We start from the raw sequence: 451,153 nt of genomic DNA on the forward strand, positions 1-451,153 counted from the left end.
TGCAGAAAAAGGACCCGGCCCTGCAATGCGTCGTCCCCATGGTCAACGACCAGCGGCGCGCGGAGTTCCAGTCCATTCTGGCCCAGTACCCCGTACCGGGGCTGCGCTGCGTCACCGCGAATGATCTGCACGGCGAGGGCGGAGAGCGCCAGGCGCCCGTCGCCTGGTCCGTCATGGAAGCGGCCACGGCGGTGCTGGTGGCCAGCGGCACGGCCACGCTGGAAACGGCGCTGTACAAGCGGCCCATGGTGATTTCCTACGTGCTGTCGCCCTGGATGCGCCGCATCATGGCGTGGAAGTCCGGCCAGCAGCGTCCCTATCTGCCCTGGGTGGGCCTGCCGAACGTGCTGCTGCGCGATTTCGCCGTGCCTGAGCTGCTGCAGGACGATGCCACGCCCGAGAAACTCGCGGAGGCGACCTGGACGTCCCTGACCGACGACGCGGGCAGGGCGCGCATCGAAGCCCGCTTTACCGCCCTGCATCAGGAGCTGCTGCGCGACACGCCCGCACTGGCTGCGCAGGCGATCCTGGAGGTGGCCGGTGGAGCAGCCTGACCTGTTCGCGGCGCCTGAGCAGCCTGCCATGATTACGGCAGGCGTGGACGAGGCGGGCCGCGGCCCGCTGGCGGGCGCCGTGTACGCCGCGGCCGTCATTCTGGATCCCGCCCGACCGATCGCCGGGCTGGCGGATTCCAAGGTGCTCAAGGCTGCCACGCGCGAGGCGCTGGCGCTCGAAATCCAGGAATTCGCGCTGGCCTGGTGCATCGCCAGCGCCAGCGTGGCCGAGATCGACAGCATGAACATCCTGCGCGCCACGATGCTGGCGATGCAGCGTGCGGTGCAGGGCCTCGCCACCATGCCGCAGTTGGCGCTGGTGGACGGCAACCAGGCTCCCAAGCTGGGCTGCACCGTGCAGACCGTCATCAAGGGCGATGCGCTGGTGCCCGCGATTTCCGCGGCTTCCATTCTTGCCAAGACCGCGCGCGACGCGGACCTGCTGCGCCTGCATGCCCTGTATCCCCAATATGCCTTCGATCAGCACAAGGGTTACGGCACCCCGCTGCATCTGGAGATGCTGCGCGAGCACGGCCCATGCGCCGAGCACCGGCGCAGCTTCGCACCCATCAAGGCCTTCGGCCTGAATCCATGAAGCACATCAGTTCTCGCGACAATCCCGCAGTCAAGGCGCTGGCCAAGCTGGCCGGCACGGCGGGCAAGCGCGGCGCGCCGGTGCTGCTGGACGGCGTGCACCTGTGCCAAGCGTGGCTGCAGCATCACGGCGCGCCCGATCAGGCGATCTTCGACGTGGAACGCCTGTCCCAGCCCGACATCGCGGCGCTGGCAGCCGCCGTGCCGGACCGCGACTGCCTGGCCTTGGACGCGCGGCTGATGCAGTCCCTGGCGGCCGTGGAAAGCGGGCAGGGCGTGGCTTTTCAGGTGACGCCGCCCATCCTGGACCTGCCGGATGCGGTGGACGAAAACTGCGTGCTGTTCGACCGCATCCAGGATCCCGGCAATGTCGGCACGCTGCTGCGCACCTGCGCGGCGGCGGGCGTGAAGCGCGTCTTTCTGGCGACGGGCACGGCCGCGGCCTGGTCGCCCAAGGTGTTGCGCAGCGGCCAGGGCGCCCATTTCGCCTTGGCCATCCACGAACACGTCGATCTGGCTGCCTTGCTGCCCAGATTGAGGGTGCCGCTGGTGGCGACCGCGCTGGATGGCGCGCGCGACCTGTACGAGGACGCGTTGCCGCAACGCTGCGCCTGGGTATTCGGTCACGAAGGCCAGGGCGTGGCCGCGGAACTGCTTTCCGCGGCGCGCCTCAAGGTGCGCATACCGCACGACATGGCGGCGGTGGAATCGCTCAATGTGGGCGCCGCAGCCGCGATCTGCCTCTTCGAGCAGCGGCGCCAAGCCTTGCGCGGCAAGCTGGACTGAACGCCGATCTGGCCATCGTTTCGCCGCTTTTCCGCCGATTGCAGGCACCGTCCCCTGTTTATACTGCCCCGTTTGCCTGAGCCGGGCGGTCTTGAGCCGCGCCTCGAGGCCAGGATCCGATCAAGGACGGGACATGAAAAGCTGGATCAAATCGAGTCTTGCCGCGCTGGGCGCGGCGGTGTTGCTTTCCGCTTGCGCCGGCCCCCGGTATGGCGATGTGGCGGACCGCATCCCGGCGCTGGAGGCTGCCGAAGGCCGGATTTACTTCTACCAGCCCGCAACGCTCAATGGCGACAAGGTCGCGCAGCCCGCGATCCTGGTCGATGGCCGCAAGGTCGGCCGCTCCAAATCCGGCCGTTTCTTCTTCGTGGACCGCGCGCCCGGCGAGGTGGAAGTCATCACCGCCACCGACCGCAAGGAGCGCAAGGACGCGCTCAAGGTTCCGCTGGCTGGCGGGCAGACCCAATACGTGCGCGTGGATGTTGCGGGCGGCAGGCAGGTTCTGCGGCTGGAGGCCTCTGCTGACGTCGCCGTGCAGGCGATGTCGGACCTGCGCTACTGGGGCGCCGGACGGCGCGAGCGAGAGCCGCTGCGCTATGAGTAAAATTACAATGTGTAGGTTTTAGACTCATCCATATACGTTCTCGCGGGATCCATCGAGCTGATGGCCTGTGGGGCTGGCACATCGGAGAAGACGGAATGAAGCGCAGGTTCAAGATGGTGGCTGCCGCCGTGCTGGGCGCGGCCTTGTTGGCGGGTTGCGGCGGTCCCCGGTACAAGGACGTTGCCAGCACCATCCCCATGATGGTGCCGGAAACCGGGCGCATCTATTTCTATCAGCCGCCGGCGCCGGTTGGCGTGGTGTCGGCCCAGCCGTACCTGCGCGTGAACGGTCTGAAGGTCGGCCGTTCCAAGCCGGGCAGCTTCTTCTATGTGAACCGGCCTGCCGGCAAGTACGTGGTCGACACGTTGCGCGACGACGAGCAACTGTCGTTCACGCTGGCCCCGGGCCAGACCCGTTACGTGCGCTTGAGCATCGAGGGCGTGAGCGGCAATTCGTCCAACATGGGCCGCCAGGATATGCGCCTGGAAGACTCGGAGGCGACCGCCCAGCAGGAGATGGGGCCGCTGAAGTACTGGGGCGCCGGCTCGCGCGAACGCGTCAAGCTGCGTCCCTGATCCGGACTACGCTGCAAGGAAGGGCGCGCCATGGGCGCGCCCTTGTCGTTTTCAGCCCCGGTCCAGGCCCACTTCCTGCAACACCGTCGTGGCGATCTCCTCGATCGATTTGGTGGTGCTGGACAGCCAGGAAATGCCCTCGCGGCGCATCATGCGTTCGGCCTCGGCCACTTCGTAGCGGCATTGCTCCAGTTGCGCATAGCGGCTGTTGGGGCGGCGCTCGTTGCGGACTTCGGCCAGGCGTTCGGGCTGGATCGACAGGCCGAACAGCTTGCCGCGGTGCGGGGCGATGGTGGAGGGCAGGGTGCCGCGCTCGAAATCGTCCGGCGTCAGGGGGAAATTGGCCGCCTTGATGGCGTATTGCATGGCCAGATACAGGCTGGTGGGCGTCTTGCCGCAGCGCGACACGCCGACCAGGATCACGTCCGCCTGGTCCAGCTGGTTCACGAACTGGCCGTCGTCATGCGCCAGGCTGAAGTTGATGGCGTCGATGCGGTTGCGGTACTTTTCCGAGTTGGCCTGCATGTGCGAGCGGCCGATGGAATGGCTGGACTTCAGGCCCAGCGCCTGCTCGATATGGCTGACGAAGGTGCCGAACAGGTCCAGGAAAACCCCGTTCGCCTGGCGAACGCGCGCCAGGATGTCCGGATTGACCAGGGTGCTGAACACGATCGGGGGAACGCCGGCCTCCAGGGCGCTGCGGTCGATCCGCATGGCCACTTCCGCGGCCTTTTCCAGCGTGTCGACGAAGGGCAGGCGGACAGGCTTGAAATTGACCTCTTCAAACTGTGAGAGCACTGACTGGCTGAAGGTTTCTGCGGTGATGCCGGTACTGTCGGAAACGATGTATACCGTGCGTATGATCGGGGTAGATGTCATGTGTAAAAAATTCCAACCAGGCAGATGGCCGGACGCACTCCACCGAGTACAATCAGGCCCCTATAAGTCACCCCAAGGGCGGTCCAAGGCCAGTTTGGTCAGCGCGTAAATTGGGGCTGTGATCCGACTGTGATCCAGCTTCCTGATGCATTGACCAAACTCGCTTTCATTCCATTGTAAAAGGTGACTTCAATGTCGTACGTTGTTTTGTTCGAGCAGCTCCGCATGACGGACGTGGACTCGGTAGGAGGCAAGAACGCATCACTAGGCGAAATGATCAGCCAGCTGTCTGGCGCGGGTGTCCGCGTGCCGGGCGGCTTTGCCACGACCGCTGATGCTTTCCGCGACTTCCTCAAGGCCTCCGGCCTGGACAAGCGCATCGCCGAACGTCTGACCACGCTGAACCCCGAAGACGTGCGCGAACTGGCCAACGCCGGCTCGCAGATCCGTCAGTGGATCATCGACGCGCCGTTCTCGCCCGAGTTCGAATCGCAGATCCGTACCGCCTTTGCCAAGCTCGACGCTGATGGCAAGGGTTCGTTCGCCGTGCGCTCCTCCGCCACCGCCGAAGACCTGCCCGACGCCTCGTTCGCCGGCCAGCAGGAAACCTTCCTGAACGTCGTCGGCATCGACGACGTGCTGGACAAGATCCGCCACGTGTTCGCGTCGCTGTACAACGACCGCGCCATTTCCTATCGCGTGCACAAGGGCTACGCCCACGCCGACGTCGCGCTGTCGGCCGGCATCCAGCGCATGGTGCGTTCCGACAAGGGCAGCGCCGGCGTCATGTTCACCATCGACACCGAATCGGGCTTCCAGGATGTGGTGTTCATCACCTCGTCCTACGGCCTGGGCGAAACCGTGGTGCAGGGCGCGGTCAACCCCGACGAGTTCTACGTCTTCAAGCCGACGCTGGCCCAGGGCCACTACCCGATCGTGGGCCGCCGCATCGGCTCCAAGCTGATCAAGATGGAGTTCGATCCCGAGCGTCCCGAAGGCCGCGCCGTGCGCACGGTCGACGTGCCGGTGTCCGAGCGCAACCGCTACTCGCTGACCGACGACGAGGTCAACGAACTGGCCCGCTACGCCGTCATCATTGAAAAGCACTACGGCCGCCCGATGGACATCGAGTGGGGCCGCGACGGCATCGATGGCAAGATCTACATCCTGCAGGCGCGCCCGGAAACCGTGAAGTCGCAGCAGGGCGTCAACGACGTGCAGCAGCGCTACCGCCTGAAGGCCACCGGCCAGGTCCTGATCACCGGCCGCGCGATCGGCCAGAAGATCGGCGCGGGTCCGGTGCGCGTGGTCGGCGACATCTCCGACATGGACAAGGTCCAGCCGGGCGACGTGCTGGTCACCGACATGACGGATCCCAACTGGGAACCCGTGATGAAGCGCGCTTCCGCCATCGTCACCAACCGCGGCGGCCGCACCTGCCACGCGGCGATCATCGCGCGCGAGCTGGGCATTCCGGCAGTCGTGGGCTGCGGCAACGCGACCGACCTCCTGAAGGAAGGCCAAGCCGTGACCGTGTCTTGCGCCGAGGGCGACGAAGGCCGCATCTATGACGGCCTGATCGAAACCGAAGTGGAAGAAGTGCGCCGCGGCGACATGCCCCCCATCGATCTGAAGATCATGATGAACGTGGGCAACCCGCAGCTGGCTTTCGACTTCGCCCAGATCCCCAACGGCGGCGTGGGTCTGGCCCGCCTGGAATTCATCATCAACAACAACATCGGCATCCACCCCAAGGCGGTGCTGGACTATCCGAACGTCGATGGCGAACTGAAGAAAGCCGTGGAATCGGCCGCTCGCGGCCACGCCAGCCCGCGCGCCTTCTTCGTCGAGAAGATGGCAGAAGGCGTGGCGACCATCGCCGCTGCCTTCTACCCCAAGCCCGTCATCGTGCGCATGTCGGACTTCAAGTCCAACGAGTACCGCAAGCTGGTCGGCGGTTCGCGCTACGAGCCCGAGGAAGAGAACCCCATGCTGGGCTTCCGCGGCGCGTCGCGCTACATCGCCGAGGACTTCGCCGAGTGCTTCCGCATGGAATGCGAAGCGCTGAAGAAGGTGCGCGATGAAATGGGCCTGACCAACGTCGAGATCATGGTGCCCTTCGTGCGCACCCTGGGCCAGGCGGCCAAGGTGGTGGACCTGCTCGCCAAGCACGGCCTGGCGCGCGGCGAAAACGGCCTGAAGCTCATCATGATGTGCGAAGTGCCGTCCAACGCCATCCTGGCCGACGAGTTCCTGCAGTACTTCGACGGCTTCTCGATCGGTTCGAACGACATGACCCAGCTGACGCTGGGCCTGGACCGCGATTCGGGCATGGAACTGCTGGCTGCCGATTTCGACGAACGCGACGAGGCCGTGAAGTTCATGCTGCGCCGCGCGATCAAGGCTTGCCTGGCCGCCAACAAGTACGTGGGCATCTGCGGCCAAGGCCCCAGCGACCACCCGGACTTCGCACAATGGCTGAAGGAAGAGGGCATCCTGTCGATGTCGCTCAACCCGGATACCGTTGTCGATACCTGGCAGCGTCTGGCCAAGAACTGATCGGCTTGCTGATGTGAAAACCCCGCGCCTGCAAGGGCGCGGGGTTTTTTTACGCGTGCAAGCGGGAAAGGACTATGCCGCCAGCGCTTCGCGTGCAATCAGTTCGCGCTTGCGGTCTATGCCCCAGCGGTAGCCGGCCAGCGAGCCGTCGGTGCGCACCACCCGGTGGCAGGGGATGGCCAGCGCGATGTTGTTGGTGGCGCAGGCGCGGGCCACGGCGCGCACGGCTCGCGGCGAGCCTATGCGTTCGGCGATATCGGTGTAGGTGGCGGTTTCACCCACGGGGATCTCGCGCAGGGCTTGCCATACCTGGCGCTGGAAGGCCGTGCCGCGCACGTCCAAGGGCAGGTCCAGGCCGCGGGAGGGGTCTTCGACGAAGCCCACCACGGCCGCCACCCAGCCTTCGAACTGCGTGTCCGCGCCGATCAGGCGGGCGGCCTTGAAGCGGTCCTGCAGGTTGCGCACCAGTTGTTCCGGGTCTTCGTGCAGCGCGATCTCGCAGATGCCGGTGTCGCTGGCCGCCACCAGCAGCGCGCCCAGGGAGCATTGCGCCACCGCGAAGCGGATATCCACCCCCTCGCCACTCTTGCGAAAGGCGGTGGGCGTCATGCCCAGGATGGCGGGGGCGGCTTCGTAGAAGCGGCCGCTGGAATTGAAGCCGGCGTCGTACATGGCGTCCGTGACGCTGGCGCTTTGCTTGAGATGCTGGCGGGCGCGGCTGGCGCGCAGGGCGTCGGCGTAGGCCTTGGGGGTGATGCCGGTGGCCGCCTTGAAGACGCGGTGGAAATGGAAGCGGCTCATGCCGGCCTGTTCGGCCAGGGTGGACAGATCCGGCGGCTGCTCGGCTTCCAGGGCGCGGCAGGCGCGTTCGACGGCGGCGGCGTGCTGTTTGCTCAGGGCGGCGGCTTGGTTCATGAAAAAGCTCCTGTTGCGCGTGGATTCGCGCGCTTGGACCCATCGTCTCAAAAGCCTGCCGCCGCCGCACTCCGTATATTGCGCGGGGGCCGCGCAGGGCGCTACGCGGGGGCGTAGGCGTCCAGAAAGCGCCGCAGCAGGCCGCCCGCGACGGGCGTGGCGCGGACGTTGGCGGACAGCCCCGGGACGTCCAGGTTTTCAGCCGCGTAGCGACGGCCGAAGCGTTCCAGATGGGCGCGGATGAAGTCAGGGCCGAATTCGGGATGGAACTGGGTCGAGAACACGTTGCGGCCGATGCGGATCATCTGATGTTCGTCCAGATCCGAGCGCGCCAGCACGGCGGCGCCGGGCGGGGGTTGCAGCACGGTCTGCGCATGCAGCATCTGGGCGGGGAAGGTGGACGGCAGTCCGGCCAGCAGCTTGTCGCCAGCGGCGGGCGGCAGCAGCTCAACGGTCTGGGTGCCGACTTCGCGCCCGGCGGGGTTGTAGCCGACCTTGCCGCCCAGCGCGTAGGCCAGCAACTGATGGCCGTAGCAGACGCCGAACATGGGCAGGCCGGTTGCGGCGGCTTCGCGCAGCCAGGCGGCGGTGTCCTCGCTCCAGGGTTCCTTGTCGGTCACCATGGCAGGCGAACCCGTGATCAGCGCGGCGCGATAGCGGGCGGGAGCCTGCGGCCGCTTGCCCTCGTGGACGGGCACGATTTCCATGGCCTCGGCGGTCAGGCCGGCGGCCTGCGCGAGTTGTTCGGCATAGCCGCCGAACTGGCTTTTGAGCGTGTCGTCCGGATCGCCGGTGTGCAGGATCAGAACGGGGAGAACGGTGGGTATTGCAGCGGTCATTGGGGGCTAGTGCGTAAAGGATGCGGGCGCCGGGTTCCAGGGGGGGATCCACCGCCAGCGCACATCATAATCCAGCGCCCGGATCCATGATGAAAGCCGCTTTTCCGTTCCGTCCCGGAAATACGTACAATCGCGCTCAGAGACTCATCCTTTCGGGCGAACGAAGACTATGTGGATTTGGCTGGGACTGGCCGCGCTGGCCCTGATCGGGGAATTGGCGACCGGCACTTTCTATCTGCTGCTGGTGGCCCTGGGGCTGGCTGCCGGGGGCGTGGCCGCCTGGTTCGGCGCCGGCCTGGAGTGGCAATTGCTGGGCTGCGGCATCGTATTGCTGCTGGGGCTGCTGGTGCTGCGCAAGACCCGCGTGTTGAAAAAGCGCGAGGTCAATTCCGCCCGCAATGCCGACGTCAATCTGGACATCGGCCAGACGGTGTCGGTCGAGGCCTGGTCCGGCCAGGGGACCGCGCGCGTCTGGTATCGCGGCGCGCATTGGCACGCGGAACTGGCGCGGGGGCATGCGCCGGTCGCGGGCGAACAGACCATTACGGAAATGCGCGGTTCGACTCTGGTTCTGACCCCCAAGGGCAAGCCCGGCTCGGCCTAAGCAGCGCCCGCGCCAGTTCCGCGCGGCGCCCGTGCACCTATTTACCAGAAGGAGAGGCTCCGAATCATGATGATCGATACATCCACCATCGTCCTGCTCGTCATCGTCGCGCTGGCGATACTGATAGTCATCAAGTCGATCGCCATCGTGCCTCAGCAGCACGCCTGGGTGGTCGAACGGCTGGGCAAGTTCGACCGGGTCCTGTCGCCCGGCGCGGGCTTCGTCATTCCGTTCATCGAACGCGTGTCGTACAAGCACTCGCTCAAGGAAATCCCGCTGGACGTGCCCAGCCAGGTCTGCATCACGCGCGACAACACGCAGCTGCAGGTCGACGGCGTGCTGTATTTCCAGGTGACCGATCCGATGCGCGCGTCTTATGGTTCGTCCAATTACATCTCGGCCATCACGCAGCTGGCGCAGACGACCCTGCGTTCGGTCATCGGCAAGATGGAACTGGACCGCACCTTTGAAGAGCGCGACTCCATCAACAGCAACATCGTTTCTTCGCTGGACGAGGCGGCGCTGAACTGGGGCGTGAAGGTGCTGCGCTACGAGATCAAGGACTTGACCCCGCCCAACGAGATCCTGCGCGCGATGCAGGCGCAGATCACCGCCGAGCGTGAAAAGCGCGCGCTGATCGCGGCCTCGGAAGGCCGTCGCCAGGAACAGATCAACATCGCTACCGGCGAGCGCGAAGCCGCCATCGCCCGTTCCGAAGGCGAGAAGCAGGCTCAGATCAACCAGGCCCAGGGCGAGGCCGCCGCGGTGCTGGCGATCGCCGAGGCTACCGCCAAGGCCATCACCCAGGTGGCGGACTCCGTGCGCCAGCCGGGCGGCATGGAAGCGGTGAACCTGAAGGTCGCCGAGCGCTACGTCGAGGCCTTCGGCAATGTCGCCAAGGAAGGCAACACCTTGATCCTGCCGGCGAACCTGGCGGACGTGGGCGGCATGATCGCCTCCGCCATGACCATCGTGAAGTCCACTCGCAACAGCTGATAACCGCGCCCGGCGGCGCCTGACGATGATCGCTCCCGTTAACTTGCTTTTGATAGCAGCATTGGCGGGAGTGCTTGCGCTGTGCGTGCTGGGGTCGCTGGCCCGCAGCGGCATGGCCGGCATCAAGGAGACGATACGCGCCAACCTGCTGACGCTGGCGGCGTTCGGGCTCTACGCCTTCCAGATCACCGAGGCGCCGCTATGGGTGTCGGTGATGGCGGCGAACACCGCCGTTGCCCTGGCCCTCTGTGCCTATTACACCGGATTGCGCCGCCTGGTCGGCCTGACCGTGCCCAAGCGCCTGATGGCGCTGGTGTCCTGTGCCACGCTGCTGGCGCTGGCGTACTACACCTACATCGATCCTCAGATCGGGCCGCGCATGGTGGTCATGTCCTGGCTGATGTTCGGGTTCATGGTGGCCATCGCCATGACGGTCAAGCGCGGCATGCCGATGAACCGGTCCCGCTACAGCTACCATTTCGTGTGCGTGGTGGCCCTGATCTCGGCGCTGGTGTGCGCGACGCGGGCCGTCGTCTACATGTTCGACATCGCCATCGCGCAGGCCCTGTTGCTGCCCTCGGCCTGGAACATCGCATTCATGACGCTGGGCGTGCTGACGATGCCATGCCTGACCCTGGGCACCATCATGATCATCCACGACCGCATGCTGGCCGACCGCGAACAGGAGGCCAGCACCGACTTCCTGACTGGCCTGATGTCGCGCAAGGCCTGGTGGCTGCAGGCCGAGCGCTATTGCGCCCAGGCGCTGCGCACGCGGCGGCCGCTGACGCTGCTGTTGCTGGACATCGACCATTTCAAGCGTATCAATGACACCCATGGCCACGCAGCCGGCGATGCGGTGCTGCGCCATTTCGGCCTGCTGGCGACCGCCACGCTGCGCACCGGTGATCATGTCGGACGCGTGGGCGGCGAGGAGTTTGCGGTGCTGTTTCCGGATATGCGCAGCGATGCCGTGCTGGATGTGGCGGAGCGGCTGCTGGATTCGGTGCGGCGCACGCCTTGTGCGCACGGCGGAAGCACCATGTCCTATACGTTCAGCGCCGGGGTGGCGGACTGGATGCCCGGAGAGAGCCTGCAGGCGTTTTTCGAGCGGGCCGACCGCAAGCTGTATAGGTCCAAGTCGGCCGGGCGCAACCGCATCACGGGACCGGGGCAGGATGCCGAGCGCCAGATGCTGCCCGAGGCCGCCTGATCAGTCGTCCTTGCCTTTGCGCGGCGCGCGGGTGTCGTGCTTCATGATGCGCTCTTTCTCGCGCTGCCAGTCCTTTTCGCGCGCGGTGTCGCGCTTGTCGAACAGCTTCTTGCCGCGGCCCAGCGCGAAGTCCAGCTTGATGCGCCCGTTCTTGTAGTGCAGGTTGAGCGGCACCAGCGTGTAGCCGCGCTGCTCGACCTTGCCGATGAGCTTGCTGATTTCCTCGGCCTTGAGCAGCAGCTTGCGCGTGCGCATGGCGTCGGGGTGGATATGGGTGGAGGCCGTGGGCAGGGGGCTGACGTGCATGCCCAGCAGGTAGAGCTCGCCGTCGCGCACGATGACGTAGCTTTCCTTGAGCTGCACGCGGCCATCGCGGATCGCCTTGACTTCCCAGCCTTGCAGCACCAGGCCGGCCTCGTAGCGGTCTTCGATGAAATAGTCGTGCGTGGCCTTGCGGTTGTCGATAATGCTCATAAAGCCCTTGTGCCTGGGTGCCGCGCGCTATGGCTAGAGGCGTATTCTGGCCCCAGGTCGTGTTGTGCCGGTAAAATCGTGCCATTCTAGCCATTTGCGATAGTCGATGCACAAAGTACAACGATCCGTCCTGGTGCCTTACAGCGCCGCCCAGATGTTCGATCTGGTCGCCGACGTGGAGAAGTACCCCGAGTTCATGCCCTGGTGCGGCGGCGCCGAGGTGCAAACCCGCGACGAGCACGGCATGCAGGCCTCCATCCTGATCAGCTTCGCGGGCATGAAGCAGCGCTTCACCACCCGCAACACCCATGTCTATCCCGACCGGATCGACCTGGAGCTGGTTGACGGCCCGTTCTCCAGCCTGGTGGGACACTGGGAGTTCCAGCCGCTGGCCGAGGACGCCTGCAAGGTCCTGTTCACCATGGAGTACGCGTTTTCCAACCGCGCGCTGGAAATGGTGGTGGGGCCGGTGTTCAACCGCATCGCCACCAGCTTCATCGATTCCTTCACCAAGCGCGCGCAGGCCAAGTATGGCGAATGAGCCGTTCGCGGGGCCGCAGATCGGCGTCAGCGTCTGCTACGCCTTGCCGGGCCATGTCTGGCTGCGGGAGTTGCGCCTGCCCGACGGCGCCACTGTGGCCGACGCGCTGGCGGCCAGCGGCTTTGGCGGGGCCTTCCCCGTGGTTGAACCCTGGACCCGGGGCGTGGGCATTTTCGGCCGCGCCACCGAGCCGCAGGCCAGGCTGGCCGATGGTGACCGGGTAGAGATCTACCGCGGCCTGAGTTTCGATCCCAAGGAGTCGCGGCGCCGCCGCGCCGAACACCGCCGCGCCAAGACGGCGAAGAACGGCAGGGTCCGCCCGGCCGGGCTGCTGTAGGGCAGCGCTCAGAGGGGCGGCGCGCCGCCCCGCACAATGTCGCAAATAGGACAAATCCCCGTGCCGCTTCCGGCGTAACATAAGCATCGTCACGCATTTACGTTTACGTCAACGTCATGTCAAAATCGACGGGCTGGCGTTCACGAGACGGCAGCAACGCCAACAGACAATACTCAGTACAACAGGAGACAGGCTGTGGACTTTGAACTGACCGACGAGCAACGCGCTTTTGCGCAGGCGGCGCGCGACTACGCCGAGGGCGAACTGGCGCCCAACGCCGCGCGCTGGGACGCCGAAGGCATCTTCCCGCGCGAGGCTTTCGCGCGGGCGGGCGAGATGGGTTTCTGCGCCATCTATGCCAGCGAGGATATCGGCGGCCTGGGCCTGCCGCGGCTGGACGCCACGCTGGTGTTCGAGGAAATGGCGGCGGTGGATCCGTCGACCACGGCTTTCCTCACGATCCACAACATGGCTACCTGGATGGTCGGCAACTGGGGCCAGCCCGCGCTGCGGGAAGCCTGGGGGCCGTTGCTGGCCAGCGGCCAGAAGTTGGCATCCTATTGCCTGACCGAGCCGGGCGCCGGTTCGGATGCGGCGTCGCTGTCGACCCGCGCGCAGCGCCAGGGCGATGACTATATCGTCAACGGCGCCAAGGCCTTCATTTCGGGCGGTGGCGACACGGACCTGCTGGTGGTCATGGCGCGCACCGGCGGCGAGGGCGCGGGCGGCATCAGCGCGTTCGCCATTCCGGCCGACAGCGAGGGCATAGGCTACGGCCGCAAGGAGGAGAAGATGGGCTGGAACAGCCAGTCCACCCGTCCCATCACCTTCGAGAACGTGCGCGTGCCGGCGGCCAACATGCTGGGCCAGGAGGGCGAGGGCTTCAAGATCGCGATGAAGGGCCTGGACGGCGGACGCATCAACATCGGCACCTGCTCGGTGGGCGCGGCGCAAGGCGCGCTCGATGCCGCCCGGCGCTACATGGACGAACGGCGCCAGTTCAACCGCCGCCTGGCCGAGTTCCAGGCCTTGCAATTCAAGCTGGCCGACATGGCGACGCACCTGGTGGCGGCGCGCCAGATGGTGCGCCTGGCGGCCTGCAAGCTGGATGCGGGGGCTTCGGACGCGGCGACCTACTGCGCCATGGCCAAGCGCTTCGCCACCGACATGGGTTTCCAGATTTGCCTGGACGCGCAGCAGATCCACGGCGGCTACGGATACCTGCGGGACTATCCCTTGGAGCGTCTGGTGCGCGATACTCGCGTTCATCAGATTCTGGAGGGGACCAACGAGATCATGCGCGTGATCATCGCCCGCCAATTGTTGGAAAAAGGAGCCGACATAAGATGAATGCACCGGTGCTGTTCGAAGAAAAAACCGCTGCCAATGGAGTACGGTTCGGGATCGCGACGCTGAATTCGCCGCAGACCCTGAACGGCCTGTCGCTGGAAATGGTGGACCTGCTGGCCGAACGGCTGGACGCCTGGGCCCGTGATCCCGGCGTGGCCCTGGTGGTCCTGCAGGGCGCGGGCGACAAGGCCTTCTGCGCGGGCGGAGACCTGCATGGCCTGTACCGCAGCATGACGGAAAACGCCGGCAAGCCGGGCTGGAACAACGCCTATGCGCGCCGCTTCTTCGAGCACGAGTACCGGCTGGACTACCGCATCCATACCTATCCCAAGCCGGTGCTGTGCTGGGGCCATGGCATCGTCATGGGCGGCGGCATCGGCCTGATGATGGGCGCCAGCCACCGCGTGGTCAGCGAGACCTCGCGCCTGGCGATGCCGGAGGTCACGATCGGCCTGTTCCCGGACGTCGGCGGCAGCTGGCTGCTGAATCGCATGTCGGGCAGGATCGGACTATTCCTGGCCTTGACCGGGGCGCAGCTGGGCACCTCGGACGCTTTCTTCGCCGGCCTGGCGGACTTCCGGCTGGATCACGCGGATTGGCCCAAGCTGCTGGCTTCGCTGGAAGAGCAGCCCTGGGCCGGCCAGGCAGCCGGCACGGCGGAGGATGCCATTCCTCCGCGCGCGATCAACGACGGCCTGCTGCGCCGCGCCCTGACGGCGCTGGAGCCCAAGACGCCGTTGGCGCCTGGCAGCCTGCGCCAGCACTCGTTCCTGATCAACAGCCTGTGCAGCGGCAACCGCCTGGACGATATCTACGAAGAGCTGGCCGCGCTGAAGGACCACGAGGATCCTTGGCTGGCGCGCGCGGCCCAGACGATGCTGGCCGGCTCGCCCGGATCGGTGCGCCTGTCGTTCGCGCTGCAGCAGCGGCTGCGCCTGCGTTCGCTGGACGACGTGTTCCGCGCCGAGTACATCGCGGCGCTGGCCTGCACCGCCCATGGCGATTTCGCCGAGGGCATCCGCGCCTTGCTGATCGACAAGGACAAGAAGCCGCGCTGGAATCCCGCCGTCATCGACATGGCGACCGACGCCTGGGTGCAGAAATTCTTTGACGAACCCTGGCCCGAGGGCGAGCCCCACCCGTTGGCGGACCTGGGCCAGGAAGGCCGCTAGGCGCCACGCGGCGGCGGACCGGCCGCCGCCCGCCGGCGCGGCAACGCTAGTACCACGATGGTTTCACACCTATAGCTATAGCAACAGGAGACAGGACATCATGAGCAGCATCGCGTTTATCGGTTTGGGCAATATGGGCGCGCCCATGGCATTGAATCTGGTCAAGGCCGGACATAGCGTGACGGTTTTCGATCTGGTGCCGGCGGCGGTGAAGACCCTGACGGACGCCGGCGCCAAGGCTGCCGCGTCCGCTTCGGAAGCAGTCAAGGGCGCCGAGGTGGTGGTTTCGATGCTGCCCGCCAGCAAGCACGTCGAAGGTCTGTATCTGGGCGAGGACCTGCTGGGCAAGATCCCGTCCAGCGCGCTGGTCATCGAATGCAGCACCATCGCGCCCGACTCGGCGCGCAAGGTGGCGCAGGCGGCCGAGGTGCGTGGCATCGCCATGATCGACGCGCCGGTGTCCGGCGGCACGGGCGGCGCGGCCGCAGGCACGCTGACCTTCATCGTCGGCGGTCAGGCCGCGGCGCTGGAGCGCGCCCGCCCGATCCTGGAAAAGATGGGCAAGAACATCTTCCATGCCGGTCCGGCCGGCGCCGGCCAGGTGGCCAAGATCTGCAACAACATGCTGTTGGGCATCCTGATGGCCGGCACGTCCGAAGCCCTGGCGCTGGGCGTGGCCAACGGGCTGGATCCCAAGGTGCTGTCGGACATCATCGCCAAGAGTTCGGGCCGCAACTGGGCCACGGAACTGTACAACCCCTGGCCCGGCGTGATGGAGCATGCGCCGGCCTCCAAGGGCTATGCGGGCGGCTTCGGCGTGGACCTGATGCTGAAGGACCTGGGCCTGGCGGCCGAGGCGGCCTTGTCGGCGCGGGCCTCGATCCCGCTGGGCGAGCTGGCGCGCAACCTGTATTCGCTGCATAGTTCCGGCGGTTCGGGCAAGCTGGACTTCTCCAGCATCGTCAACCTGGTCAAGCGCGAGCAGGACTGACATGGCGGCATCGCACGCGCAGCCGGACCCAGCCGCACGGGTCCAGGAGAGCTTCGCCCGGCAAAGCATCATGACCTTGCTGGGCGCGGCGCTGGACGTGGTCGAGCCGGGCAGGGTGGACATCGTGCTGCCTTATCGCGCCGACCTGTGCCAGCAGAACGGTTTTCTGCACGCCGGTATTTCCACGACCATCGCCGACAGCGCCGGCGGCTATGCCGCCTATACCTTGTTCGCGCCAGGCGAGGACGTGCTGACCTCGGAGTTCAAGATGAACTTCCTGGCGCCGGCCAAGGGCAGCCGCTACGTGGCCAGCGGCCGCGTGGTCAAACCCGGCAAGCGCCTGTCCGTCTGCCAGGTCGAGGTGCATGCGTACGACGGCGAGCAAGCTACGCTTTGCGTGATAGGCTTGCTTACCGCGGTGCGCGTGACGCCGCGCTGAATCCCGCGCGCGGCGGGTCCTGCGCAAGCCGGACCTGCCGCGCGTTCATCACGCGGCGCATGGGTTTGTGGCAATGCCTTCAAAAGAACATCATCGGATTTTTCGCAGCAACTGGCTGCGCGCGGCCGTGCTGGGCGCAAACGACGGTATCGTGTCCACCGCCAGCATCATCACCGGCGTCGCGGCGGCGCAGGCCACGCAGGGCGCCATCCTGACCTCGGGGCTGGCTGGCCTGGTGGCCGGCGCGCTGTCGATGGCGGCGGGCGAGTATGTGTCGGTGAAGTCGCAGGCCGACATCGAGGCGGCGGACCTGCGCATGGAGCAGCGTTCGCTCAAGCGCAATTCCGGCGAGGAACTGGCCGAGCTGGTCGATATCTACGTGGACCGCGGCCTGACCCGCGACCTGGCCGAGCAGGTGGCGCGCCAACTGACCAGCCACGACGCCCTCGACGCGCACGCGCGCGACGAATTGGGCATCTCTCTTCATAACCGCGCCCGTCCGGTGCAGGCCGCCGTGGCGTCCGCCGCGTCGTTCGCCGCAGGCGCGGCGCTGCCGCTGGCGGTGGCCGCCGTGACGCCAGGGCCGCAACTCATCGGCTGGGTAATCGGCGCATCGGTGGTTTGCCTGGCCGCTCTGGGTACCCTGGCCGCCGGGGCTGGCGGGGCGCCCAAGGGGCCGGCGGCGTTGCGCGTCACGGTTCTGGGCGCGTTGGCCATGGCCGTGACGGCGGGCGTGGGCGCCTTGTTCGGCGTGGCGGCCTAGGACCGCCACGGTCCGCGCGGGACGGGGAGCTCAGGGCGTGATGGAATAGGGCAGCGCGGCGGCCGCAATGCGCGGACCGTCCGCGGCGCCCAGCCGCAGGTCGCCTTCCGGCAGGGCCGCCAGCGTGGTTTCGAATAGCACCGAGACCACGCCTTGCGTGCCGGCCGCGTCCACGATCCGTCCGGTGGGTTCGCCGGGCTGGGTGGCGTCATAGACGTCCACGCCGGCCAGCGCCTGGCCTTGAACGGCGGCGTCGGCAATGGTGCCGTAGGCCATGCGCCGCTTGACCGTGCCGCGGTAGTGGCTGCGCGCCACCACTTCCTGGCCCGGGTAACAGCCCTTGGTGAAGCTCACGCCCTGGATCAGGTCCAGGTTGACCGTCTGCGGGATGAAGACATCCTGCGTGGCCGCAGTGATCCACGGGATGCCCGCTGCCAGGTCTGCGGCGCGCCATTGCGCGGCGGGCGCCAGGCCCAGCGCGCCGGCCAGCGCGGCCGACTGGTCCAGTTGTTCGTCCGATGCGATCCACCACCAGCGCAGATGCGCGTTGGCGGACGGCGCGGCGATCCAGGTGCCGGACGGCAGGTCGACGCGCTGCCAGGGCGCGCGCGGCAGCGCGCCGGCGGCGGCTTCCAGCGCCGCCGCGTCCGCGGGCGAGGCCGTCACGCCCGCCACATGCAGCGGCGTGGCGGCGAGCTTGGCCTTGGCGCGCAGCACGAACATCGACAGGCGTTTGAGCAGCGCCTGCGCCAGATCCTGAGGCACCAGGCCGTAAAGCTGGGGCGCGTCGTCCGCGCCGGGGGCGGCGCGCCACATCACCAGGGTGGCCAGCAGGCGGCCCTTGGCGGTGCAGTAGCCCGCCAGGCGGGCGGCGTCCTGGGGCAGGCCGGTGACGTCCTGCGTGAGCTGGCCGTGCAGGAAACCGAGGGCGTCCGCGCCGGATGCGGCGAAGACCAGGAAATCGTCCAGCGGCGCAATTTGCGCGCAACCTTCTGCGCGGACGGGAATCGAAGAATGGAAAGCGTGCATGGAGGCGGTGTTATCGCGTCATCAAAGTGCTGATGATAGCCGCGTTCCCCTCCGGGCTGGGCCATGTCCCCGCCGCGCGCAGGGACGCGCGCTACGTTCCGCCCCTCTTTAGCCGCAAGAGTTCCGCGCGATCAATTAAACTTCCGACACTTATGAAGAAGCGACTCTTTTTTTACGTCCTGTGGTTTTTCCTGTTGATCGCGCTGGCTGCCGCCGCAGCCGTGGGCGGCGCTTGGTATTGGGCCCACAAGCCCATGCAGCTGAAAGCCGACAGGATCGATTTCGTGGTGGATCCGGGCAGCAGTCCGCGCACGGTCGCGCGGGTGCTCAACGATGCCGGCGTGCCGGTCTGGGAGCCGGGTTTCATCTGGATGGCGCGCCTGTCCGAACTCGACAAGCAGATGAAGGCGGGCGGCTACCAGGCCATCAACGGCGACTCGCCCTGGAAGTTGCTGGAGCGCCTGGCGCGCGGCGACATGACGCAGCGGCAGATCACCTTCCTGGAAGGCTGGACCTACCGCCAGATCCGCCAGGCGCTGCGCGCGAATCCCGACGTCAAGCAGACGCTGGGCGAAACCACCGATGAAGAACTGATGGAACGCCTGGGCTCGGAAATCAAGCAGCCGGAGGGGCTGTTCTTCCCGGACACCTACATCTTCACGCCCGGCAGCACCGATTATGATCTGCTGCGCCGCGCCTACCAGGAAGGCCAGCGCATCCTGCAGGACACCTGGGCCAAGCGCCAACCGGACCTGCCGGTGACCACGCCCTACGAGGCCCTGGTGCTCGCATCGATCGTTGAAAAGGAAACAGGCCATGGGCCGGACCGCCGCCGCGTGGCAGGCGTGTTCACCAACCGGCTCAAGATCGGCATGCTGCTGCAGACCGATCCGACGGTGATCTACGGCATGGGCGACGCCTACCAAGGCCGCATCCGCAAGCGCGACCTGCAGACCGACACGCCCTGGAACACCTATACGCGTCCGGGCCTGCCGCCCACGCCGATCGCGGCGCCTGGCCGCGCGGCGCTGCTGGCGGCGGTGCAGCCGGAGCAGCACAAGTTCCTCTTTTTCGTTTCCCGCGGCAACGGCACCAGCGAGTTCTCGGTCAACCTGAACGAGCACAACCGCAACGTTTCCCGCTACATCCTGGGCCAGGGCCAAGGCCAGAATGCCGCGCCCAGCCCGGCTTCGAGCCGCGGCGCGGCCAATGGCAATCCGGCCAACGGCACGCCCGCAGCCGCGCCCAGCGCCAGCCCGGCGCCGGACGCCGCGCCCGAGCCGGACCAGGGACAGGCACAAGTACAAGGACAAGACCAATGACCACGCGCGGACGCTTTATCACGCTGGAAGGCGTGGACGGCGCGGGCAAGAGCACGCATACCGTCTGGATCGCCGATTTCCTGCGTGCGCAGGGGCTGGACGTGGTGTCCACCCGCGAACCCGGCGGCACGCCGCTGGGCGAGAAGCTGCGCGCCTTGCTGCTGACCGACTCCATGGGACTGGACACCGAGACGCTCCTGATGTTCGCGGCCCGTTGCGAGCACCTGCACCAGGTCATTGAACCGGCCCTGGCGCGCGGCGCCTGGGTGGTCTGCGACCGCTACACCGATGCCACCTATGCCTATCAGGGCGGCGGGCGCGGCCTGGGCGCGGCGCGCGTGGCCGCGCTGGAGGCCTGGATGCAGGCCGGCCAGCCCGACCGCACCTGGCTCTTCGACGTGCCGCTGGAAGTGGCGCGCGCCCGGCTGGCCGACGCGCGCGAGCCGGACCGCTTCGAGCGCGAGGGCGCGGCCTTTTTCGAACGCACCCGCGAGGCCTACCACGCCCGCGCCGAGGCTGATCCGCAGCGCATCCGCATCGTCGATTCCACCCAGTCCATCGCCCAGATCCGCACCGGCCTGGAGGCGGGCCTGCGCGAACTGCTGGGGCAGTCGGCATGAATGCGACCCGCGCCGCCAAAGACGAGGACGTCAAGGCGTCCAACGCGCCGCAGTTCCTGCCCTGGCAGGCCGAGACGGCGCGCAACTGGCTCGGCAACCGCGATCGCTTCGCCCATGCCTGGCTGATCCATGGGCTGGCCGGCATCGGCAAACTGGACTTCGCGGTCGCCGCGGCGGCCAGCCTGCTGTGCGAAACGCCGGACAATGGCCTGGCTTGCGGCCGTTGCGCCGCCTGCGCCTGGTTCGCCAGCGGCAATCATCCCGACCTGCGCCGCATCCGCCCCGAGGCCGTGGCGGTGGAAGAGGGCGCGGACGCCGCCGAGCCCTCGGAAGACGCCGAACCCGCCACGGGCGCGGCCAAGCGCGCGCCGTCCAAGGAAATACGCATAGACCAGATCCGTTCGCTGGAATCCTGGTTCAACACCGCCACGCACCGCGGCGGCTGGCGCGTAGCGCTGCTGTACCCGGCCCATGCGCTGAACGTGGTGTCGTCCAACGCCTTGCTCAAAGTGCTGGAAGAGCCGCCGCCGCACACGGTCTTTCTGCTGGTCGCGGATGCGCCGGACCGCCTTTTGCCCACGCTGGTGTCGCGTTGCCGGCGTTTGCCGCTGCCGGCGCCGGACCCCGACACCGCGCTGCAATGGCTGCGCGAGCAGAACGTGGAACCGGCCCGCGAATGGCTGGCGGCGGCCGGCGGCGCGCCGCTGGCGGCGTTGAGGCTGGCCCAGTCGAACGAATCCGCTTGTCCGCCCTGGCTGACCCAGCTGGTCGGGCCGCTGTCCAAGGGCCAGTCGCCCGACGTGGGCACGCTGGCCGAGGCCCTGGAAAAAGTGGCGGCCAGCGAATGGATCGACGCCTTGCAGCGCCTATATACGGACCTGATGCTGGCCGGCGCGGGGGCGCCGTCGCGCTACTTCCCGGCCCTGGGCAGCGCGGTCGCGCAGGTCGCCGCGCGCATGAATCCGGCCAAGGTGGCCGAGGCCGCGCGCTGGCTGACGCGCCAGCGCGCGCTGGCCACCCACCCCTTGAACGCCAAGCTCTTCGCCCACGCGACCTTGCAGCGCGTGGTGCTATCCTGCCTGGCGTAAGCCCTTGATCCGGCGGCGCTTCGTCCGGTAAAGGGCGGGGCGCCGCGGCACTTGTATCCAGACTCATCATGTACGTCGATTCCCACTGCCATTTGAACTTCCCGGAACTGGCCGCCGACCTGCCGGCCATACTTGACCGGATGGCTGCCAACCAGGTCACGCACGCGCTGGTCGTCAGCGTCAACATGCCGGAATGGCCGGGCCTGATGTCGCTGGTCGAGCCGCAGGCCAATCTGTGGGCCTCGGTCGGCGTGCATCCCGATTACGAAGACACCCCGGACCCCACGCCCGAAGAGCTGGCGCGCCTGTCCGAGCATCCCAAGGTCGTGGCCATCGGCGAGACCGGGCTGGACTATTACCGCCTGTCCGAACCCCTGGACTGGCAGCGCGAGCGCTTTCGCCGCCACATCCGCGCCGCCCGCGATACGGGCCTGCCCCTGATCGTGCACACGCGCTCGTCCGCCGAGGACACCGTGCGCATGCTGCGCGAAGAGCAGGCGGCCGAGGTCGGCGGCGTGATGCATTGCTTTACCGAAAATTGGGAAGTGGCACAGGCTGCGTTGGACCAGAACTTCTATATTTCGCTGTCTGGCATCGTGACCTTCAAGAATGCGCAGATCGTGCATGAAGTGGCTGCCAAGGTGCCGCTGGACCGTTTGCTGATCGAAACCGATTCGCCGTATCTGGCGCCTGTGCCGTACCGCGGCAAGTTGAACGACCCGTCCAAGGTGATTCACGTGGCCGAGAAGATCGCGGATCTCAGGGGTATACCGGTGGCTGATGTGGCGCGCGCTTCAACGGATAATTTCTTCCGTCTTTTCAATAAGATAAAGAAATAATCTAATCTAATTTATTTAAAGTGATTTATAGGAACCCCATGGCTGCCCGCAACGCTTCCGTCCAGAACACCCTCTTGTCGTGTTGCCGTGGAGCGCTGCTGGCGCTGGCCATGGGCATGGCGGTTCCCGCCGCGGCGCAGGCCGCCAATCCCGGCGATTGGTGGGTCTATGTCGCCAATGACTACCCGGACGACATCAAGGAACTGCTGGCGCGCGGCGAAGATCCCAACGTGCGCTACAAGAACGGCCAGCCGGCCCTGATGCGCGCGGTGGTGGACGGCGCCTGGAAAGTGTTCGACGTGATCGCGGCCGACAAGCGCACCGACGTCAACGCCGAGAACCCGGCGGGCGAGACGCCGCTGATGTACCTGGCCATTGCCGGCCAAACCGAACGCGCCAAGAAGCTGATCGCGCGCGGCGCCCAGGTCAACCGCCTGGGCTGGACGCCGCTGCACTACGCGGCCTCGAAGGGGCAGCTGGAAATGGCGCGCCTGCTGCTGGCGCACAAGGCCATGGTCAACGCGCCCGCGCCCAATGGCGAAACGCCGCTGATGATGGCGGCGCTTTCCGGCCGCAAGCCCATGGTGGACCTGTTGCTCAAGGCAGGGGCGGATGTGGGCTCGCGTGATACCAAGGGCCAGACTCCGGCCGATTGGGCCAGGACGGGCAAGTCCACGGCGGTGGCGGCGGAACTGGACAAGCTGATCGCGCAGCAGGAGGAGTCCCGCCGCAAGCTGCGCGCGGCGCGGCCGGCCGAAGAGGGCGCCGAGGCGGCGGGTGCGCAGGCAGGCGCGGCAGTGGGCGCGCCGGCCAGCCCGGAGCAGGGTGCGGCAGCCGCGCAGGCTCCCGCCGCGGAAAAGAAAGCCCCGGCCGCGTCGTCCGCGGTCCAGGGCGTTTCGGGCGTGAAGCTCAACAACTATGACGAGCCCGCCGCGCCCTGAGGCGCGGGCTTGCCCGAGGCCGGCCCGCAAGGGGCCGGCCCGATTCAGATCACGTAGTTCTTGTAGCGCTCGATGTAGTCGCGGGCGCTGCCGTTCAGTTCGCGCACGCAGCGCTCGGCCTCGTCGCCGTCGCCGCGCACCATGGCGTCCAGCAGGGCGCGGTATTGCTTGATCCCCATCTCTGAGCGGCCCGGCAGCAGGGCCACGCGGCGCATCGACACGCGGGTGCGGTCGTAGATGCGCTCGATCATGTCGCTTAGCACCGGATTGCGCGCCAGTTTCTTGATGTGGTTGCGGAACTGTTCGATCGTGGCCACGTGGGCCTCGATGTCGCCGCTTTTCAGGCTTTGTTCGAAAGGCTCGCCCAGCAGGGCCTGCATCGCTTCCCAGTCGGCGGGGGTGGCGTTGGCCATGGCCAGCCGTACCGCCAATCCGTCCAGGGCTTCGCGCACCTGGTACAGGCGGTAGGTGGTTTCCATGTCGACCAGGGCCACCACGGCGCCCTTGTTGGGCACCCGTTCCACCAGCGCGCGGTCTTCCAGCGTCGCCAGCACTTCGCGCGCCTTGGCGCGCGGGATGTCGTAGGCCTGCGCCAGGTCTTCTTCCGGCACGCGGGTGCCGGGCAGCAAGGCCTGCGACGCAATGCGTTCCCGCATATCGAGTATGACTTCGTGGGTGGAGGCCGCCTTGCGTGTTTCGGGGGCGGCGGCGTCAGCAGAGGCAGTCGCGCGTTTAGTGGGCATGTAGGCACCTGGGTTGAGTGGAGCAAAGCATAGCACATTTTGAACGCAAGATTGTGCACAATTTAGAGTGCGTAGTTGTAAATCAGCATTGACACAATAAAACGCACAAGAATATAGTGGCTCCACTTCGTCGCGGTACCCACTCATCCAAGGAGCCCTGGGCAATGAAAGACGCCGTGCAGTCCCCTCAACTTCCCGGCCCGCAGTGCCAGGCATATCTGGCCCGGCGCAATGCCGCCGTCGCGCTGGGCGTGGCCAACGGCCCCCCGGTGTTCGCGGCCGCTGCCCGCGGCGCCACGCTGACCGACCTGGACGGCAACGCCTACATCGATTTCGCCGGCGGCATCGGCACCCTGAACGTGGGCCACGCGCATCCCGAGGTGGTGGCCGCGGTCCAGGCGCAGGCGGCGCGCTATCTGCACACCTGCTTCAACATCGTCATGTATCCGGAATACATCGAGCTGGCCGAAACGCTGGTCGGCCTGGTGCCCGGATCCTGGCCGAAGAAGGCCATGCTGCAGACCACCGGCGCCGAGGCCGTGGAAAACGCCATCAAGGTGGCCCGCCGCGCCACCGGCCGGCAGGCGGTGGTGGCCTTCGAGAACGCCTTCCACGGCCGCACCTACATGGCGCTGTCCCTGACCGCCAAGGCGCCCGCCTACAAGACCGGCTTCGGTCCCTTCGCGTCCGAGATCTATCGCGCGCCGTTCCCGGTGCGCTACCGCTCGGGGCTGACCGAAGCCGAATGCGCCGAGGCCGCCTTCAATGAATTCCGCCGCCTGGTCGAAACCGAGGTCACGCCGGAGCAGGTCGCCGCAGTGATCATCGAGCCGGTCCAGGGCGAGGGCGGCTTCCATGCCGCGCCGCCCGCCTTTCTGCAGGCGCTGCGCGCCTATTGCACCCAACACGGCATCGTGCTGATCGCCGACGAGATTCAGTCGGGCTTCTGCCGCACCGGAGAATGGTTCGCCACCCAGCATGCCGGCATCGAAGCCGACCTCTACACCCTGGCCAAGTCCATGGGCGGGGGGCTGCCGATAGCGGCGCTGGTGGGGCGCGCCGACCTGATGGACGCGCCGGCCGTGGGCGGCCTGGGCGGCACCTATGGCGGCAACCCGCTGGCGTGCGCCGCGGCGCTCGCAACCATCGCGGTCATGCAGCGCGAAGACTACGCGGCGCGCGCCCGCGACCTCGGCGGCCGGGTGCGCGCACGCTTTGCGGACTGGGCCGGCCAGTACGGCATCGTGGGCGACGTGCGCGGCCAGGGCGCCATGGTCGCGTTTGAAGTCGTGCGCGGCGCGGGCGACGACAGTCCCGCCGGCGACCTGGCGGCCCACATCGTGCAGGCCGCCTACCAGGGCGGGCTGGTGCTGGTGAAGGCGGGCTTTTACGGCAACGTGATCCGCTTCCTGGCGCCGCTTTCCATTACTGATGAGGAATTGGCCCGCGGCCTGGACATCCTCGGGCGCGCGGTGGCGGATGCCCAGCGCATCGCCGACGCGCGCGCGTCGCAAGCGGCTTGAGGAGCACACCATGCATACGCTGTTGAAACTGAAGAACGCGCGCAAGGTGGTCAGCCAGCTGGGCGCGGCCAAGCCAGGCATGGAAGTGCTGGTGCTGTATGACCTGCATACCCACCACAACGTCGAGCCCCTGGCCATTGCGGTGGACGAGGCGGGCGCCGGCCTGCACCTGCTGCAGATCGCCGGTTCCGCGCGCCATGGCCGGCAGTTGTCGCCGGTGGTGGCCCAGGCCATGCAGGCGGCCGACCTGGTGATTGCATTGACCCGCGCCAACGCCGCGCATACCGATGCGCGCCAGCAGGCCACGCGCGCCGGGGTCGGCGTGATCGTGCTGCCCGAATCGCATCTGCCCGATTTCTTCCTGGCCGAAGGCTGGGACTGCGACTTCGACGCGCTGCGCCCGCAGATCCAGGGGCTGGCCGACGCGCTGACCCGCGCCGATACGGCCCGCGTCACCAGCGAGCTCGGCACCGACGTGACCATGAGCATCGCCGGCCGCCGCGGCCGCGCGCTGCACGGCTTCGCCAACACCACCGACATCTCGGCGGGCTATTGCCTGGAGTCCAGCCTGGCGCCGGTGGAAGGCACGGCCGAAGGCGTGATCGTGGTCAACGCCAGCATTCCCGGCGTCTCGCTGATCCGCGACGAACCCGTGCGCATCCATATGGAAAAGGGCATGGCCGTGGCGATCGAGGGCGGCGCGGTGGCGCGCCAGTTCCGCGAACTGCTGGCCAGCTTCAACGATCCGCTGGTCTACAACCTGGGCGAGCTGGGCGTGGGCATGAACCCGCGCTGCCAGCTGGACGGCACCATGCTGTCCGACGAATCGGTCTACGGCTCGATCCAGTTGGCGCTGGGCACCAGCGCCTACATCGGCGGCACCGTCAAGGCCGCCGCCCACTACGACACCATCGTCACCGACGCCACGCTGGAACTGGACGGCAGGGTGGTGCTCAAGGGCACCGAACTGCGCCTGGAGGACGTGGCATGAGCATAGACCTGAGCCGCGACGCCGACGGCGTGGCCACCGTGTTGATGAACCGCCCGGAAAAGCGCAATGCGTTCACGCTGGACATGTACCGCGAATTCGGCCGGGTCATGCGTGAACTCGATGCCGACGATAGCGTGCGCTGCGTGGTGCTGCGGGGCGCGGGCGGCGCCTTCTGCGCCGGCAGCGATATCGGCGGCTTCGAGGAAGACCGCGACGGCGCGGCGCAGGCGGCCGAGTACGCGCTCTTCACGCTTTCCATGACCGACACGCTCAAGCACCTGCGCCACCCCACCGTGGCCTGCATCGAAGGCGTGTGCGTGGGCGGCGGGCTGGAACTGGCCGCCTTGTGCGACATCCGCATTGGCGGGCGCAACAGCCGCTACGGCATCCCGGTGAATCGCATCGGGCTGACCGTGGACCACCAGGAACTGGCCGACCTGATCCGCGTGGTGGGCGCTGCGCGCGTGCTGGAAATCCTGCTGGAAGGAAACATCTTCGGCGCCGAAGAAGCCATGTCCAAGGGCCTGCTGACCCGCGTGGTGGATGACGAGCGCGTGGCGGAACAAACCTACGCCACCGCCCGCCGCATCGCCGCGGCGGCGCCGCTGGTCAACCGCTGGCACAAGCGCTTCGTGGGCCAGTTGCGCGAAGGACGCGCGTTGAGCGCGCAAGAGCGCAGCGAAGCCTACGAATGCTTCGGCACCGAGGACTACCGGCGCGGCCGCGAGGCCTTTGCCGCCAAGCGCATTCCCGAATTCATCGGCCGCTGATCCGGCCACCGACCCAAGACGGACCGCATATGACTCAAGCTGCATCCCCCCTTGCCGGCATCAAGATCCTGGATCTTTCGCAGATCATGGCCGGCCCGTACTGCACCATGGTGCTGGCCGACCTGGGCGCCGAGGTCATCAAGGTCGAGAAGACCGGCGCCGGCGACGATTCCCGCGAAATGGGTCCCTACGTGAACGGCGAATCCACCTGTTTCGCCCAGATCAATCGCAACAAGCAGGGCGTGGCGCTGAACCTGAAGGATCCCGAGGCGCGCGAGGTGCTGTACGAGCTGGCGCGCTGGGCCGACGTGGTGGTGGAGAACTACCGCGTGGGCGTGACCAAGTCGCTGGGCGTGGACTACGAAACGCTGTCGCGCATCAATCCGCGCCTGGTGTATTGCTCCATCTCCGGCTACGGCCATTCCGGACCCTACGCGGGCAAGGGCGGCTTCGACCTGGTGGCCCAGGGCATGAGCGGCATCATGAGCATGACGGGCGAGCCCGACGGGCGGCCCTTGAAGTCGGGCATCGCCATTTATGACGTGGGGGCGGGGCTGACCGCGGTCTACGCCATCCTGGCCGCCTGCATCCACCAGATGAAGACGGGCGAAGGCCAGCACATCGACATCGCGCTGGCCGAGTGCGGCTTGCCCTGGTTCGTCTGGGAAGCCGCCGCCTATTTCGCCGACGGCACGGTGCCGCAAGGCACCGGCAGCCGCCACCGCGTGTCGGCGCCATACCAGGCCTTCGGCACGCGCCAGGGCTTCATCATGATAGGCGCGGCCAACCAGCGCACCTGGGAGCGCCTGTGCGCGGACGTGCTGGAGCGGCCCGAACTGATCACCGATCCGCGCTTCATCACCAACTCCGACCGGCTGGCCAACATCGCCGAGCTGGAGCCGTTGCTGGAAGCCGAATTCGCGCGTGCCGACGCGGCTGAATGGATCGAGCGCTGCGAACGGGCCTCCGTGCCTTGCGGCCCGATTAACGATTTCGGCCAGGCCATGCAGGACCCGCATTACCTGGCGCGCGGCATGGTGCAGGAACTGGACCATCCCGCGCTGGGCAAGATGAAGACCATCGGCATTCCGACCAAGTTTTCCAAAACGCCCGGCGCCTTGCGCACGGCGGCGCCGCTGATGGGGCAGCACACGGACGAGGTGCTGCGCCGCTTCGGCGTGGCGGAAGACAGAATTGCAGGCATGCGCGCCCGAGGAGTCATCGCGTAGCAGGCAAACCGCAGCAGGCAGTATCGAAGTCGCATCCAAGCTCCAAGGGGACGCCGGCGCTATTGACGCCGGCGGCTATTCGAAGTTGAACAAAGATGTTCACGCCGCAAGGAACCTTCATGACACAGCCCATCCATCTTTCCCGCCGCGGCTTTATCGCGGCCAGCGCCGCGCTGGCCGCTTGCGCCGCCGCGCCCTCCCTGGTCCGGGCGCAGTCGGCCCAGCCGTTCCGCCTGGGGGCGCTCAATTCCATCACCGGCGTCGGCGGTCCCTACGGGCCGGCCATGCTGGAAGCCATCAAGATCGCCATCGATGAGGTCAACGCCGCCGGCGGCGCCGCCGGCCGCAAGATCCAGCTCTACGCCGAAGACGACCAGACCAAGCCCGACGCGGCCGTTCTGGCCGTGAAGAAGCTGATCGAGATCAACAAGGTCGAGGCGGTAGTCGGCATCTGGCCCTCGTCGGTAGGCCTGGCCGCCATGCCCATCACCAATGCCGCGGGCCTCATCACCATGAACACGTGCGGCGCGCCGGAAATGCTGACCGAGAACAAGCAGGGGCTGGCCTGGATGTTCCAGGCCTCCAACGCGGTGTTCGGCCGCGCCTTCGCGGAAGTGGCGCGCCAGCGCGGCTTCAAGCGGCCGGCGGTCATGGCCTTCAATAACTCCACGTTTGTGGGGCAGGCCAACTACTTCCGTGATGCCTGGCAGGAAAAGGGCGGACAGGTCAGCGCCTTCACCATCTACGAGCCCAACCAGACCACCTACCGCACCGAACTGACCAAGGTGCTGGCCTCCAAGCCCGACGTGATTTCGCTGAGCGCCTACCGGCCCGACGCCACCATCATCCTGAAGGAGTGGTTCCAGACCGGCCAGGACTGCAAGTTCATCATGCCGGGCTGGACCGCCAACGAAGACCTGGTGAAGGCGCTGGGCAAGGAGGCCACCGAAGGCATCATCTCGATCTCCAACGTCGCCGCCCACGAGCATCAGGCGTACAAGCACTTCGCCGCCGAATTCCGCAAGCGCACCAAGCGCGAACCGGACATCTTCGCGTCGCAGTCCTACGACATGGTGATCACGCTGGCGCTGGCGATCGAGGCGGCGGGGGCTGCCGCGGACGTGGCTGCCATCAACGGCAAGATCCGCGCCGTGACCGCGCAGGGCGGCGGCGAAAAGGTCAGCGGCTTCGCGCAAGGCCAGGCGCTGCTGCGCGCCGGCAAGCCGGTGGACTACGACGGCGCGTCCTCGCGCCTGGACTTCGGCAAGCAGGGCGAGACCGTGCCGGACTTTGGCGTCTTCGACATCCGCGACGGCAAGCTGGTGCTCAATGAAGTCATCGCCGGCAAAGTCTGACGATAAAAACACTAGGGGAACACAAGTATGGATGCAATCACCGTCATCAACGCCGCGATCAACGGCGTTGTGATCGGGATGCTGCTGGCCTTGCCGGCACTGGCGATCACGCTGGTGTTCGGCATCGCCCGCTTTCCCAACGCCGCCAGCGGCGACTACATGACGTTGGGCGCCTACGCCGCCGTCTTCACGCAGGCGCTGGCCGGCGGCTCGATGCTGGCGGGCGGCCTGGCCGCCGTCGCCGGCACCACCCTGGTCAGCCTGTTCTTCTATGCCTGGGTGTTCCGGCCGCTGGAGTCGCGCTCCAACGTGTCGCGCCTGATCGCGTCCATCGGCGTGGCGTTCGCGCTGCGCAGCACGATCACCTTCTTCGCCGGGCAGGACCAGTACACCTTCGACCTGCCGCTCACGCGCGCCTGGAATTTCGGCGGCGTGCGCATTTTGCCTACCGACCTGTACATCGTCGGCACGGCGGTGGCCGCGCTGGCGCTGGTGTTCGCCCTGATGCACATGACGCCCACCGGGCGGCGCATGCGGGCGGTGGCGGACAACCCCGAGCTGGCCGCTGCCAGCGGCATCCGCGGACGGCGCGTGATGATCACGCTGTGGAGCATCGCGGGCGCCTATTGCGGGCTGGGCGGCGTACTGCTGGGCATCAAGGCGGTGGTGATCCCCGAGCTGGGCTGGGAATTGCTGATGCCCATGTTCGCGGCCGTGATCCTGGGCGGCATCGGCAATCCGGTGGGCGCCATCGTTGGGATCATGGTGTTCAGCATTGCGCAGGAAGTCGCCAGCCTGGTGGTGGGACCTGCCTACAAGATCGTATTCGCCTTCGCGGTGCTGCTGTGCGTGCTGCTGCTGCGTCCCCAGGGCATCTTCGGCCGTCCGATGGCGGCGAGGTGAAATCATGGAAGCCTATCTGATTGCTATCGCCATCGGGATCCTGATCTACATGCTGCTGGCCTTCGGCCTGTCGCTGCACTACGGGTTCACCGGACTGATCAACTTCGGCCACGTCGGCTTCTTCGCCATCGGCGCCTACACCTCGGCCCTGCTGTCGCTCAAGGGCGTGCCCATACCCATCTCCATGGCGGCGGCCGCGGCGTTCGCGGCGCTGGCCGCGTGGCCGCTGGGCATGATCGCCTTGCGGCTGGGCAGCGACTACCTCGCCATCGTGACGCTGGGTTTCTCGGAGTCGGTGCGCATGATGCTGCAGACCGAGGAATGGCTGACGCGCGGGATGCACGGCCTGCCGGGCATCCCGCGGCTGTTCGCGGGCTGGGCCTCGCCGCAGACGGTGGACCTGTGGATCATGCTGTTGCTTCTGGCGGTCAACGCCGGCGCCTTGTTCCTCATCCACCTGGTGATACGCAGCCCGTTTGGCCGCGTGATCGAGGCGGTGCGGGACAACGAAGTCGCGGTGCGGGCGCTGGGCAAGGACCCGGCCCGCTTCAAGACCCGTTCGCTGATGCTGGGCGCGGGCCTGGCCGGCCTGGCGGGCGCCTTCCAGGCGCACTACCTGACCTTCATCAGCCCGGAACAGTTCGTGCCGCTGATCACCTTCTACATCTGGATCGCCATCATCCTGGGTGGGGTGGGGCGCTTGAGCGGCGTGGTGGCCGGCACGGTGCTGCTGGTCGGGTTCCTGGAAGGCTCGCGCTTCGTGCGCGACTTCGTCGGCGGCATCTCGGAGGTGCAGATGGCCAGCGTGCGCATCGGCGTCATCGGCCTGGCGCTCATCTGCGTGGTGCTTTACCGGCCCCAGGGCATTTTTGGCAACGCGGGCACGACGCGCAGGAGAAAGGCATGACGCTGCTTTGCATCAAAGGGCTGAGCGCCAGCTTCGGCGGCTTCAAGGCGCTGGACGACGTATCGCTGGAAGTGCGCAAGGGTGAAATGGTCGGGGTGATCGGCACCAACGGCGCGGGCAAGAGCACGCTGTTCTCGGTGGTCACGGGCTACATCCCGCCCAGTTCCGGGTCGGTGCGCTTCGCCGACGAGGACATCACGGGCGTGGCCGTGCACCAGCGCGTGCGCCGGGGCCTGGCGCGCACCTTCCAGGTGCCGCGCGAGTTCAGCCAGCTGACGGTCTTTGACAACATGATGGCGGCCGCGCCGGACCAGCGCGGCGAAAAGCTGGCGGCGCTGGTCTTCGCCCGCCGCGAAGTCGCCCGCGAAGAAGCGCGCAACGCGGAGCGGGTGCACGAGCTGCTGGCCTTCCTGAACCTGTCCCGGGTGGCGGACGAGCCCGCCGGCAAGTTGTCGGGCGGGCAGAAGAAGCTGCTGGAGCTGGGGCGGCTCTTGATGCTGGAGCCGCGCTGCATCCTGCTGGACGAGCCGTTCGCCGGAGTCAATCCGGTGCTGATCGAAGAGCTGTCGGCGCGCATCGTGGAACTGAACCAGCGCGGCCTGACCGTCGCCATCATCGAACACAACCTGGAAGAGCTGTCGCGCATCGTGCCGCGCATGTACGTCATGGACCGCGGCCGGGTCATCGCCGAAGGCACGCCCGACAGCGTGCTGGCCAATGAACAGGTGCGCGAAGCGTACATGGGGGGAGTGATATGAGCCAGCTCGTCATGCAAGGCCTGTCCGGGGGCTACGGCGAGGTCGATATCGTGTCCGGCATCGACATGCACGTGGCGCCGCGCGAGATCGTCACCATCGCCGGCACCAACGGCGCGGGCAAGTCCACGCTGGTCAAGGCGGTGATGGGTTTGTTGCCGCGCATCGCCGGCACCATGACCTTCGATGGCCGCGACCTGCTCGCGCTGCCGGTCGAGGAGCGCGTGCGCATCGGCATCTCATACGTGCCGCAGGTGCGCAACGTGTTCGGCGCGCTGACGGTGCTGGAAAACCTGCAGGTGGTGGAGCACGTGCAGGCGCGCGAAAAGCGCATCCGCGACATGTTCGACCTGTTTCCCGCGCTGGCCGGGCGGCGCAAGACCCATGCCGAGAACCTCTCCGGCGGCGAACGCCAGCAGCTGGCCTTTGCCCGCGCGCTGATGTCCTCGCCGCGCCTGATGGTGCTGGACGAACCGTCCGCCGCCTTGTCGCCGGCGCTGACCGAGCAGGTGTTCGCCGAAGTGCGGCGCTTGCCCCAGATCGGCGTGGGCGTGCTGATGGTGGAGCAGCGCGCGCGCCAGGCGCTGGCATTCAGCGACCGCGGCTACATCCTGGATTCCGGCCGCATCGTGCTGACCGACACGGGGCAGGCGCTGCTGGCCAACCAGCACATGAGCGATCTGTACATAGGGCGGGGCGGCCACGCGGGCGCGGACCGTCCGCCCAGCGGCAGCGTTCCCGCTTGAAAGCGCCAGAGCCATCCCGCCGGCAGCCGCCGTCGCGGATGGCAAATCCATATTCCCATATCTCTTTGCAGGAGCCGTATCTTGCCTATTTCCGAAACCATGGTTTCCCCGGCGCCCGTTGCGCGCCGTCCGGCGCCCGGCGCCATCGCCGCTTTGACCGCCACCGAGGGCCTGGCCGCGCTGGAGCAGGGCAAGCTGACTTGCGAGGCCTGGGCGCGCGCCTGCCTGGAGCGCATCGAGGAGCGCAACGGCGGCGTCAAGGCCTGGGTCCGGGTGGACGCCGAGGGCGCGCTGGCCCGCGCCCGCGAATGGGACCGCCATGGCCGGCGGCGCGCGCTGGACGGCGTGCCGCTGGGCATCAAGGACACCATCGACACCGCGGCCATGCCCACCGAATTGGGCGACCCCGAGATCTTCCCCGGCCGCCAGCCCGAGGCCGATGCGCCCGTGGTGACGCAGGCGCAGGAGCTGGGCTTCAACGTGCTGGGCAAGAACACCGTGTCGCGCCACGCCATCATGCTGCCCGGGCCTGCGCGCAACCCGCATGACCTGACCCGCACGCCGGCCGCGTCCTCGGCCGGTTCGGCGGCGGCCGTCGCCGACTTCATGGCGCCGCTGTCCATCGGCACGCAGACGGCGGGCTCCATCCTGCGGCCATCAGCATTCTGCGGCGCGGTCGGCTTCAAGCCCACGCTGGACGCCATTCCCTACGTGGCGATCCGGCGCTATTCGCGGGTGCTGGACGTGATCGGGCCGATCTCGCGTTCGGTCGACGACGCGGCCTTGTTCATGCGTGCGTTTACGGGCGATCCCCGGTTTGATCCGGCGTCCTCGTTGCGCAACGACTTCCGTCTGGGCGTGTGGCGCCCCAAGGATTGGGCCGACACCGAACCCTGCATGCGCGAGAGCTTCGAGGCCAATCTGCGCGCCTTGTCGACCGCCGGCGTCAAGGTCACGGAGCTGGTCATGCCGCCGGCCTTCGACACCATGGGCGAGGCGCAGGACGTGATCATGGCCTACGACCTGGCGCGCGAGTATGCCGCCATCAAGCGCGACCATGCGGCGCTGTGCGATCCCGGGCTGATCGAGTACCTGACGATGGGCGAGGGCCTGTCCGCGGCCGATTACGCCGGCGCGCTGGACGCCGCCGACGCCTGCCGCCGGGCGTTCTACGACGTTGCGCGCGAAGTCGACGCAGTGGCCATGCCGTCCACGCTGGGCGAGGCGCCGCTCGCCAGCTCCACCGGCAGCTCGGCCTTCATCCGCATCTGGTCGTTGCTGCACAACCCGTCCATCACCTTGCCGGTCGCGCGCGGCCCCAACGGGCTGCCGCTGGGCTTCCAGATGGTCGGCTTCGTAAAGGAAGATGCGCGGCTGCTGTACTGGGCGCGTTGCGCCGAGCGCATCCTGGGGTCGACCGCCCACCAGGTTTGAATAGCCGCGGTCCGGGCAGCCGCATGATCCGGTGCCGGAGGTCACCGGGTTTGCAAGTTCGTCCTTGGACTTTTAGAAACAACCGGCGTGCTGTTCCAGGCCGCCGTTGTTTCGCGCTGGATCAGATGGATGGGCAGCACATCCCGCGATCCCGTCGTGGGAATTGGTCCGTTGATGCGATCCAGCAGCCTGCGCGCGGCAGTGCGAGCCATCGTTTCAACCGGTTGCCGGATGGTCGTGAGGGACATCACGTGCGTGCCCGCCAGGGGCATATCGTCGAATCCCAAGACTGAGAGGCCTTGCGGCACGGCTATTCCCTTGCGTTTGGCCGCTTCGAGCACACCCAGCGCCATCGTGTCATTGCCGGCAATGATTGCGGAGACGGGATCAGGGCCGGACAGCAACGTCATAGCGCTCGAGTAACCGCTTTCCATCGTGTACATGCCAAAAATCAGCGGTACGTCCTGACGGCGAATTTTCTGGCTTTCCAGCCAGGCCAGGGCACCTTCCGACCGGTCGCGGCTCGTTGACGTATTGCGTTGCCCCATGACCAGCCCGATCCGTCTGTGGCCCAGTTCGAAAAGATGACGTGCCGCTTCTGCGCCGGCATGGACGTTGTCGATCTCGACGGTATCGACATTCGAGTTGTCTACCGAGCGGATGACGAGCACCAGTGGAATGGCTCGGCGCTTCAGTTCCGTGACGATAGGAGAATCCAGCGTTGCGGTCGCCAGCACGAGTCCATCGAGATAGCCGTCGACAAGCGGGCGCAGCCTTTGAAGGCAGTTCGACTCGCTCATTGAATCGATGATGAGAATCATGTGGTAGCCGGCTTCGTCGAACGCATCATGCAGATGAGCGATCAAGGATGTGATGAAAGGGTTGTGCAACGCTTCCACCACAACACCTATGACTTTCGTCGCGGCCTTGCGCAGTTTTCTGCCCTGCATGGGCAGGCGATATCCCAGGTGCGCGGCGGCCTCCTGAACGGCATCGCGGGTAGCGGCGCTGATTGCAGGGTGGCCGGATAGCGCCCGCGAGACGGTGGACACTGCGACGCCCGCTCGATCCGCAACGTCCTTCAACTTCTTCTTCTGGGGAGCCGATTCGTCGTCTTGCATGGCGGACCTTTTGTTGAGGGTTTTTACCAACCATTTGCACGGCAATTGCACGGAAAATTGCACCATAATTTGTGCAAATGTGGAATGCAAAATATAGCAATATTTGCATTCGATGCGCAATCGTGAATATGTTGGATAGCCAATTTTTCATCAACTTGGAGCAAGCGATGGTTCGGTTTCTGAAGCAAGGACGCACGGAAGAGCAATCGGAGTCCGATGCGGCGCAGGTGCAAAGCACGGTCAGCGGCATTCTTGCCGATATCGGGAAGCGAGGGGACGAGGCACTCCTCGAGTACTCCCGGAAGTTCGACCAATGGGGGCCCGAATCTTTCAGGCTCACGGATGTTCAGATCCAAGACTGCATGGCGCAGTTGAGCGCGGGGCAGCTCGACGACATCCGCTTTGCGCAAGCGCAGATACGCAATTTCGCCCAATTGCAGAAGGAATCCTTGCGCGATGTCGAAGTCGAGACCATCCCGGGAGTCATTCTCGGGCATAAGAACCTTCCGGTGGAAAGCGTGGCCTGCTATGTGCCGGGCGGAAAATTCCCGCTGGTTGCGTCGGCGCATATGGGCGTCGTGACAGCAAAGGTTGCGGGCGTGCCCCGCGTGGTCGCTTCGTCGCCCGTGGTGAACGGCAAGCCATCGGCGGCCGTGGTCGCGGCAATGCATTTGGCCGGGGCGGACGAGATCTATACGCTGGGCGGCGTGCAGGCCATCGGCGCCTTCGCCATCGGCACGGCAAGCATTCGTCCGACGACCATGGTCATCGGACCCGGCAACGCTTACGTGGCCGAGGCAAAACGACAGCTATTCGGCCGGATCGGGATCGATCTGCTGGCGGGACCGACGGAGACCCTGGTCATCGCTGATGATTCGGTCGATGCCGAGCTGTGCGCTACGGACCTGCTCGGGCAGGCTGAACACGGCTACAACACGCCCGCGATCCTGATCACCAACTCGGAAACGCTGGCTCGCGACACCATGCAGGCAATCGAGCGCTTGCTGAAGATCTTGCCCACCGCGAATACGGCTGGCGTGTCCTGGCGCGACTACGGCCAGGTAATCGTTTGCGACAGCTACGAAGAGATGGTGGAGCAGGCCGACCTCATCGCCAGCGAGCATGTCCAGGTCATGACGCGAGATCCCGATTACTTCTTGAACAATATGCGGAACTACGGCGCTCTTTTCCTTGGCGCGCGTACCAACGTCGCCTACGGCGACAAGGTCATAGGCACGAATCACACCTTGCCCACGGGCAAGGCTGCCCGTTACACCGGGGGCTTGTGGGTGGGGAAGTTCATCAAGACCTGCACCTATCAGAAGGTCTTGACGGATGAGGCTTCGGCCCTGGTCGGCCGCTATTGCTCCAGGCTGTGCGGCATCGAAGGCATGGTAGGCCACGGCGAACAGGCGAACATCCGCATCCGCCGTTATGGCAACACCGATGTGCCTTATGCCGGGGTTGCCGCCTGAACGGATGGCCGGTTCCCGCTGGCTTGAGTTCGCGCCGCGCGGACCTTTGCGGCTGGAAGGTGCCGGCCGCTTTTAATTGAATGTGATCGAGACGACTCGACGACTTAGCAAGGGATGGCAATGGAAAAATCCGAAGATGAATTCAAAGGCGAAATAGGCCGCACGTATCGAGACTCGACGCCATCGTGGCCGGAGCAGGTTCGCGTTCCGAAGGACGCCCCCAACATCGTATTTGTCGTGCTTGATGATGTGGGCTTTGCTGATTTGGGATGCTATGGGTCCGAGATTGCGACGCCGCGCATGGACCGTCTGGCGGCGAAGGGTGCCCACTATTCGAACTTTCACGTGACTTCCATGTGCTCGCCGACACGGGCCTGCCTGTTGACGGGCCGCAACTCGCATGCGGCAGGGGTGGGCATCATTGCGGAATGGTCGAGCGGCTATCCCGGGTACACGGGCCAGGTCGGAAAAAATGCCGCCACCGTTCCCGAAGTTCTGGGCTTGCATGGCTATTCCAGCTACGCCGTCGGGAAATGGCATTTGACCAATATCGCCGACTACGGCGCGGCCGGCCCGCACGACAACTGGCCCATAGGCAAAGGTTTCAACCGCTGGTACGGATTTCACGGCGCGCTGACGGATCAATGGAATCCTGAGCTATGCCAGGACAACCGTCCTATCCAGCTCGAGAAGACGGACGACTATCACCTGAGCACGGATCTGGTCGACCACGCAATCACCGACATCAAGGACCACATCAGTTCCGCCCAGGGGCGGCCGTTCTTCCTGTACTTGGCGTTTGGCGCCTGCCACTGGCCTCATCACGTCCCCCAGGAGTACATCGAGCGCCACAAGGGCAAGTACGACTGCGGCTGGGACGTCATTCGCGCCCAGCGGCACAAGAAGCAGCTGGAATTGGGCGTCGTGCCCCCCGGCACGGCGCTTGCGCCGCTCAATCCTGGGGTCCGTCCATGGGCGGAGTTTCCAGAGGACGAGCGCACGCTATTGGCGCGCCTTCAAGAAACCTATGCGGGTTTCCTGGAGCACACGGACGATCAGGTAGGCAGGCTCGTCGATCACCTGGAAGCCATCGGCCAACTGGACAATACGCTGATCGTATTGCTTTCCGACAACGGCGCAAGCCCCGAGGGCGGCCCCACGGGGGCGATCAACTTGCGCAAGCATATGGTCTACGAGACGGAGTCGCCGCAGGTCGGCATTGCGCATCTGGACAAGATCGGCAGTGAGCTGGCGTACAACCATTACCCCACCGGCTGGGCGCAAGTCTCAAATACTCCCTTGAAGTGGTACAAAAAAAACGTGCACGGAGGCGGGGTCCGCGCACCGTTGATCATCCATTGGCCGGGACATATTGCCGATCCGGGGGTGCTGAGGCATCAATATCACCACGTCATCGACATTGCGCCGACGCTATACGAAATCATGAACATCGAGGTGCCCGGGCAATACAAGGGCGTGTCGCAATTGCCGGTGCATGGCGTCGGCATGAATTACACGTTCGCCGATGTCCAGGCGCCGACGAAGAAGGACTCCCAGATTTTCGAGCTGCTGGGAGATCGCGCCATCTGGCATCAAGGTTGGAAGGCGGTTTCACGGCACCCGAAGGGGCGCGATTTCGACCTGGACCAATGGGAGCTTTACCACCTGTCCGAAGACTTCTCCGAGGCTTGCGATCTGGCCAAACAGCATCCGCAGAAGCTTGAAGAGCTCGTGGCCCTCTGGTGGGAGCAGGCGGGCCGGTATGGCGTCCTGCCGTTGGATGACAGGGATTGGGAGCGGGCGGCCGAGCGGCTCAAGATGAACCAGACCCTGCGCTATGAATTCCATAGCAATATGGCCCGGGTGGACAGAATGCAATCCCCCGACATCACGGATCGCAGCTATGCCGTTGAAGCGCGATTCACCGTCGGCGACGAGCCGCCGCGAGGCGTGCTGTTGGCCTGGGGTAGCCATTTCGGCGGCTTCGTGATCTACCTGAAGGACGGGCGGCTTTGTTATGAGTACGTGTACTCCGAGTCGCTGACGCATCGTATTGAGGGTCCCTACCAGCCCCCGCCCGGTGATGCCAAGGTCGAGCTGCATTTCATCCGGACGGGAAAGAACGCCGGGCGAGCGGTATTGCTGGCGGATGGCAATGAAATCGGCGAAGTCGAGATCCCCAAGACCTGGCCTACGCACGGCACGACCGCAGGGCTGAACTGCGGACAGGATGCCGGCGCTCCCGTGAGTTTTTCGTATCAGAAGCCGTTCCGGTTCAACGCCGGCGGATTGAAAGTGACAGTGAATCTTGCGACGGACAGTGAAAGCGAGGCGGGGGCGGCGTACGCCGCCGCCCTGAAAGAACAGTAAGGCGTCTGGCGTATGCCGTCGCAGGCCGTACGTCGGGTCAGTCCTTTTAAAAGAACAGGAAACGTTATGTGGAAAGCACTTTTACGCTCGTTCGGGCTTGCGTGCAGCTTTGCCGCTGTGCTGCAGTCTGCGCATGCCGAGGCCGTCTACCCGGCCAAACCCATCCGTTTGGTGGTGGCGTTTTCGCCGGGCGGTTCAGCGGATATCCTGGCTCGCCTGCTGGCAGAGAGAATGGCGGAGAACCTGGGAAAGCCAGTCATCGTCGAGAACAAGGCTGGGGCCAGCGGCAACATTGGCGGCGATTTTGTCGCACGTTCCGCGCCGGACGGGTACACGTTGTTGCTGGCTTCGGCCGGGCCGACGGTCATCAATCCCAGCCTGTATTCCAACATGCCCTACAAGCCGGCGACGGATCTCGCGCCCGTTTCGCTATTGGTCAAGGATTACAACCTGATGGTGATCAATGCTTCGATCCCGGCAAGAAACCTGAAGGAGTTCATTGCCTATGCGAAGTCCCATCCTGGAAAACTGAGTTTTGGCTCGCCAGGAACGGGTACGCCAGCGCATCTGGCAGGTGAACTCCTCAATCAGCGGGCGGGAACGGAAATGCTGCATGTGCCCTACAAGGGTACCGGCCCGGCCGTCACAGACTTGCTGGCGGGGCACATCACCATGATGATCGACAACATGCCGCCGTTGTTGCCGTATGTGCAATCGGGAAAACTGCGGGCCTTGGCTGTGGCTAGCGAAGCGCGAGCGGAGTCCATGCCGGATGTGCCCACCGCCAAGGAAGCCGGGCTGGATAACTATGTGGTAACCGCATGGAAGGGCTTGATGGTGCCCGCCGGCACGCCCGGACCCGTGATCGAGCGGCTGCATGTAGCGGTCACGCAGGCGTTGGCGAGTCCGGAAATGAAAAAGCGTCTGGTGGAACTGGGCGCGGAACCCGTCGGAGGCAGCCCTGCTCAATTCGCCGAGCAGATTCGCAACGATACGGCGTGGTGGGCGGCGCTGATCAAGTCGACGGGCACAAAGCTGGATTAGGGACCGGGCTCGCCAAGTCCGCAATCGCGGCGAGTGGACGGTGTTTTGGGATGGGCCGTACTTCCGGCCCATCCAGTCATTTTCCGGGTTTTCCCCAATTATTCTCAAAAAGTGGGAATAAAAACCTGGATAAGAACCAAAAATTGATAATCTGCGCTCCGTTAGCTTGGAGCCACATGTTGAAAGCGGATCTATCAGTCGGGGCAGGCGCGGATCGCGTGCTGTATGTGCTGGCCACCTTGGCCAGGCACGACGGCCCCCTTAGCATTGCCGCGTTGGCCGAGCAGACCGGCCTGGCGCAAAGCACCCTGTACCGCCAGGTGGCGCTGCTCAAGCGCTGGGGTTTTGTCGCCGAGCACGACGGCGAATACGGCCCCGGCCCGCTATGCGTGCAGCTGGCCTGGGGCTTTGACCAGTCCTCGTTCCTGATCCATGAAGCGCAGCCCGACATGGCCGCGCTGGCCGCCGCCTCCGGCGAGACCATAGGCCTGCTGGTGGCGGTCAAGGACCAGGCGGTCTGCCTGGACATGATCGAAAGCCAGCATCCGCTGCGCTGTTCCTTCACCAAGGGGCGCGGCCTGCCGCTGGCGCGCGGCGCTTCGGCCAAGTCCCTGCTGGCCTTCATGCCGCTGGCCCGGCAGCAGGCCGCGCTGGCTTATCTGGCGGCCGAGGCCGACGTGGACGCCGGCCGGTTGGGCCACGAGCTGGAAGCCATCCGCGCCCAGGGTTATGCCGTCACCGACAGCGAAGTCGATGCCGGCGTCTGGGGTGTCAGCGTCCCTATTTTTCAACGCGCCAATCAGGCCGTGGCCTCGATCACGCTGATGGCGCCATCGACCCGGGCCGCCCAGCGGCCCGAGGCATTGACCGAAATGACCGTGGCCGCGGCCCGGCGCATCTCGGCGAAGTTGCAGGTTCATTGAAACAGCCTTCTTCCACTCCACGCCGTACCCATACCCACCCGACCGCCGTATCCCCATTCCATAGAGGACCCACCATGACCACTCGCCGCACACTGCTGACCGCCGCCCTGACGCTGGGCCTCGCCTGGAGCGCCGGTCCGGCGTTCGCCCAGGAAACCATCCGCGCCGTCACCGACGCGACCTTCCCGCCGATGGAGTTCGTCAAGGACGGCAAGCGCACCGGGTTCGACATCGAACTGGTGGAAGCGCTGGCCGGCGCCATGGGCAAGAAGGTCGAGTGGATCGACATCGACTTCAAGGGCCTGATTCCCGCGCTGCAGGCCGGCCGCGCCGATATCGCCGTGTCCGCCATCTACATCACGCCCGAGCGCGCCAAGGTGGTGGACTTCACCGATCCCTACTACGCGGGCGGCCTGGTCGTGATGACCAAGAAGGACGGCCCGGTCAAGACGCTGAAGGACCTGGACGGCCGCAAGGTCTCGGTGCAGGTCGGCACCAAGTCGGTCAACTACCTGAAGGAACACTACCCGGCGGTGCAGCGCGTGGAAGTCGAGAAGAACCAGGAAATGTTCAACCTGGTGCAGATCGGCCGCGCCGAAGCCGCCGTGACCGGCAAGCCCGCCGCCAAGCTGTTCGCCCAGAGCACGCCGGACCTGACGGTGCTGAACGACCAGATCACCACCGAGGACTACGGCATCGCCGTGCCCAAGAACAAGCCCGAGCTGACCCGTGAACTGAACGCCGCGCTGCAGAAGCTCAAGGCCGACGGCAGCTACCAGGCCATCGTCAACAAGTGGTTCGAGGCCCCCGCGAAATGAACCTGGATTTTTCTCCCGTCTTTGCCGACTTCGGCGCGCTGATCAATGGCGCCGTGGTCACCGTCGAGGTGACCGCGGGCGCCTTGCTGCTGGCCTGCGTCATCGGCCTGCTGGTGGGCGTGGGGCGCCTGAACCCCAAGCGCTACGTCATCTACAACCTGTGCAGCGTCTACCTGCTGCTGTTCCGCGGCACGCCGCTGCTGGTGCAGCTGTTCATCTGGTTCTTCGGCTTGCCGCATTTCGGCATCACCCTGCCGGCGTTCGCCTGCGGCGTGCTGGGGCTGGGCATGTATTCGGGCGCCTACGTGTCCGAAATCGTGCGCGGCGCGATCCAGTCGGTGGACCGCGGCCAGACCGAAGCGGCGCGCTCGCTGGGCATGTCGTCCGGCCAGGCCATGCGCATCATCGTGCTGCCGCAGGCGGTGGTGCGCATGATCCCGCCGCTGGGCAATGAATTCATCGCGCTGATCAAGAACTCGGCCCTGGTGTCGCTCTTGACGATCCACGACCTGATGCATGAAGGCCAGAAGATCATCAGCGTGTCCTATCGCTCGCTGGAAACCTATCTGGTGGTGGCGCTGATTTATCTGATCCTGACCACGGCCACCATGCTGGTGCTGCGCAAGGTTGAACACCGCCTGCGCGCGGGAGGGATGGTGCAATGAACTCCGCAATGAACTCCGCTACGACCCGGGCCGCGGACCCGCAAGAAATGATCCGCATCCGCGGCCTGCGCAAGTCCTATGGCGACCACGAAGTCCTGCGCGGCATCGACTTCGACGTGCTGCCGTCCCAGGTGGTGGTGGTGATCGGGCCCAGCGGTTCGGGCAAGAGCACCTTGCTGCGCTGCTGCAACGGGCTGGAAGTGGCGCAGACCGGCACCATCGACATCTGCGGCCAGACCTTGCTGGACCACGGCAAGCTGTTGCCCGAGGCCGAGCTCAACCAGCTGCGCATGCAGGTGGGCATGGTGTTCCAGGGCTTCAACCTGTTCCCGCACCTGTCGGTGCTGGACAACGTGACGGTCGGTCCGCGCAAGCTGCGCGGCATGGGCCGCGAAGAAGCCCACGCGCTGGCGGCGGACCTGCTGGACAAGGTCGGCCTGGGCCAGAAGATGTCGGCCATGCCGGCCAGCCTGTCCGGCGGGCAGAAGCAGCGCGTCGCCATCGCGCGCGCGCTGGCCATGCAGCCCAAGGTCATGCTGTTCGACGAGCCGACCTCGGCGCTGGACCCGGAGCTGGTGGGTGAAGTGCTGCAGGTCATGAAGCTGCTGGCCAAGGAAGGCATGACCATGATGGTGGTCACGCACGAAATGGGTTTCGCCCGCGACGTGGCCGACGTGGTGGCGGTGATGGACGGCGGCGTGATCCTGGAGTCCGGCTCGCCCGACGTGATCTTCACCCAACCGCGCGAACCGCGCACCCGCGAGTTCCTGCAGGCGGTGCTGAACGCGGGGCAGGGGGCGGCATGAGCGTGGCGCAATTCGACCGAAGCTTGTGGAAGGCCCGCGACGACAGCGCCGAACAAGGCGACACGCGCCGCCTGGCGCATATCGTCGAAGCGGCCGCCGGCCAAGCCCGCAAAGGCGAGGCGGTGCTGCTGGGCTTTGCCTGCGACGCCGGCGTGGCCCGCAACCAGGGCCGCATCGGCGCGGCCGAAGGGCCGTCGGCCATCCGCAAGTTCCTGGCGGGCCTGCCGGCCCACGGCCTCACGCGCCTGCTGGACGCGGGCGACGTGGCCTGCGAAGGCGACCGGCTCGAAGACGCCCAGGAACAGTTGGGCCTGCGCGTGGCGGAACTGATGGAGCAGGGCGCCCGCCCGCTGGTGCTGGGCGGCGGCCACGAGATCGCGTGGGGCAGCTTCCAGGGCCTGGCGCGCTGGCTGGACGCCCGCGGCGACACGGAACCCGTGCTGGTGCTGAACCTGGACGCGCACTTCGACCTGCGCACCGGACGGCCCGGCAGCTCCGGCACGCCGTTCGACCAGATTTCGCGCTATTGCGAGGAACGCGGGCGGGCCCTGCAATACGCCTGCCTGGGCGTATCGCGGCTGGCCAACACGCCGGCGCTGTATGCGCGCGCCGCTGAAGTCGGCGCCGTCTGGGTCGAGGACCGCGACATGCAGGAGCGCCACCTGGCGGCGCGCCTGGCCAACGTCGACGCCTTGCTGGCCCGGGCACGGCACGTGTACCTGACCATCGACCTGGACGTGCTGCCCGCGGCGGTCATGCCCGGGGTATCGGCACCGGCGCCCTATGGGGTGCCGCTGGCGGTGATCGAGGAAATCGTGCTGCGGGTCAAGGCCAGCGGAAAGCTGCGCCTGGCCGATATGGCGGAGTTCAACCCGCGTTTCGACCAGGACGGCCACGGCGCGCGGGCGGCCGCCCGCCTGGCCTGGCAGTTGTTGAACGATTGAGCGGACCGGCGCCTCATCCTTCGGATGGGGGGGCAGGATCAGGCGGGGCGGTTTCCTGGGAGGAAACCGCCCCGTTTTTCATCCCCCTTATGGCGGGCGGCAGGGCTTGCGGCTTATGGCTGGCAGGCTGGACGCTGCCGATTTGGCGGCTTAGGATAAGGGCAGCATCAGGCTTGGGTTTGCGGCCCGTTCAACCGCCGCAACAGTTATGTGTCCCTAATTAAAATATTTTCGTTTTAAATGGGGACGCTATAACTTTCGTGGATAAAATGGCGCAACTTTGTCAGGAGAGCCAGCTCATGTCTCAAACTCCCACCCACGCATTGCCGTCTTATCTGAACGCCGAGGACCTCGGTCCCTGGGGCAACTACCTGCAACAAGTCGACCGGGTCACCCCGTATCTTGGTTCGCTGGCGCGTTGGGTCGAGACCCTGAAGCGCCCGAAGCGTTCCCTGATCGTCGACGTGCCGATCGAACTCGACAACGGCAGCATCGCCCACTTCGAGGGCTACCGCGTCCAGCACAACACCTCGCGCGGCCCCGGCAAGGGCGGCGTGCGTTTCCACCAGGACGTCACGCTCTCCGAAGTGATGGCGCTGGCGGCCTGGATGTCGATCAAGAACGCCGCGGTGAACCTGCCCTACGGCGGCGCCAAGGGCGGCGTGCGCGTCGATCCGCGCAAGCTGTCGGCCTCCGAACTCGAGCGCATGACGCGCCGCTACACCTCGGAAATCGGCGTCATCATCGGACCGTCCAAGGACATCCCGGCGCCCGACGTGAACACCAACGCCCAGACCATGGCCTGGATGATGGACACGTACTCCATGAACGAAGGCGCCACCGCCACGGGCGTGGTTACCGGCAAGCCGATCGCGCTGGGCGGCAGCCTGGGCCGCGTCGAGGCCACTGGCCGCGGCGTGTTCGTGGTGGGCTGCGAAGCCGCGCGCGACCTCAACATCGACGTGTCCAAGGCGCGCGTGGTGGTGCAGGGCTTCGGCAACGTGGGCGGCACCGCCGCCCGTCTGTTCCATGAAGCCGGCGCCAAGGTCATCGCCGCGCAGGACCACACCGGCACCGTCCACAATCCGGCGGGCCTGGACGTGCACAAGCTGCTGTCCTACGTGTCGCAGCATGGCGGCGTGGGCGGCTTCTCCGGCGGCCAGGCCATGGACAAGGCTGAATTCTGGACGCTGGAAACCGAATTCCTGATCCCGGCCGCCCTGGAAAGCCAGATCACCGCCGACAACGCCGCCAAGGTGCGCGCGAAGATCGTGGTGGAAGGCGCCAACGGCCCGACCACGCCGGAAGCGGACGACATCCTGGCCGAACACGGCGTGTACGTGGTGCCGGACGTGCTGGCCAACGCTGGCGGCGTGACGGTCAGCTACTTCGAATGGGTGCAGGACTTCTCCAGCTTCTTCTGGAGCGAGGACGAGATCAACCAGCGCCTGGAGCGCCTGATGCGCGAAGCCTACGCGTCGGTGTCGCAAGTGGCCAAGGAACACAAGGTCACGCTGCGCACGGCGGCGTTCATCGTCGCTTGCACGCGCATCCTGCAGGCGCGCCAGGTGCGCGGCCTGTACCCCTGATACCGGATACGGCGGGGCGTCCCCGGACGCCGCGCCGAGGAGGGCAGGGAGACAAAAACGGAAATCGCCCCGCAAGGGGCGATTTCCATTTGCGCGTCCGCAAGCGCAGCGCGCACGAATAGCACACGGGTATTGCAGGCCTGCGGGCGCCGCGCGATGGCATGCGGGCTGTCGGCGGTGCGCCACATCCCGGGCGCTTTTTTGCAGCCTAGGGATTTTCCCAGCTTGCGTAACCAGAACTGACACATTGCGTCCCTAGAATTCGTTCCTGCCATGCGCCGAGCGCGCCGCACGCGATGCGTGCCAGCCCGGATGCGCATGTCTGTTCAATCAATGGGAATTTGCAATGAAAAAGACTTTGTTCGTCACCGCGATGCTGGCTGCCTTCGGCGCAACGGCGCAAGCGGAAACCTCGGTGACGCTCTACGGCCTGATCGATACGGGTATCGGCTACCAGCGCATCAAGGGCGACGGTTACCATGAGTCCAAGGTTGGCATGGTCAATGGCGTGTCCAGCGGTTCGCGCTGGGGCCTGCGCGGCGCCGAGGACCTGGGCGACGGCCTGAGCGCCGTGTTCACGCTGGAAAGCGGCTTCAACTCGGCCAACGGCACGTCGGGCCAGAACAGCCGCCTGTTCGGCCGCCAAGCCACCATCGGCCTGAAGAGCACCTCGTGGGGCCTTCTGGAACTGGGCCGTCAGACCAACATCGCCTCGAAGTACTTCGCCGCGATCGATCCGTTCGGCGGCAGCTACGGCCAGGCCAACGTCGGCGTGGCCTTCAGCGCCGCCAACACGGTCCGCTACGACAACATGGTGCAGTACTCGACGCCGTCGTTCAGCGGCCTGCAGTTCGGCATCGGCTACTCGTTCAACGCCTCCGACACGACTTCCACGCAGACCGGCTTCAAGACCGCCGACAACACCCGCGCCATCACCACCGGCCTGCGCTATGTCAGCGGCCCGGTGAATGTGGCGCTGACGTATGACCAGCTGAACCCGGCGAACCAGTTGAACGCCGACGCCACGCCCAAGTCGTGGATGATCGGCGGTTCGTACGATTTCGAAGTGCTGAAGCTGGCGCTGGCCTACGGCCAGACGCGTGACGGCTGGTTCACCGGCCAGGGCGCCAATGCCTTCGGCAGCGGCAGCCCCACGGCCAAGGGTTTTGGCACCAACGTTGCGGTGTCGGGCTTCAAGGCCAATTCCTACCTGGTGGGCCTGAGCGTGCCGATCGGCGGCGCCAGCAACCTCCTGGCGTCGTGGCAGCGCGCCGACACGGACAGCACCAAGCTGACCGGCGACGACGCCACCATGAACATCTACAGCCTGGGCTACACCTACAACCTGTCCAAGCGCACCAACCTGTACGCTTTGGGTTCGTATGCCACCAACTTCGCGTTCACCGACGGCGTGAAGAGCACGGTGGCCATGGTGGGCGTGCGTCACCGCTTCTAAGACGAGAGGCGCGCAAGGGCGGCGCGTGGGCGCCGCCCTGCCGCCGCGGTTGCACTGAGCGGACTGGGCGTCTTACCCGGCCACAGACGCGAAAAAAGCGGCCACCTCCCTAGCTCCATCCTCAGTCCGCTCAACCGAACCCCGGTTCGCTGCCACAGGGAGCGCCCGCGCAGGCCGCGGGCGCTTCCGGGGGCGGCCTACGAAGCCGGCAGCAGTTCCGGCTTCAGGATCCCGCGCAGTTCCGAATAGGGAATGCTCAGCTCGGGTTCGCCGTGCGAATACGGCGCGATGGAATAGGCGTCGTACTTGACCACGATGCCGTCGCGCGTCAGCGCGTAGTTGTCGCTTTCCTGGAACGGCCACATCTTGTTGTAGGCCGCCGGATCGCGGCGCGCGTCCGGATTGCCGGCCAGCCACTTGGCGTGCGCCTGGCGCAGCGCCGCCACGTATTGCGGATGGCGCCCCGGTATCAAGGCTTCTTCCAGGCTCATCACGCGGCCGCGGCTGCGTTCCCAGTTCAGGTACTGGGTGGCCGGAATGCCGTGCGCGGCGCCAGTGATGAATTGCTCGGTGTGCAGTTCCACGGCCACGACGTCACCCACCGTGTCCTTCACGCTGGCCTTGAAATAGGTGGCGTCGCGCGGACGCGCGACCGACCAGAAATACTGCGTGTATTCGGACAGCGTGTCGTAAGGGCCGCGGCGGTTGGCGTCGGTGCCGGTCATGTAGGCCAGCACGTGGTCCACCAGCGCGGTCAGCTTGGGTATGCCCGGAAACGCGACGCTGTCGATTTCGATGCGGGGGGCAATCGCCCTCGCAGCCCGGTTTGCTGGATGCCCACTTGATGCGCTCGGTGGACAAGTCGCCGACTTTTTCCGGTGTGGACGCCGAGGCCGGCGCCTGCGTGGCCAGGGTGATGTCGGCGGGCGGCGTGCTGCCGCAGCCCACCAGCGCCAGCAGGGCCGCGCCCAGGATGAGACCGCTTATCGCGCCTTGCGGCGTGAATGTGCGACGCATTGAAACTACCTCCAGAAAATCGGGGCGCGGCCGTTCAGGGCACCACGCCGGTCCATTCGGGCGTGGAGAACTTCTCGGCCGCCTGCGCTTGCGCGCGCGCCAGCGTGTCGCTGCCTATCTGCCCGGGGGTGAGACGGTGCAGGCCGGCAAAAGTTTCCACCATGCGGTCAATGATCACTTCCCGCGCCAGCCCGGTCTGGGTGCGCAAGGGATCGACGCGCTTCTTGGCGCTGGTGGTGCCTTTGTCCGACAGTTTTTCGCGGCCGATGCGCAGGACCTCGACCATTTTATCCGCGTCGATGTCGTAGGACATGGTGACGTGGTGCAGCACCGCGCCGCCGCGGCGGGCCTGCGCCGCGCCGCCGATCTTGCCGATGTCCGAGGCGATGTCGTTGAGCGGCTGGTACCAGGCCTTGATGCCCAGGCCCTGCAAGGCGGTCAGCACCCAGGCGTCCAGGAAGGCGTAGGACTCCTGGAAGCTCATGCCGTGCACCAGCGCCTGCGGGGCGCTGAGCGAATAGGTGATGGAGTTGCCGGGCTCCATGAACATCGCGCCGCCGCCGCTGACGCGGCGCACGACCTGGATGCCATGGCGGCGCGCGCCGTCGGGGTCGACTTCGTTCTTGAGCGATTGGAAGCGGCCGATCACGACCGCGGGCGCCGCCCATTCCCAGATGCGCAGGGTGGGCGGGCGCAGGCCGGCGCCGACCTCGTCGGTGATGACGGCGTCCAGCGCCATGTGCAGCACCGGGTCTTGCGGCCCTTCATGGATCAGTTGCCAGTCGTAGTCGTTCCAGTCGGTGCGCGTCATGCCAGCGCCCTCCGCAGCACCACGGCGACGGCCTCGGCCGAGAAGCCGAACATTTCGGCATCGGCGGGCAGCGCCGATTGCACGGCCAGCGCCAGTTCCAGTTCGCCGGCATCGGCCGGCAGGCCGTTCAGGCCGCTGTTGATGGCGTCCAGGGCCTCGGGCGGTTCAAGAAAAAAGTCGCCGCTGATGCGCACGTCGGCCAGGCGGCCGTCGCGCACTTCCAGATCCGCGACGACCAGTTTGCCGCCGGGGACTTTGTATTCGCCATGCATGGGCGTTCCTTCCAAATCAGTACTGAAAACTACAGGCTGAGCTTCATGCCGTCGTGGCTGGCCTTGAAGCCCAGGCTTTCATAGAACCTGCGCGCATCGGGGCGGGCGCGGTCGGTGGTCAGCTGCACCAGGCTGCAGCCCTGGGTGCGGCATTGCTCGATCGCCCACTCGAACATCCTGCGTCCGAGGCCGGCGCCGCGCGAGGACGAGGCGATGCGCACGCTCTCGATCTGCCCGCGCCACTGGCCCAGCCGCGACAGGCCGGGTATGAACGATAACTGCAAACAGCCGACCAGTTGCGAGTCCTGCTCGACCACGGCCAGGAATTGATTGGAATCCTGGCCGATTGCGGCAAAGGCGGCAGCATAGCGCGGGTCCAGCGGCAGCGCGGGATTCTCGCGCGTGGCGCCGAGCTCGTCATCGGCCAGCAGGGCGACGATGCCCGGCAGATCCCCCAGGCGCGCGCGGCGGAAAACCAGTTGCGGGTCGGGCATGGCGGCTCCTTCAGCGGGCGGTGTTCTGGGCGGTCTGGCCGAACAGGATGCGGCGCGATTCCTCGTCGCTGACGGAGGGCGCCGTATTGATGGTGTCGGCCAGGGCATAGGCGCGCTGCGTGGCGGGGCGGGCCGCAATGGCGTCGAACCAGCGCTTGAGGTGCGGGAACTCGTTCAGGTCCTGGCCCTGCTTGGCGTGCGGCACGATCCAGGGGTAGGCCGCCATGTCGGCGATGGAATAGTCGCCGGCGACGAATTCGCGGTCCGCCAGGCGCTTGTTCAATACGCCGTAGAGACGGTTGGTTTCCTTGACGTAGCGGTCGATGGCGTAAGGAATGCGCTCTTGCGCGTAGCCGGAAAAGTGGTGGTTCTGGCCGGCCATGGGACCCAGGCCGCCCATCTGCCAGAAGAGCCATTGTGACACTTCGGCGCGGCCGCGCAGGTCGGCGGGCAGGAAGCGGCCGGTCTTCTCGGCCAGGTACAGCAGGATGGCGCCCGACTCGAACAGCGAGATCGGCGCGCCGCCGCCGGCCGGGGCCTGGTCGACGATCGCCGGAATGCGGTTGTTCGGCGCGATCGCCAGGAACTCGGGCTTGAACTGATCGCCGCGGCCGATGTTCACCGGATGGATCTTGTAGGGCAGGCCGGTTTCTTCGAGGAACAGCGTGATCTTGTGGCCGTTGGGGGTGGTCCAGTAGTAGAGATCGATCATGGGATGTCCTGTGCGTTGCGCCGGCGGCGGCCGGCGCAGGGAAAAGCCATGATAGCGGGGCCGGGTTGGCGCCGGCCCCAATAACCGGGGGGCGGGTACGGGTTTGCCCCGGTGGCGGCCCGGGGCTTGCCCATGCCGCGGCCCGCATTCAGGCCGTGCCCGCGCGCGGCCGCCCCGGCAGGCGCCAGCTCCAGTTCAGGCTCACGCCCGCCGCCGCCAGGAAGATCATGGCCACGCCCGCGATCTGCGTGGCGTCCATGCGGTGTCCGTAGACCACGAAGTCCAGCAGGATGGCGACGGCGGGATAGATGAAGCTCAACGCGGCGGTGGACGTGGTCGGCAGCTTCTGGATGGCCGAGTACATCAGGATGTACATCAGGCAGGTGTGGATCAGCCCCAGCGCCACCAGATAGCTCCATTGCAGGGGCGCGGCGGGCAGGGCGTTGAAGTCCGCCATGGGCAGCAGCATCACCGCGCCCAGCGTCACCTGCACCAGCGCCAGCACCTGCGGCGGAATGTGCTTGAGCCGCTTGACGATGATGGCGGTGACGCCATAGAGCGCCGCCGCGCCCAGCCCCAGCATCAGCCCCGACAGGTAGGCCCGGCCGTCCGCGCCGCCCGCGTCGGACAGGCGCAGCACCAGCATCAGGCCGGCGAAGGCCAGCACGGACCAGGCCAGCTTGCCGCGCGTGGGCCGTTCGCCCAGGAACAGCACGCCCAGGCCGATCAGGAAGAAGGGCTGCACGTTGTAGACCGCGGTGGCCAGCGAAATGGACGCCAGCCGGTAGGCGGAAAACAGCAGCACCCAGTTCAGCACCAGCGCGGCGCCCGCGGCCAGGGCCAGCGCCAGCGTGCGGGCGGTAAACAGGCCCGGCTTGAGCAGGCCGCGCGCCCAGCAATACAGGAACAGGGAGAGGGCGCCGAACACGCAGCGGAAGAAAACCACGTTCCAGGCGCTTTGCCCCGACTCCAGCACAAACACGCCCAGGGTGCCGGACAGGGTCATCGCCGCGGCCATCTGGGCCAGGCCCACGCGTTCTGATGAGGGATTCATGAGGGTTCTCCAGGGCCGTGCGGCCGCGATGTTCGATGGAGAAATTATCCCAGGCGGATCAAGCTGGTTATATGATGTTGATGTGGTGAATCGATTCCGAAACCTTTGTTTAGGTGGAATTTATGCAAAACGACCTAAAAAGTGAAAGCCCGGTCCTGGACGGCATCGACCGCCGCCTGGTGGAGACGCTGACGGCCAATGCGCGCACCACCACGGCCGACCTGGCGCGCCAGGTCGGGATGTCCGCGCCCAGCGTCGCGGACCGCTTGCGGCGGCTGGAAGAGTCGGGCGTGATCCGCGCCTATACCCTGGACGTGGACCCGGTGGCGCTGGGCTACGCGCTGGAGGCCATCGTCCGCATCCGCCCCTTGCCCGGGCAGCTACGCCACGTGGAAGGCCTGATCCAGGAAATCCCGGAATTCGTGGAATGCGACAAGGTGACGGGCGACGATTGCTTCATCGCCCGCGTGGTGCTGCGCTCGATCTCGCATCTGGACGGCATCCTGGAGCGCGTGACCGAATACGCCGAAACCAACACCGCCATCGTCAAGTCGCACACGGTGCGCCGCCGGTTGCCGCCGCTGCGCTGACGCGCGGCTCAGACCGGCGCGGACAGCGCCTTTTCGATGTCGTCCTTGATGCCGGCCGGCGTGTCGGTGGGCGCGTAGCGCTTGATGACCTGGCCGTCGCGGCCCACCAGGAACTTGGTGAAGTTCCACTTGATGCCCTCGGTGCCGAAGACGCCGGGCTTCTCGCCCTTGAGCCAGCGGTACAGCGGATGGGCGTCCTCGCCGTTGACGTTGATCTTGGCGTAGAGCGGGAAGGTGATGTCGTACTGCGTGCTGCAGAAATTGCGGATTTCGGCTTCGTCGCCGGGTTCCTGGTGGCCGAACTGGTCGCAAGGAAAGCCCAGCACCGCGAAGCCGTCGTCGTGGAACGAGCGGTAGAGTTCTTCCAGGCCGGCGTACTGCGGCGTGAAGCCGCATTTGGAGGCCACGTTCACCACCAGCAGCACGCGGCCGCGGTAGGTGTCCAGGGACTGTTCCGTGCCGTCGATGGCGCGGGCGGAAAAATCGTAGAGGGTGCTCATGCGGGCTCCTTAGGCGTCCGAACGCGAGGGCGTCAGCGCGCCGGCTTGTTGTCCAGCGAGTGTAGCCCCGGCGTCGCGGCCGTAGTAGCGCGTACCCCACAAGGTCAGCAGCAGGACGGCGGCGGTGATGCCGGCCGACATCCAGGGCAGGTCCGTCAGCGGCAGGCCGTGGCCCAGCGCCACGCTGCCCAGCCAGGCGCCGCCCGCATTGCCCAGGTTGAATGCGCCCTGATTGAGGGTCGACGCCAGGTTGGGCGCGTCGGCCGCCTGGTCCACGATCAGCGTCTGCAGCAACGGCACGACGGCAAAGCCCAGCACGCCCCAGATGAAGGTCATGACCAGCATGGGGGCCAGCGCGTGGATGGCCTGGCTGAGCGCCAGGAACACCAGCAGCAGGCCAATGAAGATGCGGCGCAACGACACTTCCAGGTTGCGGTCGCCCAGTTTGCCGCCCAGGGTGCTGCCCACCGTCAGCGCCACGCCGAAGAGCAGCAGCACGCCGGTGACGCCGCGTTCGGACACGCCGGTCACTTCGCGCAAGAGCGGCGCGATGTAGGTCAGCACGCAGAACAGCGCTGCGGAGGCAAGCACGCTGGCGGCCAGCGGCCAGACCACGCGCGCGTCGCGCAGCACCTTGAATTCGCGCAGGATGTTGCCGGGCCGCATGGGGATGCGCGCCGGCAGCCACGCAGCCAGCGCGGCCACGGCCAGCAAACCGATGCCGCTGACCACCCAGAACGTCGAGCGCCAGCCGGCCACCTGACCCAGCGCCGTGCCCAGCGGTACGCCCAGCACATTGGCCAGCGTCAGGCCGGTGAACATCAGCGCGATGGCGCTGGCGCGCTGGTTGCGCGCCACCAGGTCCGCGGCCACCACCGCGCCCAGGCCGAAGAAGGCGCCATGGCAGAACGCGGTGAACACGCGAGCGGCCATCAGCAAGCCGTAATTCGGCGCCAGCGCGCACAGCAAATTGCCCACCACGAAGGTGCTGGCCAGGCCGATCAGCGTGGCCTTGCGCGGCAGCCTGGCGGTAATGATGGCCATGATGGGCGCGCCGATCACCACGCCCATGGCGTAGCCGGTGATCAGCAGGCCGGCGATGTCGATGCTGACTTGAAGGTCCTGGGCGACGTTGGGCAGGAGGCCCATGATGACGAACTCGCTGGTGCCGATGCCGAAAGCGGCGGCGGCCAGCGCGATGAGGTGCAGGGGCATGGGAGAAGGGCCGGGACGAAAGGGAGGGCCGCGGCGGCAATGACTGGGCAAGGACGGAATTCTAGCGCAGGCTAGACCAGCTTCAGGTCCACGGGCGCGACGCCCGGAAACACCTGCGCCAGCCGCGCGCGGTCCAGCCCGTACAGCCGCGAGAACAGGCCGGCGAACACGGCGCGGTACTCATTCAGCACGGGATAGTCGCGGTCCTGGAACAAGGTCTCGCGCTTGACCTCCACCTGGCGGCCCGCGATGCGTCCGCCGCGCACATTGCCGCCCATGATCCAGTAGACCGTGCCGTGGCCGTGATCGGTGCCCTTGTTGCCGTTCTCGCGGAAAGTGCGGCCGAATTCGCTGATGACCACGACCGTGGTCTGCTTCCAGGCCGGGCCCATGGCGTCGGCATAGGCGGCCAGCGCCCGGCCCAACTGGCCCAGGCGGTTCGACAACAGGCCGCTGGCGGCGCCCTGGCCGACGTGGGTGTCCCAGCCGCCGACGTCGACGAAACCCAGGTTGTAGCGGTCGGTCATGAAGCGCGCGATGCGGCGCGCCTCCTGTTCCAGCCTGTCGGCCGACACGGCGTTGCCGCTGGCGGCCTGCATTTCCGCGTCGATCTCCTCGCGCGCCGCGCCCATGACGCGCTGTCCCTCGGCGACCGAGGCATGCAGATCGGTGTTCCGGTACATGGACTCGATGACGCGGTTGTCGTCCGCCGTCAGCCGCGACTTGCGCGCGGCGCCGATCAGGTCGACGTTGGGCACGGGTTCGTCGCCGCGGAAGATCTGCGGCACCTCGCTGGTGAATGCGGCGGGTCGGGGCCGGCCCGTGTTCAGCGTCGCCGCGAGCCGGTTCAGGAAGCCCGAACGGTAGTCGCCGCCCTTGCTCGCGCCTTGCCCCAGTTCGATGCTGTTCTGGGTTTCGAAATGGCTGCGGCTGGTGTCGTCGGTGCCGGCGAACGGCAGGAACGCGAGTTGGCGCCTTTCGTAGTAGGGCAGCAGGCTTTCGGCCAGTGCCGGGTGCAGGGCCCAGCCGTCGCTCAGGGGCAGGGCGGCGCCGGGGCCGCCGCCCGGGCGGGCAATGGCGATGTTGGGCCGGGATTCGTAATAGAAGTCGCTCGTGGCCGGCACCAGCAGGCTGGCGGCGTCGTAGGCGCCGCGCATGAAGACAAGCAGCAGGCGGTTGCCGGAAGCGGCGGGGGCGGCGTACAAGCGGCTGCTGCCCAGCGCCAGCGGTGCGGAGGCCATCAGTTGCAACAGGCGGCGGCGGTCCATGATCCGTTCCCTTGTTCTTGTCCTGCGGGCGCTTCAGCGGCGCATGAATTCAGGCGAGGCCAGCAGATAGAGGTTGGCGTCCCGGGACGATCCTGCTTGCGCGATGGCCTCGCGCGTGGCGGGCGACAGTCCGGCGAACAGGCCGTTGCCCTCGTTTGCCTTCAGCAGGTTCGGCAGGCGCGGCGGATTGGCCGGCGCGGCGCCGTCCTCCTGATACAGGGCCTTGGCCGCGCCAACCACCGCGCCGGCGACCTCGAAGCGCACGGCCATCTGCCCGGACCCGGACCAGTCCGCCTTGCCCATCGGATAGCCGTCAGGCGTCAGGCGCTGGTTCAGCGGCTGGCCGAGCTGCTTCAGCATACCCAGGCCCGGCTGGGGATTCAGGATCGGCGGCATGTCGCCATAGGCCAGCCGCAGCGACGAATAGACGTAGTGCACGGGATCCTTGAACACGCCGGTCTTGAGCGAGGCCGCGAACTCCGGCGACGCGAACAGCGTGCGCAGGGTGGCGGCGATGTCGCCGTCGGCGGCGAGGAAGGTCTTGCTCATCTTGCCGACCAGCGTCGCGGGCGGATTGTCGCCCACGAAGTAAGCGGCGAGCTTGCCGCTGACATGCCTGGCGGTAGCCGGGCTGCGGGCCAGCAGATCGGCCGCCTCGTCCACTTCCCGAATCCCGGCCGCGGCTATGCGATGGCCCAGGAACGTCTTGTCGCCCTGGTCGTGGCGCGCGGGGTTGAAGAGAAACAGTCCTTCCTGCACGACCTGCGCACGCCATTGCGGCCGGACCTTGGGCGGTTCGGGCTTGGCGGCGACGCCCATGCCGGTCAGGATGCGGGCCAGTTCCTGCACGTCGGCCTGCGTGTATCCGCCGCCCACGCCCAGCGTATGCAGTTCCATCAGCTCGCGCGCGTAGTTCTCGTTGATCTTGCCGGCGACATTCTGCGCATTGTCCAGATAGATCAGCATGGCAGGCGCGCGCATGGTGGCCTTCAGCAGGTCGCCGAACTTGCCCAGCGCATGCGGGCGGATGGCTTGGTCTTCGTATTGCGAAAGAAAGATGCCCACGTCGCCTTTCTGCAGGTCGATATTGAAGTGGTTCATCCAGAACCAGGTCATCTGGTCCTGCAACTGCCTGTCCGAATACAACGCGCGCCACACGGCGCGCTGGTTGACCTCCGCGGCCCGCTGCAGCGAAAACTGGCGGGCTTCGCGCATGGCTTTCTGCTGTTCGTCCGGCGGCAGCTTTTTGGCCGCGGCGCGCATGTCCAGCTGGGTCGCGCGCGCGTCCTCGTCGGAGCGCTGCGAGATCGAGAGCGCGTCGATGCGCTCCTGCACCGCCGGCGGCAGCTTGCCTTCGGCGGCGGGGCGCAGTTGCGCCTGCAGGTAGCGTTCGGGTCCCATCTTCTGGATGCGGGCCAGCTCGGCAGGCGTTGCGCCCCAGGTCACGCGGTTGACCAGGGCGGCTTCGCCCGTCCGGTTGTCGGGTTCCGCTTGAGCCAGCGCGGTCGCGGCCAGCGGCAGCAGCAGCAGGGGCGTGGCGCGCAGCAGGCGCAGGCACAAGAGCTTCATGGGGCGGATACCTTGCGGAAGGCAACTTGAGGTAAGACAGGATAGTCCCCAATGAATTCACCCCGGCCCGGCATTGAAACGCGCCGAAATGGGTTTCTGCGTGGACACCTGCGCGGATGTCCGCGCCATCCCGCCCATCTCCGCGCGCGGCGCGGGGCCTTTGCGCGGATCGCGGCGCGGCCGTCCTATCATGTGCGCATCGCAGCAATGCACGAGCGCCCGCAGGAGGCCGACCATGGAAGGAATGACCCAACGCCTGGAGGCGATGCTGGCCAAGGGCACGGACAACATGCTGTTGCGCTTTTCGCTGGGCAAGGCCTATGCGGAGCAAGACTGTTTCCGCCAGGCCGAGACCCATCTGCGCGCGGCGCTGGCGTTCGATCCCGCCTATTCGGTGGCCTGGAAATGGCTGGGCAAGGCTTGCCTGGGACAAGGCGACAAGGCCGGCGCGCGCGCCGCCTGGGAGTCAGGCTTGCAGGCCGCGCAGGCGCGCGGCGATCAGCAGGTGGTGAAGGAGTTGCAGGTGTTCATCAAGCGGCTGGACAAGGAGGCCGCGGCCGGCGGTTGACGCGCGGGCGCGGCGCGGGGCCATGCCGGGCAACAGGCCTAGGCGGCCGGGTGCGCAGGCCGCGGCTGGGCGCGCGCGATCCGCAATACCTCGATGGCGTGGCGCAGATCCTCTGTTTCGACCCGCTGCGCAACCGTTCCAGACGCGTCCGCGATGCCGGTGTGCACGTCGCGGGCCAGTCCGACCAGGTTCCTGCGCGTGGCCTCCAGCGAAAACCTGAGCGCGCCGGTTTCATCGTCCGGATTGCCTGGCGCCAGCGGCGTGCCCAGATTGCCGGCGGCGATCTGCCGTGTGAAGTCGGTGGCCGTGTTCAGCAAGCCGGAAAGCGTGCGGGCGTAGGCCCAGCCCGAAGCGAAGATCAGGCAGACGCCGGCGGCCAGTACCGCAGCAGCCAAGGCCAGTTGTTCGATATTCAGATTGGCCGCCATGCCGTGCAGCGCGATGCCGCCAGCGGCCAGGAACAGCGCGGACGAAAGTCCCGCCCAGGCCAGCATGCGCGCGCGTATGCCCGACGCCCGCCAGTCGCGCAGACGCGCCAGCAGGCCTCCCGGCACGATCCGTCCCGCGCGCAATCGCAAGCCGCCGGTAATGCCGGTGCGCAGGCGCCGGTAGGCGCTGTCTGCCGTCTCGATCTGGGCGCGCGTCGGCTTTACGCGCACGCAGGCATAGCAGACGGTGACGCCGCGCTCCACCACCGGGGTGATGCTGGCCAGCGACCAATAGTGGCCGCCATGCTTGCGCCGGTTCTTGATCACGCCCGTCCAGGACTGGCCGCGCTGTATCGTGCGCCACAGGTCGTCGTAGGCGGCCAGCGGCATGTCGGGATGGCGCATGGTGTCATGGCCCTTGCCCATCAGGTCCGCTTGCGTGTAACCGCTGACCTCCAGGAAGGCGGGATTGGCGTAGATGATGCGGCCGCGCGCGTCGGTGCGGGTGATGAGGCACTGCTCGTCGTGCAGCGTGTATTCCTGGTCGTGGACCTGCGGATGGTCGCGCATGGCTGTGTCGTCCTGCGATCGGCGTTGGCGGGATGTCGCAGACCGATCATCCGGGACGCGGACGGAAGCGGCGTTGACCTAGGTCAAGCGCGGCCGACGTCGTTCCCGCCCGCGGCCAGCGCTCAGGCCGGCGGCAGCCCGCTGAACGCCTCCAGCGCGCGCAGCCGGCTCTGGGCCAGGTCGACAATGGGCAGCGGATAGCCAGCGGCGGCGCGCTCCATGGGGCTGGGGTCATGGATGGCGCGGCTGTCCAGATGCGCCAGTTCCGGCAGCCATTCGCGCAGGAACACGCCGTCCGGATCGAACTTGCGCGACTGCGACAGCGGATTGAAGATGCGGAAGTAGGGCACGGCGTCCGCGCCCGTGGAGGCGCTCCATTGCCAGCCGCCGTTGTTGGCGGCGAGATCGCCGTCCACCAGCTGCGCCATGAACCAGGCTTCGCCCAGCCGCCAGTCGATCAGCAGGTTCTTGGACAGGAACATGGCAGTCACCATGCGCAGGCGATTGTGCATCCAGCCCAGCGCCAGCAACTGCCGCATGGCCGCGTCGACGATGGGAATGCCGGTCTGGCCCTGCTGCCAGGCATACAGGTCCTCCGGCGCGTCGCGCCACGGCACCGCGGCAGTTTCCGGCTTCATGGGCTGGTGCATGGACAGCACGGGGTAGGCGGCCAATAGATGCTGGTAGAACTCGCGCCATAGCAATTCGTTGATCCAGGTGGCGGCGCCGCGCTTGCCGCCTTCCACCTCGCCATGGTTGGCGGTCAGCGCGGCGCGCAAGGCCTGGCCCGGCGACAGCACGCCTGCCGCCAGATAGGGCGACAGGCAGCTGGTGGCGGGCAGCGAGGGAAAATCGCGTTCTTCCTGGTAAGCGTCAATGACGCCGTCGGCAAAGGCGTCGAGCCGTTCGCTGGCCGCGTGCTCCCCGGCAGGCCAGAGCGCGCGTACGGGCTCGGCGGGCGCGTCGAACCCTTCGAAGGCCGCGGGCAGCGGATCCGCCGGCCAGGGCGGCGGGGTCTGCGCGCGCGGGGCCGGCAGGGCGCGAAGCGGCGCCGTGCGCAGCCGTTCGCGGCAGGCGCGCGCGTAAGGGGTGTAGACGCGGTAGCACTCGCCCTTGCCGGTCAGCACCGTGCCGGGCCGCAGCAGCGAAGCGCCATGATGCAGCGTCCAGTCCACGTCCAGGGTCCGCAGGCGGGCGGCGACCGCGGCATCGCGGCGGCGTTCGTTGACGGCCCATTCGGCGTTGACGTGAACCTGGCCGATGGCGTGGTCGCGGCAGAAAGCGGCCAGCGCGTCCGGCGCCTGGCTCCAGTCATGCACCGTCAGCAGCCGCAGCGGAATGCCCAGGCGGCCAAGCTCGCGCGAAAGTTCGCGCAGATTGCGCAGCCAGAAATCGACCTTGGCCGGCGCGTCGCCATGCAGCCGCCATTGGCCGGGCGCGGCCAGGAACAGGGCGGTGACCGTGCCGGCTTCGGCGGCGGCGGCCAGGGCAGGGTTGTCATGCGCGCGCAGGTCGGTGCGCAGCCAAAGCAGCGTGTTCATGGGCGGTCCAGGGCAGGGGGCGGCGAGGCTGGCATTCTATATTGCGCCCGCCGCGCGGACGCGCCGGCAGACCGGTCTTGGAAGACGATGTAAAAACTACGAGTAGATGTGTCCTGGCCTGCCCAGGCCGGCGCCGCCGGCCTCGCGGGGGAAAGCGCTCGGCGCGGCCGGATCGCGGCGCTTTGCGGTCAAACCATGAAACACGCTGGCGCGCCACGGATATTGACGCGGCCTGGACCCCGCCATGTAATTCAAATAAACGACTAGAGCAAGATGAACGCTATGGGAAATCTGATGGACCTACGCCCGTCTTTTCTGAGGGGCCGCACACCCGCAGGCAACGCGTCCCGCGACGTCTTGCAAAAGCTCTGGCGCTCGGTGGATCTGCCCGACGAATCGCTGGAGCACGTGGTGTTGACTGGCTCCGATCCGGTAGTTCCATCGTCCTTCGCCGTCGGCGCCGCGGCGCAGACCAGCCTGGCCGCGGCCGCGCTGGCCGCGGCGGAAATCTGGAATTTGCGCGGCGGCGCCAGGCAGCAGGTCGCCGTCGACATGCTGCACGCGGCGCAGGAATGCCGCAGCCACTACACGATCAACGGCATCACGCCCAATCCCTGGGACCCCATCACCGGGCTGTATCGCTGCGGAGACGGGGGCTGGGTCCGCATCCACGCCAATTTCGCCCATCATCGCGATGGCGCGCTGGCGCTGCTGGGCTGTCCGGCTGGCGAAGACACCACCCGCGCCATGGTCGAGCGCGCCTTGAGCCGCTGGAAGGCCTTGGACTTCGAACAGGTGGCCGCCGACGCGGGGCTGCCCGTGGCCGCCATGCGCAGCTTCGACGAATGGGACCGCCATCCCCAAGCCCTGGCGGTGGCCGCCCAGCCTCTGCTGACCATCGAGCGCATCGGCGAAGCCGATCCACGGCCCTGGCCCAAGTACGGCAACGGCGCCCGGCCGCTCAAGGATATCCGCGTGCTGGACCTGACCCGCATCATCGCCGGACCGGTCTGCGGACGGGCGCTGGCGGCGTACGGCGCCGACGTGATGCTGCTCAACTCCCCGCATCTGCCCAACATCGACAACATCATCGACACCAGCCGCGGCAAGTTGTCGGTGCTGGCCGATCTGGATACGGCCGACGGCCGCATCGCGCTGGGCAACCTGTTGCGCAGCGCGCACGTGTTCGTGCAGGGCTACCGCCCTGGCGGCCTGGCCGCGCTGGGCTTCGGCCCGCAGGACGCGGCGCGCCTGCGTCCGGGCATTGTCTACGTGTCCTTGACCGCCTATGGCGACAAGGGCCCATGGGCTGGCCGCCGCGGCTTCGATTCCCTGGTGCAGACCGCCACGGGCTTCAACCACGCGGAGGCGCAGGCCGCGGGCCAGGACGCGCCCAAGCCCATGCCCATGCAGATCCTGGATCATGCCTCGGGCTACCTGATGGCGTTCGGCGCGCAAGCCGCGCTGGCGCGCCAAGCGACCGAAGGCGGCAGCTGGCATGTGCGCGTGTCGCTGGCGCAGACCGCGCATTGGCTGCGCGGCCTGGGCCGCGTCGAGGGCGGCTTGGCCTGTCCGATGCCAGGTTTCGAGGGCCTGCTGGAAACCGAGCCCTCTGGCTTTGGCGAGCTGGTGGCGCTGCGCCACGCCGCGCAGTTCTCCGATACGCCGGCCCGTTGGACGCGTCCGTCCAGCCCGCCCGGCACGCATCCGCCGGTCTGGCCGTTCAACTAGGAAGGCCGGCTCAGCCTGCGCACCCCGTGCTCAGCCTTGGCTGAGCCGTCCCCATCACTCTGCAACACGAGTCCGCCCGATGCTGCCATGCGCGCAGTCATCGGGTTTTCTGTTATGGAATAAAGAAATTACATATTGATATCAACAGTTATATAAATAGCATGTCGTCATATTTTGTCATTATTAAGTAACAAGAATCCCGGGGCGTGATTGCTTTGAGCGCTGGCAGGACTTCGTCCTGCATATGACTCAGAACGAATCCGCCAATGCCGCACTTCAGTAGTTTGGCGGCTCTGCCCGGTTGGCGCATTGCCCGCCCGCGGGATTCCTATCAGACAAGGTCATGACGATGCTGAAGCCATCCAAGGCACACGCTTGGTGCAGAGCGGCTGCGCGCCAAGTCAGAAAGGCGCTCTGCACGGCGCTTTCCGGTTTGCTGTTGTTCCAGGGGTGCACCGCGCCGCTGGCCGGCGAACAACGCCAGCCGTTCCCCCGCGCCGAAGGCCGCGCCGCATCCGCCAGCGTTGCAGTTCAGGACGGAGATCGGGCGAAGGATCCAGGCGCGGCCGCAGCGAACGCGCCGATTCCCGCAGGCATGGAGCCCGCGCCCGATCTGGAAGGGCGCCCCTTGCCCGCCAATCCCAATCAAATGGCAAGCGCGGACGCCGGGTCGACGGCCAGCGGCAAGGCCGTCGGCGTAGCCAAGCAGGCTGCGGAAAGCTGGCTGGGCCAGTTCGGCACCGCCAGGCTGGACCTGTTGGGCAACTTCCACGGCGCAGGCCTCGACATGCTGTTCCCGCTCCACGATTCTGGGACGGGTCTGATTTTTTCCCAGTTCGGCGCGCGGCGGACCAACCTGCTGCAAGAGTCCTACCGGACCACGGTCAACCTCGGGCTGGGCTACCGCCATTTCGGCGACGGCTACATGGTCGGCGGCAACGCCTTCCTGGACCAGGACGTGTCGCGCGGCCACCGGCGGCTCGGTCTGGGCGGCGAATGGTGGGCGGACTATCTGAAGCTCAGCATGAACGGCTACTTCCGGCTGAGCGACTGGAAGCGTTCGCCCGACGCGCGGGACTATCAGGAACGTCCGGCCAGCGGCTGGGATATCCGGACCGAAGGTTATCTGCCGCAGTATCCGCAGCTGGGCGGCAAGCTGATGTTCGAGAAGTACTACGGCGAAGAGGTCGGGCTGTTCGGCGCCAGCAACCGGCAACGCAACCCCAGCGCCTGGACCCTGGGCGTTTCCTATACGCCGGCGTCGCTGGTCACGCTGGGCCTGGACCATCGCATGGGGCAGGGCGGGCAGTCCGACACCAGCTTCAAGCTGGGCCTGAAGTACGCGCTCGGCGTGCCATTGGCCAGGCAGTTGCAGCCGGGCGAAGTCGCGCGCAGCCGCAAGCTTGCCGGCATGCGCATGGATCTGGTGGAACGCAACAACGAAATCGTCCTGGAATACAAGAAGAACGATCCCATGACGATACAGTTGCCGGCGGCCGCTTCCGGGTATCCGCAGACGGTCGTCAGTTTCCCGGTAACGCTGGCGGGCGCGGATGCCGCGCCCAGGATCGAATGGTCCGGTTCCGCGGCGCCGTTTGCGATGCCGTACAGCGGCGGCGCATCCGCATCGCTGACGCTGCCGGACTACCGCAGCGGAGGCGTCAACAGCTATCAGCTGATGGCGTCCGCCACCGATGCGCATGGCCGCAGGATCCGTTCCAACATCATGAATGTCAGCGTCAATCCGCTCAGCGTCAGCGTGGCCCGCTCGAAGGCCGCCGCCATGGCGGACGGCGTCGACAGCGTCAGGTTCACGGCCCAGGTTCGCGGCATTCAGGCCGAACCCATGGCGGGGCGCATCGTCACATGGGCTGTGCAGGGACCAGGCACGATCCAGGAGTCCTCGGACCGCACCGACGCCGATGGCATGGCGTATGCCCTGGTCAGCAGCACTGCCGCGGGCATGATCGGGGTCGAGGCGATGGAAGAGCACGGGTTCAAGGGCAGGAGCGAGGCGGAGTTCCTTGAAGCGCCGAGCGCGGCCAGCGTGGCGCAGCTCGTTGCGGAGCCCGCGTCCATTCTTGCAAACGGCAGGGACAAGACGGTACTGAAGGCGACGGTCAAGGACGGCAAGGGCAATGCGGTAGGCGCGGGCGTGGCGGTGAGCTGGACTGCCACCGGCGGGCGGCTTTCCAGCAACAGCAGCAATACCGACGCGAACGGCATCGCCGTGGCGGAACTGCTGTCCGCCACCGTTGCAGGCGTTGCGGCTATCACCGCCAAGGCCGGCTCCCAGGATCCGGGAAAGACGGGGTCCGTTGCCTTCCTGCTCGATGCATCCGAGGCCCAGGTGCTGCGGCTCGCGCCAAGCAAGACTACCGCCTTGGCCGACGGTCTGGACACGGTGACCTTTACCGCCACCGTGGCGGATGGCCGCGGCAATCCGGTAGGGGCGGGCATCGCCGTCAACTGGAGCGCCAGCCTGGGCATGTTGGGCGCCGCTTCCAGCAACACCGACGCGAGCAGCCAGGCCACAGTCGTGCTGACCGCGCCGACCGCGGCTGGCGAGGCGACGATCACCGCCCGGGCCGCAAGCCGCGACCCGGGCAAGACCGCCGCGGTTGCCTTCGTCGCGGACACCGCGACCGCGCGCGTTGTCCAGCTCACGCCCAGCCAGGCCAGAGGCACGGCCAATGGCGCGGATGCCGTGGTTTTCTCCGCCATGGTCGAAGATGGCCGCGGCAATCCGGTGGGGGCGGGCGTCACCGTCAACTGGAGCGCCAGCCTGGGGACGCTCGCCGTTACCAGCGTCACCAATGCCAGCGGCCAGGCTTCGGCCTTGCTGATCGCGCCTATCGTTCCCGGCACGGCGACTGTCACTGCCCGGGCGGCGGCTGGCGATGCCGGCAAGACCGCCTCGGCCGTGTTCGCGGCGGACGAACTGAGGGCCCGCGTGGCCGCACTCAGCCCAAGCAAGATCACCGGCCTGGCCAATGGCACCGACACCGTCACGCTCACGGCCACGATCGATGATGGCCGCGGCAATCCGGTGGGGGCGGGCATCGTGGTCAATTGGAGCGCCGATCGGGGCACGATAGGCGCTTCCAGTATCACCAATGCCAGCAGTCAGGCCACTGTCGTCCTGACCGCGCCTACCGCGACCGGCGCGGCGACTGTCACCGCCAAGTGCGCGCCGGCCCGCCAGGCGAAGAGCGCCGGCGGAGATCCGGGCAAGACCGCCGCCATCGATTTCATCGCTGACGCCTCCAGCGCCCACGTCATCGAGCTGGCCGCGGGCAAGACCGACGCGGTGGCCAACGGCGCCGACACCGTGACCCTCCGGGCCGTCGTCGTCGACAGGCAAGGCAATCGGGTCGGCGCAGGTGTGACCGTCAACTGGAGTACAAGTCTGGGCCAGCTCCAGACGGCCACCACGACCGATAGCAAGAGCGAAACCACGGCCGTTCTGATTGCGCCGACTTCCACGGGCGTCGCGACGGTTACCGCCAAGGCCGCGGGCGGCGATGCGGGGCAGGTTGTGTCCGTCACCTTCATGGCCGACGCGTCGACCGCCCGCGTGGCGACAGTCGCGGCGAGCAAGACGAGCGGCTTGGCCGATGGCATGGATACCGTGACCTTCACGGCCACGGTTGCGGACGCCAAAGGCAATCCGGTGGGGGCGGGCGTCGCGGTCAACTGGGGGGCCAGCCTGGGCAAGCTGGCTGCGACGGTCAGCAAGACCGACGCCCATAGCCAAGCCTCGGTTGTATTGACCGCGCCGACCGCTGTGGGCACTGCGAGCGTCAACGCCCGGGCCGCGGGCGGCGACGCGGGCCAGACCGCCACGATAGCCTTTGTGGCCGATGCCTACAGCGCGCGCGTGGTGAGTTTGGCAATTAGTAGCGGTAGGACGACGGTACGGGCCAACGGTACAGACACTGTCTTCCTCTGGGCCTATGTGAAGGACGCCAGGGGCAATCGCGTGGCGGGGGCCACCGTCGACTGGGCCGCCAGCATAGGCAGCCTGGATAGTGCTACGAGCGTCACCGACGCCCAGGGCGAGGCCCAGGTCAAGCTGGTGTCGACGGTCGCCGCTCGGGTTTTGACGAGGGCCCGGGTAGGAACGGCGGATCCGGGCAGGACCTCGCTCGTCTTCTTCGAGGCCGACCCCACCAGCGCCCGCGTGGTCGCGCTCACCCAAAGCAAGACCAACGGCGTTGCCGACGGCGCCGATACGGTGAGCTTTACCGCCACGGTACAGGACGCATACGGCAATCCGATGATTGGGTGGAACAGCAACGGCTATGCAATGGGTGGCGACATGGTTGTCAACTGGACCGCGTCCGGCGGCACGCTGGCCGATGCTGTCAGCAGGCCCGACGCCAGCGGCAAGGCCACGATGGTACTGACCGCGCCGAAGGCTGCCGGCAACGTAAATGTCACCGCCGCGGCCTCGGGGCGGGACGCGGGCAGGGTAGCCAGCGTGACCTTTGCGCCCGCTACGCCCAGCACCCGCGTTGGCAGCGCCTCGGCCAGCAAGACCAGCATCGTAGCCAATGCTCGCGACACCGTGGTCTTCACGGCGGTGGTGCTGGACGGTAACGGCCGTTCAGGAGGCGCAGGTCATGTGGTCAACTGGAGCACCGATCTCGGCACGCTGGAAGCGTCATCCACCAGAACCAACGCGCAGGGCGAGGCCACTGTCGTGCTGACGGCGGGAAAGCTTGCGGGGCAGGCCACGGTGACGGCCAAGACGGGTGCAGACGATTCGGGCCGGACCTTCCGCGTGGCCTTGACCGCGGATCCCATCACCGCCCGCGTCGCCTCCCTGGCCAGCAGCAAGACCTCCGCTCGGGCCGACGGCCAGGAGAAGCTGATCCTCAAGGCGACCGTCAAGGATGCCAACGGCAATCTGGAGGTCGCGGGCGTCACGGTCAACTGGCGGACCAACCTCGGGGCGCTGCTCTCGGCTACCAGCAGCACCGACGACTATGGCGTTGCCACGATGGAACTGCGCGCGCCAGTCTCTCCAGGTACCGCCGTGCTTACCGCGAGGGCCATTGCGGCGGATGCGGGCAAGACCATACGCGTCACGTTCAGTTCGGGTACGGCCCTGGTGCCGCCGCCGCAGCCATGAACACCTCAGCTCCATGCGGTCGGCGCTTGCGGCGCGTCCGTCCTGGATGGCGCCGAACCTGGACGGCAATGCCTACTGCTTGGCCTTCCAGTCGCGCAAGGCGCGCATGGTATTGGCCACGTGGGAATCGGGGTTCATGTCGGTGTATTCATACAGGACCTTGCCCTGCGGCGAGATCACGTAAGAGATGCGCTGCGCGTACTCGGGGCGCTTGTCGTGAACCGCGTCGTAGGCCTTCATGATCTTGCCATCGCCGTCGGCCGCCACCGCGAACTTGCCGCGGCATTCGCTGACCGAGAACTTGTTCAAGGTGTCGATATTGTCGGTCGACACGCCGATGACGGTGGCGCCCAGGGACTTGTACTCGTCGGTGGCTTCGGCGAAGTTGTGCGCCTCTATCGTGCAGCCCTGGGTGAACGCGGCGGGGAAGAAGTACAGCACCACCGGCCCTTTCTTGAGGGCCTCGCCGAGCGAGAACGTGTAGACCTTGCCGCCCAGCGAGGCCTGGGTGCTGAAATCCGGGGCGGGGGCGCCCACGTCCAGCGCGGCCTGGGCCGACGGGCCGGCCAGCAGGCCGCAGAGGAGTAACCAGGGGGCAATGCGCTTCATCGGAATCTCCAGGAGTCTCAGGGGCCGCGCGGCAACTGGTCTACTGTAGCCGCGCGGGAAGCGGGGGTCCAGCAAGCGGCGCGGCGTCGCCCATCCTAATCGCGTCCGGAGCCGCCGCGGCCATTCCCGTTGCCATTGCCGTCTCCGCGCGGTTGATCGCGCTGCTGTTGCTGACGCGCTTGCTGCTGGGCCTGCTGGTCGCGCTGTTGCTGCTGACGCGCTTGCTGCTGCGCCTGCTGGTCGCGCTGTTGCTGCTGAGCCTGCTGGTCGCGCTGCTGTTGCTGACGCGCTTGCTGCTGCGCCTGCTGGTCACGCTGTTGCTGCTGACGCGCCTGTTGCTGGGCCTGCTGGTCGCGCTGCTGTTGCTGACGCGCTTGCTGCTGCGCCTGCTGGTCACGCTGTTGCTGCTGACGCGCTTGCTGCTGAGCCTGTTGGTCGCGTTGCTGTTGCTGGCGCTCCTGCTGCTGGGCCTGCTGGTCGCGTTGCTGTTGCTGGCGCTCCTGCTGCTGAGCTTGCTGGCCACGTTGCTGTTGTTGACGCGCTTGCTGTTGAGCCTGCTGGTCGCGTTGCTGTTGCTGGCGCGCCTGCTGCTGGGCCTGCTGGTCGCGTTGCTGTTGCTGACGCTCCTGCTGCTGGGCCTGCTGGTCGCGTTGCTGTTGCTGGCGCTCCTGCTGCTGAGCCTGCTGGTCACGCTGCTGTTGCTGACGCGCCTGTTGCTGGGCTTGCTGATCGCGTTGCTGTTGCTCGCGCGCCTGTTGCCCCTGCGCTTGCTGAGGGCGGCCTGTCTGCCCGGCAGACATATCGCGTCCGCGCTGCATGTCGCCGCGGTCCGCGTTGTTCCGGTCAGCACCGCCGCGGTTATCGCGCCCGTCGTTGTCCGGGCCGCGGTCGCGTCCATCCCGTCCATTGCCTGGACGCTGGCCTTCGGGCGGCCGGCCATTGGATTGATGGTCGACGTAGGCCTGGGGCGGCCGGCCCTTGTTGTGATCGTAGAACTGGGCCCGGTTGTTACCGGCGTCGCGCGCATAGCCGCGCTGTATATCCGTCTGCGGAGAATGGCGTTCCTTGCGCGCGGCAAGTTCGCGCGGGTCCGCGTCGCGCCGGATGCCCGACGGGCCGCCGTGGTAGCTGACGCGGCGGTTGTCCACGTTGTTCACGACCACGGTGTGGTTATAGACATTGGTCACGCGCGTGACGTTCACGTTCGTGACGGAACGGTTGTAGTAGAAGCGGTCGCGCTTCCAGTAGCCGCCTACATAGCCCAGGCCGTTGTAGCCGAAGCCGTAGTTGATCCCGCCATAGAAGCCCACATGGGGGCCCCAATAACCGGGGGTCCACAGGTAGATGCCATTGCTGAAGCCCCAATAGCCGGGGGTCCAGAGCGCGCCGGCATAGGGCGCGAGCACCCATGCGCCGGGCACCCAGAAAAACCCGTAGCGGTTCAGGCTCCAGTAGCCCGGCACCCACATATAGCCGTCGGCGGGCGCCGGCGGCTGGACATAGACGGGCAGGGGCGGCGGCGGCTGGGGGCTGCGGTCCACCAGCGCCAGGTTGGCGTTGGCAGGATCGCCGTCGTCATAGACGGGCGCGGCGGGCGCCGGCGGCGGCTCATAGGTCTGGGCCGCCGCGCTGGCACAGGCGGCGATCAGGACAGCCGCGGCCAAAGGGCGCGGGCGCAGGATCCGGGAACAGGTATTCATGGTTTTTCCTTGGCGCAACGGGCGCGCGGATCAATAGCCACGATAGTAGTAATGGGGGGCTGGGTACGCCGGGTAGTAATAATGCGGCGTGTAGTACACCGGCGCCGGGCGGTAATACGCCGGCCTGGCGGGCACGACCACGCAACCGGTCAAGGCGCTGGTCATGGCCAGCATAAGCAACAGACTCTTCTTCATTTTGCGACTCCTGCCGAGCGCCAGGCGTGGCTCACGCCTTTGTTGCGCTCGTCAGGATTAGGCCACAGGCCAGTCCTTACGGTTCTGGACTGTAATCGTTCCGAAACAGCTTTCCGGTGACGGATGTTTGCGCCTGCGTGACTGTCGATTTCGTTCGTATCAATGTCCGCGCATAAAAAAGGGGCCGCCTCGGCGACCCCCTGTCAGCGCGTAGCGCCGTGTTACGGCTGTTAGTTCCAGCGGCCGCCATTGCCGGCCAGGCTGAAGCGGCCCGCGCCCATGAAGGCGATGGCCAGGCCGGTGAACAGGAACATGCCTTGCAGTTCCAGCGCCCAGCCGCCATTGTTGGTCATGCTGCTGATCTGGCCGGAGTGGGCCAGCAGGATGGCGACGACCATGTTGATCGCGATCAGCAAGCCGCCCAGGCGGGTGTAGATGCCGACGATGAGCAGGACGGGCGCCAGGATTTCGCCGACGTACGCGCCATAGGCGAGGAAGCCCGGCAGGCCGTGCGAGGACAGCATGCCGCTGATGCCGCCGACGCCGCCGCCGGTCAGTTTGAACAGGCCATGCAGCAGAATCAGAATGCCGAGGGTCAGGCGCAGGATCAGCTTGCCGGTATCGTCGGATTTGATCATGGTGAGTTTCTCATCTATTGGTTGAAAGGGGACTGCGGCCGTTGGAACAGGTTGCGAGCCTTTGGTTCCGCGCTCCGGCTATCGCGAGTAGGGCGGCGGCCGGGGCAGGCCGCGCCATTATTGCAAAACCCGAGCAAAATCATCAAGTTTTTGTCACCCGCAGACGCTCAGAACTCTTCCAGATAGCGCATGCGGAAGCGCCGGCCCTTGATATTGCTGTTGGACAGGCGCGAGAACGCCTGCTTGGCGATCTGCCGGTCCAGCGCCACGTAGGAGTTGAATTCGGTGATGTTGATCTTGCCGACCTGCTCGAACGTCAGGCCGCCGTCGCCGGTCAGCGCGCCCAGCAGGTCGCCCGGGCGCAGCTTGTCCTTCTTGCCGCCCTGGATGCACAAGGTGATCATGGGCGCGCGCAAGGGACGATCCGCCTTGGGCCGCAAGGCCTTGATGTCGCCCCATACCAGCGGTGCGCCCTGATACTGCTCGATCAGGTTGGCCCAGCGCATTTCCTCGGGCGAGCACAGGCTCAGCGCCAGGCCCTTCTGGTCGCCGCGGCCGCTGCGGCCGATGCGGTGCACGTGGACCTCGGTGTCCTTGGTCACGTCGACGTTGATCACGGCGCTCAGGTTCTGGATGTCCAGGCCGCGCGCGGCCACGTCGGTGGCCACCAGCACGGCGCAGCTGCGGTTGGCGAACTGGATCAGGATTTCGTCGCGTTCGCGCTGTTCCAGGTCGCCGTTCAGGGCCTGGGCGCTGATGCCCTCGGCCTGCAGCCGTTCCACCAGGTCGTGGCTGCGGATCTTGGTGTTGCAGAAGGCCAGCGTGGATTCAGGGCGGAAGTGCGCCAGCAGGCGCGTCACCGCATCGAGCCGGTCCTTTTCGTCGATTTCGTAGAAGATCTGCTCGATGCGGCTGGCGTCATGCTGCGCCTCGACCTTGACCTCGGCGGGATTGCGCAGGAAACGGGCGCTGAGCTTGCGGATGTTGTCGGGATACGTGGCCGAGAACAGCAGCGTCTGGCGCTTGCTGGGGCAATGCGAGGCGATGGCCACGATATCGTCATAAAAGCCCATGTCGACCATGCGGTCGGCCTCGTCCAGCACCAGGGTGTTCAGGCCCGACAGGTCCAGGCTGCCGCGCTCCAGGTGGTCCTGGATGCGCCCGGGCGTGCCCACCACCAGGTGCGCGCCGCGCGCCAGCGATTCGGCCTGGGGGCGGGCAGCGGCGCCGCCGCACAGGGTCAGGATCTTGACGTTGGCGATCTGGCGCGCCAGCCGGCGCAGTTCCTGCGCGACCTGGTCCGCCAGTTCTCGCGTGGGGCAGACCAGCAGCGCCTGCGGCGTCAGCCGGGTGGGATCGAGCTTCTGCAGCACGCCCAGGCCGAAGGCCGCGGTCTTGCCGCTGCCGGTCTTGGCCTGCGCAATGAGGTCGCGGCCTTCCAGGATGAGCGGCAGGCTCTGGGCCTGGATGGGTGTCATCTGCTCGAAGCCCAGGCTCTTCAGATTGTCGAGCAGGGCGGGCAGCAGGGGCAGGGAGGTAAAGGAGGTGTCGGTCACGATAGAGAGAGTCGCTTTCTGCCCGGCATCGGCCTGGCGGCAAAAGGAAGGGGCGGCAGCGTAAAAGGCGGCATGCGCGCGTACGCCCAAGAGTGTAATGCCTGTGGCCGATGGGCCTCGCAACAAATGCCGGAACATTGCGTTCCGGACGCGCCCCTGGGAGGGCAGGAGCCGCCGGCCGCTAGGCGTCAGGCCCGTAGGTGCCGGCCAGCGCCCGGGCGGCCTCCTGCATGCGCGGTAGCCAGGCGCGCGCGCCTTCGATGGACAGCCGGGCTACCGGCGCGTGCAGGGCGACCGCGGCGATGGCGCGCGTGCCATGCAGAATGGGCACCGCCATGCAGACGATACCCAGCAGGAATTCCTCGCGGTCGAAGCTCGCGCCTTCCTTCTTGATGGTGCGCAGTTCCTGCTCCAGCGCAGCGACGTCGCACAGCGTGTTGGGCGTGTAGCGCGGCAAGGGCGCCGCAGCCAGCAGCCGCTGACGCGCCTCGCGCCGCATGTGCGCCAGGAACAGCTTGCCACTGGCCGAGCAATGCAGCGGCACGCGCGAGCCCGATTGCAGGTTCACCCGCAGCGGCCAGGCGGTTTCGACGCGGTCCAGGTAGATGACCTCGTCACCGTCCAGCATGGTGCAGTTGCAGGTTTCGCCGATTTCGTCGACCAGGCTGTCCAGGATGCGGTGGCGCTCGCCGCGCAAGGGCGAATTCAACAGAGTGTCGCGCGCCAGCGCGCTCAGGCGCGGGCCGCTGACGTAACTTTTGCCGGCGGGCTCGCGCAGCAACATGCCGGCGTCGACCAGCCGTGACAGGATGCGCAGCACGGAGGGCTTGGGCAGGCCGGTGGCGTCCGTCAGCGCGGCCAGCGATACCGGCTGCCCGGAGCGGGCAACCTGTTCCAGCAGGGTCAGCGCGCGCAGCGCTGCGGAGGATTCGTCTTTCATCTTTCAATAATTGAAGATTCGGCGGCTTGCTGCGCATCGTCGCACGGATTTTGCAGAAAATGAAACGCCGTGGGCTGGGAACGGGCAGGTTTCTGCTGCAGTATCGGATCATGCCGGCCCAGATGCAATCCGACACCGCCGGCCTGCCAGGAGAGAGACCATGAGCAGCAAGCAACACATGACCCCCAGCGAAGCGTTTGTGGAAACGCTGGTCGCGCAGGGCGTCAAGGACGTATTCGGCATCGTCGGCTCGGCCTTCATGGACGCGCTGGACCTGTTTCCGGCGGCCGGCATCCGCTTCGTGCCGACGGTGCACGAGCAGGGCGCCGCGCACATGGCCGACGGTTATTCGCGCGTCACCGGCCGCCACGGCGTCTGCATTGCGCAAAACGGCCCCGGCATCACCAATTTCGTGACCGGCGTGGCCGCGGCGTACTGGGCGCATAGCCCGGTCGTGGCCATCACGCCCGAGACCGGCACCGCAGGCATGGGGCTGGGCGGCTTCCAGGAAACCGAACAGCTGCCGATCTTCTCGCGCATCACCAAATACCAGGCCCACGTGAACCGGCCCGACCGCATGGCCGAATTCACGGCCAAGGCCTTCGACAATGCGCTGGCCGAGCGCGGCCCCACGCAGCTGAACATCCCGCGCGATTATTTCTACGGCGAGATCGACGTGGCGATTCCGGAGCCGCGCCGCATCCGCCGAGGCCCGGGTTCGGAAGAGGACCTGGAGGCGGCGGCGCAAATGCTGGCGCAGGCCAAGTTCCCCGTCATCGTGGCGGGCGGCGGCGTGCTGTTCTCGGACGGCCAGGCGGAATGCGTGGCCCTGGCCGAGCTGCTGGGCGCGCCAGTGGTCACCAGCTATCTGCACAACGACGCCTTCCCGGCCAGCCATCCGCTGTGGTGCGGCCCGCTGGGCTACCAGGGCGCCAAGGCCGGCATGAAACTGTTGTCGCAGGCCGACGTGGTGCTGGCGCTGGGCACGCGCCTGGGACCCTTCGGCACCTTGCCGCAGCACGGGCTGGATTACTGGCCGCAAGGCGCGCGCATCATTCAGGTGGACGCCGACCACCGCATGCTGGGCCTGGTGCGTCCGGTGTCGGTCGGCATCTGCGGCGATGCCAAGCCGGCGGCGGCGGCGTTGACCGCCAAGCTGCGGGGACGCGAGGTCGCCTGCGCCGCCACCAAGGGCGGCCGCGGCGAACAGATCGCGGCGCAGAAGGCCGAATGGGAAAAGGAACTGGACAGCTGGTCGCATGAACGCGACGACTGGAGCCTGGACATCATCGAGCATGGCGCAGGCCGCATGCATCCCCGCCGCATGCTGCGCGAACTGGAACGCGCCATGCCCAAGCACGTGATGGTCTCCACCGACATCGGCAACATCTGCTCGGTGTCCAACAGTTATCTGCGCTTTGACGAGCCGAACTCCATGCTGGCCGCCATGAGCTTCGGCAATTGCGGCTACGCCTTGCCGGCGCTGATCGGCGCCAAGCTGGGCCGGCCCGACCGGCCCGCCGTGGCCTATGTCGGCGATGGGGCCTGGTGCATGAGCTTCCAGGAATTGCTGACCTGCGTGCGCGAGAAGATACCGGTGACGGCCGTGGTCTTCCATAACGGCCAATGGGGCGCGGAAAAGAAGAACCAGGTGGACTTCTATGGCCGCCGCTTCGTCGGCAGCAACCTGAAGAATCCAAACTTCTCGGAGCTGGCGCGGGCCATGGGCGCGGAAGGCATACGGGTGGAGCATGCCGATCAGGTGGGCGCGGCCTTGCAGGCCGCATGCAAGGCGCAGTCCGAAGGCAAGACCACCGTGCTGGAAATGATGGTCAGCCAGGAACTGGGCGACCCGTTCCGCCGCGATGCGCTCAAGCAGCCGGTGCGCTTCCTGGACAAGTACAAGCAGTACGTGAACCAGCCGTTCCATCCGGGCGAGGTGCCGCTGTCGATCGATCCCGCCAAGCGCTGATCGCATAGCGTGCGTCCGGCGCGGCGGCGGCCGCGCCGGAATTCTCTCGCCAGGCGCCGCGGATCTCCGCGGCAGGAGCAGACCAAAATGGAAAGCGATCGCTTGTTCGAGCCGCTGCGCAATGCCGCGCTGTCGGCCGGACGCTTGCGCACCGCGGTGGCGTATCCGCTGTGTCCGACCAGCCTGGGCGCGGCCGTGCAGGCGCGCGACGCGGGCTACATCGAACCCGTGCTGGTCGGTCCCGCCGGCCGGCTGCGCGTCCTGATGGCGGACCTGGGGCTGCGCGCAGACGAACTGGAAGTGGTCGACACGCCCGACGACGAGGTGCAGGCCGCGCGCGCCGCGGCCGCGCTGGCGCGCGACGGCGCCGTGCGCATGTTGATGAAGGGAAGCTTGCATACCGACCACTTCATGTCGGCCGTGGTGGCGCGAGACGCGGGCCTGCGCACGGACAGGCGCATCAGCCATGCCTTCGTGATGGCGGTAGCGGCCTATCCCAAGCTCTTCATCCTGACCGATGCCGCGGTCAACATCGCACCCAGCCTGCAGGAAAAGGCCGACATCGCGCAGAACGCCATCGATCTGGCGCGCGCGCTGGGCGTCGACCGCCCCAAGCTCGCGGTGCTGTGCGCCACCGAGTCGGTCAATCCTGCGATGCCCGCCACGCTGGATGCGGCCGCCCTGTCGAAGATGGCCGACCGCCAGCAAATCCGCGGCGGCGAGATCGACGGCCCGCTGGCCTTCGACAACGCCATCTCGCGCGAGGCGGCCGATCAGAAGGGCATCGTGTCGCGCGTGGCGGGCGATGCCGACATCCTGCTGGTGCCCGACATCGAGGCCGGCAACATGCTCTACAAGGAGCTGACCTGGCTGGCCGGCGCGGGTACGGCCGGACTGGTGCTGGGCACGCGCGTGCCGGTGCTGCTGACCAGCCGCTCCGATTCCATGCAGGCCCGCGTCAACAGCTGCGCGGTCGCTTCGCTGTACGCGCGGGCGCTGGCCGGTTGAATCCGGTCCGTCTGCGGGGCTGGCTCCAAAAAGTCCGGCGGTTTGGTACTAAGCCTGGACCAGCTGGCTGGATACGCTACCCCCAAGACCATCCGATGAATGGTTCGTGACACTGGACACAAAGGGGTAGAACATGCGCAGCGTAAAAAAATGCCTGACCACGATACTGACGACGCTGGCCCTGGCGGGCGGGGCCAGCGCCGCGGATGCGCCCAAGCCAGGCGGCACGCTGGTAATCGGTTCAACGCAGGTGCCGCGCCATCTGAACGGCGCGGTGCAATCGGGCATTGCAACCGCCTTGCCCAGCACGCAGCTGTTCGCCAGCCTGCTGCGCTACGACGCCGATTGGAAGCCGCAGCCCTATCTGGCGCAATCGTGGGAACTGGCGCCGGACGGCAAGTCCCTGACGCTGCATCTGCGTAAGGACGCCGTATTCCACGACGGCAAGCCGGTGACCTCGGCCGACGTGGCGTTCTCGGTCATGGCGGTCAAGAAGAACCATCCGTTCCAGACCATGTTCGCGCCCGTGGAAGCGGTGGACACGCCGGATCCCTACACGGTGGTGCTGCGCATGAGCAAACCGCATCCAGCCATTCTGCTGGCGCTGTCGCCGGCCCTGATGCCGGTGCTGCCCAAGCACATCTACGACGATGGACAGGACCTCAAGAGCCATCCGCGCAACTCGGCCGACGTGGTTGGGTCGGGTCCGTTCAAGTTCAAGGAATTCAAGCCGGGCCAGGAGATCGTGCTGGAGAAGTTCGATAAATTCTTCCTGCCCGGCAAGCCCTACCTGGACCGGATCGTGGTGAAGATTAATCCCGACGCCACCAATCTGTTGATCGGCTTGGAGCGCGGCGACATCGGCGTATTGCCCTTCATGACCGAGCCCACCATCCTGCGGCGCGCCAAGGACAATTCCGCCATCGTCATGACCAGCAAGGGCTATGAAGGCATAGGCGCCTTGAGCTGGCTGGCTTTCAACACGGCGCGCAAGCCCTTGAACGACGTGAGGGTGCGGCAGGCTATCGCCTATGCCACCGACAAGGGCTTCATCACCAAGGCCCTGAACGCCGGCTTCGCCAAGCCTGCCGACGGCCCCATTATCGGCACCAGTCCGTTTGCCACCCAGGATGTGGCGAAGTATCCGCTGGACCTGAAGAAGTCCGAGCAACTGCTGGAAGAAGCGGGCTACAAGAAGGATGCCAAGGGCGAACGCCTGTCGCTGACGGTGGACTACATGCCGGGCTCCGACGTGCAGGGCAAGAATGTGGCGGAGTACCTGCGCAGCCAGTTGAAGAAGGTCGGCATCGAGGTGCAGGTGCGCGCCTCGCCGGACTTCCCGACCTGGGCCAAGCGCATCGCCGGCAAGGATTTCGACATGACCACGGATATCGTCTTCAACTGGGGCGATCCGGTGATCGGCGTGCACCGCACCTACCTGTCCAGCAACATCCGCGACATCATCTGGACCAACACGCAGTCCTATTCCAACCCCAAGGTGGACGAACTGCTGGAGCAGGCCGGCACCGAAACCGACGCCGACAAGCGCCGCGCGCTCTACGCGGAATTCCAGCGGCTGGTCACGGCCGATGTGCCCATCGACTTCCTCACGGTCATTCCGTACCACACCCTGTCGTTGAAGAAGGTGCACGGCCTGCCGGACGGCATCTGGGGCGTCATATCGCCCATGGACGACACCTACCTGCAGTAAGGCGGAACTGCCATGACGCGCTATCTCTTGCGCCGCCTGGCCTATGCGCTGGTGCTGCTGCTGGCCGTGGTGACGCTGAATTTCCTGCTGATCCACATTTCGCCGGGCGATCCGGTCGAGACCATCGCGGGCTCCATGGGCGGCATCAGCGAAGAACTGCGGGCGCAGCTGCGCGCGCAGTACGGGCTGGATAAGCCCTTCCTGACGCAGCTGGGCATCTATCTGATGCAGGTGCTGCGGGGCGACCTGGGCTATTCCTATTTCTTCAACGTGCCGGTGGCGCAGCTGATCTGGGACCGCGTGCCGGCCACGCTGCTGCTGGTGGTGACCTCGGTGCTGAGCGCGTTCCTGGCCGGGACGATGCTGGGCACGCTGGCTGCGCGCAAGCCCAACGGGCCGCTGTCGCAAGGCATCACGCTGTTGTCGGTGGTGGGTTATTCCGCGCCAGTGTTCTGGACCGGCATCATCCTCATCATCCTGTTCGCCTCGGCGCTGCCGATCTTCCCGGTGTCCGACATGCGTTCTGCCGGCGGGCCGCAGGACGGCTGGGCGGGCGTGCTGGACGTGCTGCACCACCTGGTGCTGCCGGCCTTCACCCTGGCCTTCGTCTATCTGGCGCAGTACAGCCGGCTGGCGCGCGCCAGCGTCATGGAGGCGTTGTCGGCCGACTACATCCGCACCGCGCGCGCCAAGGGCCTGCCAGAGCGCTCCGTGCTCTACAAGCACGCGCTGCGCAACGGCGTGCTGCCGGTGGTGACCATGCTGGGCCTGCAGTTCGGCAATGTGCTGGCGGGCGCGATCCTGGTCGAAACGGTCTTCAACTGGCCCGGGCTGGGCCGGCTGGCGTTCGACTCCGTGCTCAGGCGCGACTATCCCACGCTGCTGGGCATCCTGCTGTTCGCCTCGCTGCTGGTGGTCGTGATGAATCAGCTTACCGATCTGGCCTACCGCCTGATCGATCCCAGGATCAAGACCTCATGAGCCAGACCCCTCCCGCCGTATCCATTGCCGCCTTGCCGGGCCAGGCGGCACGGCCGCCGGCCCGCCCGTCGTACGAGGCCTTGCGGGTATTCGCGCGCAATCCCTCGGCGCTGGCCGGCGTGCTGCTGCTGGCCGCCATCCTCGCCGTGACGCTCTTCGGACCCATGATCATGGAAGCGGATCCCTTCGAGATTGCGGGCGCGCCGATGACGCCGCCGGGCGCGGACGCGCTGCTGGGCACCGACTACCTGGGCCGCGACGTGCTGACTGGCATGGTCTATGGCGGCCGCGCCACGCTGCTGGTGGGCGTGGTGGCGGCGGTGCTGTCCATGGCCATCGGGCTGACGGTGGGCGCGCTTGCGGGCTACTACGGCGGCTGGATCGACGAAACCTTGATGCGCATCACCGAGTTCTTTCAGGTGCTGCCCACCTTGCTGTTCGCCATGGTGCTGGTGACGCTGTTCTCGCCGTCGCTGGCGACCATCGCCATCGCCATCGGCGTGGTCAGCTGGCCAGGCACGGCGCGGCTGGCGCGCGGCGAATTCCTGCGCCTCAAGCGCCGCGAGTACGTGCTGGCCGAGAGGGTGATAGGCGCGGGCGACGCGCGCATCATCTGGCGCGTGATCCTGCCCAACGCGCTGGCGCCGCTGATCGTGTCGGCCACGCTGGCGATAGGCACGGCGATCCTGTTCGAGGCCGGCCTGTCGTTCCTGGGGCTGGGCGATCCCAACATCATGAGCTGGGGGCTGATGATAGGCAGCAACCGCCCCTACATCCTGACCGCGTGGTGGGCGGTGACCCTGCCGGGCGCCGCCATCTTCCTGACCGTGCTGGCCGTCAGCCTGATCGGCGACGGGCTGAACGACGCCCTCAACCCGAACTCGAGGGGGCGGGCATGAACGCCGCGCAGCAGGCGCCCGTGCTGGAGGTCGACAGCCTGAGCCTGGAGTTCCAGTCGCGCGGCCGCGTGGCCGAGGTGTTGAGCGCGGTGAGCTTCGACCTGAACCCCGGCGAGACCTTGTGCCTGGTGGGCGAGTCCGGCTGCGGCAAGAGCATGACGGCGCTGGCCATCATGCGGCTGATTCCCGCGCCGGGACGCATCGGCGGGGGCCGCGTGCGCCTGCGCGGCGACGACCTGGCCGGCCGCGACGAGGAGGCCATGCGCCAGGTGCGCGGCAACAAGATATCCATGATCTTCCAGGAGCCCATGACGGCGCTGAACCCTGTGTACACGGTCGGCGACCAGATCGCGGAACCCCTGCGGCTGCACCAGGGCCTGAGCAAGGGCCAGGCGCGCGAGCGCGCCATCGAGATGCTGAAGTCGGTGGGCATCCCCTTGCCGGAGCGGCGCGTGGACGATTATCCGCACCAGATGTCCGGCGGTATGCGGCAGCGCGTAATGATCGCAATCGCGCTGGCCTGCGATCCAGACGTGCTGATCGCCGACGAGCCGACAACAGCGCTGGACGTGACGGTCCAGGCGCAGATCTTCGACCTGCTGCGCGAGCAGCAGGCGCGGCGCGGCACCGCGGTGCTGCTGATCACGCATGACATGGGCGCGGTGTCGGAGATGGCCGACCGCGTCGTGGTCATGTACGGCGGGCGGGTGGTGGAGCAGGGCGGCGTGCGCGAGATCCTGGCGCAGCCCCGCCATCCCTACACCCAGGGGCTGATCGCCTGTCTGCCCGAACTGGACCGCGAGCCCGACGACGTGCGCCCCGACCTGCCGGAGATTCCCGGCGTGGTGCCGTCGATCTGGGAGCGCGGCGCGGGCTGTCCCTTCATGGAACGTTGCGGGCAGGCCATGGCGCGCTGCCGCGACGCGTTTCCGCCCCTGACCCGTGTAGGCGAGGGCCAGGAAGTTGCCTGTTGGCTGTATCCGGAGGCCGCGCAATGACGTCACCGCAATCTCCCGCCTTGCTGTCCGTGCGCGATCTTGCCGTGCATTTTCCCATCGGCGGACGCGGCCGCGACGGCAAGCCGGTGGTCGTGAAGGCCGTGGACGGCGTGTCCTTCGAACTGCAGCGCGGCCGCACGCTGGCGATCGTGGGCGAGTCCGGCTCGGGCAAGACCACCACGGCCTTGTCCGTGCTGCGGTTGGCGGACCCGACCGCGGGCTCCATCCACTTCGACGGTACGGACATGACGGCGCTGAACGGCTCGGCCTTGCGTCGCATGCGCCGCCGCGTGCAGCTGGTGTTCCAGGATCCGTATTCCTCGCTCAATCCGCGCCAGCGGGCTGGCGACATCGTGCGCTCGCCCTTGGACCTGATGGGTATCGATCCGCCGGGCGGACGCGAGGCGCGCGTGGCCCGCATGTTCGAACTGGTGGGCCTGCGCCCGGAGCAGCGGCAACTGTTTCCGCACCAGTTTTCCGGCGGCCAGCGGCAGCGGCTTAACGTGGCCCGCGCGCTGGCCAGCGCGCCCGACCTGATCGTCTGCGACGAACCGGTGTCGGCCCTGGATATCGCGATCCGCGCGCAGATCCTGAACCTGCTGCGGCGCATCCAGCGCGAGCAGGGGCAGTCCTTCCTGTTCATCTCGCACGACATGGCGGTGGTGGAGCACATCTGCGACGACATCGCCGTCATGTACCTGGGCAAGATCATCGAGCAGGCCACGCGCAACGCCTTCTTCACGCGGCCGCTGCATCCCTACAGCGTCGCCCTGATGTCGGCGGTGCCGACCGTGAAGGGCGGGCGCGAGCTGGCCGCGCGCCGCGTGCGGCTGGCGGGCGATCCGCCCAGTCCGGTCGATCCGCCGCCGGGCTGCCGTTTCGCCGGCCGCTGCCCGGCCGCGCAGCCGCTCTGTACCACGCGCGAGCCCAGCTTGCGCGAAGTCGCGCCGGGCCACCGCGTGGCCTGCCATTTCGTCGAATCCCGCGACGGCGTCCTGGCGTCGCCGCTGCAGGGATGAGCCCACCCTCCGATAGAAGGACAGACCGATGACCCAGACCCGCGCCCGAACCACGATCTATGCCGCGCGCAGCATCCTGACCATGAACCCGATGCAGCCCCGCGCCACGCACGTGGCGGTGCGGGAGGGCCGTATCCTGGGCGTGGGCAGCCGCGAGGAGCTGGCGGGCTGGGGGCCTGCCGACCTCGACGAGCGTTATGCGGACAAGGTGCTCATGCCCGGCCTGGTCGAAGGGCATTGCCATCTGCCGGAAGGCGGCATGTGGAAGTTCGTGTACGTGGGCTTCTATGACCGGCGCGGACCCGATGGCAAGCTGTGGGAAGGCTTGAAGAGTTTCGAGGCTGTGGCCGCGCGGCTGCGCGAGGCCGAACGCGCCCTGGCGACCGGCGAGACGCTGATAGGGTGGGGCTTCGACCCGATCTTTTTCGACGGCGCGCGCATGCGCGTGCAGGACCTGGACGCCGTGTCCGCCGAGCGGCCCGTGGTGGTCATGCACGCCAGCATGCACCTGATGAACGTGAACACGCCCATGTTGGCGCGCGCCGGCATAGACCGCGATACCGACATCGAGGGCGTGACGCGCATGGAAGACGGACGGCCCAGCGGCGAACTCTGCGAATTTGCCGCCATGTTCCCCGTCATGCGCCTGATCGGCAGCCCGTTCCGCACCGTGGGGGGATCGGAAGAGGGCCTGCGCATGTTTGGCAAGGTGGCGCAGTGGGCGGGCGTCACCACGGCCACGGACCTGGTCAACGAGCTGGGCGACGAGGGCCTGGCGACGCTGGCCCGCATCACCGCCGAGCCGGACTACCCCGTGCGCATTGTGCCGGCCGCGTCCGCGCTGACCTACGCGGGCGATCCGCAGCGCTGCCTGGCCAAGCTGGCCGAGGCCCGGCGCCTGAACAACGACAAGCTGCATCTGGGCATGGTCAAGCTGGTGGTGGACGGTTCGATCCAGGGCTTTACCGCCCGGCTGCGCTGGCCGGGCTACTACAACGGCGCGCCCAACGGCATCTGGGTGATCGCGCCGGCCGAGCTGGACGCGATGGTCCAGGCCTATCACGACGCCGGGGTGCAGCTGCACATCCACACCAATGGCGACGAAGCCACCGAGCTTGCGATCGACGCGGTGGACCGCGCCTTGCGCCGCAGCCCGCGGCGCGACCACCGCCATACCCTGCAGCATTGCCAGATGGCCGACGCGGCGCAGTTCCGGCGCATGGCCAGCCTGGGCATGTGCGCCAATCTCTTTGCCAACCACATCTTCTACTGGGGCGACGCGCATCACGCCCTGACCATGGGTCCGGACCGCGCCAACCGCATGGACGCCTGTGCCTCGGCCGCGCGCGCCGGCGTGCCGTTCTCCGTCCATTCGGACGCGCCCATCACGCCGTTGGGACCGCTGTTCACGGCCTGGTGCGCGGTGAACCGCCAGACGTCGTCGGGCAAGGTGTTGGGGGAGTCCGAGCGCATCGGCGTGGAGCAGGCCCTGCACGCCGTCACGCTGGGCGCGGCGTACACCCTGCACCTGGATCACCTGGTCGGCTCCATCGAGATCGGCAAGCATGCGGACTTCTGCGTGCTGCAGGACGACCCGCTGGAGGTCGCTCCCGAGAAACTGAAGGACGTGCGCGTGCTGGGCACCGTCATCGGCGGCAGGCCCTTGCCGCTGCGGGAAGCCTGAGATGGCGGCCCATGGCGCACCGCGCATCGCGCTGACCGTGGTGGGCGGATTCCTGGGCGCGGGCAAGACCAGTCTGCTCAATCACGTGTTGGCCCGCAGCCAGCGCCGCGCGGCGGTCCTGGTCAATGACTTCGGCCCGGTCGATATCGACGCCGGGCTGATCGCGCAGCGCAGCGATCAGGTGATCAGGCTGGCCAACGGCTGCGTCTGCTGTTCCATGGCGGGCGGCCTGGACGATGCCCTGGCGCGCGTGCTGGCGCTGGACCCCTTGCCCGAATGGATCGTGATCGAAGCCAGCGGCGTGTCCGATCCCGGCCGCATCGCGCAGGTCGGCATGGCCGATCCCATGCTGCAGCTGGAGGGCGTGGTGGTGCTGGCCGATGCCGCGAACGTGCGCGCGCTGGCGGCGGATCCCTTGCTGGCCGATACGCTGGACCGCCAGTTCAAGGCCGCCGATCTGCTGGTGTTGAACAAGACCGATCTGGCGCCTGCCGAGGAGCTGCCGTCGCTGCGCCTATGGCTGCACGCGGCGACGCGCGGGGCCGCGATGGTCGAGACGCGCGAAGGGCGCGTGGACCTGCGCCATCTGCTGGGCGAGGGCGGGGCTTGCAGCCTTGCGCATGAATGCGCCAGCGGCGCTTGCGGCCATGCGGGACACGTCCACGCCGCAACCCCCGATGACCCCGATCATCCGTTCCAGAGCTGGCTGTGGCGCGCGCCCGCGCTGCTCGACGCCGACCGGCTCGCCAGCCGGCTGCGCGACGCGCCCAGGCAGCTGCTGCGCGCCAAGGGCTGGGTGCGCACCGACCGGCACGGCCTGGTGCTGGTGCAACTGGCGGGCCGGCGCGTGCGCTACGACACGCAAGCCAGGCCGCCGGCGGATCTGGACGAACCGGCGCTGGTGCTGATCGGCATGCGCGGCGCCGTCGATCCCGCCGGCATGGACGCCTGGCTGGCGCCGGCCGCGGCGCGATGAACGGGCAAGCGTCTGGTGCAAGCGATTTCCCGTGTCTGGTTCTAGACCCTGCCTGGGGGCTCACTTACCTTGGATCCTGAATGCTGGCGCGCGTCGCGCCAGCGTCTACCGGAGGTATGCAATGCAGAAGACCGTCACCGCGGACATGCTGGCCGAATTCGCGGCGGCCTGGAACCGCCACGATATCGACGCCCTGATGTCCTTCATGAGCGACGACTGCGTGTTCGAGACCGTGGCCGGCCCCGAGCGATGGGGCGCGCGGCACGAAGGCCGCGAGGCGGTGCGCGCCGCCTTCGCGGCGGCCTGGGCGAATTTTCCCGACGCGCAGTGGCAGAACGGCACGCATTGGGTGGCCGGCGACCGCGGCGTGTCCGAATCGACCTTTACCGGCACAGCCGCAGACGGCTCCCGCGTGGAGGCGGACATGGTGGACGTCTTCACCTTCCAGAACGGCAAGATCCGCGTCAAGAACGCCTACCGCAAGCAGCGCCCGGTATTGCCGGCCCGCGGCTGAGCACGCCCCGCACCCAGCTACCGGAACGCCGCATGGATACTCAAATGTCCTTCCAACCTGCAGGTCCGGCCCCCGCTGGCCGGACGGCGATCAGCGCCTACAACCCGGCCTACGATCCGCTGGTGTCCCCGCCCGGCCGCGGGCAGGACTACGCGCCCACCTATTGGGTCGCGACCGCGGGCGAGCCGCCCGAGGACGACGGTCCTGTCAACGGCGATATCGATGCCGACGTGGTGATCGTGGGCTCGGGCTTCACTGGGCTGTCGGCGGCGCTGACGCTGGCCCGCGACTTCGGCGTGAAGGCCGTGGTGCTGGAAGCCAACCGCGTGGTGTGGGGCTGCACCAGCCGCAACGGCGGACAGGGACAGAATGCGTCCGGACGCCTGTACCGTTCGCAATGGATAGCGCGCTGGGGATTGGCGACCGCCAAGCGCCTGGATGCCGAGATCCGCGAAGGCTTCGAATACTGGAAGAGCCTGGTGGCCCAGGTGGATTGCGACGCGCAGCCGGGCGGCCACCTGCACACCGCGCACCGCCAGAAGAAGATGGCATTCCTGGAGAGCGAGGCCCGCGTGATGCGCGAGGTGTTCGGCTATGACGCCAGGATGTTGAGCCGGGAGGAATTGCGCGAACGCTACGTGTACGACCGCGAGGCGGTGGGCGCGATGCACGAGCCGGACGGCGTGGGCGTGCATCCCTTGAAGCTCGCCTATGGCTACATGCGGCAGGCGCGGGCCCTGGGCGTGCGCATCCATCCGGGCAGCCCGGTGCTGGGCTGGCGCGCCGAGAACGGCGGCGTGCGGCTGCAGACGCCCAACGGCTACGTGCGCGCGCGCCGCGTGGCGTTCGCCACTGGCGGCTACACCGCGCAGGGCGTCAACCGCCTGCTGGACAATCGCATCATGCCGGTGCTTTCGAACTCGCTGGTGACGCGGGTGCTGACGCCGGCGGAACGCGACGCCGCGGGTCTGAAGAGCACGGTGTTCATTACCGATACACGGACGCTGCGCTTCTATTACCGTCTGCTGCCCGATGGCCGCATGCAGATCGGCAGCCGCAGCGCGCTGCGCGGCGCCGACGCGCAGCACCCGCGCCATCTGGCGCTGCTGCGCGAGGGGCTGGCGCGCAAGTTCCCCACGCTGGCGGGGGTGGACGTGGACTATTCCTGGTGGGGCTGGGTCGACGTGAGCCACGACATGATGCCGCGCGTCACGCAGCCGGACCCGGCGCAGCCGGTCTATTACGCCTTCGGCTACGGCGGCAATGGCGTGGCGTTCTCGGCCCACGCCGGCAAACGCCTGGCGCAGCGCATGATGGGCAAGGACGGCGTGTCCTGGGACCTGCCGATCTACGACTCGCCCTTGCCGGGGCATATGTTCGCGCCGTTCCGCAGGCTGGGCCAGGGCCTGCTGTACCGCTGGTACTACCTAAGAGATGAAGTGCTCTAGCGCGTGCAGGTCCGGGCCCTGCGGGGCCTGCTTGCCGTCCGCGGCGCGGCCGCGGTAGCGGTCGACGACCTTGGCCAGCCTGGCGATCCCCGGCTCGATGTGTTCCGGCCGGATCGAGGTGAAGCCGACCCGCAGGAAGTTGCGCGGCGCGTCGGCGCCGTTCATGAAGAAGACGTCGCCGGGCTCCACCACCACGCCTTCGGCCAGCGCGGCTTCGGATAGCTCGCAGGCGTTGAGCCAGGGCGGCCCTTGCAGCCAGCAGGACGAGGATCCGGTAATGGGGATGACCTTGAAATCGGGCAGGTGCCGCGCCAGCGCGCGGGCCAGCTCGGTGCCGCGTTCCTGGTAGGCCTGCGATTGCCTGCGCAGCAGCGAATGGTGGTGGCCCAGCGAAATGAATAGCGAAAACGCCCGCTGGATGTAGGCCGAAGGGTGGCGCAGCATCAGGCGGCGCAGGGCGCGCAGTTCGGCGGTGAGCTCGCGCGGCGCCACGATGTAGCCGATGCGCAGGCCCGGCGCGAAGGACTTGGCCAGGCTGCCCACGTAGATCACGCGGCCGTCGCGGTCCAGGCTCTTCAAGGCGGGAATCGCGCCTTCGCCCCAGCGGCTTTCGCTTTCGAAATCGTCCTCGATGATCAGGCTGTCGGCCTGGCGCGCCAGCGTCAGCAGGTTCTGGCGGCGCTCCGGCGATAGCGTGACCGTGGTGGGGCACTGGTGGCCCGGCGTGACGAAAATGTAGTCGCAGCCCAGCAGATGGGTGCCGGTGCACAGCCCTTGTTCGTCCACCGGCAGGGGCAGCAGATTGCGCGTGTGGCTGGCGAAGATGTTGCGGGCGTCGGGATAGCCGGGGTCTTCCATGCCGACCACGGTGTCCTCGTTGACCAGCAGGTCGGCCAGCAGGTAGAGCGCATGCTGCGCGCCCACCGTGATGACGATTTCCTCGGCGTCGGCCCAGACGCCGCGGCGTGGCAGCACCTGGGTACGGATCTGCTCGATGAGCGCCGGGTCGTCGTGGGTGATCAGGTCCGGCGCCCAACTGCGGATGTCCAGCACGGACAGCGCCTTGATGCAGCATTCGCGCCATTCCGCGGTGGGGAACAGGTCCTGGTCGAACTGGGCGTAGACGAAGGGATAGGGCTGCTTCTGCCAGTCGCGCGGCTTGGTGATGTTGCGCTGCCGGGACGGGCGAAAGCGCAGCCTTTCGTCCCAGCGCACGTCGGGCTCGCCGCCGTCGGCGGGCGGGGCGTCGGCCGCCGGCCCGGAATGGCCCCGCATGACCGTGTCGCTGACGAAGTGGCCGCTGCGTTCGCGCGACACCAGATAGCCCTCGCTGACCAGTTGCTGGTAGGCGAAAACCACGGTGTTGCGCGCGATGCGCAGCTGGTCGGCCAGATGCCGGCTGGACGGCACCGGCGTGCCTGGCGGCAGGTGGCCGCTGAGGATGGCGGACACCAGCATCTGGCGCACGCAGCCCTGCAGGCTGAGATTGGGCGCGCTTTCGCGTTCGAACAGGCGCTCCCACAACACAGGCTTGAGCATCGAGGCCTGGCTGGACATGACGGCTCCTTGTCTAGGCCGCGCAGCCGGTAGCCGCTGCGCAGGCGCCGCTCTTGAGGATAGAGGAGCCGGATGGGGGACGAAATGAGGGATTGCCCGGGCGCGTTTCAGACCCGTCCCTTCCAGGGTATGGCGAACTTCTCCAGATAACGGACCAGCAGGTCGAAGGCGAAGGCGAACACGCCGATCACGATGATGCCCATGATGACGGTGTCGCTGGCCAGGAACTGGGCGGCGTTCAGCACCATGAAGCCCAGGCCGCGGTCGGCGGCCACCATTTCGGCGGCCACCAGCGTGGTCCAGCCCACGCCGATGCCGATGCGCATGCCCGTGAAGATTTCCGGCATGGCGGCCTTCAGGATCACGTGCCAGACCACCTGCGCGGGCGTGCCACCCATGGCGTAGGCCGCGTGGATCTGTTCGATCGACACCGAGCGCACGCCGGCGCGCGCGGCGATCGCCATGGGCGCGAAGATCGCCAGGTAGATCAGCAGGACCTTGGGGAACTCGCCGATGCCGAACCAGATGATGATGAGCGGCAGGTAAGCCAGCGGCGGCAGCGGGCGGTAGAACTCGATGGGCGGATCGAAGATGCCGCGCGCGTAGCGGTTCACGCCCATCAGGATGCCGACGGGAATGGCGGTCACGCAGGCCAGGAAGAAGGCGCCGAACACCCGCGACAGGCTGGCCAGCGCATGTTCGGTAAGCGTGGAGTTGGCCACGCCGTCGGTCATGGCCGAGACGAACTTGTCGTACACGGCCAGGGGCGAAGGCAGGAATAGCGGCCGCACCCAGCCGGCGCTGGTCACCAGGAACCACAGGCCGATGAGCGCCAGGCTGGTGATCAGGCTGATGTGGCCGCTGTAGCCCGCGCCCGGCGCGCCGTAGACCTTGCCCGGCGCGGCGGGCTTGTGTCCCGGGCGGTTGCTAGCCATGGAAGCCTTGGGGGGAGGAGGCTCGCTCGTCGCCATAGATGATGCCAAGGACTTGTTCGCGCATGGCGATGAAGTCGGGACTGGATTTGATGCTGCGGCCATCGCGGGTCTCCAGGTAGCGCCGGTTGAAGTCTGGGGTGAAGGTGTGCGTGATGCGGCCCGGGCGGGGCGACATGACGATCAGCCGCGAACCCAGAAACAGCGCTTCTTCGACGCTGTGCGTGATGAAGAAGAACATCTTGTTGGTCTGCCGCCAGATGTCCAGCAGCAGCTCCTGGATGGTCTCGCGGGTCAGCGCGTCGAGCGCCGCCATGGGCTCGTCCATCAACAGCATGGCGGGGTTGCAGGTCAGCGCGCGCGCAATGCCCACGCGCTGCTGCATGCCGCCCGACAGCTGGTAGATCATGTGGCGGTGGAAGTCCTGCAGGCCCACCAGTTCCAGATTGCGGCGCGCGCGGGCGCGGCGGGTTTCCTTGTCCACGCCTTGCAGCTTCAGGCCGAACTCGGTGTTCTCCAGCACGTTCAGCCAGGGCAGCAGGGCGTGCTTCTGGAACACCACGCCGCGGTCGGCGCCGGGACCCACGATGGGCCGGCCGCCCAGCGTGATCTCGCCCTCGGTGGGCGACAGGAACCCGGCCAGCAGGCTGAGCAAGGTGGTCTTGCCGCAACCCGAGGCGCCCAGCGCGACGACGAACTCGCCGGGCTGGATGGTCAGGTTGACGTTCTGCAGCGCAATGACCGGACCGCTTTCGTGCAGGCCGGGGTAGGTGACGCTGACTTTCTCCGCGCACAGGCTATGCGTGGCGGACGTGGACTGCATGGTCATGCCGGCTCCCCTAGTTGCGGCGGGCTGCGCGCAGCCCTGCGGGATGCTGGGCAGGCGGCGCCGGACGGGCCGCCTTGGCCGCAAGCGCTTCTTACTTCTCGGCCGCCCGGGCGTACTTGTCCGTGACGTGCGGGCTGTAGTCGGCCAGGGCGCGGTCGATCTGCTTCTGGTCTTTCAGGAACTGGGCGCTGGCCGCGAAGGCGCGGGCGGCGCCCGATTCCTTGCCCCCGCCCAGCCAGACATTGGAGGCCTGTTCCTGCACGGTCGGGAAGACCAGCAGCTGGAGCGCCTCGACCATGTCCTCGGGCTTGCCGCCGATCAGTTTGACGATGCTCTTGACCTGCGGCGAGTCGGCGGTCCATTTGGCGCTGTTGGCGCGGTAGTCCGCGTAGGATTTGGCCAATACGCTGGTGAAGGCGGCCATGAACTTGGGATTCTTGGCGGCCCAGGCGCGATCCACCACGATGCCGTCGAAGGTCGGCACGCTGGCTTTGCCGATCTGTTCCGAGTCAGCAATGATCTTGCCGCTCTTGGCGATCTCGGTCAGCGCGGGCGGCCAGACGTAGGCCGCGTCGATGTCGCCGCGCTGCCACGCGGCCACGATCTGCGGCGGCTGCATGTTCAGGATGCGCACGTCGCGCGGATTGATCTTCCAGACCTGTTCCAGCCCGACCAGCAGATGGAAGTGCGAGGTGGACACGAAAGGCGTGGCGACCCGCTTGCCCTTCAGGTCGGCCGTGCTGTTGATGCCGGAACCGTTGCGCGCCACCAGCGCCTCGGACTTGCCGATGTTGTCCAGGATCCAGAACAGCTCCATGTCCACGCCGCGGGTCGCGGCCGCGGTGATGCCGGTGGAGCCCAGCACGCCGACCGGCACGTTGCCGGAGGCCAGCGCGGTGGAGATGTCGCCGCCGGAGGTGAACTGGCGCCAGTCCACCTGGTAGCCGGCGTCCTTCAAGGCCTTGTCGAAACTGCCGTCGGCGATCGCCGTCAGGAACGGCCCGACGATCAGCTGGTAGCCGACCACCAGCTTGGTCTGGGCATAGGCGGGAGCGGCCAACAGCGCGGCGGCCAGGCCGGCCAGGGTGCAGCGGCGGATGAGGCGGAATATCGCGTTCATGGAGATCTCCGGGAGGGAACGGCCGCGCTCCGGCGCGACCGGGATGCTGGAGCCAGTTTGCCCGGATGGGGCCAGAACGCTAGGGCCAGATGCCCGGATCAGTAGGAGCCAAAAGCGGGCCGGGCCCGCCTGCCGGCCGGCGGCGCCAGGGCTGGCGCGGCCGGCGCGGCGGGGTGCGGCCGGCGAGGCGGCCCGCGATATGCGCCAAAAGGGGGAGGGGAAATCCGGCTAGCGGATGAGGCTGAGGAATTCGGCCCGGGTCGACGGATTGTCGTGGAATTCACCCAGCATGACCGAGGTCACCATGGACGAGTTCTGCTTTTCCACGCCGCGCATCATCATGCACATGTGCTGGGCTTCGATGACCACGGCCACGCCGGCCGCGCCGGTCACGGACTGCACGGCTTCGGCCACCTGGCGGCTGAGGTTTTCCTGGATCTGCAGGCGGCGCGCGTACATCTCGACGATGCGCGCGACCTTGGACAGGCCCAGCACCTTGCCGTTGGGCAGGTAGGCCACGTGGGCCTTGCCGATGAAGGGCAGCATGTGGTGCTCGCAGAGCGAATACAGCTCGATGTTCTTGACCAGCACGATCTCGCGCGTGTCCGAGGTGAACAGCGCGCCGTTGACGATTTCGTCCAGGTTCTGGCCGTAGCCGCGGCACAGGTGGCGCATGGCCTTGGCCGCGCGGGCGGGCGTGTCCGCCAGTCCTTCGCGGGACGGATCTTCCCCTAGTTCTTCAAGAATGGCGGTGTAGTGCTTTTCCAATGACATCGGGGACTCCTGGGGGCGGCGCTGGTTGCGGCGCTTTACTGTGTGTAGCGTAGTGCTGCAAGTCTACCTCAGGCCACAAGAAGGGTTTCCCCGCCGGGCCGCCCCAAGGGGAAACAGCCCCCCTCCGGGGGGGGGCTGCAAGCACGCGTAGCGTGCGCGGCGTGGGGGGCTACACCCCACGGTTTTCGACGGCGTACTTGATCAGCTCAGCCTGTCCATCTATGCCCAGCTTGCGCTTGATGTTCAGGCGATGGGTTTCCACCGTGCGCACCGACAGCCCCAGCGCCTGCGCGATCTGCTTGTTGGCCTCGCCGCTGGCGATGTGGCGCAGCACGTCGCGTTCGCGCTGCGTCAGCATGGTGGCCGGCGCCGTGGCCTGCGACAGGCGCACCGCGACCGCCGCGCTGAAATAGCTGCGGCCCGCCATGACCGCGCCGATGGCGGTGACGATTTCCTGCGCCGGCTCGTCCTTCAGCAGATAGCCGCGCGCGCCGGCCTTGACGGCTTGCAGCATGTATTCGGGGTTGTCGTGCATGGACAGCACCAGCACGGCGATCTGCGGGTAGCGCTCGTGCAGCAGGGCGGTCAGCTCCAGCCCGCCCACGCCCGGCATGTTGAGGTCCATCAGCGCCAGGTGCGGCAGGGTGCCGCCCTGCGGATCCTCGGCCAGGCAGGCGGCTAGAAAGGCCTGGGCGGCGGCGGCGTTGCCGGCCTCGCCCACTACCTGCAACTGCGGCACGGTTTCCAGGCGCAGCCGCAGCCCGTCCCGCACCAGCGGGTGGTCGTCGATCAGCAGCAGCCGGATGGGGTCGGGCTTGTGGGTCATGCGTCGGAGCTCGCGGGTAGAGGGGCGGCGGGCAGCGGCAGCCAGGCCTGCAGGACCGTGCCGTGGGAGGTGGAGCGGAATGTCAGCGTGCCGGACAACGCGTTCATGCGTTCGCGCATATTGCGCAAGCCGATGCCGCGGCGCGGATCCTGCTGCACCTCGGCATAGTCGAAGCCGCGGCCGTCGTCGGCGATGGTCAGGCGCAGGTCGCGCTGGGAATAAGCCAGCGTCATGTCGGCGCGGGTGGCGCCGGCATGGCGGATGACGTTGGTCAGGGCTTCCTGGGTGACGCGGAACAGGGCGGTGGCATAGGCTTCGGGCAGCTTCACCGGCTGCCCGGCGGTGTGCAGGCGCACGGCCAGCGGCGGGGCGCCATCCTGGCTGGGGATGGCGAACTCGCGGCCCAGATGTTCGAGTGCGGCCGGCAGGCCCAGGTCGTCCAGCAGCGTCGGCCGCAGGTTGTGCGAAATACGCCGGACCTCGCCCACGGCGGTATTCAACCGGTCCAGTGCGCCGCCCAGGGGGGTGTCGATATGAGCGAGGGCGCGCGGCTCGGCCGGCAAGGTCTGCCGCAGCCGTTCCCGCGCCGCTTCCAGCGACAGCTTGATCGACACCAGCACCTGGCTGATGCCGTCGTGCAGCTCGCGCGAGAGCCGCGCGCGCTCGTCCTCTTGCGAACGCACCAGCTGCCGCGCCATCAGCCGCAGCTTGGCGTCGGACTGGCGATGGTCGCTGATGTTCAGGGCCAGGCCGCAGGCCGCCACGCCCAGGATGGACACGGCGGCGATGCCGGCCACCCAGGCAAACATATCGCGGATATTGGCTTGCGCGGCGGCGTCGATGCGCTCCAGCGCCTGCTGCACGTCGTCCAGGTAGATGCCGGTGCCCAGCATCCAGCCCCAGCGCTCCAGCACCACCACGTAACCCAGCTTTTCCTCGGTCTGGTGGGTGGAGGGCTTTTCCCATAGATAGTGAACCGCTTCACCGTCCTGGCCGCCGCGCCGGGCGGCGGTCAGCAGGTTCTGGATCACGGGCTGGCCCTTGGTGTCGCGCAGCTCCCAGAGGTCCTGGCCGACCAGCTCCGGCTGGCGCGGGTGCATCAGGTTCCGGCCCTTCAGGTCATAGACGAAAAAATAGCCGTCGTGGCCGAATTCCATCTGCGCCAGCAGGTCGAGCGCGCGCTGGCGGGTGACGTCGTCGTCGGCCGCCGCCTGCAGGGGCGCGATGGCGCTGTAGGCCAGGTTGACGTAGTGGCGCAGTTCGCCTTCCTTGCTGGCCAGCCAGGCGTTTTCCACGACCTGCTTTTCGCGCTGCGCCAGCTGCAGGCCCTGCACGTAGACGGCCACCGTGATGGCGGCGACGGCCACCAGCAGGGGGACCGCGGCGAGCAGCAGGATTTTCAGGCGCAGCTTCATGAAGGATTTGTATCAGCGCGAACGCGAATATTGCGACGCAGCATTTTGCCTGCCGCAGTCAGGATCGGGAAATTCCAGCCGTGATTTTACGGTTTCCGCCAAATCATGCTGCGGCGCATTGCGTAGTAACACGTAGCGGAATTGCGTAGTTTCGCGCTTGTTGCTGCGTAGTCAAAACGAAATACTAGCGTCCGCGTCGACACGGCGCTGCGTGGACGCGCGCGCGTCCGCCACCCCACAACAATGAGTCTGCCTTCCGCGGGACGATAAAAGCGTTTCACGCCAAAAGCATGGCGGGAGGCTAGAGGAGCACTTATGCAAACCAGCAGTAAGGGACTGGGTCAGCACCTGGTCTGGCTGGCGGTTGCGGTACTGGGCGCGTTCGCGCTGGGCACCGTGGCGCTGGCCAGAGGGGAGACCATCAATGCGCTATGGGTGGTGATCGCCGCCGTATGCGTGTATTTGATCGCATACCGTTATTACAGCCGCTTCATCGCCAAGAACGTCTTCCAGCTGGATCCGACGCGCATGACGCCGGCATGGAAGCACAACGACGGCCTGGACTACGTGCCCACCAACAAGCACGTGCTGTTCGGCCACCACTTCGCCGCCATCGCCGGCGCCGGCCCCCTGGTGGGCCCGGTGCTGGCCGCGCAGATGGGCTATCTGCCGGGCATGCTGTGGATCCTGGCGGGCGTGGTGTTTGCCGGCGCCGTGCAGGACTTCACCATCCTCTTCATTTCGACCCGCCGCGACGGCCGTTCGCTGGGTGACCTGGTCAAGTCCGAACTGGGCAAGATCCCGGGCGTGATCGCGCTGTTCGGCGCCTTCATGATCATGGTCATCATCCTGGCCGTGCTGGCGCTGATCGTGGTCAAGGCGCTGACGCACTCGCCCTGGGGCACCTTCACGGTGGCCGCGACCATCCCCATCGCGCTGTTCATGGGCGTGTACCTGCGCTATATCCGTCCAGGCAAGATCGGCGAAGTGTCCATCATCGGCTTCGTCGGCCTGATGGCTGCCATCACCTTCGGCCAGGACGTGGCCGCGCACCCGGTGATCGGCCCCATGTTCGACTTCGACGGCAAGGGCCTGACCTGGATCCTGATCATCTACGGTTTCATCGCCTCGGTGCTGCCGGTGTGGCTGCTGCTGGCTCCGCGCGACTACCTGTCGACCTTCCTGAAGATCGGCACCATCGTCGGCCTGGCCATCGGCATTGTCGTGGTCGCGCCCGAGCTGAAGATGCCGGCGTTGACCCAGTTCGTCGACGGCAGCGGTCCGGTGTGGTCGGGCAACCTGTTCCCGTTCCTCTTCATCACCATCGCCTGCGGCGCCGTGTCGGGGTTCCATGCCCTGATCTCCTCGGGCACCACGCCCAAGCTGATCGAGAACGAAACCCAGGCCCGCTATATCGGTTACGGCGGCATGCTGATGGAATCCTTCGTCGCCATCATGGCGCTGGTGGCGGCTTGCGTGATCGAGCCGGGCATCTACTACGCCATGAACAGCCCGGCGGCCGTGATCGGCACCACGCCCGACCAGGTGGCCCAGGTGGTCTCCAGCTGGGGCTTCGTGGTGACGCCCGCGGATCTGATCCAGACCGCCAAGGACGTGGGCGAAAGCACGATCATCTCGCGCGCCGGCGGCGCGCCTACGCTGGCCGTGGGCATGGCGCACATCCTGCACCAGGCCATCGGCGGCCCGGGCATGATGGCCTTCTGGTACCACTTCGCCATCCTGTTCGAAGCGCTCTTCATCCTGACCGCTGTCGACGCCGGCACCCGCGCGGGCCGCTTCATGCTGCAAGACCTGCTGGGCACCTTCGCCCCGTCGCTCAAGCGCACCGACTCGCTGCCCGCCAACCTGATCGCCACCGGCCTGTGCGTGGCGGCCTGGGGCTACTTCCTGTATCAGGGCGTGGTCGATCCGCTGGGCGGCATCAACACGCTGTGGCCGTTGTTCGGCATCGCCAACCAGATGCTGGCCGCGATCGCGCTGACGCTGGGCACCGTGGTGCTGTTCAAGATGAAGCGCGACCGCTACGCCTGGGTCACGGTGCTGCCGACCCTGTGGCTGCTGGCATGCACGCTGACCGCCGGCTGGCAGAAGCTGTTCCACGCCGACCCGCGCGTCAGCTTCCTGGCGCACGCCGACAAGTACAACGCGGCCATCGCCGAAGGCAAGGTCCTGGCCCCGGCCAAGTCCCTGGGCGAGATGTCGCGCGTGGTGTTGAACGACTACATCAACGCCGGCCTGTGCGCGATCTTCATCTTCGTGGTGGTGAGCATCGTGGTGTTCGGCCTGCGCTCGGTACAGCGCGCGCGCAACGAGAACAAGCCCACCGCCCGCGAAATGCCTTACGAAACGCTGCCGGTTGCCGCCGGCGCGGACTGAGCGCAGCAGGGAGACGACGCATGCTGTTTACGAACATGAGTTCCGCGGCCGGCGCCGCCGGCCGCTACCTGGGGCAGACGCTCCGGCTGATGGTCGGCGTGCCGGACTACGAAACGTATGTGGCCCACATGCGGCGCACGCACCCGGACCAGGAGCCGATGAGCTACGAAGCATTTTTCCGCGAGCGGCAGGACGCGCGCTATGGCGGGAAGAAGCGGATCGGCTGCTGCTGACGAAGAGGCCTCGCTTGCGAGGCCTTTTTTTCCGGCTTCTGGTCAGGCGGCCTTCCTCCGCAGTTTCTCCGCATAAATCACCAGCGGCACCGCGCCGACAGCGCACAACGCCATCACCAGGAACCCTCCCGGCGCATAGCTGCGATACAGCGCGCCGCCCAGCTGGATGCTGGCGAACATGAAGACTCCGCCCGACAGCAAGGCGTAAAGCGCGATCGCCGAGGTCTTGATCGCCGCGGGCACGTGCCGGGTGATGTACCACATGATGGCGGCGTTGTTGCCGGCCAATGTGAAGCACTGCAGCAGCTGCAGCGCCGCGATCAGCGTGGGATCGGTAGTGGCGGAGAGCCCGGTCCAGCGGATCGCGGTCATGACGGCGGACGCCAGGATCAGCCATTGCGCGCCCGTGCGCGCCAGGATGCGGGGCGCCAGGAAGAAGAACAGGACCTCGCTGGCCACGCCCACCACCCACAGCATGGAAATCAGCGAAGTCGACAGGCCGCTGGCGGTCCAGTACAGCGTGGAATAGGAATAGAGAAAGCCGTTGCTGGCCTGGACCAGCGAGGCCGCCGCGATGCACATGAGCAGCGGGCGGTCGCGCAGGACCTCGAGCATGGGCAGGCGCGCCGCTGGCGCGGGCGCCTCGTCGGGAGTGGGGCGTGCCGCCCGGGGCAGCAGCCGCACGCAAGCCAGGCAGGCGATGATGAGGAGGATGGACAGCCACATCACCCAGTTGGCGTCAAAGGTCTTGATCAGGTAGCCGCCGATCACGGTGACCACGGCAAAGCCCAGCGAGCCGCAGGCGCGCATGACCGTGTAGGAACTGCCTTGGCCCCGGCCGCTGGCGATGGCCATGCGGTCCATCAGCGGCAATACCGCCGGGAAGACGGCATTGAGCAGCAGGGTGATGGCCAGCAGCCAGCCGGGCGTGCTGCTGAACGGATAGCAGACGAACAGCGCCAGCGACGCCGCCAGCGCCGCGGCGATCAGGGCGTGCGCGCGGCCGGTCTGGTCGGCGACGTGGGCGACCACGGGCGTGGACAGGATCTTGGGCAGGAAGGACGTGGCGACGATCAGGCCGATGACGGCGGGATCCAGGCCGCGGCTGGCGAACCATAGGGGCAGGAAGGGAATGCTGACTCCCTGCAGGCCGTAGTACAGGAAGTAAAACCCGTGCAGGGCGATGGCGCCTTGCCTGGTGTCGGGATTGCCGCGCATGGCGATGAAGGGATCCGGCTGAATTGACGCGCCGTAGCATACTCCTAGCCGGACCGGATTTCAGAAAGGGGGAGCGCCTTGATCCAGGACATTGGCAAAAAAGCGCGGGCGGATTTACGCTAGCGAAGTCGCGGCGCAAGCAAGCCTGGCGCCGCGCGTGCGTTTTCACCATCATTCCTAGGAGTTGCGACCCATGGCCAAGAAACTGGATGAGAAGACCACCAAAGCCCTGAAAGAGCGCCGCAAGCGCCCGCTGGCGACGCCGACCGACCTGGCGTCGGCGGCCACCAGGGATATTTCCGCCGCGCTGAACCAGATACTCGCCGACGTGTTCGCGCTGTATCTCAAGACCAAGAACTTTCATTGGCACGTCAGCGGCCCCCATTTCCGGGATTACCACCTGCTGCTGGACGAGCAGGGCGACCAGCTGTTCGCCATGACGGATCCCATCGCCGAGCGCATCCGCAAGATCGGCGGCACGACGCTGCGGTCCATCGGACACATCGCGCGCTCGCAGCGTATCTCGGACAACGATGCGGATTACGTGCAGCCGCTGGACATGCTGGCCGAGCTGCGCGAGGACAACAAGGTCCTGGCGGCGGCGTTGCGCGAAGCGCACAACATCACCGATGAACACCGCGACATCGCCAGCTCCAGCCTGATCGAGAACTGGATCGACGAAACCGAACGGCGCACCTGGTTCCTGTTCGAAGCCAGCCGGGAAGGGGATTCGACCGGGCATTGAGCCGGCCGCGATGGTTTGATTCAGTGGGACAAAGCTGGCCGCGTTGACGTGGCCAGCTTTGCTTTTGCGCGCGGGCGCCGCAGCGGCCAGCAGCCGGTGCTTGTCAGCGCCGCGTATCAGCCGTGCTTGCCGAAGCCGCCGCTGGCCCACTCCGAGGCGCGCTGCACGCTCAGCTTGTACGTCGGCGCGACCTGGGTCCGCGCCAATTGTTCGCCGGACTCGTCGTAGGCGCTCAACACGGCGTAGGGCTCGTCTTCGTCGGGAACGATATCCAGCTTGATGGTCAGGCGGCCCGCGGCGGCGTCGATCTTCACGCTCTTGTGCAGCGTCGCGTGCAATTGCTGCTCGTGACGGCGCAGGACTTCCCGGGCGGTCTTGACCAGGGTGATGAAGGCGGGGGAGTCGAGCGGCTTGGGGTTCTTCTTGTCGCGGCCCATGGTCCATGGGCCGACCAGCGCGGGCTCGGCTTCTCCGTCCATGGTCATCTCCACGGCCCAGCCGTCGTCTTCCTCGTTCTTGATGATCCGGGCGGTCCAGCCGTCATCGCGCCACAGCGTGGGCAGCTGTTCTTTGCGGTCGTCGGGGGCTTCCGTTTCCGGAATGTGGGTATCGTTCACTGCTGTACTTCTCCTGGACTCGTTTGCCGGCAACGCCGGTCCTTGGCCAGCATGATACCGCCCAGCGTCGCGCCGCGGCCGACGGCGCCGTTGAGCACTGAGGTATGTCCGGCTGCGGCCGATGGCGCCGCACAGGTTGGCCAACGGTACGCCCGCGCGAGCATCGGGCTAGCCGATGCCTCAATCAAACATTCCTGCTGGCGCCCGGCAGCGCGTAACGCCACCATCGCTTACTCCAAACACGTATTTCAAGGAAATGAGCATGGGCAATGGTCTTGCGGGGCAACGGGTTGTGGTGGTCGGCGGTAGTTCCGGCATGGGGCTGGCCGTCAGCGAGCGATTGCTGGGCATGCACTGCGAGGTGCTGATCGTGGGCAGATCCCGCGGCAAGCTCGAGGCGGCGCGGGAGCAGTTGCGAGCGTTTGGCGCGCCGCGCCTGCACCAGGCGGATGTGACGAGTGAAGCGCAAGTGCAACGGCTGTTTGAAGAATCAGGCCGGGTGGATCATCTGGTCTGCACGGCTGCCGACATACGCGGCGCCTATGAGCTGCTACCGAACCTCTCGCTGGACGCGCTCGACCGGGCCATCCGCTCGAAGGTCGTCGCGCCGATCCTGCTGGCCAAACATGGCGCCCAGCGCATGGCGGCGCACGGTTCCATCACCCTGACTTCCGGCATTGCCGCCTACCGTCCCCGGCCGAAGGGCATCGCCGTGGCCGCGATCAATGCCGCGTTGGAGGGTGTGGTGCGCGCCATGGCGGTCGAGCTTGCGCCGTTGCGGATCAATGCCGTATCGCCGGGCTGGGTGGATACGCCCATCTGGAATGACGTGGCCGGCGCCGACAGCGGGCCGCTTTTGGCGTCGATGGCCGAGCGGCTACCCGTGGGCCGAGTCGGCGCTGGCAGCGATATCGCGGATGCCATCGGCTTCCTGATCGGCAATGGCTACACGACCGGTACCGTGCTGCATGTCGATGGCGGTCATCGGCTCGTCTGAGCCGGCCGCCGCGAGGCGGATCATCTCGATAAAGGCGGCCACCTGGCGCGTAGGCGTTCGGTGCAAGATGAGCAGGCAGATGGGAAGACCGGCTCCCGCAGTGGACAATGGCCGCCACTGGACGCCTGCCGTTGTTAATGCGGGATCCATGGCCATCCGCGGCAGGATCGATACCCCGAGGCCTGCGGACACCATCTGTATCAAGGCCGGTACGCTCTCGGCGACACCGCGGATACGCGGCTGCGCCGGGGCTTCCTGCAGCACGGCCTCCAGGTATGTCCGATACCGGCAGCCTTCCATCGTGACAACCAGCGGAAACGCGGCAAGCGCGTCGGCCTTGATGTCAGCAGCCTGGCATAGCGGATGCCCTGGGGGCATCACGACCACCGGCATGTCCCGCGCAATGGCTTCCACCCGAAGGTCGGCGTCGTTTTCCGGCCATCCGTGCACCAGACCAAGGTCGGCCGTCCCATCGAGCACCGCCTGGGCGGTTGCCATGGAGTTTTTTTCCTGGACCGCAACCTGCGTTCCGGGATGCATGCCGGCAAAGCGCAGCAGTTGCGGAACCAACACACTGGTGCACAAAGTCTGCGGCGCGGCGACCCGGATCGTGCCGCCCGAATCGCCGACGTTTTCGCGGACTTCCCGGAAGGCGTCATCGGCCCGCGCAAGCAATTCGCGCGCTCGAATGGCCAATCTCTCTGCGGCCGGGGTGGGCTGCAGGCGATTGTTCTGGCGGACGAACAGCGCCTGGCCGACGCTCTCTTCCAGCGCCCGTATCTGTTCCGTAACGCTGGGTTGGGACAGATGCACCTGTTTGGCGGCTTTCGTGAAGCTCAGCGTTTCCATCGCCGCGACGAAGATCTTTAGCTGTCGTAGTTGGAACATGTGGGTACGGGGTTGTGCCGAGCGGTTCAAGTCCAATGCGTACAAATCGAACAGTTCAACAAATTGTATGGTGTTCGACGGCAAAATTTGACGGCTTGTGGGAGTTTGGCGCTCACTCTGCCCATTTTCAACCTCTTTCAGCATTGCCATTTTTCAGGCAACCATTAGGTGTAGGCATGGGAAGCGTCTACGGTTTCCGTCTACGGTACCTGCTGCTTGTCTTTGCCTGGCCCACGAGCGGCAAATGAAGCTGCTGAAGCAGTATTTTGAGGAAATGATGAATCTTCGGGTCCTGTAGTCTTCGGTGCGTTCAAACTCCCGGCGTTGGGTACGGGCACGTTTCTCGCCATCAAGTCGCATTACGGTGGAGAAAAACGGAGACGCAGGAAAAGAAGGAGATGAGAGCTTCGTAGCCTGGCGCGCGGCCGACTTCATTCCGCGCGGCCGGCTCCATCTATCGTTTTCAGTTCACCAGTACGGGCTTGTCCCGATAGCGCTGCGGAAACGTCTTCGCCAGGTTCTCGACCTTGGGCACGTCGTTCACCATGATGTACATGCTGTACGGATGGCGCACGAGATAGTCCTGGTGGTAGTCCTCGGCGGGGTAGAAGGCCTTCAGCGGTTCTATCGTCGTGGCAAGCGCCTTGGGATAGACGCCGGTCTTGTTCAGTTGCGCGATGTAGGCCTCGGCCACCTTGCGCTGGTCGTCGTTCGCGGGGAAGACCGCGGAGCGGTACTGGGTGCCGGTGTCCGGACCCTGGCGGTTGAGCTGGGTGGGGTCGTGGGCCACCGAGAAATAGATCTGCAGCAGCTGGCCGTAGCTGACCTGGGCGGGGTCGTAGGTGATCTCGACCGCTTCGGCGTGGCCGCTGCGTCCTCCGCTGACGGTGTCGTAATTGGCGGTGGACGCCTGGCCGCCGGCGTAGCCGGAGACGGCCGAGCTCACCCCCTTGACGTGCTGGAACACGGCTTGCACGCCCCAGAAGCAACCGCCGGCGATGACGGCCTTTTGCGGAGCGGCGGCCGCGGGCTGGTCCAGGGCCGGGGGCGGAATGACGAAGGCGGTTTCGGCGGCGCTGGCCGAGGCGGCGCCCAAGAGGCCGCAGGCGGCGGCCAGTGCGGCGCAGAGTTTGCGGGGCAGGCGGGTGGCGGACATGGTCTCTCCTGATGGATGGGGCGGCCGGAGTTCAGGCCTGCGGGGTGAATGCGAGGGCCACGCCATTCATGCAATAGCGTAGTCCGGTCGGGCGGGGGCCGTCGTCGAAGACATGGCCCAGATGGCCGCCGCAGTTGGCGCAATGCACGGCGATGCGCGTCATGCCGAAGCTGCGATCCTTGGTCTCGCCGACGGCGCCGTCCAGCGGCTGCCAGAAGCTGGGCCAGCCGGTGCCGCTGTCGAACTTGGTGGACGACGAGAACAGCGGATGGGCGCAGCCGGCGCAGGCGTAGGCGCCCTTGCGATGCTCCTTGTCCAGCGGGCTGGAGTAGGGACGCTCGGTGCCTTCGCGGCGCAGTACCTCATATTGTTCGCGCGTGAGCCGTTCGCGCCATTGCGCGTCGCTCAGCGTGTAGGGGAAGGCCTGGGCGGCGGCGGCCGGGCCGCCGCGCGCCGCAAGGACCGGGGCCAGGCCGGCGGCGATGGCCGCCGCGCTGCCCAGGCCCAGGAAATGCCTGCGGTCTAGTCTCATGACATGCTCCGGAACAGGGCTGGTAGATTGGGAGTCACTGCTTCATGCCGTCTTTGGACATGCTGTCCTTGGACATTCCGCCTTTGGACATTCCGTCCTTCGACATGCCGTCCTTCGACATGCTGTCCTTCGACATGCTGTCCTTCGACATGCCATCCTTCGACATGCTGTCTTTCGACATGGAGTCCTTCGACATCCCATCTTTCGACATGCCGTCCTTGGACATGCTGCTCTTCGACATCCCATCCTTCGACATGCCATCCTTGGACATCGAGCCGCCGCCCATGGCGTCCTTGCTCATGTTGTCGGCGGCGTGGACTGCCGCGGCGCCGAAAGCCAGGCACAGGGACAGCGCGGCGGTGGTAGCGATTTTCTTCATGATGCGTTCCTTTATGGAGAGTGAAAGCGTGAAAGATTCCACCTAGCTGCCGCCGAACCAGTTGTAGCCCTGGTCCTCCCAGTAACCGCCCGGGTAGGTGTTGGTGACGAAAATTGCCTGTATGTGCTTGGGGTTCTTGTAGCCAAGCTTGGTAGGCATGCGCAGCTTCATGGGGAAGCCGTACTCTGGTGGCAGCGTCTGGCCGTCATAGGTCAGCGCCAGGATGGTCTGGGGGTGCAGTGCGGTGGGCATGTCGATGCTGGTGTAGTAGTCGTCGGCGCATTTGAAGCCCACGTACTTGGCGCTCAGGTCCGCGCCCACGCGCTTGAGGAAGGCGGAGAACGGCACGCCGCCCCATTTGCCGATGGCGCTCCAGCCTTCGACGCAGATGTGCCGCGTCACCTGGTCGATCTGCGCCATGGCGCGCAGTTCCTCCAGCCGCCAGCGGCGCTTGTCGGCGACCAGTCCGCTGACTTCCAGGCGGAACGATTCCTCGTCCACGTGGCGGACCTCGTCAATGCCGTAGTAGGCATTGAAGGGGAAGGGCCGCGTGATCATCGATTCGGGATAGGTCGGCGCCAGCTTGTTGGGGTCGAAGAGCCAGCCCTGCACCCGGTCGTTGAAGCGAGAAACTGCGGTCAGCGCTTGTTCCACGCTGTCATCGTCCGACAGCGAGCATCCCGACAGCATGGCCAGCCCGCCCAGGGTCAGGCTGTTGCGCAGGAAGGCGCGGCGCGAGGGCTGTTCGACCCGTTTTTGCAGGATCCTTCCGGCTTCCTTGAGAATGGCCGGGCCGTCCAGGCCGGGGAGGGAGGGGCGCTTGTGCTTGTTCACGGAGGGCTCCTTATTTGCCGCGGATCATGGCGATCAGGCTGCGCGGCACCAGTGCCACCATCACCAGATGGATCGCCACGAAAGCCGTCAGCAAGGCCATGGCAATGAAGTGCACGCGGCGCGCGGTCTCGTATCCGCCCAGCAGCTCGCGCAGCAGTTCGAACTGCACCGACTTCCACAGCACCAGCCCGGACAGCACCAGCACGGCGATGTCGGCCATCACGAACAGGTAGGCCAGCCGCTGCACCTGGTTGTAGCGGCGCGGATCGGCGTGGGCGAGCTTGCCGCGCAGCGCCGCGCCCAGGTCTGCGGCAATGCCGCGGATGCTCAAGGGGAAGAACTTGCGCCAGAGGCGGCCGGTGGCCAGATTCATGGCCAGGTACAGGATGCCGTTGAAGAACAGCAGCCACATGCCGGCGAAGTGCCATTGCAGGGCGCCGCCGAGCCAGCCGCCCAGCGTGATCTCCCGGGGGAAGACGAAGTCGAACAAGGGCGAGGCGTTGTAGATGCGCCAGCCGCTCATTGCCATGACCACCACGGCCAGGGCGTTGAGCCAGTGCATGGCGCGCAGCCAGCCGGGATGGACGGGGGCATTGGCGGGCGGGACGGGCGGCGCGTCGTGGCTTGCGGGGGTGGCCAGCATGGCGGGCTCCGGGGGGCTGGTTGTCGTTGGAGCCATTCTTCCCCGTGGCCGATACCGAAGTCCTCACGCAAACTTAAATTAATTGTGATAACTCGGCGGCGCGGATTGGCGACAATAGGCGCATAACCCTTTTTGAGTTTCCCGCCCATGGACACGCCCCGACGCGTACTCATCGTCGAAGACGACGCCCACATCGCCGAACTGCTGCGCCTGCATCTGCGGGACGAAGGCTACGCGGTCGAACATGCCGCCGACGGCAACGAAGGCATGCGCAGGCTGGAGGAAGGCGGCTGGGACGCCCTGGTGCTGGACCTGATGCTGCCCGGCATCGACGGCCTGGAAATCTGCAAGCGCGCCCGCGCCATGGCGCGCTACACGCCCATCATCATCACCAGCGCGCGCTCCAGCGAGGTGCACCGCATCCTGGGCCTGGAGCTGGGCGCGGACGACTACCTGGCCAAGCCGTTCTCGATGCTGGAACTGGTGGCGCGGGTGCGGGCGCTCCTGCGCCGCAGCGAAGCCCTGGAGCGCAACGCGCGCATCGACGCCGGCAGCCTGGCCCTGCACGGCGTGGCCATCGACCCGGTGGCGCGCACGGCCGAGGTCGACGGCCGCCGGCTGGACCTGACGCCGCGCGAGTTCGACCTGCTGCATTTCTTCGCGCGGCACCCGGACAAGGTTTTTTCGCGCATGGATCTGCTGAACCAGGTATGGGGCTACCAGCACGAAGGCTATGAACACACGGTCAACACCCACATCAACCGGCTGCGGGTGAAGATCGAGGCGGACCCGTCGGATCCGCAGCGCATTCTGACGGTGTGGGGCAAGGGTTATAAATTCGCCGCGGGGCCGGCCGGCGCGGGAGGCGCATCATGAAGCGGTTCACGCTTACCCAACGGCTGTCCGCCGTGTTCGCGCTGTTGTTGCTTGCCAGCTGCGGCGCCTCGGCCTGGCTGCAGATCGCGGCCAATTCCCGCTATGAGCAGGAGGTGGTCCAACGCCTGTCCAGCGGACTGGCGCAGCACATCGCCGGCGCCAACGAATTGATGGACACCAACGGCTGGAAGCCCGCCGCGGTGCGCTCGCTGTTCGACATGCTGATGGCGGTGAATCCGGCGGTCGAGGTTTACCTGCTGTCCAATGACGGCCGCATCGTGGGCGATGCCGCGCCCGCCGGCCAGATCAAGCGCGACCATGTCGACCTGGGACCGGTCAAGCGCCTGTTGGCCGGCGACACGCTGCCCATCACCGGCGACGACCCGCGCAGCCTGGACGCGCAGAAAGTCTTCAGCGCCGCGCCGGTGCGCGTGGGCGGGCAGGAAAAGGGTTACGTCTACGTGGTCTTGCAGGGCCAGGCGCACGACGCATTGGCGATGGCCGTGTCGCGCAGCTCGGTGCTGCGCACGACCTTGTGGTCGATCGCGCTGGTCGCGCTGCTGGGCCTGGTGGCGGGCCTGGCGGCGTTTGCCTTGATCACGCGCCCGCTGCGCGGCCTGACGCGCGCGGTGCGCGCCTTCGACGGCGACGACGGGCAGGCCCTGGCCGCGCTGGAGCGTCCGGGCGACGCAGCGGCGCGCAATGGCGACGAGATCGCGGTGTTGCGGCGCAGCTTCGTGCAGATGGGCAAGCGCATATCCGACCAGTGGCGCGAACTGACGCGGCAAGACCAGCAGCGGCGCGACCTGGTCGCCAATATCTCGCACGATCTGCGCACGCCGCTGACCTCGCTGCACGGCTATCTGGAAACCCTGAGGCTGAAGGACCAGACGCTGGACGCGGACGAGCGTCGCCGCTACCTGGACATTGCGCTGGCCCAGAGCCGCAAGGTCGGCCGCCTGGCGCAGGAACTCTTCGAATTGGCGCGGCTGGAGTCCGGGCTGGTGCGGCTGGAGCCCGAGACCTTTTCGCTGCCGGAACTGGTGCAGGACGTGATCCAGAAGTTCGAGCTGGCGGCCGAGGCGCGGCAGCAGCGCCTGACCACCGATATCCCGCGCGAGTTGCCGCCGGTGCGCGCGGACCTGGGGCTGATCGAACGCGTGCTGACCAACCTGCTGGACAACGCCATCCGCCACAGCCCGCCCGGCGGCCTCATCGAACTGCGGCTGGGCAGCGCGCATGACCTGGTGCAGGTGCAAGTCAGCGATACAGGCGAGGGCATACCGCAGGCGCTGCGCGCGGGGCTTTTCACGCGGGCCAGCGCCTTGAATCGCGGCCCTGGCGACGGCGGCGGCCTGGGGCTGGTGATCGTGCAGCGCATCCTGCAGCTGCATCACAGCGAGATCAGGCTGGTGGACCGCGCCGGATCGGGCGCGGTGTTCCAGTTCGACCTGGCCGCGGCGCGCTAGCGGGCTTCTACGGGCCGGATGCGCCCAGGGGGGTAGCGGATGCCAGCCGCCGCACCGTGCCGCGCGACGCGTCCACGTCCAGCATGTCGCCGGTGGCGACGTGCCGCATGATGCCCTGCACATTGACGATTGCCGGTATGCCGAACTCGCGCGCCACGATGGCGCCATGCGACAGGTAGCCGCCTGCCTCCATGACCAGGGCGCCCGCCCGCAGGAACAGCGGCGTCCAGGCCGGGTCGGTGGACGCCGCCACCAGGACGCCGCCTGCGGGCATGGCCAGGCCCTCGGATGGCGTGCGGGCCACGAAGGCGCTTGCCTGCGCGCGGCCTCCGGCCGCGGGCGTGCCGCGCCAGGTACCGGTGGCGCCGGTATTGTCAGACGCGAGGGGCGATAGCGTTGTGGAAGCGCCCTTGGCGTATTCGGCGATGACGTCCTGATCCGGCGTAGCCGCCCAGGATTCCAGCTGCGTCCGGCGCAGGGCGGCGCGGCGGCCTGCCGCGGCGGGCGCGAGCCTGGCTTCGGCCAAGGCGACGAGTTCGGCGGCGGTCAGATGGAAGATGTCGTCCGCGGCGGCCAGGCCGTCGGGACGGACGTAGCGCCGGCCCAGCGCCAGCGCGTTCCTGCGAGCGGCCGCAAGATAGGCTACCAGGACGCTGCGCGCGGCCTCGCGTTGCCTGCCCTCGATGCGTGCCGCGGCCAGCAGCCGGGCGACCAGCGGCCGCTGCCAGAATGGCAATGCCGCGCGCAGGCGCTGCCGGGCCTGGCTTGCCGCGCTGTCCTGCCGGGCGCGTAGCGCGGCAGGGTCGGCGTCGGTCAGCTGCAGCACGCTGTCCAGCAGATAGGCGGGATCTTCGCGCCAGCGCGGGTTGCGCAGATAGGTTTCATAAACGGCGCGGTGGCCATACTGGCGCAGGAAATCCGCGAAGGCCGGCTTGAAGGGAGCCCCATCCGGCAAGGCGTTCTGCCAGCCGGCGCTGTCGCGCCGGGGATCGCGCAGCCAGTCCATCACCCGTGGGTCGCCAGCGGCCAGCTTGGCCAGCGCCATCAGGGCGTAGCTTTGCGCGGCGGTCACGCTGGGTTCGCCGCCAGCCATCAACGCGGCGGTGAGCGCATGGCCTTCGTCCGGGCAGGCCTTTTCCACCAGTTCCAGCAGCTTGTGCAGCGCGCCGCCGCCCGATCCTTGCAGGAAGAACAGTTGGTCCGCCGCCAGCACGGTGAGGAACTGGTCCCACAAGCGGGCGCCCAACGCGGCGTTGGATGCGGGCGCGGGCTCGTCCAGCCAGGCCTGGGCGCGGGCGAACAGGCGCGGCAGGTCCAGTTCCGCCTGCTTGCGCAAGGGTGCTGCGCGGCGCAGGTAGCGCAGGATGCGCGCGCCGTGCCGCAAGCGTTGGCCCAGCGTCAGAGGCGCTACCTCGATCTCGGGCTGGGGGCCGCCCAAGAGGGCGTTCATGGCTTTAGGCTGCACGCCCAGCGCGTCATAACCCACCCACTGGATAAGCGAGGCGTCCAGATAGACCCGGCCCTGGAACAGCGCCGCCAGCCGCAAGCCCGGCAGGGGGGTATAGCCGCTCAATTCAAAGCCCGTGATCAGCATGCGTTGCGCCATGACGCGCCCCGTATCCCATTCCAGCGCCGACATGGCCAGCGGCAGCACTTCGCGGGTGTTGCCGCGCGACCAATAGGCGGGCTGTGCGCGCAGCGCCGGATAGGTGTGGCGCGCCGCCACGGTGACGGGACGGGCCTGCACGATCCAGAAGCGCCGCCCGTCCCAGACCCATTCGATGTCGTAGCCGCCGCCGGCATAGTCCAGCGCGCGCGCCGCGTCGCGCACGATGTCGCCCAGGGCTACGGCCTGCGCGTCGCTCAGCACGGCCTGGGCCGCGAGCGCGGCGGGCGTGGAAGCAAGCAAGGTGCCGGAGCCTTCCGCGGCCTGGCTGGCGTGGCGTTTGGCGCCGATGCGCCGGTCGTCCAGCGGCCAAGCCTGGCGCAGATAGTCTTCGCGCAGGCGGTATTCGTCGCCTTGCGCCGCGCCGTCGACCAGCGACTCGCCCAAGCCCCAGTTGGCGTGGATGACCATCTCGTCGTGCCGCCCCGACACGGGATCGATGGTGAAGGCGATGCCCGAGGCGACCGCGTCGATCAGCGGCATGACGACCACGGCCATGCCGGCAGGGTCCAGCCCCAGCTTCTGCCGGTAGGCGCGCGCCTGCGGCGTCCATTGCGAATCCCAAACCTGCCGGACCGCGTCGCTCGCCGCATCCGCACCGCGCACGTTCAGGCAGGAAAGATGGATCCCCGCGAATGAGGCGCCCGCGGAATCTTCCTGTGGTGCAGACGAGCGCAAGGCCAGCGGCCGCTCGAGCCAGCCGCGCGCGGCCAGTTCATCGCGCAGCGCCTGGGCGACGGCGGGCGGCAGCGCCTGGCCCGGTTCGTGGTCGAGGCTCAGCGCGGCCGGCAGCACGAAGCCGTCGGGCACCGGCACACCCAGTTGCGCCATGCGGCCCAGCTGCCAGCCCTTGCCGCCGACGGCGTGCGGGCCGGCCAGGGCGGCGGCAGCCCAGTCCAGCGCGGCGGCAGTCATGCTCCGGCCTCGGGGTGTACGCCGCGCACGAACAGACTGATGGCGGCATCGAATTCTGCCTTCAGGCTGCTGCGAGGTTGATCCAACCAGCGCAGCATCGCGCCCAGATACAGGAATTGCAGCTGATGGGCCAGTTGCCCGGCGGCAAGATCGGTACGCGCCTGGCCGGCGGCCTGCGCTTCTTCGATCAGCGCGGTGTACAGCGCCTGCATGCCGCTGCGCGGGTAGCGGCCGTCGTCGTGCGCGCCGGGCTGCAGCGTGGACAGCCGGTAGCGCAGGTACGGCCCCAGATAGGCGCGATGCGATTCGGACCAATGGGCCGACGCATGCAGTAGCCGCGTCAGGCGCTGCGCGAGGGTGGGCAGGGCGCGCAGCGCGGGCTGGAGGCTACGGACGCTGGCCGCCAGCTCGCCATGGAAGCGGTGCGCGAGCAGGGCTTCCTTGACGGGGAAATGGTTGTACAGCGTGCCCTTGGATACGTCCGCCTGCGCGGCGATCTGTTCCATGGTGACCGCGTCATAGCCCAGGGTCTCGAACAGGCGCCAGGCGGTTTGCGCCAGGTGGTCCAGGGTCTGCAGGCGCTTGCGTTCGCGACGCCCGGCTTCGGGCGCGGCGGATTCGGATGAAGGGAGGGCAGAGGAATCCATGGTGCGAAATAATTGAGCGACGAATAATATTGTACGTCGTTCAATTATTTTTGGAAATCCCGCCCAAGACAGTCTTGCGCGACTCAGGCCGCGGCGGGCATCTCGCCGTGCAGCAGATAGTCCATCAATTCACGCACTGAACGCACGGCGTTGCCGAAGGGCAGCTTGGACGCGCCGCGGAAGAACAGGCCGCGGCTGACTTCGCCGCGCATCGCGGCCGCCAGCTTCAGGTCGATGCAGAATTGCCCGAAGCGCGCCAGGCCGTCGCGCAATCCGCATTGCGTCAGGCAGTCCATGCGCTGGCTGCAGCGGCGCGCATCGCAGCGGGTGTTGGCCTGCAGCGTCTTTTCCTGGCGCAGGTAGCGCGTCAGCCAGGGCGTTTCCACGGCGCGGGCGGGCAGGCCCGCGACGCTGGTGAATTCGGCCAGCTTGTCCGGATCGGCGTCGATCAGCACGCGCTTGAAGTTCTCGTGCGCGTCGCCTTCGCTGGTGACGGCAAACGCCGTGCCGACCTGCACGCCGTCCGCGCCGTTGGCCAGCCAATGGCGCACTTGCTCATGGCTGCCCACGCCGCCCGCCACGATCAAGCGGGGGGCGTCGGAACCCAGCGCCAGTTCCTGGAACAGCTTATGGCAATCGGCCAGCACATGCTGGAAGTCGAAGCGCTCGCTGTGCACGTCATCCAGCCGGGCCGCGCCCAGATGGCCGCCGGCGTACCCAGGGTGTTCGATCACCACGGCGTCGGCCATGCGGCCCTTTTTCATCCATTTCTTCAGCACCACGGCCACGCCGCGTGCCTCGGACAGGATGGGCACCAGCGCTACCTTGGGGTAGTCGGCCGTCATTTCGGGCAGGTCCAGCGGCAGGCCGGCGCCCATCACGATGGCGTGGGCGCCGCTTTCGCAGGCCTGGCGCACCAGGGCGGGGTGGTCGCGCACCGCCTTCATGACGTTCACCGCCACCAGGCCGCGGCCCTGAGCGGTGTCCAGCGCGGCGCGCACCTCGCGGTCGAGCGCTTCCTGGTTGGCGCTGTCGATGATGTCGCGGTCATGGCAACGCTCGGTTTTCTCCAGCAGATCGGGGTGGTGGTGGCGCAAATCCACACTGGCGATGGTGCCCATGGCGTTCTGGCTGGCGACCGCGCCGGCCAGGCGATGGGCGGATACGCCGACGCCCATGCCGCCCTGGACGATGGGCAGCAATTCGCGTCCGGCTAGGGTGAGTGATTTGAACCACGTCATGATGAGTCTTTCCTCTTTTCAAGTGGACAGAGGCTAGAGCAAGGGGAGTTGGGTCGCCTTGCGCAGAATCAAGTGCGGCAGCACCTGGCTCAGCGATAGGCGAACTCCTCGAACCATTGCATCAGCAGCGCCAGGGCCGGGGCGCTTAGCGCGCGCACCGGGGGCGCGTCGGGCGAGCGGCGCACGCCCTGCACCGCGAAGCGGCGCACGCCGCGGCGCGCCAGCTCGCGCGCCAGGGTCAGCAGCCGCGTCTCGTCCAGCCAATCCGGATGCCAGGTGATGCGGCACTCGAAATCGATGCCGGCAGCCAGCAGTTGCGTCAGGCAGGCCAGCGCGGGGCGCTGCGAATCGCGGCGGCCGGTGACGTCGTCATAGCCCTGGGCGTCGGCCTTGATGTCCAGGCCGACCCAATCCAGATGGCGCAGCACGTCGGCCAGGCGCAGGGGATAGATGCCGGCGGTATGCAGGCCGACGCGGTAGCCCATGCGCCGGACGTCGCGGATCATCTGCGGCAGGCGTGGTTCGCTCAAGGGCTCGCCGCCGGAGAACACGATGGCGTCCAGCAGGCCTTTGCGCGTTTCCAGGAAGGCGCGGATCTCGCGCCAGTCGTAGCGGGCGGCGCGGGTCTGGAGTTCGACGTTGTGGCAGTAGTGGCAGCGCCAGGGGCAGCCCGCGATGAATACGACCGCCGCCAGTTGTCCGGGCCAGTCCACGGTGGAAAACGGCACCAGCCCGCCGACGGCGTGTGAATGCCGCGGCAAGGGCTGGGCCACCGGTTGCGGCGCAGTCGGGTAGGCCGGGCGCGCCGTCAGCCGCCGCGTGCCCGGGCCGCAGCCCGGGGTCGACGCGGCGGCTCGCGTGGCGCCCTCAGGCGCGGCGTTCGACGAAGAAGCGGCGTTCATTGAATTCGCCCTGTTTGCCGGTGTTGAAGGAAGTGACAGGGCGGTGGTAGCCCATGACGCGGGTCCAGATCTCGCAGCGCACGCGCTGGCTGTCGTCCAATTGCGCGGCGGGAGCGGTGGCGACTTCGGGAGCGATCAAGGTTTGCATGGCGGTTCCTTATGGAGTGGATGCCGGGCGGGCTGCCCGGCGGTCCGGCCTGGGGGCTGGCCTTTACAGCCCTAGGCCGGGGTGCAGCATGCCGCTTGCTTGGCCAGCAGTTCGGCATCGCATTTCGGGCAGAACTCGTGGTGCCCCGCCAGATAGCCATGGTTGGGGCAGATGGAGAAGGTCGGCGTGACCGTGATGTAGGGCAGCCGGAAATTCGACAGCGCGCGGCGCACCAGCTGCTTGCATGCGGCGGAAGAAGAAACGGCTTCGTTCATGTACAGATGCAGCACGGTGCCGCCGGTGTACTTGCCCTGTAGCGTTTCCTGCGGCTCCAGCGCATGGAAAGGATCGTCGGTGTGGCCCACCGGCAGCTGGCTGGAGTTGGTGTAGTAGGGCTGCGTCTCGCTACCCGCTTGCAGGATGGCGGGATAGCGCTTCCTGTCTTCGCGCGCGAAGCGGTAGGTGGTGCCTTCGGCGGGCGTGGCTTCCAGGTTGTACAGGTGGCCGGTCTGTTCCTGGAACTCGGTCATGCGGTCGCGCACGCGGTCCAGGAGGCGCACGGCCAGGGCGTGACCCGCGGCGGTGGTGATGTCCTCGGCGTCGGCCGTGAAGTTGCGGACCATCTCGTTGATGCCGTTCACGCCCAGCGTGCTGAAGTGATTACGCAGGGTGCCCAGATAGCGGCGGGTATAGGGGTAGAGGCCCTGATCGATGTAGCGCTGCACCACCTTGCGCTTGGTTTCCAGCACGTCGCGGCCCAGTTCCAGCAGGTGGTCCAGTTGCTGCATCAGCCGCGCTTCGTCGCCGCGGCAGGTGTAGCCCAGGCGCGCGCAGTTGACCGTCACCACGCCGACCGACCCCGTCTGCTCGGCCGAGCCGAACAGGCCGTTGCCGCGCTTGAGCAGTTCGCGCAGGTCCAGCTGCAGGCGGCAGCACATGGAGCGCACCATGTGCGGCTCCAGGTCCGAATTCAGGAAGTTCTGGAAATAGGGCAGGCCATAGCGCGCCGTCATTTCAAACAGGCGCTCGGTGTTGGGGTGGTCCCAGTCGAAGTCGGGGGTGATGTTGTAGGTGGGGATGGGGAAGGTGAACACGCGGCCCTTGGCGTCGCCAGCCATCATGACTTCGATGTAGGCGCGGTTGATCATGTCCATCTCGGTCTGCAGGTCGCCGTAGGAAAAAGGCATTTCCTCGCCGCCGATGTACGGGATCTGGTCCTTCAGGTCCGGCGGGCAGGTCCAGTCGAACGTGAGGTTGGTGAAGGGCGTCTGCGTGCCCCAGCGGCTGGGCACGTTCAGGTTGTAGATGAGTTCCTGCATGGACTGCTTCACGTCGGCGTACGTCATGGCGTCGCGGCGGATGAAGGGCGCCATGTAGGTATCGAAGGAGCTGAACGCCTGCGCGCCGGCCCATTCATTCTGCAGCGTGCCCAGGAAGTTGACGATCTGGCCGATGGCCGCGGACATGTGGCGCGGCGGCGTGGCTTCGACCTTGCCGGGGATGCCGTTGAAGCCTTCGGTCAGCAGCTGGCGCAGCGACCAGCCGGCGCAATAGCCGCTCAGCATGTCCAGGTCGTGGATGTGGATGTCGCCTTCGCGGTGGGCGCGGCCCGCCTCGGGCGCGAACACGTTGGACAGCCAGTAATTGGCGGTGACTTTGCCCGCCACGTTCAGGATCAGGCCGCCCAGGCTGTAGCCCTGGTTGGCGTTGGCGTTGACGCGCCAGTCGCGCTGGTCCAGGTATTCCTCCATCGCGCTTTCCACGTCCACCAGCGTGTGGCGTAGCGCGCGCAGCCGGGCGTGCTGTTCGCGGTGCACGATGTAGGCCCGCGCGGTGCGCCAATGGCCTGCCTGGACCAGGGCTTCCTCGACGCGGTTCTGGATGGTCTCGACGCCAGGGCAGGGGTTGCCTTCCAGCGCGGCGATGACGGTGTCGGTCAGGACTTGCGCGCCCGCCAGATCCAGTTCTCCCGTGCTGCTGCCGGCGGCCGCCATGGCTTGGGCGATCTTGTCGCGGTCGAACGCCGCGACCCGGCCGTCGCGCTTGAGGATGTGCTGGATATGCATGACTGACACCATATGTAGTAGGGTGTGGAAACTCTACCACCACATATGGTGCAGGAATTGCCCCGCACCGCCGGGATATCAGGCTTGCTTGATGCGCGTCAAACCTGCGCTTCAGAAGCCGATGCCGACCCCGGCCAGGGATATTGCCACGGCCAGCGCCGCGGTACGGGCCGCCGGACGCGGCGCCCATGACAGCATGCCGACCCAGAGCAGCGCGCCCGCCGACAGCCAGCCCAGCCATGCGACCACGCCCACGGTATTGCCCCACAGGCCCACGCAGGGCAGCAGGGCCAACGCCAGCAGCAGCACGCCGGCGCCGCGCAGCACGCGGGTATGGCCGGCGGAGGGATCGCGTCCCCAGACCTGATCATAGTGGCGCGGCATGGCCAGGCTCAGGCAGGCCATGCCCGAATAGGTCAGCAGCAGCGCCATGGAAATTGCGTACAGGTCGTTGGTGTTCATGCGGCCGCCTCTGCGTCACTGCGGGGATTGCGCCGGACGGGCGCGGATGCGGGCCGTCGCCACAACAGCAGGGCCGCCCAGCCCGATAGTACGCCGAATGCGACGGACGTCAGTTCGACGCCGGCGCTCTCCCAATCGCCGCGCGCGATCTGCGCTGCCGGATGGTCGCCCAATGTGATGAACGACAGCGCCGGCAGCAGCAGGCACAGCGCCGACAGCAGCACCAATTGCGAGATCCAGGCGCGGCGCGGGCTGCACAGCCAGGCATGCGCCAGGGTCAGCGCCCACGCCAGGAAGAAGCAGCGCAGTTCCCAAAGCGCGCGGTTCTCCAGCGCCACGGGCAGCAGGCGGTTGGCCCAGAGGTAGCTGATGCAGGCGATCGCCAATCCGGCCAGCGCGGCCACGTTCAATCCTTCTATCAGCCGGTACATGCGCGCCGTGGCGCTGCCGAACTCGCCGCCATGCTTGGCGCGGCGCTTGACCATGAACAGCAAGGCGCCCGTGCCCATCATGGCCGCGCCCGCCAGGCCGCAGACGAAGTACAGCCAGCTGATGCCCAGCCCGCCGAACTTGGACATGTGCAGGTCGCTCATCACCTGGAACGTCAGCGCCGGCGCGCCGCCGTGCACGCCGCCCGCGGGCCGCAGGCGCAGCAGCTCGCCGCTGGCGGAGAACTCCGCCATGCCCGTGGTGGCGCTCAGATTGCGGAAGGTGTCGGCGTCTTCGTTCCAGCCATAGACGCCGATGCGCATGGAGCTGTCTTCGGGATTGTTGATGACGATGGCGCGCGCGGTCTGCCCGATCAGTCGTTCGCCGCGGGCCACGATGGGCTCGAGCGCCGGCATGGCCAGCGCCACGCCGCTGCGGGCGGGCCGTTCTTCGCCCGTCAGCTCGGCCAGGTACAGGCGGCTGGCCTGCGGGCCGGCGCCATAGGTCGCCGTGACCGGGGCCGGCATGAGCTGGGCGCTGGAAATCACGATTCCCGTGTAGGCAATCATGAACTGGAAGGGCAGGGTCAGCACCGCCACCGCGTTGTGCGCGTCCAGCCAGGACCGTTGGCCCTTCTTGGCGCGGAAGGTGAAGAAGTCCTTGAAGATGCGCTTGTGCGTGACCACGCCGGAAATCAGCGCGACCAGCATGGCCATGCTGGCGAAGGCGACGATCCACAGCCCCAGGCCGGCGTCGTGCAGCGTGTAGTGGAAGTCCACGAAATGCGTGCCGCCCATCGTCGCGCGGCCTTCGGCATCGTGGTGGTCATCCAGTTCGGCGCCTGTCTCGGGGTCGAGCTCGGCATCCGCATATAGGCCGTTCTGGTCGAACCAATAGGCCGTCAGGCCGTTTTCGTGAAAGCGGTCCACCGGCCAGATTTCCCACATGCCGGCGCCGGCATGGTTGCGCGCCATGTAGTCCACCGCCAGTTCCAGCCGGCGGGCGCGGTCCACCGGCACGCTTTCCTTTTGCGCGGCCAGGGCTTCCGCCTCGCGGTGCTCGGGCGTCATCCAGTGGGTAATGGGCTCGGAGAAGACGGCCAGCGATCCCGTCAGGAAGACGGCGAACAGCAGCCAGGAAAACCACAGGCCGACCCAGGTATGGAGCCAGGCCATGGATAGGCGGAAACCGGATTTCAGGACGAGCCTCTTTCTTGTTGGGGCCGCCGCGAGCCTGGCGGTCTGATTTTATTGAGAATGGTTCCAATTCTAGTCTAAATGGGGACGAGGTTGTCCTTGCCCACAGTCTTGTATTTTTTGCCGCGGAGGCGGCATCCGCTCCGAGCTGCCGCAGGGCAATTGCCATCGCGCGGACCGGGCATGGCGATTGCTGGGTAGGCGCTCCATCCGCATATCCGCCGCAGGCATGCGCGGATGCCCATCCAGAAGAGGAGCGCCCAATGAAACGCAAAGCCGGAAATGCCTCGCAAATCGAGGAACTGCTGTACCAGGCCCTGGAAACCGAAATTGGTGGCCTGGCCGTGTACGAAACCGCCGTGTCCTGCGCGGTGAACGAGGATCTGAAAAAGGAATGGCTCGGCTATCTGGAAGAAACCCGCACCCACCGCCGGGTGCTGTTGACGGTGTTCGAGCAGCTGGGCCTGGACCCGCAGGCGCAGCCGCCGGGCCGCCAGGTCGTGCGCCACATCGGCGAGGCGCTGGTCAAGGCCATGAAGATGGCGATCAGCGCTGGCGATCCGCACGCCGCCCAATTGGTCGCCACCGAATGCGTGGTGCTGGCCGAAACCAAGGATCACGCGAACTGGTCCCTGATCGGCGTGATTGCCGAACAGCACAGCGGCGACGAGGCCAAGGTGTTGAAGCAGGCTCACGACGCCGTGGCCACGGACGAGGACCATCATCTCTATCACACGCAGGGCTGGTCGCGCGAGCTGTGGATCGAATCGCTCGGATTCCCCGCCGTGCTGCCGCCTCCCGAAGAGGTCAAGCAGGTCGAGACCGCCATCGGCGCCTCGCGGGCCGAGCAGGCGCGCGGCAAGATGCTGAGCCACTAGGAGATTGCGATGCCAGCCAAGAAAGCAGCAGGCAAGGGCGGCGCGGGCGCGGCCGTGGACACTGCCTATCTGAACACGGACAGCGGCCCGGCGTCCGGACCCGCGGGCAAGCCCAGCCACCCGGCGGCCAAGCGCGCCGCGGCCGTGGGCGAAACGGCCGCCGCGATTCCCCACAATGCCGGCAAGGCGGCGGAGTACGGCGAAGAAGGGGCGCGCTGCCCCTATGCCGGCGCGCACGTCGCGGCAGCGGATCCTTCCGCGACGGCCAGTTCGCTGTCCGAAACCGAGACCTCGGCCAAGACCGGGGGCGCGGCCGCGGCCGGCGTGAATGCGGCCGACGGACGGCTGGAGCGCGTGCGCGCCGATGCTGGCGGGCAGATGCTGACCACCAACCAGGGCGTGCGCGTCAGCGATAACCAGCACTCGCTCAAGGCGGGCCTGCGCGGGCCGGCTTTGCTCAAGGACTTCATCCTGCGCGAGAAGATCACGCATTTCGACCACGAGCGGATTCCCGAACGCATCGTGCATGCGCGCGGTTCGGCGGCGCACGGCTATTTCGAATGCTATAAGCCGCTGACCGACCTGACCGCCGCGTCCCTGTTCGCCGAAGCCGGCAAGCGCACGCCGGTGTTCGTGCGCTTTTCGACGGTGGCGGGTGAACGCGGCTCCAAGGACACGGCGCGGGACGTCCGCGGTTTCGCCGTGAAGTTCTATACCGACGAGGGCAACTGGGATCTGGTCGGGAACAACATGCCGGTCTTCTTCATCCAGGACGCGATGAAATTCCCGGACCTGGTGCACGCCGTCAAGCCCGAGCCGCATCATGGCATGCCCCAGGCCGCGTCCGCGCACGATACCTTCTGGGACTTCGTGTCGCTGATGCCGGAATCCACTCACATGCTGATGTGGCTGATGTCGGACCGCGCCATCCCGCGCAGCTACCGGATGATGCAGGGCTTTGGCGTGCATACGTTCCGCTTCGTCAACGCCGCGGGCGAATCGCGGCTGGTGAAGTTCCATTGGAATCCCATTCTCGGCACGCATTCGCAGGTGTGGAACGAAGCCGTCAAGGTGTCTGGCGCGGATCCCGACTTCCACCGCCGCGATCTTTGGGAGGCGATCGACGCCGGCAATGGCCCGCAGTGGGAGCTGGGCGTGCAGGTGTTCACCGATGAGCAGGCCGAAGGCTTCAGCTTCGACGTGCTGGACGCGACCAAGATCGTGCCCGAGGAGCTGGTGCCCGTGGTGCCGGTGGGGCGGATGGTGCTGGACCGCAACCCCGACAACTTCTACGCCGAGACCGAGCAGGTCGCCTTTTGCGCCGCCCACATCGTGCCGGGCCTGGACTTCACCAATGACCCGCTATTGGCAGGGCGCATCCACTCCTACGTGGACACGCAGATTTCGCGGCTGGGCGGCCCCAACTTCCATGAAATCCCGATCAATGCGCCGCTTGCGCCCGTGCACAACAACCAGCGCGACGGCATGCATCGCCAGGCCATCCACCGCGGCCGCGTGGCCTACGAGCCCAACTCGCTTGCAGGCGGCTGTCCCTTCCAGGCCGGCATGGAAGGCTTTGTGTCGTTTCCGGAGCCGGAGACGGGCGACGAACTGCGAGGGCATCCTGAAAAATTCGCCGAGCATTACAACCAGGCGACGCTGTTCTATGAAAGCCAGGCGGACTGGGAAAAGCGCCACATCGTCGACGCCTATGCCTTTGAGTTGAGCAAGGTCACGGTGCCGGCGGTGCGCCAGCGCATGGTCGCGTCGCTGCGCAATGTGTCTGAAGAACTGGCGCGGGGCGTAGCCGACCAACTGGGCATGGGCTTGCCTGCGCCCTTGCCGCGGGCGATCGAGCTTCCGCCCAAGCCGGAGGTCGAGGTGTCGCCGGCATTGTCGTTGGCCGCGCGCCCTGGCGACGGCGGCATCGCCACGCGCAAGGTCGCAATCCTGGTGGCGGAGGGAGCGGATGGCAAGAGCGTGTCAGCCGTGGCCCAGGGCCTGATCGCGGCGGGCGCCATTGTGCGGCTGGTCGGGCAGCGCATCGGACCCGTTCCGGCGGCCGGGGGCGGCACGCTGGATGCCGACGCCTCCCTGGACAACCATCCTTCGGCGCTGTTCGATGGCGTGGTGGCGGCGGGCGGCGAGGCCGCCGTGGCCCGCCTGGAATCGGACGGACGCGCGCTGGAGTTCCTGCGCGACGCCTACCGCCATGGCAAGACCTTGATGGGCATGGGCGAGGGCGTGCAGTTGCTTGCCGCGGCGGGCCTGTCCGCCGATCCGGCGGATGGCGGACTGCTGACGATGGACGCGACGGCCCCCGCCAAGAGCGTGTCGTTCTTCATCGAAGCCCTGGGCCGGCATCGCCACCCGCAACGGGAGACTTCGCCGCCCAGGGTTTGACGTGGCCTCGGTGGCCGGGTGCGCATGCATCTTGACAAGGCATCGGCGCCTGCCAATACTCGTTCAGCAAGTCGGGGCGAGCGCGTCGGCGCTTGCCGTCCTTTTCCTTTCGAGATCAGGGGGCTGTATGCGTCGCGCATCCGTTTTGCCTATGAGTATCCGCGGCTGGCTTTGGGCCAGCCTTTTTTTGTGGGTTACCTGTTTCTTCCTCGCGCCGCAGGCCAGGGCGGAGTCCGCGGCAGAGCTCAGCCGGGAAGCGCAGGGTGCGCTGGATCGCCTCTACCAGCAGGAACCCAAGACGCGTTTACTGGGCGACAAGGCGGTGGGCGTGCTGGTGTTCCCCCGCATCCTGAAGGGGGGGCTGCTGGTCGGCGCGGAAACCGGCGACGGCGCGCTCATGCGCGGCGGCAAGGTCCAGGCCTACTACAACATATCGGCGGTGTCGTTCGGTCTTCAGGCCGGCGCGCAGGAGTTCAGCTATGCGCTGTTCTTCATGAATGAGCCGGCGCTGCGGTACCTGGACCAGAGCGACGGCTGGTCGCTCGGCGCCGGCCCCAGCCTGGTCGTGGTGGACGACAGCTATGCCGCCAGCATTACCACCACCACCCTTAGCCAGGACGTATATGCCGTGCCATTCGGCGGACAGGGACTGATGGCGGGCATGGGCCTGGAAGGGTCCAAGATCACCCGCACCCAACCGGACTGAGGCCAGGCGTCAGCCCGCCGCGGCTAGTCCAGGGTGATGCCGGCGCGGGCCGCCACTTCAGAAAAGGTGCGCAGTTCCTTCGTGATCTGCGCCTTGAAGGCCGGGGCGGGCAGATACACGGGATCGAGCGCCAGGTCGGCCACCGATTTGCGCACCTGCGGGTCTTCCATGATTTCCGCCACGGCGCGGCTCAGGGTGTCCACCACGGGGGCCGGCGTGCGCGCCGGCGCCACCAGCGCGTACCAGCCCACGAAGGAAACATCCGCCATGCCGGCCTCTGCGAAAGTCGGCACATCGGGCAGTTGCGGCATGCGGCGTTCGCCCGTCACGGCCAGCGCGCGGATCTTGCCGGCGCGGACCTGCGGCGCGGCGGAGGACACGGTGTCCACGCCCAGGTCGACCTCGCCGCCTATCATGGCCGTGACCAACTGCGCGCTGCCCTTGTAGGGCACCGGCAACATTTTGGCGCCCGCGGCCTCGGCGTACATCTCGCCGGCCAGGTGCGGCGCGGACCCGGGACCGAAGGTGCCGTACATCAGGCCGCCCTTGGCGCTTTGCTGCCGGGCCAGCGCCGCCGCTTCCTGCACGGTGCCGGCCGCCAGGCCGTTCTTGGCCAGCAGCACCACGGGCGCCATGGCGACGATGGCGATGTGTTCGTAGCTCTTTTGCGGATCGTAGGGCAGGCCGGGCTTGAGCGCCGGCAGCACGGTATAGGTGGTGCTGCCCGACAGCATCAGGGTGTAGCCGTCAGGCTGCGCGCGCGCCGCCGCTTCCGCGCCGATCACGGTGGATGCGCCCGGGCGGTTTTCCACGATGACCGGCTGGCCGAACTTGCCGGACAGCTTGTTGGCCAGCAGCCGCGCCACGGCGTCGGTCGCGCCGCCCGGCGTGAAGGGCACGACGATCTTGATCGCCTGTTCGGGATAGGCGGCATGGGCGCCGCCCGCATGCGCGGCGGCGGCAAGGCTTGCGGCCACGAGGGCGGCGCGGAGTTTGACGTTCATGTCGGAGATCCCGGTCACTTGGTGTTGGAAGACGGAGTTGCGGCCGCCAGGCGCAGGGCGCTGCCCTGGTCGCCCAGGTCCCAGAACAGGCCGGCCATGATGGCCAACCCCTCGCGGGCGACGCTGCCCAGCAGGTGTTCGTTGGGTGCGTGCTGGGCGCAGGCGGGATAGGAATGCGGCACCCACAAGGTGGGCAGGCCCAGCTGGTCGGCGAAGATGTCGTTGGGCAGGGAACCGCCCAGGTTCGGCAACAGCGCCGGCCGCTTGCCGGTGCTGCGTTCCAGCGAGGCCGCGGCCCAACGCACCCAGGGATTGTCGGGCGACAGACGGGTGGCGCCGGCCTGCATGCCGATGCGCACTTGCACGTCCTCGAAGCCCGCCGCGCGCAGATGCTCCTTTACATGCGTTTCCAGCGCCCGCCAGTCCGTGCCCACCACGAATCGCAGCTGGCACCAGGCCACGGCTTCGGGCGGGATGGCGTTGACCGGCTTGGCCGGATCGCCGGCGCCAAAGGTCAGGACGTCCAGGCTGTTCCAGCCGAACACTTTTTCGGGGGCGCTCAGCCCGGGTTCGCCCCACCAGGCGTTGATGTCGGGGTCGTCCTCGCCGCCGCCGACTTCCAGGTCGGCCAGCGCCTCGGCCACCGCGTCCGGGATGGGGGGCGGACGCAGGCCGGGCACCGTGATGCGGCCGCGCGCGTCCACCAGCGTGGCGATGGCATGCGCCAGCACGATGGCGGGGTTGGCCAGCAGGCCGCCCCAGTTGCCCGAGTGATAGCCGCGTTCGCGCGCACGCAGCTTCAATTCGAAGTTCACCGCGCCGCGCGAGCCCATGAACAGGGTAGGACGCCGGGCGCTCAGGCGCGGGCCGTCGCTGGCGATGAACACGTCCGCCGCCAGGGCCTCGCGCTGCGCCTCGCAGAAGGCGGCCAGTCCGGGCGAACCCGCTTCCTCGCCGGTTTCGATCAGCCAGATCGCGTTGAAGCCCAGCGCGCCGCCGCGCGCGGCGATGACCTGGCGCAAGGCTTCCAGGTTGATGCTGTGCTGGCCCTTGTTGTCGGCGGTGCCGCGCCCGTACCAGCGGTCACCCTCGACCTGCAGGCGCCAGGGATCGCGGCCGGCTTCCCAACGGGCGGCATTGCCGCGCACCACGTCGCCATGGCCGTACATCAGCACCGTGGGCAGGCCGGCCTGCTCGATGCGCCGCGCCACCAGGATGGGCAGGTCGGCGCCCGAGGGATTGGGATGCACCTCGCAGGCGAAGCCCAGCTCCTTGAGCAAGGGCACCAGTTCTTCATTGAGGTAGGCATGCTGGGCCGGCGCCTGGTCGGGCACTTCGCTTTCCGTCGCGTAGGCGACGCGACGGGCCAGCGCGGCATGCAGGTCGCCATTGTCGTAGGCTTGAACGGCTTGGAGCAGGGCTTGTTCGCGTGTCACTTGGGCGGCTGGGATTCTGAGGGAGACACAAAGTTATTACGCTTCATAACATGCCACAATTAGATAATTAGCATTCTTTCGTTGCTATAAAGGCATGGGTAAGAGGGGCCGTCATGATTTCGCTGGGCTTGAGGTACTTCCTGGAGGTCGCGCGCTGCGGCTCCATCGCGGGCGCCGCGGCGGCGCAGCACGTGGCGGCCTCGGCCGTCAGCCGGCAGATCGCCAAGCTGGAGGACGGGCTGGGCATCGCGCTGTTCGAGCGGCAGGCGCGCGGCATGGAACTGAGCGAGGCCGGCCGCCAACTGGCGGCGTACGCCAATGCCGCCGCGCTGGAAGCCGAGCGCGTCACCACCGAGATCCGCCAGCGCAGCCACCTGGGCGACGTGACCATACGCCTGGCCTGCACCGAGGGTTTCGCCCACCGATTCCTGCCCATGTGCATGGCCGAGTTCAAGCGGGTGCGGCCCGAGGCCCGCTTCCATCTGCATGTGGAGCGCCCCGAGGAGGTCAGCCGCCAGATCCTGGAAGGCCTGTCGCAGCTGGCGCTGCGCTACACCACCGCGCAGGACGACCGGCTCAAGACCGAATTGCTGGTGCGCGCGCCGGTCTATGCGGTCATGTGCCGCAACCACCCGCTGGCCAGCCGCCGCAGCCTGAGCGTGCGCGACCTGACCAAGGTGCCGCTGTCGCTGGGCGACCATGGCACCACCGTGCGGCAGCTGTTCGACGCGGCCTGCGCCAATGCCGGGCTGCATATCGAGCCGGCCTATGTGTCCAATCATTCCGCGGCCTTCCTGCCCATGCTGCCGGGCAGCGACATCGTGGCGCTGTCGGGCTACCTGACGATGCTGGGACAGCGCGACGGCGAGGGCTTGGCGGCGGTGCCGTTCAGCAATCCGGAAATGCGGCAGCGGAGCATCCAGGTCCTGACCTTGCAGGGCCGGACCTTGCCGGCGCTGGCGCGCGAATTCCTGGAGTTCATGGCGCAGCGGCTGACGGCCACGCCCAAGGCGCCGGAAGGGTAGCGGGGCCGCCGCGGGCAGCCCCGGGACGGTGCCTCAGTCCAGCGAGATATTGGCCTCTTTGACCACGGCCGCAAAGCGCGCCGAATCGGCGTCGCGGGCCTGGGCCAGCGCGGCGGCGTCCTGCGGCCAGGCGTCGAAGCCATAGGTTTCGAAGCGTTTGCGCACGGCGGGCGTGACCACGGCCTGGGCGATGGCGGCGTTGATGCGCTTGACCACGGCATCCGGCGTGCCCTTGGGCGCGAAGGCCGCGACCCAGGTCTTCAACTCGAAGTCCTTGGGGCCGCCGGCCTCGCTGACCGTGGGCACGTCCGCGTAGGAACCCAGGCGGGACGGCGCCGCCAGCGCCAGCAGCTTGACGCGCTTGGCCTGGTACAGGTTCTGCACCGTGGCCGCCGTGCCGAAAGCCCAATCGACCTCGCCATTGGCCACCGCCGTGTAGAGCTGGGCCAGGTCCTTGAAGGGCACGTGCGTCATGCTGGTCTGCGTGGCGGTCTGGAACATGGAGGTGCCCACGTGCGCCACGCTGCCCATGCCCCAGGTGCCGTAGGTCAGCTTGCCGGGCTGGGCCTTGGCCGCCGCGATCAGGTCGGTGACGTTGTTCCAGGGGGACGAGGCCGACACCACCATGAAGAAATGCGTGGTGTAGATCGGCGCCACCGGGACGAAATCCTTGACCGGATCGAAGGGCAGGCTGCGGTAGAGCTGTGGTTGCAGCGTCATGTGGGTGTTGTCCACCACCGCCAGCGAGTAGCCGTCGGGCGTGGCGCGCTTGACCTCGCCGATCGCCAGCCAGCCGTTGGCGCCAGGCTTGTTCTCGACGATGAGCGGCTGCTTCCAGGCCGCCGTGAGCTGTTCGCCCAGCATGCGGGCGACGGCGTCGGGGCCGCTGCCCACCGAATAGGGCAGCACGATGCGCACCGGCCGTTCGGGGTACTTGTCGGATTGGGCCTGTGCCGAGGCGCAGGCCAGGGCGCCAGTCAGCGCCAGGCACCAAAGAGTATTTTTCATGTCTCCTCCACTTTCCATGGATGGTTTTTGCGGCGCTTCCCCGCGCCGCTTATCGTTGAGGCCGCAAGTGCGGGTGCGCCGCGGCCGGGTACTCACACCAAAACAGTGCGCCGCTCAGGACACGGCCGCCGCCTCCGGGTGCAGCGCCTCGTAGGCCGCGGCGAAGCCCGGATCGCGCTGGCGCAGGTCGTCGTGGCTGACCTGGCCCGTGCGGCGCATGTAGTCGTAGGCGAAGGACACCGGGTCCAGGTGCATCTTGTCGGCCACGTTCTCGTACCAGTCCAGGCTGCGCGCGGCGGCGCTCTGGAAGTTGGACGAAGCCGGGCGGCGCTGCGCCTCGAAGTGCGCGAACGCGGCCTGCGTGTCGTCGGGATGCTGCGTGAGGCCTTGATGCAGCGCGATCGCGTCCTGCATCGCCATGCGGGTGCCGGAGCCGAGCGAGAAATGCACGGTGCGCAACGCGTCGCCAAGCAGGACGATGTTGCGGTGCGACCAGCGCTCATTGCGCACGATGTTGGCCTCGAACCAGAGCGAACGGTTGCCCAGCAGTTCGTTGGCGCCCAGGTCGGCGCGGAAAACTTCTGCGCAATAGCGGCGGCTTGCGTCCTCGCTGGCCGCGTCCAGGCCGGCGCGTTGCCAGGTGTCCGGGTCCACTTCCACCAGGAAGGTGCTGAGGTCCTTGCTGTACTGGTAGCTGTGCGCGATGAAGATGCCGTGGTCCGTTTCGCGGAAGATCAGCGACACCGGATGAAAGCGCTGGCGCGTGCCGTACCAGGCGAACTTGTTGCGGCGGCGTTCGAAGCTCGGCCGGAAGTGTTCGGCGTACTGCTTGCGCACGGCGCTGTTGCTGCCGTCGGCGGCCACCACCATGTCCACTTCCGCGGCCAGCCGCTCCACGTCGTCGATCCGCTGTTCGTGCAGGATCTTGACGCCCGCTTCCAGGCAGGCGCGCTCCAGGACTTCCAGCATGTCGATGCGGGCCGTGCGCGAGAAATGGTTGCCCTGGACCTGCACGCGGGCGCCCTGATGGATGATTTCCATGTAGTCGCAGCGTTCGTGGTGCGCGACAAAGGCCTTGAAGAATTCCGGGTCGGCTTCGCGCAGGAAGGACAGGCCGATGTCCGAGAACACCACGCCCCAGCCGTAGGTGGCGCCGCGCGGGTTCCGTTCGTACACGGTGATTTCATGCTGCGGCGCATGCTTCTTGGCGAGCAGCGAAAAGTACAGGCCGGCGGGGCCGGCTCCGATGACGGCGATCTTCATTTGGCTTCACTCCTGTTTGCTTCGGCCTGCGCGCAGGCTTGCTGATATGACTGCAGCGCGCCGCGCAGCGCGGCGGGCACTTCGATGGCGCGCCGTTCGCCGCGCGCCACGCAGATCGGGGTCAGCCTGGCGTCGAACGCCGGCTGGCCGCGCACGCTGCCGGCCACGTGCAGGGTGTAGGTGCGGGTGCGGATTTCCTCGACCCTGACGCACATGTCGAATTCCTCGTCGGGCCACAGCGAGGCCTGGAAGTCGAAGGACAGCGCGCGCGTCGGCGTGCCGAAGCCGTGCTCATCCTTGATGCGCTGCGGCGTGCCGTTGAACAGGTGGCCGTAGAACAGTTCGGCCGCTGACAGCACGTATTCGCCAAAAGTGACGGTGTAGACCACGCCGGCGGGATCGCAGTCGCCCCATTTGACGCGGCGGCGCACGATGAAAGGCGTTTCGCTCAAGACGTATTCAGTGCTGGTCATTGCCGTTCTCCCGGGCCTTTGCGGCTTCCTGATTGAGCATTTCCGCGACGCTATGGCGCAGGGCGGCCTTGTCGAGCTTGCCGACCTTGGTGACGGGGAAGGCTTCGATCTGCTCGATGCGTTCGGGGCATTTGTATTTGGCGAGCCCCTGGCCCGTGAGGAAGTCCGCCAGTTCCGTCAGGCCGGGCGCCGCGTGGCCAGGCCGGACGATGATGAAGATGCAGCCTTTCTCGCCGTAGAAGGGGTCGGGCATGGCCACCAGGCGCGCTTCGGAAATCGCGGGATGCGCGCCGACCAGCGCCTCGACTTCCTCGCAGCCGATCTTCTCGCCGCCGCGGTTGATGTTGTCGCGCAGGCGGCCTTCGAAGGCGTAGCAGGTTGCGCCATCGACCAGGCGCGCCGTCATCATGTCGCCGGTGCGGTAATAGCCGTCCGAGGTATAGGCCGAGGCGTTCGCCGCCGGGGCATCGAAGAATCCGGGCAGCGTGGCGGGGCCGCGGAAGCAGAGTTCGCCCATCTGGCCTTCGGCCACCGGTTCCTCGGTGCCGGGCGCCAGCAGGCGGATGTCGTCCTCGGGACAGCCCGAGCGGCCTTGCGTATGGTGCCGCTCGTACTCGGACGCGTCGGCGGGCGAGCCCAGCAGCAGTCCTTCCGTGATGCCGAACAGGTTGGAGCAGGGCACGTTCAGATGCGCTTCGAGGCGGTCCGCGGCGCTCATGGTGATGAACAGGCGCAAGGAGGACAGGTCGTAGTTCGCCAGGTCGGGAAAGGCCATGATCTGCGGCGCTATCGGCCCGATGGACATGGCGCGGGTGACGCGGTGGCGTTCGATCAGCTCCAGCATGCGCGGCACGTCGACCCGCGGCATCAGCACCGCGGACACGCCCATGGCGATGACGGGGATCAGCACATAGACCTGGGCCGCGTTGTGCAGCAGGGGCAGCGCCCAGATGATGCGGTCGTCGTCCTGCATCTTGTAGCGCCGGGCGCAGGCCAGCGAATGGCCCAGATACTCGGCGTGGAAGCGCGGGATGATCTTGGGCATGCCGGTCGTGCCGCCCGACAGCTGGAAGCTCAGCACGTCCTCGCAGCCGGGTCCCTGGTCCGCCAGGATGAGGCGGGCCTCGGCCAGCGGCATCGCATCGAGCAGGGCATGCAGGGACTCGCCATGCGGCGAGTCGCCGCGCGCCACGACCAGGTGTTCCAGCGTGTCGCTGGCGGCCAGCATGCCGGCGGCAAAGGCCGGCAGATCGAACTTGCCGAAGTCGGCCTGCACGAAATAGCCGCGGGCGCGGGTCTGGCGCGAGAGTTGGCCGATCTCCAGCTCGCGGTGCTGCGGCAACGAACAGACCGGGACGATCCCCGCCTTGTAGCAGGCCAGCAAGGCCAGCGCGGTTTCCAGCGTGGTGCCCATCTGGAAGATGGCGCGGTCCGCGGGCGCCAGGCCCAGCTTCAGCAAGGCGGCGGCCAGCCGGTCGGTCTGTTCGTCCAGTTCGCGAAAGCTCAGGCTGCCTTCGTCGATGATCAGCGCGGTGCGTTCGGGGCAGCGCCGGGCCGTGGCGTGCAGCGCCGCGCCCACGGTCGAATGCTCCCAGGCGCCGCTGGCGAAATACTGGCGGGCGCGCTCGGGGTGGTGGTAGATCACGCCCTCTATGGGGTGGCGTATATCTCGCATGATGGTCTCCTCCTGGCCCGTGTCTCAGTGGCGCGCGGCCGAGATCCGGACGCGGTCCCGATCCAATACGTCGATCGTGCCGCTGACGCCGCCAGTGAACAAGCCATACCAGACGGCGGGCTTGAGCCCCAGGGCCTTGCGCTGGAACTCCACCGGGCCGTCGGAAACGATGCAGTCGAAATGCTCGCCCGGCACCACGGTGCAGTTTTCGCGTCCCGAGGCGTCCTCGACCAGGGACGAAAACTCCTCGACGCGCGGCACGAAGATCCGCACGGGCGGCTCGGCGCCGCCATCGGCCAGCTCCAGCCTGTCTTGCAGCAGCGCCGCCTTGCGCGCCCAGACGTCGTCGATGTGCTGGATGCGTCCGCCAGCCGATTCCGCATCGGCTTCGGCCTGCATGGCCGCCTGCAGCGTCAAGGCGGCGTCGATCGCGTCGACTTCGCCCAGGGGCCGCAGCTTGCGTGTGAATTCGATGAAATAGCCGTTGGGATCGCGTACGTAGATGGATTCGATCACTTCATGGCGGGTTTCGACCGAGACTTCCAGCCCGGCATCCTGCAGCTTCTGCTTCCAGGCCTTGAGCTCGTCCTCGCTTTCCACCAGCCAGGCGGTATGCGTGGCGTCGAACACATGGTCTTCGGGCAGCGGCCGCATGCGGCTGCGTCCGCGCAGCGCTTCGGGTTCGTCCGAGCCCAGGTAATAGAAGAACGCGATGGTGCTGCCCTGGCCGCTGTCGAAGAAGAAATGCAGGAAGTCCGGGTGCGTGGCGGGACCCCAGCCGCGCGCCGAGATCACATGCACCAGCGGCAGGCCGAGGATGTCGCGGTAGAAGGCGACCGTTTCGCGCAGGCGCCAGGTGGGCCGCGCCGTATGGTCCACGCCGTGCAGGCGCAGGGGGGCGGGGGTCTTGGGAGTTGCAGTCATGACTTGCTCCGTCGGCATTCGGATTACAGGAAACGTTGGCGCAGCCAGGCGGCCAGTTCGCGGCCGGCCGCGTAGCGCCCGGGTTCTTCGCCTTCGACCAGCGCGCGGCCGTGGTGGTCGCCGCGGATGCGCAGGTGGGTCTTGTCCGGCGCGGGGATGGCGTCGTGGATGGCGCGCACGTCGGAAGGGAAACAGGCCTGGTCGCCGGTGTATTCGACGATCAGGGTGGGCTGATTGATGCCGCCGGCGGTGCGCGCCATGCTGGCGTTGGAAGACAGGCCGGACCAGGTCGACAGCCAGCTCTCGGGCGTGCAGAAGCGGGCGAAGCCGACGGCGCCATAGTTCGACGCGTAGGGATCCTTGCCCCACAGCGAGCCCGGGTGGCGGTCGGAAGGATCCAGGCTGAGGTCCAGGCAGCGCAGGTCGGCGTCGGTGCGCCAGACCACCAGCACCGGCGTGTGCGCGGCCTGGCGGCGGCGTGCGGCGGATGTGTCGGCGCCGCTCTTGAGGTCGGCGCGGGCCGCCAGGCGGTCGGCGATCATCTGCCGCGCCTGCGCGTCCAGGCGCGCCACGCGGTCGCGCTGCGCCTGGCGGTAGCGGGCGACGAACTCCGGCGCATAGCGCGCCTGGCCCTTGGGCCGGTAGCCGTTCTCGGGCGCCAGCGGATCCAGGTCCGGCGCCGCAGACAGCGCGTCGTTCTCGTCGGCGACAGAGGGGTCGATGCAATTCAGCAGCAGCGAACCCTGGCCCGGATGCGGACCCACCAGCACCAGGCCATGCACCTCGGGCATGTCCAGTTCATCCAGCCCGCTGGGCTTGCCGCCCGGGGTGCGGGCGACGCGCTCGCCGGCGGGCAGGCCGGCCTGCTGCGCATAGAACGCGTACAGGCCGGCGCCGCCGGAATTGCCCAGCAGCACGATCTTCTTGAAACCCTGCTCGCGCAGGAAGCGCAGGCCGGCGGCCACGTCCTGCAGCGCCTGTTCGTGTTCCAGCCTGAGATCGTTGCCGACCGAGCGCGCGCCTTGCGACCACGCCGCAAGACCGGCGCCGACGATGTCGGGGATCAGGTAGTGGCAGGCCATGAACTCGCGCGGATGCATCACGCAGACCACGGTGTCGGGACGGGGGCCGGCCGGCTGGTACAGCGATCCGGAGGTGGCGGCGCCGTCCGCGGTGCGCAGCACGACGTTGCGGGTCGAGGCGCCGGCGGGCAGGTCGCGCGGATTCCAATCGGTGTTGAGAAAGCCGGCGGTGATCTGGCTGGAGGGGGCGGCGGTAGTCACATTCGTCTCCTGTGGCGATGGTCCTGAGACCTCGGTTTGACGTATTAGACGAATATTTGACTTTAGTGTCAATTAAATTTAAAAAACTGACAGTAGCGTCAAAAATTGGGGACTCAGCCGCGGGAGAACGCCGGCCGGCGCGGGTTGGAGACGTAAACGCGCATGCCATAATTTCGGGACGGGGCCGTCCCGGACGGTCCATTCGAGGAACATCGCAACGTGAACGACGCAAGCACCAAGGGAGCGCTGAAGGGCGAAGCGCTGCGCACCGCCATACTCGACGCCGCCGCCACGCTATTCATCAAGCGCGGCAGCGGCGGCACCAGCATCCAGGACATCGCCGAATCCCTGGGCCTGAGCCGCACCGCGGTCTATTACTACTTCAAGAGCAAGGACGAGATCCTGCGTTCGCTGACCGAGGACGTGCTGAGCGCGGCCAAGAAAATGGCCGGCGAGACCGCCACCCGCGAGGACCTGGATCCAGTCGAGGCGCTGCGCGCGCTGGTCACGCGGCATGCCGACCTGATCCTGTCGCGCACCGCCGAGTTCCGCGTGGCCGACCGGACCGAGGCCGACATGACGCCCAAGCAGCGCGCCGCGGTGCAGGCGTCGCGCCGGAACGTGCTGGAGAACTTCAGCCGCGTCATCGAAAACGGCATCCGCGACGGCCAATTCCGCATGGTCGATCCGCACGTCGCCGCCTTCAGCCTCATCGGCATGTGCAACTGGTCGGCGTGGTGGTACAAGCCCGACGGCCGCCTGAGCCGCGCCGAAGTCGCGGCCATCATGGCCGACATGGCGGTGCAGTCATTGCTGCGCGACGCCTCCCGGCGTCCCAGGTCGCCGGACGTAAGCGAGTCCTTGCGGCTGGTGCGCGAGGATCTGGATTATCTGGAGAAGCTGGTGCTGCCGGGCGGGCAGTTGCCCTGATTGCCGTGGGCGGCTTGCGTCAGAGAAAGACCCTGCGCTTGCCCTCATGGATCAAGGGCAGGCCGTGGGCGGCCTGGGCCTGGGAGAGTCGCGCGGTGACTTCATCGAAGTCCATTTCCCGATGCTGCAGCAAGGCCCGAATGCAGGTCTCGTCCGAGGTCCAGGACTGGATCAGTCCCAAGGCCGCCATTGCGTTCACATGGCTTCCTTCTTCGTCCAGGATCTGCCAGAGTCCGTCGGTGCGCAACGTTTTCAGGCAGGCGTCCAGATGGGCGTCGACCACGAAGCGCATCGCATGGTTGAAGTAGAAGTGTTCGGCCAGGCGCGCGACCGCGCCCGGCCGCAGCAGCGGTTCGTCGCGCAAGCCGGCGTGCATGCGCAGATAGGAGCCCAGGATTTCCCGCCGGTCGTGGTCGCCGAGGACGATGCGGATCGCCTGCGTGAGCGTTTCCTGTTGCGTGGCGGAAACGCGGTCCCCGAAGAGCGCGAACAGGGCGCCCTTGTCGTCCACGCACACCAGCGCGATCTCGTACTCGTCGGGCAGGTAGTAGAGCGCCAACGAGCCCGGGTTGCGGCCGTCGGGTTTGCGCTTGGGCCGGGCGGTAGCGGAGAAGACGGGATCGCCGTTCGCATAGACCGTGCATCTGCCGTCCGCGCCTGTTTCGCATTCCACCTGATCTACCCGCAAGCACACGATGGCGCGGTGCAAGAGGTGCGCCCAGATCCTGAGCAGGCGCTGCAGGTCAGCCGGATCCACCTTGTCGATACCCGTTGCCGCCCGGTCCAGCGCCGCGCCGAACTCGCGGATCGCATGTAGTTTTTCCGCCCGCGTCATGCCTTTGAGGTCGGGCCCCTTCAGATCCTTCAAGCCGGGTGCGATGGCGCGCAAACGCTGGTAAAGGCGCCAGTTGACGTCCTCGACCAACTGATCGTCCAGGTAGATGCAGCGGCCGTGGCCCTCCAGGGCGGAGTACTTCTCCAGCGCTTCCTCCATTTCCGCGACGCGCTGCTCCAGATCCGGCGCCGACAACAGCTTGAGGCGCTCGTTCAGATGGCTGGCAAGGCCGTCGAACGCTTGCGTGCCGTGCAGCGCCTGCGCGCCGGCGTCGAGCAGCTTGTCCACGAATCCCGCGTCGTCGAAGACCAGATTGCGCAAGTACAGCAGAAACAGGTCGGCGTCGGCCAGGCGGGGGGAGGCCTTGCGCGCTTGCATCCACAGGTTCTTCACGCTGAGATAGCCCAGCAGATAGCCGCCGTTGCGGCTGCTCATGGCCTGCACCAGCAATCCGCTCTTGCTGCGCAGGGCTTGGTCGGACAGGCGGTATTCGATCAGCCGGTGGCGCAGCGCGTCGATGACGTCCGCCGCTGTCTCGTCATCTTCAGGGGGAAACAGACGTCCCAGCATGGCCAGCGTGCCGGACAGGACCGGAGAGGGCCCGGGATAGACGTCGAACTGCGCGAACATGGCCATGCCTTCCAGCAGCGGCTCCAGCAGCGCGCGTGCGAACTCCACCGTGTCCCACTGCGCCAGCACGATGTCATCGGCATAGAGCGGAAACAGGGGGGAGGCCGCCAGATGTTCTTGCGACTCCAGGCTGAGTTCGGCCAGCGCGCGGCCGACGCAACCAGACAGGCACCAATGGTGCGTCAGTTCATGCAGGACCGTGGGCAGGAGCGCGCGCGGCAGCTTGCCATGCATGGCCCATTTCACGTACTCGCGCACCGGGCTGTCGCAGACGAACACCGTGTTGGTGTCCGGGTCCATCTGGCCGGCGGCCGGCCGCATTCATTGCTCCTTGGCGGGCGTAGACACGTTGGAAAATGCGGCCTGGAGTTCCTTGAGGACCTCTGCCTTGATTTCGTCCTCGGATCGGCCGGTCAGTTCCAACTTGCGTACCAGGCGGTTGCCTTCGGCAGTCTCGATCACAAGGTGGTCGCGCAGCGTCACCTTCCTTCCGCCCTTGGCCAGCCAGATGGCCAGCACGACGCCGGCGGCGTTGATGGTGGCCAGCGAAATGCTGACGATGGCGGTGAGCGTATCGAGTTCGCCCAGGCGTCCATCCGCCGGCCGCGCCTCCACGAAACGCACGGCATCGGCCCCCATCAATTTGGCAAGTTCACGCCGGTCCAGCTCCGTCAAGTGGTCGATCCGCAGTTGCAGGGCTTCGGGTGCCATGGAGGGACTCCGGCCGTGGAGGGAAATGCATTGTTTATCCGCCGGTTCGGGCTTGTCCATCGTGCGGAAGGACCGGTTTTTTTACACTGCCCGGCGGTATTCGCGGCCTTCGCGTCCGCTAGCCCACTTTTCCGGTCAGGCGCCGCGCCGCCTCCTGCACCGCTGCCAGATGGGCGGCAACATAACGATGGACGGGGGCGGTCAGCGTCACCGCCGCTGCGATCTCGCCATTGAGCAGAAAGACTGGAGCGGAAATGCCCGCCACTTCCGCCAGGCGGTCGCCCATGGCCGCGAAATAGCCGTCGGCGCGGATGCGCGCATGCAGTTCCTGATCCGGTCCCGGCGCCCGCCCCAACACGGGGTCGTAGGCCGTCAGGACGCGCCCGCCGCTGCCGCGGTCCAGCGGCAGCAAATCGCCCGCACGGATGTGGTCGCGCACCGGATGCGGCGAATCCACGCGGTAAAGGCACAGGCGCGCATCGCCCTGGCGCACGTGATAGGCCGCGCTTTCGCAGGTCGCGGCGACCAGGTCGCGCAACACCGGCATGACCACCTCTTCCAACGAAAACGAGGCGGCGTAGAGACCGTGCAGACGGGCGATTTCTCCACCCAGGGCATAGCGGCCGTCGTCCAGGCGCTGGATCCATCCGGCGTGCTCCAGCGACGCCAGCAGTCGCAGGACCGTGCTCTTGTACAGGCGCGTGCGCTCGGCCAGTTCTCCCAGTGACAGGGCCTTGTCACCCGGCGCGTAAACCGACATCAGGCTGAGCGCGCGGTCCACCGCGGCCACGCCGCCCTGGGCGGCATCGCTATCGGCCAGGGATTCCGTGGCGGCTTTACGGGGCATGCGCGGCTCCGCAGGGTTGATTCCAGGGCTGGGCCATATTCCATCCTTTAGAACGAGTGACGGCATTGTAGGCGCTGCCTGGCGCGTGGCTCGTGGTTTTCCCGGGCGAGCCGGCGCTTGACAGTTGCGGCGGGTGAATTCCATAATTCTATCTAAAGAAACATCGTTCTATAAGATAGAATTTTTGGAGACATCAAGCCATGGTCCATCCCAGCGACCGAAACCCCGACGTCTTGATCAGCGAAGTGGGCCCGCGCGATGGCTTGCAGTCGGTCAAGGCGACCATGCCCACCGCCGACAAGCTGCGCTGGATCGATGCGCTGGTCGCGGCCGGCGTGCGTGAAATCGAAGTGGCTTCCTTCGTGCCGGCGCGCCTGCTGCCGCAGATGGCGGACGCTGCCGAGGTGGTGCGGCATGCGGCTCGCCATCCGGCGCTTACCGTCATGGCACTGGTGCCCAACCTGCGTGGCGCAGAGGCGGCGCTGAAGGCAGGCGTCCACAAGCTGACGATGCCGATCTCCGCCAGCCGCGAGCATTCGCTGGCCAATGTGCGCAAGACGCCAGAAGAAATGGTGGAGGAGGTTCGGGCGATCGCGAGGCTGCGCGACGAGCTGGCTCCCGCGGTCAAGCTGGAGGCCGGCATTTCAACGGCCTTCGGCTGCACCTTGCAGGGCGCGGTGCCCGAAGACGAGGTCATCCGCCTGGCGGCGCTGTGCGTGGCCGCGGGCGCTGACGAATCGGGGCTGTCGGACACCGTGGGCTATGCCAATCCCGCGCAAGTGCGCCGGCTGTTCCGCCGCCTGCGCGCAGAAATCGGCGATAAGGCGGGCGCCGCCCACATGCACAACACGCGCGGCCTGGGCCTGGCCAACTGCCTGGCTGCCTGGGAGGAAGGCGTGCGCACCTTCGACAGTTCGCTGGGTGGCCTGGGCGGCTGCCCCTATGCGCCGGGCGCGTCCGGCAACGTCGTGACCGAAGACCTGGTCTTCATGTTCGAGGCCATGGGCGTGCGCACCGGCATCGACCTGGAAGGCATCGTTGCCGCGCGCGCGCCGCTTGCCGCCGGACTTCCGGGCGAGCCCCTGTACGGCATGACGCCGGACGCGGGATTGCCCAAGGGATTCGGCCAGGCTTGAGCGCCGGGGATCCCGACATCAGAAACATGCGGCCGCGCCGGTCCTGCGGCAGCCGCCCACACTTGCAGAAGATCCACGCACATGTCCAGTCCGCGCCTTCCTTACGAGCACATCCGCGTCGTCGAATTCACCCACATGGTCATGGGCCCCACCTGCGGCATGCTGCTGGCCGACCTGGGCGCCGAGGTCATCAAGGTTGAACCGGTGGGCGGCGACAGCACGCGCCGCTTGCTGGGGTCGGGGGCGGGCTTCTTCCCGATGTTCAACCGCAACAAGAAGAGCATCGCCCTGGACCTGAAGCAGCCCGAGGGCATAGAGGCCGCGTTGCGCCTGATCGACTCGGCCGACATCGTGAGCGAGAACTTCAAGGCCGGCGTCATGCAAAAGCTGGGCCTGGACTACGCCACCCTCAAGCAACGCAATCCCCGCCTCATCTATGTCAGCCACAAGGGCTTCCTGCCCGGACCCTACGAACACCGCACCGCGCTGGACGAAGTCGTGCAGATGATGGGCGGCCTGGCCTACATGACCGGGCGTCCTGGCGACCCCCTGCGCGCGGGCGCCAGCGTCAATGACATCATGGGCGGCATGTTCGGCGCCATTGGCGCCATGGCGGCCCTGGCGCAGCGCGAGCAGACGGGAGAGGGCACGGAAGTGCAGGCCTCGCTGTTCGAGAACAACGTCTTCCTGGTCGGCCAGCACATGATGCAGTACGCCGTCACCGGGCGCGCGGCCGCGCCCATGCCCAGCCGCATCTCGGCCTGGGCCATCTACGACGTGTTCACCGTCAAGGGCGGCGAACAGATCTTCCTGGCCGTGGTCAGCGACAAGCAATGGGGCATCTTCTGCCGCGCCTTCGGCCTGGCGGAGCTGCTGGCCGATCCGCGCCTGGCCAGCAACAACGACCGCGTGCAGGCGCGCGACTGGCTGATGCCGCAGCTGCGTTCGCACCTGGCGGACCGCAGCGCGGCCGAGTTGGCGGCGGTATTCGAGCGCGAAGGTTTGCCCTTCGCGCCGATCACGCGGCCTGAGCAACTGTTCGACGATCCGCATTTGGCGGCTACCGGCGGCCTCGCGTCCATCACCCTGGAGGACGGGCGCGAGTCCCTGGCGCCGCTGGCGCCCTTCACGCTGGGCGGCGCCCAGCCCGGAATACGCCTGCAGCCGCCTGCGGTGGGCGAACACACCGACGCGCTGCTGCGCGGCGTCGGCTATCGCGACGACGAAATCGCGGCCTTGAAAGCAAGGCAAATCACACAAGGAGACTAACCATGATCACGCTATCCCGCCGCGCTTTCCTGGGCGCCGCGATGTGCGCCGCGGCCTTGCCGCTGCGCGCCCAGACTGCGGCCGCCTACCCGAACGGGCGGCCGGTGCGCCTCATCGTTCCCTATACGCCGGGCGGAGGCACGGACTCCGTGGCGCGCGCCATCGCGGCCAAGGTCACTGCCATGGCAGGCTGGTCGGTGGTGGTGGAAAACCGCCCCGGCGCGGGCGGCAACATCGGCATGGACTTCGTCGCCAAGGCCAAGCCGGATGGCTACATGCTGGGCCTGGGCCAGACCGCCAACCTGGCCATCAATCCCGCCCTGATGCCGCAGATTCCCTTCGACGCGGAAAAAGACTTCGCGGCGGTCTCCCTGATCGCGTCGCTGCCGGTGGTGCTGGTGGTCAAGGCCAACGCGCGCTGGCAGACCTTGGCCGACCTGATCAAGGATGCGCGGGCCGAGCCTGGCGCCATCAAGCAGGCCCTGGCGGGTTCCGGCACGGTAGGCCATCTGGCGGGCGAACTGCTCGCCTATCAGGGCAAGTTCCAGGTGCTGAACGTGCCATATCGCGGCGCGGCGCCGGCGCTCAACGATTTGCTGGGCGGCAGTACGGACTACATGTTCGCCACGCCGCAGGCCGCCCAGGAAATGCTCAAGGGCAAGGTGTTGCGGTCCTTGGCCGTCAGCTCGCGCGCGCGGCTGGCGATCCTGCCCGATGTGCCCACCGTGGCCGAGTCCGGCTACGAGGGATTCGAGGCGCTGGACTGGAAGGCCCTGGTGGCGCCGGCGGGCACGCCGCCCGAGGTCGTGCGGGCCGTCAATGCGGTGGTGGAAAAGGTGCTGGCGGATCCGGCCACCGTGGCCATGTTCACCGCCGAGGGCAGCACGGCCATGGGCGGATCTTCAGAGGTGGCGCAGCGCTACATCCAGGAAGAACAGAAGAAGTGGGCGCGCCTGATACGCGAAGCCGGCATCCAGACGGCCGCCTGACGCGCGCCGCAGAACATACCAGGAGACAAATCCGTGAAGCATCTTTTAGGAATCGCCGCGCTTGCCTGCGCTGCCGTGGCGCAGCCCGCCCTGGGCAATACCGGGGCGCAGTGGCCCGAACGTTCCATCCGGCTGGTCGTACCGTTTCCCGCAGGCGGTCCGACCGATATCGCCGCGCGCGTGGTCGGCAAGGCGCTCTCCGACCGCTTGGGCACGCCTTTCGTCATCGAGAACAAGGCCGGCGCGCATGGCTTCATCGGCGCCGGCGATGTCGCCCGCAGCAAGCCGGACGGATACACGCTGATGATGGCCAGCATCGGCACCATGGCGATCAATCCGGGGCTCTATCCCGACATACCCTACGATGCGAACAAGGACTTTACGCCCCTGGCGCTGGTCCTTACGGTGCCCATCGCAGTCGTGATCAACCCGCAACAGATGCCGGTGCAGACCGTGGGCGAACTGGTGGACTACCTGAAAGCCCACCCTGATCGCGTGAACTACGGTTCGGCAGGGAATGGCGGTTCTTCCCACCTGGTGCCGGAGTACTTCAAGTACAAGACCGGCACCTCCATGACCCACATCCCCTACAAGGGCTCAAGCCCGGCCGTGACCGATCTGGTGGCGGGGCAGGTCCAGGTCATGTTCGATACGTTGTTGACCAGCACGCCTTTCGTGAAGGCCGGCAAACTGCGCATGCTGGCTGTCACGACGGCGCAGCGGCTGCCGGACTATCCGCAGGTGCCGACCATGGCCGAGGCCTTGGGCGCGCCGGATTTCGAAGCCTCGTCCTGGTTCGCGATGTATGCGCCGGCAGGCACGCCGCAGGCGGTGCAGCAAAAGTTGTCCCTGGCCATCAACCAGGCCCTGGGCGACGCAGCAGTGAAGCAGCGTCTGGCTGAACTGGGCGCGATTCCGGCGGGCGGCACGCCGGGTGAACTGGCGGATTTCCAGCGGGCTGAGCAGCGCAAATGGGCGCAGGTCATCAAGGCGGCGGGAATACTCCCGGACTGACCCTGCAGGCTGGCCCGTGCTTCAGACCTCGGGGCCAGGCCGCAGCCGGCCAGCCTTCCATTTCAACCGCAGCCGTTCCAGCGCCAGATACACGATGGGCGTGGTGTACAGCGTCAAGAACTGGCTGATGAGCAGGCCGCCGACGATGGCGATGCCCAGCGGCCGGCGCAGCTCCGAGCCTTCGCCCATGCCCAGCACCAGGGGCAGGGCGCCCAACAGCCCCGCCAGGTTGGTCATGACGATGGGCCGCAGCCGCAGCATGGCGGCGCGGTGGATGGCCTGCTCGGGCGTCAGCCCTTCGCGCCGTTCCAGGCTGAGCGCGAAGTCGATCATCAGGATGGCGTTCTTCATGACGATGCCCACCAGCAGGAACAGCCCCAAGAGCGCGATCAGCGTGAACTCGATGCCCGCCAGGCGCAGCGCCAGCAGCGCGCCTACGCCCGCGGACGGCAGGGTGGACAGGATGGTGAGCGGATGCAATGGGCTTTCGTACAGGATGCCCAGCACCAGGTAGATCGCCACCAGCACCGCCAGGATCAGCCAGGGCTGGTCCTGCAGGCTTTGCTGGAAGTTGCGCGCGTCGCCGCCCAGGCGGGTCTGGATGGATGAGGGCACCATCAGCTCGGCCATGGTTCTGTCGATGGCGGCCAGGGCCTGTTGCAACGACACGCCTTCGGCCAACGAAAAGCCCACGCCCACGGCGGCGAACAGGCCGTCATGGAACACGCGGTCGTTCACCAGCCCGTAGTCATAGGTGGCGAAGGCCGTCAGCGGCACGCGGGTGCCGTCCGCCGCGACCACTTGCACCTGTTCCAGCACCTCGGGGTCCTCGGTGTAGCGCGGGTCTAGTTCCAGCACCACGCGGTACTGGTTCATGGCGTCGTAGAGCGTCGCGACCTGGCGCTGGCTGAAGGAGTTGCTGAGCACGCTGCTGATGGTGCCCATGTCCACGCCCAGGCGTTGCGCGGCGGCGCGGTCTATGTCGATCACGACCTGCTGGGTGGCGCCGTCGCCTTCCGCATCGACGTCGCGCAGCTCGGGGATCTCCTGCATGGCCTTGGAGATTTTGCGCGACCATTGCCGCAGCGCCGGCACGTCGCTGGCCATGATGGCCAGTTCATGGTCGCCGGAGTTGCCAAAGCCGCCGGGCATGCGCAGGTCCTGGTCCACGTTCAGGAAGAACATGCCGCCCGGCACGGCCGGGGCGTTGGTGCGCAGCCAGTTGATGACCTCGGTCGACGATTCCTTGCGTTCGGCGGCGGGCTTCAGGCGGATCAGGAACAGGGAGTTGCTGATGCCCAGGCTGCCGCCGTTGTAGCCGATGACGTCCTGCACCGCCGGATGCTTGAGCACCAGTTGGCGGTATTGGTCGATCTTGGGTTGCATGACCTGGAACGAGAAGCCATCGTCGCCGCGCACGAAGCCCACCAGTTGGCCGGTATCCTGCACCGGCAGGAAGCCTTTGGGCGCCTGCACGTACAGGTAGACGTTCAGCCCCACCACGGCGGCCAGCAGCAACAGCGTCAGGCGGGCATGGCCCAGCACCCGCCACAGGGTGCTGCCGTACCAGGCATGGAGGCGCTCGAAGATCGCGCGCATGCGCGATGGACGCGCGTTCGCCGTAGGCGCGGCCGGGCCGGCGGGCTTGAGCCAGCGGGCGCACAGGCTGGGGATGATGGCCACCGAGACCACCAGCGAAATGACGGTGGCGGCGACCAGGGTGATGGAGAACTCGCGAAACAGCCGCTCGACCAGGCCGCCCATGAACAGGATGGACACGAAGACCACGCTCAGCGCCACGGTCATGGCCACCAGCGTGAAGCCCACTTCGCGTACGCCTCGCAGCGCGGCCTTGCGCGGCGAGAGGCCGCGCTCGATATGGCGCGAGATGTTCTCCAGCACCACGATGGCGTCGTCGACCACCAGGCCGGCCGCGACGATCAGCGCCATCAGCGAAAGATTGTTCAGCGAGAAGCCCCACAGGTACATGACGGCGAAGGTGGCGATCAGGCACACCGGAATCGCCACGCTGGGAATGGCCGCCGCCCGCGCATTGCCCAGGAACGCCCACACCACCAGGATCACCAGCGCGGTGGCCAGCCCCAGCGTGATGTGCGCTTCGCGCAAGGTGGCGTTGATGCCCGGCGAGCGGTCCAGCGCCACGGTCAGGTCCACGTCGGCCGGCATCAGCGCGCGCAGGCCGGGCAGGGCCTGGTTGATGGCGCCTATGGTTTCGATGATGTTCGAACCCGGCTGGCGGCTGATGGTCAGGACCACCGCCGGGTTGCGGTTGTGGAAGCCGCTGCTGTAGCGGTTTTCCACCGAGTCGCTCACGCGCGCGATCTGCGACAGCCGGATCACCGCGCCGTCCTGGTGGCGCACGATCAGGCTTTCGTAGTCGCGCGCGGCGCGGGGCTGCTCGGGCGTGCCGACTTCCCAGCGCTGGCTGGCGGAATCCAGCTGGCCTTGCGGGCGCATGGGCGCGGCGTTGCCGATGGCCTGGCGCACTTCGTCCAGCGCCACGCCGTAGTGGGCCAAGGCGTTGGAATTGACTTGCACGCGCACCGCGGGCAGGGAGCTGCCGCCCATGGTCACTTCGCCCACGCCGTTGATCTGCGAGATCTTCTGCGCCAGCACGGTCGAACCCAGGTCGTAGAGTTCGCCCGCGGGGCGCGTGGGCGAACTGAGCGCCAGCGCCATGATGGGGGCCTGGGACGGGTTGACCTTGCGATAGCTGGGATTGCCCGGCATGCCGGCGGGCAGCTCGGCGCGGGCCGCGTTGATGGCTGCCTGCACGTCGCGCGCGGCCTCGTTGATGTCGCGGTCCAGGTCGAACTGCAGTTGCACACGGGTCGCGCCCTGGTTGCTGGACGAAGTCATGGCGCTGACGCCGGCGATGCTGCCCAATGCACGCTCCAGCGGCGCGGCCACCGTGCTGGCCATGCTTTCGGGACTGGCGCCCGGCAGCTCGGCGCGCACCTCGATGGTGGGAAAGTCGACCTGGGGCAGCGGCGCCACGGGCTGCAGCCGCCATGCGACCGCGCCCAGCAAAGTCAGCGCGATCGCCAGGAAGATGCAGGCGGTCGGGCGGTGCAGCAAGGCGCGGATCATGGCGCCCGGCCTTCCATCCCGGGTTTGGCGGCCGCGGCGCCGCGGCGCTGGCCCAGGCGGTGGAAGAACAGGTACACGGCAGGCGTGGTGAACAGGGTCAGCACCTGGCTGACCAGCAGCCCGCCCACCATGACCCAGCCCAGCGGCTGGCGCAGTTCCGCGCCCGAGCCCGTGGCCAGCATCAGCGGCAGCGCGCCGAACAGCGCGGCCAGCGTGGTCATCAGAATCGGACGCAGGCGCAGCAGCGCGGCTTCGCGGATGGCGGCCTGCGGCGTCAGGCCGCGAGAGCGTTCGGCCTCCAGCGCAAAGTCCACCATCATGATGCCGTTCTTCTTCACCAGCCCGATCAGCAGGATGATGCCGATGACCGCGATCAGGTCCAGCGGACGCCCGGTGAGCAGCAGCGCCAGCAAGGCGCCCACCGCGGCCGAGGGCAGGGTGGACAGGATGGTCACCGGATGGATGGCGCTTTCATACAGCATGCCCAGCACCAGGTACATGGTGACCACGGCGGCCAGCATCAGCCACAGCGTGTTCGACAGCGAGGCCTGGAAGGCCGCCGCCGCGCCCTGCAAGCGCAGCTCCACGCTGACCGGCATGCCGATCTCCTGCCGCGCCGACTCGATGGCCGCGATGGCCGCGCCCAGCGAGCCGCCCGCGGGCAGGTTGAAGGACAGGTTGACCGCGGGGAATTGCGACAGGTGGTTCACGGCCAGCGGCGCCGCGCGCTCGCTGACGGTGGCCAGCGCCGACAGCGGAATCGCCTGCCCGTCTTCGGATTGCAGATGGATGCGTTCCAGCCCGTCCGGGTTCAGCGCCAGCTTGCGGTCCACTTCGAGCACCACCCGGTACTGGTTGGACTGCGTGAACAGGGTGGCCACCTGGCGCTGGCCGAAGGCGTTGTAGAGGGTCTGCGCCACGTCGTCCATCGTCACCCCCAGGCGGGCCGCGGCGTCGCGCGAGACCTGCAGGTAAGCCTGGCGGCCGTCGCCTTGCAGGTCGGTGGAAACGTCGGCCAGCTCGGGCGCCTGCGCCAGGCGTTCAGCCAGCGCACGGGTCCAGCGCGCCAGCAGCGCGCTGTCCGGCGAGGTCAGCGTGAACTGGTACTGGCCACGGCTCACGCGGTCCTCGATATTGAGTTCCTGCACCGGCTGCAGGTAGAGCGAAATGCCCTGGACCTCGCGGGCGCGGCCATCCAGCCGCGCCATGATGTCCGCCAGCGGCGCGCTGCGCTCTGACCAGGGCTTCAGGTTGATCAGCAGCCGGCCGGTGTTCAAGGTGGCGTTCATGCCGTCGATGCCGATGAAGGACGACAGGCTGGCAACGTCCGGGTCTGCCAGCAAGGCCTCGGCCACCGCTTGCTGGCGCCGCGACATGGCATCGAAGGAGGTGCTTTGGGACGATTGCGTCACCCCTTGCAGCGTGCCGCCGTCCTGGGTCGGGAAGAAGCCCTTGGGCACGGCCAGGTACAGCAGTCCGGTCAGCGCCACCGTCGCCAGCATTACCGTCAGCGTCAGCCGTTGATGGCGCAAGGTCAGGTCCAGCCAGCCGGCGTAGCGCGCCTGGATGCGGTCCAGCAGCCCGGGGCGCGTCGCTTCGTGCGCAGGCAGAAGGCGCGCGCACATCATGGGCGTCAGGGTCAACGACACCGCCAGCGATATCAGGATGGCGACGGCCAGCGTCACCGCGAACTCGCGGAACAACCGGCCCACCACGTCCTCCATGAACAGCAGCGGGATCAATACCGCGATCAGCGACAGCGTCAGGGACACCAGCGTGAAGCCGATCTGCCCGGCGCCCTTGAGCGCGGCCGACATGGGGCTGTGGCCCTGCTCGCGGTAGCGGGCGATGTTCTCCAGCATCACGATGGCATCGTCCACCACGAAGCCCGCGCCGATGGTCAGCGCCATCAGCGTCAGGTTGTTGGTGGAGAAGCCCGCCAGGTGCATGAAGCCGAAGGTGCCGATCAGGGACAACGGCACGGCCAGGCTGGGGATCAGCGTGGCGGGCAGGTTGCGCAGGAACAGGAACGTCACCAGCACCACCAGGCCCACGGCGAAGGCCAGCTCCCATTGCACGCCGCGCACCGATGCGCGGATGCTCTCGGTGCGGTCGGTCAGCACGCGGACCTGCGCGGCGGCGGGCAGGTTGGCCGTCAGTTGCGGCAGCAGCGCCTTGACCTGGTCGGCCACGGCGATGACGTTGGCGCCCGGCTGGCGCTGGATGTTGACCAGCACGGCGGGCTGCTGGTCGACCCAGGCGGCCAGATAGCGGTCTTCGGCGCCGTCCTCTACCGTGGCGACCTGACCCAGCCGCACCGGCGCGCCGTTGCGCCAGGCGACGATCAGTTCGCGGTACTCCTCGGCGCTTTGCAACTGGTCGTTGGCGTCCATGATGACCGAACGCACCGGCCCGTCGAAGCTGCCCTTGGGCTGGTTCGAGTTGGCCTTGCCGATGGCTTCCTGCACATCGGCCAGCTGCAGGCCGCGCGCGGCCAGCGCCATGGGATTGACCTGCACCCGCACCGCCGGCCGCTGGCCGCCCGCCAGGCTGACCATGCCCACGCCGGACAACTGCGACAGGCGTTGTGTCATGCGGGTGTCGACCAGGTCGTAGACCTGCGGCAGCGGCAGGGAATCGGACGTGACCGCCAGTGTCAGGATAGGCACGTCGGCGGGATTGACCTTGCGGTACACGGGCGGCGTCGGCAGGTCGTTGGGCAGCAGCGCGCCGCTGGCGCTGATGGCCGCCTGGACTTCCTGCTCGGCCACCCCCAGCGATACGTCCAGCGAGAATTGCAGCGTGATCACCGAGATGCCGCTGCCGCTGGTGGACGACATCTGTTTCAGGCCCGGGATCTGCCCGAAGCGCCGCTCCAGCGGCGCGGTGACGGTGCGGGCCGTCACGTTCGGACTGGCGCCGGGATACTGCGTGGTCACCTGGATGATGGGGTAGTCCACCTGCGGCAGCGCCGCCACGGGCAGCATGCGCCACGCCAGGATGCCCGACAGCAGCAGGGCGATCATCAGGAAGGACGTGGCGACGGGGCGCAGGATGAAGGGGCGCGACAGGCTCATGATCTCGGCGGTTCGACAATCTGTACGTCACGGCCGTCGTGCAGGCGGTCCACGCCTTCGACCACGACGCGTTCGCCTGCGGCCAGGCCGGCCTGCACCACGATGCGGCCGGCGTTGGCGGGGCCCAGCTCCAGCACGCGGCGGGTGGCGCGCGTGTCCTCGCCGATCACGAACACGAAGGCGCCTTCGGCGCCGTACTGCACCGCGGCCGTGGGTATGGAAATGACGTTGTCCTGCTGCACCACCGCCAGCCGGATGTTGACGAACTGATTCGGGAACAGCGATTCGTCGGCATTGGCAAAGCGCGCACGCAGGCGGACGGTGCCGCTGGCGGCCTGGATGCGGTTGTCCAGCGCCTCCAAAGTGCCTTCGGCCAGCAGGCGGCGGTCGTCCGCGTCCCAGGCCTGGACCCGCAGCGCGGCGTCGCGCGCCTGGGCCTGGCGCAAGATGTCCAGGCGCGTTTCGGAAATGCTGAAGAGCGCCGAGATCGGCCGGGTCTGCACCAGGGTGGTCAGGCCGTCGGCGTCGGCGGCGCGCACGTGGTTGCCGGCGTCGATGCGGCGCAGCCCGATACGGCCGTCATGGGGCGCGACGATGCGCGTGTAGTCCAGCAGGCGCCGGGCATCGGCCACCTGGGCCTGGTTGCGCAGCCGCTGGGCCGCATAGGCGCGCACCTGGGCTTCGGCGGTATCCAGCTGCTGGCCCGACACCGCTTCCTGGCGCGCCAGCTTGCGGTAGCGCTGCAGATCGGCCTCGGCGTTCTCCAGCAGCGCCTGGGTGCGCGCCAGTTCGCCTTCGGCCGCGGCCAGCGCCGCAAGATAGGGGCGCGCATCGATCTCGGCCAACAGCTGGCCGCGCGCGACGGCCTGGCCTTCGGTGAAATGCAGCTTCAGCAGTTCCCCATCGACCTGGCTGCGCAGGGTGACCTGCGCCAGCGGCGTAATGGTGCCGAGCGCATGCAGGTCGCGCTGCAGCGGACCGGCGCTGGCGGCTGCAACCGCGACGGCTACCGGAATCTGCCCATATTCGGGCGGGCGCGCGGCGGGGGACCCCTTGGATCCGGCATACCAGAACGCCAAAGCGATCAAGGCCGCCAAGGCCAGCGCGGCGGTCAGGATCAGGCGTTTGCGTGGGAAATCAGGGCCCGTGGAAGGGGGCAGGGACATCGGGACTGCCAGGCTAGGGGGTTGCGGACAGTCCGGATTCTATATGAATAATAACTATTCGCGTCTTTGCGTCAGTGAAATGTCAGCTTCGCGCGGATTCGAGATCACGGTCCGCAGCAGTTCCCCGCGTAATCGGCCCGCGGCGCGCCGGCATAGGCGGCAAACACCAGCGGATTCCGTTGTGCCACCGCAGTATGGGACAGCACCAGATTCTCCAGCTTGGACCAGGGAAAATTGGTTCCGGGGTCCGACCGGCGATTCGGGTCCAGCTTGGCATGCGAAATGACATGCTTCAGGTTCGGATACTTGCTCCAGGCATAGGTAATGATCTGTGCCGTCGCTTCAACTTGCCAATCCGAATAGGGGTCCTTGTAATTCTGGACATCCTGGGTGTTGACGATCTCGATTCCCAGGCTGCGGTTATTGACGTTCGGACCCTGGCCCAGATGCGGCGCGTAGTTGACGTCCCCGACATGGAATGCCGCCTTGGCTTCAGCGACCACGGACCAGACGAAGTGGCCGTGCTGGGGCTCGTCTTCATCCGGGACGATCCAGTGGGCGCTTGCCTTTCTATCCTTCCATGTGTCAATCGCGTGCTGGGTGGCATAACCCGCCGTGGCGTGAATCACGATCGTATCGATCACCGCGAAGACGTCGGCGCCGCGCGACCGTGCGCGATTCGCGGTCAGCCAACCGAAGTCGGGGTGTACCTCCTCGTTCAGCGGGCTGAACGAAGGGCGCTTGTCCGCTGGAAGGAGGAAATGAAAACTCTTGGGGTCCATGGCGACATCTCCTGATTCCTCGTGCTCATAAGTACTTGGGGGAGGGCGCCTGCGGCAACATGATCGACAACACGGTGGCCCGGGAACCGCTGCCAGCGACTTTTGCAGTTCTGGCGTGGCGGGGCAATACTCCAAATCGAGTATCCGCGATCGTCGGATTTGGACTAGGGCATGGCAGCAAGAGGCGCGCCTGACGCCTCATTGGACGGCCTGCGCCCGGGTTCAAGGACGGCTGGAGGGCGTCCGCGCAGCCGGTTCGCAGGAATCGCGATAGGCAACCGCATACATCGCCGCCACCACAATCACGAGCGGGACGCAAAGCAGGGCGCTCATCGCAGCCCGCGCCAACCCAACATCCGGGTAGCCGTACGCGAGCATGCCCAGGATGTAGCCAGCGTGGCCGGCCGCCGCGATCAACATGAGCAACGCCAGCATCAGCGGCCAAGGCTTGTACGGCATGGCGGTGCGCGCGGCTTGGAAACCGTACTTGCCGGTTACCGCAACGCGCGGCAGGCTCAGGCCGTACATCGCCAGCGCGTACAGCGTTGGCAACCAGATCAGCGCCAGCGCGGCGCACAAGGCGCTCCAGAACACAGCGTCATTCGATCCGGCCAGCACCATGTAGATCACATAGGGCAGGTCTCCGGTGGCTCGAGCCATCGCAGTGGCTGTGATGACGAGCGCGCCAAGCAACGCCAGGTGGCGGACCTGCGCCGCGTTGCCGCGGTGGGCGTCGACGCCCGTCAGGCCGCCCGGCTTGACGACGCGATGCCAGGCGCCGGTCATGCGCGCCAACGCGATCAGGTTGATCAGCGCCAGCGCCATGAACAGCCCATTCCCGTACGGAAACAGGTTGCTGATCAGCAAGGCGAAAGGCAGCGACAGGATGAACAGCGCCAGGGACCAGGGCGCCGCGGCCAGCATGGCCCGGCCCCGCTGGCGTATGGCGTCAGCCGTCGCGGCGACGAAATGGCGGGCTCCGAGTTTGTTCGACAAGATGGGGCGCCGCCTTAATTGCTGCGGTAGTTGTTGGCTTCGCGTTCGCCGGCCCACTTGCGCAGCGCGGCGATGAATTCAGGGCATACGTTGCCGTCCACCTGGCTGTCGATGATGACGCTGTTCTGCATGCGCATCACCACGGTGCATTCGTAAACCCTGGTGCGGTTGTTGTAATAGCCATGGTTGGTGTTCTGGAACACGGGGGTCGCGGCGCTGGTCGAGGTAGCCGGAATCATGCCCACGACCTGCTGCGAGGTGCCGGTCGAGACCCATTCGGTATAGGGGGCGGTCTGGTAGTCGGACCAGATGAGCTCCATCGTGTTGCCCACGCCGCGCTTCTTCGACGGTTCGCCCAGCGCCGTGATGGCGTCGGAGACCGGACGGCCCTTCATGTTCTTGGCCACGTTCACGCTGGGCGAGAGCGATAGCCCGGACGAGAAGATATTGGTCAGCGACGGCAGCGTGGAACTGCCGCCCGTGGGCATCGGCGCGCAGCCGGCCAAGGCGGCCAGGGCCAAGGCCGCCGGCAGGGCGCGGCCCAGCAACCAGGTCGAACGGAGTCGCGATTTATTCATGCTGGGCCCTAGCTCCCTCAAAGATCCGGCGTGCCGCAACATAATTCAGCAACCGCAAGATTTTGTCTTGTTTTGGTTTCGTTTCGTGACGAGTCGTATCGCGACGCCGAAGCGTCCGCAGGGCGGCGGATACCCGCAAGCGGCCGCTCGGCGCTGCGCCATGAGGGCAGAATGTTAACGAAAAAATAGTGGCGCATCAGCTTTCAGCCGTCGCAAAATTGGTTACGTAATGCCTGGAAACGTGGAAAAGCAGGGCATGGAAGACAAACTGTAACGTGTTACGATCCGCGCGTTCTGCGCCCCGGGGCGCCCTGGCGATGACAGATCGCAGGGGTGCGCGGCGCCACAACCACTGGATATTGCACACCCATGATGCTCGCGCGATTGCTCGTTCAGTTCCGTTCCACCGTAGCCGCATTGGCCGGCGCAGGCGCGCTGGCGCTGGGCCTGGCCGCTGCGCCCGCGGCGCATGCCGACACGCTGTACGGCGCCGTGGCCACCGACGAAGCGCACGCCAAGCTGTATTGGGTCATGCCCGAAACTTCCACCAAGGAAGCGCAGGACGCCGCGCTGGCCAAGTGCAACAAGGCCGGCGGCAAGGGCTGCAAGAGCGTGACCTCATTCTCCGACAGCTGCGTGGCGTTCTCGCGCAATTCGCGCGACGACCTGTTCTGGGGTGCCAGCGTGTCTTCCGAGGTCGCCGCGAAGAAGGCTATCCGCACCTGCACCAACGACAGCGCCGACGGCAAGTGCAAGCTTGCCGTCATGCCCCTGTGCGTTGGCCCCGGCTACAGCGAAGCCGACCTGAAGGCGCCCGACAGCGCCACGCCAGCCCAGCTCGAAGCCCTGTCGGCCAAGCTGGATTCGCGCGGCTACTGGGGCTCCGTGGCCGAGAAGGACTCGGGCCAGCTGACCTATGCCGACGGCTACCCGAGCGAGAAGGAAGCGGTCGACGCCTTGCTCAAGTGGGAAGACTGCGTGGGCTGCCGCACGGTGCTCACCTATACCGACACCTGCGTCGGCATGGCCTGGGGCAAGGGCAGCAAGGGCCGCGGCACCAGCTTTACCGCGAAGAATCCAGATCCGGTGGCCGCGCGCAACGAGGCGCGCGCCACCTGCGACGCCAAGAGCGGCGGCCTGACCTGCGTGGCCTTCGTGCGCTGCTCGGGGCGCGCCTATATCAGCGGTTACAAGGGCGAGGACGAAAAGGCGAATTGATCGCGGCTCTCAGGCCACGATCCGCACAGCGGTGTCGGATGGTGTCAGCGCACGGGTCAGCTTGACCCAATCCGCGCGAGTCAGATGCGGCCGCACCGCGTCGAGCACGGCGGCGTAGACAGGCGCGGGCGCGGCAGCCCGTACGCCTGCCAGCAGTTCGGCGCGCTCGGCGGGCGTCATGGCCGGAACCATCCAGCGCATGATGCAAAGGTTCTCGGCCGGCGGCAGCGATGCCACGATGGCGCCTTCCAGCGCGCGCAGCTCATCGTCGCTGTAGCAAGACCACAATACCTGGTTGTGCTGCGTTTCCTCCACGTGCATATGGGCGAAGTTCTCGCCGACGAACAGCGCCAGTTGCCGGTACAGCAGCAGCGCGGCTTCTGCTTGCGTTGCGCCACAGCCGGCTGCAAGCAGGGCGGAGGCCGCGGCGCGCAAGCGGGCAATTGCCGCAAGGTGTTCGACATGCTCCGCGGCGATGCGCCCGCTGGATCCGGGGCGGCGCGCTTCCATCGCCGCATGCAAAAAATCGTTTTCATGTCCCAGGTGGCTGGCGCAGATGTCGGCCAGCGCCTGCACGCGTTCGCATGCCGCGCGCGTTTCGGCGGGGTCGGCCGTGTCGACGCGGCCCACGGCCAGCAGCGTGTCAAGCATCATGGCGCGCAAGGCCTTGTGGATGCCGACATAGATGTCCATGCGCGGGGGCATGCCGGCGCTGGACGTAGGGAAATACTGGGCTTCGGTATTGCAGTTCATGGTGCTGGCCTTGAAAAGAGGACGGGCGAGGCGGTTGCCGGTTGCCCGGAAATGGCCGGATTCGGTCCGGAAACCGGGCAAGGAAAGTGTAGGAACGCCGCGCTGCGCGCGTTGCTAAGAGTTTGTTAAGCAAGCGCTAAAAAAACGCTAATTGCCATGCCATCCGGGCAGGGGCCTTGGGCTATGATTTCTGGCACCGTCGAGCTTCAACAGCCCAGGGGTTTCCCGCCGTGCCCATACTGCCCGCCGAATGGATCCTGTGCCTGCCCATGCTGCCTTCGCTGCGGCTGGGCAGTTGCGATCGAGACGGCAATCCCCATGTCTGCAGAGCCCTGGCCGCCGATACGCTGCCGGACGGCCGCATGCTGGTGCTGGTGGCGGAAAATGCCGCTCCCCGGGTCGTGGCCGCCATCCGCGAAACCGCGCAGGTCGCCATGCTGGCCACCTCGCCCCGCACGAACCGCACGCTGCATCTCAAAGGCCGCGACGCCCGCGTCGAAGCCGCCTTGCCCGCGCATGCCGAATTGCTGGCATTGCGGCGCAACACGCTGACCCGGGAGCTCGCCGAAGTCGACGGTTTCGCGGGGGCGCCTTTCCTGGACCACTGGTACGGCGTAGCCGTGCACGAATTGGTGGCGTTGCGCTTTACCGTGGCGGGAGCCTGGAACCAGACGCCGGGTCCGCATGCCGGGCAGGCAGTGGAACTGGAGCCTGGCCCATGAGCGCATTGACCCTGCTGGCGGTCCGACGTGTCCTGGATGGCGGCATTCCGCCCACCTTGTGCAGCGTCTCGGCCGATGGCATCCCCCATGTCAATCTGCTGTCGCACGTGGAGTACGTGGATGGCTGCCACGTGGCCTTGACCTTCCAGTTCTTCAACCGCAGCCGCGAGAACATTCTCGCCACCGGGCGTGCCAGCCTGATGGTGGAGGACCCTTGCACCGGGGCCAGCCTGGCTTTGCAATTGCGTTATCTGCGCACCGAAACCGAAGGCCCGGTGTTCGAGCGCCTGCGCGCCAAGCTGGCCGGCATTGCCGCGCATACCGGCATGGAACACGTGTTCCGGCTGCGCGGCGCCGACATCTACGAGGTGCTGGACATCCAGCCCATGCACGCCGGCGCGTCGCTGCCGACGCTGCAGCCGCGCTGCGATCTGGCCGCCGGCGCGCGGGCCGTGTCGGCACGGCTTGCCGAGTGCGACGAGCTTAGCCTGTTGCCCCAGGTCGCCATGGATGGCTTGCGCCGCGATCTGGCGGTGAGCCATGCCATCCTCTGGTTGCTGGATGAGCGGCGCCAGACCCTGTATGCCTTGGCCAGCATGGGTTATGCGCAGCAGGGCGTGGGCGCCGAAGTGCCGCTGGCCGAAGCCGGCCTGGCGGGCGTAGCCGCGCGCGAAGGCGTGGCGCTGCGCATCGGCCATATGGCGCGCATGTACCGGTACGGCCGCACCCTGCACGAGATGGCCAGCGGCTTGGGCCCGATCGAAGGCCTGCCCATCGCGCTGCCCGGCCTGGCCACCCCTTGCAGCCAGTTGGCCGTCCCGCTGCGCGCGCGGGGGCGCACCGTGGGCGCGCTGCCGGTCGAAAGCGAGAGCGACCAGTTCTTCGGGTATGACGACGAGGATGCCTTGGCGGTATTGTGCGCGCAGCTGGCGCAAGCCCTGGTAACGCTGCAAGGCGCCGAGCTGGATGCAGGCGCTCCGCTGCCGCAGGAGACGCCGATCGGGCTGGCGGCGCACCCGGGCGCGCCTCTCAGCCTGCGCTACTTTCCGCGCGACGGCACGGTCTTCATCGACGGGCAATACCTGATCAAGGGCGTGGCGGGAGCGATTCTTTGGAAGCTGGCCTGCGATGCGCAGCGCCACGGCCGCTGGGGCTTTTCCACGCGCGAACTGCGGCTGGCCGGAAGCGCCCTGGGACTGCCCGATGTGCAGGACAACCTGGGCGTGCGTCTGTTGCTATTGCAGCGCCGCCTGGCGGATTGGGGCGGACCCTTGCAGATCCGCAAGCTGCGCCGCGGCTGCTATGAATTGGTGCCGGGCAGGGCGCTGTCGCTGGAATCCGCGGGCGGGGTTCCGGCCTGATTTCCGCAGGAAGTAACTGTGCCTGGCAGGCGATCGCGGCCAGCCATGCGGCGCTAAACTGAAACGTCCAGGGTCCCTCACCATCAATGGAGTTTTTCATGAAAAAGTCCATACGCCCCTGTACCGCGACGCTGCTTTCCCTGTTCTGCCTGTGCGCCGGCGCACAGACGGTAACGCCGCTCAAAGGGCAGTCGCCCCAAACCACCCAGCAGGACATCAGCGCATGCCAGGCTTTGTCAGGCAGCGGCGCCAGCGCCAGCACGAACGATCCTAAATCCGGCGGACGGGTCCGTGGCGCCGCCGCGGGCGCGGCAGCAGGTGCGGCAGTAGCCGGCGTGCGCGGCAATCAGCACGAGGAGGTCTACGACCGGATGAGCGACGACGCCAAGCAGCAGTACCGGCAGAACCAGGCGAAAGACGCGGCGGCGGCAGGGATGGTCGTGGGTGGTTCGCGGCAACGCCAGGACCGCCGCCAGGATCGCGCCGAAGCGTCGCAGCAGAATGCGGCAGCGGCCTCCGCGTACAGCAATTGCATGCAGCAGCGCGGGTATCAAGTGGCGCCGTGAGTCGCGAGGCTTGCAGGGATGGGTGAACGGCACGGGGCCGGGCTGCATTGCGATTGAGAATAAATCTCAGTACAATCCGGCCACTTTCAAATGACTCGCGCCGCATGAGCCGCAACCCTTTGCTGGCGTCCGACACGACACCCGCATCCGCCGACGACAAGAACGGAGATTCCAGCGCGATCGCCAAAGCCTACGCGCGCTGGCGCTTGCCGCTCATGCGCGGCCTGGCGCGGTTCAAGGGCAGCATAGGCAGCGCCGAAGACGCGTTGCACGATGGCGTCGTCAAATGGGTGGCGGCGAATCCCGCGCTGGACTCTTCCGATGAACAGGGCGCCTACCTGCGCAGGACGGTGTTGAACGGCGTGGCGGACGAATTCCGCGAACGCAAGGCAGGCCGGCGCTTGCAGACGGTGTCGCTCGATGAAGCGGAAGAGGGCGTGCAGGCCATGGCGGCGGGCGATGCGGCGTGTCCCATGCGCGCGGCCGCGCATCAGCAACGGCTTGCGCGCCTGGGCGAAGCCTTGCAGGAACTCCCCGAACGCCAGCGTGAAGCCTTTGTGCTGTGCCGTTTCGATGGATTGACTCAGGACGAAGTCGCTGCCCGCATGCAGATATCGCGGCGCATGGTCGTCAAGCATCTGGCGCGGGCCATCGCGTACTGCGAGGTCCGCGTGCACTATGCTACGGTTGCGCAGATGCAGCAATTGCATCGGCCTGCTGGCGGCGATGCCGGCCTGGACAATAACAACAACAGCGACGCTGCCTCGTCATGACCGACCCGTCTTCCTCTGCCTCGCCGGACACGCTTGCCCTGCACGAAGCGGCGGCCGAGTGGCTGGTGCGCCGCCAGGACGCCAGCTGGTCGGACGCCGATGAAGAGGAGCTGCATGCCTGGCTGGCCGCGCGGCCCGCGCATCGGCAGGCCTATTCGCGGGTATCGCGAACCTGGGAGGACCTGTCGCAGGCGCCGCGGCCCGCCTTGGCCTCCGACGCGCAGGCCGTCAACCGTTCATCGCCGCGTTTGCCGCGCCGCGCTTCGCGGAAGGCCTCCGTCCGGCCGGGCTTCTGGGGCGCGCTGTTGGGGCAACCGGGTTTCTCCAAGACCTTCGCCGCCGCCTGTGCGGTGCTGGTGGTGGGCGGCGGCTACGGCTGGTATCGCTGGGACAACACGCCCGGCTACGTACTGAGCGTGAGCACCGCCGCGGGAGAGGTGCGCCAGCTGGACCTGCCCGACGGCTCGCATGTCGCGTTGAATTTCGGCAGCACGCTGGAGGTCCGCTACTACCCGCGGCGCCGCGAGCTGGTGTTGAACCAGGGCGAAGGGTTTTTTGACGTGGCGCCGGACGCCGGCCGGCCATTTACCGTCGATGCCCGCCGCAGCAGGATCACCGTGGTGGGCACGGCCTTCAATGTGCGCAACACGCCAGAGGAAGTCATCGTCAAGGTGTCGCACGGCCGCGTGCGCGTGCAACCCGACCGCGACCAGGCCAGGCCGGAGCTGTCGCTGGGCGCGGAACAAGGCGTGACCGTGGATGCGCGCAACGCCACCCATCAGGCGGTGACGGCGGTGCCGGACGGGGTGGGCGGATGGCGCACTGGCCGTCTGGCGTACCGGCGCACGCCGCTGGGCGAAGTGGCCCAGGAAGTCGCGCAGTACTTGGGCAAGCCGGTGGCGCTGGACAACCCGGGCCTGAAGTCCCTGCCGGTCTCGGGCTTTGCCGCGACCAATGCGCCGGCCGCATTCCTGGAAGCCCTGCCGGATCTGCTGCCGGTGCAGGTCAAGCGCGCGCCCGACGGCGGCTACCTGATCCTGGATCGCTGAGCGTCCAGGCGCCTGCCTGAAAATTATTTTTGTTTGCAGACGGTATGCGGGTTCCCAATCCCGTGCCGCAATCCGTTTACTCCCGCAAGGCCGGTAGCGGCCAACAACGATGGAGCGGGAATGGGACGGGGATTGTTGAAGGACGCGCTGGCTGGCGGCGCGTTGACGGCGGGCATGCAACTCAGGGCCATGCCGGTGATGGTGGCGTGCGCGCTGGCCGCCCTGGCGTCGCCCGCTGCGGTGCACGCGCAGCAGCAGGCGCAGGTGGATTTCAGCATTCCGGCTCAACCGCTGGAACATGCCTTGAGGCTGTTTTCGGAACAGTCCCGGCATCAGGTGCTGTTCGATGAGGCCGTGGTGGCGGGCAAGCGCGCGCCAGCGGTCAATGGCCGCCTTACGCCGCGGGAGGCGCTGGATCAGTTGCTGGCCGGCGCCAACGTGCGCGTGAACAGCGCCAGACCGAACGTGTACACCTTGACGGCCATCGGGCAATCGTCGGGCGATGCGGTGACGCTGCAGTCGGTGACGGTCAGCGGCAGCGGCGTAGGCAATCCGACCACCGAAGGAACCGGCTCGTACACGAGCGACGCCATCACGATCAGCAAGATGACGCAGTCGGTCAGGGAAACGCCGCAGTCGGTCAGCGTGCTCACGCGCCAGTTGCTGGACGACAAGAACCTGACCACCCTGGACGAGGCGCTGGCGCAGACCACCGGCGTGACGAAGACGGCCAGAAACTTCGGCAACCACAAGTTCTCGATACGCGGCTTCACCGTCGACGACAACAACTATCTGGTCGATGGCGTGGCCGGGGTGGTCTATGCCCCGGTAGGCTGGCTGCCCATCGACACCGCGGTATTCGACCGGGTCGAAGTGCTGCGCGGCGCGGCCGGCTTGATGCTGGGCTCGGCGGACCCCAGCGGCGCGATCAACATGGTGCGCAAGCGCCCGCGCGGCGAAGGCCATTTCGAGGGTTCCACCACGGTCGGATCCTGGAACAACTACCGCATGGAACTTGATGGCGGCGGCCCGCTCAACGAGTCCGGCACGGTGCGCGGCCGCCTGGTGACCGCTTATCAGGACCGCCATTACTTCTACGATGGCACGAAGTCGAAATCGCCCCTGGTCTACGGCGTGATCGACGCCGATCTCGGGCGCGACACCACGCTGACGTTCGGGGCGCGCCACCAGGCCACCGACACGGACGGCTATTGGCTGTTCGGCCTGCCGCGCTATACCGATGGCGGCGCGCTGGACGTTTCACGCTCGACCTCGCTGATCCAGGACTGGAACCGGCAGAAGGGCCAGGTGAACGAAGTGTTCGCCGAAGCCGAGCACCGGTTCGACAAGGACTGGAAGCTGCGCCTGTCTCTCAACCACACCGAGGTGGACCTGGACCAGCGCGTGGCCATTCCGATCGGCGGCGTGGATCGGGCGACTGGCGTCGGTTCGAGCTTCTACACCATCTACTTCAACAATGCGCGGGTGAAGAGCGATGGCGTCGATCTGAACACGACGGGCAGTTTCCAGGCGCTGGGCGGCACGCACCAGATTCTGCTTGGCACCAGCTGGTCGCGCCAGCGCGTCAATCAGAAGTCGGCGAATCTGGACAGCGACTCGCCCATCAATGTGTACCACCCGGACCATTCCTCCATCCCTGAGCCGGCGCGTCCAGCGTGGGACAGCAAGGAGACCTCGCAGTTGGAGCAGACCAGCCTGTACGGCAGCATGCGTCTGCAACTGGCGGAGCCATTGCATTTGCTGCTGGGCGGCAAGTTCAGCTGGCTGAAGTACCGGTCCGACGACGGGCTGACGGGCGCGAGAACCCGGGACTATGAGCAGAAGCATGAATTCACGCCCTATGCCGGACTGGTCTACGACCTGGACCAGCAATGGTCGGTCTACACCAGCTACGCCGACACCTACCAGCCGCAGAGCACCTACGTAACGTCTTCGGGCAAGCCGCTGGACCCGTCCATCGGCGCCAATTATGAGGCGGGGGTGAAGGGCGAACTCTACGACGGACGCCTGAACGTATCCGCCGCGGTATTCGCGGTGAAGAAGTCCGGCATCGCCGTGGAGGACATGTCTGCCCCTGGCAACTGCCCGGGTTCGCTGGCCTCGCCCAATTGCTATCGCAACGGCGGCACCCTGCGCAGCAAGGGCTTTGAACTGGAAGCCAGCGGGGAATTGTCGCCGGGCTGGCAGGTGATGGCCGGCTACACCTACGTCACCAGCCGCGACGACGAAGGCGAAACGATCAGCGCGGAAACGCCGCGCCATCTGTTCCGCCTGTCCACCACCTACCAGTTGCCGGGCCGTTGGAATGCCTTCAGCGTCGGCGGCGGCGTGTCGGCGCAAAGCGGCTACTCGTACAAGGCCTACGACGACATGTCGGTGCGGATGGGCGCGCCCGGCCGCGCGGTGTGGGATTTGCGCGCGGGCTATCGCATCAACAAGCACTGGTCCGCCAGCCTGAACGTGGCGAACGTGTTCGACAAGGACTACTACGGCATGGTCAGCCAGATCCGCCGCGGCAACCATTACGGCGAGCCCCGCAACGTGATGCTGACCTTGCGGGGCACGTTGTGACCGGCCGGTTGTCGGTCGGTGATCGCCGCGGCCTGCGGACCCGATTGTGAAAGGGGGATTCCGTCAAAGCATGTCCTGGCTGCACACCTGGTGCGGCCTGACTTGCGGCTGGCTGCTGTGCGCGATCTTCCTGACCGGCACGCTCAGCGTGTTCCGGGAACCCATCACGCGCTGGATGGAAGCGGGGCCGCCGGCCAGCTCCGCCTCTGATGCTGCTGCGGATGCCAAGCAGTGGCTGCCGCGGGCAACGCAGGAGTTGTCGTCCCGCGCCGCGGCTGCTTCCGCCTGGGATATCGCCCTGCCGGCCAGACCCGGCTGGCCCGTGCAGCTGTCCTGGCGCACGGACGATGGCGCGCGCCACGAGGTCTGGCTGGACTCCCGGACTGGCGCGGTGCAGCCGCCGCCCCAGATACGCGAGACCGAGGGCGGCCGGCATTTCATGTCCTTTCACTACACCTTGCACGGCGGCTTGCCGGGCTACTGGCTGGTGGGTTGGATATCCATGTGCATGCTGGTCGCGCTGGTCTCGGGCGTGGTGGTGCACAAGCGCATCTTCAAGGATTTCTTCACTTTTCGCCCGGGCAAGGGTCTGCGCAGCTGGCTGGATGCCCATAACGCCACGGCGGTGCTGACGCTGCCGTTCCTGTTCATGATCGGGTACACGGGACTGGCGTTCTTCTACACCAGCTACATGCCGTGGCCGCTGCATGCGGTGTATGGCGGGGACGCCGGCGCCTATCGCCGTTACCAGGCCGAACTTGCGCCTGCGCTGCCTGCGCCTGGCCTCGCAGGGCCGGGTTTGGGCGGGGTGCCGGATCTGTATCCCTTGCTATCGCGCGCGCGCGAGCTGACCGGGCAGGATGCTGCGCGCATCACCATAGACCGTCCGGGCGACGCCCGCAGCATGGTCCTGGTGTCCGGCCGCAAGCCCTTGGCCAGCGCGGCCCCGCAGCTGCTCACCGATGCCAGCCGCGTCGCGTTCGATGCGGCAAGCGCAGCGGTATTGCAGGTCGTGCCCGCTCAGCACGACGGGTTTGAAGCCAGGCAGGTCCACGAGACGATCGAAGCCCTGCACAAGGCGGATTTCGGCGGATGGACCATCAAGTGGCTGTACTTCTTCAGCGGTCTGATGGGCACCGCCATGATCGCCATCGGTACGCTGTTGTTCTCCATCAAGCGGCGCAGGAAGAGCGAGCATGAGTTCGGCGGGGCCACGGCTCTGGTTTACCGTTGGGTCGAGGCCCTCAACGTCGCCGCGCTGGCAGGCATTGCGCTGGCAAGCATCGCCTACTTTTACGGCAACAGGTTGATTCCGGCGTCCTGGCCCCAGCGCAGCGCCGCAGAGATCCAGTTCTTTTTCGCAGTGTGGACCGCCTCATTGGCCCATGCGTTGTGGCGCCAGCCCCGACAAGCGTGGATCGAGCAGCTGGCAGCAGCGGCCGCGCTATGCGTGGGTTTGCCGGTGTTGAACTGGGCGACCACCGGGCGGCATTTGCAGGCGTATGCCGTGAGCGGGGAGGGGTTGCTCGCGGCGGTGGAACTCACCGCGCTCGTCTTCGGCCTGGCGCTGGCATACATGGCTTGCGCGCTGCGGCGGCATTGGGGGGGCGAGCCAACGGCCGCTGCAGCGCAGCCGCGGAAAGCGCGGCCCGCCGGCGACGGAACCGCGGCACAGCGATGGCGGACCGGCGGCCGCGTGCTGGCGGCCGCCGCGGGCGGCTATCTGGTGTCGGCCCTGGCGATGTCGGCCTTGGCGCTGATTCTGCCGGCCGTGGCCGGCGCGTCGCCGGCTGTGGGCGTACTGACTGGAACGCTATTGAGTTTTGTCGCATATGCCGCGATCGCGGTGGGCGTATTTGGCGCCCGTAGCGCAGGGCGGGCCTGGTCGGCGCTGGCAATGGCGTGCGTGGCGGCTGGGGCGCTGTTGGCGTGGTTGGGCACGTAGAGAGAGGTTGCCGGCCGGGGGGATGGGATTTTAATAATCTTATGATTCTTGCTGGAGCCTTGACTCTAGAGAATGAGGCCTCTTCTTCATTCTCTCCTTGTCCAGGTCGCAGGCTTATTGATCGATAGGCAATGCACTATCGCGGGTGATTTGCGATGTTCGTCAGCGGACCTTGGCAGGGACCAAGGAATCCACCATGAACCAGCATCTCACCCCCATCATGATCGGCATACTGGCCGCCACGCTTCCCGCCTACCCGGTCGTCGGCGTTGCGGCGGAACTCGGCCAGGTGGATGTATCGGATCCAACGGGCGGCACGCAGATGACGTTGGAGTCCGGGGCTACGGTCACCCATGCTGGCGCCGGAGCGGCCATCACTGTCTCTATCGCGGGCAACAAGGTGATCGGGGACGGCATCCGTATCAGCGCGGGCGGAGCAGGCGGCCAGAACACCCCGGGCGTCAAGGCCAGCCAGGGCGGGGCGGCGGAACTGTCCAACGGCAGCGTGCAGACCGTGGGCACCGGGTATTACGCATACGGCCTGCATGCGACGGGCGCGGGCAGTTCGATATCGGCCGTCAATACCGAAATCAGCACCGCGGGCTTGTATTCCCATGGGGCTTACGCGCAGTCGGGCGGAAAAGTCACCCTGAAAGGCGGCAGCGTCTCCCTGGCAAACAACGGCAGCACCGGATTGCGCGCGGAAGGCGCAAACTCCCTCATCACGGCGGAGTCCCTCGATATCACCACGGCCGCCAATAACAGCGCCGCCGTTTATGTCGATAACGGCGGTCGGGTCGAACTGACAGGCGTCAATGCCAGCGTTCGTGGCAATACGATCGCCGCGATGGCCGCGAGAGGCGCCACGTCGACGCTATCGCTCAAGGACACGCACCTCACGGCTGTCTCCGGCAGGGGCATCGACGCGGAAAGCGGGAGGCTAGTGATGGCGGGCGGCTCGGTGACCGCCTATGGCGACGCGATCATGGCGAACAGCGTTTACGGCGTCCCGGGCGGCGCCGTGGAAGTCAGCGATGCGACGCTGTCGAGTTCCAACGGGTACGGCATCAATCTCAACGCGGACGGCGCTTCGGCCAAGCTGCGCGACGTCTCAATCTCGGCCACGCGTTCGTGGGGAGCGGGGATCTGGCTCATCGGCGTCGATAGCGAACTCGACGCCGTCGGCTTGCATATCGACTCCCAGTCGCTCGGTATCGACAACCGGCGGGGCCGCGCGATCCTGCGCGGGGGTTCCATCATCACGCGTGGCAACAATGCGCATGGGCTATATGCGTCGCGCGAAGGGGGAACCCAGGCCACCATAGAAACCTACGGCACGCGGATCCAGACCAGCGGCGCGGGTTCGGTTGGCGCGCTGGCGCGGGTATCCGGCGCCAGCATTTCGTTGACGGACTCCACCATCGAAACCGAAGGCGTCGTGGCGCACGGACTGTTTTCCAGCGGAACCAACTCGAAGGTCAGCGCGACAGGAACCGTCGTGCGCACTAGCGGCGTCGACGCCACGGGCCTCGCCATGAGCAACCGGACCATCGTGATGCTGGACAGCACGCAGCTGAGTACCCAAGGCGTCGACGCATTCGGGATCTGGAGCTACGTGACGGGCGATGACATCACCAATACGCTATTCCTCACGAACGGCAGCCGCGTCGACACGCAGGACGCCACGGCGTTGCTGGTCACTGGCGGCAACCATGATTTCACGCTGCGCGACGCGCAAGTCACGGCGCGCCGTGGCGGTGTCGAGGACGGCGGCTTGCTTCTGCACGCGCGGGCGATCGATGTCACCAGCGGCGGCAATACCACGACCATCGAAGCGGGGCAGGTCAACCTGGACGCCGCTGGCTCCACCCTGGTCGGTGACATCCTGGCCGACAGCGGCGTAGTGGACGTTGCGCTCAAGAACTCCAGCGTGTTGACCGGCGCGCTCATCTCCCGCGGGGGCCGAATCAATAGTCTGGGCGTGGACGCCACCAGCACCTGGAACGTTCGGGGCGATTCTTCCTTCGGCGTCCTGAACAACGCGGGCACGGTGAGTTTCGTCGCACCCGACGCGCACGCGGGCTTCAAGACGGTGACCGTCAACGACTACGCCGGCGGCGGCACGCTGGTCATGAACACTCGGCTGGGCGATGATAGTTCCCTGACCGACAAGCTGGTGATCGACGGCGGTTCCACCTCCGGCACCACGGCCATGCGTATTGTCAACGCGGGCGGCGCGGGCGGGCAGACCACGCAAGGCATCCGGCTGGTGGAAACGATCAACGGAGGCACCACCACGGCGGAAGCGTTTCGCCTGGACGCCGGGTCGACGGGCTACCGCGCTAGCGCGGGAACCATCGCGATCAATGGCTATGACTACAGCCTGGTGCGCGGCGGCGCCAATGGCGTGGCGTCAGACTGGTACCTGACTTCCGTCTATACGCCGGGCGGCGAGGTCGACCCGGAAACGCCGGAGCCGCCGATCACGGATCCAGGCGGCGAGGTCGACCCGGAAAAGCCGGAACCGCCGGTCACGGAGCCCGGCGGGCCGGTGGCGCCGCCCGAGATCACCCCGCCCGGCGGCGAGGGCTACGTCAACGTCTCGCCGGAAAGCGGTGCGTACCTGGGCAACCAGTTGGCGGCGACGCGGATGTTCATGCACAGCCTGCATGACCGCGCGGTGGCTCGGATCCCGTCGGCTAATGATGCGACGGATAAAGCCGGCAATACGCTCTGGGCGCGCGTGAAAGGTAGCCACGACAGCGGGCTGCGCATGACACAGGGCAAGGTCGACGTCGACACGGACAGCTACGTCATGCAGTTGGGCGGCGATGTGCTGCACGCCCGCGCGGGTCAGGACGGCGTCATGTTTGCCGGCGTGATGGCGGGTTACGGCGATGCGCGGGCGAACTCCACGTCGCGGCTCATGCTGCCTGGCTCGAACTCGTCCGTGAACGCGCGAGCGCGGGGCAAGGTTACGGGCTACTCCGTCGGCGTGTATGCCACGGCCTACGCCAATGATGTCACCCGCCTGGGCGCCTATGCGGACTCCACGCTGCAGTACGCCCGCTACTCGAACCAGATCAGCAGCGAACTGGGATCGGCGCGCTATCACGCCCATGCCTGGATGGCTTCGGTCGAAGCAGGCTATGCGGTGCGGCCGTTCGCGCCCGGTTCGGCCCTGGCCGCCGTGGTGGTCGAGCCTCAGGTTCAAGTCGCCTACACCCGGTACGACGCCGAAGACGCCAGGCTGCCGGGCATGAAGCTGGAGAGCGGCAGCGCGAATTCAGTGACCACGCGGGTCGGCGCGCGCGTTTATCCTCTGGGCAAGTCCGAGGCTGGGGCGACGATGCGTCCGTTCCTGGAGGCCAATTGGCTGCACAATACAGGCACCCCGCAGGTCGCGATCGGTGACGGGCGCTTCAGCGTCAAGCCGTTGCGCGACGCGGCTGAGTTGAAGATGGGAGCCGAGGGCAGGATAGGCAAGTCCCTTTATCTGGCGGGCCAGGTGTCTGGCCTGGCCGGCAGCGGCGACCAGCGCGGGATAGGCGGGATGTTGAACGTGACCTATCGCTGGTAAGGGCCGGTCAGCGTCAAGCAACGCCCGGTTGCGCGGTGAGCGCAGCCGGGCGTTACGCGTGGACGGGCGGGACAGCGCTCAGGCGAATCCTTGTTCGTCGGCGTAGCGCAGCAGTTCGGCGTTGCTGTCGATGTTGAGCTTGCGCATGGCCGACTGCTTTTGCGTGCCGATGGTTGCGACGGACCGGTTCAGCCGGCGCGCGATCTCCGTCACCGACAGCCCCAGCGCGAACAGGCGCACCACTTCGAGTTCCTTGGGCGACAGGCTCTTGGTGCGGCCAGCGCCTCCCATCGTCACATCATTCTGGCTGAGCCGCTTGTCGACGCCGGCCGACAGGATCGTCTCTGCTCCGGTCATGGCGCGTACGCATACCGCCACCAGCTTGTCGATGGGTTCGTCTTTGCCGACGATGCCCGCCACGCCCAGTTGCCGCAATTGGCTGAGAATGCCGCTATTGGTCAGCATCGTGAAGACCACGATCGGGATCTGCGGAAATTGGCGCTGCAGGCGCTCGATGAGGCGCAGGCCGTCCTCGTCCGCTGCGTCGGACTGCATCGTGAAGTCGGTCACGATCAAGTTGCAGGGGTGGTTTTGGGCCGCCGCAAGGAGTTCCAGTCCGGAGCGGGCAGTCGCCACGACGCTGAAGCCCGGAACCCCGTTGAGAGATTCGGCCACGGCAAGCGAGATGATCGGATGATCATCGGCGACGATGATACGTACATCCTGTGCAGATAAAGGCTTGCTCATGAATGGGCTATCGAATGGCGCGGCTTCCGAAGCCATCCAGGCTTCCGAGTGTGTTCATTTTAATCCAAGTTCCTGCCGGGACACGGCGAAAACGGGTTTAGATTTCCGCCAGCATGCGTCGCAGCGCGCCGGCCAGGGCTTGGGCTTCGCTGAACGTCACCGCGTTCAGTCCTTCGTTGTGCAGCGCCGCTTCCAGCGCCTCCAGCCTGCGGGTCAGCGCTGTCATGTGCACGACGCCGACCGCGCCCCGGATGCGGTGCAGCGTCTTTTGCAGCAGGTGCAGGTCGCCGGCCGCCAGTGTCTGCTCCAGCTGCTCCAGATCGTCCTGCATCGTAGTGATGAAAAGCGCGCGGAACTTGATGGACGCCGGGGGCGGCGTGCTGGCTGCCGCGGGAAGCAAGCGGGTCATGGCCGTCGCGATGCCCGAAGCGCCGGCGTTGCGGTGCTGCAGATGGCGGCGCAGCGTGCGCAACTCGATAGGCTTGACGAGCCATGACGTCATGCCTGCATCCAGGCAGCGCTCTTCCTCTTCGCGCATCGCGTTTGCCGTGACGCCGATGATAGGGACCTTGACGCCTTGGGCGCGCAGTTCGCGAGCCAGGTCGTAGCCGTTCATGCGGGGCATGTTGACGTCGGTCAGCAGCACGTCGTAGGTTCCCAGTCCCCAAAGCGTCAACGCCTCGGCGCCATTCGGGGCCACTGTCGCGGTACAGCCCAGCTGTTGCAGTTGATTCTGCAACGTCGCCTGATTGATCGGGTTGTCTTCGGCGACCAGGACCCGCAGCCCCAAAGGCGCGAATATGATCGCTTCCGCAGCGCCAGGCGGCGGTGTCAGCTGGCCCCGCAAGGCGCCCAGGATGCCGGCGGCGATCTGATCCACGCCGGGTATGACCCGGATGGTGCGGGCGGAGGGCGCCTTGACGCCAGCGGCCGCCAGCACGTGGTGGCCGGCCCAGTCCAGGGCATCCAGGTCGGGTCCGCTGAACAGCACGTCCAGCAGCACCTCGTCGGGCGCGCCCAAGGGCAGGGGGGCCGGAGCGGGGGCGGCCTGCGCGCCCCAGAGATTCAGCCACAGGCAAACGTTGTCGGTCAGCTCGCGATTGGGGCTGCGCACCAGGACGCGAGCGCCGCGCAGATCGGGCGTATCGAGCGGCCGGCCGGGTACGGTCCGCAGCGGCAACTCCAGCGAAAAGCTGCTGCCCAGCCCCAGTTCGCTGGTCACCCGTATCTCGCTGCCCATCAGCTTGGCCAGGCGCGCGCAGATGGGCAGGCCGATCCCCGTGCCTCGCACCGTATGCGATGCGCCATCGATCTGGTAGAAGGGCACGAAGAGTTGGGTCTGTTCGTCCTTGCCGATGCCGATGCCCGTGTCGACGACCTGGAGCGTGAGGGTCGTTTGGTCGGCCGCGGCGCCTGCAACCTTCAGGCGTGCGATCACATGCCCCGATTCGCTGAATTTGATGGCGTTGCTCAGCAGGTTGCCCAGTATCTGCCGGATTCGGGCGGCGTCGCCCGTCACCCAGGGCGGCACGTCGATGTCCACGCAACAGAACAGCAGCAGGCCCTTTTGCTCGGCCATCGCCGCATAGGAGCTGGTGCAGCTCTGCACCAGTTCACGAGGGTTGAACTCCGTGGACTCCAGCACAAGCTGGCCGGCTTCGATCTTGGTGATGTCCAGGATGTCGCTGATGAGCTGGAGCAGGATCGCCGACGAGCTTTGCATGCGCTCCAGATGCTGGCGTTGTTCGCGGTCCAGCTGCGTCAACCCCATCAGTTCCAATGTCCCCAGCACGCCATAGAGCGGCGTGCGGATTTCGTGGCTCATGGTCGCCAGGAACGTGGACTTGGCTTCGCTGGCCTTATCCGCTTCCCGCTTGGCCTGTGCCAGCGCGCGTTCTATCGATGCCCGGGCGCTGATGTCGGAAAAGGCGCACAGCACGACATCCCGGTTGTTGTAGCGCGTCGGTGCATAGGCGACATACAGCGGGCGGCCGTCGGCGGCATGGAAATTGGCGATGGTTCCCGGCGCGGTCGCCGCCAGCACCTGGCGCAGCAGCAGATTGGCCTCCGGCGTGTTTTCCAGCGGCTGGCCGGCTTCGACGCCCAGCCATTGCAGCGCCAGGCCGTTGCCGAACACGATGTCGCCCGTGGGACGCGCCAGCAGGCAGAGCGCAACGGGCGCGGTCTCGATCAGCGTGCGACTGAATTCTTCTCGTTCGACGATTTTGTGCTGGGCATTCTGCGCAGGCGCGATCACGCTGCGGTTGAACCAGCGCACGAAGGCAAAGCCGCCGCCCAGGCTCAAGAGCAGGAGCAAGGCGGCGGTGATCGGCAGCCAGAGATTGTCCTGGAAGAAAACGGGATAGTCGACCCGATACACGCCGGTCCAGACGCCGGTCGAGTCGGTGGTGCGCAGCACCAGCCCGTCGGCCGTATAGTGCAGCCCGTTCTCGCTCACCCTTGGACGGTCGCCGTCGCCCAGCAGTATGCCGGCTTCGCGGTGCGACAGCCAGAATCCGCCGTACAGGGGCCGGCTCATCGCTTTTTCAAAGATGCTGATGCGGTGGTGGCTGAGCAGCGTGGCGGCATAGATCGCGGGCGTTGTCCCCGGTCTGCCGCTCCATGCCGATGGCGGGACGTTGGCGTAGATCATTCCCAACATGCTGCCCGGCAGCTCTGCCGTACGGAACCAATGAATGCGGCCCGCGCTGGCCGGCCCCGGCAAGCCGGGCAGATCCTGATCGATCAGGCGTTGCTGGACCGCATCCAGTTGGCGTAGTTCCGCGCGTATGGCGTCCGTGGCCGCCAGGAAGTGGCGCGGGGTCAGCATCTCGTAGCCGGACGGCGCGTCGACCGCCGGGACGCTGAGACTGATGCTGTCGTTCTGGTTGACCAGGAAACTGGTGGACGCGGGGAAATAGGACGACGCCCAGTAGGTGGAGTAGAAATTCGCCAGATAGCCGCCCAGGCCCGCCAGCCGCCGGCCGGCCGTGGGACAGTCGGACGGGTCCCCGCATGCCAGGGAGAACGCCATTTCGGCGCTGCTGTGCTGCCCATCGAGGAGCTGCATGCCGAAGCGTTCGCGGACGCTCGTTGCATGCAGGGAAATCGTGGTGGAAGTGTTTTCGGCAGGCAGCGATGGGCTATGCGAGCGCAGCTTGTTCAGGAACTGTTCCTGGGCATGGACATAGCCGATGAGTATGGTGAAATCCAGGTTCAGGCGTTCGCGCTCTTGTTCGATGATGCGCTGCAGGCCCCAGAAAAGCGCGCTGCCCAGCACCAGCACCAGGGGCAATATGCCGAACAAGGCCAGGTTCAACCAGCGCGAGGTGCGCGTAATCCTGCCGAATGGCGTGTCCTGCAAGGGCATGAACGGCTTCCTCAACGTTAGGATGGGTTCATCGCCTGGCGCTCCAGGGCCAGCAGATTACTGAAGGCATCGGCGTCGACCGCGGCGGAAATCAGAAAGCCCTGTGCGCAGTCGCAGCCGATGCGCCGGAGAAACTCAAGGTCCTTGCCGGTTTCAACGCCCTCGGCCGTGATCTGGAGCCCCAGCTGCCGTCCCAACTGAACCGAAGACACGAGCGCGGCGGCGCGGCCTTCGTCGCCGGCGGCGCCGCTGACAAAGGCCCGGTCGATCTTCAGCTCGGTGAACGGAGTGCAAATCAAGCTGTACATGGAGCTATATCCTATGCCGAAATCGTCTTGTGCCAAGCCGAATCCTTTCAGCCGCAATCTGCTTGCGCCCATATAGTATTGGCCTTGGACCGTGGTTGTCTCGTCTTCCAGCAATTCAAAAGAGATTTCCTGCGGCGCCACGTCCGCGGCCAGCACGATGCGCTCGAGTTCGTCGGGCAGGTCCGGGTCGTCCAGCAGCTGGGTCGGCAGGTTCACGGATACGGGCATCCGGTATCCCTCCCGCCGCCAACGCGTGTAGGCTTCCAAGGCGTCTCCCAGCATCCGCAGGAGCAGCGCGCGGTCCAGCGAGTGGCGCCTCACCGCGGACAGGAACGATCCTGGCAGCATGAATCCGAATTCGGGGTGCTGCCACCGGACCAGCGCTTCGGCACTGACGATGCGGCCGCTGGCCAGCGCTTTCTTGGGCTGGAACCAGGCCCGCAGCTGCCCCTGCCGCAAGGCGTGTTCGAGGGTTCCGCGGTCGAACAAGACATCGGTATTGGCCAGCGAGGCCGGAGCGCGCGGTTCGGTTCGACTTTGCCGCAGTTGGCTGGTCAACTGCCGGGCGTGATCCGCCGTCAGCGGTTTCGCAAACGTGCCCAGCACCGCCAGGCCTTTTTCCTTTGCCATCAACGCCACGCTGTTCATGATGCGGCGCGGACACGCAGACACGATGGCCAGCATGGGATTGTGGTGCAGCGTGGCGAGCCGGTCGATGAACTGAACGCCATCCATGCCCGGCATGTTCAGGTCGATCAGCACGAGGTGATAGGGCGCTACGCCGATCATCTCCAGCGCGGTTTCGGCGGATGCAGCGACGTCCGCGGGGGCGAATCCGGCGGCTTCCAGCAGCGTCGTCATGTGGACGCATTGGAGGGGGTGGTCTTCCACGACCAGAATCCTGTAGTCGGCGAGCTGCTTCATCATGAGACTTCCTTAAGGGCAACGAGGGTTTGGCGCAATGCGTCTATGGGCAAGGGCTTGAGCAGGACCTTGGTCATGCCGACGGCGGCGCTGCGCCGCAGGTCTTCGGTGAATGCGTTGGCCGTGATACCGACGACGGGGCGGGTATAGCCCTGGCTTCGGAGGGCCAGAGTCAGTTCATGACCGTCCATCTGGGGCATCTGGAGATCGGTCAGGATGGCGTCAAAAGCGGTCACGTCCGGACGGGCCAAGGCTTCGCGGCCGTTGGCGGCCAGAACCACGGTGCAGCCCAGATGTTCCAGCTGCTCCCGCAAGATATGCTGGCTGACCAGGTTGTCCTCGACTACCAGCAGGCGCATGTCCAGAACCTCGCGCACGGCCTTGGTTTCGAGGGATTCCTTGGCCGCCGCGCCATCCTGCGCCTGGCGCACCGCGGCGGCGATATCGGCCAGGCTGTAGGCGTTGGCCATCCAGCTGCTGCGCGCCTGGTCCTGGCGGGGTAGCGTGCCGGGAGGGCATGCAATTACCCGGGCGCCTGACCAGTGCGACGGGTTCGGGACCCGCGGCCAGGCATCCACCAACACGCCGGCTTCCGCCTGGTTGTGGTCTTCGGCTTGGTAAGGCAGGGCCAGGGCGCCCCAATGGCGCAGCCAGTGGCACAGGTTGTTGACGACTTCGTTCACGGCGCCGCGCACGAAGACCGGCGTGGCGTCCAGGCGGACCCTCGTGTCATCGCGGACGCCGCCGGCCAATGGCAGCGTCAGGTCCAGCGATATGCTGGTGCCGAGGCCGGGCTCGCTGACAGCTTGGAGCGATCCGCCCATCATCTCCGACAGGCGCGCGCAGATCGCCAGTCCCAGTCCGGTGCCGGGGACAGCGCCGGACTGGCCCGATTCGGCGCGATAGTAGGGTTCGAACAACTGGGTGTGGTGTTCCGGTGGAATCCCGACACCCGTGTCCGCCACCTGGAACCTCAGCGTCGCGGTCTCCGTGCCGCTGCGCAAGACCCGCAGGCGCAACACGATTTGGCCCGAATCCGTGAATTTGATGGCGTTACTGACCAGGTTGTTGAGTATCTGCCGCGTGCGGGTAAGATCGCCCAGCACCGACGCAGGCGCTTGCACGTCGGCCACCGCATAGAGGTGCAACCCCTTGCTTTCGGCGCGCGCGGCATAGCCGCTGACCACGGCGTCCAGCAGCTCCGCCGGAGAGTAAGCCTCTGACTCCAGCTCCAGGTAGCCGGCTTCGATGCGGGACAGGTCCAGCGTGTCATTGATGGTGCGCAGCAGCGTCGATGAGGACTGCTGCATGGTTTCCAGGTATTGGCGCTGTTGGTTGTCGACCGCCGTCAGGCCGAGCATTTCCAGCGTGCCCAGGATGCCGAACAAGGGCGTCCGGATTTCGTGGCTCATGGTCGTCAGGAACACGGTCTTGGCGTGGTTCGCGGCGTCGGCATCGAGCTTGGCCCGCATGATCGAGCGCTCTACCTGCTTGAAGGGTGTGATGTCGTTGATGCCGCACAACACCACCTCCTGGCCGCGATAGGTGATGCCGGCAAACGTGATGTGGACGTTGCGGCCGTCCTGCAAGGCGTACTCGCGCGTCGAATTGAGGCCGGCGGAGGTGGCCGCGCTGCACAGCAGGCCGGCATCGCTGAGCAGCCATTGGCGGGCCAGTTCATTGGACAGGATGAGCTTGTGGTCGGCGCGCCGCAGCAGGCACAGGCCCACTGGCGCCACCTCGACGAGCTTGCGGGTGAGCGACACGCTGTCGGCCAAGGCTTCGTATTGCTGGATGGCCGGCGCGATCAGTGTTTTCTTGATATGCCTCGCGCCAAGGACCACTGCCGCTAGCAGTAGGACCGCGGCGGCCAGTGTCGCCTGGACCGCAACAGCCGTGTTGCCGAGAATGCGGCTGATTGGCGTGTGGTAGACCAGCCGCCAGCCTGCCGCGCCGACGGATTTGTTCAGCACCACATACTCGGGCAGCAGCCCGGGTCCCCACCAGCCGAAGGAGTCCGCTTGCGCGTCGCGCGGGCTGGACATGGCCAGGAACGAGGCGGCCGGACTGTGCAGCACGGGTGCGCCGTCCTGGTCGTACAAGGCGTAGCTGCCGCCGATCAGGGGCGACAGATCGATGGCGGCATCGATATCCACCACTTCCAGGCCGATCCACCCCGAGTCCGGTGCGGTGGAATCCATGGGCGTGTACAGGTACAACCGGTTTGTCTGATCCATCGGCGGCCTGAGCCAGACGATCGGATGGCGGCCGGCGGGGTCCAGGCTGGGATCGGCTGCCGCCAGCGCGCGCGCAATCCAGCGCTGCTTGGCCGGGTCCATCTCGTTCTGTTCATGTCCAGGCAGCGGCACCAGCAGGGAGGTCTGGCCCGTGCGCACCGAGCTGTACAGCAACTGGGTATGGACAAGACCTACGTCGTTCAGGTCGCGGGGAGTGAGGATCAGGGCCCAGTCGTAGGCGTCCTGCTCTTCCTGCAGCGGAAACACCTCGATCTGCCGCGTATTGCCAAAGAAGCGCGGTGTCTGGGAGACCGGCGCGCGGTCCGAGTTGCGCACCGCGGAAGAGGACAGGGAGCGCAGCAGGATCTCCCGTTGGTCGAAAAAGAGCTGCGCGGTGTAGGCCGCGGCATTCATCTGGCGGCGATAGGCCGAAACGGTGTCGCTGAAGGCCCAATAGAGGGAGAGGGCCGCCGCGGCCCCAATGCACGCCAAGAGCGCGAGGGCGAACAGATGCAGCAATAGTGTCGGCCCTCTGAGGGGGACCTCGACATTGTCATGCGAGAGGGGTTGGGATTCCTGGACGGGCATGAGCCCATCGTAGAAACGGGGGGCGGCACGGAACATCAAAAGATTTTGAAAATGCTGGCCGCCGTCCTTCAGACTCGCTCTGGCGCATCCGAACGGGGGGCGCTTCCAGGACCTGGAGAATCAGAATCTTATGATGGGAGCGCCTTGCGGCGGTCCGTACTCTGGCGCCAGCAGGCTGAGCGCCGTTCCCGCGCCGGCGGAATCACAGAAAACACGCATGAACGTCAACGATAGGACCGAAGCCACGCCATGCCCGGGCAGTTCGCTGAAGATTCAGCCCATTCTGGACGCAAGCGGCGCCGTCTGCGAAATGGCGCTGGCGGGGGATTGGATGAGCCGCCAGCCCACGGGCGCATCGCACGCAGCCGCGGCATCCGCGTTGCGGGCCGCGTGCCGCATTCTCCAGGAGAGCGGCAGCCTGGCGCCGTTGACCATGGACCATCCGCTCAACGTGCACGCGGGGAGAGGCCTGGCCGAACAGCTTTGCCTCGATCTGCGCATAGCGGAGGTGGGTAGCAACTTGCTGCCGGATGGGCCCCTGCTCCGGGAAAGGCCGCAGCCGATTTACCCGAGCGTGCGCGTTGTGTTCAATATCCCGTTGAGCAGTCGCGTCGCCGAAGGCGCCGAGTTCTTCCGGCGCTACGGTGATTTCAAGGCCACGCTGCGCGTCCGCCTTCTTCCCTGTAGCCGGGCCGGCGCGCCCACGCCATTCGGCGTCCTGCGCGCGGTGGGCCTGCGCGTGGATATTCCCGCGGGCATCAGCCAGGTCGATGCGTTGCAGGAGCAGTTCTTCAGCTTGCTCGGGCACGCGTCCAGAAAGGGCGTCAAAGTGCTGGCAAGCAGGATCCGGACCATCGAGGACTTCAATTGGCTGCGGTTGCAGCCTGATCTGCGATTTCAGGGCGACGTGCTGTCCACCGCCTTGAGCCTGTGCTACGTACGGCATTGGCTGTCAGGCGCCGGCGCCGACTGGCGCGCATTCCGGATGGGAGAAAAGGTCGATCCGGCCCGCTCGGCGCCCGACCTGGCGCCTAGCGACGGCTAGCGCGCGTGGCGCGGCATCGTCAGGATTCCGCGGTTGCCGGTCGTCCCGCGTTGCCCAACCGCAGCTGCATCAACTCCAGCAGCGCCCGCACCCGCGCAGTCACCGAATGGCGATGGCTGTATGCCCCCAGCAGTTGCAGCGGCGCCGGCCGCAAATCCAGCGGCACCTCCACCAGGCGGCCCGCGGCAAGGTCTTCCTGGCAGCCAAAGGCCGTCAGTATCGCGAAGCCTATGCCTTGGCGCGCGCCCGCGCCCGCCAGTTCGCCACTGTTGACGCGGTAGCGGCTGCGGACCGGCACCTTGACGATTTCGCCGGCGGCGTCGACGAATTGCCAGGGCTGGCCTTTCAGCGCGCTCAGGGTGGTGATGCAGGGCAGGGACTTGAGTTCCCGCACGTGGCGAGGCGTTCCGGTCTGCGCAAGCAGGCTGGGCGCCGCGACCACGATGCTGGGCAGGGTGGCCAGTTCACGCGTGATGAAGGCGCTGTCGTCCTGCCGGCCGCGATGGAAGACGATGGCCAGGTCCACGTCTTCGTCCCGCAGTGACTCCAGCCCGCTCATGCGCGTATCGCATTCGAGTTCCACGCCGGGGTGCAGGCTGCAGAACTCGGCAAGGATGGGGGCCAACAATCTGGGCGCTTCGCCCGGCATGCACATTTTCAGGGACCCGCGCAGCTCGCGTTGCACCGCGCCCAGCTCTTCTTCGGTGGCGAGCAAGGCGTCGAGCAAGGGCTTGGCGCGTTCGTATAACAGCCTGCCGGCTTCCGTCATGCGCAGATGGCGGGTGCTGCGCTCCAGCAGGCGCACGCCCAGCCGGCGTTCCAGCGACGCGACGTGACGGCTGACATTGGATGACGGCAGCGCCAGCAGGCGGGCCGCGCCGGCGAAGCTCTGTTCGTCGACGACCGCCGCATAGACGCGGACGGTGTTCAGGTCGAGGGCGTCGCGCATGATTATCCCGGTTGAGGTAATGAATAGGCCCATTTTGGCATGCTAGTTATCGAAAGTGGCGGACTCTAAGATGCCCCCATCGCCCGATGTAGCGCCGCCAGCGGCGCGTCGAGGCGGGCATTGAAGGAGAGCAAAAGCGTGGAAATCGGAATACTGGGCGGCGGCATTGCGGGCTTGAGCGTGGCGTTGGCGTTGCGCCAGCAGGGGCACAGGCCGCGCGTGTACGAACGCAGGTCGCATCCCGCGACCATGGGGGCTGGCGTGACGTTGTGGCCCAATGCGGGCTTTGTGCTCAAGGAGTTGGGGCTGTTGCAGGACATCGCGGCAGTAAGCGGCCGGCCGGCCGCGATGCGCCGGCTGGACGCGGCAGGCAATCCGCTGGGAGGCCTGGATATCGCGCTGCTGGACCGTTTGATGGGACACCCGACCCATACGGTATTGCGCAGGGATCTGCAGACGGTGCTGCTGGACGCTGCCGCGGCGGCCGGCATCCCTGTGGCGTACGGGCATCGGGCGGTGACGATCGAGCCGGACGGAGACGGCCGGGCGGTGGCGCGGTTCGAAAACGGGCTGAGCATCCGCCCGGACCTGCTCATCGGCGCCGACGGTCGCATGGATTCGGTGGCGCGCCGCTATGTCGCGGGCGATAACGCGCCGGTCTACCAGGGCTTCGTGAACTGGATAGGCGTGGCGCAGGCGGATGACGCGCTGGTCGATGAAATCGCCATCCGGGACTATTGGGGCGCGGGCGAGCGCTTTGGCGCCGTGGCGGTGCGGCCCGGGCTGGTCTATTGGGCGGGGGCGCAGGCGCGGCCCTTGCGCGCGACGGCGCCTGCCACGGACCCGCGCCAGGAGGTAGAGACCTTGTTCGGCGGGTGGCCTGAGCCTGTCGCCCGCATCATCCGCGCAACGCCGGCGCATGCGGTCCATCTGATCTCCGTGCATGATCATGAACCCCAGAAAATCTGGAGCCGGGACAACGTGCTGCTGGTGGGCGATGCCGCGCACGCGCCCTTGCCTACCTCGGGGCAGGGCGCGTGCCAGGCCCTGGAGGACGCCTGGCACCTGGCCCGATGCCTGGACGGCGGACACGATGCGCTGGAGGCGGCCTTGCTGCGCTTTGCGCAGCTACGCGCTCCCAAGACCGCGCAGCTGATCGAGCAGGCCAGGGTACACGCGCGCGGCCTGTTCGCCGCCGATCCCGAAACCTGCCGCATGCGCGATGAACGCGCCAAGGCCTCCGACCCCGTACGCGACGCGCAGGCCTTGGCGGCAGGGTGGGCACAGGGCTTGCCGATGACGGGCGGCGCACCGGACGCCTTGGGGCGCGATGCGGGCTTCGGCAGCCGGTATCGGGACTGAACCAGCCCCGGGCACGCGGCTTGCTGAGCGGACTGTCCGCTAGGACTGGACGCAACACCATGCCGAGCACCAGCATTCCCCGACGTCAGCAAGCCCGGGAGGGCGCGCGCCTGAGCCGGCCACTCCTTAGCCGGCCGCACCGCGCGGCACGCACCGGCCGAGCCTCAGGCGGTGGCGCCTCAGCCGGCCGCGCCAACCCCATCTCCCGGTTCTTCGACCATTTCGCCGCGCACGTGACCAGATGGGTGGGTTCGCCAATCGCCTTCGGGCTGGCGCTGATCGCCGTGATCATCTGGGCCGCGACCGGCCCGGCCTTCAGGTATTCCGAAATCTGGCAGTTGGTGATCAATACCGGGACGACCATCGTGACGTTCCTGATGGTGTTCCTGATCCAGCAGAGCCAGAACAAGGACAGCGAGGCGCTGCACCTGAAACTGGACGAATTGCTGATCGCGCTCAAGGGCGCGGACGAAGGGCTGGTCGACGCCGAGCGCCTGGACGAAGACAAGTTGCTGGCGCTGGCCGCGGCCTGTACCGCGCGCGCCCGGCAAGAGCGGCGCCGCAAACGCGCCAGGAGAGAACCATGACCGAAATCGGACCGTCGGTGCGCAAGGGACAGTATGGCGGCCCCCTTGCGCGGGAAGAATTCCGCCTGCGCTTCATGCGGCGCTTCTACGATCCAGCCTTCCAGACCGAGCGCGCCGCCCTCGAGCGCCTGGAGGCGATCGCATGGGATGCCTACGAAAACGGCCGCAAGGCGCCCCTCACGGCCAAGGCCGGCCCGGATTACGCGGACCCTGATTACGACCTGTCCGTGGAGTGGCAGGAAACCCGCGACCGGCTGGCGCGCGCCGCAGCAGTGCAGCGCGATCCGGCCACGCCGTCTCGTGTCCTGGTGATCGTCGGGGCCGCGCGCAATGACGGCACCTGTCCGGGGGAGGCTTCCAAGAGCTGGCGGCTGGCGCGCATCGTCCTGGATGAACTGCAAACAGCGGGCCTGCAGACGGATCTGCTGGATCTCAGCCGCCTGGTTTCCGAGTACGAGTACCGCATCCATCCCTGCAAGGGCTGCGTGTCGACCGCGATGCCCTTGTGCCATTGGCCATGCAGCTGCTACCCGAACCACTCGCTGGGACAGTCCAATGACGCCATGGCCGGCATCTACGAGCAATGGGTCGCGGCTCATGGCGTGATCCTGCTGGCGCCCACGTATTGGTACCAATCGCCCAGCCCTTTGAAGCTGATGATAGACAGGCTGGTGTGCGCCGACGGCGGCAATCCCGATCCCACGCTGACACGCGGCAAGGATCCGCTCAAGGCCAAGCAGGTAGAGCTTGCCGGTTGGCCATACCCCAAGCATCTGGCCGGCCGCGCCTACGGCCTGGTGGTGCATGGAGACGTGGCCGGCATCGAGGCGCAGCGGCGCGGCCTCGCCGATTGGCTGGACTGGATGGGGCTGATGGATGCCGGCGCGGCCTCGCGGCTGGACCGCTACATCAGCTATTACCGCCCGTATGCCACCAGCCACGACGATCTCGACCGGGACCAGGCGGTGCAGCAGGAAGTGCGCAATGTGGCGCGCGCCATGGCCAATTTCCTGCCGCGCCTGCGGCGCGGCGAATTCGAGGGACTAGGCCAGGGCATCCGTGACCCTCGCCCCAAGTAAACCGCAGTAGCATGAAAGCAGGATTCGACAGGAGGCCCTATGGAACACGCCAGATGGGATTTCGAGCTCGAGCGTCCGGTTGAGCAACAGGGCAGCTGGAGCATTGCTTACGTACTGGTTCCGCCGGCGGCGGGCGCGCCGCAAGAGCGTATTGCCGTCGAAGAGCGCTTCGCGTCGGCCCAGGTTGCGATCGACGAAGCGACGCGGCTGGCCCAGATCCACCTCGCGGACCTGAACGGCGATACGGCGTCTTTCGAGAAACCGACGGACACGGAAGTGCCGTTCGGCAAGAATCCGCGCTTCTGATGCCTCTTGCGCTGGCTTGGTGGCATGGCGCTTGCTGATACAGGGCCGCGGCGGATTTCGCCGCATTTCCTGATAGGTGCCGCGATGCCCCAGATCCAATTCGAGTTGGCCTTGCATCCGATAACGATGGCGTCCGTGCCGCCGCCCGGGACTGCGGTCCACCGGCCGCCGCCGGTGAACCCGGACGACGCCAGTGACAGCGCTCAGGGCGACGAGGTGCCCGACGAGGACATCGAACCCGCCGACACGACGGCCAAGGACAACGCCGCCGAGGGTTCGGCCGACAGGTAACCTAAAATGGCGCTCCGATCATTTCAAGGCGCTCCAGGCGCCGCCTGCCCAGGTTCTCTCCATGCAAGAAAACACGTCCGCCGCGCTGCCGGCATCCGGAACGCCGCAGCGCCAGCGATTCGAGTCGCTCGCGCGCACGCTAGAAGAGCAGCGCGCCCGCCTACGGGGGTGGCAGGCCGTGCTGCCCGAATACCAGAAGAAATACGAGGACGTGCTGGCGCCGCTGGAGACGGTCGAGGTCGAACTGAAGGCCAAGCTGGTGGCCTGCTTCGACCACGCCTGCAAGCAGAAGGAACTGACCAAGGCGGAACGCGCCCTGGCATCCGAAATTGCCGCGCAGCTGGCGCAAGAGACGCTGGACGCCATCGTGCTGGACGGCACGCCGGCCGAGTGCGACACGGACAGGCTGAAGGCCTTGTATCTCAAGCATGCCGGCTCGGATTACGACGCCAGCGCGGAAGACGTACAGGACGAGGACGAGGTCGAAGTCGAAGCGCCGCCGGCCCAGGCGGCGGCCGGCCGGGCTGCGCCGGCGCCCGAGACGCTGGCGGAAATCGACGCCTTGGCCGCTGCCGGTCCGGATGGGCTGGCTGGCGTCGATGAGGAACGCTACGCGCAGTACAACCAGGCGCTGGACGCGCAGCTCGCCGTGTTGGCCGGCGACATCGCGGCCGCGGAAGACGGCTTCAAGGCCAAATACCATTTCGATCCCGCGCAGTCCATAGATCCTGCCGACCTGATGGAAGACCTGGACGCGGAGATCGCCGATGCCGAGGAATACATAGGCGAACTCGAGTTCGAGTTGTCGCAGTTCGTGGACATGCAGCAGGTCAAGGCCTGGCTCAAGGCCATGAAGCAGCAGCTGGCGGCCACGCGCCGGCGCGAAGGGCGCGGCTGAGGCTCAGGCGGCCGGACGCCGCCCGACCGCCACCACCTTCATCACCGGCGCTGCGGTCTTGCCCGCATCGGCCCGCGGCCGGATCATCATCGGGAAGAAGCGCCACAGGTACAGCGCGAAGGCTAGCGCCCAGGCGGTGGCCGAGGCGTGCAGGAAGCCGATGGCGGCGGCGGTCGGGAGCAGGGCGGCCAGGCGCAGCAGGGCTGCCAGAATCATCAGCGCATAGCTCAGCACCATGCTGCGGTCAGTCTGCAACGGCCGGCCCAGGTGGCCGAGCGCGGTGCGCGTGACCATGCCCAGGATCAGCACCGAGAATCCGGCCACGCCGATCACGTGGGCGGGCCAGGCGGGCCGCAGCACGTAGCCGGCCAGTTGCGCCGCGCCCACCAGAAGGCCGACGCCCAGGCCGCCGTACCCCGCGTACAGAATCCATAGCAGCGGCACCTTGCGTACCGCCCAGGGCTTCCACGATACCCATTGCGCCAGGGCGATCAGCCCGGTCGCGGCCAATGCCAGCGCGGCGGCCTGCGGCTGGCCGGCAAGCAGGCAGGCGATGGCGACGATGCCCGTGCCCAGCTGCCAGTGGCCGCTGCGGGTGTGCGGCGGGATGTCCAGCCCCGCAACGGCGCGTTTGGCGAAGAAGGGGATGACGCGGCGCGCGATCAGCAGCGTCAGCACCGCCATGCACAGCAGGCCGGCGTTGAAGTAGCGCATCAGTGCGAAGTAGTCGCCCTGGACCGAGGCCCAGAGGTAGAGCGCGTTGGTGGCGGCCAGGCCCAGCAGCAGGAAGGGAATGCCGTAATTGCGCTGATTGCGCGTGACGGCGACGGCTCGGCCCAGCGCGCCCGCGGCCCACAGGAAGAACAGCAGATCCGCCGACGCGGCCACCACGAAGGCCGGGCGTCCTGGCACGAGATAGCCCGCGCGCGCCACGATCCACACCGCGCACAGGACCGCCAGAGGCGTGCCGCGCAAGGGGTTCTTGCCGGTCCAGTTGGCGCCTGCCGTCAGCAGGAAGCCGACCGCGATGGTGGCGACGAAGCCCCACAGCATTTCGTGCGCATGCCAGAACATGCCGTTCAACACGCCCGTCAAGCGGGCAGGGGCATGCACCCACAGCAGCACGGACGCCAGCGCCCAGAAGCAGCCGGCCAGGTATAGCGGCCGGAAGCCCATTTCCGTGAAGGCGCTCCATTGGGGCTTTGCGCGGCGGGGGGCCGCCGCCGGCTCTTCGATGCTAAGCAGCGTGCTCATGTGGGTAGTCGCGGCGCCGTTTCGGCTTCGCTTTTAAAGGTGTATTTGAAATGCATATTAATGCGTCCGGCGCTTTGCCGCCAGCGCGGCCGCTTGATCCAGCGCAAGCCGGGCCGGCAAGAAAGGGGTGACTAGTCACATCGGCACGGGGCTTCTGGTCGGCTGGCGAATGGTCCGCAAGGCCCGCCATGCCTAGGCTAGCCACATGTCTTCGTGAGTAAAGCGAGAGTAACCATGGCAGCAAGTCAACCTTCCGCCGGCGCGCCGATGCGGGTCCTGATTTCAAGCACATTCGCCTTCACCATCTGTTTCGCGGTGTGGATGATCTTTGCGGTGCTGGGCATTCCCATCAAGCAGCAACTGGGCCTGTCTGAAACCGAGTTCGGCCTGCTGGCCGCCATGCCGGTGCTGACCGGTTCGCTGGTGCGGGTGCCGCTGGGCATCTGGACCGACCGCTACGGCGGGCGGCCGGTGTTCTTCATCCTGATGCTGCTGGCGGTGGTGCCGATCTGGCTGCTGTCCTACGCCACCGAATACTGGCAGTTCCTGGTGCTGGCGCTGTTTGTCGGCCTGACGGGCGGCTCGTTCTCGGTGGGTACGCCCTACGTGGCGCGCTGGTTCCCGCGCAACAAGCAGGGCCTGGCGATGGGCGTGTTCGGCGCCGGCAACTCGGGCTCGGCCATCACCAAGTTCGTGGCCCCCGCGCTGATCGCGGCGGCGGGCGGGGCCTGGGTCATCGTGCCCCAGGTCTATGCCGTGGCGTTGCTGGTCACCGCCATCCTGTTCTGGCTGTTCTCTTCTTCCGACCCCTCGCACCGCGTCAAGAGCGGCGCCAGCCTGTCGGCGCAGATGGCCATGCTGAAGGACCCGCGCGTCTGGCGCTATTGCCAGTACTACTCGGTGGTGTTCGGCGGCTACGTGGCGCTGGCGCTGTGGATGACCAAGTACTACATCGGCGAATACGGCTTCGACATGAAGCTGGCGGCGTTGCTGGCGGCCTGCTTCTCCCTGCCCGGCGGCGTGCTGCGCGCGGTGGGCGGCTGGATCTCCGATCGCTACGGCGCCTACAAGACCACCTGGTGGGTGATGTGGGTGTGCTGGGTCGCGTTCTTCCTGCTGAGCTATCCGCAAACGGAATTCACCATCGCAACGGCCAACGGCCCGCGCAGCTTCGGCATTGCGCTGGGACCGGTCACCTTCACCGTGCTGCTGTTCGTGGTCGGCATCGCGATGGCCATCGGCAAGGCCTCGGTCTTCAAGTTCATCTCGGACGAGTTCGGCGAAAACATCGGCGCCGTGTCCGGCATCGTCGGCCTGGCCGGCGGCCTGGGCGGCTTCGTGCTGCCGATCATGTTCGGGGTCCTGCTCGACCTGACGGGCGTCCGCTCCAGCGCCTTCATGCTGCTGTACGGCACCGTCTGCGTCTCCCTCATCTTCATGCATTTCAGTTTCCGGCCGGAAAGCGCGGCCATCGCCCGGCAACACGCCGTCTCTCCTTCCACCACCTCCTGAGAGTATCCCTATGTCTTCCACTCAAGTCCTTGCGCGCTGGGAGCCGGATAATCCCGGCTTCTGGAAGCAGACCGGCGCCCGCGTCGCCAACCGCAATCTCTGGATCTCCATTCCGGCGCTGATGCTGGCGTTCAGCATCTGGATGCTGTGGAGCGTGGTGGTGGTCAACCTGGACCGCGCCGGCTTCATGCTGTCCAAGAACCAGATGTTCTGGCTGACGGCGTTGCCCGCGCTGTCGGGCGCGACCCTGCGCATCTTCTATTCCTTTCTGGTGCCGGTGTTCGGCGGGCGCAAGTGGACGGCCATCTCCACGGCCTCGCTGCTGATCCCGGCGCTCGGCATGGGCTTCGCCCTGCGCGACCCGACCACCTCGTTCCCGACCCTGCTGATCCTGGCGCTGCTGTGCGGCCTGGGGGGCGGCAACTTCAGCTCCAGCATGGCCAACATCAGCTTCTTCTTCCCCAAGGAGAAGAAGGGCCTGGCCACCGGGCTGAATGCCGGCATCGGCAACCTGGGCGTTTCCCTGGTGCAGTTCGTGGTGCCGGTGGTGATTTCCATCGGCGTGTTCGGCGTGGCGGGCGGCGAGCCCCAGGTCATCAACGCCAATGGCGCGCAGCAGAATCTGTGGCTGCAGAACGCCGGCTTCATCTGGGTGATCCCGATTGCGCTGGCCTCGATCGCGGCGTGGTTCGGCATGAACGACATCGCCGACGCCCGCGCCTCGTTCGCGGACCAGGCCGTCATCTTCAAGCGCAAGCACAACTGGCTGATGTGCTGGCTGTACGTGGGCACCTTCGGCTCCTTCATCGGCTTCTCGGCGGGCTTCGCCATGCTGACCAAGACGCTGTTCCCGCAGGTCGACCCCATGGCCTATGCCTTCCTGGGCCCGCTGGTGGGATCGCTGACGCGGCCGTTTGGCGGCTGGGTGTCGGACAAGCTGGGCGGCGCGCGCGTCACGCTGTTCACCTTCGCGGCCATGATCGCGGCGGTGCTGGGCGTGGTGACGTTCCTGCCGGTCGCCGGGCAGCCCGGCAACTTCAACGGTTTCCTGGCCATGTTCATCGTGCTGTTCGCGCTGACCGGCGTGGGCAACGGCTCGACCTTCCGCATGATTCCCGTGATCTTCCTGCGCGAACGCACGCAGGCGGCCGAAGGCAAGGGTGCCGCCGCTCAGAAGCAGGCCCAGGCGGACGCCGCCAAGGAATCGGCCGCGGTGCTGGGCTTCTCGGGCGCGATCGGCGCATACGGCGGCTTCTTCATCCCGCGCAGCTTCGGCACCTCGCTCGAGATGACCGGCAGCGTGCAGGCCGCCCTGTATTGCTTCATCGGGTTCTACGCCACTTGCATGGTCATCACCTGGTGGTACTACGCCCGCCGCAATGCGCCGGTGCCTTGCTAGCGCGTAGCGGACGCGGCCGGAGTGACTAGTCATTCTGCCGCGCCCGGCCTGTGCCACCGGCGAATGGTCCGGCAGGCGGGCCGCGCCCACAATGGATTCAACAGCATCGATCGCAGTACGCGCCGGCGGGGCCGGCGCTCTTGGAGAATAGAGAATGAGCCATTTTCTGGACCGCTTGAAGTTCATGTCGCGGGTGAAATCCACCTTCGCGGACGGTCACGGCGAAACGGTCAACGAGGACCGCAAGTGGGAGAACGCCTACCGCGCCCGCTGGCAGCATGACAAGGTGGTGCGTTCGACGCATGGCGTGAACTGCACCGGCTCCTGCTCCTGGAAGGTCTACGTCAAGAACGGCCTGATCACCTGGGAAACCCAGCAGACCGACTACCCGCGCACGCGGCCGGACCTGCCCAACCATGAACCCCGCGGCTGTCCGCGAGGCGCCTCCTACAGCTGGTACGTCTACTCGGCGCAGCGCGTGAAGTATCCGATGATCCGCGGCCGCCTCATGGAAATGTGGCGCGAGGCGCGCAAGACCATGGACCCGATCGCGGCCTGGGAATGGATCAGCCAAGATCCCAAGCGCGCCAAGCGCTACAAGGCCGTGCGCGGACTGGGCGGCTTCGTGCGGGCGGACTGGGACACGGCGATGGAGATCGTGGCCGCCGCCAACGCGCTCACGATCAAGAAGTTCGGCCCCGACCGCGTGATCGGCTTTTCGCCGATCCCGGCCATGTCCATGGTCAGCTATGCGGCAGGCGCGCGCTATCTCAGCCTGCTGGGCGGCGCCTGCCTGAGCTTTTACGACTGGTACTGCGACCTGCCGCCCGCCAGCCCGCAGATCTGGGGCGAACAGACCGACGTGCCGGAATCGGCCGACTGGTACAACTCGACCTACCTGATGGTGTGGGGCTCCAACGTGCCCCAGACCCGCACGCCCGACGCGCACTTCTACACCGAGGTCCGCTACAAGGGCACCAAGACGGTGGCCGTGTCCAGCGACTTCGGCGAAATGGTCAAGTTCGGCGACATCTGGCTGGCGCCCAAGCAGGGCACGGATGCCGCGCTCGCCATGGCCATGGGCCATGTGATCCTGAAGGAATTCCATCTGTCCGGCGCGTCGGAATACTTCCGCGACTACGTGCGCCGCTACACCGACATGCCCATGCTGGTGCTGCTGAAGGAGCGCGACGGCTTCCACGCGCCGGACCACTTCCTGCGCGCCTCGCATCTGGACGGCGCCCTGGGCGAACAGAACAACCCCGACTGGAAGACGCTGGTGCTGGACGCCAAGACCGGCGACCTGGTCGCGCCCAATGGCAGCATCGGTTTTCGCTGGGGCGAAGGCGCGGTCAACGGCGGCGAGAAGGTCGGCCGTTGGAACCTGGAGTCCAAGGACGGCGGCAGCGGCCGCGAGATCGAACCCGCGCTGAGCCTGCTGGATCAGTCCGACGCCGTGGTCGGCGTGGGTTTCCCGTATTTCGGCAGCGAGCATGGCGAGCTGCAGGTGCGCAATGTGCCTGCGCGCCGCATCCGCCTGGCCGACGGCAGCGAGGCCCTGGTGGCCACGGTGTACGACCTGCAGATGGCCAACTACGGCCTGGACCGCGGCCTGGGCGGCGGCAACGTCGCCAGCTCCTATGACGATGACGTGCCTTACACGCCCGCCTGGCAGGAAAAGCACACCGGCGTGCCGCGCGCGCAGGTCATCCAGGTGGCGCGCGAGTTCGCGCAGAACGCCCACGATACCGAAGGCAAGTCCATGGTGATCGTCGGCGCCGGCCTGAACCACTGGTACCACATGGACATGATCTACCGCGGCATCATCAACATGCTGATGATGTGCGGCTGCGTCGGCAAGAGCGGCGGCGGCTGGGCGCACTACGTGGGCCAGGAAAAGCTGCGCCCGCAGTTCGGCTGGGCGCCGCTGGCCTTCGCCGCCGACTGGGTCCGCCCGCCGCGCCAGATGAACGGCACGTCGTTCTTCTATGCGCACACCAGCCAGTGGCGCCATGAAAAGCTGAACGTCCAGGAAATCCTGGGCCCGACGGCGGACCGTGGCCGCTATGGCGACCTCAGCATGATCGACCTGAACGCCCGCGCCGAGCGCATGGGCTGGCTGCCGTCGGCGCCGCAATTGCGCACCAATCCGCTGGACGTGGTGGCGCAGGCCGAAAGCCAGGGCAAGGACCCGGTGGCTTACGTGGCTGAACAGCTGAAGTCGGGCGAACTGCGCATGTCCTGCGAGAACCCCGACGACCCGGCCAACTTCCCGCGCAACATGTTCGTGTGGCGCTCCAACATCCTGGGCTCCAGCGGCAAGGGCCACGAGTACTTCCTGAAATACCTGCTGGGCACGCAGAACGCGGTGTTCGGCGACGAAGCCGAAGCGATCAAGCCCACCGAGGTGCAGTATCAGGAAGACGCCGCCGAAGGCAAGCTGGACCTGCTGACGGTGCTGGACTTCCGCATGAGCACCACCTGCCTGTATGGCGACATCGTGCTGCCCACGGCCACCTGGTATGAAAAGGACGACCTCAATACGTCGGACATGCACCCCTTCATCCACCCGCTGAGCGAAGCCGTGCAGCCGCTGTGGGAAAGCAAGACCGACTGGGAGATCTACAAGCTGCTGGCCAAGAAGTTCAGCGAGATCGGTGGCCCCTACCTGGGCAAGCGCCGTGACGTGGTGCTGACCCCGCTGATGCACGACACCCCGGGAGAACTGGGCCAGGCTTTCGAACCCAAGGACTGGAAGCTGGGCGAATGCGACCTGGTTCCCGGCAAGACCGCGCCCAACATGACGGTGGTCGAACGCGACTACAACGACATCTACCGCAAGTTCACCTCGGTGGGGCCGCTGCTGGACAAGCTGGGCAACGGCGGCAAGGGCATCAACTGGAACACCGAGCACGAGGTGCACGAGCTGGCCGGCATCAACGAGGCCGTGACCGAGCCGGGCGTGAGCCAGGGCCGGCCCAAGCTCGACACCGCCATCGATGCGGCCGAGATGATCCTGACTTTCGCGCCCGAGACCAATGGCCACGTGTCGGTCAAGGCCTGGGAAGCGTTGGGCAAGATCACCGGACGCGACCACGCGCACCTGGCCGTCGGCCGCGAGCACGACAAGATCCGCTTCCGCGACATCCAGGCGCAGCCGCGCAAGATCATCTCCGCACCCACCTGGTCGGGTCTGGAAAGCGAAGAGGTCAGCTACAACGCCGGCTACACCAACGTGCACGAGCTGATTCCATGGCGCACGCTGACCGGCCGCCAGCAGTTCTACCAAGACCACCGCTGGATGCTGGACTTCGGCGAAGGCTCCTGCGTGTACAAGCCGGCCATCGACACCAAGACGGTTGCGCCCATGCTGGGCCGCTACCCGAACGGCGAGAAGGAACTGGTCCTGAACTGGCTGACGCCGCACCAGAAATGGGGCATCCACAGCACGTACTCGGACAACCTGCGCATGCTGACGCTGAGCCGCGGCGGTCCTCACGTGTGGATCTCGGAAGCCGAGGCCAAGCAGGCCGGGCTGGTCGACAACGACTGGGTCGAAGTCTTCAACGTGAACGGCACCCTGACGGCGCGGGTGGTGGTCAGCCAGCGCGTGCCGGTGGGCATGTGCCTGATGTACCACGCGCAGGAAAAGATCGTGAACGTGCCTGGGGCGGAAACCAGCGGCAAGCGCGGCGGCATCCATAACTCGGTCACGCGCACGGTGCTCAAGCCCACGCACATGATCGGCGGCTACGCCCAGCAGGCCTACGGCTTCAACTACTACGGCACCGTGGGCGCCAACCGCGATGAATTCGTGGTGCTGCGCAAGATGAAGAAGGTGGACTGGCTCGAAGGTCCGCTGGTTGAAGCAACGCAACAAGAAGAGAAGCAATCATGAGGATACGCGCCCAAATCGGCATGGTGCTGAACCTGGACAAGTGCATCGGCTGCCACACTTGCTCGGTCACCTGCAAGAACGTCTGGACCAGCCGCGACGGCGTCGAGTACGCCTGGTTCAACAACGTGGAAACCAAGCCCGGCATCGGCTATCCCAAGGAATGGGAGAACCAGGAGAAGTGGAAGGGCGGCTGGAAGCGTACCGCCGCTGGCAAGCTGGAACCGCGCCAGGGCGGCAAGCTGCGCATCCTGGCCAACCTCTTCGCCAACCCGAACCTGCCGCAGATCGACGACTACTACGAGCCGTTCACCTTCGACTACGAGCACCTGCAAAAGGCGCCGCTGTCGCAGACGCCGCCCACCGCGCGTCCGGTGTCGGTGTTGACCGGCAAGAAAATGGACAAGATCCATTGGGGCCCGAACTGGGAAGACGACCTGGGCGGCGAATTCAGCGCGCGCAGCCGAGACGCCTTGTTCGAGGGCGTGCAGAAGGAGATGTACTCGACCTTCGAGAACACCTTCATGATGTACCTGCCGCGCCTGTGCGAACACTGCCTGAACCCGGCCTGTGTCGCCAGCTGCCCGTCCGGTTCCATCTACAAGCGTGAAGACGACGGCATCGTGCTGGTCGACCAGGACAAGTGCCGCGGCTGGCGCATGTGCATCTCGGGTTGCCCGTACAAGAAGATCTACTACAACTGGAGCAGCGGCAAGGCCGAGAAGTGCACCTTCTGCTATCCGCGCATCGAAGCCGGCCAACCAACGGTGTGCTCGGAAACCTGCGTGGGCCGTATCCGCTACCTGGGCGTGATGCTGTATGACGCCGACCAGATCGAGCATGCCGCGTCCACCGCCAGCGAACAGGACCTGTACCAGTCGCAGCTCGACCTGTTCCTGGACCCGCATTCGCCCGAGGTGATTGCCGCCGCGCGCGAGCAGGGCATCCCGGAATCGTGGCTGGAGGCCGCGCGTAAATCGCCGGTCTACAAGATGGCGGTGGAGTGGCGCGTCGCCTTCCCGCTGCATCCCGAATACCGCACCTTGCCCATGGTCTGGTACATCCCGCCGCTGTCGCCCATCCAGACGGCCGCCGAGTCCGGCCAGATGCCGCGCCGCACGGTGGGCAAGAGCGGCATGATTCCCGACGTCTCCAGCCTGCGCATCCCGGTACGCTACCTGGCCAACCTGCTCACGGCGGGCAAGGAAGCGCCGGTGGTGCAGGCGCTGGAACGCATGCTGGCCATGCGCGCCTACAAGCGCTCCGAGACCGTGCATGGCGAACGCGACACGGCCTTGCTGGACCAGGTGGGGCTGACGGAGGCCACGGTGCAGGACATGTACAAGATCATGGCCATCGCCGACTACGAAGACCGCTTCGTGGTACCCAGCAGCCACAAGGAAGTCGTCGAGGACAGCTTCAACGAGAAGGGCAGCTGCGGCTTCACCTTCGGCAACGGCTGCTCCGGCGGGGTGTCGGAAGGCACCTTGTTCGGACGCAAGCCCCAGGGCAGCGAGATCTTCATCGAGATGCCGAAATCCCGCAAGAAGGCCGCTTCGGCCTAGGAAAGGAGAAAACCATGAGTCTTTACCGCCTGCTTTCCGCCTTGCTGTGCTACCCGGAACCCGAGCTGCTGGACGCGCTGGGTGAAGTCGAAACCGCCTTGGCCGACTATCCCGACGCAGAGGAAACCCTGCAGCCGCTGGTCGGCTACCTGGCCACCAACGACCTGATCGCGCTGCAGGAGAACTACGTCGCCACCTTTGACCGCAACCGCTCGCATTCGCTGCACTTGTTCGAACACGTGCACGGCGAAAGCCGCGACCGTGGCCAGGCCATGGTGGACCTGCTGGACACCTACCGCGAGCACGGCTTCGAGCCGGTGGTGTCCGAGCTGCCTGACCATGTGCCGCTGTTCCTGGAGTTCCTGGGCGTCATCGACCCGGTCCAGGCGCAGGACCTGCTGGACGACGCCATCCACGTGCTGGCCGCCATCGGCGCGCGCCTGGCCAAGGGCGAAAGCCCCTACGCCTGCATCTTCGCGGTGCTGCGCGCCCAGTCCCGCGTGATTCCGCGCGAACAGACCGAGGCGCCCGTGCGCGACATGGACGAGGCGATGGAAACGTTCGGCATAGGCGCGGATGGCGTGGAACCGCTGCTGCGGCCGTTCTCGGGCGATGGCGCGCAGACCGTGCGCTTCTATCCCCGCGCGCCCGCGGCTCATTAATCTTCAGGACGACGCATCATGAACTCCCTGAATCAGTTCTTCTTCGGCATCTATCCCTACATCGCGCTGACGATCTTCCTGTTGGGCAGCCTCGTGCGCTTCGAGCGCGAGCAATACACCTGGAAGACGGACAGCTCGCAGCTGCTGCACTGCGGGCAATTGCGGCTGGGAAATATCCTGTTCCACGTCGGCATCCTGGGCCTGTTCTTCGGGCATCTGGCCGGATTGCTGACGCCGGTGGTGGTGTGGGACACGCTGGGCGTGTCGCACAGCCTGAAGCAGACCGTGGCCATGGTGGCCGGCGGCGTCATGGGCGGGCTGTGCCTGATCGGCCTCCTGATCCTGATCCATCGCCGCCTGAGCGACCCGCGCATCCGCGCCACCACGCGGCCCGGCGACAAGCTGCTGCTGTTGTGGATCCTGGTCACGCTGTTGCTGGGTCTGTCCACCATCGCGCTGTCGGCCGGCCACATGGACGGTGAAATGATGGTGCGCCTGATGACCTGGGCGCAGCACATCGTCACCTTCCAGGGCGACGCGGCCAGCCATATTGCCGACGTGCCGCTGCTGTTCAAGGCGCACCTCTTCATGGGCCTCACGCTGTTCGTGATCTTTCCGTTCACGCGCCTGGTCCACGTCTGGAGCGGCTTCGCCTCGGTGGGCTATCTGGGCCGCGCCTGGCAGCTGGTCCGTCCGCGCTGATTCCCTGTCCCAGGAGCCGACCATGCCTGTCATCGTCAATGGCGTCGAACTGAACGACGCGGATCTGGAACGCGAACTGCCGCTGCATGCGGAGGCCGGCAATCCCATGCGCGAGGCGATCACCGCCCTGGTGCTGCGCCGCGTGCTGCTGGACGAGGCCAGCCGGCTGGGCCTGGACCCCGCGGACGAGGAGGGCGCCATCGGCGCCTTGCTGGCCCGCGAGGCGCCGGCGCCCGAGGCCGACGAGGCCGCCTGCCGCCGCTTCTACCAGATGCACCCGCAACGCTTCATGGCGGGCGAGCTGATCGAGGCGGACCACATCCTGTTCCAGGTCACGCCGGGCGTGAACCTGGACATGCTGCGGGCCCATGGCAACGCCGTGCTGGCGGAGTTGATGGAAGATCCGTCGCGCTTCGCCGAGGTGGCGCGCGAACAATCGAACTGCCCGTCCGCCGCGGTGGGCGGCAGCCTGGGCCAACTGGGCCGCGGCGACACGGTGCCGGAATTCGAGCGGGCGGTGTTCGCGCTGCCCGCGGGGGGCCTGTTGCCGCAGTTGCTGGAAACCCGCCACGGCCTGCATATCGTGCGCGTCACGCGGCGTATCGAAGGCCGCATGCAACCCTACGAGCATGTGGCCGGACAGATCGCCGCCGCGCTGTCGTCCATGAGCCGCGATACGGCCTGGCGCCAGTACGCCAAGCTGCTGGTCGAACGCGCCGACATCCAGGGCATAGACCTGCAGGGCGAAGAGCCCGAGCGCGTCTACAGCGGGAGCGCCGCATGATGGACGAGCCGGCTGCGGGACCCCTGGTGGACGGCCATGGCCGCCGCATCGACTATCTGAGGGTGTCGGTCACGGACCGCTGCGACCTGCGTTGCAGCTATTGCCTGCCCAAGGATTTCAAAGGATTCGAAACCCCCGCGAATTGGCTGCGCCACGACGAGATGGCGCGGCTGGTGGGGTTGTTCGCCGGGTTGGGCGTGAGCAAGGTCCGGCTGACCGGCGGCGAGCCGCTGCTGCGCCGCGGCGTTGCAGGTCTGGCTGGCGTCATCGCCGCCATGCCCGGTTTGAAGGATCTGTCCGTGTCCACCAACGGCACGCAGCTCGCGCGCCACGCGCACGACCTGCGCGCCGCGGGCGTGGACCGGCTGAACATCAGCCTGGACACGCTGGATGCCGCCGCCTTCAGCCAGATCACCGGCCGGGATTGCCTGGAGTCGGTGCTGGCCGGGCTGGCGGCGGCCAAGCAGGCGGGCTTTGCGCCCATCAAGCTCAACAGCGTGGTGCATGCGGCCACGCCCGAGGCCGAAGTGCGCAGGCTGCTGGATTACGCGGTGGCGCAGGGCTTCGTGCTGCGCCTGATCGAGCCCATGCCCATGGGCAGCTGCGGCCAGGGCTACGCCCACACCGACTTGAATGCCCTGGGAGCACGGCTGGCCGCCGAAACCGGCCTGGTTCCCGCCCTGGGCGGGGCGGGCGCGGGACCGGCGCGCTACTGGACCACGGGCCATGGGACGCCTGTGCTGGGCGTGATCACCCCCATGTCGCGCCATTTCTGCGCGAGCTGCAACCGCGTCCGGCTGGGCGTGGACGGCACCCTGTACTTGTGCCTGGGGCAGGAAGACCAGGTGCCGCTGGGCCGCCTGCTGCGCGCGGGCGCCAGCGACGCCGAATTGATCCAGGCGATCCGGGCCGGCATCGCCGCCAAGCCGGAACGCCACGATTTTGTGGCCCGTCCGGAACGCATCGTGCGCTTCATGGCGCAGACGGGAGGCTGACATGCGCGACATCGAACGGCTGGTCGACGGCTTCCAGCGCTTTCAGCAGCAGTATTACGAAGACGCGCCATCGCTATACCGCAATCTCTGCGAAGGCCAGCACCCCAGCACCTTGCTGGTGGGCTGCTGCGATTCGCGGGTGGATCCGGCCATGCTGCTGGGCTGCGACCCCGGCGACATCTTCACGGTGCGCAACGTCGCCAATCTGGTGCCGCCGGCCAGCACCGACCGCGGCCTGCAGGGCGTGCTGGCCGCGATACAGTTCGCGGTGGAGCAGTTGCAGGTCAGCCGCATCATCGTGCTGGGCCACGCCCACTGCGGCGGCATACGGGCGCTGATGGACCGGCGCACCCGGGGCGACGGCGAGACCGACTACCTGGAGCGCTGGATGGACATCGCGGAACCGGCCCGCAGGCAGGTGCTGCAGCAGATGCCGCAGGCGACCGCGGCCGAACGCCGTCGCGCCTGCGAGCAGGCCTCGATCCTGATTTCGCTGCGCAATCTGGAAGACCTGCCATTTGTGCGGCGCGCGGTGGAGGCGGGCAGCCTGACCCTGCATGGCTGGTACTTCGACCTGGTGGCGGGCGCTTTGCTGGCATACTCGGCGCGGGCGGATGGATTCCTGCCCATCGTATGCCCATTGTTCACGGAGCTTGCATGACCCCAGTTTTCGGCATCGCCGGCCGTTCCGGCAGCGGCAAGACCACCCTGATCGAGGCCATGTTGCCGCTCCTGGCCGCGCGCGGCCTGCGGGTCAGCGTCATCAAGCACAGCCACCACGATTTCCAGATGGAGCCGCCCGGCAAGGACAGCGCGCGCTTCCGCCAGGCGGGCGCCCTGGAGGTGATGGTGGCCTCGCCGTTCCGCTATGCCATCGTCCACGAGCTGCGCGCCGCGCCGGAACCCACGCTGGACGAGCAACTGGGGCGCCTGTCGCCGGCCGACCTGGTGCTGGTCGAAGGCTTCAAGCAGGCCGCGATCCCGCGCATCGAAGTGTACCGGCCTACCTTGGGCAAGCCGCCCCTGCATGCGCAAGACAGCAGTTTCCTGGCGGTGGCCACCGACGCGCCGCTGGATACCGATTTGCCCTGCCTGCCGGTCAACGAGCCGGCGCAAGTCGCGGATTTCATTTGCCGCGCCCTGGGGCTGGCTTGAGGGCGTCGCTCCGGAACAAGAGGCGCTGCGGCTACACTGGAAGCCGCAGCATTCCTCCAGCAAGACCGCGTTGAAAGCCATGAAGCCCACCGATACCGCCGCCCCAGCCGACGGCCTGCCTTCGCCCTGGCATCGCCTGTCCACGCGCATCGTCATCAGCTCCCTGGTGGCGCTGGTGGTGGTGCTGTCCATGGTCAGCTGGACGCTATGGCTGTCCTGGCAGCTGGAAGGCGCGGGCGCGGCCATCAACGACACGGGCAGCCTGCGCATGCGGGCCAACCGCGTGGCGGTGGAGCTGATGCGGCCGCAGGCCGGACGCGAGTTCCGCACCAACGAGCAGGTCCTGCTCATGGACGACACCATCGCGCGCCTGGCGCGCGGCAACCCCGCGCGCCCGCTGTTCATTCCCAACGACGAGGCCATCCGCAAGCAATGGCATGACGTGGCCGCCTACTGGTACGACATCATGAAGCCGGCCGCCACGCGCGCCCTGGCCCAGCCGGATGCCGCCACCTATCTGGAGACCCTGCCGGAATTCGTGGCCCGGGCCGACACGCTGGTGCGCATGATCGAACAGGACAACGCCGGCAAGACCACCTCGCTGCGGTTGTCGCAGGGCGTGCTGGCGGCTATCGCCAGCGCCGGCACCCTTGCAATGATCTACCTGCTTTACCTCTGGATCATTTCGCCGGTACTGCGCCTGCGCGATGGCCTGCAACGCATGGCGGCCAGGGAATTCAGCACCCGGCTGCCGGTGGAAAGCCAGGACGAGTTCGGCGTGCTGGCGCGCGGTTACAACCGCATGGCCGATGAATTGCAGGATCTGTACACCGGCCTGGAGCGGCGGGTGGAAGAAAAGACCGCGCAACTGGCCGCGCAGAACCGCGACATCGGCGCGCTCTACGACATGGCCGCCTTCCTGAACCAGCCCAACGAGATCGAGGCGCTGTGCGACGGCTTCTTGCGGCGCGTGATGCTGCAGTTCGACGCCGAGGGCGGCAGCATCCGGGCGCTGGATCCCAACAACGAGAAGCTCAACCTGATGGTGTCGGTGGGGCTGTCGGACGAACTGGTCGAGTCCGAGCATTGCATGCGTGTGAACGACTGCTATTGCGGCGTCGCCACGCGGCAGGCGGGGGTCATCGTCATCCAGGATTTCCGCGAGTCGCCGCCGGCCATGGAACTGAATTGCCAGCGCGACGGCTTTGCCAGCGTGGCCGTGTTCCGCATCGTCACGCGCGACGAGGTGCTGGGTTCATATTCCTTGCATTTTCGCCAGCAGCGCCGCTTGTCACCGGCCGAATCGCAGTTGCTGGAAACACTGGGCCAGCATCTGGGCGTGGCCCTGGACAACCGCCGCCTCAGCGCGCAGGCGCGCCAACTGGCGGTGGTGCGCGAACGCGGACTGGTGGCGCAGGGGCTGCACGACAGCCTGGCGCAGGGCCTGAACTTCCTGAACCTGCAATTGCAGATGCTGGACGCCGCCGTCAAGCGCGGCGACCAGGCGGAGATCGACGAGATCCTGCCGCTGTTGCGTACCGGCGTGGACGAAAGCTACCAGGACGTGCGCGAACTGCTGACCAACTTCCGCACCAAGCTGTCGCAGGGCGACCTGCAGGCCGGTATCGAAGACACCGTGGCGCGGTTCCGGCGGCAGACCGGGATCGAAACCGAGCTGCGCTTCGGCCCTGGCGCGGGCGCGCCGCTGGCACCCGACGAGCAGTTGCAGGTGCTCTTCATCCTGCAGGAAGCGCTGTCCAACGTGCGCAAGCATTCCGAAGCCAGCCACGTGCGCATTGACGTCGCCAACGACCGCGACTTCAGCCTGGTCATTGCCGACGACGGCCAAGGGTACGACCCCGCCGAGGTGGCCGAACGCGGCGAATCGCACGTGGGCCTGCACATCATGCGCGAACGCGCCGCGCGCATGCGCGCCGTGATAAAACTTGAATCGCAGCCCGGCGCCGGCACGCGCGTCGCGCTGACCTTGCCCGGCAGCGAACGCCAGGCCGCTTGAATATTCCGACCATGCCCATCCGTATACTCCTCGTCGACGACCACACCCTGTTCCGCTCGGGCGTGCGCCTGCTGCTGCAACGCCAGCCCGACTTCGAGGTCGTGGCCGAGGCCGGCGACGGCGTCGAAGGCCTGAAACGCGCCAAGGAACTCAAGCCGGACGTGGTGCTGCTGGACCTCAACCTGCCGGGCCTGTCGGGGCTGGAAACGCTGCAGCTGCTGACGCAGGAATTGCCATCATGCGCGGTCATCATCCTGACGGTGTCGGAAGAGGCCGACGAACTGGGGCAGGCGCTGCGCGACGGCGCCCGCGGCTATCTGGTCAAGAACATCGACGCCGAGGCGCTGACCGCCGCGATCCGCCGCGCGGCGGGCGGCGAGCCGGTCATCGCCGAAAGCATGACGGCCAAGCTGGTCGAGCAATTCCGCGGCCAGGCCAGCCTGGCGGCGCAAGCGCCGCAGCCAGGGGGCAGCGCCGAGCGCCATCGCCTCACCGCGCGCGAAACCCAAATCGTGCAATGGCTGGCGCGCGGCGCCAGCAACAAGGTGATTGCGCGCGAACTGGACGTCAGCGAAAGCACGGTCAAGATCCACGTGCAGAACGTGTTGAAGAAACTGAACCTCACCAGCCGGGTGCAGGTCGCGGTGTACGCGGTCGAACACGGCCTGTACACGGAAGAATAGGGCGGCATGCGGCATTCGGCACGGGCCGTTTGATCTGCGACAAGGCCAGGGGCGTGGCGGCCCCATAGACTGGCCGGCATGGAAACTCGAACCTCTCCCATGGAGCTCGTGGCCCCCGCCGGCAGCCTGGCCGCGCTGAAGGCCGCAATCGATGCCGGCGCCGACACCGTCTACCTCGGGCTCAAGAACGCCACCAATGCCCGCAACTTCGCCGGGCTCAATTTCACCGAAAGCGATATCCGCGCCGGCGTCGAGCTGGCCCACAGCCGCGGACGGCAAGTGCTGTTCGCCATCAACACGTTTGTGCAGGCCGGCCGGGCGCCCGAATGGCGCGCCGCCGTCGACGCTGCCTATGGATTGGGCGCCGATGCGGTCATCATGGCCGACGCCGGGCTGCTGGCCTACGCCAGCGACCGCTATCCGGACCTGCGCCTGCACCTGTCGGTGCAGGGTTCCGCCACGCATGCTGACGCCATCGAGCTGATGAAGGAACAGTTCGGCATACGCCGCGTGGTGCTGCCGCGCGTGCTGACGCTGGCGGAGATCGCGCGCATCTGCGCCAATGTCAGTGTCGAGGTCGAGGTGTTCGGCTTCGGCAGCCTGTGCGTCATGGCCGAAGGCCGCTGCCTGTTGTCGTCCTACGCCACCGGCGATTCTCCCAACAACAAGGGCGTCTGTTCGCCCGCGCATGCCGTGCGCTGGTCGGAAGAGAACGGCCGCATGGATGCGCGCTTGAACGGCATCCTGATCGACCGCTACGAACCGGGCGAACCCGCCGCCTATCCCACCCTGTGCAAGGGCCGCTTCGATGTGGACGGCCAGGCGGATCACGCGCTGGAGGAACCCACCAGCCTGAACGCCATCGGCCTGTTGCCACGGTTGGCGGAGATGGGCGTGTCCGCCGTCAAGATCGAAGGGCGGCAGCGCAGCCCGGCCTATGTCACCCAGGTGGTGTCGACCTTGCGCGCCGCGTTGGACAGCGCGCATGCGGACGCTTCCCGCTTTTCGCCCCGTCCCGAATGGAACGCCATGCTGGCGCGCCATTCCGAGGGTTCCCAAGTCACGCAAGGCGCATTCGAACGTCCATGGAAATGAAACCTAGCGCGTACCGGATATCGGTCGCACCGTTGCAGTACTACTGGCCGCGCCAGCACACGCTGGATTTCTACGCGTCGCTGGCCGATGGCCCCGCCGACATCATCTACGTGGGCGAAACCGTCTGTAGCCGCAGGCACGAGCTGCGCGCCGAGGACTGGATGGAGCTGGCGCGCGACCTGCGCGCCGCGGGCAAGACGGTGGTGCTGTCGGGCCGCACGCTGATCGAGACCGGCGCCGAGGCCAGCGCGTTGAAGAAGCTCTGCGGGCAGGACGACTTCATGGTCGAAGCCGGCGAGCTGGGCGCGGTGCGGCACCTGAACGGCCGCGCCTTCGTGGCGGGACCCCATGTCAATGCCTATCACGGCGGCACCCTCGAATGGCTGGCCGCGCGCGGCGCCGCGCGCTTCGTCGCGCCGCTGGAAATGGACGGCCGGACGCTGGCTCTTCTCATGGCGGAAAGGCCTGCCGGCCTGGAGGCGGAAGTCATGGTCTGGGGCCGCATGGCGTTGGCGTTCTCGGCGCGCTGCTTCACCGCACGGCATTTCCGTTTGAAGAAGGACGACTGCGGCTTTCGCTGCATCGAGCATCCGGACGGCCTGGACATGCGCACGCGGGAATCGAGGGATTTCCTGGCGATCAACGGTATCCAGGTGCAGTCCGGAGCCTGCCTGGACCTGCTGTCGCAGGCGCCGGCGCTGGCCGCCATGGGCGTGGAGGTGCTGCGGGTGAGTCCGCAATCGACCGGCACGCTGGACGCGATCGCCGCGCTGGATGCGATGCGGCGCGGTCTGGCGCCGATGGAGGCGCAGCCGCCCGCGGGCATGGTCCGCTGCAACGGCTACTTCCATGGCCAGCCGGGCATCGATCTGTTGGAGGCCGTGGCATGAGCGCGGCGATTCAAGTGCCGGGCGTGCTCGCCAGGCTGGGCCGGCGTCTACCCGCGCCGTTCGTCTCGCTGCACTTCACTGCCGGACTGGAACTGGCGCGGCGGCTGAAATGGCTCACACCGCCGTCCGAACTGGAAGGCCGCAGCTTCGCCATCACGGTCGAGGACCTGGGTCTGCGCAGCAGTTTCGCGGTGCGCCAGGGCGCCTTCCGGCCGGTATGGAACGGCGCTCCCGCCGAACTGGAGCTGGGCGCGAAGTTGGCCGATCTGCTGGCCTTGATGCGTTCGGAAACGGACGCCGATACCTTGTTTTTCCAGCGCCGGCTGCGGATCTCGGGCGATACCGAGCTGGGGCTGATCGTCAAGAACTGGCTGGACGCGGCGCCGCGGCCGGCATGGCTGCAGGGCGCGGTCCGCTAGCCGCGCAATGCCCGCCAGCGCTTGCGGGCATTGCGGGAATCCGGCGCTGATCGTGCTATACCCGGCGTCATTGCCGCGGGCAGCATTGCCGTTTGCCCAGGCGCGATCGAACGGAGGCAGCAATGCGGGTCATGGTAGTAGGCGCCAGCAAGGGACTGGGCAGGGCATTCGTGGAGGGATTGGGCCAGGATGCCTCGTTGATCGTGGGCGTGGCTCGCCGCGCGCCGGCGGACATTACTGTGCCGCCCGGTTGCGAACTGCGCTGGATAGCAGCCGACCTGTCACGCCCCGAGGCCGCCGTCGAGCAGATTGCCGCGCAGGCCCCGGATGGACTCGATGCCATCCTCTACAACCTGGGCGTGTGGGAAGAGCACGCTTTCAGCGAGGATTACGATTTCCTGGCTGACTCGCCGGCGGAGATCGCGCGCATGGTGAACATCAACGTCACCGCGACCATCCTCTTGCTTCAGCGCTTGATTCCGCGCGTCCTGGGCGCACGCAAGCCGCAAGTCATCCTGACCGGCTCGACTTCCGCGCTGGCCGGCAGCGGCCGTCCGGAAGTCACGTTCGGCGCGTCCAAGCACGCGTTGCGCGGCATCGCCGACGCCTTGCGCGAGAGCTTCAGGGCGCGGCGGCTGGCGGTGACCTGCGTGCAATTGGGCTACCTGAACACGGAAGACGGCCTGGACGTGCCGCGCGAAACCGCCAGCCTGCGGGGAGAGGGCAGTTTGATACCCGTGCACGACGTGGTGGCGATGACACGCGCGCTGCTGAATCTGTCGGACGCGTCGTTCGTGCGGGAAATCGTCATGCCGGCGCTGATGGACGAGCGTTTCTGAAGCGGGTCCTCCGCGCCCACGGCGTCATGCTGGCCTCAAGCGCGACCGGTCTTGCCTTCCATGGCGCGGGCCGCGCGCGACAGGGCCAGGCTGGCCGCAAAGTACAAGGCGGCCACGGCCAGGTAGACCTCGACGTGATAGGGCCGCCAATCGGTGCCGGCCACCACCGCCTTTGCCGCACCGAGCACATCGAACACGCCGATGATGCTGACCAGCGATGTGTCCTTGACCGCGCCCACGAATACGCCCAGGGCGGCAGGCGCGGCAATGCGGCGGGCCTGCGGCCAGATCACCGAACCATAGGCCATGGCCGCAGGCATGCCCAAGGCGCGCGCCGCCATCATCTGGCCGGGCGGTATGGCTTGCAGCGCGCCGCGCAGAACCTCCGCCAGCAGGCAGGCGGTGTGCAACGTCAGCGCGGCCAGCGCCATGGCGAACTTGGACACGCCGCCGCCCAGCAGCATGGGCAGCACGAAGGATGCGAACAGCAACTGCGTCACCAGCGGCACGCCGCGCACGGCCTCGATCAGGCCGGCGGCGGCCAGCGAGGCGGCGCGGTTGTGGCTACGGCGCAATAGCGCGAGCGCGAAAGCCAGCGGCACGGCGGCGAGCAAGGCGGAGATGGCCAGGATCAATGTGACGAGCAATCCGCCCCAGCGTTGCGGCCCGATGGCGGCGCCGCCCCAAGGCCAACCGGACAGCGCGCTGATGGCCGCGCCCAACAGGACGGCGAGCAATGCCGCGCGCACCGCTGCACGCATGCGCGGGGCAGTCAGCGCCAGCGCAACCCCGGCAAGCAGGGCTGCGCTGGCGGCCAGCGCCGGCGCGCGGTCGGCCTGGGCCATGGCGCCGAAGAACAGCAGGGGCAGGTTCTCGCCCACGGCGGCCCAGCATGCGCCGGCCGCGCCCGCGCATGCTGCGGGGTCGCCGCGCCACACCGCACCGAGCAACGCCCATTCCAGCAGGCGCCATAGGATCAAGCCCACGGCGGCGGCCAATGCGGCCGACACCAGCCAGCCGCGCCAACCACGACGTTCGCCGGCAGGGTTCCAGGTGGGCCGCTCGCCCAGGCGCGCGCCGTGCGTGTCGCCGGGACCGTGGCGGGTATTACGCGCGTTCCAGGCCGACAACCCGCCGCCCAGCGTCAGCGCCAGACCGAGATAGACCGCGACGGCCAGCGTGATGCCTTCGAGCGCCAGGCCGGTCTGCGTGATGGCGGTGTTGATCACCGCCATCAATTCCTGATAGCCGATGGCAATGGCCAAGGTGCTGTTCTTCACCAGCGCCAGGCACTGGTTGGCATAGGGCGGCAGCGCCACGCGGGCGGCATAGGGCGCGATCACCAGCCGCAGCACGCTGCGGGGCTTCAGGCCCAGCGCCTGGCCGGCCTCCACCAGTCCGACCGGCACGGCGCGCACGGCCGCGCGGGCGATGTCGGCGATGTAGGCGGCATGGAACACCACCAGGCCTATCGTCAGCGCCGCGAATTCGATGCTGGGCTGCCAGCCTCCCTGCAGACCCAGGCCGCGCCTGACCGGCATGTCGATGCGCATGGGCGGCAACAGCATCCATGCCAGCAGCGCGCCGGCCAGCACGGCATACAGTGCGGGGTTACCCCAGCGGCGGCGGGCGAAGCCGCCCAGCGCCAGCGCGATGGCCGCCGCGGCTGCGTAAGGCACCCACCCATGCACGGCTGGCAAGGCCAATCCGCGATTGGACAGCAGCAGGTGCGGCAGCGGCGACCAAGCCTGGCGCAGGTCGGGCAGGCGCAGCAGCAGCCCGTACCAGACGAAGAGTTGCAGCAGGACTGGCGTATTGCGCAAGGGCGCGATGATGGCGGCGGCGCAGCGCGCAGCCCAGGGGTTGCGCGACATGCGCAACAGGCCCAGTCCCAATCCCAGCAGCGTCGCCAGCGGGATCGCCACGGCGGCCACGGTCAAGGTGTTGACCAGGCCGGCGGCTATCGACATCCAATAGGGATCTTCCGCCGTGATGTCCAGCAGGCTTTCCGAAATGCGGAAACCTGCGGGCTGGAACAGGAAGCCGAAGCCGCCCTGGATGCCGCGCGCGGTCTGCACCGATTCGATGTGCCAGAGCAGGACGGCAGCCATGCCGCCGAGCGCGAGCGTCCACGCCAACGCAGGCAGCCAGCGCCGCCACCGGCCGGTGGAGGGATAAGGAAGAGTGGTCGCAACCATGATGGAAAAGGAGGGGGCGAATGCAAGAAAGGCGGGCTCAAGGCCCGCCCGTGGCGCTCAAACGGCCAGGATCATTGGAACGGCGGCGAGTACAGCAGCCCGCCCTGGTTCCATTGCGCGTTCAGCCCGCGCTCCAGCTTCAGCGGCGTCGCGGCGCCCAGATTGCGGTTCCAGACTTCGCCATAGTTGCCCACGGCCTTGATGGCGTTGCGGGCCCAGCCTTCGTCCAGGCCGAAGCTCTTGCCTATGCCGGGGTCCACGCCCAGCAGGCGGCGCACCTGGGCATCGCTGCTTTGCGCCTGGCTGTCGGCGTTCTGCGCGGTGATGCCGAGTTCCTCGGCCGCCACCAGCGCATTGATGGTCCAGCGCACGATGGCCGCCCAGTTGGCGTCGTCCTGCCGCACGAAGGGGCCCAGCGGCGACTTGTTGATGCGTTCGGGCAGGATGACGAAGTCGTCGGGCTGGCTGGCGCGGGCCGCGCGGCTGGCGGCCAGGGTGGACGCATCCGACAGGTAGACGTCGCAGCGCCCGGCGTAGAAGGCTTGCTCGAGTTCGACCAGATTCTCGATGACGACCGGACGATAGCTCAGCTTGTGCTTCTTGAAGTAGTCGACCAGGTTTTGCTCGTTGACCGTGCCAGGCTGCACGCAGACCTGCGCGCCTTCGAGTTCCGTCGCGCTCTTGACGCCCAGCTTGCGCGGCACCAGAAAGCCCTGGCCGTCATAGAAAACGATGCCGGCGGAGGCGATGCCCAGGCCGGCGTCGCGGCTGGAGGTAATGGTGGTGTTGCGGTTCAGCACGTCGATCTCGCCCGATTGCAGCGCGGGAAAACGCTGCTGCGAACTCAGCGGCACGAAGCGCGTCTTCTCTGGATCGCCGAGCACGGCCGCGGCCAGCGCGCGGCAGAGGTCCGCGTCCAGGCCGGTCCAACGGCCTTGCTTGTCGGCAATGGACAAGCCCGCGGACCCCTGGCTCACGCCGCAGACCAGCTCGCCGCGTTTCTTGATGGTATCGACTGTGCCTGCTTGAGCCGCACCGGCCAGCGCCAGCATGGCGGCCATGCCCGCGATTTTCAATTGTTGAGTAAAACGCATGCCATTCCTTTATTCGATGCCGTCCGGAAAGGCAGGAATTCTATGGGCGCGATGGCTAGACGCGAGCGACTATATGGTCATATGGATATAAAAACTAAGCCTTACTCAAATGCGCGTCATATACCTAGAATCCCTGCATACCAAGTTGAAATGACGGAGCGGCGGGGCATGAGCTGGCAGGACGAATTCAGGCAGTTGTTTCCCATCACGCGAGACCAGGCCTACGCCAACATTGCCTATACCAGCCCGCTGGCGCCCAAGGTGGCCGAGGCGGTCGCCGCCTTCTTCGAAGGCATCACCTATGCGCGCAGCGACAAGCCTCGGTGGCTGCGGGACGCAGATGCGTTGCGCTTGCGGCTGGCGCGCCTGATCGGCGGCGACGCCAAGCGTCTGGCCTACACCAAGAACACGACCGAAGGGCTGAACATCGTTGCGCAAGGGCTGGCCTGGCAGGAAGGCGACAACCTGGTGGTGGACGATCAGGAGCATCCCACCAATGCCTTGCCCTGGCTGAATCTGCGGCGCCGCGGCGTGCAGGTGCGGGTGGCGCAGGCGAATTCGCATCGCTATACGGTGGACGACCTTTGGCAGCACGTGGATGCGCGCACGCGGCTGATCGCGGTGTCCTGGGTGCAATACGGCACCGGCCTGCGCACCGATATTGCCGAGTTGGGCCGGCGTTGCGCCGAACGCGGCATCTGGCTGGTCGTCGACGGGATTCAGGGCGCGGGGCTGCTGCGCGCCGACGTGGATGAATGGGGCGTGGATGCCTTTGCTTGCGGCGCGCACAAAGGCATGCTCGGACCGCTGGGCGTGGGCCTGCTGCATGTGTCGCCCAGGCTGCTGGACGCCCTGGATCCGTTGTACATCGGGCCTTCGGGCGTCAATACGCTGGACAAGTCCGGACTGCAATGGCAGGTGGGCATCGCCGATGGCGCCGACGCCCGCAGGCTCGAATCGGGCAACCTGAACTATCCGGGCATCGCGGGCTGGGCTGCCGCGCTGGACCTGATCGAAGGCGCGCGGCCCGAGCGTATCGAGCCCTGGGTGCTGGAACTTTCGGAAGCGCTGGGCACCGGCCTGCGCGGACTGGGCCTGCAGGTGGTGTCGCCGGCCGGTCCCGAATTCCGCAGCACGACGACGGCGCTGCGCGTGCCGGATCCCGCCGCCGCGCTGGCGCATCTGACACAATCCGGGATCGTGGCCAGCATAGTGGAGTATGGTTACGTGCGCTTGTCCGTCGGCGCCTATAACAATCATGCGGACGTGGAACGCATCCTGCGCGCGGCGCGGACGCTTCCCGTCTGAGAAGAATCATTGATAAGCAACCCTTCAGGAGATACTGATGACCGAAGCGAAGAAGCCCCAGTGGCGGCTTGAAACCGTGGCCGTGCATGGTGGCTACCGCCCCGATCCGACCACGCGCGCCGTGGCCGTGCCCATCTACCAGACCGTGGCCTACGCGTTCGACGACACGCAGCATGGCGCCGACCTGTTCGACCTCAAGGTGCCGGGCAACATCTACACCCGCATCATGAACCCGACCACCGACGTGCTGGAGCAGCGCGTGGCGGCCCTGGAGGGCGGCATCGCCGCGCTGGCGCTGGCCTCGGGCCAGGCCGCGGTGACCTACGCCATCCTGACCATCGCCGAAGCGGGCGACAACATCGTCTCGTCCAGCACGCTGTACGGCGGCACCTACAACCTGTTCGCGCATACGCTGCCGCAGTACGGCATCACCACGCGTTTCGCCAATCCTTCCGACCTGGCCGCCTTCGAGGCCCAGATCGATGACCGCACCAAGGCCATCTTCGCGGAATCCGTGGGCAATCCGCTGGGCAACATCACGGACATCGCTGCGCTGGCCGAGCTGGCGCATCGCCATGGCCTGCCGCTGATCGTCGACAACACCGTGCCGTCGCCGTACCTGCTGCGTCCCATCGAGCACGGCGCCGACATCGTGGTGCAGTCGTTGACCAAGTACCTGGGCGGCCACGGCACCAGCCTGGGCGGCGCCATCATCGATTCCGGCAAGTTCCCGTGGGCGGAACACAAAGAGCGTTTCAAGCGCTTGAATACGCCTGACGTCAGCTACCACGGCGTGGTCTACACCGAAGCCTTCGGTCCGGCCGCCTACATCGGCCGCGCCCGCGTGGTGCCGCTGCGCAATACCGGCGCGGCGATCTCGCCCTTCAACTCGTTCCAGATCCTGCAGGGCATCGAGACCCTGGCGCTGCGCGTGGACCGCATCGTCGAGAACACCGTCAAGATCGCCAACTACCTGCGCGAACATCCGAAGGTCGAGTGGGTCAACTACGCAGGCCTGCCGGACCATCCCGACCACGCGCTGGCGCAGAAGTACCTGGGCGGCAAGGCGCCTGGGCTCTTCACCTTCGGCGTGAAGGGCGGCCGCGAGGCCGGCGCGCGCTTCCAGGACGCGCTGCAGCTGTTCACCCGCCTGGTCAATATCGGCGACTCCAAGTCGCTGGCCACGCACCCTGCGTCGACCACGCACCGCCAGCTCAATCCCGAAGAGCTGCAGAAGGCCGGCGTGCGCGAGGAAACCGTGCGCCTGTCGATCGGCATCGAGCACATCGACGACCTGCTGGCGGATCTGGACCAGGCGCTGGCACAGGTTTAAGCCATGACGATGCTTCCCCGCAGAACCTTGTTGAAGCTGGCCGCGGGCCTGCCCGCGCTGGCAGCTGCGGGAGCGGCCGGGGCGGCAGCTCCGGCTGCCCCGACCGCAAAGGCCCGCAACTACGTCCTGGCCCACGGCTCCTGGCATGGCGGCTGGTGCTGGCGCCCGGTGGCGGACCGTCTGTTGGCCGCAGGCCACCGCGTGTACGCGCCCAGCTACACGGGCATGGGCGACCGCGCCCACCTGTTGAGCAAGAGCATCACCATCGACACCTTCGTCGAGGATCTGGTCCAGGTCATCGAGACGCAGGAACTGAAGGATGTGATCCTGGTGGGCCACAGCTTCGGCGGCATTCCCATCACGGGCGTGGCCGACCGGATACCGCAGCGGCTTGCGCATCTGGTGTACTTCGACGCCATCGTGCTGCAAAGCGGCCAGAATGCGTTCTCCGTGTATCCGAAGGCGGATGCCGACGCGCGCATTGCGGCCGCCTCGAAGGCCACCGATGGATTGGCTGTGCCGATTCCCGATCCGCTGCCTGCAGCCTGGGGATTCACGCCGGGCAGCGCCGACCATGACTGGGTCAAGCGCCGCCTGACCGCGCATCCGCTGGCCAGCTACACCACGCCGCTGAACCTGAAGCACCCCATCGGCAACGGCGTGGCCCGTACCTACATCCATTGCACCCAGCCGGAACTGCCGGTGCTGGACGATTCGCGCAAGCTGGTGAAGTCCCAAGCGGGTTGGAACTGGGTCGACATTGCCGCGCCGCACGAAGCCCACATCACGCATCCGGTCTTGCTGGCCGATTTGCTGCTGGGCCTGGCCTGATCCAGCCAGACCAGGACGGGCGGCTGATACGGTCGTCCGGGCGTCGCAGTTTGAGGGCATCATGCGAGATTGCGCCGGGCCGCCCGCGCCGGCGCATCCCATGACGACCCGCTGGAGACTCCCATGGCCCTTACGCCCGTCCACGCCGCGCTGCCGGCAGACCTGAAAGCCTGGCTGCGGCAACACGCCGACGCCTTGGACGACGGCAGCCTGGACGCGGCGGAGTTGTTGCCGCGGCTGGCCGCCGCCGACGTGTTGCGCCATGGCGTGCCCGTGGCGCAAGGCGGCTTGCCGGGCACGGATATCGGCGATGCCATCGAAACCATTGCGCAGTTGGCGGAACTGTCCGTCGCCGGCGCCTTCGTGGCCTGGAGCCAGCGCGTTTTCATCGAGTACCTGTTGCGCAGTCCGAACGCCGGTCTGGCGGATGCCTGGCTGGGGCCATTGCTCCAGGGCGGGCAGGCCGGCGCGACCGCGCTGTCGAACGCCATGAAGTTCCTCAGCGGCATCGAATCGCTGCAGATCGCCGCGCGCGAGGCGGGCGACGCGTGGGCGCTGGACGGACAGATGCCTTGGGTCACGAACCTGCGGCCGCAAGGGTTCCTGGTGGCGGCCGCGGTCGCCGCGCCTGATGGCACGCCGGCGGTGGTGGCGCTGCCGCACGACATTGCGGGGCTGGAGCGCAGCGCGGACCTGCCTTTGCTGGCGTTGCAGTCGACCAATACCGCCGCGCTGGCGCTGCGCGATGTGCGCATCGGCCCCGAATGGCTGATTCATTCCGACGCGCGCCAATACCTGCCCCAGGCCCGGCCGGCCTTCGCCGGCATGCAGTGCGGCCTGTCCATCGGCTTGGCTCGGGGCGCCTTGCGCGCCGCGCTGGAGGCCGGGCAGGGCCAGGCCTCGCGCGGCATCCTGGGCCAGCCGCTGCAAGCGCTGGGTGCGCAACTGGATGCATTGACCGCGGGCTTGCTCGAAGGCGTGCGTAGCGGAAGCTTCGTGGCGCAGCCCTGGCGGCTGTTCGAAATCCGCATCGCCTTGGCCGAAGCGGCCCAGCAGGCGGTGCAGCTGGAATTGCAGGCCAGCGGCGGCGGGGCCTATCTGCGGCAGGCCGGCTCAGGCTTTGCCCGGCGTTGGCGGGAAGCGGCCTTCCTGCCCATCGTTACGCCCAGCCTGGTGCAGTTGAAGACCGAACTGGCCAAACGCCAGGCGCGACTGGCGGCCGAAGCTGCGGGATAGGCGCGCGGCGCGGCAGCGACGGCCGGCTGCTGCTACTTGCGCGGCCCCTTGCCGTTGGCCGGGCAGACGATCTCGCGCAGCTTGCGCTGCACAGGGTCTTGCGTGATGGGCGCATTGCGGATGCCGGGCGGGGGCAGGGATTCGACGACGGGGCCGGTGGCGTTCTCGCCCGCATGGTGCACGACCTGGCTGACGGTATAAGTGCCGGCGGTGCAATTCATGGTGACCGGTTGGGTCACGGAGCGGTAGGGTTGCCCGTTGGCGGCGGAAATCTTGGGCTGGGCATAGAACCAGGCCACGTTCACTGCCCTGACGGCGGGGCGCTCCGATACGACCTTGACCGACGCGCTGTCGTAGAACACGCCTGGCATGGCTTGCGGGTCGAGCGGCAGCCAGTCCGGTTCGGCGGACACCATGCCGCCGGGTCCAGGGTCACGCGGCACGATGTTCACGGCGCAGGCGTCGGCGGGGACTGGGTCGCCTTCGCGTACCGTGACGGTTTCGCAGGCGCCGGGCGGGGCGGCCTGCGCGGGGTGGGTCCAGGCGGTCACGGCCAGGGCGATCAGGAATGCGTGCCTTGCGGTCATTGGTGTTTTCCGGTGGTGGCGCGGGGCGCCGGCGCCAGGCTTGTGGCCACGGCGTGTCCCCGATCATACCGGGCAGGGCGCGCATGCGCGGGGCGAATACGTCCGAGGGGCGGCGGGGCCTACGCCGTCAGCACATATTCCGGATAGCGCTTGCAGATCTCGGCCACCTGGCTGAGGGTGCCCGAAAGGTGTTCCCGCAGCACCTGCTGGGCGCGCTGCGGGTCCTGCGCGACGATGGCGTCCAGCAGGCGCTGGTGGTCCTCCAGGATGCGTTCGGCCTTGCCGGCCTCGGGCAGGTGCAAGCGGCGCAAGCGGTCCAGGTGGCCGCTGTAGCGTTGCGCGAGTTCCCACAGCCGGGTCACGCCGGCGGCTTCGTGCATGTCGCGGTGGAAGGCCTGGTCGGCGTCGATGAAACGCTGGAACTGGCTGCTGGCGTGGCTGGCGCGCTGCAGGTCGATGCTGGCCTGCAGGCGCTGGAAGAGCTGAGGATCCGGGCGCTGCGCCAGCATCTGCACGATTTCGAGCTCCAGCGAGCGGCGCAGGAAATGCGCTTCGCGCGCGGCGTCCACGTCGATGCGGCTGACCACCGTGGTGTGCTGCGGATAGATCTCGACCAGCGCTTCTTCGGCCAGCCGCATCAGCGCGTCGCGGATCGGGGTCTGGCTCAGGCCGTAGGTTTCCGCCAGCGTGATGCGCGACAGGGGAGTACCCGGGGCCAGTTCCAGGGACACGATCTGTTCGCGTAGATGTTCAAAGACCTGAGGCGCGGCGTGGCGCGAACGGTCCAGTCTGAGCTTGGTGCTTTGCATCGGGTCGCGTGCGGAGTTGGGCCTGAAGAGTAACGGAGTTTAGCGGGTTTTTACCAGGCTGACGCACTAATGTATTAGTGTTTAAATGGCCCGGTCGCCACTATGAAACTCCGCCCCGCCCCTATGAAACGCTCCTACGAAAGCCTGCGCAGCGCCGCCTGGATGGCCAAGGACGACCTGCGTTCCTTCGGCCACCGCTCCCGCATGATGCAGATGGGCTATGGCCCCGACGACTGGGCGGGCCGCCCCGTCATCGCCATCATCAACACCTGGTCGGACCTGAATCCCTGCCACAGCCACTTCAAGCAGCGCGTCGAGGACGTCAAGCGCGGCGTGTTCCAGGCGGGCGGCTTTCCGGTGGAACTGCCCGCGATCTCGGTGTCGGAGTCCTTCGTCAAGCCGACCACCATGCTGTACCGCAATTTCCTGGCCATGGAGACCGAGGAGCTGCTGCGCAGCCATCCGGTCGACGGCGCCGTGCTCATGGGCGGCTGCGACAAGACCACGCCGGGTCTCATCATGGGCGCGGTCAGCGCCGGGCTGCCCTGTGTCTATGTGCCCGCCGGCCCCATGTTGCGCGGCAACTGGAAGGGCAAGATCCTGGGATCCGGGTCGGATGCCTGGAAGCTCTGGGACGAGCGCCGCGCCGGCAAGATCACGCAGGAGCAATGGACCGAGGTCGAGGGCGGCATCGCCCGCAGCTACGGCACCTGCATGACCATGGGCACCGCCAGCACCATGACCGCCATCGCCGAAGCCATAGGCATGACGCTGCCGGGCGCATCCTCGATCCCGGCGGCGGACGTCAACCACATGCGCATGTCGGCCGAATGCGGCCGGCGCGTGGTGGAGATGGTCTGGGAAGACCTGACGCCGCAGCGCATCCTGAGCCTGGCGTCCTTCAAGAACGCCATCAACGTGGCCATGGCCATGGGCTGCTCAACCAACGCCATCGTGCACCTGGTCGCCATGTCGCGCCGCGCCGGCTGCGCCGTGGGACTGGACGATTTCGACGCCGCCAGCCGCAAGGTGCCGGTGATCGCCAACATCCGGCCCAGCGGCGACACCTATCTGATGGAAGACTTCTTCTACGCGGGCGGGCTGCCGGCGCTGATGTCGCGGCTGCAAGACCATCTGGATCCGTCCGCCATGACCGTCACCGGCAAGACGCTGGGCGAGAACATCGCCGGCGCCGAGGTCTACAACGACGACGTGATCCGCCCGCTGGACCAGGCCATCTACGACGAAGGCGCGCTGGCCGTGCTGCGCGGCAATATCGCGCCGGACGGCTGCGTCATCAAGCCCAGCGCATGCGCGCCGCAGTACCTGCGGCATACCGGCCCGGCCCTGGTGTTCGACGATTACCCCAGCATGAAGGCCGCGGTGGACGACGAGAACCTGGACGTCACCGCCGACCACATCATGATCCTGCGCAATGCCGGACCGCAGGGCGGTCCCGGCATGCCGGAGTGGGGCATGCTGCCCATCCCGACCAAGCTGGTGAAGCAGGGCGTGCGCGACATGCTGCGCCTGTCCGACGCGCGCATGAGCGGCACCAGCTACGGCGCCTGCATCCTGCACGTGGCGCCGGAAAGCTATATCGGCGGCCCGCTGGCCCTGGTGAAGACGGGCGACCTGATCACCGTGGACGTGCCCGCGCGCAGCATCCACCTGAACGTCAGCGACGACGAGCTGGCCGCGCGCCGCGCCGCCTGGACGCCGCCGCCCAGGCGCTACGAGCGCGGCTACGGCTGGATGTACTCGAAGCACATCCTCCAAGCCAACGACGGCTGCGATTTCGATTTCCTGGAAACCGCTTTCGGCGCACCCGTACCCGAACCCGAGATCTTCTAGCGCGCCATCCGCGCCCACCCCATTGCCTTCAGCCCCCCCGGAGCCATCGTGTCCCAAATGAATCCCGAAACGCGCGCCCGCCTGGCCGGCGTCAGCACCGCCACCCTGTGCACGGCCTTGTTCAAGCGCGGCCTGCGCAACCAGTTCATCCAGGACGTGCGTCCGCTGAACGCCACGCTGCCCAATATGGTCGGCCCGGCGTTCACGCTGCGCTACATCCCCGCGCGCGAGGACCTGAATACCATCAAGGTGTTCGAGGACCGCGCCCATCCGCAGCGCGTTGCGGTCGAGACCTGCCCGGAAGGCGCGGTGCTGGTCATGGACAGCCGCAAGGACGCGCGCGCGGCTTCCGCCGGCTCCATCCTGGTGACGCGGCTGATGAAGCGCGGCGTGGCTGGGGTGGTCACGGACGGCGGCTTCCGCGATTCGCCCGAGATTGCCGAGTTGGGCTTTGCCGCCTATCACCAGCGGCCTTCGGTGCCGACCAACCTGACCCTGCACCAGGCCTTGGACATCAATGCGCCCATCGGCTGCGGCGATGTGGCGGTGTGGCCGGGCGATATCGTCGTGGGCGACCGCGAGGGCGTGGTGGTGATACCCGCCAGCCTGGCCGACGAGATCGCCGTCGAAGCCGTGGAGATGACGGCCTTCGAGGACTTCGTGACCAGCGAGGTGCAGCAGGGCGCGTCCATCCTGGGGCTGTATCCGCCCACGGACCCCGGCACCAAGGACAAGTTCGCCGCATGGCGCAAGCAACACGGCCGCTGAGCCTTGCCGCCGGCGCAGCCGGCAACCCCATAAGCCAAACAAGAGGCAGGAGACAACCATGAACACGCAACGACGCGGCGCGCTGGCCGCGCTGCTGGCCGCCGCCATGCTGGGTACGCTGGCGGCGCCCGCGCAGGCCGCCGACTGGCCCGCGCAGAAGCCGATTTCCTATGTGGTGCCATTCACCGTGGGCGGTTCGACCGACGTGGTGGGCCGGGTGCTGGCGCAGAAGCTGGGCGACCGCCTGCACCAGAACGTCATCGTCGAGAACAAGCCCGGCGCCGCGGGCGGCATCGGCGCGACCTATGTGGCCAAGGCCCCGCCCGACGGCTACACCCTGTTCGGCGGCACCATCAGCACGCACGCCATCAACGCCAGCCTGTACAAGAACCTGAAGTACGACCCGGTCAAGGATTTCGAGCCGGTTTCGCTGATTGCCTACCTGCCTAATGTGCTGCTGGTGGACCCCAACCTGGGCGTGAATTCGGTGGCCGACCTGATCGCGCTGTTGAAGCGCGACCCGTCCAAGCGCACCTTCGCGTCCTCGGGCGCGGGCACCTCCACGCATCTGGCCGGCGAACTGTTTTCCAGCATGATAGGCGTGCCGCTCACGCACGTGCCGTACAAGGGCACGCCGCCCGCCATGGTGGACGTGTCCTCCGGCGCGGTGACCTTCATGTTCGACCAGATGACGGCGGCCTTGCCCCTGCTGCAGACCGGCAAGCTCAAGCTCCTGGCCGTGACCACCAAGGACCGCATCGCGCTGGCGCCCGAGGTGCCGACCATGCAGGAGGCCGGCGTGCCGGGCTTCCAGATGGCGTCCTGGCAGGCGGTATACGCGCCCAAGGGCACGCCCAAACCCATTCTCGACAAGCTGGCCCAGGAAATCGCAGCGATCCTGAAAGAGCCGGACGTGCAGGAGAAGCTGGGCAAGACCATGGGGATGGAACTGGTCGGCAGCACGCCCGAACAACTGCGGGACCTGATGGCGACGGAAATCCCGCGTTGGGCGGAAGTGGTGAAGAAGTCGGGCGCGACGGTCGAATAGGCGGATCGGGCGAGCGGGCGTGGCGCGCCCGCCGCCGTTCAGGGCTACGCGTTCAGGGCTTCAGATTGAGCTTGGGCACCAAGGCCTTGAACGCCTCTTCCTGGCGCGCCACGTCGGCCGTGAATTGCGGCAGGTCGGCGTAGGAGGGCGTCAGGTTCTGCTTGCGCATCAAGGCCTGGAAGTCCTGCGATTGCGCCACCTGGCGGGCCGCGGCCCGCCATTTCTCGACCGCGTCGGCGGGCGTGGCCTTGGGCAGGCCGATGCCGCGCCAGACGCTGAACTGCAGGTCCGCGCCTTTCTCCTTCATGGTCGGGACAGAGGGCAGGTTGTCCAGGCGCTTGGGCGCCATGACCGCCAGGGTGCGCAGCTTGCCGGTCTCGACGTGCTGCTGCAGTTCGGCGTAGGCGACCGTGGTGGCTTGCACATCGCCCGCTAGGAGGCCCATGATGGCCGGGGCCGAACCCTGGTAAGGCACGTGCACGAACTTCACGCCGGCCTGTTCGCCCAGCGCCGCCGCCGCCATGTGCGGCACCGTGCCGATGCCGGCATTGGACACGGCGACGCGTTCGGGATTCTTCCTGGCGTCCGCCAGGAATTCCTCCACCGTCTTCCAGGGCGCGTCGGCGCGCACCGTGACCGATGAGGGATCGTCGGTGAAGCGGGCGATGGGCTGGAAGTCGCCCACCGTGGTCTTGCCTATGCCCATCAGCGGCACCACCAGCATTTCGGGCGTCATCAACACCAGCTTGTAGCCGTCGGGCTGCGCGTTGGCCACGTAGGCCCAGCCGATGGAGCCGCTGGCGCCCGGCTTGTTGATCACCACCGTGGGCTGCGCCAGCAGGGGCGGGCGCACCGCCTCGGCGATGGCGCGCGCGGTGTTGTCGCTGCCGCCGCCGGGCTGGTAGGCGACCACCAGTTCCATCGAGCGGGCGGGGTAGTCCGCGGCATGCGCGGCGGACAGGACGGAAACTGCGGACAGGGCGCTGAGGGCCAGCGCGGACAGGAGGTAGGGGCGCATGGTGGCGGCTCCGGTATCAGTAGCCCAGGGCGGAAAGATCCGCGAGCGTCTGTTTGGTAATGGCGATGGTGCGTTCGCGTTCGGCCCCGGCCAGGTCCAGGCGCGGCGGCTTGACGGTTTCGGCGCTGCCGGTGATCAGGTGTTCGGCCAGCTTGATGTGCTGCACCAGCTTGACCACGGTGTCCAGGTGGAACAGCGGCGTCAACGCGGCATAGAGCTTGCGGGCCCGCACGAAATCGCCTTCGACGGCCAGCTTCAGCAGGTCCACCGAAGCCTTGGGCACGGCGTTGGCCATGCCGGATACCCAGGCCGTCACGCCCAGCGCGGCGCTTTCCAGGATCAGGTCGTCCACGCCGCAGACCACGGCAAGGCGGTCGCCGAAGCGCGTGATCAGGTCGGTGACGCGGGTGGTGTCGTAGGACTCCTCCTTGATGGCGACGATGGTCGGCTCTTCCAGCAGCTCGGCCACCAGGTCCGGCGTCAGGTCCACGCCGTAGCCGCGCGGGTTGTTGTAGAGCAGGATGGGCAGGGCGCTGGCGCGCGCCACTTCGCGATAGAAGGCCACGGTCTCGCGGCCGTCGGACTTGTAGGTCAGGCCGGGGAACACCATCAGGCCGTTCACGCCAATGCGCGCGGCTTCCTGCGCGAAGGCGGCGGCGCGGGCGGTGCCGGTTTCCGCCACGCCAGAAATCACCGGCACCCGGCCGCGCACGGTGTCCACGGCGGTGCGCAGCACCTGCAGCTTCTCTTCGGGCGAGAGCTGGGCGTTTTCGCCCACCATGCCCATCATCACGACGCCGCCCACGCCGTTCTCGATCAGGCGTTCCAGTCCCAGGCGGATGGCCTCCAGGTCCAGCGAAAAATCGGGTTTCAGCTTGGTGGTGACGGCGGGGAATACGCCTTGCCATTGAATGCTCATGCTGCGGCTCCTGATGCGTGGTCCAGCCGAAGCAATCCGGCTGGATGATGGTTATTGGATATTGGATCCAAAAATATGGGGCTTAAAAAAACGAGGCTCGGGCCTCGGTCCGTCGCCCTGGCGGGCGGCGGTTTGAACTGGATCATGGATCCAATATACTCACATTAAAAGGGCTGTGGCTACCGGCTGTCTCTCGGGGTTTTCCTGGGCATGGCGGCGCGGGTTCCGCGTAGTCCCTCCCGTGCCGCCCCCGCCGCACGGTGCAACCAGGCAGGTTTCATGTCACAGAATTCGCCGCTTTCCGCTTCCAACCCGTCCCGTTCCCAGGCCGCCAGCCCCGGCCGCCTGGTGCGCAAGACCGCCGTCGAACTGGTGGTCGACGAATTGCGCGACCGCATCCTGTCCGGCGCGCTTCCTCCCGGCTCGGCGCTGCGCCAGGAATTGTTCGCCGAGGAACTGGGGGTGAGCCGGCTGCCTGTGCGCGAGGCTATCCGCCAGCTCAGCGCCGAAGGGCTGATCGACATGATTCCGCATCGCGGCGCCTACGTCTCCATGCTGTCGCGCGCCGAGGTGCAGGAGTTCTTCGACATCCGGCTGCGGCTGGAGCCATGGCTGTTGCGCCTGGCCGTGCAGCAGCGCGAGCCCCAGGACCTGGAGCTGGCGAGCCAGGTGGTGGCGCAGATGGACACGGCCGAGCCCGAGCAATGGGGGCGCCTGAACTGGCAGCTGCACGAACTGCTGTACCGTTCGGCGCAACGGCCCGCCGCGCTGGCCATGGTGCACGCGCTGCACGAAAAATCCGAACGCTATTTCCGCTTCCAGATCGTCAACGCGCCGATCCGCCAGCAGGCCCACGACGAGCACAGCGAACTGATCGCGCTCGCCCGGCAGGGCCGGGCCGAAGACGCCGAAGCCGCGCTGGAGCGGCATATCGGCGAAGCCGCCGAGCAGATACTCGCCATCGTCGATCATCTGCTGGATGCGTCGGCCTTGCAGGAACCCGCCTAGACGTCCAGCTCCAGCGTGCCGCAGCCGCGCTGGCCTCAATTGATCTTGATGTTGCGTTCCTTCACCAGCGTCTTCCATTGCGCGGTCTCGCGCGCCAGGTGGTCGCGCAGTTCGTCCGGCGTGCCGCCGATGGGCTCGGCGCCGATGGAGTCCAGCGTGGCGCGCACCTTGGCGTCGTTCAGCGACGCGCGCATCGCGGCGTTCAGTTTCGCGACCACCTCGGGCGGCGTGCCGGCGGGGGCGAAGGCAGCGAACCAGGGCATCAATTCGTAGCCGGGCAGGCCGCTTTCCGCGACGGTGGGCACGTCGGGCAGGGCGGCCGAACGCTTGCTGGTGGTCACTGCCAGCGCCCGCAGCTTGCCGGCTTCGATGTGCGGCTTGGCGGAGGTGATGCTGTCGAACATGTAGTCCACCTGTCCGCCCAGCAGGTCGGCGACGGCGGGGCCGCTGCCTTTGTAGGGCACGTGCAGCATATCCACCTGGGCCATGGACAGGAACAGCTCGCCCGCCAGATGGATGGAGGTGCCCACGCCGGCCGAGGCGTAGGTGTAGTGGTTGGGCTGCGCCTTTGCCTTGGCAATGACGTCCTGCACGCTGGTGGCGCCGGTGCGCGCGGGATTGGTGACCAGCACGTTCGGCACCACGGCCAGCAGCGAGATCGGGGCGAAATCCTTGATCGGGTCGTAGTTCAGGTCCTTGTACAGGGCCGGGTTGACGGCCATGCCGTTGGCGACGATCAGGATGGTGTAGCCGTCGGGCTTGGCGCGGGCCACGCTGGCCGCGCCGATATTGCCGCCCGCGCCCGCGCGGTTCTCCACGATGAAGGTGGTGTTGAGCTGCTTGCCCATGGATTCGCCCAGGGTGCGGGCGATGCTGTCCATCGCGCCGCCGGGCGGGAAGGGAACGATCCATTTGACCGGGTGGTCCGGGTACGTCTGGGCCAGCGTTGCGGACGCGCCGCCCAGCAGCGCCAGGCCGGCACAGGCCAGGGCGATTCGTTTGAATACAGGGCGCAAGCGCATGATGGTCTCCGTAATGCTGGAATTATTGTGGTGTCGCGCGCCTTTGGCCCAAGGATCCCGGGCAGGTAACTTCCGGGATTCATACTTTCAAAGTGCAGGGTTGCGCGACGGTTCAGTATGGCTTGCGTTTTCCCTGCGAGTCCAAGACTATATGGGTTCCGATTGATACCTTTATGGTATGTATGGAGCCATGCCATGCAACTGAGGCAACTGCGTTATTTCCAGGCCGTGGCGGAGGAAGGCAGCTTCACCCGCGCGGCCGCCCGGCTGCACATGGCCCAACCGCCCCTCAGCCGCCAGATCCGCCTGTTCGAGGAAGAACTCGGTGTGCAGCTGTTCGAACGCACCACGCGGGCGCTGCGCCTGACGGAAGCGGGCCGCTTCCTGCTGGAGCAATCGCGCCTGTTGACCGCGCGCCTGGAAGAGGTGTTGGAAGGCACGCGCCGGCTGGGGCAGACCCAGCGGCGCTGGTTCGGCATAGGCTTTGTGCCGTCATCCCTGTACGGCTTCGTGCCCGAGCTGATCCGGCAGTTGCGCAACGCCGACCCGCAGGTCGAGGTGGGTCTCACGGAAATGACCACCTTGCCGCAGCTGGAAGCGCTCAAGGCCGGCCGCATCGACCTGGGCATAGGCCGCATCCTGTTCGACGATCCCGCCATCGAGCGGCGGGTGCTGATGACCGAAGCGCTGATGGCCGCGGTGCCGCTGGGCCATCCGATCGCGCGGCTGCGGCGCGTGTCCGTCGAACGCCTGGCGCGCGAACCTTTCGTGCTGTATCCGGCGCGCCCGCGGCCGAACTTCTCCGACCATGTGTTGGGCCTGTTCCGTGCAGCGGGACATGCGCCGCAGGTGGTGCAGGAAGCCAACGAACTTCAGACCGCCATCGGCCTGGTGGCGGCGGGGCTGGGCGTGACGGTGGTGCCGGCGTCGGTGCAGCGCCTGCAGCGGCAGGATGTGGCGCACGTGGCGATCGATGCCGATACCTTCGTGTCGCCGGTGATCGTCAGCTACCGCAAGGATGACACGTCGGCGTTCCTGGCGCGGGCGTTGGGGCTGGCGCAGGCGCTGGCCGGTTAGCAGCAAGGAGACATGACCATGCCGGATCAGGCCGCGAAATCCCTCTCCCTCAGGCAACTGGAACTGCTGCTGGCGCTGGCCTCCGCCGACAGCATCGCGGGCGCGGGCGCGCGGCTGGGGATGACGCCCTCGGCCACCAGCCACGCCCTGCGCACGCTGGAGGCCACGCTGGGAGCGCCCTTGCTCGACCGCAACGCATCGGGCGTGCATCTTACCTATGCCGGGCAGCAGATCCTGCCGCACGTCAGGGACGTGTTCGCCTCCCTGCAGATCGTGCGGGCGACGGCGAACGCCAGCGCGGGCTTGCGTTCGGGTCTGCTGAATCTGGGTTCGCTGGGGGCGAGTTCCTCACTGAACATCCTGCCGCAGCTGCTGGAGATGTTCAAAGCCCGGTATCCGGGCGTCGATGTGTTCGTTACCGAGAAGCCGGACCCGGAACTGGAGCGCGCGCTGGTCGAACGGCGTATCGAGATCGGCGTGGTGGCCTTGCCCAAACCGGATTTCGACACGCTGCCGCTCGTTACCGACGAGCTGATGGTGGTGCTTCCTGCCGGCCATCCGCTGGCCGGGCGCAAGACGATCGCGGTGAAGGAGCTGATCGACTATCCCCTGATCATGACGCGCGCCGGTTCGCAGCCTGTCATTACGCGCATGTTCGAGCGCGCCGGCGCCAAGCCGCATATCGCGCACGATCTTTCGCAGATCATGTCCATCCTGGAATTCGTCCGGCGCGGGCAGGGCATCTCCGTGCTGGCGTCGCTGGTGCTGCCGCAGGCCTACGACGGGCTGGTCTACCGGAAGATCAGCCCCGCTTCCAAGCGCAGGATCGGGTTGGCCTGCCTCAATGAACGCAAGCTGTCGCCTGCCGCGCATGCCTTCTGGGCCATGGTCAGGGACGCCGCGCCCAAGCTGAAGTTTCCGGTCAAGTAGCGCCGCGCGTCGCCCGTCCGGGCCGGGCGGCAAGCTGTCCTTCATATTGAAAAAAAACTCAATTGAAGGTGAGGATTGCGAATTTTAGACTGCATCGATCGACTCTGATGGAGAAGGCGTATGCAGTCAGTGGAAGCCTCCGCGCTCAAGGGCGTGCGTGTCCTGGACCTCTCGCGCATCCTGGCGGGTCCCAGCGCGACGCAGCTGTTGGGCGACCTGGGCGCGGACGTGGTCAAGGTGGAAAAGCCGGACGAGGGCGATGACACCCGCAAATGGGGGCCGCCTTACATCAACGACCAGGACGGCCACGCGACCGCGGAAAGCGCCTACTACCTGAGCGCCAACCGCAACAAGCGGTCCATCGCGATCGACATCGCCACGACGGCGGGCCGGGAAACGCTGCATCAACTGCTGGACCACGCCGACGTGCTGGTCGAGAACTACAAGGTCGGCGGCCTGGCCAAGCACGGGCTGGACTATGAACAGCTCAAGCACCGGTATCCGCGCCTGGTCTATTGCTCCATCACCGGCTTCGGGCAGACGGGGCCGTACGCCAAGCGCGCGGGCTACGACTTCCTGATCCAGGGCATGGGCGGGATCATGAGCCTTACCGGCGAGCCGCAAGGCGCGCCCATGAAGGTGGGCGTGGGCATCGCCGACGTCATGACCGGGATGTATGCCGCCGTCGGCATCCTGGCGGCGCTGCGCCACCGCGACCTGACCGGCCAGGGCCAGCACATCGACATCTCGCTGCTGGACAGCCAGATTGCCTGGCTGGTGAACGCCGGGACGAACTATCTCGCCAGGCAGGAGCCGCCCGTCCGCCTGGGCAACGGCCACCCCAACATCGTGCCCTACCAGGTATTCGACGCGGCGGACGGTCCCATGATTCTTGCCGTGGGCAACGATGCGCAGTTCCGGCGCTTCTGCGAGGTTGCCGGCGTGGCCGGGCTGGCGGACGACGAGCGCTATGCCTCCAATGCGGCCCGCGTCGCCCACCGCGTCGAACTCTGCCAGCGGGTACAGGAAGCGCTGGCCCGGCGCCCCAGGCAGGTCTGGCTGGAACAGCTGGAAGCCGTGGGCGTGCCTTGCGGTCCGGTCAACGACCTGCGCGACGTATTCAACGACCCGCACGTACAGGCTCGCGGCGCGCAGTTGCGCATGCCCTGCGCATGGGCGCAAGGCGGCGAACTGAACCTGTTGGCCAATCCGCTGAAGCTGTCCGCCACGCCGGTCTCCTACCGCAATCCGCCGCCCCGCCTGAACGAGCATGCGCGGCAGATCCTGGACGATTGGACGGCGGGCGGTCCGCCGGACTGACGTCACACATCTTAGACAACACCGCTTCGACGAAGGCGGACACAAGAGGAGAGAGGCATGGATAGGAGACAGTTGCTGGCGCTGGCCGCATTGACGCCATTGAGCCGCGCATTTGCGCAAGGCAAGTATCCGTCGCAGAGCATCAGGCTGGTCGCGCCCTATGCGCCGGGCGGAACCGTGGACATCCTGTCGCGGCAACTGGCCGAGCCGATGCGCGCCAGCCTGGCCCAGTCGGTGATCGTGGAAAACCGCGGCGGCGCCGGTGGCACGCTGGGCGCCGACGCCGTGGCCAAGGCCCGTCCCGACGGCTACGCGATCCTGTTCGGGGCGGTGCATCACGCGATCGCCCAGTCGGTGTATCCGAAGCTGGGATACGACATCCGCGAGATGACGGCGGTGGGTTTTCTGGGACGCGTCAACCACGCGCTGATCGTCAACAAGGATCTGCCCGCGCAGAATGTGCAGGAGCTGGTAGCGCTGCTGAAGGCCAATCCGGACAAGTACAGCTATGCCACGCCGGGCGCGGGCACCATGCAGCACCTGATGGCCGAATACTTCAAGAACGTCACCGGCACCCAGATGATGCACGTGCCTTACCGCGGCTCGGCGCCGGCGATCGTGGACATCATTGCCGGGAATGTGCACATGATGTTCGAGACCATGCCTTCGGCCATCCAGCACATCAGGGCCGGCAGCGTGCGCGCGATCGCGGTGACGTCCAAGGTGCGTTCGCCCAGCCTGCCCGACGTGCCCACGGCGGCGGAGAGCGGCGCGGCTAATTACGACGCGACCAGCTGGTATGGCATCTATGCGCCGCCATCCACGCCCGCGGACGTGGTGCGCGTGCTCAATGCGGCGGTCAACGAGGCGTTCGCCGATCCGGCTTTCGTGCAGCGCTGGATTGCGTTGGGCGCCGACGCGGGCGGCGGCACGCCGCAGGAGCTTGCCGCCCTGACGCGAAGCGAAGTCGAGCGCTGGGCCGAGGTGGCGCGGCGCGCGGATATCAAGGTGGGTTGATGCCGGCGGGCCTGGCGGCCCGGCCGGAGTTTTGCACGTAGCAAGGATGAACCATGACTGAGCTTTCTCAAGAACAATCGGCGTTGCAGCAGCGCGCGCGCGAACTGGCGCAGACCGTATTCAAACCGACGGCCGCGGCCACCGACCAATCCGAACAGTATCCCTGGGACAATGTCCGCCTGCTGCGCGAAAGCGGCTTCATGGGCATGACGATTCCGCGCGAGTACGGCGGACAGGGGCTGAGCTATCTCGATACCGTCCTGGTCGTGGAGGAAATGGCCAAGGCTTGCGCCACCATGGGACGCATCACGGTGGAAGCCAATATGGGCGCAATCGGCGCCATCATGCAATACGGCAGCCATGAGCAGAAGACGCTGGCCGCCGGGTGCGTGCTGGCGGGCGACAAGCCCGCCATCTGCATCTCGGAGCCCCAGGCCGGCAGCGCCGCCAGCGAAATGGGCACACGCGCCGTGCGTGTGGGCGACGACTACGTCATCAACGGCGAGAAATACTGGATCACCGGAGGCGGGGTGTCGCGCCTGCACCTGATCTTCGCGCGCGTGTTCGACGAGGGCGTGGATCTGGGCATAGGCGCCTTCATCCACGTGCGCGAGCCCGACGCCGCGGACGATGGCCTGGAGATCGCCAAGCGTTCCTACGCCATGGGCGTGCGGGGCATACCCGAGACGTACATCCAGTTCCGCGACCTCAAGGTGCACAAGTCCATGCTGGTGGCGCCGCCCGAGGGCCTGAAACGCGGCTTCGCCGGGCTGATGCAGGCCTACAACGCCCAGCGCGTGGGCGCGGGTACCGTGGCGCTGGGCATTGCGCAGGGCGCCTTTGAAGAAGCCGTGGAATACGTCAAGCAGCGCCAGCAGTTCGGCCGGCCGATAGCGGAGTTCCAGGGCTTGCAGTGGATGGTTGCCGACATGGCCATCCAGTTGAACGCCGCGCGCCACATGCTTCATGCGGCCGCGCGCAGCGGCACGCCGCGGACTTTCGGCTTTCCGGACTTGTCGCTGGCCGCGCAGGCGAAGATATACGCGGCGGAAACGGCGCAGCGCGTGACCAACGACGCCTTGCAGCTGCACGGTTCGTCAGGCTATGGGCGCGACCTGCCGATGGAGCGCCACGTGCGCGACGCACGCATGTTCACGATCGCCGGCGGCACGGCGCAGATCCTGCGGACTCAGGTCGCCTCCGCCGTGCTGGGGATGAAGCTGCCGCAGACGCGGGACGGGTATTTGCGGGGACGGTGACTTGCCGTCCTGAAGCAACGCCCTGGCGTAAAACCAGGGCGTTTTCGTATTTTTAGCTTGTATATATTGGATATGGCCTGCTGATTATCCAATACGGATTTGGGAGTGCGTCGCACGGTGCGACGTGGCGCGACAAAATCAGTCAACGCCTGCAAACAAAAAAGCCAACGAACAGCATTCCAATTAAGGTTCCTCCCAGAGCCAGCGCTGCGAGCTCTCCGCGTTGCGACTCGTGGAAATACAAAATACACGAGAAGGCAGCGGTAAGCACGATCAACAGGACCAAAACAAAAGCGCGCCATTTTTTCAGAAACGCACAGCGCACATCGTGCAAGGCGAATTCAGGTTTGCGCATGAGTTTTCGCGTAGAAAAGCGGCCGGTATTAAATTCTGCCAAATATCCCGCTGATGGGATAGTGATGTCCAGCGCATAATCTGTTCGTATAAACCCTGATTCCTTGTTGGTGCGCATCCTTTGCATTAGTTCGTTGATGGGAATCGTATTCGATCGCGTTAATGCCAATACCGTTTCATTAATCGTGACATGGCAAAGATGATTCGGCCCGCCGAATATCGAAAACTGCGGTTTGGATTCACTGGATTAACTAGTGGCAGGACACCAGTTCAGGGGTAATGTCGGCGGGCAAAGGTCCGTGCGTTCCCAGAATAGGCCGGTCGCAAGGCCCGGGCAGTGGGCCTTTGAGATAGATCGCAAGCGGCGCAACGTCGGGGTCCGTGGTCCATTCCAAACTACCACGATGGCGGTCTATTCCGCCGTCAGCGCCGGGCTCGGCATCGCCTATTCGCCACGGTGGCAGATCAGGCACCTGCTGGATGCGGGGCAGGTAGACTAAGAATCCCCCAATCCCGATGCGCAGCGATCATGTCTTTCCAAACGCAGGTCCGAATCGCCCAGAGCGTAGACATCGATTCGATTGTTGAACTGGATCCGATCGCCAGGCAGGAACCGGGCAGGAGGACATTTATCGCCCAGGCGGTGGCTGCTGGCCAATGCTGGGCCGCGACGGCAGCGGAGGATGCTTCGGCGCTGGTCGGTTATGGGGTGCTTGACCGCTCGTTCTTCGGACATGATTTCATTCCGCTGATCGTCGTCAAGCGTTCGGCTCGACGCCGTGGCGTCGCGACAGCCATTATGCGGACCCTGGAACTGCAATGCCAGGGAGGAAAATTGTTCACGTCGACAAACAGGTCAAACATCGCGATGCGCCAATTGCTTGGCCGGCTTGGCTTTATCAGAAGCGGCCAAATCGAGAATCTGGACGACGGCGACCCCGAGCTCGTATTCGTGAAGCTCCGATCGTCCCTTTGAGAGGCGTCATAGGTCCGAGGCTGTCCAACGCCACCCCATCACGGCGGACAAGGCCGCGATGCCACATGGCGCGGAAGGCGAAGGACTTTCTGTATTGCTTCAGCGCACCGGCAGCAGATATTTCAGGGCCTGCATAAAGCCGCGCGGCGCCACGGTGAGATGGTCCTCGTCATTCAGTACCACCGACTTCAGTTTCAAGCCTGGATACTGCCGGCTTTGCAGCGCCGCCTCCAGCGCACGGTTGTCGGCGACCATGTCCACCGTCTGGTTGTAGCGACGGTCGCCTTTGCGCAGGGCTTCGTAGGCGCCGACATAAAGATAGACATTCGCCGTCAGGTCCCGATGCTGCTGGGCATAGCGCGCTTCGAGTTTCAAGGCATGCCGTTTGTCGTACCAGAGGGACGGGCTGCCGAGGACATAGCCGTTGAACATGCCGGGCTCGGTGAACAGGATCTGTGTCCCCAGCAGCGCCCCATAGGAGTGGCCAAGAAAGAGGGCTCTGGCCGGGTCGGTCCGGTAGCGGGCGGTGATGTAAGGCTTCACCTGATCGCGCAGATACGCTTGATAGGCGCGCGCCTGGCCATGGACCGCGTTGGCCGGTGCCGTGCTTGGGCCGTTCGGTGTCGGCGTGTAGTCGCGCTGGCGGCTGACTCCGCCATCTTCCCCCTTGCCATATGACAGGCCGACAAGAATGAACTCCTCGATTTGCGGTCCCTCCACGTTCAGGCGGCGCGCCAACTGCCGGATGATCGGGAAGGCGTAGTCGGCGTCGGTCACATAAAGCACCGGGTAGCGCCGTTGCGGCTGTTTCGCATAGGACGGCGGCAACGCGACATAAACCTGATAGCCGCGGCCCGACACGGGATCGGGCACGTCCCATACTTCGCTATCGGCAATTTCATATGGGCGGCCCTCGCCAGATTGCGCTTTTGGCGTCGACTGGGCCAGCGCTTGCGTCGAACCGCCGGGCACGCCGACGCTCACGAGGAGGGTAACCAACAGGGCAATCAAAAGGCGTCGTTGCATGTGGGGAAACGGCGTCAGCCTGCAATCTTGAGTGCATGAAGTGGGCGGAATTGTAGACTGGCAACATAATCCCGATCCGTCGCCGCCAGCAGGCGTGATGAGTGCCGTACGCTTGCCTGCAGGAAGATCGCCCTGCAAGTGCGCCGCGGCGACGGCGTTCGTACCGCAAGGAGCAAGATCATGGCCACAAGCCTGCGCGCAATCCGTTCAGATATCACGAAGCTGCACGTGGACGCCATCGTTAACGCCGCAAACTCCTCATTGCTGGGCGGAGGGGGCGTCGATGGCGCCATCCACCGCGCCGCGGGTCCGGATCTTGTGCATGAATGCAGATTGCTGGGCGGCTGCAAGACGGGGGATGCGAAGGTGACCAAGGCCTATCGCCTGTCCGCGCAGTACATCATCCATACCGTGGGGCCGGTGTGGCGGGGCGGAGAGAGCGGGGAGCCGGCGCTGCTGGCCAGTTGCTACCGCCGATGCATCGAGCTGGCGGAAGAAAGGGCGGTCACGTCGATTGCGTTGCCCAGCATCAGCACGGGGATATATGGGTATCCCATAGCGTTGGCGGCGGAGGTCGCTGCCAAAAGCGTCCGCGAAAGTCTGGCCGGGGACTCATCCATACTGGAGGTGATCTTCTGCTGCTTTTCTGCGGAAGACCTTCTTCAATATGAGCGCATCTTGAATCGGCCGCGTGCATGACCCTGTGCAGGGCTGCCGCGAGTGGTTTGTTGGACTGCCATTGAACGGAACGCTCCATGACTGAACCTCGCCTGACATTCCTGGCCCAGAGCGAATGGGAAGACTGGTTGACGCACAACGGCGAGACGTCGGCGGGGGTATGGCTGCGCATTGCCAAGAAAGGCGCCGGGCAGCGGACCTTGACGTACGCGCAGGCGGTGGAGAGCGCGCTTTGCCATGGCTGGATCGATGGCCAAAAACAGGCTGAAAGCGAAGAAACCTGGCTGCAGCGCTTTACCCGGCGTTCTCCGAAGAGTATTTGGGCCAAACTCAACACGGATCGGGCCGAAGCGCTCATCGCTGCAGGCAGAATGCTCCCTGCCGGCATGCGGGAAATCGAAAAGGCCAAACAGGACGGACGCTGGGCCGCCGCCTATGCCTCTCCCAGCAATTCGGTCGTGCCGGACGACCTGCAAGCCGCGCTGGACGCCAATCCCAAGGCCAGCGCGTTCTTTGCGACGCTGAGCAGCCGGAACCGCTACGCCATTCTGTTCCGGATCCAGCATGCCAAAAGGCCCACAACGCGGGCGCGCAAGATCCAAGAGTTCATCGGCATGCTTGATCGCGGTGAAACGATTCATCCCTGAAGCGGGACGTTCGACAGCCGATGAAAGCCGCAGGACAATGCCAAGTTCGACCCGGGAGAATCCGCATGCCAGCATTTCAGATCAAGCACCTGGACCATGTCGTGCTCAGGGTTCAAGACCTGGCGCGCAGCGTGGACTTCTACACGAAGGTATTAGGCTGCTCCGTCAAGAAGAAGAACGACAAGCTCGCCATGATCCACCTGAGCGCCGGCGGGTCCATGATCGATCTGATCGACGTGCAAGGACCCTTGGGCGCCGCTGGCGGGGCCGCGCCTGAAAAAGAGCGGCGCAACGTCGACCACTTTTGCCTGCGGGTCGATCCGTTCGATGAAGCGGCCATCGTTCAACATCTACAAGCGTTTGGAATTGCCGCGGACAAGGCCGTGTTGCGGTATGGCGCGGAAGGCGAAGGGCTTTCGATCTATTGCTTCGATCCCGATGGCAATCAAATCGAGCTGAAGGGGCCCGCGGTCTAGGGCAAGCACAGTACGAAACCGGCCCGCGGGCGTGGGCCTCAGCGCGTGGCGCCTTCGATCGCCGCCATCAGGTCATCCGGGTGCGCCATCAGTTCGCGCGCCTGGCATAGCGTCGGGTATTGCTGCAGCACGCCGGCCCATTGGGCCGATTGCAGCAGCTGTTGCCAGACCGGTTCCAAGGTCTCGGGGGCCGCGTCCAGACCCTGCGCCAGAAGACCGGCATATTCCAGGCTGGGCGGCGCGGACAGCAGCTGCATGCGGCTGGCGGCGCTGAGCAGGCGCGGGATCGCATCGGCCGGGCCGTCGCAGACATAGAGCACGGTGGTTTCGAGCTGCGGGCCTTCGGCGGGCAACGCCCGCAGCGCCGCGCCACGCAGGGGGTACCGGCCCTGGCGCGTACTGAAGGCGTAGTCGGTCCGTGGATCGGCTTGCGTCAGCAGGCGCAGCCCGCGCAGCAGGCGCGGGAAGTCGGTGGCGGCTGCGTCGGCCGAGGCCTTGGCTTCGAGCAGCAGGCACAGGTCCCAGGCCGGCGGCGCGCCATCGCCCGCAGCCCGGCGCAGCAGCGCGGCATCCCATTCTGTCTTGGCGCGGTCGGTGTTGGCGGGCATCGAAGGCGGTACGCGCATGGAGGACACGGCCTGGTAGGCCTGGCTGCCGTCGGCGTCGTTGAGACGGCGCGCCAGGGCCTGGAGCGCTTGCAGCGCCTGCGCCTCGACGGCGTCGCCGCGCAACCGCGAGGCGTTGCCTTCGGCCAGGGCGGTGGCGCTGCCCGGGCGCGGGCCTTGCTGTTCCCACAAGGCGCGGTAATGGCGCACGTCACTGTCGGCGGTCAGGGCGTCCAGGCGTTGCAGATGATCCAGCGCGGGGCTGGCGAGCAGGCGGTCGAGCGCGGCGGAGGCCGGTTGGGCTTCGGAGGACAAACCGAGAAGCCGGCGCGCGAATTCGGGCAGCGCCGCCCAGGACTCGGATGCCGCCGCCGCTTGCAAGGCGGCCATGGCGTCGCGCGCGGGGCCTGCCGGCATGCGTTCAACCTTGGCGGGGTGGGCGATGGCGTTGGCGGCGGCAATGATCTCGCGGCGGTCCTGGGCGGCGCGCGCGGCCAGGGAGGCATACTCGCGCACGAGCGGCAGGCGGTGCCGCAGCAGCATGGCCTGGAATGCGGGATCGCCGTCGGACTCGCGCATGGCGTCGCGTATCAGGCGCGCCAGGGCGTCGAGAAAGGCCTGCTTGACCGTGGCCGGCGGCGCGGCGCCATCTTCGAGCGACTGGCGGGCCTGTTCGATGGCGACGGCGAGCGCGGTTGCGGGCGCGGCGTCTTCGGCGGGGATGCGGGAAATGGCGGGTACGCGATAGCGCCGGGCGGTGCGGCGCAGGATGGCGTCGAGCAGGGAGAGGGAGGGCGGCTGGGGCATGGCGCCCCAAGCCTACCGCGATGCCGCTGGCGCGGCAAACGCGCCGCGTCCCGGCCGGCAGCGGCTTACTTGAACAGTTCGGCGTTCTCTTGCAGGGCGGTGTCCGCGCATTGCGCGTCCAGGTTGCCGCCGGGGGCGCCCGCCACGCCGATGGCGCCGATCACGGCCGAGCCGGCCTTGACGGGCACGCCGCCGCCCAGCACCAGGAAGCCCGGAATGTCGGTCAGGGTGGCCGCGGCGGGATTCTTCTGCACGTTTTCCAGCATCGTCAGCGTCGGCGTCTTGGCCGAGACGGCGGTGTAGGCCTTGGCGCGGCTGGCCTCGATGGTGTGCGGGCCGGCATTGTCGGCGCGGGCGAAGGCCTTGAGCAGGCCGGCGCGGTCCACCACCGAGGCGCTCACGTTGTAGCCCTTGGCCTGGCAGGCGGCGACGGTGGCCGTGGCCAGCTTCTGCGCGTCGGCCATGGACAGGTTGCTCTCGTTGAGCACGGCGGCGTTGGCGGCGCCGGCGCAGGCGAACAGGGCGGCGAAAGCGATGAGTTTGGGCGACATGTCTGTGTCCTTAGTGGGTCGGTGACAGGAACAGACAGAGTAAAGATGGCGGCCGATCGGCGGTATTCGGTCGGCTACGCTGGGGCCTCCGTAGGGCTACGGAGGGGGGGCGTGCAAGGTTGCTGGCCGCCTGGACCGGCCTTAACCCAGCAGCCCCGCGTACTCGCGGATCAGCCCGGCCAGGTTGTCCGCTTCCAGCTTGGCGAAGACGTTGGCGCGATAGGTCTCCACCGTGCGCGGCGACAGGTCGAACTCGCGCGCGATCTCCTTGTTGCTCAGGCCCTGCACGACGCGTTCCAGCACGTCGCGCTCGCGCCCGGACAACTTGTCCAGCCGTTCCTGCGCGGCCTGGGTCACGGCGAGTTTTTCGCGGCTGGCGATGTGGGTGCGCACGGCGGCCTGCACCGCGTCCAGGAAGACGTCGTCGTCCACGGGCTTTTGCAGGAATTCCATGGCGCCGCCCTTGAAGGCGCGGCGGCACAGGTCCACGTTGGCATGGCCGGTCAGCATGACCACGGGCAGGTCCGATTGCTCGGCCAGCCGGCTCAGCACGTCCAGGCCGCTGATGCCGGGCATGCGGATGTCCAGGACCACGCAGCCAATGGACTGCGGGTGCAACTGGGCCAGGAAGGCCAGCGGGTCGCCGTAGCCCTCGCTGCGCAGGCCCACGCTGCGCAGCAGCAGCGCCAGGCCGTCGCGCACGGCGTCGTCGTCATCGACCAGGTAGACCAGCGGGGATTGTTCGAACATGGGAGATTCCTGCGGCGTCAGACGGCGGCGGCGCGCGGCAGGCTGACCGTGAAGCAGGCGCCTGCCGGGCTGAGATTGCGCGCGGCGATGCGGCCGTCCATGGAGCCGGCCAGCGTGTCGCACAGCGCCAGCCCCAGGCCCATGCCTTGCGGCCGCGTGGTGTAGAAAGGAGCGAACAGGCGCGGCAACGCGTCGGCGGCGATGCCGGGGCCGGTGTCGCTGACGCTGAACAGATAGGTGTCGCCATCGGCGCGGCCCTCCAGCGAGATCTGGCGCGGCCCGGCAACGTCGGCCAGCGCATCGGCGGCGTTTTGCACCAGGTTGTGCAGGATCTGCTCCAGGGCCACGCGGTCGCCCAGCGGACGCATGCCCGGGTTGGCGTTGTGCCAGCTCAGCCGTATGCCCAGCCGGGCCAGTTCCGTTTCGCGCAGAAAGCGCAGCGACGCCACCAATGCGTCGGGGTCCAGCGCTTCGCGCCGGGCGGGCGAGCTGGGCTGCACCAGGGCGCGCATGCGGCTGATGATGTCGGCGGCGCGCTTGGCCTGTTCGGCGCTGGCCAAGAGCGCGTGGCGCACGGCGGGGCGTTCCTCTTCGTCGTCCAGCAGCCGCTCGGCGGCGCGGGTCTGGGCCAGGATGGCGGTCAGCGGCTGGTTCAGTTCGTGGGCGATGCCGGCGGCCATTTCGCCTAGCGTGCTCAGGCGCGCCATGGCGCCCAGGCGCAGTTGCTCCTGGTGGCGGCGGGCCTGGGCGCGAGAACGCTGCCACGCCGCGGCGCCGGCCACCAGCAGCGCGCTGGCCAAGCCCCAGGCGAGCCAGGTGGCCCAGGGCCAGACGCCGGGTGTCAGCGTGCGCGTGCTGCGCATCTGGAAGGGCTGGCTGGCCGCGCCCAGCGGCTTTTGCAGGGCCAGCGGCCAGCCGGGACCGTTGGCATCTGGCTGCTTGTCCAGCAGCCGCAGCGGGGTCTGGTCCACCGTCAGGGTCAAGTTGGCCAGGCCGGGAGGAAAGTCGGCCGCGGGTATCAGCTGGCTGGCGTCCAGCAGCAGGCTCCAGCTGGAGGGCGCCACCAGCCAATAGCGTGCGGTGTCCACCGGCAGCGTCACGGGCCGGCCCAGGCCGCGCGCGCGTTCGACGGCGGCCGCCAGGCCCGGGGGTTCGGCCACGCTGCCGCTCCAGGCGCCGCCGGACAGGTAGCCCAGCCCCAGCAGTTGGGGCATGGCCGGCCGCAGGCTGGGATAGAGGCGTTCCGGAGCAGGGGGGTGGGAGAGGGCGGCCAGGGTCGCCAGCACGGCTTCATGCTGCACCGTCTTCTGGCTCAGCATGCGCTGCGCCACGCTGGTGCTCTGGGTGAAGCGTTCGTACTGGTCCACATAGTCCTGCCGCCCGATCCAGAGGGCGCCGAAGGTGAACAGGACCAGCCAGCAGAAGAAGGCGCGAGCGCGCGATAGGGGATTCACGCCTGAAATTATGCCTTGCGGCCAACGCGGGCAGGAATCCGTAGGGCTACGGAGGGTCGGCGCTCAGGCCGCCAGCCGCTGGGCGTCCGGGTCCGGCGCCTGCGAGCTGGCCGCGAGCGCGATCTGGTACAGCGCCGCCACCAGGTCCGATTGCGTCACCAGTCCGACCAGGTTGCGCGCTTCATCCAGCACCGGCACGCAATGCAGGCTGTCCGACATGGGGCGGGCCAGTTCGATGACGGGCAGGCCGGGGGTGGCGAAGGGCACTTCGCTGCGCATGCAGTCGGCCACCAGCAGGCCGGGCGCGGCATCCGCGTCGACGGCGACGGCAGCCAGCCGGGTTTGGCGCGCCAGCACGTCGCCCTGGCTGACCATGCCGGCGTAGCGGCCGGCCGAATCCAGCACCGGCAGCGCCTGCAGGCGATGCTTGTCGAACAGACGCGCGGCGTAGTCCAGCGGGTCCTGGGCCTGCACCGTGACCACGTCACGCGACATGATGTCGGCGCAATGCACGTCGCCAAAGCGCCGTACGCTGGCGCGCATTTCCGCGGCCAGGACGATTTCTTCCAGGTCTTCCTTGCTGATGTCCAGCAGCTCGCCGCGTTGCGTGAGCGCGTCGTCCAGGTCGGCCAGGCTGAAGCCCAGGCGGGCGCTGGGCGCTAGGTCGCGGGTGTTGTGGCCGGCGGCCGGGTCGGCGTGGCGGCGCGGATAGTTGCGCTTGAGCGCGCCATTGAAGACCACGGCGATGCAAAGCAGGATGGCGGAGTTCAGGGCCACGGGCCAGAGCGCGAAGCCGTAACCCAGGCTGGCGACGGCGGGGCCGCCCAGCACGGCGGTCAGCGCCACCGCGCCGCTGGGCGGATGCAGGCAGCGCAAGGAGAACATGGCGCCGATGGCCAGCGCCACCGCCACGGCGGCGGCCACGCCAGGCACGGGGATGAACTGGGCGCAGAAAACGCCGATCAGGGCCGATACCAGATTGCCGGCCATGATGGACCAGGGCTGGGCGAGCGGACTGGCGGGGGCGGCGAATAGCAGCACGGCGGACGCACCCATGGGGGCGATGAACCAGGGGCTGGCGTCGCCCAGCGCGTGGCGGCCCACCCATTCCGTGCAGAACAGGCCGAGCAGCGCGCCCAGCGCGCCGTACAGTTTCTCGCGTCCGTTGACGCCCACCGGCGCTGGCGCGAACGAGCCCAGCCAGCGCTTGATTGCTACACCCAAAACGATCTCCTCGCGCATCGATATGTCGCGGGGCGACAATTTATCACGCGAGGCAAGGCTGCGCTGCATAAGCTTATGCAGCAGGACGTGGATCAGGCGTTGCCGGAGTCGTCGCCGATGCGGGTCAGCAGGCGCGTCAGCAGCGGGCGCATGGCGCGCAATTCTTCCAGGTGCGAGGCCGAGAGGTCTTCGAGCATGCGCTCGGCCTTCGCAGTCAGCACGACCTCGACGCGGCGACCGTCTTCGGGGTCCGCCTCGCGGCTGACCAGGTCCAGGCGCGCCAGTCGGCCCACCAGTTCGGCGGCGGTGTGCGGGCGGATCAGGAGGCGTTCGGCGATTTCGCCGACATACAGGCCACGGCGGCCGGGGGCGTTCTTGCGGGTGCCCTTGATGGCGAGCAGGGCCTGGTGCTGCTGCGGCATCAGGTCCAGCTCGGCGGCGGCGTTTTCGCTGAAGGCGGCAAAGCGGCGCAGCGCATAGCGGAAGTCGGCCAGGAGCTCGTAGTCCGTGGCGGTCAGCTGGGGTGGGGGCGGGGGCGGTTTCACCTGGCCGATTCTAATATATGTCGTGATACGATATATATGACATTTCGCAAATCCCTGCGCAATTCTTCCCGTCTTCGAACATGCCTCCCACTTCTTCCTCCGCCCGGGCCGCGCTGCGCCTGGGCGACTTCACCACGGACAAGCGCGTGGTCCTGCTCATGGGGCTGGCCATCCCGGTCGGCCTGGCCAGCGTGGCCGCGGCCTGGGCCTTGCTGCGGCTGATCGCGCTGTGCACCAATCTGGCCTACCACCACCAGTTCTCCTTCAAGGACCAGCCCATCACGACCGGCCACCTGGGCCTGGCTTCCGTCGCCATTCCGGTCGTGGGCTGTCTCATCATCGGCCTGATGGCGCGCTACGGTTCGGAGAAGATCCGCGGCCACGGGATTCCGGAAGCGATGGAAGCCATCCTGATCGGCAAGAGCCGCATCCAGCCCAAGGTGGCGGTGTTGAAGCCGGTGTCGTCCGCCATCTCCATCGGCACGGGCGGCCCGTTCGGCGCCGAAGGCCCGATCATCATGACGGGCGGCGCCATCGGTTCGCTGTTGGCGCAGACCATCCACCTGGACGACGGCGAGCGCAAGACCCTGCTGGTGGCCGGCGCGGCCGCGGGCATGACGGCGATCTTCGCCACGCCCTTGGCGGCGGTGCTGCTGGCGGTCGAGCTGCTGCTGTTCGAATGGAAGCCGCGCAGCTTCCTGCCGGTGGCGATGGCGGCGCTGGTGGCCGCGGCCACGCGCGCATTCGTGCTCGATGGCGGCCCGATATTCGCGTATTCGGGGTCGCTGCCGTTCACGCCCGCGCACCTGTTGGCCTGCGCGGCCGTAGGCGTGCTGGCGGGGCTGGGATCGGGCGTGCTGACGTCCATGGTCTACGCCGCCGAGGACCTGTTCGAGAAACTGCCGCTGCACTGGATGTGGTGGCCGGCCTTCGGCGGCCTGGTGATCGGCCTGGGCGGGCTGATCGAGCCGGCGGCGCTGGGCGTGGGCTACGACAACATCCGCCATCTGCTGGCGGGCGATCTGGCGTTCCAGGCCGTGCTCCTGCTTCTGGCGGTCAAGGTCATCATCTGGTCCGTGGCGCTGGGTTCGGGAACCTCGGGCGGCGTGCTGGCGCCGTTGCTGATATTCGGCGGCGCGCTGGGCGCGTTGGCCGCGCCGCTGCTGCCGCAGGCCGATCCGGGCTTCTGGGCGCTGCTGGGCATGGCCGCGATGATGGGCGGCACCATGCGCGCGCCGCTGACCGCGACCCTGTTCGCGGTGGAGCTGACCGGCGACATGGGCGCGCTGCTGCCGGTGCTGGCGGCCTGCGTGTTCGCGTACGGGATGACGGTGCTGCTGCTCAAGCGCTCGATACTGACCGAGAAGATCGCGCGGCGCGGCCATCACATCAGCCGCGAGTACCGCGTGGATCCCTTCGACCTGCTGCGGGTCAGCCAGGTGATGACCACTCCGGTCCAGACGCTGCCGGCCGATTGGACGGTGGCGCAAGCCATCGCGCATTTCACGACGGCGCAGCCGGTGCACACCAGCTATCCGGTGCTGGATGCCGAAGGCGCGGTGGTGGGTGAAGTCACGCGCGCGGACACGCTGGCCTGGGCCATCGACGACGAGCAGACCGGGCGCACGCTGGGGGAAGCGCTGCAAGGCCGCGACCTGGTGTACGGCCATCCCGAGGAACTGGCCAGCCAGATCGCCGACCGCATGGCGCTGACCGGCGCCGGCCGCATACCGATTCTTGACCGGGCCAACGGCCGGCTGGTCGGCATCGTGGGGCGCAAGGACCTGTTCCGCTCGCGCGCGCGCCGGCTGCGCGAGGAAAGCCAGCGCACCGCGTACTTCCGCCGCACGCCCTCAGCGGGCGGGTGAGGCGCGCAGCTCCCACAACACGTCCAGCACATGCCGGGTGGCTTGTTCCACCTGCCCGGCGCGGTGCGCGATACCCAGCGGACGCCAAAGGGCCGGCCGCAGCGCGCGCATCTGGATGCGCGGATCCGGCTGCGGCGCGGTGGCCTCGTGCGGCAACAGGGTGGCGCCGTAGCCCGCGGCCACCAGGCTCTTGATGGCGTCGTTGTAATTCAGCTGGATGCGGGCGCGCGGGTTCAGCCCGGCGGCGGCGAACCATTCACCCGTCAGGCGCGACAGCCGCGTGCTGGCGTCGTTCAGGATGAGCGGCCGTTCGGCCAGCCAGGCCGGCGTCAGGCGCGCGGGCGCTTTCCAGTCCGCGGGCAGGAAAGCCATGACCGGGTCGCGCCGCCAGGGGCGCAGCACCAGGCCTTCCAGCGGCGGCTGGGGCAGGGCCACCAGGCCCACGTCCAGCGAGCCGTCGGCCAGGCGCAGCAGGGTTTCCTGCGAAGTCAGCACGGCCACCTGCACGTCGATGCCGGGATGGTTGCGCCCCAGCGTTTCCAAAGCCTGCGGCAGCAGATGGGCAATGGCGCCGGTGGAGGCGCCCAGCCGCACGCGGCCGGACAAGCCCTGCACCTGTCGCTGTACGTCGTCCAGCGCCTGGTCGGCATCGGCCAGCAGGCGGCGCGCGCGTTCCAGCAGGGTTTCGCCGATGGCGGTGGCGCGGACCTGGCCGCGCTTGCGCGTGAGCAGCGGCGCGCCGATGCGCGCCTCCAGGTCGGCCACGTGCAGGCTGACGGTGGGCGGGGCCAGATGCAGCGCGCGCGCCGCATCGGCGAACGAGCCCAGGTCGGCGATGGCAACCAGGGTGCGCAGGCGGTCCAGGCTGATTTCACGCATGGCGGTTTCGTTCAGGAAAGCTGAATTGGATAGTCATGATATTCGACTTTTGTAATCTGGCTTTCAGTCCGATGATGGAGTCCCGCGCCCGGAACCTTCCGGCGCCCCTTTGATCCAGGACGCAAGCGCCATGACCCAACCTCTAGTTTTCATCGACGGCGACCAGGGCACCACCGGCCTGCAGATCCACGAACGCCTGCACGGGCGCACGGATCTGCGGCTGCTGACGCTGCCCGAGGCGGAACGCAAGGATCCGCAACGCCGCGCGCAGGCGATCAACGGCTGCGACATCGCCATCCTCTGCCTGCCGGACGAACCGGCGCGGCAGGCCGCCGCGTCCATCGTCAATCCCGCGGTACGGGTGATAGACGCCAGTTCCGCCCACCGCACGACGCCGGGTTGGGTCTATGGCTTTCCGGAAATGAACGCGGAACAGTCCGGGCTGATCGCCCAGGCGCGGCGCGTCAGCAACCCCGGCTGCTATCCCACGGGCGCTGTCGCCTTGCTGGGTCCGCTGCTGCGGGCGGGGCTGGTGCCGGCCGACTACCCGGTAGTGGTGCACGCGGTGTCCGGCTATTCGGGCGGCGGGCGCGCGGCGGTGGACGCCTACGAAGCCGCGGACGGCGCGCCGGGACCGGCGTTCCAGCTCTACGGCCTGGGCCTGGCGCACAAGCACACGCCCGAGATCGAGCGGCATGCCGGCCTGACGCAGCGGCCGGTGTTCGTGCCAGCCTATGGCGCCTATCGCCAGGGCATCGTCCTGACCGTGCCGCTGCAGCTGCGCCTGCTGCCGGCGGGCGTGGACATGGAGCGCCTGCACGCCTGCCTGCAGCAGCATTACAAGGGCGCGCGCCACGTGCAGGTCGTGGCGCCGCAGGACGCGGCCGCCCATACGCACCTGGATCCGCAGGCGCTCAACGGCACCAACGACCTGCGCCTGGCCGTCTACGGCAATGCGCAGCACGGCCAGGTACTGCTGACGGCGGTGTTCGACAACCTGGGCAAGGGCGCCTCGGGCGCGGCGGTGCAGAACCTGGACCTGATGCTGGCCGCGATGCGATAAGCGCCGCGCCTGGGCGGGCTCAGGCCGGGTCCGCCAGCGTTTCCACCACCAGGCGGCGCAGCCAGACGGTGCCCGGGTCGCTTTCGAAGCGGGCGTGCCAATGCACGGTCACGGACAGGGGCGGCAGCGCGATCGGCAGCGGGCGTATCTGGAACGCGTCGTCGTGGTTGAACCAGATCGCGGCCCGCAGCGGCAAGGTCATGGTGAGATCGGTGCGCCGCACGATCTCGGCCGCCGCCGAGAAATGCGGCAAGGTCAGATACGGCCTGCACGGCAGGCCGGCCTCGCTCAGCACATCGTCCAGCAAGCGGTGGGCGCTGGCGCGCGAGGCCACCAGGATGTGGTCCAGGCGCTTGTACTGGCTGCGCGTCAGGCCCGTCGACAACACCGGATGGCCGCGCCTGCCCATGCAGGTGTAGCGTTCGCTGAACAATTCCGCATGGCAGGTTTCGCTGCCCAGCCCGGCCAGGTTGCCGATGGCGAGATCGACCTCGCCTTCTTTAAGAGCCTGCGGCAGCCGTTCCAGCGGGATCTCCAATACTTCCACCTGCAGGCGCGGCGCCAGGGCGTGCACGCGTTCCATCAGCGACGGCAGGAACACCATTTCACCGATATCGGACATGGACAGGCGAAAGCGGCGGGTGCTGCTGGCGGGCTCGAAGCGCTGCCGCAGGCTGACCGCCTCCGCAAAGCTGTTCATGCCGCGCTCGATGGGGTCGGCCAGGGCAAACGCGACCGGCGTGGGCTGCATGCCGGACGCCGTGCGCGCGAACAGGGGATCGTCGAACTTTTCGCGCAGGCGCGCCAGCGCGTAGCTCACGGCGGGCTGCGTCAGGTTCAGGCGCTGCGCCGCGCGCGTGACGCTGCGCTCCTGCAGCACGGTCAGGAAAACCCGCATGAGGTTGAGATCAAAATCCACGCATGCCTCTCATATCAGCTTGATTTATAAGATAAATAATATCCATAAATTTGACATATAAATAGTTGATTCCTAGACTAATTTCATAAGGCTGGGGCAACGCTTGCCGAGGGCCGCAACAAAGGGGAAGCACCGCCATGCATGCGTTGACACTGCCGTCGTTGTTGCTGGAGCAGGGCGCCCGATGGGGCGAGCGCACATGGGTGCAGGCGCCGGGCGGCGCGCTGCGTTACGGCGATGCTCCCGGGCATGCGGCGGCCTGGGCCGCGCGTCTGGCCCAAGCCGGGATCGCCCGGGGCGACCGGGTCGGGCTGATGGCCGGCAACCGGCATGAGTTCCTGTCCATCGTGCTGGGCTGCGGCTGGCTGGGGGCGGTGGTGGTGCCTATCAACACCGCGTCGCGCGGCATGCAGTTGCAGCACATCCTGGCCAACAGCGGTTGCCGTTTGCTGGTGGCCGACGCCGCGTCCTGTCCGGCGCTGGCCGCACTGAACATGCAGCCCCTGGCCTTGAACCGCATTTGGCTGCTGGACGGCAATGCCGACGCGCTGCCGGTGCACGCGTGTCCGCCTCCTCCCGCGCCGGACACGCCGCTCCCGCCGGCGGCCGACCTTGGGCCGGGAGATACGCTGGCCATCCTGTACACCTCGGGCACGTCAGGCCTGTCCAAGGGCGTGTGCTGTCCTCATGCGCAGTTCTATTGGTGGGGCAGGATCGCCGCGCGCAACCTGGAAATCGTCGAGAGCGACGTGCTCTACACGAGCCTGCCGCTCTTTCACACCAATGCGCTGAACGCCTGCTTCCAGGCCCTGGTCACGGGCGCGACCATCGTCTGCGACGAGCGTTTCTCGGCCAGCCGCTATTTCGACCGGCTCGAGGCCACGGGCGCCACGGTGACCTATCTGCTGGGCGCCATGGTGCCCATGCTTTTGGCGCAGCCGCCTGCCACAGCCGAACGGCGCCAGCGCGCGCGGATCGCGCTGGCGCCTGGGGTGCCCGAACGCTTCCATGCGGCGTTCGCCGAACGTACCGGCATTGCGCTGCTGGAAGGCTACGGCTCCACCGAAACCAATTTCGCGCTGGGCGGCACGCTGGCCGAGCAACGCCCCGGCACGATGGGACGGGCCGCGCCTGAGTTCGACGCGATGGCGGCCGACGAGCACGACGCGGCGGTGCCCGACGGCACGCCGGGCGAATTGCTGCTGCGCGCACATGTGCCATACGCCATCGCCACGGGCTATTTCGGCATGGATGACAAGACGGTGGAAGCCTGGCGCAACCTCTGGTTCCACACGGGCGACCGGGTGGTTCGCGATGCGGACGGCTATTTCCGCTTCCTGGACCGCACGAAGGATGCCATCCGCCGGCGCGGCGAGAACATTTCCTCGTACGAGGTGGAGCAGGTGCTGCTGGCGCATCCGGCGGTGGCTGCCGCGGCGGTCTATGCGGTGCGTTCCGATCTGGCGGAAGACGAGGTCATGGCGGCGCTGGTCTACAAGACCGGGCAGGCCATCGCGCCCGAGGCGCTGCTGGACTTCTGCCAGCCTCGCATGCCGTATTTCGCCGTGCCGCGCTATCTGCGCGTGCTGGAGGATTTGCCGCGCACCGAGAACGGCAAGATCCGCAAGTTCCGCTTGCGGGATGAGGGCATTACCGGCGACGCCTGGGACCGCGACGCCGTCGGTTATCGCGTGGCGCGCTGAGCGTCATCAATCCATTCAAACAGACTAGGGGCGGCAATGACGATGGCATACAAGGGGGCGGCCGCGGCCGCTGGCGACGATGCGCGCAGAAAGCGCACGCGGCGCGTGGTGATGGCGTCCGTCGCGGGCAACGCGATGGAATGGTATGACTTCTTCATCTACGGCACGGCGGCGGCGCTGGTGTTTGGCGAACTGTTCTTTCCCAAGGGCACCGACCCGCTGCTGGGCACCATGGGGGCGTTTGCCGGCTTTGCGGTCGGCTTCCTGGCGCGGCCGCTGGGCGGAGTGATCTTCGGCCATATCGGCGACCGCTACGGCCGCAAGCTGGCGCTGGAATGGACTCTGGGCCTGATGGGCGCCGCGACCTTCCTGATCGGGCTGTTGCCCACCTATGACCAGGTCGGCTTCTGGGCGCCGGTGGCCATGGTGGTGCTGCGCATCCTGCAAGGCGCGGCCGCGGGCGGGGAATGGGGCGGCGGCGTGCTGCTGATCAGCGAGGCGGTCGGAGGCAAGCGCCGCGGCTACTTCTCTTCCTTCAGCCAACTGGGCGTGGCGGGCGGCTTCGTGCTGTCCTCGGGCGTCTTCATGCTGGCGCAGCAGTTGCCGCAGGAAGCCTTCATGAGCTGGGGCTGGCGCCTGCCGTTCCTGCTTAGCGTGCTGATCTTCGGCGTGGGTTTGTACATCCGCAAGCACATCCCGGAAAGCGATGAGTTCGTGCAAGCCGCCAAGGCCGCCAAGCGCGGCATGCCGGCAGTCGAAGTGTTCCGCCGTTACCCGCGCCAGGTGTTTACCGCGATGGGCCTGCGCGTGGCCGAGAACGGCGGGTCGTACATCTTCCTGGCGTTCGCGCTGGCCTATGGCAAGTTCCTGGGCATTCCCAACGACGTCATGCTGGGCGGCGTGCTGGTGTCGATGTTCATCGAGCTGGGCACGCTGGTCTGGTTCGGCCACCTGTCCGACCGCATCGGGCGGCGCACGGTGTACCTGATCGGTTCGGCCGGGCTGGTGCTGGTGGCCTTCCCGTTCTTCTGGCTGGTGCAGACGAAGGAGCCGGTATGGATATTCCTGGCCTTTTTCCTGGGCAACACGGTCTGCCACGCCGCGATGATCGGCACCCAGCCGGCGTATTTCGCCGAACTGTTTCCCGCGGAGGTCCGCTACACCGGACTGGCGCTGGGGCATGAACTGGCTTCTGTTTTCGCCGGCGGTCTGTCGCCGCTGATCGCCATGGCGCTGCTGCGCAAGTATGAATCGGCGACCCCGGTGGCGTGGTTCCTGGTGGGCATGGCCGCGGTCACGGTGTTGACCTTATTGCTGACGCGCGAACCGCCGCGGCAGGAATCGGCATGAGCGCGGCGCGCGGCCCGGGCATCGTTGGCGTGGGCGAAACGCCTTCGTTGCGCCATCCCGGCCCGGGGACCAGCACGGCCGGCCTGATGGCCGAGGCGATCGCGCAGGCGCTGCGCGGCGCAGGGTTGGAGCCCGGCGATGTGGACGGACTGGGCGTGGCTTCATTCACGTTGCGCCCCGACCGCGCGATCGATCTGGCGTGGCGTCTGGGACTGCGGCTGAACTGGTGCATGCAGGACGAGATGGGCGGCGCCAGCGCCATCAATCTGTTGCGCCAGGCCTGGCTGGCGTTGCAAGCAGGGCAGGCCGAGACCATCGTGCTGGTCGCGGGAGACCATTTCACGGGCGCCGATTTCGCGGGGCTGGTGCGGGGCTACAACCGCAGCGCGCAGGACTATCTCAGCCCGCTGGGTTGCGAGGGGCCGAATCCCTTGTTCGCCATGCTCACGCAGCGGCAGATGGCGCATACCGGCCTTGCCCGGGAAGACTATGGCGCGCTGTGTGTCGCGCAGCGGCAATGGGCGGCCGGCAATTCCAACGCGGCGTATCGCGAGCCCATGAGCCTGGCGCAGTACCTGGCCGCGCCCATGGTCGCGCCGCCGCTGGGACGCCTGGATTGCGTGCCGGTGGTCAGCGGCGCTTGCGCGTTGGTGCTGAGCGCGCGTCCGGCGGGAATCAGCGTGCGGCTGCTGGCCAGCGATGCCCGCTATAACGGCGACCAGCAGGAAGGGGACGGGCTGCAGACCGGCATCGCGGCGTTTGCGCCGGCGCTCTGGCAGCGCGCGGGCCTGGGGCCGCAAGACATGGATGTGCTCAGCGTGTATGACGACTATCCCGCCATGGCGCTGGCGCAGCTGTGCGATCTGGGCGTCGCCAGCGTGGATGACTTGCCTGGCTTCATCGCGCGCCGCCTGGCCTCGCGTGACTTGCCCGTCAACACCGCGGGCGGCCAACTGTCCGCCGGGCAGGCGGGCACCGCTGGCGGCATGCATGGCCTGGTCGAAGTGGCGCGCCAATTGCTGGGGCAGGCAGGGGAACGGCAGGTGCGCGGCGCGCGCCACGGCGTGGCTACCGGCTACGGCATGGTGCAGCTGCGCTATGGCATGTGCGCCAACGCCGCTGTGCTGGCGCGGGAGGAAGCATGAGCGTCAACGTCAGCCTATGCAGCAGCTGCGGCCATCTGGTCTATCCCGTGCGGCTGTGGTGCCCGGCTTGCGGCCATGGACAGGCGCGCGCGGCGGCGGTGGAGCAGGCGGAGTTGCTGGCCTGGACCGAGTTGCCGTCGCGGGACGGTGCGCCCGCCGCAGTCATTGCCACGGTCCGGGCGCTGCCCGAGGGACCGGTCCTGGTCGTCCGGTTGGAAGAACCGCCCACCCATGCAGGCCAGCTCCTGTCGCTATTCGAACGCGATACGGACGGGCGGCCCTTGCCTTGGGCCCGCCTTGCGGCCGGGCCGCGGTCCTGAAGCGCTCTCGGGTCAATCGCCGCTGGCCGGCGCCTGGATCGCCTCCAGGCGCTGGGCCAGCGAGGCCGCCGACAGCTCGCCCACGCGCAGGTCGACCAACCGTCCCCGGGCATCCAGGAACAGCGTGGCGGGCAGGCCGCGGTTGCTCATCTGGCGCGAGGCCGCGCCTGCGGGGTCGAGCAGCACGTTGCGCAGCGTCGGCGCGTGTTGCGCCAGGAACGCCGTGACGTCCGGCGGCGCTTCGGCCTGGTTCAGGAAGACAAAATTCACATTGGGATGCGCCGCTTGCGCCGCGGCGAAGGCGGGCATTTCGCGGCGGCAGGGCGGGCACCAGCTCGCCCACAGATTGATGACGGTGGGCTTGCCCTGGTAGGTCGCCAGCGCCGCGGGTGCGCCGTCCAACTGGCGCAAGGCCAGCGCGGCCAGTTCGGGCTGAGCCTGCGGCGTGGGCGCCAGCCAGCGGCCGCCGCCTATCCAGATCGCGCTGGCCAACGCCAGCGCGCCCAGCAGCGGGGGCCGCGGCGCCCGGCGGCGCAAGGCCGCGTACAGCGCGTAGAGCCACGCCGCGGCAAGCCCGGCCATCCCGGCCCAGCCGCCATCGCGCAGGTCCAGGATCCGGAGCGGATTCTCGATGAAGTGCGCCTGGTACTGCCAGACGAAGCCCAGCCGGGCGACCACCAGGCCGATGATCAACGCCCGCCAGAGCACCGCGCCCGTATCGGGCCGGGGCTGTAGCTTGCGGGTGAATATCCTGGCGGCCAGCAGCCCGACGGCGGCGGCAACGATGAGGACCAGCAGGTCCGAGGGAAAGACGAGGGGACCGATACGGATGGCGGGTGTCATGCGTGAACCTGGAACTGGGGGCGTGGATCAGGCCGCTTGCGGCAGCTTGGTCGGCGCCTGCGCGATGCGCCGGGTGATCTCGGTGGCGGCGCGGCAGATCAGGCCGGCCAGGTAGTCCTCGCGGAAGGCCGCGAAGGCATCCTGCATGCCGATGAGCGTGATGCTGCCCAGCACATGGTTCTCTTCATCGAAGATCGGCGCGGCGATCCCGGTCTTGCCGGAATCCAGTTCGCCTGACGAGATGCAATAGCCGGCCTTGCGCACTTGCAGCATGGCTCGGGAGAAAGACTTCCAGTCCTGGCCCAGCCGCTGCATGTCGGACGCATCGGCGTGCTCGTCGTAGACGCGGCGTAGCTGGCGCGGCCCCAGATTGGCCAGGATCACGCGGGCGGTCGCGCTGCGCAGCAGCGGCATGTGCCGGCCACGGCCGAAGTTGAGGGCCTGGGTATTGCGGCCCGCCTGCTGGTGCACGTTGATCACCTTGTCGTCGTAGCGCGCGCTGAGCAGCACGTCCAGCCCGGTCTGGCCGGACAGTTCCTCGATCAGGTCGCGGCTGACCGTCAGCATGGGGTCGTACTCCCGCATCTGCAGGTCCAGGGCAATGATGCGCGGGCCCAGCGCGTAGCCGGCGGGCAGACGCACCAGCAAGCCGCAGGCGCACAGCTCGCGCACGTAGCGGTAGGCGGTGGCGGGCGCGTAGCCCTGCAACTGGCAGATGGCGTCTACGTCCAGGACCGGCCGGTCGGGCTGAAAGAGGTCCAGGACATCGAGCATGCGGCGAAGACTGTTCATGTGTGTGAGGCGTGGGAAGGCAGACGTGCTGCGAGGGTGCACCAAGGGGCGCGTATTGGCAAATCGCCCCACCGCGCGCGGCGCGCACGCGTGTGTATAGGACTTTCCTGCAGATCTATCAAATAGATAATTCTAATAAATTATCAGACATCAATCCGCCAAAAGAAATTGCACATTTATCAAATTACGATAAAGTAGCAAAAAAAGGAGGCGGTAATCATGACCGGAGCTAGTGCCTTGCTGGAGGCTCTGCGCAAGCAGGGCGTGGAAGTCTGTTTCGCCAATCCCGGCACCACCGAGCTGGACCTGGTGCGTGCGATGGAGGAGGTGCGCGGCATGCGCTGCGTCGTCGGCCTGCAGGAGAACGTCTGCACTGGCGCGGCCGACGGCTACGGCCGGCTGAGCAGCAAGCCGGCCGCGACCCTGTTGCATCTGGGGCCGGGCTTCGCCAATGGCATCGCCAATCTGCACAACGCGCGCCGCGCCCGCACTCCCATCGTCAACATCATCGGCGACCACGCCAGTTGGCACCTGGAATGCGACGCGCCCCTGACCTCGGACATCGAATCGCTGGCGCGTCCCGTGTCCGGCTGGGTGCAACGGATCGCGTCCGCGCAGGACGCGGCGGGCGCCGCGCGCGCCGCCGTGCAGGCCAGCCTGGCTGATGGCGGGCAGGGCGCGACGCTGATCTTTCCCGCTGACTTCCAGGCTGAAAGCGTCGCGGCGGATTCCCCGGAGGCGGCTGTCCAGCCCGCTGCCGGACCTGAGACCTTCGACGCCGCCGCCGCATGGCAGCGCCTGAGCCGCGCGCAAAAGCCGCTGTTCCTGCTGGGTGGGGGCGGCCCGGCCAGCGGCCTGGGACGCCGCGCGCAGATTGCGGCCGCGCGCCTGTGCGCCGCCCTGGGTGGCAAGGCATACGCCGAGACCTTTCCCGCCAGATCGGAGCGCGGCCGGGGCTTGCCGGACTTCGACCGCCTGCCGTATTTCCCGGAACCCGCTCGCGCCGCGCTCGACGCCGCCGACCTGGTGGTGCTGGTGGGGGCGCTGCCGCCCGTGACGTACTTCGGCTATGCCGGCCATCCCAGCCGTCTGGTGCCGGCGGAACGCCTGCTGGAGCTGGCGGCGCCTGGCCAGGACGCCGCCTCGCGCCTGGAGGCGCTGGCCGAATTGGCGGGCGCGCCGGCTTTCGAACCCGCCGCCGCACCGTTGCGCGAACCGGCGCCGGGCGCCCTGACGCCGCAATCCATCGCGGCCGTGGTGGCCCGGGCCTTGCCCAACGACGCCATCGTCTCGGTCGAGGGCGGCACCTGCGGTTATCCGCTGTATGCCGCGTCCGCCGGCGCCGCGCCGCACACCGTGCTGACCAATACCGGCGGCGCCATCGGCCAGGGCTTGCCGGTCGCCATGGGCGCCGCCATCGCCTGTCCGGAACGCCGCGTGGTGGCCGTGCTGTCCGACGGCAGCACCCAATACACGATCCAGGCGCTGTGGTCGCTGGCGCATGAAAACCTGCCGGTCACGGTGCTGATCGCCGCCAACCACGAGTACGCCATCCTGCGCAACGAGCTGCGCCGCGGCAACGCCGTGCTGGGCGAGCGCGCCGCCGAACTGACTGCGCTGGACCGCCCGCGCATCGACTGGGTGGGGTTGGCGTCCAGCTATGGGGTGCAGGCCAGCCGCGCCGCGACGTCGGAAGAACTGGCCGCGCAGCTGGAATCCGCGCTGCGCCAGCCAGGACCGGTCCTGATCGAGATGGCGCTGTAGGCGCCGCTATATATAAGGAGCATCAAAACATGGACTTGCAACTCAAGGGGAAGGTCGCGGTGGTCACGGGCGGCAGCCTGGGCATCGGGCGGGCGGTGACCGAAGCGCTGGCGGCCGAAGGCGTGCGCGTGGCCATCGTGGCGCGCCGCCAGGCGCAGCTGGACGAGGTGGCGGCCGATATCACCCGCGCCACGGGCGTGGAAGTGCTGGGCGTGGCGGCCGACGTGTCGGACACGGCCCAGGTCAACGCCATGATGCAGCGCGTGGCCGAACACTTCGGCCGCATCGACATCCTGGTCAACGGCGCGGCCCATCCCGGCGGGCTGGTGCGCAGCGAGATCGACGAGGCGGATCCCGAGGGCCTGCTGGAAGACATCAACATCAAGGTGGTGGGCTACATGCGCTGCGCCAAGGCGGCCGCGCCGCACATGCGCCAGGGCGGCTTTGGCCGCATCGTCAACATCGGCGGGCTGACCGGGCGTGGCAGCAAGCAGCTCTCGGGCATGCGCAACGTGGCGATCTGCCACCTGACCAAGACCTTGTCGGACCAGCTGGGTCCGCATGGCATCACGGTCAACGTGATCCATCCGGGCGTGGTCGAGACGCCCCACATCCATGAACTGTATGAAAAGGAAGCCGCCAAGCAGGGGCTGACGGCCGCCCAGGTCGAGGCCAACTATGCCAAGGCCACGCCGATACGCCGGGTGCTGCAGCCGGCCGAGATCGCCGACGCGGTGCTGTTCCTGGCGTCGCCGCGGGCGGGCGCCATCACCGGCGAATCGCTGGGGGTGGACGGCGGCATCACGCGCGGCATCTTTCTTTGAACCGCTGAACCTCATTCGGGGAGTCTGGATATGCAAGGCACGATACTGGTCGGCACGGCCGGCCAAGGAATACTGCGCAGCGTGGACGACGGCGCCACCTGGCACCGCCTGGGGCTGAAGGAAGCCATCGAGTTCGACGGCACGGTGCGCAGCCTGGCCGTGGACCCGGCCGATCCGCGCCGAGTGTTCGCTGGCGCCGACGCCGGCATGTGCGTCAGCACCGACGGCGGCGCGCATTTCACCCGGGTGGACAGCCCCATGAACGGCATGACTGTCTGGGCCATGGCGATCGACCCGACAGACCCGCGACGCATGTATGCGGGCACCGGCGCGCCTTCGCGCGCAGCGATGTTCCGTTCGGAGGATGGCGGCGCCAGCTGGCAACGCCTGTCGCCTGAACTGCCGGAATTCTGCCGCGGCGTGAACCGCCCGCGCATCCTGTCGGTCTGCGTGGATCCGGACGACGGCCGCGAGGTCTGGTTCGGGGTCGAGGAAGGCGGGCTGTGGCGCAGCCGCGATGGCGGCGACACCTGGTCGCGCGAGGACGAGGAGGGCAACGCCGATGCCATCGCCAACCCCGACATCCATTGCGTAGCTGTCCTGCCGGCCACCGCCGCCGCGCCCAAGACCGCCATGGCGCTGACCGTGAACTCCGTCTACCTCAGCGAGGACGACGGCCGGCGCTGGGACGGCGTGGCATCCAAGTCGCGCTTTGACGGCATGTACTACACCCGCACGGTGCAGGCGTTGCCGAACGATCCCGACACGCTGTTGCTGGCCATCGGCGACGGCACGCCCGGCACGCGCAGCAGGATCTACCGTTCGTCCGACCGCGGCCGCAACTGGCAGCCGGCGCTGCTGCACACGCCGCCCAATTCCACCTTCTGGGCCTTCGGCGTGCACGCCGCCGACCCGCGGCTGGCTTTCGCCGGCACCAAGTACGGCCATCTGTTCCGTTCCACCGACGGCGGCCGCAGCTGGTTCAAGGAATGGCGCGACTTCAGCGAAATCACCGCCGTGGCCTGGACGCCGTATGCCGCGCCCGTGACCGCGCATCCCCAGTCCATCAACTGACAACCCGCCCGAGACCGCCATGTCCACCAACACCACGCTAGCGCCGGCAGACCGCCGGCCGCGCATCGCGCGCACCCACCTGGCCCTGTTCGTACGCGACCCGTTCGCGTCGGCGCCCTGGTACGAATCCGTGCTCGGCATGCAGGAGACCGCGCGGGGCGAGCAATGGGTGTTCCTGTCCTTCGGGCGCAAGCACCACGACATCGCCCTGATCCGCGCGGCCGAGGGCGAGCCCGCCCGCGGCCCCGTCAACATGCAGCACTACGGCCTGGAGATCGAGGGCGACGTGGACGAACTGCGCCGCCTCTACGGCATGTTGCTGGCCAAGGGCGTGGACGTGGTGAAGATCACCGACCACAAGGTCGGCTACGGCCTGTACTTCACCGACCCGGACGGCCACCGCTTCGAGTTCTTCTGCGAAACCGTGCACGGCGACGAAGAGGGCAAGCAGGTTCTGCACGACCACAACGCACCCAGCGTCCCCATGACGCTGGACCCGCTTTGACCGCCCGCGCGGCGCATCCCTTACTGATTCCACATTTCCTGGAGCATCCATGAGCAACAGCAATTTCGGTCCCTACCGCATCCGCAAGTGGTATTTGCAGATCGACGACACCCTGGCTACCGAAACCGGCGAACCCGCCGACGGCGAGCCGCTGCGCAAGATCGTCATCGCGGCCGCGCTGCACAACCCCTACGCGGGGCGCTTCGAGCGCGACCTGTCGGGCTACGTCGAACCCTCGGGCATGCTGGGCGAGGAATTCGGCCGGCGCATCATCGCCGCGGCTGGCGGCCAACCGCTGGAAAGCTACGGCAAGGCCTGCGTGGTGGGCACCGAGGGCGAGTACGAGCACGGCAACGCGCTCCTGACCACCATCTTCGCCGAGCCCGTGCGAGCAGCGCTTGGCGGCGGCAAGGCCTGGGTGCCTTCCACCGGCAAGCGCGGCGGCCCCGGCACCGTCATCGACATTCCGCTGGCGCACAAGGACGCGCTCTATGTCCGTTCCCACTACGACAGCGTGACGGCACTGTTCGGCGACGCGCCCAACCGCGACGAAGTGCTGATCGCCTTCGCCTTCGCCACCCGCGGCCGCCTGCATGCGCGCCTGGGCGGCATCCCGGCCAGCGAAATCCAGGGCAAAGACGGACTCTGCTGAAAGGAAGCGCACATGCAACGCCGCGACACCGACATCGCCGTCAACGGCATGACCCTGCACCTGACCGAGTGGGGCCCCCAGGCAGGGCGTCCGCTCTTCATGCTGCACGGCATCCGGGGCTACGCCGAGACCTTCGCCGGCATCGCGCAGGCCTTGCAGCCGGACTTCCGTGTCCTGGCCTATGACCAGCGCGGCCGCGGCGCCAGCAGCTGGGATCCGGGGCGCAACTACTACACCGACGCCTACGTCGACGACCTGGCGAGCGTGGCCGACGCGCTGGGCCTGGACCGCTTCGATCTGCTGGGACATTCGATGGGCGGCATCGCCGCCATCGTCTTTGCCGCCCGCCATCCGCAGCGCGTGCGGCGCCTGATCGTCGAGGATGCGGGACCCGCCGCCTTCGAAGGCAGCGCGGGCGCGGCGCGCATCCAGCGCGAACTGCGCGAAACGCCCGAATCCTTTCCCGACATCACCGCGGCGCGCGAGTACCTGCGCGCGCTGCGGCCCAGCGTGACCGAAGCCGCCCGCGAGGAACGGCTGCGCCACATGCTGAAGGAGGACGGGGCGGGCGGCTGGACCTGGCGCCACGACCATGCGGGCATCGCCGCGACCCGGCTTGATCCCGATCCGGCGCGCGTGGTGGACCTGTGGCCGCAGGTCCAGGCGCTGAGCTGTCCGACCCTGGTCGTGCGCGGCGGGCGCTCGGACTACCTGCAGGCCCAGACCGCCCGCGACATGGCGGCGCGCAACCCGAACGTGGAATGGGTCGAGATCGAAGGCGCCGGCCATTACATCCACGACGACCGGCCGGCCGCCTTCGAGCAGGCCGTCGGCGGGTTCCTGCGGCGCGCCTGAGGCGAGCCCAAGGCGCAACCCGCCAGGCACAAGACAAGAATCCAAGGGAGAGCCGAGATGGCGCATATCGTAGAAGTGCCGGTGCTGGTGGTGGGCGCCGGGCCGGTCGGCGTGACGCTGGCCAATCTGCTGGGCAGCTATGGCGTGGAAACGCTGGTGCTGGAACGCAACCAGGACGTGTTGGACTATCCGCGCGCGGTGGGCCTGGATGACGAGGCCATGCGCACGTTCCAGAGCGCGGGCCTGGCCGATGAGATGCTGCGCGACATGATCCAGAACGTGCCCATGCGCATGTACACGCGGACCAAGCGTTGCTTCGCCGAGATCCTGCCGGCCACGCGTGAGTTCGGCTGGTATCGCCGCAACCTGTTTTCGCAGCCGCTGGGCGAGCGCACCCTGCGCGCCGGGCTGCGGCGCTTTCCCCATGTGGCGCTGGAACTCGGCACCGAGCTGCTGTCGCTGACGCAGGACGAGCGCGGCGTCTCTGTGCGGGTGCGCGATGCCAAGGGCGCCGAGCGCGAGATCCGCACCCAATACCTGCTGGCCGCCGACGGCGGGCGCAGCACGGTGCGCGAGCGCATCCTGCAATTGCCCTTCGACGGCAACACGCATCCGCGCAAATGGGTAGTCATCGAATGCGACCAGGACCCCCTCGACGCGCCCTACACGGCGCTGCATTGCGAGCCGCGCCGCCCCTATGTCTGCCTGCGCCTGCCTTACGGCCTGCGGCGTTGGGAGTTCATGCTGTTTCCCGGAGAGGACGGCGAGCAGATGCTGCAGCCCGAAAAGGTGCAGGAACTGCTGCGCCACCACGTCGCCGATCCGACCAGGCTCAACGTCATTCGCGCACGGGTCTATACGCACAATTCGCGGGTGGCGCGCAGCTTCGTCTCGGGCCGGGTCTGCCTGGCGGGCGACGCCGCGCACCTGACTCCGCCCTGGATCGGCCAGGGCCTGAACGCCGGCCTGCGCGACGCCTTCAACCTGGCCTGGAAGGTGGCCTGGATCGTGCAGGGCCGCCTGGACCCGGCCGCCTTGCAGAGCTACCACGACGAACGCCACAGCCATGCCCGCGCCATGATTTCGCTGGCCGACATGTTCGGCGCCGTGCTGTCGCAGACCAATCCCGTGCTGGCGGCGCTGCGCGACACGTTCTTCCTGTCGATCCGGAACATTCCGAAAATCCGCGACTATGTGCTGCAGATGAAGTTCAAGCCCATGCCGCGCTACAGCAGCGGTGTGGTAGGCGACAGCGCCGACAGGACGCAGCGCGAGTGCATCGGCCGCATGTTCATCCAGCCGCTGGTGGAAGGCGAGGACGGCGCCACGCTGCGCCTGGATGAAGCGCTGGGCGCGGGCTTCGCCCTGATAGGCTGGCGCCGCGATCCGCGCGCCGGGCTGCCGCCGGCCCTGCGCACGCAGCTCGACAAGCTGGGCTGCCGCTACGTGGCGGCGCAGCGCGCGCGTAGCGGCTGCGATCCCGACGAGCTGCAGGCCGGGGCCTTGTCCGTGCTGCAGGACACGGAAAACGCGCTGCATTTCTGGTTCCAGCGCACCCGCGCCGACTGGGTGCTGGTGCGTCCGGACCGTTACGTCGCGGCGCTGGGCCGGCGCGAGGACGCGGCCGATGCCCTGGGCCGCTACGCCGCCCGCTTCGTGCCGGGCGCCGCCCAGGCCACAAGCCAGCCCGCGGCGCAGGCAAGCAGCCCGGCACATGCGCCCGGGGCCATGCTGAACGGAGCGCAGCCATGAACGCGCCTGTCCAATCCGGGAACGGCCCGGTCCGCAACGTGCTGTTCATCATGTGCGACCAGCTGCGCGCGGACCACCTGTCCTGTTATGGCGGAGCCGGCGCCCTGCGCACGCCCCACATCGACCGGCTGGCGCGCATGGGAGTGCAGTACGACCGGGCCTACGTGACGTCCGCGGTCTGCGGCCCGTCGCGCGCGTCCTACTACACCGGCCGCTATCCGCTGTCGCACCGCGTCACCTGGAACCGCGTGCCGCATCCGGTGGACGAATGGTGCCTGGGTGAATACCTGGCCCAGGCCGGCCTGCCGCTGCACCTGCTGGGCAAGACGCATTTCGTGCCCGATCGCGCCGGATTGCGGGGCAAAGGCTATTCGGCCGAGGACGAACAGCGTTTCCTGCAAGGCGGCTTCGTGCCCATCGAGCGCTACGACGGCCATTTCGAATTGGCCAAGGACAGCCCTTACCGCCGCTACCTGCGCGAACGCGGCTACGACAGCGAACGGCCCTGGGAAGACTACGTGGTGGGCAGCCAGGCCGCCGACGGCAGCATCGCCAGCGGCTGGCTGATGCGCAACGCGCCGCTGCCTGCCCGCGTGGACGCGGCGGACTCCGAGACGGCCTATCTCACGGACCGCGCGCTGGATTTCATGCAGGGGCGGGGCGACCAGCCCTGGGCGCTGCATCTTTCCTACATCAAGCCGCACTGGCCGTACAAGGCGCCGGCGCCTTACCACGCCATGTACGGCGCGCAAGACTGTGCGCCGCCGGTACGCTCGCAGGCGGAACGCGAACGTCCGCATCCGGTGCATGGCGCCTACCAGCGGCTGGAAGAGTCGGAGTCCTTCGCCCGCGACGAGGTCTGGCGCAGCATACGGCCGGTCTACATGGGGCTGGTCAAGCAGATCGACGACCAGGTCGGCCGGCTGCTGGACTACCTGGAGAGCAGCGGCAGGCTGAAGGACACGCTGATCCTCTTCACCTCCGACCACGGCGACCACCTGGGCGACCACTGGCTGGGCGAAAAGGAGTACTTCTACGAGAGCGCGATGCGCGTGCCTTGCCTGGTCCATGACCCGGCGCCCGCCGCCGACGCGACCCGCGGCACGCGCAGCGAAGCCTTCGTCGAATGCATAGACATCGTCCCCACGGTGCTGGAGGCGCTGGCGCTGCCGGGGCAAGAGCACCGCATCGAGGGCCGCTCGCTGCTGCCGGGCATCCGCGGCGTGTCGGAGTCCGCTCCGCCCGCGCGCGAGTACGTGGTGGGCAGCCTGGACTACGCCTACCGCGAGGCGCGCCTGTTCCTGGGACGTGGTGAGCGCGAGTGCACCGGTCTCATGGTCCGCGACGAGCGCTACAAATACTTGCATTGGCAGGGCTATCCCGCGCAACTGTTCGACCTGCGCGACGACCCCGGCGAACTGCATGACCTGGGCGCCGATCCGGGCATGGCGCCGGTGGCGGCACGGATGCGTTCCGCACTGCTGGACTGGCACGAAGGCCTCAAGCGCCGCGCCACCGAAACCGACGAGGAAGTACGCGAGCGCACGCATGCGCACGAACGGATGATGGGCATTCTGATCGGCCGCTGGTGAAGCGGACCGGTCCTGATCTGGATTTCCAGCCGCCCGGGTTCGTCCTGGCTCGGAGCGGCAACTCAGTCGCCGGACGCTTCCGGGAAACGACATATACAAGGGGAAGTACCATGGGATCGCCGTACCGTTGTTGTTTGCAACCCGTCTTGTGGGCCGCGCTGGCGCTATTGCCAGCTACCCAGGCCGCGGCCCAGTCCTGGCCGTCGGACACCGTGAAGATCGTGGTGCCGTATCCGCCCGGCACCGAACCCGACGTGCTGGCGCGCGACCTGGGCAACCGCCTCTTCAAGGAGAGCGGCAAGACCGTGGTGGTGGAGAACCGCCCCGGCGCCAACGCCATCATCGGCAGCGACTACGTCGCCAAGGCGGCGGGCGACGGCAATACCCTGCTGATGGTGGACCGGCTGGCGCTGGAGACCAATCCCTTTCTATATGCCAAGGTGCCGTACCGTTGGCAGGAAGATTTCAAGCCCGTCACCGACCTGGGCCAGGTCCAGCTGTACGTGGCGGTCAGCAATGCCTTTCCGGCCAAGACCTACAAGGAATTCATCGACTACGCCCGGGCCAATCCGCAGCGCATCAACGTCGGCACCGGCGGCCAGGGCCATGTGAACCATCTGGGCATGGCCATGCTGGCCAGCGCCGAGGGCGTGCAGTTCACCTATGTGCCGTTCAAGGGCGTGGCGCCGGCCATGACAGCGACCATGGCGGGCGACGTGGACAGCGTCATGGCGGGCGGCCTGGCGGTGTCGGAACAGTACAAGGCCGGCAAGATCCGCGTGCTGGTCGCCGGCGCCTCGCAGCGGGCCGCCATGATGCCCGACGTGCCGACGCTGCAGGAGGCGGGCGGCAAGGCCGGCAGCATTCCGTCCACGGTCTTTACCCTGTTCGCCCCGGGCAAGACGCCGGATGCGCTGGTGGCGCGGATCAACCAGGCGGTGACGGCGGTCACGGCGGATCCAGCGTTTCGCCAGACCTACGAAGCGCGCGGCCTGCTGGTGCGCGGCTCCACGCCCCAGGCCACGCTGGCTGCCATGAAGGAAGAGGCCGGCCGCTATGAAACCCTGATCAAGTCGGCCGGGATCAAGCCGGATTGAAGAGCAGGGCGTCCGGGCGCCGCGCGGGCGGCGTCCGGGGCGGGTTGGGGGGCAATGTCGCCCCAGGGGACGGATTGCGCTCCCGCAAGAGGATAAAATACCGGCTCGCGGCTTTTTGACTGGCCATTCCGGCATTCTTCATTCTTGCGCCCGGCGCATCCATAACGATGAAAAAACTGACAGCTGTACTCCTCGCTTCCGCCACCGCGCTGCTCACGGCTTGCGGCCCCAGCGACAATGCGCCCGCCGCCGGCGCGCAGGCGCCTGCCGCCGCCAAGAAGGTCGTGGTCGGCCTGGATGACAACTTCCCGCCCATGGGTTTCCGCGATTCGAACAACCAGATCGTCGGTTTCGACATCGACATGGCCAAGGAAGCCAGCAAGCGCCTGGGCCTGGAAGTGGAGTTCAAGCCCATCGACTGGAGCGCCAAGGAAGCCGAACTCAACGGCAAGCGCGTCGACGTGCTGTGGAACGGCCTGACCATCACCGAAGAGCGCAAGAAGAACATCAGCTTCACCGCGCCCTATATGGCCAACCACCAGATCATCATCGTCGGCAACGCCTCGCCCGTGAAGGCCAAGGCTGACCTGGCCGGCAAGGTCGTGGGCGCCCAGGACGGCAGCAGCGCCACCGACGCCATCGCCAAGGACCCGGTCGCGGCTCAGATCAAGGAAGTGAAGAAGTTCGGCGACAACGTCACCGCGCTGATGGGCCTGGCCGCCGGCCGCCTGGACGCCATCGTGGTGGACGAAGTGGTGGGCCGCTACCTGATCAGCAAGCGCGCCGGCGAATACCGCGTGCTGGACGAGAACTTCGGCACCGAAGACTACGGCGTCGGCGTGCGCAAGGACGACACCGAGCTGCTGGGCAAGCTGGACAAGACCCTGGATTCGATGAAGCAGGACGGCACCGCCGGCCGCATCGCCACCCAGTGGTTCGGCGCCAACATCATCAAGTAAGGGGCGGGCGGCGTCCGCGGCCATTCGGCGCGGGCGTCCCGGCCTGTATTTCGCAGCCCGCCGCGGCGCCAAGGCGCCAGGCGGGCTTACTCATGAATCGATCCAGCCCCGGCGTCCACCGACGCTGACGGCGCGAACCCACTGCATGGACTACGTTCTCTCCCTATTGGGGCCATTGGCGCAAGGCGCGAAAGTCACCCTGACGCTGTTTTTCATCACGCTGGCGCTGGCCGTCCCGCTGGGCCTGGTGCTGGCGCTGGTGCGGATCTCCAAATGGCGCCTGGCCAGCAGCCTGGTCAACGGCTATATCTGGCTCATGCGCGGCACGCCGCTGATGCTGCAGATGCTGTTCATCTACTTCGCGCTGCCGTTCGTGCCGGTGATCGGGATCCGCCTGCCGGACTTTCCGGCCGCCGTGGTGGCCTTCGCGCTGAACTACGCGGCCTATTTCGCCGAGATCTTCCGCGCCGGCATCCAGTCGGTGGACCGCGGCCAGTACGAGGGCAGCAAGGTCCTGGGCATGACCTATCTGCAGACCCTGCGCCGCATCGTGCTGCCGCAGATGGTGCAGCGGGTGCTGCCGCCCATGAGCAACGAGACCATCACCCTGGTCAAGGACACCTCGCTCATCTACGTGCTGGCGCTCAACGACATCCTGCGCACGGCGCGCGGCATCGTGCAGCGCGATTTCACGACCACGCCGTTCCTGGTCGCCGCCGCCTTCTATCTCATCATGACGCTGATCCTGACGTGGTTCTTCCAGCACATGGAAAAGCGCTATGCCAAATATGACCAGTAATTCTCCGTCCGCGCGTCCCGTCATGATCGAGGCCCGCGAAATCATCAAGTCGTTCGGCCCCAACCGCGTGCTGGACCGGGTATCGCTCAGCCTGGGCCAGGGTGAAGTGGTCGCGGTGATCGGCCCGTCCGGCTCCGGCAAGAGCACCTTCCTGCGCTGCCTGAACCACCTGGAAACCATCGACGAGGGCAGCATCGAGGTCGAAGGCGAGGCCATGGCCCGCGCCGTGCCGGGCGGACGCAGCCAGTACGCCAGCGACGCTGACGTGCGCCGCATCTGCCGCAAGATGGGCATGGTGTTCCAGTCGTTCAACCTGTTCCCGCACATGACCGTGCTGCAGAACATCATCGAGGCGCCCATCACCGTCAAGGGCATGACCCGCGCCCAGATCGTGCCCAAGGCGGAAGAGCTGCTGCGCAAGGTGGGCCTGCTGGCCAAGCGCGACAACTACCCGACGCGCCTGTCCGGCGGCCAGAAGCAGCGTGTGGCGATCGCCCGCGCGCTGGCCATGGAACCGGACATCATGTTGTTCGACGAACCCACCTCGGCGCTGGACCCGGAGCTGACCGGCGAAGTGCTGCGCACCATGAAGCAGCTGGCCGACGAGCGCATGACCATGCTGGTCGTCACCCATGAAATGGGCTTTGCGCGCGAAGTCGCGCACCGGGTCATCTTCATGGACGAAGGCCGCATCATCGAGGAAGCGCCCTCGGCGGACTTTTTCCGCGCTCCGCAAGAGGCGCGCAGCCGCGAGTTCCTGGCGCACATGCTCTGAGGCGCTTGCGCTGCACGAAAAAGCCCGCCTAGGCGGGCTTTTTCATTTCCAGGCGGTTTCCGTCACTGCCGGGTGATGCCCAAGGATGAGCGAACCGTCTCTGCAATGAGTGCAAAAGGCAGCTTTTGGGCACTGCGCGGGAGTTTGGCGGAAGTGAAGCCGTCGGCCAGCCAGCCCTGCAGGGCTTGTTCCGGACGCTCTTGCGGGGAGGCCGCCGCCACCGCCTTGGGCACGGAGATGGCAAGCAGCAAGGACTCCTTCTTCGCGTAGTACCTGGCGCTGGAAGAAAAGCCTTCGGGTCCGTAGTCGGTGATGCTGCCGCCGATCCACAGCTCGATGTCGATGGTCCGCAGGCCGGCGACTGAAAGGTCCGCCAGGGCGGACTTCAGCGTCGGCCGAAGCTGGACGATGCCGGCAAGCCAGGCGACGCCGGCCTCGGGGCCGCCGATTCTGCCACTCAAGGAAACTTCCATCGAAACTCCTGAAAAGGCGCGCCGGTGTACGGGCTGCGTCGCGCTATCGTCGCACGCCAGCGGGCCATGATGGGCGCTTGAGATTAACGCATCACCGAGGTGGTTCCGGGTGCGGACCGGGGCGCCACGGGCTAAGATCTGTATCCATGCCGAACACCACCACCGACTCGCACCCGCTGCTCAGGCTGCGCGGTATCTATAGCGAACGCCTTGCGCCCGTCGGCCTGGACCTGGCCGCAGGCGAATGCGCCGCCATCATGGGGCCGTCAGGTTCCGGCAAATCCCTTCTGCTGCGCCAGATCGCCGACCTCGACCCCGGGCATGGCGAGGCGCTGCTTGAGGGCCGCCCGCGCTCGGGCATGCGGGGTCATGAATGGCGCCGCAAGGTCATGTACTGCCAGGCGGAAGCAGGCTGGTGGGACGATCTGGTGCTGCGGCATTTCACGGACCGCGCCCAGGCCTTGGCCATCATGCAACGCCTGGGGCTGTCGCCTGACAAGCTGGACGCGCTGGTGCATGAGCTGTCCACGGGCGAACGCCAGCGCCTGGGCCTGGTGCGCGCATTGGCGCTGACGCCCCGCGTGCTGCTGCTGGACGAGCCGACCGCCGCGCTGGATCAGGCCGCCACGGACCAGGTGGAAGCGGAGCTGCGGCGCTACCTGGACGGCGGGGCAGCGATCTTGATGGTGACGCACAGCCCGGCGCAGGCGCAGCGTCTGGCGCGCCGTTCCTGGCGCATGGAGCAGGGCAGGCTGGAACCGCTATGGACGTGATCAAACTGCAGGCCTCCGACCTGGCCATTGCCTCGCTGCTGGTGCTGCTCAGCGCGGGCATCTCCTTTGCCTTGCGCCTGAACCTGCAGCGCCAGGTGCTGTGGGCGGCGGTGCGCACCGTCGTGCAGCTGCTGCTGGTCGGCCACATCCTGCGCATCGTGTTCGCGCACGCCGCGCCCTGGCTGACGGCGCTGGTGGTGGCGGTGATGATGGCGCTGGCGGCGCGGGAAGTGGCGGCGCGGCCCAGGGCCAGGCTGACCGGCCGCGGCAACGGCTGGGTCGGCGCGATGGCGGTGGCGGGAACCACGGTCATCACGGTGCTGTTCATCCTGAACACGGCGCTGCGTCCGGACCCCTGGTACGACCCGCGCTACACCATCGCGCTGATCGGCATCGTGCTGGGCAGCGTGCTCAACGCGGCCAGCCTGGCGCTGGACGGGGTCTTGTCGGGCGCGCGGCGCGAGAAACTGGCGATCGAGGCGCGGTTGGCCCTGGGCGCGACGGTGCACGAGGCGTTTTCGTCCTTGCTGCGCGAATCTGTGCGGCGCGGCATCGTGCCCAGCATCAATCAGATGTCGGCCGCCGGCATCATCACCCTGCCGGGCATCATGACCGGGCAGATCATCGCCGGCATGGATCCGATCGAGGCCGCAAAGTACCAGATACTGCTGATGTTCCTGCTATGCGGCGCCAGCGGCATGGCGGCGATTGCGGCGGCCTATGGCGCCATGCGCCGCCTGACGGACGAGCGCGGGCGGCTCAGGCTGGACCGGCTGCATCCGACGTAGGCGGCAGGCAAATTTTTTGGAAATTTCATGAAAGCTTGACGCGCGCCTGGCGATACTGCGCGCAATCTTGCATTTTCCTGAACCCTTTCCGGCTCCTCATGCGACTAGCGTCCCGTCCCGAAGCACCTCCGCAGCACATTGCCTCCGTCCAGCGCCGTCTATGGGCGCGCCGCAGTGCCTGGCCCGCCTGGCTGGTGCTGGCTTGCCTGGCCCTGTGGCTGGGGGCGCTGGCCTGGGCGCGCTGGCTGACGCTGCCCGACGAGGGGCGTTATGCCGGGGTGGCCTGGGAAATGCTGCGCAGCGGCTCGCCCATGGTGCCCTTGCTTGACGGCATGCCGTACTTCCACAAGCCGCCGCTGTACTACTGGCTCGCGCAGATCAGCTATGTGCTGTTCGGCGTGCACGAGTTCAGCGCGCGGTTGCCTTCGCTGCTGGGCGCCTGGAGCGCGGGCGCCGCGCTCTACGCCTTCGTGGCGCGCTACCGCAATGCCGCGCAGGCGCGCTGGGCCGTGGTGATCCTGGGCATGATGCCGCTGTTCTTTGGCGCCGCCCAGTTCGCCAATATGGACATGCTGGTGGCCAGCATGATCACCCTGTGCGTGCTGGCGGCGGCCGACACCGCCTTGCGCCGCGCCGCGGGGCGGCCTTTCCGCGCCATGTCGGTGGCCACGGGCGTGCTGGCCGCGCTGGCGGTGCTGGCCAAGGGGCTGATCGGCGTGGCGCTGCCCGGCGCCATCGTGCTGGCCTGGCTGCTGCTGCGCCGCGACTGGCCCGGCGTGCGCGCCTTGCTGTGGGTGCCGGCCTTGCTGACGTTCGCGCTGGTGGCGGTGCCGTGGTTCTGGCTGATGGAATTGCGCCATCCCGGCTTCTACCAGTACTTCTTCGTTTACCAGCAGTTCGAGCGTTTTTCGCAGGGCGGCTTCAACAACGCGCAACCGTTCTGGTTCTACCTGCCCATCGTGGCGGGGCTGTCGCTGCCGTGGTCGGTGTGGGGCATTTCGATCTTCAAGCCGGCCTATTGGCGCGAGTCCGATCCGCAGGGCCTGCGGCGCCTGATGGCGATCTGGATCGCGGTCGTGATCGTGTTCTTCTCGATTCCCAATTCCAAGCTGATCGGCTACGTGCTGCCGGTGTTCCCGCCGCTGGCGTTCCTGATCTGCGAACGGGTCGCGCCCGCCTGGGCGGCCGGCAAACGGCGCGGCGCCTGGATCGCCGTCGGGGTGTCCGCCGTGATCTGCCTGGCCGCGGTCATCGTCGCGTCGTCCAATCCGCGCGGCAGCGCCGGGCCGCTGGCCAGGGAATTGCGCAAGGAAATGCAGCCGCAGGACATCCACATGGCGCTGCATACCCTGCCTTTCGATCTGGGTTTCTATACCCAGGCCAAGGAACCCGCCTGGATCGTCGACGATTGGCAGAACCCCGAGATCCCCAAGCGCGACAACTGGCGCAAGGAACTGTACGACGCCGCGAAGTTCGACCCCGTGATGGGCAAGCGCGTGCTGATCGGCGCCGACGACATGCGCGTGCGCATGTGCGCAGCGGCGGACGGATCGCGCTTCTGGATCTGGGGCCAGGAAGACGACGGCGGACGCTATCCGGTACTCGCCGGCGTGGCGCCGAGGCTGTCCGTCGGGAAGCGGTTCGTCTGGCGCATCGATATCGACGCCGCGTCCCGCCAGCGCATGTGCGCCGGCATGCCGGCGGCGCCGGCGCAGGCCAAACCTTGATTCAAAGATTCGATCATGAGCATTACTGAAGTGTTTTCCTGGCTGACCAGCGAGCAGGGCCTGATGGCGGTGCTGGCGCAGAATTGGGTGCTGGGCACCGCGATCATCGCCGCGGTCATCTTCGTGGAAACGGGCCTGGTGGTGATGCCATTCCTGCCCGGCGATTCGCTGCTGTTCGCCGCGGGCGCGTTCCTGGGGCTGGCCGGCGTCGATCCGGCCATTTCGCTGGCGGCCATCACCGCTGCCGCCATCGCCGGAGACGCGCTGAACTATTCCATAGGATCTTCTCGCTGGGGGCAGAGGCTTGCCAGCAGCCGCTGGATCAAGCCCGATCACATGGAGCGGGCGCGCGCGTATTTCGCGCGCTTCGGCGCGATGACCATCACCGTGGCGCGTTTCGTGCCCATCGTCCGGACCCTGGCGCCGTTCGTCGCCGGCCTGTCGCAGATGCCGCGCCGCACGTTCTACACCTACAACGTCATCGGCGGCATCCTGTGGTGCTCGTCGATGCTGCTGGCCGGCTACTGGCTGGGTTCGATCCCGTGGGTGCGGGCCAACCTGCATTGGGTCTCGGTCATCATCATCGGCCTGTCGCTGATTCCCGTCGCGCTTCAGTTCCTGCAGGTGCGCCAGCTGCGGCACCGCGAAGCGCAGCGCTAGGCGCGCGCAAAGGAAAAGGCCGGCAGCCCTGGGGCTGCCGGCCTTTTTTTGTTGCCGCGCCGAGGCGCGGCAGCGGAGGCTTAGGCGATCGAGGCCAGGGCCTGGTTCAGCGTGGCGCTGGGGCGCATGGCCTGGCTGGCGAGGGCTTCGTTGGGCTGGTAGTAGCCGCCGATGTCGACGGGCTTGCCCTGGGCAGCCTTCAGTTCGGCCAGGATCTTGTCCTCGCCGTCGGCCAGCGCGCGAGCCGGCGCCGCGAACAGGGCAGCCAGTTCACGGTCGTCGGTCTGCGCGGCCACGGCCTGGGCCCAGTACATGGCCAGGTAGTAGTGGCTGCCGCGGTTGTCCAGGCCGCCGACCTTGCGCTCGGGCGACTTGTTCTCGTCCAGGAACTTGGCGGTCGCCAGGTCCAGCGTCTTGGCCAGGACCTGTGCGCGGGCGTTGCCGTAGCTGCGGCCCAGGTGGTCCAGCGATTCAGCCAGGGCCATGAACTCGCCCAGCGAATCCCAGCGCAGGAAGCCTTCTTCCAGGAACTGCTGCACGTGCTTGGGGGCGGAACCGCCCGCGCCCGTCTCGAACAGGCCGCCGCCGGCGACCAGCGGCACGATCGACAGCATCTTGGCGCTGGTGCCCAGTTCCATGATGGGGAACAGGTCGGTCAGGTAGTCGCGCAGCACGTTGCCGGTCACCGAGATGGTGTCCAGGCCTTCGCGGATGCGCTTGACCGAGAACTTGGTGGCTTCGACCGGGCTCAGGATGCGCAGATCCAGGCCGCTGGTGTCGTGGTCCTTCAGGTAGTGCTTGACCTTGGCGATGATCTGCGCGTCGTGGGCGCGGTTCTCGTCCAGCCAGAACACGGCGGGCGTCTTGGTGGCGCGGGCGCGGGTGACGGCCAGCTTGACCCAGTCCTGCACGGCGGCGTCCTTGGTCTGGCACATGCGCCAGAGGTCGCCGGCTTCGACGGCCTGTTCCAGCAGCACCTTGCCCGAAGCGTCGGTGACGCGCACGGTGCCGGCAGCCGGGATGACGAAGGTCTTGTTGTGCGAGCCGTATTCCTCGGCGGCCTGGGCCATCAGGCCGACGTTGGGCACGCTGCCCATCGTGACCGGGTTGTAGGCGCCGTTGCGCTTGCAGTCTTCGATGACGGCCTGGTAGACGCCGGCGTAGCTGCGGTCGGGGATCACGGCCTTGGCGTCCTGCAGATTGCCTTCGGCGTTCCACATCTTGCCCGAGTCGCGGATCATGGCGGGCATGGACGCGTCGACGATGACGTCGCTGGGCACGTGCAGGTTGGTGATGCCGCGGTCGGAATTCACCATGGCCAGCTGCGGCAGGGTCTTGTAGGCGGCGTCGATGTCGGCGGTGATCTCGGCCTGCTTGTCGGCGGGCAGGGACTGGATCTTGGCGTACAGGTCGCCGATGCCGTTGTTGGGATCGAAGCCGGCTTGCTTGAGCGCATCGGCGTGCTTGGCCAGCACGTCCTTGTAGAACACGGACACGACGTGGCCGAAGATGACCGGGTCGGAGACCTTCATCATCGTGGCCTTCAGGTGCACCGAGAACAGCACGCCGGTGGCGCGGGCATCGTCGATCTGCGCTTGCAGGAAGGACTTCAGCTTGGCCGTGGACAGCACGGCGGCGTCGATGATCTCGCCGGCCTTGACCGGGGTCTTTTCCTTCAGGACGGTCTTCGCGCCGTCGGCGGCGGTCAGTTCGATCTTGACGTCGCCGGCTTCCGAAATCAGCGCCGACTTCTCGGTGCCGTAGAAGTCGCCTTCGCTCATGTGGGCGACGTGCGACTTGGAGTCAGCCGACCAGGCGCCCATCTTGTGCGGGTGCTTGCGGGCGTAGTTCTTGACCGACAGCGGGGCGCGGCGGTCGGAGTTGCCTTCGCGCAGGACCGGGTTCACGGCGCTGCCCTTGACCTTGTCGTAGCGGGCCTTGACGTCGCGCTCTGTGTCGTTGGCGGGAGCGTCCGGGTAGTCGGGCAGCTTGTAGCCCTGGTCCTGGAGTTCCTTGATGGCGGCCTTCAGCTGCGGCATGGACGCGCTGATGTTGGGCAGCTTGATGATGTTGGCTTCGGGCTGGACGGCGAGGGCGCCGAGTTCCGACAGGGCATCGCCCAGTTTCTGGCTGTCTTCGAGGTAGTCGGGGAAGACCGAGATGATGCGGCCTGCCAGCGAGATGTCGCGGGTCTCGACCGTGATGCCTGCGGGCTTGGCGAAAGCCTGGACGATGGGCAGCAGCGAACGGGTTGCAAGCGCCGGAGCTTCATCGGTGAGGGTATAGATAATCTTCGGAGTAAGAGACATGATCCTTGAATCTGTTCGGCAGGCGCTAGGCGCAAACCCGAACATGCTATGCGGCCAGAAGCCGGTAGATGTTGTCGGAGAGTGGGTTGGTTTGGGCAAGCACGCGGACGCGTCCAGGATTTGGCCGGAAGGCGTATACCCAACATGACCGACGCCTGCCCCTTTTTGATTTGGGAAAGTGCGACTGCCACGAACCTTCCATTGTAATACCGCGCTACGCCTGCTGCGCAGCAAAAAACCGCGGATTCGGCCGGGATGTGGCCATAATGGCGCCAAATTAAATGGGGACGCATTTAATCGGGAGCGCCGGGGCCGGTTGGCCGTTTGACAAAGCGCCGCACAAGGAGGAAACTACGTCCCCATGAATTTCCGCGCCGTCCGCATTTCGCTGATTATTACCATCATTCCTGGAATGGTGGGTTAGCGCGCGACCGCAACAGTCACAGCCACCCGCCCCACGAGGCGGGTTTTTTGTGGCCGCCTCTGCCGGGCAAGCACACCGAAGCAGAGAGCCAGATGCACCACACCCCGCAAGCCAGCCAGCAAACCGCCGCGCCGGCCGCATTCCAGGACGGCCGGGCCTCGCCGATGGAATACCTGAGGCAGATCCTGACCGCACGCATCTACGACATCGCCCGCGAAACCGAGCTGGATCGCGCCCGCGGCCTGTCGGCCCGGCTGGGCAACCCGGTCTACTTCAAGCGCGAGGACAACCAGCCGGTCTTTTCCTTCAAGGTGCGCGGCGCCTACAACAAGATGCGCAACACGCCGCAGGCGGCGCTGGACCGGGGCGTCATCACGGCGTCCGCCGGCAACCATGCGCAGGGCGTGGCGATCTCGGCGGCCAGGATGGGCGTGCGCGCCATCATCGTGGTGCCGCAGACCACGCCGCAGGTGAAGGTGGATGCGGTCAAGGCGCATGGCGGCCCCACGGTGACGGTGGTGCAGGCGGGCGATTCCTATAGCGATGCCTATGGCCACGCCCAGAAGCTGGCGAGCGCGCAGGACCTGACCTTCATTCCTGCCTTCGACGATCCCTATGTGATCGCCGGCCAGGGCACGGTGGGCATGGAGATCCTGCGCCAGCACGCGGGCCCCTTGCATGCCGTCTTCGTGCCGATCGGCGGCGGCGGACTGGCCGCGGGCGTGGCGACCTACATCAAGGCGGTGGACCCCGGCGTCAAGGTCATCGGCGTGCAGACCGAGGATTCCTGCGCCATGTCCCTGTCGATGCAGGTGGGCGAACGGGTCAACCTGCCCGAAGTGGGCCTGTTCTCGGATGGCACGGCGGTCAAGCTGGTGGGCGAGGAGACCTTCCGCCTGTGCCGCGAATACCTGGACGAGATCATCCTGGTGGATACGGACGCGGTCTGCGCGGCGATCAAGGACGTGTTCCTGGATACCCGCAGCGTGCTGGAGCCGGCGGGCGCGCTGGCGGTGGCCGGGCTGAAGAAGTATGTAGAGCGCGAAGGCGTGCAAGGCCTGCCCATGGTGGCGGTGACCTCGGGCGCGAACATGAACTTCGACCGCCTGCGCTTCGTCGCAGACCGCGCCGAGGTTGGCGAGGCGCGCGAGGCGGTCTTCGCCGTGACGGTGCCGGAAGAGCGCGGCAGCTTCCGCCGCTTCTGCAGCGTGATCGGTCAGCGCAGCGTGACGGAATTCAACTACCGCATCGCCGACGCGCGCACCGCCCACATCTTCGTCAGCATGCAGATCTCGCGGCGCGGCGACGCGGCGGAAATCATGACGGCGCTGCAGGAGCAGGGTTTCTCGGTCGGCGACCTGAGCAACAACGAAGTGTCCAAGCAGCACATCCGCTACATGGTGGGCGGCCGCTCGCCGCTGGCGGCGGGCGAGCGCCTGTTCCGCTTCGAGTTTCCTGAGCGCCCCGGGGCGCTGATGAAGTTCCTGTCCGAGATGGCGCCCAACTGGAACATCAGCCTGTTCCATTACCGCAACCAGGGCACGGAGTTCAGCTCGGCCTTGGTCGGCATCCAGGCGCCGCTGGCGGACAGCGCGGCGCTGGACGCGTTCCTGCGGCAGCTGGGCTACGCCCATACCGAGGAAACCGGCAACGAGGCCTACCGCCAGTTCCTGATCTGAGCGGGCCAGATCAACCGGGCGCGCAGCCGGGCTTGCGTGGCAGGGTCACGCCCGGCTGCAGGCGCAGCGCGGCGCGTCCCTGCGCCGCCTGCGTCAGCTGCAGGGTGGCGGCGCGCCAGGCCGGCACGTCGTCGAAGGCCACGTCGGGCGCGGCCGAGGACTTGGACTGCGCGTCCGGACGATCGAATTGGATCGCGGGCAGGCGCAGGCAGGCATCCTTGAAATCCAGCCGGGCCAGTTCGCGCCCGTCGCTCATGCGCACCGCGCGGAACGCCATCGGAGTGTCCACGAACTTGGTGATGGCCGGCACGATCTGCAGATAGCCGTCGGCGTCCTTGACCCGCTTGGTGGGCTCGATCTCGACCGCGTCCCTGCCTGGCGGCACGGCCAGGTAGGCCACGCCGTCCGCCACGTCCAGCAGCTTGCCCGGCCCCAGGTTCAGGGCGGCGAGCGGCGCGTGGCGGATCATCACGGTTTCGTTCCAGGACGTCTGGACGCGCGTCCAGCCAGGCAGGCGCGCGTCCTCGAAGCGCGTGGTGGCGATGCGATCGCGGTCCGGCTTGGCCGACAAGGCCAGGCGCTGGACCCGCAGCGCGCCGTTGGCCGCGCTCAGCTGCGCCAGCACGGTATTGGCGCTGGAACTGGTGAAGTAGGCCAGCACGGCGTCCGTTTCCAAGGCCTTGGCGGTGGATGCGCAGAAGAACGCGCGGGCCTCGACGCTCTGGCCATCGGGATAGAGCAGGGCGCCGACGTCCTTGCCGCACAGCGGCTTGCCCTGGTAGGTGATGGTGGTGGCGCGGGTGGTCTGCCGCTGGCCGGTATTCCAGTCGCTGCGGCTGCCGGTGGTGGCTTCGACCACCAGGCCGTGGTTGTCGTAGACGACGGCCGCGCCCGCGGGCGCGGCAAGCATGCTGAGCAGAAACGCGAGGTTGCGTCGACGCGCCATAGGCTGACTCCCGGGTGTGGCTGGACCGGTCTATATATATACCACCGCCCGGGAGGGCTCCTTACTGCGGGCCGAGCTTGCGGATCAGAGCGCCCAGCATCTCCAGTTCATCGGCCCGCAGGTCGGTCAGGGGCGCGCGCACCGGACCCGCGTCGCGGCCCACCAATTTGGCGCCGGCCTTGACGATGCTGACGGCATAGCCCGGGACGCGGTTGCGGATCTCGAGGTAAGGCAGGAAGAAATCGTCCAGCAGGCGATTGGTGGTGTCATGGTCGCCCGCGGCGATGGCGCGGTAGAACTCCATGGCGGTGCGCGGCACGAAATTGAACACGGCCGACGAATAGACCGGCACGCCCAGCGCGCGGTAGGCGGCGGCGTAGACCTCGGCCGTGGGCAGGCCGCCCAGGTACGAAAAGCGGTCGCCCAGCTTGCGGCGGATGCGCACCATGGCTTCGATGTCGCCCACGCCGTCCTTGAAACCCACCAGGTTGGGGCAGCGTTCGGCCAGTTGCGCCAGGCTGTCGGCCGACAGGCGCGACTGCGCGCGGTTGTAGACGATGACGCCGATATCCACGGACTTGCAGACCTGTTCGACGTGCGCGGCGATGCCTGGTTGCGAGGCTTCGGTCAGGTAGTGGGGCAGCAACAGTATGCCTTTGGCGCCCAGGCGCTCGGCCTCTTGCGCATAGGCGATGGCCGTGCGGGTCGGGCCGCCAGCGCCGGCCAGGATGGGGACCTTGCCCGCGCAGGTCTGCACCGCGGTGCGGATCACGTTCGCGTATTCCTCTGGCGCCAGCGAAAAGAACTCGCCCGTGCCGCCCGCGGCGAACAGGGCGGTCGCGCCGTAGGGGGCCAGCCATTCCAGGCGCTGCGCATAGCCCCTGGCGTTGAAGTCGCCGTTCTGGTCGAAATCGGTGACGGGAAAGGACAGCAACCCTTCCGAAACGATGTGCTTGAGTTCCTGCGGGGTGGTCATGTTGCGTTGATCCGTATGGGGGCGTCATCGAACGGCAGGAGTCTGCCGGTAGCCTGGTTAAGAGGTAAGTCATCGTACAACATGAAATGCCCACTATTCAAGCAAAGGCCGCTGAGAAAATTGGATTTATAGGTGCATACCCGGTAGATGAATATTTCGCTTCCCAACAATAATTTCATAGTTGTACGATGACATAGGCAGAACATATGCGGCAGGGGCAGGCGCGCGCGGCGGCCAATCCGAAGAGGTTGTCTCGGAGAGCCCGGGCGCAGCGTCCGCCCGCAAGACATTCCAAAGGAGACTCCATGAACCCAAGCAAGAGACAGTTCCTGGGCGGCGCCGCGGCGCTTTGCCTGTCGCCGTGGCTACCGGCATGGGCGCAGCAGCCGGGCGACTGGCCGACGCGCGCGGTCCGGATCATCGTGCCTTACCCGCCCGGCGGCTCGTCGGACATCATCGCCCGCATCCTGGCGCCGCGCCTGGCCGATGCCCTGAAGCAGACCGTGGTGGTCGAGAACAAGCCCGGAGCCAATGGCAATCTGGGCGCAGGCCTGGTGGTGCAGTCCGCGCAAGAGGGCCATACCGTGCTCTTGTGCGACGTAGGGGCGCTGGCGATCAGCCCGTCCGTGTACACCAAACTGTCTTTCGATCCCTCCACGGACTTGCGCGCGGTCGGCATGCTGGCCTATTCGCCGCACGTGCTGGCCGTGCATCCCGACGTGCCGGCCAAGACGGTGCCGGAACTGGTGGCCTTGTCCAAGCAACAGCGCCTGAACTTCGCCGTGACCGCCATCGGCAGCGCGCCGCACCTGGCTGCCGTGGCCGTGCAGCAGGCCACGGGAGCGAAATGGGAGTACGTGCCCTACAAGGGTGGTTCGCAGGCGGTGACGGACACCATAGGCGGGCAGACCCAGGTCATCATGAACGGGCTGCTGGCCACGCTGCCCCACATCAAGGCCGGCAAGCTGCGGCCGATCGCGATCTCCAAGCGCGAGCGCATGCAGCTGGTTCCCGACATTCCCACCATTTCTGAACAGGGCGTGGCCGGCTTCGAGTCCGGCACCTGGCAGGGAGTGATGGCGCCCGTGACCACGACCGATCCCGTCGCCATCCGCTTGTCGGAACTGATGGCGCAAATCGTCAACCAGCCGGACGTGAAGGCGCAGCTGAACGAACAGGGCGCCGAAATTGTTACCCGCAATCCCGCCGAACTGGCGCAGTTCTTCAACAGCGAGCGCGCGCGCTGGGCCTCGGTAGTGAAAAGCGCGGATATCCGGCTGGATTGACGCCGGGCCTGTCTGGACAGGCCCTCAGGCGCGGGGGCACACTGGAATCATCCCGCGCCCGCCCAGGCCCCGGCGCGACGCGGGGCCGGGCCGAGGGACGCTATGCGGCGCCCGGCCGCAGACCAGGGGCAGGGCACGCAGCCATGAAAATCCTTGGTGCAGTCGCGCTGCTGGCGGCCGCCTGGGGGCAAGCCGTCGCGCAAGGCGCCGGACCCGCCATTCCCCAACCCCCGCCTTCGGCCCGCGTCATTCCCGATGCCTGCGTTGGGGCTTCCTGTCCCCGGCTGGTCAATCCGGGCGCTACCCAGGAACCCTGCCTGGGCACCGGTTGCGCCACCGCCGGCAGGCCGCCCGGCCCGCCCGCGCCGCCTTCCAGCGGACCGAGCCGCCAGCCCGGCTGGGTAAGCCCTGCGCCATCCCGCCTGCCGCCGATGCCGGCGCAGCGCGGCGTGCCGACGGGGCCGCTGACGCCCGCGCCCCCGTTGCCGGTACCGCGTTGATGTTTCCGGAGTGCGCCACCATGGCGGCAGAAAAAACGGTAGAAAAAAGAGTGAAAATAGCGGAATTTAAAGTTCTTGTTTTAGCAATTTATACATCAATTATTTAATATTATTAGTCGGTTAGAATGCAGAGAATCGGAAAAAAAACCGGAAGTAATATATGTACGATTCACCGCAACAGTTCCTACCCTTGATGCCCGCTGTGCACATGCTCGTCCCGTACTTGGAACGAGCAGCCAGCATCGTGTATCGGGCCGCCGAGCTGAGCGGATTTGCACATCCCAACACCCGGGGGGCGCTGCGGGATCTGCTTCGCAGCATGAATTCGTATTACAGCAACGGGATCGCGGGGCAGGGCACGTCGCCCAGGAACATCGATGCAGCCCTGCGTCAGGAGTTCTCGGACCGCCCGGAAATCGCGCGGCTGCAGCGCATTGCCGTGGCCCATATGGACGCGGAAAGAGAAGTTGAAGAGCAGGCGGCGCGGGTTTCGCCGTTGAATGCGGATTTCGTCCAGATCGCCCACCGTGCGCTATACGGACGCTTGGAGTCCAATGACCGGACAACCAAGGACGGGTTGGTCGTGGAACCGGGAACACTGCGGGAGATCGACGCCACGGTTGGCCGCCATAGCCCGCCTGCCTGGCAGTCATTGCCACAATTCATGGAGGCCTTTACCTCTCACTACGGCAGGCAATGGACCAACGAACTCCGCTTGATCGCCATCGCTTGCGCGCATCAACGCATGGCCTGGATGCATCCGTTTGCGGATGGCAATGGTCGGGCCACGCGACTGCAAACGCATGCCGCCATGTGGCCTGTCACCAGGGGACTTTGGTCCGTCAATCGTGGATTGGCGCGTGGGGTGCAGGATTACCACGGTCATCTGGCCGCTGCGGACGCGCCGCGTCAAGACGATCTTGACGGCCGGGGCAACCTTACGCAAACAGGTTTACTGCTGTGGATCGACTACTTCCTGCGCGTGTGCGAAGAGCAGGTTGACTATATGTCCCGCATGCTGGCGCTGAACTCGATGAAGGAAAAGATCAAGGCGTCCATTCTGATTGAAACCGCGAAAGGACGGCTGCGCGCAGAGGCCGCCTTGCCGATCTACCACCTGTTCGCGGCGGGGCCGGCCACGCGGGGCGAGTTCATTCAGATGACTGGCCTGGGCGAACGCACGGGCAGGTCCTTGCTGGCGGCCGCCTTGAAATGCGGATTGGTTGCCTCCGACACCTCCCACGCGCCCGTCAGATTCGCCTTTCCGCTGGACTCGCTGCCGATTCTGCTGCCGGCGCTCTACGGCGCTGAAGAGTAGGCGCGGGCAGTTCCGGATTGGGCCTGCGCGTCAGGGCCGGGCTGAAACGCAGCGGCCGCCAAGCTCACGCGGACACGGCGCGCGCATCCGCCATCCGCATATACGAGCGGTAAGGCTCCGCCTCAACCATGTCCCGCAGCAATTCACGCAGAATGTCCTGCACGATTTTCACCGCCTGCGTCAGCGGCCGGTTCGATGCGGTGGCCAGCATCAGGCGGGTGGACAGGGCGGGATTGACGATCCTGCGGGCGACGAGCTGGCCGCTGTTCAATTCGCCCACTACCGCGGGCAGGGCCAGCACCGTGTGGGCCAGTCCGTTCAACACGATTTCCTTCATCAGTTCCAGCGCGTCCATTTCGAACACGACGTTCAAGGGCGCGTCGGCCTGCGCGGCCGCCTGCTCCAGCGTGCGGCGCAGGCCGTGGCTGCGCGTGGGCAGCGCCAGGGGCAGATCAACCAACTGGGCGAAGTCGATGGAGGACAAGGCCCGCGCGGCGGGCGACAGGTTCTGTACGGGCGATACCAGCGCCAGGTCCAGCTCGGCCAGGGGATCGACCACCACATGCTGGGAACGCCGCGCGTCATGCAGCACCGCGATGTCGACGCGGGCGTTGGCCAGCCATTCATGCACGTAGCCGCTATAGCCCGTGATGACGTTGAGCTGGATGCGCGGATGGCGCTTCCAGACTGCCGCCACCAGCGGCATGCCGACCATGTGGGATAGCGTGGGCGTCAGGCCCAGCGTGACCTGGCCGGAGGGCGACTTCTGCTCGTCGTGGAATTCGGTCACGACCCGCGCCATCTGCGCGAGCAAGGGGCGCAGGCTATCCAGCAGCTTCTCGCCTTCCGGGGTCAAGGACACGCCGCGGCCATTGCGGTAGAGCAGGGCGCAGCCGCATTCGTCTTCCAGCTTCCTGACTTGGCGGCCCAGCGCCGATTGCGCGATGCCCAGCACCGAAGCGGCCTTGGAGAAGCTGCCCGAGTCGGCCACGTGGATCAGGTTTTCGATCTTGCGCAGGTCCATCGCGATGTCTCGCCGCCGGCGCTTGCGGGCGGCTCCTCCTTGTGTGCGTTTTTTGTATATCTGATAGGCACAGTATGCCTACATGGCCCGCCGCCAGCCACCCTAGAATTCCTGCGTATCAGACCCGCGCCTGCGCGCTAGCCCCTAGGTTTACGGCCATCCATGACACCCGCTTCCGAACTGAACACGTCTTCCCACGCCTTGCTCGGGGTCTTCGCCCGCAACGGCATCGACCGCGTCTTCCTGGTTCCCGGCGAAAGCTATCTGGGCGTGCTCGACGCCTTGCATGATTTCCCGGGCATCGATGCGGTGACCTGTAGGCACGAAGGCGGTGCGAGCTTCATGGCGTGCGCCGACGGGCGGCTGACGGGCCGCCCTGGGGTGGTCATGGTGTCGAGGGGGCCGGGAGCGGCGAATGCGGCCATCGGCGTGCATGCCGCGCAGCAGGACGGCGTGCCGCTGATCCTGCTGATCGGCCAAGTCCCGCGCAAGGACCTGCGCAAGGAGGCATTCCAGGAAATCGATTACCAGAAGATGTTCGGTTCCATCGCCAAATGGGTGCACGAGGTGGCGGCGCCGGAGGACGTGGCCTGCGCCGCATTCAAGGCGCTGCGCGTCGCAACTTCGGGCACGCCGGGGCCGGTGGTCCTGGTGGTGCCGGAAGACGTGCAGCAGGCGCGCGTGCCGCAACCGGATTGGGTCGCGCAGCCGGCCAGTCCGGCGCAGCCCGCGCCCGCCACGTTGCAGCGGCTGCAGGCGTCGTTGGACGCAGCCCACAAACCGCTCATCATCGCCGGTGGCGCATTCAATGCGCCGGGCGGCCGCGACGCCTTGCGCCAATTGGCCGAACGGCACGGCATACCGGTGGCGGTATCGTTCCGCCAGCATGACATCTTTCCCAATACGCACCCGCTCTACGCGGGCGACCTGGACCTGGCGACGCAGCCCGCGCAGGTCGCGGCGTTCGATTCCAGCGATCTCATCCTGGCCCTGGGTACGCGCCTGGGCGATATCACCACGCAGGGCTACACGTTCCCCGGCTACCCGCGGCCTTCGCAGACGCTGGTGCATTGCCACGTCGACGCCCATATCGTGAACCAGCATTTCGCGGCCGACGTCGGCATCGTCGCCGATCCGGTGGCCACCGCGCAGGCGTTGGCGGCTCTGCCTGCGACGGGAAACGCGGCGCGCGGCGATTGGGCGGCGTCCTTGCGCGCCATCCGAGAACGCTCCGCCGCCTGGCCGGATCCAAAAGCCGATGATGGCGTGCCCTTCGTGTCGGTGGTGCGAGCGCTGGCCGAACAGGCGCCGCCGGACGTCATGGTGTGCCTGGACGCGGGCACCTTCGCCGCGCCGGTGTACCGCCATTTTCCCTTCGTCTACCCGCAACGGCTGATGGCCTCGCAGTCGGGCGCGATGGGGTACGGCACGCCGGCGGCGATTGCCTCGCAGTTGCGCCATCCGCAAAGCAAGGTCGTGTGCCTTGTGGGCGACGGCGGCTTCCTGATGACCGGCAATGAAATGATGGCCGCCGCCGAGCGCGGACTGCCGGTGCTCTTCATCGTGTCCAACAACAATTGCTATGGCTCCATCCGCCTGCATCAGGCGCGCACCTATCCCGGGCGGTATGCGGGCACCAATCTCGCCAGTCCCGATTTCACGATGATGGCGCGCGCCTGCGGCATGCAGGCCGAGTACGTCACCCATCCGGACCAGGTGGCCGCGGCCATCGCGCGCGGGCTGCGCTCGGCCGTTCCGTACTTCCTGGAGGTCAAGACCAGCCTCGCGGCGATCCTGCCGGAAGGCGCGGACAGCGCGGCCGGCATCGACCTCCTGGGGCGGGGCCAGGCAAGGACTCAGTCGCGATAGCCGGGATCCTTCCTGTCCATCAGGCGCAGCATGGCCGGCCATTCCAGTTCGCCGAAGGGGCGGCGCGTGGTCGGCTGGTACAGGTGCCAGGTCTTCTCGATCACTTCCGGCGGCGGGACGCAGAGTTCGCGGTTGGCGGCCAGGGCATCCACCTGCGCCTTGCAGGCCATCTCCAGCCAGTACAGCGTATTGAATGCCTGCGCGATGCTGGGGCCGACGGCCAGCAGGCCGTGGTTGCGCAGGATCATCGCCTCGGATTGGCCCAGGTCCGCCACCAGGCGCGCGCGCTCATCCAGGTCCAAGGCCACGCTTTCGTAGTCGTGGTAAGGAATCTTGGCGAAGCGCATGGCGGTCTGCGTCAGCGGCAGCAAGCCGCATTGCAGCGCCGACACCGCCATGCCGGCGCGCGTATGCGTGTGGATGACGCATTGCACGTCGTGGCGGGCGCCGTGCACGGCGCTGTGGATGACGTAGCCGGCCGCATTGATGCCGTACTCGCCCGGATTGTCCAGCACGTTCCCGTCCAGATCTATCCTGACCAGGCTGGATGCGGTGATCTCGTCATACATCATGCCGTAGGGGTTGATGAGCAGATGTCCCTCCGGGCCAGGGATGCGCGCGGTGATGTGGTTGTAGATGAGATCGCTCATGCCGAAGTGGGACACCAGCCGGTAGCAGGCGGCCAGTTGAATGCGGGTGTCACGCTCAGCGGGGCTCATGGTGCTATGCATGGTTCGGGTCTCCGGTTCAGTCGCTGGCTTTGACGTTGAAATCGCGGACTACCTTGCCCCACGATTCGTATTCGGATTTCATCAACGCGCCGAACTCGGCGGGCGTGGCGGTGGTGCGGACCTGGGCGCCCAGGTCCGCCAGCTTGTCGCGCACGGCCGGATCCGACAGCACGGCGTTGACCTCGGCGGCAAGCTTCTGCTGGATCCCGGGCGGGATGCCGGCGGGCGCGATCAGGCCCAGCCAGGCGCCCATGTCGAAGCCGGGGTATCCCTGTTCGGCGACGGTGGGCACATCCGGCAGGCTCGCGACCCGTTGCGGCGTGCTGACGGCGATCGCTTTCAGGCGCCCGGCTTTCACCAGCGCCAGCGAGGACACCATGGTGTCGAAGGTGGCGTAGGTGCGCCCGCCCACGATGTCGGTCTGCGCCTGGCTGCTGCCCTTATAAGGCACGTGGATCATGCTGGCGCCCGCCTTGGCCAGCAGCACCGAGGTCACCAGGTGGCTGGTGGTGCCCACGCCTGTGGTGGCGTAGGTGTAGTGGTTCGGTTTGGCCTTTACGGCCGCGAGAAAGTCCTGCAGGTTGTTGGCCGGATTGTCCGGACTGACGACGAACAGATAGGGCAGCCAGGTCAGCAGGCCGATGGGCGCGAAATCCTTTCGCGCGTCGTAGTTCAGGTTGGGATAGACGTGCGGGTTGATGGCTTGCGGCGCGGATGCGCCGATCATGAGCGTATAGCCGTCGGGCTTGGCCCGCGCGCCCAGGCCGGCGGCGATGGAGCCGCCCGCGCCGGGCTTGTTCTCGACGATGAACTGCTGGCCCAGGCGCTGCGCCAGGCGGTCGCCGACCATGCGGGCGACGGTGTCGGTGGCCGTGCCGGGCGGAAATCCGACCAGGATGGTGACGGGTTTGGAGGGATAAGGGGCTTGCGCCCAGGCCGGCCCGGCCGCGGTCCAGGCCAAAACGCCCAGCATGGCTGCCAGCGCGGCTCGCCTTGTCGCATTGCGCATCGTAGTCTCCAGTCATTGTTCTGATGGCGGGAGAGCGCCTGCGCCTGCCCGCAACGGAACCGCGGTGGGCAGCCCGTCGCTGTTCAAGGTCGCACAAGGGGCCACCGCCTTCAATGGCACTGGCGGCCAAGCAGATAACGCGAAATGGCAAGGATGGCGGACGCCGCGCAGGCGTCCGCCCCGGGGATCAAGCCGTCAGGCTGATCCAGGTGGTCTTCAGGTCGCTGTACTTGTCCAGCGCATGCAGCGACTTGTCGCGGCCGAAGCCCGATTGCTTGACGCCACCGAATGGCACGGTGATGTCGCCGTCGGCGTAGCAGTTGACCCAGACCAGGCCCGCGCGCAGGCGGCGCGAGAGGCGGTGGGCGCGCGACAGGTTGGAGGTCCAGAGTCCGGCGCCCAGGCCATAGATCGAGTCGTTGGCCAGCCGCACCGCGTCGTCTTCCGTGGCGAAGCGCTGCGCGGCCAGCACCGGGCCGAAGATCTCCTCGCGCACCAGGCTGTTGTCCTGGCCGGCGCAATCAAAGATGGTCGGTTCGATGTAGTAGCCGCCCGTGTCGCCGCGGGCCTGGCGGCCGCCCATGCGCAGGCGCGCGCCCTCGGCGGAGCCCGCTTCGATGCGGGCCAGCACGCCGCGCATCTGGCGTTCGTCGACCATGGCGCCCATGGCGGTGGCGGGGTCCAGAGGATCGCCCGGCTGCAGTGCGGCGGCGTAGTCCGCGACCTTGGCCATGAAGGCGTCGTAGATGCCGTCCTGCACGTACAGGCGCGAACCCGCGATGCAGACTTCGCCCTGGTTGGAGAAGATGGCCAGCGCCGCGGCCTGGGCGGCGCGGTCCAGGTCGGGGCAATCCTCGAACACGATGTGGGGAGACTTGCCGCCGCACTCCAGCCACACGCGCTTCAGGTTCGATTGTCCCGAGTACTCCATGAAGCGCTTGCCGGTGGCGGTCGAACCGGTGAAGGCGATGCAGTCCACGTCGGGGTGCAGGCCCAGCGCCTGGCCGGCCTGCGCGCCCAGCCCGGGCACCACGCTGAAGACGCCGGCGGGAATGCCGGCTTCCTCGGCCAGGGCCGCCAGCCGGATGGCCGACAGCGAGGCCTGTTCAGCAGGCTTGAGGATGACGCTGTTGCCGGCCGCCAGGGCCGGCGCGACTTTCCAGGCGGCCATCATCAGCGGATAGTTCCACGGCACCACCGCCGCGACCACGCCCAGCGCTTCGCGCGTGATGGTGGCCAGCGCGTCCGGGCCGGTGGGGGCGATCTCGTCGTAGATCTTGTCGATGGCTTCGGCGTACCAGGCGTAGCAGCGCGCCGTCTCCGGCACGTCGAAGGCCAGCGCATCGCGGATCGGCTTGCCCATGTCCAGCGTTTCCAGCAGCGCGAGTTCCTCGCGGTGCTCATCGATCAGCGCGGCCAGGCGCAGCAGATGCTGCTTGCGCTGGCGCGGCGCCAGGCCGCTCCAGACGCCGGCCTCGAAGGCGCGGCGGGCGGCCTGCACGGCGCGGTCCACGTCGGCCGCGCCGCAAGACGCCACGTCGGCCAGCTTGCGCCCGTCTATCGGGCTGGTGGCGGGGAAGGTGGCGCCATCGGCCGCGCCGCAATAGGCGCCATCGATGTAGGCCTGGCCGTTGAAAGCGAGCGCGGCGGCGCGGGCGCGCCAGTAGGCGGCGTCCTGGCTCATGAGCGGACCTCCTGGGCGTTGGCGCGCGCCACCATGGCGTCGAGCAGCACATTGCAGCCGGCTTCCAGGTCGGCGGGCTTGGCGTCCTCGATCTCGTTGTGGCTGACGCCGTCCTTGCAGGGCACGAAGATCATGGCGGTGGGGGTGACGGCGGCCATGTAGACCGCGTCATGGCCGGCGCCGGTGACGATGTCCATGGCGGCCAGGCCGCGGCGCGCGGCGCCGTCGCGCACCTTGCCCACCAGGTCCGGGTCGAACGGGGTGGGCGGGAAATACTGCACGTGCTTCACGTCCACTTCCACGTTGTGGCGCTGGGCGATTTCGGCGCAGACTTCGTGCCAGCGCTGGTCCATGCGGGTGAGCGTGGCTTCGTCCTCGTGACGCAGGTCCGCCGTGAAGCGCACCTGGCCCGGGATGACGTTGCGCGAACCGGGGTGCGCGTAGATCTCGCCCACGGTGCCGCGGCCATGCGGCTGGTTGCCGTTGGCAATGTCCACCACCGCCTGCAGCAGGAAGCTGGCGGCATACAGCGCGTCGCGGCGGATCGGCATGGGGGTGGGGCCGGCATGCATTTCCATGCCGGTCACGGTCACGTCGTACCAGCGCAGGCCGAGCGATCCGGTCACCACGCCGACCACCTTTTCCTCGTGCTCCAGGATCGGGCCCTGTTCGATATGGGCCTCGAAGTACGCGCCCACCGGGCGGCCGCCCACGGGGTCCGTGCCGGCATAGCCGATGGCGGCCAGCTCGTCGGCCACCGACTTGCCGTCGCGGTCGGTGGCGGACAGCGCCACTTCGAGCGGGAACTTGCCGGCGAATACGCCCGAACCCATCATCACGGGCACGAAGCGCGAGCCTTCCTCGTTGGTCCAGATGGCCACTTCCAGCGGCGCTTCCGTGACCACGCCATGGTCGTTCAGGCTGCGCATGACCTCCAGGCCGGCCAGCACGCCGTAGCAGCCGTCGAACTTGCCGCCGGTCGGCTGCGTGTCGATATGGCTGCCGGTCATGACCGGCGGCAGGTCATTGTTGCGGCCGGCGCGGCGGGCGAAAATGTTGCCCACCTGGTCCACGCGCAGCGTCATGCCGGCATCGCGCATCCAGCCGGTGACCAGGTCGCGGCCCTGGCCGTCCAGCGCGGTCAGCGCCAGGCGGCAGTTGCCGCCCTTGGCGGTGGCGCCGATCTGCGCCAGGTCCATCAGCGACTGCCACAGCCGCTGTCCGTTGATCGAGATAGTCGTCGTCATGGTGGAGTCCCTCTGTGTCAGTGGCTGGCGGCGGCATTGCGGGCCAGCGCGGCCTCGCGGATGCCCATCAAGGTTTCGCCCGGCGAAATGCCGTTGGCGTCGTAGCGGATTTCCAGCAGGGCCGGCATGTTCTCGCGTTCGGCAAAGGCCAGCGCGCGCTCGAAGGCGGGGCCGAAGCTCGCCGTGTCTTCCACGGCCTCGCCATAGCCGCCGTAGCCGCGGATGATCTGGGTGAAGTCCGGGTTCTCGAAGGACAGTGCAATCGGCCGCGCCGGAAACTCGCGTTCCTGGTGCGCGCGGATGGTGCCCCAGATGCCGTTGTTGAACACCAGCACCACCACGCCCAGACGGTATTGCAGCGCCACGCCCAGTTCCTGCATGTTCATCTGGAAGCAGCCGTCGCCGGCATAGCAGACCACCGTGCGCTTGCGGTCCTCCAGCTTGGCCGAGATCGCCGCCGGCAGGCCGTAGCCCATGGAGCCCACGGTAGGCGTGAGGCTGGTGCCGGGGCCGGCATAGCGGCGATAGCGGTGGGGATACAGGGCATAGTTGCCCGCGCCCACGGTGATGCAGGCGTCGGCCGGCACGTGCGCGTCGACGTAGGCGGCTGCCTGGTCCAGGCTCATGGGCCCGGGCGAGGGCAGCGGCTTCAGACTGTCGACCAGTTCCTGGTGCGCGGCGCGCACCGCCTCGCCGCGCGCCGTCTTGTGGCCGGGGACCAGGCCCGCCACGCTGGCGGCGAAGCTGGCTACGTCCGCCACGATGGCCTGGGTCGGCGAGAACACGCGGCCCAGTTCGGCGGCGTCCGGATACACATGGATCAGCTGCTGGCGCGGCAGCGGGCTCTCGATGACGGTATAGCCTTCGGTCGTGGCCTCGCCCATGCGCGTGCCCACGGCCAGCACCAGATCGGCGTCGCGCAGGCGCTGGCGCAGTTGCGGCGTCATGGCCCAGCCGACGTGGCCGGCCGCGTTGGGGTGGCGCTGGTCGAAGCATTCCAGGCGGCGCCAGGCCGTGCCTACCGGCAGCTCGAAGCGCTCGGCGAAGCCGGCGATCTGGTCGATGGCGGTCTGGTGCCAGCCGTTGCCGCCCAGCAGCAGGAAGGGACGTTCGGCGGCGTCCAGCAATTGGGTCATGCGGGTCAGGTCGGCGGCGCCGGGATGGCTGTGCACGCGCGGGTAGCGCGGCAGGTCGGCCACGCGGGCGCGGCCCCACAGGGTGTCTTCTGGCAAGGCCAGCACCACGGGGCCGGGACGGCCGCTGGTGGCCACGGCGAAGGCGCGCGAGATGTACTCGGGGATGCGGTCGGTGCGGTCGATCTGCGCCACCCATTTGGCCATCTGGCCGAACATGCGGCGGTAGTCGATCTCCTGGAAGGCTTCGCGCTCCATGAAGTCGTTGCCCACCTGGCCCACGAACAGGATCATCGGGGTGGAGTCCTGGAAGGCGGTATGCACGCCGATGCTGGCGTTGGTGGCGCCCGGGCCGCGCGTGACGAAGCAGATGCCGGGTTCGCCGGTCAGCTTGCCGTAGGCCTCGGCCATGTAGGCCGCGCCGCTTTCCTGGCGGCAGACGATGGCTTCGATGGCATCGGTGTGGTCATTCAGCGCGTCGATGCAGGGCAGATAGCTTTCGCCAGGAATCATGAACACGCGGCGCGCGCCATGGATGCGCAGCTGCTGCATCAGGATCTGACCGCCATTGCGTTCGGGAATTACTGCTGACGTCATGCGGAGTCTCCTTGTTGCGGGACGGCCTGCGCGCGGCGCTCGGCGGCCCATCGTTCGAATTGGTGATGGCGCGCCAACAGGCGGCGCGCGGTGTTGTAGACAGGCGGATCGATGCGTTCGGCGTCATGGCGGCCGGCGCGCTGGGCTTCATAGCGGGCGACGCAATCGTGGGCTGCCATGACTTCGTCCGGGGCGGGCGTGAAGACGGCGTGGATCAGCTTGACCTGGTCGGCCACGGTGGCGCACTTGGACTTCAGGCCCATGCGGCGGGCCCAGCGCACGTCGGCTTCCAGCGCCGGCATGTCGCGGTAGTTGAACGGGCAGTCGATCGGCAGGCAGCCTGCCGCCGTGCAGTCCAGCAGGAAGCGGGCGCGCAGGTGATGCAGCTCGATGCCGTCCTTGCCGCGTTCGGCGCCCAGGCTGGCGGTCAGGTCTTCGGCCGCCAGCAGGCAGGCGGAGACGCGCGGGCTGGCGGTCAGGATGTCATAGGCGCGGTGCACGCCCAGCGCCGACTCCAGCGTGGGCACGATCTCGGTGCTGCCGGCGGGCAGGCCCAGTTCGGCCTCCAGCGCGGTGATCGCCTGGTCCAGCGCGGCGATCTGCGCCGCGCTTTCGGCGTGCGGCAGGAACACCGCGTCCGGCGCGCCAGGCATCACGCCGCGCAGGTCCGCCAGGCCGTCGTCCTCAAGCTTGTTGATGCGCACCGCGGCCACCACGCCCAGGGCGCGGCAGCGGCCGAACAGTTCGGCGATGATGGGGCGCGCGGCCGGCCGGTCCGCCGGGGCGGTGAACTCTTCCAGGTCCGCGACCAGCGCATCGGCGCCGCTGGCCAGGCCGTCGGCCTGGGCGTTGGCGTCGAGTCCGGGCACGAACATCCAGCTGCGGCGCAGGAAGGGGGGACGGCGGGAGGGGGTGATAGGGGTCATTGCACGTGCCTCGGCAGGAACAGCACCAGTTCAGGTACGAAAGTCAGCAGCAGCATGACCGCGGTCATGGCCAGCATCATCCAGGACAGCGGGCGCAGGGTCTGCATCATGTTGATGCCGCCGATCTTGCACGCGGCCATCAGGTCGACCCCGACCGGCGGTGTGTTGGCGCCAATGGCCATGTTGATCGACAGCAGGATGCCGAAGTGCACGGGATCGATGTTGTAGTGCGCCAGCACCGGCATCACGACCGGAGCCACGATGATGATGACCGGAATCGCTTCCATGAAGGTGCCCAGGAGCAGCAGCACCACGGTCAGCACCAGCAGCACGGCGGTCTTGCTGTCGGTCCATTCGACCAGCAGCGTGGACAGCGCCTGCGGCACCTGCTCGGCCACCAGCACCCAGGCGAACAGGCCCGACGCGCCAATGATCAGCAGGATGGACGCGCTGCTTTCACCGGTGGACTTCAGGTTGTCCCACAGCGACTTCAGGCTCAGCGTGCGGTACCAGAAAAAGCCGATCAGCAGGGCGTAGATAATGGCGCTGGACGCGGCCTCGGTGGCGGTGAAGATGCCGAAGCGGATGCCGCCGATGATCAGCACCGGCACCATCAGCGCGGGCAGCGCGTCGACGGCGGCGGCGCGCAGCTCGGTCCAGCTGAACGGCTGGCCCCCGGCCCAGTTGTGCTTGCGCGATTGCCAGATCGCCACGCCGATCAGCGACAGCCCCAGCAGGATGCCGGGGATGATGCCGGCCACGAACAGCTTGCCCACCGAGGTGTCGGTGATGGTGCCGTAGACGATCAGCACGATGCTGGGCGGAATGATGGTGGAGGTGGCGCCGGCGCTGCCGACCAGGGCGCAGGAAAAGCCCTTATCGTAGCCGCTGCGGGCCATGGCGGGCAGCAGCAGGCTGCCGATGGCGACCACGTCGGCCACGCCCGAACCCGATAGCGCGCCGAACATCAGGCAGGCCAGCACGGCCACCACCGCCAGGCCGCCCTTGATGTCGCCGACGATGGCGGCGCACAGGCGCACGATGCGCTGCGTCAGGCCGGCGCCGTTCATCAGCTGCGCGGCCAGGATGAAGAGCGGAATCGCCAGCAGCGTGAAGCTGTCCAGCCCCACCACGTACTGCTGCGCCGCCACCATCATGGGCGCGGAGTCGAAGACCGCCAGATAGGCCAGGCAGGACAACACCAGGCCGAAAGCGATGGGCATGTCGATCAGCACCGTGATCGTGAACACGCCCATCAGGAAGAGAGCACCCGTAGACATCTGGTTATTCCTTTGCAGCGGCGGGAGCGGAGGAGAACAGCTGCGCCAGGTGCACCACGATGGTGATGGCGCAGGCGAAAGGCAACGCCAGGTAGACGGCGCCGGCGGACACGTCCAGCGCGGGCAGGGTCTGGTCCATGGTCAGCTCGGCCAGCTGCCAGCCGGCGTAGCCCAACGCCGCCAGGCCGACGATGATGAGGGTCTGGTTGATGCGTTCGAAGACGTTCAGGATGCGGGGATTGCGCACCACGAACGGCAGCAGCCCGGCCATCAGGTGCGAACGCTCGAAGCTGCAGACGACGCCGCCGATGAAGGCCGACCACACCAGCACCAGCCTCGGCAGTTCCTCGGCCCAGTGCGGCGTGGTATGGGTGACGAAGCGGGCGAACACCACGTAGGAGATCAGGATCGCCAGCAAGGCCACCGCCAGGGCGGCGAAGGCCTTGCTGATGCCCGACAGGATCGCGGACAGTCGGTTGAGCATTACTTGGCCTCGCGGTACTTCTGCACCAGCGCCATCAGCTCGGGGCCGTAGGTGACCGAGTAGGTCTTCCAGACCGGCTCCACCGTGGCGGCGAAGGCAGCCTTATCGACCTCGTTGACCTGCATGCCCTTTTCCTTCAGCTGGGCGATGTACTGCTGGTCGCCGTCGGTAATCATCTGGCGCTGGGCGTCGCGCCACTTGTCGGCGGCTGCCTGCACGATCTTCTTGTCCTCGGCCGAGAGACGGTTCCAGACCGGCTTGGAAATGATCAGGTTGGCCGGACCCCAGACGTGGCCGGTCAGCGACAGGTACTTCTGCACCTCGAAGAAGGACGAGGTGTAGATGATGGACAGCGGGTTCTCCTGGGCGTCGAACACCTTCTGCTGCAGGGCCGAATACAGTTCGCCGAAGGCCAGCGGCGCGGGGTTGGCGCCCAGCGCGGTAAAGGTGTCCAGGCGCATCTTGTCGGGCGTGACGCGGGTCTTCAGGCCGGCCAGGTCGGCGGGCTTGGCCACCGCGCCGCGGTTGTTGGTGACGTGGCGAAAGCCGTTTTCCCACCACGAGATGATGGTCAGGTTCTTCTTGTCGGCCAGCTTGGCCAGGGCCTCGCCGAGCTCGCCGTCGAAGGCCTTGTAGGCCTGCTGCGAGGTCGACCACGTATAGGGCAGCTCGACCACGCCGAACTTGGGTTCGATGGGCTGCAGCGAGCCCGAGCCGATGATGGCCGCGCCCTGGCTGCCGATCTGCAGGCCTTCCAGCATGGTCTTTTCATTGCCCAGCTGGCCGCTGGGGAACAACACGAAATTGACGCGGCCGGCGGTCTTTTCCTTGACCTCGGCGGCGAAGCCTTCGGCGGCCTTGTTCCAGCTATGGCTGGGCGCCAGCACGTGGCCGAGCTTGATGTCCAGGGCATGGGCCGACAGCGGCGCGAGGCCGGCGAGGGCGAGCAGGGCGGCGGCCAGCAGGGCCGGTTTCTTTTGAGGAGCGGTGGTCATGGCGGAACTCCGGGAGCGGGGTGGGATGGGTAGGGTCAGTAGGATTGGGCGCGCATCGAAGCGGGCCGTCCGGGCAGGGCGATGCGGGTGCCGGTGTCGCTCAGGCCGTGGTCGTCCACGGCGAGAACCTGCATTTCGGCATCCAGGAAATTGCCGACGTAGAGGTAGCGGCTGTCGGGGCTGAAGGCCACGCCCTCGGGCAGCGCGCCGACCTCGATGGCGCCGGCGCGGGTCACGGACTGGCCGTCGATGCGCAGCAAAATAATCTGTCCGCGCGGGTGGTGGAACCAGGCGCTGGACGGGTTGTTCGAACCTTGCACGATGGCGACCGCGGCATGGCGTCCGTCGGGACTGATGGCGATGCCTTCCGGGCCGTCCTCGACCATGAGGCGGTCGATCACGCGGGGCGGATCGGCGCGCAGGTCCACCACGCTGACCGAATCCGCATGGCCGTCCGACGCGGTCGGGCTGCCCATGTCCACCACCAGCGCCAGCGCGCCGTCGGGCGACACCACCAGGTTGAACGGCACCAGGCCGGTGGTCAGGTCTTCGGCGGGATCGTGGGTCACGAGGGGCGCCGCGCCGCTCTCGTCGATACGCAGCACCCCCAGGCGATGGGTGTCGGTCTTGACCACGAAGGCGCGGCGGCCGTCGGCGGAAAATGACACCGCCACGACAGGGGTGCCCACGTCCACTTCGCCGCAGACCTCGGCGCGCTTGTCCGCAATGCGCAGCACCGACACGGAACGGCCGGCCTTGTTGGCCACCAGCGCCAGCGTGCCGGCGCGGTTGATGGACAGGCCCGAAGGCTGCAGCCCAATCTCCAGCCGCTGCACGATGGCGGGCGGATTGGCTTGCAGGTCGATCACATACAGGCCGCGGCCCGGTTCGGGCTGCCAGCCCGCGCCGTCGGCGCGCGCGCGCCAGTCCATGGAGTCCGCGATCAGGCCCAGGCACTGGTCCGGCGTGACCGCCAGGTTGACCGGCGGGCCGAACAGCGAATTCGGCAGCGGCAAGGTGGCGACCAGTTCGGGCACGGCGGGATTCGCGCCGGCATCGTAGACGCACAGGCTGTCGTTGCCGGGGGCCAGGAAACGGATCTGGCCGTCGTCCCAGGTGACCTTTTGGTCGTTGCCGACCAGCAGCAGGTGGCGTTCGCCTTGCGGGTTCATGCCGCGAGCTCCTGCGCCTGCGGCACCGCCAGGGTGGCGCCGATGAGCTGCCGCGTGTACGGGTGGACCGGCTCGAAATATACCTGGCTGGCAGGGCCGCGTTCGACCACGCGGCCGCCTTGCAGCACCACGATTTCGTCGGCGATGTGTTGCACCACGGCCAGGTTGTGGCTGATGAACAGATAGCCCAGGCGGCGTTCGCGTTGCAGCTCCATCAAGAGGTTCAGGATTTGCGCCTGCACCGACACGTCCAGCGCCGAAGTGGGTTCGTCGCAGATCAGCAGCTGCGGCTCCAGCATCAGGGCGCGCGCGATGGCCACGCGCTGGCGCTGGCCGCCGGACAGCTCGCGCGGATAGCGCGCGGCGAAGGCCGGCACCAGGCCCACGGCATCCATCATGCGGCGCACCGCGGCGGCCTGCGAGGCCGCATTGCCGATGCCATGCGTGCGCAGAGGCGCGGTCAGGATTTCGTTGATGGTGCGGCGCGGGTTGAGCGAGGAATACGGATCCTGGAACACCATCTGGATGCGGCGGGCGCGGGCGCGGGCCGGCATCGCGGCCAGCGGCTTGCCGTCCAGCAGCGCCTGGCCTTGCGTGGGCGCCAACAGGCCCAGCATCAGCTTGGCGATGGTGGACTTGCCGCTGCCGGATTCACCAACGAGGCCGATGGTCTGGCCGGCGGGCACGTGCAGGTCGATGTCATGCAGGATGCGCGGCGCGGGCCGGCGCGAGAACAGGCCGGCGCGGCCGTACTGGAAACACAGCGCGTTCAGGCTGATGCTGGCGGAAGAGGCGGTCGGGCTGCTCATGCCGTGGCTCCTAGGCGCAGGGCGCCGGGTTTGATGCACAGGCAGCGGTGTCCGCCCTGCACGCGCGCGGGAAAGGGCTGGGCGCAGCGGGCTTCCGCCGCCGGGCAGCGTTCGCGGAAGGCGCAGCCGCGGATGGCGGTGTCCAGCGAGGGCACGGCGCCGGCGATGGTGGGCAGGTCGGCGCGCGGCGCGGTGCGTCCGGGCTGGGGGATGCAGTTCAGCAGCATCGCGGTATAGGGATGGCTGGGTTGTTCCAGCACCTCGCGCACGCTGCCGCCTTCGACGATGTCGCCCGCGTACATGACGATGACGTGGTCGGCGATGCGCGCCACCAGGCCCATGTCGTGGGAGATGAACACCAGCCCCAGGCCGAACTCGGCCTGGATGTCGCGCAACAGGTCCAGCAGCTCGGCCTGCACGGTGACGTCCAGCGCGGTGGTGGGCTCGTCGGCGATCAACAGCTCGGGGCCGCACATGAGCGCCATCGCGATCATCACGCGCTGGCGCAGTCCGCCCGAGAGTTCAAAGGGATACTGCCGCATGCGGTCGCGCGGATTGGCGATGCCGACGCGGCGCAGCAGGTATTCGGCGCGCTCCTCGGCCGCGCGGCGGCTGACGCGCTTGTGCCGACGCAGCACGTCGACCAGCTGGGTGCCGATGGGGAACACCGGGTTCAGCGAGGTCATCGGATCCTGGAAGATCATGGCGATGCGCGCGCCGCGCAGCTGCCCGAGTTCAGCGGGCGTGAGCGCGCTCAAGTCCTGGCCCGCGAATTCCAGCTTGGCGACGCGGCGGCGCGCGGCCGCCGGCAGCAGGTCCAGCAGGGCCAGCGCGGTCAGCGATTTGCCGCAGCCCGATTCGCCCACGATGCACAGCGTCTTGCCGCGCTCCAGGCTGAAGTCCACCGCGCGTACCACGTGCTTGACCTGGGTCGGCGTCTGGATGTCGATGTGCAGGTCCTGGACCCGCAGCAAGGGATGGCTGGTATCGGTCATGGCATCAGCCCTTCTTCATTTGCACGGCGCGCAGCGATTCGCCGGCGCGGTTCACGCACAGCACCAGCACGAACAGCACGACGCTGGGAATCACCACAAGAGAGGGCTGGAACAGCATGTTTTCCTTGCCTTCGGCGATCATCAGGCCCAATGACGGCATCGGCGCCGGCACGCCCAGGCCCAGGAACGACAGCGACGCTTCCAGCGTGATCGCCATGGCGGCGTCCACGGTGCCGATGATGAGCAGGTTGCCCACCAGGTTGGGCAGGATGTCGCGCCAGATGATCTGCAGGTGGGTGCAGCCCTGCAGGCGCGAGGCCGTGACGAACTCGGCGTTGCGCAGGCCGGCCGCCATGGTGCGGGCCACCAGCGCATAGCGTTCCCACAGCAGCAGGCCCAGCACCAGCACCACCACGGTGAGCGAGGCGCCCACCACCGACACCACGGCCAGCGCCACCAGGATGATGGGCAGCGCCAGGCGCGCGGTGATCAGGAAGGAGACGATGCGGTCCACGGCGCCGCCGAAGTAGCCGGCGGCCACGCCCAGCGTGGTGCCGATCAGCCCGCCCATCAGCGCGACCGACAGGCCGATCAACGCCGACACGCGCACGCCGTACAGCGCGCGCGCCAGCACGTCGCGCCCTAGCTGGTCGGTGCCGAGGGTGTGGTTCCAGCTGCCGTCTTCGCCCCAGACGGGCTCTTGCAGGCGCGCCAGCAGGTCTTGCGTGTACGGGTCGTGCGGCACCAGGTAGGGACCGAGCAGGCCGGCCAGCACCAGCAGCGCCAGCACGGCCAGGCCAAGGTTGCGGCCCAGGCGGGCCGCGCGTGCGCCGCGCGAGCGGACGGGAAGGGGGGAGGCGATGACGCTGCTCATGATGAAACTCGCACGCGGGGGTCGAGCCAACCGTTGATCAGGTCGGCGACGAGGGTCAGGACGATGTAGATCAGGGCGAAGATCAGGATCAGCGCCTGCATCGTGGGAAAGTCGCCGCGCAGGATCGAGGTCCAGGCCAGCAGGCCCGCGCCGTTGATGGCGAACACGGTCTCGATGACGACGGAACCGGCCAGCAGCGTGCCCATCTGGGCCGCGGCCAGCGATACCAGCGGCCGCAAGGCGTTGCGCAGCGCGTACTTGAGTACCACGCTGGCGCCGCCCAGGCCCATGGCGCGCGCGGTGCGGATGTAGTCGGTGGCCAGCACGGTTTCCATCTCGGACTTCATCAGCCGCAGCATCGCCGGCATGGCGAACAGCCCCAGCGCGGTCACCGGCATCACGTAGTGCTTCCAGCTGTCAAAGCCCGAGGCCGGCAGCCATTGGTTGCGCACGCTGAAAAGGATGATGAGCAGGAAGGCCAGGCAGAACGGCGGCATGGCCTGGGCGCAAGCCGACAGCAGCATGGTGGCGCGGTCGATCAGCGAGCCCCGGCGCAAACCGGCCGCCACGCCCAGCGGTATCGCCAGCAGCAGCGCGAACAGCATGGCGGCCAGGCCCAGCTTGGCGGTGGCGGGGAAATGCTGGGTCAGCAGTTCGGCCACCGGGCGGCTGAAGTACAGGCTGTCGCCGAAGTCGCCGCGGGCGACGCCGGCCAGCCAGCGGCCGTACTGCACCAGGATGGGATCGTTGAAACCATGCAACTGGGCCAGGCGGGCGGCGTCGGCGGCGCTGCCTTCACCGGCCAGGCGCGCGGCCGGATTGCCGGACGCGAACACCAGCGAGAAGCTGATCAGCGAGACGAACACCACCAGCAGCGCGGACACCACCAGGCGGCGAAACAGGAATGCAATCATGGGGCTTACCTATGACGGAGTGCGCCGCAGCGGCCGGCGTTCCCGCCCGCTCGGGCTGGGGAACGCAGCCGCGCCGGCGGGGCCGGTCAGTTCCAGCGGGCCTTGTAGAAACGCGGGAACTCGTCGCCGTCGACCGAGAAATTCAGGTCCTTGGACTGCACGGCGTTGAGCGAGTGGTTCCACAGCGGCACCCAGTAGGCCTGTTCGGCCACGATCTTCTGGGCGGCGGCGTAGTTCTTGGCGCGCAACTCGCGGTCCACGGAGGTGTCGGCGGTTTCCAGGTACTTGATGACTTCCGGATTGCGCGCCTGGTCGTCCGGGCCGCCGCGGAAGAAGTTGCTGGTCGACAGCGCCGCGTCGGCGATGCCGTAGGAACCCCAGTTGGACGACAGCATGGCGATCTTGCCTTCGCGCCAGTTGGTCATGGCGGTGCCGTATTGCTGCTCGACCAGGTTCAGCTTGATGCCGGCCTGCGCCATCTGCGCGGCGGCGGCGTCCAGGATGGCGCGCGGCGGGGCCGAGATCACCAGGTCCAGGGTCACGCCGTTGGGGTAGCCGGCCTGGGCCAGCAGCTGCTTGGCGCGGGCCGGGTCGAACTTGTAGGACTGCACGTCGGCGGCGCAACCGAACTGCGCCGGGTTGCAGGCCGCGTTGATCACCTTGGAGGCGCCGCCCACCAGGGCTTTGCGGATGGCTTCGCGGTCGATGGCGTAATTGATGGCCTGGCGCACTTCCTGCTTGGCCAGCGGCGACTTGCCGTCGTCCGCGCGCGGGTTCAGCGAGATATAGCTGATGCGCATGATGCTGCTGCTCTTGACCGTGACGGCCGGCTGCTTTTCCATGCGCTTGGCCACGTCCGGCGGCACGCGCCAGATCCAGTCCAGGCCGCCGGACAGCATCTCCGCGTATTGGGTATTGGCGTCCGGCAGCACGCGCACCACCAGCTTCTGCACGGCGGGCTTGGGGCCGAAGTAGTCCTCGAAGCGCTCGTACACGTAGCGGCTGCCGGGCTGGCTTTCCACCAGGCGGTAGGGACCGGTGCCGATGGGCTTGGCGCCCATGTCGGACTGGTTGGCCTCGTAGTACTTGCGCGGATAGATCGGCAGGTTCTCCGACAGCATCTCCAGCGCCAGCGGGTAGGGCGTCTTCATCTTGATGCGGACCGTGTCGTCGGAAGCCTTCTCGGCCTTGGCAATCCAGGCGACCTGATTCTGGAAGCGTGCCTTGTAGCCTTCGGAGGACACCAGGTTCAGCGTGTACAGCACGTCGTCGATGGTCAGCAACGAGCCGTCATGGAACTTCACGTCCTTGCGGATCGGCAGTTCGATGGTGGTGTCGTCCACGAACTTGTAGCCGGTGGCGATGGCCGGGCCGAATTCGCCCGTGTCCTGGTTTTTCTGCAGCAGACCCGAGAAGACCATGCGCGCCAGCGCCAGGCCGGGACGGTCCGATTCCTTGTAGGCGTCCAGCGTGGCGGGCGCCGCGTCGAAGGCGATGTTGAGGGAGTTGTCAGCCTTGTTGGCCTGGGCGGCATGGGCGCCAAGCGCCAATAGCGCCGCGCTCAAAAGCTTCACGGTACGGGTCAGCTGCATGTTTTCACCTTGATGTGTTTTAGGTATGGGACTTACGGGTACTGAGGGTGCTGCGGAACTGCTGTTTGCGTATCGGCGGGCAAGCCGCTCCCCTTGCCGCAGGCGGCGCGTTCTGCGCCGGCGGTGCTTGCACGGGTCGGTAGGGAAAGGGGCCTGGGCGTCAGGCCGGGATTCAGGCGTTCATCAAATCATCGGATCCCAGCGCTGCCGAAGTCTTCCCGCAGGCGGGCCAGGATGCCGACCAGATGGTCGTGCATGGCGTGGCGCGCGCGGATGGGATCGCGGTCGGAAATGGCCGCGAGGATGCGTTCGTGTTCCTGCTGGGCTTCGCTCCACACCTTGGTGGTCACGAAGTGCTCTTCAAGACGGTTGAATACCGGGCTGAGCGTGCTCAGGTGCCAGATATGGGAAATTGCCGCCGCCAGCGCCGCGTTGCCGCAGGCGGCGCCGATCGCGCTGTGGAAGGCGCGGTCGTGCACGCTGGGGGATTCGGTCAGGGACATGCCTTCGTGCGCCGCGCGGATCGCCGCGATCTGGGCCGGCGATGCCTTCTGTGCCGCCAGGGCCGCGCACTCGGGTTCCAGCAGCAGGCGGGTTTCCAGCAGGTCGAAGGGGCCGATGTCGGTCGCTTCGACGCCGTTGGCGGCTGCCGGCGCTTGTTGCGGCGACTGGTACTGGCCGTCTTCGCGCGCCTGGTTCACGAATACGCCCGTGCCTACCCGGACCTCCACATAACCTTCGATTTCCAGCGCGATCAGCGCTTCGCGCACCGAGGCGCGGCTGACCTGCAACTGCTCGGCCAGTTCACGCTCGGCCGGCAGCCGCCCGCCCGCGGGGAAGTCGCCCGCCTTGATGCGCGCGGCGATCTGGTCGGCAATCATGCGGTAGAGGCGGGTGGAGGCGACGGCCTGGAGAGAGGTCATTGTTGCGTTCGGGTGGATGGTCGGGATGTAGAGGGTAATGGGTCTGCCCGGGCTTGTCTTGCATGGCGCCCCCGGGGAATCTCCGGGAGTGTCTGGATATCTGGTGGCCCAGTGGTCAGGCCACTGGACGAAATGTACCGGAGGCGCTCCGGCTTGTGAACCGGGCTTTTCCATTTTTAGGGAAAACCACTAGCGTGGCATTCGCGCCGCGCCAGCGGGTTTGCGGCCGGCGTCCGCGGCGGGACGCCGGCGGGGTGCGCGATCAGGCGGCAGCCAGTCCGCCGAAGAAGCGCGCGGCGTTCGACTCCAGGCCTTCGATGTAGTAGCCGCCTTCCTGCACGATCAGGGTGGGCAGCGCAAGGCCGCCGACTTCCCGGCCCAGGCGTTCAAAGCCGTTTTCGCTGACCGCGACCATGGCCTGCGGGTCCTTCTCGAAGATGTCGAAGCCCAGCGACAGCACCAGGGCGTCGGGCTGGAACAGTTCGATGGCGCGGCGCGCCTGGGCCAGCTTGTCGAAGAACACCGATTCCGGAGACCCATGCGGCATGGGCAGGTTGATGTTGTAGCCGTAGCCCGCGCCGGCGCCACGCTCGTCTTCGTAGCCGGCGACGACAGGGTAGAAGTTCTCGGGATCGCCGTGGATGGACACGTACAGCACGTCGCTGCGCTCGTAGAAGATCTCCTGGATGCCCTGGCCGTGGTGCATGTCGGTGTCCAGGATCGCCACGCGCGGAAAGCGCGAGGTCAGGCGCTGCGCGGCGATGGCGGCATTGTTCAGGTAGCAGAAGCCGCCGGCCGCGTCGCGCCGGGCATGGTGGCCGGGCGGGCGGCAGATGGCGTAGGCGTGGCGCTCGCCCGCCAACAGCGCATCGGCGCCGGCGATGGCGCATTGCGCCGACCAGTAGGCCGAGTGCCAGGTGTGCTGGCCGACCGGGCAGCTGCCGTCGGCCAGGTAGCGCGCGGCCTGGGCCAGCACGCCGCGCAGGGCGTTGGGTTCGCGCACGAAGACGTTGGAGACGACCTCGTCGCCCCAATCGTCGGGCAGTTGCTTCCAGGCGGCGTGCGCTCCTTGCAGAAAGCGCAGGTAGTCCAGCGTGTGCACCGCCGAAATCGCGCCCGCGCCCTGGTCGGGCGGCGCCTGCACCTCAAAGCCCAGCTTGCGCGCGGCCTCGGCCAACGCGTCCAGGCGCGAGGGCACTTCCTGGGGCGTGCGCATCTTGCCGCGCGAGAAATAGGTCTGCGGATGGTGCAGTTTCTGGTCGTCGTGGAAGTATGCCTTCATGCGGGATGACACCTGGTTGCGGGTTGACGCCACGCCGGCCGGGGCTGTCGTCTCCCGGGCAGGCGGCCAAGACGACGTTATACGTGGCTGCGGCCCGCAGGACAATCGGCAACACCCTGGATTCAGCGCAAGGCGGCGCGCGCGGCGGTCTCCAGGCTGAGCAGATGTTCCTCGAGTTTCTGGCGGTCCTGCGCCGAGGCATACTGTCCCATCTGCATGCAGAGGTCGGCCACGGCGGTCTTGCCTATCATGGAAAAGGCGCCCCGGATCGAGTGGCATTGTTCGCGCACGCTTTTGAAGTCCGGGCGCGTCAGCGCTTCGCGGATCGCCGCCAGCGAGGCGCCCAGGCTGGAGTCCAGCGCGGCCAGCACGGCGGGTTCCGGCGGCAGCGTCGCCGGGTCGGTGAAGGCAAGGGATTCGTCGCCTAGCCGGGCCTGCGGAATGTGTTCGCGTATCGTGCGTTGCAGCGCCCGTAGCGACAAGGGCTTGAGCAATATCGCGTCAAAGTCCGCGGCGCTGCTGTGCAGTTCGTCGGGTTCCACGTGCGCCGTCACTGCCACGACAGGGAGTGCGGGGCCGCGCGCTCGCAGGAACTGCGCCAGGGCGTAGCCGTTGATCTCCGGCATGGAGATATCCGTCAGCACCATGTCGTAGCGGCGCATTCTGACCCAGCGCATCGCGGCCGCCGCGCCTTCGGCGGCATCGGCGGCGATGCCCAGAGCGGCGAGCTGGTCCAGGATCAGCTCGCGGTTGGCGGGGTGGTCGTCCACCACCAGCACGCGGATGTCGCGCGCCAGTCCGCAAGACGCGGCGGTGGCGGGCGGGCCGACCGGGCCGGCGGACAGTGGCGCCGCGTCAGCCGTTTGTGGGCAGGCTTGCAGCGGCAACGCCACGCTGAAGACGCTGCCTTTCCCGACTGAGCAGGCGACGGACAGCGTCCCGTCCATCATTTCGACCAGCTTCTTGCTGATCGGCAATCCCAATCCGGTGCCGCCGTAACGGCGGCTGATCGACCCGTCGGTCTGCGCATACAGGGTGAACACGCGGGCCGCCTGCTCGGTGGTCATGCCGATTCCGGTGTCGCGCACGCGCAGCTGCACGCCGGTTCCGCCGGCCAGGCCACGGCCAGGCGTCGCGGTGATTTCCACTTCGCCGGCCTCGGTGAATTTGACGGCATTGCCCACCAGGTTCACCAGGACCTGGCGTATGCGGGTCGGATCGCCGGCATAGGACTGCGCCAGCCCGCTGTGGGGCTTGAACGACAGCCGCAGCCCCTTGGCGCGGGCGGCGGGTTCGAACATGGCTACGACCTGGGCGGCGATCTGCGCCAGATCGAACGGTATGCGCTCGATCGTCATCTGCCCGGACTCCATCCGCGACACGTCCAGGATGTCATTGATCAGATCGACCAGCGCGCGCGAGGCCTCGCGCACGGTGCGCAGGCGCCCGCCCTGGCCCACGGCGTTCGGATCCCGGTCCAGCAGTTCCAGATGGCCCAGCACCAGGTTCAAGGGCGTGCGGATTTCGTGGCTCATGGTCGCCAGGAACACGGACTTGGCGCGCGCCGCATCGATGGCGGCGATCCTCGCGTCATCGCGCCGCCTCTCGATGTCCTTGCGCGCCGTCGCGTCCGAGAAACTGCACAGCAGCACGTCGTCGCCGTGGTAGCGCGTCTTGACGATATTGACCAGCAGTTCGCACTCGCGGCCGTCGTCCAGCTTCAGGGTGACTTCTCGGTCGCGCTGGACCCAGGCGTCGCGGTCGCCGCGGGCATGACAGTCGCGCAGCAAGCCGTGCAGCGACACGCCGGCCGCGGCCCGGGCGGCGTAGCGCTCCATCATCGCGTTCTGCAGCAGCGCCTCGCCGCTCGCGCACGAGACCAGGCCCACGCCGAACTGCGCCGATGCGATGATGGAGCGATTCATGTGCTCGCTTTCGAACACGTGCCGCGAGCGGCGGTACACAGGGACCAGCGCCTTGCGGTGGAACCACAGCAACAGTGCCCAGAGCGTGCTGAGCAGCAGGATGGTCACGGTCAGGTACAGCGCCAGGCTGGGCAGGAGCGCGGCGACGACGGTGCGCCAGGAGTAGGCGTACACCAGGGTCCAGCCGGTGTCCAGCAGCGGGCCGCTGACGTTGAAGACGCCATGCTGGTAGCGCGTCTGCGGCTCCGTCGCAGTGGGCTTCCAGGAGCCGGACGCCAGCGCCGTGCGCACCGGTCCATAGGAGTGAGCGATGGGCCGCCCGCGGTCGGTCTCAAGCAGGATGCGGCCGTCGCCATCCACCAGCGCCACGGCGGTGCTGTCCGGGATCGCGTCCAGGCGCGCGGCCAAGGCGCCGACCGGATAGTCGCTCACGAAGATCATGAACGGCTGCAGGCCGTCGAATGCGGGTTCGACCAGCTTGATCACGTTCTGCCCGGTCAACGGGTTGACCGCCGGCGCTTGCCACAGGATGCGGCGCGTAGAGGCCCATAGCGCGGCCGCGTCCGGATCCTTCAAGACGGCCAGGTCATAGGACAGGCGGCTGATGAGGCCAGCGGTGTCCGAGGCGCCGACGCGCTCCAGCAGTTGCGGAAAATCCAGGCGCGGCGCGGGCATCAAGGCCAGGAAGCGCAGGTCGGGGCTGTATCCATATGCCATCAGCGGCGACTTTCTTTCCTGTTGGCTGGCGGTCGCCGTATAGGCCTGCAGTCCCAGCATGCCGAGGTAGCGGGCGTGTTCGTCGGCGGACGATGCCGCGGCCGTGTCGGCCACCGCCAGAATGGGCGTAAGCCCGGCGCTGGCCTGCAAGCGGACCCGGCCATGGCCGGCGCGCAACGCGGCTTCATTTTCAGGCGTGGGGGCGGGCCGCGCCTGCCATAGCAGTTCGGCATTGATGACGCCGCGCCGCATGGCGGTCTGCTTGCCTTCGAGATCCAGGCTCACGAGAGACTGGTGCGCGGCGAGTTCCGTGTGCAGCCTGGCGATGGCGGCATGCGCCGCGTTGTACAGGACCAGACAGGCCGCAAGCACGATCAGAACGGACAGCACCATGCCGCCGCCGAACAGCATCACGGAGTGATAGCGGGCGAGGAGGCTGAGTTCCCTGTCGTGTTGCATCCCCGCGCTGAGCAGGTCTTGCGTATCGCCAAGGCTGGCCATGGCGGTGGAGTTAGGCATATCGGTCTTTCGGTATGGGTCGCGCGCGTGGACGTGTGGCGCGCTTGATGCAGACGCGAAGAATCCCATGAAAACCCGGCTTGCAATCCGTTTTCAGGGCTATATTTGCATTTGTTTTGCAGTATTCAGACTAGCCCTATATCCAAGCCCAATGAACTAGTGTGGTGTCTCAAAAGTAATCATCAAATAATGGTACTCGCTGCCCGCGCCACAGATGCCAAGATGGTGTCCGCACTTTTATGCCACACGAACGGCTTGGGATCCTCGTTGTGACGATCAATGTATTCCCGTATGGATTGCTCCAGCTGAGCAACGCTGGTGTGGGCGCTGCGCTTGATCCACTGCTCGCTGATCTGGCTAAAGAAACGCTCGACCAGATTGAGCCAGGACGCTGAGGTGGGCGTGAAGTGAACGTGGTAGCGAGGATGGGCTGCTAGCCAGGCCCGCACTGCCTGCGTCTTGTGCGTGCCGTAGTTGTCCATGATCAGGTGGATGTCTTGTTCGCCAGGCACCGCTGCATCGATGGCTTTGAGGAACTGCAGGAATTCCACACTGCGGTGACGGCGCTTGAGCTGTCCTATGACTTTGCCAGTGGCCACATCCAGCGCTGCAAACAGCGACGTTGTGCCATGGCGCTTGTAATCGTGCGTGCGCGTGCTGGGTTTGCCAAACGTCAGTGGTAACCCTGGTTGGGTGCGATCCAGAGCCTGGATCTGGCTCTTCTCGTCCACGCACAGCACCAAGGCGCGATCGGGTGGTGCCATATACAGCCCCACCACATCCCGTACCTTGTCCACGAAATGGGGATCCGTCGATAGCTTGAAGGTTTCTTGCAGGTGCGGCTTCAGCCCAAAGGCATGCCAGATGCGCTGCACCGTCGCGGGCGATACGCCAGCGTGCCGACTCATCTGGCGCACGCTCCAGTGCGTGGCGTTGTCAGGCTTGCTCTGGCGAACCTTGTCCACAATGAGCTGAACCTGCTCGTCGCCCACACTGCGCGGGCGGCCAGCGCGCGGGGCATCGGTCAAACCCGCCAGACGATACGCCCGGTAGCGCCGCCGCCACTTGGAGACAGTTTGCACCGTCGTGCCCAAGCGTTGGGCAATCATGGTGCCCGACTCCCCATCTGCGCAGCCCAGCACGATTCGCATGCGCAGCTTCTCGTCCTCGGGCGCTTTGCGTACGCGCAGTCGCGCATGCAGCTCTGCGCGCTCGGCATCGGTGATCTGCAGCTTCGTGGCGGGGCGTCCAGGGTGGGCCATCAGCGTAGTCTCCTATAAGGAAGCTGATTCGACCAACACCGGTCAAAATAGTTCTATCTATTTTTGAGACACCACACTAGGACTGGGCTTATGAATTCGGCATGGGGCAGGACTGGGGGCAGGCTGCGGACCGCCACGCCCATCCAGCGCCGGCATGCGCGGCGTGGTCCGGGCTCGCGACGGCCGGCGGCCCTTGTCGGGACTGCAAGGAAGAATTTGCGGCGCCCCTGCCGCAATTGTTGAGGAGTTGACATGAGGCATCCTGCGAGGGTTTCTGTTCGTATGGTCATGGCAGGCGTGTTGGCGGCGGGTGTGATACCCATGGCGGCTCATGCCGCATCGGGAACCATCACGTTCACAGGGGGAGTGTCCGCAGCTTCGTTTACGCGCGATCTGCGGCAGGCGCCGGACGGAGCCGCTCTGCGGTTCCAGGGCGCCCGGGTCGAACGCAGCAGCGCGACCGTGAGCCTGCGGAACCTGGATTCGGCGTCGTACGGCTTGGCTTGCCCGGGCGTGCGCATGCAGCCGGCCGCGGCCTGTCATCTGCCTGCGGGCGGCGGCGCGCTGGCGCTGACAGCGAGCCGGTCGCATCCTGCGGCGGGGCCGGCCAGGGCCATCGTCACGCTGGCCTACGACTAGCCTCGGCCGCGAAGACTTATCTATCGGGCCGGCCAATGAGCGCCGGCCCGGGACCTTGCGCAAAGGCTCCTTTTCAGACGAACAGTCCCTAGAGACTCGGGCATGGACGAATTCAAGATCAAGGTGATGCTGGCGGACGACCATCCCGGCATGGTGGCGGGCGTGCAGCACGCGCTGGCCGAGGTGGCTACGATTTCGCTGGTGGGCGCGGCGGCCAACTCCACCGAACTGGTCGCGCTGCTGGATCGCGTTCCTTGCGATGTGGTGGTGTCCGACTACTCCATGCCCGCCGGCGATTTCGGCGATGGGGCTTCGCTGTTCGGCTTGCTGCAGCGGCGTTATCCGCAGCTGAAGCTGGTGGTGCTGACCATGCTGGACAATGCCGCGGTCATGCACACGCTGGTGACGCTGGGCATAGGCGGCATTGTCAGCAAGTCCGACGCGCTGGCGCATTTGATCCCGGCCATCCATGCCGCCCACACCGGCGGGAAGTACTACTCGCCCAGCGCCAACAAGGTGATCCAGGGCATAGACTGGAACCGGCGCGGGCGAAATGCCGAAAGCGTGCTGAGCCAGCGCGAATCAGAGGTCGTGCGGCTGTATGCCTCGGGCCTCACCATCAACGAAATCGCCGAGCGCCTGCACCGCAGCAAGAAGACCATCAGCACCCAGAAAGCCAAGGCCATGGAAAAGCTCGGCATCGAGCGCGAGGTCGACCTGTTCCGGTATGCAATGGAGAACGGCCTGACCGCCACGCTGGCCGAGGAATCCGCTCCGGCGGGGCAACAGCAGGATTCAGGCACGCCGGGCTGAGGCCCGGGCGCGCATGGGCTTACGCCGACGCGGCTTCCTGGGTTGCGCCGGCAGGGCCGGAGGAAGGGCTGGCGCTGATCAGTCCCGATTCGATCCCGTAACGCAGCAGTTCGATGTCGCGCTCCAATCCCAGCTTGAGCATGGCTGTGCCTTTCTGCGTGCTGATGGTCTTCTTGCTGCGGTGCAGGCGCTCGGCGATTTCATTGATCGTCAGGCCGGACACGAACAGGCGCACCACTTCCAGCTCGCGCCGGGTCAGCATGTGGATGCCGTAGTCGCCGCGGTCCAGGGCGTTTGCCAGCTCGGAGATCCGCGGCGAAAGATAGCGGCCGTTGGCGTGGGCGCCGTGTATCGCCGGCAATAGATGATTCAGCGAATCGGACTTGCTGAGGACGGCGGGAATGCCGAGGTTCAAGAGCGAATGCACGATGCCCGGGCTTTCCAGCATGGTCAGCACCACGATCTTCAGGGCGGGGTAGCGCTGGCGGATCAAGCCGAACAGCGTGATGCCGTCGCCGAACCGTCCGCCGGGCATGGAGTAGTCGGAGATCAGGACTTCGCACGGATGCCGGCCCAGCATCTCCATCAGTTCGGAGGAGTCGCGGGCCGCGCCGATCACGGATACGGTGCTGCTGGTAGCCAGCGTGTGCTGCACGCCGGCGCGTACGGCGGGATGGTCGTCGGCGACCATGACGCGTAGATTGAGTGGCTTCATCATGGAACAGGGTAGGAGCAAAGCTGGCGTGGCCGCCAGGCGCGTCGAGGCGGCGCAGCACAGACTTTATGGGCGCGCGCGCTGGCGGATAAGCAGCCAGGTCCGATTGCGGGCCCGTTCGGGATAGGACTAAGCCTATTTTTCCGGGTCGCGGGGTTTGCGCCTTGTCAGCGCCGCCTCTGCCAGGGGTTCGAAGGCATCCAGGGCGTCGGCCAGGGCTCCGGTGCGCCGGCTGCGAGCCAGCTCTTCCATTTGCGCGCACAGGTCGGCGAGCGCCGTCTCGTGAATCATGGCGCAGGCTCCGCGCAAGGAGTGCAGATGCGCGCCCGCCTCGGTCTCCTGGGAATCATTGCCGGCGCGGATCGCGGCGAGTTCCTTGCGGATGGCCGCGAGCGATTGCCGCAATGACAGGACCAGAGCCTCATGCACGCGTGCGGGCAGCGGGCCTTGCGCGATTTCGTCCCGGGCGCGCGGGCCGGCGGCAGGCGCTGCGCCTGGACGCAGCAGGCGCCGGATCGCCGCGTCCAGCTTGCCCAGCAGCAGCGGCTTGACCAGCACCGCGTCAATGCCGGCATCGCGGCATTGCTGGTGTTCCTGCGCGCCGACGTGGGCGGTGTAGGCGATGATGGGCACCTGCGCGCCCTGCGCGCGCAGGCAGCGAGCCACGGCGTAGCCGTCCATGCCCGGCATGTTCACGTCCGTGATCACCAGGTCATAGGCTTGCTCCATGTAGCGTCCGAGGGCGGCGCTGCCGTCCGCGGCGAGGTCTGTCTGGTAGCCCAGCGTTTCGAGCTGCATCTTCATCAGTTCCCGATTGGCGGGATTGTCGTCCGTCACCAGGATGCGGGCGGTGATGGGCTGGTCCTGATGCCAGGCCGCGGCGTCATCGGCGGCAGGGGTTTCCTGGACTTCAGCGGGCGCGGCGCGCAGGGGCAGGGTCACGAGGAACGTGCTGCCTTGCTGTGGCGCGCTGGTGACGGCAATACCGCCGCGCATCAGCGCCGCCAACCGGCCGCACAGCGCCAGGCCTAGCCCGGTGCCGCCATAGCGCCGGGCGATGGAGGAATCCGCCTGGGTGAACGGCCGGAACAGCGTGGCCTGCTGCGCCGGCGTCATGCCGATGCCGGTGTCGCTGACGCCGATCACGATCGGCGTGTCGGGGGCGTTGTCATCCTGGCGGTAGACCTCAAGGAGCACATCGCCGCGGGAGGTGAATTTGATAGCATTGCCGACCAGGTTGAACATGATTTGGCGGATGCGCGTCGGGTCGCCCAGATAGCGCGGCGCCAGGCCGTCGTCGATGCTGCAGTCCAGCTCCAGCCCCTTGGCCTGCGCGGCCGGCGTGAAGACGGCGATGACCTGGCGGGCGACCTCGGCCAAGTCGAACGGAATGGACTCCACGCTCATCTGGCCGGACTCGACCTTGGAGAAATCCAGGATGTCGTTGATGATGTCCAGCAAGGTCGCCGAGGACGAGGTGACGGCGTGCAGGCGCTCGCTCTGCGGCGCCGAGAGGCCGGAGCGCTCCAGCAGTTCGAGATTGCCCAGGATGGCGTTTAGCGGCGTGCGGATCTCATGGATCATGGTGGCCAGGAAGGCGGACTTTGCCTGGTTCGCCGTGTCTGCCGCGACGCGGGCCTCTTCCAGTTTTTGCTCGAGCTGCTTGCGGGCGGTGATGTCGGTGAAGTTGCAGAGCAATACCTCCACCCCCTGATATTTGGTGCGCACCGCGCTTACCAGCAGATCGCTGCGGCTGCCGTCGGCGCGCGGGTAGGCGAGTTCCAGGCCGGCATGCCAGCCGGCCGCTTCCGAAGCGTCGTGATACTGGGCGAGCAGGCGCGAATGCAGGGGCGGGCTGCCGGGCGCGCCGCTGGCGGCGTAGTCCTGCATGACCTCGTTCTGCAGTAGCACTTCGCCCGTGTTCAGCGACAGCAGGGCAAGCCCCGAGGGCGCGGTGGCGACCATGGTGCGGTTCAGGTTTTCGCTTTCGAAGATGCGTTGGGAGCGGGCATAGCCGGGCCTGAAGACCTTGCGGTCGAGCAACAGCAGCACGCCCCAGACGAACGCCACCATCAGCAGCGTCGCGACCGCATAGCTCGCCAGCCGCGGCCACAGGTCGGCAACGATGGTGCGCCAGGAAAAAGCATAGGTCAGGCGCCACCCAGATTCCAATACCCGGTCGCTCAGGATGAACAGACCGTCGCGGTAGCTCAGCTCCGAGGGCTTGAACGGCGTCTGCAGCGACGCGCGCACGACTCTGCCGGCGAACGCGGCGTCCTGCTCGCCCTGCTGGTCGACCAGGAGCTGGCGGCCGTCCTGGTCGACCAGCAGGCTGGCTTCCTCGTAGCGCGTTGTCGCCAGGTAGGCGCTGAGCGTATCGGCAGGGTAGATCGCGACGAAAATGGCGAATATCCGGCCCTCGCTGCTGGCTGCCTGGTACAGCCGCAGGGACAGCTTGCGCGTCAGCGGGTCGATGGCCGGCGGCAGCCAGCGAGGTCCGCCCGCCGCCATCAGGCGTTGCCGGACCTCGGGCGAGTCCAGGTCGCCCAGATCCGGGGCGATCGTCCGGATCAGTTCCGGGACGTCTTTCGCGCCCACCAGCGTGAGCGGGTCCACGGTCTCGGACATGGGACCCACGCCGAGGAAGCTGCGATCGGGGCTGTAGAAGAAGCCGCTGACCGAGAGCGCCTTGGCATAGGCCGCGGCCGAATAGCTGATCTCGTCGGTCAGGTGCAGGTAGGGCAGATAGGTAGCCGCGGGCCGGCCGGGTTCGATGTCGGCCAAGGCCACCACCGGCGGGAAGTTGGGATTGCGCTGGAACTCCATGCGTCCTTGCTGCCGCGCGAAGGCTTGCACCAGCTCGGGCGCGGCCTCCGACGCGCGCCCGGGCCAGGCGTATTCCTCGTGGGACAGACCGATGCGGAAGGCTCCCTCGCGCACGCCCAGCGCCGTCTGCAGCAGCGCCTTGCGCACCACAAAGCCAGCGTAGCGGTCCGCGACGTAATCCCTGGCCTGCGAGAACACCATGACGCCGGCGACGGCCAGCAGCACCAGGGTGGTCACGGCGCCGCCCACGTACAGCAGGGCGCGCTGGTAGCGGTTCAGGATGCTGATGGCGCTGCGTGATGGCCGGCCGGCGGTGTCGGACTCTCGGACGTCTTGGGGGTGCGCGGCCATGCTGGGTTCGGCTCCGCCGGGATGGGTGACGCCATGATAGAGCCAATCAGGCCAAAAACGGAAAATAGGACTCGGCTGATTTCCGTTCCCGGCCGCGGGTGGAACAATGAATTCGTCGGCAGTTCGCTGCCTGGCCTCCCGCCTGCAGGCGCCTTGCCGCAGCGTCATGGGCCCGCCGTTCATGAGGAACATCATGCTCAAATCCGCCCTGGTTGTCGATCAAGACGAACTCCAACGCTCCGCGCTGACGCGGATGCTGGGCAAGATCGGCGTGCCCGAGGTGGCGGTGGCGCACGACGGCGCGTCGGCCGTGGCGGCGATCCAGCAGCGGCAGTGGGATCTGGTCATCGTCGACCTCGACATGACGGACCGCACCGGGCTGCAGATGATCGACGCGCTGGCCGAGGCCGGCGGCTGCGGCGGCATCGCGATCGCCAGCAGCCATCCGTCCCGGATCCTGCAGGCCGCGGCGGCCTACGCCAGGAATCGCGGCCTGCCCATCATTGCCGCGTTGGGCAAGCCGCTGGAAGCGGCCTGCCTGATTGCAATGATCGAATCCCTGGCCCGGACGGCGCTGGCCGATGGCGCGGCGACGCTGCGCGCCGCGGCGCAGAGCAGCAGCGTGGCGCTGGCCGGCCTGGACGCCGAACGCCTGCGCCGCGCCCTGGCGCAGCGCGAGATCACCGCATACTTCCAGCCGCAGCATTGCGTCTCGACGGGCGAGCTGCGCGGCGCCGAAATGCTGGCCCGCTGGGTCGCCGACGACGGCACGATGATTCCTCCGGCCGCGTTCCTGCCGGCTTTCGAGTCAGCCGGCTTGCTCGGATCGCTGACCGACCACATGCTGGCGCGCGCCTTCGAGGCGCTGCGCGAACTCGGCAACCGGCCCGATTGCGTCATCAGCATCAACGTGCCGGCGACCGTTGCAAGTTCCATCTGCTGGGCGCAGGACGTGGCCGACCGCGCCGAGTTCGCCGGCGTGGATCCGAGCCGCATCGTCATCGAGATCACCGAGGACGGAGGCGCCCGTTCCAATGGGGCGTTGGCTGGGGCCGTCACGCAACTGCGCCTGCGCGGCTTCAGTTGCGCGATCGATGACTTCGGCACCGGCGATTCCTCGCTCGACCGGCTGCTGTGCGCGCCTTTCGACGAACTGAAGATAGATCGCGACCTGATCTCCCGTGCGGGCCGCCATCGGCACGCCCAGGACGTCCTGGCCTGCACCGTGGAGATGGCGCGGTCGCTGGACATGACGGTGGTGGCCGAAGGCATCGAAACCCAGGAGGAATACGACATGGTGTGCGCATTGGGGGCGCAGGTCACGCAAGGGTATTTCCATGGCAGGCCGATGCCGCTGGGCGCATTCAGCCAGTACGCGCTCAGCCAGGGCGTGATCGGACATGGAATCCTGCGGATGTACGCACGCGCCTGAAGCCGGCGCGCACCGCACATCGCGGGCGAGTTGCGGATCGCCATCAGGCTCCGGTCAGCACCACCAGTACCGCCAGGCACAGCAGCAGTCCGAACGCCGCCAGCGCATAGGGCAACAGCTGCACATACACGCCGCGCTCTTCGCCGCGCCCATGCGCCAGGCCGGCCGCGATCGACATCCGCACGGGTGAAAAAATTCCCATCGACGTGCCCGACACATGCAGCAGCGCTGCCGCGGCCGGCACGCTCAGGCCCGCATTCAAGGCCAGCGACAGCTGCGCGGGCATGAACAGGCTGTTGGGCGCATTGCCGCTGTTGGCCAGGATGCCGAACACGCCGGCCAGCAGCGGCGTGATCAATAGGGTCCAGTCCTGCAGGCCGGCGAACAGGCCGTCGGCATACGCTTGCGAGATGCCGGCGCCGGCCAGAACTTCGGCCATCATGGCGAACAGGAACACGGAGTAAACCGCGTGCCGTCCCGTGGTCCAGGCCGCGCGCGCCTGTGCCGCGAGCAGGCCGCGCTGGCGGCAGAAGGCGGCCATGAGCACGGCGCCCGCGATCAGCCAGCTGCCGGCATGCAGCAGCGGCATCCAACCGGGCAGGTCCGGGAATGGCTTGAACGCAGCCAGTCCGGCCAGGCCGCCGTTCAGTCCTGGCAGCAAGCGCGTGGCCACCAGCCACGCAATCATCAGGATATAGGGCAGCGCCTTGCGCGCCGCCGCCATCATCCGGGGCCGGTCCGGCCGGCGGTCCAGCAGGAAGCGCAGCACGATGAGCGGGCCGTAGGCCGACAGCAGCGCGGTTTCCGGTCCCAGCAGCGCCGTCGCGGCGCTCAGGGCGCCCAGGCTCGCGATCATCCAGACGGCTTCGCGCACATGCTCCGCGGGTTCGGCCCGCAAGCCCGCGCGCCTGGCGGTGCGCCAATACAGCAGCATCCACAATACCGTCAGCAAGGCGACCGGCACCATGCCGTACAGCGCCAGCTGCGACGCCGGGACGCGCGCGTAGGCCGAAGCCAGCAGCGTGCCGCTGCCCATGGCGCCCCAGGGGATCAGGGTCTGGCTCAGCAGCGCGAACACCATGGTTTCGCGTGGCTTCAAATCCAAAGGCCGGATCAGCAGCACCGTACCCAGCATGCCCACGCCGAAGCCGGTGGCCGATTCGGCGAAAGGGCCGACCAGGAAACAGGCAAAGAACAGCAGCCGGCGGCGCGCCAGGGGATGGGCCAATGCGGCCTTGGCGCCGTCCGCCGCCGCGTGCGGCGCGCGTCCTTGCGCCGCCATGTTCCAGAATAGCAGCCCGCCCAGAATGTACGGCGTGATGATCCAGCCTATCCAGAGGCCGCGTTCCAGCGCCAGCCCGAGCTGCCCGGCGCCGAAGGATGCTGGCGCCGCATACAGGGCGATGGGCACGGCAGCCAGCAGGCCCAGCACGGCGGCGGCGGTGGTGGTCAGGCGTCCGCTGGCGATGGCGCCGATGACGGCCAGGGCGGGTAACGACCACAGTAGGTACATCATGGATTGAGCGTCGGCATGGCGGGGTCCGGGACTGGCATGGCGCGTAGCAGTGTATGCCGAGAGGCCGGCGGCGGCAGGTCATGCCTGCCCGATCGCAGGGTCTTTTGGAAGTGGCGGCGACCGTACGCTGCGTCCTGCGTCTGGAACGCAGGACGATGACAAAATGGCCGAAACCTGCCGGGGGCAGGTTCAGAAGTCCAGCGTGGCGTGGGGCCAGCGCTGCTTCGCCACCAGTTCGCGCGCCACCTGGCGCAGGATATCCACGACCGCCTTGGTGGCGCGCGAAGCCGGCCTGTCGGACGGATGGGCCAGCATGCGGCGCAGGCTGAGGCCGTCGATGGGCTGCGCGGACAGGCGGCCTTCCTCGATGTCTTCCAGCACGGTTGCGGCGAAGTGCACGGTCACGCCCACCTTTTCCTTGATGAGACGTTTGGCGACTTCCATGGTTTCGACTTCCACCACCGGATTCAAGTGCACACCCGCGTGCGCGGCTTGGGCCTCCAGTTCCAGTCTTACGCCGGATTTGGCCAGGCCGGTCATCACCAGGGGCAGCTCGGCCAGGTCCCGCACCCCGATCCTGGCGGGTCGGGCCTTGCGATGCGCAGGTGGGCCGATGAGGCACATGCCTTCGGTCAGGAAGGGGTAGGTGAGCAGGTTGGCGACGGGAACGGGGCCGTTCAGCACGGCCAGGTCCACCTGCCCCTTGAGCAGCATCTCGTGCAGGGTGGGGGAGAACGCTTGAACGAAGCGCAGCCGTACGTCAGGGAGCTGTTCTTGCACGGCGCGGGTCAGGGGCACCGCCAGCGTCATGGCCAGGCCCGGCGAGATGCCGATGACGACCGGGCCGGTGGGATGGCGTTGCAGGGCCGACATGTCCTGCTTGAGCTGTTCGGCATAGCGCAGCAGGAAGGAGGCGCGCTCCAGCAGGAAGGCGGCTTCCTCGGTAGGCGAAGCGCCGCGCGAATGGCGCACGAAAAGCTGGACGCCGAGTTCTTCTTCCAGCAGCTGTATCTGGCGCGTCAGCGCGGGCTGGGCCACGTGCAGGACGCTTGCGGCGCGGCCGAAGTGCCCCTGGTTGGCCAGAACGACAAAGTAGCGAAGTTGCCGCAGATCCATTTCCCTGGCTGCCCTATGTGGCGGATTGAGTCATAACAAAATTATATGAGAGCGGTAAGAAAATGGTAGTGGACGCTGTAAAGGGGAGAGTTTTAACTTGCATCAGCCGCGAGAAAAGCCGCAGCAAATCTCTGTTTAAAGCTCATCAAAAAAAGGAATGACATGGATATCAATGTTCAGGAAATGGAAGCCACCCGCATCGCGCGCTGGGGCAAGGTCGAGCCTTACCGCGAGACCTTCATCGAAAGCCGCCTGCCCGGCATGAAGAAGAACATCTACAAGATCATGAACCGCGGCGTGCTGGAGAACAAAGGCGTGGAGCCCGCCATCCCCGGCAACCATCGCTTTGGCGTGACCTTCATCGAAATCCCCGTGGGCCAGGGCGCCAGCCTGCACGCGCACAAGACCGAGGAGGTCTTCTGCCCGCTGAACGGCCAGATGGAAGTGATCTGGGGCGAGAAGGGCGAGCATTCGGTGATGCTGAACCAGTGGGACGTGATTTCCTGCCCCATCGGCGTGATGCGCGGATTCCGCAATCCCAACCCGCATGCCCTGGTCGTCTATTCCGTGGTCGGGGGCACCGACGAGGAATGCGGCCGCATTGCCTGGCATCCCGACGTGGTGCGCGCCGCCGAGAGCACCGGCCTGGTCTACGGCACGGACGGCTTCCTGAAAGAGAAAGCGGAAAGCTGATGCCGGACGATGGCCTGCGCTGGCCTGGTGCGGCGCCATCGATAACAAAGAGAACGATAGAGGAGACATGGAATGAGCGATGACTATGGCGTATCCCGGTTGATTGCAAGAAGACGCGTGCTGCGGGCCGCCGCCTGTACGGGCGCGCTTTGCGCGGTCCCCGCGATGGGCCAGGCCAAGCAGCTCGTTCCGTTCTTCGGCAGGAGCTCGCGCACGCCGGTGCGCCTGGTGGTGCCGTTTGCCGCCGGAGGCACCACGGACATCATCGCTCGCTTGCTGGCCGCGCAGCTGCCTGCATATCTGGGTCAGAGCGTGATCGTGGAGAACCGTCCGGGCGCAGGCGGCAACATCGGCGTGGTCTCGGTTGCGAAGGCCGACGCCGACGGCGGCACGCTGCTACTGGTGTCGTCCTCGTTCGTCACGAATCCCGCCATCGCCGGGGCACGGCCCCCCTATGACCCGGTGCGCGACTTCGCGCCGGTGAGCCTGGCGGTCAGTTCTCCGGACGTCATCGTGGTTCGCGCGAAAAGCCGCCTGGCCACGCTCAAGGATCTGCTGGACGCCGCCGCCCGCGATCCCGGCGCGCTCACGTACGCCACTCCGGGCAATGGCAACAGCGTGCATCTGGCGGCCGAACTGCTATGGCGGCGGGCGGGCGTCCAGGCATTGCACGTGCCGTACTCCGGCGCCGCGCCCGCGGTGCTGGCCGCATTGGGCGGCCAGGTCGACTGCTCCTACGCCGCGCTGCCGGCGGCCCAGTCCTTTCTGGCCGAGGGCAGGCTCAGGGCCTTGGTCGTGGGCGGGGAAGAGCGCTGGCCGGCGCTTTCCGGCGTGCCCACCATCGCGCAAGCCGGTTTCGCGGATTTCCGCTCCGAAACCATCCAGGCGCTCTTCGCGCCGGCGGGCACGCCGGCCGCCACGATTGAACGCGTCAACAAGGCGGTGGCCGAAGTGCTGGACAAGGCGCCGATGCGCAAGCAGCTGGACGGGCTTGGATTCCGCGTGGTTGCCAGCTCCTCCGAGGAACTGAAAACCCGGGTGGCGCAGGAAGTCCCCAAGTGGGCGGCCGTCGCGTCCCAGGCGGGAATAAGGGCCGACTGAAACGCGGCACGCAAATTTCATTAGTCAGACTACAGGGTTGAATGTTTATGAGTCATGCCAATTCCTGCGCGGACACGCGCGCAGCCGGCGAACAGCGCGCCATACCCGCCACGCCGCAAGCGCTGCTGGAAGCTGTTCTTGCGGCCAACCAGGCTACGGATCCGCGTACCCGCGAGGTTCTTGATTCCCTGATCCGCCACCTGCACGCGTTCGCGGCCGACGTGAAACTGAGCTACGAGGAACTGCACCAGGGCCTGGACTTCATGGTGCGGGTGGGCCAGGCAACCAATCCGTTGCGCCACGAAGGCATCCTGCTGGCCGACATCCTGGGCGTGGCCACGTTGGTCCTGCTGATGGACGCCAAGGGCGTGCTGGAGGCGGGCGGTACGGAGCCCGCGCTGATCGGGCCGTTCTGGCGCGCCAACCAGCCCGTACTCGAAAACGGTTCGAAGATCGCTTCCGAGGATACGACCGGCGATCGGCTGCTGGTGACGGGCCGCATCTGCACGCTGGACGGCCAGCCGCTGGCGGGCGCGCGCCTGGAAACCTGGCAGGCCGCGCCCAGCGGCCTGTACGAGAACCAGGACCCCGAGCAGGAAGACATGAACCTGCGGGCCGTCTTCATGACCGACGCGGACGGCCGCTTCTGGTTCGACAGCGTCAAGCCCGCCGGCTACGGGGTACCCATCGACGGCCCCTGCGGCGATCTGCTGGCGCTGCAGCAGCGCAACCACATGCGGCCCGCACACTTGCACTTCATCGCTTCGGCGCCTGGACACAAGGTGCTGACCACCCAGATCTTCGACGCCAACGACGCCTACGCGTACAGCGACGCGGCATTCGGCGCGGTGGGGTCGTTGCTGCGGAAGTTCGAGCCGGCGGGCGACGGCACCTACCGCCTGGACGTGGAGCTCAAGCTCGAGCCGGGTGAAACCCGCATGCCCAAGCCGCCGCTTTCCTGATCAAGCTTTTCCTACTTTCACCCCAATCCCGGCGCGGCCTGCCGCGCTTCGGGCAGCCTTTGCCCGCAATAACCAGAACCAGAGACAGAAATGAGCAAGAAAACCCAAGCCCTGCGCGTGATCGAGCGCGTTTCCACCGTTGCCGACCTGCGGCCGACCCTGGTCGACATCGCTGTGCCGCAGGCGCCCGAAGGCCATGCCGTGGTCGAGGTCAGCGCGGCCGGGATCAATCCCAGCGACGTCAAGGCGGCGATGGGCATGATGCCGTACGCGATCTGGCCGCGCACCCCCGGACGCGACTACGCGGGCAAGGTCATCGCCGGCCCCGTGGAATGGATCGGGCAGGAAGTGTGGGGAACGGGCGGCGACCTCGGCATCACGCGCGACGGGACCCACACGCGCTACCTGGTGCTGCCCGTCGCCGCGCTGGTGCGCAGGCCTGCCCACATCGCCGCGGCCAGCGCCGCCATGGCGGGCGTGCCGTTTGTCACCGCCTATGAAGGGCTGCGGCGCGCCGGCCTGCATGGGCCGGGCCAGACGGTGGTGGTGTTCGGCTCGAACGGCAAGGTCGGCCAGGCCGCCATCCAGCTGGCCAGCCGCGCCGGCGCCCGGGTGATCGGGGTGGAGCGTGGCGGCGAGGGCTACGTCGGCCATGCGGTTTCGGGCGTGTCCGTCATCGATGGCAGCCGCGACGGGATCGCCCAACGTGTCATGGAGCTGACCAGCCAGACGGGGGCCGACATTGCCTACAACACGGTGGGCTCGCCGTACTTCGCCGCAGGGCTGGAATCGCTCAGGGTGGGCGGGCGGCAGATCGTCATTTCCACGCCCGACCGCAACGTACCCTTCGACATCCAGGCCTTCTACCGCCGCGACCTTCAACTGATCGGCGTGGACAGCCTGAAGCTGGACTCGGCCCGCTGCGCCGCGGTGTTCCGCGAGCTGCTGCCCGGCTTCGAGGACGGCAGCCTGCAGTCCTTTCCGGTCAGTCCGGCCGCCGTGGTGCCGTTGACGCAAGCACGCGAGGCCTACATCAAGGTGCTGGAAGGTGCGCAGGACCGGCCCGTCCTCGCGCCCTGATCCGCGACCCGCTTTATCCGGCCGATCGCCTGTCCGTCATGGGCGATCGGCTTTTTTTCGCGCAGCAGAAGCATAAAAGGAGACAAACCATGACACTGCACCGCAGACACTTTCTTCAATACGCGACAGCCCTTGCCGGCGTCGTGGGGCTGGCCTCCACGCTGCAGGCCCAGCCGGACTATCCGGCGCGCCCCATCAGGATGGTGGTGCCGTTCACGGCGGGGTCGACCACCGATGTCATCGGCAGGACGGTGGCCGAGCAGCTGGAAAAAAAGCTGGGCCAGCCGGTGGTGGTGGAGAACAGGCCAGGCGCAGGCGGCGTGCTGGGCGCCACCATGGTGGCGGGCGCCGCGGCCGATGGCTACACGGTGCTGGTGCACTCCGCGGCTCACGTGGCTAACCAGTCGCTCTACGCCAACCTCAAGTACGACACCCTCAAGGACTTCACGCCCGTGACCATGCTGGCCTCGATGCCGAACGTGATCGTGGCGTCGAACGCGCGCAACTTCAAGTCGCTGAAGGATCTGGTGGAGCGCGCCCGCGCCGAACCCGACCAATACACCTACGGCTCGTCCGGCAGCGGCAGCGGCGCGCACATTGCGGGCGAAAAGTTCAGGGCCGTGACCGGCATCCAGGCGATCCACGTGCCGTACCGCGGCACGCCGGAGGCGGTCAACGACGTGATCGCAGGCCGGGTCGACTGGTTCTTCCTGCCGCTGCCGCTGGCGCTGCCCATGGTCAAGGCCGGCAAGCTGACCGCGCTGGCGATCAGCGCCGACCACCGCTCGCCCGCGTTGCCGGACGTGCCCACGACAGCAGAGGCAGGCTACCGCGACGTGGATCAGCTGTTCTGGGTGGCCATGTTCGTGCCGGCCGCGACGCCGCCGGCAGTCCTGGCCAAGCTGCATGCCGGCGCCGAACAGGCGCTGCGCTCGGACGCGACGCGAGAACGCTTCGAAAACCTGGGGGCAGAACCCGCACCCATGCCGCAGCAGCAATTCGCCGAGCTGATCGGTCGGGAAATGGAAAGCACCGGCAGCCTGATCCGCGGCGCTGGCATACGTGTCGGCAATTGAGCCGGGGGCTTGGGGGGAATATGTCCATAATCAGAAGAATCGGGCTGTTGGGAGCCTGTGCGCTGGCGGGACCGGCGCTTGCGCAATCGTCGTCGCTGACCTTGTTCGGCCATATCGACTTGAACGTGACCAGCGCCACGGCGGGCAGCACATCCAAGATCGGCATGGACCAGGGCGGCTACATGCTGCCCAGCCGCATCGGCATGCGCGGCACCGAGAACCTGGGCAACGGCAATTCGGTGGGGTTCTGGCTGGAAGCGCCCATTCTGCCGAACAACGGCGGACCGCAGGGCCTGAACTGGACGCGGCGTTCGACCATCAGCCTCAGCAACGACCGCTATGGCGAACTGCGGCTGGGGCGGGACTACACCGCGGCGTTCTGGAACGTGTCCTCGTTTTCGCCCTTCGGCACCGTGGGCGTGGGCGGCAGCAGCAACATCATCAAGGGCTGGCCCTTGGGGATAGAGGGCGCCACCACGCTCTCGCGCGCCAGCAACATGGTGGCGTACTTCCTGCCGAAGAAGCTCGGCGGGATCTACGGGCAACTGAACTATGCGCGCGAAGAAGACCTGCGCGGCGCCGACTATGCCGGCGGGCGGCTGGGCTACCAGTCCGGTCCGCTCAACGTCGCCGCCGCATACGGCAGGACCTCGATGGGCGGCGGCGAGCACTATGAAACCGCGACCCTGGGCGCCAGCTATGACTTCCGCGTGGTGAAGCTGTTTGCCAACTACCTGCAACAGAAGATCGGAGCGGACAAGCAGCACGTGACCCTGGCGGGCGCGTCGGTGCCTGTAGGCGGCGGCCACGTGAAGCTGTCGTATTCCCGGTCCACCCAGACCGGGCAGTACGAAGGCGACGACGCCCAGCAGTTTGCGCTGGGTTACACCTACGCGCTCAGCAAGCGCACGGTGCTGTACACGGCCGCGTCGTTCATCAAGAACGAGGGCAACGCCGCCTTCGTGACCGGGGATGTCGCGCCGGAGGGCGTGCCGGGCGCGAATTCGAAGGGCTTCCAGGTCGGGATCAGCCATTCGTTCTGAGCGCGTTGCGGTGCGGCCCCGCGCTCAGGGCGGGGCCGTTTCCTTTATCGGACCGCCTTGGCCGGCGGCGCCGGCAACACCCCGGCGTCATGCACCGGCTTGCCGCCCAGCAGCGTGAGCACCGAATTGATGGCGTGGATCTGGTCCGCCGGCATCGTCAGGTAGGGCTGGTCCAGCACTGCCAGGTCGGCCAGCTTGCCAGCGTTCAGTTGACCGCGGTCGTCTTCGTCGAACGCCAGCCAGGCGGCCTGGCGGGTGTAGAGCGCCAGCGCTTCCTCCCGCGTGAGCAAGGCGCCGGGCTCGCGCAGCACCGTGGCGCCGATGGCGCGCCCCTGCACGTGGTACTCCACCGCCTGCCAGACCCCGGCCACGCCGATGCGGGTGGAATCGGTGCCGCCCGCGACCGGCAGGCCCAGGTCCAGCGCCGTGCGCACTGGCGGCGAATGCTGCTCCGTTCCCTTGGGATTGGCCGCGCGTATCGCCTCGCCCTCGAAGTACGGACCCATCTGCACCGTGTAGGCCAGCCCCAGGCGCGCCATGCGTTCCAGCGTGCGGCGCGAGCCGGTGTTCAGGTGCGCGATCGACCAGCGCAGCGGACGCAGGTCGTGGTCGCGGCCGACTTCCTCGAACACATCGAGAATCGCGCTGGCGGCATCGTCGGTGTAGGCGTGGATCTCCAGCGGGATGCGGCGTTCGGCCGCGTAGCGGGCGATGCGGGCGAGTTCCTGGCGCGCTTCGGCCGGCGGCTTGAATCCCGGTCCCATGCGCACGCCGTCGTTCATGGCGGACACCAGGTTTTCGCCCAATCCCAGGAACGCGAGCTTGCCGTCGTCATGGCGCGGCGGGCGGAAGGCCATGATGTCGCGGAACCATTGCGCCTCGCCGCCTGCGCGCAGGGCCGAGATCCGGTAGCCCGCACGCACGGTGAGTTCGCCGCGGTCGCGCAGCGCGTAGAGCGGCTCGTAGGCTTCAGCGGCGCCGGCCGACGGATCGATGAAGCCGGTCAACCCGCGCGCGTTCATGGCGCGCAGAAAGGCTTGCAGTCCGGCGGGACGGTCGGCGGTATGGCTGAGGCGGGCGAACAGCGCGTTGAACGGGCCGATGCCGCCCAGCAGCCTGCCGGTGGCGCGGCCTTGCGCGTCGCGCTCGACCGTGATGCCGTGCAGTTCCGGCGGCTGCGGGGCGTCCAGGCCCAGGGCTTCGATGCCGCGGCTGTTGAGCAGGGCGTAGTCGTACAGGTATTGGACATAGGCGGGATGCCCGGGAACCGCCTGGTCCAGGTCGGCGCGCGTGGGCGCGCGGCGCTCGAGGAATTGCCGTGGATGCCAGGATCCGACCACCGCGACCCAATGGTCGCGCGGGCGTTGTGCGGCGTCGCGCGCCAGCCGGCCCAGCGCGTCCGCCAGGCTGGGTGCGTCATACCAGTAGGTTTCGAACGCATAGGTCTGGCCGCCGCGGATGGCGTGGATATGGGTGTCGATGAGGCCGGGTATCACCGTGCGGCCTTGCAGATCCAATTGGCGCGTGGCCGGTCCGACGTGTTGCTCGACATCGCCGTCCCCGCCCACCGCGACGATGCGTTCGCCCTGGATCGCGAGTGCCGTGGCGCGCGGCGCGGCGGGGTCCATGGTGATGATCTGGCCGTTGCGCAGCACCAGGTCGGCGTCGCGGCTGTGGGCGCCGCAGGGCAGCGCGGCTGCCAACGCGAGGACGAGCGCCGTGGTTCTTTTCATGTGTAGTCTCCGGTCGTCAAGGATGTTCAGTAGCGCCATAGCGCTTCCAGGCCAAAAAAATGGACGGTTTCGGCGCGGCCGGTATCGCGGATGAAGCTTCCAGGCCGGAACACCGAGTAGGCCGCTTCGAAACTCAGGTGGCGCGACACTTCCCAGCCCAGCACCACGTCGGCCTGCGTGCCGATGTAGCGCGAGCGGCTGGCGCCGGCCGGGCGCAGCAGATTGCCGGACACGCCGTACACGCCGTCCTGCAGGCTCTGACGCCAATAGAAGACCGCCGCGGTGCCCAGCGTCCAGCCGGAGCCCAGGTCCAGCGTGAGCGAGGGATGCAGATTGATGAGGTTGGAAGGGCCGATCAGGCCCGCTTCGCCGAAGTACTTGCCCTTGGGGAAGAAGACGGCAAAGGTCTGGAGCTTGGGATCGTCGGGATTGCGGTCGCCGCTGATGATGTTGGCCTTCAGCCCCAGGCGCGGCTGCAGCGGCGCCCCGCGGAAGGTGTAGCTCACATCGCTGGCGAGCGACCAGGCCCGCGCCGGCGCGCCGGCGAAGCTGCCGTATTGGTAGACCGCTTCCAGGTCCCAGCGCCAGGAGGCGCGCTTGCCGAAGTAGCGTGCGCCCAGCGCATTGCGGGTTTCAGGACCGCTGCCCTGGTTGTAGCTGGCCGAGTCGCTGGACAAGGACAGCAGGTAGGCATCCAGGCCGGTGTCGGCCAGGCCGCCGAGCGCGGACCAGGTGCCGTAAAGACCGCCGAGCCTGCGCTGCGGGTCGGCGCGGTCGCTGAAATCGTCGGGATCGTTGCGCACCGGGCGCACCAGGAAGCCGTCCACGCGCAGCCCCTGGCCTGCCCAGCTGAGCGCGCCGCCGTCGAACGAGCGCAACACGTTGGGGCCGTAGCGCGCGGAGATCAGCCGTTCGCTGCCGTAGGCCATGACCTGGCGGCCCGCGCGCGCAGTCCAGGTTCCGGCATCGCCGGCAAGGGAGATGTCGACGAAAGCCTGCAGCACATCGCTGCCGGTGTCGTCGGGCGGCCCGATGGAGCCGGCGTCGCGCTCGGCATGGGTCAGGTTCAACTGGCCGAAGGCGCGCACCTGCCGGCCCAGCCGCAGGTCGGCATAGGGCAGGAAACGGTAGAGCTGGTAGCCCTCGTCGGGCACGGTCGCGTCGCCGAATTCGTTGTTGCGGTAGCGTTCATAGCGGGCGCGCAGCTCGGCGCCCAGGGTCAGCGCGGAGGAGTCGCCCAGCCGGATCCACTTGCCGGCTTCGCCCCAGGCGCCGGTGCGTTTGGCGGGGTCGTCCAGGTAGCTGTAGTCCTCGGTATAACGCCAGGGATCGATGGGCGGCAGCGCGGGTTCGGCGGCCTGCGCGGCGCCGAATGCCAGCGCGGCCAGCGGAAGGATTGCGAATCTGTGGAAGTTCAAGTTGCCTGGGCTGCAGCCGGCGCATGCGGGCGTCGACAGCGGTAAAAGAAACCAGGCGGCAAGATAAAGTAAGGACAATGGCGTCGGTAGTCGCCATTTTTCGTCCTGGCTGTCCTGAAAACGGAACGCTGGGGCTTAGTCCTCCTGCAACTTCCCGAAGCGCTCCGCCAGATAATCCACCAAGGCCCTGACCGACGACAGCAGGCCGCGCCGGGATGGGAACACCGCGTGTATCAGCTCGCGGCGCGGGGCCCAGTCCGGCAGCAGCCGGACCAGCTGTCCCGCCTGCAGCTGCTCCCGCACCATCATGGTGGGCAGCTGCACCACGCCCACGCCCGCCACCGCCGCGTTGCGCAGCGCGATCATGTCGGTGGTGATCATCCTGGGGGCCAGCGAAACCGTGGCTTGCTGCCCGTCCTGCTTGTATAGCTCCAGACGATAGGTCTGGTTGGGCGAGCCCAGCGCCAGGCTGGGCCATGCGCCCAAGTCGTCCGGGGTCGTGGGTTGGCCGCATTCGGCCGTCAGGGCCGGGCTGGCCACCAGGCTCTGGCCGCGATCCGACAGCACGCGCATGACCAGTTCGCTGTCCTCCAGCGGAGGCGGGCGCACGCGGATCGCCACATCCACGGCTTCACCCAGCACATCGACCCGGCGGTTGGTGGCTTCGAGCTGTATGACCACGCGCGGGTACTTGATCATGAAATCGGCAAGCATGCCGCCCACATGCGTATGCAGCAGGGCGATCGGGCAGGTCAGCTTGACCACGCCGCGCGGTTCGACCTGGGCCGCGTCTATCACTTCCTGCGCGGCTTCCGCTTCGGCCAGCATGGCCTTGCAGCGCTCGTAGTAGGTCTGGCCGATGTCCGTGACCATGAAGTGCCGGGTGGAGCGCTGGATCAGCCGCACGCCCAGGCGCTCTTCCAGCAGGGCCAGCCTGCGGCTGAGGCGGGACTTGGGCATGCCGAGCGCGCGTCCGGCGGGTGCAAAGCCCTGGTGCTCGACGGTCTGCACGAAATAGAAGAGGTCGTTGAGATCCTGCATGGCATCCCTTTTGGTTCAAAAAATAGAACGCTGAAAGCAAAAAATGGGTCTTCCGCTAATTTTGTTCCATTTTTAATATTTGTGCAGCCATAAGGCTTCTGATTCGGCCACAAGCCGTCGACCTTCCAAATTAGGAGTACACCATGTCCGCACCCGCCAACTTCAATGGCCAACGTCCTGTCATCGACGCCGACGACGCCGTCATGCTGCTGATCGACCACCAGAGCGGCCTGTTCCAGACCGTGGGCGACATGCCCATGCCGGAACTGCGCGCCCGCGCTGGCGCCTTGGCGTCGATGGCCACGCTGGCCAAGATGCCCGTCATCACCACGGCTTCCGTGCCGCAAGGCCCGAACGGTCCGCTGATTCCGGAGATCCACGCCAACGCCCCGCATGCGCAATACATTGCGCGCAAGGGCGAGATCAACGCCTGGGATAATCCCGAGTTCGTTGCCGCCGTGAAGGCCACCGGCCGCAAGACGCTCATCATTGCCGGCACCATCACCAGCGTGTGCATGGCGTTCCCCGCCATCAGCGCGGTCGCCGACGGCTACAAGGTGTTTGCGGTGATCGACGCCTCCGGCACGTACACCAAGATGGCCCAGGAAATCACGCTGGCGCGCGTGGTGCAGGCCGGCGTGGTGCCGATGGACACCGCGGCCGTGGCCTCGGAGCTGCAGAAGACCTGGAACCGCGAAGACGCCATGCAGTGGGCCGAGGTCTATACCAAGGTGTTCCCGGCCTACCAGCTGCTGATCGAAAGCTATTCCAAGGCGCAGGAAGTGGTGAAGAACAACGAAGTGCTGGATTCGCAGCGCTGATCCGTTTGCGCCTCGGCGGCCTGATCCGGCCGCAAGCCGCCCGGATCAGGCCGCCACGCCATGCCGCTCGGCGATGCGCAGCAGCAAGGCTTCCAGGTCCTGAAGGATGGGCCGGTGGTCGTCCACCCGCCTGACCAGGGCCGAGGGCATGGCGGGCAGGTCTATCTCCACGAAGGCGATCTCTGGCGTCGCGTAGTAACTGGCGGCGCGCTTGGTCAGCATCAGCAGGCCCACACGCGTGTTCACCGCCGCAATGCCTTCGCGGATCGTGCGCACCACCGGGCCGTCGCCGATGGGCTTGCCCTTGGGCGTATGGCGCGGAAAGTGATAGTCCTGCCATTCCTGGTTGACCGATCCCGGCACCATGCGCACCAGCCGTTCCTCGGCCAGCAGCTCGGGGTCCAGCAGGGTCGCCGCGGCAAACGGATGATCCAGCGGGACGCACAGCATGCGCTGGTCCCGCAGCACGATGGGCCCATGGCACAGGCCGTCCGCGCCCAGCGGCAAACGGCAGAACGCGATGTCGACCGAGCCGTCCGCGACCGCCGCGTAGTGGGTGACATAGGTCAGTTCCACGAACTCCAGTTCCACGTTGGGATGCGCCGCCTTGAACTCCGAGACCAGCGGACGGTATAGCTCGTAGAAGCCGCCGCCCAGGAAACCGATGCGCAGATGGCGCGGCTTGCCCGCAGCCTGGCGTTTGCAGTCGTCCAGCGCGGCTTTCAGCATGACCACGGCGGGTCCCGCGCCCAGTTGCAGGGTTACGCCCAGCGGCGTCAGCGCCACCCGGCGGCTGCTGCGCTCGAACAAGGGGGCGCCCAGCGTCTTTTCCAGCGCCTTGACCGCTTCCGATACGGAGGACTGGCTCATGTGCAGCGCTTCCGCCGCGCGGCCGAAATGCAGCTTGTCGGCGACGGCCAGAAAACAATCGAATTGGCGTAGATCCATGGCTTCGGGGCGCATTGCGCGCGCGTAGTGGTCATTCTTATATCAATCGGAATTAACGATTGATGGCGTGAATAATAGCGCTTGTTCGCTCCAGGCCCGATGGGCAGAATTCGACCTGTTCACACAAGCTTAGCCCATTGATGGGCGATAAGGAGACAGGCATGAGTTCATCTGTGCCAGAACGAACAGGTCTAAAAGGATCGGCAGAGCCGATTGAATTCCTGGTCGAAGGAGATCTGGTCCGCGGCACCTTCTACCGGCCCGAGCAGGCCAGCGGCCCGGTGGGCGCGGTTGCGCTCGCGCACGGCTGGTCCATGGTCGCGGGGGGCGACCTGGAAGAGTACGCGGCCGCGGTGGTGGCCCGCGGCCTGGCCGCGCTGACCTTCGACTTCCGCAATCTCGGCCGCAGCGAGGGCATGCCGCGCCAGGAGATCGATCCGCAGCGGCAGATCCAGGACTTCCGCTCGGCGATTTCCTATCTGCGCCGGCGTCCGGAAGTGGACCGCGAGCGTATCGGCATCTGGGGCAGCAGCTACAGCGGCGGCCATGCGCTGACGGTTGCCGCCATCGACCGGCGCGTCAAGTGCGTGGTCAGCCAGGTTCCCACCACCAGCGGGTTCTCGGCGGCGCAACGGCGCGTGCGCTACGACAAGGCGCAGGCGCTGCAGGCCGCGTTCGAAGCCGACCGCGAGGCCCGCGACGCGGGCCAGCCGCCGGCGACGCTGCGCATGGTCGATGCCGATCCCGACGCGCCGGTCGCGTATCCGGGCCCGGACTCCTACAACTACATGACGGGCGAAGCGCGCCGCTGCCCGGGCTGGGTCAATGAAGTCACGCTGCGGTCACTGGAACTGGCCCGCGCCTATGAGCCCGGCATGTATGTGCGGCGCATCGCGCCCACGCCGCTCCTGATGATCGTCGCCGCCGGCGACGGCCTGACGCCTGCCGATCTGCAGCAGGACGCTTTCAACGCGGCCCATCAGCCCAAGGAATTGCTGCTGCTGCCCGGCGGCCATTACTCGGTCTACACGGAACATTTCGAACGCACCAGCAGCGCCGCGGCCAACTGGTTCGCGCGGCACCTCGGCCAAGACCAGCACGGATAAGAACATGACGACGACAATAATGATGGAGACACAGGACCGCCAACGCCGCCAGGCTTCGCTGCGCGCGGCGGCGGTGGGCAATGCCCTGGAATGGTTCGACTGGACCCTGTACGGCACGTTCTCGGCCTATCTGGCCATGAACCTGTTCGACCCGTCCGACCGCGGCTCGGCGCTGCTGGCCACGCTGGCCGTGTTCGCGGGGGGATTCCTGGCGCGGCCGATCGGCGGCTGGCTGTTCGGCCGCATCGGCGACCGCTACGGCCGCAAGTTCACGCTGGTCCTGACCATGTGCCTGCTGGCCCTGACCAGCCTGGCGATCGCGCTGCTGCCCACCTATGAGCAGGCCGGGGTGCTGGCTTCGGTATTGCTCTTCATTTGCCGCCTGATGCAGGGATTGGCGCATGGCGGCGAGTCCGGCGTGGCCTATACCTACGTTGCCGAAATCGCGCCGCCGGCGCGGCGCGGGTTGTGGTCGAGTTCGGTGTTCGTCAGCGTGACCATCGGCGTCATGGCCGCGACCGCGCTGGCCGCCTTGCTGACGTCCTGGCTGGGCAAGCCCGCGATGGAAGCCTGGGGCTGGCGCGTGGGCTTTGGCGTGGGGGCGCTGTTGGGTGTCTACGCGCTGTTCCTGCGCCGCAGCGCGAGCGAAAGCGAGGTCTTCGAACACAGCGCGGCGCAGGGCGGCGCGCAGAAGGTGTCGGCGCGCCAGGCCTTGAAGATTGCGCGCAACATCGTGATGATCGCCGCGGCGTCCAACGCCACCTACTACACCTGGGTCACCTTCGCGCCGGCCACGGCCATTGCGACCAAGGGCATGGATCCGGCGGGCGCCTACACGGCCAGCCTGATCGCGCAGCTGGTGTGCCTGTTGTGGCTGCCCGTCTGCGGCTGGATGGCGGACCGCTACGGCCGCAAGCCCATCGTGATGGCCTTTGGCCTGGGCGTGGCGCTGGCGGTGTTCCCGGTGTCGCACATCGTGACCGACCAGCCCTGGACGCTGTTCGTGGGCCAACTGATAGGGCTGCTGGTCTGGGCGCTGCTGGCGGCGATCTTCCCGGCCGTGGTGGCCGAGCAGGTGCCTACTGGCGCGCGCGCCATGGGGGTGGGCTTCATCTCTTCGCTGTCGGTCGCGATCTTCGGCGGCACCGCGCCCTATATCAATGCCTGGCTGGGCGCCCAGGGGCTGGAATGGGTCTACACGGCCTATGTGGGGGCGTTGGGGCTGATGGCCTTTGCCGGCGCCTTCCTCATCAAGGAAACCGCGGGCATGGACCTCAACGACATCCGGTTGCCGGGCGATGAATCCGGCAATGCCGCCAACAAGGCCGCCAAGCGCGCGGCGTTCAACTGAACTTCAATCTTTCCATCATCACATGAGCAAAATGAACTATCCGGATCTGGCAGGGAAAATCGCGGTCGTCACGGGCGCCGGGGGCGGTATCGGTCGCGCCATGGCGGCGGCGTTCCGCCAGCAGGGCGCGACCGTGGTCGCCACCGACCTGGACCTTGAGGCGCTGTCGGGCGTGGACGCGGATTGCCGCCAGCTGGACGTCACGCAAGCGCAGGCGGTGCGCGAGCTGGCCGACGCGGTGGCCGCGCGGTACGGCGCGCTGGACGTGTGGGTCAACAATGCCGGCTTCATGGCGCGCATGCCCGCCCTGGACCTGGACGAAGCCGCCTGGCAACGCACCATGGACATCAACCTGAAAGGCACGTTCTTCGGCGCCCAGGCGGCCGCGCGGCACATGATTGCGCAAGGCAGCGGCGCCATCATCAACCTGTCCAGCTATGCCGGCGTCAAGCCGCGCCCGAATTGCGCCGACTACGCGGCGGCCAAGGCCGGCGTGGCCCATCTGACCCAATGCCTGGCGCTGGAGTGGAGCCCCAAGGGGCTGCGCGTCAACGCCATCGCGCCCGGTTTCATTGAAACGCCGATGAGCAGCTGGATGCACGCCGACGCCGCCACCTATGCCGAATACGTCGAGCGGCTGCCGGCGCGGCGCGTGGGCCAGCCGTCCGAGATCGCCGACGCGGCGCTGTACCTGGCCTCGCAGGCATCCGCCTATGTCACCGGCCACGTGCTGATGGTCGACGGCGGAGTCTCCAAGACATGAGCGACGGCAAAGATCTGGCGTCGTGGTGGAACGGCAAGGCGGCCGTGGTGACGGGCGCGGCCAGAGGGCAGGGCGCGGCCGAGGCGTTGCGCTTGCTGCAGGCCGGCGCGACCGTCTACGCGCTGGACGTCTTGCCCGAAGGCGACGCGACCTGGACGGACTTGCGCGCGGCGGCGGGCGCGGATGCCGAACGGCTGCGCATCCGGGTGGCGGACGTGGCCCGCGAGTCCGATTGGCTGGCGTTGGCGGACGAGATTTCGCAGGGGGGCGTGCCGCTCTACGGCCTGGTCAACAACGCCGGCGTGACCCTGCGCAAGACCGTGACCGAGACCACGCACGCGGAATGGCGGCGGCTGCTGGACATCAATCTGGACGGGCCGTTCCTCGCTATCCGCAACCTGGCCGCGCTGATGCCGCAGGGCGCGGCCATCGTCAATACATCTTCGACGGCCGGACTCACCGGCTACTTCAGCGCGGCCTACACCGCCAGCAAGTGGGCCTTGCGCGGCCTGACGCGGGCGGCGTCGCTGGAACTGGCCGGGCGCGGCATACGCGTCAACACGGTATGTCCGGGTTTGGTGGAAACACCCATGATCATGCAGCCCAATGCCGTGCATGACGCAGGCCGGGCGCGCCTGTTCTATGAAGGCAACCGCGACGCCACGCCGCTGTCGCGCGGCGCGGATGCCGACGAGATCGCGGCGGCGGTGATGTTCCTGTTGGGACCGGAGGCTTCGTTCATCACCGGCGCGGACCTGCCGGTCGACGGCGGCATGACGGGAGGAGGGGTGTACTGGCGGATCGGCAAGTCCACCGGCAATCTGTAGCGACAGTCCCGGGCCGCGGCCCGGGACTGGCCATTGCGCAAGGGCGCAGGCTTAGTGCTTGTCGCCGTAGATGTTGCCGGCGATGCCGCCGGCGGCGGCGCCGATGGCGGCCCCGGTCCAGCCGCTGCCGCCCGCGATGGCGGCAATGCCCGCGCCGGCGGCCGCGCCGATGGCCGCGCCCGACAGCGTGCCTTGCTGCTTGGAACTCATGTTGGTGCAGGCAACCAGCGACCCCATCATGAGGCCTATGGCAATCGATCGGATGACTTTCATGGCTGACTCCTAGCGGGCGCGCTTGGCGGGAGCGGCGGGGGTGGCCGGCGCCGCGGGCGCGACGATTTCGAACCAGAGCGTTTCGACCACGGGGCGGTCCATCCGGGTCGGATTGGCGGCGTACCAGCTATCCAGTCGTTCGCGCACCGAATCGAGCGTATGGCTCTGCAAACCCCTGGCAAAGCGCGGGATCAGCGTCTGGTTGTCGGCCGGCGCGCGGCGCTGCTGATAGGCTTGCTCCACTTGGATGAGGTTCGCCATGCCCAGCAGGTAGGCCTTCTTCAGATTTGTGTCGGACTCCGTCCATTGCTTCCCGGTGACGATGGGCGCTGGATCGGAAGGCGCCGCCGTCACCGGCGCGGCGACCAGCAACGACAGCGCTAGCGCTACAGGACCTAACAGGTGTTTCACTTTCATCGCATCGCTCCTTGGAGGAACAAAAGACAGAAAAACAACCCAGTGACGCCATACGCGCCGCGCGCTTGCAAGGGCCGGGCGGCGGGCGACAACAATCAATGTAGGCTCGAAAGCAGGCCGGCGCAAGAGGCGCGGCGGACCGGTTCAGATTCCCAGATAGGCTTGCCGAACCTTGGGATCGGACAGCAGCGATTGCGCCGGACCGGAAAGCGCGATGCGGCCGGTTTCCATGACATAGCCGCGGTCGGCGCCCGTCAGCGCCAGGTGGATGTCCTGCTCCACCAGCAGCACCGTGACGCCTTCCTGGCGTATGCCGGCCAACACCTCCATCAATTGCTCGACCACCACCGGCGCCAGGCCCAGGCTCATTTCGTCGATCATCATCAGCGCGGGCGCGGCCATCAGCGCGCGCGCCATGGCGCACATCTGCTGTTCACCGCCGGACATGCTGCCGGCGAGCTGGCGGCGGCGCTCGGACAGCCGCGGAAAGTAGCCGTAGACGCGGTCCAGGTCGCGCGCGACGGCCGCCTTGCCGCGGCGGCGGTAGGCGCCCATGAGCAGGTTGTCCTGCACGGTCATGCGGTCGAACAGCTGGCGTCCCTCGGGCACCTGCACCATGCCGCTGGCGAAGGCCTCGTCCGGCGTGGCGCGCGACAGCTGGCGGCCGTCCATCACGATGCTGCCGGTGCAGGGCAGCACCCGTGACAGCGCCCGCAGCAGGGTGGTCTTGCCCGCGCCATTGCTGCCCACCAGCGCCACGATCTCGGCGCGGCGGACCTCGAGCGCAATATCCTGCAGCACCGGTAGTTCGCCATAGCCGGCGCTCAGCCCTTCCACCTTCAGCAGCGGGGCGGCGGCGTCGTTCATGCGCGCCTCTTGCCCAGATAGGCCTGCACCACCTCGGGGTCGGCCAGCACCTCGTCGGGCGCGCCGTCCGCGATCTTTTCGCCGTGATGCAGCACCAGCAGCCGGTCCGACAGGCTCTTGATCGCCTTGATGACGTGTTCGATCACCAGCACGCTGATGCCGCTGGCGCGGACCTTGCGGATGACCTCGATGACCTCGTCGATCTCCACCAGGTTGAGCCCGGCCATGACTTCATCGCACAGCAGCACCTTGGGCTGCATGGCCAGCGCCTTGGCCAGTTCCAGCCGCTTGCGGCCCGGCCCGCCCAGCTCGTCGGCGCGCTGTCCGGCCGCGCGGCCCAGGCCGACGAAATCCAGGCAGGCACGCGCCTGCTCGCGCGCCAGCGCCAGCTTGGGCTGGCCGCCGCCATGGCCGAACAAGGCGCCCACCGCCACATTGTCCAGCACCGACAGGCCGGGGAAGGGCCGCATGATCTGGAAGGTGCGGCCTATGCCCAGGCGGGCGCGCCTGTACGCCGGCAATGCGTCTATCGGCTTGTCCTGGAACAGGATCTCGCCCGCGGTCGGCGCAAGCGTGCCGCTGATCAGGCTGACCAGCGTGGTCTTGCCGGCGCCGTTGGGACCGATCAGGCCGAGGATCTCGCCCTCGGCCAGCGTGAAACTGACCTGGTTCACGGCTACCAGCCCGGCGAAGCTCCGGGTCACGTTGCGCACGTCCAGGATCGGGTTCATAGCCGGTGCGCCCGTATGTTGTCGGCGAAATAGCGCCAGCCCGACTTGCGCGCGCGCCGCAGCAGGTCGGCCAGACCGCGCGGCATCAGCACTACCGCCGCGACGATTACCGCGCCGTAGAACAGCCCCGCCACGCTGGTGATCTCGCTGGACAGCAGTTCCGATATGGCCGACAGCGAGAACGCGCCCACCACCGGGCCGAGCACGGTGCCCGCGCCGCCGAACACGGCCATGATGATCATCTTCACGTTCAGGCTGATGTCGAAGGCGCTTTCAGGATCGAGGAAGGTGATCCAGTAGGCATGGATGCCGCCGGCCAGGGCGCTGAACACCCCCGAGATGGCAAACGCCGTCACCTTGTACAGCGTCGTGTTCACGCCCATGACGGCCGCGCCTTCCTCGTTTTCGCGGATCGCGATCAGGCCGAAGCCGAAGCGGCTGCGCGTGAGCCAGGCGACGGTAAGCGTGGCCAGCGTCAGCAGGCCCAGGGCCAGTTCGTAGAACAGCGGGTCGTTGTTCAGCGGCGGCAGCACCAGTCCGATGTTCTGCCCGGCCAGCCCGATGTTGGAGACGATGGCCGTCATGACCTGCGCCAGCGCCAGGGTGGCGATGGCGAAATAATGGCCGCGCAGCCTCAGCACCGGCATGCCCAGCAGCACCGCGAAGACCAGGGCCAGCACGACGCCCAGCGCCAGCCCCGCGGCGAATGGCAGTTCCCACTGCGCCATGGCGATGGCCACGCCGTAGCTGCCCAATCCATAGAAGACGGAATTGCCGAAGGACGCATAGCCGGCGTATCCGCCGATGATGTTCCAGCCTTGGGCCAGCACCGCCAGCAACAGCGTGTTGATGCCGAACTGCACCAGCACGTCGGAGCCATACCAGGGCACGCCTGCCAGCACGGCCAGCGCCAGCAATGCCAGCAGTACGCGCGGCGTCTTCATGCCGCTCTGCCCAACAGGCCGCTGGGCTTGACCAGCAGCACCAGCACGAGGATGCCGAAGCTGGCCACATCGGCGTAGGTCGGTCCCACGTACAGCGTGGTCAGCGATTCGACGATGCCCAGGAACAGGCCGCCCACCATCACGCCCAGCGGATTGTCCAGTCCGCCGATGATGGAAATGGCGAAGCACTTCGCGGTCAGCGTGGCGCCGATGTAGGGATTGATCTGCGAGACCGTGCCGTACAGGCCGCCGGCCGCGCCTGCCAACGCCAGGCCCAGGCCGAACGTCACCGCATACAGGTGGCGCGGCTCCACGCCATAGAGCCTGGCGGCGACCAGATTCTGCGCGGTGGCGCGGATCGCGCGGCCCAGGCGGCTGTGCAGCAGGAACAGCCACATGCCCAGCGTGATGGCCAGCGCCACGCCAAAGGCGGCCAGCCGCGCCATGGGCAGCGTGACGGGACCCAGCGCATAGCTGTCGCCGGCATAAGGCGGGTTGATGGTGCGGAAGTCGGCCGAGAACGCCAGCTGCGCCAGATAGGTCAGCACGACCTCCAGGCCGAAGGTGATGAGCAGGGTGTTGAACATGGGCGCGCGCACCACCAGGTTGAGCAACCCGCGCTGCAAGGCGTAGCCCAGCAGGAACATCGCCGCCGCCGTCAAGGGCAGGCCCAGGAAGGGATCGACGCCCGCGTCGTTGTACAGATACCAGGACGCGTACGCGCCCAGCATGATGAACGCGCCGTGCGCCAGGTTGACGATGTTCAGCACCCCCCAGACCAGCGCCAGGCCTTGCGCCATCACGGCATACAGCCCGCCGAGCAGTATGCCGTTGACGAGGATTTGCGCGAGCAGATCCATCGTGTCCTCCCGCCGGTCCTAGCGCGCGTTCCAGGCTGGCATCGGATACTTGGGCTGCGTGATGAAGCCCTTGGCGCCGTAGATCTCGGCCAAGCGGTCATCCTGCACCTGGATCACCACCTGAGGCAGGTCGATCTGCCCCTGGGCGTTGAAGGCGACCGGGCCGTACAGGCTGTCGAACCTGATCTTGGCCAAGGCGTCGCGCACCTTCTGCGGATTGGCGCTGCCGGCGCTTTCCATGGCGTAGACCAGCGCTTCGACGTCGGCCACGCCGGACGCCGCGTGATAGTCCGGGTCATAGCCGAACTTGGCCTTGTAGGCGCGGGCGAACTGCTCCGCGTCGCCGAACCAGCGGTCCTTCAAGGCCGCCGAAGGCAGCCATGCCGTCATGCCAAAGGCGTAATCCGCGTCGCGGCCCAGCGCCTTGCGGAAGTCCTCCGACGGCACGCCCACGGTGAAGGAATACATCTTGGGCGCGACGGCCAGGCTCTTGGCCTGGCGCACGAAATTCAGGATCTCGGTTTCGTGTCCGGCCACCAGCACCGCATCCACGTTCTTGCTCTTGATCTGCGACAGCAGCGAGTTGAAGTCGGTGGCGTTGGTGCTGTAGCGCTCGTCCATGGCGATGGGCAGGCCCGCGGATTTCAGCAACGGGCGGGTGCCCTCGGCCACCGAGACGTCGAAGGCGTCATCCGCATACAGCAAGGCCACGCTGGCCGGCGCGGGCTTGAGCATCTTCAGCATTTCCACGGTGCTGCCGAAGTAGTTGCTGGCCGGCGCCAGCGTGCCGAAGATGTACTTGAATTTGCGCGAGAAAATCTGATCCGAGGCGCCGCCGCCCTGGACCATGGGCACCTTGTACTTTTCCGACACCGCCGAGTCGGCCAGCGCGAAATTGCTGGCGAAGGGACCCAGCAACAGATTGGCCTTGTCCTGCGTGACGAGTTGCGTGTACTGCCGCACGCTCAGATTGACGTCCGACTGGTTGTCGTAGATCTTGAGCGCCAGCTTGCGCGTTTCGCCGCCGATCTTCACGCCGCCCGCGGCGTTGATCTGGTCCACCGCCATCTGGTAGGCATCGCGGTAGTAGCGGCCGGTGTTGGCGACGGGGCCGGTCAGTTGCACGGACGCGCCCAGCAGGACATCGGGCGCCGGCGCCGCTGCCGCGGCGGCGCTGTACAAGGCCAGCGCCAGGACGGGCAGGGCGAGCAATAGTCTCCGAGACATGATGATGTCTCCTGCAAGTTCCTATGCGGTCCATTTTCTGCCCATGCGTTTACGTCTACCTGAACCTCGGCAGGGGTCGGCGCTGGTTACATATTCTGACTAAGCTGATCAAATGAAACAGCGTTCCACCGCAAGCCGATTTGGTTGTACATATGGCAAGGGCCTGGAGAGGCCCTGACTGTCGCATTGGGCGGCATGACCCTCGATGCCCGACAGGCAGATAGAAGACAAATAAACCCGAGGAGGAGTCAATGCGTATGTTCAATCGCAGGGCCGCGGCATTCCTGGCGAGCGGGCTCATGGCAGTGCTGGCAGGCTGCGCGTCGCCCGGAGGCAAAAAAGAAACCGTCGATATGAAGGGGCTGTCCCAGCCCGTGGAGATCGTGCGCGACCGCCACGGGGTGTCCCACATCTACGCGCAGAACCAGGACGACCTGTTCTTCGCCCAAGGCTTCAACGCGGCGCGCGACCGCCTCTGGCAGCTCGACCTCTGGCGCCGCCAGGGCGAGGGCAAGATGGCCGAACAGTTCGGCCCGCGCTTTGTCGAGCAGGACCGCGCCGCGCGCCTGTTCCTGTACCGCGGCGATATGCAGGCCGAATTCGCCAGCTACCATCCGCAGGGCAAGGCGATCCTCACGTCCTTCGCGGCGGGCATCAATGCCTATATTGATTGGGTCAAGGCCAATCCCGAACAGATGCCGCCGGAATTCAAGCTGACCGGCACCGAACCCGGCTATTGGAGCCCCGAGACCTCGCTCATCCGCATCTACGGCCTGACCCGCAACCTCAGCGAAGAGGTGCGGATGGCGCAACGCGTCGCGGCGCTGGGCCTGAACGCCGTGCAGGGACTCAGCACCTTCGAGCCGCCCCTGGCGCTGCAGGTGCCAGCTGGACTGGACGTGCGCGACGTCGACAGCAAGGTCCTGGTGGACTACAACCTGGCGCGCAACGGCCAGAAATTCGTCGCTGCCGACTTCCCGCGCAGCCCGCTCGCGGCCGCGGAGCGCGAAAAGCTCGCGCAGGAATTGTCCGCCAACCTGCTGGCGTCGCTGGATCCTGCGTTCGACCCCATGGCGACCCGCTACGAGAGCAACAACTGGACCATAGCCGGGCAGCATACGGCCAGCGGCAAGCCCATCCTCGCGGGCGATCCGCACCGGTCCATCACCATGCCATCGCTGCGCTACATGGTGCACCTGAACGCGCCGGGCTGGAACGTGATCGGCGCCGGTGAACCGGCGCTGCCGGGCGTGTCCATGGGCCACAACGACCGCATCGCTTTCGGACTGACGATCTTCGCCTTCGGCGACGAGGAAGACCTGTACGTCTACGACACCAACCCCGCCAAACCGGACGAGTATCGCTACAACGGCCGCTGGGAAAAGATGCGGCAGGTGGACGAGTCGATCCCCGTGCGCGGGCAGTCCGCCGCGGTGCGCCAGCTGAAGTTCACCCGCCACGGCCCGGTGATTTACGTGGATCCGGTGAAGCGCAAGGCCTATGCCTTGCGCGCGGCCTACCTGGAATTCCCCGGAACCGCGGCCTATCTTGCCAGCCTGCGGCTGAACCAGGCGCAGAACTGGAACGAGTTCGTCGCCGGCATGGAGAAGCACTACACCCCCAGCGAGAACATGGTGTACGCCGACGTGGACGGCAACATCGGCTGGTTTGGCGGCAGCATCGCGCCGATACGCCCGCGCGCGGATTGGTCCGGGATGCTGCCGGTGCCGGGCAATGGCGAGTTCGAATGGCGCGGCGTGCTGCCCGGCAGCGCGCTGCCCCGCGCCTACAATCCGCCCGAAGGCTATATCGCCACCGCCAACGAATACAACCTGCCGGCCGATTACCGCTATAAGGACATGTCGGCGCGAACCTGGGCCGAACCCTACCGCGTGCAGCGCATACGCGAGGTGCTGGCCGACAGCAAGGGGCAGACGGTGCAGAGTTCGCAGGCGCTGCAGTACGACAACCTGTCCATTCCGGCGCGCACGCTGACGGGCTACGCGAAGTCGTTGAATTCGGCCGATCCCGCGACGTCGCAGGCCTTGAGCATGCTGAAGGACTGGGATGCCCGCGTGGGAACGGAATCGCGCGCGGCGACCGTCTACGAGTTCTGGCTGCCCGAGGTCGTCAAGCGCGTGACTGAACTCTACGTGCCGGCCAACGGCCGCGCCGCCTTCGGCAATCTGTCCACCGCGAAAACGCTGGAGAAGCTGGCCACGCCGGACAGCGCCTTCGGCGCGCAGCCGCAGCAGGGCCGCGACGCGCTGCTGCTGCAGGCGCTGAACGACGGCCTGCAGAAACTGCGCGCCAAGCTGGGACCGGATTCCTCGCAATGGCAGTGGGGCAAGCTGCACCACATCCAGTTCGAGCACAGCCTGGCCGGCCTGTTGCCCGAGGCCACTGCCAATGCCTACGGCACGCCGCGCTATCCGGTCAGCGGCGACAACGACACCGTGCACCGCGCCACGTTCCGCGCCAGCGACTTCCGCCAGACCAGCGGCGCGTCGTACCGCCAGGTGATCGACGTGGCCGACTGGGACAACTCGCGCATGCAGAACGTGCCGGGACAATCCGCCGACCCGCGCAGCCCGTACTACCAGAACCTGCTCAAGGACTGGGCTACCGGCGAGTACTTCCCCATGGCGTTCAGCCGCGCCAAGGTGGATAGCGAGAAGGCCGGCACCCTGAATCTGCGGCCGGCTCAGCGCTGATTCAGGCCAGGCCTCCCGTGGAGCGCCGTTCGATCAGCGTGGCCTGGGGGTGATCGAACGGCGTGCAAACGCAGGCAGGCGAGAGTTATGCAACCTGAACTTTCCGCCTGCGGTCGCGCATGGGTGCGGCAGGCATGCCTTGCGCGGCTGAATTGACAAGGGTGCTTACCGACGGTTGCGGGCGCGGCGGGCCTGGCGCAGTTAAGGTTTCGGGGTCGTACGGAATTCCCGATCCAGGAGACTGAGGCCTCATGCATTCCACGCAATCCTACAAGACCGTTGTTCCACGCCAGCCTGCGAGCCGCTCGCCGATGGGCTGGTTGCAGGAGCGCACGCAGTTCGTCCGGGCGCTGCTGTCCAATCCCGCGGCCATAGGCGCGGTGGCGCCATCCGGCCCGGCGTTGGCCGCGGCCATTACCGCTTGCATTCCGCCCGGCGCGGGCAAAGTCCTGGAACTGGGCTGCGGCACGGGCGTCTTCACCCGCGAAATGTTGCGCCGGGGCGTGGACCCGGCCAATCTGGTGCTGGTCGAACAGGACATGGCCATGAGCAGCAGCTTGCAGGCGCAGTTTCCGGAGGCGGCGGTGCTACGGGTGCCGGCGCAGGATCTCTGCCGCAAGCGCCATCCCGAAATGGATGGGATCGGCGCCGCCATCTGCGGCCTGCCGTTGCGCAATATGAGCCAGGCGCATCACCAGCAACTGCTGGCCGCCGTATTCGACGCGCTGCCGGCAGAGGGCTCGATGGCCCTTTTCACCTATGGGGTGCGCTGTCCGATATCCGCCAGCGTGCTGGAGGCCTGCGGCTTGATGGCCAGCAAAGTCAGGTTTGTGCCGCTGAACCTGCCGCCGGCTTCGGTCTACCGCCTGGTCCGGCAGGCGTAGGCGGCTGGCCTATCCAAACGGGCTAGGGCAGGGTATTGCAAATAACTAATTGACACGAAAAGATCGCTCAACCAACATCGCAGTCATAACTATTGGCGGCCTGGGACACGTGCGTGCGGGGTAAACAGCCACGTCGTAGCAGGCCGGCAGGGTTCTGGAACACCAACGATTCCGGACCCCAACGAGGAGACTGCAATGCGTTCATCCCTGATCGAGAGCGCGGCGCGACGGCGCCTGTTGGCTGGCGGCGCCAGCGCCCTGGCCGCAGCAGGCCTGGGACGCGCGGCATTGGCCGCCGAGCAGAAAGCCGCGCCAGCCGCGGCTGCCGCACCGGCGCCGGCATCTGCCGCCAAGCCGCTGCCGGCTTATGCGGCCTGGAAGCAACCCGATGCGATGATCGTGCACAGCGCCAACACCATAGAGACGCGGCGCGAGGCATTCGGCAACGGGGTGGTCACGCCGCTGCGCCAACTCTACGTGCGCAACAATCTGCCGCCGCCTGACGAGTCCATCGTCGCCGACCGGGACGCATGGGTCGTCGAAATCGCCGGAGTGGCCAAACCGATGTCGTTGAGCGTGGGGCAATTGAAGACCATGGGCTTGCAGACTTTGGCCATGGTCTTGCAGTGTTCCGGCAACGGCCGCGGCTATTTCCCGAACAAGCCCAGCGGCACGCCCTGGCAGGTCGGCGCGGCCGGTTGCGTGATCTGGAGCGGCTTGCCGGTCAGCGTGCTGGTCGAGCACTGCGGCGGCATGGAGGCGGCGGCCGTGTTCATGACCGGAACCGGCGGCGAGAAGCTGCCTGACGGCCTGGATCCGAACATGGTCATGGTTGAACGTTCCGTGCCCAAGGAAGCGATGCGGGATGCGCTTCTGGCGTGGGAGCTGAACGGCGAGCCGATCCCGCTGGCCCATGGCGGTCCCTTGCGCCTGATCGTGCCGGGCTACACGGGCGTGAACAGCGTCAAATACATCAAGCGACTGGCCTTCACCGAAAAGGAAAGCGCGGCCGCGATCCAGCAGACCGGCTATCGCCTGGCGCCGCCGGGCCAAAAGGGAGACCCCAGCCAGCCCTCGGTCTGGGCCATGGGCGTGAAGTCGTGGATCAATACGCCCAATCCGGCCGCCTCCACCTTGAAGGCCGGGCGCGTCGTGGTGCAAGGCGTGGCTTTTGGCGGCACCAACGGCATCAAGCTGGTCGAGGTTTCGATCGACGGCGGCAAAAACTGGCAGAAAGCGGAACTGGTCGGCCCGGATCTGGGGCGTTATGCGTGGCGCCAGTTCGCATTGCCGGTGGAACTGACGGCCGGCGAACATGTGCTCGTCAGCCGCGCGACCGATACCGAAGGCCGGGTGCAGGAAGAAGAACGTCCGCAGAATTCCGGCGGATACATCAATAGCAGTTGGCGCGATCATGCCGTGGCCGTGGTGGCCAAGGCATGAGGGAAACCGCGCTGGCGTCACCCAGGAAGCGCGCATTTGGCGCCGGATTATTGATCGCCTGCCTGCATGCCGGCGTGTTGGCAGCCGACCCCGACATGGAGGCGGGCCGCGCCTTGTTCGTCGGCGCGACGCCAGCCTGTGCGATATGCCATACCCTGAACGACGCCCAGTCCAGCGGCGCCATCGGCCCCAAGCTCGATGAGCTCAAGCCCGACGCGGCGCGCGTGGAAACGGCCATCCGCAACGGCATCGGCCAGATGCCGGCTTATACGAGCTTGTCGGATAAGGAAATCGAGGTGTTGGCGGCGTATGTGGCCAAGGCTACCGGCGCGCAGCAGTGAGCGCGGCGCCGTGCGCCAGTATCTAGCGCGCTGCGCACGCGTCTGGCGCGGGGCGATACTGGAACCGGCAGGCTGAGATGCCTGCGGCCATGAGCGGGGGCCGCGCCGCAGCCGGCGGCTCGGCCTGCTCATGGTTTAGAAATCGATGGATGCCGACAGCAGCACCGACCTGGGCGAGCCCAGGCGCAGATACCCCTCGGATGCCGACGACCAGTAATCCTTGCCGAATACGTTGTTGACCGTGGCGCGCAGCGTGACGGGGTGATCGAAGGCGCGGGTGGCGTAGCGCATGCCCAGGTCCCACCGGGTCCAGCCCGGGATGCGGCGGCTGTTTTCCAGGTTCTGGTACTGCCAACTGGTCGACAGGGCGCGTGCGCTCAAGGTAAGCCCGGGCGCAAACGAGGGATCCCATTCCATGCCGATATTGGCCATCCAACGCGGCACGCCCACGGCGCTGTTGCCATCGGTTTGGGGCTTGGCGGTGCGGATCATCGTCGGCTGGATGTAGGTGACGCCGCCCAACAGGCGCACGCCGCGCGCCAGTTCGCCATAGGCGTTGAATTCCACGCCGCGGTTGCGCTGTTCGCCGCTCATGTCGTAGCGGGTCACGCCGTTATCGACAGTCGTCAGGCCGGAGGGCTGCTTGATCTGGAACAGGCCCAGCGTGGTCGTGAGCGTACCGAAATCGACCTTTACCCCAGCTTCGATCTGCTTGGTCTTGATGGGCGCGAAGATCTCGCCTGCGTTCGAGGCTCCAGCCGGAGCGATGGGGCCCGCTGTCAGGCCTTCTATGTAGTTGGCGTACAGCGAGACATCGGTCCATGGCTTGACCACCAGGCCGAAGGCCGGCGTGACGGCCGATTCGTCGTAGCTGGAAGTCTCCCGGCCGGTGGTGTAGCTGTAGTTCGTCGCCTTCACTGTCTGGTAGCGCAGGCCAGCTGTGAATTGAACCCGGTCATCGGCAAAGGAGAGGGTGTCGGCCAGCGCGACAGTCGGCAGCTTCAGCAGGGAAGTGCGCGGCGGCGAGCTGGATAGGCCGTCGATCGACGGTTTGGGGATGTCGGCAGGATCGTACAGATTGGATGGCGACAGGCCGAAAATGTAGTAGTCGTAATAGCCGGCGCGCTGCTCGAACGTGGAGTAGCTCAGACTGGCTTCGTGCTTCACGGGGCCGGTACTGAAATTGCCGCGCGCGCCCCACACGGTGGAAACGTTCTGCTCGTAGCTGGGCCAATAGTACGGGCGCATCAGCAGCTCGCCGGTTGAGCCGACCACTATCGGGTCGGCGTACAGGTAGCGATTGTTGCTGCGCCGGTAGCCTACGCCGCCGAATACGGTCAAATGCGGGGCCAGGTCGTACTCGGCGTGCAACACGCCATAGTTGTCGCGCGACTTGGCATAGCCCCAGTCAGGGGAGTAGCCCTTGGAAGCATCTGGCGGGCGCGGCACGGGCAGGCTGTCGCCGAAGATCAGCACGCCCGAATCGCCGGGCGCGTCGATGTTGTTGGTCTGGTGGCCGGCGTCCAGCGATACGCGCAGCCGTTCGCCGCGGTAATCCAGGCCGACCACCGCCACGACGAGCTGGTTGGATTGGTTCTGCACCGCCGTATCGCCGTCGCGGTATGACCCGTTGAAACGGAAGCCGAATTCCTGGTTCTCGCCGAAGCGCCGTCCGATGTCGACCATGCCGCCAAATCGGGAGTCGGACTGATAAGTTGTTGTCAGCTGGGTCAATGGGTCGTCGCCGGCGCGCTTGGGGACGACGTTGATGCCGCCGCCCACGCTGCCACGGGGGCTCATGCCGTTCAGCAGGGCGGTCGGACCCTTGAGCACTTCCACGCGCTCGACGCCATCCAGCGCGATGGTGCGCAGCGGCAGCATGCCGTACAAGCCGTTGAACGATACATCCTGGTTGCGCACCGGAAAACCGCGGATCTGGAATTCGTCGCCGGTTCCGGCGACCGAGCCTTGCCCGTCGTTGACCGTGCGCACCGACGCGTCGTTCGCCAGCACGTCGGCGATGGAGTTGGCCTGCTGATTCTGGATCAGTTCAGCGGTGTAGCTGGCGATATTGAACGGCGTGTCCATCGCATCGCGTTCGCCCAGCAGGCCGACCCGGCCGCCGCGCGCGACCTGGCCGCCGGCGTAGGGTTCGGGCAGTTGGGAGCTTCCCATTACCTGCACCGGCGCCAATGTAGTCACCGCCGGAGTCTGCGCGGCGCCGGTCACCGCGTACCCGCCGCCAGGCGTGGACGCGGCGGACAGGCCGGATCCCAGCAACAGCCGGGACAACGCTTCCCGGACCGTCATGCGGCCGGCCACTGCCGGCGCCTGTTGCGCGGCAATGTGGGCGCCGCCGGCCATGATGGGGGTGCCGGTCTGGCGTGAAAGCATGGTGAGCGCCGTGTTCAGCGACTGCGCAGGCACATCGATGGCATGGAGCTGTTCCGGCGCTGTCTGGGCCTGGTTTACGGCGGGTACGGCGGCCAGCGCCATGGCCATGCCGCCCGACAGCGCCAGGCCCAGCGCGGAACGGCCCAGGAATGGCCGGCAAATACCGGATTGGTGCATTTCAACTCCGTCTATCGAGAAATCCGCCGCCCCGATGGCGGCCTTATCGATACAGAAGACGGATGAGGCGCGAAAATGGAGACACCCAGCCGGGAAAAATCAGCGCAGCCGCAGTACGACATCGCCGTTCGGACGGGATTCCGCGCGTAGCGGGAGGATCGCTTCAAGCAGATTCGCCGCGTTGTCGGCGTCGGCGCTGCGAAAGCGCCCGGTCAGGCGCAGCGCGTTGACCTTCGGATCGGCAGTCCTGAGCGGGCGCTCGCGGAAGGCGTTGATGGCAGGCAGGGCCTCGTCCAGACGTAGGTTGTCGAACCATAGCCAGCCATTGCGCCAGGCGGCGATGCTGTCAGGATCGATGCGCCGGACGGCATCCACTTTGCCGTTACGCCAGTTGACGGCGGTGTCGGCGTGCAGATCCAGGGCGGGGCCACTGCGCGCCAGGCTGTACCAACGGACATCGGGCAGAGCAGGGCGGAAGCGCACATGGCCTTCTTCCACGGCCACGGAGACTGCGCCGCCACGGTCGCTGACGCTGAACACCGTGCCCACGACCTCGACCTCGCCGCCGCGGGTGCGGACGAGGAATGGGCGGCTAGCGTCGGCGGCGACCGTGAACAGCGCTTCGCCCTGGGTCAGTTCCACCAGGCGTTCGTGGCGGTAGAGACTGACCGCGAGGCGCGTGCCCGGACTCAGGTCGATGCGGGTGGCCGGGCCGCCGTCATCGCGTTGATCGGGTACCTGCGCCTGCGATAGTTGGCGGGAGCCGGTTTCGTGGGATGCCTGGTACAGCGGCTGCCGCCGGTACCAGCCCGCGCCGAACAAGGCGGTACAGGCGCCCGCGGCAGTCCAGCCCAGCAGCGCACGGCGAGGCAACTGGCGATCCGAGGCAAGGATGAGGTCCTCCTGGTCGAACTGCGTGCGCATTTCCGGCGCCATGGCGGCAAGCAGTTGCCAGCGCCGGAAGGCTTCGAGGTACGCGGCCTCGTGCTGCGGCGTACGTGCGCGCCAAGCGGTCAGCCGGGAAGCCGCCTGGCGCGCGGCGCGTTCGGTTGCGACTTCAGCAGTAGCGATCAGGCTCAGGGCCTGGTCGATGAGCGCCTCGTCGAGGATCTGCGGCATGATGTCAGTCGCTCGCGCCCGTGACGTGAGCGCTCCCGCGTTCCCGGCCGCCGCGGACTTCAGATTCCAGGTACAGGTTGCGCAACGCGTGCGAACAATCCAGGGTCGCGCGCACCAGATGCTTGGCAACCGCCGCTTCCGTGATACCCAGCTTTGCCGAGATTTCGGCGCGGCTGTAGCCGTAGGCGCGGAACAGCAGAAAGACTTGCATCCGCCGCGCGGGCAGAGACGCCAGCACCGCGGCTACGCGCTCGACCATCTGGCGCTGCGACACGACTTGCTCGGCGGACGGCGCCATCGCTTCGGCTTCCAGCGGTCCATGCAGGGCCTGCCAGTTCTGCGCGACCTTGCGGCGGCGCGCCTCATCGATGCAGAGATTGTGCGCGACGCGGAACAGCAGGCCGCGCAAGGATTCGATCGCGGGGCCGTTCTTTCGTGCCTGGTCCAGACCGTTGGCGTAAACGCGCTCGAAGCTTGCCTGGGCAATGTCGGCGGCGTCGTCCGGGTTCCGCAATTGGTAGTTCAGATGCCGCTGCAGGTCGCGGTGATGGCCAAGCAATTCGTCGACGAATCCGCGTACCGTCGAGGTGGCTGCGGGCTGTTTGAGGGAACGGGTTGGGGAGGATGCGGACATCGGGGCTGGAGAAAAAGCGGCTTCGGCCAGGGACACTCAGTCATGGTTATTTTCAATAATGATTCCTATTATTGTTAATAAGGTAGTGGGCCGCAAGCAATCGTTTACCCGGCGGGCCATACGCATGCTTGGTGCCCAGAGGAAAGGGCGCATGCGATGTTCCAAAAACCGGGTTCTTCGGACATTGACGTCGTATGCGGGTCTTGCGTGGATCAAGAGGCCGGGTTGGCCGCCCCTTCCAGAAAGAGCTTCTGCACCATCGACGCCATCCCTAGCGGCGCGATTTCCCCGCGCTGCGCGGCATCCATCGCCGCATACAACAGATAGTCGTACGCCCTGACCAGCCACAGTGAAGGCACGTCTATGCGGAAGACGCCCGCCTTCTGGCCGTTCAGGAAGAAGGTCTCCAGCGCTTCCCCGTAGAACGACGGTATCGGTACGTTGGCGTCCTCGGTTCGCGCATCGATCACGCGGATCCACTCGGCGTGGTTCCAGAACAGGTAGTACTCCCGGCCCTGGACCACCGCTTCGGTCAGGCGCTGCAGCGCCGCCGCATGGGGTGGCGTCTCCAGGTCCGCCCGGGCCAGCGCATCCTGCAGGTGTTGGGTGGCCCGCTCCATGAGCAGGTCGATGACCCCCTCGCGGGTGGGCGATATCCGGTACAGCGTGGCCTTGCTGATCCCGGCGCTGCGCGCCAGCTGCTGCAGGTTCGCCCTGGGCTGTTGCGAGACGGACAGGGCCAATGCGCGAGCGAGTTTGTCGTCGAGGCCTTCAGACATGGGAGTTCTCCTGGCGACCGATGTTGATGAGTCTTTTTGAATTCAGTTGTGGTGAAAAACACACGCATAAAGTCTACTACGGATCTAAAGAGTCTAATCAATTTCGAATGAATCGATATTGACTCATTTAAATCCAATAAGTACTATCGGGTCCTCGATCGCCTCAGCCTGAGGCGGCAATGGATGTCAGAGGACTACATGACCCGATTCAGAGCCAGCGCCGTGGCGCTATGCCTACTCGCCGTTCTCGCCGGGTGCGGCAAGCCGGAACCGCAAGCGGCGCAGGTGCCGCCCATCGAAGTGGCGCCGCTGGTCATTGCTCCCCGGCCTCAGGCGATCATGGTCGACCTGCCCGGGCGGATTTCGCCCGTGCGCGTGGCCGAAGTGCGCGCCCGGGTGGCGGGCATCGTCCAGAAGCGGCACTTCGAGGAAGGGGCCACAGTCAAGGAGGGCGATCTGCTGTTCACGATCGAGCCGGCGCCGTTGGATGCCGCGCTGGGGCGCGCACGAGCAGCGCTGGCGCGGGCCCAGGCCCAGGTCAAGCAGGCCCAGGCCCTGGTCAGCCGTTACCAGCCGCTGGTGAAGATCGAGGCCGTCAGCCGCCAGGAATATGACGACGCAGTGGCCGCGCTTCAGACTGCGCAGGCCAATCAGCAGTCGGCCCAGGCGGACGTCAAGACCGCGCAGCTGGATCTGGGCTACGCCAGCGTGCGCGCGCCCATCTCGGGCCGCATCGGCCGCGGCCTGGTGACCGAAGGCAGCCTGGTCGGGCAGGGCGAATCGACGCCCATGGCGCTGATCCAGCAGATCGATCCCATCTATGCGGACTTCCGGCAGCCCGTGAATGCGGTGCTCAAGCTGCGCGAGGCCGCCGCGGGCGGCCAGATGCAGGCGGGCGGGCAGGGCGAATCGGCGGTGAGCGTGCGCGTCGACGGCACGAACTACACGGCCCAGGGCAAGCTCCTGTTCTCCGACGTCTCCGTGGATCCGGGCACGGGCCAGGTGTTGCTGCGCGGCGAGTTCAGCAATCCCGACGGATTGCTGCTGCCGGGCATGTACGTGCGCGTCAGCGCGGAGCAGGGCAGGGACCAGAACGCGATCTTTGTGCCCCAGCGCGCCGTGATGCGCGGCGCCGACGGCCAGGCCAAGTTGTTGCTGGTGTCGGCCGAGGGCCAGGCAGAGGAGCGCGCGGTGCAGACCGGCGCGATGCAGGGTATGGAGTGGCAGATTACGCAGGGGTTGGCGGCGGGCGACAAGGTCATCGTGGACGGCGCCGCCAAGATCCCCGCCGGCACGCCCGTGACCGTCAAACAACCTTGAGCCCGGACGGATCACATCATGCCGAACTTCTTCATCCAGCGGCCCAACTTCGCGTTGGTCATCGCGATCTTCATTTCCCTGGCGGGCCTGCTTGCCATCTTTGCGCTGCCGGTGGCCCAATACCCCAGCGTTGCGCCGCCACAGGTCATCATCAAGGCGACCTATCCGGGCGCATCCGCCGAAGTCATCAATAACACCGTCATCAGCCTGATCGAGGAAGAGCTCAACGGCGCCAAGGGCCTGCTGTACTACGAGTCGCAGAGCAACAGCTCGGGCGTGGCGGAAACCACGGTGACTTTCGAGCCGGGCACCAACCCCGACCTGGCGCAGGTGGACGTGCAGAACCGCATCAAGCGGGTGGAGTCGCGCCTGCCCCAGGCGGTCATCCAGCAGGGCCTGCAGCTCGAGCAGGCCAGTTCCAGCTTCTTGCTGATCTACGCGCTGACGTACAAGGACGCCGGCAAGGACCAGGTGGGCCTCGCTGACTACGCCGCCCGCAACATCAACAACGAAATCCGGCGCGTGCCCGGCGTGGGCCGGGTGCAGATGTTCGCGGCCGAACGGGCGCTGCGCATCTGGATCGATCCGGCCAAGCTGGTTGGCTACGGCTTGTCGGTAGATGAGGTCAACAAGGCCATCGCCGCGCAGAACGTCCAGGTTTCGGGCGGCTCCACGGGTGAACAGCCCAGTCCGGCGACGCAGGAAATCACCGCGAGCATCATGGTTCAGGGCCAGCTCACGAGCATCCCGGAGTTCGAAGGCATCGTGCTGCGCGCCAATCCGGACGGTTCCACGGTGCGGCTGGGCGACGTCGCCCGCATCGAGCTGGGACGCCAGGACTACCGCCTGTCCAGCCGCCTGAACGGCCAACCGGCGGCGGCCATGGGCGTGCAGCTCGCGCCCGGCGCCAATGCGCTGGAAACCGCCAAGGGCATCAAGTCGCGCCTGGCCGAGCTGTCCAAGAATTTCCCCAGCGACATTGAGTACAGCGTGCCGTTCGACACCTCGATCTTCGTCGAGGTGGCCATCTCCAAGGTGTTGATGACCCTGGCCGAGGCCGTGGTCCTGGTGTTCCTGGTAATGCTGTTGTTCCTGCAGAACTTCCGCTACACCCTGATCCCGACCATCGTCGTGCCCATCTGCCTGCTGGGCACGCTGGCGGTGATGCTGCCGCTGGGCTTCTCCGTCAACATGATGACCATGTTCGGCATGGTGCTGGCGATCGGCATCCTGGTGGACGATGCCATCGTGGTGGTCGAGAACGTTGAACGGCTGATGGCCGACGAGGGCTTGTCGCCGAAGGAGGCGACCATCAAGGCCATGGGGCAGATCAGCGGCGCGATCGTGGGCATTACGCTGGTGCTGGCGGCGGTGTTCCTGCCGCTGGCCTTCATGACGGGCTCCGTTGGCGTGATCTACCGCCAATTCTCGGTGTCGCTGGCGGTGTCCATCCTGTTCTCGGGCTTCCTGGCACTGACCCTGACGCCGGCGCTCAGCATCCTGTTGCTCAAGCCGATCGAGAAAGGGCACCACGAGAAGAAGGGCTTCTTCGGCTGGTTCAACCGCGTGTTCGCGCGCATGACCGAGCGCTATTCGGCCACCAATGCCCGCCTGCTGGCCCGCACCGGCCGCATGATGGTGCTGTATGTCGTTCTGGTGGGTGCGCTGGGCTACGTCTATACGAGCCTGCCGTCGGCCTTCCTGCCGACCGAAGACCAGGGCTATATGAACACGGACGTGCAGTTGCCGCCGGGCGCCACGCTGTCGCGCACGCTGGAAACGACCCAGCAGCTGGAAGGCTACCTGGACACGCGCCCGGCGGTATCGGACGTGCTGACACTGCAAGGCTTCAGCTTTTCCGGCCAGGGCCAGAACGCGGGCCTGGGCTTCGTGATGTTCAAGGATTGGGCCCAGCGCGGCAAGAGCGAGTCGGCCATGGCCGAGGCGGACCAGGCCAACCAGGCCCTCGCGGGCGTTCCCGACGGCGTGCTGTTTTCGGTGGTGCCGCCGTCGGTGGAAGGCATGGGCAATTCCTCGGGCTTTGCGCTGCGCTTGCAAGACCGCGCGGGCCTGGGCCGGGAAGCCTTGCTGTCGGCGACTGAGGCCCTGATGAAAAAGGTGTACGAGAATCCCAAGGTCTTCTCCTACATCCTGATCGAGGGGCTATCCGACGCGCCCGAGCTGGACCTGCGCATCGACCGCAGCAAGGCCGAGGCCCTGGGCGTGTCGTTCGACGCCATCAACTCGGCGCTATCCACCGCGTTCGGCTCGGCGCTGGTCAACGAGTTTCCCAACCAGGGCCGCATGCAGCGCGTCATCGTGCAGGCCCAGCCCGAAAGCCGCGATACGCCGGAATCGGTGGCCAAGCTCAACGTCCTCAACCGTGCAGGCGAACTGGTGCCGCTGGAGTCCTTCAGCGAGATCGGCTGGAAGCACGGCCCGGTCCAGTTGATCCGCTACAACGGCTACCCCAGCATCAAGCTCATCGGCGATGCCGCGCCGGGCGGCAGCACGGGCGAGGCGATGAAGGAAGTCGAACGCCTGATTTCGGAATTGCCTGCCGGCATCGGCTTCGAGTGGACCGGCCTGTCGTTCCAGGAAAAGGCCACGGGTTCGCAAGCCCCCATGCTGCTGGCGCTGGCGCTGCTGGTGGTGTTCCTGGTGCTGGTCGCGCTGTACGAAAGCTGGAAGATCCCCGCGTCGGTGCTGCTGATCGTGCCGGTAGGCGCGCTGGGCGCGGTGGCGGCGGTGATCGTGGCCGGCTTGCCCAACGACGTGTATTTCAAGGTGGGGCTGGTGACCATCATCGGCCTGGCGGCCAAGAACGCGATCCTGATCATCGAGTTCGCCAAGGACCTGCATGAGCAAGGCCGCTCGCTCAAGGAGGCCGCGATCGAGGCCGCGCGGCTGCGGTTCCGTCCCATCGTGATGACCTCGGTCGCCTTCATCCTGGGCGTGGTGCCGCTGGTCATCGCAACGGGAGCGGGCGCCACCAGCCAGCGCGCCATCGGCACGGGCGTGCTGGGCGGCATGCTCAGCGCCACCATCCTGGGCGTGCTGTTCGTACCCGTGTTCTTCGTCTGGACGCTATCCGTGTTCAAGCGCCGCAAGGCGCAGCCCGCGCCCGGCCAATTGGCGACCAACCAAGCAGGTGAAAAGTGAAAGCGATGAGCCTTACCCTCATGCGGTTCAAGCCGCTGGCCGCGGCCGCCGCCGTCGTGGCAATACTGTCGGGCTGCGCGCTGGCGCCGACTTATGAGCGCCCCGCGTCCCCCGTCGCCCAGCAGTGGGGCGCCGAAGGCCAGGCGGACTTCGCGTCCGAACCGGGCTCGGCCGCCGCCACCCTGGACTGGCGCGGCTTCGTGACCGACCCGTCGCTGCGTGGACTGATCGAAACTGCGCTGGCCAATAACCGGGACTTGCGCCGCGCCTTGCTCAATGTGGAAGCGGCGCGCGCCATGTACCGCGTGCAGCGGTCCGAGCAGCTGCCGTCAATCGGCGCCCAGGCCAGCGGCTCGCGTCAGCATAATCCAGCGGATCTGAATACCAATGGCACGTCCGGCGAGCAGAGCGAATGGCGCGCCGGCGTGGGCATCACGGCTTTCGAGCTGGACCTGTTCGGCCGCGTGCGCAGCCTGTCGGAGGCGGCGCTGCAAGAGTATCTGGCCACCGAGAACGGCGCCCGCAGCGCCCGCATCAGCCTGATCGCGGAAGTGATAGAGGCCTACCTGACACGCGAAGGCGCGCGCCAGCGCGGCCTGCATACCGAGCGGACGCTGGCATCGCGTGAGCAGTCCTTGCAACTGATCGCCCGGCGCCGCGCCGAAGGCGTTGGTAGCGCCCTGGATTATGAGCAGGCGAAGGGCCTGGCGGACCAGGCGCGCGCCGATCTGGCGCGCATGGAGCGGCAGTACCGGCAGTCGACCAATGCGCTGACGTTGTTGGCAGGAATCAGCGACATGAGTCCGTACCTGGCTCCCAACGACGGCGCCGCGCCCATGCTGGTGCAGCAACTGCGTGCGGGTGTGCCGTCCGAGCTGCTGACCAACCGGCCGGACATCCTCGCCGCCGAGCATCGCTTGCAGGCACGTAACGCCGACATAGGCGCCGCGCGCGCGGCATTTTTCCCCCGGATTTCCTTGACCGGCATGTTCGGTAGCGCCAGTTCTGACCTGTCGGATCTGTTTTCGGGTGGTCAGCGGGCCTGGTCCTTCGCGCCACAAATCACGCTGCCGATCTTCGACGGCGGCCGCAACCAGGCCAACCTGGATTTGGCCCGGGTCCGCAAGGAAGCGGCGGTGGCCGAATACGAACAGTCCATCCAGACCGCGTTCCGCGAGGTCATGGACGGGCTGGCCGCGACCGACACCTTGCGCAGGCAGGAGGACGCGCTGCGCGCGCAGACCGACAGCAGCCAGGCCGCGCTGCGCCTGTCCGAGGCGCGCTATCGCGGCGGCGTGGACAACTATCTGCGCTACCTGGATGCGCAGCGCAGCGACTTCGCCAACCAGATTGCGCTGATCGAAGTGCGTACCGAGCGCCAGATCGCCTTGGCCTCGTTGTTTCGCGCGCTGGGCGGCGGCTGGCGCGGTGATGAGGTGGCCGGAAAGTAGGGCGGCCATCTTGCGGCGGCCGGTCCTGGCGGCGGGCCGCAATCATGAAAGGTGGTTCCTGGATTCTCTGTGACGACGATGCTGTTTCTATCCGCCAGCTACTTGCTGATCTACGCCAACATCGCTGCCGCGCTTCGTTGCGCAGCCGGACCGTTGGACGGCCGTTCGGCGCTACGGGGCGCCGGGCACGCGACGGCGGGCTGCGCGGCACTGGTGGGGCTGCTATTGGGAACTGAGGTCATGGGTCCTGCGACCTGGAATGGGCCGTATGTGGAGACGCGGAACTGGTCTCCCGCCGCCTATTTCGTCTCCGGATTGCTGAGCATGGCGCTCCTGGTCGCTGCGAAGCCGTTGCAGGCGCGCGCGGAACGCGTGCGTGGCGTGGCGGCTCTCAGGACAGGAGTCTTGTGGTTGACGGCGGTGGCGGGCCTGTACGTTTGCCTGGCCGTCCTGGACCATGCGTACTTCTTTCGTGATCCCGCGATGACCCGCCGCGTCAGGCCCGAAGCGGCCGAGGCAGGGTTGGAGTGCGTGGGCGATAGCTTGCTGGTTCGGTTGGAAGGCGACGCGGCGGATTACAGGTGTCCGACCTCGGTGTTGTTCGGCCGGCATTATCGCGAGGTCTTCGCGCCATGGCCGGGCTATGAAGCGGGAGCTAGCGTCCGGCTCAAGCAGCGCGTCGACGCAGGGAGGTGAGGGAAGGGCATCACGCGCTCTGGTCCGAAGCCTCGGCCGAGCGCTTGGGCGGACGCGCCCTGGACAGCTGCACGTTCATGCGCGGCATGGACGGTTCCAGTCCGGCCTGATCCAGCCGGCGCCGCAGGCGCAGGTTGAAGGCGCGCTGGACTTCCCATTGCCGCAGCGGCGCCGTCTTGAAGCGGAAGCGCAGGATGGCCTGGCCGTTGTCGAAGCTTTCAACTCCTTGCTGTTCTATCGGAGACCACAGGAAGGGATAGATCGCCGGATCGGTGCGCAGCTCCATGGCCACCTCGCGGATCAGCGCCTCGGCGTCGTCGATCGGCATGGTGGCCGGCACCGGCCAGCGGAACATGGCGTAGCCGAACTCGCGCGAGTAGTTCTTGATGGTCTTGATCTCGCTGAACGGAATCGTGTGCACCACGCCATCCAGGTCCCGCAGGCGCACGGTGCGGATGGTCAGGCCCTCGACAAACCCAAGGTGATTGCCCACGTCCACGTAGTCATCGATGGAAAGGGAGTTCTCGATGATGATGAACAAGCCCGTGATCAGGTCGGCCACCAGCGATTGCGCGCCGAAGCCGATGGCCAGGCCGATGACGCCGGCGCCAGCCAGCAGCGGCGTGACGTTCATGCCCATGTTGGCCAGCGCGACGATCACGGCAATCACGAAAATCGTGGCGAACAGGATATTGCGAATCAGCGGCAGCATGGTCAGCGCGCGGACATTGGCCCGGTTCTTCCCGCTTGCGCCCAGGGCGTGCTGCAGCGCGGTGTCCGTGAGTATCCAGATCAGCCAGGCCACCAGAAGGGTGCCGACGAAGCTCGCGACCCTGGGGCCGATCGCCGATCCGCTGGTTTCCATGAGCCCGATCAGCGACAGGCCCAGCACGCGCAGGCCGATTTCCAGGAACACCAGCAGGTTGGCGACCCAGAGCACGGTGTAGCCGAAGTATCTGAACTGTCCCAGGTAGGCAGTGCGCCGGTTGGCGGCGCGGCTGGAATTCAGGTAGGCGCGTCGGATGATGGCGCTTGCGGCCATGCCCGCGATGGCCACCAGCGCGCAGAGCAGGGCGCGGCGTATCACCTGATCGCTGTCGTCGGCGGTGGCGAGGGTGGTCACCAGCGAGATGCCGACCAGGATGAGGAATGGGATGAACCACAGCGGACCGATCAGCCGCAACAGTTTGTGCAGCCCCTGGCGCTTGACGCGGCGATCTCTGGGCTGATTGCGGATCAGGTGCGTGACGGGCCGGCGGAACCGCAGGATGAACAGCGCGCTCAGCGTCGCGGCGGCCACGTTGGCCAACAGGCCGGCGAATTGCGCGATGCCCGGTCCGAACACGCCGGTTATCTCAGGATCGTGCAAGGCGTCGCCCAGGGCGGCCAAGCTGCCTATCAGCCAGAGTGGCAAGTCCGCGCGCCGCTGCAGGATGTCGAGCGCCTGGCCGCGGTGCGGGCCGTCCAGCAGGGTCAGGGCGATCAGGCAGAGGGATGAAAACAAGGCGCCGACGAGCAACACGTAGGCGAGCACCAAGGCCCCGAGCCGGCCCACGGAGTCCGGCGTCAGGACGGAAAGAGAGAGCATGATCACGAAGGCGATGGCCCAGGGCGCCAACTGCCGCGCCGCCTGCCAGAGCAGCTGGCGGGTCTTCGGACGGCCGCGCGCCGCGTCCGCCGGCGCCCGACGGCGCTCGAGGCGCCGGCCTATCCAGCGCAGCGCCAGGGCCAGACCGGCCCAGATCGCCAGGACCATCAGGAAATCGGCTATCAGCGTGGGCCACTCGCGCCATGCGGGCAAACCGGTTGCGAGTTCGGCTCGTGCCTGCCGGTACAGCATGCCCCAGCGGGTCAAGGCGCCTTCGGGGCCGTCCAGGCGTCTTTCCAGGCTTTCGGCGGTGTCGCGGATGAGGGCGAGAATGCCGTCTTTTTCGTTCGTCGCACCTGGCTTGGTGGCGTCGCGCAGTTGCTTCAACTGGCCCAGGAGGTCTGCGCGTTGCTTGTCGTTTTCCAGCGTCTGGATGACCTGGTCCAGCGATTGGTTCGGCTCCGTGCGGTCGACGGGCTTGCTGGCAGTCGATCCGGTCAGGCTGGGTAGCGCTGCAGATGAGGCCGGAGGGAAACCCAGGAGCAACGCGAGGAGTATCAGCGGCAGGTACAGGCGGAAATGGCGCAGGGTTGAAACTTGCAAGATCGCCTCGCTGGTGATGATACGGATACGTTTTAGAGGAGTCCCGGATGTGATGCAAGGTTTGGTCTTGCAAGCCGCCGGCAGAGCGATTCCTGGACCGTCAGCTCGGGATTGTGGCGAAGGATGCCAAGCTGTCCGCCAGCGGCTATGGGAAACTCTGCCTGATCTATCTGTAATACGCATAATGTTTATTATGTAAAGTAATAAATCTGGAGAGTAACGGTCCTAACCCCCAGCCCTCGTCGCGTCGGGCGGATTGCCAAGTCAGAATCAAGTAAACCAAGGGTGCGGGCTTCGGACCCGTTGGACCCGCACCCTCGGTTTGTCGTTGCTAATGAGTACGGCCCTAGGTCCGCGGGACGATGACGGCGTCAAGCGCGATGCAGCCGCTACCCTCTGGAAGGACTGCGAGCGGGTTCACGTCGATGGATGAAAGGCCTTCCCGATTGGCGGCGGCAAATTCCGATAGCGCGGCGATGGCGCGGCAAAGCGCCTGGATGTCGGAAGGTTCCGCTCCGCGCGCACCGGCCAACAAAGGCGCGCCCCGTATCTCGGCCACCATGCTGCGAGCCTCGTCCTCGTCTATCGGCGCCAGGCGGAAGCTGACATCCTTCAGGACCTCCACGAACACGCCTCCCAGGCCGAACATCACTACCGGGCCGAAAACCGGATCGATGTGGGCGCCCAGAATGCATTCGACCCCTCCTTTCACCATCGGTGCAACCAGAACGCCATCCAATGCCGCCGTTGGCGCATTGGCGGCCACGGTGGCCATGATCTCGCTGAATGCCGATTCGACGCTCGCGTCGTCGGCGATGGCGAGGCGCACGCCACCTACATCGCTCTTGTGCGCGATGTCCGCCGATGCGATTTTCATGACGACCGGATAGCCCGACCGCCGCGCGGCAGCGACCGCTTCGCGTGGGTTCGCGCATACCGTCGCGCAGACCGTCGGTATGCCGGCGGCCTCGAGCAATGCGAACGATGCCGCTTCGCCCAGACGCTCCGGAAATGCGACGGTCCTGGTACCTGTCCTGCCTGGCAGGCCGCGCGGAGGTCTGCCGTCGCGGCGGGAACACAAGGCGCGAACCATGTGGATGGCGGTGCTAGGGTCGGAAAACACGAGACACCCCAAGGACTCCAGGTCCTGTTTGTTGGCCGGGGCGATCGTACAACTGAGCACAAGCGGCGTGTCAGGATAGGCACTGCGGATATCGCAGACGAACTCGCGCACATGCGGCCAAAGCGCCGGAGATGCGGCGACAGCACCCACGAAGACCACCAGGGAGCCGTACCTCCCCTCGTCCAGCATCAGCCGAGCCGTATACGACAAAAGGTCCATCTCAGACGTGGCTTGCCCGGTGATGTCCACCGGATTGTTCACGCCGGCGAATGGCACTCTGCGCAAGATCGACTGCCTGGCTGCTTTGGGCAGCGGCGACATGGTCAAGCCTGCGATCTGCGCATCGTCCGCCATCAGCGCGCCCACGCCTCCCGACATTGTCAGCAATCCGATGTCCCGGTTCGACGGCAATGCGTCCGCCACGGAAAAGGCGTAGCCCAAATTGAAGAATTCCTCGACGGTGTAAGCGCGGGCCACACCATATTGCTTGAACAAGGCGGAATAGACGGCGTCATCGCCCGCCATGGCCGCTGTATGCGACGCCGCCGCCTGGGCCCCTGACGACGTCCGTCCAACTTTGCAGGCCACGACGGGCTTGCCGGCGGCGTATGCCTTGGCCAGCGCATCCTTTAGCTTTTCGCCGTCCGTGCAACCTTCCATATAGACCATGATGACGCGAGTTTGCGGGTCGCCGGCCAGCCAGGCGATGCAGTCGGCGACATCGATGCTGCACTGGTTGCCGGTGGTGATCCAATGCGAAAGGCCCAGACCGCGCTCGCGAGCCAAGGTATACGCGTAGCCCGCGAACGCCCCGCTTTGCGACACGATGGCTACATTGCCCGGCTGTACCAATCCTCCGGCCGGCCCGGTGCAGAATGTCGCGAAAACGCGCTCCCGTATGTTCATGAAGCCCAGGCAGTTCGGCCCAAGTATGTTTGCCCCGTGGCCAAGCGCCAGCTCGGTCAACTGTTGTTGCTGAAGCCGCCCTGCCTCTCCGGCTTCGGCGAAACCTGATGAAAACAGCACGAAGTTCTTTGTGCCGAGTTCCAGGGCCTCATGCAGGACCGGCAACACCCGCGCCGCCGGCACCGAAACGATCGCCAGGTCCACCGGCGCCTTCACGGCAGTCAGAGATTCGAATGCAGGCATGCCCTGCACCGTCTCGGCGGCCGGGTTGATGGGATAGAGCTTGCCGCCGTAGCCATGTTGCGCAAGCAACGATACGGGTACCGCGCCGATCTTGGTCGGCGACGAGGACGCGCCCACGATGGCGACGCTTCGGGGGTAAAACAGCCGGGTGAGCAACTGCGTATCGGTCACGTCATCACTCCCCTGCCCTGGCGCCAAGCGCAAAGGTGTCTATCATCGTATTTATCCACTCAGGCTTTTCGTGCGCGATCCAGTGCGACGCATCGTCGCGCGTATGGAGCTGCAGATCCGGTATGAATTGATCCAATCCGTCCAGGCAACCGGCAAGCAGATAGCGGTCTCGCATCCCCCAGAGCACGAGCGTAGGCATGCGCAAAATGAACGCGTCGAGGTTGCTGTCGCCGACTTCTGCCAGTTGAGCATCGTTACCGGGGTACAGCGCCGTCGCCCTGTAATAGTTGAGGCCCGAAGCCACCGCGCCTGGACGCGACCATGCCGCGCGATACTCTTCCAACGCCGCGTCGTTCAGCCAATCCGGCCTGTCTCCATCCTCGGAGAGCATCGCTATCAAGTAGGCGCAATCATCCTGTTGAACAGCTTGCGCAAAATGCTCGCTGCGAAAATCCAGCATGTATTGGCTGGCCGCCTGCTGCGCGGGATTGCGCAGCAGTTGGCGTGCAAACAAGACTGGGTGCACCGCATTGATGAGGACAAGGCCAAGCAGCCGCTGGGGAGCAGCCAGCGCCACCGCGCAGGCGATTGCGCCGCCCCAATCGTGCCCGACCAGGATGCAGCGCTCGTGGCCAAGTGCCTCGATCAAGACGACGATGTCTTTGACCAGAGGCTTGATGCGGTAGTCTTCGACCTGGCCGGGTTTGTCGGACTCGTTGATGCCGCGGGTGTCGACGGCAACCACATGATATTTTTCGCTGAAATGACGCATCTGCTCCCGCCACGCGAACCACGCCTCGGGAAAGCCATGGATGAACAGCATCAGCGGATTCGCCGGGTCGCCGCATTCCGCGTAATGCAGGGATACCCCATGGGCGAGCGCGCGCCCATGACGGATTTCGTGGTGGTCAAGTATCTTTTCCATCACCTAGTTCCAGGAAAATTCGAAGGCGGGGTCGTCCGCGCGACGCGCCCCGATGGGCAGACCAAGCACGTCCTCGGCGCTGCTGAGCAGAATGTTGCGCGATACGATGGAGGGCATTTGCGTAGCGCGTTCTACGCACAGTTCCGCCTTCAGTTCGCGGGCCAACAGGGTTTGCGGATCGTCGTTCTGGCTTGACGCCACCAGATCGACCACATGCAGGGCCAACTGCGTTTTTCCTTGTCGTTGCAAGGTACGCGCGTGGTCCAGCACCGAATCGACGTCGCCCAATGCGGCGCGCAAGGCGGCGGCAACCGCCTGCGGACGCGCCGGATGCAGCGTGGTTGGATTGCGGTCCCACCAGCCGTTTTCAGAACGCCAGATCTCCCGCACGATGTATTCCGGACACCCGTAGATCGGCCGCAGGAATGGGTGGCCGAAGATCTCGTCCGGATAGGACATGTCCGCCAGGATATCCCGCTCGTCCATGCCCTGGTTCATACGCGCCACTACCTCCGCGCGCAGGTAGCGCAATGCCCGGACGGTGACCGAAAATGCGGCCTGTATCTCTTCGGGGCGCGTCACGGGATCACCGAATTCCGGCATCAGGATGGCGGCGCCTAGCGCCTGAAGGCGCTCCAGGGTTCCCGCCCAACGCATCGGATCCCGGAAGGTGCGCAGCGGCGTTCCGGCGTTCGGGATGCTACGGATGAATGCGGGGCCCGCATACAGGAATCGATCCTGGGGCAGCCATACCGCAATGCTGTCATCGGTTTCTGAGGGAGCGTGAATCAGCTCTACGCTGCGGTCGCCGCAGTCCAGCGAGAGAAAGTCTTCGAACTGAACGTCGGGTGACTGGAACGCATCGGCCATGTAAGGCTTGAATTCCCTGCGGAACTGCCGGCCGTTCAACCATTGCTGTAGCCCAGCCGTCTCCACGTATCGGCCATAGCGCCACGCAACGCCGCGGTGTCCAATCAAGACCGGTCCGGCTTCGCCGCGCGATTCCGCATGCTCGCGCCAAGCGGAAACGCCCGAGTTGTAGCCGTTGTGCCCGTGGCTGTAGACGATGGCATGGACGGGCGCTTGAGTGATGGCGCGCAGATTCGCGATCATCGCCGCCGTGATCTTGCCTCCCGGCCCGGCGTCCACCACTACGACGCCGCGGCCTGTCTCGATGGCAAGCGAATTCCCCTGCCCTCCGATCGTGTGGATGCCCTTGACGATGTCCCTGCGGACGGGGTTGTCGAACAGCACGACCCCTGCCGTCCCCTTCCTGACTGCATCAGCACCTTGCATCTCGTTCGTCCTCAATCCAGCTTGATATTGTTTTCTTTCATGACCTCGCCCCACTTGCGGACCTCCTCGTTCACGAATTGCTTGAATTGCTCAGGCGTCTGGGGCGCAATTTCCACGCCGGTGGATAGCAGACGTTCCGTAAAGGCTGCATCGGAAGCCAACTCATTGATTCGATGATTGACCAGTTGCACAACATCGGATGGCGTCTCCTTCGGTGCAAGCAGGCCGAACCAGCCGAAGCCGACGACGTCGGGATATCCGGCTTCCTTGAACGTGGGGGCGTCTGGATAGATCCTGGAACGCTCGGGTGAGGCGACGGCCAGCACACGCAGGCGGCCCTCCCGGATAAATGGCAAGGCGCCGGTCAGCGAGGTCAACGTTGCATCCACGCGCCCTGCCAGAAGTTCGATGTAGGAGGCGGCATCGCCCTTCATCTGGATCGGCAGCAGCTTGAATCCCGCCTTCATTGAGAACAACTCCGCGGTCAGGTGCGGAGAGGCCCCATAGCCGGAGTTTGCGAACGTCACGCCGTCCGGGCGGCTGCGCGCGGCGTCTACAAAGTCTGCGACGCTACGGTAGGGGCTGTCCGCCTTGACCACCAGAAACAGCGGCGTGACGACAACCGGGCCGATGAACGCGAAGTCCTTGCGTAGGTCGTAGGACGTCTTGACATTGGCAGCCGCGAAATTCGCGATGGGCGCTGCCGCATAGAGCCAGGTGTGTCCGTCAGGTTTGGCCCGGGCCACGTACTGATTGGCGATTCGCGTAGTTGCCCCGGGCTTGTTTTCGACCACGTAGTCGCCGCCGAACTTGGCAGCCATCCCCTGGAGGATGAGGCGCAGTGAGGTGTCGTTCGGTCCGCCGGCGGCGAAGGGCGAAACCGCCACCACGGCGTGTGTCGGAAAGGTGGCTTGGGCCCAAGCCGGCAGGCAATACATTGCCATCAAGCCCAGCTTGGCCAAGGGCTTTGCAAAGTTGAACATGCTTGTCTCCGTGGATTTTGCTTATGTCGCAGCCTCCCCGGCGGCCATGCCAGGGTGTCCGTGCGTGGAGAAAATTCTAGGGACTTCGGCGCCTGCCGAACACATTGTTCCAAAGAATGAAACGTTGATCCCCGACGGCAACACCACACCTAGAATTTGCCCGGATACATGACCAATGACGCCCGTCCCAAAGGAGACAACAACCATGACACGTGCCGACGTTTTGATGCGCAGCCACGGACTTATCCAACATGCCCCCCATGTATATACGCTGGGCGGCCAGGGAAATTCCCTGGTCGTCGATCTGGGCAGCGGCCTGCTACTGGTGGATAGCGGACCGGGCGGCGACATCACCCGGCGCATGATTCAAGAGATCCGCCTGGGCCTTGGAAAGCCTGTCGCCTTCATCGTCTACAGCCACGGCCACATGGGCTACAACAACGGCGTCGACGCCTGGCGACAGGCGGCCCGGGAAGATGGCCATTTGCCGCCTCAGCTTATTGCCCATGAAAACGTCGCGCGCCGGTTCCGCCGCTATCGGGAAACCGCCGGCCTGCAAAGCCATACAAATACCCGTCAGTTCCGCACGGCCTACCCGGAAGATCCGCCCTCGAACTGGTTCACGCCGGCCGATACGACGTACCGACACACAATGCTCGTCCATGGCTCGGAGCGTTGCGTGCACTTGCTGCACGCGCCGGGCGAAACCGACGATGGAACTGCCGTCTGGATTCCGGAATCCAAGGTGCTTTATGGTTCGAACGCATTCATCAAGACCTGCCCCAATAGCGGCTCGCCTTACCGCATCTTGCGCGATCCCTGCGTGTGGGCCGATACGCTGGAGCGATTTCTCGAGCTGGATCCGGAGGTATTGATCCCCGAGTTCGGCAAGCCCTTGACGGCGAAGGAGGAAATCGCCGAGGCGCTTTCCGTTCCGGCGCGAGCCCTCCGATACCTGAGGCAGGAGGTCGTGCGCCACATGAATGCCGGCCTGTCTGTTGAAGAAATCATCCATGCCGTAGAGTTGCCCGCCGAACTCTTCGGGAACCCTTACATGAAACCTTCTTACGGCTGCGCGGAATTCGTGATCCGCGATGTCTGGCGTTCCGAGAACGGCTGGTGGAACCGCAATCCCACGGATCTGCATCCCAGCCCGGTTCGGGCGGCAGCTGGCGCGGTCCTGGGCGCCGTGAAGCGTCCGGAGCAAGTGCTGCAGCATGCCCTCTCCTTGCAGAAGGCAGGAGAAACCCAGCTTGCCCTGCATGTCGTCGACCTGCTGGCGCTGGCGGATTCAGATATGCCCGCCGTCATGCAGGCCCGCCGCCTGAAGGCGGAACTGTGTGAGCAACGTGCGCAGGAGCTGCCCTCTTTCGTTTCGCGCAGCTTGCTGCTCAGTGCGGCCGACAGCCTGCGCGGGCAAGCCATCGGGCAGACGTCAGGCCAGAAGGTCGGGTTTGAATGGGTATGACTGCAACAGGCGACACTGACAGGACAAAATCGATATGCCTCAATTGACTGACGACACCATCGCCGCATACGGCGTCGAGACCGGTTGGCGATTTGGACTGGAATTCGATGTGCGCTGGAGTGAACTGGATGCGTTTCGCCACGTAAACCACCGCGCACACCTGGGCTGGTTCGAAGAGGTCCGCAATGCGATGTTTCTTGAACTGGACTATCCGCCCTTCGCGCTGAACGGCGCAGGCCCGGTCATCCGGGAATTGACTGTCGGCTATGACAGGCCTATCGGTATCGCGACCCGGGTCTTGACCACCGGAAAATTCGTCTGGCTGAAGAACTCCAGCTTCCGCATGGAGTTCGCGGTGTGGCATCAGGGGCGGGTTGCGTCCAGCCACGCAATCTGCGTCTGGCTGTGCAATGCCTCCGGTGAAAAGGTTGTCTTGTCCGAAGGTCTGCGTGAGCGTATCCATCGCCTGTATGAGGCAGACGATTTACGCTGAGGCCCTATCACTTGCCCTGGAACGCGTGGGCTTCCGGAGGTCGTCGTTGAGGGTTTCCGCCACCCCGGCCAACAGCCTCGGCACGGAGGTCCTCGCATCCTGCCCGGCCGGGGTGCGCGTGGAGATCGCACATGACAGAATCAGCAGGTCTTCGCCTGGCCGGCGGTACAGGGTCCTGGCGTAGACGGCGGTGTCCTGATGCACCAGGTTTTCCGTCATGACGTAGCCTTCCCGTCGATGAAAGGCTGCCGCGTTGCGATAGAGGTTCAAATACTTGACGACGGCTTCTTCATCGGCGGCGTAGTGCAGCTCCCGTATCGCCCTGGCCCGCTCGTCTTCGGTTGCGCCGATCAGCCAGGCCAAACCCGCGGTGCTGCCGCAGAACGGCAGGGAAAGCCCTATTCCTGGCCGGCGGCGCAGCACATCGTTAGCGCTTTCCGATTGAAGCGAGACAATGCGCAAGTGGTCCCGCATGCTGATCGTGGCGGTCCCGTCGATCAGCTGCGCCAGGCGCGTCAGGTGCTGCGACATGGAGGGACTGAGGACGTTTCCCGACATCAGCGGATAACCCAGGCACAACACCCCAATGCCGAGGATGAACTGGCCATTGTCCGGACTCACCCTCAGGTATCCCAGCTGCACCAGCGTATGCGTCAGCCGCGATACCGTGGCCTTGGGAAGCCCTGTGCGCTTGGTTATTTCGCCGTTGCTGAGCACGGCATCGCGGCTGTCGAAACATTGCAGCACGCGCAGCCCCCGTTCAAGCGTTGTCGTAAGGCGGCCCGTTTTTCCGGGTGTCTTCTTCTGGTGTGCCGAGTCCATGCGGATAGCGAAGGGTTGTAAACAATCAAATATTGTCCTCTGCACTATTTCAATCGTAAACGGATAAAACCCCTAATGGCACGCCGCGATTCATACCCCAGCGCGATCAGCATGAGCTGCTCTGACTAGTAGATGTATGAAAACGCGATGATGCATCCTCTCCTTCCTCAGCTAATGGCTATTGGTTGATTGAGCTTCCTAACTCCTCGAATGAACTCCCATAAGCTCCCTCTCCCAATAGGCCCCAACCGGCAGAATTTCGGCGCCTCCATGCGTCGGAGACTCCCTTGAAGAAAAGTAGATTTACAGAGAGTCAGATCCTTGCCGTGTTGACGGAGGGCGAAGCCGGCACGCCGGTCGCCGAACTATGCCGCAAACATGGGATTAGCAACGCTACGTACTACCTGTGGAAGAGCAATTACTCAGGTGCAATTGATTGGCCCGGCTATCGTTCGGGATGAAGAATGCTGAGGCTCGAGATCGGCGGAGTCTTCCATTAGGCCTTCCACCAGATCGCTACGGAAATCAAGGGTACTTGCACCGTCTCCAAGCAAAATTCAGTGCGCACCCGCTCGAGATCCCGGAAGCAAGAAACCCGGTACGGATATGGGATGGATTTGCTTAAGTTGTTCGGCTTTTGAACCAATACAGGAAAGCCTACGTTGCGCAAATCAGTTCACGACTGTTTCCCCGCTCCATGGTCAGGAGTCTGAGCGGGACTGAACAGGTTCATGCAAGCGAACGGCAGTTCTGCACTGGCATATAATTCAACAATCGTTGTATGATTGAATCATGAACGAAGATCAAGCCATCTCAGCGCTCGGCGCTCTCGCCCATCCCCAACGACTGCGGACTTTCCGCGCGCTCGTGGTGGCCGGGTTGCCAGGACTCATGCCTAGCGTCCTGGCGGACCAGCTCGGAGTCGCGCGCAACACGCTTTCCTTTCACCTGAAGGAGCTGGCGCATGCGGGCCTGGTTAGCGTCGAGCAACAGGGGCGCAATCTGATCTACCGCGCCGATTTCTCGAAGATGAATGGCTTGCTCGGCTATCTCACCGAGCATTGCTGCCAGGGAGCGCCCTGCGAGGCTTCCGGTCCCGCGGCCTGCACGACCTGCTAATCAGGAGTTCTCCATGAAGCGCTTCCACGTCCATCTACATGTCGACGACCTGGCCAGGAACATTGGTTTCTATTCCCGGCTTTTCGCGCTTGAGCCAGCCCGCGTCGAATCCGACTACGCAAAGTGGATGCTGGATGATCCTCCTGTGAACTTCGCCATATCGACCCGTGGCGCCGGCCTGGGCGTTGATCATTTCGGGATTCAGGCCGACAGCGCCGAGGAACTGGATGCATTGAAATCCCGGGCGCAGGCTGCGAGCCTGGTTCTGGATGATCAGGGAGAAACGTCCTGCTGCTACGCCCGCAGCGAGAAATACTGGGTCACCGATCCACAAGGATTGGCTTGGGAGCACTTCCACACGCTGGGCTCCATCCCCGTCTATGGCGAGGCGCACAGCGCTCATGTCGATCAGGTGGCGGCGCCCGACTGCGGTTCGCCGTCGATCAAAGCTGCGGCGCCCACCGGTTGCTGCACCCCAAAAGCAAACTCCACTACCCGTTGCTGCTAGGAAATCTCATGTCGCACTCCCCTTTCAATGTGCTCTTTCTATGCACAGGCAATTCCGCGCGTTCAATCCTGGCCGAAGGGCTGCTTAAGGGGTTGGGCGCTGGCCGATTTCAGGCGTACTCGGCTGGTAGCACTCCCAAGGGCGAGGTCCACCCTCTAGCTCTCGCCACCCTCAAATCCTATTCGTTGCCCGCGGATGGGTACCGGAGCAAGAGTTGGGACGAGTTCGCCACCCCGGATGCCCCCAGAATGGACTTCATCATCACGGTGTGCGACAACGCGGCGGGTGAAGTCTGCCCGGTATGGCCGGGCCATCCGATGACTGCGCACTGGGGCGTGGCGGATCCCGCGGCGCATGAGGGCAGCGAGGAAGAACGCCTCAAGGCCTTCCACGAAGCTGCGCGAATGCTCAAGCGCCGTATCGAACTGTTCTTGTCCTTGCCGCTTGACCGCCTGGATGCCATGTCGCTGCAGACCGAGCTGCGCGGCATTGGCCAGTCCCGGGAGTAAACCGATGCCGTCCAGTACGCAGGCGGCGCCGGCCCCGCGCGAGCGCCCCGGAATGAGTGTTTTCGAGCGCTACCTCACGTTGTGGGTCTTCCTCTGCATCGTCCTGGGGGTGACGCTTGGGCAGCTTATGCCGGCGTTGTTCCAGGCGATTGGCCGCCTGGAGGTCGCCCAGGTCAACCTGCCGGTTGGGGTCCTGATCTGGGTGATGATCATTCCGATGTTGCTCAAGGTGGACTTCGGCGCACTGGGCCAGGTCAAGCAGCATTGGCGCGGCATCGGCGTGACGCTGTTCATCAATTGGGCCGTCAAGCCCTTTTCGATGGCCTTTCTGGGGTGGCTTTTCATCCGCCAGATCTTTTCCCCGTGGTTGCCCGCCGACCAATTGGATAGCTACATCGCCGGCCTGATCCTCCTGGCCGCGGCGCCGTGTACCGCCATGGTTTTCGTCTGGAGCCGGTTGACCGGCGGCGACCCGGTTTTCACGCTGTCCCAGGTGGCGCTGAACGACACCATCATGGTGTTCGCGTTCGCGCCCGTGGTTGGACTGCTGTTGGGTCTATCGGCCATCACCGTGCCTTGGGACACGCTCTTGGTGTCCGTCGGGCTGTACATCGTGATTCCGGTCATTCTTGCCCAGCTCTGGCGCCGGGCGCTGCTTCGCCGCGGCCAGGCGGCGTTCGAAGCGGCGCTGGAGCGAATCGGGCCATTCTCGATGGCCGCCCTGCTGCTGACGCTGGTACTGCTCTTCGCGTTCCAGGGCGAGGCCATCATCGGGCAGCCGCTGGTTATCGCCATGCTGGCCGTACCCATTCTTATCCAGGTGTTCTTCAACTCCGGCCTGGCGTACTGGCTCAATCGCCGGGTCGGCGAGAAGCACAGCATTGCGTGCCCGTCGGCGCTAATCGGCGCATCCAATTTCTTTGAACTGGCCGTTGCCGCCGCGATCAGCCTGTTTGGTTTCCAGTCCGGTGCCGCGTTGGCGACAGTCGTTGGCGTGCTCATCGAGGTGCCCGTGATGTTGCTCGTCGTGCGGATCGTCAATCGGAGCAAAGGCTGGTACGACGCCGGCGCCATGCGGAATTGATTTATGGCCAGCGCCCCTGTCCGCGTTGTCGGCGCCCTGGGAACGGCCCAAACCCTGGCCTGGGCGTCTTCCTACTACTTGCCGGCAATGCTGGCCGATCCAATGGCTCGCGATCTGGAGCTCTCCGCGCCAACGGTATACGCGGCCTTTTCGATAGCCATGGTCGCATCGGCACTGGTCGGCCCGTGGGCAGGACAAGCAATCGATCGTCGCGGTGGCCGCATCGTGCTGGTCGGCACGAGTTTGCTGTTCGCCTTGGGGCTGGGGATGCTAGGCAGCGCTCAGGGGCTCTGGACGATGGTGGCCGCCTGGCTCGTCATGGGAGTGGCGATGGGATCCGGACTATACGAGGCGGCGTTTTCCAGCCTGGTGCGCCTCTATGGTCATCGTGCCCGTGGCGCCATTACGGGGATCACGCTGATCGCAGGGTTCGCCAGTACCGTGGGATGGCCGCTTTCCGCCTGGATGGAAGCGCAGTTCGGCTGGCGCGGCGCATGCCTGGGCTGGGCAGGCTTGCATCTATTGGTCGGCCTGCCGCTGAACGCCTGGCTCCCCAAGGCGGCGGCTGTTCCGAAGGCGGAAGCCCCGAATGTCACCGGCAGCGTGGATGCCGGGCCGCGCGCAGTGCCCGAGTCGAAACCGCAGAGGTATGCCACTGCCCTCCTCGCCTTCGTGTTTGCAGCGACCTGGTTCATCAGTACCGCGATGGCCACGCATTTGCCGCGCATGCTGGAAGCTGCTGGCGCGACCCTCGCCGCCGCTGTGGCCGTGGGCGCGCTGATCGGTCCCGCGCAGGTGGCTGGACGCCTACTCGAGTTTGGGCTTCTACGCCAGGTTCATCCCTTGTTGTCGGCACGCCTGGCGGCTCTTGCGCATCCGGCCGGCGTTGCGGTGCTGTTGACCGGCGGACCGGTAATGGCGCCGGTGTTCGCCATTCTGCACGGAGCGGGCAACGGCATTCTGACCATCGCCAAGGGCACGTTGCCGTTGGCGCTGTTTGGCCCGCAGGGCTATGGCGCCCGCCAGGGATGGTTGATGATGCCGGCGCGTGTCGCGCAAGCGGCCGCCCCGTTTCTCTTCGGCCTGGCGCTGGACGCGTGGGGCGCCAACGCTCTGTGGCTATCCGGGGCCATAGGCTTGGCGGCCTGCGCAGCCTTGCTGGTACTGCGAGCGCGGCCTGCGCACGATTGAAGTTTGAATTCCGTATCAATAGAGGTGTTTCATGAGTTCCATCACGATTTATCACAACCCGGCCTGCCGCAGGTCGCGCGATGCGGAGGGCAACCGTGTCTGAGTTCCTCGCCGATTTGCCGAATATCGATCCCTCGCTGTTTGAAAAACCAAGCCTGGCCGAGCTGTTCTCGCCCGAACGGGCCACGCACGCGCCGCGCTTCCTGCTGTTGTATGGGTCGCTGCGTGAGCGTTCTTACAGCCGTTTGGTTGCCGAGGAAGCGGCGCGCCTGCTCGAGGCGCTGGGTGGCGAAACCCGGTTGTTCAACCCTTCCGGCCTGCCGCTGGTCGATGACGCCACGGAGGGCCATCCCAAGGTTCGTGAGCTTCACGAATTGGTTCAATGGGCCGACGGCATGGTCTGGAGTTCGCCCGAGCGTCACGGCGCGATGACGGGATTGATGAAGACGCAGATTGACTGGATCCCGCTGTCGGTGGGCGCGGTGCGACCGACTCAGGGCAAGACGCTGGCGGTGATGCAGGTATCGGGCGGCTCGCAGTCGTTCAACGCCGTGAACCAGATGCGGGTGCTGGGGCGCTGGATGCGCATGTTGACCATCCCGAATCAATCGTCGGTGGCCAAGGCTTACCAAGAGTTCGACGATACGGGACGTATGAAGCCCTCCCCTTACTACGATCGAATCGTGGACGTTGTCGAGGAGTTGATGAAGTTCACGTTGCTCACTCGGGATGCGACACCCTACTTGGTGGATCGCTACAGCGAACGCAAGGAAACCGCCGCTGCGCTGTCGAGCCGAATGAAGCAAAGCTCAATCTAGCTGTGGCGGAGGGCAACTTGCGGCTGAGCTGCGTGTTCCAGACGCTGAAATCACTGGGGTCAACAAGAATCCGGGTGGTCAGAACGGCACCATCACCTTCAACGTGCCGCGATGGCTTTGTATGTGGGACGAAAAGTCGCCGTCGTACTGCAGCCGGAAGTCCAGGCCGCCGGCGTTCGACACCTGCAGGCCTGCGCCGATGCGGCCGATGACGTCGTCCATGGGCACCGAGGTGTCGAAGGCGCCGGAGCCTGCCGGTGCGCCCTGCAAGCGCGACTTGACTGTGTACTCGTTCTTGGACAGGAACGACACGCCGCCATACATGTAGGGGCGCATGGTCGCGCCGTTCTTCAGCGCCACCTTGCCGCCCAGCTCCAGCGTCGGCGACAGGGCCATGACGAACTGGTTGCTGCTTTCCACGTCCAGATGCAGGGCGTCGCGGGATTCGCTGTAGCCGGGCATATGGGTGTAGGACGCGTCCAGATCCACATAGGGTTTCAGGTAGACGTGTTCCGCGGCATAGGTGCGGGCGATGCGCAGGCGCAAGGCCGCGCCATAGACGTCCAGGTCCGAGTCGGCCGTGCTCTGCATGCCGGGGATGCGGATGCTGCGGTTGATATCGTATTGGCCATAGCCGCCGCCCAGGGCCGCGGACAGGGTCCAGGGCCCGGTTTCGCGCTTGACCACCACGCCGGCATAGCCGCTGTCGCCCTTGCCGCTGACCCGTCCATCGTCGCCGCTCAGATGGCTGTTCTGGTAGGCGACGGAGCCGCCCAGGAACCAGCCCGGGCTGACCTGGCGCTGGCCGCCGAACTGGTAGGTGACGCCATCGAACGAAAAGCCGGAGACGCCGCCGTCGCCGTCCTGGTTGGTATTGATGCCGGACACCTGGCCCCAGAGGCAATCCTGCTCGCCGGTCAGCGCGTCGCCGCCCTGGAATGCCGGGCACGACATCATGGCGCCGGTAAAGCGCGCCATGCTGGCCTGCATCTGCGCGGCGGGCGCCACGGTGACGCCGGCCGACAGGTCCGACAGCCGGTTCGAATAGGTGTCGGCGCTTTCGCGGGAGGCCATGTCCAGCGCCGCGAACAAGGACGCCATGGCGGCATTGCCGCCCAGGTTCCAGGCGCCTTGCAGATGACTCGCGACCGAGCGCTGGTTGGCGGCCAATTGCATGGACGGCGCGGCGAAGTCGGCCTGCGCGGCGCGCACGCGCACGTTCTTGCCGTCCAGCCTGGCGTCGTAGTCGATCACCGGGCTGTCCTTGGCAACGGGACTGCCTTGCACATCGCCTTGCAGCGTGGCCACGGTGACTTCGTGATCGGGCAGCAAGGTGATGGGCTGGACATTGACCTGGCCGTCCAGGCGGGTATCGCCCTGCACCACCATGCTCGGCGATTTGAGGCTGGCGAAGTCCACGTCAGCCTGCAGCAGGCCGCCGGCCCGCAGGTTGAAATTCCCCGCGACCGTGAGCGTGTCGAAGGCGCCGGTCCTGCCTATGGCCACGACACCCGCGTTGTCGATGTTGGCCTGATAGAGCGTGGCGTCGCTCAGGGTGCCGCTGGCGGCGTTCCAGACATTGCAGGCGATGCCGCCCGCACCGCCGCCGCATTCGATGTTGCCGAGGACGGTCCCCGCATTGTTGATGGACAGGCTGGCGCTGGGGGCGCTGGCCAGGAAGCTCACGGTCTTGGCCTGCTGCAGGGTGGCGCCGTCGTAGCGCACCGCGCCGCCGCCGGCGCCGGCCGCGATCATGCCCGCCGCGCCCACGGTCAGCGTGTTCTGCTGGTCGCCCACGATCCAGACGCCATAGGCGCCCGCGCCGGTGCCGCCGCTGACCGAACCGTCGACGGTGACGGCCACCTGGCCCGACCCTTGCGGACCGGCGCTTTGCGCAAAGATGCCGGTGGCGCCGGCGCCGGTCGCGGCGATGCTGCCGCTTTGCGTCAGCGTGACGTTCCCGCCTGATCCCGTGCTGCCGGCGCCTGCCGTGCTGCCGGCGAAGCCGCCAGCGGCATTGCCGCCCAGCCCGCCCCCGCCGCCGATGGATTGGGCGATTACGCCGAAGGCGTAGGCGCCGTGGGTTTCGATATTGCTGGCGACATTGAGAGCGACCGTTCCGCCGCTGCCGCTGCCGCCCGTCTGCCCGCCGCTTGGAGTCCAACCGCCCGAGCCCAATTGCAGCCCCTTGCTGGTGTCGCCCGCGATGCCTCCGCCGCCGCCGATGGACTGGGCGATCAGGCCATGCGAGCCCGCGCCACTGGTGCTGATGTGGCCGCCGGCATTCAAGGTCAAGGTCACGGTTCCGCCATCGCCGGCCGCGCCGCCGCGCCCGCCCAGCGACACGCTGGCCAGATTGCTGGCGTCGCCCGCGCCGCCCAGGCCGCCGCCGCCGCCGATCGATTGCGCCAGCACGCCGTAGGCGCGCGCCCCTTGCGTGGTGGCGGCGATGCCGGTAGCGACATCGATGTTGCCGCCCGAGCCGGACAAGCCGCCGTTGCCGCCCACCGCGACGCTCATGGAATGGCTGTCCTGCTGCAGCTTGGAGCTGCTGTTGCCCGCGCCGGCCGTGCCGCCGCCGCCGCCGATCGACTGCATCGCCAGCGCCGGAGAGTCGTCGCCCGTGGTCTGGACGTTCAGCCAACTGCCGCCGCCAGAGGTCAGGATGCCGCCGCCGTCGCCGGCCACGCCGCCGGTTCCGCCGAAGGAGGCGCCGACGGTGATGGTGCCCTGGGCCTGATCGGAACCGTCGCCGCCCTGCCCGCCGCCCCCGCCGATCGATTGCAGCAGCACGCCGTAGGCGTTGTAGCCGGTTGTGGCGATGCTGTTGCCATGGTCGTCGTCGAAGTAGAAGCTCAGGGCGCCGCCGTTGCCGCCCGCGCCGCCGCTGCCGCCCACGCCGATGATCGCGTTGGCCTTGATCTTGCTGCCCGAGGCGCTGGATGATCCGCCCACGCCGCCGCCCCCGCCTATGGATTGGGCGACCAGGCCGTCGGCCCAGTCGCCGGCGGTGGCGATCTTGCCAGCGTAGTTCACGGTGACGTTGCCGCCATGGCCGCCCGTGCCGCCGGTGCCGCCCACGTCGACGCCGAATTGATAAGTGCTGTTTTCGTCGTCGAGCCGTTCCTTGTTGTCGCTGTGATTGCCGATGCGGTCCAGGATGGGATAGGACGAGGCGTCGGCGCCCAGCGATCCGCCCAGCCCGCCGCCGCCGCCGATCGATTGCAGCAGCACGCCGTCGGCATCGCCGCCTTCGGTGCGGATGGCGCCGAGCAAGACCGCGGCGATGCTGCCGCCGGTGGCGCCGGAACCGCCCGTGGCGCCCAGGCCCACCTGCAGGCGGGCGGACGGCCGTTCCTCGGCGCTGCCGGCCACGTTCAGCGTGCCGCCCTGCGAGGCACCGCCGCCGCCGCCGATGGACTGCGCCACGATGCCGCGCGAGCCCGAGCCCAGCGTGCGGATGGCGAAGTTGGGGTTCAGCGTCACGTCCACATTGCCGCCGGTGCCGCCCGAGCCGCCGGTGCCGCCCAGGGCCAGGGTCAGCTTGACGTTGGTGGGCCCGCCGTGGGTGTAGGCATTGCTGCTGCCGACCCCGCCGTTGCCGCCGCCTCCGCCTATGGATTGCGCCAGCACGCCGTTGGCGTAGTCGCCATAGGTCACGATGGTGGACGCCGGCGGCACGCGCACGCCGGGCGGGGTCAGCAACGACGGCGGCATGGCGACATAGGCGCCGTTGGCATCGCCCAGGCTCACGCCCACCGCGCCGCCGTCGCCGCCTGCCGAGCCGGAACCACCCAGTGTCATGCCCGCGGACAGCGAGATCGTGGTCGCATCGCCCAGCACGGTGGACAGCACGGACGAATCGCCGCCATTGCCGCCGCCTCCGCCTATGGATTGCGCCATCACGGCGTGCGACCCGTCGCCCAGGGTGGCGACCGTGGAGCCGTTGCTGAGGTTGATCTGGGTGACACAGGAAGTATCCCCCGGCGGGCAGGCGCTGCCGCCCGCCCCGCCGCTGCCGCCCACCGCGGCTTCGAAGTTGAACGCCAGGGATGCGCCCTCGCCGGTGGGCACCGCCACCACCAGGTCGCTGGCGCTGGAACTGCCGCCATTGCCGCCGCCTCCGCCTATGGTCTGCGCCAGGATGCCGAACGAATCGTTGGGCGCGTAGGTAGCGGGATCGATGTTCGGGCTGGCGTAGTCCATGCCGGTGGCGACGTGGGAACCGCTCAGGTTCACGATGGAGGACTGGCCGGCGCCGCCCGAGCCGCCGCTGCCGCCCAGCACCACCGCCGCGTTGAAACCGACCGTCACGTCGTAATAGCTGGCGTCGCCGCCGTTGCCGCCGCCTCCGCCGATGGACTGGGCCAGGATGCCGGCCGAGTGCGAGCCGCCGGTGCTGATGTTGAGGTTGCTGTAACCCACCTTGACCTCGGCGGCATTGCCGCCGGCGCCGCCGCTGCCGCCCAGTTGCAGGGCGGCGAAGGAGGCCACGCTGGCGTTCTTGACGCTGCCGCCCGTGCCGCCGCCCCCGCCGACGCTTTGCGCGATGATGCCGGGCGCGTAGTTGCCATGGGTGGCGATGTTCGAGGTGGCGTACGTCAGCGTGCCGTCGCAGCCGCCCTGGTTGCTCATGCAGACCGTGCTGCCGTTGCCGCCGCCGCTGGCGCTGCCGCCGATCGCCACCGATACGCCCACCGATGCGGTGAAGGTATCGCCGCCGTTGCCGCCCCCGCCGCCCACGGATTGGGCCAGCACGCCCGCGCCGAACTGGCCGGCGGTCTGGATCGAGCCCAGGTCCTGGATGATGACGTTGCCGCCCGCGCCGCCCCCGGCGCCGCCGCCGCCCACGCCCAGCACGCCGATACTGTCGCCGCCGCTGCCCCCGCCGCCGCCGATGGACTGGGCCACCATGCCGATGGCGGCGTTGCCGGCCGTCGAGATGGAGCCGGTATTGCCCATGACCACCGTGCTGCCGGAGGATCCGGTGGCCCCGGCCGAACTGCCGCCCACGCTCAGCAGGCCGGTCGCGCTGCCGGAAGCGCCGCCGCCGCCGCCGATGGACTGGCCGATCATGCCGTGCGAGCTGTAGCCCGAGGTGGCGATGGACCCGCTGTTGCTCATGGTGACCTGGCTGGCCGCGCCGCCGCCTGCGCCGTCCCCGCCCAGGGAAACCAGTTCGGCCGTGTCCGCACCGCCCGCGCCGCCGCTGCCGGCGATGGACTGGGCCAGCACGCCGTAGGCGTGGTCGCCGCCGGTGGTGACCGTGCCGGCAGTCGCGACATTGACCGCGCCGGCGTTGCCGCCATTGCCGCCGTTGCCTCCCTGGCCGCCCAGCACCGACACGAAGTCGCTGCCCGTGCCGCCGCCGCCGCCGACCGATTGCGCCACGATGCCGGTGGAAAATTTGCCCGTGGTGCTGATGGCGCTGCCGCTGGCGGTGGAGACGGTGACGGCGCTGGCGTTGCCGCCGAATCCGCCGCCCCCGCCCTGCCCGGCCAGCTTGGTGCTGTCGGTGCCGTCGCCGCCCTGCCCGCCCAGGCTTTGCGCCGCCAGGCCGGGCAGGTTGTCGCCGCGGGTCGCGACGCTGCCGCCCTGATAGAGATTGATCGCCACGGCGCCACCCGCGCCGCCATTGCCGCCGGAATGGTCCTTGTCCGGGCCTTTGCCGCCCTTGCCGCCGATGGCGCGGGCGGCAACGCCGGCGCCCTGCACGGTCGCGCCGGCCGCCGAACCGGCCACGTCCAGCAGCACCGAGCCGTTCACGTCCACGGTCACCTTCTGGGTCCAGCTGTCCGAGGTGCCGCCGCCGTTGCCGCCGTTGTCGCTGTTGTCGGTCGACGCGGTTCCGTCGCCGCCGATGCTTTGCGCATAAATGCCAAAGACCGTGCCGCTGTCGAAAACCTGCCAGTAGCTGTTGGCCTGGCCCTGGTGCGTTACCTGCACGGTGCCGCCCGTGCCAGCATTGCCGTTGTTGTAGCCGCCCATGCCGCCCACGGAGTTCGCGTAGATGGCCGCGCCGGTTGCGTAGGTGCGCAGCCTTGTGGCGCTGCTGCCCAGGTTGATGGCGCCGGTGTTGCTGACCGTGACCGTGCTGGCGTTGCCGCCATTGCCGCCGATTTGGTCGCCGTATTCCAGCGTCGGATCGTTCTGGTCGCCGCCCGCCCCGCCCACGGCCCGCGCGTTGATGCCGTACAAGCCTTGGCGCGGGGTGGGCAATGAACCCGACAACGTCAGGTTGCCGGAATTGGTCACGGTCACGTTCTGGCCCAGTCCGCCATGTCCGCCGTTCGAATCGTTGTTGTCGTTGGCGGGGTCGCCGATGCCGCCGGACGAGACTGCCATGATCAGGCTGTTGAAGTTGCTGAGCGCCGTGCCGTTGAGCGCGATGTCGCCGCTGCTGGACACGGTGATGTGGCCGCCATCGCCTGCCGTGCCTTCATCCACGCCATCGCCGCCGCGCGATATGGCCGTGACCACGCCCACTGGGTTCAGCCGGGTCTGGTTCTCGTTGGCGTTGTAGTTGCCCGAGGACGTGACCGACACGTCCGGTCCGTTCTGGCCGTTCTTTTCGTTGTCATGGTCTACGCCGCTGTCGCCCTCGCAGATGGCCTGGGCGCTTGGGTAGTTGCCGGACGGCACGTTCAAGGTGGGGCCGCCTGCGCATGCGTAGCCGGCCTGCGCGCTGCCCGCCGCGCCCCAGGCGCAGGCGCCCAGCGCGGACGCGATGGCCAGCCGCAAGGTGTTCTGCCGCAGCAGAGGGAAAGGCAGGCCGTGGCCGCGCGTGGGGCGAGAGAGGGGCTTCATGGATGATCGGATTCTTGTGGCCTGAGCGCGGAACCCGTCCGGGAGCCGGACGCGTCGCTCAGTAGTAACTGGCAAAGTTTCGCCACTAGAATCCGCAGGCCGTGCGGTCGGTGCAACGCTTTTTCGACGAATCAGCGCTTTTTTTCGACGAAATCGGCAAAAAAAACTACATCGTTACATCGAGCCGGGAGCGGATGTAAGCAAAGGTTGGCGCGAGGCAGCCGGCCCTTCGTATCAGGGGCGTGCACGGGCGCCGGCCGACGCCAGCAGGGTCCGGCCTTGTGGCGTCAGGATGACGACCGGTTCGGCGCGCGCATCGTCCCGGTCCCGGGACATGTCCACGAGTCCGTTGGCGGTCGCGTCTTCCCAGGCGGACAGGCGCGGACAGGAACTGCGCCAGGCGTCCATGGTCTGCGCATAGGTGCGCGGCCGTTCGGCGATCCAGGCCAGGAATTGCAGCAGGTTGCCGAGCTGGGAGGCGCCTGCCTCCAGCTCCGGGGTTGCGTCGTTTCTCTTCATCGCCATGCGCTCCCGACCAGGATGTAAAAGGCGTTCTGGTCCTTGCCGCGGGCGATGTCCATCCCCACGGCCTATCCCGGCTTGGCTGCGAGCCGATACCGGAAGCCTGTGTCGATGATGACACGGCGGCGGATCTTGCGCACGGCTGCCGCCCCCGTAGGCTAGACCGCGAGCCGGCGCATCGTCAGCGCGACGACCGCCGTGGCGACAAGCTGCATGCCGGCCACGACGTACAGGCCGGCGGCCACGCCGCCCGTCCATTCCTTGAGCCAGCCCATCATGAAGGGCGTGGCGAAGCCGGCCAGGTTGCCGACGGAATTGATGAAGGCAATGCCGCCCGCAGCCGCGGTGCCTGTCAGGAATGCCGCCGGAATGGCCCAGAAGACGGGGAACGCGCCAAGCACGCCGATGGCGGCGATGCTCAAGGCGCCCATCGCCAGCACGGGGCTGCCGATGTAGGCGCCGGTCAAGGACAGGCCCAGCGCGCCGACAAGTGTGGCGCCCGCGCAATGCAGCCGGCGTTCACGGGTGGAGTCGGAATGCGCACCGTTGATCACCATCGCGGCCGTGCCCAGGATGAACGGGATGGCCGACAACAGGCCTATGTTCAGGGCGCCTTGCACACCGAGCTCGCGCACGATGGAAGGCATCCAGAACGCCAGCGTCGCATTGCCGCCGACGATGCAGAAGTACGCCGCGGTGCACAGCCACAAGGCCGGCAGGCGCAGGGCCTGGGCGAAGCTGGCATGTTTGCCGGGATCCAGACGTTCGCTGTCCAGCTCAGCCGTCAGCGCGGCCTTCTCCGCCGCGCTGAGCCAGCGCGCCTGTTGGGGGCGGTCCGGCAGGTAGGCCAGCACCACCAGTCCGGCGATCACCGATGGAATGCCTTCCAGCACGAACAGCCATTGCCAGTTGCGCAGCGGCGCCACGCCGTCCATGCCGCTCATGATGAGCCCGGCTATCGGCCCGCCGACGATGCCGGCGATCCCGAATGACGTCATGAACCAGCCATTGATGCGCCCTCGCCTGCCCGCCGGTATCCAGTACGTCAGATAGAGCATGACGCCGGGGAAGAAGCCCGCTTCGAAGGCGCCGAGCAGAAAGCGCAGGACATAGAAGGAAGTTGGCGTGGTCACGAATGCCATCGCCATCGAGGTCAGCCCCCACAGGATGGTGATGCGGGCCAGGGTCTTGCGCGCGCCGATGCGCTGCAGCAGCAGGTTGCTGGGCACTTCGAAGATGAAGTAGCCGATGAAGAAGATGCCCGCCCCCAGACCGTACACGGCTTCGCTGAAGCGCAGGTCTTGCAGCATCTGCAGTTTGGCGAAACCGACGTTGACGCGGTCGATCCACGCCAGCAGGAACAGGAAAATCAGGAAAGGAATGAGGCGCCAGGCGACCTTGCGGTGCATCTGGCCTGAATCGGCGGTGGGCGCTGGGCCGTGCGCCGGCGCGGTGAGGGGTTGCGGTGAAACAGCATCCATAGCGGGTTCCTCGGTGGAGCGGATCAGGGGAGCGCCCTAGCCCGCCGACACCGGGGCAAGGTCACGCGAGCAGATGTTTTTGTCTGCTATAAATATATTTTGCCATTTTGAAAAAATACAATAATCAGGATTAACCCGCGGTGAGCACCGCCGGCGACGCCCCGCTGGCGCGTCTTCAGGCCAGCAGGTTCTTGGGTAGCGCGGCGATAAAGGACGCGAAGCTGGTGGCCCCCTGCCCGGGGCTCATGTGCTGGGTCATGACCGCGGCCGCGCGCGCCGGGTCCTGCGCCTGGATCGCTTCGAGCAGCTGGCCATGCTGTTCCCACGACGAGGCCAGGCGGCCGAAAGCCGAAAAGGCGTGCAGCCGGTAGGCGCCGGTGCGCGACCGCATGCGCAGGATCTCCTGGCGCAGATAGGGATTGCGGGCCCCTTGGTACAGGGCATCGTGGAAGCGCCGGTTGTGCTCCTGCCAGGCGTCGGTGTCCTCGCGCCTTACCACGGCCGCGGCGCGTTCATGGATGGCCGCCAGCTCGTCGCGTTCGGCCGGCGTCATGCGTTCGCAAGCCAGGCGCGCGCCTATGCCTTCCAGCTCCGCCAGCAGTTCCCACATCGCCAGCAACTGGGCCACGTCCATCTTCGCCACCACCATGCCGCCGCGCGGCAGGCTGGCCACCAGGCCTTGCGCTTGCAGTTGCAGCAGCGCCTCGCGCACCGGCGTACGGGAGACCTCGTAGGTCTGCATCAGCATTTGTTCATCGACCGGATCTCCCGGCAGCAGGCTGCCATCGCGGATGGACTCTTCGACGGACAGGCGGATGCGCTCAGCGGCTTTCATGGCGGACTCCGGTCAAGGGGGGAAGAAAATTCACGCTAGGCATAGTATTTTCTTGACTTCTATAAATATATTTAGGAGACTAGACTTTTATTTTAACGAGCAAAACGCGGCAGGAGGTAATGAGCATGGAAGACTCGCCCAAGCAGGAATGGCAGGCCTGGGTCGCCCTGGCCTGCAAGACGCATGGCCTGGAGGTACCCGTGGAGACGCAAGCGGCGGTCGCACGCACGCTTTTGCGTCTTGCCGCCGTGGAGGCCGAGATCGCGGGCTGCGGGGATGGCGATGGCTGATCCTCTGCTGCATCTTTCCGTGGCCGACATGCGCCAAAACTACGCCCAGGCCGCGCCCGGCGCACGCGCCGCCTTGGTCGCGGCCCAGGCTGCGGCGTTCCAGCGCCGCGCGGCCGACTTGCACTGCGCCACGCGCACCTATCTGCCCTCCCCGCCAACCGTGCGTTCCGGCGGCCTGCTTGAAGGGGTGGCGCTGGCGCACAAGGATGCGTTCCAGACCGGCATGCACGCGCCGGGGCGCGGACGGCCATTGCGCGACGAAGCCGCGGGTCCGATGGCCACGGCGCTGCGCCGCTTGCAGGACCACGGCGCGCTGAACCTGGGCGCGCTGGCGATGGCCGAGCACGCCTGCGGCGCGACAGCCGAAAACCCCCACGGCGCGCCGCTGGCCAATCCGCTGGACGCCGCCGCCGCGGTGGGCGGATCGTCCAGCGGCTGCGCCGTTGCGGTGGCGGCGGGCCTGGTGCCCGCAACGCTGGGCACCGATACGGCCGGCTCGGTGCGCATGCCGGCCGCGACCTGCGGCCTGATCGGCCTCAAGCCGACGCCAGGGGCGATCCCGGCGGACGGCGTGGTGGCCTTGGCGCCTACCTTGGACACGGTGGGCGTGATAGGCCGCAGCGCGCTGGATGCGGCCTGCGTCTACGCCGCGTTGCTGCCAGCGCCGGCAACGGCGTCCGCCTTGCCCGCGGACGCCACGCAGATCGAACAGGAACTATCCAGGCCGCGGCGTTGGCGGCTGGCCTCGACGCTGGCGACCGCCGGGGCGCGCGCCGACGTGGCGGCGGCGATGACGCGATTCGAACACGGCCTGCCCGATCCACATCGCATCGGCTTGCGCCCCGCGCCCGACCTGGACCGCTTGAACCGCCTGGCCCAGATCGTGCTGCATGCCGAAGCCGCGGTCACGCTTGCGGACAGCGCGCGCCATGAATTGGCCTCGCTGGGGCCCGCCACCCGGGCCATCGCGCTGCCGGGCTGGGCCATGCCGGCGGTCTGGTATCGCCATGCCTTGTCGCAGATCGCGCCATTGCGCGCCGCCTTCCTCGCCACCTGTCTGGCCGACGCGGACCTGTTGCTCATGCCCTGCCTGCCGCAAGGCGTGCCGGACCGCGCCGCAGTCACTACCAGCAGCCCCGACTTCGATCCGCGCGCCCTGGCCGCGCTGCACCGCCACCACGCCTACCTCAACTATCTGGGCCTGCCGGCGCTGGTCTTGCCCGTCGGCATCGATGCGCAAGGCCGCCCCGTCTGCGTGCAAGCGGTCGGCGCGCCCGGCAGCGAAGCGCTGCTGCTGGCCTTCGCGCATCAGTTCGCCCTGCCCTTTTCCGCCATCCTGCAACGCTAATCCACGGACTCATCATGGCCAGAATCAATGCCTCCCCCACTCTTGCGCGCTTTCGCGTGCTGGACCTCTCGCGCGTGCGCGCCGGCCCGACCTGCGTGCGCATCCTGGCTGATTTCGGCGCGGACGTGATCCGCATCGAACCGCCAGCCGGGATCGATCCCAATGAAGCCATGTTCGCCGCCGACCGTACCGGCGGCGACTTCCAGAACCTGAACCGCAACAAGCGGTCGATGACGCTGAACCTGAAGAAGCCCGAAGGCCTGGCCGTGTTCAAGCAGCTGGTGGCCACGGCCGACGTGGTGGTCGAGAACTGGCGCCCCGACGTCAAGACGCGCCTGGGCGTGGACTACGACGCCCTGCGCGCCATCAATCCCCGCATCATCCTGGCCAGCATTTCCGGCTTTGGGCAGGACGGTCCCTATGCGGACCGGCCGGGCTTTGACCAGATCATCCAGGGCATGGGCGGGCTCATGTCGGTCACGGGTTTTGCCGGGGGCGGTCCGCTGCGCGCGGGACTTGCGGTCGCCGATTGCGGCACGGGCATCTATGCCGCGGTCGGCGTTCTGCTGGCCCTGCTGGAGCGCGAACACTCCGGCGTGGGCCAGTGGGTCCACAGTTCCCTGCTGCACACGCAGATCGCGCTGATGGACTTCCAGGCGGCGCGCTATCTGAACGAAGGCGATACGCCCGTGCAGGCGGGCAACGACCATCCGACCAGCAGCCCGATGGGACTGTTCGAGGCCAGCGACGGCGCATTCAATCTGGGCGCGTCCGGCGAAGGCAACTGGCGCCGCCTGTGCGAGTGCCTGGACGCGCCGCAATGGCTGGAGGATCCACGCTATGCGACCGAGAAGTTGCGCGTGGCGAACCGGGCCACGCTCAATGCATCCCTGGCGCAGCGCTTTAGCCAGCAGAGCGTCGCGCATTGGGTCGGCCTGCTGAACCGCGCCGGCGTGCCGGCAGGCCCGGTCTACAGCATTCCGCAGGTATTCGAGGACGAACAGGTGCGCCACCTGGGCGTGGCGCAGCCGGTTGCCGACGAGGCCGGACACCAGTACCGGCTGATCTCGCAGCCCGTGGCCTTGACGCGCACGCCTGCCCAGATCAAGCGGCCCGCGCCAGGCTGGGGTGAGCACACCCGCGAAATGCTGGCGGAAATAGGCTATGCCACGGGCGACATCGAACGCCTGTATGAAGAGGGCGTGGTATGAGCGGCGGCCAGATCCAGCTGGATTTCCAGGATGGCATCGCAACCCTGACGGTCTGCCATCCGGAACGGCGCAATGCGATGACGCTGGCCATGTGGCAGCAACTGGCCGCGGCGCTGCGTGAGCTCGAAGGCGCCGAGGTCCGGGTGCTGGCGCTGACCGGCGCCGGTAGCCGGGCCTTCGTGTCCGGGGCCGACATCAGCGAGTTTGACCAGGCGCGCGACGGCGCGGCCGCGGTCGCCCGGTACAACCAGGCGGTGGCCGATGCGCAGCAGCTGCTGGCGGACTTCCCCGCGCCTACGGTCGCGCTGATACAAGGCGCCTGCATGGGCGGCGGCATCGGCCTGGCGCTGGCTTGCGACCTGCGCTATGCCAGCGCCAGCGCCCGCTTCCGCATGCCGGCGGCAAGACTGGGGCTGGGCTACTCCTATGCCGACATGCGCAGGCTGGCGGGCGTAGTGGGTGCGGCGTCCGCCTTCGATCTGTTCTATACCGCCCGCATCCTTGACGCCGAGCAGGCCGAACGCCGCGGCCTGGTCCACGAACGGTACGCCGACGACGATTTCGTTCGCCAGACGCAGGCCCGGGTGCGCGCCATTGCCGCCAATGCGCCCCTCTCCCTGCGCGCGGCAAAGGCGGCCATACTGGCGACCATGAATCCGCCCGCGCCCGCGCAGCTCGATGCGATCGACGCGCTGGTGGCCCAGTGCTTCGCCAGCGAGGACTACGCCGAAGGCCGGCGGGCGTTCGCCGAGAAACGCGATCCGGTCTTCCGTGGCCGCTGAGCCGTCTTTGAACCATGAGCAAGATGCAATGAACAATCCACGCATTCCTTTCATGCTTTCCAGCCAGCGCCCGCCCCTGGCGGCGCTGGACGGCCGGGCCATCCTGGTGCACCTGGTCGTCAATGTGGAGCATTGGCCGTTCGACCAGCCCATGCCCCGCACCCTGCTGACCGCGCCGCATGGGCGCGAGACGGTGCCGGACGTGCCCAACTACAGCTGGGCCGAGTACGGCCTGCGCTGCGGGCTGCCGCGGCTCATCGACGCCATCCGCGGCCGCGGCCTGCCTGCCTCGGCCAGCCTGAACGCCTCCGTCATCGATGCCTACCCCGAGGCGGCCCAGGCGCTGCTGGAGGCCGGCTGGGAATTCATCGGCCACGGCATCCACCAGCGCGCGCTGTCGCAAGAGGACGGCGACGGCCAGGCCCGCACCATCGCGGCGGCGCTGGACCGGATCGAGCGCTTCAGCGGCCGCCGGCCGCGCGGCTGGCTCTCGCCGGGCCTGCGCGAGACGCAGGATACGCCGGATCTCCTGGCCCAGGCCGGCATCGACTACCTGTTCGACTGGTGCCTGGACGATCTGCCCAACTGGATGCGGACCGCCGGCAGGCCCCTGCTGGCGTTGCCGTATGCGCTGGAGCTGAACGATTCAGTCATCCACGCCGTGGAAAAGCATGCCACCGGGGAGTTCAGCCGGCGCCTCGAGCGGACACTGGACCTGTACGCCGACGAGGCCCGCACCGCAGGCCGTCCGCGCGTCCTCACGCTGGGATTGCATCCCCACCTGATGGGCGTGCCGCACCGCTACGCCGACCTGCTCACCATGCTGGACCTCTTGCAAAAGCACCCCATGACCACCTTCGTCACCGGCGCCGCGATGCATGACTGGTACGCCCGCCAGGTTCCCGCCCAGCACGACGGAGCCGCCGCATGAACGCCATCGATACCCTGGTCGCGCATTTGCAGCGCACCCAATACGAGCACCTGCCGGCAACGGCGGTGGACGCGGCCAAGACTTTCATTCTGGATGCGGTCGGCGTCGGTCTGTCCGGCTCGCGCCATCCCCGCATGCCCTCGCTGCGCCAGGCGGCCCAGGCCCTGGGCCAGGGCGCGGAAGCAACCGTCTGGGGCAGCGGCGAGCAGCTGCCCCTTGCCAGCGCAGTCATGCTGAACGCATACCAGGTCTTCAATCAGGAGTTCGACGCGATCCACGACCAGGCCGTGGTGCACGCGTTTGCCTGCATCGTGCCGGCGGCGCTGGGCTACGCCGAACGCGAAGGCGGCGTCGACGGTCCCCGGTTGATCACCGCCGTCGCCGCCGGATTGGACTTTGCCATCTATGTCGCGCTGGCCCAGCGCGCACCCATGCGCTTTTTCCGGCCGGCCATGTGCGGCGGCCTGGGCGCCACGGCTACGCTGTGCAAGCTTGGCCGGCTGGATGAGAGCGCCACGCGCGATGCGCTGGGGCTGGCGTACAGCCATCTCTCCGGCACCATGCAGGCGCATATCGAAGGTTCTCCCGCGGTCGGCCTGCAAGTCGGCCTGAACGCCAGGGCGGCGGTTACGGCCTTCGAACTGGCGCGCGCGGGCTTCCCCGGTCCGCGCGACATCCTGGAAGGCCCATACGGCTACTTTGCGCTGTACGACGCCGGCCAGGCCGACTGGGACGCGGTCCGCGCGGACGTGGGCCGGGTGTTCCAGATCAGCCGCATGAGCCACAAGCCCTACCCGACCGGCCGGGCCACCCATAGCGGCATCGGCGCCGTGCTGGACCTCATGCGCGTTCATGCGCTGCAGCCGGGGGACGTGGACCGGATCACGGTTCGCGCGTCGTCGCTGATCGTGCGCCTGGTGGGACGGCCGGCCCACCCGGGCATGGATTCCGCCACCGCCCGGCTCTGCATGGGCTATGCCATCGCCACGGCCCTGCTGCGCGGCCGGGTCGGCATACCCGACTTCGATCCCGACGCGCTGGCCGAGGCCAGGACTTTCGAACTGGCCGCGCGCGTTCAGGTGCTGGATGACGGCAATCCGGACCCCAACGCCATGAGCCCCCAGCGCGTCGAATTGCGGCTGAAGGACGGCCGCGAATTCACGGTCGACATGCCGGCCTTTCCTGGCAGCCCGGAACGCCCCCTGGGCGTGGCGGAACAGGACGCCAAGTTCGAAGCCTGCTGCGCGTCCGCGCAGCCGCCCTTGCCCGCCGCCCAGACACGGGAGCTGGCGCGACGGCTGCGTGGGCTGGAGGCCGAACAGGACCTGCGCGCCATCGTCCGCCTGCTGACGACTGGGCGCCCGTCCTAACCGCGTATACCGGACTGGGCGCGTCAGTACTTGAAGCTCACGCGCGCCCAGACGGTGCGGCCCGGTTCATTGACTGCGGTGTTGGCGGCATAGCCGAAACCCGCATTTCCGGCCAGGTTCAAGTGTTCGCTGTAGGTCTTGTTGAACAGATTGTCCACACCCAGCGACAGGCGAACCTGCTTGTTGACCGCGTAGCCGCCGTTGACGGAGAAAACGCCGAAGCCCGCGCTTGGGCCGAAGTCCTTGCCCACGACGTTGCCCTCGTTCAAGGCGTAGCGCCTTTGCGCGGCCACGATGCGCCACAGCGCTCCGGCCGACCAGGTGCCGTCATCGTAGGCGGCGCTTAGCCTGGCCTCCAGCGGCGGCATCTGCGGCAGCGCCCTGCCGTCGCTGCGGTTCTCGCCCCAGGCATACGCGAGCGTGGCTCCCAGTTTCCACGCGGGCGCGGGCTTGTATGAGACGCCGAGTTCGCCGCCAGCAATGCGCGCATCGACATTGCTGGCCTGCGACGCCGGACCCATCATGCCGCCCGAGGTGTAGCTGAACAGGATGAAGTCATTGACGTAACCCGCGTAGCCTGAGAACCAGGCGTCCAGTGCTTCGGTCTTATACTGCGCGCCGAAATCCAGCTGGGTGGTTTTCTCGGGCTTCACCCCCTGGAAGGCGTTGACGGACCCGGCAGGCCCCTGGTCCGGAGAGAACAGCTCCCAGTAATCGGGGAAGCGCTCGACGTGGCCCAGGCCCACATAGACCGTGGCCGGCAGCGTGGCCAGATCCTGCTCATATCGCAGGAAGCCGCTGGGCAGCGTGTCCTTGCGGCGTTCATCCGCAGTGGGATTGGGCATGGGCATCATCATCGAGCCTGTGCCCTGGCGGAAGTCCTTGGCCGAGGCCCAGTCGATCCGCGCCCCGCCGATGACGCGACTGTCCTGCGCGGCGCGCCAGGTCAGTTCGCCGAACAACCCGGTGTTGGAAAAGTCGGCGTCCTTGACCCAGCTCTGGCTGCTGTACGGCACCGTGTCGGTGCCGCTGCGCGAGCGATGGCGGCTCTGCTGGAAATCCAGGCCGGTGACCAGGCTGACATCCGGCGACAGTTCCCAGGTGCCGGCGTAGCGGCCGCCCCAGGTCGCGCGGTCCACGTCGGCCGCCATGGCCATGGGCATGGCGCTCATGGGGTCCGGCGCGCGCAGCGTGTAGTTGTCCATCACATGGTCGGCGTAGTTGTAGTACAGCTGCGCTTCGACCTTGCCCAGCACGGGTCCCAGGTTGCGCTTCTCGAAACGCAGGCCGAAACTCTCGCGCTTGAACTGGGAGCCGTCCATGCCGCGGCCGGCATAGCGCGCTTCGCCATCGCCCGTGCCCGCGGTCAGTTCGTACAGCGTGTCGGCGTCAGGCGTGTAGCCCAGGGTCAGGTCGGCGTTCCACTTGTCCCAGCGCGAAGGCACGGTGTTGCCGTCGCCGTCGTTGTAGTCCTGGGAGTGGGAATGGTTGGCGGTGATGCGCGTGTAGACCTTGTCGTTGCCCAAGGTCAGATCGGCGGCCTGGTCGTTGCGGCCGAACGAGCCGCCCGTCAGGCTGCCGTCGAATCGCACGCCGGCCGCCGTGAAGCGAGGCGTGTCGCGGTCGAACTTGACCGTGCCGGCGGACGCGCCGGGTCCCCACAGCACCGTCTGCGGCCCCTTGATGACCGTGAGCTGGTCGAAGTTCTCGGGCGAGATATAGGAACTGGGCGCGTCCATGCGCGCCGGGCAGGCGCCTGGCATGGACGTGCCGTTGGTCAGCAGATTCAGGCGCGAGCCGAACATGCCCCGCAGCACGGGATCGCCGTTGGTGCCGCCATTGCGGATGGCCGAGAAGCCGGGAATCGTCTTCAGATAGTCGGTTCCGTCGCTGGCCGGCAGCGGCTGGCGCGGGATCTTGGGATCCGTGGTGAAGGTCAACGGCGCGCTGGGTTCTACGCCCGTGATGACCACGGGATCGGTGGTGTAGACGTCGGGCGTGCCGGCGGCTTGGGGCCAGGCGGGAAATGAGGCGGCCACTGCGGCGGCCAGGCAACTCAGGCGCAGGAATTCTTGGTTAATGGTCATGTCTGGTGTCTGTCGATCGGGAACGTGCGATGGCAGGCGCAGACGGGCGGCGCGGCCGTCTCCCCTTAAGGAAGGCGTGACAGGAGCGCGCAGTCTGCGCATGGGCGTGACGAAAGGGGGACCCTCCCCGCGCGGCGCAAAAGGACCATGGCCCGCTGCGCGCCGATGACGCTGGCGCAAGCGCTCAGGCCCGCGGAAACACGGGCTGCGCGGATGGCATGTCGTTGAATTCTGGGGAGAGGGTCAGGCGGATGGCGGCGGCGCGCGCGACCGTTGCGGCAGCCGGGTCAAGGCGCTTGCAATGTTGGGTTCGGCGGCCGGGGGATGGACTGCGGGGGCTGCGGCTGGCAGGAGCCAGGCCAGCAGCATGATTGCGGGCGGCAGCGCGTCGCTCAGCATGGCGCAGCCCGCGGTGCAGCAGTGCGGCAAAGCGCCGCTGTGCTGCTGCTGCGCACCCTGCTTTTGCCCATCGGCATCCAGCGTCACCACGCGCGGGCCGCTGGCCGTGCAGACGATGGTGGTGATGCCTGCCTGGCCCGTTCCGATGCCCGAGGCCGCCAGCGCCGAAGACGCGATTAGCGCCTGGAAGACGAACAGGGCCATCGCGACCAGCGCGACCCAACGTCTACGGGCATGGGCAGATGCGTGCATTCGGCGGTTCCTTATCGGCGCAGATGCTATCACGCAAGACGGAGCAGATGCCGTGGACGAATGGCAACGCGCAGCCAATTCGGATTGCCGCCTGATGTAGATCAGACAATGCCGCCGCTTCTTGCGCGTCGCCGCCAAACTTGGCGCAGGCAAGTGATCGGGCTACCCTGTAGCCGGCAGCCCGTTGCGGCGACTTGGCTTTTCAACCATAGAAAGTAGAGGATGCGGATGTCCCGTTGGACTTTTTACTCAGCCCCTGGCACCTGTGCGCTGGCGACGCATATCGCCCTGCATGAAGCGGGCGCCGATTTCGACCTGGTCAAGCTCGACATGGGCGCCGGGCAGCAGCAGAGCCCCGAGTACCTGCGCGTCAATCCCAAGGGCCGCGTGCCGGCGCTGGCGACCGAGCACGGCGTGCTGACCGAGACCCCTGCCCTGCTCGCCTTCGTGGCGCAGAGCTTTCCGGCCGCGCAACTGGCGCCGGTCGACGATCCCTTCGCCTTCGCGCGCATGCAGGAGCTGGCGAGCTATCTGGCGTCCACCGCCCACGTGGCCCACGCGCACAAGCGCCGCGGCGCGCGCTGGGCCGACGATCCGGCCGCGCACGCCGCCATGCAGGCCAAGGTGCCGCAGACCATGACCGCCTGCGCCGCCTATCTGGAATCACAGATCGTCGGTCCCTGGGCGGCGGGCGAGCGCTACAGCGTGGTCGACGGCTATCTCTTTACGATAGGCAGCTGGTTGGAGGGCGACGGCGTCGACCTTGCGCAGTTCCCCAAGCTCGCGGCCTATCTGGCCCGGGTCGCGGCAAGACCCGCCGTGCAGCGCGCACGGGCCGAAGCCCAGGCTTCCTGACGGCGGCGGGCTGGCCGGCGCGCGAGGCCCGGCCAGCACTGCCACTTATCGTATCGGTTTGATTGGCATCAAAACTGGAACGCTGCAGTCAGTTTCGGCGTACTAGCGCGGTATTGCATCCTTTCCTATCCTTCTTCCGTGCCGTTGCTGTCAGCGCGTTTTAAGCTGGCGGGCTGACGGAATGCGCGTCCTGGCTCCTCCAGACGCCAAACATACCGAGAATCGAATGAAGCACACCTACGCAGCATTTCTGGCCGCCTCGCTGCTGGCCTTGGGCAGCCTGCCGGCGCACGCCGCGCCCGTGGACTACCAGATCGACCCGGAACACACGGAAGTCGTGGTGACTTGGGACCACCTGGGTTTCTCCAAGCCCACCGCGCATGCCGGGGCCGTGACGGGCGTCATCCGTTACGACGCCGCTCAACCCGCGAAGTCGGCCGTCGACCTGCGCGTGCCGGTGGCGCGCCTGACGTCGCACGTGCCCAAGCTGGACGAAATGCTGCAAGGCGCCGAGTTCTTCCAGGCGGCCAAGTATCCGGAGATCCAGTTCAAGAGCACCTCGGTGGCCGACCACGGCAATGGCAATCTCAGCATCAGCGGCGTCCTGCGCATCAAGGACATCGAAAAGCCGGTGGTGTTGCAGGCGCGCCAGAACAAGCAAGGCATCCATCCGATGGCGCAGCGTCCGGCCATCGGCTTTGACGCCATGACGGTCGTCAAGCGCAGCGATTTCGGCGTGGATGCGTTCGCGCCAGGCGTGAGCGACGAGGTGCAACTGCGCATCACGGTCGAGGCCGTGGCCGACGCCGCGCGCTGAATGCCCGGGCGCTGCGATCGCCGCACGCGCAAGGTCCTGGCTGCTAAGACAGGAACCCGATCCAGCGCCCCGCCACCAGACAAGCCAGCCATAGAAATAGCGAGGCGCCTGCGCGCACGCGCATGGCGCCCGTCGCCCTGCCTGCGCCCTGCACCGTCTGCCAGGCTTTGCTGCGGCGCGCGAGCACGGCATTGGCCGCGGCCGCGGCCAACAGGCCCATCTTGATTCCGAACGCGGGATTCGCCAGGTATTCCAGCGGCTGGACGCTGAAAAGCATGGCGCCCGTCAATACCGCCAGCGCCAAGCCCGCCGCCGCGGTCCTGGCGAACACGGGCGCCAGTACAGCCAGCGGTCCGGGCTTGAGCAGCCCCAGCAGGCGCAGGTCCAGCGGAACGATGGAGCCTATGAGCAGGCCGATGGCGCCGATGTGGGCGGCGTTCACCAGCAGGTACAGCGTGCTCCACCGCCGCAGCCAGATCGACGGCGGCAGGATCTCAAGCTGTTCGAGCGCAAGGCGCAGCAGCTCAGGCATGGCCCGGCCGGTCAGGGCTTCTTGATGCGGCTGGGATAAATGTCGTAGGTCTTGCCGCCCACCTTGATCTGGACGGCCTTCATGCGCTTGGCGTCCGACTCGCGGTCGCGGTTGCCGATGGCGGTGATGGCGTCGCCCGGCTTGGCGGAGCCTTCGACGAATCCGGCGTCCTTGGTCTGGGTGGGATTGCCCAGCTCCACGCGCCAGACGCCGTCGTCGGCGCGCACGTCCAGCCAGGGATGCGGGGGCGCAATCTGCACTTGCTGGACCGTGCCTTGCAGCGTCATCTGTTCGGATTCGGCCCAAGACCAGCCGTGATGCGCCATCGCGGCGGGCGCCAGGCCCATCAGTCCGGAAAGCGCCAGCGCTGCCGTGGCCACGCGTATGGATAGCTTCATGTCGCTGCTCCTGAATTACGGTTTGGCTCCCTTCCCTTCCCTGCGCGGCGGCCGCTCGTGTGGCGCGCGTCCGGCGCAACCAGCATAACGCGGCAGGTCAGCCATATCGAGCGTGATTCAATGCTAAGAAATCACTTTAAATAAAACACTTCAAGAACATAAATAATCATCTAAAAATCAATGGCATAGAGAGTTATTTTTATAGTTTGGATGATGCTGAATCTACGCTGAATTCAAGAAATCAGCGATTGTTTCGGGAAAACCCGAAGAAACTTTCCCGCTTGCACACTGGTCGCAAATTGTTCAGGTGATTGTCAGGCACCGTCCCCAAATGGCGCCGTCTCCGCGCGCCCGCCGCGCCCAACCGAGAGCATCCGATGACACAGCCCACCCTGCGTTCGTCCGCGAATCCGGCCCTGTTGCTCCAGCCGCGCGCGTCGGCCGGTTTATCGGTGATGGATGCCACCATGGTGCTGGTAGGCGTGGTGATCGGGATCGGCATATTCGGCTTTCCGCCGCTGGTGGCGCAGCACGCGGGTTCCGAGGCGATGTACATCGCCTTATGGTGCGCGGGCGGCCTGGTGATGCTGGTTGGCGCGCTTTGCTACGGCGAGCTGGGTTCGGCCTATCCCGGCGCGGGCGGCGAATACCTGTATCTGACGCGGGCCTGGGGGCGGCAGGTGGGACTGATGTTCGCCTGGGCGCGTTGCTCTGTCATCCAGACCGGCGCCATCGCCGTGGTCGCCTATATCTATGGCGATTACGCGCAACGGCTCGCGCCCCTCGGTCCGTACGGCCCTGCCCTGCACGCGGCGATATCGGTGGTGGCGCTGACCGCCTTGAACGTGGCGGGAACGCGCTATTCCAAGCGGCTGCAATGGGTGTTCACCGCGCTGACGGTGGCGGCCCTGGCGGCGGTGCTGATCGCCAGCCTGGCCGCCGCGGGAGACAGCCCGCTGCGCAGCGATGCCGAACCGTTGCCTTTGACCGGCAATACCGCGGGCCTGCTGGGCATGGGCATGGTGTTCGTGCTGCTGACCTACGGCGGCTGGAACGAAGCCGCTTATCTCAGCGGCGAGCTGCGCGATCCGGGCCGCAACATGAGCCGGGTGCTGCTGATCGGCACGCTGCTGGTGACGGGCGCGTACGTGTTGACCAACCTGGCGCTGCTGGAGATCTTCGGCCTGCAGGGACTGCGCGATACGCCAGCGCTGGGGGCGGACGTGATGCAGCTGGCGGCCGGCCCCTACGCAGCCGCCCTGCTCAGCCTGACGATCTGCGCCACGGCGCTCAGCACCATCAACGGCACCATCATCACCGGCGCGCGGGTGTATTGCGCCCTGGGCCGCGACGTACCGCGGCTGCGCGCGCTGGCGGCGTGGAACGCGCAAGGCGAGACGCCCGCTTCCGCGCTGCTGGTCCAGGGCGCGATCACGCTTGCGCTGATCGCGCTAGGCGCCTTCAGCCAGAACAGCGTGCAGACCCTGGTCGCCTACACCGCGCCGGTGTTCTGGATCTTCATGCTGCTGGTTGCGGCCTCGGTGTGGCGGCTGCGGCGCATCGATCCGGACCGGCCGCGCCCGTTCCGCGTGCCGCTCTATCCCTTGCCCCCGCTGCTGCTGGCGCTGACCTGCGCGGGCCTGGTGGTGTCCAGCGCCATGTACGCCGGCGCCGGCGCGCTGATCGGGCTGGCGGTGCTGGCGGCGGGCCTGCCGCTGCTGCGCCTGCTGGGTCCCGCGCAGCCGCGGGCCTGATCACTGTTTCCCCCGGGGCGGCGGTTCCGTCCGCATGCCTTACCTGCAAGGAGTCCACATCATGCACATCGCGATTCAATCCTTCGGATCCGCCGCCCGTACCGCCATGCCGCCGTTGCGCGGCGCCTTGATCGCGTCGGCAGCCGCGCTGGCGCTGGCATGCGCTCCGCTGCCGTCGCTGGCCGCCACCGCGCAGCCCTCGGAACAGAAAGAGTACGTGCCCGACGTCGGTCAGGACGGCAAGGACGTCATCTGGGTGCCTACGCCCCAGGCCCTGGTCGATACGATGCTGGACATGGCCAAGGTCACGCCCAAGGACAGATTGATGGACCTGGGCTCGGGCGATGGACGCACCGTCATTACCGCGGCCCAGCGCGGCCTGACGGCCCAGGGCATCGAGTACAACCCGGATCTGGTCGAACTGTCGCGCCGCAACGCGCAGCGCGCCGGCGTTGCCGACCGCGCCACCTTCGTGACGGCGGACCTGTTCGCCACCGATTTGTCGCAGGCGGACGTGATCACCATGTTCCTGCTGTCGACCATCAACGAAAAGCTGCGGCCCAAGCTGCTGGAACTGGCGCCGGGCACCCGCATCGTGTCGAACTCCTTCCGCATGGGCGATTGGGAGCCGGACGCCGAGGAAACCATCCGGCAGGACTGCAACACCTACTGCACGGCGCTCCTGTGGATCGTGCCCGCCAAGGTGGCAGGCAACTGGGAGGTGGACGGCCAGCCCCTGCAGCTGGAGCAGCGCTACCAGCGCCTGTCGGGCAAGCTGGGCGGCGCGCCGATTTCGGAGGCGCGGCTGAACGGCGCCGAGATCTCCTTTGTCGCCAACGGCGTGCGCTATACCGGGACGGTGAACGGCAAGCAGATGAACGGCAGCGCCGCCGGCGGGGGGAACTGGTCGGCCAGGCGGGTGTAAGGCCGGCGCGGGCGTGTCATGCGGCGTGGCGCCAGGCCATCAAGGACGCTTCCACATACCCGATTTCCTGAGCCGTCATGCCTGCCATGCCGTAATAGCGCTGGCGCTGCGCCACCACCTCGCGCACGTGCTCCAGGATGCCGCGCGCGACGGCTTCCGAGCGCAGGCCGAAGCGCCGGTACTCGCTCAGGCAGTTCTGGAATGAGCTTTCGCGGCCGGCCGCGCCGATGTGCAGGTAGTGCCTGGCGGAGCCTTCCTGCGTGACCACGTCGAACAGGGGCGACAGCCGGTAGGTCTGCGCGCCCTCGTCCTTCACGAAGCCGACGTTCTTCAGGTGGTCGTCGGTATTGTGGACGGCCACGTTCAGGACCATGCGCGCGTACAGCTCTTTCAGGTCCTGCACCGGGTTGGACGAAATCCGGCGCGTGACGTCCGCCAGCCGCGCGTAGGAATACGTGGCCTTGCCGCGCGCCTCGTCGAGCTCGCGCTTGCCGATCTGCGCCGAGGGGCTGATCAGCGCTGCGCCGCTGAGGAAATGGCGGCGCGCGACGATCGGGGTTGCGCCCTGCCCGGCCGGCAGCAGTTCGCGGTCGAAGCGGTGCGTCAGCAGGACCGCGCCCAGATGCGTTTCTGCCAGGCGGATCTCGGGCACCGTCATGCCGATGGCGCGCGCCATCTGCAGGTTGGCGTACTCGACGCGCTGGCGGTCGTAGGAATCCCCCTTGCGCGGAAACTTGGCGATCCACATTTCGCCGCGCTCGTCGCGCACGATGGTCTTGGGGCGCGCGCCGCCGATGTCCCAGGAACTGCCCAGGATGTCGCGGTACAGGCCCTTGGGCTTGACGCCCTGGTCGATGTCGGCGAGCAGGTCGGCAAGCGATTCCACCTGGCTGAGTTCCGGCAGGCGGTAGGTCTTGCGCATGTTCGGCGTGAGCCGGCGGGCGCTGAAGAACAAGGCCCCCACGCCCATGCCGCGGCCCTTGAGCAGCACTTCGTCCTCGGTCACGCGAGCGCCGGCGTTGTCCACGCGCATGACGTTGCGGCCCCAGGCGTCGGGCGCGGCGTCAAAGATCGCGCCCAGCGTTTCGTAGCGGCTTTCGGTGCGGAAGGTGGTGCGCGCATCCACCAGCGGCAGGTTCAGCGGATCCAGCGCAAAGGCGCGCGGGTCGTTCACGTAGGACTGCACATAGGTGAATTCGGCGTAGAAGCGGCTTTCGTCCGAATCGTCCAGCGTCAGCAGGCCGGCGAGCACGGCCTCGCCGCGGATGTCGACATAGACATACAGCTCGCTTTCCACCGATTTGTGTTTTCTTGCTTTCACGTTTTGCGTGGCACTACAGCTGGGTGGGATCGGCGCGGTGCGTGTTGGGCGTTTTGCCGCTGCCCCGGCTGGGCCGGCGCACCGCGTCCAGGCGTTTGCCTACGCCGTCCAGGTCGGGGTCGCCCAGGGCGTAGACCTGGTCCGCATAGCCGTACTGCAGCAGGGCTTCCATGGCCAGCGCCAGGGACACGCCGCCGTCGCCGCGTTCCAGGCGCGTGACCGTGGCGCGCGACACGCCCATGCGGGCAGCCAGCATGGACTCGGTTTCGGCGCGGCGCAACCGGGCGGTGCGGATGTTGGCGCCAAGGCGCGCAAGCGCCATGGCGGCATCGAAGCTGGGTTCGATCTTCTTTTTCATGAATCAATAATAGTGCGTTGCTTGGTAATTTGCACTATTAATGAGTCATTTTTGTATTTAAGAATGCTATTTTAATAAGGCGTAGCCAAGTTTTATGCCTCATTAATGGATCATTTCGGGTCACACCGCCACTGCTTGCTCCAGCCGCAATCCGCCACGCGCCGTGTCCAGCGTGACCTGTGCGCCCAACGGCAAGGTCAGGTTCGGATCGCCATGGCCGCTGGGCCATCCCGCCAGCACCGGAATGCCGCGCGAGCGGAACTGGTCGAGTATCAGCGGGTACAGCAGCCCCTGCGCCTGGGCATCGTCGCCCGGCACGCCCAGGATGCGCGTGAAGTTGCCGACCAGTACTCCCTTGAGGTCATCGAACTTGCCCGCCGCAGCCAACTGGCTCAACAGCCGGTCGATGCGAGGCAAGGCTTCGTTGACGTCCTCGATGAAAAGAATGGCGCCGCTGGTGTCGATTTCGCTATCGGACCCGATCAGTGCGCCGATCAGCGCCAGATTGCCGCCGATCAGCCGTCCGGTCGCCGTGCCCGGTATCAGTTCCGTGGCGGTGGCGTAAGGCGGCGGCGTGATCCACGCCCCCTGCCCCACCTGGCCGCTGATCATGGACAGCAGGTTCGATTCGGTGGGTTCGCGCTTGCCGGCCAGCAGGTCCTGCGCCAGCATCGGCCCGTGGAACGTGACGAAACCGGCGCGGCGCTGCATGGCCAGATGCAGGGCCGTGGTGTCGCTATAGCCGATGAACGGCTTGGGGTGGCGGCGCAGCAGATCGAAGTCCAGCTGATCCAGCAGGCGCCAGGAACCAAAGCCGCCTTGCAGGCACCAGACGGCGCCGATATCGGGCGCGGCGAACGCCGCATGCAGGTCGGCCAACCGGTCGGCGTCCGATCCCGCCAGATAGTCATAGGGGGCGTCTAGCCGTGAACGCGCGGCCGGCATGACCTGCGGCACGTAGCCGCGCGCGGACAGCCATTCGGCTGCTTCGTCCGCGGCATCCAGCGCGGCGGACGCGGGCGCCACGATGGCGATGCGCGCGCCGGGTTTGAGGGCGGGCACGGGGGCTGCGGCGCTGCTGACAACCGGGGGCGCGACGGAGCCGGGCTTGGCCGACTGCGGTGCGCGGCGCGGCGCAGGCTTGGGCGCCGCGCAGCCGGCCAAGGCGGCGGACAGGCACAGGGCGCCGGCATTGATCAAGAAACCCCGGCGTCCGGGATCGCGCTGTGGTCGCTGGCCTTGCTGCGCTTGTTCCATGGTCATCCCTGCTGCCGTCAGAAGCGTTCGTAGTCCAGGCGGTAGCGCCATTGCCCCAGGCCCAGGCCGGCCATCGGCAGGCGGCCGATGCGGATGCGGCGCAGGGCCTGCAGGCGCAATCCCGCCGCATCGCACACGTACTCGATGAAGCCGGGCGCGGGCGTCTTCAGGGCGAAGCGCAGATGGGTTTCGTTCTGCCAGCTGACCTTCATGGGCGTGGCGGCGCGGCCGTCGTAAGCCATGCCGCGCTGCAGGCGCGCCAGGTCGGCGGCGCTGAGCTGGCCGGACACCTGGGCCACGTACTCCTGCTCCACGTAACGCCCTTCTTCCACCAGCTTGCGGGCGATCGGGTATTCCTGCGTGTAGACGACCAGGCCGCTGGCTGCGCGCTCCAGCGGCGTGACCAGCTTCAGGCCATTGAACATGCGCTTCAGGTAGCGCTGCCCGGAACGGTCGCCGGGCATCAGGTTCTCAGGCAGGATCAGGTCGCGCGCGGAGCCGGGCTCGTCATTGGCGTAAAGGCCGGCGGGCTTGTGCAGCAGTACGGTCACGGGACGCGCGTCTTCCAGGCGCGCGCCCGGCAACAGGCCCACGGACTGGCCGGGCGCCACCCGATAGCCGGGCTCCTCGACCTGCTTGCCGTCCACGGCGGCCCAACCGCCCTCTATGTAGCGTTCCGCGTCGCCGCGCGAGCAGGACAGTTCGGAGGCCAGACGCTTGGCCAGGCGTACGCTTTCGCTCATCGCGCCACCGCCTTGTGCGGGAAAGCCGCGGGGCCGGGTGTGGAACCAGGCCGTGTATCGAGCCGTGCTTCGAGCCGTGCTTCGGGCAGGGCTTCGGACCAGGAAGAGTAGCCGCCTTGCAGCGGCGCCAGAGGGTGCATCGTCATGAGGTATTGCCGGGGTGTTGCCAGAAAAGCGGGCAATGCGCCCGCGACGTGAGGCAGATGTTACGCCCTTCCCTGGCAGGCTGCCCGGCGCGGCCTGGCTGGCAGCCGATGCCGGCGGCGTTCAGACCGGCGGAAATCCGGCGCGTTCCGCGGGCGTTGCGGCGGGCTCCGTTTCCGCGTCCAACGCGGCGGGCGGCGGCACTTCTTCGATCCAGGCGTTGAGCAGCGTATGGGTCACCGCCAGGATCACCGGGCCGATGAACAGGCCCACGATGCCGAAGGCAAACAGTCCGCCCAGCACGCCCACCAGGATCAGCAGCAAGGACAGGTTGACGCCGCGCTTGATGAGCAACGGCCGCAGCAGGTTGTCCAGCATCGCCACCAGCACCGCCCAGACCAGCAGGACCGCGGCCGCCAGCTTCATGTCGTTCTGGAACAACCAGACCACGCCAGCCAGCATCGGCAGGAATGGCCCCAGCTGCGCCAGGCACAGCATCACCATCAGCGCGGTAAGGATGCCGGCAGCCGGCACGCCCGCGATCCACAGGCCGATCCCGCCCAGCCCGGACTGCACCACGGCGGTCACGACGATGCCCAGCGCCACGGCGCGTATCGCCTGCCCGGCAAGCTTGACGGCCGCCAGGCCGCGCTGGCCCGCCAGCCGGTTGAAGAAGCGCCGCACGAAATCGACCGCCACCTCGCCCTTGGTATAGAGGATGCCGGCCACGACCACGGTGATCAGCATGTGCATCATGAAGGCGCCGACGATGGCGGCATGCCCGAGCAGCCAGGCCGCGGCGCTTGTCAGATACGGTTCGAGCTTGGCCAGCAGGCCGCCGGCGCCGGCGTCCGACAGGGTCTGCCATTCCTGCGCGATCTTGGGGCCGACCAGTGGAATGCCGTGGACCCAGGCGGGCGGCGCCAGCAGCGCGTAGTCGGGCAGGCTCTTGACCGCGGCCATGATCGAGCTGCTGTGCAAGGCCAGCGTCGAGATCACCTCGTAGAGCGGCAGCACGATGACGAACAGCAGGATGACCAGCATGGTCAGGGTACCCATCCAGCGCCGTCCGCCGCAATAGCGCTGGATCGCCAGCATGACCGGCCAGGTCGCCACGACGATCGTGGTGGCCCAGACCAGGCCGGGCAGGAACGGGCGCAGGATGTAGACGCTGCCTGCCATCAGGCCGGCCAGGATCACGATGACGAGGATGATGCGGGCGAGATCGACCGTCTGGCGTGGAAGAGGATTCAACCGCGGCTCCTGACAGGGCCGGCAGCCCTGATCTGTGGCGCATCGATGCCGGCGGGGCGTCTGCCGGATGGGTGCATGCGGATGCGCCTGTGGCGAATTTATCCGAAAAACCCGCGGATATACACCGTGGCGGCCCGCAAGCGGCGCCGCCTCCGGCTAGCGCGGCGTCCCCGCGCCGTCGCCCGCGCCCTGCGCGCGCACCAGCGTATAGGCGATGTAGTACTTGAAGATATTGCTCACGTATTGCACGGTTTCGCGCCCGATGCGCTCGGCCGCCACCCGCTCCACATTGTCGAACCAGACGTTCGGGTCCAGTCCGCTGGCGGCGGCTTCCTTGCGCAGCTGGTTGATCCGGGCGGGGCCGGCGTTATAGGAAGCGAAAGCGAACAGTCCCTTGTTCAAGTCCGTCATGGGCTCTTTCGCGTAGTACTGGTCGATCATGAAACGGATGTACTTGACGCCGGCGTGTATGTTGAACTCCTCGCGCCGGATATCGCCTACCTTCAGTTCCTTGCCGGTGGCCGGCATGATCTGCATGACGCCTATCGCCCCGACCGAGCTCTTGGCATCCTGGTCCAGCCGCGACTCCTGGTAGCCCTGGGCCATCATGAGCAGCCAGTCTATGTTGTATTCATCCCCGTACTTGCGGAAGAACTCCGCCAGGCGGTGGAACTTCTCGATTTCCTCGGGGTCGGTGGCGCCCTTCACCCATTTCACGGATTTCAGGTACTTGGTGAGCTGCTGGTTGCCGAAAGAGGTGCCGACGCGGTTCTTCTCCATGAAGGGGTTGAGCACCGCCGCGAGCTTGGGCGAGTTCTTGCGGAAGGCGAAGGCGATGTCGTTGCCCTTGTCGATCTCCAGGTTCGCGTAGACCTTGATCTGCGGGAAGATCTGCTTCCAGAAATTGGCCAGGTAGCGGTCGGCGACGGTGTACTTGACCAGATCCGCGCTGGCCATCTCCAGGATGTCATCGGTCTCGAAGTTGCCGGGCGCATCGCGGATGACCGCGGGCTTCAGGCCCCTGGCCTCCAGATCCGCGTTCAATGTCTTGACGCTGCCGTAGTAGCTGCTGACGGGGTTGATGAAGATTTCCTGCCCGGAAAGATCGTCCAGCGACTTGAGCTCGGGCGCGCCTGGCGAGGCCACGACCAGCTCCGGCACGCCCGACGCCAGCGGCGTGGAAAAATCGACCAGCTTCCGGCGTTCCTCGGTGACCGTCAGGTTGGCCGCGACGATGTCGCCCTTGCCCGCCAGCAGATCGGGAATCAGGCGTTCGCGCGAGGTCGGCAGAAGCACCACGTACACGCGGATGTTCTTGTTCTTGAGCTGCCGGTTCAGGTCGTTCTCGAACTCGGTCATCATCTCGGCGATGATGCCGCGCTGCGTGCCGCCCTTGTCCAGGAAATACAGGGTTTTGTTGTAAGGCACCAGCACGCGGACCTGCCTGCGCTTGACCATGCCGTCGAAATCCCCGGTCCAGGGCTTCATGTTGTAGGCCAGCGCCAGCGGGTCGCCTTTGCCCTTTGTCGCCTGGGTATACCCAGGCGATGGAGGCAGCCACAGCAACAGCGCGCAGAGCATCGAGGCAATCACGCGAAATGACATAGTTCCTCCGGCTGGCCGGGTTACTGCGTCGCTATATATATGTGCCGCGTGGCGGGGCGCGTTGCGCGCTTCGCCATGCCTATAACAATAATCCGAATCGGGTCGCCGGGGGCATGCAGCGCATCCTTTTGCCGCGAACCGCAAACGGTGATGCGCCAGGCTGCGCGCGCGGCGCTAGGCCCGCGGATGCTCCGGCCGCGCCTGCCCCGGATCCTGCCGCTGGACTTGCGCCAGCAGATGCCGGGTCAGTTCGCCCAGTTGCTCATCCTTCCCTTTCAGCTGCGCGAGGTAGTCGGACGCGCGTTGCTCGGCCGCCGCCAGCCGGGATTCCAGCGCCATTTCGCGTTCACGCGCTGCCGCCCGCGCCGCGCTGGCCGCGGCCTGATCGGCTTGCTGGCGCGCTTGCAGGGCCTGGATCTCGCCGCCCGCAGCCTGCGCCTTATGTTCGGCCTGGCGGCGCAGCTCCTGTTCCTGCTCCAGCGCCTTGCGCGCCTGCGCCGCCTGCTGCTGGCTGGCGGCCTGCGCCTCGTCCAGCCGGGTCTGCAAGCGTTTGACGGCGCCGCGTTCGCTGTCCAGTTCGTTCAGCCAGCGGCGCTCGTGGGCAGTGTGGCGGGTTTCCAGCGCGTCGAGCGCCTGGGCATGCTGGGTGCGGATCTTCTCGCTTTCCGCCAGCGCCGCCTGCGTGGCGCCGCGTGCGTCCTCCAGCTGCAGCTGGTTGCGCCTGAGCAGTTCATCGCGTTGGCGCAACTGCTGTTCGGCCGCCAGCAGCCGGTCTTCGGCGGCGGCCAATTGGGAAGTGGCCACCCTCAGGGCTTCCTGCAGATCCTGTTCGCGATGCGCAAGCTGGGCTTCGCGCTGCTGCAGCTGTTCGGCGTCGGAGGCGAGCTGCTCCCCTTCCCGCGCCAGTTCTTCCCAGCGACCGCGATAGGCCTGTTCCTGCTGCGCGCGGGCCTCGGCCAAGGCGGCTTCCCAGAAGTGCGAGGCCGCCTGCGCTACCGGGTCGGGTACGGCCGCGGGCGCCGCGAACGCGCCCGGGTCCTTGATGCGCGCGCCCAGCGAACGGAACCAGGTTTCGAGATAGGGGCTGACGGTGTTGGGCGAACCCCGGCCGATCTTCTGCCGCACCCGTTCGATGGTGGGCCGCGCGCCCTCCAGCAGCAAGGCGTCGGCGGCGGTCCAGACGTCAGTTTCGGTAATTCCGGTGGCCATGCGCGTGCTCCGTGCCGGATTCGGCATCTGTAGGATAATTACCCACGATAATGGAACCTTATCGTGGGTAAATTGATATTAATGTTAGATATCATACAGCATACATAATAATATGTATGAAATATGATTTTTCCACCCTCTTCAACCATGACACAGCTGAAAACGCAGGCGCCGCTTCCCGCTCTGGACCCGCTGACCCTGGACGCCCAGGCCGACGCTGCCGCCCGCGCCCTGATGCGCGAAGGCAGTTCGGCCAACACGGTCGCCAGCTACCGCGCCGCCATCCGCTACTGGAGCGCCTGGTTCGAACTGCGCTACGCCCGTCCCTTTGCCCTGCCCTTGCCGGAAGCCGCCGTGGTCCAGTTCGTGGTCGACCATGCGCAGCGGTCCACCGAGCAAGGCCTGAAATGGGAATTGCCGCTGGCGTTGGACCAGGAACTGGTCCGGCTCAAAGCCAAAGGCAGGCTGGGTGCGCCCAGCCTCAACACGCTGTTGCAGCGCATCTCCGTGCTGTCCAAGGCGCACGAACTTCAAGGCCACCCCAACCCCTGCCGCGCGGCCGCGGTGCGCGAACTGCTTGCCAGGACGCGGCGCGCCTACGCCCGGCGCGGCGTGGCGCCCGCCAAGAAGGTGGCGCTGACGCGCGAACCGCTGGAGGCCATGCTGGCCACCTGCGACGACTCGCTGCGCGGGCTGCGCGACCGCGCCCTGCTGCTGTTCGCCTGGGCCAGCGGCGGGCGCAGGCGCTCCGAAGTCGTGCACGCCACGATGGAAAACACGCGGCGCACGGCCGAGGGCTTTCTGTACGCGCTGGCGTACTCCAAGACCAACCAGGCGGGCGCCCACCGCGCCAATGACCAGAAGCCCATCGTGGGCGTAGCTGCGCAGGCGCTCGATGCCTGGCTGCGCGCCAGCGGCATCACGCAAGGTCCGCTGTTCCGGCGCGTGCGGCGCGGCGACGTGCTGGGCGAGCCGCTGGCCGCGGCCGCGGTGCGGGACATCGTGCGGGAACGCTGCAAGCTGGCCGGCCTGGAAGGCGAGTTTTCGGCGCACAGCCTGCGATCCGGATTCGTGACCGAGGCCGGGCGGCGGAACGTGCCGCTGGGCGACACCATGGCCATGACCGGACACGCCAGCGTGGCCACCGTCATGGGCTACTTCCGCGCCGGGGCGGCGGCCGAATCGCCCGCGGCCCGGCTGTTGGACGAGCCGGACGCCCCGCGCGGGTAAAATCCCGCGCACTCGCCGCAACCTGAATCCTGCCCGACACGATCTTCATGCGAATCAACCTACGCGGGCTGGTGCTTGCGCTTACCGTATGCAGCGCCCTCGCCGCCACCGCCAACGCCCTGTACGCCAGTTATCGGGTGCAGCGCGAACAGCTCATCGCCAATACGCTGGAATCCAACCGGGTGTATGCCGCCAAGCTGGCCGAGAGCGCGGGCACTTTCCTGGAATCGGCCCTGCAGCAACTGGAGTACAGCGCCCGCCATGTCGCCTGGCGCTTCGATGCGCCGGAGGTCCTGAACGCGGAAGTCGCGCGCCTGCGGGAGCAGACGGACAGCTTCAACTCGGTCGCCATCATCCGCGCCGACGGCGTCATGGTGGCGGCCAGCCAGGCCATCCGCAGCTTCCAGGGAACGCGGGTCGACAATGCCGCCAGCCGCATGGCGCTGCAAACGCGCAAGCCCCTGATCAGCAAGCCCTATGTGTCGGTCGCCGGCAACCTGTTGATCAACGTCTCGTATCCCATTCATTCGGAGAGCGGCGTCTACCTGGGCTATGTCTCTGGCACGATCTACCTGCGCAACGAAGGCGCCCTGCACAACCTGCTGGGCAAGCATCCGTATCAGGACGGCTCCTATCTGTACGTGGTGGATCACGAGGGGCGGCTGATCTATCACGCCGAGAGCGGGCGCGTTGGCGAGGACGTCACCGGCAATCCCGTGGTGGCCGCGGTGATGCGCGGCGAAGACGGCGCGCAGCGCCTGATCAACACGCGCGGGGTGGACATGCTGGCCGGCTACGCGCATGTTTCGCGCAGCGGCTGGGGCGTGATCGCGCAGCGCCCCGCGCTGGCCACGCTGGAGCCCTTGCACGATCTCATCTGGGCGCTGATCCGCTACGCGGCGCCCTTCGCGCTGTTGTTCCTGCTGGCCATCTGGTGGTGCGCGCGCAAGATTTCGCAGCCGCTATCGCAACTGGCGACCAACGTCGAGCACCATGACATGGCGGTGGCCATGCAGCGGGTGCGCTCGGTGAAAGCCTGGTATTTCGAGGCGCAGCGCCTCAAGCGCGCAGTGATCCGCAGCTACACCAACCTGCAGGACAAGATCGGCCAGCTCAATCAGGCCAGCATCACCGATCCGCTGACCGGGCTGCGCAACCGCCGCGGCATGCGGCAGGCGGTGGACGCGCTGCAGGCGGCCGACACGCCCTTTGCCGTGATCGCCTTGGACATCGACCATTTCAAGCGGGTCAATGACACCTACGGCCATACGGCGGGCGATGAAGTGATACAGGGAATGGCGCAGTTGATGCGCGACTGTTCGCGCCCGACCGACATGCTCTGCCGCAACGGCGGCGAGGAGTTCCTGATCCTGCTGCCCGCGGCGGGCCCCAGGGAGGCCACGGGCATGGCCGAGCGCCTGCGCAAGGCGACGGAGATGCGCCGCTTGAGCGGCGCCCCGGAAATCACGGTGTCAGCCGGCGTGGCGCACTGGCCGGCGGGCGGCGCGGATGTGGAGCCGGTTTTTCAGGCGGCCGATGCCGCGCTGTACGCGGCCAAGCAGCAGGGGCGCAATCGCGTGGTGACGCACGCGGGCTGACGCCCCTGCCCGCCCGGCGGCTATTTCAGGGTTGTGGCAACGCCCGGTCAGGCGTCCTGGTCTTCGGCGGCATCGGCGTCCGCGGCAACGGTCTTGATGTCCGCGTCCTTATTGGTCTCGGGCGCCTTCCAGTCCAGGGGAGGAATCTCGAATTGCCACTTCTTGCCAACGAGTTGATGAGACATGAACGTTCTCCTGTTCAGGACGCATGGCTTTCCCCCGCGCAAAGCGCAATGCATGAGATTCGTGCGTGCCATGGATGCTGTTCCCAATGGATGCCATCGGGGCGCGGGGGGCATGCGCGCAGGCAACGCAAACGAAAATGGCGGCCGCGGCCGCCAGCGACTTTTTCGGCGCTTGGTTTATTGTAATTTTGCCGAAAGTTGATGTATTTTAGCATCATATTGCCTGCAAAAGCAATAGCATCGCCGGCGGCCGCGATACCGGTCCCGCCGCCCTGCCCTGGTGACGTTGACGCAAATCCCCCCGCAGCGTGACGCGATCGCCACTGCCCGGCGGCCAGCGGCCTCAATACACTGGATGCGCACCTTCCCAGGAGACGCATCGTGACTCAGGCTCCCATCGAAGGCGGCTGCGATTGCGGCGCGGTCCGCTACCGCCTCGCCAGCCCGCCCATGTTTGTCCATTGCTGCCATTGCACCGTGTGCCAACGGCACTCCGGCACCGCCTTTGCGATGAACGCGGTGATCGAATCCGACCGCGTGCAGCGCCTGCGGGGCGAGGTGCGCCGCCATCCCGCGGACAAGAACGCCAATGATGGCGAGACCGTCGTGGTCGTGCGTTGCGCGGCCTGCCTCGGCCTGCTGTGGAGCCATCACCCGGGTTACGGCGAAACGGTGGCGCTGATCTACGCGGGCACGCTGGACCGCGCCGCCGACTTCCCGCCTGGCGCGCATTGCTTCGTGCGTTCCAGGCACCCATGGGTGGGCATACCGGATGACGTGCCGGCGGCCGAAGCGTTCTACGACATGGACGCCTGCTGGCCCCTGGCCGCCCGGCAGCGCCTGGACGTCGCGTTGGCCGGCAGCCCGCGCAAGCCCTGGACGCCCAAGGGCTGAGAACCCGCCGCCGCGGCGCGCGGCGCATAGCCGCAACAAACGCTTGCGCGCAGCGCATCGGCCCTGCCCGCCATTCTCGCGGGCTTAGGGATTTCCCCCGTTTTTGCCGAAAAAAACGCCTGTTTGGCGCATTGCCCGTGCGCCTGAAAGGTGAACGGAAGTTTGAATTCCTAGACTTCCGCGTTCATTCAAAAGTCAGCTTTTGTTCAGAACGTAGTCAGGCAAAAGCACAACAACGGGAGGACTACAGATGCAATCCAAACGCAGCGCCGCGCGGCGCGAGGTCTGGGCAGCCGGCACGATGATCGTGCTGGGCCTGGGCGCCATCGCGCAGGCATCCACCTACAACATCGGCAGCCTGGCGCGCATGGGGCCGGGGATGTTCCCCGCGATCCTGGGCGTGCTGCTGGTGCTGTTGGGCCTGATGATCGCGCGCATGGCGGCGGCGCCCGCGGCACCCGATGAGGACGCCGAAGACGAGCCCCCGCCCGACTGGCGCGGCTGGGGCTGCATCATCGGCGGACTGATGACCTTCATCCTGCTGGGCAAGTATGGCGGCCTGGTGCCCGCGACCTTTGCGCTGGTCTTCATTTCCGCGATGGGCGACCGCCAGCACACGCCGCGTAGCGCGGCGCTGCTGGCCGCCGGCGTAACCGTGCTGGGCGTGGCCGTTTTCTCTTGGGCGCTGCAACTGCAGTTTCCGCTGTTCCGCTGGGGCTGATCGATGGAAATCTTCAACAACCTGATGCACGGGTTCTCCGTCGCCTTCGCGCTGGACAACCTCATGTGGGCCGTATTCGGCGTGTTCATGGGCAACCTTATCGGCGTGCTGCCGGGCATGGGCGTGCTGGCCGCGATCTCCATCCTGCTGCCGCTGACCTACACCATGACGCCCACGGCGGCGCTGGTGATGCTGTCGGGCATCTACTACGGGTCGCAGTACGGCGGCGGGATTACCTCCATCATGCTGAACCTGCCCGGCACCGCGTCGCACGCGGTGGCCTGCCTGGACGGCAATCCGCTGGCGCGCAACGGCAAGGCCGGCTCGGCGCTGTTCATGCTGATGTTCTCGTCGTTCTGCGGCGCGTCGGTCGGCATTCTGGCGATGATCCTGTTCTCCCCTATGCTGGTGGACGTGGCCTTCAAGTTCGGCCCCGCCGAGTACTTCTCCATGATGATGCTGGGCCTGCTGGCCGGCGCCACCTTGGCCAAGGGATCGGCGATCAAAGGCGTGGCGATGGTGGTGGTGGGTCTGCTGCTGGGCGTGGTGGGCACCGACGTCAACACCGGCACGATGCGCTTTCACTTCGGCATCCTGGAGTTGTCCGACGGCCTGCAGATCGTGGCGCTGGCCATGGGTCTCTTCGGCGTGGCGGACTTCCTGAAGAACATTAACCGCATCGGCGGCGACGCCAAGGTGACCACCGCCAAGATCAGCATGAAGTCGATGCGGCCCGAGGCTGGCGACATCAAGCAGTCGCGCGGCGCGCTGGTGCGCGGCACGGCCATCGGCGCGGCTTTTGGCATCCTGCCCGGCACCGGTCCCACCATCGCCTCGTTCATTTCGTATGCGACGGAAAAGAAGGTGGCGCGCGAGCCGCGCCGCTTCGGCCGCGGCGCCATCGAGGGCATCGCCGGACCGGAAGCGGCCACCAGCGCGTCGACCCAGACCAGCTTCATTCCCACCATGAGCCTGGGCATCCCCGGCGATCCGGTGATGGCGCTGATGCTGGGCGCGCTGATCATCCACGGCATCCAGCCGGGACCCCAGATGATGGTGGAGCACGCCGACATGTTCTGGGGGCTGATCGCCAGCTTCTGGGTGGGCAACGTCTTGTTGCTGCTCTTGAACCTGCCGCTGATCGGCATGTGGGTGCGGCTCCTGACGGTGCCGTTCCGCTACCTGTTCCCGGCGGCGCTGTTCTTTGTCTGCGTGGGCGTCTACAGCACCAACAACAATCTGTTCGACGTGGCCATGGTGACCTTGTTCGGCGCGGCGGGCTACGCGCTGATCCGCATGCGCTTCGAACCCGCGCCGCTGTTGCTGGGCTTTGTGCTCGGCCCCATGGTGGAAGAGAACTTCCGCCGCGCCCTGCTGCTGTCGCGCGGCGACCTGACGATCTTCGTCTCGCGGCCCATCAGCCTGGGCTTCGTGGTGGCGTGCGTGGGCTTGATTGCGCTGCTGGTGGTGTCGGCCATGCGCCAACGCAAGCAGCGCGCGGGCCTGGCGCAAGCGGAGTCTTCCGCCTGAAGCCTGCGGCTGCGTGGCAACGGGCCGGCTCTTGCGGGGCCGGTCCGCATGCGCTTCAGGTGTCGGGCGCGGCCAGCGGGCCGGCGGAGTGGCCGTCGATATGGCCCAGCGTGCGGCCGGGATCGAGGCGGTCGCGCACGCGTTGCTTCAGTTCCTTGGCCGAGGGGAAGCCGCCATCGCTCTTGCGGTCCCAGATCAGGTCGCCGTTGTAGGTGACCTGGAAGATCCCGCCGGTGCCAGGCTGCAGCACGACCTCGCCCAGATCGGTCGAAAACGTGGACAGGAGTTCCTGGGCCATCCAGCCGGCGCGCAGCAGCCACTGGCACTGCGTGCAGTAATGGATGACGATGCGGGGACGCAGGGCGGGTGTGTTCATAGCTGGGAGATTCTACGCCGGTTCATGGATAATATCGGGTTTTCCCGGGTCCGCAATGGACCCCGAGCCTGCCATGAAGTCTGCATTATCCCCTCGCGGCCAACGCTGGCTGATCGGTCTCCTGATGGGACTGGTCACGCTTACGCCCATGGGCATCGATATCTATCTGCCCTCCTTGCCCGTCATGGCGCAGGATTACGGCCAGCCAGTCTCCGCGCTGCAAGCCAGCATCACCCTCTTCATCTTCGCCGTGGGCGTGGGCCAGGTGCTGATCGGTCCGCTGGCCGACCGCTATGGCCGGCGGCCCGTGGCGCTGGGCGGCGCGCTGGCCTATCTGCTGGGCTCGGCGCTGGGCGCCGCGGCCACGTCGCTGGACGTGTTCTATGTTGCCCGCGTGATCCAGGGGCTGGGCGCGTGCTCGGCCTCGCTGGTCGCCTTTGCCGCGGTCCGTGATTGCTTCAGCCCCGCAGTCGGCGCGCGCGTCTACAGCTATTTGAACGGCGCCTTGTGCACCGTGCCTGCGCTGGCGCCCATGGTGGGCGGCGCGCTGGCCGTGCACGCGGGCTGGCGCAGCACCTTCGTCTTCATGGTGCTGTTCGCCTTGACCCTTGCGGGATTCCTGGCGATCCGCTTCGAGGAAACCCGCGCCGCGCCGCCCAAGCCCCACGGCGCGCTCTACAGCCTGCGCCGCTATGCGCCGATCGCGGCCAGCGGACGCTTTCTGTATTTCGCGGCGTTCGGCATGGCCGGCATGGCGATGATCCTGGTGTTCGTGTCCGCCGCGCCGGTAGTGCTGGTGCAGCAGCTGGGCTATTCCGAACTGGGCTTCTCCGCCTGGTTCGGCGGCAACGCGGCGATCAATATCGGCGCCTTCTTCCTGGCCCCTGCCTTCATCGCGCGTTTTGGCCGCCACACCATGGTGCGCGTGGGCATGGCCGCCCTGCTTGCGGCCGCCGCCATGCACCTGGCCGCGTGGCTGTGGCTGCCCCTGTCGGCCTGGGTCTTCATGTTGCCGGTGGCGGTGTTGACCGTGGGCTTTTCGCTGGCGCTGGGGTCCGGGCTGAGCCTGGCGCTGGAGCCCTTCGCCGAGCGCGCCGGCACCGCGGCCGCGGTCTATGGCCTGTTCCAGATGAGCGGATCGGCCGTCATCGCCACTCTCTTGCTGGACAGCGGCATGGCGCCGCAAGCGGCGATGGCGCTGATCGGCGCGGTCGTCGTCGGGCCGCTGCTGTGCCTGTCGCCGGGCATGGCGCGGCGTCTGGCGGCGGGCTGACGCCGATCGGCGTATGCCTCTACTATCCAGGGATAGCCCACCCTGGAGACGACATGAACAACGAAGCAGCGGCGCAAGAGCCGATCCTGGCGCGCCACGCCGAAGACGGCGTGGTGACGCTGCGCCTGAACCGCCCCGGGCAGTTCAACGCGCTGTCCGAAGGCCTGCTGGCCGCGCTGCAAGCGGAGATCGACGCGCTGTCGCGCGATGCCGGCGTGCGCTGCGTGGTGCTCGAATCCAGCGGCCGGGCGTTCTGCGCCGGCCACGACCTGCGCGAAATGCGCAGCCAGCCATCGCTGGATTACTACCGCGACCTCTTCAGGAAATGCAGCGCCGTGATGCAGGGTTTGCAGGCCTTGCCGGTGCCGGTGATCGCCAAGGTGCACGGCATCGCCACCGCGGCAGGCTGCCAGCTGGTGGCCAGCTGCGACCTGGCCGTGGCGGCCGACACGGCGAAGTTCGCGGTATCCGGCATCAACGTCGGCCTGTTCTGCTCCACGCCCGCCGTCGCGCTCAGCCGCAACGTATCGGCCAAGCGCGCCTTTGAAATGCTGGTGACGGCGCGCTTCATCGATGCTGGCCAGGCCAGGGATTGGGGCCTGATCAACGACGCGGTGCCCGAGGCGCAGCTGGACCAGCGCGTGCGCGCGCTGGTCGACGACATCCTGGCCAAGAGTCCTGCTGCCATCCGTTACGGCAAGCGCATGTTCTACAAGCAGCGGCAGATGGCGCTGGCGGATGCCTATGACTACGCGGGCGACGTGATGGCGCGCAACATGATGGAAGCCGACGCCTGCGAAGGCATAGACGCCTTCCTGCAAAAACGCCCGCCGCGCTGGCAGTCCTGATTCAACGCCGCGGGGTTGTCTTGGGGCGGCTGCGCTAGGCCAACGCCCAGCCGCCGGCCGCGGCCAGCAGCACCACCCAGACGGGCGACCAGCGCGCATAGACCAGCAAGCCGAACAGCAGCAAGGCCAGCCCGAAGTCCGCGCGGTCGCGGATGGCGCTGATCCAGACCGGGTCGTACAGCGCCGACAGCAGGATGCCCACGACGCTCGCGTTCACGCCCGCGATCATGTTGCGCACGCCCGCGCGCCGCCGCAGGCTTTCCCAGAACGGCAGCGCAGCCGCCACCAGCAAGGCGCCTGGCAGGAAGATGGCCGCCAGCAACACCAGTCCGCCAGCCCAGCCCGACAAGGGACCGGACGACATCGCGCCCAGGAAGGCGGCAAAAGCGAATAGCGGCCCCGGCATGGCTTGCGCCGCGCCGTAGCCTGCCAGGAAATCGGCGTTGGAAACCATGCCGCCCGCCACCGAGGCGGATTCCAGCAGTGGCAGCACCACGTGGCCGCCGCCAAACACCAGCGCGCCCGCGCGGTAGAAGCCCGACAGCTGCTGCGCCAGCGGCATGCCGCTGATCGCCGCCCAAGCCGGCAAGGCCGCCAACAGCAGCACGAACAGCGCCAATGCCGTGTATCCGGCGCGGCGCGAGATCTTCAGCGGCTGCACCGCCAGGGCCGGACGCGGCGGTACCTGCAGCGCGGCCATGCCGGCGATGGCGCCCAGCAGGATCGCGCTCAATTGCCCCAGGGTCGTCGGCATCAGGATGGTGATGAGCGCCGCAGCCACCGCCAGCCCCGCCCGCTCGCGGTCGGGACAGAGCGAGCGGCCCATGCCCCAGACCGCCTGCGCGATGATGGCCACCGCCGCGATCTTCAGCCCATGGATGGCGCCCGACGCGGACAGCCAGCCGAACTGCGCCAGGCCCAGCGCGAAGAGAATCAGCGCGACCGCCGTGGGCAGCGTGAACGCCACCCAGGCCGCCAGCATGCCGGCCCATCCGGCGCGCTTCAGGCCTATCGCCATGCCGACCTGGCTGCTGGCCGGCCCCGGCAGGAACTGGCACAGCGCCACCAGGTCGGAATACGCGTAGTCGTCCAGCCAGCGCCGGCGCTCCACGAATTCCGTGCGGAAGTACGCCAGATGCGCCACCGGCCCGCCGAACGACGTCAGCCCCAGGCGCAGGAAAACCAGGAAGACTTCCAGACAGGAGCCCTGGCCGGGCTGCTCGCGCGTGGCGGTGGCGGGCTTGCTGGCGACATGTTCGTCTTGGTGGGGAGGCAGCGGCGGCATGGGATTCGGCTTCATCGGCAGGCGGGGCATGAGGGTCCTGCCCCCGCCCCATGCTTATAGCCGGGCGCCGCGGCAGATTCAACCGCCTGAACGGGCCGGGCCATATGGCGGGTTTACCTCGCCCGCGCAGCCGCTACAAACAACTTTACAAATACCGTACAAATATCGGCGGACTGCCCGGCGGTATGCCCCTAGCATCGCGAGTCCTCATCCGGCCGTATCCCACATGTTCAAGTTCGCGATCCGCATCTTTGTCGTCGCCGCCATCGGTTATGTCGCGGGGTCGCAATTGGTGGAACGCAGCCTGATGTATCTGCTGGATTCGGTCAGCGCGGATCTGTCGTACCAGGCCGTCCGGGGACAGATGCATGTGCTGCGCAAGGAACTCGATGGCATTGCCCCGGTTGCGCGCGCCGAACACCTGCGCGACGACATCCAGCCGCTCTATGGACTGGGCCTGAGCCTGCTCCCCGACGAGAAGGTCACGCCCAGCGAAGCGGAGCAGCGGCAACTGGCCGCGCTCGGCATGATCATGCGCGACGAGTACAACGTTTACCTCGTCCCATTGTCCGGCGAGCCCAGACAGTGGCTGGAAGTCCGCCTGCCGCGCGCGCCGGTGCTGGAACGGTGGGTCACCGTCGGCGTCTGGGCCGCGCTAAGCCTGATCGTCGGCATCATCCTGCTGCTGCTCTGGGCGCTGCCCCTGTGGCGCGATCTGGACCGGCTGCGCAACGCCACGCTGCGCATGGGCCAGGGCGAACTCGGCGTGCGGGTGCGGCTGTCGCGGCTGGCCGGCATGCGGCACGTGGGCGAGAGCTTCAATCAGATGGCCGAGCGCATTTCGGCGCTGGTCGAAAACCAGCGCAGCCTGACCAACGCGGTCTCGCACGAATTGCGCACGCCGCTGGCGCGCCTGTCCTTCGAGGTCGCCCTGCTGGGCCAGGACCAGCACCAGCCCAAGCGGCATCAGATACTGCGCGACATGCAGGCCGACATCTGCGAACTGGAAACGCTGGTGGCCGAACTGCTGGTCTATGCGCGGCTGGAGCGTCCCAGCGATGACTCCGTCAGGCTGGAAACCGTGGACACCTGCGACTGGCTGGGCGAAGCGCTGGCCCAGGTGGCGCACCAGGCCGAGGCGCGTGCGATCCAGTGCCATGTGCATCGCGACTACCCGCCGCGCGTGCGGCTGCATCCGCGCTACATGAGCCGGGCCTTGCTGAACCTGGTGCAAAACGCGGTGCGCTATGCCAGCCGTCACGTGGAGGTCAAGCTCACCCAGTGTCCGGCGGGCGGCTTCGAGCTGATCGTGGACGACGATGGCGGCGGCATCGCGCCGGCCGACCGCGCGCGGGTGTTCGAACCCTTCATCCGCCTGGACGAAAGCCGGGACCGCGGCACCGGCGGCGCCGGCCTGGGCCTGGCCATCGTCTGGCGGGTAGCCGCCAGCCACGGCGGCGGCATCGAAATCCACGACAGCCCCCTGGGCGGCGCCCGCTTCGTGCTGCGCTGGCCGGCCTGAGCATGGCCCAGGCGAAAACTGCATTTATGGCACTACCTTCCTGGGCCAAGCCGCGGCATCCTGTCAGCACGAGATTCTGCTCGGCAACACGCATCGAAAAGGTAGGAACATGAGCCAGCGTTTGAATTATTTCCAGGTGTCCGAGGAACAGTCCAGGAAGTACCTGGAATTCAGCATGTCGCTGAAGAAGACCCCCATCGTGCAAGAGGTCGGCGAACTGGTGGATATCCGCGCCTCGCAGATCAACGGCTGCGGCTTCTGCCTGGACATGCACGTCAAGCAGGCCCGCATCGCCGGCGAGCGCGAGCTGCGCCTGCATCACATCGCCATCTGGCGCGAGTCCACGCTGTTCTCGCCGCGCGAGCGCGCGGCGCTGGCCTGGACCGAGGCGGTCACCACCCTGTCGGCGCAGGGCGTATCGGATGCGGTCTATGACGAGGCGCGCGCGCAGCTTTCTGAGAAGGAAATCTCGGACCTCACCCTGCTGGTGGTCGGGATCAACGGCTGGAACCGGCTGAACGTGGCGTTCCGCACCGTGCCGGGTTCGGCCGATGCGGCCTACGGCCTGGACAAGGCCGGGCTGAACTAAGGCTGCATCAGCTGCAATATGCGCAGGCCCAGTTCGCGGGCCTGCGCCTGCGTGGCGATATTGGTGAAGCTGAGCAGCAGCGCGGATTGCGGCTGCGGCGCGGCGCACCAGCGCGACAGCGCGCCCGCATACATGCCCTGCTCTTCCATCCGCCCGGCCAACGCCACGTCGCTCTGGCCGGGTTCCAGACGCGCCACCAGATGCATGCCGCCGGGCTGCGGTTCGATCCGCAGGCGCTGCCCCAGCGCATCATGCAGGCCCGCCACCGCCGCCGCGCGCCGTTCCGCGTACAGCTTGCGCATGCGCTGGATGTGGCGGGCGAAATGGCCTTCGGCCATGAAGGCGCTCAATATCGCCTGGGTCAGGCCCGGCGCGGCGCCCGCCTGCAGGCGCGCCGATAGCGCGAAGCGCGCGGCCTGCGCCTCGGGCACCACCAGATAGGCCAGCCGCAGGCCGGGAAACAGCACCTTGCTGAAGGTGCCCGCGTACAGCACCCGCCCCTGCGTATCCAGGCTCTTCAGGGCAGGCAGCGGGCGGCCGACGTAGCGGTATTCGCCGTCGTAATCGTCTTCCACGATCCAGGCTCCGCAACGTTCGGCCCAGTCCAGCAGCGCCTGCCGGCGCGGCAATGACAAGGACATGCTCAAGGGGCTTTGATGGGCAGGCGTCACCACCGCGCCGCGCGCCCGTCCCGCCCGCTCGATGCCGGCGCCGACCATGATGCCGTCCTGGTCCACCGGCACGGGTACGGGTTTCAAGCGCGCCTGCTCCAGCAGCGCGCGGGTCGGGGGATAGCCTGGATCTTCCATCCAGACCTGGTCGCCGGCTTCGAACAGCGTCTGCAGGATCAGCGCCATCGTGCTGTTGTAGCCGGCCGTGATGAACACCTGCGAGGGCTGGCAATGGATGCCGCGCGCGACCTGCAGATAGGCGGCGGTCGCGCCGCGCAGGGCCGGCAGGCCGCCATGGGGCGGATAGGCCAGGTCCGCGGCCTGCAGGCCGCGCAACTGCCTCGCGCCCAGGCGGGCCCAGAGCTTGCGGGGAAATGCATCCAGCGCCGGCAGACCCATCTGGAACGGCCGCAAGCCCGAAGGCTCGCGCCAGCCCGGGCCGTCGCCGGGCGTCTCGGGCGGAATGGCCACGGCGGGCGGCGGCGCGTGCTGGGGCTGCAGGTCGGGCGCCACCACCGTGCCGGCCTGGCCGCGCGCCTGGATATAGCCTTCCGATGCCAGCAGCGAATACGCGACCTCCACCGTGCCGCGCGCCACGCCCATTTCCTTGGCCAGCGCCCGCGCCGACGGAATGCGGTCGCCCGGCTTGAGCGTGCCCTGCGCGATGGCGCCGCGAAAGCGCTCATAGACTTGGCGGTACAGGGGCTCGGCGCCGTCCGGCGGCGCCGGCGGGTCCTGTGGCTGCGGGCTGATCATGGCATAGTCCAGAATTCAATTTATGGCCCTTCTAATTATGGCATGCGGCTCCTAACATGACTGCACATGAACCCCCGACACCGCTAGTGCATCCATGACCGAAGCCACCATGCAACACATCGAAAGCCCGCAGGATCTGCGGGCCTGCCTGCCGCTCATGCGCGAACTCAGGCCTCATCTGAAGGAAGACGCCGATTTCATCGAGCGCGTGAGCCGCATGCGCGCCGATGGCTACCGGCTGCTGGCCGCCATGGACCAGGGCCAAGCCGTCGCGCTGGCCGGCTACCGCCTGCAGGAAAACCTGATCTACGGCCGCTTTCTGTATGTGGACGACCTGGTTGTGGCCAACGGCCGCCGCGGCGAACGCTGGGGCGCCCGGCTGCTGCAAGCCCTGGACGCCGCCGCGCGCGACAACGGCTGCGCCCGCCTGGTGCTCGACACCGGCCTGGGCAACGCCCTGGCCCAGCGCTTCTACTTCCGCGCCGGTCTATTGACCAGCGCCATCCGATTCAGCAAATCCCTGGAAACTTCCGCGTCATGAATATCCTGCGCATCATCTGCAGCCCGCGCGGCCGCGCCTCCGAAAGCTATCGCCTGTCGCAAGCCATCGTCGACCAGCTCACCGCCGCCGCCCCGGGCGCGGCCGTGGTCGATGTGGACGCGACTGCCCTGCCCTTGGTCGACTCCGACTATGCGGCCGCGCTGAGCGCGCGCCAGGACCCCACGGACGGACGCGAGAATCGCGGCGCGCTGGGCCGCTCATCCGAATTGATCCAGTCCCTGCAGGCCGCGACCCATGTCGTCATCGCGACCCCGATGCACAACTTCACCGTGCCGGCATCGTTGAAAACCTGGATCGACCACGTGGTGCGGGTGCGCAGCACCTTCCAGATCACGGCCCGCGGCAAGGAAGGCAGCCTGGAGGACCGCCCGGTATACGTGGCGATCTCCTCGGGTGGCGACTTCGGCTGCGACGGACAGAGCCAGCCGGACTTCCTTACGCCGTATCTGCAGCACGTGCTGGGTACGATAGGCCTGAAGAACGTGACCTTCTTCTCGGTGCAAGGCACCGCACGCGGCGCGGATGCGCTGCAGGCGGCCCGCGCGCAGGCGCAATCGGAGGTCGTCGCGCATCCGTTCGCGGCAGGATTGCATCCGGAGTTCGCGGCAGCTTGATCGCGCCGGGCTGGTGCCCGCGCATCATGGCGCGCGCACCAAGCCGCCTCATGCTTAGGAATAGCGCCGGCGCCCGGCCCGCGTCCGCAAGAAGTATTAGGCAATCGGGCTGCGTTGACACCTCCAAATAGCCGGCACTACGCTCTTGGCCAGAACCCTCTCGCCTGACCAGACTACGCCGTACATCCTCATTCGGGCATGGGTGCAGGAGGCGTGCAATGACACTGACCAGTCCCGGCATTTTCCTGGCCGCCGCGCTCGCGCTGTGGGTCCTCGCCGCGCCGCGCGCCGAGGCGGCCTGCGCTGACAAGAAGATCCTGTCCATGGCCAACGACGGCCGCACGGTCAATGCCATCGCCAAGGCCTGCAGCATGCCGGCGGCCAAGGTCCGGGGCGTGATCGAGCGCGCCGATGCCGCCGACGACGCGCCGCCGCCCGCACCAACGCCCAAGGCCAAGGCCGAACGCGCCGCCGCGCCGGAGCCGCCTCGGAAGCTGCCTTCCGGCGCCGGACTGGCGCAATGCGATTGCCAGGGCATGGTGCCTTATGGCGAACGGGCGCCGGACCTGCGCTGCCAGAGCGGCATGTCGATGGCGACGCCCTGCGCGGGCTACTGCTCGCCCCACGGGGTCGCGCCATGGCGGCGCATATGTAGTTGAGACCCGCGGTCAGCGCCCGCCGTCAAGACTCGCACAGCCACACCCTACTGCCTGGCGCTCGGCATGAACCAGCGGTAGTAGGCGTTGTCGCCGTCGTCGCGCGCCAGCTTGTTCATTTCCCTGCCCCAGGTTTCACGATCCCCCACATATGCCGCCAGCGAAGCCCGGTAGAAGGTGTCCAGCCGCGCCCGCTCCAGCTGCATGTCGGCGCGCAGCGCGTCGGACGCGCCGACCAGCGGCGGTTCGCTGCGCAAGGCCAGCAGCGCGGGCAGGACGCGCGCCACTTCGCGCGGCCGGACCCAGGTCGCGTACTCGATGCCGGGGCGGTCGTCGGTCACGGCCGGGGTATCGCCGGCAAAGCGCGCCAGGCCGTCCCGGTCTGTGACCCAGGTGGACAACAAGGCTGCGGCCGATGGTACGCCCACTGCCCGCAACGCCGCGGCGGTATCGGGCTGGGCGTAGCGCGCCTGGATGCGGGCCGCGTCCAGCGTCAGCGGCTGCATCGAACCCAACAGCAGCATTTCATGCAGTTCGCTGGTCCAGAGCTGGGCATGCGGAAAGACCTGGATGAAGCTGGCGATGAGCGCGCGGGTGTCGTCCTCGTTCTGCGTGGGCAGCGGCAGCCATTGCGCCACGATGCCTTGCGGCGCGAGCCGGCTTGCGGCCAGTTGGTAGAAGTCGCGGGAATACAGATTCACCACGCCCGCGGCGGAAGGTGGCGGCGGCTCCAGCGTGATCAGGTCCCAGCGTTCGGCGCTGGCCTGCAGCTCGCGGCGTCCGTCGCGCAGCCGTTTGTCCAGGCCCGGATCGGTGGCGGCCTGGAACGTGCCCTGGAAGTGCGGCGCGGCGCGCAGCACGGCCGGCAGCAGCTCGGCGACGGCGCGCTTTTCCAGCCCGCGGTACTGCGACAAGGCGCCGGCCGTGATGCCGGTGCCATAGCCCACCACCAGCGCGGACCTGGGTTCGCCCGCATGCACGATCAAGGGCAGCAGCGCCTGCAGCCGCATGTATCGCAGCGAAGGCATGGCGTCGCCCGAGTTCGATACGCCCTGGATGTAGAGCCGGTGGAAGCGGTTGCCGTTGCCGGCGCGCTCGACCACGGCCACCGTGCCGCCATGGCTTTCCTCGTAGAACACCAGGCCCGCGCCGCTCGCCCCGGGCAGTAGCCGCGCAAACTGGTCTGCCGGCAGCATGGCGACCACCGCCAGCGTGGCGAGGCCCGCGATGCCGGTGGCCCAGCCGGTGGCGGCGCGGCCATCCGACCTTCCGCGCCAGGCCGCCACGGCGCCCACCGCCGCCGCGATGGCCGCCAGCACGCTCAGCGTGCGCACCAGCCCCAGGGCGGGCAACAGCAGGAATCCCGTCAACAAGGTGCCCGCGATGCCGCCCAGCGTGTTGCCGGCGAGTACGGCCCCGGCTTCCCGCCCCACCTGCCGATTGCCCACCGCGATGCGCAGCACGGCGGGAAACGCCGCGCCCAGCAGCAGCGTGGGCGCCAGCACCAGGCTGGCCGCCGCCACGGCGAAGCGCGCGCACATGCCCGCGAAGCCGCTGCCCGTCCATTGGTAGACCGCCGCTTCCGCCTGTGTCTGGGCCACGATCAGCCATTTGCCCAGCATGGCCACCTCCAGCACCGCGAGCAGGCCTGCGCCAGCGATCAGGAAACCGAACACCGGCCAGGGATTGCGCACGCGATGGGCCAAGCGCGCATAAAGCGCGGCGCCGATGGCCAGCCCGGCCAGATAGGTGGCCAGCACGATGGCGAAGGCGAAGGCGCGCGTGCTCATGAACGGCACGATCATCTGCGACCAGATCACTTCGTAGCCCAGCGCGACCGCGCCAGCCACCGCATACAGCGCCACGGCCAGGCGCGCGTCGCCCGACAAGGGCGCCGCAGCGGACTGCGGACTGACGGCGGGAGCCGCGTTGTCGCCCGCCCTGCGGTCCAGCATCCAGGCGCCCAGCGCCGCCAGCAGGTTCAGCGAGGCCGCGGCCAGCGCCGCGCCCTGCACGCCGAAGCGCGGAATCAGGAAGAATGCGGGCAGCAAGGCGCCCAGGATGGCGCCGCAGGTATTCGCGGCGTACATCGCGCCGCCGGAGCGGCTTACGTCCGCGCCCTGCTGCCGGCTTACGGCGCGCAGCAGCACCGGCAAGGTGCCGCCCATCAAGAAGGCGGGGATGGCCAGCAGCAGCCCCACCGCCAGCCAGGCCGCCAGGCTGCTATGGGCCTCGACCGCGACGAAGGCGGCGGCGCTGCGCGCCAGCAGCCACGTCACGGCGACGCAGGACAGCGCCACGGCTGCTTCCAGCTTGGCGTAGAAGCGTACCGGGCGCCGCAGATGGTCCGCCTTGCGGCCCAATAGCCAGCCGCCCAGCGCCAGGCCCAGGAAGAATGCGCTGACCGCGCCCGCGATGGCGCTGACCTCCACGCCTACCACCAGCGACAACTGCTTGATCCACAGCACCTGGAACACCAGGGCCGCCGTTCCGGACAGGAACAGCAGCGCGGCCGGCCGGACCGCCGTCAGGGCGGGCCCTTGCGCCGCCTTGTCGTCCACATCATGTCCCTGCATCGCCGCCTCGCTTGCCCCCATGCCCATCATGCTGCTCCTTCGCGTTGCCGGGCGGCGCGACAGGCGCCGCCCGGTACTGCGCCGGCTTGCGCCGGGCGCAGTTACTTCGCCTTTTGCTTATCAAGCTGCTGGAAGTGTTCTTCCATGGCCTTGTTGACCTTCTCCTGAACTTGATCCACGCTGAACGTAGCGGGACGCTGGCTCGGCGGATACTTGAGGAACGTATCCAGGAACGCGGTGGCCTTCATGGTGGCGATGGCGGTCAGATAGGCGTTCTTGGCCAGCCAATCGTTGTACTGGTCCGACGTAATGTCGGCGCGCTCATACGGGTCCATGCGCAGGTTGAAGATCTTCGGCAAGCGCAGGCAGACGAATGGGTCCTGCCAGATGTTGAGATTGCCGGGAGCCCGCTGCTCGCAGAACACCGCCTTCCAGTCGCCAAACCTCGCCCCGACCAGTACGCCGTCGTCATTGAAGTAGAAGAACTCGTCGCGCGCACTCTTGTCCTGCTTGCCGGTCAGATAGCCCAGCTGGTCGTAGCCGTCCAGATGCACCTTGAACTTGGTGCCGCCGGCCTGCGGCGCCCAGCCATCCAGCAGCCGTTCCTTGATGGTGGTGTCGCCCGTGGCCGCCATCAGGGTCGGGAACCAGTCCATGCCGGATACGATGCCGCGCTTGATTTCCCCGGCGGGGATCTTGCCCGGCCAACGCACCATGGCGGGCACGCGGAACGCACCTTCCCAGTTGGAGTCCTTCTCGCTGCGGAATGGCGTGGTGGCGGCGTCCGGCCAGGTGAAGGCATTGGGGCCGTTGTCGGTGGTGTAGACGACGATGGTGTTGTCGGCGATGCCCATGTCGTCCAGCTTCTTCAACAGCTTGCCCACGTCCTGGTCATGCTCCCACATGCCGTCGGCGTAATCATTGCCGGGCATGCCGCTCTTGCCCTTGTGTTCGGGCCGGATATGCGTATAGATGTGCATGCGCGTGGTGTTCATCCACACGAAGAACGGCTTGTCTTCCTTGCCGTGCTTGTCGATGTAGTCGATCGCCGCGCCCACGGTCTCGTCGTCGATGGTCTCCATCCGCTTGGTGGTCAAGGCGCCCGTGTCCTGCACCTTGCCGTCGGCGGTGGCCTTGATCACGCCGCGCGGCGAGAAGTTCTTGACGTAAGGATCGTTGGGGTCCTTGGGCCAATACGGGCGCTCGGGCTCCTCCTCGGCGTTCAGGTGGTAGAGATTGCCGAAGAACTCGTCAAAACCGTGGCGCGTGGGCAGGTACTCGTCCCGGTCGCCCAGGTGGTTCTTGCCAAATTGGGCCGTGGTGTAGCCCTGCGACTTCAAGGCCTCGGCGAGCGTGATGTCGCCCTTTTGCAGCCCCACGGTCGCACCGGGCATGCCGACCTTGGACAGCCCTGTGCGCAGCGGCGACTGTCCCGTGATGAAGGACGAGCGACCTGCCGTGCAGCTGTTCTCGGCGTAGTAGTCCGTGAACAGGATGCCTTCCTTGGCGATCCGGTCGATGTTCGGCGTGGTGTATCCGACCACGCCATGCGTGTATGCGCTGATGTTCGCCTGCCCGATGTCATCGCCGAAGATCACCAGGATGTTCGGCTTCTTGCCTGAAGCCGCCGCCTGGCCCTGATTGGCCGCGGGCGCCTGGGTTTGCGCCTGCGCGCTTGCCAGTGCCATGAGGCCTGTTGCGGCGAAGAGCGCCGCGCTCAACAGTTTTCTTGCGTTCATCGCTTTCTCCTGACCCTTGCGGGCGGTTCCCAGTCACGTAAACGAATCACTGTGTTTCAAATGCGTATACCCTTCTCCACTCCTTTGCCATGTCCACGATTACCCAACCCTGTTGCTGCGCTTCATCCAGCGCACGGTCCAGCCTGCCGATCCTGGAGTCCCGGTCATAAGCCCACTCGCGCCGGGCATCGGTGTGATGCACCAGGCCCATGAAACGCTTGCCGCTGCCGGCCGCCGTCCATTGCAGCATCTGCAGGTCGCCGTCCGAATTGCCGAAGGCGAAAATGGGCTGGCGGCCGATGAACTTGTTGATGGCCACGGGCTTGCCCGGGCCGTCGTCGTTGAAGTCGAGCTTGGGCGTGCGCATCAGCACGGGCTTGCCGTCCTGCATCTGGAACTCGGTGACGAAGGTGGTGCCTATCACCTGCTCGGGCGGAATGCCGTAGACGTCCTGCGCCCAGGCCCGCATGAATTCCACTTCGCCGCCCGAGACGATGTAGGTCTTGAAGCCGTTGCCGCGCAGATAGTCCAGCAGCTCCAGCATCGGCGCATAGATCATGCTGGTGTAGGGCTGCTTGAAGCGCGGATGGCGGGCGGTCTTGATCCATTGCCGGACCTCCGCGCCGAAGGCCTGCGTCGTCATGTTGGCGTGGGTGGCGCCCACGATCTTCAGCAGCCCTTCCGTGCCCGAGGCGGCCAGCGCCTGGCGGTCGCCCTCGATCGCGGCCTTGTAGGGTTGCTCGGCCGTCCATTCGGGATGCTGGGGCGCCATGGCCTTGACCTGGTCCAGCGCGAAGATCAGCTGGAAGTACAGGGGCTGTTCGCTCCACAGCGTGCCGTCGTTGTCGAACACCGCGATGCGGTCGGCCGGCGCCACGTAGTCCGGGCTGCCTTCCGCGGTGACGGCTTGCACGAACTCAAGGATGGCCTGGCGCGAAGGTCCCTCGTTCCAGGACGGCAGCGGCGTCTGCGCGCGCGCCAGGCCGGCCAGCAACAACAGGAGCAGCAGCGCGAACCAGCGGCGGGCAAGCAAAGGCGTCGTCATGGGAGATCTCCGGGAAGTTCGCCGGGCGGCGTGTCCGCCAGTCCGCGCGACGACGCGGGCGGACGGGGATTCAGCGCAGGCAGGTCGGCCGTGCCGGCAGGCCGCGCCGCGGTGCGCAAGCTCCGACGCCAGCGCGGGAACATCTCGCGCAAGCCTTGCCAGCCCCGCGCCGCGCCCGGTTCGCGGCCATAGCAGGCCCGCAGGGCGTCGTCGCCCGATCGGCGCAGCGCCGGTTCCAGACTGGCCGTCCCCTGTGCCAGCGTGGTCGCGCCGCATGCGCAGCGCAGCCACGCGTATAGCGCGTCCATGCGCGGCTGGCGCTGCGCCAGCAGGCGGCGCAGGGTCATTGCCGCATAGGGTTCGGACGCGCGCCATTGTTCGCGCCGCGCCCGCAGTCCGGCCCGCATGCGGGCCAGCGTCCGCCGCAGCCAGGGCGCGCCCAGCCAGCAGGCCAGCGCCGCCAGCGCCACGCCCGCGGCCAACGCCAGCCATCCTCCCGGAATCCGCACCTGCACCTGCCGGCCCATGTCGCGCAGGTCCTGTTCGACCGAGAATGGCGCCTGGTAGGCGGCGCCCGCCTGCGCTTCGAAGCGTTGCGCCGGCAGCGTCACGCGCTCTTCCTTGTTGGCCGCGATGTTCCACCAGCGGATCTCGACCGCCGGCAGTTCGTAGGCGCCGCCGCGTTCGATCACATAGTCCAGGCGGTCGACGCGCTGTCCGCCGAGGAAGCCGCCGCGGCTGTCGGAGATCTGCGTCAGCTGGGGCTCGGACGGGTACAGCTTCAGACCCGGAACTGCGGCTGCGGCGGCAGGCGGGATCAGCATGGCCTGCGCGCCCTGGGCCTGCACGGTGATGACGCGGCTGACGTGGTCGCCCACGGCGGGCGGCTCGGCCGAATAGCGGATCTGCTGGCTCGCCTGGACCGAGTTTGCCGCCAGGAGGCGGCCCGCAACTCCACCGGCTACCCCGCCCGGCGGTCCGGCGGCGCGCACCTCGAGCGGGCGCGTCTGCGCAACGAGGGGCGCCGTCGCCTGCCCCACCTGCGCGCTGACCTGGATGGCCGGCACGCGCAAGGCGCCCGCCGCCTCGGGACTGACCAGATAGGCGTAGCGCAGTCCGTTGTAGGCGACGCCGCCAATGGTGGCTCGGATGATGGTGGCCTGTCCCGACGGCCCCGACACCAGCGCGCCCGGAATGTCCAGGGCCGGCATCTGCGGGGGCTGGGTGAACCAGGTCGAAGTCAGCACGTCCACCTGCAGGATGGCGGTGGCGCCGGCCGTCAGGTCGCCGGGAGTCGCCATGCGCGCCTCGGCGTGCAGCTGCGGCCCGGCTTCCGCCTGCTGGGCGCGCGCCACGCCTGCGCACAGCCCCAGGTGCAGCAACAGCAGCAGGCCCAGGCAACGCAGCAGCGCGGCATGGCGGCGGATCATGGCTGTTTCCCCTGCGCCGGCGCGGCCTTGCGTGCGTCTTCGATGGCGAATTTCTGCTTCAGGAAGCCGGCCGGCGACAGGCTCAGGTTGCGCAGCCAGACCTCGTCGGACGCGGCTTGCGGCGTTTCCGTGCGCATCATCTTGCCTGCGCCCTTGTCGCTGTCCACGCGGGTCTCGTCCGGCTTCTCCGAATCGTCGTCCTGTTGCTCGCTTTCGGCGGCGGCGATCAATCTGGCGACCAGCTCGCGGTTTGCGCGCGCTTCGGGGAAATCCGGCCGCAGGCGCAGCGCCTGATCGTATGCCGCGAGCGCCGCTTCGTAGCTGCGCAGGCGGACCTGGGTATTGCCCAGATAGAAGTCGCCTTCGGGCGTGTCCAGTTTGGCGAATGCGGCCAGCGCCGCCTGGTAGTCGCCCGCGTCGTAGGCGGCTCGGCCCTTCCAGTAAGGATCGGCGTACAAGGCCGCGGCCTCGGCATAGCGCTTGTGTTCGTAGGCCCAGCGGCCCTGCTGGTCGGGCGTGAAGAAGGCGTCGGCCAGCGCGCCTGCTTCCGCGCGCGGCGCATGCAGCGCGGCCGTGACGGCGAGCAGCAGGCAGGCCGTCCAGTTGATGTTCCAGCCGCGCCGCAGCGCCAGCAATGCCAGCAGCGCCAGCGGCCAGCACAGCCAATAGCCCGCGTCCTTCCAGTGCAGCGGCTTGTCGGCGTCCTGCACCTCCTGGAAATGCCGCTCGGCATGCAGTGTTACCCAGTCCAGGTCGTCGTCGTTCAGGGTCAGGCTGCCCAGGGGCGCGCGGGCGGCTTGCGCCAGCTGTTTCAGCGCATCCTCGTCGAAACTGCCCAGCAAGGGCCGGCCTTGCGCGTCGATGCGCGGCTGGCCGCGGGCGTCGCGCACCACGCCGCCATCGCGCGTGCCCGCCGCCCACACCAGGACCTGGAAGGAATTGGCTCGCGCCAGGCGCTCGACCTCGGCCAGTTGGCGGGTGTCCGCGCCGTCCGTCACCAACAACAGGGTGCCGCCCGCCTCGCCCGATTGCAGCAGGCTGGCGGCCAGCGCGATCGCGCCCGCCGCGTCCTTGCCGGGCGCGGCGATGAGCCCGGTGGACAGGGCCTGCACGAACATGTCGGGCAAGGCGGGATCGTCGGTCGGCGGCAGCACCAGATGCGCCGAGCCGGCGTAGGCGATCAGGCCGGTCTTGGCGCCTGCGCGCCGCTTCAGCAGATCGCGCAGCTTGCGTTTGGCAGCCTCCAGCCGGCTGGGCGGCAGATCCGCTGCATCCATCGAAGGCGACAGGTCGACCGCCGCGATCAGGGGCGCCAGATTGTCCAGGAAGGCCGGGCGGTCCTGTTGCCACGTCGGTCCCGCGGCGGCGAGGCCGCCCAGCGCCAGCAAGGCGGCCAGTAATTGCACCGGCCGCGGCCCGCGGCTGCCCTGCGTGCGCACGGTCAGGTGTGGCAGCAGCGCCGGCGCAATGTTGCTGCGCCAGCCGAGCCGGCCGTCCTCGCCGCGCCGCCGCCAGAGCAGCAAGGCCGCGGGCACGACCGCCAGCAGCCACCAGGGGCGCAGGAAATGGAAGGCGCTCAGGTCGATTTCCATCCGCCCTCCTCCACGCCGCTCTTGCCCTGCGCCCCGGCGCCATGACGCCAACCGCGCAGCGCGGCGCCCAGGTGCCAGCCAGCCAGCAGCAACAGCGCCAGGCCCAGCGGCACCCAGAAGAAATCCTGTTTGGGCTGGTGGCGCAATTCGCGCACTTCATGCGGCGTGATACGGTCCAGTTCGGCGTAGACCTGCCGCAGCGAGGCCTGGTCCTGCGCCGGGAAAAAGCGGCCGCCGGTCTTGGCGGCGATCGCGCGCAAGGCGTCGAAATCGACCTTCTCCTCGCCCTGCGCCTGCGGATCGCCCATGCCCACCGTATGCACGACGATGTGGCGCGCGGCCGCCATGGCCGCGGCGCGGTCCGGCGGCACGGCGCTGCCGGTGTCGTTGCCGTCGGTCAGCAGGATCAGGACCTGATCGTGTTCGCCGGCATGCTCGAACTGCTTGATCGCCACGCCGATGGCGTCGCCGATGGCGGTATTGGGACCAGCCATGCGCGTGCTTACTTGCCCCAGCAGCAGCTTGAGCGTGGCGTGATCCTGGGTCAGCGGCGCCTGCGGATAGGCCGCGGTGCCGAACACGATCAGTCCAAGCCGATCGTCCTTGCGGCGGTCGATGAAGTCGGCCACCACGGCCTTGACGCCGCTCAAGCGGTCTTCGCGGCGGCCGTCCGGCGCGACGAAGTCCTCGGTCTCCATCGATTGCGAGATATCGATGGCCAACAACAGGTCGCGCACCGGCTGGCGGTGCTCCAGCGGCGGCTCGACTCGTTCGGGCCGCGCCAGCGCCAGGACCAGCAGCAGCCATACCAGCGCGTTCAAGGCCAGCTGCCAGCGGTCGCCGCGCACCCCGGGGCGCCGCGGCGTCTGGCCGGTGCTGCGCGCCACCGATTCAAAGAACGGAATCCGTACGGCGCTGCGCCGCTGCACATACGGCGGCAGATAGCGGTATGCCAGCCAGCCCAGCGGCAGCAGCGCCAGCAGCCAGGGATATTCAAGCCGCCACATGATGACGCTCCATCCATTGCCGGCTGGCGGCGAACAAGGTCCGCACGCGCGCGGGGTCGATGGCCCGCAAGGCTTCGGGCGGCGCATAGGCAAGCGCCCTCAGCAGCACGGCCGCGTCGGGCGGAAACACGGCTGCGCCGCCATCCATGAAAGCGACCCACTCCGCGCCTTGCAGCGCGCCCACCCGGTTGCGGTCGGCGGCCGCCACCGACGACAGGCCGACGCGTTTGAGCAGGTCCGGCAAGGCCCGCGCGGCCAGCGGATCCGCCTGCGTTTCGCGCCGCAGCGCTTCCAGCATGCGCAGGCCCGCGCGGCGATAGCCATTGCGCCGGTGGCGGCGCGCCATCCGCCACGCGGCCCATGCGGCCAGCGCCAGCGCCACTGCCAGCAGGACCAGCCAGCCCCAGGTCTGCGGCCAGTAGCTGACTGGCTCGGGCAGCGGCAGCTGCCGCAGCTGTTCGATGGACGGGGCGGCGTCGGCGTTCATGCCCGGCCCCGGGTTTGCGCAACACTGGCCTCGCGGCCGAGTTCGCGGCGCAACTGCGCCACGGTGTCGTCCGCCGTGTCGATGGACAGCAGCGGCACGCGGCTGCGGCGCAGCAAGTCGGCCACGTCCTGCAGGCGCCCGGAAAAGAACGCCGACAACGGCTCGCGCACCTGCTTGCGATCCGCCGCGACCTCGACCTGCAGCTCGCCCTGCGTCACGACCAGCCGGCCGCTCAAGGGAATGCGCAACGCCAGCGGGTCGTACACCAGCGTTGCGACCACGTCATTGTGCGCGGCCAGCGTGCGCAGCAGGCGCAAGGTAGCGCTGTCGGCGCCGGCAAAGTCGCTGATCAGGCAGACCAGGCAATCATGCGGCGCGTGCGCCAGCGCCCCTTGCAGCGCTTCGTTCAGCCGTCCGGATGCGTCCACGTCGGGCTGGTCCGCGCCCATGGACTGGCTGCGCCGCGCAATGGCCGCGAACAGCGCCTGGATGCGTTCGCGGCTGCGCAGCGGGCGCACGCTGTCGATGCCCGCATCGCTGAACACCAGGCCACCCACGCGGTCTCCCGCCAGATAGGCCATCCAGGCGGACAGCGCCGCGACGCGCGCGGCCACCACCGACTTGAAGCTGCGCACCGAGCCGAAATACATGCCCATGCGCTGGTCCACCACCACCAGCGCCGGCCGGTCGCGTTCCTCGCTGTAGGTGCGCACATAGGGCTTGCCCAGCCGCTGCGAGGCGCGCCAGTCCAGCTGGCGCAGATCGTCGCCGGGCAGGTAACGGCGCAACTCCTCGAAGTCCAGGCCGCGCCCGCGCAGGCGCGAGCCATGCTGGCCGGCCAGGATGCTGCGCACCGGCTGGCGGCTGAAGAACCCCAGGCCGCGCGCGGCGGGTTCCAGCGCCATCAGGTCCGTGATGCGGACCTGGACTTCCGGGGAAGGAGCGGCGGACGGCATGGCGCACTCAGACCGGCACGGCGACCGTGTCGAGCAGCCTGCCTATCACCTGGTCCGCCGACACGCCGTCGGCGACCGCGTCATAGGACAGGTGCAGGCGATGCCGCAGCACCGGCCGGGCCACGCTGCGCACATCATCGGGTGAGGCATAGTCCTGCCCCGCCAGCCAGGCGTGGGCGCGCGCCACCTTGTCCAGCGCGATCGCGCCGCGCGGGCTGGCGCCGACCTGGATCCAGCGCGCCAGGTCGGCGTCATGCCCGGCCGGGCTGCGGGTGGCGTTGACCAGGTCCACCAGGTACTGGTCCAGCGCCTCGGACACGTGCACCCGGTCGACCTCGGCGCGGCACGCGAACAGGTCTTCCTGGCTGAGCGGCGCGGCGGCGGGTTCCGCGTCCTGGCGCGATTCGCCGCGCAGCATGGCCAGCATCTGCCTTTCGCTGGCGGGGTCGGGATAGTCCAGCACGATCTTCATGATGAAGCGGTCCATCTGCGCTTCGGGCAAGGGATAGGTGCCCTCCTGCTCGATCGGGTTCTGGGTCGCCAGCACCATGAACAGCTGCGGCATGCGGTGGGTCTTGCCGGCCACGGTGATCTGGCGTTCCTCCATGGCTTCCAGCAGCGCGGCCTGGACCTTGGCGGGCGCGCGGTTGATCTCGTCGGCCAGGATCAGGTTGCCGAACAGCGGCCCCTGCTGGAACTGGATGCGGCTGGCGCCCTGCGCGTCCTGTTGCAGCACCTCTGCGCCGGTGATGTCCGAAGGCAGCAGGTCGGGCGTGAACTGGATGCGGCTCATGGCCGCAGCCAGATGCTGGGCCAGCGTCTTGACGGTGCGGGTCTTGGCCAGCCCCGGCAGACTTTCCAGCAGCAGGTGGCCGTCGGCCAGCAGGCCCAGCAGCACTTCGCGGATGACGGCGCCCTGCCCCAGCACGGCGCGCGCGATGGCGCGTTCCAGTTCCAGAATGCTGTCGCGGTTACTCATCGGCATACCCTCTCCTGCGTGATCGATGGTTTGCCGGCTAGCGGCTGGCGACGCCGTTCCTGGCGGTCTGGGCCAGTTTCCATTGTTCGGGCGTCATGACGGTGCGGAAACCCAGGTGCGACATGCCGTTCATGGGGTCCGTGCCGCGCCGGGCGCTGGTGCGGTAGCTGATGCAATAGGTGTCGCTGCACAGGAACGAGCCGCCTCGCGTCACGCGTTTGGGCGCGGCGGGCGGAACGATGCCGTCGTCGGGGTCGTAACTGTCGGCCGGCCCCGCGGGATCCGCGGGCGGCTGGCGGTACTGCGCCTGGATCTTGAAGGCGTCGGCGCGGTACCAGTCGGCGGTCCATTGCCAGACGTTGCCGGCCATGTCGTACAGCCCATAGCCATTGGGCGAGAAGCTGCCCACCGGCATGGTGCCGACCTGCACCTTTTCGTCCTTCACCACAGGAAACGGCTGCTGTTGCTGCGTGTCCCAGATATTGGCCATGGGCTTACCCTGGGGCAGCAACTCCTCGCCCCAGGCATAGGTGGCCTGTTCCAGCCCGCCGCGCGCGGCCATTTCCCATTCGGATTCCGTCGGCAGGCGCTTGCCTGCCCATTTGGCATAGGCCGTGGCGTCCTGGTACGACACCTGCACCACGGGGTGGTCGTCTTTGCCGGCGATGGAACTGCCCGGGCCTTGCGGATGACGCCAGTTCGCGCCGGGCACATAGCGCCACCAGCGCGAATAGTCGCGCAGGGACACCTCGCTCTCGGTGCCGACGAACACCATGGCGCCGGGCACCAGCAGGCTGTCGTCCGGACGCGGCGTGCCGGGCGGCAGCTGCACCTTCAAGTCGTCCCATCGAGGCTTTTGCTCGGCCGTCGTGACGTAGCCGGTGGCCTCGACGAAACGGCGGAACTGCGCGTTGGTCACGTCGTTCACGTCCATCCAGAAGCCGCTGACGGATACCTTGTGCGCCGGCATTTCATTGGGCTGGGCCAGTTTGTGGCTGCTGCCCATCAGGAACTCGCGTCCCGGCACCCAGGCCATGCCCGCCGGGCCGCTCTTGCCGTCGCCCAGCACCACCTTCACCGCTTCGGGCGGCCCGTTCTTGCCCATGACCACGTAGGCCGTGCTGGCGCCCGCGCCCAGCACCACGCCGGCCAGCAGCAATGCGCTGGCGTAGCGTGTCTTTCCCTTTGTCTGGTTTGCCATTGCTATCACCCCAAAGCTGATGGTTCAGGTGCGGCCGTGCCGCGCCCGGGGCTGGCAGCCCCTTGAAATCGTGCTGACGTTCAGAACACCAGCGTCGCGGTCGCCATGACCGTGTCGTTGCTGTCCAGACGCTTCGTGCTGCTGATCGTGGGTACCCAGCGCAGGCTCAGGGACAGGGAGCGTTTGTCCGCCAGCTTCGTGTCATAGGTCACGATCGGGCCCAGCGCCCAGTCGCGCCCCTTGAAGCCGTTGAGCCGGTCGGCCGTCGGACCCGAATCGCTGCCCAATTGCTGGATGGTGCCCAGGATCAGGCCCGCGCTCACCCCGTTGCTGAAGATCTTGCGGCCCATCACGTCCATGCTGAACAGCGGCGCGTTGCGATAGTCCGTGGCGTTGTTGCGGGTGTAGAACTGGACGCCGGCCACGGTGTCCAGTTGAAAGCCGGATTCCGGAAATATCTTGGTGTAGGCCACCTGGGGAATGAAGGTCCAGTTGTTCAGGCTGGGGTTGGCCATGTCGTTGGCGTTGTACTTGCCGGTGGGCGCCCAGATGTTCAGGCTGAGCGCCATATGGGAGGTTTCGGAAAAGTGATAGCCCGCGATGATGGGCGAGAAATACAGGTCGAACAGGTTCGAGGCAGTGTCGCTCTGCTCCACGTTGCGCCCGCCCGGCCCCGTGACCGTGGAATTCACCTTGTTCCAGACATAGGGCAAGGTGAAGCTGGAAGCGAAGTTCCAGCGGCCGGGGCCGGTGTCCCAGGTCTTGAGCACGGTGGCCAGGGTGAACGCGACTTTCGCGTCCAGGCCCAGCGAAGTGCGGCCCCCTACCGGCACTTCGCGGCTGCCGCCCACGCTGCCGTCCAGGTAGATCTGCGACAGGTTGACGGCCCAGATGGGCTCGGGAGAAACGATGCCGGCATTGGGCTGCACGTTGGTGCCGGTGATCTGGCGTCCCAGCGCCCCTTCGGTGGCCCAGGCGGACGACGGCAGGACCAGTCCGGCCAGCACCGCCAAGCACCCAGCAACTGCCGCAATCGCGCTCTGCATGCCTACACTCCGCAAGATCGGAAAAAGCTGACGGGATCAATTCCCGAAGGTGATGTTCAAACCGGCGAACAACGTGAATTGGGGCAGGCCCTCTCCCTTGTGCGCAACCGTCCATTGCGGCTCCGCGAACGCGTTGAAGATGTTCTTCCCGACACGCCAGGCCTTGCCCGCGCCCAGCCCCACGGGAATGTAGTAGTCGTTCTTCTGCAGATCGAAGGTCCAGGTTGCGGTGGACCTCAGGTACCAGCCTTGCGGCAGGTTGCGTATCAAGAACGGCTGGAAGGTGGCGGTGTGCACGGTGTCGCGCGCGGCCTGGCCGGCGAATGAATGCTGCCATTGCACCAGCGCGCCCAGCAGCCCTTCCTTGCTGGAGTGCACCGCCACGCCGGCCAGTCCGGCGGACCATTTGCCCGCGCCCAGCTCGCTGCCAGTCGCGCTGGGCATGGTCAGCATCGGTCCCACGCCCAGATCGACCGCGCCCTGCTGCAACAGGAAAATGTCGAACACATTGATGTCGCCCAGGCCAGTCTTGTAGCTGCCGTCGGCCTGCGGGCGCGTACTGACGGGGGCCGTGATGCGGAATATCTGCGGCACGCCGACCAACTCGCCGGGCGCGACAGGAATGGTCGGCCTGATCAGGAAGTCGTTGGTGTGAGCGTTGCTGCCGAACAACTTCGGCGTGTAGTAATTCTGGAAATTCAACGACGCCGCCAGGTTCAGCGGGTTGTTGCTTTTGTTGGCGTCATCCGCCGACTGGGACTGGGCGTGCGCAAGCTGCGCAAAGCACAGCGGCGCAGCCATCATCAGCCACGCCGCGATTCCTCTTCCACCTATTTCCTTGAATGCAGACTGCGTACTGCCCATGCGATGTACCCCGGAGAGAGATAACAAAATGCAAAGACGCGCCGTGCGGAAATGCTGATCTCGGCAAGCCGTGCCGAGATCCAAAGTCGTGAAATCTGTCGCAATCTTCGCACAGAGTTTTACTTTCACCAATACTCGCCATAGGCCGTAACCGATTGCGTTCAGGATGAAGAAAGGTTATTGCGCAGACAAAAAAACGGGGATGCCCTCAGGCATCCCCGTCGTGGCGCTGGCGCCGGCCTTGCAACATCAGCCGGCCTGCGGCGCCTCCTGCCGCATCAGGCTGGCGCGCACCTGATCGATGCGCAGGCCGTCGCGGCGGGTGACCTCGAAGCGCCAATCGCGCCACTCGATCGCGTCCCCGGCTTCGGGGATCCGGCCGCCGGCGCGCAGCAGGCAGCCCGCCAGCGTGGCATCCGGGTACTCCTCGGCCAGGTCCGGCGCGTCCAGCAGGCGCGCGGCTTCCGCAACTGCCAGGCGGCCTTCCAGCAGCCAGGTTCCGTCCGCCAGCTGCAAGGCTTCGGGCTGGTCTTCCTGATGCTCGGGCAGGTCGCCCGCGACGGCGGTCAGCACGTCCATGGGCGTGATCAGGCCTTCGCACACGCCGTGCTCGTCGACCACGATCAGCATGTGCTCGCGCGAACCGCGCAGCTCATCCAGCACCTTGAGCACCGGCATGGTTTCCATCACATAGCGCGGTTCGCGCGCCAGCTCCACCAGATCGATCGGGCCAGGGTTCTGCAACAGCGGCAATACGTCCTTGAAGTGCAGCACGCCCAACACATTGGACGGATCGCCCGCGCACAGCGGCAGGCGCGAGTGGCCGCTGCCGAACTTGCGCACGATGATCTCCGGCGTATCGGCCACGTCCAGCCAGACCATGTCGCCGCGCGCCACCATGATGGAACGCACGTCCCGCCCGCCGATCGACAGCACGCGTTCGATCATGGTGCTTTCCTCGGGCGCAAAGGCCGGTTCGCCGTCCGCGCCGTCGACCAGCGCGGCCACCTCGTCGGCCTGGCCGGCGGCCTGTCCCGCACGGCCGGCGCGCAGCAGGCGCAGCACGGCCTGCGCGGTGCGCTGGCGGCGGCCCAGGGCGTGCGTGCCTTTGACGCGGTTGCGGCGCGCCAGCTGATTGAACAGCTCGATCAGGATCGAGAAGCCGATCGCGGCGTACAGATAACCCTTGGGCACGTGGAAGCCCAGGCCTTCCGCCACCAGGCTGAAGCCGATCATCAGCAGCAGGCCCAGGCACAGGATCACCACCGTCGGGTGGCGGCCCACGAAAGCCATCAGCGGGCGGCTGGCCAGCATCATCACGGCCATGGCCACGATCACCGCGATCATCATGATGCTGAGGTCCTGCACCATGCCCACGGCCGTAATCACCGAGTCCAGCGAGAACACCGCATCCAGCACCACGATCTGCAGGATCACCTGCCAGAACACGGCATGCTGCGGCTTCTGGCCTTGCTCGTGGCCGGCGCTGCCTTCCACGCGCTCATGCAGCTCCATGGTGCCCTTGAAGAGCAGGAACAGGCCGCCCAGGATCAGGATCAGGTCGCGTCCGGAGATCTCCGCGCCCAGCAGCGTGAACATGGGTTCGGTCAGCGTGACCACCCAGGCGATGCTCGCCAACAGGCCCAGGCGCATCACCATCGCCAGCGTCAGGCCGATCAGGCGCGCGCGGTTGCGCTGCTCGGGCGGCAGCTTGTCGGCCAGGATGGCGATGAACACCAGGTTGTCGATACCCAGCACAATTTCAAGCACGACCAGGGTCGCCAGGCCCAGCCAGGCGGTGGGGTCGGACATCCAATCGAAAATCATCGAGGTTCCATGCAAATCGGGACCGGGCGCCATGCGGCGCCGGCCAGGATCAAGGGGAATGCGCCGCGGATGCGGGCATGAGGCTCAGTGCGGGCGCGAACGGCCCCAAGGACGGCCGGCGGAGCGCGACCGCCCAGGCGCGGCGTGGCCGCGGCGGCGAACATGGAGTCGGCTTGCGGGCTGCGCGCCCGGGCCGTGGCGGGAAGATGGGGCATCGGGCGCCGGCTTGCTTGCGGCGCCCTGCTAGGGGGTGGGTCTTCAGTCATAGATGGCGGACGGCTCAGGCTGCCGGGGCAGCAAACGGATAGAGCGCCCGCCTTGCTCTCTTTCTTACGGGAAACTGAATACTACATGAATCCGTTCTCTCCCGCATCCGACGAAGCCCAGGCAGGCCATGCCGCGGACGCCCTTCTTTCGCGGCATTTTTACTGGTGTTTACCCTAGGTCGGCGATATACTGCGGGTACCTTCAACTCACCAGAGATCAATGTGGACAACGACGGATGTAGTCGGAACACGACTGCAAGCGCCGCTTGACGCAGGATCCGCGGAAATAGTCCGCGCCGGTCCTGTCTGACAGCCAGGACCCGGCTCTTCGGTACCCGACACGGGACCGTCAGCCCTCTCCCCTACTGCTTGCCGACGCGATGCGTTGCGCCTTGTTGCGCGCGCCTGCGCACCGGCCTGGCGGCGCATGCACGTGGACCTGCCACCGTACTCCCCGCTAAGGAGACGATCATGCGTATCAAGCAATTCCTGCCCTTCCTGGACCGGAGCGGCGCGGCCGCGCCCATGGCGGCCGCGTCCAAGACGGCCCCTACCACCTACCAATTCACCATCGTGAGCCTGGGCGACACGCTCAACGCGCTGCGCAAGCAGCTCTACTACGAACTGCGCGACCTGGACTTGCGCGTGCTGGCGGTGCGGATTTCGCGCGCCGAATCGGACCAGCTCGCATCCACCGTCGTCACGCTGCATTGCCCGCCGCATCTGCGCAATCTGTTGGGCGCGGTGGCCTTGCGGCTGGGCCAGAGTCCGGACGTGCGCCGGGTGCACTGGGAATGCGAGTCCGGCGCGGCCATTGCCGTGCTGCCCGCCTGACGCCAACGCGGCCAGGAGGCTGTCATGAAAGATCCGTACAAAACCCTGATGATTGCGCGCGTCGTCCTGCTGGCGCTGATCTGGCTGGCGGGACTGCTGCTGGTCCTGGCGTCGGTCTGGCGCCTGCCCTGAGTCCGCCCGCGCCCATCCATAACATGCTGAAGAAGAGAGAAGAAGATGAAGAACTTCGAAAACATCCAATTCATCACGCTGGCCAATACCCTGGTCAGCCTGCTGACCGCGTTCGTGCTGGGCTCGGTGGTGGGCTTTGAGCGCCAGTTCCGCCAACGCACGGCCGGCCTGCGCACCAATGTGCTGGTGGCGGTGGGCGCCGCCATCTTCGTGGACCTGGCGTTCCGCGTGGGCGGCGCCGATGGCGGCTCGCGCGTCATTTCCTACGTGGTCTCGGGCGTGGGCTTCCTGGGCGCCGGCGCCATCATGCGCGAAGGCGGCAGCATCCGCGGCCTGAACACCGCCGCCACGTTGTGGGGCTCCGCCGCCATCGGCGCCTGCGCGGGCGCATCGTTGATCCTGGAAGCGGTTGCCGCCACCGCCTTCGTGCTGGCGGCGAACACCTTGCTGCGTCCGGTGGTCAGCTACGTCAACCGCCAGCCGGTCGACTCGCAGACCACCGAAGTCACGACCGTGATACATGTAATCGCGAACGTGGAGCAGCGGCAGGCGGCCATGACGGTGCTGGAAGACGTGCTCGAAACCGAACAGCTGCCCCTGTCCGAACTGAAGATCGACCAGTTCGGCGAGAACGAAGTCGAAATCGAGGCGGCGTTGAGCGAGGCCTCGGTCGACGAGCTGGACCTGGACCGCGTGACCGCCAGCATCGCGGCCTCGCCCGCCGTGCGCACTGCCTTCTGGGCCGCCCGCACCGTGTAGCGCCGCCCGCCTGGCGCAACGCCGCCGAGGCCGGATCCCAGCGCCGCCCCGGCAGTTACGCCTCTTTACGTTTTGGGAACGCGGATTGCTCCGCTGTCCGGATCGACCCATCCGGAGCGTCCATGCCCTCCTCCCGCTACATCGATGCCACCACGCTGACCGTGCTGACCGTGAACACGCACAAGGGTTTCACCAGCTTCAACCGCCGCTTCATGCTGCATGAACTGCGCGAAGCCTTGCGGATGGCGAGCCCCGACATCGTGTTCCTGCAGGAAGTGCTGGGAGAACACCAGGGGCACGCCGAACGGCATCAGGCCTGGCCTGCCCTGTCCCAGTACGAATTCCTGGCGGACTCGCTGTGGACCGATTTCGCCTACGGCCGCAACGCGGTCTACCCGGCGGGACACCATGGCAATGCGCTCCTGTCAAGATATCCCATCGAACGCCACGAAAACCATGACGTCACCGTACATGGGCATGAGGGCCGCGGACTCCTGCACTGCGTGTTGCGGGTGCCCTCGCTGGATACGCCGGTGCATGCGATATGCGTGCACCTGGGCCTGCTGGAAGGCCACCGGGGCAAGCAGTTGCGCCGCCTGTGCGAACTGGTGGCGCAAGGCGTGCCCGCCAGCGAACCGCTGCTGATCGCAGGCGACTTCAACGACTGGCGCCTGCGCGCCGACTCGCTGATGCGGGATTGCGGCACGCGCGAGGTCTACACGTCGCGCCTGGGCCGCCCCGCCCGCACGTTTCCCGCGCGCTGGCCCTTGTTGCGGCTGGACCGCATCTACGTGCGCAACGTCCGGGACTGGCAGCCGGTGCCGCTGGCCTCGCGGATCTGGTCGCGCCTGTCCGACCATGTGCCGATCTGCGCGGAGATCGCGCTATGAACCTGCGCTGGCGCGAGAACAACCGCTACACGCTGCTGGAGAATGGCACCGGGTATTTTCCGGCCGTGCTCGATGCGATTGCCGCGGCGCGCGGCGAAGTGCTGGTGGAAACCTTCATCCTGTTCGACGACGCCGTGGGGCAGGAGTTCCAGCGCGCCCTGATCGCCGCCGCCCGTCGCGGCGTCAGCGTGGACCTGACGGTGGACGGCTATGGCTCGGACGAGCTGGACGGCGCCTTCGTCGGCGCCATGACCGAAAGCGGCATCCGTGTGCATGTATTCGATCCGCGTCCGCGCTTGCTCGGCGTGCGCACCAATGTGTTCAGGCGCATGCACCGCAAGATCGTGGCGGTCGACCGCCGGGTCGCCTTTGTCGGGGGTATCAATCTTTCCGCCGACCACCTGCCCGACTACGGGCCGCAAGCCAAGCAGGACTATGCGGTGCGGCTGGAAGGCCCGCTGGCCGCGGACGTCGCGGACTTCGCGCGCGAGGCGCTAGCGGTGGACGCGTGGACCCGCAAGCGGCGGCGGCCGGCGCGCATGGATCCCATGCCGGAAGGCGACGGCGGCGGCCGCCTGGTGGTGCGCGACAACATCGAGCATCAGACGGACATCGAACGCTACTACCGGGCCGGCGTGCGCGCCGCGCGCGAGGACGTGCTGATCGCCAACGCCTATTTCTTCCCCGGATATCAGTTGCTGCACGACCTGGCCAACGCCGCCCGTCGCGGCGTGCGCGTGCGGCTGCTGCTGCAAGGCGAACCCGATGTGCTGGTCGCCCGCCTGGCGGCGTCCATGCTGTATGACTACCTGATCGATGCGGGCGTGGAGATCTACGAGTACTGCAAGCGCCCGCTGCACGGCAAGGTTGCCTGCGTGGACCGAGACTGGAGCACCATCGGATCCAGCAATCTGGACCCGCTCAGCCTGGCGCTCAATCTGGAAGCCAACGTGGTGGCGCGCGACGCCGGTTTGAACGCCGCGCTGCGCCGCAGCCTTGACCGGCTCATCGAACAGGATTGCCGGCGCATCGAGCTGCCCGAGGGGTCCAGGCGGCGCTTGCGGCGGCTGTGGATCGGCGTGGTGGTATTCCATTTCCTGCGGCGCTTTCCCGCCTGGGCCGGCAGCCTGCCCGCGCACAAGCCCCGCCTGAAGTCGCTGCCTATCCAGGCGCAACAGGAGTCGGCATGAGAGTGTTCCGCTCCACGTTGACGCGCGCGTGGAGGCACCGCTGGCCGCGGGTCAAGCGTGCCTTGCCGGTGATCGTGTTGGCGTTGGTGGCGGCGCTGCTGTACTACTTCGGCCGCTCGGTAGACTGGGCGCAGGTCTGGATCGCCATGCGCAGGATACCGCCGGGGACCATAGCCGCTGCCGCCGCACTGGTCGTGGCGGGCTACCTGACCTACGGCGGCATGGATCTCCTGAGCAAGCGCTACACCCGGCATACCCTGCCCTGGCCCAAGGTGTTGGGCGTAGCCATGATGAGCTATGCCCTGAATCTGAACCTGGGCGTGCTGCTCGGCGGCCTGGGCGCGCGCCTCAGGCTGTACGCGCGGCTGGGCTGCCGCAAGTCGGTGGCGACGCGCGTCACGCTGTTTTCGGCTGTGTCGAACTGGATAGGCTACGCGTGGATCGCGGGCGCGCTGTTCGCGGCGGGCGCGGTGTCCGTGCCGCAGGGTTGGGCCATCGGGTCACACCTGCTGCGTGCACTCGGCGTCGCGTTGCTGTTGCTGGCGGCAGGCTACGTGGCTGTGTGCGCACGGGCGAAGCGGCGCACCTGGACCTGGATGGGACAGCATGCGGTGCTGCCCGGCGCCGGCATGGCGGTGGCGCAAAGCGTGGTCGCGGCCCTGTCGTGGGCCATCATGGGGGCCATCATCTATCTGCTGCTGCAAGGCAAGGCCAGCTATTTTGCGGTGCTCGGCATCCTGCTTTGCGCCAGCTTCGCGGCCCTGGTGATCCGCGTGCCGGGCGGACTGGGCACCACGGAAGCCATCTTCGTGGCCACGCTCGCGCCCGGGATCCCTGCTGCCGAGGTGCTGGGCGCGGCGCTGGCCTACCGGGCGCTCTATGCGTTCGCGCCCTTGTTCCTGGCCCTGGCGGCCTTTGCCGCGTTGGAGGTGAAACTGAGGCACAGGCGCGCGCAACCGGAAGTTGAGCCCAGGCCGGCTGCGGCTGACAGGCGCCGCAACGACGCCGGCCACTCGTTCAAGGCTTAGGCGTGAGCAGGTCCGACAAGGCGTTGCCCAGTTCCTTCACGGCGCCGGTAACGCCTTCGGCCGCACCTTCGGCGCCCACGCCGATTGCATGGCTGAAGCCCTGGGCCACCTGGGCGGTAAAGCCGCGCGCGACGGAGAACTTGGGATTGTCGAGGTCGCCTGCCAGGGAAAAATCGAAACGCAGCGTGCCGCTCTGGTCCTTCAACGCCGCCAGCACCGCCTTGCGCGGCAGTGAAAACAGGTCGCCGTTGCCGCCGAAGCGCAAGCCTCGCAGGGCCACGGTGCCCGTGGCCTGCAGCCGTCGCTTGGTGATGGCGGTGCGCATGTCCAGGTCCATGGCGCCCGCGGCCAAGGACGTGGCGCCGTTGTCGGCCAGGTACGGCGCGGCATGCTGGATGTCCATGTTGCGCACCGCCACCTTGATGTCGGCATCCGTGCCGCCCAGCACCAGCCAACCCTGCGCGCGCACCGTGGCGGCCCCGTTGCGGTTGCCTTCGACATTGCCGGAGAATTCCATCTCGCTGCGCGAGCCGTCACCGGGGATGGTCAGCGGACGCAGACTCGCCTCGACGCCCGAAAACGGGATCCTATGCGCGGACCGAGAGACTGCGGCGTCCTCGAAATCCAGCCGGCCGTCGCGCAGTATCAATTCCGCGATGCGGATAGGCGTGTTGCGGCGCGGCTGGCCGTCGCCGCCTTCGCCCGCCCGCATCGAGGCCTGCAACGCGGGCGCAATGTCCATATCGCCATTGGCCCGGCGCACCACGGTGAAGTCGAAGCCTTCGATGATGACGGTCTTGAAGACCGTCTCATGGCGCAGGAAGGCAGACCAGTCCGGCTCCAGGATCACGTGCCGCGCGCGGGCTCCTGCCTGGCCCGTGCCGCCGGATATCGTCACGTCCTTGAGGATCACCTGCCGATAGCCGATGTCGACCTGCCCCACCTCGCCGCGCGGACCCAGCATGTTGGCGATGCGCTGCTCGGCGATGCGCAAGGCGGCGAACGCCAGCACGACACCCACCGCCGCAACCAGGGTCACGACCGCCAAGGCTTTCCCCCATGGCGATTTGCGGCGTGGCGCGGTTGGGTCGATGTTCATCGTGGATTCCGGTGTTGCGGCGCAATCCGAGCATGGTCCTGGAAACGCCCCGCCCTATCAATGGGCAAAAAGGATTAGGCGCTCAGCGGCGTTTATGGTCGGCCATGAGGCACACGCCCGCCAGCATGCCGATCAGCGCCGCGCCCGCCAGGCTCTTCCAGGCGTTTTCATGGACGTACTCGTCGGCGGCATGGGAAGCATGCCGGGCGCGCTCCCAGGCTGCACGCTCCCAGCCCTTGGCGTGCTCGCGCGCGGCTTCGAGCTGCTGCTTGAGGCTGTCGCGCGCAGCTTCGATCTCGGAACCGCTATAGCTCGCCGTGCTGCGCAAGAGCGCCTCGGTGCCAGCGATCAGTTCGCGCACCGTGCGCGTGTTGTTGTCGGCGGGTTGAAACATGTCCCGCAATCCGTGGTGCTTGTTCATACGTGCTCCTTGTGAAAAAACGTGTGCGGCAGAAGGCCGCGGTTCCTCAAAGCCTGTCGATCCCCGGCGTCTGCTGGGGATCCAGTCCGGGCATGGGGTTGGGCAGGCTGTCGGGCGGCCAACGGCCGTGCCGGTCGGTCTCGTGCCGGCCTGGGTCGGGGGTGGGCTGTTCGGCGGGATGCTGCTGCGGACCCGGCGGTTTGGGGTCCGCGGGCCGGGAGGGTCCGGAAGGTCTGGTCTTGGTCATGGCATGCTCCTGAACGACAGAATGCGATCGATGCGGCCGCGGCCTCATCCCGCCCACCATTGCTTGATGGTCGCGCGCAAGGCCGCGCCTGCCGCGCCGCCCTCTTCCTTGCGCAGCGCCTGGAAGTACGCGGCCACCTGCTTGGCCGGAATGTGCGGCGGCAAGGGTGGCACCTCGGGGTCGGTCACCATTTCCAGCACGACCGGACGGGTCGCCGCCAGGGCTTGATCCCAGGCGTCTCCCACGGCGTCCGGGCTGTCCACCCGTATGCCTTCCAGGCCTAGCAGGCGGCCATACTCCGCGTACGAAAACCGGGGCAGCCATTGCGAATCCGCGAACCTGGGGTCGCCTCCCATGACGCGCTGCTCCCAGGTGACCAGATTGAGGTCGCCGTTGTTCAGGACCATGACGATCAAGGTCGGGTTGGCCCAGTCCTTCCAGCGGTGGGCGATGGTGATCAGCTCGTTCATGCCCAGCATCTGCATGGCGCCGTCTCCGACCAGCGCAATGACGGGCCGCTGCGGATGCGCCAGCTTGGCGGCAAGCGCGTAAGGCACGCCGCAGCCCATGGTGGCCAGGCCACCCGATACCGAGCCCATCATTCCCTCGCGCATGGCGATGTCGCGCGCATACCAGTTCGCCGCCGAGCCCGAGTCGCAGGTCAGAATGCTGCGCGGCGGCAGCCGTTTGGACAGTTCCAGGAAGGGACGTTGCGGATTCAGCGGCCGGGCCTGCACCATTGCGCGCGCCTCCACGGTTTCGTGCCAGCGCGCGACCTTGCCCTCGATGCGTTCGCGCCAGCGTCGCGCGGTCTTGGGCTGCAACAAGGGAATCAGGGCCTGCAGGGTCAACCGGCTGTCGCCGACCAAGCCAAGTTCCACGGGATAGCGCAGGCTGAGCTTGCGGCCGTCCAGATCGATCTGCACCGCCCTCGCCTGTCCTGGCGGCGGCAGGAACTCCGAATACGGAAACGACGTGCCCACCATCAGCAGGGTGTCGCACTCGTTCATCATGTCCCAGCTGGGCTGCGTGCCCAACAAGCCGATGCAGCCCGTGACGTACGGCAGGCTGTCGGGTACCGCCGCCTTGCCCAGCAGCGCCTTGGCCACGCCGGCGCCCAGCAGTTCAGCGGTCTGGCGCACTTCCGCGCCAGCCTGCAACGCGCCCGCCCCGACCAGCATGGCGACCCGTTCGCCGCGATTGAGGATGTCTGCGGCATTGCGCAAGGCGGCCTCGCCCGGCACGCCGGCATGCGAGGTCAAGCCTATGCCCGTCGGCACGGTCCCATGTTCGCGGGCGGGCGTCTCCACCGCCGGCAAATCCTGCACATCGTTTGGAAAAATGACGCAGGTCACGCTGCGCCGCTCCAGGGCGATGCGCATGGCGCGGTCGATCATGTGGCGCGCCTGTTCGGCGGTCGCGGCCATCTGCACGTAATCGTGCGCCACGTCCTTGAACAGGCTGATCAGGTCGACTTCCTGCTGGTAGTCGCCGCCCAGGGCGCTGCGGGCCTGCTGGCCAACCAGGGCCACGACGGGCTGATGGTCCAGCTTGGCGTCGTACAGGCCATTCAGCAGATGGATGGCGCCTGGACCGGAGGTCGCCAGGCAGACCCCGGCCTGCCCGGTGAACTTGGCGTGGGCGCAGGCCATGAACGCCGCGGCTTCTTCGTGGCGGGCCTGGACGAACTCCAACGGCTCCCGGGTGCGGCCGAAGGCGCCGATCAGGCCGTTGATACCGTCTCCGGGGTAGCCGTAGATCCTTCTGACCCCCCATTGCGACAGCCGTTCCAACACAAAGTCCGCCACAGTCTTCATTCGATGCTCCGCGTTTTCCCGCAATTCGACAGAACGCCCAGATCAGCAATTACCGTTCCCGGCCGTGTCCGCCTGCGACGGTGCCGGCGCAGGCACGGCGCTTGCGGATGAAAGCCCCAGCGGCGGACGCGCTCGACGATCCGCCTGAACGGGAGTTGGCATGACAAAGATTCGAACCCTGGTAGTGGCGGGTGAAGCGTTTCCCCTGGCCAAGACGGGCGGCCTGGGGGACGCCATCACGGGCATGGCGCGCGGGCTGTGCGAAGCCGGCGTGCCCGTGACGGTGCTGCTTCCGGCCTACCGCGGCGTGCGCCAGCGGCTGGAGCGCTTGCGGGTGGTGGCGCCACTGCACAATCTGCCGGGAGGGGAAGCCCGGCTCCTCGCCGGGCATTGCGCCCAGTCGGGGCTGGACTTCCTGCTGCTCGAGAACGACGCGCTTTATGACCGGCCTGGCATCTATCTGGACGAAAACAGTTGCGAGCACGCCGACAATGCGCTGCGCTACGCGGCGCTGGCCCATGCGGCGGTGCGGGTGGCGGGCGGGTTGCCCGGCATCGCGCGGCCGCAATTGCTGCATGCGCACGACTGGCACGCCGGACTCGTGCCGCTGCTGCTGCGGGAATACGGCCCGGGCGACGTCAAAAGCATCATGACCATCCACAACCTGGCGTTCCAGGGACAGTTCCCGATGGAATGCGCCGCCTCCCTGGGCATACCTGAACGCTACCGCAACGACGAAGCCGCCGGCGCCTGGGGCCGCTTGAATTTCCTCAAGGCCGGTATCCGCTACGCCGACCGCGTCACCACCGTCAGCCATACCTATGCCCGGGAAATCCTGACGCCCGCCTTTGGCTGCGGACTGGAGGGACTGCTGCGGCGGCGCGCCGCGGATCTGGTGGCCATCCCCAACGGCATCGACAACATGGTGTGGAATCCGGTGCGCGATCCGCATCTGGGCTCATTGCGGTTTTCGGCGCGCGACCTGGGCCGCAAGGCGCGCAGCAAGGCGGCCCTACAGCGGGAGTTCGGCTTGCATGAGGATGCCGAAGCCGTGCTCCTGGCGATGGGCAGCCGCCTGACGGAACAGAAGATGGCGGACGTCGCCGCGCAGGCCTTGCCCGAGGCGCTGGATCGCCACCCGCGCCTGCAGGTCGCGATCCTCGGCCAGGGCGACCGCCGCCTGGAAGAAGCTCTCAAACGACTGTGCGCGCGCTTTCCCGGGCGTTGCTCCACCCGCATCGGCTATGACGAGGCGGTGGCCCACCGGCTGCACGCGGGCTCCGACATGCTGCTGCACGGCAGCCGCTTCGAGCCCTTCGGCCTGACGCCGCTGTATGCAATGCGCTACGGATCCATCCCGATAGGTTCGCGGGTGGGCGGCATGGCCGATACGATCGACGATCCCGGGCCGCGCGCGCCGCTCTCGGCAATGGCCGGCGCCAATGGCTTGCTGTTCGACGGCGACGACCCCGCGGCCATGAATGCGGCCATCGCCCGCGCCCTGCGCCTGCGCGAGGACGCCATGCTCTGGCGCACCATGCAGCGCAACGCCATGAACGCGGATTTCAGCTGGCGCGCCGCCGCGGCGCCCTACGCCGAGCTTTATCGCGCGCTGGCCGATACCGACAGAAGGCCCCGCGTGCCGGCCGTGGCCGAGGTGGCTGCCCTACGCGCTGGCCAGCGTTCTGGCGGGCCTTTTCCCGCGCCCGCCGTCTAGGCGCCCCGACAGGAGGAACCGCAGGTGCCCACAGCCCCGCCAGCCCATCCGCACGCTCCCTTGCGCCTCTACCACGCCCGTGGCGGCGCAAGCGGGGACGCCTGCGCCCGTGGCGGTGAAATCGGGCCGCGCCTTTATTCACACTTGCGGCAACGCGGATTCAATGCCCTGCTGCTGCCGGCGCCCTGGCTGCAGGGGCCGGAAAGCGCCTCGCCCGCCCCGCTGGATGCCGACAGCGCGCAGCTGGCAGGCGGGCGCGTGCCCATGGCCGACTGGATCGAGCAGGCCGCGGGGCAGCTCGCCGAACACGGCCTGGCCCTGTACCTCGATATCGTCATGGACCGCTGCGCCGTCGGCGCCGTAGCCGACACGGCTGGCCCCGGCTGGTATCAACCGCCAGCCGAAAACCCCGCGCGCGATCCGCGCATGAGCGCCGACGTGCGCGAGGCGCTGCACTTGCGTCCGGGGCCGCCGCCGCCGGGCTTTGTGGAGACCTGGAGCAAACGGCTGCGGCGCTGGTTCGAACGCGGCGTCGCAGGCTATGTCTTCCATGCGCCGCAATGCCTACCGGCCCAGGACTGGGCGGCATTGGCGGCGGCGTTGCGCGGTCCGGATCGCGCCGCGCAACTGTTTGCCTGGGCGCAGGGACTGACGCCCGAGTCGCTGGCGGCCTTGCGCGGCGCGGGCCTGGACGGCCTGTGCTCGTCCTTGCCCTGGTGGGACTGCAAATCCGGCTGGCTGGCGGAGGAAGACCGCAGGCTGCGCGCCATTGCCCCCGTCGTTGCCGCGCCGCCGCGCGACGTCCCGGACAAGCGCGGCGCCTGGGCCGCGGCGCTATGCGCGGATGTCCTGATGTTCGATGGCGAGGACGATGCCCGGCTGCCCGACGTAGCCGCGGCCAATCGCTGGTTTGCGCAAGCCGGATTGCGCGGCCCGCTGCGTCTGGCCGGCGGGCGCGACGGCCACTGCACCATGCTGCTGCGCGAATGCGCGGCCGGCACCGCCGTCCTGGCGCTCAACCCGTCGGATACGGAGGAAGCAAGCGTGGATTGGGACGCGCTGGCGCCGCTGCTGCCGCCGGCCGATTTCCTGTCCGAAGGCGTGCCGGACGGCCTGGCGCCGCAAGGCAATGCCATTGCGCCCGCGGGCTGCGCCATGTATCTGCTCGAACCCACGCATCCCGTGCGCGAAGCTTCGCGGCATGTGGCGCGCCGCCAGGACGGCGCCGCCAGCCAGCGCATCGTGGTCGAGCAGGTCAGCCCCACCGTGGATGGCGGCGCCTTCCCCATCAAGAGCATCCCGCATGAGCGGATTCCGGTGCGCGCCGACATCTACATGGACGGCCATGAACTGCTGGCCGCCGAACTGCGCTGGCGCGCGGCCGACGAAAGTTCGTGGCGCGCAGCACCCTTCACGCGCGGCTTGAACGACCGCTGGGAAGCCTCGTTCCGTCCGCGCCGCATCGGGCCGCACGAGTTCGTGGTGCATGCCTGGCTGGACGCCTGGCAGACCTTCCGCCATGACTTCGAGGTGAAACACCAGGCCGGCGTGGACCTGCGCCTGGAAGTGGAGGAAGGCCTGCTGATGCTGCGCGCGGCGCTGGCGCGCGCCCGCAACGCCTCGCACCCCGGCGCTATGACGTTGCGCAACACGCTGCAGAGATTCGCCAAGGCCGCCGAAGACGAACCGGCCCCGCCCACGCCGCAACAGATCGATGCGCTGCTGGACGAGGATCTGGCCGGCACCATGCGCGAACTGGACGACCGCCCTTTCGAATACGTCAGCCCCGCGCCCTATCCGGTCTGGGTGGATCGCGGCCAGGCCTGCCACGCCAGCTGGTATGAGCTGTTTCCGCGTTCGCAATCCGCGCTGCCCGGTCAGCATGGCACCTTCGACGACGTCATTGCGCGGCTGCCGGACGTGCGCGAGATGGGATTCGACGTGCTCTATCTCCCGCCCATCCATCCCATCGGGCAACGCAACCGCAAGGGGCGTAACAACAGCCTGCGCGCCGAGCCCGGCGACGTGGGCAGTCCCTATGCCATCGGTTCTGCCGACGGCGGGCACGATGCGGTTGAACCGCTGCTGGGCGGGCTGGACGGCTTCCTGCGGCTGGTGGACGCGGCCCGCGCCCACGGCATGGAAGTGGCGCTGGACTTCGCGATCCAGTGCTCCCCGGACCATCCCTGGCTGGCGCGGCACGCGGACTGGTTCTCCTGGCGTCCGGACGGTTCGCTGCGCTATGCCGAGAATCCGCCGAAGAAGTACCAGGACATTGTCAATGTCGCCTTCTACGGCGCCGTCGCCCGCCGCGCGCGCAAGCTGACCCTGTGGCGCGGGCTGCGCGACGTGGTGCTGTTCTGGGTGCAGCATGGCGTGCGCACCTTCCGGGTCGACAACCCGCATACCAAGCCGCTGCCGTTCTGGCAGTGGCTGATCGCGGAGGTCCACGCGCAGCATCCCGACGTGATCTTCCTGTCGGAAGCCTTTACCCGGCCCAAGATGATGTACCGGCTGGCGAAGATCGGCTTCACCCAGTCCTACACCTACTTCACCTGGCGCAATGACAAGGCGGAATTGGAGGCCTATCTGGAGGAAGTCTCCACGCCGCCCGCCGCCGATTTCTTCCGGCCGCACTTCTTCGTCAACACGCCGGACATCAACCCCTACTTCCTGCAGTCCTCGGGCCGCCCGGGCTTTCTGATACGCGCTGCGCTGGCGGCGCTGGGGTCCGGCCTGTGGGGCATGTACAGCGGCTTCGAACTGTGCGAGTCGGCCGCCTTGCCGGGCAAGGAGGAGTACCTGGACTCCGAGAAGTACGAGTTGCGCCAGCGCGACTGGTTTGCGCCGGGCAACATCCGCGCGGAGATCACCCGCCTGAACCAGATCCGGCGCGCCAACCCGGCCCTGCAGAGCCATCGGGGCCTGACCCTGGCGAATAGCGGCAACGACCGCGTGCTGGCGTTCTGCAAGTCCACGCCAGGCCGCGGCAATTTCATCCTCGCGGTCATCAGCCTGGATCCCTTCCAGCCGCAGGCGGCGCGTATCGAGGCGCCATTCTGGCTGTTCGGCGAGGCCGACACGGGCCGGCTGATCGCAGAAGACCTGCTGGCTGAACGCAGCGAGCCATGGCAGGGGCAGATCCGCGAACTGACGCTGCATCCCGATCAACCCTATCGCGTGTGGCGCTTGTCGCTGCATGGATGACGCCGCGCGCCCATTGCCATGATCAGTGAAACCCAACCTCTCCAGGACGACGGCCTTTGGTACAAGGATGCGGTCATCTATCAGCTGCACGTCAAGTCATTCTTCGACTCGAACGGCGACGGCGTGGGCGATCTGCCCGGCCTGATCTCCAAGCTGGACTACATCTCCAGCCTGGGGGTCAACACGATCTGGCTGCTGCCCTTCTATCCGTCGCCGCGCCGCGACGACGGCTACGACATCGCCGACTACCGTGGGGTGCATGCGGATTACGGCACCGTGGCCGACGTGAGGAAGCTGATCCGCGCGGCCCACGCCCGTGGCCTGCGCGTCATCACCGAACTGGTGGTCAACCATACTTCCGATCAGCACCCCTGGTTCCGCCGCGCGCGGGCGGCCAAACCCGGATCGGCCGCGCGCAACTTCTACGTCTGGTCGGACAACGATAAGGCCTATGCGGGTACGCGCGTCATCTTCTGCGACACCGAGAAATCCAACTGGACCTGGGACCCCGAGGCCGGCGCCTATTTCTGGCACCGCTTCTACTCGCACCAGCCCGACCTGAACTACGACAATCCGCAGGTGCTCAAGGAAGTGCTGGCCGTGATGCGCTATTGGCTGGACATGGGCGTGGACGGCTTGCGCCTGGACGCGGTGCCGTACCTGGTCGAACGTGAAGGCACCAACAACGAAAACCTGCCCGAAACGCACGAGGTGCTCAAGCGCATCCGGGCCGTGATCGACGCCGAGTATCCCAACCGGCTGCTGCTGGCCGAGGCCAACCAGTGGCCGGAGGACGCGCAGGAATACTTCGGCGCCGGCGACGAATGCCATATGTCCTTCCATTTCCCGCTGATGCCGCGCATGTACATGGCGATCGCGCAGGAGGACCGCTTCCCCATCATCGACATCATGCGCCAGACGCCGGACATTCCCGCGTCCTGCCAATGGGCGATCTTCCTGCGCAACCATGATGAGCTGACGCTGGAAATGGTCACCAGCCGCGAACGCGACTATCTGTGGAACGTGTACGCGGCGGACCCGCGCGCTCGCATCAACCTGGGCATCCGGCGCAGGCTGGCGCCGCTGCTGGAACGCGACCGGCGCAGGGTCGAGCTGATGAACAGCCTGCTGCTGTCCATGCCGGGCACGCCCGTGCTGTATTACGGCGACGAGCTGGGCATGGGCGACAACGTGCACCTGGGCGACCGCGACGGCGTGCGCACGCCGATGCAATGGTCGCCCGACCGCAACGGCGGCTTCTCGCGCGCCGACCCCGAACAGCTGCCGCTGCCGGTGCTCATGGGCCCGCTGTACGGCTATGAAGCGGTGAACGTGGAGGCGCAACAGCGCGATCCGCATTCCCTGTTGAACTGGACCCGGCGCCTGCTGGCGCAGCGCCGACAAAGCCATGCGTTCGGACGCGGCGCCTTGCGCTTCATCTTCGCGGGCAACCGGAAGATCCTGGCCTATCTGCGCCAATGGCAGGACACCACCATCCTGTGCGTGGCCAACCTGTCCAACGCCGCGCAGCCGGTGGAACTGCAACTGCAGGAGTTCAACGGCCGCGTGCCGGTGGAAATGCTGGGCGGCACGCCGTTCCCCGCGGTAGGCGAGCTGCCCTACCTCCTGACCCTGCCGCCTTACGCCTTTTATTGGCTGGACCTGAGCAACCAGGCTGCCCCGCCCGACTGGCATGCCAGCACGCCCGAACAGATGCCGGAGCTGACCACCCTGGTGCTGCGCGCGCATGGCGGCGCGGCCTTGACGGACGCGTCCCGCGCCACGCTGGAGCGAGAAGTGCTGCCCCAGTACCTGGCGCGCCAGCGCTGGTATCCGGGCAAGCAGCCGCCGGCGCGCGCACGCCTTGCCTACGCCACGCCGTTCACCGGCGCGGATGGCGAGTACTACTGGGCCGAAGTCGAGCCCGAAGACGGCGTCGACGGCCTGCGCGCGCAGGCGCCTTTCGTGCTGGTCTGGGACGAGGCCGCCGCCGTGCAGTATGCGATCGCCCGGGTGCGGCGCGGCGCGGAAGTCGGCGTGCTGGCGGACGCCTTCCTGCAGCCCGGTTTCGTGCGCACGGTCGTTCAGGCTATGCAGCAGGGCCGCGAGCTCGACGGCCGCAGCGGCGGCAAGCCCGGCGACAAGCCGGGGGTCATCCGCTTCCTGCCCGAAGCAGGCCTGGCCGACCTGGAGGTCGCCGGGGACGGCGAACTGCAATGGCTGACAGGAGAACAGTCCAACAGCTCGGTCGTTGTCGATGGCAAGCTGATACTGAAGCTGATCCGCGCCGTCCAGCCCGGCGGATCGCCCGAGTTGGAGATGACCCGCTACCTGACGCGCGCCGGCTACGCCAACATGCCGGCGCTGCTGGGCGAGGTGCAACGGGAGGACGCCGACGGCGTGGTCCATACGCTGGCGGTGGCGCACCGCTATGTCGCCAACGAGGGCGACGCCTGGAACTGGACGCTGGATCTGCTCAAGCGCACGCTGGACAATGCGCTGCTGGTGAACCAGAGCCCTGACGAGTTCGCCCAGGACCTGCAAGGCTACGCCGCAATGGCCGCCACCATGGGCGAGCGCCTGGCGCAGATGCACAACCTGTTGTCGCAGGCCACCGACGACCCCGCGTTCCAGCCGCGCGCTGCCCGCCAGGCGGATGCCGATGCGCACGCGCGGCACGTCCAGGGCCTGCTGGAACGCGCGGAAAAGAACTTGCGCGCGCAACTCGGCGAACTGGAGGCCCCTTCGCGCGCCTGCGCCGAATGGTACTTTGAGCACCGCTCCCGGCTGGCGGCGCGCGTGGCGGCGATGGCGCAGGCCGAGACCGGCGCCTTGCGCTTGCGCGTGCACGGCGACTTCCATCTTGGGCAGGTGCTGGTGGCGCAGGCGGACGCCTATCTGATCGACTTCGAGGGCGAACCCGTCAGCAGCGTGCAGGCGCGCCGCGCCCTCGCCTCGCCCTGCAAGGATGTGGCGGGCATGCTGCGTTCGTTCGACTATGCCGCCGCCTCGATCGCCCGCAGCGACATCATCGGCGGCGCGCCGACCGACGCCAATGCCGGCGCGGGCGAAACGCCGGGCGCGCCTGTCGCGCCAGCGGAACTGCGCGACCTGCTGTTGGCGCGCTTTCGCCAGACCGCCAGCCAGGCCTTCCTGCAAGGCTACCGCGAAGCGCGCACCACGGCGCTTGTCCCGCCTGCGGCCGACGACGCGCTGCTGGCCCTGGCGCAACTGGAAAAGGCCGCCTATGAAGTGAGCTATGAGGCCGCGCATCGCCCCGACTGGATTTCGATACCGCTGTGCGCCCTGGTGGAGCTGGCGCGCAGCCTGCTGCTGTCGGCCGCGGTGGATGAGGAGGACGCGTCATCATGAGCCAGGACATGCCCGCAGGCGGCAGCCTCAGCGCCACCTCACCCGTCGAACTGGCTGCGCTAGCCTGCGGCCTGCACAGCGATCCGTATGCCTTCCTGGGGCCACACGAGGGAGAAGTGCGCGTGTATGTCCCCGGCGCGCGGGCTGTCGCTGCGCTGGACGGCGCCGGTGCGCGCATCCCCTTGCGCGAACAGGGCCAGGGACTGTTTCTTGGACGCGTTCCTCAAGCCCGCTCCGGCGACGGCGGCTCGTACCGTCTGGCGATCCAGTGGCCCGATGCCGAACAGATCACCGCCGACCCCTATGCCTTCGGCACCCTGCTGGAAGACGGCACGCTGGAGGAGCTGGCGCAAGGCGCATGGCGCAGCGTCGGCACAGCCCTGGGCGCGCGGCTGATGGAAATCGACGGCGTGGCAGGACTGCGCTGCGCGGTATGGGCGCCGAACGCCCAACGCGTGGCGGTGGTGGGCGATTTCAACGGCTGGGACAGCCGCCGGCACGGCATGCGGCTGCGGCACCGCGCCGGCGTTTGGGAGATCTTCATCCCGGGCGTGCAGGCCGGCGAACGCTACAAGTTCGCCATCACCGACCGCGCCGGCAATCAGCGCCTCAAGGCCGATCCGCTGGCGCGGCGCAGCGAAGCGCCGCCGGCCACGGCCTCGGTGGTGGAGGACGGCGCCGGCTATCCGTGGGAAGACCAGGCCTGGATGGCGCAACGGCGCTCGCGCCAATCCTCCGACGCGCCGCTGTCCATCTACGAAGTGCATGCGGGCTCCTGGCTGCCAGACGACCCGGACTCGCGCGCCTGCATCTGGGACCGGCTGGCCGACAAGCTGCCGGCCTACGCCCGCGCCATGGGCTTCAGCCATGTGGAGCTGCTGCCCGTCATGGAGCATCCCTTCGGCGGGTCCTGGGGTTACCAGCCGCTGGGCATGTTCGCGCCCGCGGCGCGCTATGGTCCGCCCGCCGCCTTCGCCCGTTTCGTCGACCGCTGCCACCACGCAGGCATCGGCGTGATCCTGGACTGGGTGCCGGCGCACTTCCCGGACGACGCGCACGGCCTGGCCCGCTTTGACGGCACCGCGCTGTACGAGTACGAGGATCCGCGCGAAGGCTATCACCCGGACTGGCACACCATGGTCTACAACCTGGGCCGCACGGAGGTGCAGGCTTTCATGATCGCCAGCGCGCTGCATTGGTTGCAGCGCTTCCATGTCGACGGCCTGAGGGTGGACGCGGTCGCGTCCATGCTCTACCGCGACTACAGCCGCCAGCCCGGCCAATGGATCCCCAACCGCTACGGCGGCCGCGAAAACCTGGAGGCGGTGCAGTTCCTGCAGGCGCTCAACGGCATCGTGCGACATGAAGTGCCGGACGCCATCATGATCGCCGAGGAATCGACGGCCTGGCCCGGCGTCACCGCGCCGGTCAGCGACGGCGGGCTGGGCTTTCACTACAAATGGAACATGGGCTGGATGCACGACACCTTGCGCTACCTGTCCGAGGACCCCGTGCACCGCAAGCATCACCACCATGACATCACCTTCAGCATGGTGTATGCGTACAGCGAGCGCTTCATCCTGCCTCTATCGCACGACGAGGTGGTGCACGGCAAGGGCTCGCTGCTGGCCAAGATGCCGGGCGACGCGGCCGCCAGGCTCGCCAACCTGCGCGCCTACCTCGGCTTCATGTGGGCCCATCCGGGCAAGAAGCTGCTCTTCATGGGCGGCGAAATGGCACAGCCCAAAGAATGGAACCATGACGTCCCGCTGGATTGGGACCTGCTGGACCGCCCCGGCCACCTGGGCATACAGCGGCTGGTTGCCGACCTGAATGGCCTGTACCGCGGAGTGCCGGCGCTGCATGCGCTGGATGCCGATCCGGCGGGCTTCGCCTGGACGATCCTGGACGACCGGGACAACAGCGTGGTCGCATTCATCCGCAGCGACGGCGTCCATCATGTGCTCGCGGTCGCCAATTTCACGCCGGTGGCGCGGCATGACTACCGCATCGGCGTGCCTCGGGCCGGCCGCTGGGCGGAAAGGCTGAATACCGACGCCACGCACTACGGCGGATCCGGCCAGGGCAACCAGGGCGGCGCCAGCACCGGCCTCAGCGCGTCCCATGGCCAGCCCCAGGCCTTGTCCTTGACCTTGCCGCCGCTGTCCACCCTTTTTCTGCTCTACGAAGGTTGAACGCATATGGATCCCTCCCAATTCACGCGCATCGCCGGCGGCCAGCCCCATCCGCTGGGCGCGGTCAGCGACGGCCTGGGCGTGAACTTCGCGGTGTTCTCGGCCAACGCCACGCGTATCGAGCTGTGCCTGTTCGATCCCAAGGGCCGCAAGGAACTGCGCCGCTTCGACCTGCCGGAATGCACCGACGAGATCTGGCACGGCTACCTGCCCGACGCGCATCCCGGGCTGGTGTACGGCTATCGCGCCCACGGTCCTCACGATCCGCGCAACGGGCACCGTTTCAATCCCCACAAGCTGCTGCTCGATCCCTACGCGCGCCAGTTGATCGGGCCGCTGCATTGGAGCGATGCGCTGTTCGGCTATCGCATGAAGCATGCGCGCGCCGACCTCAGCATCGACCGGCGCGATAGCGCGCCCGCCATGCCCAAGGCCATCGTGGCCGAGGAAACGCCCTTCACCTGGGGCAACAGCCGGCCGCCGGCCACGGCCTGGAACGATACCGTGATCTACGAGGTGCACGTGCGCGGCGCCTCCATGCTGCGCGAAGACCTGCGCCAGCCCTTGCGCGGCACCTGCTCCGCGCTGGCCGACCCGCGCTTCATCGAACACCTGCAACGGCTGGGCGTGACGGCCGTGGAGCTGCTGCCCGTCCATGCGTTCCTGCAGGACCGCTTCCTGACCGAACGCGGCCTGCGCAACTACTGGGGCTACAGCACGCTATCGTATTTTGCGCCGGAGCCCGCCTACCTGCAGCACAACCCGAACGAACTGCGCCAGGCCATCCGCCGGCTGCATGCCGCCGGCATCGAAGTGATCCTGGACGTGGTCTACAACCATACGTGCGAGGGCAGCGAGCTGGGGCCCACGCTGTCCTGGCGCGGACTGGATAACGCCAGCTACTACCGCCTGGTGCCGGGCGATGAACGCTACTACATCAACGACACCGGCTGCGGCAACACCGTCAACCTGTCGCATCCGCGCGTCCTGCAAATGGTCACGGATTCGCTGCGCTATTGGGCGCAATCCTATGGCGTTGACGGCTTCCGCTTCGATCTGGGCGTCACCCTGGGCCGCGAAGGCACCGGCTATGACCCGGGTTCGGGCTTCTTCGACGCCGTGCTGCAGGACCCTGCCCTTGCCCGCCTGAAACTGATTTCCGAACCCTGGGACGTGGGCCCGGATGGCTACCAACTGGGTAACCATCCGCCCGGATTCGCCGAGTGGAACGACAAGTTCCGCGATGCCACCCGCCGCTATTGGCGCGGGGATCCTGCCATGCGCGGCGAGATGGCGGCGCGCTTGTGCGGATCGCGCGACCTGTTCGACCGCCGCCACCGGCGCCCCTGGAGCAGCGTCAACTATGTGGCCTCGCACGACGGCTTCACGCTGGCCGACATCGTCAGCTACGACGGCAGCCACAACCAGGCCAACGGAGAAGGCGGCAACGACGGCCACGGCGAGAACTACAGCCATAACTGGGGCGCCGAAGGCCCGACCGGGGACGCCGCCATCCTGGACACCCGGAAACGGGTGCAGCGGGCTCAGCTGGCCTGCGTGTTCCTGGCCGATGGCACGCCGATGCTGCTGGCGGGCGACGAATTCGGCAACAGCCAGGAAGGCAATAACAATGCCTATTGCCAGGACAACGCCCTGTCGTGGCTGGACTGGACGCAAGCGCAGGCTGACGACGGTCGTGAGCTATCCCGCTATGCGGCGCGCCTGATCGCATTGCGCCGCGCCCACCCCAGCACGCGCGCCGCGCGCTACGGCGACGCGGGCCAGGAGCTCGCGCCTGGCGTGAAAGCCATCTCCTGGTTCGATCCAGCGGGCGCCGAACTGGACGCCGCCGCCTGGGAGTCGGAGGCCAATGCCCTGGTCCTGCGCCGCGCCGCCTGCCGCGAAGACGGCAGCGTCGACGTAACGTTGCTGTTGCTGAATCCAGGCGCGGAAGACGCGGTTTTCCAGATGCCGCCGCCCGAACTGGCCTGGATCCGCGAGCTGGATTCCGCCACGCAGGCGCCTGCCGCGCCCTTGTCGGAGCCCGCCGTCACGGTGGCCGCGCGCAGCGTGGTGTTGCTGGCGGCGACCTACGTGCCGGGAGATCCGCCATGACATACGACTATGCATCCGGCGCAATCCCGCTGGAGAGCGGCGTCACGCGCTTTCGGCTGTGGGCGCCGACCGCGCCCGCCGGCTTCGCGCTCGAGGTCGAAGGCCATCCTGCCATCGCCCTGCGTCCCGGCCCGGACGGCTACGTGCAGGCCGACGTGGACTGCCCCGTCGGCGCCCGCTATCGCTACCGCCTCGACGCGGACACGGTCGCGCCCGATCCGGCCTCGCGCCTGCAGTACGGCGACGTGCATGGCGACAGCATCGTGGTCGCGCCGGATGCCTACCCCTGGCGCTACGGCAGCTGGCGCGGACGGCCCTGGGAGGATGCCGTGTTGTACGAAACCCATGCCGGCCTGGAGGGAGGCTATGCGGGTCTGCTGGCGCGGCTGCCGGAGCTGGCGGCGCTGGGCGTGACCTTGCTGGAGTTGATGCCCATTGCCGACTTCCCCGGGCCGCGCAACTGGGGCTATGACGGCGTGCTGCCCTATGCGCCCGACGCGGCCTACGGCACGCCCGACGAACTCAAGCGTCTGATCGACGAGGCCCATGGGCTGGAAATGGGCGTGATGCTGGACGTGGTCTACAACCATTTCGGACCCGACGGCAATTACCTGCCGCGCTATGCCGCGCCGTTCTTCAGGCAAGACGTCGCCACGCCCTGGGGCGACGCCATTGATTTCCGTCAGCTGGCGGTCAGCCAGTTCTTCAAGGACAACGCGCTGTACTGGCTGACCGAGTACCGCTTCGACGGGCTGCGCCTGGACGCCGTGCATGCGATCGCGGGCCATGAATGGCTGCATGAGCTGGCCCAGCACCTGCGACAGCATATTCCGCCCGAACGCTACGTGCATCTGGTGCTGGAGAACGACGACAACCGCGCCAGCCTGCTGCAAGGCGATTTCGATGCGCAATGGAATGACGACGCGCATCATGCCCTGCATTGCCTCCTGACCGGCGAAAGCCACGGCTATTACGCCGACTATAGCGCCCTGCCGGCCCAGGCGCTGGCGCGCTGCCTGGCCGAAGGCTGGCTGTACCAGGGACAGCGTTCACCCTACCGCGGCGGACAGCCGCGGGGCGAACCCAGCGCGGAACTGCCGCCGACCGCCTTCGTGCTGTTCCTGCAGAACCATGACCAGACCGGCAACCGTGCGGGCGGCGAACGCCTGACCAGCCTGGTGGACAGTCCCGCCCGGCTGCGCGCCGCGGTCGCGTTGCAGCTGCTGTCGCCGCAGATCCCGCTGATCTTCATGGGCGAGGAACGCGGCGCGCGCACGCCGTTCCACTACTTCACCAGCCATGCCGACCCGGCCCTGGCGCAAGCGGTGCGCGACGGCCGGCGGCGCGAGTTCTCGCGCTTTCCCGAATTCCAGGGCGCGGGCGCGCTGTCCGACCCGAACGATCCCGCGACCTACCTGGCCAGCAAGCCGCGCGCCAGCGCCGCGGACGCGCATGCCTGGATGCGGGACTACGCGGTCCTGCTGCATCTGCGCGCCCGCCTGATCGCGCCGCGGTTGGCTGGCGCGGTCAGCCTGGGCGCGGCCGCCATCGGCGAACGCGGCGTGTACGCGCGCTGGCAACTGGCGGGCGGCGCGCGCCTGACGGTCTATGCGAACTTCGGCCCCGATCGCCTGGCGCTGCCCGAGGCCTTGCAGGCGGGCGTCGAGGCCTATGCCACGCTGCTCTTCGAATCCGTGGCCGGCGCGCGCGACGCGCTGGTCCACGGCGAGGTGTGCGGCGACAGCACCGTGTGGCTGCTGGAGGAGCCGGCATGACCACCACGCCCGCCGGCGATCCGGCCTTGTCCGCGCTGGCCGCCAAAGCCGGCATCGCCGAACACTGGACCGACGCGCGCCAGCGTCCGCGGCAGGTGTCGCCGGATACTTTACGGCTGCTGCTGGAGGGCATGGGCCTGCCGGCGGGCAACACCGATGACATCCGCGATAGCGACCATCGCCTGGGCGTGGAGCTCGGGGCCCGGCTGCCGCCCCTGCTGGTCGCGCGCAGCGGCATGCCTGCCTCCCTGCCCGCTTGCGCGCGCGGCCGCTACCGCATCGAGTGCGAGTCCGGGCTGACCTGCGACGGCGAGGTCGCAGACGACGGCAGCCTGATCGCGCCGCAGGAGCCGGGATATCACTCGCTGCATCTGGCATGCGGCCAGACCGTGCTCGCGGTGGCTCCCCGGCAAGCGCCCAGCCTGGACGATCTGACCGATGGCATGCGGCCGCGCGCCTGGGGACTATGCGCGCAGGTCTACAGTCTCAGGCGCGATGCCGGCCAAGCTGGCGACGGCGGCTTCGGCGGCTTTGGCGCGGTGCGCGAGCTGGCCGCCGCTGCCGCGGCCGAGGGCGCCGACGCGCTCGCCATCAGCCCGGTGCACGCCATGTTTGCCGCGCAACCGCAGCGCTGCAGCCCCTACGCGCCATCCAGCCGCTTGTTCCTGAACACCCTGTACGCGGATCCCGCCGCCGTCCTTGGTGACGATGCCTTGCGCCGGGCGCTGGCCGAGTTGGCCGCCCAGCCGCCCGTAACCGACTTGATAGATTGGCCATCGGCCGGGATATGGCGGCAGCGCCTGCTGCGCGCGCTACACCGCCAGTTCCGCACAATCGGACCGGAGGATGCCCGCCAGCGCTACGAGGCGTTCTGCGTCCGCCGCGGCAAGGCGCTGCGCGACCACGCCGTATTCGAAGCCTTGCATGCCGCCCAGGCAGCGCATGGCGCACACCACCTGCCCTGGACGCAATGGGCCGCCGGCCTGCGCGATCCGGACTCGCCGGAAGTCGAGCGATATGCGCGGCAGCATCCGGTCGAGGTCGACTTCCATCGCTACGCCCAATGGCTGGCCGCCGAAAGCCTGGGCCACGCGCAGAAGGCGGCGCGCCGCGCCGGCATGCGCGTGGGGCTGATCTCCGACCTGGCCGTGGGCGACAGTCCGGACGGCAGCCACGCCTGGAGCCGCCAGACCGACTTGATGCCAGGACTGTCCATAGGCGCGCCGCCCGACATCCACAATCCGCAAGGACAGAACTGGAATCTGGCCGCGTTCTCGCCGCGCGCGATGCATGCCCAAGGCTACGCGGCCTACATCGACATGTTGCGCGCCGCGCTGGCTCACGCTGGCGGCCTGCGCATCGATCACATCCTGGGCATGGCGCGGCTGTGGCTGGTACCGGATGGACTGGCCGCCGATGCGGGCGCCTATCTGCGTTATCCGTTGCGCGAACTGCTGGCGCTGACGGCGCTGGAAGCCTGGCGCCACCGCGCGCTTGCCATCGGCGAAAACCTGGGCACGGTGCCTGAACGCTTCAACCGCGAACTGGCGGATCACGGCATCCTGGGCATGAATGTGCTGTGGTTCATGCGGCAGGAGCCTGACATGACCGCGCCGCCGTCCGAGCCGCCCAAGCCGGCGCCTTTTCTTGCCGCCGAAGACTGGCCCGTCCAGGCCGTGGCCATGACCTCGACCCACGACCTGCCGACCTTGCGCGGCTGGTGGGCCGAGCGCGACATCGACGTGCGCGCCGAACTGAACCTGCTGGGCGGCGGCGATGACGAGGCCACGCTGCGGCACAACCGGCGCATGGACCGCAGCTTGCTTGCGCAAGCCATGGGCTGCGCCGTCGAACCCGCGCGGCCGCCGCTGGAGGACATGCTGCGCTTCGTGTCTTCCAGCCCTTGTCCCCTGCTGCTGGTGCCCATGGAAGACCTGGCGGGCGAACTGGAACAGCCCAACCTGCCCGGCACCGTGGATCAGCATCCCAACTGGCGTCGACGCCTGGCCGCAAGCAGCGCGGCGTGCTTCGCCGACCCAGCCGTGCAAGGCCGGCTGCAAGCCCTGCGCACGGGTCGGAGTCGGCCATGACCATGCCGCGCGCCACGGTCCGCCTGCAACTGCATGCCGGCTACACGCTGCACGACGCCCACGCCTGCGTGGACTACTACGCGGACCTCGGGGTCAGCCACCTCTACCTGTCGCCCATCACCAGCGCCCGCCCCGGCTCGACGCATGGCTATGACGTCATCGACCATGGCGCGGTCAATCCGGAGCTGGGCGGAGAGTCGGCGCTGAGGGACCTGGCCCGGGCGGCCCGCCGGCGCGGGCTGGGCCTCATCGCGGACATCGTGCCCAACCACATGGCGGCACACCCCGCCAATGCCTGGTGGCGCGATGTGCTCGAACACGGCGCCGCAAGCGCGCATGCGCGCTGCTTCGACATCGACTGGAACGCGCCGGATCCCGCGCTGCGCGGCAAAGTCCTGCTGCCCATCCTGCCCGACTCCTACGGCGAGTCGCTGAATCGAGGCGTAATGGCGCTGCGCCACGACGCCACTACCGGGCGCGTCGAACTGGAGGTCTCGGGCCAGCGTTATCCCGTGGCGCCGGAATCGCTTGCGCGCGGGCTCGATCCGCAAACCCTGCTGCGCCGCTGCGACCCGGCGCGCGCATCCGGCCGCGAGCGCCTGCACCGGCTGCTGCAGAGCCAGCATTACCGGCTGGCCTGGTGGCGCTGCGCTGCCGATCAGATCAACTGGCGGCGCTTCTTCGAGATCAGCGAGCTCGTGGGCGTACGGGTCGAGGACGAAGCCGTCTTCGATGCCGTGCATGCGCTGCCGCTGCGCCTGTACGCGCAAGGCCTGCTCGACGGACTGCGCATCGACCACATCGACGGACTGGCCGCGCCGGGCGCCTATCTGCGCAGGCTGAATCGATGCCTGGCCGAAGCCGGAGCCAGCCGTCCGCCGGCTTGCGCCCAATCGCAAGCCTATCTGGTGGCGGAGAAGATCCTGGCGTCGGACGAAGCGCCCGATGGGCGCTGGCAGCTGCATGGCACCACCGGCTACGACTTCATGGATCAGGTCGGCGCCTTGCTGCACGACCCGCAGGCCGAAGCGCCGCTGCGGGCGTTCTGGCAGATGCTCACGGGCGATCTGCGCACGCCGCAGCGCCAGCTGGAAGCGGCGCGCACGCGCATGCTGCAGCGGCACTTTTCCGCGGAACGGCTGGCGCTGGTCCGCTGCCTGGAACGTTTGGCGCGGCACGACCGCCGCACCCGCGACTGGTCCGCGCCGGCCATGGACCGCGTGCTGTCCGCGTGGCTGGCGGCCTTTCCGGTGTACCGGACCTATGCCGAGGACGGCGGGCGCAGCGACGCGGACCGCGACCGCTGCGATGCGGCCGCGCAACGCGCCGCAACCCTCCTGCGCGCCCTTCCCGGCTCGGCTGACGCCGCCTTGCTGGCGCAATTGGACCGTTGGCTGAGCGGACGCCCCGCCGACCCCGCAACGGCGGATCATGCCGCCGCGCCGCTCGCGCAAGGTGAAACGGAAGCTGCGCAATCCCTGCGCCGGTTCCAGCAACTGACGCCGCCGCTGGCCGCCAAAGCGCTGGAAGACACGCTGTTCTATCGCTACGGCCCGCTGCTGTCGCGCAATGAAGTCGGCGCATCGCCGCAGCGGTTCGCGCTGTCGCCCGAGGCTTTCCATGCTCTGGTCGAAGCGCGGGCGCGCGAATTTCCCCACGCCATGCTGGCCACGGCCACGCATGACCACAAACGCGGGGAGGACGCGCGCGCGCGGCTGGCGGTGCTATCGGAAATGCCGCAAGCCTGGCGCAAGACCGCGTATCGCTGGATCCATGCCCTGCCCGACGCCGGGCAACTCACCTTGGCAGACCGCTACCTGCTGGTGCAGACGCTGATCGGGGCTTGGCCCGCCGGCTGGGATGCCGACATCATCGAACAGCGGCCGGCAAGCGTGGCCGCATGGATCGAGCGCGTGGCGCAGTGGCAGCTCAAGGCGCTGCGCGAAGCCAAGCTCCATACCAGTTGGACGGATCCTGACTCCGCTTATGAAGCCGCCGGGCTTGGCGCACTGGAGTTTCTGCGGGACGCGGCCCCCGGCCGGCGCCTGCTGGCCGAAATCGCCGCATACGCCCTGGAGCTGGCCCCCGCCGGCATGATCAACAGCCTGGCGCAGACGCTGTTGCGCAACACGTTGCCGGGCGTGCCGGATCTGTACCAGGGTACGGAGTTCTGGGACGTAAGCCTGGTCGACCCTGATAACCGGCGCGCGGTCGACTATCCGCCGCGGATAGCCATGCTGGCCCGCGCTCGCGCCAGCGCCGCCGTCCGACCCAGCGCAGCGGACTGGCGCAGCGGCGCGGTGAAGCAGGCCCTGATCCAGCGCCTGCTGTCGGCGCGGCTGCGCCACTCGGCATTGTTCGGCCAGGGCGAGTGCATCCCCCTGGCTGCAACCGGGACGCATGCACGGCACGTCGTCGCCTGGCTGCGGTGTCATGAAGACGAGTGTGCCGTGATCGCCGCGCCGCGGCTGTGCGCCCTGCGCCTGTCCGGCTACGCTCGCGGCGAGCCGCGGGCGGCGCGGGAATTCTGGGCCGATACCGCGCTGTGCCTGCCCGATGCGGTCAGGGACTTGGCGTGGCGCGATGCAATGGGCGACGAAAAGGCGCGGCGCGGCGCCGACGGTGCGCTGCCCTTGTCCGATCTGCTGTGCGAACTGCCGGTAGCACTGTGGCTGTCACCGGCGGCTTGACGCTTCAATGACGATGCATGAAGCACAAACGGCCTTGTCCGCCCACAGCGGGACAAGGCCGTCCTTACCGCGATACCCGCCCGACTACAGGGCCCGGAACACGCGGTCTATGAGTCAGCGCGGCATCTTGCTTTGCTGGCCCGGGTTCTGGCCAGGTTGCTGCCGATCCTTGTCGGCATGCTGGCCGGATTGGCCGGGCTGCTGCTGCCCGGGCTGATTGCGGTCCCTGGGGTTTTCCTGGGCCTGTTGCTTCTGTTGCTGCTTTTGCTGGTCGGGCTGGTTCTGATTGGGCATTGCAAGTCTCCTGGAAGACGGAAAAAGCTCCGCCGCATTCCATACAGCAACCCGCGTGCCCAAACCCGCGCGGCGGTCAGCCCGCAGCCCCGCGTACGAGGAGGACGCAAGGACCGCCGGTAAAGTCCGGCCAGGTTGGTAAAAAATACGCTGCGCGCCCAGCCCTATTGCGTGGCCGCGTGGCGCTTGCCGCGCGCTGACTGCGGTTCCTGGGCGGAAGCGTCGTAGGCGTCGAGCCAGGATGACGCATAGGCGGCGGGCGCGGCCAGCGGTTCGCCCTGGTCGCGTTGCGTGCGCAGCCGCACCGTCAATTCGTCCAGCGGCATGGGGCGGCCCAGCGCAAAGCCCTGGCCGTAGCGGCAGCCGGCCGCGCGCAAGGCGGGAATGTCCGCCACGTTTTCGACGCCTTCGGCCACCACCCGGCGGCCGAGCCGGTTCGCCAGTTCCGCGGCGGTGCGCAACACTTCGAAGGCGACCGCGCTGCGGCGCATGCGCGTGACGAAATACTGGTCGATCTTGACCTCGGACAGCGGCAGCGCCGACAGCAGCTTCAGCGACGCGTGGCCGGTGCCGAAATCGTCCAGGCTGACCTCGCAGCCGGCATTCTCGAGCTTGAGCAGCGTGGCGCGCAGCACGTCGAGTTCGCGGATGGGCTGGTCTTCCGTCAGTTCCACGCGCACCAGCGACGCGGGCAGCTCAGCCGCATAGATGCGGTCCAGCAGGAAATCCACCGCGGCCTCGTCCGACAAGGTGGAGGCAGGCGCATTGATGGCCACGGGAATGGCGATTCCGGCGCGCCGCATCGTCAGCAGCATGTCTATGACACGCAGGCAGACGCGCTCGAAAAGCACCTTGTCCAGGCCCAGGCGGTTGACGGCGGGAATGAAGTCGGAAGGCATGATGATGCCGAGGCGGCGATGCCGCCAGCGAGCCAGCGCTTCGGCCGACACGATCCGGCCTGTCAGCAGGTCCACCTGCGGTTGCAACAGCATGCGCAGGCCATCCTTGCCGGTGATCATGGCGGCGATCTCGTCGTCGCTCGCCACCGAGTCTGTGGAAGCCTCTTGATTCGACATCATGTCGATACTCCTTGCGCGCCCCTGGGCGAAAACCTGCGCTGTCCGGGCGCAGAAAGAGGCACATTGGACTGAGTATTCCCAGCTACAGCGCTTTTTGTATGCCATTTCCAGACTTTCTTCCAGGCAATTCTGCGCCGCTGCGGCGGCAAAGTCACATATATGTATCCATACGTATTAAGCTGCTCGGATTCATGAATGAAACGGCCTTTCCGGCCCCGGCCGCCGCCCTCGTCGGAAAGCCTTGTCGACATGGTAGGGTTTGCGACTACCGCCCTGCCGGGCCCACCGCCGCTGCTGCTGTATTCCTAGCGTGAAGAACCTGTATTTCCGTTGGCGCGCCTCCTTGCGCAACGTCCTCTGGCTGGACGCCCTCCAAGCCGCGGCCATCAGCGCCGCGCCCGTCATCCTGGCCGTGCTGGCGCACGAGCCGCGCCTGGGCTGGAGCGCCATCGCCGCGTTCTGGGCCTGCTTCGGGGATCCGGGCGGTCCCCTGCGCCAGCGCGCGGGCGCAATGCTCGCGCTGGGGCTGATAGGCGCGCTGTTCTGCTTTCTGGCCAGCGTCAGCGCGGCCCATCTATGGCTGCTGCTGCCCCTGACCTTCGTGTGCTGCACATTCGGCGGGCTGTTGCGCGTGCTGGGGCCGGCCGCGGCCATCGTCGGCACCTTGCTGTCCGCGGGCTTCGTGGTGGCGGCCGAACTGCCCGCCCCGACCTGGGCGGAAAGCCTCTCATACACGCTGTTTTTCCTGGCCGGCGCGGCCTGGGCCATCCTGATGACGGCGCTGGTATGGCGCCGGCGTCCCTGGAAGGACGCCACCCACGCGGTCGCGCACTGCTACCGCGGCCTGGCGGACTTTGCCGACGCGCTGGCCCGCATGTACTCGGGCTTGACGCCCGCCGCCAGCCCCCAGGCCTGGAGCGCGGTCACGCGGCCGCAGCGCAGCGCCCAGCGTGCGGCGCTCGAAGCCGCACGCACCCGCATCCGCGAAGTGCAGGACGCGCGACCCTCGCGCCGCGCCCGCGCGCACCAGCTGCTGTACCTGCTGGACAATGCGGAGGACAGCTTCATCGCGCTGGTGGCCGCGGCCGATCTGCTGGAATCGAACGCGCCGCGCTGGCTCGGGCGCGGCGCCGGCGCCCATCTGTCGCATGCGCTGCACCGCTACGCCAGCCTGTGCAATGCCATCGCCAGCACTTCGGACGTCAACGACGCCAAGCAAACGCAGTGCCTGCGCGAGCGCCTGGCCCATTACAGCGCCGGCCTGCATGAACTGCGCGGCAGCGCCCTGGCCCACGCACCCGAACTCGCCACCATGGCGCCGGTGCTGGACCGGTTGTTGCACACGGCGCAGGCCGTCACGCAGTC

389 protein-coding genes and 7 pseudogenes (2 of these 396 running past the window's edge) are annotated in these 451,153 nt (G+C 67.2%); 217 read left to right on the forward strand and 179 right to left on the reverse strand.

The features are described from left to right. The 5 genes from lpxB to ACZ5YA_RS03395 form a co-directional block, all read left to right on the forward strand. Nucleotides 1–554, forward strand: the final stretch of a protein-coding gene (lpxB, locus tag ACZ5YA_RS03375) for a lipid-A-disaccharide synthase (RefSeq protein WP_059380342.1). The gene continues 643 nt to the left of window position 1, outside the view; the window shows 554 of its 1,197 coding nt (coding positions 644–1,197); its start codon lies off the left edge, out of view; it ends in the stop codon at nt 552–554. Beyond that, nucleotides 541–1,149: a ribonuclease HII gene (gene rnhB / locus ACZ5YA_RS03380; RefSeq protein ID WP_373428969.1), complete on the forward strand. Its 609-nt coding sequence runs from the start codon at nt 541–543 to the stop codon at nt 1,147–1,149. The genes lpxB and rnhB overlap by 14 nt, the downstream gene beginning before the upstream one ends. Further along, a complete protein-coding gene (locus ACZ5YA_RS03385) occupies nt 1,146–1,934 on the forward strand; it encodes a TrmH family RNA methyltransferase (protein WP_059380340.1) in 789 nt (262 codons plus the stop codon). The genes rnhB and ACZ5YA_RS03385 overlap by 4 nt, the downstream gene beginning before the upstream one ends. 133 nt (nt 1,935–2,067) lie before the next feature. Next, entirely contained in the window at nt 2,068–2,538 is a 471-nt protein-coding gene (locus ACZ5YA_RS03390; RefSeq protein ID WP_464092012.1) for a DUF2846 domain-containing protein, read from the forward strand. 95 nt (nt 2,539–2,633) lie between these two features. Next, nucleotides 2,634–3,113 (forward strand): DUF2846 domain-containing protein, encoded by a 480-nt coding sequence (locus ACZ5YA_RS03395; protein ID WP_251880463.1) that lies wholly within the window; start codon nt 2,634–2,636, stop codon nt 3,111–3,113. A 51-nt stretch (nt 3,114–3,164) separates the two neighbouring features. Here the strand turns inward: ACZ5YA_RS03395 and ppsR are convergent, their stop codons facing one another. After that, nucleotides 3,165–3,992: a posphoenolpyruvate synthetase regulatory kinase/phosphorylase PpsR gene (gene ppsR / locus ACZ5YA_RS03400; protein WP_059380337.1), complete on the reverse strand. Its 828-nt coding sequence runs from the start codon at nt 3,990–3,992 to the stop codon at nt 3,165–3,167. A 192-nt stretch (nt 3,993–4,184) separates the two neighbouring features. Between ppsR and ppsA the strand changes: the two genes are divergently transcribed. Next, nucleotides 4,185–6,551 carry a phosphoenolpyruvate synthase gene (gene ppsA / locus ACZ5YA_RS03405; protein ID WP_059380336.1) on the forward strand — a complete coding sequence of 789 codons (2,367 nt, stop codon included), beginning with the start codon at nt 4,185–4,187 and terminating at the stop codon, nt 6,549–6,551. Between the two features lie 72 nt (nt 6,552–6,623). Here the strand turns inward: ppsA and ACZ5YA_RS03410 are convergent, their stop codons facing one another. Both ACZ5YA_RS03410 and ACZ5YA_RS03415 read right to left on the reverse strand, forming a co-directional pair. After that, on the reverse strand, nt 6,624–7,466 hold the full coding sequence (locus tag ACZ5YA_RS03410; protein ID WP_419343196.1) for a bifunctional transcriptional activator/DNA repair enzyme AdaA: 843 nt from the start codon (nt 7,464–7,466) through the stop codon (nt 6,624–6,626). Between the two features lie 101 nt (nt 7,467–7,567). Further along, nucleotides 7,568–8,305, reverse strand: coding sequence for a glutamine amidotransferase (locus tag ACZ5YA_RS03415; protein WP_059380334.1), 738 nt, complete (start codon nt 8,303–8,305; stop codon nt 7,568–7,570). A 169-nt stretch (nt 8,306–8,474) separates the two neighbouring features. Here ACZ5YA_RS03415 and ACZ5YA_RS03420 point away from each other — a divergent pair, with 169 nt between their 5' ends. The 3 genes from ACZ5YA_RS03420 to ACZ5YA_RS03430 all read left to right on the forward strand — a co-directional run bounded on the left by ACZ5YA_RS03420 (nt 8,475) and on the right by ACZ5YA_RS03430 (nt 11,118). Continuing rightward, nucleotides 8,475–8,909: an NfeD family protein gene (locus tag ACZ5YA_RS03420; protein ID WP_059380333.1), complete on the forward strand. Its 435-nt coding sequence runs from the start codon at nt 8,475–8,477 to the stop codon at nt 8,907–8,909. 69 nt (nt 8,910–8,978) lie between these two features. Next, nucleotides 8,979–9,905: an SPFH domain-containing protein gene (locus ACZ5YA_RS03425; RefSeq protein WP_059380386.1), complete on the forward strand. Its 927-nt coding sequence runs from the start codon at nt 8,979–8,981 to the stop codon at nt 9,903–9,905. Nucleotides 9,906–9,930: 25 nt separating this feature from the next. Next, entirely contained in the window at nt 9,931–11,118 is a 1,188-nt protein-coding gene (locus ACZ5YA_RS03430) for a GGDEF domain-containing protein (protein ID WP_280016412.1), read from the forward strand. Here the strand turns inward: ACZ5YA_RS03430 and smpB are convergent, their stop codons facing one another. Continuing rightward, the gene (gene smpB / locus ACZ5YA_RS03435; protein WP_059380331.1) at nt 11,119–11,592 is read right to left on the reverse strand and encodes an SsrA-binding protein SmpB; all 474 of its coding nucleotides are present in this window, start codon (nt 11,590–11,592) and stop codon (nt 11,119–11,121) included. A 106-nt stretch (nt 11,593–11,698) separates the two neighbouring features. Between smpB and ACZ5YA_RS03440 the strand changes: the two genes are divergently transcribed. The 7 genes from ACZ5YA_RS03440 (at nt 11,699) to ACZ5YA_RS03470 (ending at nt 17,185) form a co-directional block, all read left to right on the forward strand. Further along, complete coding sequence (locus ACZ5YA_RS03440; protein ID WP_006223413.1) at nt 11,699–12,133, forward strand: type II toxin-antitoxin system RatA family toxin; 435 nt, start codon at nt 11,699–11,701, stop codon at nt 12,131–12,133. Then, entirely contained in the window at nt 12,123–12,470 is a 348-nt protein-coding gene (locus ACZ5YA_RS03445; protein ID WP_464092013.1) for an RnfH family protein, read from the forward strand. The genes ACZ5YA_RS03440 and ACZ5YA_RS03445 overlap by 11 nt, the downstream gene beginning before the upstream one ends. A gap of 195 nt (nt 12,471–12,665) precedes the next feature. After that, entirely contained in the window at nt 12,666–13,820 is a 1,155-nt protein-coding gene (locus ACZ5YA_RS03450) for an acyl-CoA dehydrogenase family protein (protein ID WP_059380329.1), read from the forward strand. Next, on the forward strand, nt 13,817–14,992 hold the full coding sequence (locus ACZ5YA_RS03455) for an enoyl-CoA hydratase/isomerase family protein (RefSeq protein ID WP_280016411.1): 1,176 nt from the start codon (nt 13,817–13,819) through the stop codon (nt 14,990–14,992). The genes ACZ5YA_RS03450 and ACZ5YA_RS03455 overlap by 4 nt, the downstream gene beginning before the upstream one ends. A 100-nt stretch (nt 14,993–15,092) precedes the next feature. After that, entirely contained in the window at nt 15,093–15,983 is an 891-nt protein-coding gene (gene mmsB / locus ACZ5YA_RS03460; protein WP_059380327.1) for a 3-hydroxyisobutyrate dehydrogenase, read from the forward strand. A gap of 1 nt (nt 15,984) precedes the next feature. Next, the gene (locus tag ACZ5YA_RS03465; RefSeq protein WP_118933678.1) at nt 15,985–16,422 is read left to right on the forward strand and encodes a PaaI family thioesterase; all 438 of its coding nucleotides are present in this window, start codon (nt 15,985–15,987) and stop codon (nt 16,420–16,422) included. Between the two features lie 73 nt (nt 16,423–16,495). Continuing rightward, complete coding sequence (locus ACZ5YA_RS03470; RefSeq protein WP_464092014.1) at nt 16,496–17,185, forward strand: VIT1/CCC1 transporter family protein; 690 nt, start codon at nt 16,496–16,498, stop codon at nt 17,183–17,185. Between the two features lie 30 nt (nt 17,186–17,215). On the opposite strand, the gene ygfZ is transcribed toward ACZ5YA_RS03470, so the two are convergent. Next, nucleotides 17,216–18,214 carry a CAF17-like 4Fe-4S cluster assembly/insertion protein YgfZ gene (ygfZ, locus tag ACZ5YA_RS03475; RefSeq protein ID WP_419343202.1) on the reverse strand — a complete coding sequence of 333 codons (999 nt, stop codon included), beginning with the start codon at nt 18,212–18,214 and terminating at the stop codon, nt 17,216–17,218. A 152-nt stretch (nt 18,215–18,366) separates the two neighbouring features. Between ygfZ and mltG the strand changes: the two genes are divergently transcribed. The 5 genes from mltG to ACZ5YA_RS03500 all read left to right on the forward strand — a co-directional run bounded on the left by mltG (nt 18,367) and on the right by ACZ5YA_RS03500 (nt 23,024). Further along, nucleotides 18,367–19,536: an endolytic transglycosylase MltG gene (mltG, locus tag ACZ5YA_RS03480; RefSeq protein WP_464092015.1), complete on the forward strand. Its 1,170-nt coding sequence runs from the start codon at nt 18,367–18,369 to the stop codon at nt 19,534–19,536. Continuing rightward, complete coding sequence (tmk, locus tag ACZ5YA_RS03485; protein ID WP_059380322.1) at nt 19,533–20,156, forward strand: dTMP kinase; 624 nt, start codon at nt 19,533–19,535, stop codon at nt 20,154–20,156. The genes mltG and tmk overlap by 4 nt, the downstream gene beginning before the upstream one ends. Then, complete coding sequence (gene holB / locus ACZ5YA_RS03490) at nt 20,153–21,244, forward strand: DNA polymerase III subunit delta' (RefSeq protein ID WP_118935232.1); 1,092 nt, start codon at nt 20,153–20,155, stop codon at nt 21,242–21,244. Before tmk ends, holB begins: the two co-directional genes overlap by 4 nt. Before the next feature lie 68 nt (nt 21,245–21,312). Continuing rightward, nucleotides 21,313–22,083: a TatD family hydrolase gene (locus ACZ5YA_RS03495; RefSeq protein ID WP_059380320.1), complete on the forward strand. Its 771-nt coding sequence runs from the start codon at nt 21,313–21,315 to the stop codon at nt 22,081–22,083. Nucleotides 22,084–22,121: 38 nt separating this feature from the next. Next, nucleotides 22,122–23,024: an ankyrin repeat domain-containing protein gene (locus ACZ5YA_RS03500; RefSeq protein WP_464092016.1), complete on the forward strand. Its 903-nt coding sequence runs from the start codon at nt 22,122–22,124 to the stop codon at nt 23,022–23,024. 44 nt (nt 23,025–23,068) lie between these two features. Here the strand turns inward: ACZ5YA_RS03500 and ACZ5YA_RS03505 are convergent, their stop codons facing one another. After that, nucleotides 23,069–23,767, reverse strand: coding sequence for a GntR family transcriptional regulator (locus tag ACZ5YA_RS03505; protein ID WP_059380318.1), 699 nt, complete (start codon nt 23,765–23,767; stop codon nt 23,069–23,071). Between the two features lie 164 nt (nt 23,768–23,931). On the opposite strand from ACZ5YA_RS03505, the gene gabT reads away from it, so the two are divergent. From gabT to ACZ5YA_RS03555, 10 genes are all read left to right on the forward strand, one after another. Then, a complete protein-coding gene (gene gabT / locus ACZ5YA_RS03510) occupies nt 23,932–25,290 on the forward strand; it encodes a 4-aminobutyrate--2-oxoglutarate transaminase (protein WP_464092017.1) in 1,359 nt (452 codons plus the stop codon). A 10-nt stretch (nt 25,291–25,300) separates the two neighbouring features. Then, nucleotides 25,301–26,281 (forward strand): aminopeptidase, encoded by a 981-nt coding sequence (locus ACZ5YA_RS03515; protein ID WP_059380317.1) that lies wholly within the window; start codon nt 25,301–25,303, stop codon nt 26,279–26,281. After that, a complete protein-coding gene (locus ACZ5YA_RS03520) occupies nt 26,278–27,051 on the forward strand; it encodes an enoyl-CoA hydratase/isomerase family protein (RefSeq protein ID WP_059380316.1) in 774 nt (257 codons plus the stop codon). Before ACZ5YA_RS03515 ends, ACZ5YA_RS03520 begins: the two co-directional genes overlap by 4 nt. A gap of 29 nt (nt 27,052–27,080) precedes the next feature. Continuing rightward, complete coding sequence (locus tag ACZ5YA_RS03525; protein WP_059380315.1) at nt 27,081–28,280, forward strand: CaiB/BaiF CoA transferase family protein; 1,200 nt, start codon at nt 27,081–27,083, stop codon at nt 28,278–28,280. A gap of 119 nt (nt 28,281–28,399) precedes the next feature. Further along, a complete protein-coding gene (locus ACZ5YA_RS03530) occupies nt 28,400–29,635 on the forward strand; it encodes an ABC transporter substrate-binding protein (RefSeq protein WP_223283476.1) in 1,236 nt (411 codons plus the stop codon). A gap of 27 nt (nt 29,636–29,662) precedes the next feature. Next, nucleotides 29,663–30,538, forward strand: a complete 876-nt coding sequence (locus ACZ5YA_RS03535; RefSeq protein ID WP_059380313.1) for a branched-chain amino acid ABC transporter permease — start codon at nt 29,663–29,665, stop codon at nt 30,536–30,538. 4 nt (nt 30,539–30,542) lie between these two features. Continuing rightward, complete coding sequence (locus ACZ5YA_RS03540; RefSeq protein WP_054456758.1) at nt 30,543–31,445, forward strand: branched-chain amino acid ABC transporter permease; 903 nt, start codon at nt 30,543–30,545, stop codon at nt 31,443–31,445. After that, the gene (locus tag ACZ5YA_RS03545) at nt 31,442–32,203 is read left to right on the forward strand and encodes an ABC transporter ATP-binding protein (RefSeq protein ID WP_054456759.1); all 762 of its coding nucleotides are present in this window, start codon (nt 31,442–31,444) and stop codon (nt 32,201–32,203) included. Before ACZ5YA_RS03540 ends, ACZ5YA_RS03545 begins: the two co-directional genes overlap by 4 nt. After that, nucleotides 32,200–32,946 carry an ABC transporter ATP-binding protein gene (locus tag ACZ5YA_RS03550; RefSeq protein WP_059380312.1) on the forward strand — a complete coding sequence of 249 codons (747 nt, stop codon included), beginning with the start codon at nt 32,200–32,202 and terminating at the stop codon, nt 32,944–32,946. The genes ACZ5YA_RS03545 and ACZ5YA_RS03550 overlap by 4 nt, the downstream gene beginning before the upstream one ends. Before the next feature lie 81 nt (nt 32,947–33,027). After that, nucleotides 33,028–34,380, forward strand: a complete 1,353-nt coding sequence (locus tag ACZ5YA_RS03555) for an amidase (RefSeq protein WP_464092018.1) — start codon at nt 33,028–33,030, stop codon at nt 34,378–34,380. A gap of 41 nt (nt 34,381–34,421) precedes the next feature. Here ACZ5YA_RS03555 and ACZ5YA_RS03560 read toward each other — a convergent pair whose 3' ends face one another. Beyond that, complete coding sequence (locus ACZ5YA_RS03560) at nt 34,422–35,621, reverse strand: LacI family DNA-binding transcriptional regulator (RefSeq protein ID WP_464092019.1); 1,200 nt, start codon at nt 35,619–35,621, stop codon at nt 34,422–34,424. A 47-nt stretch (nt 35,622–35,668) separates the two neighbouring features. Between ACZ5YA_RS03560 and hisD the strand changes: the two genes are divergently transcribed. From hisD to ACZ5YA_RS03610, 10 genes are all read left to right on the forward strand, one after another. Next, nucleotides 35,669–36,976: a histidinol dehydrogenase gene (hisD, locus tag ACZ5YA_RS03565; RefSeq protein ID WP_464092823.1), complete on the forward strand. Its 1,308-nt coding sequence runs from the start codon at nt 35,669–35,671 to the stop codon at nt 36,974–36,976. Nucleotides 36,977–37,096: 120 nt separating this feature from the next. Continuing rightward, on the forward strand, nt 37,097–39,346 hold the full coding sequence (locus tag ACZ5YA_RS03570; RefSeq protein ID WP_306632802.1) for an arylsulfatase: 2,250 nt from the start codon (nt 37,097–37,099) through the stop codon (nt 39,344–39,346). A 66-nt stretch (nt 39,347–39,412) separates the two neighbouring features. Then, nucleotides 39,413–40,390 (forward strand): Bug family tripartite tricarboxylate transporter substrate binding protein, encoded by a 978-nt coding sequence (locus ACZ5YA_RS03575; RefSeq protein WP_118934179.1) that lies wholly within the window; start codon nt 39,413–39,415, stop codon nt 40,388–40,390. Nucleotides 40,391–40,566: 176 nt separating this feature from the next. Then, nucleotides 40,567–41,313, forward strand: a complete 747-nt coding sequence (locus ACZ5YA_RS03580; RefSeq protein WP_059380310.1) for an IclR family transcriptional regulator — start codon at nt 40,567–40,569, stop codon at nt 41,311–41,313. 74 nt (nt 41,314–41,387) lie between these two features. After that, nucleotides 41,388–42,131, forward strand: a complete 744-nt coding sequence (locus ACZ5YA_RS03585) for a transporter substrate-binding domain-containing protein (protein WP_013393488.1) — start codon at nt 41,388–41,390, stop codon at nt 42,129–42,131. Beyond that, on the forward strand, nt 42,128–42,796 hold the full coding sequence (locus ACZ5YA_RS03590) for an amino acid ABC transporter permease (RefSeq protein WP_013393489.1): 669 nt from the start codon (nt 42,128–42,130) through the stop codon (nt 42,794–42,796). The genes ACZ5YA_RS03585 and ACZ5YA_RS03590 overlap by 4 nt, the downstream gene beginning before the upstream one ends. 47 nt (nt 42,797–42,843) lie before the next feature. Then, nucleotides 42,844–43,602: an amino acid ABC transporter ATP-binding protein gene (locus tag ACZ5YA_RS03595; protein WP_165867946.1), complete on the forward strand. Its 759-nt coding sequence runs from the start codon at nt 42,844–42,846 to the stop codon at nt 43,600–43,602. Further along, a complete protein-coding gene (gene hutG / locus ACZ5YA_RS03600; RefSeq protein WP_464092020.1) occupies nt 43,599–44,546 on the forward strand; it encodes a formimidoylglutamase in 948 nt (315 codons plus the stop codon). The genes ACZ5YA_RS03595 and hutG overlap by 4 nt, the downstream gene beginning before the upstream one ends. A gap of 299 nt (nt 44,547–44,845) precedes the next feature. Continuing rightward, nucleotides 44,846–46,135: a Glu/Leu/Phe/Val family dehydrogenase gene (locus ACZ5YA_RS03605; RefSeq protein WP_059380307.1), complete on the forward strand. Its 1,290-nt coding sequence runs from the start codon at nt 44,846–44,848 to the stop codon at nt 46,133–46,135. A gap of 346 nt (nt 46,136–46,481) precedes the next feature. Continuing rightward, the gene (locus ACZ5YA_RS03610; protein WP_059380306.1) at nt 46,482–47,591 is read left to right on the forward strand and encodes a porin; all 1,110 of its coding nucleotides are present in this window, start codon (nt 46,482–46,484) and stop codon (nt 47,589–47,591) included. 197 nt (nt 47,592–47,788) lie between these two features. Here the strand turns inward: ACZ5YA_RS03610 and ACZ5YA_RS03615 are convergent. The 6 genes and pseudogenes from ACZ5YA_RS03615 to ACZ5YA_RS03640 form a co-directional block, all read right to left on the reverse strand. Continuing rightward, nucleotides 47,789–48,608, reverse strand: a pseudogene (locus ACZ5YA_RS03615) (RsiV family protein). A 34-nt stretch (nt 48,609–48,642) separates the two neighbouring features. Next, a complete protein-coding gene (locus ACZ5YA_RS03620) occupies nt 48,643–49,419 on the reverse strand; it encodes a lipoate--protein ligase family protein (protein WP_059380304.1) in 777 nt (258 codons plus the stop codon). After that, nucleotides 49,416–49,691, reverse strand: a complete 276-nt coding sequence (locus ACZ5YA_RS03625; protein WP_013393496.1) for a lipoate protein ligase C-terminal domain-containing protein — start codon at nt 49,689–49,691, stop codon at nt 49,416–49,418. Before ACZ5YA_RS03625 ends, ACZ5YA_RS03620 begins: the two co-directional genes overlap by 4 nt. 29 nt (nt 49,692–49,720) lie before the next feature. Continuing rightward, on the reverse strand, nt 49,721–50,185 hold the full coding sequence (locus ACZ5YA_RS03630; RefSeq protein ID WP_059380303.1) for a GNAT family N-acetyltransferase: 465 nt from the start codon (nt 50,183–50,185) through the stop codon (nt 49,721–49,723). Nucleotides 50,186–50,195: 10 nt separating this feature from the next. Continuing rightward, a complete protein-coding gene (locus ACZ5YA_RS03635) occupies nt 50,196–50,897 on the reverse strand; it encodes a glutathione binding-like protein (protein ID WP_059380302.1) in 702 nt (233 codons plus the stop codon). A 148-nt stretch (nt 50,898–51,045) separates the two neighbouring features. Beyond that, complete coding sequence (locus tag ACZ5YA_RS03640; protein ID WP_059380301.1) at nt 51,046–51,951, reverse strand: DMT family transporter; 906 nt, start codon at nt 51,949–51,951, stop codon at nt 51,046–51,048. A gap of 122 nt (nt 51,952–52,073) precedes the next feature. Here ACZ5YA_RS03640 and ACZ5YA_RS03645 point away from each other — a divergent pair, with 122 nt between their 5' ends. Continuing rightward, nucleotides 52,074–52,541, forward strand: coding sequence for an Lrp/AsnC family transcriptional regulator (locus ACZ5YA_RS03645; protein ID WP_059380300.1), 468 nt, complete (start codon nt 52,074–52,076; stop codon nt 52,539–52,541). A gap of 8 nt (nt 52,542–52,549) precedes the next feature. Here the strand turns inward: ACZ5YA_RS03645 and ACZ5YA_RS03650 are convergent, their stop codons facing one another. The 4 genes from ACZ5YA_RS03650 to ACZ5YA_RS03665 all read right to left on the reverse strand — a co-directional run bounded on the left by ACZ5YA_RS03650 (nt 52,550) and on the right by ACZ5YA_RS03665 (nt 57,093). Continuing rightward, entirely contained in the window at nt 52,550–53,041 is a 492-nt protein-coding gene (locus tag ACZ5YA_RS03650; RefSeq protein ID WP_059380299.1) for a glutathione peroxidase, read from the reverse strand. 9 nt (nt 53,042–53,050) lie between these two features. Beyond that, nucleotides 53,051–54,256: an MFS transporter gene (locus ACZ5YA_RS03655; RefSeq protein ID WP_464092021.1), complete on the reverse strand. Its 1,206-nt coding sequence runs from the start codon at nt 54,254–54,256 to the stop codon at nt 53,051–53,053. A 71-nt stretch (nt 54,257–54,327) separates the two neighbouring features. After that, the gene (locus ACZ5YA_RS03660; protein WP_464092022.1) at nt 54,328–55,524 is read right to left on the reverse strand and encodes a DUF1501 domain-containing protein; all 1,197 of its coding nucleotides are present in this window, start codon (nt 55,522–55,524) and stop codon (nt 54,328–54,330) included. A 33-nt stretch (nt 55,525–55,557) separates the two neighbouring features. Beyond that, nucleotides 55,558–57,093 carry a DUF1800 domain-containing protein gene (locus ACZ5YA_RS03665; RefSeq protein WP_464092023.1) on the reverse strand — a complete coding sequence of 512 codons (1,536 nt, stop codon included), beginning with the start codon at nt 57,091–57,093 and terminating at the stop codon, nt 55,558–55,560. A 235-nt stretch (nt 57,094–57,328) separates the two neighbouring features. On the opposite strand from ACZ5YA_RS03665, the gene ACZ5YA_RS03670 reads away from it, so the two are divergent. Then, nucleotides 57,329–57,661, forward strand: coding sequence for a hypothetical protein (locus tag ACZ5YA_RS03670; protein ID WP_464092024.1), 333 nt, complete (start codon nt 57,329–57,331; stop codon nt 57,659–57,661). A gap of 38 nt (nt 57,662–57,699) precedes the next feature. Here ACZ5YA_RS03670 and ACZ5YA_RS03675 read toward each other — a convergent pair whose 3' ends face one another. Next, nucleotides 57,700–58,659 carry a PAS domain-containing protein gene (locus ACZ5YA_RS03675; RefSeq protein ID WP_464092025.1) on the reverse strand — a complete coding sequence of 320 codons (960 nt, stop codon included), beginning with the start codon at nt 58,657–58,659 and terminating at the stop codon, nt 57,700–57,702. 122 nt (nt 58,660–58,781) lie between these two features. Next, nucleotides 58,782–60,200, reverse strand: coding sequence for a deoxyribodipyrimidine photo-lyase (gene phrB, locus ACZ5YA_RS03680; RefSeq protein WP_251880439.1), 1,419 nt, complete (start codon nt 60,198–60,200; stop codon nt 58,782–58,784). Between the two features lie 282 nt (nt 60,201–60,482). Here phrB and ACZ5YA_RS03685 point away from each other — a divergent pair, with 282 nt between their 5' ends. Further along, nucleotides 60,483–61,931 (forward strand): CoA transferase, encoded by a 1,449-nt coding sequence (locus tag ACZ5YA_RS03685; RefSeq protein ID WP_464092824.1) that lies wholly within the window; start codon nt 60,483–60,485, stop codon nt 61,929–61,931. 433 nt (nt 61,932–62,364) lie between these two features. Then, on the forward strand, nt 62,365–67,068 hold the full coding sequence (locus ACZ5YA_RS03690) for an Ig-like domain-containing protein (RefSeq protein WP_464092026.1): 4,704 nt from the start codon (nt 62,365–62,367) through the stop codon (nt 67,066–67,068). A gap of 72 nt (nt 67,069–67,140) precedes the next feature. On the opposite strand, the gene ACZ5YA_RS03695 is transcribed toward ACZ5YA_RS03690, so the two are convergent. From ACZ5YA_RS03695 to ACZ5YA_RS03720, 6 genes are all read right to left on the reverse strand, one after another. Then, nucleotides 67,141–67,677, reverse strand: coding sequence for a peroxiredoxin (locus ACZ5YA_RS03695; protein WP_464092027.1), 537 nt, complete (start codon nt 67,675–67,677; stop codon nt 67,141–67,143). A 95-nt stretch (nt 67,678–67,772) separates the two neighbouring features. Then, on the reverse strand, nt 67,773–69,377 hold the full coding sequence (locus tag ACZ5YA_RS03700; RefSeq protein WP_464092028.1) for an adenylate cyclase: 1,605 nt from the start codon (nt 69,375–69,377) through the stop codon (nt 67,773–67,775). Nucleotides 69,378–69,407: 30 nt separating this feature from the next. Next, entirely contained in the window at nt 69,408–69,572 is a 165-nt protein-coding gene (locus tag ACZ5YA_RS03705) for a hypothetical protein (protein WP_165867956.1), read from the reverse strand. A gap of 230 nt (nt 69,573–69,802) precedes the next feature. Next, the gene (locus ACZ5YA_RS03710) at nt 69,803–70,210 is read right to left on the reverse strand and encodes a DoxX family protein (RefSeq protein ID WP_054456781.1); all 408 of its coding nucleotides are present in this window, start codon (nt 70,208–70,210) and stop codon (nt 69,803–69,805) included. A 167-nt stretch (nt 70,211–70,377) separates the two neighbouring features. Then, entirely contained in the window at nt 70,378–71,766 is a 1,389-nt protein-coding gene (gene dbpA, locus ACZ5YA_RS03715) for an ATP-dependent RNA helicase DbpA (RefSeq protein ID WP_118934392.1), read from the reverse strand. A gap of 181 nt (nt 71,767–71,947) precedes the next feature. Beyond that, nucleotides 71,948–72,706: an IclR family transcriptional regulator gene (locus ACZ5YA_RS03720; protein ID WP_059379597.1), complete on the reverse strand. Its 759-nt coding sequence runs from the start codon at nt 72,704–72,706 to the stop codon at nt 71,948–71,950. Between the two features lie 160 nt (nt 72,707–72,866). On the opposite strand from ACZ5YA_RS03720, the gene xsc reads away from it, so the two are divergent. From xsc to ACZ5YA_RS03775, 11 genes are all read left to right on the forward strand, one after another. Continuing rightward, nucleotides 72,867–74,678 carry a sulfoacetaldehyde acetyltransferase gene (gene xsc / locus ACZ5YA_RS03725; RefSeq protein WP_464092029.1) on the forward strand — a complete coding sequence of 604 codons (1,812 nt, stop codon included), beginning with the start codon at nt 72,867–72,869 and terminating at the stop codon, nt 74,676–74,678. A gap of 87 nt (nt 74,679–74,765) precedes the next feature. Further along, nucleotides 74,766–75,686, forward strand: a complete 921-nt coding sequence (locus ACZ5YA_RS03730; protein ID WP_059379599.1) for a bifunctional enoyl-CoA hydratase/phosphate acetyltransferase — start codon at nt 74,766–74,768, stop codon at nt 75,684–75,686. A gap of 133 nt (nt 75,687–75,819) precedes the next feature. Further along, nucleotides 75,820–77,397 (forward strand): ABC transporter substrate-binding protein, encoded by a 1,578-nt coding sequence (locus tag ACZ5YA_RS03735; protein ID WP_464092030.1) that lies wholly within the window; start codon nt 75,820–75,822, stop codon nt 77,395–77,397. 12 nt (nt 77,398–77,409) lie between these two features. After that, nucleotides 77,410–78,378 carry an ABC transporter permease gene (locus tag ACZ5YA_RS03740; protein WP_059379601.1) on the forward strand — a complete coding sequence of 323 codons (969 nt, stop codon included), beginning with the start codon at nt 77,410–77,412 and terminating at the stop codon, nt 78,376–78,378. Continuing rightward, a complete protein-coding gene (locus ACZ5YA_RS03745) occupies nt 78,375–79,277 on the forward strand; it encodes an ABC transporter permease (protein ID WP_059379602.1) in 903 nt (300 codons plus the stop codon). Before ACZ5YA_RS03740 ends, ACZ5YA_RS03745 begins: the two co-directional genes overlap by 4 nt. Beyond that, nucleotides 79,274–80,275: an ABC transporter ATP-binding protein gene (locus ACZ5YA_RS03750; protein ID WP_464092031.1), complete on the forward strand. Its 1,002-nt coding sequence runs from the start codon at nt 79,274–79,276 to the stop codon at nt 80,273–80,275. Before ACZ5YA_RS03745 ends, ACZ5YA_RS03750 begins: the two co-directional genes overlap by 4 nt. After that, nucleotides 80,272–81,294, forward strand: a complete 1,023-nt coding sequence (locus ACZ5YA_RS03755; RefSeq protein WP_059379604.1) for an ABC transporter ATP-binding protein — start codon at nt 80,272–80,274, stop codon at nt 81,292–81,294. The genes ACZ5YA_RS03750 and ACZ5YA_RS03755 overlap by 4 nt, the downstream gene beginning before the upstream one ends. A 28-nt stretch (nt 81,295–81,322) precedes the next feature. Then, nucleotides 81,323–82,978: an amidohydrolase gene (locus tag ACZ5YA_RS03760; protein WP_464092032.1), complete on the forward strand. Its 1,656-nt coding sequence runs from the start codon at nt 81,323–81,325 to the stop codon at nt 82,976–82,978. 1 nt (nt 82,979) lies between these two features. Next, nucleotides 82,980–83,954, forward strand: a complete 975-nt coding sequence (locus ACZ5YA_RS03765; protein WP_464092033.1) for a CobW family GTP-binding protein — start codon at nt 82,980–82,982, stop codon at nt 83,952–83,954. A gap of 121 nt (nt 83,955–84,075) precedes the next feature. Beyond that, the gene (locus ACZ5YA_RS03770; RefSeq protein ID WP_118934386.1) at nt 84,076–84,468 is read left to right on the forward strand and encodes a nuclear transport factor 2 family protein; all 393 of its coding nucleotides are present in this window, start codon (nt 84,076–84,078) and stop codon (nt 84,466–84,468) included. 32 nt (nt 84,469–84,500) lie between these two features. Further along, complete coding sequence (locus ACZ5YA_RS03775; protein WP_464092034.1) at nt 84,501–85,916, forward strand: NAD(P)/FAD-dependent oxidoreductase; 1,416 nt, start codon at nt 84,501–84,503, stop codon at nt 85,914–85,916. Here the strand turns inward: ACZ5YA_RS03775 and pdxR (ACZ5YA_RS03780) are convergent. The 7 genes from pdxR (ACZ5YA_RS03780) to ACZ5YA_RS03810 all read right to left on the reverse strand — a co-directional run bounded on the left by pdxR (ACZ5YA_RS03780) (nt 85,896) and on the right by ACZ5YA_RS03810 (nt 93,369). Next, the gene (pdxR, locus tag ACZ5YA_RS03780) at nt 85,896–87,473 is read right to left on the reverse strand and encodes a MocR-like pyridoxine biosynthesis transcription factor PdxR (protein ID WP_280015990.1); all 1,578 of its coding nucleotides are present in this window, start codon (nt 87,471–87,473) and stop codon (nt 85,896–85,898) included. The two genes, ACZ5YA_RS03775 and pdxR (ACZ5YA_RS03780), sit on opposite strands and share 21 nt — an antisense overlap. A 107-nt stretch (nt 87,474–87,580) precedes the next feature. After that, nucleotides 87,581–88,408, reverse strand: coding sequence for an ABC transporter permease subunit (locus ACZ5YA_RS03785; protein ID WP_059379610.1), 828 nt, complete (start codon nt 88,406–88,408; stop codon nt 87,581–87,583). Continuing rightward, nucleotides 88,401–89,234: a taurine ABC transporter ATP-binding protein gene (locus ACZ5YA_RS03790; RefSeq protein WP_059379611.1), complete on the reverse strand. Its 834-nt coding sequence runs from the start codon at nt 89,232–89,234 to the stop codon at nt 88,401–88,403. The genes ACZ5YA_RS03785 and ACZ5YA_RS03790 overlap by 8 nt, the downstream gene beginning before the upstream one ends. A 91-nt stretch (nt 89,235–89,325) precedes the next feature. Then, a complete protein-coding gene (gene tauA / locus ACZ5YA_RS03795) occupies nt 89,326–90,354 on the reverse strand; it encodes a taurine ABC transporter substrate-binding protein (protein ID WP_059379612.1) in 1,029 nt (342 codons plus the stop codon). A gap of 228 nt (nt 90,355–90,582) precedes the next feature. After that, on the reverse strand, nt 90,583–91,128 hold the full coding sequence (gene folE, locus ACZ5YA_RS03800; protein ID WP_059379613.1) for a GTP cyclohydrolase I FolE: 546 nt from the start codon (nt 91,126–91,128) through the stop codon (nt 90,583–90,585). 169 nt (nt 91,129–91,297) lie between these two features. After that, entirely contained in the window at nt 91,298–91,954 is a 657-nt protein-coding gene (locus ACZ5YA_RS03805; RefSeq protein WP_118935062.1) for a response regulator, read from the reverse strand. After that, nucleotides 91,951–93,369, reverse strand: coding sequence for a cache domain-containing protein (locus ACZ5YA_RS03810; RefSeq protein WP_464092035.1), 1,419 nt, complete (start codon nt 93,367–93,369; stop codon nt 91,951–91,953). Before ACZ5YA_RS03810 ends, ACZ5YA_RS03805 begins: the two co-directional genes overlap by 4 nt. Before the next feature lie 315 nt (nt 93,370–93,684). On the opposite strand from ACZ5YA_RS03810, the gene ACZ5YA_RS03815 reads away from it, so the two are divergent. Both ACZ5YA_RS03815 and ACZ5YA_RS03820 read left to right on the forward strand, forming a co-directional pair. Continuing rightward, nucleotides 93,685–95,766 (forward strand): carbon starvation CstA family protein, encoded by a 2,082-nt coding sequence (locus ACZ5YA_RS03815; protein WP_251880416.1) that lies wholly within the window; start codon nt 93,685–93,687, stop codon nt 95,764–95,766. Nucleotides 95,767–95,786: 20 nt separating this feature from the next. Continuing rightward, nucleotides 95,787–95,999 (forward strand): YbdD/YjiX family protein, encoded by a 213-nt coding sequence (locus ACZ5YA_RS03820; RefSeq protein WP_118935066.1) that lies wholly within the window; start codon nt 95,787–95,789, stop codon nt 95,997–95,999. Nucleotides 96,000–96,041: 42 nt separating this feature from the next. Here ACZ5YA_RS03820 and ACZ5YA_RS03825 read toward each other — a convergent pair whose 3' ends face one another. Then, nucleotides 96,042–97,217, reverse strand: a complete 1,176-nt coding sequence (locus tag ACZ5YA_RS03825; protein ID WP_059379617.1) for an MFS transporter — start codon at nt 97,215–97,217, stop codon at nt 96,042–96,044. Between the two features lie 193 nt (nt 97,218–97,410). Here ACZ5YA_RS03825 and ACZ5YA_RS03830 point away from each other — a divergent pair, with 193 nt between their 5' ends. Continuing rightward, the gene (locus ACZ5YA_RS03830) at nt 97,411–97,962 is read left to right on the forward strand and encodes a Dps family protein (RefSeq protein ID WP_013393536.1); all 552 of its coding nucleotides are present in this window, start codon (nt 97,411–97,413) and stop codon (nt 97,960–97,962) included. Between the two features lie 116 nt (nt 97,963–98,078). On the opposite strand, the gene ACZ5YA_RS03835 is transcribed toward ACZ5YA_RS03830, so the two are convergent. Next, complete coding sequence (locus ACZ5YA_RS03835) at nt 98,079–98,579, reverse strand: hypothetical protein (RefSeq protein ID WP_059379620.1); 501 nt, start codon at nt 98,577–98,579, stop codon at nt 98,079–98,081. Between the two features lie 262 nt (nt 98,580–98,841). Between ACZ5YA_RS03835 and ACZ5YA_RS03840 the strand changes: the two genes are divergently transcribed. Beyond that, entirely contained in the window at nt 98,842–99,576 is a 735-nt protein-coding gene (locus tag ACZ5YA_RS03840) for an SDR family oxidoreductase (protein ID WP_464092036.1), read from the forward strand. Here ACZ5YA_RS03840 and ACZ5YA_RS03845 read toward each other — a convergent pair. The 3 genes from ACZ5YA_RS03845 to msrB all read right to left on the reverse strand — a co-directional run bounded on the left by ACZ5YA_RS03845 (nt 99,457) and on the right by msrB (nt 102,152). Then, on the reverse strand, nt 99,457–100,614 hold the full coding sequence (locus ACZ5YA_RS03845; protein ID WP_464092037.1) for a LysR family transcriptional regulator: 1,158 nt from the start codon (nt 100,612–100,614) through the stop codon (nt 99,457–99,459). The genes ACZ5YA_RS03840 and ACZ5YA_RS03845 overlap by 120 nt on opposite strands. Nucleotides 100,615–100,927: 313 nt before the next feature. Then, complete coding sequence (gene msrA, locus ACZ5YA_RS03850) at nt 100,928–101,620, reverse strand: peptide-methionine (S)-S-oxide reductase MsrA (RefSeq protein ID WP_059379624.1); 693 nt, start codon at nt 101,618–101,620, stop codon at nt 100,928–100,930. 31 nt (nt 101,621–101,651) lie between these two features. Continuing rightward, entirely contained in the window at nt 101,652–102,152 is a 501-nt protein-coding gene (msrB, locus tag ACZ5YA_RS03855) for a peptide-methionine (R)-S-oxide reductase MsrB (RefSeq protein ID WP_059379625.1), read from the reverse strand. Between msrB and ACZ5YA_RS03860 the strand changes: the two are divergent. Next, nucleotides 102,151–102,285, forward strand: a pseudogene (locus tag ACZ5YA_RS03860) (hypothetical protein); the annotation flags it as partial. The gene msrB and the pseudogene ACZ5YA_RS03860 sit on opposite strands and share 2 nt — an antisense overlap. On the opposite strand, the pseudogene ACZ5YA_RS03865 reads toward ACZ5YA_RS03860, so the two are convergent. The 3 genes and pseudogenes from ACZ5YA_RS03865 to ACZ5YA_RS03875 all read right to left on the reverse strand — a co-directional run. Beyond that, nucleotides 102,253–102,531 (reverse strand): annotated as a pseudogene (locus ACZ5YA_RS03865) (pentapeptide MXKDX repeat protein); the annotation flags it as partial. The pseudogenes ACZ5YA_RS03860 and ACZ5YA_RS03865 sit on opposite strands and share 33 nt — an antisense overlap. A gap of 42 nt (nt 102,532–102,573) precedes the next feature. Further along, entirely contained in the window at nt 102,574–103,365 is a 792-nt protein-coding gene (locus ACZ5YA_RS03870; protein ID WP_059379627.1) for a molybdopterin-binding protein, read from the reverse strand. Nucleotides 103,366–103,375: 10 nt separating this feature from the next. Continuing rightward, nucleotides 103,376–104,008: a cytochrome b/b6 domain-containing protein gene (locus ACZ5YA_RS03875; protein ID WP_118935139.1), complete on the reverse strand. Its 633-nt coding sequence runs from the start codon at nt 104,006–104,008 to the stop codon at nt 103,376–103,378. A gap of 147 nt (nt 104,009–104,155) precedes the next feature. On the opposite strand from ACZ5YA_RS03875, the gene ACZ5YA_RS03880 reads away from it, so the two are divergent. Both ACZ5YA_RS03880 and ACZ5YA_RS03885 read left to right on the forward strand, forming a co-directional pair. Next, nucleotides 104,156–104,884 (forward strand): response regulator transcription factor, encoded by a 729-nt coding sequence (locus ACZ5YA_RS03880; RefSeq protein ID WP_059379629.1) that lies wholly within the window; start codon nt 104,156–104,158, stop codon nt 104,882–104,884. After that, complete coding sequence (locus tag ACZ5YA_RS03885; protein ID WP_251880403.1) at nt 104,881–106,353, forward strand: sensor histidine kinase; 1,473 nt, start codon at nt 104,881–104,883, stop codon at nt 106,351–106,353. Before ACZ5YA_RS03880 ends, ACZ5YA_RS03885 begins: the two co-directional genes overlap by 4 nt. A 7-nt stretch (nt 106,354–106,360) precedes the next feature. Here the strand turns inward: ACZ5YA_RS03885 and ACZ5YA_RS03890 are convergent, their stop codons facing one another. The 8 genes from ACZ5YA_RS03890 to ACZ5YA_RS03925 all read right to left on the reverse strand — a co-directional run bounded on the left by ACZ5YA_RS03890 (nt 106,361) and on the right by ACZ5YA_RS03925 (nt 116,004). Next, nucleotides 106,361–108,934: a PEP/pyruvate-binding domain-containing protein gene (locus tag ACZ5YA_RS03890; RefSeq protein WP_464092038.1), complete on the reverse strand. Its 2,574-nt coding sequence runs from the start codon at nt 108,932–108,934 to the stop codon at nt 106,361–106,363. Beyond that, nucleotides 108,931–109,581 carry a TetR/AcrR family transcriptional regulator gene (locus ACZ5YA_RS03895; protein ID WP_464092039.1) on the reverse strand — a complete coding sequence of 217 codons (651 nt, stop codon included), beginning with the start codon at nt 109,579–109,581 and terminating at the stop codon, nt 108,931–108,933. Before ACZ5YA_RS03895 ends, ACZ5YA_RS03890 begins: the two co-directional genes overlap by 4 nt. Nucleotides 109,582–109,664: 83 nt before the next feature. Further along, on the reverse strand, nt 109,665–110,822 hold the full coding sequence (locus ACZ5YA_RS03900) for an NAD(P)H-dependent flavin oxidoreductase (RefSeq protein ID WP_059379633.1): 1,158 nt from the start codon (nt 110,820–110,822) through the stop codon (nt 109,665–109,667). Nucleotides 110,823–110,911: 89 nt separating this feature from the next. Next, the gene (locus ACZ5YA_RS03905; protein ID WP_464092040.1) at nt 110,912–111,724 is read right to left on the reverse strand and encodes an anaerobic ribonucleoside-triphosphate reductase activating protein; all 813 of its coding nucleotides are present in this window, start codon (nt 111,722–111,724) and stop codon (nt 110,912–110,914) included. Beyond that, nucleotides 111,690–111,872, reverse strand: a complete 183-nt coding sequence (gene nrdD, locus ACZ5YA_RS03910) for an anaerobic ribonucleoside-triphosphate reductase (protein ID WP_059379637.1) — start codon at nt 111,870–111,872, stop codon at nt 111,690–111,692. The genes ACZ5YA_RS03905 and nrdD overlap by 35 nt, the downstream gene beginning before the upstream one ends. Before the next feature lie 71 nt (nt 111,873–111,943). Beyond that, nucleotides 111,944–113,938 carry a ribonucleoside triphosphate reductase gene (locus tag ACZ5YA_RS03915; RefSeq protein WP_464092041.1) on the reverse strand — a complete coding sequence of 665 codons (1,995 nt, stop codon included), beginning with the start codon at nt 113,936–113,938 and terminating at the stop codon, nt 111,944–111,946. A gap of 111 nt (nt 113,939–114,049) precedes the next feature. Beyond that, nucleotides 114,050–114,400, reverse strand: coding sequence for a DUF3325 domain-containing protein (locus ACZ5YA_RS03920; protein ID WP_042793406.1), 351 nt, complete (start codon nt 114,398–114,400; stop codon nt 114,050–114,052). After that, nucleotides 114,397–116,004: a PepSY-associated TM helix domain-containing protein gene (locus ACZ5YA_RS03925; RefSeq protein ID WP_118931908.1), complete on the reverse strand. Its 1,608-nt coding sequence runs from the start codon at nt 116,002–116,004 to the stop codon at nt 114,397–114,399. The genes ACZ5YA_RS03920 and ACZ5YA_RS03925 overlap by 4 nt, the downstream gene beginning before the upstream one ends. A 284-nt stretch (nt 116,005–116,288) precedes the next feature. On the opposite strand from ACZ5YA_RS03925, the gene ACZ5YA_RS03930 reads away from it, so the two are divergent. The 3 genes from ACZ5YA_RS03930 to ACZ5YA_RS03940 all read left to right on the forward strand — a co-directional run bounded on the left by ACZ5YA_RS03930 (nt 116,289) and on the right by ACZ5YA_RS03940 (nt 120,012). Further along, complete coding sequence (locus ACZ5YA_RS03930) at nt 116,289–116,903, forward strand: ferritin-like domain-containing protein (RefSeq protein WP_306632773.1); 615 nt, start codon at nt 116,289–116,291, stop codon at nt 116,901–116,903. A gap of 9 nt (nt 116,904–116,912) precedes the next feature. Continuing rightward, the gene (locus tag ACZ5YA_RS03935) at nt 116,913–119,306 is read left to right on the forward strand and encodes a catalase (RefSeq protein ID WP_464092042.1); all 2,394 of its coding nucleotides are present in this window, start codon (nt 116,913–116,915) and stop codon (nt 119,304–119,306) included. A 187-nt stretch (nt 119,307–119,493) separates the two neighbouring features. Continuing rightward, entirely contained in the window at nt 119,494–120,012 is a 519-nt protein-coding gene (locus ACZ5YA_RS03940) for a lipid-binding SYLF domain-containing protein (RefSeq protein ID WP_464092043.1), read from the forward strand. Between the two features lie 23 nt (nt 120,013–120,035). Here ACZ5YA_RS03940 and ACZ5YA_RS03945 read toward each other — a convergent pair whose 3' ends face one another. Together ACZ5YA_RS03945 and ACZ5YA_RS03950 are read right to left on the reverse strand one after the other, a co-directional pair. Then, nucleotides 120,036–121,016 carry a Bug family tripartite tricarboxylate transporter substrate binding protein gene (locus ACZ5YA_RS03945; protein ID WP_118932015.1) on the reverse strand — a complete coding sequence of 327 codons (981 nt, stop codon included), beginning with the start codon at nt 121,014–121,016 and terminating at the stop codon, nt 120,036–120,038. A gap of 14 nt (nt 121,017–121,030) precedes the next feature. Further along, on the reverse strand, nt 121,031–122,452 hold the full coding sequence (locus tag ACZ5YA_RS03950; RefSeq protein ID WP_464092044.1) for a M20 family metallopeptidase: 1,422 nt from the start codon (nt 122,450–122,452) through the stop codon (nt 121,031–121,033). 113 nt (nt 122,453–122,565) lie between these two features. Between ACZ5YA_RS03950 and ACZ5YA_RS03955 the strand changes: the two genes are divergently transcribed. Next, nucleotides 122,566–123,477, forward strand: coding sequence for a LysR family transcriptional regulator (locus tag ACZ5YA_RS03955; protein ID WP_059379643.1), 912 nt, complete (start codon nt 122,566–122,568; stop codon nt 123,475–123,477). A gap of 33 nt (nt 123,478–123,510) precedes the next feature. On the opposite strand, the gene ACZ5YA_RS03960 is transcribed toward ACZ5YA_RS03955, so the two are convergent. The 6 genes from ACZ5YA_RS03960 to ACZ5YA_RS03985 all read right to left on the reverse strand — a co-directional run bounded on the left by ACZ5YA_RS03960 (nt 123,511) and on the right by ACZ5YA_RS03985 (nt 130,103). Continuing rightward, nucleotides 123,511–124,485 carry a Bug family tripartite tricarboxylate transporter substrate binding protein gene (locus ACZ5YA_RS03960; protein WP_059379644.1) on the reverse strand — a complete coding sequence of 325 codons (975 nt, stop codon included), beginning with the start codon at nt 124,483–124,485 and terminating at the stop codon, nt 123,511–123,513. A 114-nt stretch (nt 124,486–124,599) separates the two neighbouring features. After that, a complete protein-coding gene (locus ACZ5YA_RS03965) occupies nt 124,600–125,748 on the reverse strand; it encodes an FAD-dependent monooxygenase (protein ID WP_464092045.1) in 1,149 nt (382 codons plus the stop codon). Then, complete coding sequence (locus tag ACZ5YA_RS03970; RefSeq protein ID WP_059379646.1) at nt 125,745–126,221, reverse strand: acyl-CoA thioesterase; 477 nt, start codon at nt 126,219–126,221, stop codon at nt 125,745–125,747. The genes ACZ5YA_RS03965 and ACZ5YA_RS03970 overlap by 4 nt, the downstream gene beginning before the upstream one ends. Beyond that, a complete protein-coding gene (locus tag ACZ5YA_RS03975) occupies nt 126,208–127,896 on the reverse strand; it encodes an AMP-binding protein (RefSeq protein ID WP_280016007.1) in 1,689 nt (562 codons plus the stop codon). Before ACZ5YA_RS03975 ends, ACZ5YA_RS03970 begins: the two co-directional genes overlap by 14 nt. Before the next feature lie 24 nt (nt 127,897–127,920). Beyond that, nucleotides 127,921–128,820, reverse strand: coding sequence for a VOC family protein (locus ACZ5YA_RS03980; RefSeq protein WP_280016008.1), 900 nt, complete (start codon nt 128,818–128,820; stop codon nt 127,921–127,923). 23 nt (nt 128,821–128,843) lie between these two features. Beyond that, nucleotides 128,844–130,103: an alpha/beta fold hydrolase gene (locus tag ACZ5YA_RS03985; protein WP_059379649.1), complete on the reverse strand. Its 1,260-nt coding sequence runs from the start codon at nt 130,101–130,103 to the stop codon at nt 128,844–128,846. 219 nt (nt 130,104–130,322) lie between these two features. Between ACZ5YA_RS03985 and ACZ5YA_RS03990 the strand changes: the two genes are divergently transcribed. Beyond that, a complete protein-coding gene (locus ACZ5YA_RS03990) occupies nt 130,323–131,033 on the forward strand; it encodes a TetR/AcrR family transcriptional regulator (RefSeq protein WP_059379650.1) in 711 nt (236 codons plus the stop codon). 19 nt (nt 131,034–131,052) lie between these two features. Here the strand turns inward: ACZ5YA_RS03990 and ACZ5YA_RS03995 are convergent, their stop codons facing one another. The 3 genes from ACZ5YA_RS03995 to ACZ5YA_RS04005 all read right to left on the reverse strand — a co-directional run bounded on the left by ACZ5YA_RS03995 (nt 131,053) and on the right by ACZ5YA_RS04005 (nt 134,056). Continuing rightward, nucleotides 131,053–132,819: a hypothetical protein gene (locus ACZ5YA_RS03995; protein WP_464092046.1), complete on the reverse strand. Its 1,767-nt coding sequence runs from the start codon at nt 132,817–132,819 to the stop codon at nt 131,053–131,055. Next, nucleotides 132,820–133,209: a hypothetical protein gene (locus ACZ5YA_RS04000; protein WP_464092047.1), complete on the reverse strand. Its 390-nt coding sequence runs from the start codon at nt 133,207–133,209 to the stop codon at nt 132,820–132,822. It abuts the gene before it with no gap. Nucleotides 133,210–133,327: 118 nt separating this feature from the next. Then, the gene (locus tag ACZ5YA_RS04005; protein WP_464092048.1) at nt 133,328–134,056 is read right to left on the reverse strand and encodes an IclR family transcriptional regulator; all 729 of its coding nucleotides are present in this window, start codon (nt 134,054–134,056) and stop codon (nt 133,328–133,330) included. A 200-nt stretch (nt 134,057–134,256) separates the two neighbouring features. On the opposite strand from ACZ5YA_RS04005, the gene ACZ5YA_RS04010 reads away from it, so the two are divergent. The 4 genes from ACZ5YA_RS04010 to ACZ5YA_RS04025 all read left to right on the forward strand — a co-directional run bounded on the left by ACZ5YA_RS04010 (nt 134,257) and on the right by ACZ5YA_RS04025 (nt 138,464). Next, nucleotides 134,257–135,192, forward strand: a complete 936-nt coding sequence (locus ACZ5YA_RS04010) for a hydroxymethylglutaryl-CoA lyase (protein ID WP_464092049.1) — start codon at nt 134,257–134,259, stop codon at nt 135,190–135,192. 81 nt (nt 135,193–135,273) lie between these two features. After that, nucleotides 135,274–136,461 (forward strand): CaiB/BaiF CoA transferase family protein, encoded by a 1,188-nt coding sequence (locus tag ACZ5YA_RS04015; RefSeq protein WP_464092050.1) that lies wholly within the window; start codon nt 135,274–135,276, stop codon nt 136,459–136,461. 2 nt (nt 136,462–136,463) lie between these two features. After that, nucleotides 136,464–137,450: a Bug family tripartite tricarboxylate transporter substrate binding protein gene (locus ACZ5YA_RS04020; RefSeq protein ID WP_464092051.1), complete on the forward strand. Its 987-nt coding sequence runs from the start codon at nt 136,464–136,466 to the stop codon at nt 137,448–137,450. A gap of 33 nt (nt 137,451–137,483) precedes the next feature. Further along, a complete protein-coding gene (locus ACZ5YA_RS04025; RefSeq protein ID WP_165867792.1) occupies nt 137,484–138,464 on the forward strand; it encodes a Bug family tripartite tricarboxylate transporter substrate binding protein in 981 nt (326 codons plus the stop codon). Between the two features lie 21 nt (nt 138,465–138,485). Here ACZ5YA_RS04025 and ACZ5YA_RS04030 read toward each other — a convergent pair whose 3' ends face one another. From ACZ5YA_RS04030 to ACZ5YA_RS04055, 6 genes are all read right to left on the reverse strand, one after another. Next, a complete protein-coding gene (locus tag ACZ5YA_RS04030; RefSeq protein ID WP_464092052.1) occupies nt 138,486–141,575 on the reverse strand; it encodes an efflux RND transporter permease subunit in 3,090 nt (1,029 codons plus the stop codon). Continuing rightward, nucleotides 141,572–144,652, reverse strand: coding sequence for a multidrug efflux RND transporter permease subunit (locus tag ACZ5YA_RS04035; protein ID WP_464092053.1), 3,081 nt, complete (start codon nt 144,650–144,652; stop codon nt 141,572–141,574). The genes ACZ5YA_RS04030 and ACZ5YA_RS04035 overlap by 4 nt, the downstream gene beginning before the upstream one ends. Further along, on the reverse strand, nt 144,649–145,818 hold the full coding sequence (locus ACZ5YA_RS04040; protein ID WP_464092054.1) for an efflux RND transporter periplasmic adaptor subunit: 1,170 nt from the start codon (nt 145,816–145,818) through the stop codon (nt 144,649–144,651). Before ACZ5YA_RS04040 ends, ACZ5YA_RS04035 begins: the two co-directional genes overlap by 4 nt. 104 nt (nt 145,819–145,922) lie before the next feature. Then, nucleotides 145,923–146,600: an N-acetylmuramoyl-L-alanine amidase gene (locus tag ACZ5YA_RS04045; protein ID WP_251880367.1), complete on the reverse strand. Its 678-nt coding sequence runs from the start codon at nt 146,598–146,600 to the stop codon at nt 145,923–145,925. A 222-nt stretch (nt 146,601–146,822) separates the two neighbouring features. After that, complete coding sequence (locus ACZ5YA_RS04050; protein ID WP_464092055.1) at nt 146,823–147,596, reverse strand: hypothetical protein; 774 nt, start codon at nt 147,594–147,596, stop codon at nt 146,823–146,825. 14 nt (nt 147,597–147,610) lie between these two features. Beyond that, nucleotides 147,611–148,174, reverse strand: coding sequence for a hypothetical protein (locus tag ACZ5YA_RS04055; protein WP_059379661.1), 564 nt, complete (start codon nt 148,172–148,174; stop codon nt 147,611–147,613). Nucleotides 148,175–148,543: 369 nt separating this feature from the next. Between ACZ5YA_RS04055 and ACZ5YA_RS04060 the strand changes: the two genes are divergently transcribed. Next, the gene (locus ACZ5YA_RS04060; RefSeq protein WP_059379662.1) at nt 148,544–149,392 is read left to right on the forward strand and encodes a DUF4189 domain-containing protein; all 849 of its coding nucleotides are present in this window, start codon (nt 148,544–148,546) and stop codon (nt 149,390–149,392) included. A 9-nt stretch (nt 149,393–149,401) separates the two neighbouring features. Here the strand turns inward: ACZ5YA_RS04060 and ACZ5YA_RS04065 are convergent, their stop codons facing one another. Further along, nucleotides 149,402–150,145 (reverse strand): hemerythrin domain-containing protein, encoded by a 744-nt coding sequence (locus ACZ5YA_RS04065; protein ID WP_419343263.1) that lies wholly within the window; start codon nt 150,143–150,145, stop codon nt 149,402–149,404. A gap of 230 nt (nt 150,146–150,375) precedes the next feature. Between ACZ5YA_RS04065 and ACZ5YA_RS04070 the strand changes: the two genes are divergently transcribed. The 8 genes from ACZ5YA_RS04070 (at nt 150,376) to ACZ5YA_RS04105 (ending at nt 162,733) form a co-directional block, all read left to right on the forward strand. After that, nucleotides 150,376–150,867, forward strand: coding sequence for a pyridoxamine 5'-phosphate oxidase family protein (locus tag ACZ5YA_RS04070; RefSeq protein WP_118931929.1), 492 nt, complete (start codon nt 150,376–150,378; stop codon nt 150,865–150,867). Next, on the forward strand, nt 150,864–152,228 hold the full coding sequence (locus ACZ5YA_RS04075) for a GAF domain-containing protein (RefSeq protein WP_464092056.1): 1,365 nt from the start codon (nt 150,864–150,866) through the stop codon (nt 152,226–152,228). The genes ACZ5YA_RS04070 and ACZ5YA_RS04075 overlap by 4 nt, the downstream gene beginning before the upstream one ends. Before the next feature lie 98 nt (nt 152,229–152,326). Continuing rightward, nucleotides 152,327–152,794 (forward strand): YMGG-like glycine zipper-containing protein, encoded by a 468-nt coding sequence (locus ACZ5YA_RS04080; protein WP_118932017.1) that lies wholly within the window; start codon nt 152,327–152,329, stop codon nt 152,792–152,794. Nucleotides 152,795–152,898: 104 nt separating this feature from the next. Beyond that, entirely contained in the window at nt 152,899–153,567 is a 669-nt protein-coding gene (locus tag ACZ5YA_RS04085) for an RNA polymerase sigma factor (RefSeq protein ID WP_059379665.1), read from the forward strand. Further along, nucleotides 153,564–154,616: a FecR family protein gene (locus ACZ5YA_RS04090; protein ID WP_464092057.1), complete on the forward strand. Its 1,053-nt coding sequence runs from the start codon at nt 153,564–153,566 to the stop codon at nt 154,614–154,616. Before ACZ5YA_RS04085 ends, ACZ5YA_RS04090 begins: the two co-directional genes overlap by 4 nt. A 120-nt stretch (nt 154,617–154,736) precedes the next feature. Continuing rightward, nucleotides 154,737–157,208 carry a TonB-dependent siderophore receptor gene (locus ACZ5YA_RS04095; protein ID WP_059379667.1) on the forward strand — a complete coding sequence of 824 codons (2,472 nt, stop codon included), beginning with the start codon at nt 154,737–154,739 and terminating at the stop codon, nt 157,206–157,208. Nucleotides 157,209–157,278: 70 nt separating this feature from the next. After that, on the forward strand, nt 157,279–159,153 hold the full coding sequence (locus tag ACZ5YA_RS04100; RefSeq protein WP_464092058.1) for a PepSY domain-containing protein: 1,875 nt from the start codon (nt 157,279–157,281) through the stop codon (nt 159,151–159,153). A 196-nt stretch (nt 159,154–159,349) separates the two neighbouring features. Then, the gene (locus ACZ5YA_RS04105; protein ID WP_464092059.1) at nt 159,350–162,733 is read left to right on the forward strand and encodes an autotransporter family protein; all 3,384 of its coding nucleotides are present in this window, start codon (nt 159,350–159,352) and stop codon (nt 162,731–162,733) included. 78 nt (nt 162,734–162,811) lie between these two features. Here ACZ5YA_RS04105 and ACZ5YA_RS04110 read toward each other — a convergent pair whose 3' ends face one another. From ACZ5YA_RS04110 to ACZ5YA_RS04125, 4 genes are all read right to left on the reverse strand, one after another. Next, on the reverse strand, nt 162,812–163,480 hold the full coding sequence (locus tag ACZ5YA_RS04110) for a response regulator (RefSeq protein ID WP_059379794.1): 669 nt from the start codon (nt 163,478–163,480) through the stop codon (nt 162,812–162,814). Nucleotides 163,481–163,577: 97 nt separating this feature from the next. Then, on the reverse strand, nt 163,578–166,850 hold the full coding sequence (locus ACZ5YA_RS04115) for a hybrid sensor histidine kinase/response regulator (RefSeq protein ID WP_464092060.1): 3,273 nt from the start codon (nt 166,848–166,850) through the stop codon (nt 163,578–163,580). Between the two features lie 17 nt (nt 166,851–166,867). Continuing rightward, a complete protein-coding gene (locus ACZ5YA_RS04120; RefSeq protein WP_464092825.1) occupies nt 166,868–168,082 on the reverse strand; it encodes an EAL domain-containing response regulator in 1,215 nt (404 codons plus the stop codon). Continuing rightward, on the reverse strand, nt 168,082–170,907 hold the full coding sequence (locus tag ACZ5YA_RS04125) for an ATP-binding protein (protein ID WP_464092061.1): 2,826 nt from the start codon (nt 170,905–170,907) through the stop codon (nt 168,082–168,084). Before ACZ5YA_RS04125 ends, ACZ5YA_RS04120 begins: the two co-directional genes overlap by 1 nt. A gap of 217 nt (nt 170,908–171,124) precedes the next feature. Between ACZ5YA_RS04125 and ACZ5YA_RS04130 the strand changes: the two genes are divergently transcribed. Continuing rightward, nucleotides 171,125–171,952, forward strand: a complete 828-nt coding sequence (locus tag ACZ5YA_RS04130; protein ID WP_118931935.1) for a hypothetical protein — start codon at nt 171,125–171,127, stop codon at nt 171,950–171,952. A gap of 19 nt (nt 171,953–171,971) precedes the next feature. Here ACZ5YA_RS04130 and ACZ5YA_RS04135 read toward each other — a convergent pair whose 3' ends face one another. Next, nucleotides 171,972–172,901 carry a LysR family transcriptional regulator gene (locus ACZ5YA_RS04135; RefSeq protein ID WP_118931936.1) on the reverse strand — a complete coding sequence of 310 codons (930 nt, stop codon included), beginning with the start codon at nt 172,899–172,901 and terminating at the stop codon, nt 171,972–171,974. Nucleotides 172,902–173,039: 138 nt separating this feature from the next. Between ACZ5YA_RS04135 and ACZ5YA_RS04140 the strand changes: the two genes are divergently transcribed. From ACZ5YA_RS04140 to ACZ5YA_RS04165, 6 genes are all read left to right on the forward strand, one after another. After that, complete coding sequence (locus ACZ5YA_RS04140) at nt 173,040–174,263, forward strand: FAD-dependent monooxygenase (protein WP_464092062.1); 1,224 nt, start codon at nt 173,040–173,042, stop codon at nt 174,261–174,263. Between the two features lie 245 nt (nt 174,264–174,508). Then, entirely contained in the window at nt 174,509–174,850 is a 342-nt protein-coding gene (locus tag ACZ5YA_RS04145; protein WP_373428966.1) for a low affinity iron permease family protein, read from the forward strand. Beyond that, a complete protein-coding gene (locus ACZ5YA_RS04150) occupies nt 174,847–175,929 on the forward strand; it encodes a flavodoxin family protein (protein WP_419343271.1) in 1,083 nt (360 codons plus the stop codon). The genes ACZ5YA_RS04145 and ACZ5YA_RS04150 overlap by 4 nt, the downstream gene beginning before the upstream one ends. Before the next feature lie 39 nt (nt 175,930–175,968). After that, nucleotides 175,969–176,235, forward strand: a complete 267-nt coding sequence (locus ACZ5YA_RS04155) for a hypothetical protein (protein ID WP_464092063.1) — start codon at nt 175,969–175,971, stop codon at nt 176,233–176,235. A gap of 84 nt (nt 176,236–176,319) precedes the next feature. Beyond that, nucleotides 176,320–176,526 carry a hypothetical protein gene (locus tag ACZ5YA_RS04160; protein ID WP_251880335.1) on the forward strand — a complete coding sequence of 69 codons (207 nt, stop codon included), beginning with the start codon at nt 176,320–176,322 and terminating at the stop codon, nt 176,524–176,526. Between the two features lie 61 nt (nt 176,527–176,587). Then, nucleotides 176,588–177,424 (forward strand): hypothetical protein, encoded by an 837-nt coding sequence (locus ACZ5YA_RS04165; protein WP_280016028.1) that lies wholly within the window; start codon nt 176,588–176,590, stop codon nt 177,422–177,424. Between the two features lie 3 nt (nt 177,425–177,427). On the opposite strand, the gene ACZ5YA_RS04170 is transcribed toward ACZ5YA_RS04165, so the two are convergent. After that, the gene (locus ACZ5YA_RS04170) at nt 177,428–178,678 is read right to left on the reverse strand and encodes an NnrS family protein (protein ID WP_464092064.1); all 1,251 of its coding nucleotides are present in this window, start codon (nt 178,676–178,678) and stop codon (nt 177,428–177,430) included. Nucleotides 178,679–178,912: 234 nt separating this feature from the next. Here ACZ5YA_RS04170 and ACZ5YA_RS04175 point away from each other — a divergent pair, with 234 nt between their 5' ends. The 16 genes from ACZ5YA_RS04175 to ACZ5YA_RS04250 all read left to right on the forward strand — a co-directional run bounded on the left by ACZ5YA_RS04175 (nt 178,913) and on the right by ACZ5YA_RS04250 (nt 197,290). Then, nucleotides 178,913–180,190 carry an MFS transporter gene (locus ACZ5YA_RS04175; RefSeq protein ID WP_059379680.1) on the forward strand — a complete coding sequence of 426 codons (1,278 nt, stop codon included), beginning with the start codon at nt 178,913–178,915 and terminating at the stop codon, nt 180,188–180,190. A 10-nt stretch (nt 180,191–180,200) separates the two neighbouring features. After that, entirely contained in the window at nt 180,201–181,589 is a 1,389-nt protein-coding gene (locus ACZ5YA_RS04180) for a NarK family nitrate/nitrite MFS transporter (RefSeq protein WP_306632746.1), read from the forward strand. Between the two features lie 154 nt (nt 181,590–181,743). Beyond that, the gene (locus ACZ5YA_RS04185) at nt 181,744–185,487 is read left to right on the forward strand and encodes a nitrate reductase subunit alpha (protein WP_118931945.1); all 3,744 of its coding nucleotides are present in this window, start codon (nt 181,744–181,746) and stop codon (nt 185,485–185,487) included. Continuing rightward, nucleotides 185,484–187,049 (forward strand): nitrate reductase subunit beta, encoded by a 1,566-nt coding sequence (narH, locus tag ACZ5YA_RS04190; protein WP_059379683.1) that lies wholly within the window; start codon nt 185,484–185,486, stop codon nt 187,047–187,049. Before ACZ5YA_RS04185 ends, narH begins: the two co-directional genes overlap by 4 nt. 14 nt (nt 187,050–187,063) lie before the next feature. After that, entirely contained in the window at nt 187,064–187,711 is a 648-nt protein-coding gene (gene narJ / locus ACZ5YA_RS04195) for a nitrate reductase molybdenum cofactor assembly chaperone (RefSeq protein WP_306632744.1), read from the forward strand. A gap of 18 nt (nt 187,712–187,729) precedes the next feature. Continuing rightward, nucleotides 187,730–188,413, forward strand: a complete 684-nt coding sequence (gene narI, locus ACZ5YA_RS04200) for a respiratory nitrate reductase subunit gamma (protein WP_464092065.1) — start codon at nt 187,730–187,732, stop codon at nt 188,411–188,413. A 22-nt stretch (nt 188,414–188,435) separates the two neighbouring features. After that, complete coding sequence (locus tag ACZ5YA_RS04205) at nt 188,436–189,197, forward strand: peptidylprolyl isomerase (RefSeq protein ID WP_118931947.1); 762 nt, start codon at nt 188,436–188,438, stop codon at nt 189,195–189,197. Beyond that, nucleotides 189,194–190,192, forward strand: a complete 999-nt coding sequence (moaA, locus tag ACZ5YA_RS04210) for a GTP 3',8-cyclase MoaA (protein WP_118931948.1) — start codon at nt 189,194–189,196, stop codon at nt 190,190–190,192. Before ACZ5YA_RS04205 ends, moaA begins: the two co-directional genes overlap by 4 nt. Nucleotide 190,193: 1 nt before the next feature. Beyond that, a complete protein-coding gene (locus ACZ5YA_RS04215) occupies nt 190,194–190,853 on the forward strand; it encodes a carbonic anhydrase (protein ID WP_059379687.1) in 660 nt (219 codons plus the stop codon). Further along, the gene (gene mobB / locus ACZ5YA_RS04220) at nt 190,850–191,347 is read left to right on the forward strand and encodes a molybdopterin-guanine dinucleotide biosynthesis protein B (protein ID WP_464092066.1); all 498 of its coding nucleotides are present in this window, start codon (nt 190,850–190,852) and stop codon (nt 191,345–191,347) included. Before ACZ5YA_RS04215 ends, mobB begins: the two co-directional genes overlap by 4 nt. Before the next feature lie 79 nt (nt 191,348–191,426). Continuing rightward, complete coding sequence (locus tag ACZ5YA_RS04225) at nt 191,427–193,364, forward strand: type IV pili methyl-accepting chemotaxis transducer N-terminal domain-containing protein (protein ID WP_464092067.1); 1,938 nt, start codon at nt 191,427–191,429, stop codon at nt 193,362–193,364. A gap of 11 nt (nt 193,365–193,375) precedes the next feature. Continuing rightward, nucleotides 193,376–194,047, forward strand: coding sequence for a response regulator (locus tag ACZ5YA_RS04230; protein ID WP_054454724.1), 672 nt, complete (start codon nt 193,376–193,378; stop codon nt 194,045–194,047). A gap of 78 nt (nt 194,048–194,125) precedes the next feature. Further along, nucleotides 194,126–195,142 carry a ubiquinone anaerobic biosynthesis protein UbiU gene (ubiU, locus tag ACZ5YA_RS04235; RefSeq protein ID WP_251880320.1) on the forward strand — a complete coding sequence of 339 codons (1,017 nt, stop codon included), beginning with the start codon at nt 194,126–194,128 and terminating at the stop codon, nt 195,140–195,142. After that, nucleotides 195,139–196,032, forward strand: a complete 894-nt coding sequence (locus tag ACZ5YA_RS04240; RefSeq protein ID WP_059379691.1) for a U32 family peptidase — start codon at nt 195,139–195,141, stop codon at nt 196,030–196,032. Before ubiU ends, ACZ5YA_RS04240 begins: the two co-directional genes overlap by 4 nt. Beyond that, nucleotides 196,029–196,451 (forward strand): ubiquinone anaerobic biosynthesis accessory factor UbiT, encoded by a 423-nt coding sequence (ubiT, locus tag ACZ5YA_RS04245; RefSeq protein WP_059379692.1) that lies wholly within the window; start codon nt 196,029–196,031, stop codon nt 196,449–196,451. Before ACZ5YA_RS04240 ends, ubiT begins: the two co-directional genes overlap by 4 nt. A 122-nt stretch (nt 196,452–196,573) precedes the next feature. After that, complete coding sequence (locus ACZ5YA_RS04250; RefSeq protein WP_464092068.1) at nt 196,574–197,290, forward strand: SDR family NAD(P)-dependent oxidoreductase; 717 nt, start codon at nt 196,574–196,576, stop codon at nt 197,288–197,290. Between the two features lie 35 nt (nt 197,291–197,325). Here the strand turns inward: ACZ5YA_RS04250 and ACZ5YA_RS04255 are convergent, their stop codons facing one another. Then, nucleotides 197,326–199,401, reverse strand: a complete 2,076-nt coding sequence (locus tag ACZ5YA_RS04255; protein ID WP_464092069.1) for an ABC transporter permease subunit — start codon at nt 199,399–199,401, stop codon at nt 197,326–197,328. Between the two features lie 158 nt (nt 199,402–199,559). Then, entirely contained in the window at nt 199,560–200,582 is a 1,023-nt protein-coding gene (locus ACZ5YA_RS04260; RefSeq protein ID WP_280016496.1) for an amino acid ABC transporter substrate-binding protein, read from the reverse strand. A 168-nt stretch (nt 200,583–200,750) separates the two neighbouring features. Between ACZ5YA_RS04260 and ACZ5YA_RS04265 the strand changes: the two genes are divergently transcribed. The 4 genes from ACZ5YA_RS04265 to ACZ5YA_RS04280 all read left to right on the forward strand — a co-directional run bounded on the left by ACZ5YA_RS04265 (nt 200,751) and on the right by ACZ5YA_RS04280 (nt 205,290). Beyond that, nucleotides 200,751–201,890, forward strand: a complete 1,140-nt coding sequence (locus ACZ5YA_RS04265; RefSeq protein ID WP_464092070.1) for an aminotransferase class V-fold PLP-dependent enzyme — start codon at nt 200,751–200,753, stop codon at nt 201,888–201,890. 37 nt (nt 201,891–201,927) lie between these two features. Next, nucleotides 201,928–203,223 carry an O-acetylhomoserine aminocarboxypropyltransferase/cysteine synthase family protein gene (locus ACZ5YA_RS04270; protein WP_118931955.1) on the forward strand — a complete coding sequence of 432 codons (1,296 nt, stop codon included), beginning with the start codon at nt 201,928–201,930 and terminating at the stop codon, nt 203,221–203,223. A gap of 3 nt (nt 203,224–203,226) precedes the next feature. Beyond that, nucleotides 203,227–204,054 carry an alpha/beta fold hydrolase gene (locus tag ACZ5YA_RS04275; protein ID WP_464092071.1) on the forward strand — a complete coding sequence of 276 codons (828 nt, stop codon included), beginning with the start codon at nt 203,227–203,229 and terminating at the stop codon, nt 204,052–204,054. A 123-nt stretch (nt 204,055–204,177) separates the two neighbouring features. Then, entirely contained in the window at nt 204,178–205,290 is a 1,113-nt protein-coding gene (locus tag ACZ5YA_RS04280; RefSeq protein WP_306632740.1) for an acyl-CoA dehydrogenase family protein, read from the forward strand. Between the two features lie 32 nt (nt 205,291–205,322). Here the strand turns inward: ACZ5YA_RS04280 and ACZ5YA_RS04285 are convergent, their stop codons facing one another. Both ACZ5YA_RS04285 and ACZ5YA_RS04290 read right to left on the reverse strand, forming a co-directional pair. After that, nucleotides 205,323–205,877, reverse strand: a complete 555-nt coding sequence (locus ACZ5YA_RS04285; RefSeq protein WP_059379696.1) for a surface-adhesin E family protein — start codon at nt 205,875–205,877, stop codon at nt 205,323–205,325. Nucleotides 205,878–205,996: 119 nt separating this feature from the next. Further along, nucleotides 205,997–206,686, reverse strand: coding sequence for a GntR family transcriptional regulator (locus tag ACZ5YA_RS04290; RefSeq protein ID WP_251880310.1), 690 nt, complete (start codon nt 206,684–206,686; stop codon nt 205,997–205,999). 123 nt (nt 206,687–206,809) lie between these two features. Between ACZ5YA_RS04290 and araD the strand changes: the two genes are divergently transcribed. From araD to ACZ5YA_RS04305, 3 genes are read left to right on the forward strand one after another with little or no spacing between them, the layout of a single operon-like run. Beyond that, a complete protein-coding gene (gene araD, locus ACZ5YA_RS04295; RefSeq protein ID WP_251880308.1) occupies nt 206,810–208,540 on the forward strand; it encodes an L-arabinonate dehydratase in 1,731 nt (576 codons plus the stop codon). A gap of 57 nt (nt 208,541–208,597) precedes the next feature. After that, nucleotides 208,598–209,308, forward strand: a complete 711-nt coding sequence (locus ACZ5YA_RS04300; RefSeq protein ID WP_464092826.1) for a ribonuclease activity regulator RraA — start codon at nt 208,598–208,600, stop codon at nt 209,306–209,308. A gap of 58 nt (nt 209,309–209,366) precedes the next feature. Next, entirely contained in the window at nt 209,367–210,356 is a 990-nt protein-coding gene (locus tag ACZ5YA_RS04305; RefSeq protein WP_059379700.1) for a Bug family tripartite tricarboxylate transporter substrate binding protein, read from the forward strand. Nucleotides 210,357–210,408: 52 nt separating this feature from the next. Here ACZ5YA_RS04305 and ACZ5YA_RS04310 read toward each other — a convergent pair whose 3' ends face one another. Further along, nucleotides 210,409–211,374, reverse strand: coding sequence for a tripartite tricarboxylate transporter substrate binding protein (locus ACZ5YA_RS04310; RefSeq protein WP_464092072.1), 966 nt, complete (start codon nt 211,372–211,374; stop codon nt 210,409–210,411). A 16-nt stretch (nt 211,375–211,390) separates the two neighbouring features. Next, the gene (locus ACZ5YA_RS04315) at nt 211,391–212,293 is read right to left on the reverse strand and encodes a dihydrodipicolinate synthase family protein (RefSeq protein WP_059379702.1); all 903 of its coding nucleotides are present in this window, start codon (nt 212,291–212,293) and stop codon (nt 211,391–211,393) included. A 279-nt stretch (nt 212,294–212,572) separates the two neighbouring features. Here ACZ5YA_RS04315 and ACZ5YA_RS04320 point away from each other — a divergent pair, with 279 nt between their 5' ends. Continuing rightward, a complete protein-coding gene (locus ACZ5YA_RS04320; protein ID WP_464092073.1) occupies nt 212,573–213,301 on the forward strand; it encodes a GntR family transcriptional regulator in 729 nt (242 codons plus the stop codon). A gap of 35 nt (nt 213,302–213,336) precedes the next feature. On the opposite strand, the gene ACZ5YA_RS04325 is transcribed toward ACZ5YA_RS04320, so the two are convergent. Beyond that, the gene (locus ACZ5YA_RS04325) at nt 213,337–214,323 is read right to left on the reverse strand and encodes a tripartite tricarboxylate transporter substrate binding protein (RefSeq protein WP_059379703.1); all 987 of its coding nucleotides are present in this window, start codon (nt 214,321–214,323) and stop codon (nt 213,337–213,339) included. A gap of 195 nt (nt 214,324–214,518) precedes the next feature. On the opposite strand from ACZ5YA_RS04325, the gene ACZ5YA_RS04330 reads away from it, so the two are divergent. The 5 genes from ACZ5YA_RS04330 (at nt 214,519) to acdA (ending at nt 219,926) form a co-directional block, all read left to right on the forward strand. Next, nucleotides 214,519–215,400 (forward strand): LysR family transcriptional regulator, encoded by an 882-nt coding sequence (locus tag ACZ5YA_RS04330; RefSeq protein WP_059379704.1) that lies wholly within the window; start codon nt 214,519–214,521, stop codon nt 215,398–215,400. A gap of 18 nt (nt 215,401–215,418) precedes the next feature. Next, complete coding sequence (locus ACZ5YA_RS04335) at nt 215,419–216,330, forward strand: LysR family transcriptional regulator (protein ID WP_118932023.1); 912 nt, start codon at nt 215,419–215,421, stop codon at nt 216,328–216,330. Between the two features lie 120 nt (nt 216,331–216,450). Further along, nucleotides 216,451–217,650 (forward strand): CaiB/BaiF CoA transferase family protein, encoded by a 1,200-nt coding sequence (locus ACZ5YA_RS04340; protein WP_118931958.1) that lies wholly within the window; start codon nt 216,451–216,453, stop codon nt 217,648–217,650. Between the two features lie 57 nt (nt 217,651–217,707). Then, nucleotides 217,708–218,667 (forward strand): Bug family tripartite tricarboxylate transporter substrate binding protein, encoded by a 960-nt coding sequence (locus tag ACZ5YA_RS04345; RefSeq protein ID WP_118931959.1) that lies wholly within the window; start codon nt 217,708–217,710, stop codon nt 218,665–218,667. Nucleotides 218,668–218,720: 53 nt separating this feature from the next. Next, the gene (gene acdA / locus ACZ5YA_RS04350; RefSeq protein WP_464092074.1) at nt 218,721–219,926 is read left to right on the forward strand and encodes a 3-sulfinopropanoyl-CoA desulfinase; all 1,206 of its coding nucleotides are present in this window, start codon (nt 218,721–218,723) and stop codon (nt 219,924–219,926) included. Between the two features lie 142 nt (nt 219,927–220,068). Here acdA and ACZ5YA_RS04355 read toward each other — a convergent pair whose 3' ends face one another. Then, entirely contained in the window at nt 220,069–220,398 is a 330-nt protein-coding gene (locus tag ACZ5YA_RS04355; protein WP_124260346.1) for a hypothetical protein, read from the reverse strand. Between the two features lie 211 nt (nt 220,399–220,609). Between ACZ5YA_RS04355 and ACZ5YA_RS04360 the strand changes: the two are divergent. After that, nucleotides 220,610–220,777, forward strand: a pseudogene (locus tag ACZ5YA_RS04360) (LysR family transcriptional regulator); the annotation flags it as partial. A gap of 32 nt (nt 220,778–220,809) precedes the next feature. Continuing rightward, nucleotides 220,810–221,256, forward strand: coding sequence for a GNAT family N-acetyltransferase (locus ACZ5YA_RS04365; RefSeq protein WP_118931961.1), 447 nt, complete (start codon nt 220,810–220,812; stop codon nt 221,254–221,256). Nucleotides 221,257–221,355: 99 nt separating this feature from the next. Here ACZ5YA_RS04365 and ACZ5YA_RS04370 read toward each other — a convergent pair whose 3' ends face one another. After that, nucleotides 221,356–222,282, reverse strand: a complete 927-nt coding sequence (locus tag ACZ5YA_RS04370) for an alpha/beta hydrolase (RefSeq protein WP_251880298.1) — start codon at nt 222,280–222,282, stop codon at nt 221,356–221,358. A 180-nt stretch (nt 222,283–222,462) separates the two neighbouring features. Here ACZ5YA_RS04370 and ACZ5YA_RS04375 point away from each other — a divergent pair, with 180 nt between their 5' ends. From ACZ5YA_RS04375 to ACZ5YA_RS04385, 3 genes are all read left to right on the forward strand, one after another. Further along, on the forward strand, nt 222,463–222,981 hold the full coding sequence (locus tag ACZ5YA_RS04375; RefSeq protein WP_059379710.1) for an O-acetyl-ADP-ribose deacetylase: 519 nt from the start codon (nt 222,463–222,465) through the stop codon (nt 222,979–222,981). Nucleotides 222,982–223,037: 56 nt separating this feature from the next. After that, nucleotides 223,038–223,607, forward strand: coding sequence for a YdeI/OmpD-associated family protein (locus ACZ5YA_RS04380; RefSeq protein ID WP_464092075.1), 570 nt, complete (start codon nt 223,038–223,040; stop codon nt 223,605–223,607). Nucleotides 223,608–223,672: 65 nt separating this feature from the next. Continuing rightward, nucleotides 223,673–224,083, forward strand: a complete 411-nt coding sequence (locus tag ACZ5YA_RS04385; protein WP_059379712.1) for a VOC family protein — start codon at nt 223,673–223,675, stop codon at nt 224,081–224,083. Between the two features lie 38 nt (nt 224,084–224,121). Here ACZ5YA_RS04385 and ACZ5YA_RS04390 read toward each other — a convergent pair whose 3' ends face one another. From ACZ5YA_RS04390 to ACZ5YA_RS04415, 6 genes are all read right to left on the reverse strand, one after another. Next, entirely contained in the window at nt 224,122–225,495 is a 1,374-nt protein-coding gene (locus tag ACZ5YA_RS04390; RefSeq protein ID WP_464092076.1) for a 3-deoxy-D-arabino-heptulosonate 7-phosphate synthase, read from the reverse strand. Nucleotides 225,496–225,560: 65 nt separating this feature from the next. Continuing rightward, nucleotides 225,561–226,046, reverse strand: coding sequence for a GlcG/HbpS family heme-binding protein (locus tag ACZ5YA_RS04395; protein WP_059379714.1), 486 nt, complete (start codon nt 226,044–226,046; stop codon nt 225,561–225,563). 141 nt (nt 226,047–226,187) lie between these two features. Next, nucleotides 226,188–226,796 (reverse strand): response regulator transcription factor, encoded by a 609-nt coding sequence (locus ACZ5YA_RS04400; protein WP_059379715.1) that lies wholly within the window; start codon nt 226,794–226,796, stop codon nt 226,188–226,190. 17 nt (nt 226,797–226,813) lie between these two features. Next, nucleotides 226,814–228,250, reverse strand: coding sequence for a sensor histidine kinase (locus ACZ5YA_RS04405; RefSeq protein ID WP_464092077.1), 1,437 nt, complete (start codon nt 228,248–228,250; stop codon nt 226,814–226,816). Nucleotides 228,251–228,313: 63 nt separating this feature from the next. After that, nucleotides 228,314–229,474 carry an HPP family protein gene (locus ACZ5YA_RS04410; protein WP_464092078.1) on the reverse strand — a complete coding sequence of 387 codons (1,161 nt, stop codon included), beginning with the start codon at nt 229,472–229,474 and terminating at the stop codon, nt 228,314–228,316. 92 nt (nt 229,475–229,566) lie between these two features. Beyond that, on the reverse strand, nt 229,567–230,019 hold the full coding sequence (locus ACZ5YA_RS04415) for a MarR family winged helix-turn-helix transcriptional regulator (protein ID WP_464092079.1): 453 nt from the start codon (nt 230,017–230,019) through the stop codon (nt 229,567–229,569). A gap of 80 nt (nt 230,020–230,099) precedes the next feature. Between ACZ5YA_RS04415 and ACZ5YA_RS04420 the strand changes: the two genes are divergently transcribed. Further along, nucleotides 230,100–231,887 carry a chloride channel protein gene (locus ACZ5YA_RS04420; RefSeq protein WP_306632727.1) on the forward strand — a complete coding sequence of 596 codons (1,788 nt, stop codon included), beginning with the start codon at nt 230,100–230,102 and terminating at the stop codon, nt 231,885–231,887. Here the strand turns inward: ACZ5YA_RS04420 and ACZ5YA_RS04425 are convergent. Further along, the gene (locus ACZ5YA_RS04425) at nt 231,873–232,766 is read right to left on the reverse strand and encodes a LysR family transcriptional regulator (protein WP_118931968.1); all 894 of its coding nucleotides are present in this window, start codon (nt 232,764–232,766) and stop codon (nt 231,873–231,875) included. The genes ACZ5YA_RS04420 and ACZ5YA_RS04425 overlap by 15 nt on opposite strands. Nucleotides 232,767–232,896: 130 nt before the next feature. On the opposite strand from ACZ5YA_RS04425, the gene argC reads away from it, so the two are divergent. Further along, entirely contained in the window at nt 232,897–233,829 is a 933-nt protein-coding gene (gene argC, locus ACZ5YA_RS04430) for an N-acetyl-gamma-glutamyl-phosphate reductase (RefSeq protein ID WP_059379801.1), read from the forward strand. Between the two features lie 19 nt (nt 233,830–233,848). On the opposite strand, the gene ACZ5YA_RS04435 is transcribed toward argC, so the two are convergent. After that, entirely contained in the window at nt 233,849–234,748 is a 900-nt protein-coding gene (locus ACZ5YA_RS04435; RefSeq protein WP_464092080.1) for a LysR family transcriptional regulator, read from the reverse strand. 137 nt (nt 234,749–234,885) lie between these two features. Here ACZ5YA_RS04435 and ACZ5YA_RS04440 point away from each other — a divergent pair, with 137 nt between their 5' ends. Genes ACZ5YA_RS04440 through ACZ5YA_RS04455 form a run of 4 tightly spaced genes read left to right on the forward strand, consistent with a single transcriptional unit; the run spans nt 234,886 to nt 239,266 of the window. After that, nucleotides 234,886–236,451 (forward strand): ATP-dependent acyl-CoA ligase, encoded by a 1,566-nt coding sequence (locus ACZ5YA_RS04440; RefSeq protein ID WP_464092081.1) that lies wholly within the window; start codon nt 234,886–234,888, stop codon nt 236,449–236,451. Nucleotides 236,452–236,487: 36 nt separating this feature from the next. Then, a complete protein-coding gene (locus ACZ5YA_RS04445) occupies nt 236,488–237,801 on the forward strand; it encodes an MFS transporter (protein WP_464092082.1) in 1,314 nt (437 codons plus the stop codon). Continuing rightward, nucleotides 237,798–238,946: a thiolase family protein gene (locus ACZ5YA_RS04450; RefSeq protein WP_464092083.1), complete on the forward strand. Its 1,149-nt coding sequence runs from the start codon at nt 237,798–237,800 to the stop codon at nt 238,944–238,946. The genes ACZ5YA_RS04445 and ACZ5YA_RS04450 overlap by 4 nt, the downstream gene beginning before the upstream one ends. Beyond that, entirely contained in the window at nt 238,943–239,266 is a 324-nt protein-coding gene (locus ACZ5YA_RS04455; RefSeq protein ID WP_464092084.1) for a zinc ribbon domain-containing protein, read from the forward strand. The genes ACZ5YA_RS04450 and ACZ5YA_RS04455 overlap by 4 nt, the downstream gene beginning before the upstream one ends. A 12-nt stretch (nt 239,267–239,278) precedes the next feature. On the opposite strand, the gene ACZ5YA_RS04460 is transcribed toward ACZ5YA_RS04455, so the two are convergent. After that, nucleotides 239,279–240,109 (reverse strand): TlpA family protein disulfide reductase, encoded by an 831-nt coding sequence (locus tag ACZ5YA_RS04460; protein WP_464092085.1) that lies wholly within the window; start codon nt 240,107–240,109, stop codon nt 239,279–239,281. Between the two features lie 27 nt (nt 240,110–240,136). Next, nucleotides 240,137–240,901: an IclR family transcriptional regulator gene (locus ACZ5YA_RS04465; RefSeq protein WP_165867793.1), complete on the reverse strand. Its 765-nt coding sequence runs from the start codon at nt 240,899–240,901 to the stop codon at nt 240,137–240,139. A 219-nt stretch (nt 240,902–241,120) separates the two neighbouring features. On the opposite strand from ACZ5YA_RS04465, the gene ACZ5YA_RS04470 reads away from it, so the two are divergent. The 12 genes from ACZ5YA_RS04470 (at nt 241,121) to ACZ5YA_RS04525 (ending at nt 253,549) form a co-directional block, all read left to right on the forward strand. Then, a complete protein-coding gene (locus tag ACZ5YA_RS04470) occupies nt 241,121–242,665 on the forward strand; it encodes an acetolactate synthase large subunit (RefSeq protein ID WP_464092086.1) in 1,545 nt (514 codons plus the stop codon). 29 nt (nt 242,666–242,694) lie between these two features. Then, nucleotides 242,695–243,489, forward strand: coding sequence for an SDR family NAD(P)-dependent oxidoreductase (locus ACZ5YA_RS04475; RefSeq protein ID WP_118931975.1), 795 nt, complete (start codon nt 242,695–242,697; stop codon nt 243,487–243,489). 30 nt (nt 243,490–243,519) lie between these two features. Further along, nucleotides 243,520–244,563, forward strand: coding sequence for a WD40/YVTN/BNR-like repeat-containing protein (locus tag ACZ5YA_RS04480; protein ID WP_118931976.1), 1,044 nt, complete (start codon nt 243,520–243,522; stop codon nt 244,561–244,563). Between the two features lie 19 nt (nt 244,564–244,582). Further along, nucleotides 244,583–245,068: a VOC family protein gene (locus ACZ5YA_RS04485; protein ID WP_054454578.1), complete on the forward strand. Its 486-nt coding sequence runs from the start codon at nt 244,583–244,585 to the stop codon at nt 245,066–245,068. A 49-nt stretch (nt 245,069–245,117) separates the two neighbouring features. Continuing rightward, the gene (locus ACZ5YA_RS04490) at nt 245,118–245,720 is read left to right on the forward strand and encodes an amino acid synthesis family protein (protein ID WP_280016515.1); all 603 of its coding nucleotides are present in this window, start codon (nt 245,118–245,120) and stop codon (nt 245,718–245,720) included. Nucleotides 245,721–245,732: 12 nt separating this feature from the next. After that, nucleotides 245,733–246,575, forward strand: coding sequence for an alpha/beta fold hydrolase (locus tag ACZ5YA_RS04495; RefSeq protein ID WP_306632717.1), 843 nt, complete (start codon nt 245,733–245,735; stop codon nt 246,573–246,575). Nucleotides 246,576–246,632: 57 nt separating this feature from the next. Next, a complete protein-coding gene (locus ACZ5YA_RS04500; protein ID WP_464092087.1) occupies nt 246,633–248,327 on the forward strand; it encodes a bifunctional 3-(3-hydroxy-phenyl)propionate/3-hydroxycinnamic acid hydroxylase in 1,695 nt (564 codons plus the stop codon). Next, a complete protein-coding gene (locus ACZ5YA_RS04505; RefSeq protein ID WP_464092088.1) occupies nt 248,324–249,919 on the forward strand; it encodes a sulfatase-like hydrolase/transferase in 1,596 nt (531 codons plus the stop codon). Before ACZ5YA_RS04500 ends, ACZ5YA_RS04505 begins: the two co-directional genes overlap by 4 nt. A 134-nt stretch (nt 249,920–250,053) precedes the next feature. Further along, nucleotides 250,054–251,016 carry a Bug family tripartite tricarboxylate transporter substrate binding protein gene (locus ACZ5YA_RS04510; RefSeq protein WP_223283322.1) on the forward strand — a complete coding sequence of 321 codons (963 nt, stop codon included), beginning with the start codon at nt 250,054–250,056 and terminating at the stop codon, nt 251,014–251,016. A gap of 167 nt (nt 251,017–251,183) precedes the next feature. Next, nucleotides 251,184–251,975: an amino acid ABC transporter substrate-binding protein gene (locus tag ACZ5YA_RS04515; RefSeq protein WP_464092089.1), complete on the forward strand. Its 792-nt coding sequence runs from the start codon at nt 251,184–251,186 to the stop codon at nt 251,973–251,975. A gap of 145 nt (nt 251,976–252,120) precedes the next feature. Further along, the gene (locus tag ACZ5YA_RS04520; RefSeq protein ID WP_054454544.1) at nt 252,121–252,774 is read left to right on the forward strand and encodes an amino acid ABC transporter permease; all 654 of its coding nucleotides are present in this window, start codon (nt 252,121–252,123) and stop codon (nt 252,772–252,774) included. 22 nt (nt 252,775–252,796) lie between these two features. Continuing rightward, nucleotides 252,797–253,549: an amino acid ABC transporter ATP-binding protein gene (locus ACZ5YA_RS04525; RefSeq protein ID WP_464092827.1), complete on the forward strand. Its 753-nt coding sequence runs from the start codon at nt 252,797–252,799 to the stop codon at nt 253,547–253,549. Between the two features lie 62 nt (nt 253,550–253,611). On the opposite strand, the gene ACZ5YA_RS04530 is transcribed toward ACZ5YA_RS04525, so the two are convergent. Beyond that, complete coding sequence (locus ACZ5YA_RS04530) at nt 253,612–254,022, reverse strand: hypothetical protein (protein ID WP_464092090.1); 411 nt, start codon at nt 254,020–254,022, stop codon at nt 253,612–253,614. A 146-nt stretch (nt 254,023–254,168) separates the two neighbouring features. Between ACZ5YA_RS04530 and ACZ5YA_RS04535 the strand changes: the two genes are divergently transcribed. From ACZ5YA_RS04535 to ACZ5YA_RS04550, 4 genes are all read left to right on the forward strand, one after another. Beyond that, nucleotides 254,169–254,795 (forward strand): ABC transporter ATP-binding protein, encoded by a 627-nt coding sequence (locus ACZ5YA_RS04535; protein ID WP_464092091.1) that lies wholly within the window; start codon nt 254,169–254,171, stop codon nt 254,793–254,795. Then, entirely contained in the window at nt 254,786–255,583 is a 798-nt protein-coding gene (locus tag ACZ5YA_RS04540) for an ABC transporter permease (protein WP_464092092.1), read from the forward strand. The genes ACZ5YA_RS04535 and ACZ5YA_RS04540 overlap by 10 nt, the downstream gene beginning before the upstream one ends. Nucleotides 255,584–255,681: 98 nt before the next feature. Further along, on the forward strand, nt 255,682–257,310 hold the full coding sequence (locus ACZ5YA_RS04545) for an ArnT family glycosyltransferase (RefSeq protein ID WP_464092093.1): 1,629 nt from the start codon (nt 255,682–255,684) through the stop codon (nt 257,308–257,310). Nucleotides 257,311–257,325: 15 nt separating this feature from the next. Next, a complete protein-coding gene (locus tag ACZ5YA_RS04550) occupies nt 257,326–257,970 on the forward strand; it encodes a VTT domain-containing protein (RefSeq protein ID WP_059379730.1) in 645 nt (214 codons plus the stop codon). Between the two features lie 80 nt (nt 257,971–258,050). Here the strand turns inward: ACZ5YA_RS04550 and ACZ5YA_RS04555 are convergent, their stop codons facing one another. Continuing rightward, nucleotides 258,051–260,279 carry an NADP-dependent isocitrate dehydrogenase gene (locus tag ACZ5YA_RS04555; protein WP_059379731.1) on the reverse strand — a complete coding sequence of 743 codons (2,229 nt, stop codon included), beginning with the start codon at nt 260,277–260,279 and terminating at the stop codon, nt 258,051–258,053. A 516-nt stretch (nt 260,280–260,795) separates the two neighbouring features. On the opposite strand from ACZ5YA_RS04555, the gene ilvA reads away from it, so the two are divergent. Then, on the forward strand, nt 260,796–262,382 hold the full coding sequence (ilvA, locus tag ACZ5YA_RS04560) for a threonine ammonia-lyase, biosynthetic (protein WP_464092094.1): 1,587 nt from the start codon (nt 260,796–260,798) through the stop codon (nt 262,380–262,382). Between the two features lie 10 nt (nt 262,383–262,392). Here the strand turns inward: ilvA and ACZ5YA_RS04565 are convergent, their stop codons facing one another. Both ACZ5YA_RS04565 and kdgD read right to left on the reverse strand, forming a co-directional pair. Then, entirely contained in the window at nt 262,393–263,328 is a 936-nt protein-coding gene (locus tag ACZ5YA_RS04565) for a hypothetical protein (RefSeq protein ID WP_306632707.1), read from the reverse strand. A gap of 61 nt (nt 263,329–263,389) precedes the next feature. Beyond that, complete coding sequence (gene kdgD / locus ACZ5YA_RS04570; protein ID WP_118931992.1) at nt 263,390–264,304, reverse strand: 5-dehydro-4-deoxyglucarate dehydratase; 915 nt, start codon at nt 264,302–264,304, stop codon at nt 263,390–263,392. Nucleotides 264,305–264,609: 305 nt separating this feature from the next. Between kdgD and ACZ5YA_RS04575 the strand changes: the two genes are divergently transcribed. The 3 genes from ACZ5YA_RS04575 (at nt 264,610) to ACZ5YA_RS04585 (ending at nt 267,408) form a co-directional block, all read left to right on the forward strand. Beyond that, on the forward strand, nt 264,610–265,590 hold the full coding sequence (locus ACZ5YA_RS04575) for a Bug family tripartite tricarboxylate transporter substrate binding protein (protein WP_059379734.1): 981 nt from the start codon (nt 264,610–264,612) through the stop codon (nt 265,588–265,590). 143 nt (nt 265,591–265,733) lie between these two features. Further along, nucleotides 265,734–266,090 carry a hypothetical protein gene (locus ACZ5YA_RS04580; protein WP_251880213.1) on the forward strand — a complete coding sequence of 119 codons (357 nt, stop codon included), beginning with the start codon at nt 265,734–265,736 and terminating at the stop codon, nt 266,088–266,090. A 160-nt stretch (nt 266,091–266,250) separates the two neighbouring features. Beyond that, the gene (locus tag ACZ5YA_RS04585; protein WP_464092095.1) at nt 266,251–267,408 is read left to right on the forward strand and encodes a Fic family protein; all 1,158 of its coding nucleotides are present in this window, start codon (nt 266,251–266,253) and stop codon (nt 267,406–267,408) included. A 64-nt stretch (nt 267,409–267,472) separates the two neighbouring features. Here ACZ5YA_RS04585 and ACZ5YA_RS04590 read toward each other — a convergent pair whose 3' ends face one another. Beyond that, nucleotides 267,473–268,432, reverse strand: a complete 960-nt coding sequence (locus ACZ5YA_RS04590) for a LysR family transcriptional regulator (RefSeq protein ID WP_118931994.1) — start codon at nt 268,430–268,432, stop codon at nt 267,473–267,475. A gap of 162 nt (nt 268,433–268,594) precedes the next feature. Here ACZ5YA_RS04590 and ACZ5YA_RS04595 point away from each other — a divergent pair, with 162 nt between their 5' ends. Further along, nucleotides 268,595–270,301: a thiamine pyrophosphate-dependent enzyme gene (locus ACZ5YA_RS04595; protein ID WP_464092096.1), complete on the forward strand. Its 1,707-nt coding sequence runs from the start codon at nt 268,595–268,597 to the stop codon at nt 270,299–270,301. Here ACZ5YA_RS04595 and ACZ5YA_RS04600 read toward each other — a convergent pair. The 19 genes from ACZ5YA_RS04600 to ACZ5YA_RS04690 all read right to left on the reverse strand — a co-directional run bounded on the left by ACZ5YA_RS04600 (nt 270,289) and on the right by ACZ5YA_RS04690 (nt 293,371). Further along, a complete protein-coding gene (locus ACZ5YA_RS04600) occupies nt 270,289–271,032 on the reverse strand; it encodes a class II aldolase/adducin family protein (protein WP_280016527.1) in 744 nt (247 codons plus the stop codon). The two genes, ACZ5YA_RS04595 and ACZ5YA_RS04600, sit on opposite strands and share 13 nt — an antisense overlap. Before the next feature lie 16 nt (nt 271,033–271,048). Further along, complete coding sequence (locus ACZ5YA_RS04605; protein WP_464092097.1) at nt 271,049–272,041, reverse strand: Bug family tripartite tricarboxylate transporter substrate binding protein; 993 nt, start codon at nt 272,039–272,041, stop codon at nt 271,049–271,051. A 187-nt stretch (nt 272,042–272,228) separates the two neighbouring features. Continuing rightward, a complete protein-coding gene (locus ACZ5YA_RS04610) occupies nt 272,229–273,725 on the reverse strand; it encodes an aldehyde dehydrogenase (RefSeq protein WP_306632702.1) in 1,497 nt (498 codons plus the stop codon). Further along, on the reverse strand, nt 273,722–274,972 hold the full coding sequence (locus ACZ5YA_RS04615; protein ID WP_059379741.1) for a Zn-dependent hydrolase: 1,251 nt from the start codon (nt 274,970–274,972) through the stop codon (nt 273,722–273,724). The genes ACZ5YA_RS04610 and ACZ5YA_RS04615 overlap by 4 nt, the downstream gene beginning before the upstream one ends. Nucleotides 274,973–274,989: 17 nt before the next feature. Beyond that, nucleotides 274,990–276,702: a thiamine pyrophosphate-binding protein gene (locus tag ACZ5YA_RS04620; protein WP_464092098.1), complete on the reverse strand. Its 1,713-nt coding sequence runs from the start codon at nt 276,700–276,702 to the stop codon at nt 274,990–274,992. Next, a complete protein-coding gene (locus tag ACZ5YA_RS04625; protein ID WP_118932000.1) occupies nt 276,699–277,628 on the reverse strand; it encodes an HpcH/HpaI aldolase/citrate lyase family protein in 930 nt (309 codons plus the stop codon). Before ACZ5YA_RS04625 ends, ACZ5YA_RS04620 begins: the two co-directional genes overlap by 4 nt. Next, a complete protein-coding gene (locus tag ACZ5YA_RS04630; protein ID WP_059379744.1) occupies nt 277,625–278,908 on the reverse strand; it encodes a TRAP transporter large permease in 1,284 nt (427 codons plus the stop codon). The genes ACZ5YA_RS04625 and ACZ5YA_RS04630 overlap by 4 nt, the downstream gene beginning before the upstream one ends. 4 nt (nt 278,909–278,912) lie before the next feature. Continuing rightward, nucleotides 278,913–279,392 (reverse strand): TRAP transporter small permease, encoded by a 480-nt coding sequence (locus ACZ5YA_RS04635; RefSeq protein ID WP_464092099.1) that lies wholly within the window; start codon nt 279,390–279,392, stop codon nt 278,913–278,915. Further along, nucleotides 279,392–280,387: a TRAP transporter substrate-binding protein gene (locus ACZ5YA_RS04640; protein WP_059379746.1), complete on the reverse strand. Its 996-nt coding sequence runs from the start codon at nt 280,385–280,387 to the stop codon at nt 279,392–279,394. Before ACZ5YA_RS04640 ends, ACZ5YA_RS04635 begins: the two co-directional genes overlap by 1 nt. Before the next feature lie 35 nt (nt 280,388–280,422). Beyond that, complete coding sequence (locus ACZ5YA_RS04645) at nt 280,423–281,559, reverse strand: YncE family protein (protein ID WP_464092100.1); 1,137 nt, start codon at nt 281,557–281,559, stop codon at nt 280,423–280,425. Then, complete coding sequence (locus ACZ5YA_RS04650) at nt 281,556–282,368, reverse strand: ATP-binding cassette domain-containing protein (RefSeq protein WP_464092101.1); 813 nt, start codon at nt 282,366–282,368, stop codon at nt 281,556–281,558. The genes ACZ5YA_RS04645 and ACZ5YA_RS04650 overlap by 4 nt, the downstream gene beginning before the upstream one ends. Beyond that, nucleotides 282,365–283,363 carry an ABC transporter ATP-binding protein gene (locus ACZ5YA_RS04655; protein WP_464092102.1) on the reverse strand — a complete coding sequence of 333 codons (999 nt, stop codon included), beginning with the start codon at nt 283,361–283,363 and terminating at the stop codon, nt 282,365–282,367. Before ACZ5YA_RS04655 ends, ACZ5YA_RS04650 begins: the two co-directional genes overlap by 4 nt. A gap of 4 nt (nt 283,364–283,367) precedes the next feature. Continuing rightward, entirely contained in the window at nt 283,368–284,237 is an 870-nt protein-coding gene (locus ACZ5YA_RS04660; RefSeq protein ID WP_464092103.1) for an ABC transporter permease, read from the reverse strand. Then, nucleotides 284,234–285,151: an ABC transporter permease gene (locus tag ACZ5YA_RS04665; RefSeq protein WP_059379751.1), complete on the reverse strand. Its 918-nt coding sequence runs from the start codon at nt 285,149–285,151 to the stop codon at nt 284,234–284,236. The genes ACZ5YA_RS04660 and ACZ5YA_RS04665 overlap by 4 nt, the downstream gene beginning before the upstream one ends. An 86-nt stretch (nt 285,152–285,237) precedes the next feature. After that, entirely contained in the window at nt 285,238–286,743 is a 1,506-nt protein-coding gene (locus ACZ5YA_RS04670) for an ABC transporter substrate-binding protein (protein ID WP_054454475.1), read from the reverse strand. Nucleotides 286,744–286,931: 188 nt separating this feature from the next. Then, the gene (locus tag ACZ5YA_RS04675; protein WP_059379752.1) at nt 286,932–287,666 is read right to left on the reverse strand and encodes a FadR/GntR family transcriptional regulator; all 735 of its coding nucleotides are present in this window, start codon (nt 287,664–287,666) and stop codon (nt 286,932–286,934) included. Nucleotides 287,667–287,928: 262 nt separating this feature from the next. After that, nucleotides 287,929–288,948, reverse strand: a complete 1,020-nt coding sequence (locus ACZ5YA_RS04680; protein ID WP_059379753.1) for a histone deacetylase family protein — start codon at nt 288,946–288,948, stop codon at nt 287,929–287,931. A 122-nt stretch (nt 288,949–289,070) separates the two neighbouring features. Next, the gene (locus tag ACZ5YA_RS04685) at nt 289,071–292,109 is read right to left on the reverse strand and encodes an ATP-binding protein (RefSeq protein ID WP_464092104.1); all 3,039 of its coding nucleotides are present in this window, start codon (nt 292,107–292,109) and stop codon (nt 289,071–289,073) included. 182 nt (nt 292,110–292,291) lie between these two features. Further along, nucleotides 292,292–293,371, reverse strand: a complete 1,080-nt coding sequence (locus ACZ5YA_RS04690; RefSeq protein WP_005801445.1) for an IS630 family transposase — start codon at nt 293,369–293,371, stop codon at nt 292,292–292,294. 462 nt (nt 293,372–293,833) lie between these two features. On the opposite strand from ACZ5YA_RS04690, the gene ACZ5YA_RS04695 reads away from it, so the two are divergent. Together ACZ5YA_RS04695 and ACZ5YA_RS04700 are read left to right on the forward strand one after the other, a co-directional pair. After that, on the forward strand, nt 293,834–294,010 hold the full coding sequence (locus tag ACZ5YA_RS04695; RefSeq protein ID WP_280015569.1) for a hypothetical protein: 177 nt from the start codon (nt 293,834–293,836) through the stop codon (nt 294,008–294,010). 102 nt (nt 294,011–294,112) lie between these two features. Next, the gene (locus ACZ5YA_RS04700; protein WP_059379756.1) at nt 294,113–294,823 is read left to right on the forward strand and encodes a response regulator; all 711 of its coding nucleotides are present in this window, start codon (nt 294,113–294,115) and stop codon (nt 294,821–294,823) included. A 19-nt stretch (nt 294,824–294,842) separates the two neighbouring features. On the opposite strand, the gene ACZ5YA_RS04705 is transcribed toward ACZ5YA_RS04700, so the two are convergent. Together ACZ5YA_RS04705 and ACZ5YA_RS04710 are read right to left on the reverse strand one after the other, a co-directional pair. Continuing rightward, nucleotides 294,843–295,541 (reverse strand): response regulator, encoded by a 699-nt coding sequence (locus ACZ5YA_RS04705; protein WP_059379757.1) that lies wholly within the window; start codon nt 295,539–295,541, stop codon nt 294,843–294,845. Nucleotides 295,542–295,673: 132 nt separating this feature from the next. Continuing rightward, nucleotides 295,674–298,715 (reverse strand): hybrid sensor histidine kinase/response regulator, encoded by a 3,042-nt coding sequence (locus tag ACZ5YA_RS04710; RefSeq protein ID WP_464092105.1) that lies wholly within the window; start codon nt 298,713–298,715, stop codon nt 295,674–295,676. Between the two features lie 193 nt (nt 298,716–298,908). On the opposite strand from ACZ5YA_RS04710, the gene ACZ5YA_RS04715 reads away from it, so the two are divergent. Then, on the forward strand, nt 298,909–300,147 hold the full coding sequence (locus ACZ5YA_RS04715) for an EAL domain-containing response regulator (RefSeq protein WP_464092106.1): 1,239 nt from the start codon (nt 298,909–298,911) through the stop codon (nt 300,145–300,147). 43 nt (nt 300,148–300,190) lie between these two features. On the opposite strand, the gene ACZ5YA_RS04720 is transcribed toward ACZ5YA_RS04715, so the two are convergent. Together ACZ5YA_RS04720 and ACZ5YA_RS04725 are read right to left on the reverse strand one after the other, a co-directional pair. After that, nucleotides 300,191–301,663, reverse strand: a complete 1,473-nt coding sequence (locus tag ACZ5YA_RS04720) for a hypothetical protein (RefSeq protein ID WP_118932008.1) — start codon at nt 301,661–301,663, stop codon at nt 300,191–300,193. Nucleotides 301,664–301,852: 189 nt separating this feature from the next. Next, on the reverse strand, nt 301,853–302,779 hold the full coding sequence (locus tag ACZ5YA_RS04725) for a LysR family transcriptional regulator (RefSeq protein ID WP_464092107.1): 927 nt from the start codon (nt 302,777–302,779) through the stop codon (nt 301,853–301,855). Nucleotides 302,780–302,941: 162 nt separating this feature from the next. Here ACZ5YA_RS04725 and ACZ5YA_RS04730 point away from each other — a divergent pair, with 162 nt between their 5' ends. The 6 genes from ACZ5YA_RS04730 to ACZ5YA_RS04755 all read left to right on the forward strand — a co-directional run bounded on the left by ACZ5YA_RS04730 (nt 302,942) and on the right by ACZ5YA_RS04755 (nt 308,734). Continuing rightward, nucleotides 302,942–303,472, forward strand: a complete 531-nt coding sequence (locus ACZ5YA_RS04730) for a cupin domain-containing protein (protein WP_464092108.1) — start codon at nt 302,942–302,944, stop codon at nt 303,470–303,472. A 72-nt stretch (nt 303,473–303,544) separates the two neighbouring features. After that, nucleotides 303,545–304,573, forward strand: coding sequence for a tripartite tricarboxylate transporter substrate binding protein (locus ACZ5YA_RS04735; protein ID WP_464092109.1), 1,029 nt, complete (start codon nt 303,545–303,547; stop codon nt 304,571–304,573). A gap of 47 nt (nt 304,574–304,620) precedes the next feature. Beyond that, entirely contained in the window at nt 304,621–305,535 is a 915-nt protein-coding gene (locus ACZ5YA_RS04740; RefSeq protein ID WP_464092110.1) for a dioxygenase family protein, read from the forward strand. A 90-nt stretch (nt 305,536–305,625) separates the two neighbouring features. After that, on the forward strand, nt 305,626–306,615 hold the full coding sequence (locus ACZ5YA_RS04745; protein WP_464092111.1) for a quinone oxidoreductase family protein: 990 nt from the start codon (nt 305,626–305,628) through the stop codon (nt 306,613–306,615). A gap of 89 nt (nt 306,616–306,704) precedes the next feature. Beyond that, complete coding sequence (locus tag ACZ5YA_RS04750) at nt 306,705–307,691, forward strand: Bug family tripartite tricarboxylate transporter substrate binding protein (RefSeq protein ID WP_464092112.1); 987 nt, start codon at nt 306,705–306,707, stop codon at nt 307,689–307,691. 20 nt (nt 307,692–307,711) lie between these two features. After that, nucleotides 307,712–308,734, forward strand: a complete 1,023-nt coding sequence (locus ACZ5YA_RS04755) for a porin (protein WP_464092113.1) — start codon at nt 307,712–307,714, stop codon at nt 308,732–308,734. A gap of 44 nt (nt 308,735–308,778) precedes the next feature. On the opposite strand, the gene ACZ5YA_RS04760 is transcribed toward ACZ5YA_RS04755, so the two are convergent. The 3 genes from ACZ5YA_RS04760 to ACZ5YA_RS04770 form a co-directional block, all read right to left on the reverse strand. Continuing rightward, nucleotides 308,779–310,467 carry an amidohydrolase gene (locus ACZ5YA_RS04760; protein ID WP_464092114.1) on the reverse strand — a complete coding sequence of 563 codons (1,689 nt, stop codon included), beginning with the start codon at nt 310,465–310,467 and terminating at the stop codon, nt 308,779–308,781. 26 nt (nt 310,468–310,493) lie between these two features. Then, a complete protein-coding gene (locus ACZ5YA_RS04765; RefSeq protein ID WP_464092115.1) occupies nt 310,494–311,885 on the reverse strand; it encodes an alginate export family protein in 1,392 nt (463 codons plus the stop codon). Between the two features lie 135 nt (nt 311,886–312,020). Next, nucleotides 312,021–312,926: a LysR family transcriptional regulator gene (locus ACZ5YA_RS04770; RefSeq protein WP_118932011.1), complete on the reverse strand. Its 906-nt coding sequence runs from the start codon at nt 312,924–312,926 to the stop codon at nt 312,021–312,023. A gap of 143 nt (nt 312,927–313,069) precedes the next feature. Between ACZ5YA_RS04770 and ACZ5YA_RS04775 the strand changes: the two genes are divergently transcribed. Next, a complete protein-coding gene (locus ACZ5YA_RS04775) occupies nt 313,070–313,747 on the forward strand; it encodes a hydrolase (RefSeq protein WP_054454449.1) in 678 nt (225 codons plus the stop codon). Nucleotides 313,748–313,792: 45 nt separating this feature from the next. Here the strand turns inward: ACZ5YA_RS04775 and ACZ5YA_RS04780 are convergent, their stop codons facing one another. Beyond that, nucleotides 313,793–314,695 (reverse strand): LysR family transcriptional regulator, encoded by a 903-nt coding sequence (locus tag ACZ5YA_RS04780; RefSeq protein WP_059379806.1) that lies wholly within the window; start codon nt 314,693–314,695, stop codon nt 313,793–313,795. A gap of 161 nt (nt 314,696–314,856) precedes the next feature. On the opposite strand from ACZ5YA_RS04780, the gene ACZ5YA_RS04785 reads away from it, so the two are divergent. From ACZ5YA_RS04785 to ACZ5YA_RS04800, 4 genes are read left to right on the forward strand one after another with little or no spacing between them, the layout of a single operon-like run. Further along, complete coding sequence (locus ACZ5YA_RS04785; RefSeq protein ID WP_464092116.1) at nt 314,857–315,801, forward strand: alpha/beta hydrolase; 945 nt, start codon at nt 314,857–314,859, stop codon at nt 315,799–315,801. A gap of 22 nt (nt 315,802–315,823) precedes the next feature. Further along, nucleotides 315,824–317,152: an MFS transporter gene (locus tag ACZ5YA_RS04790; RefSeq protein ID WP_419343829.1), complete on the forward strand. Its 1,329-nt coding sequence runs from the start codon at nt 315,824–315,826 to the stop codon at nt 317,150–317,152. Nucleotides 317,153–317,174: 22 nt separating this feature from the next. Then, nucleotides 317,175–317,915 carry an SDR family NAD(P)-dependent oxidoreductase gene (locus ACZ5YA_RS04795; protein ID WP_223283325.1) on the forward strand — a complete coding sequence of 247 codons (741 nt, stop codon included), beginning with the start codon at nt 317,175–317,177 and terminating at the stop codon, nt 317,913–317,915. Then, nucleotides 317,912–318,742: an SDR family NAD(P)-dependent oxidoreductase gene (locus tag ACZ5YA_RS04800; protein WP_165867796.1), complete on the forward strand. Its 831-nt coding sequence runs from the start codon at nt 317,912–317,914 to the stop codon at nt 318,740–318,742. Before ACZ5YA_RS04795 ends, ACZ5YA_RS04800 begins: the two co-directional genes overlap by 4 nt. A gap of 51 nt (nt 318,743–318,793) precedes the next feature. Here the strand turns inward: ACZ5YA_RS04800 and ACZ5YA_RS04805 are convergent, their stop codons facing one another. The 7 genes from ACZ5YA_RS04805 to ACZ5YA_RS04835 all read right to left on the reverse strand — a co-directional run bounded on the left by ACZ5YA_RS04805 (nt 318,794) and on the right by ACZ5YA_RS04835 (nt 324,061). Continuing rightward, the gene (locus ACZ5YA_RS04805; RefSeq protein WP_013393765.1) at nt 318,794–319,015 is read right to left on the reverse strand and encodes a YMGG-like glycine zipper-containing protein; all 222 of its coding nucleotides are present in this window, start codon (nt 319,013–319,015) and stop codon (nt 318,794–318,796) included. Nucleotides 319,016–319,024: 9 nt separating this feature from the next. After that, nucleotides 319,025–319,432, reverse strand: coding sequence for a hypothetical protein (locus ACZ5YA_RS04810; protein WP_251880176.1), 408 nt, complete (start codon nt 319,430–319,432; stop codon nt 319,025–319,027). 144 nt (nt 319,433–319,576) lie between these two features. Further along, nucleotides 319,577–320,299 carry an ABC transporter ATP-binding protein gene (locus ACZ5YA_RS04815; RefSeq protein WP_059379766.1) on the reverse strand — a complete coding sequence of 241 codons (723 nt, stop codon included), beginning with the start codon at nt 320,297–320,299 and terminating at the stop codon, nt 319,577–319,579. Beyond that, nucleotides 320,296–321,030 carry an ABC transporter ATP-binding protein gene (locus ACZ5YA_RS04820; protein ID WP_118933093.1) on the reverse strand — a complete coding sequence of 245 codons (735 nt, stop codon included), beginning with the start codon at nt 321,028–321,030 and terminating at the stop codon, nt 320,296–320,298. Before ACZ5YA_RS04820 ends, ACZ5YA_RS04815 begins: the two co-directional genes overlap by 4 nt. Continuing rightward, nucleotides 321,027–321,974 (reverse strand): branched-chain amino acid ABC transporter permease, encoded by a 948-nt coding sequence (locus tag ACZ5YA_RS04825; protein ID WP_059379768.1) that lies wholly within the window; start codon nt 321,972–321,974, stop codon nt 321,027–321,029. The genes ACZ5YA_RS04820 and ACZ5YA_RS04825 overlap by 4 nt, the downstream gene beginning before the upstream one ends. Then, a complete protein-coding gene (locus ACZ5YA_RS04830; protein WP_118933091.1) occupies nt 321,971–322,834 on the reverse strand; it encodes a branched-chain amino acid ABC transporter permease in 864 nt (287 codons plus the stop codon). The genes ACZ5YA_RS04825 and ACZ5YA_RS04830 overlap by 4 nt, the downstream gene beginning before the upstream one ends. A gap of 18 nt (nt 322,835–322,852) precedes the next feature. Beyond that, nucleotides 322,853–324,061 (reverse strand): amino acid ABC transporter substrate-binding protein, encoded by a 1,209-nt coding sequence (locus ACZ5YA_RS04835; protein ID WP_118933090.1) that lies wholly within the window; start codon nt 324,059–324,061, stop codon nt 322,853–322,855. 299 nt (nt 324,062–324,360) lie between these two features. On the opposite strand from ACZ5YA_RS04835, the gene ACZ5YA_RS04840 reads away from it, so the two are divergent. The 4 genes from ACZ5YA_RS04840 (at nt 324,361) to sorU (ending at nt 329,443) form a co-directional block, all read left to right on the forward strand. Next, a complete protein-coding gene (locus ACZ5YA_RS04840) occupies nt 324,361–326,775 on the forward strand; it encodes a penicillin acylase family protein (RefSeq protein ID WP_464092828.1) in 2,415 nt (804 codons plus the stop codon). Nucleotides 326,776–327,026: 251 nt separating this feature from the next. After that, complete coding sequence (locus ACZ5YA_RS04845) at nt 327,027–327,659, forward strand: class I SAM-dependent methyltransferase (protein ID WP_059379772.1); 633 nt, start codon at nt 327,027–327,029, stop codon at nt 327,657–327,659. A 195-nt stretch (nt 327,660–327,854) separates the two neighbouring features. Further along, on the forward strand, nt 327,855–329,102 hold the full coding sequence (gene sorT / locus ACZ5YA_RS04850) for a SorT family sulfite dehydrogenase catalytic subunit (RefSeq protein WP_059379773.1): 1,248 nt from the start codon (nt 327,855–327,857) through the stop codon (nt 329,100–329,102). After that, complete coding sequence (gene sorU, locus ACZ5YA_RS04855) at nt 329,099–329,443, forward strand: SorU family sulfite dehydrogenase c-type cytochrome subunit (RefSeq protein WP_464092117.1); 345 nt, start codon at nt 329,099–329,101, stop codon at nt 329,441–329,443. Before sorT ends, sorU begins: the two co-directional genes overlap by 4 nt. A 135-nt stretch (nt 329,444–329,578) precedes the next feature. On the opposite strand, the gene ACZ5YA_RS04860 is transcribed toward sorU, so the two are convergent. The 4 genes from ACZ5YA_RS04860 to ACZ5YA_RS04875 all read right to left on the reverse strand — a co-directional run bounded on the left by ACZ5YA_RS04860 (nt 329,579) and on the right by ACZ5YA_RS04875 (nt 334,546). Next, a complete protein-coding gene (locus ACZ5YA_RS04860) occupies nt 329,579–332,014 on the reverse strand; it encodes a TonB-dependent receptor (protein ID WP_464092118.1) in 2,436 nt (811 codons plus the stop codon). Between the two features lie 99 nt (nt 332,015–332,113). Then, complete coding sequence (locus ACZ5YA_RS04865; RefSeq protein ID WP_464092119.1) at nt 332,114–333,133, reverse strand: FecR family protein; 1,020 nt, start codon at nt 333,131–333,133, stop codon at nt 332,114–332,116. A 4-nt stretch (nt 333,134–333,137) separates the two neighbouring features. Beyond that, nucleotides 333,138–333,803, reverse strand: a complete 666-nt coding sequence (locus ACZ5YA_RS04870) for an RNA polymerase sigma factor (RefSeq protein ID WP_464092120.1) — start codon at nt 333,801–333,803, stop codon at nt 333,138–333,140. Nucleotides 333,804–333,979: 176 nt separating this feature from the next. Further along, nucleotides 333,980–334,546, reverse strand: coding sequence for a TetR/AcrR family transcriptional regulator (locus tag ACZ5YA_RS04875; protein ID WP_464092121.1), 567 nt, complete (start codon nt 334,544–334,546; stop codon nt 333,980–333,982). A 198-nt stretch (nt 334,547–334,744) separates the two neighbouring features. Here ACZ5YA_RS04875 and ACZ5YA_RS04880 point away from each other — a divergent pair, with 198 nt between their 5' ends. The 4 genes from ACZ5YA_RS04880 (at nt 334,745) to ACZ5YA_RS04895 (ending at nt 341,175) form a co-directional block, all read left to right on the forward strand. Next, on the forward strand, nt 334,745–335,866 hold the full coding sequence (locus ACZ5YA_RS04880) for an efflux RND transporter periplasmic adaptor subunit (protein ID WP_280015557.1): 1,122 nt from the start codon (nt 334,745–334,747) through the stop codon (nt 335,864–335,866). A gap of 18 nt (nt 335,867–335,884) precedes the next feature. Further along, complete coding sequence (locus tag ACZ5YA_RS04885) at nt 335,885–339,028, forward strand: multidrug efflux RND transporter permease subunit (RefSeq protein ID WP_464092122.1); 3,144 nt, start codon at nt 335,885–335,887, stop codon at nt 339,026–339,028. A 5-nt stretch (nt 339,029–339,033) separates the two neighbouring features. Then, nucleotides 339,034–340,479, forward strand: a complete 1,446-nt coding sequence (locus tag ACZ5YA_RS04890; RefSeq protein ID WP_464092123.1) for an efflux transporter outer membrane subunit — start codon at nt 339,034–339,036, stop codon at nt 340,477–340,479. Between the two features lie 69 nt (nt 340,480–340,548). After that, a complete protein-coding gene (locus ACZ5YA_RS04895) occupies nt 340,549–341,175 on the forward strand; it encodes a hypothetical protein (RefSeq protein ID WP_464092124.1) in 627 nt (208 codons plus the stop codon). Between the two features lie 10 nt (nt 341,176–341,185). Here ACZ5YA_RS04895 and ACZ5YA_RS04900 read toward each other — a convergent pair whose 3' ends face one another. The 5 genes from ACZ5YA_RS04900 to ACZ5YA_RS04920 form a co-directional block, all read right to left on the reverse strand. Next, nucleotides 341,186–343,366 carry a mechanosensitive ion channel family protein gene (locus ACZ5YA_RS04900; RefSeq protein ID WP_464092125.1) on the reverse strand — a complete coding sequence of 727 codons (2,181 nt, stop codon included), beginning with the start codon at nt 343,364–343,366 and terminating at the stop codon, nt 341,186–341,188. Nucleotides 343,367–343,712: 346 nt separating this feature from the next. Continuing rightward, nucleotides 343,713–345,809, reverse strand: coding sequence for an acetate--CoA ligase family protein (locus tag ACZ5YA_RS04905; RefSeq protein ID WP_464092126.1), 2,097 nt, complete (start codon nt 345,807–345,809; stop codon nt 343,713–343,715). Between the two features lie 4 nt (nt 345,810–345,813). After that, nucleotides 345,814–346,734, reverse strand: coding sequence for an alpha/beta fold hydrolase (locus tag ACZ5YA_RS04910; RefSeq protein WP_464092127.1), 921 nt, complete (start codon nt 346,732–346,734; stop codon nt 345,814–345,816). Between the two features lie 3 nt (nt 346,735–346,737). After that, nucleotides 346,738–347,988: an alkyl sulfatase dimerization domain-containing protein gene (locus ACZ5YA_RS04915; protein ID WP_464092128.1), complete on the reverse strand. Its 1,251-nt coding sequence runs from the start codon at nt 347,986–347,988 to the stop codon at nt 346,738–346,740. Nucleotides 347,989–348,041: 53 nt separating this feature from the next. Beyond that, complete coding sequence (locus tag ACZ5YA_RS04920) at nt 348,042–349,013, reverse strand: Bug family tripartite tricarboxylate transporter substrate binding protein (protein WP_464092129.1); 972 nt, start codon at nt 349,011–349,013, stop codon at nt 348,042–348,044. A gap of 205 nt (nt 349,014–349,218) precedes the next feature. On the opposite strand from ACZ5YA_RS04920, the gene ACZ5YA_RS04925 reads away from it, so the two are divergent. Then, nucleotides 349,219–350,481, forward strand: coding sequence for an alkyl sulfatase dimerization domain-containing protein (locus ACZ5YA_RS04925; RefSeq protein WP_464092130.1), 1,263 nt, complete (start codon nt 349,219–349,221; stop codon nt 350,479–350,481). Nucleotides 350,482–350,515: 34 nt separating this feature from the next. Beyond that, on the forward strand, nt 350,516–350,974 hold the full coding sequence (locus tag ACZ5YA_RS04930; protein ID WP_464092131.1) for an acyl-CoA thioesterase: 459 nt from the start codon (nt 350,516–350,518) through the stop codon (nt 350,972–350,974). Here ACZ5YA_RS04930 and ACZ5YA_RS04935 read toward each other — a convergent pair. Further along, nucleotides 350,966–351,796, reverse strand: coding sequence for an IclR family transcriptional regulator (locus tag ACZ5YA_RS04935; RefSeq protein ID WP_118933079.1), 831 nt, complete (start codon nt 351,794–351,796; stop codon nt 350,966–350,968). The two genes, ACZ5YA_RS04930 and ACZ5YA_RS04935, sit on opposite strands and share 9 nt — an antisense overlap. 287 nt (nt 351,797–352,083) lie before the next feature. Here ACZ5YA_RS04935 and ACZ5YA_RS04940 point away from each other — a divergent pair. The 7 genes and pseudogenes from ACZ5YA_RS04940 to arsH all read left to right on the forward strand — a co-directional run. Then, nucleotides 352,084–352,224, forward strand: a pseudogene (locus ACZ5YA_RS04940) (transposase); the annotation flags it as partial. A gap of 364 nt (nt 352,225–352,588) precedes the next feature. Then, the gene (locus ACZ5YA_RS04945) at nt 352,589–352,915 is read left to right on the forward strand and encodes an ArsR/SmtB family transcription factor (RefSeq protein ID WP_059379779.1); all 327 of its coding nucleotides are present in this window, start codon (nt 352,589–352,591) and stop codon (nt 352,913–352,915) included. Between the two features lie 13 nt (nt 352,916–352,928). Further along, on the forward strand, nt 352,929–353,423 hold the full coding sequence (locus tag ACZ5YA_RS04950) for an ArsI/CadI family heavy metal resistance metalloenzyme (protein WP_059379780.1): 495 nt from the start codon (nt 352,929–352,931) through the stop codon (nt 353,421–353,423). An 8-nt stretch (nt 353,424–353,431) separates the two neighbouring features. Then, on the forward strand, nt 353,432–353,932 hold the full coding sequence (locus tag ACZ5YA_RS04955; RefSeq protein ID WP_059379781.1) for an arsenate reductase ArsC: 501 nt from the start codon (nt 353,432–353,434) through the stop codon (nt 353,930–353,932). 4 nt (nt 353,933–353,936) lie between these two features. Continuing rightward, nucleotides 353,937–355,016 (forward strand): ACR3 family arsenite efflux transporter, encoded by a 1,080-nt coding sequence (arsB, locus tag ACZ5YA_RS04960; protein WP_464092132.1) that lies wholly within the window; start codon nt 353,937–353,939, stop codon nt 355,014–355,016. A 3-nt stretch (nt 355,017–355,019) separates the two neighbouring features. Further along, nucleotides 355,020–356,207, forward strand: coding sequence for an MFS transporter (locus ACZ5YA_RS04965; RefSeq protein ID WP_306632681.1), 1,188 nt, complete (start codon nt 355,020–355,022; stop codon nt 356,205–356,207). Nucleotides 356,208–356,302: 95 nt separating this feature from the next. After that, nucleotides 356,303–357,025: an arsenical resistance protein ArsH gene (arsH, locus tag ACZ5YA_RS04970; RefSeq protein ID WP_464092133.1), complete on the forward strand. Its 723-nt coding sequence runs from the start codon at nt 356,303–356,305 to the stop codon at nt 357,023–357,025. A 78-nt stretch (nt 357,026–357,103) separates the two neighbouring features. Here arsH and ACZ5YA_RS04975 read toward each other — a convergent pair whose 3' ends face one another. The 4 genes from ACZ5YA_RS04975 to ACZ5YA_RS04990 all read right to left on the reverse strand — a co-directional run bounded on the left by ACZ5YA_RS04975 (nt 357,104) and on the right by ACZ5YA_RS04990 (nt 366,670). Next, nucleotides 357,104–363,832 (reverse strand): autotransporter outer membrane beta-barrel domain-containing protein, encoded by a 6,729-nt coding sequence (locus ACZ5YA_RS04975; RefSeq protein WP_464092134.1) that lies wholly within the window; start codon nt 363,830–363,832, stop codon nt 357,104–357,106. Nucleotides 363,833–364,066: 234 nt separating this feature from the next. After that, nucleotides 364,067–364,351: a hypothetical protein gene (locus ACZ5YA_RS04980; RefSeq protein ID WP_464092135.1), complete on the reverse strand. Its 285-nt coding sequence runs from the start codon at nt 364,349–364,351 to the stop codon at nt 364,067–364,069. A 161-nt stretch (nt 364,352–364,512) separates the two neighbouring features. Then, nucleotides 364,513–365,835, reverse strand: a complete 1,323-nt coding sequence (locus tag ACZ5YA_RS04985) for an MFS transporter (RefSeq protein ID WP_059376154.1) — start codon at nt 365,833–365,835, stop codon at nt 364,513–364,515. A gap of 175 nt (nt 365,836–366,010) precedes the next feature. After that, nucleotides 366,011–366,670 (reverse strand): GntR family transcriptional regulator, encoded by a 660-nt coding sequence (locus tag ACZ5YA_RS04990; protein ID WP_059376151.1) that lies wholly within the window; start codon nt 366,668–366,670, stop codon nt 366,011–366,013. Between the two features lie 119 nt (nt 366,671–366,789). Here ACZ5YA_RS04990 and ACZ5YA_RS04995 point away from each other — a divergent pair, with 119 nt between their 5' ends. The 6 genes from ACZ5YA_RS04995 to ACZ5YA_RS05020 are packed head-to-tail and all read left to right on the forward strand — an operon-like array spanning nt 366,790 to nt 372,602. Continuing rightward, nucleotides 366,790–366,960, forward strand: coding sequence for a hypothetical protein (locus tag ACZ5YA_RS04995; protein WP_464092136.1), 171 nt, complete (start codon nt 366,790–366,792; stop codon nt 366,958–366,960). Then, nucleotides 366,953–368,308 carry an amidase gene (locus ACZ5YA_RS05000; protein WP_464092137.1) on the forward strand — a complete coding sequence of 452 codons (1,356 nt, stop codon included), beginning with the start codon at nt 366,953–366,955 and terminating at the stop codon, nt 368,306–368,308. The genes ACZ5YA_RS04995 and ACZ5YA_RS05000 overlap by 8 nt, the downstream gene beginning before the upstream one ends. Before the next feature lie 14 nt (nt 368,309–368,322). Then, nucleotides 368,323–369,519, forward strand: coding sequence for a CaiB/BaiF CoA transferase family protein (locus ACZ5YA_RS05005; protein ID WP_464092138.1), 1,197 nt, complete (start codon nt 368,323–368,325; stop codon nt 369,517–369,519). Further along, entirely contained in the window at nt 369,516–370,301 is a 786-nt protein-coding gene (locus ACZ5YA_RS05010) for an enoyl-CoA hydratase (protein ID WP_306632678.1), read from the forward strand. Before ACZ5YA_RS05005 ends, ACZ5YA_RS05010 begins: the two co-directional genes overlap by 4 nt. 28 nt (nt 370,302–370,329) lie before the next feature. Next, the gene (locus tag ACZ5YA_RS05015; protein ID WP_280015544.1) at nt 370,330–371,232 is read left to right on the forward strand and encodes a polysaccharide deacetylase family protein; all 903 of its coding nucleotides are present in this window, start codon (nt 370,330–370,332) and stop codon (nt 371,230–371,232) included. Then, on the forward strand, nt 371,229–372,602 hold the full coding sequence (locus ACZ5YA_RS05020; protein WP_464092139.1) for an MmgE/PrpD family protein: 1,374 nt from the start codon (nt 371,229–371,231) through the stop codon (nt 372,600–372,602). Before ACZ5YA_RS05015 ends, ACZ5YA_RS05020 begins: the two co-directional genes overlap by 4 nt. A 23-nt stretch (nt 372,603–372,625) precedes the next feature. On the opposite strand, the gene ACZ5YA_RS05025 is transcribed toward ACZ5YA_RS05020, so the two are convergent. Together ACZ5YA_RS05025 and ACZ5YA_RS05030 are read right to left on the reverse strand one after the other, a co-directional pair. Beyond that, nucleotides 372,626–374,689: a TonB-dependent copper receptor gene (locus tag ACZ5YA_RS05025; RefSeq protein WP_464092140.1), complete on the reverse strand. Its 2,064-nt coding sequence runs from the start codon at nt 374,687–374,689 to the stop codon at nt 372,626–372,628. 243 nt (nt 374,690–374,932) lie between these two features. Further along, the gene (locus ACZ5YA_RS05030; RefSeq protein WP_464092141.1) at nt 374,933–375,340 is read right to left on the reverse strand and encodes a DUF2946 family protein; all 408 of its coding nucleotides are present in this window, start codon (nt 375,338–375,340) and stop codon (nt 374,933–374,935) included. Nucleotides 375,341–375,568: 228 nt separating this feature from the next. On the opposite strand from ACZ5YA_RS05030, the gene ACZ5YA_RS05035 reads away from it, so the two are divergent. Then, nucleotides 375,569–376,195: a glutathione S-transferase family protein gene (locus ACZ5YA_RS05035; RefSeq protein ID WP_059376222.1), complete on the forward strand. Its 627-nt coding sequence runs from the start codon at nt 375,569–375,571 to the stop codon at nt 376,193–376,195. A 226-nt stretch (nt 376,196–376,421) separates the two neighbouring features. Next, nucleotides 376,422–377,012, forward strand: coding sequence for a YceI family protein (locus tag ACZ5YA_RS05040; protein ID WP_118933066.1), 591 nt, complete (start codon nt 376,422–376,424; stop codon nt 377,010–377,012). 43 nt (nt 377,013–377,055) lie between these two features. Here ACZ5YA_RS05040 and ACZ5YA_RS05045 read toward each other — a convergent pair whose 3' ends face one another. Together ACZ5YA_RS05045 and ACZ5YA_RS05050 are read right to left on the reverse strand one after the other, a co-directional pair. After that, the gene (locus ACZ5YA_RS05045; RefSeq protein ID WP_464092142.1) at nt 377,056–377,544 is read right to left on the reverse strand and encodes a DUF2214 domain-containing protein; all 489 of its coding nucleotides are present in this window, start codon (nt 377,542–377,544) and stop codon (nt 377,056–377,058) included. An 11-nt stretch (nt 377,545–377,555) separates the two neighbouring features. Next, nucleotides 377,556–377,942, reverse strand: coding sequence for a DUF6152 family protein (locus ACZ5YA_RS05050; protein ID WP_118933064.1), 387 nt, complete (start codon nt 377,940–377,942; stop codon nt 377,556–377,558). Between the two features lie 455 nt (nt 377,943–378,397). On the opposite strand from ACZ5YA_RS05050, the gene ACZ5YA_RS05055 reads away from it, so the two are divergent. After that, the gene (locus tag ACZ5YA_RS05055; RefSeq protein WP_464092829.1) at nt 378,398–379,696 is read left to right on the forward strand and encodes an APC family permease; all 1,299 of its coding nucleotides are present in this window, start codon (nt 378,398–378,400) and stop codon (nt 379,694–379,696) included. A gap of 61 nt (nt 379,697–379,757) precedes the next feature. After that, nucleotides 379,758–380,621 (forward strand): SAM-dependent methyltransferase, encoded by an 864-nt coding sequence (locus ACZ5YA_RS05060; protein ID WP_464092143.1) that lies wholly within the window; start codon nt 379,758–379,760, stop codon nt 380,619–380,621. Between the two features lie 16 nt (nt 380,622–380,637). Here the strand turns inward: ACZ5YA_RS05060 and ACZ5YA_RS05065 are convergent, their stop codons facing one another. The 8 genes from ACZ5YA_RS05065 to ACZ5YA_RS05100 all read right to left on the reverse strand — a co-directional run bounded on the left by ACZ5YA_RS05065 (nt 380,638) and on the right by ACZ5YA_RS05100 (nt 388,512). Continuing rightward, complete coding sequence (locus ACZ5YA_RS05065; RefSeq protein ID WP_419343350.1) at nt 380,638–381,942, reverse strand: type II toxin-antitoxin system HipA family toxin; 1,305 nt, start codon at nt 381,940–381,942, stop codon at nt 380,638–380,640. 13 nt (nt 381,943–381,955) lie between these two features. Next, the gene (locus ACZ5YA_RS05070) at nt 381,956–382,300 is read right to left on the reverse strand and encodes a helix-turn-helix transcriptional regulator (RefSeq protein WP_464092144.1); all 345 of its coding nucleotides are present in this window, start codon (nt 382,298–382,300) and stop codon (nt 381,956–381,958) included. 120 nt (nt 382,301–382,420) lie between these two features. After that, nucleotides 382,421–383,362 carry a S66 peptidase family protein gene (locus ACZ5YA_RS05075; RefSeq protein WP_464092830.1) on the reverse strand — a complete coding sequence of 314 codons (942 nt, stop codon included), beginning with the start codon at nt 383,360–383,362 and terminating at the stop codon, nt 382,421–382,423. 212 nt (nt 383,363–383,574) lie between these two features. Continuing rightward, on the reverse strand, nt 383,575–384,300 hold the full coding sequence (locus ACZ5YA_RS05080; protein WP_280015537.1) for an RNA pseudouridine synthase: 726 nt from the start codon (nt 384,298–384,300) through the stop codon (nt 383,575–383,577). After that, on the reverse strand, nt 384,297–384,446 hold the full coding sequence (locus ACZ5YA_RS05085; protein WP_306632670.1) for a hypothetical protein: 150 nt from the start codon (nt 384,444–384,446) through the stop codon (nt 384,297–384,299). Before ACZ5YA_RS05085 ends, ACZ5YA_RS05080 begins: the two co-directional genes overlap by 4 nt. Nucleotides 384,447–384,567: 121 nt before the next feature. Next, entirely contained in the window at nt 384,568–385,698 is a 1,131-nt protein-coding gene (gene ydiK, locus ACZ5YA_RS05090) for an AI-2E family transporter YdiK (protein WP_059376105.1), read from the reverse strand. A 156-nt stretch (nt 385,699–385,854) separates the two neighbouring features. Further along, nucleotides 385,855–387,303, reverse strand: a complete 1,449-nt coding sequence (locus tag ACZ5YA_RS05095) for an MltF family protein (protein ID WP_464092145.1) — start codon at nt 387,301–387,303, stop codon at nt 385,855–385,857. A gap of 174 nt (nt 387,304–387,477) precedes the next feature. Continuing rightward, nucleotides 387,478–388,512: a DNA-binding protein gene (locus ACZ5YA_RS05100; RefSeq protein ID WP_464092146.1), complete on the reverse strand. Its 1,035-nt coding sequence runs from the start codon at nt 388,510–388,512 to the stop codon at nt 387,478–387,480. A 147-nt stretch (nt 388,513–388,659) separates the two neighbouring features. Here ACZ5YA_RS05100 and ACZ5YA_RS05105 point away from each other — a divergent pair, with 147 nt between their 5' ends. After that, on the forward strand, nt 388,660–389,742 hold the full coding sequence (locus ACZ5YA_RS05105) for a site-specific integrase (RefSeq protein ID WP_464092147.1): 1,083 nt from the start codon (nt 388,660–388,662) through the stop codon (nt 389,740–389,742). A 47-nt stretch (nt 389,743–389,789) separates the two neighbouring features. Continuing rightward, nucleotides 389,790–391,340 (forward strand): sensor domain-containing diguanylate cyclase, encoded by a 1,551-nt coding sequence (locus ACZ5YA_RS05110; protein ID WP_464092148.1) that lies wholly within the window; start codon nt 389,790–389,792, stop codon nt 391,338–391,340. Nucleotides 391,341–391,387: 47 nt separating this feature from the next. On the opposite strand, the gene ACZ5YA_RS05115 is transcribed toward ACZ5YA_RS05110, so the two are convergent. Next, nucleotides 391,388–391,525 carry a hypothetical protein gene (locus ACZ5YA_RS05115; RefSeq protein ID WP_165867865.1) on the reverse strand — a complete coding sequence of 46 codons (138 nt, stop codon included), beginning with the start codon at nt 391,523–391,525 and terminating at the stop codon, nt 391,388–391,390. 381 nt (nt 391,526–391,906) lie between these two features. Between ACZ5YA_RS05115 and ACZ5YA_RS05120 the strand changes: the two genes are divergently transcribed. The 3 genes from ACZ5YA_RS05120 to ACZ5YA_RS05130 all read left to right on the forward strand — a co-directional run bounded on the left by ACZ5YA_RS05120 (nt 391,907) and on the right by ACZ5YA_RS05130 (nt 394,670). Beyond that, nucleotides 391,907–392,419, forward strand: coding sequence for a GFA family protein (locus ACZ5YA_RS05120; protein ID WP_059376095.1), 513 nt, complete (start codon nt 391,907–391,909; stop codon nt 392,417–392,419). 250 nt (nt 392,420–392,669) lie between these two features. Continuing rightward, complete coding sequence (locus ACZ5YA_RS05125) at nt 392,670–393,140, forward strand: tripartite tricarboxylate transporter TctB family protein (RefSeq protein ID WP_059376093.1); 471 nt, start codon at nt 392,670–392,672, stop codon at nt 393,138–393,140. Nucleotides 393,141–393,143: 3 nt separating this feature from the next. Beyond that, nucleotides 393,144–394,670 carry a tripartite tricarboxylate transporter permease gene (locus ACZ5YA_RS05130; RefSeq protein WP_118933058.1) on the forward strand — a complete coding sequence of 509 codons (1,527 nt, stop codon included), beginning with the start codon at nt 393,144–393,146 and terminating at the stop codon, nt 394,668–394,670. A 55-nt stretch (nt 394,671–394,725) separates the two neighbouring features. On the opposite strand, the gene ACZ5YA_RS05135 is transcribed toward ACZ5YA_RS05130, so the two are convergent. Next, nucleotides 394,726–395,046 (reverse strand): Rdx family protein, encoded by a 321-nt coding sequence (locus ACZ5YA_RS05135; protein WP_280015528.1) that lies wholly within the window; start codon nt 395,044–395,046, stop codon nt 394,726–394,728. A 73-nt stretch (nt 395,047–395,119) separates the two neighbouring features. Here ACZ5YA_RS05135 and ACZ5YA_RS05140 point away from each other — a divergent pair, with 73 nt between their 5' ends. Beyond that, nucleotides 395,120–396,319 (forward strand): multidrug effflux MFS transporter, encoded by a 1,200-nt coding sequence (locus ACZ5YA_RS05140; RefSeq protein ID WP_464092149.1) that lies wholly within the window; start codon nt 395,120–395,122, stop codon nt 396,317–396,319. Between the two features lie 53 nt (nt 396,320–396,372). Then, the gene (locus ACZ5YA_RS05145) at nt 396,373–397,167 is read left to right on the forward strand and encodes an enoyl-CoA hydratase (protein WP_059376087.1); all 795 of its coding nucleotides are present in this window, start codon (nt 396,373–396,375) and stop codon (nt 397,165–397,167) included. A 34-nt stretch (nt 397,168–397,201) separates the two neighbouring features. Here the strand turns inward: ACZ5YA_RS05145 and chrA are convergent, their stop codons facing one another. Further along, nucleotides 397,202–398,452 carry a chromate efflux transporter gene (gene chrA, locus ACZ5YA_RS05150; RefSeq protein WP_464092831.1) on the reverse strand — a complete coding sequence of 417 codons (1,251 nt, stop codon included), beginning with the start codon at nt 398,450–398,452 and terminating at the stop codon, nt 397,202–397,204. 745 nt (nt 398,453–399,197) lie between these two features. Here chrA and ACZ5YA_RS05155 point away from each other — a divergent pair. The 3 genes and pseudogenes from ACZ5YA_RS05155 to ACZ5YA_RS05165 form a co-directional block, all read left to right on the forward strand. After that, nucleotides 399,198–399,443, forward strand: a pseudogene (locus tag ACZ5YA_RS05155) (histidine kinase dimerization/phospho-acceptor domain-containing protein); the annotation flags it as partial. Nucleotides 399,444–399,716: 273 nt separating this feature from the next. Next, nucleotides 399,717–399,974 (forward strand): annotated as a pseudogene (locus ACZ5YA_RS05160) (ATP-binding protein); the annotation flags it as partial. 109 nt (nt 399,975–400,083) lie between these two features. Then, nucleotides 400,084–400,563 carry a carboxymuconolactone decarboxylase family protein gene (locus ACZ5YA_RS05165; RefSeq protein WP_059376081.1) on the forward strand — a complete coding sequence of 160 codons (480 nt, stop codon included), beginning with the start codon at nt 400,084–400,086 and terminating at the stop codon, nt 400,561–400,563. Here the strand turns inward: ACZ5YA_RS05165 and pdxR (ACZ5YA_RS05170) are convergent. Next, nucleotides 400,560–401,990, reverse strand: coding sequence for a MocR-like pyridoxine biosynthesis transcription factor PdxR (pdxR, locus tag ACZ5YA_RS05170; RefSeq protein WP_464092150.1), 1,431 nt, complete (start codon nt 401,988–401,990; stop codon nt 400,560–400,562). The genes ACZ5YA_RS05165 and pdxR (ACZ5YA_RS05170) overlap by 4 nt on opposite strands. A gap of 109 nt (nt 401,991–402,099) precedes the next feature. On the opposite strand from pdxR (ACZ5YA_RS05170), the gene ACZ5YA_RS05175 reads away from it, so the two are divergent. The 3 genes from ACZ5YA_RS05175 (at nt 402,100) to ACZ5YA_RS05185 (ending at nt 403,825) form a co-directional block, all read left to right on the forward strand. Continuing rightward, entirely contained in the window at nt 402,100–402,531 is a 432-nt protein-coding gene (locus tag ACZ5YA_RS05175) for a GNAT family N-acetyltransferase (RefSeq protein ID WP_464092151.1), read from the forward strand. Further along, nucleotides 402,528–403,166, forward strand: a complete 639-nt coding sequence (locus ACZ5YA_RS05180; RefSeq protein ID WP_464092152.1) for an FMN-dependent NADH-azoreductase — start codon at nt 402,528–402,530, stop codon at nt 403,164–403,166. The genes ACZ5YA_RS05175 and ACZ5YA_RS05180 overlap by 4 nt, the downstream gene beginning before the upstream one ends. Before the next feature lie 218 nt (nt 403,167–403,384). Then, on the forward strand, nt 403,385–403,825 hold the full coding sequence (locus ACZ5YA_RS05185) for a hypothetical protein (protein ID WP_059376072.1): 441 nt from the start codon (nt 403,385–403,387) through the stop codon (nt 403,823–403,825). A gap of 44 nt (nt 403,826–403,869) precedes the next feature. Here ACZ5YA_RS05185 and ACZ5YA_RS05190 read toward each other — a convergent pair whose 3' ends face one another. The 13 genes from ACZ5YA_RS05190 to ACZ5YA_RS05250 form a co-directional block, all read right to left on the reverse strand. Then, a complete protein-coding gene (locus tag ACZ5YA_RS05190) occupies nt 403,870–406,425 on the reverse strand; it encodes a spermidine synthase (RefSeq protein WP_464092832.1) in 2,556 nt (851 codons plus the stop codon). A 74-nt stretch (nt 406,426–406,499) separates the two neighbouring features. Next, nucleotides 406,500–408,137 (reverse strand): arylsulfatase, encoded by a 1,638-nt coding sequence (locus ACZ5YA_RS05195; protein WP_280015523.1) that lies wholly within the window; start codon nt 408,135–408,137, stop codon nt 406,500–406,502. 46 nt (nt 408,138–408,183) lie between these two features. Next, complete coding sequence (locus ACZ5YA_RS05200) at nt 408,184–409,182, reverse strand: HAD family hydrolase (RefSeq protein WP_464092153.1); 999 nt, start codon at nt 409,180–409,182, stop codon at nt 408,184–408,186. Continuing rightward, complete coding sequence (locus ACZ5YA_RS05205) at nt 409,179–410,612, reverse strand: BatD family protein (protein ID WP_464092154.1); 1,434 nt, start codon at nt 410,610–410,612, stop codon at nt 409,179–409,181. The genes ACZ5YA_RS05200 and ACZ5YA_RS05205 overlap by 4 nt, the downstream gene beginning before the upstream one ends. Beyond that, nucleotides 410,609–412,204 (reverse strand): VWA domain-containing protein, encoded by a 1,596-nt coding sequence (locus tag ACZ5YA_RS05210; RefSeq protein WP_118933049.1) that lies wholly within the window; start codon nt 412,202–412,204, stop codon nt 410,609–410,611. Before ACZ5YA_RS05210 ends, ACZ5YA_RS05205 begins: the two co-directional genes overlap by 4 nt. After that, nucleotides 412,189–413,211, reverse strand: coding sequence for a VWA domain-containing protein (locus tag ACZ5YA_RS05215; RefSeq protein ID WP_464092155.1), 1,023 nt, complete (start codon nt 413,209–413,211; stop codon nt 412,189–412,191). Before ACZ5YA_RS05215 ends, ACZ5YA_RS05210 begins: the two co-directional genes overlap by 16 nt. Further along, entirely contained in the window at nt 413,198–413,698 is a 501-nt protein-coding gene (locus tag ACZ5YA_RS05220) for a DUF4381 domain-containing protein (protein WP_280015518.1), read from the reverse strand. The genes ACZ5YA_RS05215 and ACZ5YA_RS05220 overlap by 14 nt, the downstream gene beginning before the upstream one ends. Beyond that, nucleotides 413,695–414,654 (reverse strand): DUF58 domain-containing protein, encoded by a 960-nt coding sequence (locus tag ACZ5YA_RS05225; RefSeq protein WP_251880096.1) that lies wholly within the window; start codon nt 414,652–414,654, stop codon nt 413,695–413,697. Before ACZ5YA_RS05225 ends, ACZ5YA_RS05220 begins: the two co-directional genes overlap by 4 nt. A 7-nt stretch (nt 414,655–414,661) precedes the next feature. Further along, a complete protein-coding gene (locus ACZ5YA_RS05230; protein WP_251880913.1) occupies nt 414,662–415,633 on the reverse strand; it encodes an AAA family ATPase in 972 nt (323 codons plus the stop codon). 37 nt (nt 415,634–415,670) lie between these two features. Next, nucleotides 415,671–416,834, reverse strand: a complete 1,164-nt coding sequence (locus tag ACZ5YA_RS05235) for a formylglycine-generating enzyme family protein (protein WP_118933045.1) — start codon at nt 416,832–416,834, stop codon at nt 415,671–415,673. An 80-nt stretch (nt 416,835–416,914) separates the two neighbouring features. Next, a complete protein-coding gene (locus ACZ5YA_RS05240) occupies nt 416,915–417,880 on the reverse strand; it encodes a SphA family protein (RefSeq protein ID WP_280015516.1) in 966 nt (321 codons plus the stop codon). Nucleotides 417,881–417,916: 36 nt separating this feature from the next. After that, entirely contained in the window at nt 417,917–418,684 is a 768-nt protein-coding gene (locus ACZ5YA_RS05245; protein ID WP_251880090.1) for a hypothetical protein, read from the reverse strand. A gap of 309 nt (nt 418,685–418,993) precedes the next feature. Next, entirely contained in the window at nt 418,994–420,571 is a 1,578-nt protein-coding gene (locus ACZ5YA_RS05250) for a TerC family protein (protein WP_059376066.1), read from the reverse strand. 737 nt (nt 420,572–421,308) lie between these two features. Here ACZ5YA_RS05250 and ACZ5YA_RS05255 point away from each other — a divergent pair. The 5 genes from ACZ5YA_RS05255 (at nt 421,309) to ACZ5YA_RS05275 (ending at nt 425,670) form a co-directional block, all read left to right on the forward strand. Beyond that, nucleotides 421,309–421,671: a hypothetical protein gene (locus ACZ5YA_RS05255; protein WP_118932419.1), complete on the forward strand. Its 363-nt coding sequence runs from the start codon at nt 421,309–421,311 to the stop codon at nt 421,669–421,671. Nucleotides 421,672–421,848: 177 nt separating this feature from the next. Continuing rightward, the gene (locus tag ACZ5YA_RS05260) at nt 421,849–422,562 is read left to right on the forward strand and encodes an MgtC/SapB family protein (protein ID WP_119449206.1); all 714 of its coding nucleotides are present in this window, start codon (nt 421,849–421,851) and stop codon (nt 422,560–422,562) included. 122 nt (nt 422,563–422,684) lie between these two features. Then, complete coding sequence (locus ACZ5YA_RS05265) at nt 422,685–423,452, forward strand: endonuclease/exonuclease/phosphatase family protein (protein WP_059376059.1); 768 nt, start codon at nt 422,685–422,687, stop codon at nt 423,450–423,452. Continuing rightward, the gene (clsB, locus tag ACZ5YA_RS05270) at nt 423,449–424,642 is read left to right on the forward strand and encodes a cardiolipin synthase ClsB (protein ID WP_251880086.1); all 1,194 of its coding nucleotides are present in this window, start codon (nt 423,449–423,451) and stop codon (nt 424,640–424,642) included. The genes ACZ5YA_RS05265 and clsB overlap by 4 nt, the downstream gene beginning before the upstream one ends. After that, nucleotides 424,639–425,670 (forward strand): lysylphosphatidylglycerol synthase domain-containing protein, encoded by a 1,032-nt coding sequence (locus tag ACZ5YA_RS05275; protein ID WP_251880084.1) that lies wholly within the window; start codon nt 424,639–424,641, stop codon nt 425,668–425,670. Before clsB ends, ACZ5YA_RS05275 begins: the two co-directional genes overlap by 4 nt. Here the strand turns inward: ACZ5YA_RS05275 and ACZ5YA_RS05280 are convergent. The 4 genes from ACZ5YA_RS05280 to ACZ5YA_RS05295 form a co-directional block, all read right to left on the reverse strand. Continuing rightward, complete coding sequence (locus ACZ5YA_RS05280; RefSeq protein ID WP_464092156.1) at nt 425,660–426,769, reverse strand: DUF748 domain-containing protein; 1,110 nt, start codon at nt 426,767–426,769, stop codon at nt 425,660–425,662. The two genes, ACZ5YA_RS05275 and ACZ5YA_RS05280, sit on opposite strands and share 11 nt — an antisense overlap. Before the next feature lie 82 nt (nt 426,770–426,851). Beyond that, nucleotides 426,852–427,190: an ElaB/YgaM/YqjD family protein gene (locus ACZ5YA_RS05285; protein ID WP_280015513.1), complete on the reverse strand. Its 339-nt coding sequence runs from the start codon at nt 427,188–427,190 to the stop codon at nt 426,852–426,854. 46 nt (nt 427,191–427,236) lie between these two features. Next, nucleotides 427,237–427,437 (reverse strand): hypothetical protein, encoded by a 201-nt coding sequence (locus ACZ5YA_RS05290; protein WP_251880079.1) that lies wholly within the window; start codon nt 427,435–427,437, stop codon nt 427,237–427,239. Between the two features lie 44 nt (nt 427,438–427,481). Further along, nucleotides 427,482–429,254 (reverse strand): thiamine pyrophosphate-requiring protein, encoded by a 1,773-nt coding sequence (locus ACZ5YA_RS05295; protein ID WP_464092157.1) that lies wholly within the window; start codon nt 429,252–429,254, stop codon nt 427,482–427,484. 160 nt (nt 429,255–429,414) lie between these two features. Here ACZ5YA_RS05295 and glgA point away from each other — a divergent pair, with 160 nt between their 5' ends. The 8 genes from glgA to treY are packed head-to-tail and all read left to right on the forward strand — an operon-like array spanning nt 429,415 to nt 448,415. Further along, nucleotides 429,415–430,971 (forward strand): glycogen synthase GlgA, encoded by a 1,557-nt coding sequence (gene glgA / locus ACZ5YA_RS05300; protein WP_118932426.1) that lies wholly within the window; start codon nt 429,415–429,417, stop codon nt 430,969–430,971. A 24-nt stretch (nt 430,972–430,995) separates the two neighbouring features. Continuing rightward, entirely contained in the window at nt 430,996–434,178 is a 3,183-nt protein-coding gene (locus ACZ5YA_RS05305; RefSeq protein ID WP_464092158.1) for an alpha-1,4-glucan--maltose-1-phosphate maltosyltransferase, read from the forward strand. Between the two features lie 18 nt (nt 434,179–434,196). Further along, nucleotides 434,197–437,550, forward strand: a complete 3,354-nt coding sequence (gene treS, locus ACZ5YA_RS05310) for a maltose alpha-D-glucosyltransferase (RefSeq protein WP_464092159.1) — start codon at nt 434,197–434,199, stop codon at nt 437,548–437,550. Further along, nucleotides 437,547–439,745 carry a 1,4-alpha-glucan branching protein GlgB gene (glgB, locus tag ACZ5YA_RS05315; protein ID WP_464092160.1) on the forward strand — a complete coding sequence of 733 codons (2,199 nt, stop codon included), beginning with the start codon at nt 437,547–437,549 and terminating at the stop codon, nt 439,743–439,745. Before treS ends, glgB begins: the two co-directional genes overlap by 4 nt. Before the next feature lie 6 nt (nt 439,746–439,751). Then, on the forward strand, nt 439,752–441,860 hold the full coding sequence (gene glgX, locus ACZ5YA_RS05320) for a glycogen debranching protein GlgX (RefSeq protein ID WP_464092161.1): 2,109 nt from the start codon (nt 439,752–439,754) through the stop codon (nt 441,858–441,860). Continuing rightward, complete coding sequence (treZ, locus tag ACZ5YA_RS05325) at nt 441,857–443,635, forward strand: malto-oligosyltrehalose trehalohydrolase (protein WP_464092162.1); 1,779 nt, start codon at nt 441,857–441,859, stop codon at nt 443,633–443,635. Before glgX ends, treZ begins: the two co-directional genes overlap by 4 nt. Beyond that, on the forward strand, nt 443,632–445,725 hold the full coding sequence (malQ, locus tag ACZ5YA_RS05330; protein WP_464092163.1) for a 4-alpha-glucanotransferase: 2,094 nt from the start codon (nt 443,632–443,634) through the stop codon (nt 445,723–445,725). The genes treZ and malQ overlap by 4 nt, the downstream gene beginning before the upstream one ends. A 2-nt stretch (nt 445,726–445,727) precedes the next feature. Continuing rightward, nucleotides 445,728–448,415, forward strand: a complete 2,688-nt coding sequence (gene treY / locus ACZ5YA_RS05335; protein ID WP_464092833.1) for a malto-oligosyltrehalose synthase — start codon at nt 445,728–445,730, stop codon at nt 448,413–448,415. A gap of 114 nt (nt 448,416–448,529) precedes the next feature. On the opposite strand, the gene ACZ5YA_RS05340 is transcribed toward treY, so the two are convergent. Further along, nucleotides 448,530–448,709 (reverse strand): hypothetical protein, encoded by a 180-nt coding sequence (locus ACZ5YA_RS05340; RefSeq protein WP_059376020.1) that lies wholly within the window; start codon nt 448,707–448,709, stop codon nt 448,530–448,532. A gap of 164 nt (nt 448,710–448,873) precedes the next feature. Beyond that, nucleotides 448,874–449,788, reverse strand: a complete 915-nt coding sequence (locus tag ACZ5YA_RS05345; protein WP_118932434.1) for an EAL domain-containing protein — start codon at nt 449,786–449,788, stop codon at nt 448,874–448,876. 310 nt (nt 449,789–450,098) lie between these two features. On the opposite strand from ACZ5YA_RS05345, the gene ACZ5YA_RS05350 reads away from it, so the two are divergent. Next, on the forward strand, nt 450,099–451,153 hold the beginning of the coding sequence (locus ACZ5YA_RS05350) for an FUSC family protein (protein WP_118932435.1). The gene runs 1,072 nt beyond the window's last position; the window shows 1,055 of its 2,127 coding nt (coding positions 1–1,055); it begins with the start codon at nt 450,099–450,101; its stop codon lies beyond the right edge, outside the window.

It is taken from the genome of Achromobacter sp. JCM 18799 (genome assembly GCF_055395645.1).

Bases quoted from the DNA above. Each gene is read 5' to 3' on its own strand.
- ACZ5YA_RS03385 (WP_059380340.1), top strand. From the start codon at position 1,146: ATGAAGCACATCAGTTCTCGCGACAATCCCGCAGTCAAGGCGCTGGCC.
- ACZ5YA_RS03390 (WP_464092012.1), top strand. From the start codon at position 2,068: ATGAAAAGCTGGATCAAATCGAGTCTTGCCGCGCTGGGCGCGGCGGTG.
- ACZ5YA_RS03395 (WP_251880463.1), top strand. From the start codon at position 2,634: ATGAAGCGCAGGTTCAAGATGGTGGCTGCCGCCGTGCTGGGCGCGGCC.
- ppsR (WP_059380337.1), bottom strand. From the start codon at position 3,992: ATGACATCTACCCCGATCATACGCACGGTATACATCGTTTCCGACAGT.
- ppsA (WP_059380336.1), top strand. From the start codon at position 4,185: ATGTCGTACGTTGTTTTGTTCGAGCAGCTCCGCATGACGGACGTGGAC.
- ACZ5YA_RS03410 (WP_419343196.1), bottom strand. From the start codon at position 7,466: ATGAACCAAGCCGCCGCCCTGAGCAAACAGCACGCCGCCGCCGTCGAA.
- ACZ5YA_RS03415 (WP_059380334.1), bottom strand. From the start codon at position 8,305: ATGACCGCTGCAATACCCACCGTTCTCCCCGTTCTGATCCTGCACACC.
- ACZ5YA_RS03420 (WP_059380333.1), top strand. From the start codon at position 8,475: ATGTGGATTTGGCTGGGACTGGCCGCGCTGGCCCTGATCGGGGAATTG.
- ACZ5YA_RS03425 (WP_059380386.1), top strand. From the start codon at position 8,979: ATGATCGATACATCCACCATCGTCCTGCTCGTCATCGTCGCGCTGGCG.
- ACZ5YA_RS03430 (WP_280016412.1), top strand. From the start codon at position 9,931: ATGATCGCTCCCGTTAACTTGCTTTTGATAGCAGCATTGGCGGGAGTG.
- smpB (WP_059380331.1), bottom strand. From the start codon at position 11,592: ATGAGCATTATCGACAACCGCAAGGCCACGCACGACTATTTCATCGAA.
- ACZ5YA_RS03440 (WP_006223413.1), top strand. From the start codon at position 11,699: ATGCACAAAGTACAACGATCCGTCCTGGTGCCTTACAGCGCCGCCCAG.
- ACZ5YA_RS03445 (WP_464092013.1), top strand. From the start codon at position 12,123: ATGGCGAATGAGCCGTTCGCGGGGCCGCAGATCGGCGTCAGCGTCTGC.
- ACZ5YA_RS03455 (WP_280016411.1), top strand. From the start codon at position 13,817: ATGAATGCACCGGTGCTGTTCGAAGAAAAAACCGCTGCCAATGGAGTA.
- mmsB (WP_059380327.1), top strand. From the start codon at position 15,093: ATGAGCAGCATCGCGTTTATCGGTTTGGGCAATATGGGCGCGCCCATG.
- ACZ5YA_RS03465 (WP_118933678.1), top strand. From the start codon at position 15,985: ATGGCGGCATCGCACGCGCAGCCGGACCCAGCCGCACGGGTCCAGGAG.
- ACZ5YA_RS03470 (WP_464092014.1), top strand. From the start codon at position 16,496: ATGCCTTCAAAAGAACATCATCGGATTTTTCGCAGCAACTGGCTGCGC.
- ygfZ (WP_419343202.1), bottom strand. From the start codon at position 18,214: ATGCACGCTTTCCATTCTTCGATTCCCGTCCGCGCAGAAGGTTGCGCG.
- mltG (WP_464092015.1), top strand. From the start codon at position 18,367: ATGAAGAAGCGACTCTTTTTTTACGTCCTGTGGTTTTTCCTGTTGATC.
- tmk (WP_059380322.1), top strand. From the start codon at position 19,533: ATGACCACGCGCGGACGCTTTATCACGCTGGAAGGCGTGGACGGCGCG.
- holB (WP_118935232.1), top strand. From the start codon at position 20,153: ATGAATGCGACCCGCGCCGCCAAAGACGAGGACGTCAAGGCGTCCAAC.
- ACZ5YA_RS03495 (WP_059380320.1), top strand. From the start codon at position 21,313: ATGTACGTCGATTCCCACTGCCATTTGAACTTCCCGGAACTGGCCGCC.
- ACZ5YA_RS03500 (WP_464092016.1), top strand. From the start codon at position 22,122: ATGGCTGCCCGCAACGCTTCCGTCCAGAACACCCTCTTGTCGTGTTGC.
- ACZ5YA_RS03505 (WP_059380318.1), bottom strand. From the start codon at position 23,767: ATGCCCACTAAACGCGCGACTGCCTCTGCTGACGCCGCCGCCCCCGAA.
- gabT (WP_464092017.1), top strand. From the start codon at position 23,932: ATGAAAGACGCCGTGCAGTCCCCTCAACTTCCCGGCCCGCAGTGCCAG.
- ACZ5YA_RS03515 (WP_059380317.1), top strand. From the start codon at position 25,301: ATGCATACGCTGTTGAAACTGAAGAACGCGCGCAAGGTGGTCAGCCAG.
- ACZ5YA_RS03520 (WP_059380316.1), top strand. From the start codon at position 26,278: ATGAGCATAGACCTGAGCCGCGACGCCGACGGCGTGGCCACCGTGTTG.
- ACZ5YA_RS03525 (WP_059380315.1), top strand. From the start codon at position 27,081: ATGACTCAAGCTGCATCCCCCCTTGCCGGCATCAAGATCCTGGATCTT.
- ACZ5YA_RS03530 (WP_223283476.1), top strand. From the start codon at position 28,400: ATGACACAGCCCATCCATCTTTCCCGCCGCGGCTTTATCGCGGCCAGC.
- ACZ5YA_RS03535 (WP_059380313.1), top strand. From the start codon at position 29,663: ATGGATGCAATCACCGTCATCAACGCCGCGATCAACGGCGTTGTGATC.
- ACZ5YA_RS03540 (WP_054456758.1), top strand. From the start codon at position 30,543: ATGGAAGCCTATCTGATTGCTATCGCCATCGGGATCCTGATCTACATG.
- ACZ5YA_RS03545 (WP_054456759.1), top strand. From the start codon at position 31,442: ATGACGCTGCTTTGCATCAAAGGGCTGAGCGCCAGCTTCGGCGGCTTC.
- ACZ5YA_RS03550 (WP_059380312.1), top strand. From the start codon at position 32,200: ATGAGCCAGCTCGTCATGCAAGGCCTGTCCGGGGGCTACGGCGAGGTC.
- hisD (WP_464092823.1), top strand. From the start codon at position 35,669: ATGGTTCGGTTTCTGAAGCAAGGACGCACGGAAGAGCAATCGGAGTCC.
- ACZ5YA_RS03570 (WP_306632802.1), top strand. From the start codon at position 37,097: ATGGAAAAATCCGAAGATGAATTCAAAGGCGAAATAGGCCGCACGTAT.
- ACZ5YA_RS03575 (WP_118934179.1), top strand. From the start codon at position 39,413: ATGTGGAAAGCACTTTTACGCTCGTTCGGGCTTGCGTGCAGCTTTGCC.
- ACZ5YA_RS03580 (WP_059380310.1), top strand. From the start codon at position 40,567: ATGTTGAAAGCGGATCTATCAGTCGGGGCAGGCGCGGATCGCGTGCTG.
- ACZ5YA_RS03585 (WP_013393488.1), top strand. From the start codon at position 41,388: ATGACCACTCGCCGCACACTGCTGACCGCCGCCCTGACGCTGGGCCTC.
- ACZ5YA_RS03590 (WP_013393489.1), top strand. From the start codon at position 42,128: ATGAACCTGGATTTTTCTCCCGTCTTTGCCGACTTCGGCGCGCTGATC.
- ACZ5YA_RS03595 (WP_165867946.1), top strand. From the start codon at position 42,844: ATGATCCGCATCCGCGGCCTGCGCAAGTCCTATGGCGACCACGAAGTC.
- hutG (WP_464092020.1), top strand. From the start codon at position 43,599: ATGAGCGTGGCGCAATTCGACCGAAGCTTGTGGAAGGCCCGCGACGAC.
- ACZ5YA_RS03605 (WP_059380307.1), top strand. From the start codon at position 44,846: ATGTCTCAAACTCCCACCCACGCATTGCCGTCTTATCTGAACGCCGAG.
- ACZ5YA_RS03610 (WP_059380306.1), top strand. From the start codon at position 46,482: ATGAAAAAGACTTTGTTCGTCACCGCGATGCTGGCTGCCTTCGGCGCA.
- ACZ5YA_RS03620 (WP_059380304.1), bottom strand. From the start codon at position 49,419: ATGACGCGCACCGACTGGAACGACTACGACTGGCAACTGATCCATGAA.
- ACZ5YA_RS03625 (WP_013393496.1), bottom strand. From the start codon at position 49,691: ATGCATGGCGAATACAAAGTCCCCGGCGGCAAACTGGTCGTCGCGGAT.
- ACZ5YA_RS03630 (WP_059380303.1), bottom strand. From the start codon at position 50,185: ATGCCCGACCCGCAACTGGTTTTCCGCCGCGCGCGCCTGGGGGATCTG.
- ACZ5YA_RS03635 (WP_059380302.1), bottom strand. From the start codon at position 50,897: ATGATCGATCTCTACTACTGGACCACCCCCAACGGCCACAAGATCACG.
- ACZ5YA_RS03640 (WP_059380301.1), bottom strand. From the start codon at position 51,951: ATGAATCCCTCATCAGAACGCGTGGGCCTGGCCCAGATGGCCGCGGCG.
- ACZ5YA_RS03645 (WP_059380300.1), top strand. From the start codon at position 52,074: ATGCAAAACGACCTAAAAAGTGAAAGCCCGGTCCTGGACGGCATCGAC.
- ACZ5YA_RS03650 (WP_059380299.1), bottom strand. From the start codon at position 53,041: ATGAGCACCCTCTACGATTTTTCCGCCCGCGCCATCGACGGCACGGAA.
- ACZ5YA_RS03655 (WP_464092021.1), bottom strand. From the start codon at position 54,256: ATGCCCCTGCACCTCATCGCGCTGGCCGCCGCCGCTTTCGGCATCGGC.
- ACZ5YA_RS03660 (WP_464092022.1), bottom strand. From the start codon at position 55,524: ATGGACCGCCGCCGCCTGTTGCAACTGATGGCCTCCGCACCGCTGGCG.
- ACZ5YA_RS03665 (WP_464092023.1), bottom strand. From the start codon at position 57,093: ATGAAGCTCTTGTGCCTGCGCCTGCTGCGCGCCACGCCCCTGCTGCTG.
- ACZ5YA_RS03670 (WP_464092024.1), top strand. From the start codon at position 57,329: ATGGAAGGAATGACCCAACGCCTGGAGGCGATGCTGGCCAAGGGCACG.
- ACZ5YA_RS03675 (WP_464092025.1), bottom strand. From the start codon at position 58,659: ATGCGCGACCATCCGCAGGTCCACGACCAGGAATACACGCTGCACGAC.
- phrB (WP_251880439.1), bottom strand. From the start codon at position 60,200: ATGAACACGCTGCTTTGGCTGCGCACCGACCTGCGCGCGCATGACAAC.
- ACZ5YA_RS03685 (WP_464092824.1), top strand. From the start codon at position 60,483: ATGGGAAATCTGATGGACCTACGCCCGTCTTTTCTGAGGGGCCGCACA.
- ACZ5YA_RS03695 (WP_464092027.1), bottom strand. From the start codon at position 67,677: ATGAAGCGCATTGCCCCCTGGTTACTCCTCTGCGGCCTGCTGGCCGGC.
- ACZ5YA_RS03700 (WP_464092028.1), bottom strand. From the start codon at position 69,377: ATGAATACCTGTTCCCGGATCCTGCGCCCGCGCCCTTTGGCCGCGGCT.
- ACZ5YA_RS03705 (WP_165867956.1), bottom strand. From the start codon at position 69,572: ATGAAGAAGAGTCTGTTGCTTATGCTGGCCATGACCAGCGCCTTGACC.
- ACZ5YA_RS03710 (WP_054456781.1), bottom strand. From the start codon at position 70,210: ATGATCAAATCCGACGATACCGGCAAGCTGATCCTGCGCCTGACCCTC.
- ACZ5YA_RS03720 (WP_059379597.1), bottom strand. From the start codon at position 72,706: ATGAAAGACGAATCCTCCGCAGCGCTGCGCGCGCTGACCCTGCTGGAA.
- xsc (WP_464092029.1), top strand. From the start codon at position 72,867: ATGAGCAGCAAGCAACACATGACCCCCAGCGAAGCGTTTGTGGAAACG.
- ACZ5YA_RS03730 (WP_059379599.1), top strand. From the start codon at position 74,766: ATGGAAAGCGATCGCTTGTTCGAGCCGCTGCGCAATGCCGCGCTGTCG.
- ACZ5YA_RS03735 (WP_464092030.1), top strand. From the start codon at position 75,820: ATGCGCAGCGTAAAAAAATGCCTGACCACGATACTGACGACGCTGGCC.
- ACZ5YA_RS03740 (WP_059379601.1), top strand. From the start codon at position 77,410: ATGACGCGCTATCTCTTGCGCCGCCTGGCCTATGCGCTGGTGCTGCTG.
- ACZ5YA_RS03745 (WP_059379602.1), top strand. From the start codon at position 78,375: ATGAGCCAGACCCCTCCCGCCGTATCCATTGCCGCCTTGCCGGGCCAG.
- ACZ5YA_RS03750 (WP_464092031.1), top strand. From the start codon at position 79,274: ATGAACGCCGCGCAGCAGGCGCCCGTGCTGGAGGTCGACAGCCTGAGC.
- ACZ5YA_RS03755 (WP_059379604.1), top strand. From the start codon at position 80,272: ATGACGTCACCGCAATCTCCCGCCTTGCTGTCCGTGCGCGATCTTGCC.
- ACZ5YA_RS03760 (WP_464092032.1), top strand. From the start codon at position 81,323: ATGACCCAGACCCGCGCCCGAACCACGATCTATGCCGCGCGCAGCATC.
- ACZ5YA_RS03765 (WP_464092033.1), top strand. From the start codon at position 82,980: ATGGCGGCCCATGGCGCACCGCGCATCGCGCTGACCGTGGTGGGCGGA.
- ACZ5YA_RS03770 (WP_118934386.1), top strand. From the start codon at position 84,076: ATGCAGAAGACCGTCACCGCGGACATGCTGGCCGAATTCGCGGCGGCC.
- ACZ5YA_RS03775 (WP_464092034.1), top strand. From the start codon at position 84,501: ATGGATACTCAAATGTCCTTCCAACCTGCAGGTCCGGCCCCCGCTGGC.
- pdxR (WP_280015990.1), bottom strand. From the start codon at position 87,473: ATGTCCAGCCAGGCCTCGATGCTCAAGCCTGTGTTGTGGGAGCGCCTG.
- ACZ5YA_RS03785 (WP_059379610.1), bottom strand. From the start codon at position 88,408: ATGGCTAGCAACCGCCCGGGACACAAGCCCGCCGCGCCGGGCAAGGTC.
- ACZ5YA_RS03790 (WP_059379611.1), bottom strand. From the start codon at position 89,234: ATGACCATGCAGTCCACGTCCGCCACGCATAGCCTGTGCGCGGAGAAA.
- tauA (WP_059379612.1), bottom strand. From the start codon at position 90,354: ATGAACGCGATATTCCGCCTCATCCGCCGCTGCACCCTGGCCGGCCTG.
- folE (WP_059379613.1), bottom strand. From the start codon at position 91,128: ATGTCATTGGAAAAGCACTACACCGCCATTCTTGAAGAACTAGGGGAA.
- ACZ5YA_RS03805 (WP_118935062.1), bottom strand. From the start codon at position 91,954: ATGACCCACAAGCCCGACCCCATCCGGCTGCTGCTGATCGACGACCAC.
- ACZ5YA_RS03810 (WP_464092035.1), bottom strand. From the start codon at position 93,369: ATGAAGCTGCGCCTGAAAATCCTGCTGCTCGCCGCGGTCCCCCTGCTG.
- ACZ5YA_RS03815 (WP_251880416.1), top strand. From the start codon at position 93,685: ATGCAAACCAGCAGTAAGGGACTGGGTCAGCACCTGGTCTGGCTGGCG.
- ACZ5YA_RS03820 (WP_118935066.1), top strand. From the start codon at position 95,787: ATGCTGTTTACGAACATGAGTTCCGCGGCCGGCGCCGCCGGCCGCTAC.
- ACZ5YA_RS03825 (WP_059379617.1), bottom strand. From the start codon at position 97,217: ATGCGCGGCAATCCCGACACCAGGCAAGGCGCCATCGCCCTGCACGGG.
- ACZ5YA_RS03830 (WP_013393536.1), top strand. From the start codon at position 97,411: ATGGCCAAGAAACTGGATGAGAAGACCACCAAAGCCCTGAAAGAGCGC.
- ACZ5YA_RS03840 (WP_464092036.1), top strand. From the start codon at position 98,842: ATGGGCAATGGTCTTGCGGGGCAACGGGTTGTGGTGGTCGGCGGTAGT.
- ACZ5YA_RS03845 (WP_464092037.1), bottom strand. From the start codon at position 100,614: ATGGCAATGCTGAAAGAGGTTGAAAATGGGCAGAGTGAGCGCCAAACT.
- msrA (WP_059379624.1), bottom strand. From the start codon at position 101,620: ATGTCCGCCACCCGCCTGCCCCGCAAACTCTGCGCCGCACTGGCCGCC.
- msrB (WP_059379625.1), bottom strand. From the start codon at position 102,152: ATGAGACTAGACCGCAGGCATTTCCTGGGCCTGGGCAGCGCGGCGGCC.
- ACZ5YA_RS03875 (WP_118935139.1), bottom strand. From the start codon at position 104,008: ATGCTGGCCACCCCCGCAAGCCACGACGCGCCGCCCGTCCCGCCCGCC.
- ACZ5YA_RS03880 (WP_059379629.1), top strand. From the start codon at position 104,156: ATGGACACGCCCCGACGCGTACTCATCGTCGAAGACGACGCCCACATC.
- ACZ5YA_RS03885 (WP_251880403.1), top strand. From the start codon at position 104,881: ATGAAGCGGTTCACGCTTACCCAACGGCTGTCCGCCGTGTTCGCGCTG.
- ACZ5YA_RS03890 (WP_464092038.1), bottom strand. From the start codon at position 108,934: ATGACTGCCGCCGCGCTGGACTGGGCTGCCGCCGCCCTGGCCGGCCCG.
- ACZ5YA_RS03895 (WP_464092039.1), bottom strand. From the start codon at position 109,581: ATGGATTCCTCTGCCCTCCCTTCATCCGAATCCGCCGCGCCCGAAGCC.
- ACZ5YA_RS03900 (WP_059379633.1), bottom strand. From the start codon at position 110,822: ATGACGTGGTTCAAATCACTCACCCTAGCCGGACGCGAATTGCTGCCC.
- ACZ5YA_RS03905 (WP_464092040.1), bottom strand. From the start codon at position 111,724: ATGAACGCCGCTTCTTCGTCGAACGCCGCGCCTGAGGGCGCCACGCGA.
- nrdD (WP_059379637.1), bottom strand. From the start codon at position 111,872: ATGCAAACCTTGATCGCTCCCGAAGTCGCCACCGCTCCCGCCGCGCAA.
- ACZ5YA_RS03915 (WP_464092041.1), bottom strand. From the start codon at position 113,938: ATGCATATCCAGCACATCCTCAAGCGCGACGGCCGGGTCGCGGCGTTC.
- ACZ5YA_RS03920 (WP_042793406.1), bottom strand. From the start codon at position 114,400: ATGAACACCAACGACCTGTACGCAATTTCCATGGCGCTGCTGCTGACC.
- ACZ5YA_RS03925 (WP_118931908.1), bottom strand. From the start codon at position 116,004: ATGGCCTGGCTCCATACCTGGGTCGGCCTGTGGTTTTCCTGGCTGCTG.
- ACZ5YA_RS03930 (WP_306632773.1), top strand. From the start codon at position 116,289: ATGAAACGCAAAGCCGGAAATGCCTCGCAAATCGAGGAACTGCTGTAC.
- ACZ5YA_RS03935 (WP_464092042.1), top strand. From the start codon at position 116,913: ATGCCAGCCAAGAAAGCAGCAGGCAAGGGCGGCGCGGGCGCGGCCGTG.
- ACZ5YA_RS03945 (WP_118932015.1), bottom strand. From the start codon at position 121,016: ATGAACGTCAAACTCCGCGCCGCCCTCGTGGCCGCAAGCCTTGCCGCC.
- ACZ5YA_RS03955 (WP_059379643.1), top strand. From the start codon at position 122,566: ATGATTTCGCTGGGCTTGAGGTACTTCCTGGAGGTCGCGCGCTGCGGC.
- ACZ5YA_RS03960 (WP_059379644.1), bottom strand. From the start codon at position 124,485: ATGAAAAATACTCTTTGGTGCCTGGCGCTGACTGGCGCCCTGGCCTGC.
- ACZ5YA_RS03965 (WP_464092045.1), bottom strand. From the start codon at position 125,748: ATGAAGATCGCCGTCATCGGAGCCGGCCCCGCCGGCCTGTACTTTTCG.
- ACZ5YA_RS03970 (WP_059379646.1), bottom strand. From the start codon at position 126,221: ATGACCAGCACTGAATACGTCTTGAGCGAAACGCCTTTCATCGTGCGC.
- ACZ5YA_RS03975 (WP_280016007.1), bottom strand. From the start codon at position 127,896: ATGCGAGATATACGCCACCCCATAGAGGGCGTGATCTACCACCACCCC.
- ACZ5YA_RS03980 (WP_280016008.1), bottom strand. From the start codon at position 128,820: ATGACTGCAACTCCCAAGACCCCCGCCCCCCTGCGCCTGCACGGCGTG.
- ACZ5YA_RS03995 (WP_464092046.1), bottom strand. From the start codon at position 132,819: ATGCGGCCGGCCGCCGGCCAGATGGACCCGGACACCAACACGGTGTTC.
- ACZ5YA_RS04000 (WP_464092047.1), bottom strand. From the start codon at position 133,209: ATGGCACCCGAAGCCCTGCAACTGCGGATCGACCACTTGACGGAGCTG.
- ACZ5YA_RS04005 (WP_464092048.1), bottom strand. From the start codon at position 134,056: ATGCCCCGTAAAGCCGCCACGGAATCCCTGGCCGATAGCGATGCCGCC.
- ACZ5YA_RS04010 (WP_464092049.1), top strand. From the start codon at position 134,257: ATGGTCCATCCCAGCGACCGAAACCCCGACGTCTTGATCAGCGAAGTG.
- ACZ5YA_RS04015 (WP_464092050.1), top strand. From the start codon at position 135,274: ATGTCCAGTCCGCGCCTTCCTTACGAGCACATCCGCGTCGTCGAATTC.
- ACZ5YA_RS04020 (WP_464092051.1), top strand. From the start codon at position 136,464: ATGATCACGCTATCCCGCCGCGCTTTCCTGGGCGCCGCGATGTGCGCC.
- ACZ5YA_RS04030 (WP_464092052.1), bottom strand. From the start codon at position 141,575: ATGATCCGCGCCTTGCTGCACCGCCCGACCGCCTGCATCTTCCTGGCG.
- ACZ5YA_RS04035 (WP_464092053.1), bottom strand. From the start codon at position 144,652: ATGAGCCTGTCGCGCCCCTTCATCCTGCGCCCCGTCGCCACGTCCTTC.
- ACZ5YA_RS04040 (WP_464092054.1), bottom strand. From the start codon at position 145,818: ATGTCCCTGCCCCCTTCCACGGGCCCTGATTTCCCACGCAAACGCCTG.
- ACZ5YA_RS04045 (WP_251880367.1), bottom strand. From the start codon at position 146,600: ATGGACCCCAAGAGTTTTCATTTCCTCCTTCCAGCGGACAAGCGCCCT.
- ACZ5YA_RS04055 (WP_059379661.1), bottom strand. From the start codon at position 148,174: ATGAATAAATCGCGACTCCGTTCGACCTGGTTGCTGGGCCGCGCCCTG.
- ACZ5YA_RS04060 (WP_059379662.1), top strand. From the start codon at position 148,544: ATGATGCTCGCGCGATTGCTCGTTCAGTTCCGTTCCACCGTAGCCGCA.
- ACZ5YA_RS04065 (WP_419343263.1), bottom strand. From the start codon at position 150,145: ATGAACTGCAATACCGAAGCCCAGTATTTCCCTACGTCCAGCGCCGGC.
- ACZ5YA_RS04075 (WP_464092056.1), top strand. From the start codon at position 150,864: ATGAGCGCATTGACCCTGCTGGCGGTCCGACGTGTCCTGGATGGCGGC.
- ACZ5YA_RS04080 (WP_118932017.1), top strand. From the start codon at position 152,327: ATGAAAAAGTCCATACGCCCCTGTACCGCGACGCTGCTTTCCCTGTTC.
- ACZ5YA_RS04085 (WP_059379665.1), top strand. From the start codon at position 152,899: ATGAGCCGCAACCCTTTGCTGGCGTCCGACACGACACCCGCATCCGCC.
- ACZ5YA_RS04090 (WP_464092057.1), top strand. From the start codon at position 153,564: ATGACCGACCCGTCTTCCTCTGCCTCGCCGGACACGCTTGCCCTGCAC.
- ACZ5YA_RS04095 (WP_059379667.1), top strand. From the start codon at position 154,737: ATGGGACGGGGATTGTTGAAGGACGCGCTGGCTGGCGGCGCGTTGACG.
- ACZ5YA_RS04100 (WP_464092058.1), top strand. From the start codon at position 157,279: ATGTCCTGGCTGCACACCTGGTGCGGCCTGACTTGCGGCTGGCTGCTG.
- ACZ5YA_RS04105 (WP_464092059.1), top strand. From the start codon at position 159,350: ATGAACCAGCATCTCACCCCCATCATGATCGGCATACTGGCCGCCACG.
- ACZ5YA_RS04110 (WP_059379794.1), bottom strand. From the start codon at position 163,480: ATGAGCAAGCCTTTATCTGCACAGGATGTACGTATCATCGTCGCCGAT.
- ACZ5YA_RS04115 (WP_464092060.1), bottom strand. From the start codon at position 166,850: ATGCCCTTGCAGGACACGCCATTCGGCAGGATTACGCGCACCTCGCGC.
- ACZ5YA_RS04120 (WP_464092825.1), bottom strand. From the start codon at position 168,082: ATGAAGCAGCTCGCCGACTACAGGATTCTGGTCGTGGAAGACCACCCC.
- ACZ5YA_RS04125 (WP_464092061.1), bottom strand. From the start codon at position 170,907: ATGCCCGTCCAGGAATCCCAACCCCTCTCGCATGACAATGTCGAGGTC.
- ACZ5YA_RS04130 (WP_118931935.1), top strand. From the start codon at position 171,125: ATGAACGTCAACGATAGGACCGAAGCCACGCCATGCCCGGGCAGTTCG.
- ACZ5YA_RS04135 (WP_118931936.1), bottom strand. From the start codon at position 172,901: ATGCGCGACGCCCTCGACCTGAACACCGTCCGCGTCTATGCGGCGGTC.
- ACZ5YA_RS04150 (WP_419343271.1), top strand. From the start codon at position 174,847: ATGACCGAAATCGGACCGTCGGTGCGCAAGGGACAGTATGGCGGCCCC.
- ACZ5YA_RS04155 (WP_464092063.1), top strand. From the start codon at position 175,969: ATGGAACACGCCAGATGGGATTTCGAGCTCGAGCGTCCGGTTGAGCAA.
- ACZ5YA_RS04160 (WP_251880335.1), top strand. From the start codon at position 176,320: ATGCCCCAGATCCAATTCGAGTTGGCCTTGCATCCGATAACGATGGCG.
- ACZ5YA_RS04165 (WP_280016028.1), top strand. From the start codon at position 176,588: ATGCAAGAAAACACGTCCGCCGCGCTGCCGGCATCCGGAACGCCGCAG.
- ACZ5YA_RS04170 (WP_464092064.1), bottom strand. From the start codon at position 178,678: ATGAGCACGCTGCTTAGCATCGAAGAGCCGGCGGCGGCCCCCCGCCGC.
- ACZ5YA_RS04175 (WP_059379680.1), top strand. From the start codon at position 178,913: ATGGCAGCAAGTCAACCTTCCGCCGGCGCGCCGATGCGGGTCCTGATT.
- ACZ5YA_RS04180 (WP_306632746.1), top strand. From the start codon at position 180,201: ATGTCTTCCACTCAAGTCCTTGCGCGCTGGGAGCCGGATAATCCCGGC.
- ACZ5YA_RS04185 (WP_118931945.1), top strand. From the start codon at position 181,744: ATGAGCCATTTTCTGGACCGCTTGAAGTTCATGTCGCGGGTGAAATCC.
- narH (WP_059379683.1), top strand. From the start codon at position 185,484: ATGAGGATACGCGCCCAAATCGGCATGGTGCTGAACCTGGACAAGTGC.
- narJ (WP_306632744.1), top strand. From the start codon at position 187,064: ATGAGTCTTTACCGCCTGCTTTCCGCCTTGCTGTGCTACCCGGAACCC.
- narI (WP_464092065.1), top strand. From the start codon at position 187,730: ATGAACTCCCTGAATCAGTTCTTCTTCGGCATCTATCCCTACATCGCG.
- ACZ5YA_RS04205 (WP_118931947.1), top strand. From the start codon at position 188,436: ATGCCTGTCATCGTCAATGGCGTCGAACTGAACGACGCGGATCTGGAA.
- moaA (WP_118931948.1), top strand. From the start codon at position 189,194: ATGATGGACGAGCCGGCTGCGGGACCCCTGGTGGACGGCCATGGCCGC.
- ACZ5YA_RS04215 (WP_059379687.1), top strand. From the start codon at position 190,194: ATGCGCGACATCGAACGGCTGGTCGACGGCTTCCAGCGCTTTCAGCAG.
- mobB (WP_464092066.1), top strand. From the start codon at position 190,850: ATGACCCCAGTTTTCGGCATCGCCGGCCGTTCCGGCAGCGGCAAGACC.
- ACZ5YA_RS04225 (WP_464092067.1), top strand. From the start codon at position 191,427: ATGAAGCCCACCGATACCGCCGCCCCAGCCGACGGCCTGCCTTCGCCC.
- ACZ5YA_RS04230 (WP_054454724.1), top strand. From the start codon at position 193,376: ATGCCCATCCGTATACTCCTCGTCGACGACCACACCCTGTTCCGCTCG.
- ubiU (WP_251880320.1), top strand. From the start codon at position 194,126: ATGGAAACTCGAACCTCTCCCATGGAGCTCGTGGCCCCCGCCGGCAGC.
- ACZ5YA_RS04240 (WP_059379691.1), top strand. From the start codon at position 195,139: ATGAAACCTAGCGCGTACCGGATATCGGTCGCACCGTTGCAGTACTAC.
- ubiT (WP_059379692.1), top strand. From the start codon at position 196,029: ATGAGCGCGGCGATTCAAGTGCCGGGCGTGCTCGCCAGGCTGGGCCGG.
- ACZ5YA_RS04250 (WP_464092068.1), top strand. From the start codon at position 196,574: ATGCGGGTCATGGTAGTAGGCGCCAGCAAGGGACTGGGCAGGGCATTC.
- ACZ5YA_RS04255 (WP_464092069.1), bottom strand. From the start codon at position 199,401: ATGGCTGCCGTCCTGCTCTGGCACATCGAATCGGTGCAGACCGCGCGC.
- ACZ5YA_RS04260 (WP_280016496.1), bottom strand. From the start codon at position 200,582: ATGCGTTTTACTCAACAATTGAAAATCGCGGGCATGGCCGCCATGCTG.
- ACZ5YA_RS04265 (WP_464092070.1), top strand. From the start codon at position 200,751: ATGAGCTGGCAGGACGAATTCAGGCAGTTGTTTCCCATCACGCGAGAC.
- ACZ5YA_RS04270 (WP_118931955.1), top strand. From the start codon at position 201,928: ATGACCGAAGCGAAGAAGCCCCAGTGGCGGCTTGAAACCGTGGCCGTG.
- ACZ5YA_RS04275 (WP_464092071.1), top strand. From the start codon at position 203,227: ATGACGATGCTTCCCCGCAGAACCTTGTTGAAGCTGGCCGCGGGCCTG.
- ACZ5YA_RS04280 (WP_306632740.1), top strand. From the start codon at position 204,178: ATGGCCCTTACGCCCGTCCACGCCGCGCTGCCGGCAGACCTGAAAGCC.
- ACZ5YA_RS04285 (WP_059379696.1), bottom strand. From the start codon at position 205,877: ATGACCGCAAGGCACGCATTCCTGATCGCCCTGGCCGTGACCGCCTGG.
- ACZ5YA_RS04290 (WP_251880310.1), bottom strand. From the start codon at position 206,686: ATGCAAAGCACCAAGCTCAGACTGGACCGTTCGCGCCACGCCGCGCCT.
- araD (WP_251880308.1), top strand. From the start codon at position 206,810: ATGAAACGCTCCTACGAAAGCCTGCGCAGCGCCGCCTGGATGGCCAAG.
- ACZ5YA_RS04300 (WP_464092826.1), top strand. From the start codon at position 208,598: ATGAATCCCGAAACGCGCGCCCGCCTGGCCGGCGTCAGCACCGCCACC.
- ACZ5YA_RS04305 (WP_059379700.1), top strand. From the start codon at position 209,367: ATGAACACGCAACGACGCGGCGCGCTGGCCGCGCTGCTGGCCGCCGCC.
- ACZ5YA_RS04310 (WP_464092072.1), bottom strand. From the start codon at position 211,374: ATGCGCCCCTACCTCCTGTCCGCGCTGGCCCTCAGCGCCCTGTCCGCA.
- ACZ5YA_RS04315 (WP_059379702.1), bottom strand. From the start codon at position 212,293: ATGAGCATTCAATGGCAAGGCGTATTCCCCGCCGTCACCACCAAGCTG.
- ACZ5YA_RS04320 (WP_464092073.1), top strand. From the start codon at position 212,573: ATGTCACAGAATTCGCCGCTTTCCGCTTCCAACCCGTCCCGTTCCCAG.
- ACZ5YA_RS04325 (WP_059379703.1), bottom strand. From the start codon at position 214,323: ATGCGCTTGCGCCCTGTATTCAAACGAATCGCCCTGGCCTGTGCCGGC.
- ACZ5YA_RS04330 (WP_059379704.1), top strand. From the start codon at position 214,519: ATGCAACTGAGGCAACTGCGTTATTTCCAGGCCGTGGCGGAGGAAGGC.
- ACZ5YA_RS04335 (WP_118932023.1), top strand. From the start codon at position 215,419: ATGCCGGATCAGGCCGCGAAATCCCTCTCCCTCAGGCAACTGGAACTG.
- ACZ5YA_RS04340 (WP_118931958.1), top strand. From the start codon at position 216,451: ATGCAGTCAGTGGAAGCCTCCGCGCTCAAGGGCGTGCGTGTCCTGGAC.
- ACZ5YA_RS04345 (WP_118931959.1), top strand. From the start codon at position 217,708: ATGGATAGGAGACAGTTGCTGGCGCTGGCCGCATTGACGCCATTGAGC.
- acdA (WP_464092074.1), top strand. From the start codon at position 218,721: ATGACTGAGCTTTCTCAAGAACAATCGGCGTTGCAGCAGCGCGCGCGC.
- ACZ5YA_RS04355 (WP_124260346.1), bottom strand. From the start codon at position 220,398: ATGCGCACCAACAAGGAATCAGGGTTTATACGAACAGATTATGCGCTG.
- ACZ5YA_RS04365 (WP_118931961.1), top strand. From the start codon at position 220,810: ATGTCTTTCCAAACGCAGGTCCGAATCGCCCAGAGCGTAGACATCGAT.
- ACZ5YA_RS04370 (WP_251880298.1), bottom strand. From the start codon at position 222,282: ATGCAACGACGCCTTTTGATTGCCCTGTTGGTTACCCTCCTCGTGAGC.
- ACZ5YA_RS04375 (WP_059379710.1), top strand. From the start codon at position 222,463: ATGGCCACAAGCCTGCGCGCAATCCGTTCAGATATCACGAAGCTGCAC.
- ACZ5YA_RS04380 (WP_464092075.1), top strand. From the start codon at position 223,038: ATGACTGAACCTCGCCTGACATTCCTGGCCCAGAGCGAATGGGAAGAC.
- ACZ5YA_RS04385 (WP_059379712.1), top strand. From the start codon at position 223,673: ATGCCAGCATTTCAGATCAAGCACCTGGACCATGTCGTGCTCAGGGTT.
- ACZ5YA_RS04390 (WP_464092076.1), bottom strand. From the start codon at position 225,495: ATGCCCCAGCCGCCCTCCCTCTCCCTGCTCGACGCCATCCTGCGCCGC.
- ACZ5YA_RS04395 (WP_059379714.1), bottom strand. From the start codon at position 226,046: ATGTCGCCCAAACTCATCGCTTTCGCCGCCCTGTTCGCCTGCGCCGGC.
- ACZ5YA_RS04400 (WP_059379715.1), bottom strand. From the start codon at position 226,796: ATGTTCGAACAATCCCCGCTGGTCTACCTGGTCGATGACGACGACGCC.
- ACZ5YA_RS04420 (WP_306632727.1), top strand. From the start codon at position 230,100: ATGCCTCCCACTTCTTCCTCCGCCCGGGCCGCGCTGCGCCTGGGCGAC.
- ACZ5YA_RS04425 (WP_118931968.1), bottom strand. From the start codon at position 232,766: ATGCGTGAAATCAGCCTGGACCGCCTGCGCACCCTGGTTGCCATCGCC.
- argC (WP_059379801.1), top strand. From the start codon at position 232,897: ATGACCCAACCTCTAGTTTTCATCGACGGCGACCAGGGCACCACCGGC.
- ACZ5YA_RS04440 (WP_464092081.1), top strand. From the start codon at position 234,886: ATGCATGCGTTGACACTGCCGTCGTTGTTGCTGGAGCAGGGCGCCCGA.
- ACZ5YA_RS04445 (WP_464092082.1), top strand. From the start codon at position 236,488: ATGACGATGGCATACAAGGGGGCGGCCGCGGCCGCTGGCGACGATGCG.
- ACZ5YA_RS04450 (WP_464092083.1), top strand. From the start codon at position 237,798: ATGAGCGCGGCGCGCGGCCCGGGCATCGTTGGCGTGGGCGAAACGCCT.
- ACZ5YA_RS04455 (WP_464092084.1), top strand. From the start codon at position 238,943: ATGAGCGTCAACGTCAGCCTATGCAGCAGCTGCGGCCATCTGGTCTAT.
- ACZ5YA_RS04460 (WP_464092085.1), bottom strand. From the start codon at position 240,109: ATGACACCCGCCATCCGTATCGGTCCCCTCGTCTTTCCCTCGGACCTG.
- ACZ5YA_RS04465 (WP_165867793.1), bottom strand. From the start codon at position 240,901: ATGAACAGTCTTCGCCGCATGCTCGATGTCCTGGACCTCTTTCAGCCC.
- ACZ5YA_RS04470 (WP_464092086.1), top strand. From the start codon at position 241,121: ATGACCGGAGCTAGTGCCTTGCTGGAGGCTCTGCGCAAGCAGGGCGTG.
- ACZ5YA_RS04475 (WP_118931975.1), top strand. From the start codon at position 242,695: ATGGACTTGCAACTCAAGGGGAAGGTCGCGGTGGTCACGGGCGGCAGC.
- ACZ5YA_RS04480 (WP_118931976.1), top strand. From the start codon at position 243,520: ATGCAAGGCACGATACTGGTCGGCACGGCCGGCCAAGGAATACTGCGC.
- ACZ5YA_RS04485 (WP_054454578.1), top strand. From the start codon at position 244,583: ATGTCCACCAACACCACGCTAGCGCCGGCAGACCGCCGGCCGCGCATC.
- ACZ5YA_RS04490 (WP_280016515.1), top strand. From the start codon at position 245,118: ATGAGCAACAGCAATTTCGGTCCCTACCGCATCCGCAAGTGGTATTTG.
- ACZ5YA_RS04495 (WP_306632717.1), top strand. From the start codon at position 245,733: ATGCAACGCCGCGACACCGACATCGCCGTCAACGGCATGACCCTGCAC.
- ACZ5YA_RS04500 (WP_464092087.1), top strand. From the start codon at position 246,633: ATGGCGCATATCGTAGAAGTGCCGGTGCTGGTGGTGGGCGCCGGGCCG.
- ACZ5YA_RS04505 (WP_464092088.1), top strand. From the start codon at position 248,324: ATGAACGCGCCTGTCCAATCCGGGAACGGCCCGGTCCGCAACGTGCTG.
- ACZ5YA_RS04515 (WP_464092089.1), top strand. From the start codon at position 251,184: ATGAAAAAACTGACAGCTGTACTCCTCGCTTCCGCCACCGCGCTGCTC.
- ACZ5YA_RS04520 (WP_054454544.1), top strand. From the start codon at position 252,121: ATGGACTACGTTCTCTCCCTATTGGGGCCATTGGCGCAAGGCGCGAAA.
- ACZ5YA_RS04525 (WP_464092827.1), top strand. From the start codon at position 252,797: ATGATCGAGGCCCGCGAAATCATCAAGTCGTTCGGCCCCAACCGCGTG.
- ACZ5YA_RS04530 (WP_464092090.1), bottom strand. From the start codon at position 254,022: ATGGAAGTTTCCTTGAGTGGCAGAATCGGCGGCCCCGAGGCCGGCGTC.
- ACZ5YA_RS04535 (WP_464092091.1), top strand. From the start codon at position 254,169: ATGCCGAACACCACCACCGACTCGCACCCGCTGCTCAGGCTGCGCGGT.
- ACZ5YA_RS04540 (WP_464092092.1), top strand. From the start codon at position 254,786: ATGGACGTGATCAAACTGCAGGCCTCCGACCTGGCCATTGCCTCGCTG.
- ACZ5YA_RS04545 (WP_464092093.1), top strand. From the start codon at position 255,682: ATGCGACTAGCGTCCCGTCCCGAAGCACCTCCGCAGCACATTGCCTCC.
- ACZ5YA_RS04550 (WP_059379730.1), top strand. From the start codon at position 257,326: ATGAGCATTACTGAAGTGTTTTCCTGGCTGACCAGCGAGCAGGGCCTG.
- ACZ5YA_RS04555 (WP_059379731.1), bottom strand. From the start codon at position 260,279: ATGTCTCTTACTCCGAAGATTATCTATACCCTCACCGATGAAGCTCCG.
- ilvA (WP_464092094.1), top strand. From the start codon at position 260,796: ATGCACCACACCCCGCAAGCCAGCCAGCAAACCGCCGCGCCGGCCGCA.
- ACZ5YA_RS04565 (WP_306632707.1), bottom strand. From the start codon at position 263,328: ATGGCGCGTCGACGCAACCTCGCGTTTCTGCTCAGCATGCTTGCCGCG.
- kdgD (WP_118931992.1), bottom strand. From the start codon at position 264,304: ATGACCACCCCGCAGGAACTCAAGCACATCGTTTCGGAAGGGTTGCTG.
- ACZ5YA_RS04575 (WP_059379734.1), top strand. From the start codon at position 264,610: ATGAACCCAAGCAAGAGACAGTTCCTGGGCGGCGCCGCGGCGCTTTGC.
- ACZ5YA_RS04580 (WP_251880213.1), top strand. From the start codon at position 265,734: ATGAAAATCCTTGGTGCAGTCGCGCTGCTGGCGGCCGCCTGGGGGCAA.
- ACZ5YA_RS04585 (WP_464092095.1), top strand. From the start codon at position 266,251: ATGTACGATTCACCGCAACAGTTCCTACCCTTGATGCCCGCTGTGCAC.
- ACZ5YA_RS04590 (WP_118931994.1), bottom strand. From the start codon at position 268,432: ATGGACCTGCGCAAGATCGAAAACCTGATCCACGTGGCCGACTCGGGC.
- ACZ5YA_RS04595 (WP_464092096.1), top strand. From the start codon at position 268,595: ATGACACCCGCTTCCGAACTGAACACGTCTTCCCACGCCTTGCTCGGG.
- ACZ5YA_RS04600 (WP_280016527.1), bottom strand. From the start codon at position 271,032: ATGCATAGCACCATGAGCCCCGCTGAGCGTGACACCCGCATTCAACTG.
- ACZ5YA_RS04605 (WP_464092097.1), bottom strand. From the start codon at position 272,041: ATGCGCAATGCGACAAGGCGAGCCGCGCTGGCAGCCATGCTGGGCGTT.
- ACZ5YA_RS04610 (WP_306632702.1), bottom strand. From the start codon at position 273,725: ATGAGCCAGGACGCCGCCTACTGGCGCGCCCGCGCCGCCGCGCTCGCT.
- ACZ5YA_RS04615 (WP_059379741.1), bottom strand. From the start codon at position 274,972: ATGACGACGACTATCTCGATCAACGGACAGCGGCTGTGGCAGTCGCTG.
- ACZ5YA_RS04620 (WP_464092098.1), bottom strand. From the start codon at position 276,702: ATGACGTCAGCAGTAATTCCCGAACGCAATGGCGGTCAGATCCTGATG.
- ACZ5YA_RS04625 (WP_118932000.1), bottom strand. From the start codon at position 277,628: ATGACCCCTATCACCCCCTCCCGCCGTCCCCCCTTCCTGCGCCGCAGC.
- ACZ5YA_RS04630 (WP_059379744.1), bottom strand. From the start codon at position 278,908: ATGTCTACGGGTGCTCTCTTCCTGATGGGCGTGTTCACGATCACGGTG.
- ACZ5YA_RS04635 (WP_464092099.1), bottom strand. From the start codon at position 279,392: ATGCTCAACCGACTGTCCGCGATCCTGTCGGGCATCAGCAAGGCCTTC.
- ACZ5YA_RS04640 (WP_059379746.1), bottom strand. From the start codon at position 280,387: ATGACCACCGCTCCTCAAAAGAAACCGGCCCTGCTGGCCGCCGCCCTG.
- ACZ5YA_RS04645 (WP_464092100.1), bottom strand. From the start codon at position 281,559: ATGAACCCGCAAGGCGAACGCCACCTGCTGCTGGTCGGCAACGACCAA.
- ACZ5YA_RS04650 (WP_464092101.1), bottom strand. From the start codon at position 282,368: ATGAGCAGCCCGACCGCCTCTTCCGCCAGCATCAGCCTGAACGCGCTG.
- ACZ5YA_RS04655 (WP_464092102.1), bottom strand. From the start codon at position 283,363: ATGACCGATACCAGCCATCCCTTGCTGCGGGTCCAGGACCTGCACATC.
- ACZ5YA_RS04660 (WP_464092103.1), bottom strand. From the start codon at position 284,237: ATGAGCAGCGTCATCGCCTCCCCCCTTCCCGTCCGCTCGCGCGGCGCA.
- ACZ5YA_RS04665 (WP_059379751.1), bottom strand. From the start codon at position 285,151: ATGATTGCATTCCTGTTTCGCCGCCTGGTGGTGTCCGCGCTGCTGGTG.
- ACZ5YA_RS04670 (WP_054454475.1), bottom strand. From the start codon at position 286,743: ATGCAGCTGACCCGTACCGTGAAGCTTTTGAGCGCGGCGCTATTGGCG.
- ACZ5YA_RS04675 (WP_059379752.1), bottom strand. From the start codon at position 287,666: ATGACCTCTCTCCAGGCCGTCGCCTCCACCCGCCTCTACCGCATGATT.
- ACZ5YA_RS04680 (WP_059379753.1), bottom strand. From the start codon at position 288,948: ATGAAGGCATACTTCCACGACGACCAGAAACTGCACCATCCGCAGACC.
- ACZ5YA_RS04685 (WP_464092104.1), bottom strand. From the start codon at position 292,109: ATGCCTAACTCCACCGCCATGGCCAGCCTTGGCGATACGCAAGACCTG.
- ACZ5YA_RS04690 (WP_005801445.1), bottom strand. From the start codon at position 293,371: ATGGCCCACCCTGGACGCCCCGCCACGAAGCTGCAGATCACCGATGCC.
- ACZ5YA_RS04700 (WP_059379756.1), top strand. From the start codon at position 294,113: ATGGACGAATTCAAGATCAAGGTGATGCTGGCGGACGACCATCCCGGC.
- ACZ5YA_RS04705 (WP_059379757.1), bottom strand. From the start codon at position 295,541: ATGATGAAGCCACTCAATCTACGCGTCATGGTCGCCGACGACCATCCC.
- ACZ5YA_RS04710 (WP_464092105.1), bottom strand. From the start codon at position 298,715: ATGGCCGCGCACCCCCAAGACGTCCGAGAGTCCGACACCGCCGGCCGG.
- ACZ5YA_RS04715 (WP_464092106.1), top strand. From the start codon at position 298,909: ATGCTCAAATCCGCCCTGGTTGTCGATCAAGACGAACTCCAACGCTCC.
- ACZ5YA_RS04720 (WP_118932008.1), bottom strand. From the start codon at position 301,663: ATGATGTACCTACTGTGGTCGTTACCCGCCCTGGCCGTCATCGGCGCC.
- ACZ5YA_RS04725 (WP_464092107.1), bottom strand. From the start codon at position 302,779: ATGGATCTGCGGCAACTTCGCTACTTTGTCGTTCTGGCCAACCAGGGG.
- ACZ5YA_RS04730 (WP_464092108.1), top strand. From the start codon at position 302,942: ATGGATATCAATGTTCAGGAAATGGAAGCCACCCGCATCGCGCGCTGG.
- ACZ5YA_RS04735 (WP_464092109.1), top strand. From the start codon at position 303,545: ATGAGCGATGACTATGGCGTATCCCGGTTGATTGCAAGAAGACGCGTG.
- ACZ5YA_RS04740 (WP_464092110.1), top strand. From the start codon at position 304,621: ATGAGTCATGCCAATTCCTGCGCGGACACGCGCGCAGCCGGCGAACAG.
- ACZ5YA_RS04745 (WP_464092111.1), top strand. From the start codon at position 305,626: ATGAGCAAGAAAACCCAAGCCCTGCGCGTGATCGAGCGCGTTTCCACC.
- ACZ5YA_RS04750 (WP_464092112.1), top strand. From the start codon at position 306,705: ATGACACTGCACCGCAGACACTTTCTTCAATACGCGACAGCCCTTGCC.
- ACZ5YA_RS04755 (WP_464092113.1), top strand. From the start codon at position 307,712: ATGTCCATAATCAGAAGAATCGGGCTGTTGGGAGCCTGTGCGCTGGCG.
- ACZ5YA_RS04760 (WP_464092114.1), bottom strand. From the start codon at position 310,467: ATGAAAAGAACCACGGCGCTCGTCCTCGCGTTGGCAGCCGCGCTGCCC.
- ACZ5YA_RS04770 (WP_118932011.1), bottom strand. From the start codon at position 312,926: ATGCAGGATCTCAACGACCTCTTCTATTTCGTGCAGACCGTCGAGCAC.
- ACZ5YA_RS04775 (WP_054454449.1), top strand. From the start codon at position 313,070: ATGTCCGCACCCGCCAACTTCAATGGCCAACGTCCTGTCATCGACGCC.
- ACZ5YA_RS04780 (WP_059379806.1), bottom strand. From the start codon at position 314,695: ATGGATCTACGCCAATTCGATTGTTTTCTGGCCGTCGCCGACAAGCTG.
- ACZ5YA_RS04785 (WP_464092116.1), top strand. From the start codon at position 314,857: ATGAGTTCATCTGTGCCAGAACGAACAGGTCTAAAAGGATCGGCAGAG.
- ACZ5YA_RS04790 (WP_419343829.1), top strand. From the start codon at position 315,824: ATGGAGACACAGGACCGCCAACGCCGCCAGGCTTCGCTGCGCGCGGCG.
- ACZ5YA_RS04795 (WP_223283325.1), top strand. From the start codon at position 317,175: ATGAGCAAAATGAACTATCCGGATCTGGCAGGGAAAATCGCGGTCGTC.
- ACZ5YA_RS04800 (WP_165867796.1), top strand. From the start codon at position 317,912: ATGAGCGACGGCAAAGATCTGGCGTCGTGGTGGAACGGCAAGGCGGCC.
- ACZ5YA_RS04805 (WP_013393765.1), bottom strand. From the start codon at position 319,015: ATGAAAGTCATCCGATCGATTGCCATAGGCCTCATGATGGGGTCGCTG.
- ACZ5YA_RS04810 (WP_251880176.1), bottom strand. From the start codon at position 319,432: ATGAAAGTGAAACACCTGTTAGGTCCTGTAGCGCTAGCGCTGTCGTTG.
- ACZ5YA_RS04815 (WP_059379766.1), bottom strand. From the start codon at position 320,299: ATGAACGACGCCGCCGCCCCGCTGCTGAAGGTGGAAGGGCTGAGCGCC.
- ACZ5YA_RS04820 (WP_118933093.1), bottom strand. From the start codon at position 321,030: ATGAACCCGATCCTGGACGTGCGCAACGTGACCCGGAGCTTCGCCGGG.
- ACZ5YA_RS04825 (WP_059379768.1), bottom strand. From the start codon at position 321,974: ATGAAGACGCCGCGCGTACTGCTGGCATTGCTGGCGCTGGCCGTGCTG.
- ACZ5YA_RS04830 (WP_118933091.1), bottom strand. From the start codon at position 322,834: ATGGATCTGCTCGCGCAAATCCTCGTCAACGGCATACTGCTCGGCGGG.
- ACZ5YA_RS04835 (WP_118933090.1), bottom strand. From the start codon at position 324,061: ATGTCTCGGAGACTATTGCTCGCCCTGCCCGTCCTGGCGCTGGCCTTG.
- ACZ5YA_RS04840 (WP_464092828.1), top strand. From the start codon at position 324,361: ATGGCAGTGCTGGCAGGCTGCGCGTCGCCCGGAGGCAAAAAAGAAACC.
- ACZ5YA_RS04845 (WP_059379772.1), top strand. From the start codon at position 327,027: ATGCATTCCACGCAATCCTACAAGACCGTTGTTCCACGCCAGCCTGCG.
- sorT (WP_059379773.1), top strand. From the start codon at position 327,855: ATGCGTTCATCCCTGATCGAGAGCGCGGCGCGACGGCGCCTGTTGGCT.
- sorU (WP_464092117.1), top strand. From the start codon at position 329,099: ATGAGGGAAACCGCGCTGGCGTCACCCAGGAAGCGCGCATTTGGCGCC.
- ACZ5YA_RS04860 (WP_464092118.1), bottom strand. From the start codon at position 332,014: ATGCACCAATCCGGTATTTGCCGGCCATTCCTGGGCCGTTCCGCGCTG.
- ACZ5YA_RS04865 (WP_464092119.1), bottom strand. From the start codon at position 333,133: ATGCCGCAGATCCTCGACGAGGCGCTCATCGACCAGGCCCTGAGCCTG.
- ACZ5YA_RS04875 (WP_464092121.1), bottom strand. From the start codon at position 334,546: ATGTCTGAAGGCCTCGACGACAAACTCGCTCGCGCATTGGCCCTGTCC.
- ACZ5YA_RS04880 (WP_280015557.1), top strand. From the start codon at position 334,745: ATGACCCGATTCAGAGCCAGCGCCGTGGCGCTATGCCTACTCGCCGTT.
- ACZ5YA_RS04885 (WP_464092122.1), top strand. From the start codon at position 335,885: ATGCCGAACTTCTTCATCCAGCGGCCCAACTTCGCGTTGGTCATCGCG.
- ACZ5YA_RS04890 (WP_464092123.1), top strand. From the start codon at position 339,034: ATGAGCCTTACCCTCATGCGGTTCAAGCCGCTGGCCGCGGCCGCCGCC.
- ACZ5YA_RS04910 (WP_464092127.1), bottom strand. From the start codon at position 346,734: ATGGAAAAGATACTTGACCACCACGAAATCCGTCATGGGCGCGCGCTC.
- ACZ5YA_RS04920 (WP_464092129.1), bottom strand. From the start codon at position 349,013: ATGTTCAACTTTGCAAAGCCCTTGGCCAAGCTGGGCTTGATGGCAATG.
- ACZ5YA_RS04925 (WP_464092130.1), top strand. From the start codon at position 349,219: ATGACACGTGCCGACGTTTTGATGCGCAGCCACGGACTTATCCAACAT.
- ACZ5YA_RS04930 (WP_464092131.1), top strand. From the start codon at position 350,516: ATGCCTCAATTGACTGACGACACCATCGCCGCATACGGCGTCGAGACC.
- ACZ5YA_RS04935 (WP_118933079.1), bottom strand. From the start codon at position 351,796: ATGGACTCGGCACACCAGAAGAAGACACCCGGAAAAACGGGCCGCCTT.
- ACZ5YA_RS04945 (WP_059379779.1), top strand. From the start codon at position 352,589: ATGAACGAAGATCAAGCCATCTCAGCGCTCGGCGCTCTCGCCCATCCC.
- ACZ5YA_RS04950 (WP_059379780.1), top strand. From the start codon at position 352,929: ATGAAGCGCTTCCACGTCCATCTACATGTCGACGACCTGGCCAGGAAC.
- ACZ5YA_RS04955 (WP_059379781.1), top strand. From the start codon at position 353,432: ATGTCGCACTCCCCTTTCAATGTGCTCTTTCTATGCACAGGCAATTCC.
- arsB (WP_464092132.1), top strand. From the start codon at position 353,937: ATGCCGTCCAGTACGCAGGCGGCGCCGGCCCCGCGCGAGCGCCCCGGA.
- ACZ5YA_RS04965 (WP_306632681.1), top strand. From the start codon at position 355,020: ATGGCCAGCGCCCCTGTCCGCGTTGTCGGCGCCCTGGGAACGGCCCAA.
- ACZ5YA_RS04975 (WP_464092134.1), bottom strand. From the start codon at position 363,832: ATGAAGCCCCTCTCTCGCCCCACGCGCGGCCACGGCCTGCCTTTCCCT.
- ACZ5YA_RS04980 (WP_464092135.1), bottom strand. From the start codon at position 364,351: ATGAAGAGAAACGACGCAACCCCGGAGCTGGAGGCAGGCGCCTCCCAG.
- ACZ5YA_RS04985 (WP_059376154.1), bottom strand. From the start codon at position 365,835: ATGGATGCTGTTTCACCGCAACCCCTCACCGCGCCGGCGCACGGCCCA.
- ACZ5YA_RS04990 (WP_059376151.1), bottom strand. From the start codon at position 366,670: ATGAAAGCCGCTGAGCGCATCCGCCTGTCCGTCGAAGAGTCCATCCGC.
- ACZ5YA_RS04995 (WP_464092136.1), top strand. From the start codon at position 366,790: ATGAGCATGGAAGACTCGCCCAAGCAGGAATGGCAGGCCTGGGTCGCC.
- ACZ5YA_RS05000 (WP_464092137.1), top strand. From the start codon at position 366,953: ATGGCTGATCCTCTGCTGCATCTTTCCGTGGCCGACATGCGCCAAAAC.
- ACZ5YA_RS05005 (WP_464092138.1), top strand. From the start codon at position 368,323: ATGGCCAGAATCAATGCCTCCCCCACTCTTGCGCGCTTTCGCGTGCTG.
- ACZ5YA_RS05010 (WP_306632678.1), top strand. From the start codon at position 369,516: ATGAGCGGCGGCCAGATCCAGCTGGATTTCCAGGATGGCATCGCAACC.
- ACZ5YA_RS05015 (WP_280015544.1), top strand. From the start codon at position 370,330: ATGAACAATCCACGCATTCCTTTCATGCTTTCCAGCCAGCGCCCGCCC.
- ACZ5YA_RS05020 (WP_464092139.1), top strand. From the start codon at position 371,229: ATGAACGCCATCGATACCCTGGTCGCGCATTTGCAGCGCACCCAATAC.
- ACZ5YA_RS05025 (WP_464092140.1), bottom strand. From the start codon at position 374,689: ATGACCATTAACCAAGAATTCCTGCGCCTGAGTTGCCTGGCCGCCGCA.
- ACZ5YA_RS05030 (WP_464092141.1), bottom strand. From the start codon at position 375,340: ATGCACGCATCTGCCCATGCCCGTAGACGTTGGGTCGCGCTGGTCGCG.
- ACZ5YA_RS05035 (WP_059376222.1), top strand. From the start codon at position 375,569: ATGTCCCGTTGGACTTTTTACTCAGCCCCTGGCACCTGTGCGCTGGCG.
- ACZ5YA_RS05040 (WP_118933066.1), top strand. From the start codon at position 376,422: ATGAAGCACACCTACGCAGCATTTCTGGCCGCCTCGCTGCTGGCCTTG.
- ACZ5YA_RS05045 (WP_464092142.1), bottom strand. From the start codon at position 377,544: ATGCCTGAGCTGCTGCGCCTTGCGCTCGAACAGCTTGAGATCCTGCCG.
- ACZ5YA_RS05050 (WP_118933064.1), bottom strand. From the start codon at position 377,942: ATGAAGCTATCCATACGCGTGGCCACGGCAGCGCTGGCGCTTTCCGGA.
- ACZ5YA_RS05055 (WP_464092829.1), top strand. From the start codon at position 378,398: ATGGATGCCACCATGGTGCTGGTAGGCGTGGTGATCGGGATCGGCATA.
- ACZ5YA_RS05060 (WP_464092143.1), top strand. From the start codon at position 379,758: ATGCACATCGCGATTCAATCCTTCGGATCCGCCGCCCGTACCGCCATG.
- ACZ5YA_RS05070 (WP_464092144.1), bottom strand. From the start codon at position 382,300: ATGAAAAAGAAGATCGAACCCAGCTTCGATGCCGCCATGGCGCTTGCG.
- ACZ5YA_RS05080 (WP_280015537.1), bottom strand. From the start codon at position 384,300: ATGAGCGAAAGCGTACGCCTGGCCAAGCGTCTGGCCTCCGAACTGTCC.
- ACZ5YA_RS05085 (WP_306632670.1), bottom strand. From the start codon at position 384,446: ATGACGATGCACCCTCTGGCGCCGCTGCAAGGCGGCTACTCTTCCTGG.
- ACZ5YA_RS05095 (WP_464092145.1), bottom strand. From the start codon at position 387,303: ATGTCATTTCGCGTGATTGCCTCGATGCTCTGCGCGCTGTTGCTGTGG.
- ACZ5YA_RS05100 (WP_464092146.1), bottom strand. From the start codon at position 388,512: ATGGCCACCGGAATTACCGAAACTGACGTCTGGACCGCCGCCGACGCC.
- ACZ5YA_RS05105 (WP_464092147.1), top strand. From the start codon at position 388,660: ATGACACAGCTGAAAACGCAGGCGCCGCTTCCCGCTCTGGACCCGCTG.
- ACZ5YA_RS05110 (WP_464092148.1), top strand. From the start codon at position 389,790: ATGCGAATCAACCTACGCGGGCTGGTGCTTGCGCTTACCGTATGCAGC.
- ACZ5YA_RS05115 (WP_165867865.1), bottom strand. From the start codon at position 391,525: ATGTCTCATCAACTCGTTGGCAAGAAGTGGCAATTCGAGATTCCTCCC.
- ACZ5YA_RS05125 (WP_059376093.1), top strand. From the start codon at position 392,670: ATGCAATCCAAACGCAGCGCCGCGCGGCGCGAGGTCTGGGCAGCCGGC.
- ACZ5YA_RS05130 (WP_118933058.1), top strand. From the start codon at position 393,144: ATGGAAATCTTCAACAACCTGATGCACGGGTTCTCCGTCGCCTTCGCG.
- ACZ5YA_RS05135 (WP_280015528.1), bottom strand. From the start codon at position 395,046: ATGAACACACCCGCCCTGCGTCCCCGCATCGTCATCCATTACTGCACG.
- ACZ5YA_RS05140 (WP_464092149.1), top strand. From the start codon at position 395,120: ATGAAGTCTGCATTATCCCCTCGCGGCCAACGCTGGCTGATCGGTCTC.
- ACZ5YA_RS05145 (WP_059376087.1), top strand. From the start codon at position 396,373: ATGAACAACGAAGCAGCGGCGCAAGAGCCGATCCTGGCGCGCCACGCC.
- chrA (WP_464092831.1), bottom strand. From the start codon at position 398,452: ATGCCGCCGCTGCCTCCCCACCAAGACGAACATGTCGCCAGCAAGCCC.
- ACZ5YA_RS05165 (WP_059376081.1), top strand. From the start codon at position 400,084: ATGAGCCAGCGTTTGAATTATTTCCAGGTGTCCGAGGAACAGTCCAGG.
- pdxR (WP_464092150.1), bottom strand. From the start codon at position 401,990: ATGATCAGCCCGCAGCCACAGGACCCGCCGGCGCCGCCGGACGGCGCC.
- ACZ5YA_RS05175 (WP_464092151.1), top strand. From the start codon at position 402,100: ATGCAACACATCGAAAGCCCGCAGGATCTGCGGGCCTGCCTGCCGCTC.
- ACZ5YA_RS05180 (WP_464092152.1), top strand. From the start codon at position 402,528: ATGAATATCCTGCGCATCATCTGCAGCCCGCGCGGCCGCGCCTCCGAA.
- ACZ5YA_RS05185 (WP_059376072.1), top strand. From the start codon at position 403,385: ATGACACTGACCAGTCCCGGCATTTTCCTGGCCGCCGCGCTCGCGCTG.
- ACZ5YA_RS05190 (WP_464092832.1), bottom strand. From the start codon at position 406,425: ATGGGCATGGGGGCAAGCGAGGCGGCGATGCAGGGACATGATGTGGAC.
- ACZ5YA_RS05195 (WP_280015523.1), bottom strand. From the start codon at position 408,137: ATGAACGCAAGAAAACTGTTGAGCGCGGCGCTCTTCGCCGCAACAGGC.
- ACZ5YA_RS05200 (WP_464092153.1), bottom strand. From the start codon at position 409,182: ATGACGACGCCTTTGCTTGCCCGCCGCTGGTTCGCGCTGCTGCTCCTG.
- ACZ5YA_RS05205 (WP_464092154.1), bottom strand. From the start codon at position 410,612: ATGATCCGCCGCCATGCCGCGCTGCTGCGTTGCCTGGGCCTGCTGCTG.
- ACZ5YA_RS05210 (WP_118933049.1), bottom strand. From the start codon at position 412,204: ATGGAAATCGACCTGAGCGCCTTCCATTTCCTGCGCCCCTGGTGGCTG.
- ACZ5YA_RS05215 (WP_464092155.1), bottom strand. From the start codon at position 413,211: ATGTGGCGGCTTGAATATCCCTGGCTGCTGGCGCTGCTGCCGCTGGGC.
- ACZ5YA_RS05220 (WP_280015518.1), bottom strand. From the start codon at position 413,698: ATGAACGCCGACGCCGCCCCGTCCATCGAACAGCTGCGGCAGCTGCCG.
- ACZ5YA_RS05225 (WP_251880096.1), bottom strand. From the start codon at position 414,654: ATGCCGTCCGCCGCTCCTTCCCCGGAAGTCCAGGTCCGCATCACGGAC.
- ACZ5YA_RS05230 (WP_251880913.1), bottom strand. From the start codon at position 415,633: ATGAGTAACCGCGACAGCATTCTGGAACTGGAACGCGCCATCGCGCGC.
- ACZ5YA_RS05235 (WP_118933045.1), bottom strand. From the start codon at position 416,834: ATGGCAAACCAGACAAAGGGAAAGACACGCTACGCCAGCGCATTGCTG.
- ACZ5YA_RS05240 (WP_280015516.1), bottom strand. From the start codon at position 417,880: ATGCAGAGCGCGATTGCGGCAGTTGCTGGGTGCTTGGCGGTGCTGGCC.
- ACZ5YA_RS05245 (WP_251880090.1), bottom strand. From the start codon at position 418,684: ATGATGGCTGCGCCGCTGTGCTTTGCGCAGCTTGCGCACGCCCAGTCC.
- ACZ5YA_RS05250 (WP_059376066.1), bottom strand. From the start codon at position 420,571: ATGATTTTCGATTGGATGTCCGACCCCACCGCCTGGCTGGGCCTGGCG.
- ACZ5YA_RS05255 (WP_118932419.1), top strand. From the start codon at position 421,309: ATGCGTATCAAGCAATTCCTGCCCTTCCTGGACCGGAGCGGCGCGGCC.
- ACZ5YA_RS05260 (WP_119449206.1), top strand. From the start codon at position 421,849: ATGAAGAACTTCGAAAACATCCAATTCATCACGCTGGCCAATACCCTG.
- ACZ5YA_RS05265 (WP_059376059.1), top strand. From the start codon at position 422,685: ATGCCCTCCTCCCGCTACATCGATGCCACCACGCTGACCGTGCTGACC.
- clsB (WP_251880086.1), top strand. From the start codon at position 423,449: ATGAACCTGCGCTGGCGCGAGAACAACCGCTACACGCTGCTGGAGAAT.
- ACZ5YA_RS05275 (WP_251880084.1), top strand. From the start codon at position 424,639: ATGAGAGTGTTCCGCTCCACGTTGACGCGCGCGTGGAGGCACCGCTGG.
- ACZ5YA_RS05280 (WP_464092156.1), bottom strand. From the start codon at position 426,769: ATGAACATCGACCCAACCGCGCCACGCCGCAAATCGCCATGGGGGAAA.
- ACZ5YA_RS05285 (WP_280015513.1), bottom strand. From the start codon at position 427,190: ATGAACAAGCACCACGGATTGCGGGACATGTTTCAACCCGCCGACAAC.
- ACZ5YA_RS05290 (WP_251880079.1), bottom strand. From the start codon at position 427,437: ATGACCAAGACCAGACCTTCCGGACCCTCCCGGCCCGCGGACCCCAAA.
- ACZ5YA_RS05295 (WP_464092157.1), bottom strand. From the start codon at position 429,254: ATGAAGACTGTGGCGGACTTTGTGTTGGAACGGCTGTCGCAATGGGGG.
- glgA (WP_118932426.1), top strand. From the start codon at position 429,415: ATGACAAAGATTCGAACCCTGGTAGTGGCGGGTGAAGCGTTTCCCCTG.
- treS (WP_464092159.1), top strand. From the start codon at position 434,197: ATGATCAGTGAAACCCAACCTCTCCAGGACGACGGCCTTTGGTACAAG.
- glgB (WP_464092160.1), top strand. From the start codon at position 437,547: ATGAGCCAGGACATGCCCGCAGGCGGCAGCCTCAGCGCCACCTCACCC.
- glgX (WP_464092161.1), top strand. From the start codon at position 439,752: ATGGATCCCTCCCAATTCACGCGCATCGCCGGCGGCCAGCCCCATCCG.
- treZ (WP_464092162.1), top strand. From the start codon at position 441,857: ATGACATACGACTATGCATCCGGCGCAATCCCGCTGGAGAGCGGCGTC.
- malQ (WP_464092163.1), top strand. From the start codon at position 443,632: ATGACCACCACGCCCGCCGGCGATCCGGCCTTGTCCGCGCTGGCCGCC.
- treY (WP_464092833.1), top strand. From the start codon at position 445,728: ATGCCGCGCGCCACGGTCCGCCTGCAACTGCATGCCGGCTACACGCTG.
- ACZ5YA_RS05340 (WP_059376020.1), bottom strand. From the start codon at position 448,709: ATGCCCAATCAGAACCAGCCCGACCAGCAAAAGCAGCAACAGAAGCAA.
- ACZ5YA_RS05345 (WP_118932434.1), bottom strand. From the start codon at position 449,788: ATGATGTCGAATCAAGAGGCTTCCACAGACTCGGTGGCGAGCGACGAC.